Below are 461373 nucleotides of genomic sequence, written 5' to 3' on the forward strand. Positions count from 1 at the left end.
ATCCACCACCGCCCCAGCCACCGCCGCCGACAAAGCGCCCCGGCGAACCGGACGCCAGGCCTGCCAGCAGCCCGATCACCGCAGCGCCGGCGCTGGCAAACAGCAGCGAGGTAAACAGCAAGGCAGCGCCGCCGGCCGCGACGCCGGTCAGCAACGCGCGCAGCGGCCGCGGCAGGGCGCCGAGGATGCCACGCGCCACCATCGCGACCACAAACCCGATGAACAAGGCCATGATCCAGCCACCGCCTCCGCCCGAACCATTGCCCGTGCCGGCAGCGGCGTGCCCGCTGACCGGCGCCGGCAAGGGCTCGCCCTCGATCAGGCCGGCCAGCGTCGCAGTCGCAGCGCCGATGCCGCCAGCGTAGTCGCCCTCACGGAAGCGCGGTGCCAGGTACTCCTGAATGATGCGGTTGGCGGCAATGTCGGGGATCGCGCCCTCCAGGCCGTAACCGGGCTGGATGCGCACCCGGCGATCGTCCTTGGCCACCAGCAGCAGCACGCCGTCGTCCACGCCCTTGCGACCGATCTTCCACTGGTCGAACACGCGCTGGGTGTACTGCTCGATCGCCTCCGGCTGGGTGGTGGGTACGATCAGGATCTGCAACTGCGCGCCCTTGCGCTGCTGCAGGGCCAGCGCCTGCTGCTCGAGTTGCCGGGTCTGCGTGGCGTCCAATGTGCCGGTGGTATCGACCACCGGCGAGCGCAGTGGCGGAATGGCTGCAAGGTCCTGCGCCAGCAGCGAGGCCGGCAGCAACAACAGCGCCAACATCCAGAACACCCAGCTGTGCGTTTGCCGCATTGCCTGACTCCTGCCTGGTAAGCGCTGTTACTGCGCAGGCTGCGGTTGCTGCGCAGGCTGTTGCTGCGGCGCCTGCTGATTGCCGAAATCCACCTGCGGTGCGCGTGAGATCTGCGCCTCGTTTTCCACGCTGAAGTTGGGTTTGGGCTGGTAGCCGAAGATCTTGGCAGTGATCACCTGCGGAAACGAACGGATGTAGGTGTTGTAGTCCTGCACCGTCTGGATGTAGCGACCGCGCGCCACGGTGATGCGGTTTTCGGTGCCTTCCAGTTGCACCTGCAGATCGCGGAACGACTGGTCGGATTTCAGCTGCGGATAGTTTTCGCTGACCACCATCAGGCGCGACAGCGCGCTGCCGAGCTCGCCCTGCGCCTGCTGGAACCGTTTCAGCGAGGCTTCGTCATCGGCATTGACCTGGATCTGTCCGACCCGCGAGCGCGCGTTGGTCACTTCGGTCAGCACCTGACGCTCCTGCTGGGCATAGCCCTGCACGGTGCGCACCAGATTGGGAATCAGGTCGGCACGACGCTGATACTGGTTCAGCACCTCCGACCAGCCTGCCTTGACGCCTTCTTCCTTCTGCTGGATCGCGTTGTAGCCGCAACCGGACAGCGAGACGGTCAGCATCAGCAACACCAGGGCGCGAATCAGGACGGGCATGCAGGCGATTCCGTTGAAAGAGAGCCGCAGCATGCCACGCGGCGAGTCAACCCGGCATGCACATGCGCCCGCCAGGCAGCTGATCCCGGCCAGATGCGAGAAAGCCTGCAACCGCGGCAGTCACCGCGGGCTCCGTGGCGGCCGCCACGACCGCCGGCGCGCTCTGGTGCGTCGCTCGCACGAACGTCTCCACCTTCGCCGATCCAATCGCCTGCAGAAGCTGATCGGCAGCTGTGGCCTGCGCAGACGCACGGGCCGTCAGAACCACCGCGGCAGCAGTATCAGTCCCCAGCAGAGCAGCACATTGATCAACAGCAGGAACACCGCCGCCGAACCCATGTCCTTGGCGCGGCCGGCCAGCACATGGTGCTCGGGGCCGTAGCGCTCGATCACCGCCTCGATCGCCGAATTCAGCAATTCGGCCGCCAGCACGATCAGCAATGGCGCCACCAGCGCGATACGTTCCAGGCCGGACTGGCCGAGCCACAGCCCCAGCGGCGACATCACTGCCGCCAGACACACCTCCAGCCGAAACGAGGATTCATGCAGCCATGCCGCGCGCAATCCCTGCCATGACCAGATCGCCGCCTTGAGCATGCGGCGCGGACCGCGCGGCACGTGTCCCAGTTGATCGGCCATGCGGTCAGTGCTTCCGGCCGCAAGGGCATGTCTGGGGACGGCTAAAACGCATGGCGGGGTCACTGCTGAGGAAAGTGCGAATCTTGCACCGTCGTGCAGCGCGCCGCCAGGGCGCTGCCACGCGGTCGAACAGCTGACGTTGGGCCTGCCGGGCCGTCAGATGCTGCCGCATGGCGCAATCTTCGCCACAGCGTCGGTGCAGGCACGGCGAGGCGATCTGCACGCACGGTGATCGCAGGCGCTGGAAGCTTATGGGTTTGCCCTGCGCTTCCAGCCTGTCGCACCATGATGGCCCGTTTTACTGTTGCAGGTTCCTTCGCATGACCAAACATCCCTTGCGCACGCTGCTGTGCGCCCTTGTGCTGTTGTCCGGCCAGCTACACGCCGCCACCCCGCACACCACGCCGCAGATACCGGCGCAGGTGTCCAATGCCGCCTGGGAAGCGGATATGCAGCGCTTCGCCGACAGCGACGCGCAGCAGCCGCCCCCCAGGCACGGCATCGTCTTCGTCGGCAGCTCGTCGATCCGTTTCTGGGACACGCTGGCGCAGGATTTCCCCGGCATGCCAGTGATCAATCGCGGCTTCGGCGGGTCGGAAGTGCGCGACAGCACCTGGTACGCCGACCGCATCGTGATCCCGTATGCGCCGCGCCAGGTGGTGCTGTATGCCGGCGACAACGATCTCAACAGCGGCCGCACGCCGCAGCAGGTCCGCGACGACGTGCTGGCATTCGTGACGCGCATCCGCCGCGATCTGCCCAGCGCGCGCATCAGCTACCTGTCGATCAAACCCAGCCCCTCGCGCGCCCATCTGCTGCCGGCGATCGTGACCGCCAATCGCCTGATCAAGGACGCACTCGCGCCGCTGCCGCAGGTGGACTACGTGGACGTCTACACGCCGATGCTCGATGCCACCGGCAAGCCACGTGCCGCGCTGTTTCGCGACGACATGCTGCACATGACCGCCGATGGCTATGCCATCTGGCGCAAGGCCGTGGCCCCGGTGTTGGAGCAGAAGTAACGCTTGGCGGGTCGATCTGGCGTCGCACTCGCCAGATCAACCCATTGCGTCACCGATCCCGCAGAGGCACCTGGCGTCTGCGGCAGATCGGCACGACACGCAGCCTCGTTGCCATGTAGTGGAAAACAGCGGCATCGGCAACCGCAACCGGCGCCCTGGGCGCGTGCGGCGCATCTCCCTGGTCAGTGGCAGATTGCAGGCACCCACATGCCGCTACGGCCACTACTCCCTCAGGCCACCACCACCGCAACCGAGGTGCCGACACCGGACTCGCTATGCAGTTCGATCCGCCAGCCGAAGCGATCGCACAGCCGGCGCACGATCGACAGGCCCAGCCCGGTGCCCTGCGGGCGGGTAGGATCGGCGCGGAAGAACGGCTCGAACGCGCGCGCGCGCGCCTCTTCGCTCATGCCGATCCCGGTATCGCGCACGATGATGCGGTCCTGGGTGACTTCCACCTCGATGCTGCCGGTATCGGTATAGGCGCATGCATTGCGCAGCAGGTTGCTGAGCACCACGCGCATCACCCGCGGCGGGGCGAACATCTGCAGGCTGCGGTCACCGACCATCGTCAGGGACACCGGCTTGTCGCCCAGCAGCTGGCGGGCGCTATCGACTTCCTCGCTGGCCAGTTCGGCGGCATCGAAGGTCTCGCTTTGCGGGTCGATCTCGGCTTCGCGCGCCAGGATCAGGAAGGCGTCGATCACCGCTTCCATGTCACGGCCGGCGCGCTGGATCCGGCGCAGGCTGCGCTGGGTGCGTTGCGACAATTCGTCGTCGGCCAGCGCCATGTCGCTGGCCACCCGGATCACCGTCAGCGGTGTGCGCAGTTCGTGGCTGGCATCGCGGGTGAAGTTGCGCTCGCGCGCGACATGGTCGCTGACCTTCTGCCCGAGCGTATGCAGGGCAGCGGCCAGCTGCCGCGTTTCACCCTGCAGGTCGGCGGGCAACCGCTCCGGTGCCAGTTCGTCGACATCCGGGTTGCGCGGGTCCCACTGCGAGACGCGCCGTGCCAGCCAGCTGATCGGCGACACCAGGCGTTTGGAGATCCGGTAGGTCACCCAGAACACGCCATAGATCGCCAGCAGCACCAGCATCGCCGGCACGATTCCGAACCAGAGCGTCAGATGGGCCGCACGCGAGCGTGGGAACACCAGGTACAGACGCCCTTCCGGACGTTGATCGACATACACCAGGGCATCGGCGGCAGCCACTTCGCTGAAGCCTGGCGACAACCGCTGCAACTCCGCCGGCGCCGTGTCGCGGCCCTGGCCGGCAGGCAAGAAATAGCCCTGGATATTGCGTGTATTCGGTGGCGGGTTGTTCGGTGCGTCCTTGTGCACGCGCCAGAAATGCACCGCCTCGTCGGCCAGCACGGTCCGCACCAGGCTGTACTTGATGACGAAGGACAGCAGATAGCCACCCAGCACGATCGCCAGGCTCGCCAGAGCGACCTGCAGGAGGAAGGCCAGACGTATTTTTCGTGGAAGCCCGTGCGGCATTGCTGCATCCAGGGGAGAGCGCCGGATTATAGGCAACGCTTCCGTAAGCCCGTCGTGCAGCCAGACGGCAGCGCGCGGAAACGAGCGGCGCGTGGGCGCCTACAGGAGGAGGCCGGCCGCCAGCATGGCGGCCGACCGGCGACATCAGGCCATCGGCTGGGCGATGTCGGCAATGCGATAGCCGGCGCTCTGCACGGTGTGCAGCAGCGGGCGATCGAACGGCTTGTCGATGATCTTGCGCAGGTTGTACAGGTGGCTGCGCAGGGTGTCCGAATCCGGCAACCCGTTGCCCCAGATCTCGCGCTCGATTTCCTGGCGAGTCACCACCCGCGGCGACTCGCGCATCAGGATGGTGAGCAGCCGCAGACCGATCGGCGAGAGCTGCAGCTCGGTACCGGCGCGGGTGGCGCGCATGCTGACCGGATCGAGCACCAGGTCGGCGACCTTGAGCACTTCCGACCCGACCTGGCGGCGCTCGCGACGGATCAGGGCACGCAGGCGCGCTTCCAGTTCCTGGATCGCGAACGGCTTGGTCAGGTAGTCGTCGGCGCCGAAACCCAGGCCGGTGAGCTTGTCGTCCAGCGTATCGCGGGCGGTCAGCATCAGCACCGGGGTGGACTTGCGTGCGTCGTTACGCAGGCGGCGGCACACTTCGATGCCGTCCAGACGTGGCAGCATGAGATCCAGCACGACCACGTCGTAGCTGTTCTCGGCGGCCAGACGGTAGCCGTCGAGTCCGTCCTGCGCATAGTCGACCTCGAAGCCACGGCCTTCCAGGTACTCGCCGATCATTTCAGAGATATTGCGGTTGTCTTCAACGACCAGCACGAGGCCGGACGTTTCCTTGGTCTGACGCATGGACTTTCCTCGGTCTTCAGCTTTGTGAAACATGCCGGATCGGCAGTGGAAAGGGCGTGAAGACCATCTAACGTTTTGTGACGGCGCGCGATGCCCGCCGGCCGTCAACGGCCGAGCAGGGGGCGCAGCGCAGGCCAGACCGTTTCCAGCACCCTGGGCTGGGCCGCGGCAGTGGGATGCAGGCCGTCCGCCTGCATCAGGCCTGGCTGCAGCGCGACCTTTTCCAGGAAGAACGGCACCAATGCGGTCTTGTACTGCCTGGACAGGTCGGCATAGGTCGCCTTCAGGCGGTCGCGATAGGCGGGGCCATAGTTGGGCGGCACATCGATGCCGAGCAGCAGCACCTTCGCGCCGGCCTGCTGGCTGAGCTGGATCATCTTTTCCAGGTTGCCCTTCAGCTGGGCCGGGGTCAGGCCGCGCAGCGCATCGTTGCCGCCGAGTTCGATCACCACCACGCCGGGGTGGTGCTTCTGCAGCAGGCCGGGCAGCCGCGTCAATGCACCGGAGGTGGTCTCACCGCTGATGCTGGCATTGACGACCGCCGGTGGCGTCGCCATGTCACGCTTGAGGCGTTGGTCCAGCAAGGTGACCCAGCCAGACTGCACCGGGATGTTGTGCGCAGCGCTCAGGCTGTCGCCGACGACCAGGATCGGGGCGGTCGCCACCGGACTTTTGGCAGAGGCAATTCCCGGCGCGAGCAGGGACAGTGTCAGCAGCCACAGGACCAGCACGCCATATCGCAGTGTTCTTTCACGCATTCGGAGATTCCTCATCGACAGTCTGGCCCCCCACTCCAGTACCCGCATTGCCATCGACGTCCGCGACGTCGGCAAGTCCGTCAGTGGACCGGAGGGAACACTCCACATCCTCGACAAGGTCAGCTTGACGGTCAGTGAAGGCGACAGTATCGCCATCGTCGGCGCATCCGGCTCGGGCAAGACCACCCTGCTCGGCCTGCTGGCCGGGCTGGACCTGCCCAGCCGCGGCAGCATTGCGCTGTCCGGCCAGGAGCTGGGCCAGCTGGACGAAGAGGCCCGTGCCGCCTTGCGCGCGCGCGAGGTGGGCTTCGTATTCCAGAGCTTCCATCTGCTGCCGGCGCTGACCGCCGAAGAAAACATCGCGCTGCCGCTGGAACTGGCCGGGCGCGAGGACCCGGCGCGGGTACGCGAGGTACTGGAGGCAGTCGGCCTGAGCGCGCGTGCGCGCCACTACCCGCGCCAGCTGTCCGGTGGCGAGCAGCAACGCGTGGCGCTGGCACGCGCATTCGTGGCCAGACCGCGCATCCTGTTTGCCGACGAGCCCACCGGCAGCCTGGACCAGACCACCGGCGCGCAGATCAGCGACCTGTTGTTCACGCTCAACGCCACCAGCGACACCACCCTGGTGCTGGTGACCCACGACATGACGCTGGCGCAGCGTTGCAAGCATATCTACCGCATCGACAGCGGCCGCCTGCACGCCCAGACCGGTCCGGCCGCATGAACGTGCTGCGCCAAGCCGCACGCGCGGTGCGCCGCGAGTTCCTGGCCGGCGACCTGCTGACCGTGTTCGCCGCGCTGGTGCTGGGCGTGGCGGTGATGACGGCGGTTGGCACGCTGGTCGATCGGGTGACCCTGGCCCTGACCTCCAGCGCGGCCGAGGTGCTCGGTGGCGATCTGGGCGTGACCGGCCGCCAGGAAATCCCGGCCGACTTCGCCGCCGAGGCGCAACGCCGCGGCCTGCAGAGCACGCGCATGGTCAGCTTCCCCAGCGTGCTATTTCACGGCGAGGCCAGCCAGATGGCCAATATCCGCGGGGTTGGCGCGGGCTACCCGCTGCGCGGGCAGTTGCTGGTGTCCAGGGACAGCGCAGGCATGCAGGGCACGCCTGCGGGCGCACCGCCGCCGGGCCAGGCCTATGCCGACCCCCGCCTGCTGGAGGCCCTGGGCCTGCGCGTGGGCGAACAGCTGGAATTCGGCGCCGGCCACCTCACCATCACCGGCGTGCTGCGGGCCGAACCGGATGCGTCCGGCGAGCTGATGCAGCTGTCGCCACCGCTGCTGGTCAATCGCGCCGATATCGACGGTGCCGGATTGCTTGGCCCCGGCAGCCGCGCTTCGTACCGGCTGATGTTCTCCGGTGCACCCGATGCCATCGCCGAACTGCGCGCCTGGCTGAAACCGCGCGCCAGCGAATTCCGCCTGGTCGGCATCGAGGACACCCAGCGCGGCATGCGCGCGGCGTTCGATCGTGCGGGGCGCTTTTTGGCCTTGTCGGCCTTGCTGGCGGTGCTGTTGTCCGGTGTGGCGACCGCATTGGCAGCGAACCGCTTTGCGATGCGCCGGATCGACACGGTTGCGGTGCTGCGCTGCCTGGGCGCACGCCAGCGCGACATCCTGGCGATGCTGTCGCTGCAATTGCTGCTGACCGCGATTCCGGCCTGCCTGGTCGGGATCGGGCTGGGCATGCTGGCGCAGGAAGGCCTGGTGCAGGCGCTGGGCAGCCTGATCCCGGACCGGCTGCCGTTGCCGCAGGCCACCCCGGCCCTGGCCGGTGCAGGCATCGGCCTGGTGCTGTTGCTAGGCTTCGGCCTGCCGCCGCTGCTGCGGCTGCGCAACGTGCCGCCGATGCGTGTGCTCAACCGCAGCTTTGCCGCGGTGCCGCCGAGTTCCCTGCTGGTCTACGCCGCGGCATTGGCGGCCACGCTGGCGCTGACCGTGTATGCGACCGGCAACCTGGTGCTGGCCGGCTGGGTGCTGGGCGGGCTGGCCGCCCTGGCGCTGGTGGCGATGGCACTGGGGCTTGGCCTGCTGGCCTTGCTGCGGCCGATCCAGCACCGCCTGCGCGGCGCGTGGAAGCTGGGGCTGGCCTCGCTGACGCGGCGCCGCGGACTGAGCGTGGTGCAGCTGGTCGGCCTGTCGCTGTCGTTGTGCGCGCTGCTGCTGCTGGCGGTGGTCGGCCCCGGCCTGCTCGGGCAATGGCGCGACCGCCTGCCGGCGGAGACGCCCAACTATTTCCTGATGAACATCCAGCCCGAGCAGACCGGTCCGGTGCTGCAGACGCTGCGCAGTCTGGGCGTGGACGATGCGGCCGTGGAGCCGTTTTCGACCGGGCGGCTGGTGGCGATCAACGACAAGCCACCGCTGCGCGGCGACCGCGATCCAGCCGACGATGGCGACGGCGACAACCGCCCGGTCAACTTCTCCTGGCGGCACGCATTCCCGCCGGCAAACACCTTGCTGGAAGGCAGATTCTGGGCCGCCGACAGCACTGCGCCGGAGGCCTCGGTGGAAGAAGGCTGGGCGCAGCGGTATCAGCTCAAACTCGGCGATCGCATCACCTTGCTGCTGGGCGAGCAGCAGCGCAGTTTCACCGTCACCAGCATCCGCAAGGCCGACTGGGATTCATTCCGGGTCAATTTCTTCCTGCTGCTCAACCAGGGCGCGGTCGGCGATGCGCCGTACAACCTGATTTCCAGCTTCCATCTGCCGCCCGGCAATGCGCCCAGGCTGGCGTCGCTGAGCCGCGACTACCCCAACATTTCGGTGCTGGATATCGATGCCATCCTCGGCCGGGTGCGCGAGGTGATCGACCAGGTGGCGCAGGCGGTGCAACTGGTGATGGGCTTCAGCCTGCTGGCCGGCGTGCTGGTGCTGTTGGCGGCCTTGCAGGCCACCGCCGGCGAGCGTCGCTATGACAGCGCGGTGTTGCGCACGCTGGGCGCGCGTCGCGGCCAGTTGCGTGGCGCGGTGCTGGTGGAGTTCGGCGCGCTCGGCCTGCTGGCGGCGACGCTGGCGGTGACCGCCGCCGCGGTGATCGGTGCGGTGGTCGGGCAAAAGGCGTTCGAGATCGCATTGACGCCGGACTGGCTGCGCCTGCTGCTCGGCGGCGCGTTTGGCCTTGCGCTGAGCCTGATGGCCGGCTGGTCGGGCACGCGACGCATCCTGTCCACGCCGCCGGCGTTGGCGCTGCGGACCGACTAAGGCCGGGTCGGTTGAACCCGCGGACGGGCGGCGCGCAGGCGTCGCCCGTCCGCGTTCCGTCACATCGCTGCATATACCGGCAGCGCATAAGCACCTTGCCAATCGTACGTTCGCAGCGGCGACCGGACTGCCTACAGTGGTGTGTCCGGCCGCCGGCCCAGGCGGCCGTCCGTTGCCGTCGAGGTGCCACCGTCATGGTCAGCGTCACTTCCGCTGCGCGTGCGCAGCCGCCGCGCGATGCGGTTTCCATAGAGCACTCTTCCAGTGTTCGGATCGTACCGTTCGACGCCCCGCTGGGCGCCGAAGTGATCGGCCTGGATCTGTCACAGCCACTGGATGCAGACACCTTCGCGCGTATCCATCAGGCGCATCTGGACTACCACGTGCTGGTGTTCCGCGAGCAACGCATCACGCCGGCACAGCAGGTCGCTTTCAGCCGTCGCTTCGGCCCGTTGCAGATCCATGTGCTGCGCAACTTCCAGTTGCGCGGACATCCGGAAGTGCTGGTGGTGTCCAACATCAAGGAGAACGGCGAGCCGATCGGCCTGGGTGATGCCGGCCACTACTGGCACTCGGACCTGTCGTACAAGGACACCCCCAGCCTGGGCTCGCTGTTGCATGCGCAGGAATTGCCCAGCGAAGGCGGCGATACCTTGTTTGCCAATCAGCACCTGGCCTGGCAGACCCTGCCCGATGCACTCAAACGCACCGTGCAGGACCTGCGTGCCGAGCACAGCTATCTGGCCAAGTACGAAGAACTGCGCGCGCGCAATCCGTGGCGCCCGGCGCTGACGCCGGAGCAGATTGCCGAAGTGAAGCCGGTGCAGCATCCGATCGTGCGCACCCATCCGGAAACCGGCCAGAAAGCGCTGTTTGTCAGCGAGCATTTCACCACCCGCATCGTCGGCTTGCCCGACGACGAAAGTGCTGCACTGCTGCAGGCCTTGTTTGAACACAGCACCGGCGATGCGCTGGTGTATCGGCATCGCTGGCAGCCGCACGACATGGTGTTCTGGGACAACCGCTCGGTCATGCATCTGGCCGCCGGCACGCCCGATCATCTGCGTCGCCGGCTCAACCGCACCACCATCGAAGGCGATGCGCCGTTCTAGCCAAGGTGCTGCCTCGCGCGCGTTTCGCAACACGTAATGCGCTGGGAAACGCGCCTTCTTCCTCCCCCCTCGACTGGAGCGCCGCATGCGTTTGACCGTCACCTCTCACGCACGTCCGCAGCGCCGACGTTTTTCCCGACATGTCGCGCTGCTGCTCCTGGCCGCATTGCCATTGCTGCACAGCGCGCATGCGCAGGCCGAAGGAAAGCTGCGCATCGCCAAACAGTTCGGCATCGTCTATCTGTTGCTGGACGTGGCGCAGGATCAGAAGCTGATCGAGCAGCAGGGCAAGGTGGCCGGCGTGGACATCGACGTGCAGTTCCTGCAGCTGTCCGGTGGCGCGGCCGTCAACGACGCCCTGCTGACCGGTTCGATCGATATCGCCGGTGCCGGCGTCGGGCCGTTGTTCACCATCTGGGACCGCACCCATGGCCGCCAGAACGTGCGCGGCGTGGCATCGCTGGGCAACTTTCCGTACTACCTGATCAGCAACAATCCGCGCATCAGGTCGATCGGCGATTTCACCCCGCAGGACCGCATTGCGGTGCCGGCCACCGGCGTGTCGGTGCAGTCGCGTTTCCTGCAGCATGCCTCGCAACAGCGCTGGGGCGACAAGGGCACCCACCAGCTGGACCCGCTGCAGGTCGCCTTGCCGCATCCGGACGCGGCCGCAGCGATCATCCGCGGCCGCACCGAGATCACCGCCCACTTCGCCAGCCCGCCATTCCAGGAGCAGGAGCTGGCGCGCAATCCGGCCGCGCACATCGTGACCAGCTCCTACGAGATCGAAGGCGGCCCCTCGTCGGCCACCGTGCTGTATGCCACCGAGAAATTCCGCCGCGACAATCCCAAGACCTACCGCGCCTTCGTCGCGGCGCTGGATCAGGCTGCGCGCTTTGTCACCGCCCATCCGGAGCAGGCGGCGGATATCTTCCTGCGTCGCAATGGCTCGAGCATCGATCGCGCGCTGGTGCTGCAGATCTTCAAGGACCCGAAGGTACAGTTCACCGTGGTGCCGCAGAACACGCTGGGACTGGGCAAGTTCATGCAGCACAGCGGCGCGATCAAGCAGACGCCGGGCAAGCTGGGCGACTACTTCTTCGACGATCCGCTGATCGCGGGCGGGAGCTGAGCGATGGCCACGCCCACACCATTGCTGCAGGTCGACCACGTCAGCCTGGAATACGCCTCCGCGCAGCGCGTGGTGCGTGCCACCCACCGCGTGCGTTTCGACGTGCATGAAGCCGATCGCTTCGTGCTGCTGGGGCCGTCGGGTTGCGGCAAATCCACCTTGCTCAAGGCGGTGGCCGGCTTCGTCACCCCGCGCGAGGGGCAGATCCGCCTGGATGGCAACGCGGTCACCGGACCCGGACCGGACCGGGTGGTGGTGTTCCAGGAATTCGACCAGCTGGCGCCCTGGAAGACCGTGCGCGAGAACGTGGTGTTTGGCTTGCGCGCCGCCCGCAAGCTGTCGCGTGCCGAAGCGCGCGAACGTGCCGACGACAGCCTGGCGCAGGTCGGGCTGAGCGCGTTTGCGCAGGCGTATCCGCACACGTTGTCCGGCGGCATGAAGCAACGCGTGGCGATTGCGCGCGCGTTGGCGATGCGGCCGCGCGTGTTGTTGATGGACGAGCCGTTCGCCGCGCTCGATGCGTTGACGCGTTCGCGCATGCAGGAGCAGGTGCTGGAGCTGTGGGAGCAATCGCGCTTCACCCTGTTGTTCGTCACCCACTCGATCGAGGAGGCGTTGGTGGTCGGTAACCGCGTGCTGTTGTTGTCGCCACATCCGGGCCAGGTACGTGCCGAGCTCAACGCGCATGCGTTCGGCCCGCACAGCGCCGGCAGCGTGGCGTTCCAGCAGACCGCGCAGCGGATCCATCGGCTACTGTTCGACCTGCCCGACGACGCCCTGGACGATGCCAAGGTCGCGCCATTGCGTCGCCCCGCCGAGCGCCAGCGCGAGGTGCTGCCATGAGCGGCGGCAACGCCACCGCGCTGCCGCCATTGCCACCGGTGCGGGCCGAGTACGAAGTGGCCCTGCAGCCGCTGGATCCCGCATTGGTTGCAGCCGCCGCGCCGACGCGCTGGCAGGCACCACCGTGGCTGCGCAAGGCGCTGGTGCTGGTGGTGCTGATCGCGGTGTGGGAGATCGCCGCACGCGTGGTTGGCGACGATCTGATGCTGCCCAGCGCGCTGCAGACCGCACGCGCGTTCTACGACGGGCTGCTGTCGGGCGAGTTGTTGCGCCGCGTGGGCGCGTCGCTGCGCGTGCTGGCGCAGGGCTACGCGCTGGGCGTGGTGCTGGCCTTCGTGCTGACCGCGCTGGCCGCCTCCACGCGCTGGGGCCGCGACGTGCTCGGCACGCTGACAGCCATGTTCAATCCGCTGCCGGCCATCGCGCTGCTGCCGCTGGCCCTGCTCTGGTTCGGCCTGGGCACCGGCAGCCTGGTGTTCGTGCTGGTGCATTCGGTGCTGTGGCCGCTGGCGCTCACCACCTACGCCGGCTTCCAGGCGGTGCCGGAAACCCTGCGCATGGCCGGGCGCAATTACGGGCTGCGCGGGCCGCGCTACGTGGCGCAACTGCTGATTCCCGCCGCGCTGCCGGCGATCCTGTCCGGGCTGAAGATCGGCTGGGCCTTCGCCTGGCGCACCCTGATCGCGGCCGAACTGGTGTTCGGCGCCACCTCCGGCCAGGGCGGCCTGGGGTGGTACATCTTCCAGAACCGCAACGAGCTGTATACCGACCGGGTGTTCGCCGGCCTGGCGATGGTGATCGTGCTGGGCCTGCTGGTGGAGGGCGTGGTGTTTCAGGCCATCGAGCGGCTGACCGTGCGCCGCTGGGGCATGCAGCGCTAGCGGGATGACCGCGGGAGCCCGGGGCGCCGCGATGCCTGGCCAGTCGCTTTGCCTGGCCACGCTGCAGATGAACGTGCCGCGCCGGCCACCAACGGCCTGAGCCCGCGTGCCGGGCTCATCGGCACGGTCGCGTGCGCTTAACGGGCCTGGCTTATGCTGCCGGCCCCTTTCCTGCCGCCTGCCGTCATGCCTACCGCTCCTTTCACTGCCTATCTGTATCCGGTGCTGTTGCTGATCGCCAGCAATGTGTTCATGACCTTCGCCTGGTACGGGCACCTGAAGTACAAGAGCACGCCGCTGATGATCGCCATCCTGGTCAGCTGGGGCATTGCGTTCTTCGAATACTGCCTGCAGGTGCCGGGCAACCGGCTGGGCAGCGCGGTGTATTCGGCGCCACAGCTCAAGGGCATGCAGGAGGTGATCACGCTGCTGGTGTTCGCGGGCTTCTCCACGTTCTACCTGGGCCAGTCGTTGAAGTGGAATCACTGGGCCGCGTTCGGCTTGATACTGGTCGCGGCGTTTTTGATGTTCAAGGAATAACCGCCCTTTGAAGGGCTGTCCGCCGTCTTACCCGTAGGAGCGCACCAGGGCGCGACCTCGCAGCAGGTTCGGCGCGCACTGGGCGTTATCGGGAATGCCACGTCGCGCCCTGGTGCGCTCCTACAACCGGGGTGGCTAATTCGCGGGTTCGACCCACTGCGCGAACACCGCGTCCAGCTGCGCGTCCTTGACCCGCTTGCCGTCCTGCACCGCCTCGGCCTGCTGGAACATCGGCATGATCATCGCCATGCCGTCCGGCTTGGTCTTCAGATGCACACCCGGCGGCGTGTCGAGGAACCTGGCCCAGCGCGTGCGCACCTTGGCCCAGTAGCCCTGGGTGCCCTTCCAGTAGGCATAGGCCGGGGCGAAGTCGACCTCGGTGGTCTTGCGGTAATCGTTGAAGCCGAACTCGCGCGCGATCGCTTCCTGGCTGCCGTCGGGTTTGCGCAGCACCTTGGTGTTGAACTGTTCGTGGGTCCAGCCGTTGGGCGTGAGGGTGTGGCGATTGATCACCGCGAGCGCGTTGTAGTCGCTGCGCTTGGTGTACTCGCGGCGCGGCAACGGGCGCCAGCTCGGATCGCTGGTCCAGGTGGGATGGCCGTCGGCATAGTCCCAGCGACCGGTGCCGCAATAGCGCGGCGCGTCGCTGACCTCGTAGACGCACTGGGTCCAGGCGCCGGTGGTCACTGCCGGCGGCAGCGCATGCACCGTCCAGGTCTGATCGGCGCTGAATGCGAACCGCTGCGGCGCTTCGTAGATCCAGTCCTGCCGCCAGTGCTTGGTCACATGCTTGCTTTTTTCATCCACCAGCAAATGCTGCAGTACCAGCTTGCGCGGTGAATCCTCCACCACGATCACCACTTCGCTGGCGCCGCTGCGCATGGCCGACGCACGCTCGTAGCCGGGCTTGAGCAGCACCGTTTCGTCGAAGGCAAAGTCCACTGCGTATTCGCCCTGCATTGCCAGGATGCTCTGGCGGTCGCGCTGGACGTCGGCGGCGGCGATCAACGGCAACAGGCTCAACGTCACTGCGATGCAACGGGGAAACAGTCGGCTCATTCGGAACTCTCGGTCGTGGTTGGAGACCGTCAGCGGCGCAGGCGCACCAGCGCCGTCGTCATGTCGGATGGGTTGGTGTTGCTGGATGTGGCGGAGGCCGTGCGCAAGGCGGCAGCGCGTGCGCAGCAGCAATCGTCCACTGCCACGCGTCCGTCGATGCCCTCCTCGCGTGCCAGGCGTGCGGCAACCTCGGCGCCCAGCGCCGACACGCTCGCCAGGCTGGCGACAAACGGTTGCTCGCCGGTGGCGGCGGTCTGCAGCCGCAGCGCGCTCAATCGCCACGCCTGCCCCAGCATGCGTCCGGCCAGGCGACGCCACAGCCGCTCGCCGACGCCCAGCTCGTGGGTTTCCACCGGCAGCGGCGGCAGGCGCGAGACCAGGCGATCCCAGACCAGGAAGTCGCTGTCAGGCAACAGGCAGATCCGCCAGCAGCACTGCCCTTCGGCATCGAAGAACCAGATGCTTTCGCGCACGCCATCGCTGTCGACCTGCCGGCACGCCGCCGCATCCACCGCGTGCTGCCAGCCGTCCAGTTCGTTGCCCAAGGCAGGCCGATACAGACACAGCACCGTGCCCAGCGCGGCCAGCTGCTGCGGCCGCGGCAACGCGACGCGGGTGGCACGTGCATGCGACAACGACGGCAGCGGGCGGGCGATGGGCATGGCCCCTACCAGCTCACTGCCAGGCTGACCGAGGCGGTACGCCCGGCGCCGGTGAAGCGGTCGAGCACCGTGCTGCTGGCCAGCGTGCCGTTGGGCAGCGCGTTCCAGTCCACGTAGCGGCGGTCGGCGAGATTGAAGATGCCGGCGGTGACCTTGGCACCGGGTGCGAACTCCCAATGCCCCATCAGGTCCAGCGTGGCGTAGCCGTCCGGGGTGTAATAGCTGTCCAGCTGCGGGCGACGCTTGCGTGCGACGAAGGTGCCGATCAGCTCCGCGCCCCAGCCATCGCTGTCGAAGGCCACGCCGAGCGTGCCGCGCAGCGGGTCGACCGAGTTGAGCGGGGTGCCGTCGGTGAGGTTGTCGCCTTCCGAATACGCCACGGCGCTGTTGAGCGACCAGCCCTGCCAACCGGCCAGGGCGCCCAGATCGATCCCGCCGCGCGCTTCGGCACCCTTGATCACCACATCGTCCACGTTGCGCGACTGGAACAGCATCAGCCCGTCGGCGTTGAAGCCGGCCGGCGCATAGGATTCGATGAAGTTGCGGTAGTCGGTGTAGTACACGCTGACGCCCAGATAGCCGATGGCATCATTGAAGCGCAGCCCCAGCTCGCCACCGCGGCTGGTTTCCGATTTCAGGTCCGGATTGGCGATGGCGGTGTAGCGCGCCTGCAGGTTGGTGAAGCCGATATTGACGTCGTTGTACGGCGGTGCGCGGAAGCCGTGCGCGTAATTGGCATAGGCCGACCAGGCGTCCGAAAACCGCCACAGTGCACCGAACTTGGGAGAGACCTGGGTCTGGTCGATGGTCTCGGCGGCAACGCCGGGATTGTCTTCGCGGAAGATGTCGTCCACCTGCGGCGACAGCCGGAAATAATCCACGCGCACGCCGGGCGTCAGCGACAGCTTGCCACCGAACAGGCCGATCTCGTCCTGCGCATACAACCCGAGCTTGATGGTCTGGCTCTTGGGGAAGTCGCGCACCGGAAACACATCCTGCCCCACGCGATTGGTGATGGCGCCATTGGCCAGATTGACCGAGTAGCCATCGCGCTTGGCGCGGGTGTCGGTCCAGGTACCGTCCAGGCCATAGGTGATGGCGTGACTGAGCGTGCCGGTGTCGATGGCCTTGTGTGCGTTGACCAGCAGGCCGTACACGCGCTGATCGAAGTTGTGTTCGTTATGCCGGCGGGTGTTGTTGCCACGCAGCTCGTCGGTGCGCTGCAGGCTCTCGCTGTCCTGGCGATACAGCTGCCACTGCAGGTCGTCGGCCAGCGACCAGCCCAGCGCATCCAGTTCGTGCCGCAGCGAAACGCGCGCACGGGTCTGATGGTCGCGCCCGTCCTGCGACAGGATGCGCAACGATGGGGTGGTCACACGCGGGTCGATGCCGGTCAATGCCTCGATGCTGCCGTAGTCTTCGTTGCCTTCCACGGTGAGCTTGAAGCGCTGCTGCGCGCTGGGCGCGTACACCAGCTTGGCCAGCACGCTGCGGCCATCGATGCGCTGCGGGTTGGCCGCGGTGCGGGTGACATCGCGGCTGCGGATGTCGCCCTGGTTCTGCGCCTCCTGGCCCTGGCGGTGGCTGACCGCCACCATGCCGCTCCAGCGTTCGCCGCCGAACGCACCGGTGGCACCGGCGAACAAGCCGTTCCAGTCGCCTTCGTAGCCGAACTTCAGGCCGACATAGCTGCGCCTGTCGGCGTCCAGGTAATCGGAGGGGTCCTTGGTGACGAAGGCCACGACGCCGCCCAGGGCGTCGGAGCCGTACAGGGAACTGGCCGGCCCGCGCACCACTTCGACGCGCTTGAGCGTTTCCAGATCGACAAAGTTGCGGTTGGCGTTGAGGTAGCTTCCGAAACTGAAGGTGTCCGACACCGGCACGTTGTCGACCAGGATCGCCACGCGGTTGCCGTCCAGCCCGCGGATGCGGATGCCGTTGGCGCCGCTGAAGCGGCCGCTGGTGCTGGTGACCGACACGCCCGGCGTGTAGCGGAACAGATCCTTGAGCTTGCGCACCAGCTGGTTGTCCAGTTGCTCGCGGTCGATCACATCCACCGTGCTCGGCACATCGACCAGGGCGCGCTGGGTACGGGTGGCGGTGACCTGCAACCGGCCGAAGTCGTGGACCTCGCGCGCGCCGTCATCCGCGGCAGCGAGGTCGGCAGCGTGGGCACACGACGAAACGGCAGGCAGCGCAAGCGATAGCGCGACCACCAGCGGATGCAGGCGACTCATCGGGAACCCTTGAAAGGACGTTCCCGGCAGCGTGTGCTGCAGACAAAGCCGCGGCAGGCCGCCGGGGAACAGCGTGGGGTGCGCGGACGGCGGCGGCAACGCCCGCGACAGACGGTCCGACCCTGCGCAAGGCGCGGATCGGAGCAAGGCGCTTACTTGGTCAGGATGAGCTTGTCGTTGCTGGTATGGCGCAGGCGATAGACGCGGTCGCCATGCTGGATCAGCACTTCGCGACGGCCCTTGAGCAGCGCCTCGCTGCTGATGAGGTCTTCTGCTGGGACGGCACGCGGAGCAGCGCGGTCGCGCAGGTTGACCGGTTCGGAGCGGAGCAGCACGGGATGAGCGGTCATGATCTGGATCTCCAGTCGGTTGGCCAGACAAATAATAACCATTCTCATTTAATGATCAAGAGCCATTCTCATCTTCGCCACACGATCTTTGCATGGACTGAACATTTTCGATTCACCAAATCTATCGAAATATTCCAGCCAGGCCATCCAGCGCTGTCTTCTGCGCGATGATCGCGGCTTGATCACATCGCTCTGGCATGCGTTTCTGGCCGAGCGAGAAGCAGCCAGCGCCTGACGCCACAGCGACCTGGCTGGCGTGCACCACAGGGGGGACGCAGCCTCACCGGCTCGGTCGACTAGCACGACAAAGCCGACAACCTTGCAGCCGCACCACCCCCAGTGCGTGGCGTGCTCTTAGCGCGTTACCGCCTCCACCTGCGCCCAGCCGGCGGCATCGACCTGGGTCAAGGTGTCCAGCGCGCCGAGATTTTCTTCCAGCTGGGCCACCCGGCTGGCCCCCAGGATCACCGTGGACACGTGCGGGTTGCGCAGGCACCAGGCGATGGCCAGGCGTGCGGGCGACTGGCCCAGCTCGGCGGCCAGGGCACAGAACGCGCGGGCGCGTTCCAGGCGGCGCGCTTCCGGCGCGCCCAGCACTTCGTCCTGCAGCCAGTGATTGTCCGGTTGGCCGAGGCGGCTATCGGCGTCTACACCGGCGTTGTACTTGCCGGTCAGCAGGCCCGAGGCCAGCGGCGACCAGACCGTGGTGCCCAGCCCGCCCTCGCACAGCGGCGCGTATTCGCGTTCCAGCCGGTCGCGGTGCAGCAGGTTGTACTGCGGTTGCTCCATCGACGGAGCGTGCAGGTGTTCCTGCTCGGCGATGGTGATGGCCGCGTGCACCTGCTCGGCGCTCCACTCGGAGGTGCCCCAGTACAGCACCTTACCCTGGCGGATCAGGGCATCCATGCTGCGCACGGTCTCCCGGATCGGCGTGTCCGGATCGGGCCGATGGCAGAAGTACAGGTCCAGATAGTCCACCCGCAGGCGCTTGAGTGCGGCATGGCAGGCGTCGGTAACATGCTTGCGCGACAGCCCGCGCTGGGTCGGGCGCGGGCTGTCCACCGCGCCGAAAAACACCTTGCTCGACACGCAGTACCCGTCGCGCGGCAGGCGCAGGTCGGCGATCACATCGCCCATCACCTCTTCGGCGCGGCCGCGTGCGTAGACCTCGGCGTTGTCGAAGAAAGTGACGCCGTTGTCCCAGGCGGCGGCAATCAGGTTGCGCGCTTCGCTGCGCCCGATCTGCTTGCCGAAGGTGACCCAGGCCCCGAACGACAGGGCCGACAGCTGCAGCCCGGTGGACCCCAGACGACGGTAATGCATTGGCAGACTCCAACAACCTCCGCGGCGCCCTGCCCCGGATCGGCGTGCGCAGTGTAGGACGTGGTGCTGCCGGCGCGACAGGGTTGCGCGGCATCCATGCCGCTCAAGGTCCCACGCCGACACCCGCGCAAACACCACCAGTTATTGTCGGTCGAAAGAAGTGCCGGGGGCCGGTGGTCTGCAAGTCTTTGGGAGCGTCACCATCGCTGGCGACATGACAGTAGATGGATGGCTTACTGATCACATCGGCCACGAAGTCCACGGGCATCAACACCTGCTTGACGCATTGCTTGCCGATCAGCGGCGGCAATGTTGGGAGCGTGGTGTCGCGTCCGGGGGGCGGGACCGTGTGCCGGCATGGATGTCGCCACCGAGTCTCCAGGGACGGATTTATGGCGTGTCCCGACACCGGATGCGACGCCGCGACGCCGACCGACTCCGCACACCGACCAACCTGCGCATGAGGTCTGCCGGTGCTACGTAGAAGCGTCGGTCTACGGCGGGCGCTTGCACGCGTACCGGCGTGGGACACGCCGCAAGTACGTCCATGTAGGCTCTGGCGCGGCATCCATGCCGCTCAAGGTCCCACACCGGCACGCGCGCAAGCACCACCGGTTGCTGTCGGTTGCGGAAAGAAATGCGAACAGCCAGATGAGCTGCACGTTCTTCCGAGCGTCCATTGCTGGCGGCGTGACAGCAGATGGATGGCTTACCGACTACATCGGCCATGGAGTCCACAGGCATCGACACGTGCTTGAAGCCTTGCTTGCCTATCAGCGGCGGCAATGTTGGGAGCGTGGTGCCGCGCCCGGGGGCGGGGCCGTGTGGCGGCATGGATGCCGCCACCGAGCCTCCAGGGACGGATTTACGGCGTGTCCCGACACCGGATGCGGCGCCGCGACGCCGACCGACTCCGCACACCGATCAATCTTGTGCACCACATCTAGAGTTCCACGCGAATGCTTCGGTCTGCTGCGGGCGCTTGCACGCGTACCGGCGTGGGACACGCCGCAAGTACGTCCATGTAGGCGCTGGCGCGGCATCCATGCCGGTCAAGGTCCCACACCGGTATGCGCGCAAGCACCACCGGTTTTCATCGATGGCTGAGGGGAAAAGCGGCGGCCGGTCGGGTGATCGCGCTTCGGGGCGCGGTCTTTGCGGGCGACGCACGGGCAGCGAATCAATGCCCCCCGATCCATGACCTTGCGCAAGGGCGGCTCGCCCGCCCGCACGCAGGGAACTGCCCGCGCCCGCCCTGGCTCGCCTGCGGGTCAACGGGCGGGGCCTGAATGCTGCTCGCCTTGCCCGCGGTCACCCCCTGCTCTAGGCTTCTCGTTTTGCCGTCAGCAGCCCCGGGGATTGGAATGGTCGAAGGTTTGGGAAGGATCGGTTTCGGCCTGTTCGGTCTGGCGGTGCTCATCGGCATCACCTGGCTGTTTTCGAGCAACCGCCGCGCGATCGACTGGAGGCTGGTCGCCACCGGTCTGGCGCTGCAGATTTCGTTCGCCGCGCTGGTGCTGCTGGTGCCGGGCGGACGCGATGTGTTCGATTCGCTGGGCAAGGGCTTCGTCAAGGTGCTGAGCTTCGTCAATGAAGGGTCCACCTTCATTTTCGGCAACCTGATGAACATCGACAGCTACGGCTTCATTTTCGCGTTCCAGGTGCTGCCCACCATCATCTTCTTCTCGGCGCTGATGGGCGTGCTCTACCACCTGGGCGTGATGCAGGTGGTGGTCCGCGCGATGGCCTGGGCGATCACCAAGGTGATGCGCGTGTCCGGCGCGGAAACCACCAGCGTGTGCGCCAGCGTGTTCATCGGCCAGACCGAGGCGCCGCTGACGGTGCGCCCGTACATCCCCAAGATGACCCAGTCCGAGCTGCTGACGATGATGATCGGCGGCATGGCGCATATCGCCGGCGGCGTGCTGGCCGCCTACGTCGGCATGCTCGGTGGCAGCGATCCCGCGCAGCAGGCGTTCTACGCCAAGCATCTGCTGGCCGCCAGCATCATGGCCGCGCCCGCCACCCTGGTGGTGGCCAAGCTGCTGGTGCCGGAAACCGGTACCCCGCTGACGCGTGGCACGGTCAAGATGGAAGTGGAAAAGACCACCAGCAATGTCATCGATGCGGCCGCGGCCGGCGCCGGCGACGGCTTGCGGCTGGCGCTGAACATCGGCGCGATGCTGCTGGCCTTCATTGCGCTGATCGCCCTGATCAACGCACCGCTGACCTGGCTGGGCGAGATCACCGGCGCTGCCGCGCTGCTGGGCCGGCCGACCAACCTGTCGACGATCTTCGGCTACGTGCTGGCGCCGATCGCCTGGGTGATCGGTACCCCGTGGGTGGACGCGACCACGGTCGGCTCGCTGATCGGGCAGAAAGTGGTGATCAACGAGTTCGTCGCCTACAGCGAACTGTCGCGTATCGTGAAGGGCGAAGTGCCGGGCGTGGGCCTGAGCGCGGAGGGTCGGCTGATTGCCACGTATGCGTTGTGCGGCTTTGCCAACTTCAGCTCGATTGCGATCCAGATCGGTGGCATCGGCGGGCTGGCACCGGAACGCCGTCACGATCTGGCCAAGTTCGGGCTGCGTGCGGTGCTGGGCGGTTCGATCGCCACGTTCATGACCGCTACCATTGCCGGTGTGCTCTCGCATTTCGGTTGAGGGGCGCGGGTTCATCGGGGTGACGGTCTAATCGCCGCACGCCACGTTTCATTCAGTCATTCAAGTCAAGGGTATTTATGAGTTCGGTCGTCGTTGTCGGGTCCTTCAATGTCGATCACGTGTGGCGCTGCGACGTGCTGCCTGCACCGGGCGCCACCATCGCCGGTCGCTACAGCACCGGCCCGGGGGGCAAGGGCTTCAACCAGGCGGTCGCGGCTGCACGTGCCGGCGCCAGGACGCACTTTCTGTGCGCGCTGGGCGACGATGCCGGCGGTGCGCTGGCGCGCTCGCTGGCGGCGCACGACGGCTTCGCACTGATCGCCGAGCCCAGCAACGAGCCGACCGGCACCGGCGGGATCTACGTCGACGCGCACGGCCGCAACACCATCGTGATCGGTGCCGGCGCCAATTCGGTGCTGAGCGCTGCATTCGTGGACAACCAACGCGCACTGGTGACCTCGTCCAGTGTGTTGCTGGCGCAGCTGGAATCGCCGGCGGAAACCATCGAGTCGGCGCTGGCACTGGCACGCGAGTGCGGCGTGCTGACCGTGCTCAACGCCGCACCGGCCAATGCACCGACCTCGATCGGCCTGCTCAAGCTGTCGGATGTGCTGACGCCCAACGAAACCGAGTTTGCGGCCCTGCTCGGCCGCCACGTCGGCGAACGCATCAATGCCGACGATGTGGCGGCGCTGGACGGCAACACGCTGCATTCGCTGTGCCGCAAGCTGTTGCCGGGCGGTACCGTGGTGGTGACGCTGGGATCGGTGGGCGCCTTCATCTCGCACGCCGAAGAACAGCTCCGCGGCGACACGGCCGCGCATTACCGGGTGGGCGCGGAAAGCGCGCAGACCGTGGACACCACCGGCGCCGGTGACGCCTTCAACGGCGCGCTGGTGGCCTCGCTGGCACAGGCGCCGACTGCCAGCTTTATCACCCACGTGCGTTTTGCCACCCGCTACGCCGCGCGCTCCACCGAAGTGGAAGGCGCCGCCACCTCGATGCCGCGCATGGCCCCCGAACCGGCTGTGTGATCCGCGCGCTTCAGGCAAACAACGAAGGCGACCGCAACGATGCGGTCGCCTTCTGCGTTCAGGGCGTCGGCCATGCCCACCAGACTGGTTTGATCCGCGACCGGCATGTCGAGGCCTGTCCATCGACGGAGGCTGCGAGCCCCGCTGCGCCGGCGCTTCGATCTTCTTCATCTGATAGCAGGCTGGGCGGCGGCACCAGGCGTGATGCAGCGTCGGGCGCCCTACCCTCATCCGGCGCTGACGCGCCACCTTCTCCCGGCGGGAGAAGGAATAGAAGCCCCTCTCCCGTCGGGAGAGGGGTTGGGGTGAGGGGACGGTCAACCAGCAATCTTGCCGCTGCCCTCGCTCTACCAGTCACGCGACCCGCGCAGCAACCGCGCAAGACCGAAAGCCGAAAACGCTCTTCCGAATCCCGATTCCCGATTCCCCACCCAGCTACAATGCCGCCATGCAGATCGGCCCCTACTCCATCGACCCCAAGGTGATCCTGGCCCCGATGGCCGGCGTCACCGACAAGCCGTTCCGGCTGCTGTGCAAGCGGCTGGGCGCCGGGCTGGCGGTGTCGGAGATGACCATCTCCGATCCGCGTTTCTGGGGCACGCGCAAATCGCTGCACCGCATGGACCATGCCGGCGAGCCGGATCCGGTCAGCGTGCAGATTGCCGGCACCGAGCCGCAGCAACTGGCCGAGGCGGCGCGCTACAACGTCGACCACGGTGCGCAGCTGATCGACATCAACATGGGCTGCCCGGCCAAGAAGGTCTGCAACGCCTGGGCCGGCTCGGCGCTGATGCGCGACGAAGCCCTGGTGGCACGCATCCTACGCGCAGTGGTGCAGGCGGTGGATGTGCCGGTGACCTTGAAGATCCGCACCGGCTGGGATTGCGATCACCGCAACGGCCCGACCATCGCGCGCATCGCGCAGGACTGCGGCATTGCCGCGCTGGCGGTACACGGGCGCACCCGCGACCAGCACTACACCGGCACTGCCGAGTACGCCACGATTGCGCAGATCAAGGCCGCGCTGCAGATTCCGGTCATCGCCAATGGCGATATCGATTCGCCGCAGAAGGCGGCGCAGGTACTGCGCGCCACCGGTGTGGATGCGGTGATGATCGGGCGTGCGGCGCAGGGGCGTCCGTGGATCTTCGGCGAGGTGGCGCACTATCTGGCCACCGGCGAGCTGTTGCCGCCGCCGTCGTTGGCGTTCGTGCGCGACACCCTGCTCGGCCACCTGGAAGCCTTGCATGCGTTCTATGGGCAGCCGCAGGGCGTGCGCATCGCGCGCAAGCATCTGGGCTGGTACGCCAAGGATCACCCGCAAAGCGCCGACTTCCGCGCGGTGGTCAATCGCGCCGAAACACCGGAAGCGCAGCTGGAACTGACCGGCGCGTATTTCGATGCCCTGATCGCCGGCGTGCCGCCTGCACTGTCGGTTGCCGCCTGAGTTTTCCTGCGTTGTTGGAGCTGCAGCGATGAGCGCACCGAGCGACACCCCGACCTATCTGCATGGGTTTTCGTCCACCGAACAGGCACGCCTGCTCAAACAGGCGCGCCTGCTGGAAGCCACGCTGTTCAACCAGATCGACTACAGCGGCGCACGCCGGCTGCTGGAGGTGGGCAGCGGCGTGGGCGCGCAGACCGAAATCCTGCTGCGCCGCTTTCCCGACCTGCATGTCACCAGCGTGGACCTGAGCGAGGCCCAGTTGGGCGCGGCACGCGCCAATCTCGAACGGTTGGCATGGTGCCGCGAGCGCTACACGCTGCAGCAGGCCGATGCGAGCGACCTGCCGTTCGAGGCGCGGCAGTTCGATGCGGCATTCCTGTGCTGGGTGCTCGAGCATGTGCCCTCGCCTGCGCGCGTGCTCAACGAGGTACGGCGCGTGCTGCTGCCGGGCTCGCCGGTGTATGTCACCGAGGTGATGAACGCCTCGTTCCTGCTGCATCCGTATTCGCCCAACCTATGGCGCTACTGGATGGCCTTCAACGATTTCCAGTACGACCAGGGCGGCGACCCGTTCGTCGGCGCCAAGCTGGGCAACCTGCTGCTGGCCGGCGGCTTTCGCGATGTGCATACCGAGATCAAGACGCTGCATCTGGACAACCGCGAGCCGGGCCGGCGCAAGACCATGATCGGATTCTGGGAAGAAGTGCTGCTGTCGGCGGCCGACCAATTGCTTGCGGCCGGTGCGGTGAACGCAGACACCGTGGACGGCATGCGCCGCGAACTGGCACAGGTGCACAGCGACCCGGACGCGGTGTTCTTCTACTCGTTCGTGCAGGCACGCGCGACGGTGTATTGAGCCGGCGTGCTGCACGGAGCTGCGGCAGGCGCGTTGCTGGCCAACCACCTGGGCACGCCTACCGGGCCGCCGGTGCAGGCATCGCGGCGTGTTCCAGATCACCGGTCAGCACCGTCCCGGTGGGCTCGTGCCAGATGCGGCGCCACATCTGCGCCAGCACCTGGCCGATCTGATCGCGCGCCACCGGCGCGCGGTAGGCGGCCTGGATCTGTCGCGGCGCGATCGGCTGCCACTGCCCGTCTTCGCGGTGGGCCACCACGAAATTGAAGTTGTAGTCCGGCTCCAGGCCCATGCGCAGGTCGCTGAGCATCAGCTCGTCATCGACCAGGCGTGCGCGCATGAAACCGCGATTGAACCAGGTCAACCGGCGCACTGAATCGAACCGGGCCACTTCGCCCAGCGCCTGGGTGTTGCTGGAATAGCCACGAAACTGCATCGGGCCCTTGTCGGCCACCAGCGAGCGCTCGCCGATTACATAGCCGTTGGGCGTCATCGCCACCACGCGCCACAGCAGGGTATTGAGCGGCATCGGCACAGAGAAGCGCGGCGCATCCTTCAGTCCGAGTGCGGCCAGCGCACGGTCCGCTTCCTGGTCGACCAGGTGCTTGGCCAGCAACGACCAACCCAGATAGGCGGAGCTGAGCGCCAGCCCGATCACCAGCGCGTGCTGCGCGATGGGCCGCGCGCGTGCAAACCATGCCACCGCGCAGGCGAGCAACAGCCATAGCGTGTAGGCCGGGTCGATGATGAAGACGCTCGACCACATCGTCGGAGGCGGCTGCAGCGGCCACCACAGCTGGGTGCCGTAGACGGTGAAGGCATCGAGCAAGGGATGGGTGATCAAGGCCAGCTGGATCGCCCAGAACCAGCGCTTGGGCGCACTGGCCACGCGCCCGTTGCCGTAGCGGCGAAACAGCCACCAGATCAGCCAGCCCAGCAACGGCAGCACCAACAACGAATGGCTGGCGCTGCGATGCACCGTCATCAGCGTGACCGGATCGTCGGTCAACGGCAGCAACACCAGCGCATCGAGATCGGGCAAGGTGCCCAGTGCGGCGCCGGCCAACAGGGCCGCACGGCGCTGTCCGGCCGGTGCGATGGCAGCGGCGACGGCGCCGCCGAGAACGATCTGGGTCAATGAATCCATCGGCCGATGCTAGCAGGCCAGGCATCGTTCAGTGCCATCGCGTGCGTTAAGACCGGGGGGCAGTCAGCCAGCAGGTGCGTTGCCCGCATCGCGCTGCGGTTCGCTGACAAAAAACGAGGCCGCTGCCGGCGTCTGGATGCCCTGCACCAGGATGGCGGACGCTGCAACCCGATGGCGGCTCCCGGCAGCCGCGGCCCGCCGACATGCGCTACGCATGACGACCTCACGCCGCGCGCTGCTGCGCGGCGTGAGGTTGCGGCGCCAGCTCGGCCAGCACCTCGCCATGATGGTTGACCAGTTGCAGTGCGCCGCACTGCGTCTCGCGCAGCGCCGTCAGGCTCTCCACCCAGTCGCCGGTGTTGGCGTACAGATGGCCGGCCTGCATGCGCAGTGCGGCGCGATGGATATGCCCACAGACGATGCCGTCCAGATCGCGGCGCACCACATCGACCAGGCCGGCCGCCACGAAGCGGCCGATGTAACGCTCGGCTGCATCGCTGCGTCGCTTGAGAAACTCGGCCAGCGACCAGTAGCGCATGCCCAGCCGACGCCGTAGACGATTGGTTAGCTGATTGCCGGTGAGGATGCGGTAGTAGAGCCAGTCGCCAAATCGTTCCTGCAGGCCACCGAAATGGGTCTGCGCGTCGTAGTCGTCGCCATGGGTGACCAGCAGCCGGCGCCCGTCCAGCAAGGTGTGGACGCTGCGTCGGCGCACCTGCATGGCCGGCATCACCAGGCCGCAGAAGCGGCGGATGGCGCGGTCGTGGTTGCCGGGCACGTAGATGATCTCGGTGCCGCGCCGGGCCTGCGCATGCAGGGCCGCGATCACCTGCTGATGCGCCACGTCCCAGACCGCGCGCCGCTGCGCCATCCACCACAGGTCGATGATGTCGCCCACCAGATACAGCCTCTGGCACCGCTGGCGGCCAATGAAGGCGGCGATCTCGGCGGCATGGCAATGCCGCGAGCCCAGGTGCAGGTCGGACAGGAACAAGGCACGGACCGGTGGATGCAACGTGGACAAGTGCATGCGGGCGTCTCCGGGGCAGGAATCTCGGCGCTGCGATCGGGCGCGGCGCAGGCAGGGTGCGTGCGCCGCCCGCAGGCGCCGGCAGCGCACGCGCGTAGATGCACGCCCCGCCGCAAGCCGCGACGCACTGCATCGAACACCGCATCGCGGGTCGTGGGCGGCATGGCAGCCATGCGCCCTCGCCCCGGCACGCTGTCCAACGGCATCGCTTATCCCCCTGCGGCGCCCCGGCCGCAAGCAGCCAAGGCGCCAGGTACGCGCGCATGCTGACCGCTCGATACGACCACTGCATGGCAAGCTGACGACACCCCGATGACCGTGCAAACCCGTGCCACGACACGGGTTTAACGCCACACCGGGCTGTTCAGGCGCACAATGCACAAGGTTGTCGGACGGTGTATCATCCGCACCCATCTTTTCATCCGAATCAAGGGATATAAGCCTGATGTCCAGCTACCTGTTCACCTCCGAATCGGTCTCCGAAGGCCATCCGGACAAGATCGCCGACCAGATCTCCGACGCAGTGCTGGATGCCATCCTGGCCCAGGACAAGCGCGCCCGCGTGGCATGCGAGACGATGGTCAAGACGGGCGTGGCGATCGTTGCCGGCGAAGTGACCACCAGTGCCTGGATCGACCTGGAAGCGCTGACCCGCAAGGTCATTCTGGACATCGGCTACAACAGCTCCGACGTCGGCTTCGACGGCGAGACCTGTGGCGTGCTCAACCTGATCGGCAAGCAGTCGCCGGACATCAACCAGGGCGTGGACCGCAAGAACCCCGAGCAGCAGGGCGCCGGCGACCAGGGCCTGATGTTCGGCTACGCGACCAACGAGACCGACAGCCACATGCCGGCCGCGATCCATCTGGCGCACCGCCTGGTCGAGCAGCAGGCCAAGATCCGCAAGAAGAAGAACTCGGCGCTGTCCTGGCTGCGTCCGGACGCAAAGTCGCAGGTCACCCTGCGCTACGAAGACGGTGTCGCGACCGCGATCGACGCGGTGGTGCTGTCGACCCAGCACGATCCGGGCATCAAGCAGAAGGACCTGGTCGAGGCCGTGCGCGAGGAAATCCTCAAGCCGGTGCTGCCGGCCAAGTGGCTGCACAAGGGCACCAAGTTCCACATCAACCCGACCGGCAAGTTCGTGATCGGCGGGCCGGTGGGCGATTGCGGCCTGACCGGCCGCAAGATCATCGTCGACACCTACGGCGGCTGGGCGCGCCACGGTGGCGGCGCGTTCTCCGGCAAGGATCCGTCCAAGGTCGATCGCTCGGCAGCCTACGCCGCGCGCTATGTGGCCAAGAACGTGGTGGCTGCCGGCCTGGCCGACCGTTGCGAAGTGCAGGTTTCCTACGCCATCGGCGTGGCCGAGCCGACCTCGATTTCGGTCACCACCTTCGGCACCGGCAAGATCGCCGACGAGCAGATCGAGAAGCTGATCCGCAAGCATTTCGACCTGCGTCCGTTCGGCATCATCCAGATGCTCGACCTGATCCACCCGATGTATCAGCAGACCGCCTCCTACGGCCACTTCGGCCGCAAGCCGAAGGACTTCTCCTACACCGACGCAACCGGGGAGCAGCACAACGCCACCGCGTTCTCGTGGGAAAAGACCGACCGCGCCGACGCGCTGCGCGCCGACGCCAAGCTGAAGTAAGCAGACTGCTCCTGCGGGAGCGGATGCAGTGAATTGCACATGGGCCGCTGATGCGGCCCATGTGCGTTTTGGTGGAATGGATGCTTCCAACCGAACCCCACGGCTGGATTCACTGCGGGTCCGGTTTTTTGATGCGGCCACCGCTTACTGACGAATCTGCGCGTTGGACATCTAGTGGGTTTGTGCGAATGCTCCAGTCACTGACGCTCTGTGACTGAAGGCTTCGGCCACTGAAGGCGCTTGCAAGCGTAATCGCCTGCCGATCAGCAGTGGCAACGCTGGGAGCGCGGTGCCGCGTCCGGGGGCGGGACCGTGTGGCGGCATGGATGCCGCCACCGAGCCTCCAGGGATGGATTCACGGCGTGTCCCGACACTGGATGCGGCGCCGCGCTGCCGACCAACTCCGCACACCGACCAACCTGCGCATGAGATCTGCTGGTGCTCCGTGGAAGCTTCGGTCTGCTGCGGGCGCTTGCACGCGTACCGGCGTGGGACACGCCGCAAGTACGTCCATGTAGGCTCTGGCGCGGCATCCATGCCGCTCAAGGTCCCACACCGGCACGCGCGCAAGCACCACCGATCATCGTCGGCGGCTGAAAAAAGAAAAGCCCCTCTCCTGCGGGAGAGGGGTTGGGGTGAGGTACGGGGCGGAGCCTCTTTGCATATTCGATAACACCAGGCGTCGCACGTACCCTCATCCGCTCCTGCGGGGCACCTTCTCCCGGTGGGAGAAGGAACAACCGGTGGTCGCCTTTTCCAGATAAGGATTGCTGCTGCACGGTTACCGATCGAGCTGCAGCTGTTTCTCAAGCGCGCGCATAAACTCCGGCAACGGGCACGCCATGCGTTGCCCTGCTGTGCAAATACCAAGCGCCAATGTCTGCTGCAACGGCGGGTGCGCCAGATCCAACGGCGCCAGCGTCCGCAGTTGATCCAGCGATTGCGCCAGATACTGCGCACGCACTACCTGCTGCCCGTTCGGTTCGCGCCATAGGCCCAGCACCAACGCGCCACCCGGCGGCGGATCGTCGGCGCCGTAGCCGGGCAGATGGAAGTGCAGGCCCAGCAAACTGCTCAACGCGGCGATATGCGTATCGCTGCCGACGAAAACAGAGACCGTTGGCGCCTGCATATTGCCGAAGCGCTGCAGCACGTTGCGCGCCAGCGGTGCGCCCGAGCGTGAGGCCATGTAATGCGGACGTGCGTAGATATCAAACAACAAGGCATGCAGTCGGGACACCTGCGCCAGCCGCTCGGGTGTGGCACGGCCCCAGCCGACCTGCGCCAACGGCAGCCCTTCGGCGTATTGCAGCAGCAGCACCTCGCCGGTGCCGGAGGTCAGATCGATCGGCCCACCCAGCGCCAGGCCGCGCCCGTTGGCCGACGGCGTCAGCGTGGACGGCATCTGCGCAAAGTCGCAGGGTGTGCGCGTGCAGCCCAGGATCTGCTGCATCGCCTGCAGCTCGGCCGCGTGCTCCCGCAACACTGCGGCTGGGCCACCGGTTTCTCTCTCGATCGCCGCAACTGCCGCTGCGCCATCGAACGGCACTGCGCCGGCTTCGATCGGTCGGAACAACGGATCGTTGCTGCCGGCCTGGCGATGCCCGGCGACGATCCCGCAGCCCGGTGCCAGCGCCGCGGCCAGCAAGGCGCCGCTGTCGATGGTGCGCTGGTCGGTATTGGCCCAGACCGACACGCTGCCTGGTACCGGGCACCCGCTCGGTGGCAACACGCCCTGCTGCACCAGCCATTGGCGCAAATAGTCGCCGCTCAATTGCACGCCGATGCGCCCACGCGGCGTCAGCAGACTGGCCGCTGTGGACCATTGCGGCCATGGCGCGTCGGCATAGTGCGCCGCAGCGGCTTCGCCCTGCAGCGGTGCGCGCACGCCGTGCCGAAAGACAACCACCACGCGTTCCAGTTGCGCGGCCTGCGCGGTCTTTGCGACTGCGGGCGGTCCGGGCGGACGCGGCGTGCAGCCGATCAGCAACAGCGCGCCGAAGCTGAGCGCCGGCACCAGCCATCGCAGCCAAGACGCTGTCGTCGATGCTGGCCTGATACCTGCGCGCAACGGCGCGACGCCTCTGCAGGATGGCAACAACGCAACCCCCATCGCGTCGCTGCCGTCATCGCCTGCAGGCGTCGGGTCACTACCCTGCGCCGTTGTCATCGCGTGCCCAGAACACATGCTTGGTGGTCATCCCGTTGGTCACGGCGGAATCTACGTTGCCAATGTGCCAGGCAGACGACATCCGGCGAAGCTTCGCGAACATGTCCGGGCAGGCACCACGCGACGATGATGCTGCGCATCAGCCGCGCGGCCACGGTGACGGGCGCGGCAGGCCTTTACGAACCGCACCGCGCCGCATGGTGCGCCACCTTGCGTGGATAGCCTTCGCACCGGCCGTCAGGACGCCCTGCACAGGGCCGCGGCACGATGACTTGCGATGGGCCGGCATCAACGCATCGGCACATCTGCCCTCAGCACGCGCATGCTGCGCCACCTGCACGGGATCGTCGTTGTCCTGCGTGCTTATGCAATCACGATCGGCGGGATGGCCGGGAATCCGGGTAGCGCTTGATCGGCCACGGGTGGCGCTGCGGATGAAGGCGCTGCGGTCTGTGCTGGCGGCGGCGTGGTGCCCGCGGGACCGGCCGCCTGCCGTTGGCCTTCGTCGCGGCCGCGGCCGGCCAATAGCAGGGGCACCCGGATCACTGCCGACCGCATCGTGCGCATTGCCTCTTCCCTGCTTCAGGCGTCTTCGGGAAACTGCCTGATAGCACGGGCCAGATAAACAATGCGCTAGTGCGGGACGCGCATCGGATGGCAGCGCGCATTGCCGGCCGCTGGCAAATTCCACATCCGCAGTGCGTGCCCTGTAGGCCACGCCTTCCGGCAGTGCGCTGCAGCGCGATCAGAATGTCGCGGGCGCTGCGGCCGCTGGCTTGCCCTGCGCATCCGTTGCGCCCGCCGCCTCGGAGCGCAATTGCTCGTGCAGGATGCGGCGGATCTCCAGAATCGCCTGCGGCGTTTCCTGCACGCTGTGCCAGGAGGTCACCACCAGCTCGGACTCGGCACCGTCCAGGTGCGCGCTGCGATACGGCACCAGGCCATCGTCGGAGTCGGCCAGCGGCACCTGCGGTTTCTCGCGCCCGACAATGGTGTGGTAATGCACCTGCGGGGAAATCGGCAGGTCCATGCTGGCGCGCACGAACGGGTCGGTATCGCGCAGGTTGTCGATGCTGGTCGGCGGCAGCAGGCGCTGCTTGCGGCCCGGGTCGCCGCCCTGCCCGCCACGCTCGCTGCTGGCCAGGTCCTGAAACACATCGCCGAAGCGATCCAGCAAGGCGATCGGCAAACGCACCAGGCGGCCGACGAAACGCCCCAGCCCACCCTCGGCCAGGGGCGTGCCGCGATGCGGCGCGGCGATGAAGATGGCGCGGTCGATCTGCGGCATTGGCGAAAAATGCAGCAGCGGCGACAACTTCGCGCGGATGCGTGCACCGCGCTCGCCGTCCAGCCGATAGTTTTCCAGCAGGGAATTCCACAGGCGCTCGCCGGACGAGGACACCAGCAGGCGGCCGATCACCCCGCCCATGCTGTGGCCGATCAACACCATGTCCTGCGATGCGATCGCCGTGCCGGCCGGATCGAAGTGCTGCAGGCTGCGCTCCACCAGGGCCTGGATTTCGGCGCGGTTGACCGCCACCGGCGCATTGGTGGGGTAGTACACCTGCCAGATCTGGTAACGCTGGCGCAGCGCTTCATCGCCCATCACTTCGTTGGCGACATTGACCCAGGCTTCCGGGCTGCTGGCCAGCCCGTGCAGCATCAGCAGCACGCGCCGGTCCGGGTCGTAGGGCTGCATCAGATACAGATGCGGGCGATCGATGCCGCGCGCGCGGCCCAGCATCGACCGCAGCGACTGCGCGGCAAACCCGGACCTGGCCAGCCACAGCCCATAGGCGGCGGTGAAATTGGCCGCCAGCGGCACGCGCTGGCCATGCAGCACCACCTCGTTCTGGCGATACGGATCGTAGGGCACCACGGTGGCGGCATGGCCACGTAGCACTGCATCCAGCGTCTGTCCATCGAAACGCAGCAGCAGCGTTGCCGGTGCGTACGGCATCTCGCTGAAGGTGGGCAGCGGACGCTCCGGTGCTGCGACGGTGGCGGCTGGTTGCAAGGCCAGCCCGGCCGGATCGCCGACCACTTGCGGGTCCACCTCGGCCACCAGTTCGGCCCCGAAGCCATCGCGTCGATACGTGCTGCGCAGTCCATCGAAGCGCAACGCCGAGGCGGCGAAGATCGCGCGCGGCGTGTTGCCACCGCCCGGCAAGCGATACGCAGACATGTCGATCCTGACCTGCCAGCGCCCCAGGGTGGTGGGTTCGCGCTCGGTCTGGCCGGTCTGCTGCGCGCGCGCGAACAGGCGTTCGATCACCTGCTGCACGGCATAGTTGTAGTAGTCGCGTACCTGCGTCTGGCGATTCTCGAACGCACGCGCACTGGGCGCCCGATCGGTGAAGAACAGGTAGGCGTAAGCATGCCGCGCCGCTTCCAGCCAGGCGTCGACTGCCGCATCGCTCATCGTTGCCGGGTCGCGCCCGCCCAGGGCAATCGCCTGCGCCGTCCAGAGCTCGGCCTGCGTCGCCAGCCGGCGCTCATTGCCGATGCCTGCGAGGGTGGTGAGCTGCTGCAGGCAGGGCAGCGGGTCGCTGCGGCAGGCCTTGGGCTGCAGACCGGCCACCTGCACCGTCTCGCTGCTGGCCTGGCTCAATGCGCCGGTACTGAGCACATCGCCGCGCGTGCGCGCGATGTAGTCGCCGCTGCTGTGCGATTGCACCGTGACCATCGCGCAGCCGCTCAGCCACAGGCTCGCCAGCAGTCCTGCCAGCACGGCGGCGGCGCGGCATCCACGCAGGCGCGGCGTCATCGCACTGCGCTCCCGGCTGATGCTGATGCTGGTGCTGGTGCTGGTGCTGGTGCTGGCGCCTGCGGCATGCCGGCACGGATGCGCTCGGAGAAATCCGCGGCCTTGTCGGCGGCGATCGCACGTGCGGTGAAATGTCCGCGCTGCTTCAGGGTGGCGAAGTCGTAGCCGGGCATCAGCCCATCGTGATCGTAGGCGTATTCGTCGACGTAGCCGGACAGCAGCAGGCGATGATCCAGCGGCAAGGTGGGCTGCAATTGGCGCGCCAACGCAAACACGATCGTGGTGCAGTTGCTGGTGAGCGTGTTGTAGAACGCCGGCGCGCGATTCAGGTCGTTGGCCAGGCCCACGTAGCCCATGAACATGCGGCGCAGCCCGGCCTTGGGAAGCGCCAGCCGGTACAGGTACATGTCCTCGCCGCGCACGTTGGTGCGCACGCGCAGGATGTCGCGCTCGTCGGCGGCCACCAGGGTTTCTTCGAAACTGCGGAAGAACCCGCCCAATGCCGAGAACGATTCGCCACGCTCCTTGCGGATTTCAAGCGAGAACACCACGTGCGAGCCGTCGTCGAAACCGAACGACACCAACGTGTGCGCGATCGCCGGACCCATCCAGTACGACAGCGCCAGATCGGCGCTGACCAGGCGATCCAGGTCGTACTGGCGGGTTTCCCAGCGCGGCTGGTAGTCGGTTTCGCCATGCCAGTCGAAATTGCGCACGTTGTGCAGCGTGACGATGTTGCCGTGCACCTCCGGCTGCAGACGCTGGGCGACATCGTCGGCCCAGTCGCGCTCCTGGCTGGGCTGCATCATCCACCACGACAGCGCCAGCACCGCGAAGGCGGCACTGAAGATGCCCACCAAGGCCCAGTTCTCGCGGCCACGCCGCAACCCCCACAACGCCGCGATTGCCATCGCGCACCACGAACCCACCCACGCCGCGCGAACGAACGCATTGCCGGTCAGCGCGAAGTAGATCGCCAGCCCGCCCCAGAGCGCGGCCAGCACCAGCGCCCCCCGCAGCGCCCAGCGCCCGATGCACGAACGCGTGGCCGGTTTCATCGGGTGCCGCCTTCCGGCACCTGCATGCCCAGTGCGTGCATCAACAGGTCGGCCGAGCGATGAGCAAGCCGTTTGCGTTCGGATTCGTCGTTGCCGCGCAGGCAGCTGCCCAGCATGTCGATCACCAGCAGCAGTTGCTCGTCATCGACATCGGCACGGCACAGGCCGGCGTCGCGGGCGCGATGCACGAACGGCAGGAAGATGCGCACCACACGCCGGTCGGCGGTTTCCACCGCCGGGTGCGCGCGTTCGATCGAGCGCCAGAAATCCACCAGCGGCGCGGACTGGGCGATGTGCTCGGCCACGTCGTGCAGCAGCACGGCCAGCCCGTCCGGGCGCTCGCCCAGATCGGCAGCAAGCCGTTCCAGGCCGTCCAGGCCACGGGTCATCAGCGCGGTCATCAGCGCGAGCCGGTCGGGGAAATTGCGGTACAGCGTGGCGCGGCCAAGGCCGGCACGCTCGACCACCAGTTCCAGCGGGGCGTTGACGCCGTGTTCGCTGAACACTTCGTCGGCGGCATCGAGTATCTGCCGGCGGCGCAGCGCGGCATCAGGGCGGGAAGTCGTCATCGCGGCATTATCGGACAGATTTGTCCGGTAACACCAGAGTCCGCTTCACCAATCCGCGCCCTCTCCGACCAACGGTCCGCTCCGGCAGCCGCCTCCGACGGCCGGAGCAGCGAACGGATCAGCCGGTGTTCTGCACGCCTTGCGAGACACCGTTGACGCAGGCCACCAGCGCGCGCAGCAATTCGTCGTCTTCGCCATCGGTGGCACGCCAGCGCTGCAGCAGGTCCACCTGCAGCACGCTGATCGGGTCGATGTAGGGGTTGCGCAGGCGGATCGACAAGGCCAGCCGCGGGTCGTGCTGCAGCAGCGACTGCTGGCCGGTCAGCGCCTTCACCCAGCCCTTGGTCAGCGCCAGCTCGGCGCCGATGCCCGGGAAGAACCGCGCATGCAGGTTGCCCGACAAGCGCGAAAACAGTTCGGCGATGGTGAGGTCGCCCTTGGACAGCACCATCGCCACGTCGTCGAGGAAGGTGCGGAAGAATGGCCAGTCCTGCGCCATCTCGCGCAAGGTCTCCTCGTGCCCCGCATCCACTGCTGCCTGCAGGCCGCTGCCCACGCCGTACCAGCCCGGGATCACCGCACGCGCCTGGCTCCAGGCGAACACCCACGGAATCGCGCGCAGGTTGGACAAGGCCGCGTCCTGGCCGAGCCGGCGCGACGGACGCGAGCCCAGCGTCATGCGTTCGATCACATCGATCGGCGTGGCCAGGCGGAAGTACTGCATGAAATCCGGCGCGCCAACGAAGGCGCGATACGCCACGGTGCTGCGCTCGGCGACCAGATCCATCACCGGGCGCCAGCGCTCCTCGCGCGGCTCCGGCGCCCGCGGACGCAGGCTGGACAGCAGCACCGCGCCGGTCATCTGTTCCAGCGAGCGCAGCGCCAGGGCACGGATGCCGTACTTGCGATGGATCACCTCGCCCTGCTCGGTCACGCGCAGCCGGCCATCGACACTGCCGCGCGGCGCGGCATCCAGCGCGCGGCTGGTCTTGCCGCCGCCACGCGCGATCGAACCACCGCGGCCGTGGAAGAAGGTCAGCCGCACGCCGAGTTCGGCGGCAGCCTCCAGCAGTTCGACCTGCGCGCGTTGCAGCCCCCAACGCGAGGCGGTGATGCCGCCGTCCTTGCCGCTGTCCGAATACCCCAGCATCACCATCTGCGTATCGCCGCGCGCAGCCAGGTGCTGGCGGTAGACCGGGTCGGCGAGCAGGTCCTGCACGGTGCCGGTGCCGCCGCGCAGATCGTCCACGGTTTCGAACAGCGGCACGATATCCAGCGGCACCGTGCCGGCGTCGTCGACCAGACCGCCGCGGCGCGCCAGCGCCAGCACGGTCAGCACGTCGGCGCGGTTGTGCGCCATCGAGATGATGTAGCTGCCCAGCGCATCGGCGCCATGGCGGCTGCGCGCATCGGCGAGCGCGGCGAACACCGCATCCAGCCGCGCATTGCCTTCGTCATCCACGCGCGGCAATGCCTGTTCGCCGGAGGCATACGGGCCGAGCAATGCGGCGCGCTGGGTGGCGTCCTGTTCGTCCCAGTCCGCCTGACCCAATGCGTCGGCCACCGCGCGCGCATGCACGCTTGATTCCTGGCGCACGTCCAGACGCGCCAGGTGGAAGCCGAAGCTGCGCACGCGCCACAACAGGCGGCGCACCGCGAACCAACCGGCGTGCAGGCCCTTGTTGGCCTGCAGGCTGTCCAGGATCAATTGCAGATCGTGCTCCAGCTCGGACGGACTGGTGTAGGCGCCGTCGGCATCGTCCAGCGTGGCCTGCAGGCGCGCGCGCATCAGATCGTTGAGCAGCCGGTACGGCATGTCGCCATGGCGCGGACGCGAGCGTGCGGCGTCCTCCGGCAACAACGCGCGGTAGCGCTGCAGTTGCTCGCTCAACGCCGGGCTCACCGCCACCAGCGTGGTCGACTGGCTGAGCAGGCTGGCCAGTTGCCAGAGTTCCTTCTGATACCGGTCCAGCACCGCACGCCGTTGCGCATCCAGCGTGCCGGCAATGGTGGTGGCATCCACATTGGGGTTGCCGTCCATGTCGCCGCCGACCCAGGTGCCGAAGCGCAGCAGCCGCGGCAGGGTCGGCACGCTGCCGTAGGTCTCTTCGATGGCGTGTTCGAGGGTTTCGTACATCACCGGCACCACGCGATAGAGCACCTGGGTGAGGTAGAACCCCACATGCTCGCGCTCATCCTCCACGGTGGGACGCACCGGCGAGGAGTCGGCGGTCTGCCAGGAGGCGGTCAGGGCCATGCGGAAGCGCGCCGCGTCGGTGGCGCGCTCGTTGGGCGTGCGCATGCCGTCCAGGTTGTCGACCAGGCTGGCGACCATCAGCTGCTCTTTTTCCAGCAGCGCGCGGCGCACCGCTTCGGTGGGATGCGCGGTGAACACCGGCTCCACGTCGATGCGTGGCAACCACGCGCTGAGTTCGTCCAGGCTCACGCCCTGCGCCTTGAGCCGACGCAATGCATCGTGCAGGCCATCGGGCTGCGGCGTGTCGGTGCCGCTGCGCTGGTATTCGCGGCGGCGGCGGATGCGGTGCACGCGCTCGGCGATGTTGACCACCTGGAAATAGGTGCTGAAGGCACGCACCAGCGCCTCGGCCTGGCGCGGTTCGCGCCCGGCCAGTTGCGCGCTCAGCGTGGACGGCGGCGCATCGCCCTCGCGCCGCGCGATCGCGGTGGTGCGAACGCGTTCGACTTCCTCGAGGAATTCCGCAGAGACCTGCTCGGCGAGCAGGTCACCGACCAGGGCGCCGAGCCGACGCACATCGTCGCGCAAGGGCAGGTCGGGGGTAGCGAACACAAGACTGCTGCGGTACTCGTTCATCGGAAACGCACACCCTCTCAAGCGCAAAGTCGTCGAAGACTAACCCAAAAGGATTAGATGATCGCGACCGGCACGACGGTTTCATCATCAACCATCGTGTGCCAGCGCTTTGTCCGATGACTCTCGTAGGAGCGCGCTGGCGCGCGATAGGGCTTTCCCGGTAATGCCCCATCGCGGGCAAGCCCGCTCCTGCGAGGTGGGGCTGTCCGGGTAACGCCATCGCGGACAAGCCGCGCCTGCGGGGTGGAGTTGTCCTGGTCATGCCCCGTCGCGCCCGGGTGCGCTCCTACGGGTGACCGCGGCAATCGTGTGGGCGGCGCGGCGATGCGTCCCGGGACGCGCGGGCCGCATCCACGTAGGAGCGCACCCGGGCGCGACGACGCTTCACCGCTAACCCCGCATCGCGCGCAAGCGCACTCCTGCCGGTGCCGTCCCACCCTCGATCAACGCGTACGCGTCGCGCCGGTCTCCTTCACCGGCTCACCGAGATGGGTCTTCAACCACTGCTCGCTCTCGGCCAGCATCTGCAGGATCGACTGCCGTGCGCGATACGCATGCGATTCGTTGGGCAGCAGCACCAGCCGCGCCGTGCCGCCCAGGCCCTTGATCGCTGCGAACATGCGCTCGCTCTGGATCGGGAAGGTGCCGGTGTTGTTGTCGTCCTGGCCGTGGATCAGCAGCAGCGGGTCCTTGATCCTGTCGGCGTAGTTGAACGGCGACATCGCCTGGTACACCGATTGCGCCTGCCAGTAGTTGCGCTCCTCGGCCTGGAAGCCGAACGGCGTCAGCGAGCGGTTGTAGGCGCCGCTGCGCGCGATGCCGGCCTTGAACAGCCGCGTGTGCGCAAGCAGGTTGGCGGTCATGAAGGCGCCATAGGAATGCCCGCCGATGGCGATGTGTTCGCGGTCGGTGACCCCGCGCCGCACCACTTCGTCCACCGCAGCCTGCGCATCGGCAACCAGCTGCGGCACGTAGGTGTCGTTGGGCTCGGCATCGCCCTCGCCGACGATCGGCATGGTCGGGTTGTTGAGCACCACATAGCCGATCGCCAGGAACGCCTGCGGGCCCCAGTAGCTGATCGCGTTGAAACGGTACGGCGAGTCGGTGACCTGGCTGGCGGTATCGGCACTCTTGAACTCGCCCGGGTAGGCCCACATCAGCAGCGGCCGCGGGCCATCGCGCTTGGGGTCGTAACCGGGCGGCAGCAGCAGCGTGGCGGTGAGGTCCACGCCATCGGCGCGCTTGTAGCGGATCTGCTCCTTCTGCACGCCGCGCAACTGCGGCAGCGGGTGGGCGAAATGCGTCAACGCCCGCGGTGCAGGCGCTGCGTCGCCCAACGTCTGCACGACGTAGTTGGCCGGCTCCTCGGGCGATTCGCGGCTGAGCAGCAACTGCGTGCCCTGCGCGTCCAGCAACGCCAGCGGCGCGGAATAGCTCGGCGCCTGCGAATGGAACAGACGCGTGGCACGCTTGCTGCGCAGATCGAAGCGATCCACGAACGGGCGATCACCTTCCGGCGAAGCGCCCTTGCCGAGCAGGAACAGGCTGTTGCCGTCGGCGCCGGTCTGCAGCAGCGTGCGGCCCTTGCCGTCGGCCACGGTCGCCGGCGTGCCGGGATCGTTGTAGCGGTCCTGCGAGGAGCGGTCCCAGAGCAATTCGGGTGCGCGCTGTGGCTGGTCCGGTGCGATGCGCCACTGTTTGGTGCGGCGGGTCTTCCACCAGCTTTCGCTGAGAATGGCCAGATCGCCGCGGCCCCACTGGATGCCTTCATACCGGCTACCCAACCGTGCCAGCGTCACCGGCGCGCGCGCGAACGGCGCGGCCTGCATCAGCACCGCATCGCGGACCGTGCTCGCGCGGGCCGGATCACCGCCGTCCTGCGCCTCGGCCCAGACCATCGTGGCCGGCGCATCGGCGCGCCAGGCGATGTCGCGCACGCCGGTGGGCACCGCGTCGTTGCCGGTCGGCAGGCCTTCGACCAACGGCAGCTGGGCGATCTGCCGCACCAGCTTGCCCTGCAGGTCCAGCACCTCGATGCGGCGGGCGAAGTTGTCCACCGGCACCACATATGAAAACGGCCGCTCGGCGCGTTCGCTCAGGAGGTAGCGGCCATCCGGCGATACCGACAGGTTGAGATAGATGCCGGGCGTGGCGATCGGGCGCACCTGCCCGGTCACGCCGACGATGATCGGCTGGCCGGTGGCGTAGTACTCGAACACGCGCGCGTCGGCCTCGTTGCGCAGCAGGTCCTGGTAGGTCGGCAGCGAGCGCACGCCGGCCGCGGCACTGGTCTGCTGGATCGCCGGGCCGTCCGGGGTCGCGTCGCGCGCCGGTGGCGTGCCCTGCCCGGCCACCTGCTGTTGCAGCAACAGGCCGCTGCCATCGGGCAACCAGTGCAAGGCGTCGTCGACGCTGGTGTTCAAGCCGGCGACCAGGCGCCTGGCCTGCCCGGCCGCCACGTCCACCAGCCACAGTTCGTTGGCCCCGCTGGCCGCGTCCTCGCGGCGGAACGCCAGATAACGCTGATCCGGCGACCAGCTCAACGTGGCCAGCGCCAACGGCGTCGGCAGACCGGTGATCTGCCGCTCGCTGCCATCGGCCACCGACAGCAGCCACAGCTTGTCGGCAAAGGCAAACCGGCTGCTGGCAACCGTCTTGGGATGGATACGCAGGCCGGCCAGCTTGAGCTCGGGCTGGGCCACCTCGGCGATGTCCGGCAATGCAGGCAACTGCACCATCGCGCCCAGGTCGCGTTTGGGCGACAGGTGCAGCAGCGGTGCGCGCGGGGCATCCACCACCGCCTGCAGCGCCTTGGAGGGCAGCTGGTAGCCGGTGCTTGCCGCCGCGGCAGGCTGGGCGGCCGGTGCGACGGCTGCCGCTGCAGCCAGTGGTGTTGCGCTCAGCGCCAGTGCGCCTGCCAGGGCCCATCGCTGCCGCCGCCTGCCGTGCCGTGCATCGGGTATCGCCTGCATTGTCCGTCCCCAGTGTCGATCGACTCCGGACCATAGCAGCCGCCCGCGCACCGCTCCCCCTGCCGTTGGTTTGGTGCACACCAATTCATGCCGGAGGGGGGTGCTGCCGATATAATCGATGCTCTCGTCGAGGGGCGCTGCGACCGGTATGGCGGACTGATCTGCCTACTGCACCACAGGTGCAGGAAACTACGGCCAGGCTCGACCAGCATTCATCGTTCAACGGCGCCCGGAACTGCAGACATTTGTTTGCCTACCGGAGCTATTGCATGAACGCTGTCGCAAAAACCGTCGCGCAGACGGACTACAAGATCGCCGATCTTTCCCTGGCCGATTGGGGCCGCAAGGAACTGGACATCGCCGAGCACGAGATGCCGGGCCTGATGTCGATCCGCCGCAAGCATGCGCAGACCAAGCCGCTGAAGGATGTGCGCATCACCGGCTCGCTGCACATGACCATCCAGACCGCGGTGCTGATCGAAACGCTCAAGGACATCGGCGCCAACGTGCGCTGGGCCTCGTGCAACATCTTCTCCACCCAGGACCACGCGGCCGCCGCGATCGCCGCCTCCGGCACGCCGGTGTTCGCCTGGAAGGGCGAGACGCTGGAAGAGTACTGGGACTGCACCCTGGACGCGCTGACCTTCACCCTGCCCGACGGCACCCAGACCGGCCCGGAGCTGGTGGTGGACGACGGCGGCGACGTCACCTTGCTGATCCACAAGGGCTATGAGCTCGAAAACGGCAGCACCTGGGTCGACGAGCCGGCCTCCTCGCACGAGGAAGGCGTGATCAAGGCGCTGCTCAAGCGCGTGGCCGTCGAGCGTCCGGGTTACTGGACCCGCGTGGTCAAGGACTGGAAGGGCGTCTCCGAAGAGACCACCACCGGCGTGCACCGTCTGTATCAGATCGCCGAAGCCGGCAAGCTGCTGATCCCGGCCATCAACGTCAACGACTCGGTCACCAAGAGCAAGTTCGACAATCTCTACGGCTGCCGCGAGTCGCTGGCCGATGGCCTCAAGCGCGCGATGGACGTGATGCTGGCCGGCAAGGTTGCGGTGGTCTGCGGCTATGGCGACGTCGGCAAGGGCAGTGCCGCCTCGCTGCGCGCCTACGGTGCCCGCGTCATCGTTACCGAGATCGACCCGATCTGCGCCCTGCAGGCGTCGATGGAAGGCTTCGAGGTCAACACCATCGAATCCACCCTGGGCCGCGGCGACATCTATGTCACCACCACCGGCAACAAGGACATCATCACCGTCGAGCACCTGCAGGCGATGAAGGACCAGGCCATCGTCTGCAACATCGGCCACTTCGACAACGAGATCCAGGTCGATGCGCTGAATGCGTTGAAGGGCGTGGAGAAGATCAACATCAAGCCGCAGGTCGACAAGTACGTGTTCGCCAACGGCAACGCGATCTTCCTGCTGGCCGACGGCCGCCTGGTCAACCTGGGCTGCGCCACCGGCCACCCGAGCTTTGTGATGTCCAACTCGTTCGCCAACCAGACCCTGGCGCAGATCGACCTGTGGGAAAAGCGCGACAGCTACGAGAAGAAGGTCTACATCCTGCCCAAGCACCTGGACGAGGAAGTGGCACGTCTGCACCTGGAAAAGATCGGCGTCAAGCTGACCACCCTGACCAAGGACCAGGCCGAGTACCTCGGCGTGGACGTGGCCGGACCGTACAAGCCGGATCATTACCGCTACTGATCAGCCGGGCGGTTGATTGCCCGGATGTCACCGCTTGAACAGAACGGGCGCCGAGAGGCGCCCGTTTTCTTTGCAGGATGCCGGATGGTGATGGCCATGCGTGGAAGCGGCCCCACACGGCGATCGACCTCCGCTCGCCGCATGCGGCGACATCGACAGGCCCGAGTTAAGCAGCAGCGCTCTTTTCCCTGCCGCGCGAAAAATCGCACGATGCGCTGCGGCTGGCGGCCTGCTACGGCCGCCAGTTCGCATTGCGTTCCCAGAACGCAACGCTGCGCCGGTACGCGTCGCGGTCCAGTGCCACACCGGAGCCGCCCTCGTCCACGCCCAGTGCGTTGCGCAGCATCGTGATGGGCGCCATCGGAATTTCTTCCGGCTCGGTGGTGTAGAGGCAACCGACCACACCCCAATCGGCGTCGATCGGCGCGCCCTCCCTGGCCAGCTGATCGCGGCTGTAGAGGATCGGCAGCAAGTACGTCGCCACCGGCGGCTCCACCCCTTCGAACCAACGCACCAGCACCGGCAACTCCTGCGTGCTGCGTGCCTCGTAGCCGGAGCGCAGCTGGTGGCGGTTTTCGTCAGTGATCGGCGCAGTGAGGCAGCGCGTCGAGGTCCAGTTGCGGTGCACATGCAGCTGGCAGAACGGCGCATAGCCTGCGATCACGCGTACCGGTATCTCTTCATTGAGCCGCTGGATGAACTGCTCGGGCGTGCAATCCTGGATGGCGTTGCGACGACCATCGCGGGGAAACAGACGGGTGCGGGCGAACGGTGTGAGAACGATGGACATGACGGTGGTAAGTGGCAAAGAACGCCAGGGTAGCCTGCCGCCCTGCGGCGCGACCACTTACCAGATCAGATCGTCCGGCACCTTGAACTGGCTGTAATAGTCGTCGTCGCTGTCCGGCGCCGCTGGCGTGCTGCTACGGCCATGGTCCAGCACCACGCTGTCGGCATCGCGGCTGTAGACCTTGTCGGCGGCGGCGCGCGGAATCAGCTCGAACCCATCGCCATGCCGCACGATCACCAGCGCGCCGCTGGCCAGCTGGCTGCGCAGCGCAGTGTTGACCAGCACGCTGCGGATGACGCTGCCGTCGTTGAAGCGGTAGTCGATCTCGCCCTCACGCTTGACCTTGTTGGTCTCCACGATCTGCCGGACCTGGGCCAGCAGTTCCTGCCGCCGCAGCTGCACCTTGCGCTCCTCGGCCAGTGCGCGATCACGCTCGGCGCGCTCAGCCTGCAGGCGCGCTGCATCCACCTTGTCGGCATCTGCGGGCAATGCCGCCCCGCCCTTGGCATGACGTTGCTTGACCTGCTCACGCGCCACCTTGTCCACCTGGACCTTCTTGACCAGCCCGGCCTTGAGCAGTTGTTCTTGCAATGGATTACGCATGGGAAGGATCGGCAATGAACTGGCCGCTAGTTTAGCGCGCCCGGCACCCGGCTTCCGCGAGCCCCCGGCCGAAACCAAGCGCGGCGCCGCTCGCCGCTGCGCTGCATTGTGCGACCGGCCACCCTGTTGCCGCCGAACGCCGTGCGCAGTTCAGGGGTCCATTGCATTGAATACGTATGCACAACACCGATGTTGCGTCGCGATGCACGCTTAGCATCACCGCGCGCTGCACGCCGTGCGCGCGCTCTCCGGAACAGGGGCCGGAGGCCTTGCCGCGGGCAGCGTGATGCACACGCCGGCCTGCGCCTACCACTGGAGAACCACCCGATGCGCACCACACCTGCCCACTCTCCAACCTCGGCCCTGCAGCGCGGCGCCCGCGCATTGCTCACCGCGCTGGCCTTGCTGCTGGTGACAGCCAACGTCCAGGCCGATGTCATCCTGCATGCCTTCAACTGGCCGTATGCCACCGTGGAAGCGCGCGCCAGGCAGATTGCCGATGCCGGGTATCGCAAGGTCCTGGTTGCGCCGGCGTACCGCTCCGAAGGCAGCGCCTGGTGGGCGCGCTACCAGCCGCAGGACATCCGCCTGATCGACAACCCGCTCGGCGACACCATCGCCTTCAGGCGCATGGTGCAGGCATTGGCCAACAACGGCGTGGAAACCTATGCCGATGTCGTGCTCAACCACATGGCCAACGAGGCGGCGACACGTTCGGACCTCAATTACCCCGGCAGCGCCGTGCTCGCGCAATATGCTGCAGATCCGGGCCGTTACGATACGTTGCGCCTGTTCGGCACCTTGCAATCGAACTTGCTGAGCGCCAGCGATTTCGGCCCGGCGCAGTGCATCACCAACTACAACGACGCCTATCAGGTGCGCACCTATCGTATCTGCGGTGGCGGCAGCGATCCGGGCCTGCCGGATCTGCTCGGCAACGACTGGGTGGTGCAACAACAGCGCGCCTATCTGCAGGCACTCAAGGGCCTGGGCGTTACCGGCTTCCGGGTCGACGCGGCCAAGCACATGTCCTTCGACCACCTCAACCGCGTCTTCGATGCCGGCATCCGCTCCGGCGTGTATGTGTTCGGCGAAGTCATCACCGGCGGCGGCACCGGTAACGGCGATTACGATCAATTCCTGGCACCGTATCTGCAATCCACACCGCATGCGGCCTACGACTTCCCGCTGTTCAACGCGGTCCGCAATGCATTCGCCATCGGCACGAGCCTGCAGCAGCTGGTGGATCCGGCATCCACCGGGCAGGCCTTGCCAGGCAATCGCGCCGTGACCTTCGCCGTCACCCACGACATCCCCAACAATGCCGGCTTCCGCTACGCCATCCTCGACCCGGTCGATGAGACGCTGGCGTACGCGTATCTGATCGGCCGCAACGGTGGCATGCCGATGATCTACACCGACAACAACGAAAGCGGCGACAACCGCTGGGTCAACGCCTACCAACGCGAGGATCTGCGTCGCATGATCGGCTTCCACAACGGCATGCAGGGCACCGACATGCAGGTGCTGTCGTCCAGCGCCTGCCATATCCTGTTCCGTCGTGGCAGCCTGGGCATCGTTGGCATCAACAAGTGCGGCAATCCGGTCACCACCACGGTGGGCATGAACAACAGCGTGTTGTACTGGAATGCCGACTACACCGATGCGCTGGGCTCCGGCAACGTGGTCCGCATCACCGGCAGCTCCCACACCTTTACGCTGCCGGCGCGTGGCGCGCGCATGTGGCGTCGCTGAGCGATCGCCACGGTCGTTGAATCGGCCGCACGCAGGTGACCGTCGCCCGACCAGGTAAGCATTCGCACACCGGTGCAGCACCGCGTCACCAGCCGCTCGATACGCGGCCTGCGCCGCAGCATGCGCGCGCAGGCCGCGTGCTTTCAGGCACCCGCATGCGGCCATGGCGGGCAGTCGTGCCGCGGCTGCCGCCTTTGTATCCAGTGGCCATCAACACAAACTTGGACAAGCGCTGAACCAAATCGACACGGAGAATCTGTTGGTGCAACGAATCCTGCTGCGCCCCGGACCTATGTGGCAGCCCGATGCACGCCGTTGTCGTCTGCAGGCAGGCGTGCCGAGTGCAGCGAAGGGCGTTGCCCGGTCATCGGACAACGTTCTCGACCGCCGAACAATCGAGCAACCGGAGCAAGCCGATGCCTCTTTACTTCGTCCGCCACGGCGAGTCGCTCGCCAACGAGCAGAACTATTTTGCCGGTGCGCAGGATTCGCCGCTGACGCCACTGGGCCGCCGACAGGCCCGGCAGGCAGCCGACTTCGTTCGACAACGCGGGCTGCGTTTCGACCAGGTGCATGTCTCGACGCTCGAACGCGCCCAGGCCACCGCGGCGATCATCCTGGAAGGCGTCCCCGACGCACCGCAGGTGCTGTACAGCGATGCGCTGAAGGAGCGCGACTTCGGCATTTTCGCCGGCAAGAACAAGACGCTGATCAAGAAGTCGATCGGCCATGGCCTCTTCGATGCCTGTTTTCATGATTCCGATGGTGCACCGCCTGACGGCGAGCACTGGATGGACATGTACGCGCGTTGCAAGCACTACTACGACACGGTGCTGGCACCGCTGGACCGCCAGGGCAAGCAGGTGCTGGTGGTGGCGCACAAGTACATCGTCGAAGTGTTCGCATTGATCGCCTCGGGCCTGCCGCCCGCCGAGTACATCGACTTCCGGCTGCCCAACTCGCGCCCGTTGTCGTGGGAGGAGCTCAAGCGCATGACCGCGCGCAGTTCCTCGCGTCTGAACTACCTGGGCGAGCAGACCGAAATCCATCTGCTGCAATGGATGCTGATCGCCGCCGTGGCCGGCTTTGCGCTGTCGTGCATGGGCCTCGCACTACCGCATGGCCTGATCTCCACCGCCATCGTGGCGCTGCTGGCGGTGAATGCGTTCTTCCTGTCGGTCCGTATCGAACCGGGTGCGTTGCGCCTGACCGGAGGACCGGAGAACCTCGCATTGAGCGTGGTCAGTGTGGCACGCGCCGGGCTGGCCATGGTGCTGCTCACGCAGTCGCATAACGAATGGGTGCATGTCCTCGGCTTGCTGCTGATCGTGCCACCAGCGCTGTCGGTGCCCACCTTCTCGCTTGCGCGTGGCGGCGATTATTTCTTTGCGGCGCGCTACACCCTGGTGCTGTCGATCGTGCTGCCGGTTGCGTTGCTGTTGCTGTTCCTGGATCACCACGAGGTGCTGGGCAATGCACATGCACTGGAACGCTTCTTCGTGGTGTTGCTGATCGCGCTGGCGGCGCCGTCCCTGCTGGCACAGGGCTGGCGACGTGCGCGGCCGATCGCAGCCGGCAAACTGGCCACCACCTGGGGCTGGGCGGGCTCGCTGACGATGGTGCCGCTGGCCTTGCTGGTGGGGCTGCAAGCGGGTGGCAGGCCGCTGGCAGACGCCCTGGGGCATGGGGGTTGGCAGGCATGGGCCGCCTTGCTGCTGCCGTTTGCGCTGCTGCTGGCCTGCCGCCTGGGCAGCGCGGCGTATCTGTCCGCCTACCAGCGCGTGACGGGCAAGGCCGTGTCCGCGGCGATCGCCTCGGACATCCACCTGCTGCAGACCTCGCCGAACATCTTCCTGTGGCTGAGCCTGTTGCTGCCCGGCACGTTCGCACATGCACCCACGCTGGTTGCCGGCACGCTGCTGGGCTTTTTCGCCTTTGCGCTGCTGGACGAGACATGGGTGGTACGGCGCTTCCGTGCGCAGATCACTCCCGCGCTGCGCCAGCACGCTGCGCGCACTGCGACGCGTGCCAGGCCGCTGGACGCCGGCGGCGTGGCAGCTGGCACCGTGGCGCTGGACAGCAGGTAGGCGCGCAGGCACCAGGCACATCGCTGCATGCGCCTGGTGCCGTGTCATTGCCCGGGTCGTCGAGACCTCAGTCGGGGTGTTGCGCACAGCGCACTTCCATTCAACGCCATGCTGGAACGCGAGCGATACCGCGCCGATTTACCAGGCAAATGGCGCGGTGACCTTGCGCGCGCCGAGCATGAACGCATCGGCCACATGCACGAACGGGGTGACGTCCACCTCCGACTCGCCGGCACGCACCAACTGTACGAAACGGCGGTACAAACCGTCGTACTCGCCGGCTGCCTCCACTGGCTGCGGCTGACCATTGATGCTCAGCCTGGCACCGCCCTCGCTGAGCATGAGCAGGCCATCGGTGGTGTCCACTTCGATATCCCAGCGCTGATGGCCGGTCTGCAGGAAGTCGAATTCTGCCGTCACCGGCACACCCGCGGTATCGACAAAGCCGAGCCTGGCGTACAGCGGTGCCTGACGGTTCTCCGGTGTGTGCAGCTCCGCCTCGCGCAGCGCGAAGGGGCGCGGCAACAGATGCGTGACGATGGACAGCGCGTTGATGCCGGGATCGAACACGCCCATGCCACCCGGCTCCAGGATCCAGTCCTGGCCCGGATGCCAATGGCGGATGTCTTCCTTCCAGGTGATATGCGCGCGCAGGATCTGCTTGTCGGCCAGCCACGCCCGCGCAGGCGCCACCGCGGCGGCGCAGCGCGAATGCCAGCTGGTGAACAGGCTGCGTTGCGCGCGCTGCGCCAATGCGCGCAGGTCGTCGATCTCGGCCAGGGTGGCGGCCGGGGGTTTTTCCAGGAACACATGGCGCCCGGCAGCCAGCGCGGCCTGTGCCTGCGCATGTCGCCCCACCGGTGGCGTGCACAGCGCGACCGCTTCAATCTGTGGATGCGCAGCGAAGGCCTCTTCCAGGGTGTGATAGGCCGGCACGCCGTCGACCGTGCCATGCCGGCTCACGGTGGCCACCAGCTGCACATCGGCGCGCGCGGCGATGGTGGGCACGTGCTGGTCGCGGGCGATCTTGCCGATGCCGACAAGGGCAATGCGCAATGCGTCTGGATGCTTCATCGAAACCTTCGGGTTGATGGTGAAGTGGCGGGACCCGCGATCGCCCGTTTCAGGCGCTTGTACACGGAGACTGCGGCAGCGGCGCCATGCACAAGCGCACGCAACGGCGCAGTGTACGGTCAGGCCGCGGTTCGCTGCGAGACATCGCTCCTGCTTGTTTTGCTATACCTGCGGCGCCCGGTGGCCGTGCAAGGGCGGCCATTGCGGCAACAAGCGAAGCTGCAACGGCGCACCCGGCCTGCGACCGGATTGCGGCGACGATTACTACGCCGCGTTCGTCATCGATCCCGATGGGCACCACCTCGAAGCGGTGGTCGACACGCCTGCATGATCTGCCGTGGCAGCCACGCCGACTGCAGACAGCTGCTGGACGCGCATTGCGATGCGCTGGCCGGCAACCTCACGCTGCGACGGTCCGCGCCACCTGCCCGACACGCACGCATCAGGCAGGCCGCCGCATGCACTCACATCTCCAGCACGACCTTGCCCAGGTGGCTGCCCTGCTCCAGATAGCGGTGCGCTGCAGCGGCTTCGCTGAGCGGGAAGCGCTTGTCGAGCAGCACGCGCAGCTTGCCCTGCGCGATCCACGGCCACACCACGCGCTCCACTTCCGCAGCCAGGCGCGCCTTCTCGTCAGCACTGCGCGGGCGCAGCGTCGAGCCGGTGAGGATGGCCTGCTTGCGCATCAGCAACGGAATCGGTACCTCGATGGTCGAGCCGGCCTGGGAGGCGATGTAGACGATACGTCCGCGCGGATTGAGCGCTTCCAGGGTGTCGGCAAATACTGCAGCGCCCACCATGTCCAGCGATACGTCCACCCCGCCGTGCGCCTTGGCCACGGTGACAAAGGATTCGGTGGTGGAGTCGATCGCCACATCGGCGCCCAGCTCGCGTGCCTGCGCCGCCTTGCCCGCCGAACGCGCGGTGGCCAGCACATGCGCACCGGCGGCCTTGGCCATCTGGATCGCCGTCACCCCGATCCCAGAGGTGGCGCCGTGCAGCAGCAGCCATTCCCCGGCGGCGAGCCGGCCATGCTCGAACAGGTTGGCGTACGCGGTAAAGACGGTTTCCGGCAGCGCCGCGGCATGCGCCATCTCCATGCCGGCCGGAATCGGCAGCACATGCCGCGCATCGACCGCTGCGTATTGCGCGTAACCGCCACCGCCCAGCAGTGCACATACCCGATCGCCCACCTTCCAGCGGCCGGCCGGCTCCACGATCTCCCCGGCGATTTCCAGCCCGAGCGTCTGCGGTGCGCCGGGCGGCGGCGGATAGTGGCCGGCACGCTGGAGCAGATCGGGACGATTGATGCCGGCCGCATGCACGCGGATCAGCACCTGCCCCGGCGCGGGGCGGGGACGCGGCTGCTCGTCGGGGTAAAGCGCATCCGCATCGCCCTTGCCATCGCGGATGGCGATTGCGGTCATCGTGGTATCGCTCATGCGCAGCACTCCGTAGAAAGTGCGCCCAGTGTAGGGATCCCTGCGTCAAGGCATGGCGCACGCCCGGTCGCGACACCTCACCCACGCGCGGCGCGACCACACTCTCAACCAACGCAGGGCGAGCGACTACGCGATGGCCGGCGCACGCGTTGAAGCGGTGTTGCAACGGACGCACGCCACCGCTGATGCCAGTCCGGGTGCGCCGCTGTGCGGCGACTGCCCGCAGGCCCGCAGACCGGGCCGTCATCCGTTGCCGGCAAGCGCATCGCAAGACCACACCGCATCAGCACGCGCGCCTGCATTGCAGAGGCACGTGGCAACGCATCACTGCGCGCTGGGCGCGGCGTCCTGGTCGATGTACTGGCGAATCGCCTCGAACACCTTGGAGGTGCCGTCATCCTGATCCGACGGCAGGCGGGTGGCGAAGTGCCTCAGCAACTTGTCGCCATCCACGCCGGGTTGCTCGGCCAGGGCAAGCGCCAGATCACCGACGCTGCGTGCCAACGCAACCCAGATGCGGCCCAGCGATTCGGCGATGACATCCATTTGCTGCTCTTGCATGTCGCGCTCCGATCAAGTGGCGTGGGGACTGGAGCTTACCGTGTACGCCGCACCCCGAGACTGGCGCCCGAAACGGCCCCAACCCTGTCGCACATTGCGCAGGCATGCACGAGTTCCCCGAGGCAGCCGCATCCAGGACACCCGCAACCAAATATGCATTCATCGCGATGAAGCGATATTATGCCGGCACGATCCGCCGGACCCGCTGCGATGACGCCTCTCAGTTTCGAGTTCTACCCGCCCAAGACCGACGACCAGCGCGCACAGCTTGACCGCACGGCGGCCAGGTTGAAGGGCTACGCGCCGGAGTACGTCTCGTGCACCTTCGGCGCCGGCGGCTCCACGCTCAGCTACACCTCCGAGACGGTGCGCCACCTCAAGCAGAAGCACGGTTACGAGGCCGCCCCGCACCTGTCCTGCGTCGGCGGCAGCCGCCAGGAGATCCGCGAGCTGCTCAAGCTGTATCGCGCGATCGGCTGTACCCGCATCGTCGCCCTGCGCGGCGACCTGCCCTCGGGCATGGGCCATCCGGGCGACCTGCGCTATGCCTCGGACCTGATCGCCTTCATCCGCGCCGAGCATGGCGATGCGTTCCGGATCGAGGTCGGTGCGTATCCGGAAACCCATCCGCAGGCGACCGACGCACTGAGCGATCTGCGTTACTTCAAGGCCAAGGTGGATGCCGGCGCCGATGCCGCAATCACCCAGTATTTCTACAACGCCGATGCGTACTTTCATTTCCGCGACACGGTGCAGCGCATGGGCGTGGAGATCCCGATCATCCCCGGCATCATGCCGATCTCCAATTTCTCGCAGCTGCGGCGTTTTTCCGAGCAATGCGGCGCGGAAATTCCGCGCTGGATCGGCAAAAAGATGCAGTCCTTCGGCGACGATGCTGAGGCGGTGCGCGCCTTCGGTGCGGAAGTGGTGGCCACCGTGTGCGAGCGCCTGATCGCCGGTGGCGCGCCTGCGCTGCACTTTTACACGCTCAACCTGGCCAAGCCGACCACGCAGGTGCTGCAGCTGCTCGGGCGCTGAGCCACGCCAGCGATGCCATGCCGTTGCTGGCTGTCTGTGCGGGCACGGCACCGACAGGCGCGCGTGGTGCGCAAGCGCCGTGCAGGCTACCGCTGTCTTGGCACGTTGCGCGCCGGCTCACGCACGGCCCGTTACGCTGCGTCGATGCCCCGCCTCCTGCTGCCGTTGCTGCTGCTGTCCTGCCTTTGCCCGGCCATGCGCGGGCAGGCGCAGGAGATCCGCCGCTGCGTGACAGCAGACGGGCAGACCATGTTCACCGACCGCCGCTGCGAAGATGTCGGCGCCGCGGCGCGCCCGCCGCCGGCCACGCGCACGCAGGGCACTACCGGCCTGTCTGGCTACGGCTGCCCGCGCCGGTTGAGCGAACTGGTGTCGTTGCTGCAACTGGCGGTGGACAGCCGCGACGTCAACCGGCTCTCCAGCCTGTACCTGTGGAGCGGCCAGTCCGACGCGGCCGCCAGCCAGGTACTGAGCCGGCTGGAAGCCATCGTGCAACGCCCGTTGCTGGATATCGTCCCGATGTACCCGCAACGCGATCCGCCAACCTGGCAAGCCGATGCGAACACATCGGCGGCGGCTCCATCACTGGACGGCAGTGCGACCGACACCCCACTCCCGGCACCCCCGGGCCGCCCACGCCCCTGGGGCCTGCGCCTGGAGCAGAATCTCGCCAGCGGCACGCCCGCGCGCAGCGTGTTGCGGCTGCGTCGGCAGTACAACTGCTTCTGGGTGACGTTCTAGCGCAACGCCCGCCTTGACGGACGCCGGCGGATCGCAGTGGCGAAGTATCTGCGTGGGTTGCAAAGGTAAGCAGCGCATCGGCTGCGAGAACCCTTCGGACCACATGCCTCATCTGCAGGCTACGCGGCGAGCCGGTCCATGATCTGGCTAGCCGCCTGCTGCGGGTCCAGCCCGGCGCTGTCGATCACCCAATGCGGCTCGGTCCATGCCACGTAGTCATGCACGAGCACGGAGGACCAATCCGGCATGCGCAATCCAGGCACCTCGCTCTGCCGCGATTCCACGCGCTGCCGATGCATCTTGCGATCGCTGCACACTACTTCGATCTCCAGCAGGCGGCTGCGTGTGCGGCGCGCCACATCACGCCACGCCTCACGGGTGACCGGCAGTGGGTTCACGCAATCGGCGACCACCACGTGACCCGGCCGCAGATTGGCCGCGGCAAGCGCATAGGCGGTCATGTAGCCGGCTGGTCCGACGTCGTTGACGAGTGCACCACTTTCGCGCAGTGACTGCTCGATCGTATCGATACGCAAATAAAACGCAGTGCAGTGCGTCAGCAGCGCCTGAGCAATGGAACTCTTGCCGACACCGGGCAATCCGCCCAACACCACCAAGGTCGCTGACGGCGCAGTCACTGCGGCCACAGGGCGCGAATCGCCGCGATGCCCTGCGCGCCATGCGCACGTGCCGCGCGCAGGTCGTCGACCTGCATGCCCCCGAGTGCGTAGATCGGCAAGGAGACCTGCTCGCGCAAGCGTTCGAACCCCTCCCATCCCAGGGGTGTCGCACCCGGATGCGATGCAGTCGCCTGCACCGGCCCCAGCACCGCGAAATCGCAGCCCAGACGCTGGGCGTGGCGCAGATCCTCCAACCCATGACACGAGGCGGCAACCGGGTGTTCGGCCGGCAACGGGCGCTCCTGCAGGCTGGCCAATTGCTCCGCGCCCAGGTGCACGCCGATGCCGAGTTCGCCGGCCAGTGCGATGTCGCGGTTGAGCAGCAGCTGCGCGCGCGTACGGCCGCGCAGGCGCAGCACCTGTTGCAGCAACACCTGCCAGCGTGCCGGTTCGGCCTGCCGCGCACGTAGCTGGATGCGCGTGATGCCGTCCTGCAGCGCACGCTCCAGGCCTTCCAGCCACAACGCGTCATCGTCCGGCTCGGGCGTGATCAGATAGCGGTCGGGCTGGCGCAGCACGCCGACCACCGGCACGTCGGCCGGCGGCATCGAATACCGGGTCAGCTTGTCTGCGGCCACCCAGGTCATTGCCTGGCCTTCGCGGCCGCGCGGGCTGCCCTTCCAGGCGGTGATGTGGCGCACTTCCAGGCGCAGCCGCTTGTCCGGATATAGCTGCGGCACGTCCATCAACCACTCGCCGACCTGCGCCTCGATACCGAGCTCTTCATTGAGTTCGCGCACCAGGGCCTGTTCGGAGGTTTCGCCGGGTTCGCGCTTGCCGCCCGGAAATTCCCACAGGCCGGGCATGTCGCGGGTTTCGGTGCGGCGGGTCAGCAGGATGCGGCCGCGGGCGTCGGTGATCACGCCGGCGACGACGTGGATGGATCTCAGAGAATCGGGCATGGGCACAAGAGTGCCGTGAGTGAGCGGTTCAGCGCAATCGCTTGAGGGCGGGGATTGGGGATTGGGGATTCGGGATTGGCAGAAGCACGCATGCCGCGCTTTGACGAATCCCCAATCCCCAATCCCCAATCCCGACCCTACAGCGGATGCCCGATGCGCCAGAGCACTCCGCTGGGATCGTGCAGGGTGAAATCGCGTGCGCCCCATGGACGGTCTTCCGGCACGCTGCAGGTCACTGCGAACTGCGCGTCCAGGCCGGCATCGTGCACGTGCTGCCACCAGCTGTCGGCATCGTCCACCCACAGGTGCAGCATCAGGTTCTCGGCCAGCTCGCGCAGGTAGAAATCCTGCAGCAGGAATGCGCAATGCGTGCCATGCCGGAAGCAGGTCACATTGCCCACCTCGTCCTCCTGCACGAAGCCCAGCGCGCGATAGAACCGCTGCGACAGCGCGTAGTCGCGTGCAGGCACGAACACCTTCAGTTGCTGGCTCGACAGCTGCGACATGACGCACTCCCCCGTGGGACGTGGATCGAGCATACGCCCCGCAGTGTCGCAGGCGGAAAAGCCTGCGTGCAGCAGGCATGGTTGCCACCGGCGCGCGATGGACAAGCGTGGGGCGAACCGCGCCAAGCCCAGGCTCACCAGGACAGCGCCCATCGAGCTGGTCGAACGCTCCTGGCGTCTATGCCACGGGTTGCAGACCGTGCCTGGCAACCACGCAAGCCAAGCCGTTGGCAGGGAGTAGGCGGAGAGTTGGAAAAAGCGTGAGATTCAGTGGGGTCATTGCACCCCGCCACCCACATTCCACGCCTGAGTATCAGCAGCTCCAACGAATCCCTTCGTTAGCAGAACCCCCTTGGTAAGGGGGCGCGCCAACGGCGCGGGGATCGGAAGCAAGGACCGTGCACCAGGCTTCCGCGACGCGGACGCCTGTGTGCAGCCCGCCAGGCGGGCTGCACCACGGTCAACTCAGCTCAGCTGAGTTGACCGTGGCAGTGCTTGTACTTCTTGCCACTGCCGCAGGGGCATGGATCGTTACGGCCCACCTTGGGCTCGTCGCGGGTCACCTGCGACACCGGCACCGGAGCGTTGCCGCCCTGCATCTGTTCCACTTCCTCGTCGGCACCGTAGCCGCCGGCGTCCTGATGCTGGAACTGCGAGGCCATCAGCCGCGCCTGCGCCTGCAGGCGTTCCTGCTCTTCCAGCTCGGCCACTTCCTCCTCGCTGCGGATGCGCACGCGCGCCAGCAGGTTGATCACTTCGCGCTTGACGTTCTCCAGCATCTCGGAGAACAACTCGAAGGCTTCCTTCTTGTATTCCTGCTTGGGCTGCTTCTGCGCATACCCGCGCAGATAGATGCCCTGGCGCAGGTAATCCATCTTGGCCAGATGCTCCTTCCAGCCCTGGTCCAGCACGGTCAGCATCACGTGCTTCTCCAAGGCTCGCATGGTGTCGCTGCCCACCGCCACTTCCTTCTCGGCAAAGTGCGCATCCACCGCCGCCTGCACCTTGGCCGCGATCTGCTCGGCGTCCAGTTCTTCCTGCGTGCGTGCCATCTCGCTCAGCGCCAGCGGCATGCCCAGCTCCGATTCCAGCGTGGCTTCCAGCCCCTTCAGGTCCCACTGCTCGTCGACCGAATTGGGCGGCACGAAGCGCGCGACCAGGTCGTAGATCACATCGCCACGGATGCCGTCGACGTTGTCCTTGACCGATTCGGCATCCAGCAATTCATCGCGCTGGGCGTAGATCACCTTGCGCTGATCGTTGTTGACGTCGTCGAAATCCAGCAGGTTCTTGCGGATGTCGAAGTTGTGCGCCTCCACCTTGCGCTGGGCCTTTTCGATCTGCCGGCTGACCAGGCGGTCTTCGATGACGTCGTCTTCCTTCATGCCCATCATGCGCATCGCCTTCTGGACCCAGTCCGAGGCGAAGATGCGCATCAGGTTGTCTTCCAGCGACAGGTAGAAGCGCGAGGAACCCGGGTCGCCCTGACGACCGGCACGGCCGCGCAGCTGGTTGTCGATACGGCGCGATTCGTGCCGCTCGGTACCGATGATGTGCAAGCCGCCGGCCGCCTTGACCGCGTCGTGGCGACGCTGCCATTCGGTCTTGGCCGCAAGGCGCTGCTCGTCGCTGATGTCCTCGCCCATGGCATGCAGTTCGGTTTCCAGCGAACCGCCCAGCACGATGTCGGTACCGCGACCGGCCATGTTGGTGGCGATGGTCACCGCGCCCGGCTGGCCGGCGTTGGCCACGATGGTGGCTTCGCGCTCGTGCTGCTTGGCGTTGAGCACTTCGTGCTTGACCCCGGCCTTGCGCAGGTGCTCGGACAGCATCTCCGAAGTCTCGATCGAGGTGGTACCCACCAGCACCGGCTGGCCGCGCTTGGCGCAGTCTTCGATGTCGGCCAGCACCGCGTTGAACTTGCCCTTGCGGTTGAGGAACACCTGATCCGGATGGTCCTTGCGCACGGTCGGGCGGTTGGTCGGGATCACCACCACTTCCAGGCCGTAGATGCTCTGGAATTCGTAGGCTTCGGTATCGGCCGTACCGGTCATGCCGGACAGCTTCTTGTACATGCGGAACAGGTTCTGGAAGGTGATGCTGGCCAGCGTCTGGTTCTCGCGCTGCACCGGCACGCCTTCCTTGGCCTCGACCGCCTGATGCAGGCCGTCGGACCAGCGACGCCCGGACAGGGTGCGTCCAGTGAATTCGTCGACGATGACCACTTCGCCATCGCGCACGATGTAGTCCACGTCGCGCTGGTAGATCGCATGCGCGCGCAGCGCGGCATTGAGGTGATGCACCACGCTCAGGTTCTGCGCGGCATACAGGCCGTCCTCGGCATTCTCGAGAATGCCGGCCTGCATCAGCAATTCCTCGGCGTGGCCCATGCCCGCCTCGGACAGATGCACCTGCTTGCCCTTCTCGTCGATCCAGTAATCGCCCTCGCCCTCTTCGCTTTCCTGCCGGGTCAGCTGCGGCACGATGCGGTTGACGCGGATGTACAGCTCCGGCGATTCGTCGGCCGGGCCGGAGATGATCAGCGGGGTGCGCGCCTCATCGATCAGGATCGAGTCGACTTCGTCGACGATCGCGTAATGCAGGTTGCGCTGGTAGCGGTCGGCCCTGGACAGCGCCATGTTGTCGCGCAGGTAGTCGAAGCCGAACTCGTTGTTGGTGCCGTAGGTGATGTCGCTGCCATAGGCCTCGCGCTTGTCGCTGTGCGGCATGCCCGGATACACCACGCCCACGCTCAGGCCCAGCCAGTTGTACAACTTGCCCATCTGCGCGGCGTCGCGGCGGGCCAGGTAGTCATTGACCGTGACCACATGCACGCCCTCGCCCTGCAGCGCGTTGAGGTACACCGGCAGCGTGGCCACCAGGGTCTTGCCTTCACCGGTGCGCATCTCGGCGATCTTGCCCAGGTGCAGCACCATGCCGCCGATCAGCTGCACATCGTAATGGCGCATGCCGAGCACGCGGCGGCTGGCCTCGCGGCACACCGCAAAGGCTTCGGGAAGAATCTTGTCCAGGGACTCGCCGGCGGCAAGTCGCTGCTTGAACTCCGGGGTCTTGGCTTGCAGCTCGGCGTCGGAGAGCTTCTCGATCGTCGGCTCCAGCGCATTGATCTGGGTGACGAGGCGGTTGAGCTGGCGCAGCTGGCGTTCGTTACGACTGCCAAAGACACGGGTAAGCAGACTGTTGATCATTGAAGAAACCGGTTGAAAAGGAACGGTTTGACCGACGCCGGTCCCCAAGACCCGGCCGCCGTAAACGAAACAGGGCGCACTGCGCCCTGTCGATGGCAACACCCTATTGTAGCTTGGGGCGGGCCTTCACGAATCAAGCACCACCCGCGCCGTCGTCAACCGCGCCCGCGGCGGCCCACCGGCGTATTGGTATCGCCCAGGAACTTGCGCGGATTGACCACCCGCCCGTCCGCCCACACTTCGAAATGCACGTGCGCGCCGGTGGAGCGGCCGCTGGAGCCGGCCCTGGCCACCTGCTGGCCGGCGCGGACCAGATCGCCCACCTTCACCACCAGGCGCGAGTTGTGTGCATAGCGGGTCACGTAGCCGTTGCCGTGGTCCACTTCCACCACGTTGCCGTAGCCGCCGCGCACGCCGGCGTAGCTGACCACGCCATCGGCGACCGACATCACCGGGTCGCCTACGTTGGCGTGGAAGTCCACCCCCTTGTGGAAGGCCGAGCCGCCGTCGAACGGATCGGCACGACCGCCGAAGCCGGAGGTGATGTAGGTGTTGCGGATCGGCATCCGCGAGGGCACCGAATTCTGTTCGAGCTGATGATCGAACATCAGCGTGGCCAGCACGTTCAGTTGCTGGCCGGAGGCGGAGAACTGCTGTTCGACCTGCCCTAGCGTCTGCTTGAGCGATTCGACCGGCATGTCGCTGACCGGCTCATCGCCGCCACCGACGCCGACCGGCGCGTCGAAGTCGAACTCGCCGTCCTTCAGCTTGCCCATTTCGGTCAGCCGCTCGCCCAATGCATTGAGACGGGTGGCCTGCGCCTGCAGCTCGCCCATGCGCGCGGCCAGTGCGTTGACCTGCGCCTGCGAGGCGCGCTGCGCCTGGGCCAGCTCGGCCTGCTGCCGGGCAACCTTGGCCTGCAACGCGGAATTGGTCACCATGCCGGTGGCGGTGCTGGCACCGATGCCGATCAACATGCCCAGCCCAAGCACGGCACCGAGGACTACCATCGGTCGATCCGCAGCGAAGCCCTGGAACTGCCGGGCCAACCGTTGCGCCCGGGTTTCGCGAGATTTGATTACAACTTTCTTCAACGCCATATGAGTGTCATGTCCAAGCCCAAGTCCAACGCACGCAACCCTTCCGTCCCACAACCGGCCATCGAGGCCGCGTTGGGTGAAAAGGCTGGCGACCCCTTGCGCCGCGCCTTGTGGCTCGATGCGCTGGACCGGCAGTTGCGCCCCCTGTTACCGCCTCATCTGGCCACCCGTTGCCGGCTGGCCAATGTCAGAGACGAACAGCTGGTTTTTCTGGTTGATTCACCTGTCTGGCATGCCAAGTTGCGACTTGCCGAGACCCAATTACTGGATGCCGCCCGATCCATCGGACTGAAGGCCACCGCAGTGACCATCAAGACCACCACCACCCCGCTGCATTCCCCAACGCAGCAGAATCGCGAGCGTCCACGTCCTGTGTCGGAGGCCACGCACCGAGGTCTGCGCGATGCGCTGGCCTCCCTGCAGGACGTTCCACCCACCAAACGGTGAGTGGGTGCCGCCTGTTACGCGACGGCCATCGCGGCGTGAAAGAGTTGCGAAGGCCGCGCACGACCCGACGCATCCTAGCGGGCCTGGGCCGCGCAGGAGTTAGAGAAGTCTTAAATAAAAGTTAAGAACGGGCCGTAAATCCGACGCAGTTCACACTTCGAACGCCGATTACGGCATTCCCCGACATCAGGCGTAGACGGGGCTGGCGTAGGTGACCGGTGGCTGCACGCTGCCCTCGGGGAAGCTGACCCATTCCCAGGCGGCCTGATCCGCCAGCAGCGCGCGCACCAGCTTGTTGTTGAGTGCGTGGCCGGATTTGAAGCCTTCGTAGGCGCCCAGGATGGCGCCGCCGGCCAGATACAGGTCGCCGATCGCGTCCAGGATCTTGTGCCGCACGAATTCGTTGGTGTAACGCAGGCCGTCCTCGTTGAGCACGCGGAACTCGTCCAGCACGATGGCATTGTCCATCGACCCGCCCAGGCCCAGATTGCGCTCGCGCATATATTCGAGATCACGCATGAAACCGAAGGTCCGGGCGCGCGAGATTTCCTTGACGTAGGCCGAGGTGGAGAACTCGATTTCCTGGCGCGACTGCTTGGCCGGGATCATCGGGTGATTGAATTCGATGGTGAAGCCGAGTTTGTAGCCTTCGTACGGCTCGAAGCGCGCGACCTTGTCGCCCTCGCGCACTTCCACCGTCTGCTTGATGCGGATGAAGCGCTTGGCCTTGTTCTGCTCGACGATGCCTGCCGATTGCAGCAGGAACACGAACGGGCCGGACGAACCGTCCATGATCGGCAACTCGGCCGAGGACAGTTCGACGATGACGTTGTCCACACCCAGGCCGGCCAGCGCCGACATCAGGTGCTCGACGGTCTGGATCTTGGCGCCATTGCAGGTCAGGCCGGTGCACAGCGTGGTCTCGGTGACCAGTTCGGCATCGGCAGGAACTTCGACGATCGGCTCCAGGTCCACACGCCGGAACACCACGCCATGATCGACCGGGGCCGGTCGCAGCGTCATGTACACCTTGTCGCCACTGTGCAGGCCGACGCCGGTGGCGCGAATGGTGTTCTTGAGAGTGCGTTGCTGGGTCATATGCGAAGTCTGGATGAACAATGCAGACAGACGCTGAACCGGCTGTCTAATCCGTAGAGATTATCCGAATTTTAACAAGTCGCGCGTGACGGGAACTGTAATTCCCGGGTCACGCAACTGCAAAAGCTGCCGGATCGTGGCCGATCCGGCAGAAAGGACATGGCACAGCATCCCCGGGGCAAACCCCGGGGCGGGACGGACCGCGCCGCCGTAGCGACGCGGCCGACGCTCCTCAGTCGGCCTGGCGGCGCAGGAACGCCGGGATATCCAGGTAGTCGTTGGGCAGGTCTGCGGCCGGCGCAGCGGAGCCGCCACCGTTGTTGCTACCGCTGCCGCTGCCGACCGAGTCGCTGCTCGGACGACGCAGGCCCAGGCCCATGCTGCCGCCGACGGCCTTGGACACCGCATCGCCGCCGCTGGTGTCGAAATCGCCGAACTCCGGCTGGCCGGTGGTGGCGTTGCGTACCAGCTTGATCGGCGCGCGCTGGTCCGGACGCTGGGTCTGGCGGGCAACCGCACGGTTCAGGCCAGTGGCCACCACGGTGACGCGCACTTCGTCCTGCATGTCCGGGTCAAGCACGGTGCCGACGACCACGGTCGCATCTTCCGAGGCGAACGCTTCGATGGTGCGGCCGATCTCGTCGAACTCGGACATGGTGAAGTCCGGGCCGGCGGTGATGTTGACCAGGATGCCGTTGGCACCGGCTAGGTTGACGTCGTCCAGCAGCGGGTTCTGGATGGCGGCTTCGGCAGCGGCCTGGGCGCGATCGTCGCCGCGTGCCGAACCGGTACCCATCATGGCCAGGCCCATTTCCGACATCACGGTGCGCACGTCGGCGAAGTCGACGTTGATCAGGCCCGGACGCACGATCAGGTCGGCGATGCCCTGCACGGCGCCCTGCAGCACGTCGTTGGCAGCGCGGAAGGCCTGGATCATGGTGGCGTTGCGGCCGAGCACGGTGATCAGCTTTTCATTGGGGATGGTGATCAGCGAGTCGCAATGCTGGCTCAGTTCCTCGATGCCCTTCAGCGCGACCTGCATGCGGCGACGGCCTTCGAACGGGAACGGCTTGGTGACCACGGCCACGGTCAGGATGCCCATTTCCTTGGCCAGCTGTGCAACGACTGGCGCCGCGCCGGTGCCGGTGCCGCCGCCCATGCCGGCGGTGATGAACACCATGTCCGCACCCTGCAGTGCGTCCATGATGCGCTCGCGATCTTCCAGCGCAGCCTGGCGGCCGACTTCCGGATTGGCGCCGGCGCCCAGGCCCTTGGTCACGTTGGTGCCGAGCTGCAGCTGCAGCTTGGCGCCGCAGTTCTTGATCGCCTGCGAGTCGGTGTTGGCGGTGATGAACTCCACGCCATCGACATTGGTGTTGACCATGTGCGCGACCGCGTTGCCGCCGCCGCCGCCCACGCCAACGACCTTGATGACCGCGTTGGGAGCCATTTTTTCAATCAGTTCGAAATGTGCCATGTCAGTGTCCTCTTGAGCCGGGATTGGGGAGTCGGGATTGGGGAGTCGCAACAGCGCTGGTCCCTGCCCCACTCCGCACCACGGCGAGTATTGTTGTTTGAAAGTCGGGATTCGTGTGCCGGGGCCGTAGATCCGCGATGCGTTCTACGACTCACCTCACCTACTCCTCGACGCAATGCCTGCAAAAAATTTTACCGCCTACCCGCTCGCCGCTCTCTACTTATCTTCGCCGCCGCCCTGCTTTTCTTTCGCTCTTGCCAATTCCAAATCCCGAATTCCAAATCCCGGCTCCTCAGAATTCCCCGCGATACCAATTCTTCAATTTCTTGAACAAACTGCCGGCCCGTCCGGTCGGGATCGACGGGCGCCGCGGGTGTTCGATCTGGCTGCCCATCAGCAACAGGCCCACGCCGGAGGCGTGCACCGGGTTGCCGACGACTTCGCCCAGGCCGGTGACGTGCTGGGGAATGCCCACGCGCACCGGCATCTGCAACATTTCTTCGGCCAGTTCAACCACGCCTTCCATCTTCGAGGCGCCACCGGTGAGCACCATGCCGGCGCGCACCATTTCCTCGAAACCGGAGCGGCGCAATTCGGCCTGCACCATCTCGAAGATTTCCTCGTAACGGCCCTGCACCGCCTGCGCCAGCGCATGCCGCGGCATGCGGCGCGGCGGGCGATCACCCACCGACGGCACCTGGATGCTTTCCTCGGCGGTAGCCAGCTGCGCCAGCGCGCAGGCGTAGCGCACCTTGATCTGCTCGGCTTCCGGGGTCGGCGTGCGCAACATGTGCGCGATGTCGTTGGTGACGTGGTCGCCGGCGATCGGCAGCGAAGCGGTATGGCAGATCGCGCCCTGCACGTAGACCGCCAGGTCGGTGGTGCCGGCGCCGATATCCACCAGCACCACGCCCAGTTCGCGCTCGTCGGCGGTCAATACCGCCACGCTGGAAGCCAGCGACGACAGCACCAGGTCGTCCACCTGCAGGCCGCACTTCTGCACGCACTTGGTGATGTTGGCCGCGGCCGACTGCGCGCACACCACCAGATGCGCGTGCACCTCCAGGCGCACGCCGGTCATGCCGACCGGATTGCGGATGCCTTCCTGCGAATCGTCCAGCACGTATTCGCGCGGGATCGCATGCAGGATGCGCTGGTCGGCGGGAATGGCCACGGCCTTGGCCGCATCCAGCACGCGCTCCAGATCGCTCCAGGTCACTTCGCCGTCGCGGATCGGCACGATGCCGGGCGAGTTCTTGCACTGCACGTGGTTGCCGGAAATCGACGCATACACCGAACGGATCTCGCAGCCGGCCATCAGCTCGGCCTCTTCGACCGCACGCTGGATCGACTGCACGGTGGATTCGATGTCCACCACCACGCCGCGCTTGAGACCGCGCGATTCATGCGAACCGATGCCGATCACTTCGATCGGATTGCCGGGCGAGTACTCGCCGACCAGCGCGACGACCTTGGAGGTGCCGATGTCCAGTCCAACGATGAGGGATTTGTCGCCTTTGCGGTTCATGTCTTAAAGCCGGGATTCGGGATTTGGGATTCGGGATTGGAGAAAAGCGGGGTATGGGTGCGAGGGAGTTGCAGCACGACCGTGTGATGTGCGGCGGGCGTGGACGGCGGAGGTCTTTTCTTGGTCTCAGGCACCACGTTTTCCAAATTCCGTTCGACCGTGAAGCCGTTTGTGTAGCGCAGGTCGGCGCGGGCGATCGGGCGTTGCGGGTCGGCCAGTTGCGGCAGCACGCGGGCGAAGCGTTGCAGGCGGGCGCGGGCGTCGTCGCGGCCGATCACGATCTGCACGCCGTTGCTCAGGCCCAGCGACCAGCTGCCGCGCGCATCCATTTCCAGACGTTCCACATCCAGCCCGGTCGGCGCGAACAGCGCGCGCGACTCGTTGTAGAGCGCCACCACGTCCTGGGTCTTGCTGTCCGGGCCGCCGAGCTGCGGCAGCTTGAAGTCCTTCAACAACGGCGGGGTGCGGAACAACCGGCCCTGCTCGGACAACATGCGGTCGGTGCCCCAGCGCGCGAACGGCTTGTGCTCGGTGACGTGCACTTCCAGCACGTCCGGCCAGCGCTTGCGCACCTGTGCACTTTCCACCCACGGCAGGCGCGCGATGGCGTCCTGCGCGTTCTGCAACTTCACCGCGAAAAAGCCCGCGCGCGCATACGGCAGGACCACCGCACGTAACTGCTCGGCCGGCACCCGCTTGAAATCGCCCGACACCCGCAGCCGCGCCAACGGCCAGCGCTCGGCACCGACCCAGCCATTGAGCACGGCCACCACCGGCAACGCGACCAGCGCCACCGCGAGCAACCACGCCAGGATGCGCAGGGTGGCGTTCATTGGTGTGCTCCGCACACGGGATTCGGCATTGGGGATTGGGGATTCGCAACGGCGCGCGCTGCGCTCGCGGGATTGGAAATTCGGGATTGGGGATTCGCCACAGCAACGGCAACGGCGCGCATGGCGTCGCTGTTAGCCAATCCCGAATCCCGAATCCCCAATCCCGGCGTCATAGCGTCTGCTCCAGCACGCGCCAGACCAGTTCTTCGAAATCGATGCCGAGCTGGCGCGCGGCCTTGGGCACCAGCGAGTGACTGGTCATGCCCGGGGCCGTGTTGACTTCCAGCAGATACAACTGGCCGCTGGCGCGGTCGCGCATCACGTCCACGCGGCCCCAGCCGCGCGCGCCGGCGGCGCGGAAGGCATCGAGCGCGAGCTGGCGAATCTGCGTCTCGGCATCGCCGTCCAGGCCCGGGCACAGGTACTGGGTGTCGTCGGCCACGTATTTGGCGTCGTAGTCGTACCACTGGCCCTTGGGCACGATGCGGATCGACGGCAACGCGACCTCGCCGAGCACGGCCACGGTGAGTTCGTCGCCTTCGATCAGCTGCTCCATCAGCAGCGCGCCGTCGTAGCGCGCCGCCAGCACCACCGCCTCTTCGAGCTGGGACTGGTCGAACACGCGGCTGATGCCGACGCTGGAGCCTTCGTTGGCTGGCTTGACGATGACCGGCAGGCCGATCTGCCGTGCGGCGGCATGGATGTCATCGGCACTGGCGCCGGCGGCCAGGCGCGCGTAGCGCGGCGTGGGCAGGCCCAGCGACAGCCACACCTGCTTGGTACGGATCTTGTCCATGCTCAACGCCGAACCCAGCACGTTGGAGCCGGTGTACGGCACCTTGAAGGCTTCCATCAGGCCTTGCACGATGCCGTCTTCGCCGCCGCCGTTATGGCCGTGCAGCACGTTGAAGACCCGATCGAAACGCTGCTCGACCAGGGCCTGCGCCAGGGCCGGAATGCCGTCGACCGGCTGCGCATCGACGCCGCGCGCACGCAATGCCTCGAGCACGTTGCCGCCGGAATTCAACGACACCTCGCGCTCGGACGAGGTGCCGCCGAGCAACACCGCGACACGGCCGAACGCGGCCGGATCGCTGATGCGTGCATTGGGAATCACCGCGCTCATGCGGTCGCTCCGGTGAAGCCGTTGTTGATGATGTGCTGTGCGACATAGCCGATATCGCCGGCGCCCATCATCAGCAGCAGATCGCCGTCCTGCAGCACGTCCGGCAGCACTTCGGCCAGGCCGGAAATCTGCCCGACCACCACCGGTTCGCTGCGGCCGCGCGCACGGATCGCACGCGCCAGTGCACGCGCATCGGCGCCCGGAATCGGTGCCTCGCCGGCCGGATAGACCTCGCTCAGCACCAGCGCATCGACGGTGCTCAGCACCGCGGCAAAGGCGTCGAACTGATCGCGGGTACGGCTGTAGCGATGTGGCTGGAACGCCACCACCAGGCGCTTGTCCGGCCAGCCACCGCGGGCGGCGGCGAACACCGCTTCCAGCTCGCGCGGATGGTGGCCGTAGTCGTCGACCACACGCACGCGCGCACCGGTGCTGGTGGTGACTTCGCCCAGGTCGTTGAAGCGGCGGCCGATGCCGGCGAAGTTTTCCAGCGCACGCGCAATGGTCTCCGGCGCCACGCCCAGCTGCCAGCCGATCGCGGCAGCGGCCAGTGCGTTGAGCACGTTGTGACGGCCCGGCAATGCCAGCGTCACCGGCGTGGTGGTGCCTTCGGGCAGGCGCAGCGTGAAGCGCATGCGCGGGCCGTCCTGCACCACGTCTTCGGCGCGCACGTCGGCGTTCTCGCTCATGCCGTAGCTCATCACGTGGCGCGGTGTCTTGCCGGCCAGCGCGGCCACTTCCGGGTCGTCGATGCACAGCAACGCCAGCCCGTAGAACGGCAGGCGCTGCAGGAATTCGGCGAATGCGGCCTGGATGCGTGCGAAATCGTTGCCGTAGTTTTCCAGGTGATCGGCATCGATGTTGGTGATCACCGCCATCAACGGATTCAGGCGCAGGAAGCTGCCATCGCTTTCGTCGGCCTCGGCCACCAGCCATTGGCCACCGCCGAGCTTGGCGTTGGCACCGGCGGCCAGCAACTGCCCGCCGATGACGAAGGTCGGATCCAGCCCGCCTTCGCTCAGCACGGCCGCCGCCAGGCTGGTGGTGGTGGTCTTGCCATGCGTGCCGGCCACCGCGATGCCGCGACGGAACCGCATCAGCTCGGCCAGCATCGCCGCACGCGGCATGATCGGAATGCGCTGGCTGCGCGCTTCCATCAGCTCGGGGTTGTCTTCGCGGATCGCACTGGACACCACCACGCAATCGGTGCCGAGCACGTTGGCCGCCGAATGCCCGCGCATCACCCGCGCGCCCAGCTTGGCCAGCCGCCGTGTCGCCACGTTATCGGAGTTGTCCGAACCGGAGACTTCATAGCCCAGCGTCAGCATCACCTCGGCAATGCCGCTCATGCCGGTGCCGCCGATACCGACGAAATGCACGCGCGGAAATGCACGCACCAGATCGCCACTATCCTGCAGACGGCGGATCACTGGGCACCTCCGGCAGAGGTGCCGGGATTGGAGATTAGGGATTGGAGATTGGCAACGGCGGCGATCGATCGCGCCGAAAATTGACCATTAACGGATTTCTGCATGCTTTCCTGCTTGTGCTGTTGCTCTTTACGAATCCCCAATCCCGAATCCCCACTCCCGGCCTCCTGCAGAATGATGTCGGCGATGCGTTCGGCCGCATCCGGTTTGGCCAGGGTGCGGGCGGCCTGTGCCATCGACAGGCGACGTGCGGGGTCGACGAGCAGGGTCTGCAAGACCTGCTGCAGGCGCACGGCCAGGGTGTCGTCCTGCTTGAGCAGCACGGCGGCGTCGGCGCCGACCAGGTATTCGGCATTGCGGGTCTGGTGGTCGTCCACCGCTGCGGCAAAGGGCACCAGCACGCTGCCGATGCCGGCGGCGCACAGTTCGGCCAGCGTCGATGCACCGGCGCGGCACACGACCAGGTCGGCCCAGGCGTAAGCGGCGGCCATGTCGGCGATGAACGGTTCGACGCTGGCGTTGACGCCCGCCTGCGCGTACGCCGCCTCGGCTTCGGCGCGCAGCTTCTCACCGCACTGGTGGCGCACGTCCACATCCGGGTGGCCGAGCGCGGCCAGTGCCGCCGGCACGGCCTGATTCAATGCGCGCGCGCCCTGGCTGCCACCGAGCACCAGCACACGCACGGCACCGCCACGGCCGACCAGACGCGTGGCCGGCGCGGGAAGCGCTGCGATTTCGGCGCGCACCGGATTGCCCACCGCTTCCTCGCCAGCGAAGCTGCCCGGGAAACCGGTCAGCACACGGCGCGCAAACCGCGACAACACCTTGTTGGTCATGCCGGGGGCGCGGTTCTGTTCGTGCACCAGCAACGGCACGCCGAGCAGCCGCGCCGCCAGGCCACCCGGGCCGGCCGCGAAGCCGCCGAAACTGATCACCGCACGCGGCTGGCGCTTGCGCAGCACGAAACCGGCGGCGCGCACTGCGCGCATCACCCGCACCGGTGCACCGAGCAATTTCACCAGCCCCTTGCCGCGCAGGCCGCTGATGGCCAGCGTGTCCAGTGGAATGGCGTGCTGCGGCACCAGCCGGGTTTCCATCGCTCCATCGGCGCCCAGCCAGGTCACCGGCACGCCACGCGCGCGCAGCACCTTGGCCACGGCCAGACCGGGGAAGATGTGCCCGCCGGTGCCGCCAGCCAGAATCATCACTGGTCGACTCCCCGCACCTGGATGTGCGGGCGTTTGCGAGGGGTTCGCATGGGCACTCATGCAATCCTCCCGAAGGTCGGTTCCACCCGCGGCTGCATGCGGCTGGTGCCGCGCAGGATGGCCGACGCCGGTGCCACCGATGCGGCAGCGACCGGTGCGGCCGCGGGTGCGGCGGCAACTGGGTCACGCTGCGGCTTGTGCGCCGGCGCATAGGCTGGCGCGGCCGATTCGACCACCGGTTCGGCCGGCTCGGCCGACGGCGCGCCCGCGCCCTGCGGCGACAATTTGCTGCGCAGGCGCTCGGCACGATCCATCTCGTAGGACACGCGCAACAGCAGACCCATCGCCACGCAGGTCATCAGCACCGACGAACCGCCGGAGGAAATCAGCGGCAGGGTCAGGCCCTTGGTCGGCAGGATGCCCAGGTTCACGCCCACCGAGACGAAGCTCTGCAGGCTGATCCACAAGCCGATGCCGAAGGCGATGTAGCCGGAGAAGTGACGCTTCATTTCCACGCAGCGCATGCCCAGCCAGAACGCGCGGCCGACCAGCAGCGCGTACAGCGCGATCACCCCGCACACGCCGACAAAGCCGAGTTCTTCGGCAATGACCGAGAAGATGAAGTCGGTATGCGCTTCGGGCAGGTAATTGAGCTTCTGCACCGAGGCGCCCAGGCCCACACCGGTCCACTGGCCGCGGCCGACCGCCATCAAGGCGTTGGACAGCTGATAGCCGGAGCCGAGCTGGTCGGCCCACGGGTCCAGGAACGAGGTGATGCGACGCAGCCGGTACGGCTCCAGGATCGCGATGAAGGCGAACACCGGCAGGCCGAACACGATCGGCATCGACATGCGCGGCAGGTTCACCCCGCCCAGCACCAGCATGCCGGCGGTGATCGCCAGCAGCAGCGTGGACGAGCCGAAGTCCGGCTGCATCAGCAGCAGGCCAACCAGGGCGATCGCCACGCCCAGCGGCTTGAGCATCGCCGGCCAGGTCGCGTTGACCTCGTCGCGAAAGCGCACCAGATAGCTGGACAGCCACACGATGTAGAGCACTTTGACCGCTTCGACGGTCTGGAACTTCGACACGCCCAGGTTGATCCAGCGCTTGGCGCCGTTGACGCTGCTGCCCAGGCCGGGCACGAACACCACCATCAGCAGGCCGAAGCAGGCCAGCAGCAGCACCTGGTTGTACTGCTCGATGGTCTTGAGCTCGGTGCGCATCGCCCAGAACGCCAGGCCCACGCCGATGCCCAGGAACAGCAGGTGGCGGGTCAGGTAATAGAACGGGTTGTCGGACAGCTCGATCGAGCTGGACGCCACCATCACCACGCCCAGCGAGGCGAGCGTGGCCGCGGCCCCGAGCAGCCACGGGTCGTAGCGGCCGCCGATGGCGTCCAGTCGCGTGGCCTGGCGGGACATGTCGTTCATCAGCGCACCTTCAACGTGGCAAGGCCGATCAGCACCAGCACCACCGAAATGATCCAGAAGCGCACGATCACGCGCGGCTCCGGCCAGCCTTTGAGTTCGAAGTGGTGATGGATCGGCGCCATGCGGAACACGCGCTTGCCGGTCAGCTTGAAGCTGGCGACCTGGATCATCACCGACAGCGTCTCGATCACGAACACGCCGCCCATGATCACCAGCACCAGTTCCTGGCGCACGATCACCGCGATGGTGCCGAGCACCGCGCCCAGCGACAGCGCGCCGATGTCGCCCATGAACACCATGGCCGGATAGGTGTTGAACCACAGAAAGCCCAGGCCTGCACCGGCGATCGCCGAGCAGATGATGATCAGCTCGCCAGCCCCCGGAATCAGCGGGATTTTCAGGTATTCGGCAAACACCACATTGCCCGAGGCATAGGCGAACACGCCCAGCGCGCAGGCCACCAGCACGGTCGGCATGATCGCCAGGCCGTCCAGGCCGTCGGTGAGGTTCACCGCATTGGAGAAGCCGACGATCCAGAAATAGGCGATCACCACAAAGCTCACGCCGGCCAGCGGCAGCGCGATCGACTTGAACATCGGAATGTAGAAGGTGATCGCGGCCGGCACGTCGGCGGTGTAGTACAGGAACAGCCCCGCTGCCAGGCCGAAGATCGACTGCAGCAGGTACTTCCAGCGCGACTTCAGGCCGTTGGGATCGCGGCGCACGATCTTGATCCAGTCGTCGTACCAGCCGATCGCGCCGAAACAGATCATCACCGCCAGCACCAGCCACACGTAGCGGTTGCGCAGGTCGCCCCACAGCAGCACCGACAGGGTCACCGTCAGCAGGATCAGCGAGCCGCCCATGGTCGGGGTGCCGGCCTTGGAGAAATGCGTCTGCGGGCCATCCTGGCGGATCGGCTGGCCACCCTTGAACTGGGCCAGCTTGCGGATCACCGCCGGGCCCATCCACAACGACAGGAACAGCGCGGTCAGCGCCGCCAGGATGCCGCGGAAGGTCAGATAGTTGAACAGCCCGAACAGGCTCTCCAGTTGCTGCAGCCAACGCGCCAGCTCAAGCAGCATGGGATGCGTCCTCCGCCGGGGCCAGCAGCGCGGCGACGATGCGGTCCATGGCGCTGCCACGGGAGCCTTTCACCAGCAGCGTGGGCGGGGTGTGCGCCGTGGTGGCGGCAGTCTGCGCCGCCGCACCGGTGTGTTCGTACATCGAAGAAGATTCCTGCGTTTGAGTCGGCGAAACGGCGAGCTGCGCCAGATCCGCCTGCAAGGCCGCGATCAATGCGGCATGGGTGGCGAACACGCGGCCGCCCTCGCCGAACGCCTGCGCGGCGGCGGCACTGAGCTCGCCCAGCGCGTATAGGCGCTGCAGCTTGGCCGCGCGCGCGCGACGGCCGGCGGCCGCATGCAAGGCCACGCCTTCCGGGCCGAGTTCACGCATGTCGCCGAGCACCAGCCAGCCCTGGCCAGATGCCGCGGCCAGCGTGTCGATGGCCGCGTCCAGCGAACCGGGATTGGCGTTGTAGCTGTCGTCGATCAGCACAGCGCCGCCGGGCAGGGTGTGGGTGATCTGACGACCGGCCACCGGGCGCGCCTGCGCCAGACCGGCGGCGATGACCGGCAGGGCGATGCCCGCACCCAACGCCAGGCCGGCCGCAGCCAGCGCGTTGAGCACGTTGTGGCGGCCCGGCAACGGCAGCGCGATCTGCGCCTGGCCTTGCGGGGTCACCAGCGTGAACTGTGCCCCGCCCGCCTGCAGCCGCAGGCCATGCGCGGTGATCTCGGCACTGGCCTGCAGGCCGTAACGCAACACGCGGCGGCCCTGCACCGGCTGCGCCTGCAGTTGCTGCTCGAACCAGGCACCGAAGGCATCGTCGGCATTGATCACTGCCACGCCATCGGCCGGCAACGCGGCATAGATGGCGCCCTTGGTGCGGGCGACGCCGAGCAGGCTGCCCAGGCGTTCCAGATGCGCGGGTGCGATGTTGTTGACCAGGGCCACGTGCGGCTGCGCGATCTCGGTGAGATAGGCGATATCGCCCGGCTTGCCGGCGCCCATTTCGTAGATCGCCAGATCCGCATCGTCCGGGGCGGCGATCACCGCCAGCGGCAGGCCGATCTCGTTGTTGCGGTTGCCCGGCGTGGCGTACACGGTGGTTCCGTCGACACGCCCGGCCTCGCTCAGGATGGCCAGCAGCAAGGCCTTGACGCTGGTCTTGCCGTTGGAGCCGGTCAAGGCGATCACCCGCGTGGCGCGGTCGCGCTGCATGCCGGCGGCGATACGCGCCAACGCCAGTTCGGTATTGCCCACCAGCACCTGGGGCACGCTCAGCGCCGGCAGCAGCCGATCGACCAGCAGTCCGCTGGCGCCATGTGCCACCGCGTCTGCGGCAAAGTCGTGGCCGTCGAAACGCTCGCCGCGCAGCGCCACATACAGGCTGCCATTGGCCAGCGTACGGGTGTCGTTGCCGACGGTGTCGATCATGGCGTCGTCGCCATGCAGCTCGCCACCGGCCCAGTGGGCGATCAACGACAATGGAGTGAGCTTCATGCGCGCACTCCCAGCCCGGTCCGCGGCAACAAGGCCTGCGCCGCCACGATGGCGTCGTCGAAGGCATGCCGCACACCGGCCACTTCCTGATATGGCTCGTGGCCCTTGCCGGCGATCAGCACGATGTCGGAGGCACCGGCCATGCTGATGGCCTGATGGATCGCCGCGGCGCGGTCGCGCTGCACGATCGCCGCATCCGGACGCGCGAAGCCGCGCAGGATGTCGGCCACGATCACATCGCCATCTTCGCCCCGCGGGTTGTCGTCGGTGACGATCGCCACGTCGGCGTTGACCTCGGCAATGGCCGCCATCTGCGGGCGCTTACCGGTATCGCGCTCGCCACCGCAACCGAATACGCAGATCAACCGGTCCTGCGCATGCGCGCGCAGGCTGGCCAGTGCCTGTTGCAGCGCATCGGGCGTGTGTGCGTAGTCGACGACCACCAACGGTGCGCCATGCGCGCCACCGAGGCGGTTCATGCGCCCATGGATCGGCTGCAGCCGACCGAGCACCTCGGCGATCCGTGCCGGCGCGATGTCCAGCGCAGACAACGCGCCGGCCACGGCCAGCAGGTTGTCCACGTTGAAACGGCCCAGCAGCGGCGAGTGCACCGGATGCACGTGACCGTCGATATGCAGCGCGAAATTGATCCCGTTGTGATCCAACTGCAGCGCCTGTGCACGCACGCTTGCCTGGGCCTGCGCGCGCGAACTCACGCCGATCGCGCGCAGCGCGGGGTCGAGCGAGGCCAGCAGCGTGCGGCCGAAGTCATCGTCCAGGTTGACCACGGCGGCCTTCAATCCGGCGCGCGCGAACAGCCTGGCCTTGGCCGCGCCGTACTGCGCCATGTCGCCGTGGTAATCGAGATGGTCGCGGGTGAGATTGGTGAACACCGCCACGTCGAAATGCACCGCATCCACGCGGCCCTGGTCCAGCGCATGCGAGCTGACTTCCATCGCCACGGCCTGCGCGCCCTCGTCGCGCAGTTGCGCCAGCAAGGCATGCGTCTGCAGCACCAGTGGTGTGGTGAACCCGGTCGGCACGGCGCTGCCGTACAGGCCCACGCCCAGGGTACCGAGCGTGCCGGCGGGCGTGCCGAGCAGCGTCAGGGCCTGTGCCAGCAATTGCACCGTCGAGGTCTTGCCATTGGTGCCGGTGACGCCGACCATGCGCATCGCTCGCGAGGGCTGGCCGTGGAACTGGTCGGCCATCGCGCCCAGGCGCGCACGCAAACCGGGCACGGCGATCGCATCGACCGGTACCGGCAGATCGGCCGGCGCCGGCGGCTCGAACAACACCGCCACCGCGCCATTGGCGCGCGCCTGGTCGACAAAGCCCAGGCCGTGCGCGCCGAAACCGGCGATCGCCACGAAGGCATCGCCTGCACGCACCACACGGCTGTCCATCACCAGGCCCGACACCTGCACGTCGTGCGCAAGCGTCAGGTCAGGCAACAGCTGCGACAGCGGCATGGCGCGGCTCACTGGCGGCTCTCCTGCAACGGTGCGGGCTGGGCGGTGGTGGGCGCGGCCGGCGGTGCGATCGCGGTCGGGATGCCAGCGGACACTTCGTCCACCGGATCCGGCACCAATGCCGGGTCCAGGTCGGCCGGCTGCGGCTTGACTACCGGCTGCCCGGTCTTGCCGGCAGCCTGCGCGGCCAGCCACGACTGGATGTCGTCCGGCGGCACGTCCATCAGCCGCAGCGCGCCTTCCATCACCCGATGGAACACCGGTGCCGACACCAGGCCGCCGTAATACACCTTGCCCTGCGGATCGTTGATCACGATGACGGTGGCAAAGCGCGGACGCGTGGCCGGCACCAGGCCGGCGAACAGCGCGTTGTAATGCCCGCGCTCGTATCCGTTGGCGCCGTTCTTGCGCGCGGTACCGGTCTTGCCGGCCACGTGGTAGCCCAGGATCGCCGCGCCCTTGGCGCCCCCCTGGGTGACCACGGTTTCCATCATGTCGATGACCTGGCGCGCCACTTCGGGGGTGACCACCTGGCGGGTTTCGTTGTGCTGGCCGCGCACGAAGGTCGGCGGGGTCAGCTTGCCGCCATTGCCCAGCGTGGCGTACGCCTGCGCGATCTGCAGCGGCGTCACCGACAGGCCGTAGCCGTAGGACATCGTGGTCTTGGACGGGCCGCTCCAGCGCGCCGGCTGCAGCACCACACCGGCCGATTCGCCGGGAAACCCGCTATGCGGCGCAGCGCCGTAACCGAAGTTGCGGATCGACTGATAGAAGGTCTGGTCCGGCACCTTGGCCGCGATCTTGGCCGCGCCGATGTTGGAGCTGCGCGTGATCACGCCAGTGACGTTGAGCACGCCGTTGTTGCGCGGCACATCGCGGATGGTGAAGCGCCCCACCGACATGTAGCCGGGGTTGGTGTCGATGACGGTGTCCTTGGTCACCACGCCGGCGGTCAGCGCGGTGGCCACGGTCAGCGGCTTCATCGTCGAGCCCGGCTCGACCAGATCGGTGACCGCACGGTTGCGGCGCGCCGAGGGGTTGATGCCGGTGACCGCGTTGGGGTTGTAGGTCGGCAGGTTGACCATCGCCAGCACTTCGCCGGTGGCCACATCCATCACCACCATCGAACCGCCGGCAGCGTTGTTTTCGACCAGCGCGTTGCGCAGCTCCTTGTAGGCCAGGAACTGGATGCGGCGATCGATGCTCAGCGTCAGGTCCTTGCCCGGCTGCGCCGGACGCACCAGATCCACGCTCTCCACGATCGCGCCGCGCGCATCGCGCACCACCTTCTTGGAGCCCGGCTTGCCGCGCAGCCATTCGTCGAAGGCCAGCTCCAGGCCTTCCTGGCCGCGGTCGTCGATATTGGTGAAGCCCAGCACGTGGGCCATCGCCTCGCCTTGCGGATAGAAGCGCCGGAACTCGCGCTGCGAGAACACGCCGGGAATCTTCAGGTCGACAATCGCATGTGCCTTGTCCGGATTGATCCGGCGCTGCAGGTACATGAATTCCTTGCCGGCCTTCTGCGCCAGCTTGGCGTTCAATTCGTCCAGCGGCTGGCCGAGCGCCTTGGCCAGCTCGGGAATGCGGTCCGGATTGCGCAACAGCTCCTGCGGATTGACCCAGATCGATTCCACCGGCGTGGACACCGCCAGCGGCTCGCCGTTGCGGTCGGTGATCATGCCGCGCGAGGTGGCGATCGGCAGCTCGCGCAGGTAGCGCGCTTCGCCCTGGCGCTGGTAGAAGTCTCGGTTGACCAGCTGCACGAACGCCGCGCGGCCGATCAGCGTCACCGAGCACAGGCCCAGCGCGATGCCGACCAGCGTCAGGCGGCCACGCAGGTTGAAGTTGCTGCGCGCGCGGTTGCGGCCGGCTTTCATGGCGCACCTCCGTGTGCGCCACCCTGCGGGCGGCTTCGCCGTGCAAAACGGCTGTCCTGCCGTTTTGTCATGAGCGCAACACCGACATGTGCGCCACCCTGCGGGCGGCTTCGCCGTGCAAAACGGCTGTCCTGCCGTTTTGTCATGAGCGCAACACCGACATGTGCGCCACCCTGCGGGCGGCTTCGCCGTGCAAAACGGTTGTCCTGCCGTTCGCTCATGGGCGCACCACCACGATGTCGTTGGTCTCCGGGAACTTCATCCCGATGCGCGCACGCGCAACCTGATCCACGCGGTTGCTTTCCGCCCAGGTGGCCTGCTCCAGCTGCAGCCGGCCGAATTCGATATTCAATTCATCCCGCGTGTGTTCGAGCTTGGACAACTGCACGAACAGCTTGCGATGCATGTGGCGCATGTACACGACCCCGATCGCCGAGGCGATGCTGCAGGCCAGCAGCACGATGAGCAGCAGGCGGCTCATTGGGCGTCTCCTTGAGACGCCGGGATTGGGGATTGGGGATTCGAGATTCGCTCAGAGCGCTTTTCCAATCCCGAATCCCTACTCCCGAATCCCAGCTTCTCAGCCACCCGCAACACCGCGCTACGGGCGCGCGGGTTGACGCTCAGTTCGGCGTCGTCGGCCTTGATGGCGCCGCTGATCAGCTGCAGCGTCGGCACGAAAGGCTGGGCTTCGGGCAGGCGGCGGTTGCTCGGCGGCGCCTTGGCGTAGCGGGCCATGAACTGCTTGACGATGCGGTCTTCCAGCGAGTGGAAGCTGATCACCGCCAGGCGGCCGCCGGGCTTGAGCGCGCCCAGGGCGGCATCCAGGCCGGCTTCCAGGTCGTCCAGCTCGCGGTTGATATAGATGCGGATCGCCTGAAAGCTGCGCGTGGCCGGATGGGTCTTGCTGTCGCCGCGCGGCATCACCGAGGCGATCAGCTCGGCCAGCTGCGCGGTGCGCAGCAGCGGCTGTTCGGCGCGGCGCGCCACGACGGCGCGCGCGATGCGGCGGCTCTGGCGCTCTTCGCCATAGGTCCACAGCACGTCGGCGATGTCGCGCTCGCTGGCCTGCGCCAGCCACTCGGCCGCGCTCTGGCCGGCATCCGGGTCCATGCGCATGTCCAGCGGGCCGTCCTTGCCGAAACTGAAACCGCGCCCGGCCACATCCAGCTGCGGCGAGGACACGCCCAGATCCAGCAGGATGCCATCGACGGTTGCCGCAGCGACCACCTGGCCAAGACCGGCAAAACTGCCGCGATGGATGGACACGCGCGCATCGCCACCGAACGACTGTTCGGCCACGGCGATCGCGTCGGGGTCCTTGTCCATCACCAGCAGTCGACCTCCCGGGCCAAGGTGTTGCAGCACGCCACGGGCGTGTCCGCCACGTCCGAACGTGCCATCGAGATAAGTTCCGTTTTCGATCACCTGCAGGCCGTCCAGAACCTGCGTGTACAGCACCGGCGCGTGGGCCGCCGGCGGCTGCGACACCGGGTGACCGGGCTGCGCTTCACCGCGCATCCGGGCACCCCGGCTCACAACCTGAGATCGAGCAATTCATCGCCCAGATCCCCGTCAGACAATGTCTGCTGGATCAGTGCGCGATGTGCCTGCTCGCTCCAGAGTTCGAATTTGTCGCCCATACCCAGCAGCACGGCCTTCTTCTCGATGCCGACCGCGTTGCGGTGGCTGGCCGGGATGCTCAGACGGCCATTGGCGTCCAGCTCCAGCACTGCGGAAGAACCCACCAGTTTCTGCTGCAGCGTGCGGACCACGCGCTGGGTGTTGGGCTTGGACATCACATCGTCACGCACCCGCTCCCACTCCTTTTCCGCATACAGCCACAGGCAGCCGGCTTCGAACGGGTTGTAGGTGAGCACCAGGCGATTGCCGCTCACGCGCGTGACCAGGTCGCGGTACGCGGTTGGCACCGCCATACGCCCCTTGTCGTCCACCGTGATGGCAGTCTCGCCCTGAAACACCGAATACAACCTCGAATACCCGCTGGGGGATCATTGAACCACGAAAAACCACAAAACACCTGGTTTTCCCTCCGTTGCCCACCTTAGCAGCGCGTCAAAGGTTGTCAACAACTTTGAGGGCCACAAATCGCCAGTCGCATCAATGAGTTGCGGCACTCTTTAGAGACTTGTTCAAAGGTTATCCACAAGTTGCTGTTTCATCTCAGATTTTGAGATTGAACGAAAATTCAGGGGCGTGAAGGCCATGTAAACCCGACCGCAGTCTCACTTCACACTGCGCCAGCTGCACATGGTTAATGCGCAAACAGGCGACAATCGGCGGCATGTGCCTGGTCGCTCTTGCCTGGAAAACCCACCCGCGCTGGCGCCTGCTGCTGGCGGGCAACCGCGATGAATTCCACGAGCGCCCGACCGCTGCGCTGGCGCGCTGGCCAGCACCCGCCGACGGGGTGCTGGCGGGCCGCGACCTGCGCTCGGGCGGCAGCTGGGTGGGCCTGGGCAGTGACGGCCGCGCCGCGGTGGTGACCAACGTGCGCGACCCGCTCGCCACCGCGTCCGGCCGCTCGCGCGGTCACCTGATTGCCAATTACCTGGCCGGCAGCCTGGGCGCGGCCGTCTACGCCGGCGACCTGGCGGCCGCCGCGCACGAGTTCCCGCCGTTCAATCTGGTGGTGTGCGACGCCGAGCGCTGCGAACACCTCAGTAACCACCCGCCCCTGGCACGCACGCTGGCGCCTGGCATCCACGGCATGTCCAACGGCCCGCTGGACGCGCACTGGCCCAAGACCGCTACGTTGACCGCGGCCTTGCACGACTGGTGCGCCGCAGGCAGCGACGACCTGCAACCGCTGTGGACCGCCCTGGGCAACCCCGCCATCGCGCCGGACCACGCCCTGCCCCACACCGGCGTGGACCTGCCCACCGAACGCCTGCTGTCGGCCGCCTTCATCAGCGGCGCCAGCTACGGCACCCGCGCCAGCACCATCGTCGCGGTGGACCACCACGGCAACGGCTTCATCCACGAACGGCGCTTCGGCCCGAACGGCATCTTCCAGGGCGAGACGCGGCTGGAGATTTAGAGACACCGTTACTGCGTGGCGGGACGATAAGGCAAGAAACAAAGGGCCTGGCCCACGCATCGCTCCCGTAGGCCGGGCAAATGCAGACCGCCCAGCCCCCCTTCTCCCGCCCGTGGGAGAAGGTGGCGCGCAGCGCCGGATGAGGGTGGGATCCGCCACGCATTCCCGCGCTACCCCCATCCGCCCTTCGGGCACCTTCCCCCGCAAGCGGTGGAAGGCAAAAAAGGTCTGGACCCGCCCGTCCCCCTCCGCAAACCGGGAGAACAAAGCAGCAGTCATTACCAAGCAATTCCATCGACAGCAGTTTCATCGATGGCAGACGACCCGACGCTCCAGCAGTGCACCCGAGTGCAAGCCCCCTTGAGTCAAGGGGGCGCGGCGACAGCCGCAGGGGTGTGGCATGCCCGGAGCGGGGCCTGCGGTTCGTACCGCCACCGGCGGTACGAAGCGTGGGTGTCTTCTTTGGGCGAACGCCCGAAGAAGGCAGCGAACAGCCGCAGGGATTTGGAATGCCCGGAGCGGGACCCGCGTTTTGTACCGCCAATGGCGGTACAAAGCGTGGGCACCTTCGAGAAGGGCGAACGCCCGAACGAAGGTGGCGGAGCCGGCCGGTAAGCCGGGTTCTGTCGTGGACAGTCATTCGTCTAGGCGCTACGTCACCGCAGCGCTCAAGCAACCTACCCGGATCCAGCGCGGGCCACGCCAATGGATCCCTATTTGGTCTTGCTCCAGGTGGGGTTTGCCGTGCCGGTCCGTTACCGGACTCGCGGTGCGCTCTTACCGCACCATTTCACCCTTACCGGCCCCTCGCCACCCCTCTGCAGCCTCCGAACGCACTTGGCGATGCTGCGCATCGCCGACACGCTTCAGTGGCGGCAGAGGGGTGACGAGGGACGTAGGCGGTATCTTTCTGTTGCACTTTCCGTCGGCTCGCGCCGCCCAGGCGTTACCTGGCACCTTGCCCTATGGAGCCCGGACTTTCCTCGGCACTCTTGCGAGTGACGCGACTGTCTGGCCGACTCCGCCGGGGCGCACTATACGCTATCGCCACCGTGCACAACGGCGCCGCGACTTCCCCCCGCCGTTGCCGGCAGGCCCGCAATTGCCCGTAGGAGCGCACCCGGGCGCGAGAGGCCTTACCGAGAAAAATCCCAGTGCACGTAAACCTGCTCCTGCAACAGCACACCTAGCCACCATACAAGGCCTTGCGCGGCGCGCCGGTCAGTTCGGCGGCCAGCTTGGCGGCCGTGGACGGCGGCAGGTGCTCGGCAAGCTTGGCGTAGACGCGGCGGCCTTCGGCCAGCAGGCCTTCGGCAGCGTCGGCGGCGCCCTGCACCATCACCACGAACTCGCCCTTGCGCTGGTTGTCGTCAGCTTCGACCTTGGCCTGCAACTGCGCCAGGGTGCCGTCGAGCACGGTTTCGAACAGCTTGGTCAGCTCGCGCGCGATCACCGCCGGGCGCTCGTCGCCGAAGGCCAGGCGCAGGTCGGCCAGCGATTCGACGATGCGGTGCGCCGATTCGTAGAACACCAGGGTGCGGGTCTCGCCGGCCAGGTGCGCCAGGCGCTCGCGACGTGCGGCGCTCTTGGCCGGCAAAAAGCCCTCGAAGCCGAAGCGGTCGCTGGGCAGGCCGGCCACGCTGAGCGCGGCGATCACCGCGCAGGCGCCGGGAACCGGGCTGACCCGGATCCCGGCCGCGCGGGCGGCGCGCACCAGCTTGAAGCCAGGATCGCTGACCAGCGGGGTGCCGGCATCGCTGACGATGGCCAGCGACTCGCCCTCGCGCAGGCGCGCGACGATGCGCTCGGACATGGCGTCTTCGTTGTGGTCGTGCAGGGCCAGCAGCGGGCGGTCGATGCCGAAGTGGCCGAGCAGCTGGCGGGTGTGGCGGGTGTCTTCGGCGCAGATCGCGGCCACGCCACGCAGCACCTCCTGCGCACGCGGCGACAGGTCGGCCAGGTTGCCGATCGGCGTGGCGACCACGTGCAGGGTTCCAGGGGAGGTCATCGACGGTATTCCGTAGGGCAAAGGGTAGAATCGTAGCGTTTTTAACGGTCCGCCCCGGCGGGCCCCGTCCAATGGATCTGAAATGAACAAGCGTGTTGCAAGGATCTCCGCCCTGTCGCTGATGGTGATGCTGGCCGCCGGTTGCGCCACCAGCAGCGTCACCCAGACCGCCTCGCCGACCCAGAGCGCGGCGCTGGCGTTGCTGGACCAGGGCAAGCCGCGCGAGGCGGCGCAGCAACTGGAAGCCGAGGCCGCCGGCGCCAGCGGTGCGCAGCGCAGCCGCCTGCTGGCCGCGTCCGCGTTCGGCTGGCACGACGCCGGCGATGACGCACGTGCGCGCACGCTGCTGGCGCAGGTCACCGCGCGGCATCTCGGCGGCGAAGACCGCGCCCGCTTCGCGCTGCTGACCGGCGAGTTGGCGGTGATCGACAAGCAGGCCGCGCAGGCGCTGCAGGCCCTGGGCGACAGCCCGCAAGGCCTGCCCCAGCCGCTGCAGACCCGCTGGCTGCTGGCACGCGCCGCCGCACTGGAAGGCACCGGCGACCTGTTCGGCGCTGCCGCCGACCGCGCACGCGCCGATGCCAGCCTGACCGGCACCCCGCGCAGCGAGAACCAGCGCGCGATCGTGCGCCTGCTGGCCGCACTCGACGACGCCACGCTGAAGGGCCGCACCGCGGCGCTGCCGGCGGGCGATCCGCTGTACAACTTCGCCGGCCGCGCCCTGATCAGCCGCGGCCTGGCGCTGCCGCGCGCGTTCGACCGCGACGCGCAATGGGGTTTTGACACCAGCAAGCGCCCGCCGGCCGAACGCGATGGCTATCGCCCGCCGATCAAGCTGGGCGTGCTGCTGCCGCTCAGCGGCAACCTGGCCACCGCCTCGGCGCCGGTGCGCGATGGTCTGCTGGCCGGCTACTACGCCGAAACCCGCCGCCGCCCGGAACTGCGCTTCTTCGACACCGCCGGCACTGCCGCCGGCGCCAATGCCGCCTACGACAAGGCAGTGAGCGCCGGGGTGGATTACGTGGTCGGCCCGTTGGGGCGCGACGAAGTCAGCGCCGTGTTCGCACGCGGCCAGCTGGCGGTGCCGGTGCTGGCGCTCAACCGCCCCACCGACAACAAGGCACCGCCCAGCGGCAGCGCCGGCTTCTCGCTGGCGCCGGAAGACGACGGCATCATGGCCGCCGAATACCTGCTCTCGCGCGAACGTCGCAACGTGCTGATCGTCGGCACCAGCGACGACAACGGCAAGCGCACCATCAAGGCCTTCCGCGACCGCTTCAGCGAACGCGGCGGCACCATCGCCGGCAGCATCAGCGTGGCCGAGGTGCCGGGCGACATCGGTGCGCAGCTGCGCAACTACGGCACCGCCGATGCGGTGTTCCTGGCAGTGCGTGGCAACACCGCGCGCGCGCTGGCGCCGCAACTGGCCTTGAGCGGGTTCGCCGGCAAGTCGCGCGTGGGCACCTCGCAGCTGGTGGCCGGCACCGGCAAGGTCGAAGACGACCTGGCCCTGGACGGCATCGTCTACCCGAGCGAGACCTGGACCGCCCTGGGCGTGTCCGGGCTGCCGGCCTCCACCCAGGTCGCCAGCACGTTGCCCAGCGCACGCGGACCGGGTGCGCGCCTGTTCGCGTTCGGCTACGACGCCTGGAAGATCAGCGCGTACCTGGAAAAGCTCGCCACCGGCACCGATGGCGGCCTGCGCGGCGCCACCGGCACCCTGCATCTGGACGGCTTCGGCAATGTGCTGCGCACCCCGGCCTGGTCCACCTTCAACGGTGGCCGCCCGGTGCCGATCGCCGACGGCCGCTGACACCATGCCGGCAGCGCGTCAGCAACGTGGTGCGGCGGTGGAAGCGGCCGCCCGCGCGCTGCTGGAGCAGGCCGGGCTGCGGCTGGTGGTGGGCAATGCCAGCTACCGCGGCGGCGAACTGGATCTGGTGATGCGCGACGGACAGGCGCTGGTGTTCGTGGAGGTGCGTTATCGCCGCGACAACCGCTTCGGCGGTGGCGCGGCATCGGTGGATGCGCGCAAGCGCCGCAAGCTGGTGCTGGCCGCGCAACTGTTCCTCGCCTATCACCCGGCACTGGCGACACTGCCGTGCCGCTTCGACGTGGTGGAAGCCAGCGGCGAGCCACCGGTGCTGAACTGGATCCGCGACGCCTTCCGCGCCGACGACTGCTGACAACGACCCACGCGCGATGCCCACCATCATCACCCACGCCGCCGTGCCGCTGGCGCTCTGGTGCGCCAGTGAACGCGGCCGCCTGTCGCCACGCCTGCTCGCTGCCGGCATCGTCGCGGCGATGTTGCCGGATGCCGATGTGCTGGCATTCGCGTTGCATGTTCCGTACGCCGATGCGTTCGGCCATCGCGGCGCCAGCCACTCGTTGCTGTTCGCCGGGCTGATTGCGCTGCTGGGGGGTGTTGCGCATCGCCTGTTGCGTGCGGACGCGCTGCAGGCAGCAACGTTCTTGTGCGTCTGCGCCGCCTCGCATCCGCTGCTGGATGCGATGACCTCCGGCGGATTGGGTGTTGCGCTGGCCTGGCCATGGAGCGAAGCACGCTGGTTCGCACCGTGGCGGCCGATCCGCGTGTCGCCCTTGGTCAATGGTTTCTTCAATGCGCGCGGCCTGGCCACGCTGCTCTCCGAGCTGCGCTGGGTCTGGCTGCCGCTCACCGCCGCCGCGCTGGGATGGAGATGCATCCAGCGCGCGGCACCACAGGATCACCTGTCATGACCGATGTGCTTCCCACTGCCCTAGCCGACTTGCTGGCCGCGCGGCTTGGCCCCGATGGCTGGCTGACCGGCGCCGACGCGCGGCGCCGCCATGGCGAAGACGATTCGCGCCGCTGGGCCTTGCCCGCCGCCGTCGCCCTGCCGCGCGATACCGAGGAGGTGGTGGCGATCGTGCAGGCCTGTCGCGCCCATGGCGTGCCGATCGTGGCGCGTGGCGCGGGCACCGGCACCACCGGTGCGGCAGTGCCGTTTTCCGGCGGCGTGGTGGTGTCGATGGCGCGCATGAATCGCATCGTGGCCTTGCGCCCGGAAGACCGCTGCGCCGTGGTGCAACCGGGCCTGCTCAACGGCGAACTGCAGCAGGCCCTGCAGCCGCACGGCCTGTTCTGGCCGCCGGACCCGTCCAGCGCGGACATCTGCAGCGTCGGCGGCAACCTGGCCACCAATGCCGGCGGCCCGCGCGCGGTGAAATACGGCGCCACCCGCGACAACGTGCTCGGCCTGGTCGCTGTGACCGGCACCGGCGAGGTGATCCGCTGCGGCGGTGCGTATACGAAGAATTCCACCGGCTACGACCTGACGCATCTGCTGGTCGGCAGCGAAGGCACCCTGGCGATCATCGTCGAGGCGACCTTGAAGCTGACACCGCGTGCGATCGCACAAGCCGGTTTGCGCGCGCTGTATCGCGACGCAGCCAGCGCCGCGGCAGCGGTGTCTCGCATCATGGCGCAACCGACCACGCCGACAATGCTGGAATTCATGGATGCCAGTGCGATTGCGCTATTGCGCCGCAACGGCAGCGATGTCCCCGAGGCCGGCGCGATGCTGCTGATCGAAGCCGATGGCGATCACGACACCCTGCCCTACGCGCTGCAGGCCTTGCACGCTGCAGCCGATGGCGAGGGCGTGGTGAGCCTGGACGTGGCCGCCGATGGCAGCGCGCGCGACAAGCTGTGGGCGGCACGCCGCGCACTGTCGCCTGCGCTGCGCACGATCAAGCCCGGCAAGATCAACGAAGACGTGGTGGTGCCGGTTTCGCGCATCCCCGACCTGGTGGCCGGCGTGGAGGCATTGGCTGCGGAATTCGCGCTGCCGATTGTGGCTTTCGGGCATGCCGGCAATGGCAACCTGCACGTCAACATCATGTACGACCCGGCCGATGCCGACGAAGACGCACGCGCCCATGCCGCATTGCCGCGCCTGTTTGCGCTGGTGCTGTCGCTGGAAGGCACGCTCTCCGGCGAGCACGGCATCGGCGTGGCCAAGCGCGGTTTCATGGCCCAGGCCTTCAGCGCACCGACGCTGGCGGCGATGCGTGCGATCAAGGCCGCGCTGGATCCGGACGGGATCCTGAATCCGGGCAAGGTGCTGCCACCGCTCGAGTGACGCTGCCGCCTCAGCGCGCCACCCCGATGAAGCGCAGCCCCACGCCCGGTTCGGTGACGATGTAATGCGGGGCGGCGGCATCGTCGTGCAGTTTCTGGCGCAGCTTGCCGACCAGGATGCGCAGGTAATGGGTGTCGTCTTCATGGGTGGGGCCCCACACCTCGCGTAGCAGCTGCGGCTGGGTGACCACGCGGCCGGCGTGCTTGAACAGCAGTGCGAGCAGGGCGTATTCCTTGCGACTCAAGGGCACCGCTTCGCCATCGAGGGTGACCTCGCGCAGGCCCAGGTGGATGTGCAGGCGGCCGTCGTCGAACACGCTCTCCTCCACCGTGCTGCCGGCGCCGGCCTGGCGCAGCAACGCGCGGATGCGCGCCATCAGTTCCTGCACGCCGAACGGCTTGGTGACGTAGTCGTTGGCGCCGGCATCGAGCGCGGCGACCTTTTCGGTTTCGCCGGCGCGCACGGTGAGCATGATCACCGGCACGCTGGACCACTGGCGGATCTCGCGCAGCACCTCGTGGCCGTCGCGATCGGGCAGGCCGATGTCCAGCACCACCAGTTCGGCGCCCTGCCCGGCCAGCATGGCCAGGCCTTCCTCGGCGGTGCCGGCCTGCAGCACGCGATACCCCTGCGCGCGCAGGCTGATGTCGAGAAACCGGCGGATCTGCGGCTCGTCGTCGACGATCAGCACGCGGGCAGGCGGGATGGCAGTGGGGTCAGTCGGCATCGGGGCGAGGTGGCGCGGCGGGAACGAGCAACGGCAGCGTAATGCGGATCGTGGTGCCGTGACCATCGGCGCCGGCCAGCGCCGCCACGCTGCCGCCATGCGCGCCGATCATGCCCTGGCAGATGGTCAGGCCCAGCCCGGTGCCATGGCGGCCGCGGTCGCCACGCTCCACGCTGTAGAACATGTCGAAGATGCGCGCGCGCTCGTCCTCGGGAATGCCGGGGCCCTGGTCGCCGATATCGATCTGCAGGGCGCCGGCCTGCAGCCGCGCCTGCACGGTGACGGCCACGCCGGCTGGCGAAAATTTCGCCGCATTCTCCAGCACGTTGAAGATGGCCTGCTCCACCAGCGCCGGGTGCACCCAGATCGCCGGCAGGTCGGCGGCCAGCTCCAGTTGCAGCCGTACTGCCGGCTGGTAGCGCTGCAGCCGCCGCGTGGCCGAGCCGATCAACTCGTCCACGCCGATCCAGTCACGCTTCAAGGTCAGCCCGGTATGGCCGAGCCGGGTCATGTCGAGCAGGTTCTGGATGTAGCGATCCAGCCGCTCGCCTTCCAGCTGGATGGTGTCCAGCAGGCTGTGGCGGTCCTGTGCGTCCATCGCATCGCCGTAGCTGGCCAGGCTGCTGGCCGAGCCGATCATCGAGGCCAGCGGCGAGCGCAGATCGTGCGAGACCGAGGACAGCAATGCCGAGCGTAGGCGCTCGGTTTCGCCACTGACGCGCGCGCCCTCCAGATCGGCGACCAGGCGCGTGCGCAGCGCCGCCTGGCCGATGTCCTCCACCATCGCTTCGGCCAGCCGACGTTGCTCCAGGCCGGGCCGCTGCACGCTCTGACGAAAGCGCAGCGCGGCCACGCCCAGGCTCCCACGTTCGTGCCGCACCGGCAGGCACCACCACTGCGCGCCGGCCAGCGTATCGGTGAAGTGGCCGGCCGGCTGCCCGTGGCGCTGGGTCCACTCCGCCGCGCTGCGATCGAGTGCGCCGAAGCTGGCCGGCGCATCGCTTTCGCGTTGCTCCAGCCGCAACCAGGCCTCGGCATCCAGTGCAGTGGCCAGCGCACGGCGGCCGGCTTCCAGCACCTGGCCCAGGTCGGCGGCGGTGCTGAGCTCGCGGGCCAGCGCCTGCAGTGCATTGGCATGCGCGTTGGCGGCGCGCAGGGCCAGCACCTGGCTGCGCAGGCGCGAGGCCAGGCGGCCGGCGACCAGCGCGGCGATCAGGAACAGGCATACCGTCACCACGCCCTGGCGCGCGCTGATGTGCAGGGTGAAGCGCGGTTCGATGAAGAAGAAGTTGTAGGCGACAAAACTCAGCAGCGCGGCGATCACCGCCGCGGCCATGCGTGTGCGCGAGGCCACCAGCACCACCGCGACGATGAACACCATCGACAGGTCGTCGATGTCGGTCCAGCGCTGGATCACCCACGCCACCGCGACCGCCGCAGCGGCGGCGATCGCCGCGAACGCCAGGTCGTAGCGCTGCAGCCACTGGCGCGGATTGCGCCAACGCTGGCGCGCGCGTGCGCGCGCATCGGCGGAGCTGACGATGACCAGTTCGTAATGCGCGCCACGCTGCAGCAGTTGCTGGGTCAGCGTGCGGTTGAACATGCGCGCCAGCGGACGCTCGCGCGTGCGCCCCAGCACCAGCGTGGACACGCCGTTTTGCGCAGCGAAATCCAGCAATGCCTGCGCGACGTTGGCGCCATGCAGCAGCGCGGTATCGCCACCCAGGCGACGTGTCAGTGCGAAGGCGCGGTCGATCTCCAGCTGCCAGGCGGCATCGGCCACGGTGCGTGTCTGCACGGTGACCACCGTCCACGGCGCATCGCGCCGCTCGGACAGCCGCCGCGCCACCCGCACCAGATAATCCGAGCCGCCACGCCCATCGATGGCCACCACCACGCGGCGACGCAAGGCGGCGGTGCCGGGCAGGCCGCGCGCGGCCTGGGTGTCGCGCAGATCGCTGTCGACGCGGTCGGCCGCGGTCTGCATCGCCAGCTCGCGCAGGGCGGTGAGGTTGGAGGGCGAGAAGAACGCCTGCAAGGCCTGCGTGGCCTGTTCGGGCAGATACACCTTGCCCTGCTGCAGGCGTTCGATCAGTTCGCGTGGCGGCAGATCCACCAGCACGATGTCGCGCAGGCGATCGAACACCGCATCGGGCACGGTCTCGGACACGCGCACCCCGGTGATGCGCAGCACAATGTCGTTGAGGCTTTCCAGATGCTGGATGTTGACCGTGGTGTAGACATCGATGCCGGCATCGAGCAGTTCCACGATGTCCTGCCAGCGCCGCTCGTGCCGGCTGCCCGGTACATTGCGATGCGCCAGCTCGTCGATCAGGGCCAGCTTCGGCTTGCGCGCGAGCAAGGCATCCAGGTCGAGCTCTTCCAGCTGCCGGCCCTGGTAGCTGATGCGGGTACGCGCCAGCAACGGCAGGCCATCCAGCAGTGCGGCGGTCTCGCTGCGGCCGTGCGTTTCCACCACTCCGGCCACCACGTCCATGCCCTGGCGCAGGCGCTCGCGCGCGCGCGACAACATGGCGTAGGTCTTGCCCACGCCCGGCGCGGCGCCCAGAAAAACGGTCAGACGCCCGCCATGTTCGCGCTGCAGTTCGCCGATCAGCGCGTCGGCTTGTTGGGTGCGGGCGTCGATCATGGAGGCCGGGATTGGGGAGTCGGGATTGGGGATGTGTGGAGCCTACCGCGAGCTGACAGATCTAGCGTTGTGGCTTTGACCCATTCCCGATTCCCGACTGCCCATTCCCGGCGCGATCCAGCGCCAGGTTCAGCGCCAGCACATTCACCCGCGGCTGCCCGAGCAGGCCGAACTGTGGCGATTCGGTGGCGGCCTGGACCAGCGCGGCCACGCGCTGTTCCGGCCAGCCGCGCGCGGCGGCGACGCGGCGCACCTGGACCTGTGCGCCGGCCGGGCTCAGGTGTGGATCCAGGCCACTGCCGGATTGGGTGATCAGCTCGGCGGGGACCGCCTCCGGTGCGATGCCGTCGCGTGCCGCCACCTCGGCGCGCGTGGCGGCGATGCGGGTCTGCAGGTCGGGATTGGAACGCGCCTGGTTGCTGCCGGCCGCCGCGGTCGGGTCGTACTTGGCGGCCGAGGGGCGTGGCTGGAAATAGCGCGCATCGGCAAACGGCTGGGCCACCAGGGCCGAGCCGACCACCCGCGCGTCATCGCGCAGCAGCGAGCCGTGCGCCTGCACCGGGAACAGCGCGCCGGTGATGCCGGTGGCGACCAGCGAATAGCTCAGGCCCAGGCCCAACAGGATGAACAACGCCAGCATCACCGCCCCGCGCAGGGCGCCGTCGTCGCGCAACGGCAGCGCAGCGGGTGTACCGGTTTTCGAAGAAATCGTCATGGCTCAGTTCCCCAGGGTGGCGACAAGCGCCAGGTCGATCAACTTGATGGCGGCAAACGGCAGCAACACGCCGCCCACGCCGTACATCAGCATGTTCCGGCGCAACAGGGCCGTGGCGCTGGACGGACGAAAGCGCACGCCGCGCAAGGCCAGCGGGATCAATGCCGGGATGATCAACGCATTGAAGATCAAGGCCGCCAGCACCGCATGCCGCGGGTTGGACAGCTGCATCACGTTGAGCGCGGCCATCGACGGAATCGCCGCGGCAAACAATGCCGGCAGGATCGCGAAATACTTGGAGACGTCGTTGGCCAGCGAGAACGTGGTCAGCGCACCGCGCGTGATCAGCTGCTGCTTGCCCACTTCGACCACCGCCAGCAGCTTGGCCGGATCCGAATCCAGGTCCACCATGTTGCCGGCCTCCTTGGCCGCCTGCGTCCCGGAGTTCATCGCCAGGCCCACGTCGGCCTGGGCCAGCGCCGGCGCATCGTTGGTGCCGTCGCCCACCATCGCCACCAGCCGCCCGCCGGCCTGCTCGGCGCGGATGCGGGCCAGCTTGTCTTCCGGCCGCGCCTGGGCGATGTAGTCGTCCACGCCGGCTTCGGCGGCAATCGCGGCCGCGGTGAGCGGGTTGTCGCCGGTGATCATCACCGTCTTGATGCCCATCGCACGCAGCTGCGCGAACTTCTCCTTGATGCCTTGCTTGACCACGTCGCTCAGCTCGACCACGCCCAGCACATGCCGGCCTTCGGCCACCACCAGCGGTGTGGCGCCGCCGCGTGCGACTTCTTCGATACGTCCCTGCAATTCCGGTGACACCGTCGCGCCCATGCCCTGCACATACGCCACGATCGAATCGCCAGCGCCCTTGCGGATGCTGCGCCCGGCCAGATCGACGCCGGACATGCGGGTTTGCGCGGTGAAGGCGATGAAATGCGCGCCCTCCGGCTCGACAGCCACGGCACCCTGCTGGCGCGCCAGCTTGACGATGGACTTGCCTTCCGGCGTCGGGTCGGCCAGCGAGGCGAGCATCGCCGCATCGCGCAGTTGCGCACGGTCGATACCGGCCAGCGGATGGAACGCGGTGGCCTGGCGGTCGCCGTAGGTGATGGTGCCGGTCTTGTCGAGCAACAGCACGTCCACGTCGCCGGCCACTTCCACCGCCTTGCCGGATTTGGCCAGCACATTGGCCGACAGTGCGCGGTTCATGCCGGCGATGCCGATGGCCGGCAACAGCCCGCCGATGGTGGTTGGAATCAGGCATACCAGCAGCGCGATCAACAACAGCGGATCCAGCGTGACCCCGACGAAACCGGCAATTGCCGGCAACGAGGCGACCACGATCAGGAAGGTCAGCGTCATCGCCGCCAGCAACAAGGTGAGCGCGATTTCGTTCGGCGTCTTCTGCCGGTTGGCGCCTTCCACCAGGGCGATCATGCGATCGAGAAAACTCTGCCCCGGTTCGGCGGTGACCTTGAACACGATCTCGTCGGAAAGCACGCGCGTACCGCCGATCACGCCACTGCGATCGGTGCCGGCCTCGCGCAGCACCGGTGCCGATTCACCGGTCACCGCAGCTTCGTTGATCGTTGCAACACCGCGCACGATTTCGCCATCGGCCGGGACGAATTCGCCTTCGGACACCATCACGTAGTCGCCCGGGCGCAGCTCGGCCGCCGGCACGCGGGTCTCGCGGCCGCCAAGTGCGGTTTCCACCCGGCGCGCGACCAGATCCTTGCGCGCACGGCGCAGCGATGCGGCCTGCCCACGCCCGCGCGCTTCGGCGATGGCCTCGGCAAAGTTGCCGAACAGCACGGTCACGAACAGGATCGCCGTCACCGCCCAGCCGAAGCCGGCATTGCCATGCCCACTGGCGGTGATCACCGCCGCCAGCACCGTGCCGCCCATCACCACCGCCATCACCGGGCTGCGCAGCAGATGCCGCGGCGCCAACTTGCGGAAGGCTGCGCGTATCGCCGCCACCAGCACGGCGGCATCGAACAACGCTGCGTCACCGCGCTCGCGTTTTTCAGTCGTATCGATCGTAGACATTGCTCAAACTCTCAGGACGCCGCCAGGGCGAGGTGTTCAGCGATAGGACCCAGCACCAGTGCCGGCATGAACTGCAGCACGGTGAGCACCAGCACGATCGCCATCAGGGTCAGCGCAAAGGTCGGTGTTTCGACCTGCAGGCTGCCGGCCGACTCGGGCGCACGCCGCTTCACGGCCATGCGCGCGGCCACCATCAGCGGCAGGATCAATGCCGGATAGCGCCCCAGTGCCAACACCACCGAGCAACTCAGGTTCCACCAGTACGTGGCATCACCCAGCCCCTCGAAACCGGAGCCATTGTTGGCAAAGGCCGAGGTGTACTCGTAGAACACCTGGCTGATCGCGTGGAAGCCGGGATTGGAATTGGCCGTCCATGCAGGCACCGCCAGTGCCACCGCGGTGAAGCCCAGCACCACCAACGGCTGCAGCAGGATCAGCAGCGCAAGCAGCTGCACCTCGCGCGCTTCGATCTTGCGGCCGAACAGCTCCGGCGTGCGCCCGGTCATCAAACCGGCCAGAAACACGCTCAGCAGCAGATACACCACGAACTGCTGCAAACCGCAGCCGACGCCGCCCCAGATCGCGTTGATCAGCATGTCCACCAGCGTGACCAGGCCGCTCAACGGCGCCAGCGAATCGTGCATCGCGTTGACCGAGCCGTTGGAGGTCTGCGTGGTCAACGCCGCCCATAACGCGGACGCATCCGCGCCGATGCGCACCTCCTTGCCTTCCATCAGGGCAGGCGAGCTGGCGCTGGCCGAATGCGCTTCGGACCACAGCAACAGCGCGGTGGACGCGGCCGACATCGTCAGCATGGTGCCCAATACCAGGGCGGTGAGACGTTTGCGCCCGGTCAGGTAGCCGACCATGAACACCACGCTCATCGGCAACAGCACCAGCGCCAGCGTCTCCAGCAGATTGCTCAGCGGCGTGGGATTTTCCAGCGCCACCGAACTGTTGGGGCCGTACCAGCCGCCGCCATTGGTGCCGAGCTGCTTGACCGCGACCATCGCCGCAACCGGCCCGACCGGTATGGTCTGCTTGGGCATGCCGGCACTGCTGTCCAGCGGTGCGGCAGTGGCCGCACCCTGCAACGTGGAGGGCACGCCCTGCCAGCCAAGCAGTACCGTCCACAGCAGGCACAACGGCAGCAGGACGCGCACGCTGGCGCGGATCACATCGGCCCAATAATTGCCGACATCCGCGTCCGGCAGGTCCTCCACGCCGGAACCCGACGGCTGCCGTCCCTGGCGCGGCATGCCCATCTCCTGCTCGTCCGGCCCAGCCGCCAGTGACTTGGCGCCCGCCGCCGCATGAGGCAGCAGCGAGGCATCGGACACCGTTGCGGCACCTCGCCCACCGAACAATGCACGCAAGGTCGCCACTGCCAACGCCAGGCCCATCATCGGCGTCACCACCTGCAGGCCGACGATGCCGGTCATCTGCGCCAGATACGACAACTGCGCCTGGCCCGAGTAATGCTGCTGGTTGGTGTTGGTGACGAACGACACCATGGTGTGCAACGCGGTATCCCAGCGCATGTTCGGGACGGCGTCCGGGTTGAACGGCAGCCACGCCTGGGTCATGAACACTGCCCAGGTGAGCAGGCCGACAACCAGGTTGCTGAGCAAAAACGCCACCGCATAGCCGCGCCACGACATGCCCTGCTGCGGGCGGGTGCCGAGCAGTGCATACAGCGGCCGTTCGATCCAACCGAACAGCGCATCGCCACGCATCGGGGCGCCGCGCATCACCGCCGCCAGATAGCGGCCAAGCGGCCAGGCCAGCACGATGGCCAGCGCATAGACAAGGAGAGTTTCAATCATTGGAGCGCACTCGCATCAGAAGTCTTCGGGGCGCAGGACCACGTACAACAGGTACGCAGCGGCAACGAGCACGGCCACGCCGCACAACAGGGACAACCAGGCAGGCATGTCGGCTACTCCTAGAGACGCGCGCAACGCGGCGCGATGGAGACGGTGTGCGGCGGCGCATGCAGCATCTGCGGGCCGACGAGGCAAAGCGCTGCCGCACCGCACGCGCAGCGACGATGGAGCAGACAGGTCAAGGGATGCATCGGAATCGTCCAGGGCGGAACCGCTCCGCCAACCTGCGCAGTGTCTTCCCCGGCTACGTAAAGTCGCTATGGACCTGCGACAGCCCTCGCGTAAATTCCGCATAAATGCTGCGCAGCGACGGTGTGCAGTCGGGTATCCCGACCATGCAGCCGTTCCAGGCAACCACGACTACTAGCTCATCCACACCCTCCGGTGCCAACTCAGGACGACCAGCTTTTGAGTCAGGGGGCGTTATGAAGCTGTAGCAACGCTCTGCCGGTCGAGGGCGCGGCGCTCATCTGAAAAGCTGTCTGTCGTGCGGTGTGCATCAAACCCGGAGCCGATGCTTCAATGATCGAACAAGGCGCATCCAACACCGCTCTACCATGCACACCGACCAACTCGATAGGTCTTTGCCCGCCCATCGTCGCGGGACCTTACGCGGCATGGATGCCGCGTAAGAGCCTACAGGGACGTACTTGCGGCGTGTCCCGCGATGGTGGGCGGGCAAGGGCCCCGCAGCAAACTCGCAGCATCGAGGGCGCGGCAAGGACACCGCACTAGGCAGTTGCTCGGCGCTCATCTGAAAAGCTGTCTGTCGTGCGGTGTGCATCAGACCTGTAGCCGATGCTTCAATGATCGAACAAGGCGCATCCAGCACTGCTCTTCCATGCACACCGACCAACTCGATAGGTCCTTGCCCGCCCACCGTCGCGGGACCTTACGCGGCATGGATGCCGCGTAAGAGCCTACATGGACGTACTTGCGGCGTGTCCTGCGATGGTGGGCGGGCAAGGGCCCCGCAGCAAACTCGCAGCATCGAGGGCGCGGCGCCCTCACCGCTTGCGGGACACGCCGTGAACCCATCCCTGGGGGCTCGGTGGCGGCATCCATGCCGCCACACGGTCCCGCAACCGGCAAGGACACCGCACCAGACAAGTGGTCGGCGCTCATCTAAAAAAGCTGTCTCTCATGCGGTGTGCATCAGACCTGTAGCCGATACTTCAATGATCGAACAAGGCGCATCCGGCACTGCTCTTCCATACACACCGACCATCTCGCTTGGTCCTTGCCCGCCCACCGTCGCGGGACCTTACGCGGCATGGATGCCGCGTAAGAGCCTACATGGACGTACTTGCGGCGTGTCCTGCGATGGTGGGCGGGCAAGGGCCCTGCAGCAAACCCGCAGCGTCGAGGGCGCGGTGCCCTAGCCACTCGCGGAACAGGCAGCAACTCCGCAGTTGAAGACTCCCACATATGCGGCCTGTCGACGGAACGCTCACTGCCGCTGCACTAACGTGCCGGCGTCATCCATCAGAGTCCTTGCACATGCCTGTCAGCTACTCGATCAGCCTGCCCGACCCCAAGCTCGCCCGTGGCGGCGATGCGAGCGTGAGCTTCACCGCCCATGGTGCCGAGGCCTTTGCCGAACAGTTGCAGGCCGCCTTGCGTGATCCGGCCTGGTTCGATCGCTGGCGCCTGCTGCAGGCCGACCCGGATGCGGTGGACCCCAGACTGGGCGTCACCGATCCCTCGGCGACGGTGACCGGCAAGCAGGGCGACCTGCGGATCGACCTGGTCGCTACCACCAGCATCCCCGGCGACCTGCTCAAGCAGCGCATGCAGGCCCTGGCCGGGCACCACTGGGAACTGCGCGACGTGCGTTGACTCTATTGCCGCCGTGCGTACAGCGCGGCGGCATTTCGCTCAGGTTGGTGCGCTGTGTGCCACCCGCCGCGGCCAGCGCCATTTCAGATTCACCGCCAGCGTGCCAACCACGATCAGCGCCAGGCCCAACCACTGCACCGGCACCAATGCGTGGCCGTAGAGCAGATAGTCCAGCAATAGCGTCACCAGCGGATAAACGAACGCCAGCACCGCGATCGTGGCCACATGCAGATGGCGATAGGACGAATAGAACAGCACATAGACGATGCCGCTGTGGATCACGCCCAGGCCAACCAGCCACAGCCAATGCAGGCCCGGATGCAATGCCGCGCCGCTGGAAAACCCGGCCAGCAGGAACGTGCCGACCCAGCACTGCACGGTCACCACCGCCAGCGGCCGCTCACGGCTGATGCGACGCGACATCAGCAACGAGGCACCGCACAGCAACGCTGCCAACAGCGTGAGCGCAATGCCGATCAGGTAGCCACGATCCGCCGTCTGCCAAAAGCGTGCCGGATTTGCCGAGCAGGCCACGCCGACGAATGCCAGCAGCGTCCAGCCCAGATCGGCACGCCGCGTGCGCTCGCCCTGCAACAATGCGGCCAGGAGCAGCATCACGAACGGGAACACGTGGTAGACCATGGTCGCCACGCCGATCGACGAGCGCGCCATCCCCGCGAACAATGCCACCCAGTTCAACACCAGCAGCACGCCACTGATGGTGGCATCACGCAACAGCGCACGCTCGCGCCATAGTCCTCGCAGCTGTCCACCGATCACCCCGCACACGCTGAGAAACAGCGCACCGAACAGGCAGCGATAGAACACCGCCGTCACCGGATCCTGCCCGCTTTCGTGCACGAATACGCCGACCGATCCAATCAACACTTCGGCAACCAGCAATTGCCAGATCGCACGTCGCCCAGCGCCGGCCGATACCGCTTGCACAGGCACGGGCGTGCTCATGGCGCAATGGTTCCCTGCAGATACTGGATGGCACTGCCGCGCACGTTGACGTGCCGCAGTTCGACCCGGCACTGCAGTTGGCCGCTCCGCGCAAGGTCCCGCAGCGCAGTGAGCCACGTGCTGACCAGCCGCTGTGCCCAGCGTGGTGCATGCGCAGCATCGATCGATTGGGTGAGCGGCCCCTCGCCAACGCCATCGGAGGGGCAGAAATAGCGGGCAACAGCAAGCGCAGCAAGCAGCACGGCCAACCTCACGGACGAGAAGACATACCCGGCGTACTCACCGGGCACGCCCAGTCTGCAACGTGCCACACGACCATGACAGATTCAGATACGCTGCAAATCGACCAATACAGATGGGAGGCGCCCGCAGATGCTGCTGTACGAATTGCTGGCCACGCAGCTGCGGCAGCAGATCGAAGGTGGCACCCTGCGTGCCGGCGAGCGCCTGCCCTCGATCCGGCAATTGGCCGCCAACCACGGCATCAGCACCGCCACCGCCGTGCAGGCCTGCCTGCAACTCGAACGCGAAGGCCGCGTGCAGGCACGCCCGCGCTCGGGCTACTTCGTGCGCAGCACGGCGTCTGCATTGCCGGCCACAGCCCCCCTCCCGCGTCGGCGCAAACCGGGCATGGTCGACAACCCGGCCTTGCAGCGCGTGCTCGAGACCCTGGCGCGTACCGACCTGGTGCCGCTGCACACCGCAACGCCCGCGCCTACGCTGTTGCCCACCGCGCACCTGGCCACAGCCCTGGCGCGGCAGTTGCGTCGCCAGCGCACGGCTGCGTTGGATTACGCACCGCCGCAGGGCCACGCCGCACTGCGCCGCCAGATCGCACAGCGGTATGCACACTGCGCAACCACCGTCGATGCCGACGAAGTGGTGATCACCGCCGGCGCGATGGAAGCGATCAGCCTGGCGCTGCGCACGCTCACCGCACCAAGCGATGTGGTACTGGTGGAAACACCCACCTATCACGGCATCCTGCAGGCGGTGGCCGCGCTGCGCCTCAAGGTGCTGGAGGTACCCAATCGCCCCGGTCACGGTATCGATGTCGCACGTGTGGATGCGCTGCTGCAGCGCACCCCGGTGCGTGCGGCAGTGCTGATCCCCAACTTCAACAATCCAAACGGCAGCCTCACTCCCGACAGCGCCAAGCGCGCATTGCTCGACAGCTGCGCCCGCCATGGCACGGTGGTGATCGAAGACGACATCTATGGCGAACTGGATTGGTCGGGCCAGCGCCCGCGCCCGCTGCGCCACTTCGACACCCATGCCAACGTGATCACCTGCGGCTCGTTCTCCAAGGTGCTGTCACCCGGCTTGCGTGTGGGCTGGTTGCTCGGTGGCGACTGGACCGACGCCCTGGTACGCGCCAAGTACTTTTCCACTGTCGGCAGCGCCAGCCTGCCGCAACTGGCACTGGCTGATTATCTGGCGCAACACGATCTGGAACGGCACCTGCGCAAGCTGCGCCGCACGCTGGCCGACAACGGGCAACGGCTGCGCGATGCAATCGTGCGGCATTGGCCGCAGGACACACGCGTGGGCGACCCGGCCGGCGGGTTATCGCTATGGCTGCAATTGCCCGACGCCGGCAGTGGCCAGGCCCTGTTCGAAGCCGCGCTGGCAGAACGCATCGGCACCTCGCCCGGCCATCTGTACTCCAGCCGTGGCGACTACGCAGATCACCTGCGCCTGACCTGTGGCCAGCCGTGGAGCGATACGCTGGAGCGCGCGATGCGGCGGCTGGGCAAGCTTGCGGCGCAAGTGGCGCGTTAGCCGTTCCTGGTGGTTCGCATCAACTTGCGTGCTGGCTGGACGCGCGGTTATCCAGGCAACGCCGTCATGCCCTGCTTGCACCATGCACAGCGACCATCCTGACTGGTCCTTGCCCGCCCACCGTCGCTGGACCTTACGCGGCATGGATGCCGCGTAAGAGCCTACACGGATGTACTTGCGGCGTGTCCCGCGAGGCGAGGTGGGCGGGCAAGGGTCCTGCAGCCACGCGCAGATCGGCTGCTCTACAAGGCCAGCTACCCGCTCCACCGGGCGTCGCCCGTCCCTCATCTGCCAGTGAGCCCGTACCCTCATCCGCCCCTGCGGGGCACCTTCTCCCGAGGGGAGAAGGGAGCCAGGCCGCACGTCAGCCGTTTTACCAGCTGGCCTCCCCTCCGCCGGGCTTCGGCCCTCCCCTCATCCGCCCCTGCGGGGCTCCTTCTCTCGGGGGGGGAGAAGGGAGTTCAGCTCGACACCTTACTCATGCCACGGCGCGCGCAATACGGCAGCGCGGCAACGCAACGCGATGCGAACCACCGCCATGCGCCGTCTCATGGCACGCAGCACCACCCGCTTGCCCAAAACGATCAACCACGCAACGCCGCGGCATGGTGTGCGATGTGCTCGCCGATAAAGCTGGCGATGAAGTAATAGCTGTGGTCGTAACCGGGCTGCAGCCGCACCGTGACCGGATAACCGGCGGCCTTGGCGGCCTGTTCAAACAGCGACGTCTTCAGCTGGTTTTCGAGGAATTCATCGCCATCGCCCTGGTCGATCAACAGCGGCAGGCGCTCCTGTGCCTGTGCGATCAACGCAGTGGCGTCGTACGCCTTCCACGCTGCGCGGTCCGGCCCCAGATACTGGCCAAACGCTTTCTCGCCCCATGGCACCAGGCTGGGCGCGACGATCGGCGAGAACGCCGACACGCTGCGATAGCGGCCCGGATTCTTCAATGCGATGGTCAGGGCGCCATGGCCGCCCATCGAGTGGCCGCTGATCGCGCGCGCACCGGTGGTGGCAAAGTGCGCTTCGATCAACGCCGGCAATTCGTTCACCACATAGTCGTACATGCGGTAATGCGCCGCCCACGGTTGCTCGGTGGCATCGACGTAGAAGCCGGCGCCCTTGCCGATGTCGTAGCCGTCCGCGTCGGCCACATCGTCGCCACGCGGGCTGGTGTCGGGGGCGACCAGGATCACGCCATGCTCGGCCGCGTAGCGCTGCGCGCCGGCCTTGCTGATGAAGTTCTGTTCGGTGCAGGTCAGGCCGCTGAGCCAGTACAGCACCGGTAGCGGGCCATCGGCGGCCTGCGGCGGCAGATAGACGCCCACCTGCATGCTGCAGTTCAAGCTCTGCGATTGATGCCGATAGACATCTTGCCAGCCGCCGAAGCAGGCATGGTGTTCGATACGTTCCATGAGATTCCTTCGATAAGAACCTGCGGCCGGCATGCGTGCCGGCCGCGGGGTGGGGCGATCAGTGCAGCAGGCCCTTCTTGCGTGCCACGTTGGCAGCCAGTGCATCCATCAATCCCGGCGACAGGCAGTCGTACGGGGTCAGCCCGAGCTCGTTGAGACGGGCGCGCACGCCGTCCATGGCAGCCGGCGGCGTGCCGGTTTCGATGATGGAGGACACGAACGCCGCAAAGCCCGGCGGCGACCAGCCCGACTGCTGCGACAACTCGGTATGGATGAAGTCCAGACCGTAAAACGCGTGTTCCTTGTCTTCGATGCGACCGAACATGTGCACACCGCAGCCGGTGCATGCATGCCGCTGGATCGCCGCAGTTTCGTCGACGACCTTGAGCTTTTCCGCATGCGCGGTCACCGTGACCTTGTCGCGCGGCACCACTGCAATCACCGAAAATGTCGCGCCTTCCGGCTTCCAGCATTTACTGCAGCCGCAGGCGTGGTTGTGCGCGGTCTGCGCAGCCACGTCCACGGTCACCTTGTCGCTGGCGCAGTGGCACGCAAGGGTTCCGCCCTGAAAACTTTCCGCACCTCCACGCGCTACACCACTGTCTACCGAAGGATGAATCGAGACGCTGGTCATCATGCCCCTCCCGGAGTATCGGGTACCACGTGCGCGGAAGCGGCCGCGCGCCGATTCTGGCCGTACGGTCAGAAATGAATCACGGTGCGGATCGACTTGCCTTCGTGCATCAGGTGGAAGGCCTCGTTGATCTCTTCCAGCGGCATGGTGTGGGTGATGAACGGATCGAGATCGATCTCGCCCGTCATCGACTGCTCCACCATGCCCGGCAATTGGGTCCGTCCCTTGACACCGCCGAAGGCCGATCCGCGCCACACGCGGCCGGTCACCAGCTGGAACGGACGGGTGCTGATTTCCTGGCCTGCACCGGCCACGCCGATGATGACGCTCTCGCCCCAGCCCTTGTGGCAGCACTCCAGCGCCGACCGCATCACATTGACGTTGCCGATGCACTCGAAGCTGAAGTCCACGCCGCCATCGGTCAACTCGACGATGACCTCCTGGATCGGCTTGTCGTAGTCCTTGGGGTTGATGCAGTCGGTGGCGCCCATGCTGCGCGCCAGGTCGAACTTGCCCGGGTTGGTGTCGATGGCCAGGATGCGCCCGGCCTTGGCCTGCACCGCGCCCTGGATCACCGCCAGACCGATGCCGCCCAGGCCGAACACCGCCACGCTTTCGCCCGGCTTGACCTTGGCGGTGTTGTGCACCGCACCGATGCCGGTGGTGACGCCGCAACCGAGCAGGCAGACCTTTTCCAGCGGCGCGTCCGGGTTCACCACGGCCAGCGAAATCTCCGGCACCACGGTGTACTCGCTGAAGGTGCTGCAGCCCATGTAGTGGTAGATCGGCTCGCCGTTGTAGGAGAAGCGCGTGGTGCCATCGGGCATCAGGCCCTTGCCCTGGGTGGCGCGCACCGCCTGGCAGAGGTTGGTCTTGCCGGACAGGCAGAACTTGCACTTGCGGCATTCGGCGGTGTACAGCGGGATCACGTGATCGCCCACCTTGACGCTGGTCACGCCCTCGCCCACTTGCTCGACAATGCCGCCGCCTTCGTGGCCCAGCACGGACGGGAAGATGCCTTCCGGGTCATCGCCAGACAGGGTGAATGCATCGGTGTGGCACACACCGGTGTGGGTGATGCGGACCAGCACTTCGCCGGCCTTCGGCGGTGCGACGTCGATCTCGACGATTTCCAGCGGCTTGCCGGGTCCGAATGCAACTGCTGCACGGGATTTCATGTGATGGCGCTCCTGACGATGAGATTCAAGGACGGGCACGGCATGCGCCGGCCCGGTGGGAGTTCATTTGAGGTAGGACCGGACCAGCCCGAGCAATTCCTGCACCCGCTCGGCACGCTGCGCATCGGAAGCGGCGGCGTGGCCGAAGTCTTCGCGGATATGCGCTTCGAGCACCTGCGACATCAGTCCATTGACGGCCCCCCGGATCGCGGCGATCTGCTGCAGGACAGGCGCACAGTCTGCTCCCGCCTCCAGCGCGCGCTCAAGCGCGTCGCATTGCCCGCGCAGGCGTCGCACGCGCGCAAGCGCCCGCTTTTTCTCCTGTGGCGAATGCGGCATGACGGCCCCGGTCAAATACTGGGGGGTAGTATATGGATTCGCTCGAAAAAAGCCACGCCTGCGAACACGCCTGCTCGAACAAAGCCGGGGCGGCCGCAGCCGGGGCCGGTCGTCCGCTGCGACACTTTTCGCGTCAGCCATGGCGCTGCACGTCCATCCAGGCGCATGCAGGTGATCGACGCGTTGTATCGGGGTGCTGTGGATTCCGCGCGCCGGCAGCCGCTGTCGTCGCACTGCAGCACGGCACTGGCCGGCATGTGCAGGCGCAGCACGCAGTGTCAGCCCTCGTCGCGGTCCAGGCGCATGCTCTCCGACACCGGGAGTTCGATGGTGCAGCGCACCCCGTCCGGCCCCATCACGTAGGTGGTCTCGGCCTGCAATTGGTACGGCAGCGCACGTTCGATCAGCTCGCGGCCGTAGCCGGACCCTTGCGGCGCCTCGCCAGGCGCCGGCATGTGCACGCCGGTCTCGCTCCACTCGATGCGCAGGCGGGTGCCCTGGGCCGGACGCAGCAAGCGCCAACGCACCTGCAACTGTCCGCCGGCCTGTGCAAGCGCGCCGTACTTGGTGGCGTTGGTGGCCAGCTCGTGCAGGGCCAGCGCGAAGGTCTGCACGGTGCTGGAGCGCAGACGCACGCCGTCCGGGCCGTCCAGGATGACGCGGTCTCCATGGCCGTGGGCATCGATCGCGCCCATCGCCGACAGCTCGGCCCGGATCAGTTCATCGAACAGGATGCGATCGCCTTCGTTCAGGCGCGACAGCAGCCCCTGCACACGCGCCAGGGCGTCCAGGCGGTCGTTATAGATCAGCGTCAGCTCGGCGATGGTCGTGCTGCTGCGTTGCGTGCGATTGAAGACCACGCGCACCACCCCCATCAGATTGCGGGTGCGGTGCTGCAGCTCGGCCAGCAGCACCTGCTGGCGATCTTCCCACTGCCGTCGCCGGGTCACGTCCTGGCCGATCTTGAGATAGCCCAGCGGCTCGGCGCTGCCGTCGCGCAGCGGCCGCGTCGCGCCTTCGATGAACACGCGCCGGCCATCCTTGCGTTGATGCCAGCGAACATTCGGCGCGCCGCCGGTGTAATGCGCCTGCTCGATCTCGCGCTGCGGCACGCCGGTGAGACGGTCCTCGGCCACGAAGGTCATTGCGATGTGCTGGCCGATCGCCTCCTCGGCGGTCCAGCCGAAGACCGCTTCGGCACCCGGCGGCCAGGTCTGGATATGTCCGCGCGTATCGGTGGTAAAGATTGCGTAGTCGAGCGCGCTCTCCACGATCACCCGGTAGCGCTCTTCGCTTTCGAGCAGCGCGGCCTGCGCGCGCGCTCCAGCGCCGCCCAGGTGCGCTCGGCGGTCTCCTCCGCCAGGCGGATCTCGGCCGCACTCCAGTTACGCGCGGTCCGTTGATTGACCACGAAGGTGGCCACCAGCTGCCCGCCCTTGATCAGCGGCACCACGATCAGCGCGCCGATCTCGTGGCCCGCATCGGCCGGGCGCCGATCGTCGGGCAATGCAGGGTCAGCGACGGCATCGCGCACCACCCAGGTCTGCGCGTCGAGCAGCCAGGGCATCGGCCAGTCCGTCGACGCGAAGCGATGCGCATGACTGGTTTCATCGGGTTGATGCCAGTCGCGTTCAACCACGTACTGGTGCGCCCTGGCATCCACGTCCACGTAGTAGGCGCGGCCGGCGTTCAGATGCTCGCCGAGCACGCGCGCGGCCTCGGCCTGGATGGCGGCCGGATCGGGCAGCGGCCGCAAGGCGTCGGAGAGTTTCAGCAGGAAGGCATTGCGGTCCTGCACCTCGCGTAGCGCCGCCTCGGTGAGCTTGCGGTCGGTGATGTCGAGTACAAACTCGAAGCCGGTGCCATCCGGCAGGCACTTGGACGCAAACAGGGCCCAGCGCCGGGTTCCGTCCTTGCACAGATATTGGCGCTCGTAAGGCGTGGCACTTCCCTTGCTCTTGAGCTCCTCGAAGGCCTGCTCGCACACGCCCCTGAATTCGGGTGGCGTCAGCGCCTGCCAGGAAAGCCTGCCCGCTTCCACGTCGGCACGGCTGTAGCCGCTCATCTTCAAGAACGTGTCGTTGGCATCGGTGAGGCGACCGCCCATGTCGAAATACGTCGCGCCGACGGTTTCGATCGTCAACGCGGTGCGGAAGCGTTCTTCGCTGGCACGCAGACGCTCGTCGGCCCGGCGCTTGTCGGAGATGTCGCGAAAGTAGACCGACATTCCGCCATCGTTGGTGGGGTAGATGCTGACATCCACCCAGTACCCCAATGCCGGCGACACGGTTTCCAGCCTGACCACCTGGCGGGTCTGCGAGGCCTGCACATAGGCCTGATACGGCAGCGACCCGATCGAATCGGGAAATTGTTCCCACAGCAAGGTCCCGAGCAATTGATCGCGCGCGCGCCCCCACAGCAACTCGGCCTTCTGGTTGATGTAGGTGAAGCGTCCGTCCGCATCGACGCCGTAGAACGCGTCGGAAATACTTTCGAGAATGTCGCGATTGCGCTCGGCAAGCGCGCCTACCTCCATCTGCACCCGGCGTTGCGCAGTGACATCCTGCAACACTGCAACGCCACCGGTGACGCGGCCGGCTTCGCGCAGCGCCACTGCGGTAATCCGCAACCAGCGCTGTGCAGCGTCATGGGGGTCGAGGAAGTCCACCGGCGCGATCGTGTCTTCGCCACGCAGCGCGCGGGCGCAGGGAAAGTCCTGGATCGCGACCGCCTGCCCTTGCTGATCGACACCGGCGCGCGGCTGCTCCAGCGGCGGCGCGCACGAGGGGACCCGCGCGGCCAGCTGGTCCCGCAGTTGTGGATTCCGGTAGGTGAAGCGACCTTGCAGATCGAACAGGCCGATCCCGATGGGGACCTGGTCGAGCACGTACGTCAGCCGCGCCTCGCTATCGCGCAGGCATTCCTCGGCCTGCTTGCGCGCCGTGACGTCGGTTCCGGCACCGAACCACTCGGTGATGCGTCCCTCCGCATCCAGCGCCGGGACCGCCTTGGTCGCCATCCACGCAATGCTGCCATCGGCGCGTCGTACCCGGTGCTCGAACACGATCGCGCTGCGCGAGCGGATTCCTGCATCGATCCTGCTGCGCACCAGCGCCTGATCCTCTGCGGGAATGTAATCCATGATCCACGAACGACTGGTCGCCGGCGCATCGGCGGCACACGTGCCGGCGGTCAGCTGGTGCATCTGGTCCCAGTCCGCGCTCATGCGGTAATGCACCTCGGAACTTGCCGCCGACAGCGCGGCCAGCCGCGACTCGCTGGTGCGCAATGCCAGCTCGGCCCGATGGCGCTCGATGTAGTCGGCGGCCGTCCATGCGAGCAGTTCGAGCAATCTGAGTTCGTGTTCCGCGGGCCGATACGGCACGGTGAACTGGGTTCCGAGCAATCCCAGCAGGCCACCGGCACGATTGAACAACGGGGTGAACTGGGCAGCACGGATGCCGCTGCACAACGCTGCCTCGTAATCGGGCGTTCCCTTCAACGGGGTGAAGGTTTCGATGTCCTCGATCACCAACTGCCGGCGTTCGCGCCGCACGGTGTCGCAGGTGGCCTGGAAACCGTCTTTCAGGAATTGCTGGACGAAGGCGCTGCGTTCGTCATGTCCGCGATAGACGCGCAACTCCATCTCGCTGTTGTGTGCGCTGACCAGTTGCACGCAGCCGCAGTCGGTGCGCGCGAAGACGCAGGCAAGCGCGGTGATGTCCTGCAGCGCGATACGGGCGTCGGCCTGTGCCGCCAGGCTGACCTGCAAGGCATGCAGGCGACGCATGCCGGCGAGTTCGTCCTGCAGTGCCGCGTTGTCCTGCCTGGTGTTGTCGGGCATGGCACTCATCATGTCCGGCCCTGGCCTGCGCCCATCGTGATCGATCATTCGTACCGGGTGAGCCCCCACAGTGCGCACTCGATGGCGAAGGGCTTGTCAGTAGCGTGCTCGACACAGCGGGTTGTTGCCGGTGCCGCGCGTGCGGACAAGACGGCTGAAGCGAAGCCGAGAGGAATCGTTTAATTCGGCCTGCCGGCTGCCGGCCTCCGGCGCAGAGACCGCCAAGCGCGGCAAGCGTCCGCTTCGCTCGGGTCGCGCAGTGCAGCGAGCAGGGCGACTGTCGCGCGTGCGGAGTTCACCAGCTGCAGCATCGCCGCGGATAACTCGCAGCGACGGTGGGCGTGATCTCCACACCAGCAGGATCAGCCATGCCGGGGCGGCGGCCCGAATCCTTGGGCCTGCAGGCATTGCAACAGCGCTGGCGATGGCGGGCCGAGGGACGATGCGTCAGGCGCAGCCCATGCGATGCCTTGCACGGTGGCACAGGCCTGCAACGCGGCGTCGAAGTCGGAATCATGGGGTGGCGGGCCACGCTGTGCCTGTGGCGGCGCAGGCGGCGGCGGTGGCCCGCCGGCAGACGCGCCGCAGACACTGGCGCAGCCGCCCAGGCCGAGCACTGCCAGCAGTGCGGTGATGGCGGCTGTGGTGCGTGTCTGGACCATCGTCGATCTCCCTGGCTGGATGGCGCACATGCGCGTCCTGCACGCACATGGCACTGCGGGACGTCCCCGCTCGGTCAGGGAGAGCGTCGCATCGCGCCATGTCGTGCATTTGCCGCTGCGCGCCGCCCGCTGGCGTACGCCGCCACGCAGCGCACAAGGCCTGCAACCACGCGGGCACCGGGCGCTGCAGGCGATATGCCCGGACCGTGCTGAAGGCCAGGCCGGGCGAACGTGTCAGTTTTCGACGATTGCCGGGGCCACGCCCGCGCTGACGTCCGCCACATCTGCGGGCAACGAGGCCAGCACCGCAGTGCGAAAGCGCGCTGCGAATGCGGCATTGTTGGCCTGGTAGAACGCGCGCGCATTGGCCGACAACCGATCCAGCTGCGCCTGCGGCAACGCCAGCGCGGTTTCCACCGCCTGCGCGATGCCCGCCGCATCCACGTAGTAGTACGACGCCAGACGCCGCTGGCGCACCTCGGCCACCGGGATCAGCACGCCGTGCTCGGGCCTGACCAGTTCGTTCATCGGCTCACCGTCGGTGGCCAGGGTCACCGCACCCACGCTCAGCGCTTCCATCAGGTAATGCCCGAAGCCTTCGGCCTCGGACGGACACAGATGGAACAGATGCGCGTTCTGCAGCCGCCGCAGTTCGGCATCGTCGAGATAGCGGACGCGGTGGTCGATGTTCGGCGCCACCACCGGCTTGCCGGCGGTACGCGGGCTCTGCACCACCGTCAGCAGCGGCCACTCCGGATGCCGTTGCCAGGTCTCCAGCAGCACCTGCGTGCCCTTGGCGGTGCTGCGCCCGGCCAGGTGGAAGAACGCACGCTGACGCGGGACCTGCGCATCGTGGCGATCCGGGCTGGTGAAGCCGATGAAGCGCGTGGTGCAGCCCAGGCTGCGAAAAATCCGTTCCGCGTGATGGGTCTTGCACAGCACCGCGTCGAACTGCGGCAGCCGTGGCAGCCACTTGGGCAGCAACCATTCCGGATTGGGCACCAGCAGGTTGGTCTGGCCCAGCGGCAGGCAGCGCGCATACACACGCTCGGAAAAGATCTGCACAGGCACCCGCCCGAACAGCGCGCGACTGGCCCACAGACGGGCTTCGCGCGCGGTGTCCTGCAGCCGCTGACTGGTGAAGCCCACTTCCTGCACCGGGATGCCGCCGGCCCGCAGCGTCTGCGCCATCAGCACCATGTCCCGGGTCAGGCCCACGCCGTTGTCGCGGCTGATCACCCGCATCATCGGAAACGCCTTGTCATGCGTACACTCGCCATTGCAGCGGCGCAGTGTCGTTTGCCCGGTTTCCTGCACGATGTTCCGTTCTGTCATGGTGCGTCACGCGTGTGCCAAAGGTTGACAAATTCAATCATTATGATGCGTGCTCCAGCCTTGCAACTGCGAGCACCATGTATCCGGTAGCCACCACCCTGCGCGGGCCAAGCTCCGCGCCACCGACGATGACCTCCATGGACATGCAACAACCCTGCGTTCTCGTGGTCGACGACGACCCGGACCTGCGCAAGCTGATCGGCGAGTTCCTCAGCGCCCACGGCTACCAGGTCGAGGTTGCCGAAAACGTGGCGGAGATGCGCAAGCGCATCGCGCAGCGCCGCCCGGACCTCATCGTACTCGACGTGATGATGCCGGGAGAAGACGGCCTGAGCGCGGCGCGGGCGCTGGCCAGCGAGCGTGGTTCACCTGCGGTCATCATGCTCAGCGCGCTGGGCAACGACACCGACCGCATCATCGGCCTGGAAGTGGGTGCCGACGATTACCTGGCCAAACCCTGCAATCCGCGCGAGCTGCTGGCGCGGGTGCGCGCCCTGCTGCGCCGCAGCCAGGCCAGCAGCGAGCAGGCCGACCAGCGCGGCAACGTCTACGAGTTTGCCGGCTGGCGGCTGGACGTGGTCCGCCGCGACCTGCGCGACCCCACCGGCATCTTCATCAACCTGTCCGATGGCGAGTTCGCGCTGCTGCGCACCTTCGTCGAGCATCCGCAGCGGGTGCTGAGCCGCGACCAGTTGCTGGACTACGCCCGTGGCCGCGACACCGACGTCTACGACCGCGCCATCGACAGCCAGATCAGCCGCCTGCGCCGCAAGATCAACGAGCGCGTGCATACCGAGTTGATCCGCACCGTGCGCAACGAAGGCTACATGCTGCTGCCGGGCGTTTCGCGTCTGTGAGCAAACCGGCACGTCGCGGGCTGTCGATCTTTGCCCGTACCTTTGTGTTGCTGGCGGTGGCGCTGCTCACCGCCCAGGCGGTCGGCATCGCGCTGCTGGTGATGCGCACCCCGGTCTACGAGCCTCCGGTGCATCCGCCGGAGGTGGTGGCGCTGCTGTCCACCCGCATGCCGGCCGGCACCCAGACCCTGACGGTGCGCGAATCGGCCCAGGCCCCGCTGCCGCCGGCAGGCCATGTGCGCGATGGGTTTGCGGAAATGCTGCTGGCCCATTGGCTGGATGTCCCCGAACAGCGCGTGCGCTTCTACCGCAGCGCCGACGATCGCCAGGGCCCGCAGCTCGGCATGGCGCGGCCGCCGCGCATGCCCGACCAGCCGCAGCGCCCCGGGGCCGCTGGCGCCGATGCCAGCCCCGCCGGCAATCGCCGCGATGCCGCGCAGCGATCGCCGCCAGCGCCAGGCGCCTGGCCGGGTGATCGTGCCCCCGGCACCCCGGCAGTCGGCAACGGGCTGGGTCCGGACGCTCCCCCCGCCGCCTGGGAAAGCGAGCGGCTGACCCCGGGCGTGCCGTTGCTGGATGGCTTCACCGCCGCGCTGCAGCAGCCCGATGGCCGCTGGCGCACGGTCGAGTCGCCACCGCGGCGGCTGTCGGCCGAGTTCAAGACCCATGTGGTGCTGCTGTTCCTGGCCGGCCTGCTGGCCAACGTCCCGCTGGCGTGGTGGTTCTCGCGTGCGTTGTCGGCGCCGATCAAGCGCTTTGCCGAAGCCGCCGACCGGCTGGGCCGCAACCCGGATGCTGCCGCACTGCAACGCAGCGGCCCACCGGAGATCGTGCGCGCGGCCGATTCGTTCAATGCGATGCAGGCCCGCCTGAACCGCCTGATCAACGAACGCACCCACATGGTGGCGGCGATCGCGCACGACCTGCGCACGCCGCTGGCGCGCCTGTCGTTCCGCCTGGACGGCCTGCAGCCGCCGTTGCGCGACAAGGCGCTGGCCGACATCGACGAGATGAAGGCGATGATTTCCGCCGCGCTGGACTTCATCCAGAACGATCGCCACCGCGGCAAGCGCGCGCCGCTGGACCTGCGCCTGCTGGTGGAAAGCGTGGTCGACAACGCCACCGACATCGGCGCCGATGCCGAACTGCTGCCCGGCCCGGCGATCACCCTGGATGGCGACCCGCTGGCCTTGCGGCGCGCAGTGATGAACCTGCTGGAGAACGCGCTGAAATACGGCAAGCGCGCGCGCCTGCAACTGCAGCGCGACGGCGAAGAGGGCGTGCTGTGGATCGACGACGACGGCCCCGGCATCGACCCGACCCAGCGCGAACAGCTGCTGTTGCCGTTCGTGCGTGGCGAGTCCTCGCGCAATCGCGACACCGGCGGCATCGGGCTGGGTTTGTCGGTGGCGCACAGCATCGTGCTGGCGCATGGCGGCGACCTGCGCCTGGACAACCGTGCAACAGGTGGCGGCCTGCGGGTGACGGTGCGCCTGCCGTGCATGCCGGAGCGGCGCTAGGGCCGGGTTGGAGTACGTTCTCTCGCCCGCAAGCTCGGGGGTGCCGGCCGGCGCGTATCCGAGAGTTCACGCCTGCAAGCAACGATCCGCGCGATCGATCAGCCGCGCGCGACCACTGCTGCGATCAGCAAGCGCTCAGTACGCAAACTCGCGGAACACGCGATCGATGTCGCCCTTCCATGCACCGTGATACAGCGCCAGCTTACGCTCGGCGGCGGTGACACCGCTCTCGGCGATCTCGGCGATCACATCCACAAAGCCGGTTTCGTCCTGACCATCGGCGTTCAGGCGCGCACGCCGACGCAGGCCCTCGCGGGCGATCCTGACCGCTTCCACCGCCAAATCGCGCACCGTGCCATTGCGGAACGGCAGCCCGAGCGCATGCTTGGGCACGCCGTCGCGCAGCGCGTGGCGCTCGGTGGTGCTGAAATCCTTGACCAGATCCCAGGCCGCATCCAGCGCGGTGTCGTCGTACAGCAACCCCACCCAGAACGCCGACAGCGCGCACAGGCGGTCCCACGGGCCGGCATCGGCGCCGCGCATTTCCAGGTACTTCTTCAGGCGCACTTCCGGGAATGCGGTGGTCATGTGGTCCGACCAGTCGCGCAGCGTCGGCAACGCGCCCGGCAATGCCGGCAACCTGCCCTGCATGAAATCGCGGAAGCTCTGCCCGCTGGCATCGACGTAGACGCCGTCGCGGTAGGAGAAATACATCGGCACATCGAGCAGGTAATCGACATAGCGTTCGTAGCCGAAGCCGTCCTCGAACACGAAGTCCAGCATGCCGGTGCGGTCGGCGTCGGTGTCGGTCCAGATGTGCGAGCGGTAGCTGAGGTAGCCGTTCGGCTTGCCTTCGGTGAACGGCGAATCGGCGAACAACGCGGTGGCGATCGGCTGCAACGCCAGCGACACGCGGAACTTCTTCACCATGTCCGCTTCGGTGGCGTAATCCAGGTTGACCTGTACCGTGCAGGTGCGGGTCATCATGTCCAGGCCGAGCGAGCCGACCTTGGGCATGTAGTTCTTCATGATCTGGTAGCGGCCCTTGGGCATCCACGGCATTTCATCGCGGCGCCACTTGGGCTGGAAGCCCATGCCCAGGAACCCCAGCTGCAACTCGCCGGCCACCTGCGCCACTTCGTCCAGATGGGTGCCGGTTTCCACGCAGGTGTGATGCAGGGTTTCCACCGCCGCACCCGACAGTTCCAGCTGGCCGGCCGGCTCCAGCGTCACCGAGGCGCCGTCGCGCAGCAGCGCGATGGTGTGGCCGTTTTCCTGCACCGGCTCCCAGCCGAAGCGCGTCAACCCGGTCAGCAGCGCCTGGATGCCGCGCTCGCCTTCGAACGTGGGCGCGCGCAGGTCGTCGAGCTGGAAGCCGAACTTTTCGTGCTCGGTGCCGATCCGCCAGTCAGCGCTGGGCTTCTCGCCGGAGGCCAGCACCTGGACCAGCTCCGCGCGTTCGGTGATCGGCGTTTCGGCAACGTGGCTGGGACTCGACAAGGGCAGGCTCGCAGGAAAAATTTAGGGGAACGATGTGGGGGTCCTCCCCTGCCACCGCAAGGCCCGCACTATAACCGCAGGGCATGGAAAGAATTGCTGCCATCGACCGGGTCTGAGATTTCCATCCATGCGCACGGCGCGGCCGACGCAGCAGCAAGCGCGACCCCACCGCCCGAGGGCGGGCGTGAGGAAGGGTGCGGCAGGCCGCAGGCGTTCACGCTGAACACGGACACCCGCAAATCCCCGCAGGCAGGATGCACGGCGTTCGATCACCCAGGCCGCGCACCCGCGATCCTGTAGCATCGCCCGGCCATGACCGTTGCGCCCACACCCACCGACGCCCTGCTCGCGCAGATGACCACTCTGATGCACTGCGAGCGCGCCGACGGCTACGCCTGCGTGAGCGCACGGCGCGAACACGGGGCGCGCTCGGTGGACCTGACCCAGCCGCAGTTCGCGATTGTGCTGCAGGGCCGCCAACAGGTGCGCAGCGCGACCCAGTCGCTGCAACTCGTGCCGGGCGATCTGTTCCTGGCGACGCGCCGTTGCCGGATCGATCTGATCAACACGCCCGACCCGCAGACCGGGCTCTACATGAGCGCGGTGGTACCCCTGTGCGAGGAGGCACTGGCCGCTGCGCGCGCGTTGTGGAACGAGCCGCTGCCCGAAGCCGGCGCCGACATCGCGCGGCTGCCGGCGATCGATGTCGCGCTGCCGCTGCGGCAATGGCGCGATGCGCTGCAACGCGGCCTGTATACCGAAGCACGCCTGGCGCTGGCCTCACTGGTCATCCACGTGTGCCGTCGCGGCCATGGCGGCCTGCTGCTGCCGCCGGCGCCAAGCATCGCCGAGCAGGTGCGTACGCTGATCGTCGCGCAACCGCAGCGGGCGTGGCGCTCGCGCGATATCGAAGACAGCCTGGGCATCAGTGGCGCCACCTTGCGCCGGCATCTGGCCGCCGAACAACGCTCGCTGCGCGAACTGATCACCGATGCGCGGCTGGCGCACGCGATGGCCCTGCTCTACAGCACGCGCTGGCCGCTCAAGACCGTGGCCGCGCGCGCCGGCTATCGCTCCACCCGCAGCTTCAGCCAGCGCTTCCAGCAGCGCTACGGGCTGGACCCGGCCAGCATCGGCAATAGCCGCTAGGGCGCCAACGCGAGCGCTTGGCGCAGCGCATTGAGCGAATCGCGCAGCTCGCTGCCGCCAGCATGGCGACATCGCGGCGGTTGCCGCCTGTCCTGGAGTTGCTCATGTCTGTTTCCGTCCTGCGTACGCTGGTGCCGCTGCTACTGGCCGCAAGCGCCACGCTGGCGCACGCCGCTGCGCCCGCATCCCCCCACGCGCAGGTTCCCGGCTTCTACCTGCAGCGCATCGGCACGCTGCGCGTCACCGCGTTGTTCGACGGCCGCGTGGGGCTGACGCGTCAACAACTGTCCAATGTGGACCCGGCAGAGCGCGACCGCCTGCTTGCGCGGGGCTACGTGCCTGAAGACGCCAAGGGGCTGCAGACCGCAGTCAACGCCTACCTGATCCAGGACGGCAGCCACCTCAGCCTGGTCGATACCGGCACCGCGCAGTGCCTGGGGCCCGGCCTGGGCCAGGTGCTGACCAACCTGCGCGCCGCCGGTGTCGACCCCGCCCAGGTCGACGATGTGCTGCTCACCCACGCGCATCCGGACCACCTGTGCGGCCTGCTCGATGCGCAGGGCACACCGGCCTTTGCCAACGCCACGGTGTGGCTGTCCGACGCCGATGCCGCGTACTGGCTGGATCCCGCCTCGGAGGCCGCTGCCGCGCCGACGCTGCAGTTCGCCTTCCCGTTGGCGCGCGCGGCCGTCGCGCCCTATCAGGCCCAGGGTCGGCTGCGCCGTTTCCAGCCGGGCAAAACCACATTGCCGGCCGGCATCACCGCCCTGGACAGCCAGGGCCACACGCCCGGCCACGTCTCCTACCGCTTCGACGGCGGCGCTGGCAGCACCCTGCTGGTGTGGGGCGATGTGTTGCACTACCACGCCGTGCAGTTTGCCCAGCCGGACGCGTCGTTCGAGGCCGACAGCGATCGCACCAAGGCAATCGCCTCACGCCGTCGCCTGCTGGCGCAGGCGGCCGACGGCCGCTGGTGGGTGGCCGGCGCGCATCTGCCGTTCCCGGGGCTGGGTCATGGGCGCCGCGAGGGCAAGGCGTTCGCCTGGGTGCCGACCGAATTCGGCGCGGTGCCGCAATGAAAAAACGGCGAGCCCTGGCTCGCCGTCCTGATGCTCTGAAGGCCAGGCGTCATGCGCCAGGCCCGGCCCGGCTCACTCCGCGGCAGGCGCCGCGACGTCCAGGCCCAGCCAGCCGCCGACGATGCCGCGCAACTCGTCCACGCCCTGGCGCGACTCGCCGGAGTAGGTCTGCACGGTCACGCTGTCGCCGAAGCGCGAGGTCACTTCCTTCTTGACCTTCTGCAGCGTCTGCATCTGCTGGCCACGGCCGAGCTTGTCGGCCTTGGTCAGCAACCCGTGCGCGGGCAGGCCGCGCTCGGCCGCATAGCCGAGCATCTGCAGGTCGTAATCCTTGAGCGGATGGCGGATGTCCATCACCACCACCAGCCCGCGCAAGGCTTCGCGGGTGCGGAAATAGCGGTCGATGAAGGCCTGCCAGTGCGCCTGCAGGTCCTGCGGCACCTTGGCGTAGCCGTAACCGGGCAGATCCACCAGATAGCGCTCGGGCTGGATCTGGAAGAACACCAACTGCTGGGTGCGGCCGGGGGTCTTGGACACCCGGGCCAGTGAGTTCTGGCGGGTCAGCGCGTTGAGCGCGCTGGATTTTCCGGCGTTGGAGCGGCCGGCGAAGGCGACCTCGTAGCCGCCATCGTCGGGCAATTGCCGGGCGTTGTGGGCGGACAGGTGGTAGCGGGCTTGTTCGATAAGGAGCGACATCGCCCTAGGATCGCACGTTCGGGGCCTGACGGTTTTGCTGCACTGTTCGTTGACCCTGGCGCAAAGGCGTGTCGATAATCGAAGCACGCCTGCCACAGCCAGCACCCAACGCGCGCGGGCCGGGTCCATACGGAGCTTTAGCTGATGCGCCATGCTCGTGTGCTAGTCCTCGCCGCCCTCGCCGTGCCGGTCATCGCCGCCGTGGCGTTTGCGCAGTCGGCGGTCACGCCGATCCCCGATCCGCCGCCGGTGCGCATTGCCCCGCTGGAGGTGGACCTGTCCAAGACCACCTGGGGCGATGCCAAGGCCGGTCAGACCAAGGCCGCCGCCTGCGCGGCCTGCCATGGCCCGGACGGCAATCCGGCGGTGGCCATGTACCCGCGCATCGCCGGCCAGACCGAGCGCTACGTGGCGCACCAGGTCGCCTTGATCGCCAGCGGCGAGCGCAATACCGGCATGTCGGCGGTGATGGTGCCGTTCGTCAAGGACCTCACCGCGCAGGACATGCGCGACCTGGGCGCCTACTTCGCCACGCAGAAATCCGCAGCCGGCGTGGCCGACGACGCGGTGGTCAACGAGGGGCCGTACCAGGGGCTGAAGTTCTACGAGGTCGGCGAGAAGCTCTACCGTGGCGGCGACATCGCACGCGGCGTGCCGGCCTGCATGGCCTGCCATGGCCCGGCCGGCAGCGGCAATCCGGGCCCGGCGTATCCGCGCCTGGGCGGCCAGCATGCCGAGTACGTGGCGCGGCGCCTGAAGGAATACCAGGCCGGCACCACCCAGGAGCGCAACCCGGCGCTGTTCAATATCATGGCGCAGGTGGCGCACCCGCTGACCGAGCAGGAGATCCAGGCGCTGGCCAGCTATCTGCAGGGTCTGCACGACCGCGCCGACGATGCGGCCGCCGCGCAGCAACCACCCACAGCAACGCCCGCACGCTCATGAACTGACTGCCGCAACCGCCACACCGTGTCACGACGCCGGTCCCGCGACCGGCGTCGTCGTTTCCCGCTCTCCCCTCCCCATCCCCACGGAGCCCGCATGAATCTGCTTTCCCGTCTGTCCCTGCTGCTGTTGGTGCTGCTGCCGCTGGCGGCCTGCGCCGCCGACAAGAACGCCCCACCGGTGGAAGGCGACGACTACATCGTGATCGACGGCGGCCAGCCGTACGCGCCACTGGCCGGCAAGGTCGAAGTGACCGAAGTGTTCGGCTACACCTGCCCGCACTGCGCGCACTTCGAGCCCACCCTGGAGGCCTGGGTGGCCAAGCAGCCGTCCTATGTGCGCTTCACCCCGGTGCCGGCGGCGTTCGGCGGGTTCTGGGATGCGTTCGCACGCGCCTACTTCGCCGCCGACATCCTGGGCGTGGCCAAGCGCAGCCATCGCGCCATGTTCGAGGCCATCCACGAAAAGCAGACCGTGCCGACCCAGAACGTCGCCCCGGAGGAACTGGCCGCGTTCTACGCCGGCTACGGCGTGCCGCAGCAGCGCTTCATCGAGACCTACAAGAGCCAGGCGGTGGATGCCAGGCTCGATGCGACGCGCGAATTCGCCAAGCGCAGCAAGCTCCCGGGCACCCCGGCCATCATCATCAACGGGCGCTACCTGATCGGCGCGCGCAATTACCCGGACATGCTGCGCGTGGCCGATTACCTGATCGCCCGCGAACACGCCGCGCCTGCCAAGCGCTGAACCGCGTAACCGCCACCAACGGCCGCCCGTGGCATCATGCGCCCCGCGGCCGTCCGGCCCTTTCCTCGCCCCACGCTGGAGATCCAATCCGATGAAGACCCGCTTCGCCCTGACGCTGATGGCGCTGCTGCCGATCCTGGTCGCCTGCAAGGCCCAGGACGGCTCGTCCGATACCGCACCTGCCGCCGCCACGCCGGCCGCCGAGACGGCGCCTGCTCCGGCCGCTGCCACGCCGGCCGCCGACCCCGCCGCGCCGCCTGCGGTGGGCGAGAGCGCCAGCACCGCGCCGGCCGCCGCCCCCAGCGCCGCACCGCGCGCACCCAACGGCCCCGAGCCGGTCGCCGGCACCGATTATCTTGATATCGAAGGCGGCCAGCCCTACCAGCAGGCTGCCGGCAAGATCGAAGTGGCCGAAGTCTTCGGCTATGTCTGCCCCGCCTGCAACGCGTTCCAGCCGCTGATCGGGCCGTGGAAGGCCGGCCTGCCGTCGGACGTGCATTTCGTCTACGTCCCGGCGATGTTCGGCGGCCCGTGGGACGACTACGGCCGTGCGTTCTACGCCGCCGAAACCCTGGGCGTGCAGGAGAAGACCCACGAAGCGCTGTACAAGGCCATCCACACCGAGCAGACCCTCAAGGGCGAGCGCGGCAAGGATTCGGTGCAGGACATCGCCGCGTTCTACGCCAAGTACGGCGTGGACCCCAAGACCTTCATCGACACCATGAGCAGCTTCGGCGTGTCGGCCAAGACCAACCGTGCCAAGCAGTTCGTCACCCGCAGCAAGCTCACCGGCACCCCGTCGCTGATCGTCAACGGCAAGTACCTGGTCAAGGGCCAGAGCTTCCCGGACATGCTGCGCATCGCCGATCACCTGATCGCGCGCGAACGCGCCACGCTGGCCAAGTGATCCTGTCGATCGCAGCCCTGTGAACGCTTCGGATTCGCGCACCCTGCGGGTGCTGACGGCCAATATCCAGGCCGGCTCCAGCACCCGCCGGTACAGCGACTACGTCACGCGCAGCTGGTCGCATGCGTTGCCGCTGGGCAGCAAGCGCACCAGCCTGGACAGCATCGCCAAGCTGGCCGGCGAGCGCGACATCGTCGGCCTGCAGGAGGCCGACCCGGGCAGCCTGCGCTCGGGCTTCACCAACCAGACCCACTATCTGGCCGAGCGCGCCGGCTTCCATTACTGGAGCCACCAGCCCAACCGCCGCATGGGCGGGGTCGCCTCCAGCGCCAACGGCTTGCTCAGCAAGCTGGAACCGCTGGAAGTGCAGGACCATGCCCTGCCCGGCCGGATCGGCGGGCGCGGCATCCTGCTGGCCAAGTTCGGGCAGGGCCGCGAAGGCCTGGCGGTGGCAGTGGCGCACCTGTCGCTGGGCGCCAATTCGCGCATGGCGCAGTTGGCCTTCATCGCCGAGTTGTTGTCCGAGCACCCCAACGCGATGTTGATGGGCGATTTCAACTGCATGGCCGACCGGCCGGAAATGCAGGCGCTGTATCGGCACACGCGCCTGCAACCGCCCAGCTGCGAGGTGCATACGTTTCCGAGCTGGCGTCCGGACCGGGCGATCGACCATATCCTGGTCAGCGACAGCCTGACGATCGAACATATCGAAGCGATTCCCGCAGCGTTCTCCGACCATCTTGCGGTCGGCATGGATATCCGCGTGCCGCTGCACCTGCTGCGCTGACAGCCACGCAAAGTGGCTACGGGTTCGCACTGGCGGACTCGACCGATGACACCCCCTCGACGCCGCCTGTGCGATAACGCAGGCGGTTTTTCGTTGGGAGCACAGCACGTGATACGCATCTTATGAGTGTGTCGGCATGAGTGCGGTAGCGCCGCAGCCCTTGCCGGTGCGCACCCTGCGCCCGGTGTTCGTGCTGGCGGCAACCGTGGTCTGCACGTTTGCGTTGCTGGTGTCGTTGTTTCCGCTGGATGCAGGCCGTGTGCTGCTGGACGCGCAGACCTGGGCCTCGCGCAATGTCGGCTGGTACTACCTGCTGGCGATGACGGTGTATCTGGTGTTCGTGCTCGGCGTGGCCTTGTCCAGCTACGGCAACATCAAGCTCGGCGCCGATCACGACGAGCCGGAATTCAGCTATCTCTCCTGGGCCGGCATGCTGTTCGCTGCGGGCATCAGTATCACGCTGTTCTTCTTCTGCGTCTCCGAACCGCTCACCCATTACCTGCAACCGCCGCAAGGCGGCACCGGTAGCGGTGAAGCCTCGGCGCGTCAGGCAATGCAGTTGCTGTTCCTGCACTGGGGCCTGCACGGCTGGGGCGTGTTCGCGCTGGCAGCGATGGCGCTGGCGTATTTCGCGTTCCGGCACAATTTGCCACTGGCCTTGCGTTCGGCGCTGTATCCGCTGATCGGCAAGCGCATCAACGGGCCGATCGGCTACACCGTGGATGCGCTGGGCATCGTGGCCACCGTGTTCGGCCTGGGCGCGGACATGGGCTTTGGCGTGCTGCATCTCAACGCCGGCCTGAGCACCTTGATGGAGGTGCCGCACGCCCATTGGGTGCAGGTGGCGCTGATCGTGGCGATGATGGGTGCGGCGATCGTGGTGGCGGTGTCCGGCGTGGAAAAAGGCGTGCGCTGGATGTCGGACATCAACATGCTGCTGGCGATCGCGCTGCTGCTATTCATGCTGTTCGCCGGCCCCACGCAGTACCTGCTCAACGCGCTGATGCAGAATCTGGGCGACTACCTTGGCAGTGTGGTCAACAAGAGTTTCGATGTGTACGCCTACGGCGGCCGCAGCGACTGGCTCGGCAACTGGACGGTGTTCTACTGGGCATGGTGGATCGGCTGGGCACCGTTCGTGGGCCTGTTCATCGCACGCATTTCGCGCGGCCGCACCATTCGCGAGTTCGTGCTCGGCGTGCTGCTGATCCCGCTCGGCTTCACCCTGGCGTGGCTGTCGATCTTCGGCAACAGCGCGCTGGACCAGGTGCTGCATCACGGCCAGGGTGCGCTGGCACAACAGGCCATCGCTGCACCGGAGACGGTGTTGTACGCGCTGCTGCAGGGCTACCCGTGGAGCCGCACGGTAATCACGGTGACGGTGGCGATCAGCTTCGTGTTCTTCGTGACCTCTGCCGATTCGGGCACGGTGGTGTTGTCCACGCTGTCCTCCCACGGCGGCGAACCGCACGACGATGGCCCGCGCTGGCTGCGCGTGTTCTGGGGCGTGCTCACCGCGGTGGTGACCGGCGGCCTGTTGCTGGCCGGCAGCATGGACGCGCTGAAATCGGCCGTGGTGCTGGCCTCGCTGCCGTTCTCCGCGGTGCTGCTGCTGATGGCCTGGGGCCTGTCGCGCGCGCTCAGCCAGGAATCGCAGCGCAAGCGTGCACAGCTCTACAGCCCCAGCCCGCTGATCGGGCAATCGCGGCATCACCGCGGCTGGCGTCAGCGCCTGGGCCAGGCGATGCACTTCCCGGCGCGCGATGAGGTCTATCGTTTCATGCACGACCAGGTACGCCCGGCGATCGAAGCGGTCACCGCGCAGCTGCAGGAAGAAGGCTGGCAGGTCAGCAGCCGGCTCGACGACGACGACATGGAGATCAGCGTCGACCACGGCGAGCAGCAGGACTTCCGCTACCAGGTGGTGATGCGCGGCTACCTGACACCGTCATTTGCCGCGCAGCGCCTGCGCAACCAACGCTATTACCGCGCCGAAGTGTATCTGTACGAAGGCAGCCAGGATTACGACCTGGTCGGTTACAGCCGCGAACAGATCATCAACGACATCATCGATCAATACGAGCGTCACCTGCAGTTCCTGCATCTCACGCGCTGAGGTGCCGCCACTGCCGCGTGCGCCCCACAGGAGGTTTGCCATGCCACGTTTCCCCGACCAGTTGCTGTACATCGGCGGCCGCTACGTCCCCGCCCGCGGCGGCCACACCTTCGAGGTGGTCAACCCCGCCACCGGCGAGGTGCTGGCCAATGTGCACAATGCCGGCGCCGACGACCTGGATGCTGCGGTCGACAGTGCCAAGGCAGGTCAGCAGCAATGGGCGGCACTGACCACGGTGGAACGCTCGCGCATCCTGCTGCGTGCAGTGGCGCTGCTGCGCGAGCGCAACGACGCGCTGGCCGAACTGGAAACGCTCAACACCGGCAAGCCGCTGAGCGAAACCCGCAGCGTGGACATCGTCACCGGCGCGGACGTGCTGGAGTACTACGCCGGCGTGGCGCAGGCGCTGCAAGGTGCACAGGTGCCGTTGCGCGAAGGCAGCTTCTTCTACACGCGGCACGAGCCGCTGGGCGTGGTCGGCGCGATCGGCGCATGGAATTACCCGATCCAGATCGCACTGTGGAAAGCCGCGCCCGCGCTGGCGGCCGGCAATGCGATGATCTTCAAACCCAGCGAGGTGACCCCGCTCACCGCACTCAAGCTGGCCGAACTATTCACCGAGGCCGGCCTGCCCGATGGCGTGTTCAACGTGCTGCCCGGCGACGGCGCCAGCGTGGGCACCGCGCTCACCGAGCATCCGCAGATCGAAAAGATCAGCTTCACCGGCGGCACCGCGACAGGACGCAAGGTGATGGCCAGTGCCTCGAGTTCGTCGCTGAAAGACGTGACCATGGAACTGGGCGGCAAGTCGCCGTTGATCGTCTGCGCCGACGCGGACCTGGATCTGGCCGCCGACATCGCGATGATGGCCAACTTCTACAGCTCCGGGCAGGTGTGCACCAACGGCACGCGCGTGTTCGTGCCGCGCGCGCTGCGCACCGCCTTCGAGGCGCGGCTGCTGGCACGCGTGCAACGCATCCACATCGGCGACCCGCTGGACGCGCGCACCACCTTCGGCCCGATGGTCAGCGCCGCGCACATGCAGCGGGTGCTCGACTACATCGAACAGGGCAAGGCCGAGGGCGCACGCCTGCTGTGCGGTGGCGAACGTCTGCGCGACGGCGCATTGGCACAGGGCTGCTATGTCGCACCGACCATCTTCAGCGATTGCACCGACGTGATGACCATCGTGCGCGAGGAGATCTTCGGGCCGGTACTGAGCCTGCTCACCTACGACGACGAAGACGAAGCGATCGCACGCGCCAATGCCACCACCTACGGCCTGGCCGCGGGCGTGGTGACGCCGGACCTGGCGCGCGCGCATCGCCTGATCCATCGCCTGCAAGCGGGCATCTGCTGGATCAACACCTGGGGCGAATCGCCGGCACCGATGCCGGTGGGCGGCTACAAGCAATCCGGCGTGGGCCGCGAAAACGGCCTGGCGACGCTGCAGGCCTATACCCGCACCAAATCCATCCAGGTCGAACTGGAACGCTACGCGTCGGTGTTCTGACGGGCCGACACCATCTGGCAGGCAGTTTCCGACGGCACCGCGCCATGCGCCAGCCGCAGCCTGCGGAACGCGCTGCCGGCTTGAACGTTGCCGTTTCGAACAGCGGCCGCCGGTCCACCGCGCAATCGTTTTGAAAGCCGCTTCACACCGGCACCGCAACAAGGAGAACCCCATGCAACGCGAATACGACTACATCATCATCGGCGCCGGCTCGGCAGGCAACGTGCTGGCTGCGCGCCTGACCGAGGATCCGGGCGTCAGCGTGTTGCTGCTGGAAGCGGGCGGTCCGGATTACCGGCTGGACTTCCGCACCCAGATGCCGGCGGCGTTGGCCTTCCCGCTGCAGGGCCGCCGCTACAACTGGGCCTACGAGACCGAGCCGGAGCCGCATATGGACAACCGGCGCATGGAATGCGGGCGCGGCAAGGGGCTGGGCGGCTCATCGTTGATCAACGGCATGTGCTACATCCGCGGCAACGCGCTGGACTTCGACCACTGGGCCAGGCGCCCGGGCCTGGAGGACTGGAGCTACCGCGATGTGCTGCCGTACTTCCGCACGGCCGAAACACGCGACATCGGCGCCAACGAGTATCACGGCGGCGAAGGCCCGGTCAGCGTGGCCACGCCGAAGAACGACAACAACGTGCTGTTCCACGCCATGGTCGATGCCGGCGTGCAAGCCGGCTACCCGCGCACCGACGATCTCAATGGCTATCAGCAGGAAGGCTTCGGGCCGATGGACCGCACGGTGACGCCGCAGGGGCGCCGTGCCAGTACGGCGCGCGGCTATCTGGACATGGCGCGCCCGCGCGAGGGCCTGCACATCGTCACCCATGCCACCACCGACCGCATCCTGTTTGCCGGCAAGCGCGCAATCGGCGTGCACTATCTGGTCGGCAACAGCAGCGAAGGTATCGACGCGCATGCGCGCCGCGAAGTGCTGGTGTGTGCCGGAGCAATTGCCTCGCCGCAGCTGCTGCAGCGCTCCGGCGTCGGCGCGCCCGACCTGCTGCGCGCACTCGATGTGCAACTGGTGCACGACCTGCCCGGCGTCGGCCAGAACCTGCAGGATCATCTGGAGGTCTACATCCAGTACGCCTGCACCAAGCCGGTGTCGCTGTATCCGGCATTGCAATGGTGGAACCAGCCGGCCATCGGTGCGCAGTGGCTGTTCGCCGGCACCGGCACCGGTGCCAGCAATCAATTCGAAGCCGGCGGTTTCATCCGCACGCGCGAAGAATTCGACTGGCCCAATATCCAGTACCACTTCCTCCCCGTCGCGATCAATTACAACGGCAGCAATGCGGTGAAGGAACACGGTTTCCAGGCGCATGTAGGCTCGATGCGCACCCCCAGCCGCGGGCGCGTGCATGCCAAGTCGCGCGACCCGCGCCAGCATCCGTCGATCCTGTTCAACTACCAATCCACCAATCAGGACTGGCAGGAATTTCGCGATGCGATCCGCATCACCCGCGAGATCATCGCCCAGCCCGCACTGGATGCCTACCGCGGCCGCGAAATCAGCCCGAGCGCAGACTGCAAGACCGATGCCGAGCTGGACGCCTTCGTGCGCGCGCGCGCAGAGACGGCGTATCACCCGTCCTGCTCCTGTGCGATGGGCAGCGATGACATGGCGGTGGTCGATGGACAGGGCCGCGTGCACGGTATGGAAGGCCTGCGCGTGATCGATGCATCGATCATGCCGCGCATCATCACCGGTAACCTCAATGCCACCACCATCATGATCGCCGAGAAGATCGCCGACCGCATGCGTGGCCGCACGCCCTTGCCACGCAGCACGGCCGACTACTACGTGGCCGGCGATGCGCCCGTGCGCGGGTGACGCTGGAAAACGCGGCGCACCGCCCCGGGTCGAGTGCGCGGCGCCCTCACCAGAAAGTTGGTCGGCGCTTGTTCGAAAAGCTGTCTGTGGTGCGGTGTGCATCACGTGGAGCCGATGCTTGATGATCGAACGAGGCGCATCAGCAACGCTCTTACCCTGCACACCGACTATCTCGACTGGTCCTTGCCCGCCCACCGTCGCGGGACCTTACGCGGCATGGATGCCGCGTAAGAGCCTACACGGACGTACTTGCGGCGTGTCCTGCGATGGTGGGCGGGCAAGGGCCCTGCAGCCAACTCACAGCGCCGAGGGCGCGGCGCCCTCACCGCTTGCGGGACACGCCGTAAACCCGTCCATGGGGGCTCGGTGGCGGCATCCATGCCGCCGCACGGTCCCGCAACCGGTGAGGACACCGCACCAGACAGTTGGTCGGCGCTTGTTCGAAAAGCTGTCTGTGGTGCGGCGTGCATCACGTGGAGCCGATGCTTCATGATCGAACGAGGCGCATCAGCACCGCTCTTATCCTGCACACCGACTATCTCGACTGGTCCTTGCCCGCCCACCGTCGCGGGACCTTACGCGGCATGGATGCCGCGTAAGAGCCTACACGGACGTACTTGCGGCGTGTCCTGCGATGGTGGGCGGGCAAGGGCCCTGCAGCAAATCCGCAGATCAGCCGCTCTCCGCTTTACGACTGCCCAGACAGACTAAAACTTCAAGTCGACCCGCGCATACCAGAAGCGCCCACCGGGGATGTCGTAAGTGGACGCGTCATAACCATTGAGGGAGCACGACAGGCACAGCGGCGGATCCTTGTCGAAGACGTTGTTCAAGCCGGCCGTAAGTTGCAGGCCTTTGAGCCAATCGACGCGATAGCCCAGCTGCGCATCGTGATAGGTGATCGCATCCAGGCGGTTGGTGCCCACTGCAGGATCGGAGCACACCGCAAATTCCACCGCATCGCCGCATTGTTCGATGAGTTTGGAAATGTGGCGCGCGGTCCATGATGCAGTCCAGCGGCCCAGCGACCAGTCCAGTACCGCGTTGCTGGTCCATTCCGGGATCGCGCTGTCCACCACTTCGATGCCTGGCCCCTGCGGCTGCCGTTGCCCCGCCGCACCGAGCGCCTCGTAACGGCCCACGAAGGTGTTCTGCCAGGACACCTTGAAACGGCCAAACGCCGTTTCCGGCAATGTCCAGAACAGGTCCACATCCCAACCGTCGGTCTTGATCGAGCCCAGGTTGGTCAAGCGATTGTTGAACGCATTGATGCCGCCGGTGGACGCGCGCCCGACGCCATTGCAATACAGCGCGTCCAGGGTATCCACACACAGGTCCAGCTGCGTTTGCGCATTGATCGCCTGGATCGCGCCATCGACATGGTGCCGATAGAACGTCATCTCCAGATCGAGGCGATCGGACCAACTGGCATTGCTGGCAAAGCCAGGACTGAACACGAAGCCGGCGCTGAAGCTGCGCGAGCGCTCCGGATCCAGCTGCTCGTTGCCGCCGGTGGTGACCGAGATCTGCTGGTTGGCCTGCTGGTAGCCGGCCGGCACGCCGAGCGATGCGCAGTTGGCGGCGCTGCCGCGCGGCGCGGTGCCGCCCAACCCGATCGAGCATGGATCGGACAACTGCAGGTCGGCACGCGCCGCCGAACCGAACAACTCGCCGATGGTCGGCGCACGGAACCCTTCCGCGTAACTGGTGCGCAACACCAACTCATCGGTGACCTGCCAACGCAAGCCGTATTTTGGTGTGAACTCACCGCCGAAGGTGGAGTAATCCGAATAACGGCCAGCGATGTTCAAGTCGAGTTTGTCGCCCAGCGACGAATTGGCGAAGATCGGGATATTGAGTTCGAGATAGGCCTCGTTGACGTCGTAGCTGCCCGAGGTCGGCAATGACGGTACACCGTTGTAGCGCCCCGCCACGGTGAGCGGATCGGGTTGGTAGGACCCTTCGTACTTGCGGTACTCGTAGCCGGTGGCGAACGACACCGCGCCACCGGGCAGCTGGAACAGCTCGCTGCTGAGGTTGGCGGTGAACAGGCTCAACTCGTTCTGGCTGCGGTCGCGCACCACCGGCTGGATCCAGCGCAACATCTCCGGCGTGATGCTGCCGGCGCCGCCGAAGATATCCAGCGGCACGCAGCCGGCCACCGCCGCACACGCGGCCGGATCGCCCAGGCCCAGATTGATGTTGTAGAGGTTGTAGCTGCCGTAGTTGGTCTGTTCGGCCTTGTTCTTGCTGTACATGCCGTTGACGTCCCAGTACCAGGTCCGCGCCGCGCCTTCGAAGGTGCCCACCAGGCCAGTGCCGAAATACTGCGTGTCGACCTGCTGCTCGAACCGGCGCGCACCGCCTTCCACCGGGCGGCGGCCAATCTGGATCAGGTTGGTGGCCGAGTTCAACGCGAAGCCGAATGGATTGAACGGATTGAGCGCGGAAATCACGATGTTGTCGGCCAGCGGATTGCCGGTGCCGGCATCGGGGCCGAGAAAGATCGGCTCGGGCGCGGCCTGGTTGGTCGACTCGCGCCGGTTGCCCAGCGCCTTGACGTACCACTGCACGTCGTCGTTGAAGTAATAGCGAAATTGCGCGAACACGCCCTTGCGCTCGGACGGCGTCAGCAACAGATTCTGTTCGGCGAAGTTGTAGCGGTCCGCGGTGCCGAAACAGTGGTAATCGTCGCTGCGCGTACAGCCGGCACTGCCATCGTATTGCGGCGCACCGACGCCGGCGTTGGGCGTGAGGTTCTGGCGCACGCCGGTGTTGGGGTCGACGAACTGGAAGCGGCCGTCCGGCGTTGCCGAACTGGCGAAGGTCAGCCCGGTGCCCGGAATCGGGAAACGGGCCTGCGCACGATCGCGCGCGTAGATGGGATCCTGCTTGACGTAGCTGGCCCCCAGAAACAGGCTGAAGTCCTCGCCGCTGGTACCCCAGGCCAGGTCCATGCCCTGGTTGGCGCCGTCGCCCTTGCCGTATTGCCCGTAGTTGAGTGTGACCTGCGCACCGTCGAAGCTGCGCCGGGTGATGATGTTGACCACGCCGGCAATCGCGTCCGAGCCGTATAGCGACGAGGCGCCGTCCTCGAGCACCTCGATGCGCTCCACGATCGCCAACGGAATGGTGTTGAGATCGGTCGACGAGCCCACGCCCGAGGCCGAGGATTCGTTGACCCAGCGGATGCCATCGACCAGGACCAGCACGCGCTTGGAACCGAGATGGCGCAGATCCACCTGCGCCGAGCCGGCGCCCACACCACCGCCATCGGGCGGAAAGCCGAAGTTGCCCGACGAGTTGAACTTGGCGTTGAGCGCCGACCCCGAGGCGGTGAGTTCCTGCAGTACCTCGCCGATGGAGGTCAGGCCGGTGCGTTCGATGTCGGCGCGGTTGAGCGTCTGGATCGGCACCTGGCCCTGCAACTCTGCCGTCCGGATGCGCGTGCCGGTGACCTGTACGCTGTCGAGCGTGCGCGTGCTCGGGGCGGCCTCGGGCTGTTGCGCCCAGGCGAGTGTGGGAACCAGACACAAGGACAACGGCACGGCCAGGCATGACCGACGGGGGCCAATCAGATGCTTCATCCTTTCTCTCTCCAGAAGGATTCTTGAGTGTCCGCACGCCCCCGTGCCCTGCGGTCCGCCCCCACTTTTAAACGAAACCTTAACGACCCGCAAGCCGGCTATGCCGCAATGAAAAGTAGTCCGCGCCGCTTCGCGGCGGCAGGCCACGAGTGCGCACGAGCGTTACGCACCTGCACCGCACTGCACGCCCATCGCTGCCGGCAGCGACGGGCGGCACCGGCCTGGTGCGCATTCACTCAGGCGCGCCGGCGTGCTTCGGTATCATCGCGCAATGACCTATGCCCCCCGTCTTGCCACTGTTTTCGTCGGCTTGCTGTGCCTTGGCAGTACTGCGCTGCATGCCCAGAGCCTGGACCCGCAACTGACCGCCATGCGCGATGCCATCGCGGCTGCAGAGCGCGGCCAGTCCGATGCCGGTCAGCTGGCCGCGTTGAACCGCCACCCGCTCTATGGCTGGCTGGAATTTGCCACGCTCAAGCGCAACATCGACAACGTCTCCACCGCACAGGCGCAGGGATTCCTGCAGCGTTATGCGGGCCAGCCGGTGGCCGAGAGCTTCCGCGGCACCTGGTTGCCGGCGGTGGCACGCCGCCAGGACTGGAACACGTTGCTGGCCAACTGGAAGCCCACCGACAACCTGGGCCTGCGCTGCGCGCAGCTGACCGCGCGCCAGGCGACCGGCAAGCTGGATGCACAGTGGAGCCGCGACGCGTTGACCCTGTGGCGCACCGGCAAGGGCCTGCCCGATGCCTGCGATCCGGTGGTTGCCGGGCTGGAAGCGCGGGGCGAACTCACCCCGGCGCTGCGCTGGGAGCGCGTGGAGGCGGCGGCCGATGCACAGCAGCCTGCGGTAATGCGCACGGCCGCGCGCGGCTTGCCGGCGGCCGATCTGGCATTGGCTAACGATTACGCCGCGTTTCTGGACAAGGTGCACCCGCGTGCACTCGGTTGGCCAAAGACCGAGCGCAGCCGTCGCATCGCCGTCGACGGCCTGGCCAAACTGGCCAAGAGCGATCCGGACGCCGCCGAGCAGCAGCTGCCACAGCTGGCTAGCGCACTCGGCTTCAGCGAGGCGCAGCGCGGCCAGGTGCTGTACCAGATCGCGCTGTGGACGGTGGCGTCCTACCTGCCGGATTCGGCACGGCGCCTCAATGCAGTCCCCGATGCCTCATACGACGAGCGCCTGCACGAATGGCGCGCGCGCGAAGCGATGTCGCGTGGCGACTGGCCGGCGGCCCTGGCGGCGATCCGCAAGATGCCGGCGACCCAGCGCAGCGATTCGCGCTGGCAGTACTTCGAAGCGCGCCTGGCCGAGAAGACCGGCGCGGCCGCAGCCGCACAGCCGCTGTATCGCGCAGCCGCGCAATCGCCGACCTTCCACGGCTTCCTGGCCGCCGACCGCCTGCAGCAGCCCTATCGGCTGTGTCCGTGGGAGCCCAAGGACAATCCGCAAACAAAGGCCACCGTTGCACGCGATCCAGCATTGATCCGCGCCATCGCCCTGTTCCAGATCGACCGGCCGGGTTGGGCGGTGGCCGAGTGGAACGATGCCGCGAGCCGCTTCGACGACACCCAGCGCCGGCTGGCGGTGCAGGTGGCCAGCGAAAACGGCTGGTTCGATCGCGCAGTGTTCGCGCTCGGCAAGCAGCCGGACGAACAGCGCCTGTACGCGTTGCGCTTTCCGCTGCATCACGACGACAGCATTCGCCGCGAAGCGGCCAAGAACGCGATCGACCCGGCCTGGGTGGCAGCAGAGATCCGTGCCGAGAGCATCTTCAATCCACGCGCGCGTTCGCCTGCCAACGCGATGGGCCTGATGCAGGTCTTGCCGGGCACCGGCGCGGCGGTGGCAAAGGGCATCGCCCTGCCCGGCTACGCGGGCGCCACCAGCCTGTACGAGCCGGACACCAACATCGCCATCGGCACCGCCTATCTACGCCAGTTGCTCAATACCTACGGCCGGCCCTACCTCACCATCGCCGCCTACAACGCCGGCCCGGGGCCGACCGGGCGCTGGCAATCGCAACGCCCCAACTTCGAGCCGGATTTCTGGATCGAGACCATCAGCTACAAGGAAACCCGCGAGTACGTCGCACGCGTGCTGGCTTTCAGCGTGATCTACGACTGGCAACTCAACGGCGACATGCTGCCGCTGAGTGATCGCCTGATGGGCAAACTGGTGGACAAGCGCCTGAAGCCGGTGTGCACGCCAGGCCAGGCGACCACCAACGCGGCGCAGGACTGAGCTTCAAGTCAGCCGCCAAGCACCACCGCCGGATGAGGTGGTCGCGCTTGCGCGGTTGCGGGTGGTTGTCGCTCGGCCACGGGTGCGAGGGCTGTGTGGCCGCGCCGTTACCGAACAACGCGTCCCAGGCAGCGTTTGCCCCATGCACACCGACCATCTCGACTGGTCCTTGCCCGCTCACCACCGCGGGACCTTGAGCGGCATGGATGCCGCGCCAGAGCCTACATGGACGTACTTGCGGCGTATCCCGCGATGGTGGGCAGGCAAGGGCCCTGCAGGAAATTCGCAGCGCCGAACGCGCGGTGCCCTCGCCGCTTGTGGGACACGCCGTGAACCCATCCCTGGGGGCTCGGTGGCGGCATCCATGCCGCCACACGGTCCCGCAACCGGCGAGGACACCGCACCAGACAGTTGGTCGGCGCTCACTTGAAAAGCCGTCTGTCGTGCTGTGTGCATCAGACGTGGAGCCGATGCGTCATGACTAAACAAGGCGTATCGAGCACTGCTCTTAACCTTGCGCCCCGACCATCTCCATTGGTCCTTGCCCGCCCACCGTCGCGGGACCTTACGCGGCATGGATGCCGCGTAAGAGCCTCCATGGACGGATTCACGGCGTGTCCCGCGATGGTGGGCGGGCAAGGGCCCTGCAGCCAAGCCGCAGATCCGCCGCTCTCAGCGCTACGACTGAATGACCCGCATTGACCAATCGGGACCAGCTGCCGAGATTTGCATGTTGGCGTCACCTGGCATTCCAAAAACGCTGCGCGGAAATCCCACAGCAATTGATGCATGGTGTTTCGACCCGCGCACCGCATCGGGCATCATGTCGCGATGAAGATCTATCTCGTTGGCGGCGCAGTCCGCGATGCCCTGCTTGGCCAGCCCGCTGGCGACCGCGACTGGGTCGTGGTGGGTGCCGATCAGGCGCAGATGGAACGCCTGGGTTTCAAACCGGTGGGGAAAGATTTCCCGGTATTCCTGCATCCGCGTAGCGGCGAGGAATATGCGTTGGCGCGTACCGAGCGCAAGTCCGGGCGCGGCTATCGCGGCTTTGTGGTGGATGCCGATCCATCGGTGACGCTGGAAGAAGACCTGCTGCGCCGTGATTTCACCATCAACGCGATTGCACGCGACGAAGACACCGGCGAGTTGTTTGACCCATATGGCGGCGCGCGCGATCTGCAAGCGCGCGTGCTGCGGCACGTGGGGCCGGCCTTTGTCGAAGATCCCGTGCGTGTGTTGCGCGCTGCCCGCTTCATGGCGCGGCTGGCGCCGCTCGGTTTCACTCTTGCTCCCGAAACTGCCGCATTGATGCGCGAGATGGCCGCCAGTGGCGAGCTGGACAGCCTGGTGCCCGAACGCGTGTGGCAGGAATTACGCCGCGTGCTGGAGAGTGCGCAGCCGTCGGCCTTCCTGCGCACGCTGCACGACACCGATGCGCTGCGCGTCATCCTGCCCGAGATCGATGCGCTGTATGGCGTGCCACAACGTGCCGAGTTTCATCCGGAGGTGGATACCGGCATTCACCAGGAAATGGTCAGCGACATGGCCGCGCGACTGGCGCCCGGCGATGCGCTGGTGGGCTTTGCCGCACTGACCCATGACCTGGGCAAGGCGCTCACGCCGCCGGAGGAGTGGCCGCGCCACATCATGCACGAACAGCGCGGTGTCGCCCCGCTGCAGGCAGTGTGCGAGCGCCTCAAGGTGCCGCAGGATTATCGCCAGCTCGCCATCACCGCCTGCCGCGAGCATTTGAACGTGCACCGCCTGGCCGAGCTGCGCGACCGCACCGTGCACGAGCTGCTGGTACGCTGCGATGCCTTCCGCCGCCCCGAGCGCATCGCGCAACTCGCGCTGGTGTGCGAAGCCGACAAGCGTGGCCGGCGGGGCAGCGAAGAGGCCGCGTATCCACAGGGCGACCAACTCAAACGCCTGCATGCTGCTGCGCTGGCCATCAATGCGCGCGACCTGGCCGCAGAAGGCCTGCAAGGCCCGCAAATCGGCGAGGCGTTGGCGAAGGCACGAATTGCGGCGATTGCGGCGGCGCGCAAGACCAGCGCATAGCCAAGGCGTCGCGCATACCGTCGTAGCAACGCAACAAAGATACGAGCGCGCCAGGCAGGACGTGGCTGCACCGCTCCGGGCTGGCGACCACCCAACCCGGTCGACGTCAGGGATGCGGGGGCACACGTAGGGTGTTCGCCATTCAACCAGGCGGCTGCAGAACAGCAGCCGCCTGGCCATGCGTCACAGCTTGAAGTTCAGACTCAGCATGAAGGAGCGGCCGTTCTTGTAGATGTAGTACGGCTGGTTCTTGTTGCCGATGTAGCTGAAGTAGGTTTCGTCCAGCAGATTGGTGGCTTCCAGTGCCACGCGCAGCCGCTCGGTGGCCTGGTAGCCGAACGACGCATCGACCTGGGTGAACGCATCGGTCATCTGCTGCCCGTTGAGGCGACCGATCTGGGTGAAATATTCCGAGCGCCAGCCCAGGTTCACCCGTGCGCTCCATTTGCCCTGCTCGTAGTACGGGCTGATGTTGTAGGCGTTGCGCGAGTTGTACGGCAGGCTGTAATCGCCATCGGTTTTCGAATCGGAATAGGTGTAGTTGGCCACCACGCCGAACCCGTTGCCGAAGTTGTGCTGCAGGTTGAGCGCCACGCCCTGCACCTTGGCATCGCCGGCGTTGGTCGGCACGGAGGTCTGGTAGGTGCTTGAGCCGCCGGTGGCGTTGTTGAAGAACACCCGGTCTTCCACCGTGGTGAGGATGTAGTTGGAGATATCGCGCGAGAAGAACTCGCCGCTGAGCAGGCTGCTGTCGGAGAAATACCACTCCAGCGATGCGCCCAGGTTGGTGGACTCATACGGGCTCAGGCCGGGATTGCCCGTGGACGCGGTAAGCGTGGTGTCGTCGGTGGCCACGTACGGGGTCATGTTGGTGTAGCGCGGCCGCGCAATCACCTTGGAGGCAGCCAGGCGCAGCATCAGGTCATCGCGCAGGTCGTAGGCGATGTTGAACGACGGCAGCCACTTGCCGTAGCTGTTGAGGAAGTTGACCGGTGTGTAGCCGCCACCGGGCGCGTAGCTGAAACCATCGGTGGAATCACGCGTGTGCACGTACCGCACGCCGATGTTGCCGCGATAGCGCTCGCCGGAAAAATTGCCCTGCAGGAACCAGGCGCGGTTCTGCTCCTCGATGCTGTAGTTGCCGGCGTAGCTGATCGGCAGGCCGGCATCGCCTTCCAGGCCACCGATGTAGCGACCGATCGCACTGCGGCCGATGGTGGACCAGCGTTGCATGTCGGCGCTGGTGGACAGGCCGTCCAGGTAGCCGGACGGCGTGGTGCCTGGCGAAAAATCTGCGAGCGTGCTGCCGTCGTTCGGTGTCCAGGTACGGCTGTAGGACGACTGCCCGGTGGCGTGATTGGTGAGCTTGATGCCGGTCAGGATCTGCGTGAACGGCCCCCACTCCACCGCATGGTCGAAATCCAGCTGCAGGTAGCGCTCCTTGTCGTACTGCGGGCTGTGGCTGGCCGAGGCATTGTTGAGTTGCATCGCCGCCGCGTTGGTGGGGTCGGTGCTGTAGTCCATCGCGGTGCGGCGCCCGTCGATGTCGTAGCTGTAACCGGCGAGATTACGGAACTGGATGCCGTAGATGCGCTCGGCGCCGCCTTGCGAACTGGTATACCCCACCTGGCTGGATGCATTCCAGCCGTCGCCATGCCAGTCCGCGCGCAGATGGATGCTGCCGGTGGTGACATCGCTGTTGCGCAGGTAGCCATCCAGGAATGTGGTGGACTGATCGCCGAAGGTGCCCGAGGTCGCCACGCCGTTCTCGAAGCCCAGCGCCTGCGCATCGCCAGGGTTGGAGCCCCAGTACCCGTAGCGGCTCTGGTTGTAGTTGTCGAAACTTTCCTTGACGTACAGGCCGGTCAGGTTGAGCTCGAAATCGGCATCCGGCTTCCACTGCAATGCAGCGCTGACACCATCGCGTTTGCGCGTCTGCTGAAACAAGGCGGTGTTGATCGAGGTCGGAAATACGCCGGTGTTAGTGCCGACCACGGCCGGCGGAAACGCAGCGCCGGCGACATCGTCGTAGCCGAAGATCTCCACGCCATCGCGACGCAGCACGCGCTGCGAATGCATCACCGAGGTGAGGACACCGAACGTTTCATCCTGGTTCTTCCAGCTGTACAGGGCCGAAGCGTTCGGCTTGCCTTCGTCGGACCGGTCGTTGTAACCGTAGCTCACCGTACCGGTCAGCGTATTGCGTTCGAGCTCCAGCGGCTTGCGCGTGTGCACGATCACGGTGCCACCGATCGAACCTTCGTCGATGCGCGCCTCCGGTGTTTTGTAGACCTCCATCAGGCCGACCACTTCCGGCGCCAGCGTGCTGTAGTTGAACGAGCGGCTGTCCGGGTCGTTGGGGTCGCCGCCCCAGCTGGTGGAGGCAATGGTCTGGCCGTTGAGCAGCACACGGTTGAGCGCCGGATCGGTGCCGAGGATGCTGACCTTCTCGCCTTCGCCGAACTGCCGGTCCACGGTGATGCCGGACAGGCGCGACAGTGACTCGGCGACGTTGGTATCGGGGAATTTGCCGATGTCTTCGGCGCTGATCGCATCGACGATCGCATCGGCATTGCGCTTGACGTTGAGTGCCTTGCCGAGGCTGGCTTGATAGCCGACCACCTTGACCTCGTCCAGCGTGGACACCGATGGGCTGGTCTGCGCGGGCGGCTGTTGCTGGGCGGGTTCCGCCTCCTGCGCAAACGCGGGAAGCATGCTGGCACCGGCAAGGGCAGCGCCTCCCAGCAGCAGGCGACGGACGGCAACGCTCAGTCGCGAGCGACATGGCGCACGCTCGGCAGCGTTGGCGGAATCACGGGACAACTCACACACACGGGCTTGCAGCATTGCGTGGACCTCTTGGCTGATGCGTCGGGTCGCAACCGTCCGGTTGCTTGAGAACGCGCAGAGCGCGCGCCACACCCGCGATCCGTCCCCCTGTACACCGGACGGCGAGCAGCGTCTTCCCGCAGGCCGGTGGCGGCGTGCGGGGCAAGGCGCCAGGCCGATGCATGACCGGCCGGCAACGTCTTTCATGAAGTCGGAGCACGCTCCTGATCGCTGACAACGTTATCAGCGAAGGTGCCTTCCCCACGCGGCGCTGTCAACTCAACGACACAAATAGCCACTTTCATGCCTGAAACCGCGCCCTGAGTGCAGATATTGGAATGACAATGCAATCGTGACCGCATTCCTTCGCCTCGATGAATAGACCACTGCCGTTAGAGGACGGCCGCCATAGGCCGCGCGGCCGAATGCCGCAATGCAGCGTGTTTGCAGACATCGATGTGGTGCGTGCAAGCGTTTAATGTTCCGCAGGCAGTGTTCGCGCACTGCAGATCGCCTTGCGATCGCGGCACTCGGCGGCGAAGCAAGCCATTGCAACCACGTCGGGTCCATACGGCTAACAGCGCACCGACACCGGTCGATCGTCACATGTCTGGCGGATACGTCAGCCCTCGAACAGGCGATCACCTGGAACGGATGCAGGCCTGCGTCCGCAGCCACTGTGCAGCAGCATCGATCATATCCACCTGCGAGCCAAGCAGGACATCCGGCTGCAGCCGGCCGTCGGTGCGACGCCCGTTGCGATCCTGCGTGTGGCTACTGGCAATCGCAAGGACAGCGCCGCCAGGCAGGTCCACAGAGCGATTGCCGGTGGTCTGGCCGGCGCTTGGCTGACCGAAGCTACGCGTATTTGCACGGCCGCGAAAGGAGATCGCGACCATCTCGCCCGCACTTGCGGTCCTGGGGCCGATCAAGATCGCGACCGGGCGATCTATTTGCAGCGAGGCAGTCGCGCGTGCCGAAGATCGTGCCCGCCAGGGCGATTGCTTGCCTGCCGCATCGACAAAGCTGCCGAGCACTGCATCACCCAGTAGCGGATGCAGCCCGTTGATCATTGGCCACATCGTGCCGCCGGTGTTATTGCGTACATCGACGATCCAGCCACAGCTGGCCTGTGCGGCGGCTTGATCCAGCGCCGTTGCAAGCGATGTCCCGTAAGCATTGCTGACTTCCTTGGAGGACGTCATCAGGCCGGGGACCTCGAGATAGGCGATGCCGGATGGCAGCAGACGCGCCTGCATGGTGGGCCGCTCGCGCTGTGCAACGGCTTCCACGGCATATCGCCTGGAAGGACGCATCAGGAAACTATGGCCGTCATCGAGCTGGGCGACCAATGCATCGATGGCGACATAGGCGTCCACTTCGCGCATGTCCGCGGCCTGCGCACGCAGCTGCGGCTCACGCGTGGTCCAATCGATGCGGGCGCTGTGCAAGGCGTTCTCCCGGATCGCGGGGATGGCGACATCCAGGATCGCGCTGGCCGATGCCGCATCGGCCAGCGGCTCTGCAATCAAACGCAGCTGGCTTACGTCCAGCGCTCCATCGCCTCGCAGCACAACACCGATCAACACCTTCTGCGCGCCCATCGGTACCTGTAGCGCAATGGAGCGGCTTGCACGCGTCGTACCGACGACCGGGTCGGTTTGTGAGCTTTCGAACGCCAGGCGTTTGCCATGCGCATCGTCGGCGCGCATCCACAACGTAGCGCCCTGCGATGCGTTGGAGGTTGCCAATACACCGGACAACAGCAACGACTGGCCGCGCAAGGAAACCGCGTCCAACGCTGCGGAGGCAGCCCCGAACGGCGCAGTGCGCGCGGCAACTGCGGTCAGACGCAATTGCGCCCCTTCACCGGACTGCACGTCGCCTTGCACGGCAGTCAGTTGGTAATCAGCGCCACCGGCAGCCGCGTACCAGTGTGGAATCGCTGCCACCGCATGCACGCTGCACAACAGGCTCAGCAGCAGCCACCATCGCGTCCATGCGTAGTTCATCCTTCACCCGTCGCAAGCTGAGGTCGGACGCAACTCTAGCAGTCATCTGAATGCGCTGCATGCCGTACGCGAGCTGCGACATCCCACCCGCCGGACGTGGCGACGAGGGGCACTGCGGCCGCAGATTGCGCGCAACAACCGCGGTGGTTGAACAACACATGCGGCGTCGCGCAGTCATCAAGCCCGCTTGACGCGGGCGTCTGCGGCCCGGCCGATATGCTTACGCGCCCTGCCCGGCCACCCAGGTGCCGAGCACCTGCACATCGGCATCCACCAGCACCAGGTCGGCCTGGTAGCCCGGTGCGATGCGCCCCAGCCGGTCGCCCAGGCCGATGCATTGCGCAGGATAGGTCGATGCCATGCGTGCGGCTTCGGCCAGGTCCACGCCCAGCCACTGCACGCTGTTGCGCACTGCGGTGGCCATGTCCAGCGCCGAGCCGGCCAGGGCGCCGTCGGCATTGCGCACCACGCCGTCCACCGCAGTGATGGTTTCGCCGTACAGGTCGAAGCTGGGGCTGTCGGCACCGACCATCGGCATGGCGTCGGTGACCAGCAACAGCTTGCCGCGCGGCTTGGCGGCCAGCGCCAGGCGCAGGCTGGCCGGATGCACGTGCACGCCGTCGACGATGATGCCGCACCACACAGCGGAGTCTTCCAGTGCGGCGCCCACCGCGCTGGGCTCGCGCCCGGTCAGTTGCGACATCGCGTTGTACAGATGGGTGAACCCGCTGACGCCGGCGGCAATGCCAGCGTGCGCCTGCTCGTACGTCGCCGCCGTGTGGCCGGCGAACACGATCGCGCCACCGGCGACGAAGGCGCGGATGTCGTCCAGCGGCACGCGCTCGGGCGCGAGCGTGATCAGGGTGACGCCGTTGTCCAGCGAGGTATCGACGGCAATCTCGTGCGCGTCGGGCAGGCGGAACTTGTGTGCATCGTGGGTGCCCTTGCGCGCCGGGCTCAGGTATGGGCCTTCCAGATGGATGCCGAGCACGCCGGGCACGCCTTGCGCGATGGCCTGGCGCGTGGCGTCGATCGCCTCGGCCATGACCTCGGCGGTGTCGCTGATCAGCGTCGGCAGCATGCCGGTGGTGCCGTAGCGACGATGGGCTGCGGCGATGGTGGCCAGGGCCTGCGGGTCGCGCGCGTTGTTGAACAACATGCCGCCACCGCCATTGACCTGGATGTCGATAAACCCGGGCAGCAAGGTGCCGCCACCCAGATCCACGCGCGTATGCGCCTGCGCAACACGCGCATCGTCGGCCGCCACGATCGCCAGGATCTGCGTGCCGGCCAGCAATACGGCCAGTCCATCCTGCAGGCCGTCGTCGGTGAGCACGCGTGCATTGCATAACGCCTGAATCGGGGAAGCATCCATGTTCAAACGGTTTCCGTGACCTTGTTCAAATGCGGCGGCAGATCGGGATTATGGCCGCGCTGCAGGGCCAGCGCGTTGATCGCGCGGTAGAAGCTCTGCACGGTCAGCAGCGGTGCGCTGGCCGGATGCACGGCATCGACGAGCGGCAGATCGCCATCGGGCGCGGCCAGCCACACCTGTGCGCCACGGGCGCGGAACTCTTCGGCCAGCGCGCGCGTGCCCGCGCCGGTTTCATCCGGCTGCGCAAATACCAGCACCGGGAAGCCCGGCCCCACCAGCGCCATCGGGCCATGCTTGACCTCGGCCGAGCTATACGCTTCGGCATGCAGGCCGCAGGTTTCCTTGAACTTCAGCGCCGCTTCCTGCGCCGCGCCCAGGCCCAGACCACGCCCGAGCACGAACAGGTTGTGCGCAGGCACCAGGCCGGCGGTGAGTGCGGACCAGTCGGCCTGCCAGGCGCTGCGCAACTGCTGCGGCAATGCATCCACCGCCGCGAGCAGGGCCGGGTCGTTCTTCCACACCGCGCCCAGGTGCAGCACGGCGGCCAGTGAGGCGAGATAACTCTTGGTGGCGGCGACACTTTTTTCCGGGCCGGCGCCGAGCGGGATCACCACCTCGGCCAGTTGCGCCAGCGGCGAATCCTCAACGTTGACCAGGGCGACCACGCGCGCGCCGGCCGCCTTGGCGGCCTCGGCATTGCGCAACAGGTCCGGGCTCTTGCCCGACTGCGAAATCACGATATACAGCGCGCCGCGCAATTGCAGCGGCGCTGCATAGACCGAGCCCACCGACGGCGATGCAGAGGCCGTCACGATGCCGAGCTGGGTTTCGAACAGATACTTGGCGTAGGTTGCGGCGTGATCGGAACTGCCGCGCGCGCAGGTCACCACGAACGGCGGCGGCGTATCGCGCAGCGACTGCGCGAGTGCAGCAACGGTGTCGGCATTACGGGCGAACTGTGCGGCGACCACGTCGGCAGTCTGCGCCGCCTCGCGGAACATCAAGGTCTCGGTTTCGGTGGGAAGGCTCATCAGGCTCAGGCGGATTCGGGGGGAAAGGATTTGGCGGCCGGCGTCTGCGCCGGTGCGGTGGAACCGCGCACCACCAGCTGCGGCACGAAGCCGCGGTTCTGCAGTTGCGCGGGCTGGTCGTCGTAGGCATCGCTGCGCAACTGGCTGATCAACAGGCGTGCGGCATGCCGCGCGATGTCGTCGGTGGCCTGCTTGGCGGTGGTCAGCGCCGGCCAGGACTGGCGCGAGAACGGGCTGTCCTCGAAGCCGGCGATCGACAATTGGTACGGCACGTTCATGCCGGTGGACTTGGCCGCGGCCAGCACGCCGGCGGCGATTTCGTCGTTGCTGCCGAAGATGGCGGTCGGCGGCTCGCGCAGCGACAGCAGGCGGCGCGCGCCACGGAAGCCGTCGTCGAAGGTGTAATCGCCGGGAATCACCAGGTGCTTGTCCAGGGTGATGCCGTAGTCCTTCAACGCGGCTTCGTAGCCCGCATAGCGCTCGCCACTGGAGCGGTGCTGCGGGCCGCCCCACAAAAAGCCGATGCGCTGATGGCCCAGCTGCACCAGATGCTCGGTGATCTCGTAGGCGGCAGCACGGTCGTCGATATACACGCAGGGACCATCGCCCGGATCGTCGGTGGCGGCGATGATGCGCACGCTCTTGATGCCGCGCGCGGCCAGGCCGGCCATCAGCTTGGGGCGTTCGGACATCGGTGCGGTCAGCACCACGCCGGCCAGCCGCGAGCGCTGCACCCATTCGGCCAGTTCCTCGGCCAGCAATGGCGAGGTGGAATCGCAGGGATGGATCTGCAGGCCGAAGCCGGTCTCGCGACAGGCGGCCAGCACGCCATTCTGGATGCCGATGATGTGGTACGGGTTGGGGTTGTCGTAGACCAGGCCGATCACGAACGGCGTGCCGCTGCGCAGGTTGCGCGCGGACGGATCGGGTTCGTAGTCCAGATCGGCGATGGCGCGCAGCACGCGCGCGCGCGTGGCCTGCATCACCGAAGGTTCGTTGTTGATCACGCGCGACACGGTCTTCAACGAGACCTTGGCGCGCTCGGCGACATCTTTGATGGTGGGCCTGCGCATGGGTGTACCTTGTTCGTCGGAACGCATCATGCCGCCCGGTTCACTTGGCCTGGGCCGGCAGGCCCACACGGTAACCGCGCAGCGAATAGAACAGGATGTACAGATAGCACGGCACCATCAGCGCAGCGAACACGACCTGGAAGTCGTAGTGCTGTTTGAGAATGGCAAACAGCTGCGGAATGATCGCGCCGCCGGCAATGCCCATGACCAGCAGTGCCGAGCCGATCTCGGTGAAGCGGCCAAGCCCGCGAATGGCCAGCGGAAAGATCGCCGGCCACATCATGGCGTTGGCAAAACCGAGCGCGGCCACGAAGCCCACCGACACATAACCATGGGTCAGCAGCGCGCCCAGCGAGAACAGCACGCCCAGCACCGCCGACACGCTCAGGTAGCGCGCCTGCGAGATCACCCGCGGGATCAACACCAGGCCGGCGAGATAGCCCAGCAGCATCGCGCCCAGCGTGTAGGAGGTGAAGATCTTGGTGCTGTCCAGCGGCAGATCGAAACCGTGGCCGTAGGTGCCGATTGCATCGCCGGCCATCACTTCCACGCCCACATAGACGAACAGGCACAGTACGCCCAGCCACAGATGCGGGAACTGGAAGATGCTGGACTTCTGCACGCCAGCCGCGCTGCCGGGCGTGGCATTGGCCTCGGAGGCCCGCAGCTCCGGCAGCGGCGAGAACAGCACGCCGATCGCCAGCAACAGCAGCACGCCGGACATCACCAGATACGGTGCGTGGATCTTGGCGGCGAAGGCGGTGAGCAGTTGTTCCTTGGTGCCGGCATCGGCGCTGGCCACCTGCGCGGACAGATCGCCGATGCCGTGCAGCACCAGCGAACCGATCAGGATCGGCGCCAGGATGCCGGCGATCTTGTTGCAGATACCCATCAGCGCGATCCGCCGCGCCGCGCTTTCGATCGGCCCGAGGATGCTGATGTACGGGTTGATCGCGGTCTGCAGCAGCGCCAGGCCGCTGCCGATCACGAACAGGCCGCCCAATGCGCCCGGATACCAGCGCTGGGTGGCGAACTGGCCAAAGCCGGCCGCGCCCACCGCCATCACCACCAGGCTCAGCGCAAGCCCCTTCTTCATGCCGGTGCGCTTGAGGATCCACGACGCCGGCAGCGCCAGGAAGAAGTACGACAGGTAGAACACCATCAGCACCAGGAAGGCATTGACCTCGTTGAGGTCGAACGCCAGCCGCACGAAGGTGATCAGCGGCCCGTTGATCCAGGTGAAGAAGCCGATGATGAAGAACAGCACGCCGACGATGGCGATCGAGACAACGGGATTTGCGGGCCTGGCGGTAGTCATGGATCGGCGGGCTCTTGAGTTGTCGGTTGGGGGGCGCCGCGCTGGATCAGCGACGCAGTTCGGCGACGAAATCGTAGAAATCGTTGTGGCAATAGGTGTCGGTCAATTCGATCGCACTGCCGTCGCGCGCATAGCCCACGCGCACCACGTGCAGGATCGCCTCGCCGGTCTTCATGCGCAGGTGCTCGGCCAGCCGCGCGGGCAGATTGATCGCGCGGAAATACTGCAGGGCGCGCACCACCGGGGTGCCCTGTGCATCCAGATAGCTGTAGAGCGAATCGCCGATCTGCTGCGGGTCGGCGACGATGCGTTGCGGCAGCACCGCGTGCTCGTAGGCCATGACGCGCTCGTCGGCGCTGCGCAGGCGGGTGAGCGAGGCCACCGCCGCGTCCGGCGACAGCCCCAGGCGCAGGATCTCTTCGCCATGCGCCGGGCGCAGCCGCCGCTCCAGCCAGCGGGTGCCGGGCTCGTAGCCCTTGATACGCAGCGTCTCGCTGAAACTGGTCAGGCCGCTGAGCTGATGCTGGATCTGCGTGGTGACGAAGGTGCCGGCGCCCTGCCGACGCGAGACCAGGCCCTGTTCGACCAGCACGTCCACGGCCTGGCGCAGGGTCACCCGCGAGATCTGCAGCCGCTCGCACAGCTGGCGCTCGGCCGGCAGCGCTTCGCCGGCCTTCCACTGCGCGCCGCGGATCTGCTCGTCCAGCTTGCTCGCCAGTTGCAGATACAGTGGCGTCGGCGCGGAGGCATCCAGCGTCAGCGCGTCCATCCGGGGGTCGGTGTCCGTCCTGGCTTCGGTTTTCGGTTTGGCCATTGCCTGTCCTCCGGACCGACTTGGATTCGTTAGGTCCAATATAGTACCAATTTGCCTGCAGCGCATTAGCCGCAGTCGGCCCCGGCAGCGTGGCGGGCGCTGACCTGCGGTCCAGCGGCCCGCTGACACGACGCCGTGGTAGACGCCCGCTTCCCGTCACCGGCGCATGCAGGCGCCCAGTGGCTGCGCCATCGCCTGGCTTGCGATGCCGTCACAGCCGCAGGTACCAGCGCCGCCGGTCCATCCACCAGCCCACGCCCCAGCACAGCAGCGTGTAGCTCAGCGCGCACAGCAGCGACCCCAGCGGGCCCGGCGCGATGGTCTGGAACACGCGGATGCCGGCCCAGGCGTACAGGTCCAGGCCGGAGCTGCCGGCCGGCAGCAGCCGCAACACCACCACGAACAATTCGGAGAACAGATAGATCGCCAGCGGGTTGCGCCCCAGCACGGTGAAAAAACCGCTGCCGCCGGTCCAGCCACGCAGCTCCAGCAGGTAGACCAGTACGCCCAGCGCCAGCAGATCCAGACCCACCGTGCAGGCGACGAAGGACCCGCTCCAGAGCTTCTTCGACAGCGGCCAGGCCGGGTGCCAGAGCAGCGCCAGCAGCACCAGCCCCGCGCCCGCCAGCAGCATGCTGCGCGTGGCGGCAGCGGTCTTGCCGTGCCGCTGCAGGAAGCGCCCGCTCAGATACCCGGCCAGCACGTTGACCGTGGCCGCCAGCGTGCCGAGCAGGCCCTCGGGGTCGAAGCCGTCATCCTTGCGATACAGATGCGCGCGCCCGTACAGCCACAGATCCAGCCGGGTGCCGGCATTGCCGGTCTTGCTCAACTCCGCGCCGGGCTGGCCGAACGCATACAGCGCTGCCCAGTAGCCCAGCAGCAGCGCCACGCAGACCGGCGCGATACCGCGTGGCGGCAGATAGCGCACCAACAGCGCCGCGAGCAGGTAGCACAGGCCGATCCGCTGCAGCACGCCGGTCAGGCGGAGTTGATCGACCGCCGTGAACGCCCAGCCACCGTCGGGTTGCAGATGGAAGAACGGAAACCAGTACATCAGCACGCCGCACAGCATGATCAGCGCGGCGCGCCTGCCCACACGGCCGAGGAACTGCCGATGCGGCATGCGGGTGGCCAACGCAAAACTCATTGCGCTGCCGACGGCGAACAGGAACGAGGGAAACACCAGATCGGCAAGCGTGACGCCGAACCAGGCCGCATGGGTCAGCTGCGCGTACGGCTGTGCACCCGGGCCGGCGGTGTTGACCAGGATCATCAGGAAGATGGTCAGGCCGCGGAAGACGTCCAGCGACAGGAAGCGTTCGCGCGTCGGCGGTGTGGTTGCGGTGCCAGCTGCAGCAGGGAATGGGTATGCGCTCATCGCAGCTCCTTGCCCAGTGACTGCCGATGGGGACGACATGCATAGGTGCTGCCTATGCCCTGCGTCCTTGCATCGGCGCTACTGCGCTCCTGCGCGAGCATCAGGTGCAATGCGGATCTGTTCATTGCGCAGTTCCTTGCGTGGCGCTGTGCGCGGCGCCGTGCGCAATTTCTTGCACGTTGCCCTGGTCGAAGCCTTGCGTCGCGTCTTGCCTGGCGCTTCCCGCTGCGTTCTGCACGCCATCCTGCGCATCCACCTGCGCCAGCAACGTACGCAGCAAGGCCAAGGGATCGCGCGGTGGCTGTCGCTTCGGCAGCGCGTCCTGCTCGGCCCATTGGCCTTCCCAGGCTGCAAGCTGCGTGTTGACCGCCGCTGCGTCGAACGGCGTGCCGGCCTTGCGCGCGGCGCGGTACGCGCGCAGAAAGCGTGTCCAGCGCTGCAGATAGAAATCCGCGTACATGCCCTGCCACGCCTTGGACGCGTAATCGGCCAGGTTGCCGTCGCCGCCCCAGATGCTGACCTGCGCACGTGCATTGCCGACATAGGCGCGACGCAATGCGGCATCGTTGCCGGCGGCCGCGGCGGCCTGGCCGGTCCAGTCGGCCAGGGTTTCATGCTGGCCGCCGACCAGTGCATCCAGCCCCTGCACCAATTGCGTGGTGCGCGCCAGCAGCGCATCGCCACGCGCGAACTCGCCGGCGTCGTAGGCCTGCACCACCGCCTGCAATTGACGGTCGGCATGCAGGCTCAGGTAGTGCCGCGCGTCTTCGATCAGGTCATAGCGGTACAGCGGTGCATCGGCATAGCGGCCGGCCTGCTGCAGCAAGGCATCGATGGCGCGGCGCAGGCGTTGCGGGTCGCCGGGGCGGTCGTCGAAGCCGACGATGTCGGCGGTCGGCCGCTTGAACAGCAGATACGCACCGGCACGCTTGTTCCACCAGCGCGGCGACCAATAGCGGGTCTGGTAGATGCCTGCTTCCAGATCCGACCAGGCCTGCAGCAAGGCCGTATCGCTGCGGCCGTAGCGCGCGCGGGTGTATTGGGTGAGCCATTGCGACCAGGACTGCTGCGGTCCTTCCCAGGCCAGCGCGTAGAGATACTCGTAGACCACCGAGTTGCTGTGCAGCCCTTCCGGGAACACACCGAAGCCGCGCAGATTGCGTTTGTCCGGATCGGCCAGCAAGGCCTGCAGATCCTGCCGATAGAACGCAAAGTCGCCATACAGCGGATTGCTGGCGCCATAGTTGTGCACGTAGCCGTAGATCCACTGCTTGTTGTCGAAGGCCTGCGAAGCCTTCCAGGTGCCGGGATAGCGGTCGTTGCCGATGTCCAGCACCATCAACCGCGCATCGGGCCCCTTGTCGAGAAACGCGGCGATCGCCTGCGGTTGCCAGAACGCTCTGTCGGCACCGAACAGCCAGCCCTGCATCACCCAGGTGGCCTGCGGGTTGACCTGCGCGATCGAGCGATACAACGCCTGCCCGTACTCGGCCAGGCGTGCGTCGCGTTGCGCTGGCGGCACGGCCTTGGCACGTGCAGCGTCGGAGTTGGCGATGCTGTCGCCGTACCTGGCGGCGGCCACGTCGCTGCCGTCGTCGGCCACCGGCGGCAGCATCTCGTTGAAGGCGTCGGCCAGATAGAACTCGCCTGCACCGTAGGCCTGCGTGTACAGCTCCAGGAACCGCCGCGCGACCTGGGCAAACAAGGGATCACGCGGATCCAGCCAATAGGTTTCGTGGAAGCCTTCCCAGGCGCGCATGCGGTAGATGCGCGCGTTGGGATGCGCCTGCGCGAATGCCTTGGGCACGTAGCCGGCAAACGCCGGCAGCACCGGCTGCATACCCAGCTCGCGCATGCGGGTGAGGATCTGCGTCTGCAGCACGCGCTTGCTGTCGATCCAGTGCTGCGGCAGCGGCGCGCGATAGCCTTCGATATTGCCCATGCGCTGCCACGGGGTGAACGCGGGGCCGGAGAAATACTCCGCCAACGCGTCATCGCCCACGCCGAACTCGCGCCACAGCGCCTGCCAGATCGCCTCCTGCCCTTCCATCGCCAGCGGCATGTCGATGCCATGCAGCGCCATCCAGTCGATCTCGCGCTGCCAGCGCGGCCAGTCCCAGAACGGCGTGGTGTAGCCGTAGGTGCAGGTGTTGAGATAGGCGCGGTGGGCAAACGGCGTGCGCACCTGGCCGCTGCGGTAGGCCGGCCATTGCGCCGGCAGCGCCACGCGGTCGCCTTCCCAGCTCATCGAGGCCGCGCCGGTCTGGCCGAGATACGCATAGGCCCCACGCGCCAATGCCACCTGCGAGGAGCCGGCAATGCGCACCGCATCGCCACCGGCGTCGATGCGGTACCAGTCCGCGCCGTCGCCGCGCGGCGCCATCGTCATCTCGAACTGTGCGGCGCGCGGGCCGATCAGGCGTTGCAGTACCGCCTGCGCGGGCGGTGCGGCCAGCACCAGATGCGGAATGGCGAGCAACGCGCCCAGCACGGCGCCGGCAAACAGGCGCACAGACGTCGACGGGAAAAACGGTGAGGCAATCATGGCGAGTTCCCGTAGTGCACGGTGACGACGTCGTGGAATCCAAACGGCTGATCGGCAGCGACCTGCAGGATCACCGCCAGCGTGCGCGCGCCGGTCGCGGGTGCAAGCGTCACGTGAATCGGCGTGCCGGCAGGTGCCTGGGCAACTGCACGGCCATCCAGAAATACCTGTACCGGCCCGCTGAGACGACCCAGGTCAAGCATGCCGCCGTGGGTTTGCACGCCCTGCCACGGCGTGAACTCGGTGCGGTACAGCACGTAGCCGGCGCGTTCGGGTGCGGTTTCCAGCGTGCCGGGCAGCGTATTGCTCCAGCTGTTGTTGTCGTTGGGGCGGCGCGGCAGATCCGGCGCCGGCGGCTGCGCGAAGGCGGCGGTGTGGCGCCAGCTCTCGACCACCATCACCGGCGCCACGATCGGCACCATGGCTGGCAGCGGCAGCGCCGCGCACGCGATCTCGAGCACCGCATCGCGCAAGCCTGCGCTGCGCGCCTGCAGCCGTAACACGCCTGCGCCACGCCCGGCCTGCACGATTGCCTGCGCCAACCCGTTGAACAAGGCCACCTGCGTGCCCTGATCGGGCGTATGCGCATTCGGGTCGCCATTGCCGACACCCAGCAAGCGGCCACCGCTGATCTGCAGCGTCAGTGGTGCATTGCAATCGGGCACGTGGCGGCCTTGCGTATCCAGCGCTTCCAGGGTCACCGGTTGCGCATCGCGGCCATCGCCGCGTAGCCGGGGGCGGTCCGGCGTGAGCCGCAGCGCGACCGCCGCGCCGGTGGTTTCCACCCGCGTTCGCGCCACCTCGCGGCCATCGCGCCAGGCCACCGCTTCGAGTACGCCCGGCGCATAGTCCACCTGCCACTGATTCATCTGCGCCCGATCCACCATCTGCTTTCCCAGCGAGCGGCCGTTGAGCCACAGCTCCACCTGCGCGGCATTGCAGAACGCCATCACCTTGATCGGCTGGCCTTCGCGGCCTGGCCAGTTCCAGTGCGGCAACAGGTGCAGCACCGGCGCATCGTCGATCCACAACGCGCGGCGCAACCAGTAGGCACCCTTGGCAAATCCGCATTGGTCCATGATGCCGAAGAACGACCCCACCGACGGCCACTCGAACGGCGTGGGTTCGCCGCGATAATCGAAGCCGGTCCACACGAAGCTGCCGGCGACGAACGGACGTTCGGCAATCAGCTGCCAGGCGCGGCGGTGGGTATTGCCCCAGTCCGCGGCCAGGCTGTCGTCTTCGGCCACCACGTGCGCATCCAGGTCGGTGAACCACGCCCCGCGCGTCTGAAACGCACTGGTGTCCTCGCTGGACAGCATCGGCGTGCGTGGCCGCGCGGCATGCACGCGGTCGTAGTTGGACTGGCGGTAGTTGAAGCCGAGCACGTCCACTACATCGGCCGCGCCGCGGGTGGCGAACATGCCGTCGTTCATGCCGGCAGTGATCGGGCGACTGTCGTCGAGCGCACGCACCGCGCTGGCGGCGCGCGCGATGATGGCGTAGCCGGTGGCGGTGCCCTGCAGCGGCTCTTCGTTGAGCAGCGACCACAGGAACACGCTGGGATGGTTGCGCTGGCGCCGCACCATGCTGCGCAGCAGCGCCACATACTCGGGTGCGGGATTGAACAGCCGGTTCTCGGCCATCACCAGCATGCCGAGCCGGTCGCAGGCCTGCAGCAGTTCCGGTGCCACCGCGTGATGCAGGCGGATGGCATTGCAGCCCATCGATTTCAGGCGCTGCAGGCGAAACGCGTGCAAGGCATCGGGCAGCGCCACCCCGACGCCGGCATGGTCCTGATGCAGACAGACGCCCTTGATCTTGAGCGGGCGGCCATTGAGGAAGAAGCCGTTGTCGGCATCGAAACGCAGGCTGCGAAAGCCGATTTCGCACCCGGCACGGTCGCTGCGGCCGTCTGCGCCACTCACGCTGGCCTGCACGCGATACAGCACCGGCGTGTCCACGCTCCAGCGCTGCGGCTGCGCCACCGCGACGCTGACCGTCGCCTGCGCGGTGCCGAATGCAGCCACGCGCAGTTGCGTCTGGCCACTCGCCACGACAGCACCGTTCGGGTCGCGCAGCGCCACATCCACCCACGCCTCGGCAGGCCGTTCGCCGCTGTTGACCAGGTCCAGCTGCACCGGCAGCTGCCAGACATCGCCAGCGCCTTCGCGCGGCACCGCCGCCAGGCCGTCGCCGGCGATATGCAAGGGCGCACGCAGCACCAGCCAGGTGTGCCGGTAGATGCCGCCGCCCTCGTACCACCAGCCATCCATGGCCTCGGCATCGACGCGGATGGCGATGCTGTTCATGGCATTGCCGTAGCGCGCGACCGGCGTGAGGTCGATGACCAGCCCGGTGTAGCCGCTCCAGCTGCGCGCCATCAGCATGCCGTTGACCCACACGGTGGCATGGCTGGCGATGCCGTCCAGACGCAGTTCCACCGCCTGGCCGCGCGCGGACTCGTCCAACCGCAGCGTGCGCCGGTACCAGGCAATGCCGCGCGGGCGATAGCCCTGCGCGATATTGGCGTCGGCGCGCACCGTCTGCTCCACCACGAAGTCGTGCGGCAACTGCAGTTGCCGCCAGCCGGTGTCGTCGAAGTCCGGTGCCGCCGCGCCCCAGGCGCGGCCGGCCTTGGCGTTGTCGTAGGTCTCGTCTTGCGCAAGCAGGCGCGGCAACGGCAGATCGCCGGCATGGAAGCGCCAACCTTCGTCCAGATCCAGCCATTGGCCAGCGTCATCGGTGCTCGCTGGCGGTGGTGCAGGATGCGGCATGCCGCCGCTACCAAGGCGCGTCGTTGCGGCGCTCGCGGCGCCTGGCAGCAACGCCGGCACGCCAAGCAGCGACGAGGCGCAGACGCTGCCGGCAAGGAACTCACGCCTGCGCATGACAGCGCCCGCTCGACTGCGCTGCAGGCATGCGATGAGGGGCGCGCGGCGCAGCCACTTCCGCGGCCGCAGCATGGCACGCGCCCATCCCCCCTGCGGCGTTGTACTGACCAACGGCGTTGCACTCACCCCTGACCGCCGCACGCAGCGATGCACGGCCGCACCACGCTTGCTCGCCCGTCATCACAGCATGTCCCACTGCATCGACAGGTAATAACTGCGACCGGTGACACCGGTCATCTGCCAGCGGCTGGCGATGTCCTTGTACGCCTCCTCGGTGCGGTTGGTGAGATTCAGGCCACCCAGCTGGAAGCTCAGCGTGTCGTTGACCTGGTAGCCAAGCACCGCATCCAGCTGCGTGCGCGCCTTCATGGTGTGGCCTTCGCGCGCGAAGAAGCTGTCGCTGCTGTCCTGTTCGTACTCGCTGCGGTGGTTGAGCGAGACGCGCGCCGAATAATGCGTGCTCTCCCAGTACGCGGTGGCGTTCCAGGTCTGTTCGGACAGGTTGCGGATCTGGAAGTCGGTATCGCGCTGCGGAATCACCCGGGTGAAGTTGGTGGTCACCCCGAAGCCGTCGATCGGCAACCAGGCGTCCAGCGATTGCGTCCAGCCCAGTTCGTAGCCGCGGATCTTGACCTTGCTCGGGTCGTTGGTGGTGGCGGTGATCTCGTAGATATCGCCGCCGCTGTCCACGCAGTCGCCGGCCGCGTTGCTGGACAGCGCAGTGCCGTTGAAGGCGGCCGGGCAGACGATGCTGTTGAAGGTGCCGTTCTTGATGTTCTTCCAGAAGCCGGCCACGGTGAGCGCGCCGCCATTGCCGTAATACCACTCCAGGCTCAGGTCGGCCTGGTCGGCAGTCAGCGCCTTCAGATCGGTCCGGCCCTGGGTGACGACATAGGTCGTCGTGCCGCCGGTATTGGTGCCGGTGGAAATGGTCGAGGCGATGGCGGTATTGCTGTCCAGGATCGGCCGCACCAGGACCTTGGCGGCGGCAAAGCGCAGCAGCAGGTCGTCGCGCATGTCCAGCACCAGGTTCAGGCTGGGCAGCCAGTTGGAATACTCGTACGGCGCACGCGCGGTGCCGATCACCACATTGGCATCGTCGCTGGCGGCCTGCGCCTGGGTCAGGTAGGTGTCGGTGGTGCGCTTGGTGTTTTCGTAGCGCAAGCCGAGATTGCCGCGCAGGCGCATGCTGCCGATGTCGGTGTCGATGCGCGCCATCGCATAGGCCGAGGAAATGTCGTTCTCGATGCTGTAGCTGCTTTGCGGCGCGAACAGGACCGGCACGCTGATGCCGGCGGCCGCCAGCGAGCGCGCGTAGGCGGCGATATCCGGAGTGACCCAGCTGTCCTGCGAGGCGAGCTGCCTGTCGAGGAAGTTGCTCACCGTGCTGTTGGCGGCCGACAGTTCCGGGAACATGTCGAAGCCCGACACGGCACCGGTCCTGAGCAGATACAGGAAGTCGCGCCGGCGCACATCGCGCTCGAAGGTCTCGCGGCGGTACTTGGCGCCGAAGCGCACCGCATTCAATGCACCCAGCTCCAGATACCGTTCGGCATCCAGCTGCAGCGACCATTCCTTGTTGCTGAGCGACTGGATGGAACCGTTGGGGTACTCGCTGCGCACCAGATTGGCCTTGTCCCAGGCGCTGGCATCGGTGGCGTCGGCATCGGTGGTCAGCGAGATCGCGTCGGGATTGGAGGTGTCCAGCAGCGTCGCCGACGGAATCCGGCCCAGGATCGCGGCGCGCTCGTTTTCGTCGGTCTTGCCCTGGGTGTAATTGGCCGCGCCACTGAGCGTCCAGACATCGCCCTTCCACTTGAAGTCGTAGGTGAGCAATTGCGTGGACAGGTCGTGTTGTTCGATCTGGCGGTTGTTTTCCAGCCAGTAGTCCGATGCCGCCACCTGCGTGGCGGTCAGCCCATTGGTCTGCAGCACCGTCAACGGAGTGCGCTCGAACGAGTACACCAGCTGGTTCATGTCGTTGGCGGTCTTGTCCTGCGAATACAGCGCAGTGAGGTTCATCTCCAGCTGGTCGTTGGGCTTCCACTGCAGGCCGCCGTTGAACATCTTGCGGGTGGTCTCGCGCTCGATCGAGCGATAGCGCGGGCGACGCGGGATGTACAAGCTGCCGGCGTCGGTGTCCTGCGTGTACCAGCGGTCGATCCACAAATAATCGGCGCGGTCCTTGAGCTTCTGGTAGCCGGCGCTGAGGAACACGCCCAGCTCGCCGCCACCGGCCTTGAACTGGTCGATATAGGTCAGCACGCCCTTGGGCGTGGGCGAGCCACCGGCGAACTCCGCATATTGCGTCTTGGCCGAGAACAGCAGCTTGGTCTGCTGGTAGTCCAGCGGTTTGGTGGTGTTGATGTTGACCGTGCCGGACAGGCCACCGGCGTCCATGTCCGCCGACGGCGATTTGATCACCTCGATCCCGGCGGCCACTTCCGGCTGGATGATGTCGTAGCGGAACCCATCGGTGAAGTCGGCGCTCTTGATCACCTGGCCGTTGATGGTGGTGGCCGAGTACTGCGGGCCCAGGCCACGCACGCTGATCGTGGAGCCGCGCCCGTTGATGGTGGAGATCTGCACGCCCGGGATGCGCTGGATCGCCTCGGCGATGTTTTCGGCGGGAAACTTGCCGATGTCCTGCGCGGAGATGCCATCGGTCATGCGCACGTCGTCGCGCTTGTTGTCCATCGCGGTGATCAGGCTCTTCTGGTAGGAGCTGGTGACCTTGACGGTGTCGAGCTGGGAAATCTGCGCCGATGCCGCCGGCGGCGATTCCTGCGCCTGCGCGTTGGCGCCGCAGGCAAGCAGCGACAGCGCAATGGCCAGGGACAGCGAGGAGGGCGAACAACAACGCAACGCGGCACGCGGGACAGGTGACATGGGAGATCCTGAGGTGGAATGGCTGGACGACGACGCGGCTGGCATTCCGATCGATCAGCGCTGACAGATCCCGGCGTTGGGCAACCCACCCACGCGCGCACAGGCCACCAGTCCCGGACGTCCGGAACCGCCTGCGATCTGTTGTCTACGAGCACCCCGTACGGCCCCCCGTGGGTGCCGATGCCGTCTCCCTCCCAGGACGGTCATCGCCTGCCATTGCTGATCAACGGCCCTGACTGGCAAATACCAATTCAGTGGATTTGATTCTTATGGTCTTTAAAAGATCCTGTCAACAGTCACTGTCGAAAGCGTTTTCCGCCCGGCCGGGATCGCGCGCCAAGGCCTGTTTTCAAAGACCTTCGACGGTGCGTGCAGGATCGTTTGGGTGCGGCGCGGGTATCGTTGTCACAGGACCAGTCGCCGACCAATCGTTGGTAACCAGACCAATTTCTCGAGGATCCGGCGGTAGCCGATGCAGCGGAAGCATTGTGGGTGGCATCACAGTCCAGTGCCGCGCGCTTCTACGTCATCGAGGGCGGCATGCCTGCCGCGTCGCCGCAGCCACGCCCTGCAGCGATGACTGCAAGCCGCGCCAGGGCGACAACGATGTCAGCGGACTGGATAGAAGCGGCGCTGCGTTGGCCGGGACAAGGACACCGGCCGTGCCCATGCACGCGAATGGTGCAGATGGAAGATCGCGCCACGCCCGGCGAGCAAAGCTGCGCTCAGCGCAGTTGCCCCTGGTCGACGCGCAGCAAGGTGCGCTCCGGGGTGGCGGCAAAGCCCAGCAGTTGCAGGCCCACGCCCAGCACCGCGTCCTGCCCCGGATCGACACGCGACTGCAGCTGCCAGCGTCCATCGCCCCACAGCTGCAGCTGTGCATCGGCCTGTACGCCGGCAGGCAGCGCGGCGTCGGGCAGCAGGGTGAGCACGGCGGTGTCGCCCACGCAGCGCGGCTGTCCGGACAGGCGCAACGGCGGTAGCCCGTGCAGCTCGCCCGCCCCACTTGCCAGCACTTGCAGGCCAACCCGCCCAGCTGCCTGCACGCAGCCGGTGGCATCGAACAACAGATCCACCTGCTGCAGCTCCAATGCCAGATCGATCAACGCCATGCCCGCTGGCTGGCGCAACAGCAACTGGCCCTGCGCATCGCGGATGCCGTGTTGCGCGCCATCCACCAGCAGCAGTTGCAGCTGCGTGGCCTGCAGGTGCACCTGGCGCTCTCCGCGCACCAGTGGCCACAGCCGCGGCCGTACCGTGACATCGCCGAAGGCGATGCCTTGCCATTGCACCTGCCGCAAGGTGCCGGCCCATACCGGCCCCTCCACGTCCAGCGCCGAGAATGGCAGGCCCTCCCGTGGCAGCACCAGGCGCAGCGGCAGCCATGCCAGCAGCGCGACACCCACCATCAGCAGGAAGATCAGGATCCAGCGCAGGCGCGTCACGGTGCAGGCTCCGCAAACCCGCAGCGTACCCGGAGTTGGCCCTGGTCGCGCACGATGCGCAGCTGGGTCGGCACCAGTCCATGCGCCTGGCGCAGCCGCTCCAGCCAGCCGAACAAGGTGACGGCACTGACCGCATCGATCTGCACGTCCACCCCACCCGCTGCATTGCGTTGCTGCGAGGTGATGCTGACGCCGGCATCGCGTGCACTGCTGGCGATGCGCTCGGCCAATGCCGCGGTGCCCGGCGCGGTGGCACGCTTTCTTGCCGATGCCTGTGCAGATGCATCGAGCACCAGCTGCGCCGCAACGGCATAGCGCGCCTGCGCCTGGGCGTGCCAGTGCTGCAACGGGGTGTAGAGCGCGTACCAGCCGACAAACGCGGCCAGCGCGGCGCACATCACGCCCAGCATCAACCGCTCGCGCGGCGCGCGCGCCTGCCACCACTGCGTGCTGCGTTGCAGGCGTGCATTCATCGCACTGGCTCCAGTGCGAACAGTGTCCGCATGCGCTCGTCTTCGGTCTGGCTACTGCCCGGCTGCAGCTGCCATCCTGCTTCGGCCAGCCGCGCGGACAGCTGTTGCAGGCTGGCGCCATCGCTGTGCAGCAGTGTGCCGCGCAGCGGCTGCGCGGCCTGATAGTCGAGCTGGTCCAGTTCCGCCGCCGGAACGGCATCGACCGCTGCGAACAGGCTGCCGAGCTGCACGGCCAGGGCATCGGCGGCCGCACCCGCGTGCCGGCGTGCCTGCAATGCGGCCGGTACCGCCGCCGCATCGCGCACGCCCAACTGCGCGGCGGCGCGCGATTGCAGCAGGCGCGCGCCGATTTCGTAGCGCAGTGTCTGTGCCAGCACCAGCACCAGCGGCGACAGCAGCACCAGCGCGGCCAGCGCCGCAAGACGGCGCGTAGTGACCGTGCGCGCAGCGGCCGGCCGCGCAGCGAACGCGTGTTGCAGCAGGTTGATCGGTGCGCGCGTGGCGCCTTGCGCAAGGCAGGCAATGGCGTGCGCGGTGTCCTGCGCTGGCGGCTGTGCAGGCGCGCGCGCCCCCAGCAGCATGCGCGCGGCCTCCGGCTCCAGGCTGCAGGCCAGGCCTGCGCCACGGATCAGCCAGCGACCGTCCCAGTCCACCACTGCCGCCGCAGCGTCCGCGCCGGGCTCCAGCAACAGGCAATCGGGCACCACCGCATCGGGGACGACGCCCAGCTGCGCTGCGCGCGCCAACCACTGCTGCATCGTTGCGCCATCCACCGCAGCGACCAGGCGCGTGCCATCAGCCTCGCTGCGATCGGCGATCACCACATGCAGGGCCGGCGTCTCCACAGCCAGATGTTCGGCCAGTTGCAGGCGCGCGGCCGCTACCGACTGCGCGATGCTGCGGCCGGGCAGGCTCAGCCAGCGCAGATGCACATCCACGCCCGGCACCACCAGCACGCTGCGTGCGGACGGTTCGTACGGCGCGCTGGCCACGCGCTGCGACAGTACCTGGCCATGCGCGTCCACACGCACGGCAATCGCCGGCGCAGTGGCATCGGCGGGCAGCAACAGCAAGCTGGTACTCATTCGTCGAAACTCCATTGACGCGCCACCAGCCGCACGCGCCCTGCAGGGTCTTGTTGCAGCAAGGCATCCAGCATCACCTGCGCGCCTGCATGGTCGACCTGGCTGTAGAGCGAGAAGTAACTGGTGCGTAGTGCGATCTGTTCCAGCACCGCATTGGAAGGCTCGGCCTGGATCAGCGCAGGCTGGCTCAGGAAGGTCCTGACGTCACGCCATCCTGCGGCCGGCCGCGCGGCGATGACGCGGCGCGCGGCCGGCAGTTCCAGAACGCCTTCGGTCAGTGCCACCAACACCGGCGCATCTTGCGGGCGCAGCGTATTGATATTGATCGGCGACAGGCGCGCCTCCGGCAATGCACACACATACGGCCGCAACTGCGCGATCAGTTGTGGCGTGTAGCCGGCGATGGCGCGCAGTTCGCCGACGCCCGCCAGCAGGGTCGCACCGGTGCGTCGCGGCACTGCCAATTGCAGATAGTGTGCGTCTTCGGCCCCCTGTGCGCCGGGTTGGCTGTCGCTGTCGATCCAGTCCACCAGCGCATCGGTCAGCGCCTGTGCTTGTTGCGGTGCGATGCCCAGCACGTCCAGCAAGGCGCGGTACTGGCCTGCGCCGTCGTCGCTGCGCTGCCATTGCTCGGGCGCACCGGCGACCACGCTGTTGAGATTGAAGCAGCCGCCGCGATCGCGCAGGCGCACGCTCACCGTGCCGTCGTCCAGCGGGAAGATGATCGGCTGATCGTTCCAGCCGCCTTCCAGTGTGGTGCGCATCGGATCACGCCTGGCCAGTGCCTGCAGGCGCGCGCGTGCGACGGTTTCGGTGCCCAGCGCATACCACTGCGCCTGTGTCATCGCCTCGCCGTTGCCGGTGCGACGCAGGCCAAAGCGCAGATCGTCCAGCACCGCAACCATCAGCAGCGTCATCACCGCCACCAGCAACAACACCGTCAGCAGTGCGACGCCACGTTGCTGCCTGCGTGCATTCAAGGCCGTCATCCGCGCCCCTCCGGCAGCAGGAACAACTGGCGTACGCGGCCCCATTGCTCCAGGTCCAGCTCCAGCGCGATCGCATCCGGCAGCGCGTCGAGCCCCCCGCTCCAGCCATCGCTCCACTGCGCGCGATAGTGGAACCCCACCACCGCCGAGCGCACGCCATGCAACACCACCTGCGGCGTGCCGGCGACCGCACCGTCGAGGGCCGGACGCGCACTGCGCTCCAGGCGTCCGTCGACCAGGCGGTATTCCACGTATTGCAGCGACGCGCGCGGCGCCTGATCCGGATTGCTCCAGCCGCGTCGCACAAAACCGAACAGGGGCCCGGGCACACCGGGCGGGCTTGCGACGAACGCGGTGCGTGCAGCGCCGCCCTCGCTATTGCGCGTGCGCCGCACTGCGGCCTGCTGCAGGTCGCTGCGCAGCAGGCCATGGGCAAGCTGGAACTCGCGCACCTGCTGCAGGCGCGCACGCACGGCATCGCGCTGGTCGATGCTCTGCCGCATCACCACCACCGCCGCCACTGCCACCAGCGCAAACACCGCCAGGGCGACCAGCAGCTCGATCAAGGTGAAGCCCACGCTGCCACGGACACCCCCTGCGCTGCGACGCGCGCGGCTCATTTGGCACTCCGCAGCACGCTCAAGCTGGCGAGTTCCTGCGCCTGCGCTGCGGCCCGCACCCGCACCTGGATGCGCACGATGCCCGCAGCACCGGCCGGCATCGACTGACGCTGCCAGTCCCAGCTGCGTCCGCCCAGCGTTTCCTGACCGTTGGCCGGTACCAGTGCTGCGGCCGTGGGCGCGAGCATCGCTTCGATCGCCTGGTTTTCCGCCACCACCGCGGCCAGCGCACGCTCTTCCAACACCACCGCGGTACGCGTGCTTTCGCCGGACACGTTCAACAGACCGACCACGGCCATGCCGAAGATCGCCAGCGCGACCATCAGTTCGAGCAGCGAGAATCCGGCGCAGGCATGCGGGTTACGGCCGTGGGGCATCGACCCGTACCACGCCGGCGGCGTCCACTACGACCTGCAGCTGTTGTTGGCCGTCGGCCAGCGCGATGCGTTGCGGCGTGGCCGCACCGGTGGGGTCGAAGCGCACGCTCACCTGCGTACCGCCCACCGGCATCTGCGCCTGCACGCCGGCAGGCCAGCGCATCGCGGCGAAAGGTTTTTCATCCAGCGGCACCCAGCGTTGCTGCGCCTGGCGGCGGAATGCATAACCACCGGCATCGATGCTCACCTCGACCATGCGCAGGCTCAGGATCGCCTCGTCGCGGGCATTGCCCAAGGCACCGGCCAATGCATCGGCCTGGTCGTGCAGGTCGCGCCGCGTATCCGGCAAGGTCAGCACCACCAAGGTGCTGGCGAGTGCGGTGATCACCAGGACGGCGAGCAGTTCGAGCAGGGTGAAGCCGCGCGCCTGCGCCCGCGACGCACATGTCCGTGCTTGCCTTGCCATGGCCGTTTGCGCGAGCACTGTTGCGACTCAGCGCCAGTTGCCGATATCGGCATTGTCGGCGTCGCCGCCTTCGGCGCCATCGGCACCGAACGAGTAGACGTCAAAGCCACCACTGCGGCCCTGGCGGCGGTATTGATACGCATGGCCCCACGGATCTTCCGGCAGGCGGCGGATATAGCCGCCCTGGCGGTAGCGCTCCGGCCGGGTCAGGCCGCTCGGCGCGGTGAGCAAGGCCTGCAGGCCCTGTTCGGTGCTCGGGTAGCTGAGGTTGTCCAGGCGATAGGTTTCCAGTGCCTGTTCCAGCACAGCCACGTCGGCGCGCGCTTTCTCGACCATGGCGCGGTCCTGGCTGGGCATCACGTTGATCATCACCACCGTGGCAAGCAGGCCGATGATGACGATGACCACCATCAACTCGACCAGGGTGAAGCCGCGCAGGCGCGTGCGCGCGGTGAGCGAGCCAGGGCGTGCGCGGGAATGGATGGGCTGCATGACGGTCTCCAGGGATAAGCGGCCGCGCTCAACCAAGCGCGAGGGTGTTGAATTGCAGGATGGGCAGCAGGATCGACAGCACGATCACCGCCACCACGCCGCCGAGCAGCACGATGATGGCCGGCTCCAGCAGGCTCATCGCCGCGGTGGTGAAGGAGGCGAACTCGCGCTCCAGATAATCGGCGGCACGTTCCAGCATCGGCGCCAGGCGCCCGCTGTTTTCGCCGCTGGAGGCCATGTACAACAGCGTCGGTGGAAACACGCCGGCGCGCTTCATCGCCGCGGCCAGGCTGCCGCCCTCACGGATCGCGGTGACCATGCTGTCGGTGGCCAGTCGCAAGGCGCGGTTGTCGACGGTGCGCGCGGCGATCATCAGGCCTTCCATCAGCGGCAACCCGCTGTTGACCATGATCGCCAGCGTGCGTGCCATGCGTGCGGCGTGCAGGTCGCGGATCAACCGGCCGAGCAAGGGCGCACGCAGCACGGCGCGGTCGGCCGCCAGGCGCAGCTGCGGGCGCTTGAGCAGGCGCAATGCGGCGATCACCGCAATGACCAGTGCCGCCAGCAGCGGAATGCCCGTGTGCAGCAGGAAGTTCGACACGCCGATCACCGCGCGCGTCAGCAGTGGCAATGCGCGGCCCATCGAATCGAACTGATCCACCACCTTGGGCACCACGAAGGTCATCAGCACGATGACCACCGCACCGGCGGTCAGGGCCAACGCAGCCGGATAGACCAGTGCAGACTGCAGCTTGCTGCGCACCTGCGCCTGCCGCTCCAGCAGATCGGCCAGGCGCTCCAGCACCTGCGGCAACGCGCCGGCGCTTTCGCCGGCGGCCACCATCGCCCGATACAACGGCGGGAACGCACTGCCCTGGCGCGCCATCGCGTCCGACAGGCGGAAGCCTTCGACCACCAGCCCATGCGTCTGGCTGGTGACCCGGCGCACGCCGCGACGCTCGGACTGCGTGCCGATGGTGCGCAGCGCTTCCTCCAGCGGCGCGGTCTCCACCAGCGTGGCCAGCTGGCGGGTGAACAGCACCAGATCCTTGCCGCTGAAACGCGCCGGACGCACGCTGCTGGCCGCCACCGCCGCCTCCACGCGCACCGGCACCCACTGACGCTGCTCCAGTTGCGCGCGTGCACCCTGCGCCGAGTCGGCGGTGATCACGCCCTGGCGGCGATGCCCGTGCAGATCGAGCACGGTGTAGTCAAACCGCGGCATGCGCATCGTCCTGCTGGCGGGTCACCCGCAGCGCCTCTTCCAGTGTGGTGAGGCCTTGCAGCACCGCTGCACGCGCGGCATCGCCCAGGCGCGGTGCGCGTGCGAAGGCCACCGCCGCCAGGGCATCTTCATCGGCGTTGTCGCCGATCAGCCGACGCATCGCATCATCCACCGCAATGGCTTCGTAGACGCCCACGCGCCCGGCGTAACCGCTGTGATGGCAGGCCGCGCAGCCCACCGCGCCGTAGAGCGTTGCATCGGCCGGCGCCTCCAGCATCTGGCAGGTACCGGCATCCAGCGGGCGCGGGGCGCGGCACTGCGTGCACAGGCGCCGCACCAGCCGCTGGGCCAGGATCAGCCGCAGGCTCGATGCGAGCAGGAACGGTTCGATGCCCATGTCGCGCAGGCGCGTGACCGCGCCCACCGCATCGTTGGTGTGCACGGTGGACAGCACCAGGTGACCGGTCAGACTGGCCTGCACGGCGATCTGCGCGGTCTCGGTGTCGCGGATCTCGCCGATCATCACCACGTCCGGGTCCTGGCGCAGGATCGCGCGCAAGCCGGCCGCGAAGGTCATGCCCACACGCGCGTTGACCTGGGTCTGGCCGACGCCGTCGATGGCGTATTCCACCGGGTCCTCCACCGTGAGGATGTTGCGCGAGCCATCGTTGAGCAGGCTCAGCGCCGCATACAGCGTGGTGGTCTTGCCCGAGCCGGTCGGCCCGGTCACCAGCACGATGCCGTTGGGCACCTGCAGGGCGCGCTGCACGGTGTGCATCACCGCCGGTGGCATGCCGAGCTGGGCCAGCGACAAGGTGCCCTGCTCCTTGTCCAGGATGCGCAGCACCACCCGCTCGCTGCTGCGCGTGGGCAGCGTGGACACGCGCACGTCCAGTGCCTTGGCACCCATCACCAGCGACACGCGGCCATCCTGCGGGATGCGTTTTTCGGCGATGTCCAGCCGTGCCATCACCTTGACGCGCGACACCAGCAACGGCGCGATGCGTCCGGGCAAGGTGGCCGCTTCGCGCATCACCCCATCCACGCGCAGCCGCACGCGTAGCCGCGATTCGTAGGATTCCAGATGCACATCCGAGGCGCCCAGGCGCGCGGCCTCGGCGATGATGCCGTTGATCAGGCGGATGATCGGCGCATCGTCCTGGCTGTCGAGCAGATCGGCGGTGGGGATGTCGTCGATCAACGAATCCAGGCTGCCGTGCAGGTCCAGCGCCTCGACCTGCACGCCCTGCTCCATGCCGGCATCGGCATAGATCTCCGACACGTGCCGGTCGAACACCGACGGTGCCAGGGTGCGGACCTGCAACGGCAGGCCCAGCGCACGCCGCAGCTCGATCAGGGCCTGCACATCGCCGCCTTCGCGCAGGCCGATCTGCGCGGCGCTGTCGCTGCCGAGCAGCACCACGCCGTGGCGCTTGGCGAACGCATAGGAAATGCTGGCGCGCGCAGTGTTCATGGCATCAGCGCTGCACGGGACGCGCGCCGGGCGCAGGCATTGTTGCCGGTGCCGGCACGGCCGACGATGGCACGGCCGGTAGCTGCGGCGGCTGCGCGCGCAGGTAGTCGCGCACCAGTGCATCGAGCGCGGCTTCCGGGTCGCCATCGGCCAGCTGGCGATCGCGCAGGTAGCTGTAGCGCGGTGCGGTCATGCGCTGCGCATCGGCCGCGTCGCGGATGATGGTCGGGCGGATGAACACCATCAGGTTGGTCTTGTCGCGGTTGCGCGACTTGTGCCGGAACAGCGCGCCCAGCCCGGGCACATCGCCCAGCAGCGGCACCTTCTCCACGGTCTGCCTGTCGTTCTGGTCGAGCAGGCCGCCGAGCGCGACGATGGCGCCGTTTTCCACCACCACGCGGGTTTCGATCTGGCGCTTGTTGAATACCAGCTCCGACGACTGCGCGCTGACCGGCCCGGCAATGGCCGAGACTTCCTGCTTGATCGCCAGGGTGATGCCGCCGGCGGTATTGATCTGCGGGCGCACTTCCAGCTCCACGCCCACGTCCTGGCGCTGGATGGTGCGGAACGGGTTGTCGTTGGCCGCGCCCAGCACTTCGCCGGTGGTGATCGGCACTTCCTGGCCGACCAGGATGCGTGCCTGCTCGTTGTCCAGGGTCATGATCGACGGGGTGGACAACAGGTTGGAGCCGGTGTCGCTCTTGACCGCATCGATGATCATGCCGAACACCGCATCATTGCTCTGCCCGGCCAGCCCGATCAGGCCGCCGCTCAGGCCCAGCAGCGATTGCGCGGCCACATTGCGCGCCTGTTCCAGCACCGAATCGTCGTCGCCGTTGTTGCTGCGCGTGCCGGCCGCTGCCGCGGCCAATGGCACGATGCCCGGCGACGCGCCGCTGTACTGCGTGGCGATCAACGGCACCGTGCCATTGCGGCCGGCCAACAGCAGCTGCACGCCCAGGCGCTTGGCCGCGGTGTCGGAAATCTCCACCACGATCGCTTCGACCAGCACCTGCTCGCGATGCACGTCCAGCTGACGGATCACATCCATCAAGGCGCGCTGGGTTTCCGGGTCGGCATTGATGATCAAGGCGTTGGAGCCGGGGTAGCGCACGATCACCGGGCGCTTGCCGGCGGCCGGCGTGATCACCTGCGTCTGTGCAGCGCCCGCAGCAGCGGCGGCCACATCCACCGCGTTGGAGCGTGTGTCCTGCCCGGGCTGTGCCTCGTTGCCCGGGGTCTGCCCGACCAGCTGCTGCAATACCGGCAGCAATTGCTCGGCGCTGGCATGCTGCAGCCGCACCACGCTGACATCGCCGCGGCGTTCGGCGCGCCCGTCCAGATCCATCGCGGTGCGTACCACCCGCTGCACCAGCGCCGGGTCGCCGCGCACGATCAGCGAATTGCTGCTTTCCACCGGCAGCACCGACAGCACGTTGCTGCGCTCGCCCCCCTGCCCGAACAGCGAGGTCAGCGTGCGCGCCAGTTCCTGCGCGGAGCTATTGCGCAAGCTCACCGTGTCGATCGCCGCACGGTCGGTGTCGATCTGCGCGACCAGGCCGCGCACCCGGCGCAGATTGTCGGCGTAGTCGGCAATCAACAGGCTGTTGCCCTGCGGCATCGCCATGATCACGCCGCCACGGCCGATCAGCGGCTTGAGAATCTCCGCAGCGCTGCGCGCATCCACGCGTTGCAGGGTGAACACCTGCGTGGCGAATCCCAGGTTGCCGTTGGCGGCGCTGGCCGGCTGCTGTGCAGCGGTATCGTCGGGAATGATGCGGTAGGTCGACGGCCCGCTGGACACCGCGATCAAGCCATTGGCACGCAAGACCGCCAGCAGCATGCCGAGCAGGTCCTGTTCCGACATCGCCTGCGCACGCGCCACGTTGACCGTGCCCTGCACGCGCGTGTCCACGATGAAGGTGATGCCGGTGGCACGCGACACGTCCTGGATGAAGGCCCGCAGGTCCACGTCCTGCAGGCGCACGGCCGGTGCGTCGGCGGCATGCAGCGACACCATCGGCACCGCCGGCAGTGCGAGCAACAAGGTGGCCGAAAGCAGCCATGCGGGGCGGGCAGCAGTCATTGCGGGCGCTTCAAGGTCATGGTGTGGGTCTGGCCGTCGCGGCGGTAGGTCAGCGTGGCCGCCTGGCCATCGCGCAGTTCGTCCTGCAACTCACGCAGGTGTTCGGCATCGAGCGTGCGGCCATTGAGCTGGGTGAGCACATCGCCTGGGGCCAGGCCGGCCTGGCGCAGCAGCGCACCATCGCCGCGCGGCATCACGGTGAACCCGCTGCCGTCCTCGCTTGCACGCAGGCCGGCGCTGGTGAGCAGCTGTTGCGGGTCGACAGCCATTGCCGTGGCCGTGCCAGCCGCTGCGCCGACATTCGACATCACCGCAGGTGCGGCGCTGGTGGCTGCTGCCGCGCTCGTTGCTGGCGAGGGGGGTGCCGACGACGCTGTGGATTCCACCAAGGCCAGACGTCGCACGCCACCACCGGTACGCAGCAGCACGTGATCGCTCGCGATCGCCTGCACCGTCACGCCAGCTACCACGACATCGCCGATGCGATACGCGCCTTGTCGGCCGTCGCCGCTGCTCAGGAACGCGGCTGCTTGCGCGCCACCCGCGCGGACGCCATGCAATACGATGCCGTCGCTGCCGGCCTCCGGAACGCTGCGATGGAACACATCGCGGCGCAGTGCGGGCAGCTCCGCATTCGCGGGCGCGGCGACCTGGGCGGTGCCCAGCGGCCCGATCGGGGTGATCACCACCCACAACACGCGCGCGCATTGCAGCGCCAGCAACGCGAGCAGCACGCAGGCCACCGCGCTGCGGCCACGCGCCGACATCAGGGGTTTCAAGGAGGGCAAAACGCGCTGCAAAGCGGACATCCGTCTCGGGATTGCGGTCGGATGACAGAATGCGGCCGCAATGTGTCAGTTCGAAGAAAGTGATGACACAGGCCGACACACGGCAACACACCCGCAAACGCGAACGCCCGCCATGCGAGGCAGGGCGGGCGTTTGCGATACAGGCAGCGGGCGCCGGATCAGAAGCGCGCTGTCACACTCAGGTCATATGTCACGCCGGGTTGGTACTCGTACAGGTCCACCCGGTTGCTGCCCAGGCTCTGATATTCCTGGTACTTGGTCTTGAGCAGGTTGCGTGCGGCAAAGTTCAGCGACAGCGTATTGCCCGACCACACCAGGCCCTTCTTGATCACCAGATCCAGCGAAGTACCCGGCTTGTCGATGTAATCCGGTTGCCCGGGGCGACCACGCGCGGACACCCGCTCGCCGACATAGTTGGCGATCAAGGTGGCCTGGCTGTGGGTGCTTTCGCTTTCCACGCCGATCTGCAGGTTGGCGATGTCGTCGGACTGCCCCTGCAGGGCCGAGCCATCACGGATGAACAAGGTCGCCTGCACCGGCGCAGTGAAGCCGAACGGCTGCACGGTGTCGCCATCGCTGGCACTCACTTCCGACGTGGTGCGCGTGTAGTTGCCGGACACGAACAGGCGCTTGTCGCCCCACCAGTCGGCCGCGATCGGCAGGTCCAGATACTTCTTGGCTTCCAGCTCGATGCCGTACAAGGTGGCTTCTGGCGCATTGATGAAGCTCTGCACGATGCCGCCGCCCGGTGCATCGTTGACGATGGCCTCGATCGGCTTGTCGATGCTCTTGTAGAACGCGCCGACGGTGAAATACTCACCCGGCTCGAAGAACCACTCGTAACGCGCATCCAGGTTGACCAGCTCGCTATCGACCAGGAACGGGTTGCCGAAGAACTGGCGGTCGATATCCGGGTCCAGGTACTGCTGCGGCGCCATTTCGCGGAACTGCGGGCGGGCGATGGTCTTGGACGCACCAAAGCGCAGCTGCTGGTTCTCGGCAAAATTCCAGGTCACCTTGGCCGATGGCAGCGCGTAGCTGTTCTCCAGCGGCGCCACGCTGTCCTGGCGCACGCCGGTGAAGATGTCGTACGGATGCACCGCCTGCGTGGCGTCTTCGTAACGCACACCGACGGTGGCCCGCAGCGTCGGCACGATCTCGCCTTCGGCCTGCAGATACGCCGCCTTGACCTTCAGGGTCGCATCGTACGCGGCCGCACCGAAGCTGCCGGTGGTCTCGCGCAGGCGCAGCAGATCGTTGCTGAGGTTGTAGTCGGAGATCAGGTAATCCACACGCTGAAACTGGTTGTAGAACGGCAACGGGCCGTCCAGTGCCAGGAAGCGGAATTCACGGCTCCACGCGCTGCGGTCGTTGTCAAGGTAGGCCAGACCGCCCTTGAGGGTGACATCGCGCTCGATCGGCAAACGCCAGGTCACATCCACCCCGCCGCTGGCCACGGTGTCGTCGACCTTGCTGAAGCGGGTGTAGTTCTGCACGCGCGAGGCATCGTGCGCCCAGTAGCCATCCAGCAGCTCGTAGCGAATGCCGGTTTCGTACGGCACATCGCGGCTGGCGTTGGCCACCGCTGCGCGCCATTCAATCTTCAAGTCGTCGTACTCGCCGAACGCGTGCGTGCCGCGCAGCTGGTTGTTGATCAGCTGGCGCTCGTACCACTCGGTGTTGTCGTCGCGCACATCGAAACCGGCCAGTTCGTCGCGGCCGGCGCGGCTGCGCGCGACCTTCAACGCATCGTGCACATACAAGGTGGTCCAGCCGATGGTGTGGCTGCCGTACTCCCAGCCCAGGCCCAGCATGCCGTTGGTGCGCACGTTGTTGCGGGTGGTGGCGAAGTCGTAGTTGGAATTGAACTCGACCGTATCGCCGACAAAGATGCCGTCCTGCTGCTTGCCGGTGCGCGTGCGCCACTCGTTGTCGTAGCTGGCCACCGCGATGATGCCCAGCTTGGCCTCGCCCACGTCCATGCTGTAACCGGCGCTGCCGCCGACATTGACGTCCGGGGCGATGCTGTCCTTTTCCTGCAGCACGTACAGGTTGGCGTTGTTCAAGCTACGGCCGATGCTACGGATGTCCTCGCGCGAGAAACTGCCCAGGTCCACGCGCCGGCCGCTCTGGATCGCATCGCGCAACGCGGCAGGCTGCTTGCGCGTGCCGTCGTCATACCCCCACTCGTCATCGCCGGAGCCGTAGTAGGTCAGGCCTTTTTCGCCGGTGCTGACACTGTTGACGCCGCCGCCCACGGTCAGCGACAGGAACGGCTTATCCGGCACCGCCATCGATTGCAGATCGATCACGCCACCGCCGAATTCGCCCGGATAATCGGCCGAATAGGTTTTCTGCACGGTCACGCTGTCCAGCACATCGCTGGGAAACAGGTCCAGCGGCACCACCCGCTGCATCGGCTCGGGGCTGGGCAATGGCGAACCATTGAACAACGCCGAGGAATAACGCTCGCCCAGGCCGCGCACATACACATACTTGCCGCGCGACAGGCTCAGGCCGGTGACACGCGTCAGCGCCACCGCCGCGCTGCTGTCGCCGGTGCGCTCCATGTCCTCGCGGGTGACGAACGAGGCCACCTCCGAGGTCTGCAGCATCGGTTCGGGAATGTATTCGCCACGCACCACGACCTGGTCGAGTTGCTTGGGCGCACTGGTGGTGCTGCTGGTGCCAGTGGTGGAGCCGGCATCGGTGCTGGTCGACTGCGCCAGCGCAGCACCGGAAAACAGCAAGGTGGAAATGGAAAGAGACAGGCCCGTCCGCGAGAGACGGGCGACAGCGGAGGTTCGCATCGTGGGAGCCCTGGCAACTGAAAGATGAAGCTGGACGCATCGCAAGGCGGCCGTATGGCCACCTTGCGATGCTGTGCCTCAGCAGGGACGATCGGCGGTCAGGCCGCAGGTCCAGCCCTGCCACCAGGTGTCGTTGGCATCGCGCACGCCACCGATGTAGTTCACCTGCTGGAAGAAGCTGCTCACCCCGTTCAAGCCCTGGAAGGCCGGCACGGCGCTTTCGTTGGCGCCATTGACGAAGGTGTTCTGCAACGTGGATATGCCATTGGCGACATTGTTCGTGCCGGCCGCGAACTGGGTGACCGCACGCGCATCGCTGCCGAAGGCGGTCGGGCAGGCGAAGAACACCGAGTTGAAGGTCCCGAGCGTGTCGGTATCGGCCAGGTTGAAGCACACCAGGCCATCACCGGTGCCACCGGCCGGACGCGTGACGACCGAGTTGTAGAACGCGGCCTGCGTGCCCTGGTTGAGCATGATCGCCGCACCGGCACGCGCATTGCCCACGTAGGTGAAGTTGGCCACCTTCGGACGCGAATACGGCTGGCGACGCAGGCTGCTCCACTCGTTCATGCGGTCGCCACCGCCGGCGCGCTGCACCACGATGCCGAACTGCAGGGCGCCGCTCCAGCCGGCGTCGGTATCCAGCGAATCGTCGTCGGCGCCGGTGATCACGATGTGGCTGCCGTTGACGGTGCCACCGAACCATTCGATCCCGTCGTCGGAGCTATTGTGGATCTGCACATGATCCAGGCGCGTGCCGCTGCCCACGCCGGCCAGGGTGATGCCCTGCAGCTCGTTGTTGGGCGAAATTTCGAAGCCCGAATACATCACCCGCAGGTAGCGCAGGGAACCGCTGTTGTCGGTGGCGCTGTTACCGCCGTAGAAGGCGTTGGTGCCTTCCACCTGCGCCTGGCATTCCGGCGTGCCGGAGACCGTGGTGCCCGGGCAGTTGTTGATGGCCGCGCGGCCCAGCACCACGATGCCGCCCCACAAGCCGATGGTGTTGGCGCTGACCTGGCCCTCCAGGGCCTGGCGTGCAGTGAACACGATCGGGGCAGTGGCGCTGCCTTCGGCAAAGATCTGCGAACCGCGGTTGACCACGATGTAGTCGCTACCGGCCGAACCGAACAAGGTCACGCCCGGTTCGATGGTCAGGATGCCCTGCGTACTGCCGGCGGCCGGAGCGATGGCATTGCCGCCGCGGTCGGTGCCCACGTTGACGCGTCCGCTGATCGAATACGCCGTACCCGCACGTGCCGGCACCACCAGATTGCCGTTGATGGTGTCCGGCAGCTGGCAGGCGCGCAGCGTGTTGTTGGCGATGGTGCCGACATTGGAAAAACCGGTCGGGCAATCGGCGGCCGGGCCGGTCGGTGCCGGAGCCGGCGTCGGTGCCGGCGTGGGTGCCGGGGTCGGTGCCGGAGCCGGCGTCGGTGCCGGCGGAAATGCGCCCTCGCCGGGCGAGGCGACACGATCGGCACCACCACCGCAGGCCGACAACGCCAGCGCGGTACCAAACGTCATGAGAAGTGTCTTGCTGCTATTGCGAACGGACATGCGGCTGATCTCCAGGTCAAAAAAGGTCCGGTATGAAGAGGAGTCGTCAAGAATTGGCTGCGTTCCGCCCACTGCAGTGGCGAGCACGTTCTAGATCCCCGTCACTTTTATAGGGGGTGTCTGTGTCATTTGTCTTACCACGACACAATTGACATATGCCTGCCACACAGTGACATGCACTGTAGCGGGATGACCTCGACCACTATCCCCGCCGCCCTGGGCGACTGGATCATTGCGCAGGCAATGGCCGGCCAGCCGCCCGAACAGGCGCTACAGCCGCTCCTGGATCAAGGCTGGAACGAACAGGACGCCATCGACGCAGTCGAAGCCCTGCTGCGTAACCACATCCAGCACCACGCGCAGACACATGGCCTGCCGGTGCCAGTGCGCGTGCCGGCGGTGCTACAGGACAACGATGCCTCGTTACTGGACCTGGGCGATCGCCAGGTACGCGTGCTGGTCAGCTTGTTGCTGCCGCGCGTGGTGGTGCTGGGCGATTTTCTGTCCGATGCCGAATGCGATGCATTGATCGCACTGGCGCAGCCACGCCTGGTGCGTTCGCGCACCGTGGACAACGACAACGGCGCGCAGATCGTGCATGCCGCGCGCACCAGCCACAGCATGTGCCTGCAGCTGGGGCAGGACGCGCTGTGCCAACGCGTCGAAGCACGCATCGCACGCCTGCTCGACTGGCCGGTCGACCACGGCGAAGGACTGCAGGTCTTGCGCTATGCCACCGGCGCCGAATATCAGCCGCACTACGATTACTTCGACCCTGCTGCCGCAGGCACACCGGTGTTGCTGCAGGCCGGCGGTCAGCGCGTCGCATCGTTGGTGATGTATCTCAACACGCCGGAACGCGGCGGCGCCACGCGCTTTCCCGATGCGCATCTGGACGTGGCCGCCGTCAAGGGCAACGCAGTGTTCTTCAGCTACGACCGCCCGCATCCAATGACACGCAGCCTGCACGCCGGCGCGCCGGTACTGGCCGGCGAAAAGTGGGTCGCGACCAAGTGGTTGCGCGAGCGTGCAGTCCGCCTGCCCGGCTGAGAGCGGCGCCACAGACGTACGTAATCGGCCGGTCGTCGATGATCGTGATGCAACCGGATTATCCCCATGCAGATCCACTCAGATACACGACGTACAACGCAGCCGAGATCTGCAACGGCATGGTTCTTCAGTCGCGATCGGATGTTTGAATCAAAAGCACGGTGAGTCGAGGGCGCGGCGCCCTCACCACTTGCGGGACACGCCGTGAACCCGTCCCTGGGGGCTCGGTGGCGGCATCCATGCCCCCACACGGTCCCGCAACCGGCGAGGGCACCGCACCAGACAGTTAGTCGGCCCTCATCTGAAAAGCTGCCTGTGGTGCGGCGTACATCAGACGCGGAGCCGATGCTTCATGATCGAACAAGGCACACATCCAGCACTGCTCTTCCATGCGCACCGACCATCTCCACAGGTCCTTGCCCGCTCACCGTCGCGGGACCTTACGCGGCATGGATGCCGCGTAAGAGCCTCCATGGACGGATTCACGGCGTGTCCTGCGATGGTGGGCGGGCAAGGGCCTTGCAACCAAGCGTCAGATCGACCGCTCTACCGCTGATCCATCCGCACGTTCCAAGCCCTCAGATACACGACGTACAACGCAGCCGAGATCTGCAACGGCATGGTTCTTCAGTCGCGATCGGATGTTTGAATCAAAAGCACGGTGAGTCGAGCGCGCGGTGCCCTCACCGCACCAGACAGTTAGTCGGCCCTCATCTGAAAAACTGCCTGTGGTGCGGTGTGCACCAGACGCGGAGCCGATGCCTCATGATCGAGCAAGGCACACATCCAGCACTGCTCCTCCATGCACACCAACCAACTCGATAGGTCCTTGCCCGCCCACCGTCGCGGGACCTTACGCGGCATGGATGCCGCGTAAGAGCCTACAAGGACGTACTTGCGGCGTGTCCTGCGATGGTGGGCGGGCAAGGGCCCTGCAACCAAGCGTCAGATCGACCGCTCTACCGCTGATCTATCCGCAGAGCCGTCGATCGGCCACTCCTCCTTGCAGCGTGTCCCGCGATGGTGGGCCGGCAAGGATCCTGCAGAAAAACCACAGATCAACCGATCTACACGAGACCTATCCGCGCCGTCCGAACATGCGCTTGTCCATCCGTAGCATCACCCACCGCAGCGGCGTCCACGCCAGGCACAAGCCTGCGAGGATGCCCAGCGTATCGGCCAACGCATCATAAGGATCCGCGCTGCGGTTGGTGGTCAGTGCCCCTTGCGCGATCTCGATGCCGATCCCCAACAGCACCAGTCCAAATGCCGCAGACAACAGCGCGCGCCGGGTGGCGAACAGCTGCACCGCCCCCCAGCACAACAACGCGAACGTCAAGAAGTGCTCGCCCTTGTCGCTGTTGGACGGCAGTTCCGGAAACTCCGGCGGCGGCCCCATGCACACTGCAATCACCACCAGGATTGCGGCAATCCACAGGCCTACCCACAACCGTGGTCGATGGAACGGCCGCAGCGCAGGGCTTACAACCGCCATGTGAGATCGCCCGCCAGAAATGCCGGCGCAAAATCGACATCGCGCGCAAACCCCATCACCTGGAAGCGCTCACCCATTTCGCTGGGCAAGGTCAGGCGCTTGATCTGCTCGCGCAAGCGCATGCGCCCTACTTCATCGGTGCGCGTATCGGCCTGTGCCAGCAACGCATCCAGGCCGTTACCGAGCAGGAAGCTGGCTTGCGTGCAGTAGCCAGCCAACTCGAAACCGGCCCCGGTGCCAGCCTCGGCCAACGCGGTGAAGTCCACCGACGCGGTCAGATCCTGCAGGCCTGGCCAGCGATACAGATCCTCATGCATGCGATGGCGATAGAACGCGCGCAAGGTGCCGTCTTCGCGCTGCGCACGATAGAACTCGCCACGCGGGTAACCGTAGTCGACGAACAGCATCGCGCCGCGCTTCAACCCGCCGGCCACGGCCTGGATCCAGTACGGCAACTGCGGCAGCAACTCGGAGCGATAGCCATCGGCGAAGGGCTGCTCCAGATAGCGTTCCAGATGCCGCACCGCCGCGCCTAGCAATGCGTCGGCCGGCTGCTCGCCGCGCGCGAACTGCTGCTGCGCATCCAGCACCACGGTTTCCTCATACACCTCGCCGTCGCGCAGCGTGAAGCGCGGCGTGGGCAATGCGTCGATCACCTCGTTGGCGAACAGCACCCCATCCCAGTCGTCCGGGAACGGACCGTCCAGCCATTCGACAAGGTCAAAGACCGGCGGGATCAGGCTGCGTCCCAGCCGCTCGCGCTGACGCTCGCGCAGGTCGGCGCTGGGCTCCAGGATCGCGTAACGCTCCGGCAGCGCATCCAGCTCGAGCAGGCGCTTGAGCGTGACTTCGGCGAATGCGCCGCTGCCACCGCCCACTTCCAGCACGCGCGCCTGCGGCCCGAGCTGCTGCAGCACCGGCGCCAGCGCACCGGACACGGTGGCCGCGAACAAGGGTCCCAGCTCCGGCGCGGTGACGAAATCGCCGGCCTCGCCGAACTTGCTGGAGCCGGCGCTGTAATAGCCCAGGCCCGGCGCATACAACGCCAGCTCCATGAAACGCGAAAACGGAATCGCACCACCGGCGGCGGCAATCTCGGCGCGCAGATGCGCGGCCAGCTGCTCGCTGTGCGCCAGGGCGTCCGGATCGGGAATAGGAAGGTCGGCGTGCATGCGGGCACCGGTTGCGGGGACAATGCACAGGATAGCCGAGCCCTTTGCAACGCCGAGCGAGTACGCCATGACAGACAGTTCCAAGGTGGTGTTGATCACCGGTGCAGCACGCCGTATCGGCGCGCAGATCGCCACCACGCTGCATGCGGCCGGCTACCGCGTTGCCCTGCATGCGCACCGCTCCGGCGAGGCGCTCGGCGCGCGTGTAGCGGAGCTTTGCGCGCAGCGCGCCGGCAGTGCGCAGGCCCTGCACGCCGACCTGCGCTTGCCGGAGGCGCCGGCGCAGCTGGTTGCCGACTGCATCGCCGCGTTCGGCCGCCTGGATGGCGTGGTCAACAATGCCTCCGCGTTCTATCCCACCCCGCTCGGCGCAGCGACAGCGGCGCAATGGGACGAGTTGTTCGCCGTCAACGCACGCGCGCCGTTCTTCATCGCCCAGGCGGCCGCCGCGCAGCTGCGCCAGCACCGCGGCGCCATCGTCAACCTCACCGACCTGCATGCGCAGCAGCCGATGCGCAACCATCCGCTGTATGGCGCCTCCAAGAGCGCGCTGGAGATGCTCACCCGCTCGCTCGCGCTGGAGCTGGCCCCGGAGGTGCGCGTCAACGCGGTCGCGCCCGGTGCGATCCTGTGGCCGGAGCAAGGCAAGTCTGCAGACGCCAGGCAGGCGCTGCTGGCGCGCACGCCGCTGGCGCGCATCGGCACGCCCGAGGAAATCGCCGAGGCGGTGCGCTGGCTGCTGGACGATGCCGGCTTCGTTACCGGCCACACCCTGCATGTGGATGGCGGCCGCCAGCTCAGTTGAGCTGCAACGACGCTAGCGCGCCACATCCAGCGCCGGGGCCGGACCCAGCTGCACCGTCGTGAACGCGACGCCGTGCTGCGGATGCGCCTGCCACAGTGCGGCCAGGGTCTGCCCGCTCAGCGGGTCGACGAAGTCCGGCGCGATATCGGCCAGCGGCTTCAACACGAAGGCATGCTTGAGCTCGGGCCGCGGGATGCGCAGATGTCCGGGGCCTTGGACGATGCAATCGCCGAAGAACACCACGTCCACATCCAGGGTGCGGTCGCTGAAACGCGGGCCGCTGCGATCGCGGCCGTGCGCATCTTCCAGCGCATGCAGCCAGTGGTCCAGCGCCGGCAGGTCCATGTCCGTGTCCAGCGCAACGGCGTTGTTGACGAAGTCCGGCCCGTCGAAGCCCACCGCCGGCGTGCGATACGCCGGGGAGATGGCAAGTGGGCCGAAGCGCGCGCGCAAGGCGTCGACGGCCAGGCGCAGGTAGTGGGTCGGCTGGACATTGCTGCCGAGGCTGAGAAGCACGGTGGTCATGCGTTATTCGCGCATGCAGCCCGCATCAGCGTCAACTGTTGCCATCGTGCCGCATGCGCCCATGCCCGCCCGCAACGCGCCAAACCCTGGGCTCAGGCCACTTCGAGCGCGTGCGCCACAGCGCGGAACACCCGGCGCATCTCCAGCGGTTTGCGCAGCACATGCACCGGGATATCCGGCGGAAAGTACGAACGTTGCAGCGGCGCGCCGACATCTTCGAGCACGATCGCCGGGCCGTGATAGCCCAGCTCCTGCATGCTCAACAATACGCTCACCGCCGACAGCTGGATGATGTCGCTGTCGATGATCACCAGGTCCGGCATCGCGTGCTGCTGCACCAGCTGCAGCGCCGCTGCGCCATCGCTGGCCAGCTGCGGTTGGTAGCCCTGGCTGGACAAGGCATTGCCCAGCAGCGACAGGCGCGTGGCCTCGGCATCCACCAGCAGCACGCGCTGCCCATGCCCCAACGCCAGCGGCGGCTCGGTGTCGGCAACCGTCACTGCGGCCGCACGCATCGGCACGATCATGTCAAAGCGCGTGCCCTCGCCCAGGCGGCTGTCGACCACGATGCTGCCGCCGTAGCTTTCCACGATGCGCTTGCAGGAAATCAGCCCCAGGCCGGTGCCATCGGCCTTGGTGGTGAAGAAAGGACTGAACAGGCGCGCGCGGGTGTCATCGCTCATGCCCACGCCGGTATCGGCCACGCTCATGCGTACCCGCGTGCCATCGTGGCGATCGGCCGACAGGGTCAACATGCCGCCACCGGGCATCGCCTGGATCGCGTTCAGGCCCAGGTTGAGCAGGCACTGCTGCAGCTCGGTGTAGTTGGCCTCGATGGTCAGATCCAGCGGGATCGTGTCCATCTGCAGGCGCACGCCGTCGGGCAGGCTGCTCTTGAGCAACATCTGCACCGCCTGGAACAGGCTGGCGATCGACACCTGCTCGCGCGGCTTGTTGGAGCCACGCACGAACGAGAGCATCGACTCGGCCATCTCATGCCCGCGCCGGCCGCATTCGGCCACCACGTTGGCCAGCTGGCGCAGCTGCGGATCGTCGGTGCGTCCGGCCAGCAGGTCGGGCACGATCAGCAACGGCTGCAGGATATTGCGCAGGTCGTGGCTCAAGCCGGCCGCCAGCATCGCCAGGCTTTCCAGCCGCTGCGCGCGCATCAGCTCGCTTTCCACGCGCTGGCGTTCCAGGTCGGCGCGCGCCTCGCGGATCGCACGGATCACCGCGCTCGGCAGGCGGGTCGGGTTGTGCTTGATGATGTAGTCGTTGGCGCCATCCTGCAGCGCCTTGACCGCAGTCTCCTCGCCCATGGTGCCGGAGACGAAAATGAAGGGCGTGGCGCCGTTCTGGCGCACCAGGCGCAGTGCCTGATGACCGGAAAAACCGGGCATGCTCAGGTCCGACAGCACGATGTCCGGCTGGAATGCATCCAGCGCAGCGCGCAGCGACGGCTCGCTGTCCACGCGCTCGAATGCCGCATCCAGCCCGGCATCGAGCAGCTGGTCGGACAACAGCTCGGCGTCTTCCGGTGAATCTTCCACCAGAAGGATTTTCAGCTGCTCCAGTTTGCCCCCCTCATGCAGCATGGGTCAGTCCAGCTCCGGTGCCTGATTGATGACCGCCCAGAAGGTGCCGAGCGTCTTGACTGCGTTGAAGAACTGATCCACGTCCACCGGCTTGACCACGTAGGCATTGACGCCCAGGTCCCAGCTGCGGGCCAGGTCGCTCTCTTCGCGCGAGGATGACAGGATCACCACCGGCAGGCGCTTGAGCGTCTCCTCGCTGCGGATCTGCTTGAGCACTTCCAGCCCGTCCAGGCGCGGCATCTTGATGTCCAGCAGCAACACGGCCGGCAGGCCTTCCTCGCGATCGGCGAAGATGCCCCGGCGCAGCAGGTAGTCCATGGTTTCCACGCCGTCCTCGACGTGCACGATGGGATTGGCCAGGCGGGCTTCGCGCAAGGCATCGACGGCCATTTCCGCATCGGCCGGGCTGTCTTCTGCCAGAAGAATGGTACGGATGGCGGTCATACAGTGAACTCTTGGTTGGGCGCTTCAAGCGCAGGGGGAAGCACGAAATAGAACGTGGCGCCTGCATCGACCGCGCCCTCGGCCCAGATCCGGCCGCCGTGACGCGTCAGCACGCGCCGCACGCTGGCCAGGCCGATGCCGGTGCCGGCGTATTCGCTGGCCTTGTGCAGGCGCTGGAACACACCGAACAACTTGGCGCTGTATTCCATGTCGAAGCCGGCGCCGTTGTCGCGCACGCTGAACTGATGGCCGCCGTCGGCCATCGGCGTGTAGGTGACCTCGATCCTGGCCACCGTGCGCTTGGCGCTGTATTTCACCGCGTTGCCAAGCAGGTTCATCCACAGCTGGCGCATCATGTTTTCGTCGGCCACCAGCACCGGCAACGGCGCGATGTGCCAGTCCACCCGGTGGCCGGTGTTCTCGCTCTGTACGTTGGAATCCAGGATCGCGCGCGTTTCCGACACCAGCGACTGCATGTCCACCGCCTGCAGCCGCAGCGCGCTGCGGCCCAGGCGCGAGTACACCAGCAGATCGTCGATCAACGAGGCCATGCGCCGCGCCGAGCTGCTGATCACTTCCATGTAGTGACGCGATTTCTCGTCCGCCGCATCGCCCAGATGGCGCGCCAGCTTGTCGGAGAATCCAGCCACATGGCGCAGCGGCGCGCGCAGATCGTGCGAGACCGAATAGCTGAAGGCCTCCAGCTCGCGGTTGACCTCCGACACCTGCTCCACCTTGCCTTCCATCTGCCGGTTGAGCTCCTGGATGCGCAGCTGCGAGGCCTTCTGCAGGCTGATGTCGCTGACCGTCATCAGTACCACGTCTTCGTCACTGGTGTCCGGCAGCGGCATGCGCCGCGCGTTGATCAGCATGGTGCGCAGCACGCCATCGGCGGCGCGCTGCTCGTGTTCGTAATCCCACAACTCGCGGCCGCGCAGCAGCACGTCGGCCAGCCGCTGATGGATCTGCGCATCGCGCCACACGCCCCCGCCCACGTCGTCCAGCGCCATCGATTCGTTGCCGCGCTCCTCCAGCCCGTACAGCTCGGCAAACGCCGGGTTGTGCAGCAGGATGCGCTGACTGGAGTCCAGCAGCACGATCGGCTCGCGCACGGTCTGCAACACCGACGACGCGCGGCCGTTGGCGCGCAGGTATTCCTGCTCGGCCGCCAGGCGGCGACGGATCTGCCGCTGCAGCAACCAGGTCACCGTGCCCAGCAGCAGCAGCTGCACCACCAGCGTGGCCCAGCTCAACACCGCGTAATGCGCCCGCTCGGTCTCGGCACGCACGTTGCGCAACTCCAGCAGCTTGCCCTCGGCCTCCTGCAACTCATCGATCAGCACGCGGATCGGGTTGTTCAGGGTCATGTCGTTGATCAGCGCGCGGATCTGCTCCGGGTCGGTGGTCACCGCAACCCGCTCGGCCAGCAACAGGCGCCGCTCGATGGTGCTCTGGATGCGCCCCATCCGCACCTGCTGCGCGGGGTTGTCCTTGGTCAGCACGATCAACCGCTGCACGGCGTCCATTGACTCGCGCCGGCCGCGCCGCATGCGCTCCAGCAGGGCCGGGCGCTGCACGCCGTGCGAGCGCATCAAGGCCGCCGATTCGGTGTCGCGCATCGCCGCTTCCAGACGCTGGGCGGTCTCCTGCACGTCCTGGCTATGCGAGACCCACACTGCGGCCTGGTTGGCGTTGTGCGCCATCTGCTGCAGCAGCAACGACGGCACCACCACAATCAGGAACACGGCAACCGCCAGTAACGGCAGGCGCCAGCGATCCCATTTGTCTGCTTGGACCGTTGTCTGCATTGCTAGGTCTGTGTCCGCTCGCTGCCAGGGCCCCGAAGGCAAGTCGGTATTGTGTCCGATCAGGCCAGAGATGAGATTAACGATTCAGCCTGGTCGCTCCGATGGCGACATAGCTGAATGGGCATATGATAAGTGCAGTAAACGTGAAAATGGCGCGAGCGCCCCGCCGCCCGTCGGCCTGCCTGCGTCGGGCGCAGACAACAAAAAGGCGCACTCCTGGGAGTGCGCCTCGTGCTCGGATCAGCCGCCTCGCCTCGGCTGGCCCGGCATTCGCTACCGCTGCACTTACATCTTTGCAGCGACCACCTTCAGACCGGTGGACTTGACGCTCTTGACGCCTTCGATGCCCTTGGCAACTGCCACGGCCTTGTCGTGCTCAGCCTTGGTCGCAACCGTGCCGGTCAAGGTGACGATGCCGTTCTTGGTCTCGACCTTGACGTCGGTACCCGACACATTGTCGGTCGCCAGCAGGTCGGCCTTCACCTTGGTGGTGATCCAGGTGTCGGTGACCGGCTTCTTGGACTCGTTCATGCCGGCGGCATGGTCCTTGTGGTCGGCGTGTTCCTGCGGCGCGGCAAATGCCTGCGAGGCGCCCAGCGCCAGACCCAGCGACAGCGCCACGGCCAGCAGCTTACGAACCTGTGTGATGTTCTTCATCGGATAGTCCCTCCTGTTGAATGTGGCTGGAGTCTGCAGTGGCGCTCGTCGTGCACACGTGACCGCCGGATGCAGGGGTTGTGAACCCGGCGCACACGGGTGTGTGCAATACCATGCAGGCCTCTTCCGTCGTTGCGATGAACCGTTTTCAATGCCTAAACCGTTCAATCTGGCCGTCGTCGGCTATGGCTATGTCGGCCGCACCTTCCATGCCCCGCTGATCGCCAGCACTCCGGGCCTGACACTGCACGGCGTGGTGTCGTCCAAGCCGCAGCAGGCACAGGCCGACTTTCCCGAGGTCGCCGTGCTTGCCGATCTGGACACGGCACTGGCCGATCCCGCGCTGGATGCGGTGGTGCTGGCCACTCCCAACCAGACCCATGCGCCGTTCGCGTTGCAGGCCCTGGCAGCCGGCAAGCATGTGCTGGTCGACAAGCCCTTCGCGCTGGACGCCGCGCAGGCGCGCGCGGTGGTGGCTGCTGCCGCAGCGGCCGGACGCATCGTCAGCGTGTTCCAGAACCGGCGCTGGGATGCGGACTTCCTGACCGTGCGCCGGCTGATCGACGAAGGCCAGTTGGGCGAGGTGGTGGAATTCCATTCGCACTTCGACCGCTTCCGGCCGCAGGTGCGCGACCGCTGGCGCGAGAGCGACATCCCCGGCGCCGGTCTCTGGTACGACCTGGGGCCGCATCTGCTCGACCAGGCGCTGCAGTTGTTCGGTACGCCGCAGGCGATCGGAGCGGATCTGCAGCGTCAACGCAACCAGGCGCGCAGCGACGACTACTTCCATGTCACCCTGCGGTATCCGCGGCTGCGCGTGATCCTGCATGCCGGCTCGCTGGTGGCCGACAGTGGCCTGCGCTTTGCCGTGCACGGCACCCGTGGCAGCTATCTCAAGCACGGGCTGGACACGCAGGAAGACCAGCTACGTGCCGGACGCCGCCCCGGAACCGCCGGTTGGGGGGTGGACCCACTCCCGGGCACGCTGACCCGCGTGGACGACGAAGGCCGCGTGCACACCCATCAACCCGACACCACGCCGGGCGACTACCGGCAGTGCTACGCCGCCTTCCGCGATGCCCTGGCAGGCACCGGCCCGGCGCCGGTCAGTGGCGCCGACGCGGTGCAGGTGATGGAGCTGCTGGAGCTGGCGCAACGCAGCGCCGCCTCGGGCCAGGTGCAATGGCTGGAAGGCGCAAGCGCGGCTTCGCGCGGCTGATGCACGGCCGGGCCCCGGTGCAGGCGCCCAGCCGATATTCGGCATCGGCAATGGCGCGCCCGCGTCCTGCGGTGCCACGTGCGGGCACCGCACCAATGCGCACTGCACTCAGTCAGCGGGCACGCCGGCAGTCGCCAGACACAGACACAGACACAGACACAGATACGATGGAACAGACCTGCACTGCGCGCCATGCAGGCGCGCAGGCGTCGGCGCGATCGCTCAGACGTCCTTGCTGCCGATCGTCGGCGCGGCTTCCGTGGTGGTCTTGACCGCATGACCACCGAACTGGTTGCGCATTGCGGCCAGCAGCTTGTCGGTGAACGAATCCTTGTCGCGCGAGCGCAGGCGCTCCATCAGCGACAAGGTGATGATCGGCGCCGACACTTCCAGGTCGATCGCCTCGGCCACCGTCCAGCGGCCTTCGCCCGAATCGGCCACGAACGGTGCAATCCCGGCCATGGTCGGATTGTGCGCCAGCGCATCGGCGGTGAGATCCAGCAGCCACGAACGCACCACGCTGCCATCGCGCCAGATCTCGGCGACCTGGTGCAGGTCCAGCGCAAAGTCGGTCTTGTGCTGCATCAGCGCGAAGCCCTCGGCATAGGCCTGCATCATTCCGTACTCGATGCCGTTGTGGACCATCTTGGTGAAGTGGCCCGCACCGCTCGGACCGACCCGGCCCCAGCCCTTGTCCGCGGCCGGCGCCAGCGTGGCCAGCACCGGATGCAGCGTGGTCACCGCCGCTTCGTCGCCGCCCACCATCAGGCTATAGCCTTCCTGCAGGCCCCAGACGCCGCCACTGGTGCCGCAGTCGACAAAGGCGATACCGCTGGCCTGCAACAACGCGGCGCGGCGTTGCGAATCCTTGTAGTACGAATTGCCGCCGTCGATGACGATGTCGCCAGGCTGCAACAGCGGCAGCAACTGCGCCAGAGTGTCGTCGACGATCTTGCCCGCCGGCACCATCAACCACACCACGCGCGGGCTCGGCAGCGCGGACACCAGCGCGGCCAGCGCATCAGCGGTGACAATGCCCTTGGCCTGCGCACTGCGACGCGCGCTTTCGCCCGGATCGTAGCCATGCACGCGGTGTCCGCCGTGCACCAGGCGCTCGGCCATGTTGGCGCCCATGCGGCCCAAACCCACCATACCCAGTTCCATAATCGCTCCTCATGATCTGATCAGTGCAGGGTGCCACGCCCGGCGTACGCCGGCGTGGCGGAATTCTCAATGGATTGTTCCGCGGCGGTGCCGGCGCCGCACTGTTGCAGCTGCCAGTCGATCCAGCGCCAGTACAGGGTGCTGCGCAGGTTGTGCAAGGTCAGGTCGATGGCATACGGCGTGCGCGGGTTGCGATCGAGCAGGCGCGCCACGTGGTATCCGATCGGCTTGATGCCCTTGGGATGCACGTACACCAGAAAGCCCTGGTAGAACGGGTCATCCAGCAGGCCTTGCAGCGTTTGCAGGCGTGCCTGCTGTTGCGCATCGAGTGTGGCGCGCAGCTGCGCATCGCGTTCGTACAGCAGCCGCTCGAAGCGCCGCTTGCCCGGCCCGCGCAGCTCCCTGGCCAGCTCCCAGATCTGCCGGTTGCGCGCGTCGTAATGCGCAAAGCCGCCGTGCTGGGCCAGCGCCTGCGCGGCTGCGTCGCTCACATCCACCACCACGAAGTTCTCGGCCTGGTTGTGGATGTCGTCCAGGGACGACTTGTCGAACACATGCGCAATGAACCCCGGCGCGCCGACAAACGCCTGGCGCCCCAGCTGCGTGGTCCTGACCGCCTTGCCGTCGGCGAAGAAGTCGCCGGCATGCGCGCCCAGCAGGATGCTGTCGGTGTCATGCAGGGTCAAAAAGGTGCCGATCGACAACTCGCCGGCGCTGAACACCTGATCGAATCCCGCATCGCCATACAGTTCGCGCTGCGTGGCCAATTGGGCCACCTGCCGTCCCACCCCGCATTCGGAACGCACCTGGCCGTGGTAGAACGCATCCAGCGCCTGCGCATTGCTGCCGCGCGGTTGATAGCCGCGCCCGAAACTGCGAAAGCCGCTCCAGCCCTGCGACGCCGCGCCGCGCCAGCCGAAGCCGATCCAGCCCAGTTGCAGCGCCGAAAACCGGTAGCCCGGGTTGTCCTGCAGCCGTGTGGCGGCGCGCCGCGTGGCCGCACCGAGTTCGAACGCATACGCGCATTGGGTCGCCGTATCGTCCAGCAAGGCCACGAGCGTGGCAGCGCGTTGTTGCGTGTTCCAGCTGGCCGGCAGCGTCAGCTGCAGATCGCCGGCCGCGCGCGCCTGCGCCAGCGACGCGCGCGTGCATGGCTCGCCGCGCTGGATCACCGGCGCACTCACCGCAGCGTTGCCGATCTCCCAACCGAGCTGGCGCAACAGGATATCGACGCAGTCCACCGGGGCCTTGCGCGCGGCCTCGCTCGGCGTGGCCAAGGCGGACTGCAGCAGCTGCGCGGTGAGCAACGCGGCCGTGCACAGGCGCACGCCAAGGCGACCACGCCGTCCATGCGGTGCAGCCGCAGGTGCGGCTGCGAACGCAAGCCGCATGCGTCCTGCCTGCAATCGCTTGCGGGAGCTACGGAAAACACTCATCTAGTTGCGGTGACGCGGATCGGCAGCAAGGCGCTGCACCCTCAGACGTAGAAAGCCCCGGCAGGACCGGGGCTCGCTTGATTCAATACATCATTCTCAGCGACGTTCGCAGACGCGCTCGACCTGACGATTGCCATTGGTCTGCTGGCGATTGCCCTGGATGGTGCGGCCCGCTGCACCACCGGCGACCGCGCCAGCCACGGTGGCAAGCTTCTTGCCGTTGCCGCCGCCGACCTGATTGCCGAGCAGTCCGCCGATGGCAGCGCCGGCGACGGTGCCGCCAATCCGATTGGGATCGGTCGAGTTCTTCTGCACTTCGACATTGCGGCAGCGCACGCGCGTTCCGTCGCCGAACTTGCGGCCTTCATCTGCTTCGGTATAACGCTGCTGATGCGACCGCGTCTGCGCCTGCGCCAAGGTGCTCGTCGCCATCAACGCGATCAGGGACATACCCACGAGGGAATTGCGCATCTTCATCGTCTGTCTCCATCTCGCCCCTTCGGCGAGTCATGGTTGCACTTTCGCCAGTTGGTCGAGAACGCAACGTGAAGCGTGCGGCCAGCGATTCAGGCTTTGGCACAGAGCCTGAATCACGTCCTCACGGCTGTGTTGCCGGCTCGGTTTGCGGCACCTCGGCCGGCGTCGGTGGCGGGTCTTGCGCTTCCACCGGCAACGGTGCCACCGGCGGCTGCGCGACAGGGGGCTGAGCGACCGGCGCTGCAACCGGTGACGGCGCGGCAGCGGGCGTGTTGGTCGCCTCGCCCGTCTGAGCGGCCGCAGTCGCCGCAGGCATGGGGACCGCTGGTGCCATTGGCATTGCATGCGCAGGCGATGGCGGCACCGCAGCTGCAGCCGCCGGCACCGCCTCGGTAACCTTGGGCAGATACGAATTCAGCCGATCGAAGAACCGCTTGTAGAAGGCCGCGTCCTGCACCGTGGTGCTGGATACGCGCACCAGCGAATCGCCGCTGCTGCCCACCGGCAGCGACAGCGAGCCGAGCACGCCCACCCCGACGCTGGCCGAGGTCGAACTCTTTTTCAGCGCGTAACGGTCCTGCAATGCGCTGACGAACACCTGCGCCTTGCCGCCGTCCTGCGTGGCGCAGGAAATGCGCAGGTTGAGTTGTTCGCTCTGCTCGGCTTCCTTGAGCTGGAAGTTCTTGCTGCCCTCCACCGCGGCGGCATCGGCACGCGTCACCGCATAGCCCTGGCTCAACAACACCCGTCGCGCGGCCTCGCAGGCCTGCGGCGAGGTGGCTGCCACATTGCGCGAATAGGTGTCGTCGGAATTGAACGACTCGCGCATCAGCATCGTGTCGCCCTTGCTGCCGCCGCAGCCAGCCAGGGTTGCCAGCGCGCCAAGCAGGGCGCCGTGCGCAATCAGGGAAGAACGAGACATGGAGACATTCCGGCATCCAAAACCGGCACAGAGCATAGCCGCAACCCATGTGCGCGCGGCGTCGCCTGGCCGGCTCAGGGCAACGGCGGTTCATCCGCTGGCAGTTGCAGGTCCAGCTGCAGGCGGCTGCCGTCTGCACCGATGCGCTCGGCGCGCAGATAGTGGTGCGCACGCACCGCCGCCAGCGCGACCGGCGCCCGGCACGGCTCGCCCCACAGGCTCAGGGCGAATCCCTGCGCCTGCAGCCACACGGTGAGGCGGTCCCAGAGCGGCTGCTCGGCCTGCAGGATCAGGTCCAGATCCGCCGGCCCCTCCGGCACCGACGCCGGCGACTCCAACCAGCGCGCGTAGCTGCCGTGCACCTCCACCGGCAGGCCGTTTGCCCGCAACGCGTGCAGCAGCTGCGCTGCCCGCTGCAGGTCCAGCCGCGCACGGCAGTGCTGGAAGATCAGTGCGTATTCGTGGCTGCGATTGCTCTGCGTGCCTGCAGCCGCCAGCGCTGCGCCCGGCCGCCGGTAGCACAGCACCCGCTCCTCGCGCAGGGTGAACAGGCTGGCAAGGATCCGCCCCAGATCCCAGGCCTGCGGGATCACCCGCCCGCCGACGACCACGTTCTCCACCATCGCCACACCGAACCCACCCGGTCGCAAGCGCTTGCGCAGCGCATGCAATACCGCGCGCATGCCGGACAGATAGCCCGCGTAATCGGCACTGGCGTATAGCTGCCCGGGCAGCACCTCACCGTGCCAGCGGCAACCGAAATACGGCACGTTGGTCAGGCACAGGTCGATCGCCGCGGCAGGCGCGGTGTCGACCAGCGTGCCGACCACCACCGGCGCCTGCACGCCGTGCCGCTGCAGGCGCGTGCGTGCCAGTTGCGCGCGTGCGGCATCGATCTCCATGCCATGCGCGCCACGCCCTTCCAGCGTGGCCGCCAGCAGCGTGCTGCCGAATCCGCAGAACGGGTCGAACACCTGCGCGCCCGGCGCGCTGAAGTGCCGCACGAACGGGCGCATCTGGTTGACCCAGCCACAGTCGCGCCCGCCAAGTGGATCGGCTGCGCGCAACGCCTCGGGCAGTGCCCAGGACGGGTCATCCGGTGTGGGCATCCACCAGCTGCGCTGATCGAGCTCATCCACCGGCCGGCTCCCACAGCACATCGGCATCCGGGTCCCAGCCCGCACATAGGCGGCCATTGGCAAAGAACACCAGCTTGTAGAGGTCGCCGGTGGCATGGCGCGCGTGCATGGCCGCGTAGTCGGCACTTTCGAACACCACGTCCAGGCCGTCGTCGCTGCGCATGCGCAGATTCCAGAAGTAATAGCCCTCAGTCATGCCATCCGCCTGCCAGCGCGACCACCACCGCTGCTGCATGCAGTCCGCCAACAGGCGCTCCATGCCGATGCGATGCTGCGCGATGTACCGCCAGGTGCCGTTGCTACGGTACGCATCGTCCAGACGCGACAGTTCGCGAAAGATCACCTGCGTTGCGCCACAGCTGCGCGCCCACGCGAGGTACTGCGCCACGGCATCGGCAGTGTCCACCCCGCCCCGCTGCACGATGCAGACCAGGCGCACCGGCAGGCGCGCTGCAAGGCATTGCGCCGTGCGCGCGAAAGTAGCTGCATCGGCAATGGGTTCGCCGGGACGAAAGCGCATGATCGCATCGTTGCCGGCCTGCAGCGGGTGGTGGCGCGACAGCTCGATCCACGACAGGCCGAACTCGACCAGGGCATCGATCAGCTGTGCCCCCTGCGCGCGCGCAAAGCCGGCGCCATTGCTGTACAGCACGCGCTGCTCCACGCGCGGGCCGTCGGGCGTCGTCGCCAGCGTCTGCAGCAGGGTCTGCAACCAGTCCGGATCGTCGGTCATCTCCAGGCCGGACAACGAATACGACAACGGCACCTCGTGCAGCAGCTGCAAGGCAGCGCGCAACTGCGCAAAGTAGTCCGGCCCTGGCCGCAACATCGCTGCCGCCGCGCCACCATGATGCTGGCGCAGGTTTTCCGAGCAGAATCCGCAACGCGCCGAGCACGGCCGTACCGACGCATACGGAGTGAACGTGATCGGCAGCGCTGCCCGGTACACGCGCGCACCGATGCGCAGTGCATGCCATCGGCCGCTGTCGCCCTGCTCCGGCACGCGCCGCCACAGGCTGGGTGCGGCGGCGCGCAACCCGGCCAGCAGCGGCGAGGCAGACAGCAACGCGTTGTCATCGATCGCGCGCATGGCGGTGCCTGCGTGGCGAACGTCAGCGGCGCGCGGCGTCGGCACGTGCGCGCACCTGTTCCAGGGTCCACTCCTGCTGCATGACGCCGTTTTCCCACACCGTCACCAGCGCATCGTCGCTGTCTGCATGCGTGCCGACGTCGTCCAGCAACGCGCTGCGATAACTGCCATCGCCGCGGTTGCGCAGCAAGGTCAGCCGACCGCGCTTGCTCTGCTTGCCCTTGTCGGTGACCGGGTCCTTGTAGACATCGACCCATTGCCCGTCCACGCGCACGGCCGAGCACTTCAGCGCGAACTTCTGCGTATCGCGATCCACCTTCTGCAACAGCGCACCGCCCATGCCGAAGGCGACGTTGTCTGCGGAGTATCCGGCAGCGGTGATGCGTTCGAGGATCGCGCGCAGCGACTGTGGATTGATGCCATCGCCCTGGATCACCCGCACATGGTTGAGCACCTTGTAGCCCTTGCCGTTGAGCCGATGGCCGAAGGCCTCGTCCAGCAGCACCAGGCAGTGCTCGACCACGTCCACCGGGTCGCCCGAATCCGGGCGGATCACCACCGTCGCACCGGATGCGATCACCTGCTCGCGCAAGGTGGTGCCCCAATGCTCGCGGATCGCGTGGTAGATGTCGTAGCTGTCCGACACCACCGCCACCAGCGAGCCGGGACGCGCGAACTGCGTCAGCATGTTGCGGTACGCATCGGCCTCGCGCTCGCGGCCCCAGCTGGTGATGGTGCTGTGCTCGGCGGCGGGAATCGAATACCCCGCCACCGGCGTGTGGTAGTGCGCACGCGCCAGCAACAACGCCGACAAGGTATCGGTGCCGAGGAAGTTCACCAGATGCGCCGCACCGCCCAGCGCGGCCGAGCCAAGACTGGAGACACCACGCGCGCCGAAGTCATGCAGCTTGAACGGCAACTGCCCTTCCGGATCGTCGCTGGTGCGCTGCAGGTAATCGCGCACGATTTGCTTCACCTGCCAGCTCACCGTTGCCACCGTCACCGGGTACCACACGCGCAACAGCAGTGTTTCCAGATACGACGGCACCCAGAACGCCTTGGGATCGGTGGATTCGATCGTCATCAACACATTGTGCGTGGGCACGACCGCGCCTTCGGGCACGGCGCGGATGCGGATCGGCAGTTGCCCGCCGAGACGATCGACGATGTCGCGCCAGCCGGCTTCGTTGAACGGCTCGCCATGCGCGGCCAGCAAGGCCTTCGCATCGTCGATGTCGGCATGCGTCACCGGCCGGTTGATCGCCTCCTTCAGAATCGACTGCAGGCCGAAGAACACGGTCTGGTCGTAGACGCCACCGCGCGATTCGACATAGAAAAACGCCGCATCGGTGCCAGGTGGATACTGCAGCCAGTGGCTGGCCTTGTAGCTGTCGGTGTTGAGCAGCAGGTTATCGAGGTAATGCATGACGGAAGCTCCTTCGCGTCGGGTGAACCGGCGGTCTGTCCGCCGGCGGGAGGCTACGGTTCGAGCCGATCTCGGATTGCGCGCGGATGCCTTTGGTGGACGACGGCACGCACGCGTTGTCGCCCTCAGCCGCGACCCAGAAAGAATTCGAGGATATGCAGGTGATCTTCGTACAGGCGCGGCCCCATCGCCATCACTTCGGCAAGCGGAATCCAGCGCGCCTTGTCGGCATCGTCGCCCCCGCGCACCACAGGCAACTCGCCGGCCGGAAACTCGAAGTGGAAGGCATGGGTGATGGTGCGCCCGCGCAAGCTGCGCTCGGGGTGATCGAACACCTGGCGCCCACGCAACGACCCCTTGAGCACCGGCACCGGCACTTTCAGCCGGGTTTCCTCGCGCAGTTCGCGCAGGCAGCCGTCCAGCAGGCCTTCGTCCTGGCCGACGAAACCGCCCGGCAACGCCCACAGACCCTTGCCCGGCTCGGCACGTCGACGCACCAGCAGCACGTGGCCCGAATGCACCACCACCGCATCAGTGGTGACGAAGGTCGGCGGATACGGGGCGTCCTTCCACGCGGCGCGATACTGCTCGATGAAGCGGTATTCGGCCACCAGCTGTGCGTAGCTCGGCGAATTGCGCCGGAACGCGTCCAGCATGTCGTACACCGGCGCCGGCACATTGCCACGCAGCATCAGCAGCCCACCGTGGAAGCCGATCTCGCCGGCCTCGAACAGGTAGCGGCGCAATTCGGTGGCCGACAGCGTGGCGGTATGTTGCACGTCTTCCAGCGGCCACTGCGGAAACTCGCGCAGGTAATAGCTGCTGGCGTCCTTGTCCATGCCGATCAGGCCGATGCGTGCATCGAGCGTGCCGCCATCGGCCTGCACGGCCTCGGCAACCTGCCGCTGCACCTCGGCAATCCACAGGCTTTCGTTGTACAGATGGTCGCGCAACGGGCGCAAGATCAGCCGCGGGCTCTCGCCCGGCAACGCGGACTCGATCATCACCGCGCGTTCGGCGACGGTCCACGGATTGCGAATGGTGCGGGGGGTGTCGGCAGAACCGATCAACACGATGAGCTTGTTCGCCTTGCCCAGCGCATGGCGGGCGACGGCGGCGTGGCCGTTATGAAAGGGCTCGAAACGCCCGATGAACACGAGATAGTCGTACTGCGATGCCATGAGAATCCCTCACGGTTGGCTAGGCAGCCAGCGGTCTATCCGCTGGCTTGGTGCAAATGCTACGCCGATGCGCGATAACGTCAAGCCGGCGCGGTGTCGCAATGACATTTCGGTCATGCAGGCCGATTAGACTCGCCGATTGGTCCTTAGGAATCCGCCTGCATGCCACGCCTGTCCTTTCGCGCTATCTCACGTTCCTTGCTCGCCGCACTCGCGCTGCTGTGCATCGCCCTGCCTGCATTGGCCGCACCCGCGCCTGCGCCCTTGCGGGTGATGTCGTTCAACGTGCGCGTGCCGGTGGACACCGACGGTGACAAGCGCTGGGCCGTGCGCCGCACGGCGATGGTGGCATCGATCGAACAAGCGCACCCGGACGTCTTCGGAATGCAGGAACTGGTGCAGGAGCAGGCGCAGTATCTGGCTGCACAGCTGCCTGATTACCGCTGGTTCGGCAAGGGCCGCGACGCCGACGGCAACGGCGAACACATGGGCGTGTTCTACGACAGCCGCACGTTGTCGGTGGTGGAATCGGGCGACTTCTGGCTATCGGAAACGCCACAGGTGCCCGGCAGCCGCAGCTGGAATACCGACCTGCCACGCATGGTGACCTGGGCCCTGTTCGAGCGCCGCAGCGACAAGCGCCGCTTCTATCTGCTCAACACGCACTTCGCCCACCGCGACCAGGACGAGGCCGCCCGCGAGCACAGCGCGCGCGTCATCCTGTCGCGCATCGCGTCGCTGCCGGCCGACATTCCGGTGGTGCTGACCGGTGACTTCAACAGCGATCCCGACCAGGGCACCTACCGCATCCTCACCGCCACGCTTGGCGATGCACGTGCCCGCGTCTCGGCACCGCAAGGCCCGGAAAAAACCTTCCAGGACTTCACCACGCAACCGACCCGACGCATCGACTGGATCCTGTTCCGTGGCCTGACACCAACACGCTTTTCCACGCTGGATACCCGCCCAGGCGGTGTGTTGCCCTCCGACCACTACCCGGTGCTGGCCGAATTCGCCTGGCCGCATTGATCGTGCCGGCGAGGTGACGCTGTCACGATGCCGGCCCGTCTGACGGCACGCAGGTCAATCGCGTTGCAGCCAATCGACCAGCGCTTGCGGCATGGTCGATGGCGCGGGCCCGTGACGCAGCACGATCGATAGTTGCCGAGGTGCCCAGGCTTCATCTAGGGGCACCGTCACCAGCCGATCGCGCACGCATGAGCGTTGCACTGCGGCGTGCGGAAGAATCGCCACACCCATGCCTTGTGCGAGCATGCGGCACAACGCATCGATGCCTTGCACCTTTGCACGGGTGCGCAACTGCACGCCGGCGCGGTTCACGTGTACGCGCAGGTGCCGCTGCAGGGCGCTGTCGCCGGCCAGGCCCAGCGTGTCCATTCCGGCGAGTTCGTTCAATCGCAGCGTCGAGGCGCCAGCCAGTGGATGCGTGGCAGCCATCACCAGCACCAGCCGATCCTCACGGAACGGCAGCACCTGCAGGCCACTGACATCGGCATGGCCTGCGACCACGGCGATGTCGGCGCGTTCCTCGCGCACCGCATCGGCGGCTTCGTCGCTGCCCTGCTCGGTCAACGCCAGATCCAACTGCGGGTGTGCGATGAGAAAATCCGCCAGCCGTTCGGGCAGCCATGCCGACAGCGCCGCGGTATTGGCCGCCAGCCGCAGCGTCACCTGCCCGCCGCCACCGTAGCCGCCCAGCTCCAGCTGCAACGCCTCGGTCTGCCGCTGCAACTGCCGTGCGTGCCGCAGCAACACACCGCCGGCCGGGGTCAGGCTGACACCGCGGCGCCCGCGTTCCAGCAGGACGGCGCCCACTTGCAGCTCCAGCGCACGAATCCGCGCGCTGGCAGCCGCCAACGACAACGCCGCCCGTTGCGCGCCGGCAGTGATGCTGCCTGCCTCGACCACCGCGATGAACAAGCGTAGATCGACAAATTCCAGATGCATGAGCGCTCCACAGGCACGTGTACGTCAATCGATGTGCACCGGCCGCCGACAAGGCAGGCCAGCCAAGCAGCCACCTAGCTGGCCATGGATCCTTCCACGCCCCGCGTCCCGTGCCTCAGCCTTCGGCTGTACCGAAGCCTGCATCAAACAATCCCGCATTGCCCGCGGCGGAACAAGCCCGGATCCTTGCCTGCATGGAGACCTTGCACACCCATTGGTATCTGATCGCAGGTATTTTCTTGCTGGCTGGCTGGGTCAAGGGCGTGGCCGGAATGGGCTTGCCGACCGTGGCAATGGGGCTGCTGGGCCTATGGCTGACACCTGCCGAGGCAGCGACGTTACTGGCGCTGCCTTCGCTGGTGACGAATGTGCAGCAAGCCTGGGGACCAGACACGCTCGCCCTGTTGCGACGCCTGTGGCCCTTGCTGGCAACCGTGACGCTCGGCACCTGGCTGAGCGCAGGAGTGATGACAGGCACCGATCCCACTTTGGTCCGCACCGGGTTGGGCGTGCTGCTGGCGCTGTATGCCCTGCTTGGGCTGGCCCGCCGCCAGTGGACGCTGCAGGCGCGTCACGAACCCTGGGCCGGACCAGTGGCCGGGCTGGTCACCGGCCTGTTGAGTGGCGCCACCGGCGTGTTCGTGCTGCCATCACTGCCTTACCTCACCGCATTGCAGCTCCCGCGCGAGTCGTTGATCCGGTCCCTGGGCTGGTGTTTCGGCGTTGCGACGCTGGCGCTGGCCATCGCCCTGGCCTGGCACGGCGCGCTACCGGGTGTGGCGATCGCTCCATCGCTGTGGGCGCTGCTGCCCACCGCCACCGGCATGTGGCTGGGTGCCTGGGTACGCCATCGCATTTCCGCCGAGACGTTCCGGCGCTTCTTTTTCACCACGCTGCTGGTGCTGGGCCTGCAAGGCATCTGGCAGGCACTGGCGTAAGGTCAGGTCGGACGCAATGCGCACTGCAAGGCATACCGGCACGGCAGCCGGCTGGTCGATCGGCAATCACACCCGCTCGCGCCGGCAAGACCGATATGCAGGGTCGGCCAACAAAAACGCCACCGCAGTGCGGTGGCGTTTTTTATTCCTTCAACCCGATGGAGTCGCCGGGTGCTCGGCAGACGATCAGTCGGCCCAACGTCCCGGTGCGGTCGACTGCGGCAGCACCTGCGCCGACAGCGGCTGGTCCTGCGACAGCAGGCCCAGCGCATCGGCCAGGATGGCAGCCGATTCGTGCAGCAACGGGTCCGGGCGTTTTTCCGCGGCCTTTTCGCGTGCGGTGTCCTTGACGATATCGCGCTCGTTGCCGGTCAGGCCGTCGTCGCTGTCTTCGGCAAGCGGATCCAGCGGCAGGCCCAGCTGCTTGCGCAACTGCTGGCGGTCCTTGCGCTGCTGATCCTGCTTCTGACGCTCGGCAACGCGCTCGGCCTCGTTCAACGAAATGTACTTTTTGGCCTTCTCATCGCGGAACTGCTTGACGTCCTCTTCCCACCACTGGAACTCCTTGTCGGTGGCGATACGCGCGGTGTGCAGGACCTGCAACTTGGGCAGCAGCGGCGCGAAGTTGCCGTACTGGGTATGCGGCGCGGCGGCAATGCGCGTCCACGGCAGCGCATTATCGTAGGTGCTCTCGCCGAACTCGGTGGCATCTACACTGGCCGGGAATGCGATGTCCGGCACCACGCCCTTGTGCTGGGTACTGGAGCCGCTGACGCGGAAGAACTGCGCAATCGTCAGCTTGACCTGCCCATAGCGCTGGCCTTCGGCAGCCGGCCAGCGGTCCAGGTCGACGATGTTCTGCACCGTGCCCTTGCCGAAGCTGGTTTCACCGATCACCAGACCGCGACCATAATCCTGGATGGCGCCGGCAAAGATCTCCGACGCCGACGCCGAGCCGCGATTGATCAACACGCCCAGCGGACCATCCCAAGCGACCTTGGGATTGCTGTCGCCATTGACGGTGACGCGGCCGCCGGATTCGCGCACCTGCACCACCGGACCCTGCTCGATGAACAGGCCGGTGAGCTCGATCGCTTCGTCCAGCGAACCGCCGCCGTTGTTGCGCAGGTCCAGCACCACGCCGTCGACCTTGTCGGCCTTGAAGCCGGCCAGCAGCTTGGCGACGTCGCGCGTTGCCGAGGCATAGTCGGTCGCGTTGCGCCGGCGGCCCTCGAAATCCTGATAGAAGCCCGGCAACTTGATGATGCCGATGCGACGCTCCGGCTCGCTGCCCTTGGCCGGCAGGGTGATGGTCTCGCCCTTGGCGGCCTGTTCGGCCAGGCGCACCTTCTGCCGGGTCAGCGTCACCGTGCGGTGCTTGCCGTCGATGCCCGACTCGGCCGGGATGTACTCCAGGCGCACCTGGGTGTCCTTGCTGCCGCGGATCTTGGCCACCACATCGTCGATGCGCCAGCCGATCACATCCTCGATCGCGCCGTTCTTGGCCTGGCCCACGCCGACGATGCGATCGCCCGGCTTGAGCGTGCCATCCACCGCCGCCGGACCACCCGGGATCACCTCGCGGATCACCACCATGTCGTCCTGCTTCTGCAGCTGCGCGCCGATGCCTTCCAGCGACAGCGACATCTGCTGATTGAAGTTTTCGGCCGTGCGCGGGGTGAAGTAGTCGGTGTGCGGATCGACCGCATTGGTGTAGGCGTTGAGGAAGAACTGGAACACGTCCTCGGCCTTCAACTCGTTGACCGAATCGGCCAGCGCGGCATAGCGCTTGTCCAGCGTCTTGCGGATGTCCTCAGGCTTCTTGCCGGCCAGCTTCAGGCGCAGCCAGTCGTTCATCACCGACTGGCGCCACAGCACGTCCAGCTGCTTGTCGTCCGCGGCCCACGGCACGTCCTTGCGGTCGTACTCGAACTTGTCGCTGCCGGTGAAATCGAAGTCCTGCTTGAGCAGGTCGCGCGCGTACTTGACGCGCTGATCCACACGCTTCTTGTAGACCGAAAACACCTGGAACGCCGGATCCAGCTTGCCGCCGCGCAGCGCATCGCCTACGCCCGCTTCCAGCGGCGCGAAGCCGGTGATGTCGGTCTGGGTGAAGAACTGTTTGCTGCCGTCCAGGGTTTCCAGATAACGCTTGAACACGTCCTTGGTCATCGCCTCGTCCAGTGTGCGCGGACGGTAGGCGTAACGGCTATCGGAGAGCAGGCCATAGACCAGCTTGGTCGCGGTGGCCTGGTCGGGCGTGGCTGCGGCCGGCAACGCCGTATCGGCGCGTGCGAGCAATGCCATCGGGGTGGTCAACACCAGCGCCAGCAGGCCGGCCTTCATGGACGCAGAAACGTTGTAGGTCATCGAATGGCTCTCGGCACAGGGCCGACGAAAGAAAGGCGGTGAACGGATCGGACAGCATGACAGTGCCGAAAGTTGCTGGCGTTGTCATCCGCTGGCTGAATCAGCCTAGCGCCGGGCCTGTAGCGGATTGTGAACGCGACCGTACCCTGCAGGCCAGAACGCAAAGACCGGATACGACAAGACCCCGCAAGAGGCGGGGTCTCGTGGGTCGCTCGGCATCGAAATCGTTACAACCGCTCGCACGCAGTTGCCACGTGGGATGCGCCCGGCCAGCACGGAGCTGCGGTGCCAGACGGTACATCCGCCCAGGCAGGCGACCGCAGCCGCCTGAGCACGGGGGCGATCGCCTGCCTTAAGCAGCCACGCCGGCGCCGGCCGCCTGCCGGTCGGCGTGGTACGACGAGCGCACCATCGGTCCGGAGGCGACGTGGCTGAAGCCCAGCGCATTGCCGTACTCCTCCAGCGCCTTGTATTCCTCCGGCGTCCAGTAGCGCATCACCGGATGGTGGTGCGGCGTCGGCTGCAGGTACTGGCCGATGGTGATCATGTCCACATCGTGCGCGCGCAGGTCGCGCAAGGTGGCCTGCACCTGCTCCATCGTCTCGCCCAGGCCGAGCATGATGCCGGACTTGGTGGCGATGGACGGATGCTGCGCCTTGAAGCGCTGCAGCAGGGTCAGCGACCACTGGTAGTCAGCACCGGGACGCACGTTCGGATACAGGTCCGGCACGGTTTCGATGTTGTGGTTGAACACGTCCGGCGGGCTGAGCGCCAGGATCTCCAGCGCGCGGTCCATGCGGCCCTTGCCGCGGAAGTCCGGGGTCAGGATCTCGATGCGGGTCTTGGGTGAACTGACCCGGATGGCCGCAATGCAGTCGACGAAATGCTGGGCACCGCCGTCGCGCAGATCGTCGCGGTCCACGCTGGTCACCACCACGTACTTCAGGCCCATGTCGGCCACGGTGGTGGCCAGGCTGGCCGGCTCGTTCGCATCCGGCGGCTTGGGCCGACCGTGCGCCACATCGCAGAACGAGCAGCGCCGCGTGCACACCTCGCCCAGGATCATGAAGGTCGCGGTGCCGTGGCTGAAGCACTCGTGGATGTTCGGGCAGCTGGCTTCCTCGCAGACCGTGACCAGGCGGTTTTCGCGCAGCTTGGCCTTGAGGTTCTGCACTGCATTGCCGGACGGAATCCGCACGCGGATCCACGACGGCTTGCGCAGCACCGGCGCATCGACGAACTGCACCGGCGAGCGATTGATCTTGTCGCCACCGATCTGCTTGACGCCGGTCTGCAACGGCGCAGGTGCGGCGGAGTCGCCGGAGACGACCTGCAAGGGGATGGAACGGGCGATAGGCTGGGTCATGGCAATAACGGGCGCTCAGGCCGGAAGCGAAAGGTCGGGCAACGCGGACGCGGGCTGCAGGACGAGACCGAACTGGCGCGCCAGCTGATCGAGCAGCACCGCCTTGACGGCGTCCATCCCGGAGGGGCCGCCCAAGTCTAGCACCGAGGTCACCTGCAGGCCCTGGTAGCCGCAGGGATTGATGCGGTGGAACGGCTCCAGGTCCATCGCCACGTTGAACGACAGGCCGTGGAAGGTGCAGCCGCGCCGCACCCGGATGCCGAGCGCGGCAATCTTGGCCCCGCCCACGTACACGCCCGGCGCGCCGTCGCGGCGCTCGGCGACGATGTTCCACTCTTCCAGCGTGTCGATCAGCGCCTGCTCGATCTTGCACACGTAATCGCGTACGCCGATCTTGAGCCGGCGCAGATCCAGCAGCGGATAGACCACCAGCTGGCCCGGGCCGTGGTAGGTCACCTGGCCACCACGATCGACCTGCAGCACCGGAATCTCGCCCGGCGCCAGCACATGCTCCGGCTTGCCCGCCTGGCCCAGCGTAAACACCGGCGCATGTTCGACCACCCACACCTCGTCGGCCGTGGCGTCATCACGCGCATCGGTGAACCGCTGCATCGCGCGCCACACCGGCGCGTACTCCTGTCGACCGAGATCGCGCCACTGCGCCGGCAGGGCGGGGACCGGGCCCGCCAGCGTCTGCACCGCTACAGCGTCCACTTCACTTCCGGATGGTCGCGCAGCGCCTGGTGCGCAGCGTCGAACTGGGCGCGGCTTTCGGCGCGGAAGCCGATCTTGACCGAGACATACTTGCCGCTGGACGAATGCTTCCAGCTGATGCTTTCCTCCAGCAGCTCCACGCCGGTGGCGGCGAGCAGGCGCGGAAGTTCGCTTTCCAGCCCGCGCTCGGCCGCGCCCATGGCGCTGAGCTCGAAGGTGCCGGGAAACTGGAAGCCGTGATCGGGGTTGTCGGTGCTGATTTCCATCCGCCCATTATCGGGACGATGGCGGACAAACCCAAGCCCGCAGTACGTGGGAAAGAACAACGGGGCCACCGGGGCCCCGTTGTTTCACGCCAGACGCGTCACGCCCGGCATGGATGGCGCTAATTGCTTATTTGGACAGTTCCAGCATGGCCGACGAGACCCAGCCGCGATTGCCCATTTCGTCTTCGACTTCCCACATGACGCCCTCCTTGGTGCCGGTCGGGTACAGCATCATGCCCGGCTCCAGCGTGCGCACGGCTGCGCCAGTGCCCTTGGCATTGCCCAACAGACGTCCCGCACGGGTCACGGTCACAGCCTGCTGCACATTGGACGCAGCCGCGTTGCCGGACAGACCGCCGAGCTGGGTGACGACGTCGGTGTAAGCCTGCAGATAGGCCAGGGTGATCACCTGGCCGATCTCGGTGTTGGCATAACCGCCGGCACCGGCCGCGCCGTAGTCGCCGCCGGTGAAGACGTTGCCACGCGCGCCCCAGCCCAGGTCGGTCTTCTTGGCGTTGCCTTCGGCCATGGCGACCTGTTCGGAGGAGCGCACATCGGTGATGGTCAGCACCACGTCAGCGGTCTTCTTGTTGAGGTTCAGGCCACCGACCAGGTTGCCGGCATTGCCACCCACCAAGCCGCCCAGCATGCCGGCAATGGCACTGCCGCCGGCATTGTGGTTCTGCGAAATGAGGTCCGGCGTCATCACATAATCGGCTGCGCGGATCTGGCCCTTGCCCACGTTGGAACGTGCGCGCAGATCGCCGTTTGCCGCCATATCGCGCTCGCGCTGCGATGCCGCCATGCCCGCGCCACGGTCCACCAGGGTGAAGCAGCGCGAACGGTTGACGAAGACCTTGATCAACTTGGATGGCGCCGGCAATTGCTGACCGGACCACCAGTTGACTGCGTCCTCAGGCTCGATCACCGACAGGCTGCCCAGCGGCTTGGCACACACCGGGATCTGCGCGACGGCATCCTTGCGCTGATCCTGTGCGGAGCCCTTGAAGGCATCCTTCAGTCCGGCCAGGGCCGGCGCGCTGACGCTGGCCAGTGCAATGCCAACCACGCCGGACAACAGCGCTGCGCTCACAGAAATCGTCTTGCTCATATTGTTCCCCTGACACCTGCGCTGCCGTCGGCAAACGCGATCCGTTGTGATGAAACGGCCTGAAAAGGCCGCCGTTCCTTGGGGCTGGTTTCCCCGGGGGCGGATCATATGCTATTCGCGCGAGCTTTTCATGGCCGTCATACCGCAAATGGAACGGACTGGTGTTCCAGACTCCGCCGCTGCATCCAGGCGGCTCGGGCATGATCCCTCCTGCACATTCACGCGGCGCAGCCGTGGCCGCAGGCACCTTTGCCCCACATCGTCCTTCCTACCTTCCCAGGCCCTCCATGCTTCGACCGCGCGCGTTGACCGCTGCCCTGCTGCTTTCTCTTTCCGGGCTGTCGATGCCGGCCCTGGCCGCCGACCAGTGCGACTCCAGCAGGATGAGCCGGACTCCGCCGGCGGTGAACTTCCGGGTCGACAATGACCTGTTCGGTGGGGAGGACCAGGATCAGGGCTACTCCAATGGTGCGGTACTGACGCTGGTCTCGCCCAACCTGGTCGACTACACCGACGACCCCTGCCTGCCGCGCACCGCGCGCTGGGTCAACGGCTACCTGGAGCGCCTGCATCCAGGCGAGTTCGAGCAGCAGAACATGGTGTTCTCGATCGGGCAGGCGATTTTCACCCCCACCGATCCCACCCGCCGCGATGTGATCCCCGACGATCGCCCGTATGCGGGCATCCTGCTGGCGAGCTTCGGCTACAACGCGCGCAACGATGCGCAGCTGCGCACCACCCAGCTGCAGATCGGCGTGGTCGGCCCATGGGCATTTGCGCAGGAAGCGCAGGACGCCATCCACGACATCCTGGGCGACGAGAAGTTTCAGGGCTGGGACAACCAGCTGCACAACGAGCCGCTGATCAACCTGGTCCACGAGCGCATGCGCCGTTGGCCGGGCGATGCGGCGGTCAATGCGGACGGCTTCGGCTGGGACTTCATTTCGCATTGGGGCGGCTCGGTCGGCAACATGGCCACGCATCTGAATGCCGGTGGCGAGGCGCGCTTCGGCTGGAAACTGCCGGACGACTTCGGCAGCACCCCGACCCGCCCGGCCGGCGAGAACACCGCCCCCAGCCGGCTCGGGCGCGCCAGCGGCTGGTCGGGCCATCTGTTCGTGACCACCGATGCGCGCTGGGTGTTGCGCGACATCACCCTGGACGGCAACACCTTCCGCAACAGCCACAGCGTGGACAAGCGCGCGTTCGTGGGCGATGTCGGCTACGGCCTGGCGGTGATGTACGGCCGCTGGAAGTTCGCCATCGCCCGCTACCACCGCACCCGCGAATTCGACACCCAGCGCGAAACGCCGGTGTATGGCAGTTTCACGATCAGTCGGATGCTTTGAGGCTGGGATTGGGGATTAGCAAGAGCGGGCTGCTGGTGCTTTGCTTCTGCTCTCGCTCTCGCTCTCGCTCTCGCCAATCCCGAATGCCCAATCCCCAATCCCCGCAAAGAAAAAAGCCGGCTTTCGCCGGCTTTTTCTTTGGATCATTCCGATTCCCACCACATCCAGAACGCATCCCAGAGGCGCTTGAAGAATCCGCCTTCTTCCACGGCATTGATGGCGACCAGCGGGGCCTGGGCGATGATCTTGCCGTCCAGGCTGACCTTGACGGTGCCGATCTGCTGGCCCTGCTTGATCGGGGCCTGCAGGTTCTTGGCCACTTCCATGCTGGGCTTGAGGTCGTTGTAGCGGCCGCGTTGCAGGCTGACCAGCAGCGGCTGGGCCACGCCGAGCTGCACTTCGTCCTGCTCGCCCTTCCAGACCTTCTGCTTGGTCACGACCTTGCCGGGCGCGTACAGGCTGTGGGTTTCGAAGAAGCGGAAGCCCCAGTTGAGCAGGGCCAGGCTGTCGTCGGCACGCTGGCGCTCGGACGAATCGCCCATCACCACCGCCACCAGGCGCTGGTCGCCGCGCTTGGCCGAGCTCAGCAGGCAGTAGCCGGCCTCGGAAGTGTGGCCGGTCTTGATGCCGTCCACCGCCGGGTCGCGCCACAACAGCAGGTTGCGGTTGTTCTGCTTGATGCTGCCGACCTGGAATTCCTTGATCTTGTTGTAGGCGTAGGTCTCCGGGTAGTCGCGCACCATCGCACGGCCCAGCATGGCCAGGTCGTAGGCGGTGGAATGGTGGCCTTCGGCGCTGAGGCCGTGCGCGTTGACGAAGTAGGAGTCCTTCATGCCGATCTTGGCGGCGTAGCTGTTCATCAGCGAGGCGAAGGCCTCTTCGCTGCCGGCCACATGCTCGGCCAATGCGATCGCGGCATCGTTGCCGGACTGGATCGCCATGCCCTTTTCCATGTCTTCCAGACGCGCGGTCTGGTTGACCGGGAAACCGCTGTAGCTGCCGTCGGTGCCGGCGCCGCCCTCGCGCCAGGCGCGCTCGCTCATCATGACCTGGTCGTCGCGCTTGACCTTGCCGTTCTTGATTTCGGCAGCGACCACGTAGGACGTCATCACCTTGGTGATGCTGGCCGGCGCCAGCTGCTGGTGGATGTTTTCACCGGCCAGCACCTGCCCGGTGGCGTAATCCATCAGGATCCACGACTTGGACACGGCCGGAGCGGGTGCGGGCGGAACCGGGACGGCGGCCGGCGCAGCGGCAACGGCAGGCGTCGGCTGCGGCGCAGGCGTCTGGGCGCAGACCAGGCCAAAGGCGAACGTGGCCACCGCAGCGGCGGCGAAGCGGAATTTCATTGAAGAACGACTCCTGACGGGCCCGAAGGCTGGGTAATGCGAAATTGTAAGGCGCCGCGGCGATCAGGGCGACGCGCCAGCGGCCGCGCGCGCCTGCGCAGTTCAGCGATGGCGGCAGGTGGCGTGCCGAACGTGGCTGACGCACTGGGCGATCGAGCAAGCTGCATGGGGGCGCGTCGTGATCGCGGCTGCCCGACGATACCTTTCGAGAGTGGGCGCCGGCCTACCCGCCGACGCCCTGGCTGCCGGATCGATCGTAGCTAGTTGGCAACGATCTGCGGGCGCCCGAAGCCCAGGCCGGCGATACGCTGCGCGATTTCCGAGGCATTGGCGTGGTCACGCGCGTTGACGCGCAGCCGCCACAAGGTGCGACCGCCGCTGACGATGTCGCTGACGCTGGCGCCGGCGATGCCGGCCGAGGCGAGCTGCGACAGCGCGCGGTTGGCGTTTTCGCGGCTGGCGAAACTGGCCACCTGCAGCAGGATGTCGCCCAATGCCGCCTCGGCCACGCTCGGCGCCTTGGCTGGCGCCGGCTCGCTCCTGAGCGGACGCGCCGGGGCGCTGTCGGCGGGCTTGATCGCCGCGACCGCGACCGGGGCGGCCGCCACCGGGACGGACGAGGCCGGCCGCGGCGCGGCGGCAGACGGCTTGCCGGTGGCCACGCGCACGCCCTGCGCCTTCATCCAGGCATCGAAATTGTCGGCATTGCCGGGCTGGCGCGAGTCGGCCACGCGGTAGCGCCAACGCTCGCCCGCGGGAACCGCAGCAGTCCCGGCACTGCTTGCCACTGCGGCGGCGACCGGAGCGGCGGCGCTGGCGGCCCCTGCGCGCGGGGCGGCGGACGGCACTGTGCGGGTAGGCAGACGCTGCACCAGGCCATCGATCTGGCTGGCGCTGGCGGCCGGCCGTGCGGCGGCCACCGCGGTGCTGACCGGTGCGCTGCCGCTGCGGCGCTTGGCCAGCAGATTGCCGTTGTCGGCTTCGGTCAGGCCACGCACCTCGACGTTGCCGGTGCCCTTGCCGGTGATGCCCAGCTTGACCGCGGCGGCGTAGCTCAGATCGATCACGCGCCCGTCGTGGAAGGGGCCGCGGTCGTTGACGCGCACCACCACCGAATCGCCGGTGTCGGTATTGGTCACCAACGCAAAGCTGGGCAGCGGCAAGGTCTTGTGCGCGGCGGTGAAGGCGTACATGTCGTAGACCTCCTTGTTGGAGGTCAGCCGGCCGTGGAACTTGCTGCCGTAATACGAGGCGGTCCCGCGTTCGACATAGTCGCCGGGGCTGTCCATCACCACGTAGCGCTTGCCCAGCACCTCATACGGCGAGCGGTTGCCCACCGCCGAGCGCGGCTCGTTGGTGACCAGCGGTTCGGGGATGCAGGCCACGTTGGGCACATGGTCCGGCGTGGTGTCCTTGACGCCGGGCTTGTACAGGCCGCCGGCGGTGTAGTCGCCGCGCGTGGACGGGTCTTCCTTGGCGGCCGCGTACGGCGAGGTCGAGGGGCAACCGGTGGCGACATACGCCGGCCCCTTGCCGTCGACCTTGACGCCCTTGATGGCGCCGCTTCCGCCGGTGCCGGCGCTCTTCTTCGGTGCACTGCTACAGGCCGCCAGGCCGAGCATCAGCGCCATCGGGATCAGCCACTTGGGGCCTGTCGTGCTGTTCATGCCGGGGGTAACTCCTTGCCGGCGATGGCCTCGGACAGCTGGAACACGGCCATCGCGTACATCTTGGAAATGTTGTAACGGGTGATCGCGTAGAAATTCTGGAAGCCCAGCCAGTACTGCTTGCCGTTGGCATCGTCCAGGGTGATCGGAGTGGCGGTAGTGCCGGCCACCACCGGCGCATCGGGGTGGTAGCCGCGCGCGGACAGATCGGCCAGCGTGTGCACCGGCGACCAGTCGGTGGGATTGAATTCCTCGTGGCCTGCGGCCAGCGTGGCCGGCACCGCGACCTGGCCACCGCGCACCCAACCGCCCTTCTTGACGAAGTAGTTGGCCACCGAGGCGAACACGTCGTTGTGGTCGGTGAACAGGTTGCGCTTGCCGTCGGCATCGCCATCGACGGCGAACTGGCGGTAGCTGGACGGCATGAACTGGCCCATGCCCATCGCGCCGGCATAGCTGCCGATCAGCGTGGTGACATCGAGCTGCTCTTCCTTGCCGAGCGCGAACAGCTGGCCGAGTTCATCGCGGAAGAACAGCTCCCGACGCACTTCGCGTTCGAGCTTGGCCGGGTCGCCGCTGCGCGGGTAGCGGAAGGCCAGCGTGTACAGCGCGTCCAGCACGCGGTACTTGCCGGCATTGCTGCCGTAACTGGTTTCCACCCCGATGATGGCCACGATCACCTGCGCCGGCACGCCGGTGGCTGCTTCGACCTTGCTCAGCTCTGCACGATGTTCGGCCAGGAACTTGCGGCCGCCATCGATGCGCGCCTGGGTGATGAACATCGGGCGGTATTCGTTCCACGGCTTGACCCGCTCGGCCGGGCGCGACATCGCGGTGACGATGGCGTCCTTGAACTGCGCCTGCGCCAGCACCGCTTCGATCTGTGCGGCGTCGATGCCGTACTTGGCAGCGGTGTCGCGCACGAAGTTGGCACGGGCGATCTCGAACGGCACCGGGGTCAGGTCCACGGGCGGCAGCGCGGGCGCTTCGGCAGCCGCACTGACGGGCGCGACCGGGGTGCTCGGTGGCTTGGCCGGGGGCGCGCTGGCGGCCGGCGGCGGGGTCGGAGGGCTGGGCTGGGTCGCGCAGGCGACAAGGCCGAGGGTGAGCAGGCAGGTCAGAGTGCGTCGAATCATCGGCCGAGGGTAACAGAGAACAGATGAACTTCTGGCAATAAGGCCATGAAAGGAAAGAGCTTTGAGTGGCGGGGATTGGGGATTCGGGATTCGGGATTGGGGATTGGCCGGTGCCGCGCGGAATGGGGAATGGGGAATGGTGTGGCGTGCGGGGTGTTGCTCGTGTGCCGCCCGAGTTTGTCAGGCGAACCTCGTTAGGTGCCGAGGAAGCATCGCGCTCGGCGCCGTGCCGTGGGGCCTGCTTTGGTTTCTTCACCTGGCGGCCTGATCGGTCGCCGTTGATCCCTTCGCTGTCGCTGCGGCCGTCAGGCGCGGCCGGGTGGCCGCGCCTGGTTGATTACAGGGCCGGGAAGCGCGGCGCAGTCGAGCAGGTGGGCACGCTGCCGCCGAGTTGCACGCTGGGCGTGGTGACGTTGCTGCCGGTCGGGGTGAGCGCGCTGTTGCTGAGCCCGATCCGCGCGTCGCTGGCGGTGACCGCGGTATTGCCGGTGGCCACGTTGGCCAGTGTCAGGTCCAGCGGCGTCTGCGCATCGAAACCTCTCAGGATCCAGCCCTTGCCCTTGAGGCCGGCATCGCCGGTGGTGCGCAGGCCGTTGACGACGATGTCGCTGAAGCTGGGCTTGGTGCCGCTGCCGCCGGTCGCATAGAACGGGTTGATCACCAGCGGGCTGGTCACCCCGTACAGGCAGGTATTGCGATAGGTCACCAGGCTGACCGGGCCGCCCTTGGCCAGGCTGGTCTTGATGCGCAGCCCGGTGTTGTCGGTGCTGCGATTGCCGGCATCGTCGCTGGCCGTGATGGCGTTGTTGTCGACCAGCACGTTGTTGACCCCGGACATCACCTCGCTGCCGATCGAGATGCCGTGGGTGCCGTAGCAGCGGTTGTCGCGCACGCTGATGTTGCCGGACCTGGACGCAATGGTCTTGATCGCCACGCAGTCGTCGCCGCCCATCACATCGTTGTCGACCAGGCTGGCGTTGAGCACGCTGTCCAGGTCCAGGCCGTCGGTGTTGGGGCTGGTGGCCGGCGATTTCACCCGCACGCCCCAGATGGTCAGGCCATCGACGATGTGCGCGAAGAAATGAAAGTACGCCGCGTTGATCAGATTGACGTGGTAGAGGGTGAACGTGGTGGAGTTCTGCACCTTGATCAGGTCCGGGCTGTTCTGCACCTGGCCGGCAGTCTTGGCGTTTTCGCCGAATTGCCACCAGGTGGTGGTCCTGCCGAGCATGGGCAGGTCGCCACGCCCATCGATCGTGCCCTGCCGCCCGCCTGTGCGTACGCCCATCACGCCGGACCTGGCGCCCTTGATGCCGATCAGCGGCAGGCAGCCACCGCTCTTGGCGCCCGCAACGCCGCAACCGCTGCCGTAATCGGCCGGATTGCGCGAGCCGTACAGGGTCACGCCCTGATCGACGACCAGGGTGACGCCGGTGGGAATCGTCAGCGGGCCGCTGAGAAACGCGTCGCCGGTGCCGGCCTTGAGCAGCACGCTGCCGTTCCTGCCGGTGCAGGCCGTCAACGCGGCCTGGATGGTCTTGGTATCGGGCGCCGCGCTTTCCAGCGCGGCATCGAACAGGCGCCCGCTCGGCGTGTGGCTGGCGCTCACCGCCTGGCAGGTGGCAGGAATCGCCGGCTCGGACACGGCGCGCGCATCGCCGCTGGCAAGGGTGATGGCGCCGGCGTGTGCAGCGAACGTCAGACAGACACCGCCGAGGGCGGCGCTTAGCAATTTCATGGAAGAGGTCACCGGAAAGAGGAATGGTGCGCGCCTGCAGCTGCAACGCGACGCTGCCGCGTGCAGACAGCGGCGCATCGGACTCTACGGCGCAACGCCCCCACCCACAGAAGGCGAGCGAACCCGGTGCCGCACGCGCGAAGCGGCCCTGCGTCGGCGTGTCGTCATTGCAACGCAGCGCGCACAACCGCACGCGTCCTGCGCAGTGTCAGCGGCGTGTCATGCGCCTGTCGCACGCGGCGTGGTGCACCTGGTCAGCCATGATTCGTTCTGGCGAGGCGGGTACGCCTGCCACCGTGGGCTGCAGCACGCGCCGGCTCAGTACCCGTGCACCGGACGGTGCGTCTTGACCGCCATCACCAGGCCCAGCCCGGCCAGCAGCGACACCGCCGAGGTGCCGCCGTAGCTCATCAGCGGCATCGGCACGCCCACCACCGGCAGCAGGCCGGAAATCATGCCGCCGTTGACCAGCACGTAGACGAAGAAGGCCAGCCCGGTGGCGCCGGCGACCAGGCGCGAATAGGTGTCGCGTGCCTGCGAGGCGATCCACAGGCAGCGCGCGATCACGATCAGGTACAGGCTGAGCACGGTCGCCACGCCGATCCAGCCGAATTCTTCACTGAGGACCGAGAACGCAAAGTCGGTGGTCTGTTCGGGGATGAAGTTCAGGTGCGACTGCGACCCCAGTCCCCAGCCCTTGCCGTCGAAGCCACCGGAGCCGATCGCGATCTTGGACTGGATGATGTTCCAGCCGGCGCCCAGCGCATCGTTTTCCGGGTTGAGGAACATCATGATGCGGTCCTTCTGGTACGGCCGCAGCAGCCAGAACCAGGCCACCGGCGCGGCCGCCGAGACGCCGCCCACGCCCACCGCCACCCACCACCACGGCAGGCCGGCCAGCAGCAGCACGAACACCCCGCTGGCGGCGATCAGCACGCCGGTGCCGAAGTCCGGCTGCAGCATGATCAGGGCGGTCGGCACGCCGATGATCACGCCGGTCACCAGCACGGTGGAGATGCGCGGCGGCAACGGCATGCGGTGCAGATACCAGGCCGCCATCATCGGCAGGCTGATCTTGAGCAACTCGGCCGGCTGCAGGTAGAACAGTTTCAGATCCAGCCACTGGCGGCCGTATTTGCCGGTGCCCAGCGCAAATACCGCCAGCAACGGCAGCATCGACAGGCCGTACACCCATGGCGTCCAGGCGCGCAGGCGCAGCACCGACATGCGCGAAATGCCCCACATCGCGGCCAGGCCGATGACAAAGCGCACGGCTTGCGCCATCACCAGGTGATCGCCGTTGGCGGCGCCGCCGGCGCTCTTGAGCACCGACAGCCCGATCACCATCAGCGCCCCCAGCGCCAGGCACAGCACCCAGTCCAGGCTGCGCGTGAAGCGCGCCACCATGTCCACCAGCCAGCGCAGGATGTCACTCAATGGTCGGTCTCCTGGACCGCATCGGGCACATCCGGCACCACCGGCTGCGCCGGCGTGTTGGGGTCCAGGGCCACCGCGGTCTGGCCGATCACCACCGGCAACTCGGCCAGCGTGGCTGCGGCCGCATCGCCGGCCTGGCGCGCATCGGTGGCGCCGGCTTCGAACTGGTTGACGCCCACCGCGGTCATGCCCAGCTCGCTGTCCAGCGGCTCCAGGCCGGCGGGCAGCTTGCCGAGCAGCCAGGCGTCGAAGATCTTGCGTGCGATCGGCGCGGCCGAACTGGTGCCGAACCCGCCGCCCTCCACCGCCACCGCCACCGCGATGACCGGGTTGTCGGCCGGGGCGAAGCCGACGAACAGGCCACGGTGACGCAGATGCAGCGGCAGGCTGCGCGGATCCACCGCGGCCACACCCTTGCGGCTGACCACCTGCGCGGTGCCGGTCTTGCCGGCCATCTGGTAAGGCGCGCCGGGGGTGATCGCATAGCCGGTGCCGCCCGGACGCATGGTGTCCATCATGCCCTCGCGCACCACCTGCAGGTGCGCCGCGCTCGGGCTGATCGGCTTGCCCGGCGGCTGGATCATCGGCTGCCAGGGGTGGTCGAAGCCGGTGCGCTCCTCCAGCACCAGGTGCGGGCGCAGCAGCAGCCCGCTGGCGATCGCCGACACCCCGCGCGCCAGCTGCAGCGGCGTGACCTTCCAGTCACCCTGGCCGATGGCGATGTTGACGGTGTCGCCGGGGTACCAGCGTTCCTTGCGGGTCTTGTACTTGTAGGCCGGCGACGGCAGGATGCCGCCGATCTCGCCGAGTAGGTCCACCCCGGTCGGTTGACCGAAGCCGTACTCGGCCATGTAGTGGTCGAACCGGTCGATGCCCATGTCCACCGCCAGGCGGTAGTAGTAGGTATTGACCGACTGGGCGATCGACTTGCGTAGATCGGTCCAGCCATGGCCGCCGCGGTGCGAGTCGCCCCAGCCGCGGCTGACCCCGGGCAGGTAGAACATGCCGGTGGACAGCACCCGGTCTTCCGGCCGGCGCAGGCCGCTGTCCAGCCCGGCCAGCGCGATCAGCGGCTTGAGCGTGGAGCCCGGCGCCACCCCGCCCAGCACCAGCCGGTTGAACTGCGGCCGCGACGGGTTGTCGTTGAGCATCTTGAAGTCGGTATGCGAGATGCCGTTGACGAACAGGTTGGGGTCGTAGCTGGGCAGGCTGACCATGCCCAGGATCTCGCCGGTGCGCGGGTCCATCGCGATCGCCGCGCCTTCGTGCTCGCCGAACGCGGCCACCATCGCGCGCTGCAGGTCGGCATCCACCGACAGCCGCAGGTCCGCGCCCGACTGCGGCGCGACCCGGCCGACGGTGCGGATCGCCCGCCCCTGCACATTGGTTTCGACCTGCTCGTAACCGACCTGGCCGCGCAGATCCTGCTCGTAGTAGCGCTCCAGCCCGGACTTGCCCATGTGGGTGAGCGCGGCATTGCCCTCGCCCAGCACTGCCAGGTCCTTCTCGTCGATGCGGCCGACGTAGCCGATGATGTGCGCGAACAGCGGGCCGTACGGGTAGCGCCGGGTCAGGTACGGCTCCAGCTCCACGCCGGGAAAGCGCCAGCGCTCCACCGCAAAGCGCGCCATTTCCTCATCGCTCATGCGCAGCTTGAGCGTGACCGGCAGGAAGCTGCGGCGCGCGCGGCGCTCGCGATTGAAACGTTCCAGGTCCTCCGGCGCGATCGGGATCACCTTGCCCAGCGCGGCCAGCATGGCGTTCATGTCGGTGACCTTGTCCGGGGTCACGTCCAGGCGGAAGGCCGGCACGTTCTCGGCCAGCAGCCGGCCGGTGCGGTCGTAGATCATGCCGCGCCCGGGCACCACCGGCTTGGGCTTGATGCGGTTGGCTTCCGAGCGGGTGGCGTAGACCTCGTGGTCGAGCACCTGCAGCTTGAAGTACCAGCCGCCCAGGCCGACCAGGCAGATCACCACCATCACAAAGCCCAGCACCGCACGCCGGCGGAACTGCTCGGCCTCCGCGTGCGGGTTCTTGGGGTGACGACGCCCGTGCATGGCTTACTTCTTGCTCCGCTTGCCCAGCCGTACCGCATCCAGCAACACGAACAGCGGCGGCCACAGCGCCATGCCCAGCAGCGGCGCCCACCAGTAGCTCCACGGCAGGGTCGGCTCGCCCACCGCCAGATGCACCGCCGAGGAGACGATGCGGTCGTTGAGCAGCAGCCCGCCGATCGCCAGCGCCTGCTGCGAGACCGGGAAGAAGCGCATCCGCGCGCGGAAACGCTGCAGGATGAAGGTCATGATCACCAGCCGCAGCGCCTGTTCGCCGAGCAGCCCGCCATACAGCAGGTCGGCCAGCACGCCGGCCACGAAGGCGATGCCCAGCCCGACCCGGTCCGGCTCCTCGATCACCCAGTACGCCAGCACCAGCGCCAGCCAGTACGGACGCAGCGGCTGCACCACCACTGGCAGCGGCAGCAGGCCCAGCACCAGCGCGATGAGGATGCTCGCCGGCAGGATCCAGGTGTTGCGCATGCGGGTCATTGCTCCGTCTCCTGCGGAGACGGACGGGATTGGGGATTGGGGATTGGGGATTGGCTGGAAGCTGCGCCCTGCGGCGGGGCCGGACGGGAATCGGGATTGGGGCCGTTGGATGGGGTCGATGAGGGACGGCGGGCGGGCGTGCTGGCCGGGCGGCCGGACGCTGGCGCGCGGGTCGGCTGCGCGCCGGGCGTGGCAGATGTCGATGCGGACCGTGAGCGCCGCGCGGTGCTGGTGCCCGATGCCGCGTCGGCCGTCGAGCGTGCCGGATCGATCGCTGCATCGGACACTCCGCCCGCCGGCGTGCGTGGTGTTGCGGTCACCGGCGCGCTCGCTGGCGCGCTGGTGGTCGCTGCCTGGACACCGTTGCCGTTGCCGTTGCGAATCCCGTCTCCCGAATCCCCAATCCCGGCCCCAGGCACCACCCGTAGCGGCTTGCCTGCACGCAGCAACAGCACATCGCGCCCGCGATCGAGCTTGGCGGCCGGGGTCAGTTCGCCGACCAGGAAGGCGTGGGTGTCGTCCGGATGCAGTTCGGACACCTTGCCGACCGGGAAGCCGGCCGGGAAGCGACCGCCGAGGCCGGAGGTGACGATCTCATCGCCCACCTGCACGCCGGCACTGAGCGGGATGTCGCGCAGTTCCAGCCGGTCGCCGCGGCCGTAGACGATCAGGCGCACGCCGTTGCGCGCCACGCTGACCGGCACCGCGTGGTCGGGGTCGGTCAGCAGCAGCACGGTCGAATGCAGCGGAGTCACCTCGATCACCTGGCCCATCAGCCCGCCGGCATCGATCACCGCCTGGCCCATCAGCACGCCATCGCGGCTGCCGGCATCCAGCAGCAGGCGCTGCCGGGTCGGGTCCAGGTCGATATCCAGGATCGGCGCAAGCTGCACGTCCAGGCCGCGGCGCTCGGCCACGTTGAGCAGTTCGCGCAGCTGCGCATTGTCCAGCGCGGCGGTCTGCAGACGGGTCAGGCGCGCATTGGCCACCAGCAGCTGGTTGCGCAGGTCGCGGGTTTCTTCCACCAGTTGCGCGTGGGTGGCGGCGTTGTCGCGCACCTGCGAGCCGATCCGCCCCGGCAACCCGGCCACGGCCCAGATCGGCTGGATCAGCAGGTTGGCCTGCAGGCGCACCTGGCTCAGCCAGCCCCCCCGGCTATCGAGCGCGATCAGCACGATCGCCAGCACCAGATAGACCAGCAGCCGCAGCGTGGAGGTGACTTCGCCCGGACGGGAGGCGACGGGAGGACCGGCGTAGGAGGGCACTGTCAGGGCCGGGATTTGGGAGTCGGGATTGGGGATTCGTGGAGCGGTTGGCTGCCCCCGATACGGATGCGGCTAAAACGTGAACTAGCGGAACTGCCGCGCAGTCCTATCGGGCCGTAGGCAGGAACCGCTGTTGCGAATCCCGAATGCCGACTCCCCAATCCCGGATCCATCACTCCGGCGCGAAGAACTCGTTGCCATGCATGTCCACCAGCTCCAGCGCGCGACCGCCGCCGCGGGCCACGCAGGTGAGCGGGTCGTCGGCGACCTGCACGTGCAGGCCGGTTTCTTCGGAGATCAGGCGGTCCAGGTCGCGCAGCAGCGCGCCGCCACCGGTGAGCACGATGCCGCGCTCGGCCACGTCGGCACACAGTTCCGGCGGGGTCTGCTCCAGCGCCAGCTTGACCGCCGAGATGATGCCCGACAGCGGCTCGTGCAATGCCTCGAGCACCTCGTTGGAGTTGATCTTGATCATCTTCGGCACGCCTTCGGCAAGATTGCGGCCGGAGATTTCCATCTCCTGCACCTCGTCCTGCGGGTAGGCGCAGCCGATCTGCAGCTTGATGCGCTCGGCGGTGGCTTCACCGATCAGCATGCCGTGGTTGCGGCGCACGTAGTTGGTGATCGACTCGTCGAAGCGGTCGCCGCCCACGCGTACCGACTGCGAGTAGACGATGCCGTTGAGCGAGATCACCGCCACCTCGGTGGTGCCGCCGCCGATGTCGATGACCATCGAACCGCGCGCCTCGGTCACCGGCATGCCGGCACCGATCGCCGCAGCCATGGGTTCTTCGATCAGGTAGACGTCGCGTGCGCCGGCTTCTTCCGCCGATTCCTTGATGGCGCGGCGCTCGACCTGGGTGGAACCGGCCGGCACGCACACCAGCACGCGCGGGCTCGGGCGCAGGAAGCGCGACTTGTGCACCTTCTTGATGAAGTGCTTCAGCATTGCCTCGGTGTAGGTGAAGTCGGCGATGACGCCGTCCTTCATCGGGCGGATCGTGGTGATGTGGCCCGGGGTGCGGCCGAGCATCTGCTTGGCCTCGGCGCCGACGGCAGCCACCGAGCGCGTGCCGCCGATGGCGCGGTCCTGACGCACCGCCACCACCGAAGGTTCGTTCAGCACAATGCCCTGTCCGCGCACGTAGATCAGCGTATTGGCCGTGCCCAGGTCGATGGACAGGTCGTTGGAGAACATGCCGCGGAGTTTCTTGAACATCGAGGGAGCCGTTCCTGAAAGAGTCGCTTGCCCTGTCGCCGATGCAGAACCAACTGGTCGATAAGCGGGCAGAAAACGAAGTCCACTAGCCTAGCAATCCCCCCCCGGTGCGGGCAAGGAAAAATCGGCCGTTTCGGCGTGGTTTTCATGTGCCGGTCACGCCGGGCATGGCATGCGGTTGTGGCCCTGATCGATCGCAGCCGTTACCCTTTGCGCCGCGGCGCTCGCGCCGTCCCGCCGCCATGCCGGCAACTGGCGGGTATTTCCCAACGCAAAGGCCCGACTCGATGTCCGCACTGATCTGTGGTTCCCTCGCCTACGACACCATCATGGTGTTTCCGGACCAGTTCAAGAACCACATCCTGCCGGACAAGGTGCACATCCTGAATGTGTCGTTCCTGGTCCCGCGCATGCGCCGCGAGTTCGGCGGTTGCGCCGGCAACATCGCCTACAACCTGCATCTGCTCGGCGGCGCGCCGATCCCGATGGGCACCGTCGGCCAGGATTTCGGCCCGTATCGCGAACACTTCGAGGCGCTGGGCATCGACCTGTCGCGGGTGAAGATCATCGACGAGCTGTTCACCCCGCAGGCCTTCATCACCACCGACCACGACAACAACCAGATCACCGCCTTCCATCCGGGCGCGATGATGCGCAGCTACGAAAACCATGTGAAGGACGTGCCGGGCGTGACCCTGGGCCTGGTCGGCCCGGACGGGCGCGAGGGCATGATCCAGAATGCGGAAGAGTTCGCTGCCGCCGGCATTCCCTTTATCTTCGATCCCGGCCAGGCGATGCCGTTGTTCAACGGCCCGGAACTGCGCCAATTCATCGAACAGGCCGACTACGTGGTGGTCAACGACTACGAGTCCAACCTGCTGCAGGAACGCACCGGCTGGAACGAAAAGGACATCGTCTCGCGCGTGCAGGCCTACATCACCACGCAGGGCCCGAAGGGCGCGCTGGTACATACGCCGGAAAAGACCTACGACATCCCGCCGGCGCACGAGCGCCGCGTGGTCGATCCGACCGGCTGCGGCGACGCCTTCCGCGCCGGGCTGATCTACGGCATTCAGGGCGGCTACGACTGGCTGACGATCGGGCGGATGGGCAACCTGATGGGTGCGCTGAAGGTGGAGCATCCGGGCACGCAGAATCAGCGGTTCGATTTCGGCGAGTTCAATGATCAGTTCAAGCAGCAGTTCGGCTACGCGCTCTGACGCGGCACCGCCGCTGATCAGCGCTTTGCCCTTCTCCCATCGGGAGAAGGTGCCCCGCAGGGGCGGATGAGGGTACGAGCGAAGCCTCGTGCAGGTTGAACGGCACAAGGCTTCGCACCGTACCCTCACCCCAACCCCTCTCCCGCAGGAGAGGGGCTCGTCTGCACCGCAATTTGCTGCAATGCAGTTTGAGCATGGCAGCGATCTGTGCCTCTACTGACGCTTCGCGCCCACTGAGGAACGCTGGCCCATGTCAGAGCCAAGCGTTGTCGCCGCCACGTCCATCGCCCTGCCCGAGATCGAACCGGATGCGCTCCGGCAGATCCGCCGGCTGCGCGACATTGCACCGCTTGCCGCACCACTGTCGCGCTCGTGGCGGCGCTGCCTGGACGATTACGCCTTGTTGCCCGAGGCAGCCCCCGAGCCGCTGGTGCACGATGCGCTGCACGTGCGCGAGCGCCAGCAACGCCTGGGCGATGTGCTGCGCATTGCCAAGGTGGAGATGGAAAATCTCTACGAGCAGATCGCCGGCAGCGGCTATGCGGTGATCTTTGCCGACGCCGAGGCGACCGTGCTGCACAGCGTGCACGACCCGACCCTGCTGCGCGAATTCCGCCAGGCCGGTCTGTTCTGCGGCGCCAGCTGGGCCGAGTGCCATCAAGGCACCAACGGCCTGGGCACCTGCGCGGCCGAGCGCACTGCGGTGAGCGTGCATCGTGGCGAACATTATCTGACCCGCCATCTGCCGCTGTCGTGCAGCGGCGCGCCGATCCTGGACCCGCACGGCGGCCTGCTGGCGGTGCTGGATGCCTCCACCCCCAATGCGCAGGACGGCAAGCAGACCCAGCGCCACACCGTGGCGCTGGTGAGCATGTCGGCGGCGCAGATCTCGCGCTCGCATTTCCTCAACCAGTTCGGCCATGCCTTCATCCTGCGCTTCCATAGCCGGCCCGAGTTCGCCGGCCTGCTGCACGAGGCGCTGATTGCGATCGACACCGACGGTCGCGTGCTGGCAGTCAACGAGGCGGTGCTGGAGCAACTGGGCAAGCTCGATCGCAGCCAGCTGGTGGGCCGCAACATCGCGCAGGTGATGCAGCTGGATTTCGACACCCTCGAGCACCGCGCCGGCAGCGATGCCGGCACCTTGTGGTCGATCCGCTGCGCCTGCCACGGGCGGCGTTTCTACGCGCTGGTGCGCCCGCCGCGTGCGCGCCCCGCGCTGCCGGCGGTGGGCGGGCCGGCGCAGCTGGCGCCCGATACCGAGCTGCAACCCGGCGAGCACGTCGGCTCGGACTCGCGCATGCGCCACAACCTGGCCAATGCGCTGAAGCTGGCCGCACATCGCGTATCGATCCTGCTGCGTGGCGATACCGGCACCGGCAAGGAGGAATTCGCCAAGGCAGTGCATCGTGGCTCGCCATGGGCCGGCGGCGCCTTCGTGGCGATCAACTGCGCGGCGATTCCCGAGGCGTTGATCGAGAGCGAATTGTTCGGGTATGCGCGCGGCGCGTTCACCGATGCCGCGCGCGAGGGCCGCCACGGCAAGTTGCTGCAGGCCAGCGGCGGCACGCTGTTCCTGGACGAAATCGGCGACATGCCGCTGCCGTTGCAGAGCCGCCTGCTGCGTGTCCTGGAAGAACAATGCGTCACCCCGCTGGGCAGCGAACGCGCGGTGCCGCTGGAGCTGCACGTGATCAGTGCCAGCCACCGCGATCTGGCGCAGCGGGTGGCGGCCGGCGAGTTTCGCGAGGATCTGTATTACCGCCTCAATGGCGTGGTGCTGCATCTGCCGCCGCTACGCGAACGCAGCGACAAGGCCGAGCTGATCCGCACCCTGCTGCGCGAGGAGAACAGCGAGCACAGCGTGCGCATCAGCGAAGAAGCGATGCACAAACTGCTGAGCTACGCATGGCCGGGCAACCTGCGCCAGTTGCGCAATGTGCTGCGCACGGCGGCGGTATTGTGCAGCGACGGGGTGATCCGCCTGCCCAACCTGCCGCAGGAAATCGTCGATGCCGGCAGCGCACCGTGCCTGGTCGATGGCCGCGCGGTGGCCGCCGACGACATGCCCGGCCGCGTCGCACTCGACCAGGCCGAACGCCTGGTGCTGCAGCAACAACTCGAACGCCACCGTTGGAACGTCAGCCGCACCGCCGATGCCTTGGGTATCAGCCGTAATACGCTGTATCGCAAGCTGCGCAAGCACGGCCTGGATACCGGTTGAATGTGGCGGTGGGATTGGGGAGTGGGCATTGGGGATTCGTAAACGCCACCGCAGCGGCTGTGCTGGCATTGGATGTTGCCAATCCCCAATGCCTACTCCCCAATCTCGGCTTCAGAGCGCCCAACGCACCCCGATCAGATACTGCCGCGGTACGCCCGGTGCGAGAAACCGCGCCGGGCCGGCTTCCGCCGGCGCATCCTGCGGGCGCGCCAGTTCGCCTTCGGGGAACACGTCTTCGGCCACTGCCGCGTAGGTTGCATAGCGGCGGTTGAAGACGTTGTCGACGCGGGCGAACAGCGACAGCCGCGCACTGACTTGCCAACGCGCCTGCAGATCCACCAGCGCATAGCCGGCGGTGCCGATGTCGATGCGCGCGGGTGCGGGCTCGCCGTCTTCGGCGTTGTCGACCTGGCCATCCTCGTTGCCGCTGGCCACGCGCCCGGACACCGCCCGCACCCCGACGCCCAGCGTCAGCGCATCGCGCTGCCATTCCACGCCGAGCTTGAGGTTGTGACGCGGCAACGCGGCGATGCGCAGGCCTGGCCGCAAGGCGATCACGCGCTCGCCGGACAGCAGCTCGCCATCGCTGCGGTAGGTCGCATCCAGAAAGCTGTAGCCGGCCGACCAGTACCAGTTGCCGCTGTGCAGGCGCAGCGCCAGGTCCGCACCCTGGTAGCGGGTGCGGCCGACATTGTCGAAGTAACCCAGCTGCGTGTCCGGCGCGCGCAGGAACAAAATATCGTCGCGATTGTCGGCGCGGTACACCGACACGCTCGCGCTGCTGTCGGTCGACGGTGTCCAGCGCGCACCCAGTTCGTAGGTGCGCGAAACGATCTGCTCCAGGCGCGGGTCGGCCTGCAGGCCGGTCGGCAATCGGCACGGCTGGGTGGGATCGGCGCAGCCCAGCTCGATCGCGGTAGGCGCACGGCTGTTCTGTGCGACCGAGCCGTACAGCGTCAGCCCCGAAGCGAGCCGATGGGTCAGCCCCAACGACGGGTTGGCCTTGGCGTAGACAAAGCGCTCGCGTGGGCGGTCGCCGTCGTCGGCAGTGGAGAGAATGTTGTCCACCACCACATGGTTCCAGCGCACTGCGGCGCTGAGATGGGTGGCCGCGTCCAGTGCCCAGGTGTCGGCGACGAACACGCCCAGCGTCTTGGTGCTGCCGCGCACGCCGGAAAAGAACGCACGCCCGGCATCCGGATCGGCAGCGACCGAGCGGTCCGGCTGCACCCAGCCATCGCGCGCGAATTGCCGATAGCGCACATGACCACGATCGAAGGTCACGCCGGTGCTGAGCGCATGCGCGCCCCATTGCCTGCTCAGGTTGAGCGCAAGCCCCTGCGCCTCCTGGCGCATCTGGGTGGTGTTGAGCGCGCCGGTAGGCAGGGCGTCGGCATCGGCGCGCGCGACATCGCACTCGGCATCCAGCGCACTGCCGTCGGCAGCGTAGCCGGAGGCGCATTCCTCGACGAATTCCTCGTAGTCCTCGCCGATATCGCCATTGACGGTGTCGCGGCGGCCCACCCGCGAATAAGCCAATGCATGCAATGCGGTGTCCGTATCGAAACGATGGTCCAGTTGCGCGGTGAACAGCGTAGTGCGATTGCGGGTGAGATCGGGCGAGGTGTACACCGCGCGGCGGTCGGCGCGATACAGGCCGGGCTCGGGGCCATCGTCGGTATAACGCGTATCCGGCAGCAGGCCATTGCCGATCAGGCGGCTGCGCCCGTGCAGCACCGACAGGCTCCAGTCGGTTTGCTCGCCTTGCTTGCCGAGCTTGCCGAACACCGTTCCCAGGCGACCCTCGGAGGCATCGCGCCAGCCGTTCTCGTCGAAGCCGGTGACCGCGACAAGCCCATGCCAGCCGTCCTGGCTGGCGAGACCATAACTGGCATCCAGGCGCTTGCGCGCACCGCTGCCGATGCTCGCTTCGCCCTGCAATCCCGGCGCGGTGAGGCCCGATGCAGTGGACAGCACCACCGCGCCACCGAGCGTGTTCGGCCCGAACAAGGGATTGGAGCCGGGCATCAGCGTCACCGCATTGATGGCCGACTCGGGCAGCATGTCCCAGCTGACGATGTCGGCGAACGGTTCGTTGAAACGCACCCCATCCAGATACACCGACACGCCCTGCGAGGCGCCCGGCAAGGCGGAAGCGCGAAACCCGTGGAAGGTGAGATCGTTCTGGAACGCGCTGCCCTGCACGTCGTTGCCATCCACGCCGACGAAGCGCCGCTGCAGCAGGTCGCCAAGGTTGTTGCTGCGCCCGCGCGACAACGCGCTGTCGGTGGCCGACTGCACCATGTAAGGCAGTTGCGCCGCGTCGATGGTGGTGCCGGGAATCGGTGTGGCGGTGACCTCGATGCGGTCCAGCCAGGTCACCTGCGGCGCGTCTTCGGCCATCGCAGTGCCGATCGTACCAGCGCACAGCAGCGCTGCGCAGGCGCAGGCAAGCCGATGTCGTTGCAATGCATCGCGGCCATGGTGTGCGACGCGAAGCGGCGGTGTGCTGCGATCCCACGGTAAGTGATGCGTCGACCTCATGTCGTCTCCCTCAATAAAGCACGATCGATTTGATGCCACGCGCCGCGCGTAGATCCGCCAGCGCCTGATTGATGTCGTCCAGCGCCAGGATGCGGGTGATCAACGGTGCCAGCTGCAGATCGCCATGCAGATAGCGCGCGACATAGCCGGGCAACTCGCTACGCCCTTTCACCCCACCGAACGCGCTGCCGCGCCACACCCGCCCGGTCACCAGCTGAAACGGGCGCGTGCTGATTTCCTGCGCGTCGTCGGCCACGCCGAGGATGACGCTCTCGCCCCAGCCCTTGTGGCAGCACTCCAGCGCCGCGCGCATCGCGCCGACATCGCCCACGCATTCGAAGCTGTGGTCGGCGCCGCCGTCGGTGAGGTCCACGATCACCTGCTGGATCGGCGCGCCGTAGTCGCGCGGGTCCAGGCAATCGGTGGCGCCCAGGGCACGCGCCAGCGCGAACTTGGCCGGGTCGATATCCACCGCGATGATGCGCCCGGCCTGCGCCAGCACCGCGCCCTGCACCACCGACAGGCCGATGCCGCCCAGGCCGAACACTGCCACGCAGTCGCCGGGCCGCACATGCGTGCTGTTGAGCACCGCACCGACGCCGGTGGTGACCGTGCAGCCAAGCAGGCAGACCTGATCCAGCGGTGCATCCGGCGGGATCCGCGCGACCGCGATCTCCGGCACCACGGTGTATTCGGAAAACGTGCTGGTGCCCATGTGGTGCAGGATCGGCCGGCCGTGCAACGAGAACCGGCTGCTGCCGTCGGGCATCAGGCCGCGCTCCTGGCTGCTGCGGATCGCCTGGCACAGGTTGGTGCGACCGGAGCGGCAGAACTTGCACACGCCGCACTCGGGCATGTACAGCGGGATGACGTGATCGCCGGGCTGCACGCTGGTGACGCCGATGCCGATTGCCTCGACGATGCCCGCGCCCTCCTGCCCCAGGATCGCCGGAAAGCTGCTCGCCTGCCCGTGCGCCAACGCATGCGCATCGCCGTGGCAGATACCGGTGGCGACCAGGCGCACCAGCACCTCGCCGGGCCGCGGCGGCTGCAGGTCCACCTCTTCGATGGTCAGCGGCTGGTGCGGACCCCATGCCACCGCAGCGCGTGTCTTCATCCGCCCCCCCTGGCGCGCGTCGGCATGGCCGCCGCTCAGCGCGCGATGACCACGCCCCACGGCAGGTCGCCGACGGGGATCTGTTTGATCTCGCGCAACGCGACGGTGTCGATCACGCTCACGGTGTTCGAGCGCCCGTTGGCGACATACAGCTTGTCGCCGGCCGGGGTCAGCGCCGGATTCCACGGCCGCAGCCCCACCGTGATCTCGGCAAGCCTGCGCGCGCTTTGGGTATCGATCACGCTGACCGTGCCAGCACCGCCGTTGGACGCATACAGCCGCGTGCCATCGGCCGACAACGCCACGCCCGCCGTGCGCACGCCGGCCGGCAGGCTGGCGCGGCGTCGGCGCGTCTGCAGGTCGATCACGTCCACCACGTTGGCGGTCTCCTGCGCGATGTAGACGCTGTGCCCGTCCGGCGCGAATGCCATGCCGCGCGGATGGCCGCTGGTGGCGACCACACCGCGCGATCGATGGGTGGCCAGCTCGATCATGTCCATGTCGTTGGAACCTTCGTTGCTGGTGAGCAACCACCGCCCGTCCGGCGTGTAGGCGCAATGCTCCGGCGCCTGCCCGCGCGTGGCGATCACCTGTTGCACGCGGAACTGCGCCGCATCGATCAGCATCACCTGGTTCTGCCCTTCCACGCACACCGCGAACTGCCTGCCGTCCGGCGACAGCGCGATGCCCTCGGCGTTCTCGCCGATCTGCACGCTGCGCAGCACCGCGTCCTTTTCGGTATCCAGTTCGATCAGGCGATGATGCTCGGCATCGATCAGGTACAGATGCCCGTGCGGGCCCGGCAACACCTGCTGCAAGCGCTTGCCCAGTTGCCCCTGCGCGCTGAGCGTGCGCACCACCGTATCGCTGTGCGTATCGATCACCGATACCGTACCGCTGCGTTGATTGGGCACATACGCAAACACCGGCGGTGTCGATGGCGCCGGTGTTGCTGCAGGAGACGCACTCGTCGTTGTCGCCGGCGTGGCCATGGCCGCGGGCGGCTGCGCATCGCGCCGGCAACCGGCCAGGCCCAGCAGCACGCCCAGCGCGGTGGTCGCCAGGACGCGCTGCCACCCGATGGGCGCTGGCCTCATTGCGCCTTGCCCGCGGTCTTGTTGATCGAATGGATGAAGGCGAGCAGTTTCTCGGTGTCGCCCGGCTTGAGCACCGGCGCGAACGGCGGCATCTGCCCGACCACCTTCTCATGCCCGATGCGGGTCTTGCCGTGGGTGATCATCGCGGCGGTGCCCTCGCTGATCAGCGTACGCAAGGTGTCGTCGTCGCTGCCATACACCCAGATGTCGTTGGTCAACGGCGGGCACATGCCGCCGCCACCGGTGCCGCCATGGCAGGCATTGCAGCCGGCCGAGAAATAGATCTTCTTGCCTTCGGCGATCAGTTCGGGAGTGACCTTGACCTCCGGCCCCTTCGGGATCGCCACGACGGTGGCCGGCGCTGCGGGCGGGGTGGCCGGATCCGGTGCAGGCCCGGCGGCCGGGTTGGGCATCCCGGCGGGCGCCGCTGCGGGCACCGGCGCGGCGGCGCCGGTGGCCGGCGCAGGCGTGCTGGCAGCCGGCGGAGCGGCGGCCTCGGACGCGGGCGCTGGCGGCGGTGCGTCCTTGCCGCAGGCGGCCAGCAGCATGCTGAGCATCACCGCGCACAACGGCGCGCGGACGGAATGATCGGAACAACCCACGGTGGACTTGCGCATGAACGAACCTTTCTGGTCGGAGGGAACACCACGCACCCCGTGCGCGCGGCGGGTGACACAGTCATTGCCGGGATGGGTGCCTGGCCTGGGTGAGCAGCGCGGCCAGCGCGCCATCGCCGCGTGCCTGCGCCAATGCGGCGGCGGTCTTGCCGTCGCGATTGCGTGCGGACGGGTCTGCGCCGGCCGCCAGCAAGCGCCTGGCCACCGCCTCGCGCCCGGCCGCAGCGGCCAGCATCAATGCAGTGACGCCAGCCTGATTCGCGTGGCCGACCTCGGCGCCGCCGGCCAGCACCGCATCGAGAATCGCCGGGTCCTCGCGCGCCACCGCAAACATCACCGGGGTGAAGCCGGCGGGATTGGAACGCCGCACGTCCGCCCCTGCCTTCAGCAATGCCTGCACCACGCCGACATCGGCGTAGGCCACCGCCAGCTCCAGCGCGCTCCAGCCGTCGCCGGAGACGGTGTCCACCGACGCACGCTTGCCGAGCAACCTGGCCACACTGTCGGCATCGTTGGCCCATGCGGCTTTCATCAACGCGGTCCAGCCACTGGCATCGCGTGCATCCAGGGCTGCACCGGCATCGAGCAACAGACCGACCAGCTCCGGTTCCTGATTGCGGATGGCCTGGTGCAACGGCGGCTCGCCAAGCAGGTTGGGCCGATTGACATCAGCGCCATGCCGCAACAGCCACGCCGCCCGCACGCCATCGCCGGCATCCAGCGCATGCGCCAGCTCCTGGTTCGGGTCGGCACCGTCGGCGATGCGCAGTTGCAGCTGCGCCAGTTGCTGCGAGGATGCGGCCGGGCTTGGCACCTTGGACACTGGCGTCGGCGTCGCATACGGCCCATGCGCGGCCAGATCGCCGCTCACCACGCACTCGCTGCAGCGCACCAGCGGCACGTGATAGCTGCGCAGGATCTGCGCGATGTTTGCCGCGCTCTGCTGCATCGCCGTGTTCAGGGCATCGCGCAGCTGCGCATTCTTGCGCGACACCGCCCATGCCATCGAATACTCCAGCACCGCATCGTCGATGGTATTGAGCGGCACCACGCCCAGGCCGTTGCGCCGGGCGTAGTAGCCGGCCACCGGGCCCCAGGATTCGGCCGCATCCAGTTCATTGGCGGCGACGCGTTCGACCAGCTTGCCGGGATGTTCTTCCGGCGCGGTGGCCGAGTCGTAGAACAAGTACTGCACCTCGCCGCTGATGCCGTGTTCGTACAGGGCCTGGCGTGCGGGCGAACTCTGGAACACGCCCAGCCGCAGCTTCTTCAGCGCCGGGTCGTCCAGCGAGGCCGGCACCAGATCCAGGCCCTTGCGCGTCACCAGCACATACGCCGAGCGATACAGCGGGCGCGTGGTCAGGCCCTGCTCGAAGTCGCTGTTGAGGTCCATCAGCACGTCGCAGCGGCCGGCAGTGATGGTGCTGCGCGCCAGCCCGCGCTGGTAGTAGGTGCGCCACTCGTATTCCAGGCGACGGCCCATGGCCTCGGCCACCACCTGCGCAATCTTGTTTTGAAAGCCTTCGCCGGCCTTGTTGGACAACGGCATGTTGCCCGGGTCGGCACACACGCGCAGCACCGCGGGATCGGGCGCAGGCAGTGGCGTGCTTGCCGTCGATTGCGCCGAAGCCGGCAGTGCACTGGAGGCAGCCGCCGCTGTGGGCGCCGCTGCGGAATCAGAAGCGCGAGCCGTCGGTGAGGACGGCTCGCGTGTGCAGCCTGCGGCGACGAGTCCGAGGCTGCAAACCACCAGCATCTTGTGCAGATGCCGGGGCATGCCACGCGCACCGGCAGCGAACTGCCGGTGCGCGCCTGCAACGCCTTGCGTGGATCTCATCGTGCGGTCTTCGCGACGGCGTTGGCCGCGCCGCCGCCTGCCGCTGCGGTGGCGGTGGTACCGGCGGTCACGGTCTTGCCCGCACCATCGATACGGAAGCTGTGCACCATGCCGCCGAGCGGGATCTTGTCGAAGCCGGCGCCGAACGCCAGCCCCGCAGCCCCCAGCGCGCCATACGGATCGGACGGATCCAGACCTGCGGCCACCGGCAGGCCGATCCAGCCACCGATGCCGGAGAACACCGCCACGTACTGGTGCCCGTTGGCCTTGTAGGCGATCGGGTTGCCGATGATGCCCGAGGGCAGCTTCATCTCCCACAGCTTCTTGCCGGTGTCTTTGTCCACCGCACGGAACCAGCCGTCCAGCGTGCCGTAGAACACCAGTCCGCCGTCGGTGACCAGGGTGCCGCTCCACACCGGGAACTTCTCCTTGATCTCCCACTTGGATTTGCCTTCCACCACATCGAAGGCCTTGACGATGCCCAGCGCACCGGGCTCGTTGGGCTTCATCATCACGTTGGCGAACACGTAGGGCAGGCCCATCATGGTGTTGCCGCGCTCCTGCGGTTCCAGCTCCATGTGCCAGTTGTTGGTGCCGCAGAAGAACACTGCGGAGTTGGCCGGATCCACCGAGCACGGCTGCTGGTCCTTGCCGCCCATGGCCGAGGGGAAGGCCTGCACTTTCCTGCCGCGTTCCAGCGGCGAATGCGCGGCCACCTTGACCGGGCGGCCGGTCTTCATGTCGATGCGTTCGGCCCAGTTGGCCGGCACGAACTTGTGCGCGCGCAGCAAGGTGCCGTCGCGACGATCGAGCACGTAGGCAAAGCCGTTGCGATCGAACTGCACCACCGAGGGCACCTGCTTGCCGTCGATGGTCAGGTCCACCAGGATCGGCTCGTTGATGCCGTCATAATCCCACTGGTCGAACGGGGTCTTTTGATAACCCCACACCGCTTCGCCGGTATCGATCTTGCGCGCGAACAGCGTCATCGACCACTTGTTGTCATGCTCGCCGTTGTTGCATTCCTCCTGCGAGGTCTTGCCGCAGCGATACGACGGGCTCCACAGGCCGGGATTGCCGGTGCCGTAATACAGCAGCTTCAATTTCGGGTCGTAGCTGTACCAGCCCCAGGCCGCACCGCCACCACGCTTCCATTCGTCGTTGGGAAAGGTCTTGACGCCCAGATCGCCGAGCTGCCCGTGCTGCGGATTGGCCTTGTTGAAATCCGCACCCAGGCAGATTGCCTTGTCGGTGCCGGCCGCATCGCAGGACCAGGCCTGCTTGCCATCGGCCAGGTTGTAGGCGGCCACGCGCCCGAGCACGCCGAACTCGTTGCCGCTGATGCCGGCCACCACCTTGCCGTCGGCGATGATCGGCGCCATGGTGATGGTCTCGCCCTTGTCCGGGTGCGCGAGTTTCTGCTTCCACACTTCCTTGCCGGTCTTGGCATCGAGTGCGATCACATCACCGCTCAGGCTGCCGAACACCAGCTTGCCATCGGCATACGAGGCGCCGCGGTTGACCGTATCGCAGCACGCCACCGCCACCGAGCGCTCGTCCTGCTGCGGGGTGTATTTCCACAGCACCTTGCCGCCGTCGTCCTGCGCCGCCAGGTCGATGGCGAACACGTTGTTCGGATACGCGCTGACCATGTACATGATGCTGCCGATCACCAGCGGCTGGCCTTCGTGGCCGCGCGTGGCATCGGTCTTCATTTCCCACGACATCTTCAGGTTCTTGACGTTGTCGCGATTGATCTCGGCCAGCGGGCTGTGCCGGGTGAGCGCGAAGTCGCGCCCGATGCCGCCCCAGTTGTCCGGATTGCTGGCATTGGTGGTGAATTCGCCATCGGTATCGACCACGGCGGCGGCCGGCGGCGCAGCGGCGGGTGCAGCGGCCGGCGCCGGCGCAGCGGTCTCGTTGGCGGCCTCTTTTTTACAGCCGGCCAGCGCAGCGCTCAGCGCAAGCATGAGCAGCACACTGCTGCGCAGGCTGCGGCAGGAAGATTGGTGCATGTGCGTCTACCCCTCTCGATTGAACAACCAGTCGGTTGAAACATCCCGCGGCGCCGGCGTTGCACCCGCCAGTTGCGTCGCGGACGTCGGAAACGTCGAGAGAGAACGAGCAAACGCCATGCCAGCGTACTGGTGCGACGCACCATGTCGTAGCAGCAGGCATCTGCAGTGATGGCAGTGGCTTGCGCCAGGCGCACTGTCACGGTTCTGGCACAGTTTGCGCCGGTCGTGCTGTGACATGGATGGTGCAGCGGGTGTGGAATTGCCTGTCGGCCAGTGCTGCGCACCTTGCAGGCTTGAGGCGACATAGCTTGCTGTGGCTCGCGCAAGGCAACACCTCACCTCACCGAAGGCCAGCTACGTCGTCGAACGGGGTGCTGCCGCGTTTCCCTTCTCCCATCGGGAGAAGGTGCCCGAAGGGCGGATGAGGGTACGGCGCAGACAGCCGTGTGCTGTCTGGCTTGCTGATGACGCATTGCAAGGTTCAGCGGCGTCCACGCCCGTTCTAGCGCATGTCACTTCCAATGCGATGACGATGTCCTGATCGCAAGCAACCTCCAGCGACACGCGGCCAGTCACACGTCGCGATCCATCCTTCCGCGCGCCTGGCCTACTCGCCAACCCTCACGCTAGCGGTTCCACTGCGCCAGCAACTGCGTGCAATCCTGCAATCGCCAGTCGGCAAGACCCGGCCACGGATCGCCGGGCGTGTTGACCAGCACGGTGCGGGCACCGGCTGCACGACCGCAGGCCAGGTCGTTGTGGTGGTCGCCGACCATGACCAGGGCCGCGCCTTCCACCGACCAGCGTCGTGCAAAGTACTGCAGGCCGTCGGGCGCGGGTTTGGGAGCGGCTTCATCGCGGCCGACGATGTCGTCCCAGGCGAACGCATCGTGCAGGCCGATCGCCTGCAACGTCACCTGCGCCAACGCGCGCGCGTTGCGGGTCAGCATGCCCAGCCGGCAGCCGGCGGCCTGCAACGCGCGCACCAATGCCACTGCACCGGGTGCCGGCTGTGCGGCCTGCGCGAGTTCGCGCTCGTGCGCGAGCAACCACGCATGCTTGGCTGCGGCCTGCTCGGCCGGCAGCGCTGCCAGGTGATGCAGGATGTCCGCCTCGGGCGGGATCTCCAACGTACGCCGGATCAACGCGAAATCATGCACGGCTTCGGTCAGCGTGCCGTCCATGTCGAACACCCAGTGGCGGTAGGTGGAGAGTGCGGGCGTTATTTGTGGGATGGTCCTACCGTCCATACGTGCAAACACTCGAGAGATGGTTGACGCGATACCGCAAGCCGTCGTCAGGTGAACCCACACCTGGCGCATTCACCCCAATGGACCAGCAGTGCATGCCGATGCCGTGCGCCGAGCGCGCGCCTGGTGCCAGGCAGCCGGCGGTCGTGCCTACTTCCAGCCCGGCATCTGGGTGGTCTCAAGGCCGCCCACGTCGAACTCTGCCGTGCGGGTGCCGCCGGCCTTCACCGGGAACGCGATGCTGATGCGCTTGGCGTTGCGCACCAGCTGCCACAGCGCCTTGTCGTCGTCGATGAACATCGCGATCGCTTCGTCGGTATCGGGTCGGTGCGCGGCCATCGCGCGTGGTGCGCCACCATCGGCCGAGACCTGCACCTTGCAGCCGCGATAGCAGTTGAAGTCGCCGGCCTTGAGCACGAGATAGCTGTGGCGCTTCCACTGCGGGTGATCACGAAACACCAGGCTCACCGGCTTGGGGCCGCTGCCGTCGACATCCACGCGGCTCTTGGCATCGATCATCGCCGAGCGCTGCGTGCCGCCCTTGGCCGGCACTTGCGAGTACTGCCACAACGCCTGCATGCGGCGCAGTTCGCGCGCCTGTTCGCCCTTGGCCTTGATGTCGGCATAACCGGGCTCGATGCGTGTGGCCGCCGCCGTGCCGGCGTAGCCTTCCAGCAGTGCCGCGCCATGCGCACGTGCCATGTCCCAGTTTTCGGCCTTCACTGCCTCGTCGTATTGCTTGGCGAGTGCGTCGGCATCGTGTTCCTTGGCTTGCGCCTGCGCGGTTTCCTGCGCCTGGCGTTGCGCCTCGCGATCAGTACAGCCACTCACTGCAGCGACGCACAAGGCCGCAATCAGCAGATACTTCATCGTCGACTCCGGAATGCATGAAAAGCAGCGGCAACGATACCAGCCTGCCCGCATGCCCCGCGATCCGCCGCAAAGCGTAGGAGCGCACCCGGGCGCGACGGGGTTTCACCGGGAAAGCCCCGTCGCGCCCGGGTGCGCTCCTACGGCGGTGATTGCAGGCACGATGCGGCGATGGAAGCGGCGGGCGGGCATGCACCACGGCGCGACTGCACCGTCGGTTCCGGAAGGCATGGACGGCAGCGGCAACGATACCGGCCTGCCGCACCACCCGCGATCAGCCACGCCGCATCGTAGGAGCGCACCTGGGCGCGATCGGGTTTCACCGGGAAAGCCCTGTCGCGCCCGGGTGCGCTCCTACGGCGGTGATTGCAGGCACGATGCGGCGATGGAAGCGGCGGGCGGGCATGCACCACGGCGCGACTGCACCGTCGGTTCCGGAAGGCATGGACGGCAGCGGCAACGATACCGGCCTGCCGCACCACCCGCGATCAGCCACCCTGCATCGTAGGAGCGCACCTGGGCGCGATCGGGTTTCACCGGGAAAGCCCTGTCGCGCCCGGGTGCGCTCCTACGGCGGTGGTTGCAGGCGATTTGGCGATGGAAGCGACGGAGGGCGTCTGCAACGCCCTCCGCTGCCATTACGGCTGCGGCTGCGCCGGCGGTGCCGCCTTGGCCTTGGCGATCATCTCGGCCACCGACGCGGTGGTGATCGGGTGGTAGCCGGGCTTGGCCTTTTCGAAGGCCTGTTCGGCAAAGGCGATGCCGTCCGGGGTCTTCAGCAGTTCTGTGTAGATCGGCAGCACCAGCTTGCGGCGGCCGACGCGTTCGATGAACTCACCGGCGGCGGGGCGCGCATCGGTGTAGCCGCTGCGGATCGCCAGCGGGTACCAGCGCATGGCAATCTCGCCGTTCGGTGTGCCGGTGAAGTGGTAGGCATCATCCAGCTGCTTGAGCTGCTCGGGCTTGAGCGTGGCGCCCATGCCGCTGAGGAAGTGCACCCACTCCTGCGTGCCCCATTCGCCGGTGACCTGCTTGCTCGGCAGCGTGCCGCTGCCACTCCAGGCAATGCGCGCGGTGTCCACGATCGAGAAGCTGCGCGAGCGCGCCTTGGTGGCGAAGGCCGGGATGCCCGGCTGCTTCAGCCACGCATCCACTTCGGCCGCGCTGACCGTGTTGGGATGCTTGTCCAGCAGGTTCTTGTTGAGGTAATCGACGAACTGGTCGGTGGTGGCGCTCTGGAACGCATGATCGTCGAACCAGCCGCGCAGGAACGGGTCGAACACCGCGCGCCCGAAGCGCTGCTCCAGGAACTGCAGGAACCACGCACCCTTGACGTAGGCCACCTGGCTCAGGGCCTCGTCGGGGTCGCGCTCGGCCAGCGGCGGCAATGCCAGCGCCTGGTCGGCCGGCGCCATGTCCTTCACTTCGGCCAGCAGATCGCCCTGGTCGATCTCGCGCTCCATCTCGGCCATCTCGGCGCCATACAGCGCCTCGGTGATGCGCGCCTGCACGTAGGTGGTGAAGCCTTCGTTGAGCCAGATGTCCTTCCAGCTAGCATTGGTCACCAGGTTGCCCGACCAGCTATGCGCCAGTTCGTGCGCCACCAGCGAGACCAGCGACTTGTCGCCGACGATCACCGTGGGCGTGGCGAAGGTCAGGCGCGGATTCTCCATGCCGCCGAACGGGAACGACGGCGGCAGCACCAGCATGTCGTAACGGCCCCAGCGATACGGGCCATAGAGCTTTTCGGCGGCGCCGATCATCTTTTCGGTGTCTTCGAATTCCTTGGCGGCCTTGTCGGCCATGGCCGGCTCGGCCCACACGCCCGAGCGTGCGGAAATCGGCTTGAACACCACATCGCCGGCGGCGATCGCCAGCAGATAGGACGGAATCGGCTCGGGCATCTTGAAGCTGTAATCGCCGTCGCGCGCGGCCTTGGGGTCGTTGTCGGCGCTCATCAGCACCATCACATCCGGGCGCGAGGTCACATGCGCGCTGTAGGTGAAGCGCACGCTCGGGGTGTCCTGCAACGGCACCCAGCTGCGTGCGTGGATCGCCTGCGACTGGCTGAACATGAAGGGCAGCTGCTTGCCTTCGGTCATCGACGGCTCCAGCCACTGCAGGCCGGAGGCGGTCGGTGCGGTGTGATAGGTGATCACGACCTTGGCCGGCTGAGTCGGCGCTTCGATGGTGAGCTTGCTGCCGAAGGTCTTGTCGGCCGGCGCCAGCGCGAACTGCAGCGGTGCCAGGCCGCCCTTGCCGTCGTCGGCCTGCACCTGCGCGATGCTCAGCTCGCGCGTGTCCAGCACCAGTTGCTTGGCGGCCTTGTCCTTCCACTGCAGCGTATAGGTGGCCGTGCCGCCGATCTGCTTGCTGTCGAAGTCCAGCTTCAGGTCCAGCGCCAGATCCTTGATGACCACCAGCTGCGGCTGGGCGTAGGAGCTCTCATCGTGGTTGCGGGCGTCTGCTTTCACGGGGGCCTTGGCAGTGGTGGCCGGCGCGGCGGTGCTGGCGGCCGGCGGCGTGGACTCATTGGAACAGCCGGCCAGCGCGATGGACACGGCCAGGGACAGCGACAGGAACGGGAAGCGCATCGACGGCACCGCAGCGAGGGAATTGGGCATTTTAACGCCACGGGCCTTTGCCTGCCCGTGTGGCGCCAGGCGAGCACCTGGCGGCCGGTCAAGCTGCGGCGGCAAAGGACCACGCCCATGTCGCTGCCTGGGCCGGCGCGAACCGTCTGCGCCCGCCGCAGCGGTAGCGTGATGCATGCCGCCGGTGCGCAGCCGCGCAGCAGCCTGCGGCCCGCCCGCCAGGTGATCTCCGGATCGCGCCTAGACCACCGGATGGCTGCGCGGGCTGTCATGCCCGTCGCGTACCAGACGCCGGCCGCCGGAAAACTTGGCGCGATACATCGCCGCATCGGCGCGGCGATACAGCTCAGTGGCATCCAGGCCCCGCTCGCACACCGCGCTACCGGCGCTCACATGCAGCGGCGCCTCGTCGGCATCCTCGCGTTCGAGCATCGACAGCCATTGATTGAGCTTGAGCGTGGCGTCGTCCTCGCTGGCATGCACACCGATCAGGAATTCATCGCCGCCCCAGCGCCCGATCCAGTCCTGCGCGCCCAGCCAGCCGTAGGCCGACTCCACCAGCCTTACCAGCACGCGATCGCCGGCCAGGTGGCCGAAGCGGTCGTTGATCGGCTTGAGGTTGTCCATGTCCAGCACGAACAACACGAACGGCCAGCCTTCGCGCTGTGCGGCGGTGACCGAATCGCGCATCGCCTGCTCGCAGCCGCGCCGGTTCAAGGCCTCGGTCAGCGGGTCGAACAAGGCATGCTTCTTCAAATCGCGCATGCCGGCGTCGATGCCGCGCAGGCTGCGATTGATTCCGCGCAGCAACCGCCCCAGCTCGTCGTCGCCATGTTCGGGCAGGCTGGGCAGACGTTGGTCGGCGTAATACGCATCCAGGGCGTCGGCGGCGATGCGCAGCGGTGCGAGCAGGCGATACAGCGCCGACAAGGTGGCCGCGGTGCCTGCCAGCGTGGCCAGCAGCGCCACGATCACCACCGACCACAGCGGGCGCCCGCTCAACTCGCTCTGCGCGGCCAGCCAGGCGATCAACAACAGCAGCGGCAGGTGGATGCCGACAAAGGTCACCGCCAGCAGCTTGGCACTGAAGGAGCGGGGAAACACGCGCGACAACCCTGCGTACAAGCGCATCCACGTCTCCGGCAAAAGAGCGCCTAGTGTCGCCGACCGTTGGTGGAGCCGACGCGACGGGAGTCTCAAAAGTTTGTCGGCAAACGCACACGCGCAGACTGCAATCGTGCGGCAAGCGAACACGAGCATGGCCTGCCCGTGCGGTGCCCGGCGTGCGGTGTCCGGCGCATGCTGCGCGCCGGACCGGACACTCAGATCACGCTGCGTCGGATCCGGTTCAGATCTTGTAGCCGGAATGGATCGCCACGATGCCGCCGGTCAGATTCTTGTAGTGGCAACGCGCGAACCCGGCCTCGCCCATCATGCCCTTGAGCGATTCCTGCGGCGGGTGCTTGCGGATGCTCTCGGCCAGGTACTGGTAGCTGTCGGCATCGCGTGCGAACAGCTGGCCCAGCCTGGGCAGGATCTTGAACGAGTGGAAATCGTAGATCGGCTTGAACCAGTCGGCGGTGACTTCGGAAAATTCCAGCACGCGCGCCTGCCCGCCCACCTTCAACACGCGGTACATCTCGCGCAGCGCGGCGTCCTTGTCGGTGACGTTGCGCAGGCCGAAGGAGATGGTCACCAGATCGAAGCTCTGATCCGGGAACGGCAGCGCCTCGGCATTGCATTGCACGTAGTCGAAGCCGGCCACCAGGCCGCGGTTGGTCAGCCGGTCGCGGCCCACCGACAGCATGCCGGCGTTGATGTCGCCCAGCACCACCGCGCCTTCGTTGCCGACGCGCTCCTTGAGCAGCACGGCGATGTCACCGGTGCCGCCGGCCAGATCCAGCACACGGTCGCCCGGCTTCACCTGCGCGGTCGCCACGAAGTAGCGTTTCCATGCGCGGTGCACGCCCAGACTCATCAGATCGTTCATCAGGTCGTAATTGCGCGCGACCGAGGTGAACACTTCGCCGACCAGCTTCTGCTTGTCCTTGGCAGCGACATCGCGGAAGCCGAAATGGGTGGTACCGGAGGTATAGGGGGATTCGCTCATGGGCGGATTATCGCACTGCTGACGCCGCCATGACCGCAACCGGACCACAATCGCTGTCTCCCCTGCGACCGGCCCTGCGAGCCCTGCGTGCACGACAAGTACGTCCAGCGCGACTGGCAGCCCCACGAGAAGCCCACCCTGCCCGGGTCGGCATCCACGCCCCTGCATTCCACCCGGCGCCGCATCCAGTACGGGCTGGTGGGCGTGGTGGTGGCGCTGACCGGCGGGCTGAGCAATGCGCTGGTCACCGCCAACCTGACCTATCTGCAGGGCACGCTGGGCGCCTACGCCACCGAAATGGCCTGGCTGCCGGCCGCCTACGTGATGACCAACATGTCGGCCAACCTGTTGCTGGTGAAGTTCCGCCAGCAGTTCGGGCTGCGGCGCTTCACCGAGATCTTCCTGGCGCTGTATGCGGCCATCGCCTTCGCGCACCTGTTCGTGCACAGCCTGAGCTCGGCGATCACCGTGCGTGCCGCGCACGGACTGGTGGGCGCGGCGCTCAGTTCGCTGGGGCTGTATTACGTGATCCAGGCGTTTCCGGCCCGGTACCGGCTCAAGGCCGTGGTGACCGGGCTGGGGGTGACCCAGCTGGCGCTGCCATTGGCGCGGGTGTTCTCCACCGATCTGCTGGAATTTGCACAGTGGCAGGGCCTGTACCTGTTCGAACTTGGCCTGGCGGTGTTTGCGCTGGCCTGCGTGCTGGCGCTCAAGCTGCCGCCGAGCGATCGCTATCGCGTGTTCGAGCCGCTGGATTTCCTCACCTTCAGCCTGTTCGCGGCCGGTGCGGCCGGCCTGGCGGCGGTGCTGTCGCTGGGGCGGCTGCTGTGGTGGACCAGCACGCCGTGGCTGGGCGTGGTGCTGGCGGCCTCCATCGTGCTGCTGTGCACGGCGGCGTGGATCGAGCACAACCGCCGCAACCCGATGATCAACACGCGCTGGCTGGCCAGCGGCGACATGCTGCGGCTGGGCCTGGCGATCCTGCTGATCCGGCTGGTGCTGTCCGAGCAGAGCACCGGCGCGATCGGCTTCTTCCAGACCCTGGGGCTGGCCAACACGCAGTTGCAGACCCTGTTCGTGCTGATGCTGCTGGGCGCGGTGGTTGGCGTGGCCGCCAGCGCGTGGCTGATCAACCCGGCGCGCGTGGCCGAGCACCTGATCATCGCGGTGGCGGCGATCTGCATCGGCTGCTTCATGGATGCCCATGCCACCAGCCTCACCCGCCCGGAGCAGATGTACCTCAGCCAGTTCCTGCTCGCCTTTGGCAGCACCTTCTTCATCGGCCCGGCGATGGTGGCCGGGCTGGGCCGGGTCATTGCCCAGCCGGCCAATCTGATCAGCTTCATCGTGCTGTTCGGCATGGCGCAGAACATGGGCGGCCTGCTCGGCAGCGCACTGCTCGGCACCGTGCAGGTGGTGCGCGAGAAATACCATTCCAGCCAGCTGGTCGAGCATCTGACCTTGACCGACCCGCAAGTGGCCGCACGCGTGCAGGCCTATGCCACCCTGTACGGCCGCAGCATCGGCGACCCGGCCCTGCGCCAGGCCCAGGGCGTCCGCGCCCTGGGCAGCGTGGCCACGCGCGAGGCCAACGTGCTCGCCTATAACGACGTGTTCCTGTTGATCGGCTGCATCGCCATCGCCACCGGGCTGTGGATCCTGTCCGTGCTGGTGTGGCGGCGTTATCTGCGCCCACCCGCTTCGCCCCCTTCTCCTGCTTCCAGTCCACGCCCATGAATACACCTGCAGATTCAACCTCTGCTGCCGATCGGCAACGTCGCAGACGTCGTCGCATCGGTGGCGTGATCGGCTTTGGCGGGCTGGCCCTGCTCGGCGTCGCACTGGTGCTGTATGCATGGCGCTTGCCGCCCTTCGTCAGCGCCGTCGAGCGCACCGAGAATGCGATGGTGCATGGCCAGATCACGGTGATCGCACCGCAAGTCAGCGGCTACGTCACCGAGGTGCCGGTGCAGGACTTCGCCCACGTCAAACACGGCCAGTTGCTGGCCAGAATCGACGACCGCATCTACGCCCAGCAGCTCGAGCAGGCCAGGGCGCAACTGCAGACCGCGCAGGCCAACCTGTCCAACTGGGACCAGCAGCGGCATAGCGCCGCTGCCACCATCGCCGAACAACGCGCCGCACTGAGCAGCAATCAGGCCCAGCGCGACCGCACCCGTTCGGCCTATGCGCGGGCGCAGCAGCTGGCCGACCAGAAACTGGTCTCCGAACAGGACCGCGACACCGCCTTCGCCGCACGGGCGCAGGCCGATGCCGGCGTGGCACAGGCACGTGCCGCAGTGCAGGCCGCCGAAGAAAACGCACGCAGCGTCACCGTCAATCGCGCCGCGCTGGAAGCGGCAGTGGCCAACGCGCAGGCGGCCGTGCAACTGGCGCAGATCAATCTGGACAACACCCGCATCCTTGCCCCGCGCGATGGCCAGCTCGGCCAGCTCGGCGTGCGCCAGGGCGCCTACGTCACCAATGGCACGCAGCTGATGGCGCTGGTGCCGGACACGCTGTGGATCGTGGCCAACTTCAAGGAAACCCAGATGGCGAAGATCCGCATCGGGCAGCGCGCCAGCTTCACCGTGGATGCGCTGGACAATGCGCGCCTGCACGGGCGCGTGCAGGACATCTCCCCGGCCGCCGGCTCGGAATTCAGCGTACTGCCGGCCGACAATGCCACCGGCAACTTCGTCAAGATCGCCCAGCGCATTCCGCTGCGCATCAGCGTCGATCCCGACCAGCCGCTGGCACCGCGGCTGCGCCCGGGCATGTCGGTGGTGGTGGCGATCGATACCGGCAGCGCGGTCGACTGAGGCGACACAGCCGCTATCATGCGCTGATGTCGTCCCTGCCCCCACCCTCGCTGCACTGGCAGTGCCTGCGCTTCGACCAACTGAGCACCACGCAGCTGTACGCGCTGCTGCGGCTGCGCTCGGACGTGTTCGTGGTGGAGCAGCAATGCGCGTATCCGGAGCTGGATGGCAACGACAGCCTGCCGGGTGTGCTGCATCTGCTCGGCAGCACCGATGATGATGCATTGGCTGCCTATCTGCGCGTCTTGCCGCCCGGCGTGAGCTATCTCGAGCCGAGCATCGGCCGGGTAGTGATCGCCGCCGCGCAGCGTGGGCACGGCTTTGCCCATGCACTGCTCCGCGAAGGCTTGCGCGTGGTGCAGCAACACTGGCCTGCCAGCGCCGTGCAACTCGGCGCGCAAGCGCACCTGCAGGCGTTTTACGCCGCACATGGTTTCACGCCCTCGTCCGCCCCCTATCTGGAAGACGGCATTCCCCACATCGACATGCTGCGTCGCGCCGACGCCGCCACCCAGGAGCCTGCATGATCACCACCCCCGACTACCGCGCCCTGCTCGACACCGCCATTGCCGAAGCCCGCCAGGGCCTGGCCGAAGGCGGCATCCCGATCGGCGCGGCGCTGTATCACAACGACGGGCGCCTGCTCGGTTGTGGTCACAACCGCCGCGTGCAGGAAAACGATCCCTCCGTGCATGGCGAAACCGATGCCTTCCGCAAGGCCGGCCGTCAGCGCCGCTACAAGGACACCATCATGGTCACCACGCTGGCGCCGTGCTGGTACTGCAGCGGACTGGTGCGCCAGTTCAATATCGGCACCGTGGTGGTCGGCGAGTCGGTCACCTTCCAGGGCGGCGTGTCCTGGCTGCGCGAGCATGGCGTCACTGTCATCGACCTGCAGAGCCAGGAATGCATCGACCTGCTGGGCGGCTATATCGCCGCCAACCCGGACGTATGGAACGAGGATATCGGCGAGGACTGAGCGGTTCGCCGGATTTAGATTGGCTGTGCAGTGCAGGTGGCTGCCAAGGTGAGGGCCAATTGCAGAGCCGATGATCTGCGCCTTCGTTGCAGGGAGTGATCTGCAACCTGGCTGCAGGGCCCTTGCCCGCCCACCATCGCGGGACACGCCGCAAGTACGTCCTTGTAGGCCCTTACGCGACGATGGGCGTGCAGGACCTATCGAGTTGGTCGGTGTGCATGGTAGAGCGGTGCTGGATGCACCTTGTTCGATCATTGAAGCATCGGCTACAGGTCTGATGCACACCACACGACAGACAGCTTTTTTAGATGAGCGCCGACCAATTGTCTGGTGCGGTGTCCTCGCCGGTTGCGGGACCGTGTGGCGGCATGGATGCCGCCACCGAGCCTCCACGGATGGATTCACGGCGTGTCCCGCAAGCGGTGAGGGCGCCGCGCGCTCGGCGCTGCGAGTGTGCTGCAGGGCCCTTGCCCGCCCACCATCGCAGGACACGCCGCAAGTACGTCCTTGTAGGCTCCGGCGCGGCATCCATGCCGCTCAGGGTCCCGCGACGGTGAGCGGGCAAGGGCCAGTCGAGATGGTCGGTGTGCATGGCAAGAGCAGTGCTGGATGCGCCTTGTTCGATCATTGAAGCATCGGCTACAGGTCTGATGCACACCACACGACAGACAGCTTTTTAGATGAGCGCCGACCAATTGTCTGGTGCGGTGCCCTCGCCGGTTGCGGGACCGTGTGGCGGCATGGATGCCGCCACCGAGCCTCCACGGATGGATTCACGGCGTGTCCCGCAAGCGGTGAGGGCATCGCGCCCTCCACCGACTCGGCTTTTGACTGCATCTGCCAGCTTGCATCGTCCCGTGATGCGTTTCTGCCGCGCTTGCGCTGCATTTCACGGCAGACGCCATACGCGCATTGCATTGCGCATCTGCGCGCGGGTGCGCTGCGATCAGAGGATGTAGCGGCTCAGGTCCGGATCCTGCACCAGCTCGCCGAGCTGCGCATCGACATAGGCCGCATCGACGGTGACGCTCTGCCCGTCACGGTCCGGTGCCTCGTAGCTCAGCACATCGAGCAGACGCTCCAGCACCGTGTGCAGGCGGCGCGCGCCGATGTTTTCCTGCCGCTCGTTGACCTGTGCGGCAATCTCGGCCAGGCGCTCCACCGCATCGGTACCGAAGGTCAGGCGCACGCCCTCGGTCTGCAGCAAGGCCTCGTACTGCTTGATCAACGCCGCCTTGGGTTCGGTGAGGATGCGCACGAAATCGGCCTTGGTCAGCGCGGTCAATTCCACGCGGATCGGAAAACGGCCCTGCAATTCGGGAATCAGATCGCTGGGCTTGGCCAGGTGGAATGCACCGGAGGCGATGAACAGGATATGGTCGGTCTTGACCGTGCCGTACTTGGTCGACACATTGGAGCCTTCCACCAGCGGCAGCAGATCGCGCTGCACGCCTTCGCGGCTGACATCGCCGCCATTGGAGCCGGCTTCGCCGCGCTTGGCCACCTTGTCGATCTCGTCGATGAACACGATGCCGTGCTGCTCGCAGGCCTCGATCGCCGCCGTGCGCACATCGTCTTCGTTGACCAGCTTGCCGGCTTCTTCTTCGATCAGCAGCGGACGCGCGGCCTTGATGGTGAGCTTGCGCTTTTGCGACTTGCCGCTGCCCAGGTTGGAAAACATCTGCCGCAACTGCTGGCCCATTTCTTCCATGCCCGGCGGGGTCATGATGTCCATGCTGGCATTGACCGCCACTTCCAGCTCGATCTCGCGCTCGTCCAGTTCGCCACTGCGCAGCATGCGGCGGAACTTGATGCGGGTGTCGTTGTCCTGCGAGGAGGGCTCGTTGCGTGCCGCTTCCGGATCGAAGCCGATCCCGGCCGCACGGCGCGGCAGCAGCGCGTCCAGGATGCGATCTTCGGCGCGCTCTTCGGCCTGGTTGCGCACGCGCACCTTGGCCTGTTCGCGATACAGCTTGACCGAGGTATCGGCCAGATCGCGGATGATCTGCTCCACATCCTTGCCGACATAACCGACTTCGGTAAAGCGCGTGGCTTCGACCTTGACGAACGGCGCATTGGCCAACGTGGCCAGGCGGCGTGCGATCTCGGTCTTGCCGACGCCGGTCGGACCGATCATCAGGATGTTCTTGGGCATCACCTCGTTGCGCAGCTCTTCGGGCAGCTGCATGCGGCGCCAGCGATTACGCAGCGCGATGGCAACCGCACGCTTGGCATCGTGCTGGCCGACGATATGACGGTCGAGCTCCTGCACGATTTCGCGCGGAGTCATGGTTGAGCTATCGGGATTTGGCATTGGGGAATCGAGAATGGGGAAAGGGGAATCGCAAGCGCGAAATCAAGAGCCTCTGTCGTCGGGGTGGAACCGAAACCGCTATTGCGATTCCCGATTCCCCACTCCCGATTCACAGCTCCTCGACCACCACATTGCGATTGGTATAGATACAGATATCGCCGGCGATATTGATCGCTTCGGTGGCGATGGTCTTGGCATCGAGCTCGGTGTGCGCCAGCAGCGCGCGAGCGGCCGACAAGGCGTACGAGCCACCCGAACCGATGGCGATGATGCCGTCTTCCGGTTCGATCACATCGCCGGTACCGCTGATGATCAACGAGGTTTCTTTATCGGCGACCGCAAGCAGCGCCTCGAGCTTGCCCAGGCGGCGCTCGGTGCGCCAGTCCTTGGCCAGCTCCACAGCGGCGCGGGTCAGTTGTCCATGCTTGTCGAGCTTGGCTTCGAACAGCTCGAACAGGGTGAACGCATCGGCGGCGGCACCGGCAAAACCGGCCAGCACCTGCCCCTCGCGGCCGAGCCGGCGCACCTTGCGCGCATTGCCCTTCATGACGGTGTGGCCGAGGGTGACCTGGCCATCGCCGGCGACGGCGACATGGCCGCCACGCCGAACCGAGATGATGGTGGTGGCGTGAACGATGTTGGGATTCTGGCTGGGATCCATGGGTCCTCCGGGGGTTTCCCATGAGGTGGGGACGCCCCTGCCGGGTTCAAGCGCGCTGCGACCAGGCGTCGCATCGAGGCGGGGGTGAGTGCGCCCTACGCGCGCGACAGCGTCCGCCCTGGACTGCTCCCGGCACCTTCGGCGCCTCAACGCCCGCAGGCCTGCTTCGGGCGAATGGGCCGCGGTCTACACGACATCCGGCCTGCCATCGGCCGATCCATCGCCCGTGCCTACCCTCGCCACACGCCTGGGTGCTGGGCGAGGATTTCAATCACGCTCAGTCCCCGCAACGCGATCGGCGCGGCACGCGTAGCAGCCCTGACGGGCGTGATGCAGGTGCACGTAGGCGATCTGCGTATCGTCCAGGCACGCGTGCAACCACGCTGCGACGTGGTCGCCTGCACACACCTCGGCGTTCACCAGATGATGGCGATGATCGTAGGCGCGCAGCGAGATCAGCCGCGATTGGATCGCAGCCGGCACCGCACCGGGCTCCAGCCGTGCAGGCACCGCTGCGGCACGCACAAAGATCGGCCCGCTCGCGCGGTAGGGCGAGTCGGCTGCCTGATGCAGATATGGCAGCAGCAGCAACTGCTCACCTGCGCGTGCATCCTGCAGGCTGACACGACACGGAAATCCGTGACCGGCATCGGCGATCACACGTATTGCGTGGTGGCGGGTCAACGCAACGTCATCGAGTCCGTGCAGATGGGCGAACAGGGCCGGATCGAGCCCGGTCAAACGAAACGAGGTCATGACGATCTTCCAGAGGCGGAAGCGCAGCGTGACGCACGCGTGCCGGCCCTGCTCGCCGCCTTCGGACATGGCAGCACCTGAGTGCGGTCAAGCCCCTCTCGCACCGGCGGAGAGGCGATAGCTGCGGTGGTCGGCCGGCGACGTGCATCAACTGCGTTTGGCTGTCCATCACGCAATCGGCAGATCCTTGCGCTGCGCACCAGGCATCGCAACGTCAGGCGCTGCATCCCGCCTACTCGGCGGCTTTCTTGCGCTTTGCCCGCGGATGCGCGGCGTCGTAGACCTTGGCCAGATGCTGGAAATCCAGATGCGTGTAGATCTGGGTGGTGGCGATATCCGAATGCCCAAGCAACTCCTGCACGCCACGCAGGTCGCCGGAGGATTCGAGGATGTGGCTGGCAAAACTGTGCCGCAGCATATGCGGATGCACGTCCTTGAACATGCCCTGGCGTACCGCCAGTTGCTTGATGCGGATCTGCACTGCGCGTTGCGAAATGGCTCCGCCGGCGCGGCCGGGGAACACATGCGTGTCGGCACGCCCGCCGCTGTCGCGCAGCCATTGGCGCAAGGCGCCGATCGCATGCGAGCCTACCGGCACCAGGCGCTGCTTGCCGCCCTTGCCGAGCACCATCACCAACCCGCTGTCCAGATCCAGATCACGCCAGCGCAGCGCGCAAAGCTCGCTCAGGCGCAGCCCGGACGAATAGAACAGCTCCAGCAAGGCGCGATCGCGCAGGCCCAGCGGCGCATCGGTCGGCACCTCGACCAGACGCACCGCCTCGTCGGCATCCAGCACCTGCGGCAACTTGCGTGGCGCCTTGGGCGCACGCAGCGCCGCGGCAGGACTGGCGGCAATGCGGCCATGCCTGAGCAACCAGGCGTAGTAACTGCGGCATGCCGACAGGCGACGCTGCAGGCTCTTGGGCGACAACCCGCGCCGGTGCTCGGCCGCGACGAATTGCCGCAACTGCGCGCTCTCCAGCTGCGCAACATCGCCGATAGCCTGTTCGCCGGCCCACCCCACCAACGCGGCGAGATCGCGCCGGTAGGCATCCAGCGTATGCGCAGACACCTGCCGCTCGACCTGCAGATACGCCAGGAAATCGTCGACCGACGCCACCTCAGACTCCTCGTTGCCACGTCATCGGCGCGGCCATCTGGCGCAGGCGGCACGCATCGGCGCAGCCCGCGCCACGCATCATGTATCGAAGCGCTGCAAGGCCACGCTCAAGGACTCGCCCATCATGCGCAGGAACAAGGTGCCCATGCCGGGATAGAAGCGGTTGGCGTCGCTGCTACCGACCGCAATCAAGCCGATGCCGGGCAACGGCAGCAGCGCGGTGGATTGCACGTCGGCGGCCTGGCCGGCATACAGCAGCGCATGTTTTTCCGTCTGCAGGCGGCCGCAGATCGGCTCGCCGTCGCCCAGGCAATCGCGGAACGGGGCAAGCCGCGCATCATCGGCGGCAATGACCTGCAGCCAGTCGGCCTCCAGGCCGGCAACCGGCTTGAGCAACACCAGCCGTACCAGTTCGCCGTTGAAATCCTCCGCCAGCGAGGCGGCCATCGCCTTGAGCGTGTCGGCCGCGCTGATCTGGCGCATCAGTGCCAGGGTCAGTTGATGCGTGCGCACGGCCAGGCGCTCGTTGTCCTGCGCATTGTGGCCAAGCTCGTGCAGGCGCCGCGACAGCTCGCGATTCTTGTCGCGCAGCACTTCCAGCTGGTAGGTGGCCAGCAACGCGGTCGGGCCGTCGTCGCGCGGCACCAGCAGGCTCACCGCCAGGTCCGGGAACTGCTTGAGGAAGGTCGGATGGCGCCGCAACCAGGTTGCCACGTCGTGCGCGCCGAATTTGTCCGTGTTCTCGCTCATCAGTTCCACTCTCCATCGAAGACGAACACGGCCGGACCGGACATCACCACCTGCTGCTGATCGCCGTCCCAACGGATGCGCAGTTCGCCACCGGGCAAGGACACCTGCACGTCGCGCTCGACACGGCCACGCTGCATCAGCACCACCGCCGCCGCGCATGCGCCGCTGCCGCAGGCCAGGGTTTCGCCGACACCGCGCTCGAACACGCGCAGGCGCACGTGCGTGGGGTCGACAACCTGCACGAAGCCGACATTGACCGAATCGGGGAACGCGGCGTTCTGCTGCAGCGAGGCGCCGACGCGCTCCACTGGCGCCGCATCCACCCGCCCCACTTCCAGTACCGCATGCGGATTGCCCATCGACACCGCGCCAAAGCGCACGGTTTCGCCATGCACCGGCAGCGCGTACTCCTCGCGCGCGCGCGCAAAGCCAGCCAGCGGGATCTGTGTGGGCTCGAATTGCGGCACGCCCATCGCCACCGCGTAGGTGCCTGCGTCCAGACGTTGCACGCGGTGGGAGGTGAACGGGCTATCGATGACGAAATCATCGCCCTGCGCAGTGCCGTCGCGCACCAGCCAGGCCGCCACACAGCGCGCGCCGTTGCCGCATTGGCGCGCGGCCGTGCCGTCGGAATTCCAGATGCCGTAAGCGGCCACCGCCTCGCTGCTGCGCGGAGGCTCGATGGTCAGGATCTGGTCGCAGCCCACGCCGAAATGGCGGTCGGCCAGATGTGCAGCCAGCGCGGCATCCGGCGGCGGCGTGCCGTCGCGCAGGTCCAGCACCACGAAATCGTTGCCGGCGCCATGCATCTTGGTGAAACGCAGGCGCCCGCTGCGACCGTCAGCGCTCATTGCCGCTGCTAGCGGGCTGGTCGGTGGTGGGCGCGGGCTGCGGATCGGTGTTCACCGGCGCAGGTGCCGGGTTCGACTCGTCCAGTGGTTGCGGCGCGTCCGGCGGCTGCGGCACGGGCTGGGCTTCCACCGGCACCGGCTTCTGCGGCATCACCAGCGGGCCCTTGTTGCCGCAGGCGGCAAGCAGGACAAAGGTCGCACCAACCAGTGCGAGGCGAACGGATGGTCGGGACAGAAGGCTCATGCGTCGAAGTATAGCCAGAACACCCTGACTGACGTGTGCTCAGCGCGGCGCGGAGATCGTGCGCGGTGGCGGCTCGGGGCGCAGCCACAACCAGATCGCCACCACCGCCATGCTGCCGATCGACACGCACTTGACCCAGAACACCGGCACGCACCACAGCATGATGGCGGCGCACACGCTCATGGTGAGCGTGGCCAGCCACTTGGCCTTGCGACTGACCGCCCGATAGGTCTGCCACTCGATGATCGCCGGGCCGAAGCGCGGGTGCGAGAGCAGCCAGGTGTGCAGGCGCTCGGAGCCGTGCGAGGCGGCCCAGGCGGAAATCAGGATGAACACGGTCGTCGGCAGGCCGGGCACGAAGATACCGACGATGCCGGTCGCCAGGCTGGCGTAGGCCAGCAACCACCAGGCCCAGCGGAATCGAGTCGGTCGCGTCATGGGTAAATGATACGGCCAGCCGGCGTTGAGGTGGCCTGGCGTCGGCGTTGGACCCAGCCACCTGCTCTTACCAATCCTCAATCCCCAATCCCGACTCCCCGATCCCCGCCCCTCAGCTACCTGACCCCGAGCTGCTCCAGCACAAACGCATACGACTCGGCGAGTTCGCGGTAGCGGCGGAAACGGCCGGACTTGCCGCCATGGCCCGCTTCCATGTTGGTGCGAAAGACGATCGGCTGGGTGCCGGTGTTGTCGTCGCGCAGCTTGGCCACCCACTTGGCGGGCTCCCAGTACTGCACCTGCGAATCCCACAGGCCGGTGCCGACGAACAGGGCCGGATAGGCCTGCTTGGTCACGTTGTCGTACGGGGAGTAGGACAGCATGTAGTCGTAATAGGCCTTCTTTTCCGGGTTGCCCCACTCGTCGTATTCGTTGGTGGTCAGCGGGATGCTGGCATCGAGCATGGTGGTGACCACGTCGACGAACGGTACCTGCGCAACCATCACGCGGTAGTCCTGCGGGGCCATGTTGGCCACCGCGCCCATCAGCAACCCACCGGCGCTGCCGCCGGAGGCGGCGACGCGATCCTTGGCGGCGTAGCCCTGTGCCACCAGGCCACGGGTGACGTCGATGAAGTCGGTGAAGGTGTTCTTCTTGTGCAGCAGCTTGCCGTCGTCGTACCACTGGCGGCCCATTTCCTGGCCGCCGCGGATGTGCGCGATGGCATACACCACGCCACGGTCCAGCAGGCTGATCGCCGGCAGATTGAATGCCGGGTCCATCGACATGCCGTAGCTGCCGTAGGCGTACTGGAACAACGCGGCACTGCCGTCCTTCTTGAAGCCCTGCTTGTACACCAGCGACACCGGCACCTTGACGCCGTCGCGCGCGGTCACCCAGACGCGCTCGGTGACGTACTTGCCGGCGTCGTAACCGATCACCGGCTGCTGCTTGAGCAACTTGCGCTCGCCGGTCTGCGTATTGAGTTCGTACGTCGTGGCCGGCGTGGTCAGTGAGGTGTAGCTGTAACGCAACCATGCGGTGTCCGGCTCGGAATTGATCGCCAGGCCCATCGAATACGCAGGCTCATCGGCCTTGACGTACTCCTGGCTGCCGTCGCGCTTGAGCAGGCGCACGCGTTCCAGGCCGCCGGAGCGCTCCTCGACCGCGGTGAAACCATCGAACAGCTCGAAATTCTCGATGTAGACCTTGTCATCGTGCGCCACCCAGTCGGTCCACTGCTTGCGCGTGGTCGCGTCGGTAGGTGCGGTCACCAGCTTGAAATTCTTGGCACCATCGGCATTGGTGCGGATCACCCAGCGGCCGTCGAAATGCTCGGGGTGATATTCGACATCGCGCTGGCGCTTGGCCAGCAGCGTGAACCGCTCCGGATTGTCGGCCGGCGCGTAACGTGTCTCCGACGACACCGTGCTTTCCACGCCGATGGTGATGTACTTGTCGTCGCGGGTACGGCCGATGCCCATGTAGAAGCTGTCGTCCTTCTCCTCGTAGACCAGCACGTCGTCCTTGGCGGGCGTGCCCAGCACGTGTTTTTTCACGCGCACGGTGAGCAGCGTTTCCGGATCGTTTTCGACATAGAACAGGGTCTTGTTGTCGTCGGCCCAGACCACGTTGGGCGACACGCCTTCCACCGTGTCCGGATAGATCTCGCCGGTGTCCAGGTTCTTGAAGCGGATCGTGTACTGGCGGCGGCCCACCGCATCGTCGGCCCAGGCCAGGATGCGATTGTCCTGGCTGACCTCCGCATCGCCGACGCTGAAGTACCCCTTGCCCTGCGCCATCTGGTTGACGTCGAGCAGGATCTGTTCCGGCGCCTCCATGCTGCCCTTGCGGCGCGCCTGGATCGGGTAGTCCTTGCCGGCCTCGAAGCGTGTGTAATACCAGTAGCCACGCTCGCGATACGGCACGCTGGCGTCGTCCTGCTTGATGCGCCCGACGATCTCGGTGTACAGCGTGTCTTCCAGCGGCTTGAGCGGCGCCATCACCGTGTCGGTGTAGGCGTTCTCGGCATTGAGATAGGCCAGCATCGCCTTGTCCTCACGCTTGTCGTCGCGCAACCAGTAATAGTCGTCATCACGGGTGGCACCGAACGGGGCCTTGACCACATGCGGACGCTTGGCCACGTCCGGCGGCGATGGCAGAGCTGCGAAAGCGGAAGGAACAGATGTGGTCATCAGGCTGGCGATCAGAAAAGAGAGGACAGGCTTCATCAGATTGGGGTCCGTTGGATGAACGCAATGCCATCCCAGCGCCCGAGTGTAGAAGAGACCGGCGCGCAGCGTCATGTGCCAGGGGGGCTGGTAGCGCGCTTTGCCGCGCAGTAACAAATCCCGTGCCGCCGCTGGTCTACCATCATGGCGATGGATACCACGCCTCCGCACTTCTCCAGTTACAGCCGCCGCAGCCAGGACATCGCCCCGTTTCATGTGATGGCGCTGCTGGCGCGCGCCAATGCGCTGGAACAGGCCGGCCACGATGTGATCCACCTGGAGATCGGCGAGCCGGATTTCACCACCGCTGCACCGATCGTCGCGGCCGGACAGGCCGCACTGGCGGCGGGACACACCCGCTACACCGCTGCACGTGGCCTGCCCGCGCTGCGTGCCGCCATCGCCGGCTTCTATGCGCAGCGTTATGGCTGCGATCTCGACCCGGAACGGATCCTGGTCACGCCGGGCGGCTCCGGTGCATTGCTGCTGGCCAGCAGCCTGCTGGTCGACCCGGACAAACACTGGCTGCTCGCCGACCCCGGCTATCCGTGCAACCGGCACTTCCTGCGCCTGGTCGAAGGCGCCGCGCAATTGGTGCCGGTCGGCGCAGACACCGATTACCAACTGACGCCTGGCCTGGTCGAGGCCTGCTGGAACGCCGGCAGCGTCGGCGCACTGGTCGCCTCGCCCGCAAACCCCACCGGCAGCGTGCTGTCGCGCGCGCAACTGGCCGGCCTGTCGCAGGCGCTGCATGCACGCGGCGGGCATCTGGTGGTGGACGAGATCTACCACGGCCTGACCTATGGCATGGACGCGCACAGCGTGCTGGAAGTGGACGACAGCGCCTTCGTGCTGAACAGTTTCTCCAAGTACTTCGGCATGACCGGCTGGCGCCTGGGCTGGTTGATCGCCCCTCCGGCGGCGGTGCCCGAGCTGGAAAAACTCGCGCAGAACCTCTACATCAGCGCCTCCACCATCGCCCAGCACGCCGCGCTTGCCTGCTTCACGCCCGAGAGCATCGCCATCTTCGAAGCCCGCCGCGCCGAGTTCCGGCAACGCCGCGACTATCTGCTGCCAGCGCTACGCCAGCTCGGCTTCGACATCGCCGTCGAACCGCAGGGCGCGTTCTACCTCTACGCCGACATCAGCGCATTTTCGGACGATGCCCAGGCCTTCTGCGCGCATTTCCTGGAAACCGAGCATGTCGCCTTCACCCCCGGCATCGACTTCGGCGTCCACCGCGCCAACCAGCACGTGCGCATCGCCTATACCCAAAGCCTGCCGCGGCTGGAGCAGGCGGTGGCGCGGATTGCGCGTGGGTTGCAAGGCCTTTGATCAGACGGCCGGCAGCGCGCACGGCTCCTCTCTCCGGGTAGCGCCTGGCCCTAGCCGCAGGTTCACTGCGCCGATGGAAACAGCCATGACTGCTGCTGGCCGCTGTTTTTGCACTGCTGTTTGCGGGCTGGCCTCGCGCTGAAGCGAGGCCAGCCCGCAGCCGCGCCTGGCAGTACGTGCGCCCCGTCCCGGCGTCGCCGGTTGCGTGCGCACGTACCCTCATCCGCCCTTCGGGCACCTTCTCCCGGCGGAGAAGGAAAAAAAGCCCTGGCCACTTGGCCCAGGGCTTCTTCAAGGCACCGCATGAGCAACGCGATCGCGTTACCGACTGCGTTCGATCAACGCCTGATCAATCGGCCAGTCGCTCCCACAGGAAGCTGTAGGCCAGCGCCGCCATGTGCGCTGCCTGCGCGTTGTTGGCCGCGCCGCCGTGGCCGCCTTCGATGTTTTCGTAGTAGGTCACGTCCTTGCCCGCCTCGATCATCTTGGCGGCCATCTTGCGCGCGTGGCCCGGATGCACGCGGTCGTCGCGGGTGGAGGTGAGGAAGATCACCGGCGGATAGGTCTTCTTCGGATCGAACAGGTGATACGGCGAGAAGGTCTGGATGAATTTCCAGTCGTCGGTGTCCGGGTTGCCGTATTCGGCCATCCACGAGGCACCGGCCAGCAGATGGCTGTAGCGCTTCATGTCCAGCAGCGGCACCTGCACCACCACCGCGCCGAACAGCTCCGGATACTGGGTCAGCATGTTGCCGGTCATCAGGCCGCCATTGCTGCCGCCCTGCACGCCCAGGTGCCTGGTGGAGGTGATCTTGCGCGTGACCAGATCTTTTGCCACCGCGGCCATGTCTTCATAGGCCTTGTGGCGGTTCTGCTTGAGCGCGGCCTGGTGCCAGCGCGGACCGTATTCGCCACCGCCGCGGATGTTGGCCACCACGTAGACGCCGCCCTTTTCCAGCCAGGCGCGGCCCAGTCCGCCGGAGTAATTCGGCGTCATCGAAATCTCGAAACCGCCGTAGCCGTACAGCAGGGTCGGCGCGCTGCCATCGAGCGTCAACGTCTTGGGCCGTACCAGGAAATACGGCACGCGGGTGCCGTCCTTGCTGGTGGCGAAGTGCTGCTCGATGCTGTCCTTGCCGGCATCGAAGAACGCCGGCATGGACTTGAGCGGCTGCGGCGCGCTGCCCACCTCCACCCACGACAAGGTGGTCGGGGTCAGGTAGTCGGTGACGGTCAACCACAGCGCGTCGCTGTCGTCGCTGTCCACCGCGCCGACATCGACGGTACCGAATGCCGGCGCACCGACGAAGGCGCTCTTCTTCCAGCCATCCTGCGTGGGCGTGATCACGCTCAGGCGGTTCTTGACGTCTTCCAGCACGTTCAATACCAGGTGCGACTTCGTCCACGCCGTGCCAGCCAGCGACGTGCTGTCGGTGGGCTCGAACAGCACATCGAAGCTGCGCTTGCCGGCCATGAAGTCGTCAAACCGCGTCGCCAGCAACGAGCCGGCCTTGTAGGTCTTGCCGCCCACGGTCCACGGGTCGCGCAGCTCCAGGGTCAGCCATTGCCGCTTGACCGACTTGCTGGCCGAGTTGGGTGCGTCCACCTTGACCAGCTTGCCGTCGGCACCCTTGAGGTACAGCTCCTCGTTGTAGAAGGCCAGCGTGCGGCTGACGAAATCACGCTCGAATCCGGGCGTGTCGTCATGCATCGCGGCGATGTACATGTCGGTGGGCTTGCCCTCGTACACCACCGTGGCGGCGCTGAGCGGGGTGCCGCGCTTCCATTGCTTGGCGATGCGTGGATAGCCGGAGCTGGTCATGCTGCCGGCACCGAAATCGGTGAACACGTAGACGGTGTCCTGGTCGATCCAGCCCAGCCCGCCCTTGGATTCGGGACGGAAGAAGCCGTCCTTGACCCACTGCTTGCCGGCCAGGTCGAACTCGCGGGTGACATCGGCATCGGCGCCGCCGCGCGACAGCGCGATCAGGCAGCGCTGGTAGTCCGGGCGCAGGCAGTCGGCGCCGTGCCAGACCCAGTTCTCGCCTTCGGCCTTGTTGAGCGCATCCAGGTCCAGCACCGTTTCCCACTTGGGCGCCGGCTTGCGGTATTCGTCCAGCGTGGTGCGCCGCCATAGGCCGCGCTCGTGCTGCTTGTCCTTCCAGAAGTTGTAGTAGTACTCGCCGATCTTCTGCACGCCCGGGATCTTGGCATCCGAATCCAGCACCTCGCGGATGCTGGTTTCCATCTGCTTGAAGGCCGGCGTGGCGGCCAGGCGCGCCTCGGTCTTGGCGTTCTGGGCCTTGACCCAGTCCAGCGACTTGGCACCGGAGACTTCTTCCAGCCAGGCGTAGGGATCGTTGGACACGGCGGTTTCCTCTGCAGAGACGGCGCCAGCGGTGATCAGACCGGCAACCAGGCAGATCGAGGCGAGTTTGGACATGAATGTTTCCGGGAGAACGAACGCCGGGAACGTAGCATAGCCCTCCGCCCGCCCGACCCTGCCGAAGGTCAGGCCGCGCGCACCTGTGTCGCCGCACGCGACGTGCTGCGTCGGCGTTGCGCCTGCGGCCCGCGCCGACGTGGCGCGCCGCGTCGCGCACCGGGCCGCGCCAGGGTCGGCAGCGCGAACCGGTGCAGGCTCCACCAGGCCAGCATCGGCATGCCGACCAGCCACAGCGGCAGCCAGCCGATCCATTCGCTGTGGCCGCGCGCGGCCGGCCATACCAGCACCAGGGCCAGGCCGGCCAGGGCGATCTGCCGGACCGGGCGCAGCACGCGCGGGTCGGGACGTTCGGAACGACGGGAAGGACGAATCGACATGGCGGCACTCCGTGGCAGGAAGGATCGGAACAGGCCGGCAGGATTGCCTGCGCCCATCTCACCGGCTGCGACCTGGCCGCGAAACCAGCGAAAGCTCCGGCACCAAGACGCTCAGGTACGGCAGCAGCAGCGCTCCCGGCGACGCGACCAGCACCGCCTGGCACCGACGGCGCGCTCTTCCGCACCCAGACCCAGGCCCCCGGATGCCGCGTCTGATGCAGCCGCGTGCGCCAGACCCGACCGTTGACGCGAACTTGCCCCCTGCATGCGGTAGTGTGCTGCTCCAACTGCCCCTTTGTGATGTTGCGATGCGCCTGACCGTTACGATCGCCCTCGCTTTTCTGTTCGTCCTCGGCCTGCCCGTGGCATCCGCCAAGGACACGCCTGCCAGCGAGCCGGCAGTCGATCTGTCCAAGATCATGGGCACCTGGTACGTGATTGCGCGTATGCCCAACCCGGTGGAGCGTGGCCACGTCACCAGCCGCGACGAGTACACCCTGGTCGAAGACGGCAAGGTGGCGGTGCGCTATCTGTACCGCGAGGGCTTCGGCGAGCCGGAAAAAGAGGTCAACGCGCGCGCCTCGGTGGACGCCGAGAGCGGCAACCGCGATTGGCGGGTGTGGTTCTACAAGGTCATTCCGGCCAAGCAGCGCATCCTGGAAATCGCACCGGACGGCTCATGGATGCTGATCTCCTATCCCGGCCGCGACCTGGCCTGGATCTTCGCGCGCAAGCCGGACATGAGCCGCGACCAGTACCGCAAGCTGGTCGACAAGATGCGCGACGACTATTCCATCTACACCGACAAGCTCAAGCGCGTGCCGCAGTTGCGCGAGCAGGTGGACCGCCTGGGTTTTGAAGTGCCAAGCAAGCGCTGACGCACGCTCAGTCGTAGTTGCTCAATGCCAGCGATAGCAGCGCCTTGGCCTGCTCGCGCAGCGAGACCGGCTCGACGATCTCCGCATCCGAGCCGTAATGCAGCACGTCCATCAGCAGCTCGCGCGAGTTGCTGTAGGGCACCTTGAGCTCATAACGGCCATCGGCCAGAAAGCGGCCCTGCTGCTTGGAGTGCCAATGCTCGTCGGCAACCCAGCGCGCGGCCTTGGCACTGAACACGATGGTGGCCCAGCCCTTGGGCGCGCCGGAAAAGATGCCGTAGCTGGCCGCCAGCTGCTCGTCCAGCTCACTATCGGGCACATCGCGCGGCACGCTCTCGAGCAGCCGCGCGTGATTGATGCGGTCCACCGCAAAGCTGCGCACGCCATCGCGGCCGTGGTCCCAGGCGTCCAGGTACCAGTTGTCGCGGTAGTGGGTGATGCGCTGCGGAGACACGGTGCGCTTGGTCGATTCGTCGGTGGAACGGGCGCGGTAATCGAAGCTCAGCTGCTTGCGCTCCAGTACACCCGAGGCGACGGTGCGGAAGCTGGCCTCGTCCAGCTTGCGGCCGCGGTGCGGAATCACCCGCACCCGGTCAACCGGCCACTGCGACACACCGGCCTGGGCGGCCAGCAGCCCTTCGATGCGTTGCTGCAGCGGCGCCAGCATCGAGGACAACACCCCGCCGCCGGTGCGCGCCAGCAATTGCTGGGATGCCAGCAGCGCGTGCAGCTCCTCCGAACTCAGCCACAGGCCAGGCAGCTCGAAGCGATCGCTTTCGCCAGAGAGATAGCGGAACCCCGATTCGCCGTCGCCTTCCACCGGCGCCATCAGCGCATCGCGCAGGAATGCCAGATCGCGGTACACGGTTGCGCGGGAACAGCTCAGCTCATCCTGCAGCCGCGCCACCGTGACCGGGTAGCGTGCCGACTTGAGCAAGCGATGCAGGGAATTGATGCGTTCGTAGCGGTCCATGCGTCGATTATGTCCGAGTCTTTGCGTGGCGGGGTGAGCGTCGCTGTCTACCGGCAATCATGCCCGCATCGACGCCGCCGCGGCGGTGCCCCCGTGGCCGGCGCGTTCGCCTGTGCTGCGCGCGGGCCGGATCTGCTACCTGCGTGGTGCGCAACCGGGCCAGTCGCTGCCGTTCCGGAGCCGGCGCCCCAACCTCTTCTGAAGCGTAGCGTTCACTCGCTCATGACGCAGCCGCTCAGTCCGTTATCATGAAATCGCTTCCACCCTTCTTCGCCCCTGACCTCCAAAGCGAGCCGCCCATGTCCCGCCGTGCCCCGTTGTCTGCCCTGCTGCCCCTGTTGTTGATCACGCCCACCGTCTGGGCCCAGGCAGTCGCACCGGCACCGGCGGACCCCGCTGCCGCCGTAATGCCGTCGCCGTGGAGCGGGAGCAGTGGCGAGCTCGGCTACGCCGCCGCCCATGGCAACAGCACCACCGACAGCCTCAACGGCCGGGTCCGCTTGCGCTACACCGACGGCGACTGGATCCACAGCCTGGATGCCACCGCACTGCGCTCCAGCTCCGAGTACACCAATACCAACGACGACGGCAGCACCTCGCGCGAACGCCAGACCACGGCCGAGCGTTACACCGGCAGCGCCGGCAGCGCGCTGCAGCTGGGCGAACACCGCCAGCTCACCGCCACCGGCCGCTACGAACACGACGACTTTGCCACCTACGACCGCCTGGCCACCTTCGGTATCGGTTACGGCACGCGCCTGATCGATGCCGAACGTTTCTATCTGGATGCGCAGATCGGCCCGGGTATCCGGCGCGCGCACAACAGCGACGAAGACCGCAACGAGACCGGCCTGATCGGGCGCGGGCTGTTCGACCTCAAGTACACCGTCACCGACAACACCGACCTGATCAACACGCTGCTGGTGGAATCGGGCGAATACAACACCTACGCGCAGAACGATTTCGGCGTGCAGGTCAGCATGAACTCGCACTTCGCGCTCAAGGCCGCCTGGCAGATGCGCCACAACAGCGAGGTCAGCGACGGCGACAAGAAGACCGACACGCTGACCACGGTGAACCTGGTCTACACGTTCAAATAAGCAACCACGCCCCGTAGGAGCGGACCTGGCCGCGAAGGGCTTCACCGATAAAGCCTCTCGCGGCCGGGGCCGCTCCTACGAAGAGCCGCTCCTACGAAGAGCAGTGCCTTTGGCGGACAGGCCGCGACGCGGCGGTCGATCGGTCCCACATTCGAATACGCAGCCGCGCCCTGTAGGAGCGGACCTGGCCGCGAAGGGCTTTCCCGGTAAAGCCTCTCGCGGCCGGGGCCGCTCCTACGAAGAGCGGTGCCTTTGGCGGACAGGCCGCGACGCGGCGGTCGGTCGGTCCCACGTTCGAATCCGCAACCGCGCCCTGTAGGAGCGGACCTGGCCGCGAAGGGCTTCCCCGGTAGAGCCTCTCGCGGCCGGGGCCGCTCCTACGAGAGCGGGCGTTGCGTGAGGCGGTACTGCCTGCTTGGCGGCGAGGGCTGGACTTGCACCTGCCGCCGCATCGATGCCGGTTGCGTTACAGGTGGCGCGGCGGCGTGTTTACAGCTCCGCCAGCAGCTGCGCGGCGCCCTTGTCGAACAGGCCTTGCGCGACCAGGCGGCCCAGTGCCTCGGTGTCGTCGGCGCTGCCGTGCGCCTCGGCGTGGATCAGGCGTCCGTCGCTGGCGCTGCCGACCATGCCCTGCAGGAACAGGCCCTGCCCCTCCCAACGCGCGAACGCCGCCACCGGTACGTGGCAGCTGCCGTGCAGCGCGCGATTCATTGCCCGCTCCGCTTCCACGCAGGCGCGCGTGCGGCCGGCATCCAGCACCGCCAGCAGGCCGTGGATGCGCGCATCGTCACCACGGCATTCCACCGCCACCGCGCCCTGGGCCGGCGCCGGCAACCAGTCGGGGACGTCCAGGCGCGCGGTGATGCGTGCATCCAGGCCCAGCCGCTGCAGGCCGGCGCAGGCCAGCACGATGGCGTCGTAACCGCCGTTGTCGAGCTTGGCCAGGCGGGTGTTGACGTTGCCACGCAGGTCGATCAATTCCAGATCCGGGCGCGCGGCGCGCAGCTGCGCCTGACGCCGCAGGGAGGACGTACCCACGCGCGCGCCCAGCGGCAGCGCCTGCAAGCTGGCGTAGAGGTTGGACACCAGCGCATCGGCCGCATCGCCGCGCTCCATGATCGCCGGCAGCACGAAGGGCGGGTCCAGCTCCATCGGCACGTCCTTGAGCGAATGCACCGCGCAATCGGCCTCGCCGCGCAACATCGCCAGCTCCAGCTCCTTCAGGAACAGGCCCTTGCCGCCGATCGCGGCCAGCGAGCGGTCCAGCACTTCATCGCCACGGGTGCTCATCGGCACCAGCGCGACCTCCAGCCCCGGGTGGTGCTGGCGCAGCGCGGTGGCGACGTGTTCGCTCTGCCAAAGGGCGAGCGGGCTCTTACGGGTAGCGATGCGGAGCGTGGTCATCGGCCCATTATCACGGACCGGGCGCGGAACTCCTACCTGGGCCGCACGCCGGCGCCCGCAGCACCGTGCCGCCCACGGCCAATGACCCGGCCACACCCGGCATGCCGCGCGCTAGCGCAACTGCTCGCGCAGGCTGGCCACGCAGCGGCGGCTCACTTCCAGGGGGTGCGGCACGTTGCGCAGCACCGCATGCACCTGGCCATCGCCGCTGCGGCGCAGCTCCACCAGTTCGTCGCGCGCGACCAGGCAGTTGCGGTGGATGCGTACCAGGCGATCGGCAAACTCGTCTTCCAGCGATTTGAGCGACTCTTCGATCAGGTCCTCGCCACGGCTGTGGTGGACGATGACGTATTTTTCCTCGGCCTGCAGGTAGCGGATATCGCCGATGGCGATCAGCCGCAGGCTGCCGCGCAAGCGTGCGCACAGGTGTGTGCGCGGCGGCGGCGCGGCGCTGGGCGCACGCCCGGCCAGAAAGGTGGCCACCTTTTCCAGCGCGGCGGCCAGGCGTTCGGGGCGCACCGGTTTCATCAGGTAATCCAGCGCGGCGGCATCGAAGGCCGACAGCGCATGCTGGTCGTAGGCGGTGCAGAACACCACCGCCGGCTGCGGCTGGTTCTGGCGCAGCAGGCGCGCGGTTTCCAGGCCGTCGACGCCGGGCATGGCGATGTCCAGCAGCACCAGATCCGGATGCAGGTGGTGGCACTGCTGGAGCACCTGTTGGCCGTTTTCGGCCTCGCCGATCACCTCGACGTGCGGATGTTCACCCAGCAGCATGCGCAGGCGCTCGCGCGCCAGTGGCTCGTCATCGGCGATCAGCACCCGCACTTGCGTGGCCGTCATGGACATCCCCCTTCGCTGCAGCGACTCCCCCGTCACGGCAGCGGCAATGTGATCTCACACGCATAGTAGCCCTCGGCCCAGCTGGCCGCCATCCGTGCCCCGGCACCGAACTGGAATGCCAGCCGGTGCGAGATGCTGGCCTGGGCGTGGCCGGCACCGGCCACCAGCGGCAACTGGGTGCCCGGCTGCGGGGCGGGATTGACGATACGGATCTGCAACTGGTTGTCGCGCTGGCGCAGCGACAGGTACAGCGTGCCGCCCTCGGGCATGCGCGAAACGCCATGCAGCACGGCGTTCTCCACCAGCGGCTGCAGCACCAGGCGCGGCATCGGCAGCTCCCATGGCAACGGCTCCTGCCGGTGCCAGCGCACCTGCAGGCGCTCGCCCAGGCGCAGTGATTCGATCGCCAGATAGCGCTCGGCCAGTTCGCATTCGGCGCGCAAGCTGGACACGCCTTCGCCGGCACCGAGCGCGGCACGGAACAGGTCCGACAGATCCAGCACCGCCTGCTCGGCCACCACCGGGTCGCGGCGCAACAGGCTGGCGATGAGATTCATGCTGTTGAACAGGAAATGCGGGCGGATGCGCGCCTGCAAGGCGTCGGCCTGGGCACGCGCATTGGCCTGCACCTGTGCTTCCCAACGGTCGCTGACGTAGAAGTAGCGCAGCGCCAGCGCGGTGATCAGCACCACGGTCGCCGCGCTGCCCAGGGTGAAACGCCAGAAGCCGACCAGGGGGCCAAGCGGGGCCTGGTCGAGCGCCGCATACAGGGCATGCACGATGCCGGCACCGAGCATGGCCACCACCGCAGCGATCGACAGCGCGGCCAGCGCGCCCACGCGTGGCGGCAGCCGCGACAATGAAGGCCGCAGCACGCACAGCAGCACGCTGACCGCCAGCGCCAGCCACAGCGCCAGGCCGCTGGCCGAGACAAAGCGCGACACGGTGATAGTGCGCGCCGCACCGGCGTCGGGCACCAGGGTCACCACCAGCACCACCAGTTCGGCCAGGCCCAGCATGGCGCCCAACCGTGGCAGCCGGCACAGGTCCGGCATCCAGGCGATCTGGGGCGCGTGCTGGGCCATGGCCTCAGGCGGCGGTGAAGCGCGCCTGCATCCAGTTGCGCAAGGCCTCGATCTCTTCCAGGCAGACCTGGTGGCCCATCGGGTAGGTGTGCCAGTCCAGTTCGAACCCGAGCGTGCGCAGGGTCTGCATGCTGGCCTGGCCGGCGCCGAACGGCACCACCGGATCGGCCGTGCCGTGGGCCATGAACACCGGTTGGCGGGAGGCAGCCGGCTGCAGCTGGCTGGCGGCCGCCGCCGGGTCTGGCAGGTAGGTGGACAGGGCGATCAACCCGGCCAGCGGCACGCGGCGCTGCAGCCCGACCGCCAGGGTCACCGCGCCGCCTTGCGAGAACCCGGCCAGCAGCATGCGCTCGGGAGCGATGCTGCGGGATTGCTCATGGGCGATCAACGCCTCGACCTGGGCCACCGATTCGGCGATGCCGGCCTTGTCGGCGCGCGTGGCGAAATCCATGCCGACGATGTCGTACCAGCCGCGCATGCGCACGCCGTTGTTGATGGTGATCGGGCGGACCGGCGCATGCGGAAACACGAAGCGCAGCGCCGGCCACTGCGGGCGCACCAGCTCCGGGACCATCGGGGCGAAGTCACTGCCATCGGCGCCCAGGCCGTGCAGCCACAGCACGGTCCATTGCGGGTTCGGTCCGGTCTCGCGTTCGATCACTTCCAGCATCATCCAGCTCCGCTTGCGGGCTGGGCATTATGCCTTGCGCCATCGGCCGGGCTGCTCACGGAGCGGCCAAGCGACATGCGCGTGGCCCGGGTCGCCACTGTCGCGGCCTGCCTGGCAGGACAGGCGGGTAGCTCACGCTGCGCATGGCCATACCGCCATGCGCCTGGCAGGCGCTCAGATCAGCGACGGCTCCAGCGCGGCGGCGCGGCGCAGCTCGGCCGCTCGCACCAGCACCTTGGGCGGATCGAGCTCTTCGGGAATGCAGAAGATGCCGGCGCGGCGCAGGCCCAGGCCGGTGCGACGCAACGAGGTCAACGCCACCACCGGGATCGACACCGCCATGCCCACGATCACCGGCGCCATCCAGGCCGCCAGCGACGGCGACACGGTATAGGCTACCGCCCCCATGAACAGGCCGAACACGGTCAGCCCGCCGTAGCTGCGCAACAGCGCCGGCCACGACAGCTTGCCGTCGTCGCGCACCTGCGCATCCCACCCCGAATCCTTGCCGGCCAGCACTTCGAACACGCCGCGCGACTGCAGGTACATCACCACCGGCGCCATCAGGGCCGCCAGCACGGTTTCCAGCAGGATGCTCAGCAGCGCGCGGATCGCGCCGCCGCAGGCACGCAGCTCGCGCGGGTTGAGCAGCAATGCGATGTAGCCGAGCAACTTGGGCGCCAGCAGCACGAACATGGTGCAGACAAAGATCCAGATCGCATTGCCCTGGCTGCTGCCATGCCAGTAGCGGGCAGGCGAGAACGGCAGGTCGCCGGCCAGGTCGATGCCGCCACCGGCCAGCGGAATGCCGATGCCGATCAGCATCAGCAGGCCCCACATCGGCGCGGTGAAGTAATGCCCGATGCCGATCAGCATGTGCATGCGGCTGACCCAGTGCAGGCCCTTGGCGCCGACCACCTTGGCATGCTGCAGGTTGCCCTGGCACCAGCGGCGGTCGCGGATCAACAGGTCGGTCAGCGTGGGCGGGCCTTCTTCGTAGCTGCCCTGCAGGTAGGGCACCATGTGCATGGCCCAGCCGCCGCGCCGCATCAGCGCCGCTTCGACGAAATCGTGGCTGAGCACATGGCCGCCGAACGGCTTGCGCCCGCGCAGCGACGGCAGGCCTGCGTGGTCGGCAAAGGCCTGGGTGCGGATGATGGCGTTGTGGCCCCAGTAATTGCTCTCGGCACCGTGCCACCAGGCCACGCCGAAGGCGATGATCGGCCCGTACACGCGCCCACCGAACTGCTGCATGCGGGCGAACAGGGTCTGCCCGTTGACCACCGCCGGCAGGGTCTGGATCAGGCCCACGTCCGGATTGTTTTCCATGCCGGCGACCAGCCGCACGATGGTGTCGCCGGTCATCACGCTGTCGGCGTCCAGGATCAGCATCTGCGGGTAGTTGCCGCCGAAACGGCGCACCCAGTCGGCGACATTGCCGGCCTTGCGCGCGGCATTGTCGGCGCGGCGACGGTAGAAGATGCGCCCGTGTCCGCCGACGCGATCGCACAGCTCGTTGTAGACCAGTTCCTCGGCAGCGCCGATGTGTTCGCGGGTGGTGTCGCTGAGCACGAAGAAGTCGAAATGCTCCAGCTGGCCGGTCTCGGCCACCGATTCGTAGATCGCCTGCAGGCCGGCGAGCAGCCGGCGCGGGTCCTCGTTATAGGTCGGCATCAGCAACGCGGTGCGCGTGTGCAGGGTCGGCAGCGGAGCGTCCGGGTCGATGCCGAGCTTGCGTCCGGCGCGCGCCACCACGGTGACGAAGCCGGCCACCGCGCTGGCGAAGGACATCGCGATCCAGGCAAACAGCAGCACGAACAGGCCGAGCAGGCAGCCTTCCAGCACGCTCAGGCCATCGGGCCACAGCACGCTCAGCATCACCCAGACCGCCACCGCAGTGGTGGCGACGGTGCCGCCAATCAGATAGAAACGCCGCAGGCCGATGCCGACTGGCGCGGTGCGCTGATGCGGCACCTGCAGGCGACCTTCGCGCAGGGATTGCTCGGGCATGGCCAGCGGCGCTTCCGGTGGCAGCGTGGGCTGACCGGCGTCGAGGGCGGAAACGGGGGGAAGATCGGTTGGTGCGGGGGAAAGAGTCACTGTGCCGTCCATCAAGGCTGCCCGCCGCACGATCGCGGCAGTGTGGGCTGAAGCGGAAGATCCCTACCCGCTACGCGTGGCGCCGCCATCGCATGCACCCTGGTCCGGGCAAGCCCGGCGGTGCGCGACCACGTCGCAGAATTAGCAGCTCTAAGACCACTCCGATGCACAAGCTCTCCTGGCTGCGACGATGACGCCGCGGCTCATCTTAAAGAATCGACCGTTAAAGGAAACGAAGGCCGCGCTGCAGTCTTCGCCCCACCTGACGAGGACCGCGCGGCAGACTACGCCGCAGCGACCGAACGCTACCCCAACAGATTGCAGTCTGGCACGCGTGCCGTCACGGGCGTCAAACCACGCTGTCGTGTCAGACAAATGCAATAGATGTGCCAGGAGGCGCAATCGGTTGTAGCGACAGCCTGCCGGCGCTGGCGCTCGCGGCGATGACGCTGACCGGATTGCGACGGCAGGCGCGCGTCAGGGCGTCTCGAAATCAGCGCTGTAGGCCCGCGCCGACCTTGGTTCTAGCCACGGACGGTGCGTTCCGCACTCTGTAACCGCTTCAAGACAACCGGGATTCTCGCGTCGGTGCCGCGTCTAGATGCAGTCAGAAGGCCAGGTCAAACGCCTGGCGGGTCGAGGGCGCGGCGCCCTCATCGCTCGCGGGACACGCCGTGAACCCGTCCCTGGGGGCTCGGTGGCGGCCTCCATGCCGCCACACGGTCCCGCGAACGGCAAGGGCACCGCACCAGAGAGTTGGTCGGCTGTTTTCTTGAAAGCGTGTTGCCCGGCTTGCGGTGAGCAGACGAGACATTTGCAGGTCGCGTGTTGGAGGCCTGTCTGCCGCTCGGCTTGCGCGAGGAACTGATCGGACGCAACGTGATTCGAACAACGCACGCCATGCCCTGCTTGCACCACGCACACCGCCATCTCGACCGGTCCTTGCCCGCCCACCGTCGCGGGACCTTGAGCGGCATGGATGCCGCGCCAGAGCCTACACGGACGTACTTGCGGCGTGTCCTGCGATGGTGGGCGGGCAAGGGCCCTGCAGCCAACCCGCGGCTCCGCCGCTCTGGCGCCCTCACCGCACGCCGATGCGCTGGCATTGGCCTGAGAACCAGGCCACTTGTCAGCCGCTTTGCAAAACGACGCATGCATGACACCCAGGGCTGCCTGGACAACCGCAGGCTCACCGCCTTGGAGCAACTGACAAGACCCCCGAGCACCGGGCACGTGGCTTGAGCCGGATGGCGGCATGCACACGGGGCACATGCCGCATCGGGCAACAGCGACGCCGCTGATGGAAGCGCAGTCGCCGCGTCAGCCGTCCTACTTGCGCGCCGCCTCGCTGGCATCGCGGGTGGCGCGGAACTCCGAATCGTTGCTCCAGTTCGGCCACTGGCGCGAATCGGCCAGCTGCTGGCCCAGCGCGTACAGCACGCCCAGGTCACGCGCGGCACCGGCGAAGGTCCAGTCCGGCTTCCACTCATCGCCCTGCTGGTGATAGCGCTTGGCGGTGTAGTCGTCGGAGGCGGCCTTGCCTGCGGCCACGCCGCCCACTTCCCAATCCTGCCCGGCCGCATACGACAGCGCCGGCACGCCACGCTTGGCGAAGGAGAAATGATCCGAACGGAAGAAGTACCCCGCCTGCGGCTTGGGATCGGGCGTGTAGCGCAGCTTCCACTGGCCGGCGACGGTCTTGAGCTGATCGAGCAACTGGAGTTTTGCGGTGCCGTAGATGCTGAAATCGCGCGACGGCACGAACGGGCTCATACCGTCCATGTTGATCACCGCCACCGTGGTGTCCAGCGGATACAGCGGCTTGGAGGCGTAGAACTCCGAGCCCAGCAGGCCCTTTTCTTCGGCGGTGACGGCCAGGAACACCACCGAGCGCTGCGGCTTGGGGCCGGCGGCAAAGCCGCGCGCCAGTTCCAGCAGTGCGGCCGTGCCGCTGGCGTTGTCCAGCGCGCCGTTGAAGATGGTGTCGCCGCGTGCGTCCGGCTTGCCCACGCCGATGTGGTCCCAATGCGCGCTGTAGATCAGCGTTTCATCCGGATGCGTGCTGCCATCCAGCCGCGCCACCACGTTGTGCGAGGTGATCACATCGGATTTGACCTGGTAGCTGGCGCTCAACCCCTGGCCCTTGAGTTCCACCGGCTTGAAGCCGCGCGTCTGCGCCTGCTTCTTCAAGGTGTCGAAATCCAGCCCGGCCTGCTTGAACAGGTCGGCGGCCAGGTCGCGCTGGATCCAGCCTTCCAGGGTGGGATGCGCGGCGCGCGGGTTGTCGCGCACCACATCGAACATGGTGTTGGTGTTGGAGCTGGCCACCGTGTCCCAGCCATAGGAGGCCGGTGCGGTTTCGTGCACCACCAGCACGCCGAGCGCGCCCTGGCGTGCGCCTTCTTCGTACTTGTAGGTCCAGCGGCCGTAGTAGGTCATGCCGGCGCCGTCGAAGGCGCCCTTGCCGGTTTCGAAGTCCGGGTCGTTGATCAGCACCACCGCGATCTTGCCTTTCAGGTCCACGCCCTTGAAGTCGTCCCAGTCGCGCTCCGGCGCCTTGACGCCGTAGCCGACGAACACCAGCGGTGCGTTGGCGATATCGACCTTGGACGAGCCGTCCAGCGCGGCGCGGATGGCGATCTGCTTGCCCTGGGTCAGCGCCTGCGGCTTGCCGGCATGCTGCAGGGCGATGGTCGGCGTACCGACGATATCGGCGCGGCGCAGCGGCACCGCCTGGGTCCAGGCGCGCTTGCCGTCGCGCAGATCGCCGCCCGGCTGCAGGCCGGCAGCGGCGAACTGCTTGCTCAGGTAGGCGATGGTCTTTTCTTCGCCGGCAGTGGCCGGGCCGCGGCCTTCGTAGGCATCGGAGGCCAGCTCCTTGACGTCGCGCGAGATGCGCGCGCCATCGAAGGTCGGCGTGGCCGCCATCAGTGCGGTCGAGACCGCCATCGCCAACATTCCCATCGCAACGCGTTTGGTAACAACTCGCTTCACTGCAGCACCCAGGTAGTGTCCGAACAGCCCTGGAGTGTAGCCACTGCGGCGTTCGATCGGGTGTGCACGGCGGACACCGATGCGCGGCGACGTGCAGTGGCAGCGACGCAGCACTGATCGACAAGGCCAGGTGGCGATGCCATGCGACGATGCTGCCACCGACGCGCGGCCTGCGCTGTGCGGGCGCGTCATGGCGCCGGGTGGCGTCCAGCCGCCGCATGCCGCGGCGGCCGACACTGCAGCGCTGCCGCCGGCGAACGCCGGTGCGTCTCAGAACAGGTCGACGCTGCCGACCTGCTGGGCAACCTGCCGCATCTGCCCGCTGGCCACCAGTTCGGCGTAGACCTCGGCGCGGTTGCGGCCATGCTGCTTTGCCCAGTACAGCGCCTTGTCGGCCTCGTCGAGCAACTGGCTGATCAGCCGGCCGTCGGTCAGCTCGACGATGCCGGCGCTGAGCGTGACCTTGCCGACCTGCGGAAATACATGCTCGGCCACCGCCACACGGAAGCGCTCGAACAACGCCACCGCCGTGTCGCGATCCACTCCGCGCAATACGATCACAAACTCTTCGCCACCGAAGCGGAACAGCAGGTCGTCCTGACGGAAGCAGCGCTGCATCAACTGGGCCACCAGCAGCAGCACCTCGTCGCCGTACAGATGGCCGAAGCCGTCGTTGACGCGCTTGAAGTGGTCGATGTCCACGATCCCCAGCCACACGCCTTCGCTGGCCGCTGCATCCGCGCCACCGGAGAACAGGCGCAGGATCACATCGTCGAAGGTCTTGCGATTGCGCAGGCCGGTCAACGCATCGCGCTGGGCATCGTCGAGCAGGCTGCGGTAATTCTGGAAGAAACGTGCAAAACCCTGCAGCATCACCTGCTCGGCGGCGCCGGGTGCGCGCGTGCCGCCCACGCGCAGGCAGGTGCGGATCCCGCGTGCTTCCATCATCGGATACACCAGCAACGCGCGGCCGTCCTGCTGCAACTGCACCACATCGCCCGGCCCGTGCAGGTCGGCCAGCTGCGTGCGCAGGTGCGCGTCGTGGATGTCGGCCACCGTCAGCGACAGCCGGCCATCCTCGCGCAGCCGCGTCTCGGCCATGGTGCGGCCATCCGGGGCGATGCGCAGCAACGACAGCTCCTCGGACGCGCAGACCTCGCGCATGGTGCGCAACAGGCTCAGATCGAGCAGATCGGCGTCGCGGATGGCGGTCAGGTCCACCATGCGTTCCAGCAACGGTGCCGTGGTCATTGCCGCACCATCCCGCGGGCGGACGCAGGCCCGCAGCGCCGGTCACGGCACGCGGGCACACCTCTCGGGCTGGAACGCACTGGCATCACGGCGGGTTACCGGCAATCTCGATGCCGGTTCATCGGCGCTGAGCGCGCGAACTTGAGTCTGCCCGCCGGCCGCCGCCGCGCACGGCCAGCCGGCGTACACGGATGTGCAGGCGCGCGACAGGCCTGCATCCCTGCGCCGCTTAGGGCAATGCGGACTCCAGCGCATCGTCGCCCAGCGCGTGCGCCTGCATCAGCCGCCGGCTGCCGGCATTCAGGCCTTTGACCTGGACCTCCAGCCCATGGTGGCGCAGCCGCTGCACCACCTTGTCCAGCGCCGCCACCGCGGTGATGTCCCAGAAATGCGCGCGGCTGACATCGATCACCACCGCACGGCCGGGCACCTGGCGCGCGTCGAAGGCGTCGATGAACACGTCGGCCGAGGCGAAGAACACCTGCCCGCGCACGTGGTAGGTGCGCACGCCATCGTCGCCGTCGCTGTGCGTGATCTGCAGCAGCCCGGCCACCTTGAAGGTGAAGAACACACCGCTCAGCACCACGCCCACCGCTACGCCGGCGGCCAGGTTGCGGGTGGCCAGGGTCACCGCCACGGTGGCCAGCATCACCACACTGGAGGTGCGCGGATGGGTGACCACGGTGCGCAGCGAACGCCAGTCGAAGGTCTCGGCCGAGACCATCACCATGATCGCCACCAAGGCGATCACCGGTACCTGCGAGACCCATGGCTTGAGCAGCACCATCAGGATCAGCAGGAACACGCCGGCGAACAGGGTCGAAAGACGGCCGCGCCCGCCGTACTTCACGTTGCCCACGGTCTGCCCGATCATGCCGCAGCCGGCGATGCCGCCGAACAGACTGGCAGCGGTGTTGGCCAGGCCCAGCCCGGTGCACTCGCGGTTCTTGTTGCTCGGGGTGTCGGTGAGTTCGTCGACCACGCGTGCGGTCATCAGCGATTCGAGCAGCCCCACCATCGCGATGGCCAGCGCCGGCAAGGCGATGATGCGCAAGGTCTCCAGCGTCAGCGGCACCGCCGGCCATTGCAGGAATGGCAGCGCGTCGGGCAGCTTGCCCAGGTCGGCCACCGTCTCCAGCGGCAGATGCAGGGCCGAGCCCAGCAGCGTCAGCACCAGGATGCACAGCAACGGCGACGGAATCGCCGACACGCCCGGCAGCGGCAGCCGTGGCAGGCCGTAGATGATGAGCAGGCCCAACGCCAACATGCCCCAGGTGGCCAGGTTGGCGTGCTGCAGATGCGGCAGCTGCGCGGCAAAGATCAGCACCGCCAACGCATTGACGAAGCCGGTGCGCACCGAGCTGCTGACAAAGCGCATCAGCACGCCCAGCCGCAACAGGCCGAACAGGATCTGCACCGCACCGGCCAGCAGCCCGGCCGCCAGCAGATAGGGCAAGCCGTGTGCGGCCACCAGCGGTGCGGCCACCAGGGCCACCGACCCGGCCGCGGCGGAAATCATCGCCGGGCGCCCGCCGAAGAACGCGATGACGATCCCGATCACGAACGACGCGAACAGCCCCACCTGCGGGTCGACACCGGCCACGAACGCAAAGGCGATCACTTCGGGAATCAGCGCAAAGGTGGCGACCGCACCGGCCATCAGTTCGCGCGCAGGCGAGGCGCGCCATTGCGCCAGTTCGGCACGCAGGAAAGACATTGGAAGACACTCCGGGGACAGAAAGGACAGCCTGCGGACAGGCCACAACGGCGATAGTGTGCGCGAAAGCGAACCGGCCCGCAGCCGGCGTGTGATCGGTGCGGCAATGCGCCTTTCTGTGGGCCGGATCACGCCAAACGGCGCAGCCGCGGACCAAGATGCCCCCCTCACCGGGTTCGGGTGTCGAGCCGGGTTCGCTAGGGAGACCACCATGTCCATCTTCAGGACTGCACGTACGCTCGCACTGGCCACGGCGCTGGCGCTCGCCGCCGCACCGGCCTTCAGCTACTCCATCAGCAACAACAAGATCGTCGACGACAGCGGCAAGGTGGTCCAGCTCAAGGGCGTCAACGTATTCGGCTTCGAGACCGGCAACCATGTCATGCATGGCCTGTGGGCACGCAACTGGAAGGACATGATCAACCAGATGCAGGGCCTGGGCTTCAACGCCGTGCGTCTGCCGTTCTGCCCGGCCACCCTGCGCAGCAGCACGATGCCGACCAGCATCGACTACAGCCTCAATGCCGATCTGCAGGGCCTGAGCTCGCTGCAGATCCTGGACAAGGTGATCAACGAATTCAACGCACGCGGCATGTACGTGCTGCTGGATCACCACACCCCCGACTGCGCTGCCATCTCCGAGCTCTGGTACACCGGCTCGTATTCCGAAGCGCAGTGGCTGGACGATCTGCGCTTTGTCGCCAACCGCTACAAGAACGTGCCCAGCGTGATCGGCCTGGACCTGAAGAACGAGCCGCACGGTGCCGCGACCTGGGGCACCGGCAACGCGGCCACCGACTGGAACAAGGCCGCCGAGCGCGGTTCGGCCGCGGTACTGGCGGTTGCGCCCAAATGGATCATCGCGGTGGAAGGCATCACCGACAATCCGGTCTGCTCGACCAATGGCGGCATCTTCTGGGGCGGCAATCTGCAGCCGCTGGCCTGCACCCCGTTGAACATTCCGGCCAACCGGCTGCTGCTGGCACCGCATGTGTACGGGCCGGACGTGTACGCGCAGGCGTACTTCAACGACAGCACGTTCCCCAACAACATGCCTGCGATCTGGGACCGTCACTTCGGCCAGTTCGCCGGCACGTATGCGCTGCTGCTGGGCGAATTCGGCGGCAAGTACGGCGAAGGCGATGCACGCGACAAGGTCTGGCAGGACGCGCTGGTGCAGTACCTGCGCAGCAAGGGCATCAACGAAGGCTTCTACTGGTCGTGGAATCCCAACAGCGGCGACACCGGCGGCATCCTGCGCGACGACTGGACCAGCGTGCGCGAAGACAAGATGGCGCTGCTGCGGACGCTGTGGGGCACGCTGAGCAGCACCACGCCGACGCCCGCACCTACTCCGACTCCGACTCCGACTCCGACTCCGACTCCGACTCCGACTCCCACGCCGACGCCGACGCCGACACCCAGCGGCAGCTTCAGCACCAAGGTGAGCGTGGACAGCCAGTGGAACGGCGGCTACTGCAATCGCGTGCAGGTCACCAATACCGGCACCGCCAGCGGCACCTGGGCGATCTCGCTGCCGGTCACCGGCACCGTCAACAATGCCTGGAACGTCACCTGGTCGCAGAGCGGCAACACGCTCAAGGCCAGCGGCGTGGACTTCAACCGCACCCTGGCGGCCGGTGCGACGGCCGAGTTCGGCTTCTGCGCGGCCGGCTGATGCAATAAGGCGGGCACGCAGCGCGTGTCCGCCGCTGCTTGCACGCTGCCGACAGTCTGCAAGTCACCAATGTCGCGTCACCCATCGATCGCTGGATCGATGCCCATGACCTTGTAGGAGCGCCCCCGGGCGCGATGGGGCGTTATCGATAACGCCCCATCGCGCCCGGGGGCGCTCCTACATTGCAGATGTCGCAAGCGAACGCTGCCGCAATTAGCATTCAATCCGCATGTGAATCAGCCGCTATCCAAGACATAGCGCCTTGCGCGCGTTCTGGATCTCGTTGCCATGCCTGTCGTGTCCCTGTTGCGTCGTCACGTTGCCAATCTCCCGCTCACCCGCAAGTTCGTCCTGCTGTGCAGCTTGTTGACGGTGGGCGTGATCCTGCTGGCAGTGGCCGCGGCACGCCTGCAGTATCTGGACCTGATCGAGGCGCGCAAGCTCAGCGTCAAGACCGAGGTGGAGATGGGCCTGACCGTGATGCAGCACTATGCCGACAAGGCCAAGGCCGGCGAACTGACGGTCGAACAGGCCAAGGAAGCTGCGCGCACCACGCTGGCCGACATGCGCACCAACGACGGCGTGGACTACTTCTTCATCGTCGACCCGCAGATGCGCATCCTGATGCATCCCAAGCGCGCCGTCGGCACCGACATGAGCGACTACAAGAGCGATGCCGGGCAGTACGTCTATCGTGACATCAAGACCGCGATCGAGCGCGGCGACGGCTTCAGTTACTACGATGCGCCCAAGCCGGGCAAGCAGGAACAGCTGCCCAAGATCAGCTATGCCAAGACCTTTCCGGCCTGGAACTGGGTGCTGGTGATGGGCGTGTACGCCGAGGACATCCAGGTGCAGGCCTGGGGTTTCACCCGCACCCTGACCTTGATCGGCGGCGCCCTGGTGGCCATGGTGATCGGCCTGTGCTGGTTGATCGCCTCGGCGATGGCGGCACCGCTGCGCGCAGCATCGCGCACCGCCGAGGCGATTGCCTCGGGCCACTTCGATAACGATATCCGGGTCGAGTCGCGCGACGAAACCGGCCAGCTGATGCACAGCATGCAGCAGATGCAGACCCAATTGCAGCGCTTCAACGGCGAGATGCAGACCATGATCCGGCTGCAGCAGGGCGAGAACATCGCGCACCGCATTCCGGAGGATTTCCCCGGCGATTACGGCACCCTGGCGCACGGCGTGAACACGGTGGTATTCGAGCATCTGGATGCCATCAACGAGGCGATGGACCTGATGGGCGAGTATGGCCGTGGCGATCTGCGCCGCGACATGCGCCGCCTGCCCGGCCAGCGCGCGGCGCTGCATGAGGCGCTGGATACGGTGAAGGGCAATCTGTCGGCGATCAACAGCGACATCGCACGCCTGGCCGATGCGGCCGCGCGCGGCGACTTCTCCGCACGCGGCGAACAGGCGCGCTACCAGTTCGCGTTCGCCGAGATGGTGCAGGCCTTGAACCGGCTGATGCAGCAGGCCGATGCAGGCCTGGATGATGTCGGCCGCATCATGGCCGCGATTGCCGATGGCGACCTGTCGCAGCGGGTGGAATCGCATTACGAGGGCGCATTCGGCCGCCTGGCCAATGCGGCCAACCGCACCGCGATCCAGCTGACCACCATCGTGCAGGGCATCCAGCACTCGGCCGAGATGATCAACACCGCAGCCGGCGAGATCGCCAGCGGCAATGCCGACCTGTCCACGCGTACCGAGCATCAGGCCGCGAACCTGGAAGAAACCGCCGCGTCGATGGAAGAACTCACCTCCACCGTGCGCCAGAACGCCGACAACGCGCGCCAGGCCAATCAGCTGGTCAAGGGCACCGGCGAGGTGGCCGAGAGCGGTGGGCGCGTGGTGCAGGAAGTGGTCACCACCATGCAGGCGATCACGCAATCGTCGGCGCGCATCTCCGACATCATCGGGGTGATCGACGGCATCGCGTTCCAGACCAATATCCTGGCCCTGAACGCGGCGGTGGAAGCCGCACGCGCCGGTGAGCAGGGCCGCGGATTTGCGGTGGTGGCCACCGAAGTGCGCGCGCTGGCGCAGCGTTCGGCCGGCGCCGCCAAGGAGATAAAGCAGCTGATCTCCGATTCGGTGGAAAAAGTGGCGCAGGGCTCGGACCTGGTGCAGCAGGCCGGCAGCACGATGACCGAGGTGGTCAGCTCGGTGAAGCGGGTGACCGACATCATGGCCGAGATCACCGCCGCCAGCACCGAGCAAAGCGCCGGCATCGAGCAGGTCAGCACCACGGTGATGCAGCTGGATGAAATGACCCAGCAGAACGCGGCGCTGGTGGAAGAAGCCACCGCCGCGGCACGCAGCATGGAAGATCAGGCGGCGGATCTGACGCGCGCCGTGGCAGTGTTCCGCCTGGTGCCGCAGCAGGCTGCGCTGCCGCAACGACGCTCGGTCGTGCAGGCGGCTTGATCGATGGGGTGATCGCCGCCGTCCCTGCGCGGCGGGAAGAGACGGCAGGCACGCCACTGGTGCGCCTGCCTGGGAACAGCGGATCGGGGGCGCGGTGATCCGGACAACGCAGGCCCTGCCCTGCTCGTAACCATGCGCACCGCCCCTCCTGACGGGTTCTTGCCTGCCCGCCGTCGCGGGACCTTACGCGGCATGGATGCCGCTTAGGCTGACAGGGACGTACTTGCAGCGTGTCCCGCGAGGGTGGGCGGGCAAGGGCCGTGCAGCCAAGCCGCAGATCAGCCGCTCTGCACTCGACGCATCCACACGGTTATCGCCTCTAAACACGACAGGGATCTAGAGCTCCAACGCCGCGGACAGTGACCATCGATCGATGCGATTGCATTGCCAGCGCCACATCGATCCGTGCAACGCGCACTTCTGACTGACGCGACTTTATGGACCGGGCATGCCCTCATCCGCCCTGCGGGCACCTTCTCCCAGAGGGAGAAGGGAGTGTTCGTGGTTGATGCAGCTTTGCGAGTCGGCCGTGCCCTCATCCGCCCTTCGGGCACCTTCTCCCGGAGGGAGAAGGAAGTGTTCCTGGTTGACGCAGCTTTGCGGGTCGGCCGTGTCCTCATCCGCCCTTCGGGCACTGTCTCCCGGAGGGAGAAGGGTGTGTTCCTGGTTGATGCAGCTTTGCGGGTCGACCGTGCCCTCATCCGCCCTTCGGGCACCTTCTCCCGGAGGGAGAAGGGAGTGGTGCTGGATGCGTTGCGTCAGCGCGAGGCGTCGCGTCCGGTGGGGGCGGTGGCGTTGCCGCAGCGGGCCCGTTTGGCGGCATACATCGCTTCGTCTGCCGCATGCATCAGGCTGGCAGCGTCGGCGTGTTGGCCGCGTTGCCAGGCGACGCCGATGCTTGGGTGGATCGGCAGATGCTGCTCCCCGAACACGGCGCCTGCTGCGGCCGCGGTGCGAATCCGTTCTGCCATTGCGGCGCATTCGGTCTGCGGATCCTGCAGGTCGTCCAGCAACACCACGAACTCGTCGCCGGCCAGGCGTGCCACCAGATAGCGGCTGCCTGCGGCTTGCTGCAGGCAGCGGCCGAAGGCGACCAGCACCGCGTCGCCGGCACGGTGGCCATGGACGTCGTTGATGCGTTTGAAGCCGTCCAGGTCCAGGAACATCACCGCGACCGCGCACTGCTGCTGTTGCGCCTGGGTCATCGCGACCTGCAGCGCCTCGGACCAGGCGTGGCGATTCGGCAAGCCGGTCAAGGCATCGCGGGTGGCGCGTTCGTGCATCAGCCGGTGCAGGGACTTGTGCGCAGTGACATCGTGCGCCATCAGGAAGAATCCCTGTGCCTGCGTCGCCGTGCCCTGCATTTCCGGCACCAGGGTGATTTCCACATCGCGCGGTGTCGCGCCGCCACGCAGGACGTGTTCGAAGCTGGCCCGTTGCCCGGTGCTCACCTGCGCCAGCGCAGCGCGCGCGTCCGCACCGAGGTCCTCGCCCAGCACCTGGGTGATCGTGCAGCCGACCAGGCTGGCCGGCTCCACGCCGAGCCAGTCGCGATGCGCCTGGTTGGCGAACAAGCAGCGCTGGGCGGCATCGTAGTGCCCCACCAGGGTGGGCGTGGCATCGCTGATCGCACGCAGCCGCGCTTCGCTTTCGGCCAGGCGTTCGGCGGCGACATGGCGTTCGGTGACGTCCTGGATCTGCGAGACGAAATGCACCGGCGCGCCGCTGCTGTCGCGCACCAGCGACACCGACAACTGCGCCCAGATCAGCGCGCCCTGCTGGCTGATGTAGCGCTTGGCCAGGCTGTAGTTGTCGCGTTTGCCGTTGATCAGCTCTTCCACCAGGCGCAGGTCCACATCCAGGTCGTCCGGATGCGTGATGGTCTGGAAGGTGGTGCGCAACAACTGCTCGCGCGGATATCCCAGGATGCTGCACAGTGACGGGTTGACGTCGCGCCAGGCGCCGTCCAGCGAGACGATCGCCATGCCCTGCGGGGCGGTTTCGAACGCCCCCCTGAAGTGTTCCGCCGCCAGCTGCGCGGCGGCCTGCGCCTGCAGCTCGGCGGTGACGTCGATGGCCATGGCCAGGTAGCCGGACACCCCCTGCTGCGCGTCGTGGATGATGTTGAAGCACAGCCGCACGCGCCGCAGTCCGCCGTCTTTTCGCACCAGGGTCCAGATTTCTTCTTCCAGCTGATCGCCGGCGGCGGCGGCGGCCAGCTTGAGGTAGGACGGCGGCGACAACGCCAGCGTGGCCATGTGCCGCTCCAGCTCGGCCGGCAGATGGAAATGCGCCGGGCAGCTGCCCACCACCTCGTCCGCCGCGTAGCCCAGCAGGCGTTCGGCACCGGGATTGAACAATTCGATGCGCCCGTTCGGGTCGAACGCGATGATCGCCACATCCTGCGAAGCGTCCACCAGCGACTGCAGGCGTGCGCGCTCGCCCGCCAACGCAGCCGAGGCATCGCGCAGTTGGGTGATGTCATGCATCACGCACACGGCACCCAGGGCAACGCCCTGGTCGCTGACCACCGGATCGGCATTGCACAGCACGCTGCGTGCCGGCTGGCCGGTGGAGCGGATCACCATCTCGGCATTGCGCACGTGCTCGCCGGCCCAGGCGCGTACCAGCGGAATGGCCTCGGTGGGCAGCAGCGCACTGCCGTCGGCAGTGTAGAGGTCGAAGTGCTGTGCCCATTGCGATGGCGGCAACAGGCGCGGATCGGTGCCGTGCCATTGCCGCGCGGCGTGGTTGAACTCATGCAGCAGCCCGTCGCTGTCGCAGGACACCACGCCATCGGGCATGGCTTCCAGCAGGCGGCTCAGGGTCTGCCGCTGCGCTTGCGCGGCCAGCCGGTCGCGGCGCGCCTCCAGTTGGCTGACCGCCTGGCGCGCCAGACGGATCAGGCCTTGCTTCTGGCTCTCGTCGAGCAGGCGCGACTGGGTGCTGAGCGTACACAGGGTGCCGTAGGCATAGCCTTCGCGGCCGATCAGCGGAACGCCCACATACGAGCGTACCCCTGGCGCGGCGGTGACCAGCGGGTTGCGCGCAAAACGCGCATCGGCCACGGCATCGGGCACTTCCAGCAGCTCGGTCCCCATCACCGTATAGGAACAGAACGACATGGCGCGCGGGGTGCCTTCCAGATCGGTGCCGCAACGTGCCTTGAACCACTGGCGGTCGGCGTCCAGCAGCGACACCAGCGCCATCGGGGCGCCGGTGATGTGTGCAGCCAGCCAGGCGATATCGTCGAACTCGGCCTCCGGCTCGGTGTCCAGCACCCCCAACCGACGTACCGCCTCCACGCGCAAGGCGTCGGCGGCGGGAACGGGCACGGGCGGCAACAGGACGGTCATGGCGTGGTCGGCAGGTCAGGTCTGGGCAAGGTAGGTCGCCCCAGGTAACGGCGAAGCGACGGGCAACTTGAGCATGTGCGGCCGGGCCTGCTTGATGGCTGGTCAGCGCGCGGTCGCCGTGCCCGCCGGCCGATCCGCTGGCATCTGAATGTCGCAAGGCTTCGCTGCTCGGCCCGGTGCACTTGCCGTGCCTGCGCAATCGACCGCGCCCGGCGGGGGAGCGAATGACCCAGGCCGCCTGCACCCGCCTTGCCGCCAGGCCCGGTGTGGGATCGGGGGCCGCTCCGGCACGCCCGAAGGTGCCCGGTCCGACCGCCGTGCCCTGGCCGACGCCCGAGCCGGCCTCGCTCACCTGCCGCCCTGCCGGCACCCGCACATGCCCCCCCTGCCGGACAGCATTTGCGACGCCGCCAGCCAGCCACTACCCTCGGCCGATTGTCTTGCCCCTGGAGTGTCACATGCTGCGTCCGCTGTCCCTGTTGATCGCCGGTGTGCTCGGCGCCGCTGCCGGTCCCGTTGCCCCCGCCGTCGCGGCCGCCCCGGCCAGCCTGTCCAAGCCTGCGGCCAGCAGTGCCATCCCCGAGATCGGCTACACCCGCTTCACCCTGCCCAACGGCCTGACCGTGGTGGTGCACGAAGACCACAAGGCGCCGGTGGTGGCGGTGAGCATCTGGTACCACATCGGTTCCGGTGACGAGCCGGCCGGCAAGACCGGCTTTGCGCACCTGTTCGAGCACCTGATGTTCTCCGGCTCGGAAAACAACAAGGGCAGCTTCTTTGCGCCGCTGGAAAAGGTCGGCACCACCGACATGAACGGCACCACCTGGTTCGACCGCACCAACTACTTCGAGACCGTGCCGACCACTGCGCTGGACACCGCGCTGTGGCTTGAATCGGACCGCATGGGCCACCTGCTTGGCGCGATCGGCCAGGAAGAACTCGACACCCAGCGCGGCGTGGTGCAGAACGAGAAGCGCCAGGGCGAGAACCGCCCCTACGGCCGCGTGGACCAGAACATCCTGTCCAACCTGTTCCCGGCCAACCATCCGTACCAGCACGACACCATCGGCTCGATGGAAGACCTGGACGCGGCCTCGCTGGCCGACGTCAAACAGTGGTTCAACGACAACTATGGCGCCGCCAACACCACCCTGGTGCTGGCCGGCGACATCACCGTGGCGCAGGCACGCGCCAAGGCGCTGCAGTACTTCGGCGACATCCCGTCCGGCAAGCCGGTGGCGCGCCAGCAGCCCTGGGTGACCCCGCTGGCCGCGCAGAAGCGTGGCGTGCAGCACGACCACGTCTCGCAGCCGCGCATCTACCGCACCTGGGTGGCGCCGCAACTGGGCAGCGATGCGGCGATCCAGCTGGATCTGGCCACCACCGTGCTCGGCGGCGGCAAGACCTCGCGGCTGTATCAGCGCCTGGTCTACCAGGACAATCTGGTCGATGACGTGTCGGCGGCGATCCAGCCGTTCGCGCTGTCCAGCCAGGTGCAGATCCAGGCCGACGTGAAGGACGGCGTGGACCCGGCCAAGGTGGAGGCGATCATCGACGAGGAACTCAGGAAGTTCATCGCCCAGGGCCCGACCGCCGACGAACTGCAGCGCGCGCAGGTGGCCTACCGCGCCGGCTTCGTGCGCGGGCTGGAAAAGGTCGGCGGCTTCGGTGGCAAGGCGGTGATCCTGGCCGAGGGCCAGGTCTATCGCGGCGACCCGGGCGCCTACAAGCAGGATCTGCAGCGCGGCCAGGCCGCCACCGTGGACAGCGTCAAGCAGACCGCCGCCACCTGGTTCGGCAAGGGCGACTACCTGCTCACCGTGCTGCCGGCCGGCAAGGGCTTCGACCCCGCCGCCGAAGACAAGGCGGTGGTCGCCCGTGGCGCCGAACCCGGCAAGCCGGCGCCCAAGCTGCCGGCCGCCGGCAAGTACAACGTCACCGCCTCCACACTGGACCGCGGCAAGGGCGTGCCGCAGACCAGCCAGTTCCCCGACCTGAGCTTCCCGCAATTGCAGCGCGGCAAGTTGAAGAACGGCATCGAGGTGATCCTGGCCGAGCGCCACACCATTCCGGTCACCCAGGTGGAGCTGCTGTTCGATGCCGGTTATGCGGCCGACCAGGGCAACAAGCTCGGTACCGCCAGCTTCAGCGCCGCGCTGATGAACGAGAGCACCGCGGCGCTGGATTCGGTGGAAGTGGCGCAGCGTCGCCAGCGCCTGGGCGCGATCACCGCGGTCGGCTGCGACCTGGACAGCTGCAGCGCCTCGCTGGATGCGCTCAACGACCAGCTGCAGCCGTCGCTGCAATTGTTCGCCGACATCGTGCGCAACCCGGCCTTCAAGGCTGCCGACATCGAGCGCATCCGCGGCCAATGGCTGGCCGGCATTGCGCAGGAAAAGACCCAGCCCAACAGCCTGGCGTTGCGTGCGCTGCCGCCGTTGCTGTTCGGCCAGAACCACCCCTACGGCATCCCGCTCACCGGCAGCGGCACCGAGGCGGCGATCAAGAGCCTCAATGCCCAGGACCTGCAGGCCTTCCACCGCCAGTGGCTGCGTCCGGACAACCTGCGCATCCTGGTGGCCGGCGACACCACGCTGGCGCAGATCATCCCGCAGCTCGATGCCGCCTTCGGCGACTGGAAGGCGCCGGCAACGCCCCTGCCGAAGAAGAACCTGGTCAACGTCGCTGCGCAGCCCAAGCCGCGCGTCTACCTGATCAACCGGCCGGATGCGCCGCAGTCGGTGATCCTGGCCGGCCTGCTCGCACCGTCCACCAAGGCGCCGGACAACCTGGCGATCGGCGTGGCCAACGGTGCCTTCGGCGGCACCTTCACCTCGCGCCTGAACATGAACCTGCGCGAGAACAAGCGCTGGGCCTACGGCGCCGGCACCCGCATGCTGGATGCGCAGGGCCAGCGGCCGTACATGTTCTCCGCGCCGGTGCAGACCGACAAGACCGCCGAGTCGGCCAACGAGATCCTCAAGGAAGCCACCGCGGTCATCGGCGACAAGCCGCTGACCTCCGACGAGATCGAGAAGATCAAGAACCAGCGCATCCGCGCGCTGCCCGGCAGCTTCGAAACCACCGGCGCGGTGCTGGGTGCGATCGAGGGCATCGTGCAGTTCGACCGCCCCGACGATTACGTGCAGACGCTCAAGCCGCGCCTGGAAGCGATCGACCAGCCGGCCGCGCAGGCCGCCATCAAGGAAATCATCGCCCCCAATGCGATGACCTGGGTGATCGTGGGCGACCTGAAGAAGATCGAGGCCCCGGTGCGGGCGCTCAAGCTGGGTGAGGTGCAGGTGCTGGACGTGGACGGCAAGCCGGTCAAGCGCTGAGGCTGGTCAGTCGCACACCGACGGCGCGGCCTGCAAGCCGCGCCGTCGCCAGGTGCGCGGTACGCAATGGCGTGTGTGCGTCTCAGTACCCGGCTCCTGCGCGCAAGACGCAGGCGGCCCACGCGGGCTGGCAAGCTGGCCCCCGGCGCTTCAGCCCGCCGGTTCCTGCTTCCTCGCCTGCGCAGTGCGACAGGGATGCGGATCCGGATCCGCCCGTGAGGTCACGCCAGGGCGCGTGGCCGATATCCACGCCGCGTTATCGGCAGCGCCGGTATCGTGGCATCTTTCTCGTTCGCGCTTGCCCGGCTTATTCGATGAAGCACATGCCCCCGGCTGACGAAGCCTCTCGCCAACAGGTCCTGGACGGCTATCGCATCGTCGACAGCCTGCCCGAGGACACCTACCAAGACATCGTGCAGGTGGCGGCCTCGCTATGCGACACACCGATCGCCCTGATGTCGCTGGTCGACCGTGACCGCCAATGGTTCAAGGCCCAGCTCGGCCTGGGCATGCAGCAGACCGACCGCAGCCAGGCGGTGTGCGATCACGCCATCCGCAGCCCAGAGCAACTGATGGAAGTGCCCGACCTCACCCAGGACAGCCGCTTTGCGGACGTCTCGGTCGTCACCGGCGAGACCGGTGCGCGCTTCTATGCCGGCATGCCGCTGGTCACCTCCGACGGCGTGGCCCTGGGCACGGTCTGCGTGCTCGACACCGAACCCCGCACGCTCACCGACATGCAACGCACCGGGCTGCAGGCATTGGCACGCGTCACCATGCGCCTGCTGGACGAGCGCAAGCGCGAGTTGCAACTCGAGCGCGAAGCGATCCTGCAGCCGGTGGCACCGGTTGCCGCCCCGGCGGCCGCCGACACAGGCTATTACCTGGTGATCCTGGAAGTGCAGGAACTGGCCGCGCTGGCCGAAAAACAAAGCGAGCGGCTGCTGGGTCGCGCCTTGCAACAGCTCGACCAGGCCTTGGCAGCGCAGGCACAAGCCGACGGCGACAGCGTGGACCGGGTGACCGACAGTGCAGAATTCATCGCCGTGCTGCGCGGCGCAGATGCCGAACAAAAGCTGCAGCGCCTGCGCGATATCGCCCACCAACAGCATGCCCACGGCCTGACGGTGCTGATCGGCCAGGCGCAGGCAACCCGCGGCGACGAGCCGATCGGGCAAGTGTTCCTACGTGCCGAAGTCGCGCTGAGTGCGGAGAAGGACCGTTACCGCCAGAGTCTGGCGCAGGACGGACTCAGCGCCTGATGTAGCGCGGGCGACAGTCCGGCTGCCGGCTGATCCGCCGTTTCATAGACGTGCCCTCACACCTTCCGCTGCGCGCCTCCAACCGCGCTTGCGGCGCGGGCGCTCCAAGGCACACGCGCCCTCGCTGCGAAAGCCGTGCCTTCTCGCCCCGGCGGGAGGGGGTCTATTTGCGATATCTGACGAAGACTGCCTACTTCTTCAATTACTGCCTTACTGCTTCAATTCCTGTCGGGACGCTTCCCTTCTCCCACCGGGAGAAGGTGGCGCGCAGCGCCGGATGAGGGTGCGGTTGCTACGCGCTCGTGCGGCGCGCTTGGCATGCAAGCTTTCATAGCTCCTGGCTGTCTCCGACCACACCACCTTCCTCACTCGTCCACTTCCACTTCGCGCGGCGACCAGGTGATTGAGCGGTGTGGGTGAGTCGGTTGCAGAGCCGCGGAGCTGCGGTTTGGCTGCAGAGTCCTTGCCCGCCCACCATCGCAGGACACGCCGCAAGTACATCCTTGTAGGCTTTTACGCGGCATCCATGCCGCGTAAGGTCCCGCGACGGTAGGCGGGCAAGGACCAGTCGGGATGGTCGGTGTGCATGGTAAGAGCGGTGCCGGATACGTTTTGTTCGATCATCGAAGCATCGGCTCCAGGTCTGATGCACACCGCACGACAGACAGCTTTTCAGATGAGCGCCGACCAACTGTCTGGTGCGGTGCCCTCGCCGGTTGCGGGACCGTGTGGCGGCATGGATGACGCCACCGAGCCCCCAGGGACGGGTTCACGGCGTGTCCCGCAGACGGTAAGGGCGCCGCGCACGCGACTCACCGAGCGGTTGACTACACCCAGATACCGCGAGGCCCTGACATTCAGCCGTCTTGTCAGCAGCGTTCTAAAGGTGCTGTCAGCCACCTACAGCGCAGCGCAGGCAAACGCGCTCACCGAACCACTCACCCGATCGCGCACTGCTTCAACTGGCGGTCCGCATACCACAGCGCGCGGCGGGCCAGGTCGTAGGCGCTATCGGCCTGGCGCGGCAGCATCTGCGCGGCCATCACCGGGTCGGCGCCGTTGTTCAAGGCGTGTTCGGCGCGTTCCAGGTCGCCCAGATGCGTACGCACCGGCGACAACAGGGATTTGCGCTTGGACGCATCGCAACGCGCGCTGCGTTGTTCCAGCGCTGCCAGCGCCTCGCGGATACGGCGGCTGGCTTCGCCCTTGAAGTCGGGCGGCGTCTCGTGCGCGATTGGCGCGGCCTTGTAGGCGTCACCGGTCGCTTCGCTGCCCATCTCGGCCTGGTTGCCGGCCAACGCGGGGTTGAAGCGCACATCCGGCGGTGGCCGCGCCTTGGCCACCTGCGTCTGCGGCCCGTTGAGCATGTCGTTGAACTTCTTCATGCCGCGATTCATTTCCTGCATCGCCACATCGCCCAGCGTGCCGTCGCTCTTCCAGTCCTTGGCAAAGCGCGTGTCCTGGTACTGCACCGGATTGACCCGTTCCATCACGTTGCGCGCCTTGGCCTGCGCGCGTTCGTCGGTCATGCCCGGCGGCGCTGCACCGGGCTGCGCCATCGGGTCGACCTGCGCGTCACGCGGCATGCGCAAGCGGCCTTGCCCGGTGTAGAGCTGGGCCGCCATCGACTCGCCAGCCGGCGCATTGGCGGCCGCCACCTGCCGCTGCGGCGGCGGGGTGCGTGTCGGTGGTGGCGCACTGCGCGCGGATGAGGCCGCGGCCGGCGCAGCGCGTGGTGTGGGTTGGCGTTGCGGCGGCGGCGTCGCCGGCGCCGGCAGCGTCAATTGCGGACGCGGCACGAAATACACCTGCAAACTGTCGTCGCGTCGCACCGGGTCGCGCGGCGGCGGCATGTACAGCAACAGACAGGCAAGAAAGAACAGGATGGCGCCCGTGCATGCGACAGCAGCGACATGCGGGACAAGCGTTTCCTTCCTGCGGGTAATCACAATGCGGGAGACCGATGAGATGGGAGATGCGTGCGCGCACCGTGAACCCGGTGCAGGATGCGCAAATCTAGCGGGCGCGGCGCCAGCGCGCGTTTGAAATTCGTTGTTTGGGCGGCAAACGCCAGCCGCCATTCACATTGGCAAGCATGGCGGGTCGTTGCGGCGCCTGCCAACGGCCTCAGCCACTGCCCCAACGGCATGCATCCTTCCTGCCGTGCACCGGGCGCACGCCCATCGCGACCGACCACGCTCGCTGGTGCGGAACGGACCCGCCTCAGCCGTCCTCCGAGCGGTACAGCCGCTGGCAGACCTCGCAGAAGAATGCCCGCCGCCCGGCCTTGCCCAGGTGCTTGCGATACTGCAACGGCGCGCCATCGCGCGGGCAGCTGGTTTTGGTATGCACCTGGTAATGCTTCTTCAACACGAAGGCTTTTTTCCAGGTGTAGAAATCGAAACTGTACGCGCGCGCCTGGGTGACCAGCTCGCCAAGCTTGCGCGCCGGCAACGCGCCCACCGGGCTTTCCGGGTGCACACGGATGCGATGCAACACTTCGTTCTTGATGATGTTGCCGACGCCGGCAAAGATGTCCTGGTCCAGCAATGCATCGGCGGCGAGCATGCCCGGTGCGGCGCGCAACTTGCGCCGTGCCTGCGCGCCATCCCAGTGCGGGTTCATGACATCGGCCGTCCAGTCGTAGACCTCATCCAGCGGGCGCTCGATGAACTGCACCGAGCAGGCGTAGAAATTCAGGCGCTGGCCCTTGGAAAATTCCAGACACAGGCGCGGCACCGCATTCGGCTTGTCTTCGTCGATGCGATAACTGCCGAACAACAGGAAGTGGATGCGCACGCTGAACTGCGCGCACTCGATCAGGAAGTGCTTGCCCCAGCTGCGTAACGCCAACACCTTCTGCTGCCCCAGCCGCGCGATGTCCTGCTTGCTGTTGCCGGACACGCGCAGGATCTTGCGACCGACAAACGCCTCGGTCTGTTCGCGCAGGATGACAAGGGAGGGGCCTTCTGGCATGTACCCAGTATCGAAGTCGTCGGTGAGCCGCCCGTGAGCGCGGTGCACACGCGGCGCTGACGCGCGCGCATGCATAGAGTGCTGCCCACTGGACTTGCGCACACCCTATGCAAGCTCGTTCATCCGTCGCCCTGCCGCGCGTGCGCTGTGGCTGCGCGGGCTGGTCGATTCCGGCCGCCGACCGCGCCGCATTCGGCGATGGCACCAGCGTCTTGCAGCGCTATGCCACACGTTTTGATGCGGTGGAAATCAACTCCTCGTTCCATCGCCCGCACCGTGCCGGGACCTATGCACGCTGGGCCGACAGCGTGCCGAAGGATTTCCGCTTTTCGGTCAAGCTGCCGCGCAGCATCAGCCACGATGCCCGCCTGCAGGGTACCGGCCCATTGCTGGATGCATTCCTCGCCCAGGCCGGCGCGCTGGGCACGCGACTGGGCTGCCTGCTGCTGCAACTGCCACCCAGCGCCGTCTTCGATGCGGCAGTGGCGGCCAGGTTTTTCGCAATGCTGCGGCGGCGCTGGGACGGCGGCGTGGTCTGCGAACCGCGCCATGCCAGCTGGTTCCTGCCGCAGGCACAGGCGCTGCTGGCGCGCCACCGCATCGCACGCTGCGCCGCCGACCCGGCACCGGTGCCGGACGCCGCCACACCGGGGACGACAGCCGGCCCGCAGTACTGGCGCTGGCATGGCGCACCACGCATTTACTACAGCAGCTACGACGACAGTGCGCTGCAGGCATTGGCCGACGCGGTGCGCAACCCGGCGCACGATGCGGCGCATCCACAGGCAGAACGCTGGGTGATCTTCGACAACACTGCCGCCGGGCTGGCGGTGCCCAACGCGCTGCACCTGCAACGTTTGCTGCAGACCGATCGCCGGCACCCACGCTGACGCAAGGACACTAAGGTGCGCCTGGACCACACGAAGACGGCAGGCCGCCTGGTGTGGCCCGGCCTGCCGCCGGTGCAGCCCCGTGCGTCCACGCCGCCGCCATTCGCCGGGTGCGCCAGGCCGCCTGACGCCCGCCATTGCCCACCTGCACCGGCTGCCGTGCACGGGCAGCGCCGCCCGTTGCTCACTCCGCTGCGCACCCGCCGCACGCTGTGGCGCGCATCTTGCAGCAATGTCGGCAATCCGACGCGGCCTGGATGCGGCTCAAGCTGCCTCGATCCGGGCCGATAGGCCTGAATCGGCAAGTCAACCGGCGCAACCACCTGCAGTCCCGCGCCCGATCGCCTTGCTGAATCCTGTCGTCTCCGTGCGAAGTCTGTCGGCCTGCCGACCCCCTCGTCCGGCCCCGCCCGCCACTTCGGTCGTTTACCATGCCGCACGTCACTGCCCGTTCTGGAGATGCCATGAGTTCTGCCGCGCCCCCGTGCTGCACGTCGCTGCTTGGCCTGTCGCTGAGCATGTTCGTGGCGCCCTGCACGCTGACCGCCGCGCCGATGGACACTCCGGCCGTCAACGCCCCGGCGGCCACCCCGCCCACGCCCGACCTGGCCTACCCGGAACTGTTCCAGGCGGTGCAGCGCGGCGAGCTGTTCGACGACCAGAAGCACTTCGTCGACTTTCTGCCGCTGCGCGACCCGGCGCTGATCAACGCCGACTATCTGGCGCAGCACGACCACCCCGGCTTTGACCTGCGCAAGTTCGTGGATGCCAATTTCGAAGAGTCGCCGCCGGTGCAGACCGACGCGATCCGCCAGGACACCGCGCTGCGCGAACACATCCACGAACTGTGGCCCAAGCTGGTGCGCAGCCAGACCCACGTGCCGCCGTACAGCAGCCTGCTGGCGCTGCCATATCCGTACGTGGTGCCGGGCGGGCGTTTCCGCGAGGTGTACTACTGGGATTCCTACTTCACCATGCTCGGCCTGGTGAAGAGCGGGCAGACCACGCTCAGCCGCCAGATGCTGGACAACTTCGCCTACCTGATCGACACCTACGGGCATATCCCCAACGGCAACCGCAGCTACTACCTGAGCCGTTCGCAGCCGCCGTTCTTCTCCTACATGGTGGAACTGCAGGCCGGCGTGGAAGGCGAAGCGGTCTACCAGCGCTACCTGCCGCAGCTGCAGAAGGAATACGCCTACTGGATGCAGGGCAGCGACGGCCTGCAGCCTGGCCAGGCCGCGCGCCATGTGGTGCGCCTGGCCGACGGCAGCCTGCTCAACCGCTACTGGGACGAGCGCGACACCCCACGCCCGGAAGCCTGGCTGCACGACACCCGCACCGCCGCCGAGGCCGGCGACCGCCCGGCCGCCGAGGTCTACCGCGACCTGCGCGCCGGTGCCGAGAGCGGCTGGGACTACACCAGCCGCTGGCTGGCCGATGGGCAGAACCTGCGCACCATCCGCACCACCGCGATCGTGCCGATCGATCTGAACAGCCTGCTGTACCACCTGGAGCGCACGCTGGCCCAGGCCTGCGCGCAGCCCGGCGCCGAATGCACGCAGGACTACGCGGCGCTGGCACTGCAACGCAAGCAGGCCATCGATGCGCATCTGTGGAACGCGGCCGGCTACTACGCCGACTACGACTGGCAGGCGCGCAAGCTCAGCGACCAGGTCACCGCTGCGGCGCTGTATCCGCTATTCACCGGCCTGGCGACCGACGCGCATGCCAAACGCACGGCCAGCACCGTGCGTGCGCGCCTGCTGCGCCCCGGTGGCCTGGCCACCACCGCAGTGAAGACCGGCCAGCAATGGGACGAGCCCAATGGCTGGGCGCCGCTGCAATGGGTGGCGGTGGACGGCCTGCGCCGTTATGGCGAAGACGCACTGGCGCGCACCATCGGCGAGCGCTTCCTCACCCAGGTGCAGGCGCTGTTCGCGCGCGAGCACAAGCTGGTCGAAAAATACGGGCTGGAAGCCGATGCGGCCGGCGGCGGCGGTGGCGAATACGCGCTGCAGGACGGCTTCGGCTGGACCAACGGCGTCACCTTGATGCTGTTGAACCTGTATCCGGACACCGCGACCAAGCCGGCGCCTGTCAAACGCGTGCGCAAGCCCGAAGCGGCCACGCGCTGAGTGTGCGCCAGCGGCTGCCGGGCACTGCCCGGCAGCCGCTGGCGGCATCGCATGTCGATCAGTCGGCAGCCGCCGGCCGATCACTCGGACACGCATCGCCGGATCGTTGCGTCATTGCAAGGCGCCGCAGCGTGCTCCATTGACTGCTGCTACTGCACCACCGGCCATGCACTGCTGTCGTACCCCAGCCGGTTGATACCCAGGCGCGCATCGCCGCGGTCGTCGTAGTAGTGGTAGACCAGGATGTCGCCGTCGCCATCGCGAAACACCGATTGCCCGCCCGGCCCATGCATGCTGCCCAACCCGGACTGGATCACCGTGCCGCCGCCGTTGCGCATGTCCACCCCGGCGCGATCCAGATACGGCCCGGTCACCGAACGCGCACGCCCCACCGCAATCTTGTAGGTGCTGCTGGCGCCCTTGCAGCACGCATCGAACGACACGAACAGGTAGTACCAGCCATTGGCCTGCTGGATGAAAGGCGCCTCCACCGCGCCCGGGGACGGCCGGCTTGCCAGGCTGTAGCGCGTCGTGTTGCCGGACAGCTGCTTGCCGGTGCCGGGATCGAGCTGGATCAGCTTGATGCCCGACCAGAACGAGCCAAACGCCAGCCACCACTTGCCATTGCCATCCACCACCAGATTGCCGTCGATGGCGTTGTAGTCGTCGCTGCTCTTGGACGTATAGACGATGCCTTGATCCTTCCACGAGCCAGGCTTGCCGGTGCTGCTGCTGGCAAGCGCAATCGCCGAGGTATTGGTGGCGAATCTGGAGGCGGTGTAGTACATCAGATACTTCCCGCCATGGAAGGACACATCCGGCGCCCACAGCTGGTTGTCCGGGTTGTAGCTGCGTACCCAGCTCGGCATGCTGCTGAAGATCGCACCCGCATTGCTGAACTTGGTCCGGTCGGTACTGGTGACCACGCCGGTGGTGGCATAGATGTAGTACCGCCCGTCGCTCAGCTTGAGCATCGACGGATCGTGCACGATGGTGTCGCCGCTCACCACACCCGGCCCCACGGCCGCGTGCGCGGGTGCGCTGTGCAAGCCAGTGGCAGCAGCGACCAGGGCCAACAACGACGCGATCGCGCCACCACGCAGCGACATTCCAGACCAGCCCCCTTCCACTCGACTACCACCAACAACGCGCATCGCCCCACTCCTTGAACAACGTAACGACGTTTTCTGCAGGAGCAATCTAGCCCGGCAGCGCTGCCGCGAATCCGACGCCGATCCCAGAAGCACGGCGCAGGCGAGTTGGCACTGCGTTTTGCGACATGCCTTCGTAACGGAGCGTGCGATGCAGCCTAGTGCCGGGCGTGAGTCTGTGGATCGAATCTCGATCGCAGCGAGGTAATGCACAGGTGCCTGCACCCCGCATGCGTCACCGATACGCTATGTCATCATCAACGCAACGCTGCACGCGTCATTCCACCCGCACGTGTAGATCGCGATTGGCATTCGCCTCATTGCCGCTGTAATCACGCGCGGTTATGCGGAGTACGTAGTCGCCCGGCGGCAGCGCGCCCGCCTGCCACTGCCCATTGCCGATGCGACCATCGCGCACCATGTTGGTGACCAGATAGCGGAAGCGCGTCACCGCGCTGCCATGCACGGTGATGCCGCTGTCGGGCGCGTAGGCGGTAAGCACCGCAGCCGGATCGGCCGGCATGCGATCAAAAACGATCGTCATGTGCGGCTCCGCTTCGCCGGCCAGCGGTACGCCTTGCGCATCCAGCACCTGATAACCCAGCGCATACAGCCCCAGGCGACGACGCGGCAGATTGCGATCCACCTGGTCCCAGGCCTCCACCACGATCTGCACCGCAGTCCCGAGCGGTACGTGCACCCTGCCGCTGGTCATCGGCAGGGCTTGACCAGCTGAGTCGAGCAGACTCACCCGGTCGATATGCGGCGCCACATGGTCGGCATAACCTACAAAGCCCAGTTGCACCGCATTGCGTTCGAAGCCGTTGGCACCTGCGGTCAGATGCACATGCGCCATGCCGTTGAGCGTACCCAGTGCATCTCCGGCACGGAAACGCGTGCCGCGCAGCACACGCATGCGATCGGGCTTGCCATCCACATCCGTCACCAAATGGAAGCGCTGCGGATCCAGCGGCGTCCCTTGTGCGGTGCGGCCCACGCGCATATGGGTGTAGCCGATCGTGTCCAGTGCCAACCACTCGCCCAATTGCCCCAACCCCCAGGTCGGGTACGGGCTGGAAACTTTGGCATCGGCAATGGCGTACACGGTTTGGCCGACATCGCCACGGATATCCAGGCCCGCATGCAGATGATCGCGGCTGAGACCCTGGTAGTTGCCACGCACCTCGCCAAGCGTGCCGACCACCTCATGCCACCCGACCTGCGGCTGCAACGGCCAGCGGCCCTGGGTGACGGGCAACGGCTGCGTGGCAGCCGGCCCGACTACGGGCGCGGCGTTCGAGTTCGCCGCAGTGGCCGGCACCAGCCGATGCACGCGTGCGCCGCCAGCATCGCTGACATACACCGCACCTTGCGCATCCACCGCGATCCCGGCCGGGCGCGACATGCGTTGCATCACGTCCTCGCCGCTCATTGTCACCACATGCCCGGCACGCGTCACCTGCAGCACGCGCCCGCTTGCATCGCCCACGTACAGCACGCCGTCGTGGGTGAGCGCAATAGTCATCGGGCGATGCAACAGCGGGCTGAGGTCGGCAGGATCGCCACCGATCAAGGTGCTGACGCTGCCATCCGGTGCAATACGGCGAATCGCGTCGTTACGCATGTCGGCCACCCACACCACACCATGCGCATCTACCTTGAGGTCGGTCGGCGTATCGAAGCGCGCCTGATCGCCAACACCATCGGCCATGCCCGGCAAGGCGCCGCCGGCCAGGGTGCTTACCTGCCCATCTGGCGCGATCACGCGGATGCGATCGTTGTAGGTATCGGCAACATACACGCGCCCTTGCGTGTCCACCGCCACGCCGATCGGGCCATTGAAGCGTGCCTGCGCAGCGGCACCGTCGCGAAAACCGGCACTGCCATCGCCGGCCAGCGTGGTCACCACGCCTTGTGGCGTGCGTTTGCGGATCGCATGGTTGCCGGTGTCGGCGATGTAGAGATTGCCGGCCGTATCGAAGGCGATACCCGACGGCGTATTGAATTCCGCCGCCGCGTCAACGCCATCGCCGAATCCTTCCTGCCCACCGGCCACAGTCTGCACGCTGCCGTTGTCGAGCAGCCTGCGAATGCGGTTGTTGTCGCCGCCATCGGCGATGTACAGCGCGCCGTGCGGACCGATCGCCAGTCCGTAGGGATCGGCAAACCGTGCATCGGCAGCACGGCCATCCACTGCGCCACGCACACCGCTGCCGGCAACCCACTGCAACTGCGCCTTCCAGCCCAGTTGCGTCGCCGTGGGACCTTGAGCTTGCGGCAGCGCATCGGGTGCCGGCGCAGACCACCAGCTCGCCAGCGACGCCGCCGCGCCTGCCAGAAGAACTGTGCAGATCCATAGCGCGTGTCGTTTTGTCATGCCGGTCGCGGGTGTCGGAGGACTCGCACTTTAAGCGCTTCTCGCCGGTTGCAGCGACTGGTGGCAGTGGTGCGTGAAGCACGAGACGCACTGCGCCACTGCCGTAACGCCGGCACCCACTGCCCAAGAGCGCTTGCACGTGCTGCTGACGCACCAGCCTGCCGCGTATCATGCGCACTCTTTCACGCATCGGGATGGACCCATGGCCGTACGCACGCTCAACGAATTTCTCGCCCATTCCAAGGAAAAGGACGTCAGCCCCGATCCGTTCGAACTGGAAAACCCGCACCTGCTGGAAGTGCGCCTCAACGGCATGGTGTGGTCCAAGGCCGGCGCCATGGTCGCGCGCACCGGCAACGTCAAGTTCACCCGCGAGGGACTGCTGGAACAGGGCCTGGGCAACCTGCTGAAGAAGGCCGTCAGCGGCGAAGGCATGCAGCTGATGAAGGCCGAAGGCCAGGGCCGGGTGTATCTGGCCGACCTCGGCAAGCTGGTGACCTTGCTGCGCTTGAATGGCGAGGCGATCTTCGTCAACGGCAACGACGTGCTGGCCTTCGAATCCGGTGTCGAACACAAGATCACGATGATGCGCAAGGTGGCCGGCATGCTGTCCGGCGGCCTGTTCAACGTGCGCCTGAGCGGCCACGGCATCGTGGCGATCACTTCGCACTACGAGCCGCTGACCCTGCCGGTCACCGCCGCCAGCGGCCCGGTGTTCACCGACCCCAATGCCACCGTGGCCTGGTCGGGCACGCTGAGCCCGGAGCTGGTGACCGACGTGTCGATCGGCACGCTGTTCGGCCGCGGCTCGGGCGAGAGCCTGCAGATGCGCTTTGCCGGCGAAGGCTGGGTGGTGGTGCAGCCGTACGAAGAGGCCAGCTTCCAGGCCAAGGGCTGATCCAGCCCGCCCCGTAGCAATCAGCAAGGCGCATCGCCTGGTCGCACGCTACGCAGCTAGGCAGTTTTCCAGTCACGACACGGTGCGCAGTGACAGCTGCGCACCCCAGCCCCCTGTAGGAGCGCACCTGGGCGCGAGGGACTGACCGGTAACGCCACGTCGCGCCCGGGTGCGCTCCTACGGGTTTCGTGCATTTTGCCGCGCGATCCACAACTACCGAAGCCGCATTGGCTTGGCAGTGCGTGGTCGCGAGTCGTGCGCACCAGATGATGCGTTGGCGGCACGTCGTAGGAGCGCACCCGGGCGCGAGGGACTTACCGGTAACGCCATGTCGCGCCCGGGTGCGCTCCTACGGGCTTCCGGTAGTTTGGCGCGCGCTGCGCAGCTACCGAATTGCACTGGCTCGGCAGTGCGTGGTCGCGAGTCGTGCGCACCAGATGATGCGCTGGCGGCACGTCGTAGGAGCGCACCCGGGCGCGAGGGACTTACCGGTAACGCTATGTCGCGCCCGGGTGCGCTCCTACGGGCTTATGGCCCTGATGCGTTACACCCAGCCACGTTTGCGAAACCACGCCAGCGGAACCAACATGCTCAGCACGATCACGCCCAGCGCCCAGTAGTAGGCATCGTGCCATTTGAGCTCGGGCATGTAGGCGAAGTTCATGCCCCAGATGCCGACCAGCACCGTTGGCGGAATGCCGACCACCGACGCCACCGCCATCACCTTCATCACGTTGTTCTGGTCCATGTTGATCATGCCCAGCACGCTGTCGAGCAGGAACTCGATGCGGTCGTCCATGTGCTGCTGGAACTCGCTCAGGGTGGTCAGGTCCTTGTGCAGCAAGCCGATGCGCTTGGCCGCATCGGCGCCGAACCAGTCCGGCACAGTGCCGTCCAGATAGGTGACTAGGCGCAGCAGTCCCTGCCCGGCATTGTGCAGGCCGCCCAGACGCCGCCCCATGCCACCGACCTGATGCAGCATGCGCTCCAGGTCCTTGGTCTTGTGCGGGTTGTCGAACACCTGGCGGGTGGTGTCGGTGACCTCGGCTTCCAGCGATTCCAGCCGGTCTGCCAGCCGCCCCACCAGCTGGTCGAAGATGCGCAGCAGCAGATCGTCGGCGCTATGGCAGGGGTCATGTTGCAGCTGCGCCGCCACTGCATCCAGCGAACCCATGTGCTGCTCGCGCAGGGTCACCAGCATGGTGGGCGACAGCGCAAAGCCCAGCGGCGCGGTCGGGCCATCGTCGTCCTGAAAGCGCGGCACGTTGAGAAACAGCACCTCGCCCTGGCGCCGCACCCGGCTGGAGAATTCGATCTCGCCGATGGCTGCGCGATCCGGCAGCGCAAACCCCACCGTGTCTGCGGCCTGCGCCAGTTCCTGCGCGCTGGCCTGGCACAGGTCGACCCAGCACCCTTGTGTGTGCTGCGTTGTGGCGATCGGGTGCGTGGTGATCATGCGGTGGGCCGTGGCGATGGATGGCGGCGAGCATCCCGTTCCATCCGATCCGCGTCAACGTCACGCGCACAACGCGCTTAGCTGCCAGTGGCCTTTATCTCGGCGCCGTGCAGCCACACACGCCAAGGCCCCGCAATGCAGGGCCTTGAGGATGTCTTCGGTGGATGTATCGGCCGTGCGTGCGCTCAGCCGCTGCGCGCCTGCTGCCGCTTCACCGCATAGCCGATCGCCAGGATCAGGAACCACACCGGGCTGGCCAGCAGCGCCTGGCGCGTATCGGCCTGCAAGGTCAGCAGCACGATGACGAAGGCGAAGAACGCCAGGCACACGTAGCACATCACCACGCCACCGGGCATCTTGAACGCCGAGGCCGCGTGCTGCTCGGGCCGCTTGCGCCGGTATGCGATGTAGGCGCACAGGATCAACGACCACACGAACATGAAGAGCACCGCCGACAAGGTGGTGACCAGCGTGAACGCGGTGACCAGGTTGGGGATCAGATACACCAGCATCGCACCCAGCAACAGGCACAGGCAGGAGAACAGCAGGCCACGTGCCGGCACCGCCGCACGCGAGAGCTTGGCAAAGCCCTTGGGCGCGTGCTGCTCCTCGGCCAGGCCGTAGAGCATGCGGCTGGTGGAGAAGATGCCGCTGTTGGCCGAGGAGGTGGCCGAGGTCAGCACCACGAAGTTGATCAGGCTCGCGGCCGCCGGCACCCCAGCCAGCACGAACAGCTCCACGAACGGGCTCTTGTCGGCCACCACCTGCCGCCACGGCGTCACCGCCATGATCGCGATCAGCGCCAGCACGTAGAAAATCAAAATGCGCACCGGGATCGAGTTGATCGCCTTGGGCAGGTTGCGGCGCGGGTCTGCGGTTTCCGCAGCAGTGGTGCCGACCAGCTCGATGCCGACGAAGGCGAACACCGCGATCTGGAACCCGGCAAAGAACCCGCCAATGCCCATCGGGAACATGCCGCCGTCGTTCCACAGGTTCGACAGCGAGGCCACGTTGCCCGACGGCGAACGGAAGCCCCAGGCCACCAGCCCGGCGCCGGTGATGATCAGCGCGCAGATAGCGATGATCTTGATCAGCGCGAACCAGAACTCCATCTCGCCGAACAACCTGACCGTCACCAGGTTCAGGCTCAGCAGCAACAGCACGCAGAGAATGGCGGGGATCCACGGCGCCAGCCCCGGAAACCAGAACTGCGCATAGGCGGCGATCGCAATGACATCGGCGATGGCGGTGATGATCCAGCAGAACCAGTACGTCCACCCGCAGAAGAACCCGGCCCACGGCCCGAGCAGGTCGGTGGAGAAGTCGATGAACGACTTGTACTCCAGGTTGGACAGCAGCAATTCGCCCATCGCGCGCATCACGAAGAACAGCATCGCGCCGATGATCAGATACACGAACAGGATCGACGGGCCGGCCAGGCTGATCGTCTTGCCCGAGCCCATGAACAGCCCTGTGCCGATCGCGCCACCGATGGCGATCAGCTGCAGGTGGCGATTGGAGAGACTACGTTGCAGATGATCGGGCGCGGACGAATCAGACATGGGGCACGGCACCGGCAAGTGAACAAGCCGTCAAAAATACGAGATCGCGGCAGCGCACACCAGCGGTTTGCGTCGCCGTGCCGGGTAGGCCACAGCGCGCGCCGGCGCAGGTGGCCGGCTTGCCCCACCCTGGTGCGCCAGATATCCGTACGTCCGGCACTGCTCTCATCGAAGAATCGCAGCCCCGTCGATGCGCGCACCCCACCGCCCCGAGCGTCATCGCCATCTGCCTGGCACGTGCGTATTGCAACGACCGACGCTGAGAGAATCCCGGTACCGGCCGCGCTTACCAGGTGACTGATCGAGCTTAGCCGCGATTACCCACCCGTATTACCCACCCGCAAGCCCACCGCCAACTCGGCCTGGCAAGGCCTGGTCGTCATCTTCTTCCAGGTCGCCCACCTCCTCGCGCAAACCGCCTTGCTGCGGCGTCTGCTCTTCCAGCGGGATCTCGTCTTCATTGGTATCCGGATCGGGCGTGCCGTGCACCGATAGACCGGCATTGGCGATGGTCATCGGGCGCGCAGTGCGTGGATTGAGCTGCATGGAGTGGCTCCGGTGGGTTCGAATGGAGCCCCGACAGTGCGCATCGCAGCGCTACCGCACCGTGATCCCGGGCGGAATCGTACTGACATACCGTTGACGCCGGCAGGCTGACGCGCGTCGACATGGCTCGCCCACTTGGCACTTGGCGCCTGTCCCTGGCACTTGCACTTGCACTTGCACCTGGCACTTTGCGACCAAAAGACAAAGGGCCATGTCTATCGCCAAGGCAGTCTGCGTGCAGACGCCGCTGCGGCCTGGCCGGCCTGGAGCGCAAGCGTTGGCGCGTTCGCCTGAGATCGACTTGTCCGCTGGAGCCGTACTCGACCACGCCGTGCCGACCGCGGCTATCATGGCCGCACTCCTTCGAGGCCACGCCATGCGCCATCGCATCTGCCTTGTAGTGCTGCTGAGCTGCGGCATCGCGCACGCGGCCGAGCCCGAGCCTGCCTCGCGCCTGGATGCGGTGCTGCAGTCGGGTGTGCTGCGGGTCTGCACCACCGGCGACTATCGTCCTTACTCGCTGGTGCGCGCCGACGGGCAGTTCGAAGGCAGCGATATCGCTCTGGCGCAATCGCTGGCCGGCAGCCTGGACGCGCGCGTGGAGTTCGTCCGCACCAGCTGGCCGCAACTGATGCCCGACCTGCTCGCCAATCGCTGCGACATCGCCGTCGGCGGCATTTCGGTCACCTTGCAACGGCAGCGCCAGGCCGGTTTCAGCACGATGCTGGACGTGGACGGCAAGATTCCGCTGGTGCGCTGCGCCGACCAGGCGCGCTACCGCAGCATCGCGCAACTCAATCGACCCGAGGTGCGCGTGATCGAACCGCCCGGCGGCACCAACGAGGCCTTCGCACGCCACCAATTGCCGCGCGCAAGCCTGCGCCTGTTCGCCGACAACACCACCATCTTCCAGGAGCTGCTGGCGCAGCGCGCGGACGTGATGATCACCGACGCCTCCGAAGCGCTCCACCAGCAGGCACGCCTGCCCGGCCTGTGCGCGGTCGCACCGGAGCAGCCACTGCAATACGGCGAAAAGGCCTTCCTGCTACCGCGCAACGACCACGCCTGGAAAGCCTATGTCGATCAGTGGCTGCACCTGAGCAAGGCCAGCGGCGAGTACGCGCGCATCGTCGAAACCTGGCGTGCACCGCGCAAGGAATCCACGACGGCGCCGTGACGGGAATCGGGAATCGGGAATCGGGAATCGGGAATCGGGAATCGGGAATCGGGAATCGCAACAGCATCAAGCGCATCGCGACATTTCGATATAGCGCCCCTCCGATTCCCCATTCCCCATTCCCGATTCCCGCGGCGCACAGCGCCGCCCTCAGACAATCTTGGTCCGCCGCCACCACCGCGAGACCTGCTCTTCGCGGATCAGCGTAAACAGCCCGGCGCCCAGAATCAGCGCGATACCGACCGCCATCGGCCAGTCCAGGTGGTCGTGAAACAGCAGGTAGCCGAAGGCGATCGCCCACAGCATCTGGCTGTATTGCGTTGGCGCAACCACACTCACCGGTGCCATGCGCGTGGCATACATCAGGCAGATCGCCGCCAGGCCGGCAAGCAGGCCATAGCCGGCCAACAGGCCCCACTGCGACAGCGTGGGCCAGACAAAGGTCGGCAACATCATGATCCCGCCCATCACCAACGGGCCGATCACCCCGGCGCCGTACAAGGTCAGGCGTTTTTCGCTGTGGCCGGCCATGCGCAGGGTGATGACCGAGATGGCGCCGACCAGGCCGCACACGATCGCGGCCACATGCCCATGGGTGAGATGGCGAAAGCCCGGGCGCAGCACGATCAACACGCCGATGAAACCCACGATCACCGCCGACCAGCGCCGCCAGTGCACCTCTTCCTTGAGAAACACCACCGACAGCACGGTGACGAAGATCGGCATCAGGAAGATCAGCGCGAATGCCTCGGCCATCGGCAAGGTGGTGAACGCAATCACCGAGGTCAGATTGCCGATGGCGCCGGTAAGCGCACGCAACAACCACAGGCTGGGCTGCTTGGCCATCACCAGTTCGCGCAACCGGTCGTCCGGCTTCTTCAGGAATGGCACGGCCACCAGCATCAGCAAGGCGCCGAGAAACAGCACTTCGTAGACCGGCAGCGTGCCTTCCAGCAGCTTCACGAACGCATCGCTGATCGAATAGGCCGCATAGCAGGCAAACCCCAACAACACACCCTTCAGCATTGCCGATCCTCCATTGCCGATCCTCCACGGTTGGCGCCAATCGGACACCATGTCGACGGGGCAGTGCGCAGTATGCGGTGCGGCGTGCGCCAGAGGAATCGGCGCAGGTCTCCGGGCACAGGCGCTCATGCACTGCCACCGGCACCGCCGCACACGGCCGGGCTGGCCACCGCGTTGCAGAACGGCCGCTGCGCCGCACCGCCGGCGTGCGGGTCATGCATTGGATGCCCATGCGCGGTGGGTCGGTTACGATGCCGGTCCATCCCTTGTAATGGCGACGCGCGTCACGCGCGCCGACCCCAGACCAGCGACCCGTGCCCCACTACTCCGGCCCACTCCTCACCTGCTCCGATGCCCAGGCACTGCTTGCCGCGCGCGGCAGTGGCCTGACCCAATGGACCGGCTCGCTGGACCTGGGCCGCAGTACCGGCATCGCCCAGCTGGACGCGCAGACCTGGCAGTGGCGTGGCCGGGGTTACCCGTATCCGGGCAAGCTCAAGGAGCGCACGCTGTACTTCTGGGACGGTGACGACTTCGCCCCGATCTCGCGCTTCGGCGGCGCGTTGATCAAGCTGGTTCCCACCGAATGGGGCGCGCCGACCTTCGAGATCGATGGCATCAAGATGCTGCCTTCGGCGCAGCTGTCGCCGTTCGAGGATGCGCGCCGCAAGGTGGCGCTGGTCGATCCGCGCGGCAAGGTCGTGCTGGATACCTGTGGCGGGCTGGGCTACTTCGCCGCCTGCTGCCTGGAGGCCGGGGTGGCGCAGCTGCAGTCGTTCGAGAAGAATGCCGACGTGCTGTGGCTGCGCACGCTCAATCCGTGGTCGCCGGATCCGGACGATGCCGCCCACGGCGGGCGTCTGCAGCTGACCCAGGCGGATATCTCGCAGCACATCGCCACGCTGGCTGACGGTGCGTTCGACGCCATCCTGCATGACCCGCCGCGTTTCGGCATCGCCGGCGAGCTGTACTCGCAGCTGTTCTACGACCAGCTGGCGCGGGTGTTGCGGCGTGGCGGGCGCCTGTTCCATTACACCGGCGCGCCCAACCGGCTCACCAGCGGGCGCGATGTGCCCAACGAGGTAAGCAAACGCTTGAGCAAGGCCGGTTTCAGCACGCAGCTGGCGCTGGATGGCGTGCTGGCGACGCTGCCGGCGCGGCGCTGACTGCACGATTTTTCTGAGGTGACCGAAGCGCGCAGTCTGGAGCGGCCAGCCGTGTGTCGATGCTGCGGGCGAAACCGCGGTACAGCAGACAGACGCCACACCGAGTATCGGCTACCCGTACGCGTGAGGCGCATCGCGTCTGCCACCCGCATCAGGCCTGCAAACGGATCTGCGATACTGCACTGCCCACGACAAGGACGTTGCATGCGCATCCACCTTACGACCTGGTTGTTGACCGCGCTGGTGGTGATGACCGGCGCGCCGGCACACGCGCAGACCGCGCCGCAAACACCGTCACCGTCGCAGTCCATGTCCGACGTCACCGCCCGCCATCCGGTCACCACCGCCATCCTGGCCGGGCGCACGATTCGCCTGGGCGAACACGCCGGCAAGTGCGCGCTGCTGCGCGATGATGAAGTGCTCCCGCTGGACATCGGCGCGCCGTGCTACTTCAGCATCAATCGCGAGCATGGCGCCCAGGTGCATCACTTCAACGGCAGCGATATCGTGCTCGTGCAACACGCCCACCCCCGCGCGGAGCCGGACTGGGACATCAAGCTGTACGGGCCGATCTGCGCGTTCGAAGCGCAGGCCGTGCGCGAGGTGGATGGCGTGCTGGAACCCGGCAGCGTCGCCAACTCCTGGCCCTGCGACCCCACCGTGGGCGCCGATCAGAAGCAGTTCGTCTACAGCTACGACACCTGGCCCAAGCGCGAGACGCAGGCGCCATCGCGCAAGCAAAAGCAAACGCAGCCCTGATTGCCGCATGACGCGCAGGTGTCGATCGGCGCAGGCGGTGCCACCGCCTTGCGGCCCGTTTGCTGATCAACACCGTGTACTGACCAGCGGCTCGCCGCACGCGGGCGCAGCCGCGTCGTCGTCGACAGTGTGGCACCGCAGTTGCGCATGCCGTGGAGCACCGCGCAGGTCATCGCCGGCCGCGTCTGTGCGCCGTCCAGGCGACGTAGGCGAACCAGGCGATGACCGCCAACGGCACACTGGTCAGTAACGCATCCCAGCCGATGGCGATCCAGAACCGCTGCGGGTCTGCATCCGCATGGAAGATCCTGGTCGGCCGGCCGCGGATGACGCTGATATAGCGCCCCGTGACGATCGCCTCCAGCAACAGCCACAGCCGCATGCAGCAGGCGATCGCCACGACAACGGCCCCCCCGCCGATGATCCATTCATGGATCCGGGATGCTGCGGGAGCTGGCGCAGGTGGCGGTGATTTGGGCCGCTTTTTTTTCACGCAGGCATCGGTTCGCTGGAGGCGGCGCAGTGTACGCCCGTGGGTGTCGGGCGGTCGCGGGCAGAGCACTGGTGACCGCTGCCACGCACCACCGCGCGCACTGCACTCGGTGCATCAGCGAGCGCTGCGGCAGCCAGGCCGCAGGCGCCCTCATCCACGCGTCAACATACCGCCCACTGATCGCGCCCGGCGGTCTTGGCGGCGTACAGGGCAAGATCGGCCTGCCCCAGCAGCACATCCAGGCCGATTCCTGCAGTCACGCTCACCGCGCCCATGCAGAAGCGCACCGGCTGGTCGGTGGGCAGGCCGGCGATCTCGATCGCGGCCACTGCATTACGCAGCCGCGTAAACACGGCAGGAATCTCTTCTGCGCTGCAGCCCGGCAGCACCAGCAGGAATTCCTCCCCGCCCAGCCGTCCCAGGCGATCCTGCGTCCGCAGCGCCAGCCTGGAGGCGCAGGCAAGCGCCTTGAGCACGGCATCGCCGGCAGCGTGCCCGTGCACGTCGTTGATCAGCTTGAAGTGGTCCAGGTCGATCAATGCCAGCATGCACGGCACCTGCGAGCGCACCGATTGCTCGACCTGCTGCTGCGCCTCGGCGCGAATGGCGCGGCGGTTGGGCAGGCCGGTGAGTTCGTCGCGCATCGCCAGCCGCGAGAGTTGCCGCCGATGGCACGCACCGAAGGCCAGCACCACCAACGCACCCAGCAACAACAGGCAGGCCGCACACAGGGCGATCCACAAGGCGCGTTGACCGGCTTCGCGGGCCTGCAAGGCCAGTTGCGCGGTCTCGCTGCGCCGGCGCAGCTCGGCGGTTTCGGCGCCACGGCGCGCGTCTTCGTAACGCGCCTGCAGGCGCAGCATCACGGTGTCGCGCTGGCGATCCAGGCTTTGCGCGCGCAGCGTGTTGGCGCGTTGCAGTTCCTGGTATGCCTCGGCATGACGCCCCTCCGCTGCCAGTGCCTGGGCAATGGCATCGAGCAGCTTCGCGCGCCGCCCCAGCGACAGGTGGGGGTCGTCCGCCGCCTTGGCCGCGACGATCTCCACGCCGAGGCTGCCGGACTTGAGCGCGGTCAATGCCTGCAGCAACACCGCATGGCAGGCGGCCACCCGGCCGACATTGCCCTGGCGTTGCATCAACGGCAGTGCCTCGCGCGCCATTGCCAATGCCGCGGTGGCATCGCCGGCTTCGATCAGGACCTCGCTGCCGCTGGTCAATGCCGCGGCCACACCGGCCTGATCGCCCAGCTCGCGACTGAGCGCCAGCGCGCGCTTGAAATGCAGCAACGCCGCGTCCGGCTGCTGCGCTGCCAGCGACGTGCCGTACTCGTATTCGATCAGGCTGCGCTGAAAGCGTGCCGGCTGGCCGCGCAGGCGCTCCAGGGCGCGCTGCAGGTAGTCTTCGGCGTCGTTGTCCTCGGTCGAGCGGCCACCCACGCGGCTGGCCAGCGAGCCGAGCTGGGTCAAGGCATCCAGCTCCAGGCCCAGGCTGTGTTCGCGCACTGCGCACTGGTAGCTGGCCTGTGCGGCGTTCCAGGCCTCGTCGCTGCTGCCGGAGGCGAGCATGCTCCACATGTCGACCGCCTCGACCTCGCACAGCAGATCGTTGCGCCCCAGCGCACGCGCCTGCTGACGCAGCGCTTCCAGCCGCGCCAGCATGCCGCGGTTGGGACTCTCGCGCACATCGCTGAGCGCCTGCACGATCGCCAGCCACAGCTGCGCCTGCGCCGTGTTGCCACGCACGTTCGTCAACATCGCACGCGCCTGGGCCAGGGCCGCCTGACGGCGCTCGCTCTCTTCCAGGGAAATCAGCACGCGCGCCTGCGCCAGCAAGGCCCAGAACTGCGCGTCGGCATCGCCATCGCTGCGGGCACGCTGCAACGCGGCCTGGGCGACCTGCAGGGCGGCCCTGGGGTCGTCGATCGTGGCGGTTTCGATGCGCTTCCATGGCTGCGGCTGCGCCCACAGCGTCGCACTGCACAGCATCGCGGCCATCGCAACGACCATGCGCCGCCAGCGCGGCGTCGCGCCGCTCATCGGGCCCTCACGGCGACGACAAGCCACACCGCATGGCTGCCGTGGACGGGACATGCCGCCCGCCCCGTATCGGGTTTGCTGGTTGCTGCAGCACTGAAGCTCTCCCGTGGCTGGCTGGCTGGCGGTGGAATCGGAGCGACGTCGGCGTCTGCCTGACGCCGCGATGCAAACACACGGTCATGATGACTGGCGAGCGCGGCAGGTCATGTGATCGCCACGCATTGCGCCAGGATCGTTAGCGGCCTGCGGGCTGCGGGCTTGAATCGGCCTGCAGCTCGTGCCGGTGGCGACCGGCGGCCGGGCGCGTTGCGAAACGCCTGCGACCCGGCAGGCTGGCCGCAGCCGCCCTGCTGCACTCGCCGGATGCGGCCCGGCGACAGCCACGTAAACTGCCGCACCGCCCCCACCGATCCTGGAGACGCCGTGACATCCCGCCTGCCCCGCCTGCTCACGCTGCTTGCCGTCGCCTTGCTGTCGGCCTGCGCCACCCAGGCGCCGCGCGCGCCACAGCGCTCGCCGGACGCGGTCAAGGCCGACATCGCCCGGCGCCTGCCGACCACGCTGACCGATCGCGCCGGCTGGGCCGACGATGTGTACGTGGCGCTGTCCTCGCAGGGGCCGGACACCAGCGCCGAGGACATCTGCGCGGTGCTGGCGGTGACCGAGCAGGAGTCGACCTACCAGGCCAACCCGGTCGTGCCCAATCTCGGCAGGATTTCGCGCGCGGAGATCGACCGCCGTGCCGGCGCGCATCACATCCCCGGCTTCATGGTCGATGCCGCCTTGCGCATCGCCTCGCCCGATGGCCGCAGCTATGCCACGCGCATTGCCAGCGCGCGCACCGAACAGGAGCTGAGCCGCATCTTCGAAGACTTCACCGGCAGCGTGCCGCTGGGCGCGCGCCTGTTCGATGGGCTCAATCCGGTGCATACCGCCGGGCCGATGCAGGTCAGCATCGCGTTTGCCGAGCAGCACGCCGAGCGCTATCCGTATCCGCCTGGCGACTCGATCCGCCACGAGGTCTTCAGCCGTCGCGGCGGGCTGTGGTTCGGCACCCGGCACCTGCTCGGCTACCCGGCCAGTTACGACGCGCTGCTGTACCGCTTTGCCGACTTCAACGCCGGCTGGTACGCCAGCCGCAATGCCGCGTTCCAGGCAGCGCTGAGCAAGGCCAGCGGGATCGCATTGACCCTGGACGGCGACCTGCTGACGCCCGGCGCCAGCCTGGATGCGCCCGGCGCCACCGAACGCGCCGCACGCGCCCTGGGCAGCCAGCTGGCGATGAGTGACCGTCAGCTCCGCCGTGCCCTGGAGGCCGGCAACTCCATCGATTTCCAGGACACCGAGCTGTATCGCCAGGTGTTCGCGCTGGCCGAGCGCAGCGCCGGCAAACCGCTGCCACGTGCGGTACTGCCCGGCATCACCCTGGACAGCCCCAAGATCACCCGCACCCTCACCACCGCCTGGTTCGCGCAGCGGGTCAACGCGCGCTGGAAGCGGTGTATGGGCAAGTAGTCGCCGGTGCCGCAGGGCGAGCGGCACCTGGGGCGCCACGCCTGGCATCTTCGTTCCACGGCAAGGCACGACGTTTGGCAGGGTCGCATGGCCTGCCCGCACACGTAGCATGCGAGGTTGCACCGCCGTTGTCGGCGCGCACCCTTTTGATGAGGTCCACATGCCCACACCGTTGCCGTTGCGCCACCTGCTCGCTGCCCTGATGACCGCCCTGCTGCCCGCGGTGGCCAGCGCGCAGGCACCGGGCGTGACCGAGGCCGACTACGCCCGTGCCGAGCGCCTGATCTACTACGCCGCGCAGCCCCTGGTCGACCATGCGGCCACGCGCGTGACCTGGCTGGATGCCACCCATGTGGTCTACGTCGACCACGATGCCAAGGGCGACCGCCTGCTGCAGCTGGACACCGCCACCGGCAAGACCGCGCCGCTGTTCAAGCCCGCGGCGCTGGCCACCGCGCTCAACACCCTGCTCAAGACCGGCGACAAGCCGCTCAAGGCCGCCACCCTGGCGCCCAAGGTCAGCCTTGGCGCCGATGGCCGCTACCGCCTCAACGTGCGCGACACCGCGGTGGTCTGCGACGCCCGTGCGCGCTGCAGCAAGCTGTATGCAAAGGACAAGCCCGAACCGGGCGTGCTGTCGCCGGACAAGCGCAGCGAAGCGTTCATCCGCAACTGGAACCTGTGGGTGCGTGATCTGGCCAGCGGCCAGGAAACCCAGCTCACCCGCGATGGCGTGGAAAACTTCGGCTACGCCACCGACAACGCCGGCTGGCAGCACAGCGACAACGCCATCGTGGCGTGGTCGCCGGACTCGCGCAAGATCGCCACCTTCCAGCAGGACCAGCGCAAGACCGGCGACATGTACCTGGTCAGCACCAAGCTTGGGCATCCGGAACTGCAGTCGTGGAAGTACCCGCTGGCCGGCGACAAGGACGTGACCACGATCGAGCGCGTGATCATCGACGTGCCCAGTGCCAGCGTGGTGCGGCTGAAGATGCCCGCCGACCAGCACCGCTCCACGCTGTGCGACGACGTGAGCTGCTCGCCGGGCCTGTGGGACGACGTGAAGTGGGCGCCGGACAGCAAGACCCTGGCATTCGCCTCGACCTCGCGCTTCCACAAGCAAGTGTGGCTGCGCATCGCCGATGCCGGCACCGGCGCCGTGCGCACCGCCTTCGACGAAACCGCCAAGACCTATTACGAAAGCGGCCAGGTCGCCGCCAACTGGGCCTACCTGCCCGGCAGCAACGAGGTGGTGTGGTTCTCCGAGCGCAGCGACTGGGGCCAGCTGTATCTCTACGACCTGGCCACCGGCAAACCCAAGCGCGCGATCACCAGCGGCGAAGGCAACGTCACCGAACTGCTGCGCGTGGACCCGGTGACGCGCACTGCATGGTTTGTCGGCGTAGGCCGCACGCCGGGCGTGGACCCGTATTACCAGCAGCTGTGGAAGGTGAGCCTGGACGGCGGCGAGCCGGTGCTGCTCACGCCCGAGGTCGCCGACCACAGCATCGCGCTGTCGCCCGATGGCAAGCGCTTCGTCGACACCTATTCCACCTCGGTCACGCCGCCGGTAAGCGTGCTGCGCGATGCAACCGACGGGCGCACGCTCGGCACCATCGCCACCGCCGACATCAGCCGCCTGAAGGCCGCCGGCTGGGTGCCGCCGGAGCCGATCACGGTCAAGGCGCGCGATGGCAAGACCACGCTGTATGGCCTGATGTTCAAGCCGACGAATTTCGATCCCGCGCGCAAGTACCCGGTGATCGACTACGTCTACCCCGGCCCGCAGACCGGCTCGGTGCGCGGCCGCAGCTTCCTGGCCGGCCATGGCGACAACCAGTCGCTGGCCGAACTGGGCTTCATCGTGATCGCCATCGATGGCATGGGCACGCCGTGGCGCTCCAAGACCTTCCACGACACCTGGTACGCCAACATGGGCGACAACACCCTGCCCGACCAGGTGGCCGCGGTGAAGGAACTCGGCCAGCGCTACCGGTGGTTCGATACCAGCCGCGTCGGCATCTGGGGGCATTCGGGTGGCGGCAATGCGTCCACCGCCGCGATGCTGCGCTACCCGGAGCTGTTCAAGGTGGCGTGGTCGGAAAGCGGCAACCACGACAACCGTGGCTACGAGGACGACTGGGCCGAGAAGTATCACGGCGAGCACATCGTCAACAAGGACGGCACCTCCAACTACGATGACCAGGCCAACGCCACCCGCGCCAGCAAGCTCAAGGGCAAGCTGATGCTGGTGCACGGCACGCTGGACGACAACGTGCCGCCGTACCTGACGTTGCTGGTCGCCGATGCGCTGATCAAGGCCAACAAGGACTTCGACATGCTGATGCTGCCCAACGCCAAACACGGCTACGGCGAGCTCACCCCCTACGTCGCCCGCCGCCGCTGGGACTACTTCGTGCAGCACCTGCTCGGCGCCACCCCGCCGGCGCAGTATCAGATGAAGCCGATGCCGGAGAAGTAGGCGACGCTGGAAGCGGCATCGTCGGCCATCGACGGTGCCGCGCTATCGCGCAGTTGAACCGGGAGTGCAGAGAAAGCGGCGCCGCAGCCAGCCTGCGCCGTCGTGCAGCATCGGCCCTGGGCGCGACACCATGCCCCCCAGGAACCGTAGGAGCGGACCCGGCCGCGACGCCCTACCCGCACACGCAAACGCCGCAACACAGCACCGCAAAGGAATGCAGGCGCACACGGTACAGCTGCCACATCAAACCGCATGCACCACCACCGGCACGCGAGATCACGCGCCCCATCAGGCAACACCTGGTGGAACGCCACCCCGTTACTTCGCGGTCCCACCACCCAGCTGCTTGCCCAAGAACGCCAGCAAGCGCGTGTAGTACTCGCGTCGGTGCGCCTCGGTGTAGAAGCCGTGGCCCTCGTTGGGGAAGTACAGCGACTCCACCGGCACCCCCGCACCCTTCAACGCGCGTTCCATGGCCTTGGTATGCTCGATCGGCGCGCGCTCGTCCTTGCCGCCGGCCGCCAGAAACACCGGCACCTTGATCTGCTTGGCCAGCACCACCGGCGAGCGCGTAGCCAGGGTGTCACGTGCACCCAGCCAGTCGCCGGTCCAGTTCTTTGCCCAACGCGCGGAGCGCGCGGTGTCGCGGGCCATCATGTCCAGATCGTAGACGCCAACATAGCCAGCGGCGCAGCGGTACACCGCCGGCTCCTTGGCAACCCCCATCAGCGCAGCGTAACCACCGTAGCTGGCACCGTAGAGACAGATGCGCGAGGCATCGGCCACTCCCTGCGCGATAGCCCAGCGGGTGGCATCGGTGAGATCGTCCTGCATGCGCCCACCCCACTCCCTGGCACCGGCCTGGGTGAAGGCACGCCCGTAATTGGCCGAGCCGCGGTAATTGACGCGCAGCACCGCGTAACCGGCTGCGGCCAGCAGCTGGGTGTCGTCGTCGAACTCCCATTTGTCGAAGATCCCGAACGGGCCACCATGCGGCATCACGATCAACGGCAGCGGCTTGCCTGCCTCGGCGTGCAGCGGCTGGGTCAGATAGCCGTGCAACTCCAGGCCATCGCGCGCCTTGAAGCTCACCTGCCTGCTCGCCGGCACGCCATCGGGCGGAAACCACTCGCGGCGGCTGAACACCCGGTCGGCCTTCTTGCTGACCGTGTCGAACAAATAATAATCGCCGTTGTTGCGATCGCTCCACACATACACCAGCACCAGGCGACGGTCGCGGGTGGCCGAGGTGATGTAGACCGCATTGCCGTCGAAGGCTTTTTCCAGGCTGCGGTAGAGCCTTGCCGTCGGCGACTTCTCGTCGAAGAAGCGGTTGCGCACCCGGTCGCTCATGTAGGACGCACCGATCGGCGTGGTGCCATCCAGGTCGCGCAGGATCCGGTAGGGGTCGACGGTGTCGTCGTGCAACAACGGCGTGGACTTTCCGCTGGCCGGGTCCCATCCCACCAGCACATCGGTGCCGGTTGCCTGCTCCACTTGCAGGTAGGCCTGGCTGCCATCGGCCGCAAAGCCGAGCGGAAACTCACGATGCCCGCTGCTGGCGGCATCGTTGACCAACCGCCACGGCGCAGCATCGTCGTCGCGGTAATACAGCTTGCTGACGTTGGTCACATCGGCGCCGTTGGCAAAGCGGATGCGCCCCTGCTGGTCGGTCACGAAGTTCGCACGACGCACCGGCGATGTCGCCACGGTACTGCGCCGGCCGGTCAGGATATCCAGCTTGTCGATGCGGATGCTCGGGTCGCCGACGAACGGGATCGTGGACACCAGGATGTTGCGCGGATCACCGGGCAAGGTATCGAGCATGAACGTGCCAGGCTCCAGGTCCATCTTCAACTGCACGCCGTTGATCTCCGGATTGGTGCCATAGGGGCTGGCCAACAGACGGCCATTCTTGCCATCGGCGTCGATGGCATGCAGTTGCCCGATCGCCATCGGCTCGTCGCGCGAGCCCAGCCGCTGCGCCATCGACACCACGATGCGGTCGTCGCTGGCCCACCAGAAATCGTCCACCACGCTGTTGGCGCCACCGGTGACTTTCGCGGTGGCCACCTTGTCCTGGCGCCGCACGATGCCCAGCACGGTGCGATCTTCCAGCGGCATGGTGAGCGCGAAATAGTCGCCCGTCGGCGAGATCTTGATCCGCTCGAACTGGTCGCTTTTGAGATAGGGCGTCAGATCCACCGGTTGCGGCGGCGTCTGCGCGCAAACCGATCCGGTGATTGCCATCGCCACCGCCAGTGCGGCAGTCGCCTTCCTCATCCAGTAATGCATTGCGACACTCCGCCTCTTCCTTGGTCCACCTATGGTGGCAAAGGCGGTTGGCGGCGTCCATCCTCTGGCGTGACGTTGGATGCGTTCACAGCGAGATGCCGCGTACCGCGCACGGCCGCCTGGCAATGCCTGGCCTGCCCTGGTGTGCTCAGACACCGCCCCGCGTGCGCATACCCAGCAAGCCGATGCGCCGGAACCACATCTCCAGCGGCACCGTCACCAGCGGCGGCAACGCGGCCAGCAGGCTCAGCGCCCACGCCCACCACGGCCAGCGCAGCCGCAACGCGGCGAGCACGCTGACCGCCACATAGAACAGGAAGGCCGCGCCATGCAGGCGCCCGAATACCCACACCACCAGCTCGGTGGTGTGGGTGCCGTACTTGAGCAACATGCCGACCAACAGCCCGGCCCAGGTCAGCCCTTCGAAAAAGGCGGCGGCGGCAAACAGCCGGCCGATCGGCGACAACGCAGAAGAAGCACGCATGCAACACTCCAGACGGACAGGGGTTGCCGCGACGCGATGGCGGCGGCGACGCCCGCTGGCCACCGCATTCTACAGAGCGCATCGCGCACCAGCCGCCCGCCGTCGTTCCTGGCGATAATGGTCGCCCTTTGCATCACCTGCCGGCCTCCCATGCGCATCGTCCTCCTGCTCGCCGTGCTCGCACTGGCACTGCTGCCCGCAACGTCCATCGCAGTCCAGCTCCAGGACGGCGACCTGTTGTTCGTCACCGCCGCCCGCACCGGCCTGAGTGGCGCCATCGACGATGCCACCGCCAAACAGGACGCACCCAGCTTCGATCACGTGGCGCTGCTCGCCCATGACGGCACGGAACAGGTGCTGCTGCATGCAGACGAACAAGGCTCGCGGCAGCAGCCCCTGCAGGCATTCGTCGAAGACGCCAATACCAGGCACCGGCAGATCCATGTGTACCGGCTGACGGAAGAACAGCGCAGCGCGATCCCCGGCGCCATCGCGCAGGCACGGCGCATGCTCGGCAAGCCTTACAACCAGACCTACGTGCAGGACGACAACAGTTATTACTGCTCGGACTTCATCGAGCGCGCCTTCCGCGCCCATCAGGTGTTTGCGCTGCAACCGATGAACTTCAGGAACCCGCAGACCGGTCAGGTGTCGCCGTACTGGACCGACTTCTATCGCAGCAAGGGCATGGCCGTGCCGCAGGGCCTGCCCGGCACCAATCCGAACGATATGGCCAAGTCGGCGGCATTGCGCGTGGTTGGTCGTCTGCACTGAGCACGGGTGCTCCCGGGTTCTCGATGATTCCGCGGGCGCTTGGGTTCTTCGAGCATCGAGAACCTGGCAGCGGCCCGTGTTATACGTTGCCATGCCAGTCGCGTCTTCCGGCATTGCTGGCATCGTCGATGTCGGTACGCACCCAAGGCGACAGAACCGGCACGCGCGGTCCGCCACGTATCGACAGCCAGCTCTCGTCTGCACCGCTGCAACGGCACCACGCTTCACCACATGCAGGAGGCTGTATTGAACAAGCTGTTATGGGCTGGATTGGCAGTGTTGCTACTGACTGGCTGCGGCAAGGCACCACCGCCAGCACCCACACCCATTGCCAAAGCGACACCAGCAGCCACAGCGGATACGCCCGCTCACGCGCCTGCTAGCCAGCGTGGCGGTGGGCAACCGTATGAACTGGCCGATACGCAGGTCTGGGACGTGCCCGATCCGGCGACAGGCCGCACCTACCAGGTCTTCGTCGCGCTGCCACGCGGCTATGCGGACAATCCGCAGCGTCGTTACCCGGTGTTGTATGCCACCGATGGCGACTATGCGTTCCCGCTGGTCAAGCAGATCGCGCGGCGCTTGAACGGCGAAGGGCCAGCCATCTCCGATTTCATTCTGGTCGGGCTGTCCTACGCAGTCGGCGACGAGCCCATGCCGAGCCGCAGACGCGATTACACGCCCACCCCGGAAGATGGCCCGACCGCAGCGCCGGTTGCCACCCACGGCAAGAGCGCCGACTACATCCGCTACCTGCGCGATCGCGTGCTGCCGTTCGTCGCCAACCGCTACCGGACCGACGAACAGCGGCGCCTGTATCTGGGGCACTCGTACGGCGGCCTGCTGGGCACGCAGATCCTGTTGAGCACACCGGAGATGTTCGCCGGCTACATCCTGGGCAGCCCCTCGTACTGGTATGGCGAGCACGCGATGGTGGCGCAGGAAAACAGCTTTGCCGCGTCGCATACCGACCTGCCGGCGCAGGTGTACATGTACGTCGGCGAATACGAGCAGGTGCGCCACCACCAGAATTACGACATGGTCATCGACGCACAGAAGATGGCGCAGGCGCTGCGCGCGCGACACTATCCATCGTTGCATCTCGCGCTGGAGGTTCTCGATGACGAAGACCACTTGAGCGTCGCACCGCGCGGCATCACGCACGGGCTCAAGTCCTTGTTGCGCAGCAGCTCCTCACCGGGCGACACGCGCTGATCGACCCGGCAGTGCAACAGCGCTCATTCGCCAGCCGTATCGCAGTCGTGGCAGACGCCTCGTCCCGTTCAACCACCCGCTAGCAACCACCCACAGGCCCCCAACCCATGCACGCACCAACGCCGGCGGTTTCCAATAGCGCACTGACCACGCACGGCCACGCGTCCCACCGCATTGCGCTGGGCGAGCGCAGCTTCCTGCAGCCCGGCCGCCTACGCTGGCTGCGGGCGATCGGCTGGGCAGTCCTGCTGCTGGTGGCGGTCGCCACGCTGGCGCCCATGGCCGGCAGGGCCGTCGGCAGCCTGCTGCCCAAGGACTCCGGGCCGCTGCAACTGATTGCCAGCCTGGTCGGTATCGCGGTGGGCTTGGCGGTCTACGTGGTGGCGGTGCGCCTGGCCGAAGGACGGCGCGCCAGCGAGCTCGCACTACGCCCGATGTTGCCGCAGCTGAGCATTGGACTGTTGATCGGCGCGGCCATGTTCGCCGCGGTCATGGGCATCATGGCGCTGTTCGGGCTGTACGACATCCAGGCGCTTGGCCCGGCGCCGGCCTGGACGGCGGTGCGCAAGGCCTTGCAGGCCGGGGTGATCGAAGAGCTGTTGTTCCGCGCCATCTTTCTGCGCCTGGTATGGCGCGCGTTCGGCCCGTGGGTGGCGTTTATCGCCTCTGCCGCGCTGTTCGGTTTCGGCCATATCGCCAACCCGCATGCAACGGCGTTTGCGGCGATTTGCATTGCACTGGAAGCAGGCATCCTGCTGGGCGCGTTCTATGCCTTGACCGGCCGCATCTGGATGTCGATCGGCGTGCATATCGCCTGGAACTTCACTCAGGGCTATCTGTTCGGTGCGGCGGTCTCCGGGACCGACATGGGCCCGGCCATTGCCCGCAGCACGGCAACGCCCGGATTTCCGCAATGGCTCACCGGCGGGGCCTTCGGCCCGGAAGCCTCGCTGCCCGGCGTGCTCATCTGCCTGGCGGTGGGTCTGTCGGTATTGTGGCTGGCGTGGCGCGCGGGCAGCTTTGCAAAGCAGCCCTGACCGGTCCTGGCGATGGCAACGCGCTGCCGCGCCCGCATGGCCAGGCAGCGCGGCGACACGGGCATGGCCTTGCCGGCTGCTGCCGCACGCCCGCACCACTACCCCGGCATGGATCGACCTGCACCTTCACCCACGCGTCAGTCAACACCGCCCTCCCGCCAGGCAGGCACATCGCACGGGCACCGCCTTGCCATCGCGCAGACATCCGGCCTCCTAGGCTCTGGGCATCGACAACCCGACGCATGCCTGCCGGCTCCACATTGGCGCCTGGCAGCATGCTCCTGCAGAGGTGCACATGGCTTTGATCCACTCCCTCCTGATGAGCGCCGTCGCCGGCATGCGCTCGATGACCCCGCTGGCCGCAGTGGCCAACGCTGCGCGCACCGGCAAGCTCCCCGCCGACAACGGCGCGCCGGCACTGCTCGCCAATCCCCTCGCATCGGCCGGCATGCTGGCGCTGGCCGGTGGTGAGCTGGCCGGCGACAAGATGAAAACCGCTCCCGACCGCATCGTGTTGCCCGGCATGATTGCCCGCATCGCCACCGGCATCATCGTCGGCACCGCGCTGGCACCGCGCCATCAGCGCGGCGTGGCTGCCGTGCTGGGCGCGACCACCGCAGTGGCGGCCGCCTACCTTACCTTCAACGTGCGCATGCGCGCGATCGAACGCTATGGCCAGACCAGCACCGGTGTGGTCGAGGACGCGATCACGGTGGGCGCTGCGACGCTGATCATGCGCGACGCGGCAAAGCACTAGCGCGACAATCCGGTGGCCGGATCCATCACCTGACGCAGCCGCGTGCCGCGCCGCGGCGACCGCCACTCGACCGTCGCCGTGGCGTAGCAACAACACGGGTGCGGGGCGCGCTGCGTTATGTCGCAGCAGTGCGGCATCGCGGTTTAGTCAGGTCGATAGATCGCGCAGAGCTTGTTGCCATCCGGGTCGCGCACATAGGCCAGCCAGACCGCTCCCATGCGGCTCTCACGCTCGCCCGGCGGATTCTCGATGGACACCCCGCCTGCAGCCACGGCCGCGTCGTGGAAGGCCTGCACCTGCTCTGGCGAACTGCAGGTGAAACCGACGGTGGCGCCGTTGCCGCTGGTCGCCGGTGCATCGTTGATCGGCTCGCTGACGGCGAAGGTGCTGCCGGCATGGCGATAGAACAGGCGCACATGGCCGGAGCCGGCAGTGTTGACCAGCGGCGCGGGAGCGCCGAAGACCCCGCCGAGCACGGCGTCGTAGAACTGCCTGGATCGTGCAATATCGTTCGATCCCACCATCACATGATTCAGCACTGACCGCTCCTGTTGGTCACCAAGGCGCACAGCTTAGTGCACGCCATGCGGCAGTGCGCCCGAGCGCTGCGCCGTGCAGCCGCCGGTTGCATCAGCCGCCACGCCCATGCGGCGCCTGCAGATCCAGCACCGGCCCCAGCGGCACGATGCCGGTGGGATTGATGGTGCCGTGACTCTGGTAGTAATGGCCTTTGATGTGCTGGAAATTCACCGTGTCTGCAATACCTGGCATCTGGTAGAGCTCGCGCAGGAATCCGGACAAGTGGGGATAGTCGGCAATCCGTCGCAGGTTGCACTTGAAGTGCCCCACATACACTGCATCGAACCGCACCAGCGTCGTAAACAGCCGCCAATCCGCCTCGGTGAGCACCTCGCCGCACAGATAGCGGTGCTCGCCCAGGCGCGCCTCCAGCCAGTCCAGTGTCTCGAAGAGCGGCACCACGGCTTCTTCGTAGGCGGCCTGCGTGGTGGCGAAGCCCGCCTTGTAGACGCCGTTGTTGACGGTGTCGTAGATACGCGTATTGAGCGCATCGATCTGCTCGCGCAACGGGGCCGGATAAAAGTCACCGTCGGCCGCACCAACGGCATCGAAGGCGCTGTTGAACATGCGGATGATGTCGGCCGATTCGTTGCTCACCACCGTGTTGCGCTCGCGGTCCCACAACACCGGCACGGTCACGCGCCCGGAGTAGTGCGGATCGGCGTTGAGATACACCTCATACAATCGCTTGGCATGGTGAACCGGATCGGCGATAACGCCCGGACCAGGATCGAACGTCCAGCCCTGGTCGCGCATCAACCAGTTCACGACCGATACGTCGATCAGCGACTCCAGCCCTTTCAGGCGCCGGAAGATCAGCGTGCGATGCGCCCACGGGCAGGCCAGCGAGACGTACAGGTGATAGCGGCCGGGAGCAGCCTGAAAGCCACCCTCCCCGTGCGGACCAGGGCTGCCATCGCGCGTCACCCAGTTGCGGAACTGCGATTGCGAGCGCTCGAAACGCCCGCCGCTCTTGTCGGTGTCGTACCAACTGTCCTGCCACTTGCCGTCGACCAACAGGCCCATGCCGCGTTCTCCCGCTACACCAGTAGGCCGCAACCCTAGCCCAGCCGATTTGGAGAGTGCGTGAGTGGGCCTGCTGGCATGAGCAACCGCGACCAGCCATCTGCGCTGCAAGACCGGAGATTAACGACTGCAAGGCAATCGCGGCCCCTGCACCGCATGCGGCCGGCAACGCGCGCTATCTGGCAATCACCGACGTGCCGGAAGGCACCATATAGCAGGCCTGCGCCTTCTTGCAGGCATCGGCGTTGAGCTCGGCGATCTGGCTGGCCAGGTACTGCTCGGGCGTCAGACCCATGCGATTGCGGTACGCATTGTCGGCATCGGCCTTGGCCACCTGCTCCTGTTCGCGCTGCCGCTCGGCCGTGGTGGCCTCGACCAGCGTCTTGACCCGCTGCTGCTGTGCAGCGGTCAGGTTCATCTGCTGCAGGACATCCGGGTTGGGACGTGCGCGGCCCAAGGTGATGTTCTGGATCTCGATCGGCAGCTGCTGCTCCTTGACCAGCGCACGCACGTTCTGGGTCACCGAATCGTCGATCTGTCTGGCGGTATCGGGATCGCTCATCATCCTGGTCATGTCGTAGCGCTTGACCTGGTCGCGCACGATGGACGCATATTGGCTGGCGACATTGTTCTTGAACCAACCCTGCCCGAACCTGGACAACAACAACGCCGGCGCGGTGATGCGATATTGAATCTGGGTGGAGAAGTCCAACAGGATATTGTCGCTGGACGAGAAATCGTCAAAAGCCACCTGCACCGTCTGTGGCGTCACATCCACATAGGTGACCGACGTGGTCAACCACGCATACGTCCGACCTGGCTCACGCACATCGTCCAGGCGAACGCCACCCTTGCCGAAGAACATCGGTTTATCCACCAACACGGCCTTCTGGCCCGGATCGGGCGAGACAACGGTACAGGCACAGAGCAAGCTGGCCAGCGCAGCGGCCAGCACGAACGTCTTCATCGATTTCCCCCTTGAGCGGTCGGGCGTCACTGCCGTTCCGGTGTGTTGCGAAGGTTACCTAAACTCCCGCGCATTGGCACCGGGGCCGCCCTCGCTCGAGGCTTCAACCACTGGCAGAACGCCAACTGCCTGCCATGACTGCGACGGTTCCCTCGCCACCTGCCGCGAGCGGCCGATCCAGCTGCGACACGACAGCGCACCCAAGTCCCGATCAAAACGTCCCTTGGCCGCCCTCCCCTCCGCCCCTCTCCATTGGCGCCAACCCATCACAATCGGCGAAAATAGCGGACGGCCGCACCACCGGCCAGCGGCGTGCCGTCCTCGTCCGCTGTACAAAGGCTCACCGTCCATTGCGCTCTCCTGTCGGCTGCCCGCCGCACTCGTCACGGCTTGCTGCCGCTCACTCCCGGATCCATCTTGAACACCAACGCCCCACTCCCGCCCGCCGACGACCTGCCCCTGACCGACCGCCTGCGCGCGGCGCTGGACCTGCTGGAGGCCATCGAGGCCGACCGCAGCGTGCTCGACACCCTGCCCGAGGCCGACCGCGTGCGCCTGCACCAGGTGGTGGCCAGGGTCTATCACCCCGAGCCCAAGGCGCGGCGGCAGCTGCTCAAGCAGCGCGAGCGCGAGCGGCACCAGGAGAAGGTGCGCAAGGCCGAGGCGCTGCTGGAGCAGCGCGGCATCCGCGCACTGCGGCGCAAACCGGTGTTCAGCACGCCGAACTTCTTCCCGCCGCATGCCGCCGGCCTGCACGATGCGCACAACGGCGAAAACGCCACTGCCGCACCGGAGCCCACGCATTCGCCGGAGTTGCGCCACTGCTACGTGTGCAAGCAGAAGTTCACCCAGCTGCATCACTTCTACGACCAGATGTGCCCGGCCTGCGCCGAGCTGAACTACTTCAAGCGCACCGAAACCGCCGACCTGCGCGGACGCGTGGCGCTGCTGACCGGCGGCCGGGTCAAGATCGGATATCAGGCCGGCCTGAAACTGCTGCGCGCCGGTGCGGAACTGATCGTGACCACGCGTTTCCCGCGCGATTCGGCCGCCCGCTATGCGCAGGAGCCGGACTTCAACGAGTGGGGCCATCGCCTGCAGGTGTTCGGCCTGGATCTGCGCCACACCCCCAGCGTGGAAGCGTTCTGCAGCCAGCTGCTGGCCACCCGCGACAGGCTGGACTTCATCATCAACAATGCCTGCCAGACCGTGCGCCGCCCGCCGCAGTTCTACGCGCACATGATGGCCGGCGAAACCGCCGCGCTGCATGAGTTGCCGGACACCGTGCGCAACCTGGTCGGCCATTACGAAGGCCTGCGCACGCCTGAACCACTGCGCGATGCCTCGGCGATGGCGCTGCCGGCGGTGCATGGCCGCGGCCTGGACGGCGCCGACGGCCTCACCCGCGCCGCCGAGCTGTCGCAGGTGGCGTTGCTGGACGACGAACTGGTTGGCCAGCAGCACCTGTTCCCGGAAGGACGGCTGGACCAGGACCTGCAGCAGGTGGACCTGCGCGGGCGCAACTCCTGGCGCCTGCTGATGGACGAAGTGCCCTCGGTGGAGCTGCTGGAGACCCAGCTGGTCAACGCCATCGCGCCCTTCATCATCAATGCGCGGCTGAAGCCGCTGATGCTGCGCACGCCCGAGCGCGACAAGCACATCGTCAACGTCTCGGCGATGGAAGGGCAGTTCTACCGCAACTTCAAGACCACCCGGCATCCGCATACCAACATGGCCAAGGCCGCGTTGAACATGATGACGCGCACCTCGGCGGCCGATTACCAGAACGACGGCATCCACATGAACAGCGTCGATACCGGCTGGGTCACCGACGAGGATCCGGCCGACATCGCCGCGCTCAAGGTCCAGCAGGAACGCTTTCACCCGCCGCTGGACATCGTCGACGGCGCCGCCCGCATCGTCGACCCGATCATCCACGGCGCCAACACCGGCGAGCATGTGTGGGGGCAGTTCCTCAAGGACTATGCGCCCACCGATTGGTGAGCGCTGCCTGCAGCCGGGGCTTCGCGTGATGCCGCCAGCGGCACGAAGCGCGCGCCGCTGCGATCATGCAACAGCGATTGCAAGCGGCGTCCGCCACAGATGTTGCGGCCATGTGCATAACGGCCGAGCTCCCTTTGCACCCCATTGACTGTGCCACCGCTAGCGTCAGGGTCAACCAACCGAGACGCACACATGACAGAGCACGGCAAGCCCAACCCGATCATCGACACCCTTTCCAACGTCATCGGCGCCATCCGTGCCGACGACGACATGCACGACCTGGCCCAGGCCCACGATGCGCTCGAACCCAAGGCCATCGAAAAGCTCACGCCGGCCGAAGCCCGGCAGCAGCCAACCATCGCCGATGCGGTCAAGAAGTTGCTGCAGGACCAGGGCAAGACCGCCGACCCCGAGGTGCTGGTACCCGGCGTCAAGCGCACCTCCCACACCCTGGAAACGCCTGCCGGCAATCTCCCGGCCTTCGTCTACACCCCACAGGGGGGCACCGCACTGCCGGTCATCGTCTATTTCCACGGTGGTGGCTGGGTGATCGCCAATGCCGAGGTCTATGACGGTGGCGCGCGCGGGCTGGCCAAGGAAACCGGCGCCATCGTGGTCTCGGTCGACTATCGCCAGGCGCCCGAACACAAGTTCCCCGCTGCCTGGGACGACGCACTCGCCGCCTACGAATGGGTGCTGGCAAACGCGGCTAGCATCGGCGGCAATCCGCAGCACGTTGCCCTTGCAGGCGAAAGCGCCGGCGGCAACCTGGCCATCGCCACGGCGGTAGCCGCACGTGACAAGGGGCTGCCGGCACCGACGCATATTCTGGCGGTCTACCCGGTCGGGCAGACCGGCAGCCTGCACACCGAGTCCTACATCGAAAACGCCATCGCCAAGCCCTTGAACAAGGCCATGATCGAGTGGTTCGTGGGGCACCTGATCCGTAGCGACGCGGACAAGGCAGATACGCGCCTGGACTTGGTCAACGCCAACCTGCGCGGCCTGGCACCGGTGACGATCATCAACGCCACCATAGACCCGCTGCGCAGCGACGGCGCCAAGCTGGAAGACGCCCTCAAGGAGGCCAATGTACCGGTCGAGCGTGAGGTCTACACCGGCGTGACGCACGAGTTCTTCGGGTGTGCGGCAGTCGTTGCCAAGGCAAAGGCTGCGCAGGAGTATGCGGGCAAGCGGCTGCGTGAGTCGTTTCGCTAAGCAAGCCACGGCGTTTGGCACGCCGGTCGTGCCACGCGACAGCAGGAACAGATAATGTTCAAACGAGGGCCGCCCTGGCAAACCAGGCGGCCCGCTTTCTATTGGCCTCAGTTTGGGCGTTATAAAAACTCTTACTGTCGGGGCAGCGTATTGGCTTGCAGCCTGACTCGTACGCAGCACGATGTGACAAGCCCGGGACCAAAAGGACTACTGCGGCAACTCCTGCCGCAGCCATTGCATGTACGATCCAGCCAGGGGAGGCGTCGCGGTCAGACAAGGAGTTCGTCATGAGTGAAATCCACTCCAAACGTGCAGTTGCCTATGCGCAGGTCAGGCGCGCACTGCAATCCGGCCGGTATCCGCCCGGTCAGCGCATCAACCCGGCAAAGCTGGCCACCGAGTTGAAGATCAGCTCCACGCCAGTTCGCTTTGCGCTGTATCGCCTGGTCGGCGAAGGCCTGCTCATCGATCACGCACGCTATGGCTTTCAGGTGCCGCTGCTCACCGAGGTCGCGTTGCGGGACCTGTACGACTGGATGGAGCGCCTGTTGCGGATGGCCTGCGATATCGGCGTTGCATTGGTGCCGCATGCCCCTGGCGAGCCGGAATCCACCAGTGCAGCGACAGACGTGGTCAAGCAGACCTGGAAGCTCTTCGATGCCATCGCCCGTGCCACCGCACACTGGTCGCTGCACCACGCAGTCAGGCAGACCAATGACAGGTTGGCCCCGGTGCGACGTGCCAAACACGGCCTGCTCGACGGGCTTGATGAAGAACTGGCAGAGCTCACGCTGCACTGGCAGCAGCGCGACCTTGCCGCGCTGCAAACAGCGTTGCATGCCTATCACGTACGCCGCATCCAGGCCGTGCCGCGCATCGTGGCGGTCATGCATGAGCGCAGCCGTCAGGTTTGACAGCGCGGCCACGCTGCAGCCAGTGCAGCGTGACCCTGCGGCGCTGAGTGCTGCGCTGCATGCCTACCATGCGCGTCGCATCCAGGCCGTGTCGCGCATCGTGGCGGTCATGCGTGAGCGCAACCGTCAGGTTTGACAGCGCGGCACTGACTGTCGCCAGCGCTACGCCTCGCAAGATCCACATTCTGTGCTCGCGCACCGCCGGCAGCGTGCGCCTGATATGGAATGAATGGCGCGATGCGACGCCACCGGCCAAGGTTGCACGGTCATCTTCGATGGCGGTCACACAGTGCATTTAATTATGACGGTGTTACGACTTAATCATTTGAAAATCAATACGCCCGTTTCCTAACGTGTCTGTGTCATGGATCCCCATGGCACAACCAGGAGACAGCGATGAACATCAATGACATCACCCACAGCGATGCATCCAGCGAGATCACGGTGCTTGGCGTTGCCAGCACCGACACCAAGGGCGGCCCGCTCGCCGGCGAAGAAATCGGCGGCTTCAATGTGCCGGGCATTTCCGAAGAGTGAACCCGAGGCGTGCCTGAGCGCACGCCCCTCCCACCAGGAGTAGAGACCATGGATACCAGCAACAACGACGCGCACATCACGACGTCTGGCCAGGATCTCATCGTGCTTGGCATCGCAAGCCTGGACACACAGGGCGGGCCATTGGCAGGCGAAGAAATGGGTGGCATCACCACGCTGGGCATCAGCCAGGACTAGGCGCTGCCAACGCGCGGCAGTCGCCACTCGGCCGCACATGCCGATGAACAACTTCCCAGGCCACGGGGCGCACTGCAACGGTGCGCCCCTTCTCTCTCTCAAGGACAGCGCCATGCAACGCTACACATTGCGCGACGACCTAGCGTTCTGCCGCATTGGCGAGCGCCTGGTGTTCCTGGATGTCGGTAACGACCGCTACTTCCGCCTGCCCGAGGCACTGGAGCACTCCCTGCTCACCTACCTGGCGCAAGACCCGGTGTCGGACCTGAAGATCAATGACCTTGTCGAACGGGGACTGCTGGTGGAACGGTCGCAAGCGACCGTAGGCCCGCAGCCTTCCGTCATACCTGTTGCGCGTAGCGCGATGGAAATGCCCGTGCCGGCGCGACGACCACAGCTGCTTGAAAAACTCGAGGTACTGGCACTTGTGCTGTCCACACGCCTGGCATTGAAGCGCAACCCACTTGGCAAGGTCCTTGGCAGCCTCTCCGCTGCAGCAAAGGGTCGGGAGATGCAGCAACGCCCGCTCGCCGAACTCGAGCAACGGCTCACCGATGTGGCATCCGTCTTCCGGCGCGCACGCGTGTGGGTGCCGGTCGAGATGCGCTGCCTGCTCGATTCAGTCGCACTGGCAAGATTCCTGCGTCGGCGCCAGCTCGACGCCCAGGTTGTCTTCGGCGTCGCACTCGATCCGTTTTCGGCCCATTGCTGGGTCCAGACAGGCGATCTGGTCTTGAACGACACGGTCGGCAACGTCCACGCGCATACCCCCATCCGGGTGGTGTGATGTACCGCTACATCGCCTTGTTCAACCATGCGCAGGCACACCGCGATGGCGACCGCGCCGGTGTCGATGCGTCGTTGCGACAGATCGGGTTACAGCTACGGCAACGCGCTGGGCATATCGACCTGTATGCATCAGACGACACGCCCGTGCTCGACCTGCCTGGTGGTGGCGCACTGATCGGCCATGTCTTTTCGCAGCGCGACAACGCCCCCTTGCTGGACGGCGCATCGCTGCATGCGTTGTCCGCAGCGCAGCGGACGCGGCACCTGATCGATGCGCACTGGGGCGAGTACCTGCTGTTGCATGCACCGCACGCGGACCCGAGCGCCATCACCGTCATGCGCGAGCCTTCCGGCGGCGTGGCATGCGTTTACGCGCTACAGCATGGCTTTATCACTTCAGACATCTCGATCGCCACGCATGCGGGTGTGTACACGCGTGAGATCGACTGGGACTCCGTCGCCCATCATCTGCACTACCCGCACCTCAAGACCGAGCGCACCGGGCTTGTCGGCGTACGCGAATTGCTGCCGGGCAGCCAGCTGTGTCTGCAGCCCGACCGCAGCAGTGTCGAACACGTCTGGAACCCGTGGGATTTCGTCGCAGCCTCTCGGCGCCGGCACGACCCACTCGACGCACAGGCACAGCTGCGTCAGGCGGTGGCCTCCAGCGTCACCTGTTGGGCGCAGACCGATGCGTCCGTGCTGCTGGAACTCTCTGGCGGCCTGGACTCTTCCATCCTCGCCGCATGCCTGAAAGACACCACCGCGCGCGTGGTCTGCTGCAATCTGGTCACGCCGGTGCCTGGCGCCGACGAGCGGCACTATGCCCGGCAGATGAGCGATCTGTTGGGCACCGAACTGATCGTGCGCACCCTGGGACTCGACGCTGCACCGGTCGATTTCGCACCGCCGGCACATGCGGTCGCGCCCAGCACCTGGTTTCTGCAGCATGCCTCCAATGCACTGAAAGAAGCGATCGGCACGCAGCTGGCCATCACCAGTTTCTTTTCCGGCGGCGGTGGCGACACCGTGTTCTGCAACACCAGAACCGCCGCGCCCGCCGCAGATGCCTTCCGTGCAGGCGGCCTGCGCGCCGGCGTCAGCGCAGTCCATGCGCTCGCCGAGCTGCACCAGTGCACGCTCTGGAAAGCAGGCAGGCTGACGATCAGAAAACTCCGCGCCAAGGCCGGACCGCCGCGCACGCCGGAGCGATCGTTCCTGCCAGGCACGCAGGCTGCGGTTCCATTGCAATCGCATCCCTGGTTCGATGCCCCAGCCGACAGCCTGCCCGGCGACCGCGAACGTATCTTTGATCTGGCCGGCACCCAGGTGTTCCGCGATGGACTGGCGCGCAGTGCGTCGTGGCACCTGCGCATGCCGCTGCTGTCGCAACCGGTGGTGGAAGCCTGCCTGACAGTGCCGAGCTGGATGTGGATCGCTGGCGGCCGCAATCGCGCCGTCGCACGCGATGCGTTTGCGGATGTGCTGCCTGCGCAGATTCTGCATCGCCGCAGCAAAGGCACCTTCATGAACTACTCCGGCGCGGTCTATCGTCGGGGCAGGCAGCAGATCCGCGATTATCTGCTGCAGGGTCGGCTTGCAGGCCAGGGGCTGCTGGACGCCGATGCCCTGCGCCACCATTTCGACCACACAGTGGCCGACGGCGACCACAGCGTCATGCGCATCTTTGACCTGTGTGCGGTCGAGAACTGGGTCCGTCATCAGCGCTGAGGTTGCCTGCACTGTGTAGGTGCGTGGCGCCCGCATGCCAACGTGCCACGCGTCAGCTGCGCCACACACGCTAGTCCCCACGCGCCGGCAGTGCCGCCTTGATTGCACGCCAGCGCACATACTGCGCGGCCTTTTCCGGCGCAGGGTCCTGGTAGTCCTGCAACCAGAAGCGGAACCAATCGACGTTGCGCGCATACACGGCCAACTTGTGCTGCGGCTGGAACTTCTGGTGCGGCTCGTTCGCAAACACGTACAACTCGGCGCGTTGCGTACGCAGCAATGGAATCAGGTAATCCAGCGCGTACAGATACTCCTGCTCGGAATGCTGGAACAGGATGGGCGCGCGAATCCGCTCCAGCTTGAACGCCGGCGACAGTGCCTTCCACCGCTCGGGCGTCTGCTCCGGTGCACCCAGGCCCCACATCTCGCGCAGCCCCTTGAGGAAGGGTTCGCCCTTCATGCTGCCGAACAGGTAGTACGACGGCGACACCACCGGGTTGGCCACGGAAGCGGCGGCCAGCAGGTTCGACTCGGTCGCCGTCCACAGGGTCACCGCACCGCCGAAGCTCAGCCCGCCCATGCCCACCCGCGTGCGATCGATGCCGGCCTGCGACGACAGCAAGGCCACCGCGCTTTCCACCGCCGCCAGTCCTTCGCCGTGCCGTTGCACCGCATCCATGGTGTAGCCGGGCAATTGATTGATGCACAGCGCTGCGATGCCAACCTGCGCCAACGCGGCCAGCGGCCACTCATCGCCCACGCCACCGCGCACGAAGCCCGGGCAGCTGTAGTAGGTGACGAACAATGGCAGCTTGTCCGCGCCGGTACCGTGTGCCGCGAAGAACTGGCCGCTGTAGTGCCGCCCGCGGGTATCGGTCCACTGCAACAGGCGCGCGGGCGTCGCGTTTGCCATGTCCACCGCCAACGCCGCATTGGGGTCGAACAGGACGCCGCGCGTGCCGCCGTCCAGCGCGATGCGTTCCAGACGTGGCGGACGGTCGGCATCGGCCGTCACGCAGACCAGTGCCGTGGCCGATGCCCCACAGTGTGCCGATGGATCGCGCCCGCCATTGATCAACCCGCCGCCCTGTACCACCAGCTGCACCTGGCCGCTGGCCGGGTCCCAGCGGTGGATGGATTGCGCAAGCCCCAAGGCAGGATCGGTGATGGTGAACAACACCTCCGCACTGCCCGGGCGCCACTGCACTGCAGTGATTGCCTTTCCCACGCAGGCCGCTGCCATACAGCGCACGACCTTGCGCGCATGTGCACCGGGCAATACTGACAGCGCCACGTCCGGCCGGGACAGCTGCCCACTGCCGTCACCCACGCGCGACAACGCCGCTACCGCACCGCCTTGTGGCGCGCGCGCAGATTTCCACACATCGCCGACCAGGCCGCGCAGCGCGCTGACGTCGGGCTCTGCGTCAGGTCGCTGCGCATCGGCGAGCACCTGTGTGGCCCCAGTCACCAGGTCCAGTGCCATCCACCGCGCCGGCACCCCGGCCGACAGCCCGGTACGATCGAACCACACCGAGCCAAAGCGCTGCGTGGCCAGGCGCCCGTCGACATTGCCCGAACGGAACAGGCCCTGCCCGAGCGGCACCGTCTCGTCGATCCGGATGCCCTGCGCATACTCGTCCTGCTCTGCCGACAGCACCTGCGCGCGCGTCGCACCGATGCGGTAACGCAGAATGCGCCCGTCCGCAGCCAGCGCGAACTCCTGCACATCCGCCGCATCGTGCGTCACCGGCTCCGCCCCGGAACCGTCCGCCGCCGCCCGCCAGACCGCGATGACGCCATCGATCAACGCGCGGTAGTACAGCCAACGGCCATCCGGCGACCACAGCACCTTTGCAGGCAAGGACCCGCCAGCCGAATCGCGCAACGGCACGCCGCCATCGGCAATTCGTCTGGGCGCGGCATCCTGCAGGCCCTGCACATACCAGACGCTGTCATAGGTATTGCGCTGCACCGCTGCCTGCTCGGTGCGAAAGGCCACACTGCGGCCGTCCGGCGACAGCGTGGGGCTACCGATATCCACCACCTCCAGCAAGCGCTGGGGCGACACCGCTTGCGCGTGGCACACGCACGCACCTGCCGTCATCAGCACGCCTGCAAGCAGCAGGCGCCAGGTTTCTTGATTCCTCACGCACACACTCCTCTCAGCAACACTCAAGAGCCATGCCTGTACCTCGGCTGCAGCAGGCAGCCGACGCATCACCAGCGCTTGGACACCGACACGCTCACGAAGCGGCCGATCGCCGAATAGTTGGTGGAGTCGTACGGGGCCACGTACAGCGGCGAGGTCACCCGGTACAACGGCGGATCGCGATCGAAGGCGTTGTCCACCGATACCCCGAACTCCAGCCCCGCCCATGCATCGCGGCGTGCGCCGGTGGCGTAGCGCAACGCCATGTCGAATGTGGTGAACGATGCCGACTCCACTCCATCGGCGCGGTTGCGCACCCCGCCGCGGTAGTTGCCGAACAGCGAGGCAGTGAGCCCGCCCTGCTTCCATACCGCGCCCACGCGGCTGCTCAGCCTGGGTGGGTTGAACAGCGTGCCGGACAGATCGAACGCCGGTTGCGTGGGCAACGTCTGCTGCGTGCTGTCCAGCCAGCTCGCCGCCCCGCGCAAGGTCAGCGTGCCGCGCGCCAACGCCACCTGGTAGCTACCGCTCAGGTCCAGCCCCTCGATATCCTGCTGCGCCACGTTGGCGTATTGCGTGTAGATGATTGCCGCCACCCGGCTCGGGTCGTAGGCGACGCCGGCAAAGTTGGAGAACCGGCTGGCGAGCGCAATCACATCGGCCTGCGCCTGCGGCGTCGGCGCGCGGTCCACGAAGGGCGCGTAGATCGGATTGCGCAAGGCCTGGCTGGCATTGGCGATCGGCTGCAGCACGCGGTTGCTGTGGTCCACCCCGAACCAGGTCAGCTCCGCTTCCAGGCCATCCAGCGCCTCGGGGTGCCAGGCCAGCGAGACCGAGCGGGTGATGGCGCGCTCCGGCTGCAGATCCTGGTTGCCGCCATCGGCCACCAGCACCGTCGTCCCGGCGGGAAAGCCCACCCCGCCGAACGCACCCGGCTGGAACAGCCACGCCTCCTGCGCGTAGTTGCGCTCGAACAGCGTCGGCGCCTTGAACGACTTGCCCCACGATGCCTTGAGCGTCACGTCGCTGCCAGGCGCATACAGCACACCGAACTTGGGCGTTGTCACCCCGCCAAAGCTGCTGTAGTCCTCCCCGCGCACCGCCGCGGTCAGCGTCAGTCGCTGCACACCGGGCACGCCCTGCGCCGGGTCCGCCACTGGCAGGCTCACCTCCGCATAGGCAAAGCGCGCGCTTTCGCTGCCGTCGATCGTCTCCACGCCATTGACGTGGTTGACGTTGCGGAACGTGTTGCTGCGATACCCCACCCCTGCGGCAAGGCGCGCATCGCCTGCCGGCAATGCGAACAGCGGCCCCTCGGCACCCAGCTCGTAGCTGCGGCTGTCGTTGCAGTAGCACAGGTCGGTCACGCTCACCGCACCGCTGGCCAGCGCCGTTTCCTGGCGGTATTGATCGTGCTTGCTGTTGCCGTCGGTGGCGCCCAATGTCAGCGTCCAGTCGTTGGGCAACCACACCGCAAGGCTCGGCGACAGCAGCAGGCTGGTGGTGGTCGGCGTGACCCGGCTGTTGCGGCCACTGACAGCATAAAAGTGCAGCTGGTCGCGTTCAGTGCGTAACGCATCCAGGCGCAGCTCGGCGTTGTCGCCCAGCGCCTGGTAGGCACTCAGCAGCCCGCTGCGTAGGTCGCTGCCCGGATACAGCGTGGACGGGTCCACCAGCTGTGTGGTGTAACTGCGCTGACGGCTGTAGATCGGGTCTGCCGAGACGTCCTGGTAGGTTGCGATCACGCCACCGCTGCGCCAGGTGGTGCCGGCCGTGACGCTGTATTGCCGCGAAGTGAGACCACCCTGCGTCGCCCGGCCGAAGCGCGTACCGACGTTCACGCCGTCGTAGTCGCGCTTGAGGATCACGTTGCCCACGCCACCCACCGCGTCCGACCCATAGATTGCCGACGCACCGTCGGCCACGATCTCCAGCCGCTCCACTGCCTCCACCGGGATCGCGCTGAGGTCCACCGCCTGGGTGAATCCGCCATAGGCAAGCCGGCGCCCATTGAGCAGGGTGAGCGTGGCATCGGCGCCCAGGCCGCGCAGGTTGAGGCTCGCGCCACCGGTCATGTTCTGGTTCGCACTGCCGGCCCCGGCCAGATTGCCGCTCAGCACGCCGGGGTTCTGCCCACCGGAGAAGTTCTGCGGCACGCTGCGGATCACCTCGCCCAGATCGCTGAAATCCTCTTCCTGGATCCGCGCCGCGCTGATCGAAATCACCGGCGACGGCACCGCACCGCCCTTGATGCGCGTGCCGGTGACCTCGATGGACTCCAACTCGGTCGCGGCGGTTTGCGCCGGCGGTGCCGCCGCAATCGCAGGCTCCGGCGAGCCGGGCCTGGCCGGCTCGCCTGGGTTCGTTGCCACGGCTGCCGGCGTTTTCTGCGCCGCTGCCTGAGCTTCCGTCGCCACCTCCGCCGTCGCCGCCTGTGCCCCCACCGCACCTGCCGCCCCGCTCGCCATGGCGAACAGGGCGATGGAAATGGCGTCGCGTAACGTACGTGTCTTCATGCTGCGTCCTTTGGCTTGCCTGGGTTGGCCCGCCGACGGCGCACTCCGGTCGGCCCGGAGCACATCGCCAGCTGAGCAAGATCGGTCCTGCACCTGACTGCTGAAACACGGTCACCGCAACGCGGCGAACAGTGATCAGAATCTCTAACTGTTTTTCTTACGAGCAATCGTCGCGCACGCAAAGTGCCCCGGCACCCATCCGGGTCCCGACACGTCAATCGCTGTGTGCGCTATTGCCCTCCCCCACCACCTGCTGCGCGTTCGACGCGCTATGCCCGCATCGCCCCCGCCAGTGCACGCCTTGCAACGGCGACGTTGGCAGGCGCATCAACGCGCTGCGTGTCGGCTTCCACCGCAGGTACCTGCACGCGTTGCGCGGAAGCGTGTTGCTGCGCCCCAAGCTCGTGCAGCGACAGCAGCGCCATCACCGCCACTACCAGCCTGCTGCGTGCATGATCAAAACCGACACCGCTCCCCGTTACTGCCCGTCGTACGTGCATGTGCATCCTTCGCGTCCTGGGCGCGGCACCATCGCCATTGCGTCCCCCGACAACAAGTGATGCTGCGCAAGCGCAATGCCCTACCAACACCGTGTGCAAGATGCAGGCAGCGCTGCAGCAGAGCGCACATTCAACGGTCTATGCAACTCGCAGTGCAGAGTGCTTTGTGCTTTGTGCTTTGTGCTTTGTGCTTTGTGCTGTGTGCTGAGTACCGAGTGTCGAGTGCCAAATGCGCGCTACTGCCTCAGCAGGTGATGCACCGCATAGCCGATCGCGGCAATCAGCATCGCTGTCAGTACCAGCCAGGGCCAGCGACGACGCCGGCCAGAGGGCCGGGACAGCAGCTCCAGGTCGCGTGCAGTGACGGCCTGCAACTCGGGATCATCCAGCAGCGCCGCCGCGTGTGCGTCCACCTCGAGCAACTGCTGGTAGGCCGCATGGTGGCGCGGGTCGGCAGCCAGCCATGCCTCACGTGCGGCGCGCTCGGCCGCGTTCTCGCGCCCGTGTCGCACGAGATAGGCGGCCGCCTGCGTGTGGATACGCTCGGACTCTGCACGCATGGCTGGTGACTCCCGGCGGGCGGTCTCCCTGCGCCCTCGCGCACGATGCTACCAGCAACTTCCGGCGGCGCCAGCCAGCGGCCTTGCAGGCCGGTTACTGCGGCAACTCCCCCACGGCCGCACGACACGCCAGCAGCGCACGGCTGATGTGCTTCTCCACCATCTTGATGGAGATGCCCATCTTCGCGGCGATCTGCGGATAGGTGAGCCCGTCGAACCGACTCAGCTTGAACGCAAGCCGGCACTTTGGCGGCAGCTCGAGCAAGGTGCGCTTGAGCAGCACATCGAGCGTCTGGCGCGCCTCGGCAATCTCGTCCACGCCGGCCTCGTCTGCCCTGATCGGCGCCACCTGATCCAGCGATACATGCTGCGCCGCCAGCCGCCGCTGCCGTGAGCGCCGCAGCTCGATCACCATATTGTGCGCGATGCGATACATCAGCAGCCGGCGGTCGCCGATGTTGGGCGCATCGCGGTACACCATCATCCGCGAGAAGGTCTCCTGCGCCAGGTCTGCAGCCGTTTCGGCATCACGCGTACGGCGGCGCAGGTACGCCAACAGCTCAGGATGCAGTGCGGCCAGCGCCTGGTCGAACTCGGCACGCAGGCGCTCCCTTTCCCCAAGCGACATCTGGCCGCGCGCCGCAGGCGGCCCGTCACGCGAGCTCATCGTGATCGCCGCGCCTACGGCCGAGTGCCGCTGCCCACCAACGCCCCCACGCATCTTGCGACACAACACACCAGCGCCATGCGCGCGCAAGGGCCGTGCAAGTGGATCTGAACATGAGCAGTGCAGCCAAAAGGTGGAGAGTGGGTGGTGGGCACCGCACCCCGAACCGCAGCCCCACCTCTTCCTCTATGACGGCAAGCGATGCTAACCCCCTACGTTTTGCGCGTTAGTCAGCCTCCGTCGAGATCACCACATTCCACACCCGGTCGCTGCAAGCGCAGTCCTGCCTGCGGCATCGCACGGTTGCCACGTTTTCCTCAAACACCCCACGCAAACAGTAAGGCGGAATACTGCAGCAGTCGCGAACAATGGATACGCCGCTTGCTACGAAGCGGGCACTAGGCCACTGCATGTGGCCGAGGGAAAATGAGCCCGTACATTGCCGTCAGTACGCACATACATACGGCAGATGCAAAGCGAAACGGGCAGACTATCGTCCGCAGTGCTGATGACGGAATCAGGGCACGCTGCTATCCGGATTCAGACACCGCATAGACCGATGGAACCAACTTACGCCACACGCATAAAAGCAAAGGAAACCCAACGCAATGGACTACCTCATGCGTGCCACCTGGATGATCGCAGGGCTGGCCGGCACCCTCTTCATCGCGCCAGTTGCTGCACAGTCAACCATCAGCAAGCCTGGGCCAACCGCATTGAAGGCAGCTCCCCATACATCTGCCGTTGCGCAGCATGTGGAAGCCAGGCCGCTTGAGCCAGGTGAATACATTACAGACGCGGGGTGGGGCCGGTTGCTGCTGACCAAAGACAATGGCGCGCTCCGATTCTCCGTGGAAAGCACCACCGGCCAATCGATGTGTTCACTGCAGGGCACCGTCCGCGGCATGCAAGGCAGCGCAGAGGATGAAGCTGGCGCTACAGGCTGCAAGGTTCAGTTCTCACCAGTCGCCGAAGGCATCGACGTCACATCGCCCACCCCGATGGAATGCAAAACCTTGTGCGGCTATAACGGCGGTTTTGAGGCGCGTTACCTTCGTGCCACGACAGGCTGCGACCGCAACGCCATTGCCCGCACGCGCGCGGTGTTTCAGCAGCACTACGATCGCAAGGACTATCAAGCAGCGCTCTCTACACTGTCTCCCATCCTGACGCAGTGCGGGCAGACACTGGAATGGGACGAGAAGGGAGATATGCGCAACGACCTGGCAATCACCCAATACAAGACTTCCCAGTACACGCAATGCCTGGAAACGCTGCACGACTACGCTGACGATGCAGCGTCACCAGACGATGCGGTAACGGACAACTGGCCGCCGGTCCTTGCCGATCGCTATCTGGCAATCGTCCGCGCAGCTAGAACCAACTTTGGGTTGTGCAAAAAAGGGCTTGCCAGGCAAAAGAAGGACTAGTCGTGACCGACAGGCTCAAACACGAAAGACATCGGGTAGCACGCGACAATCTCCAGCCGCCCAACTAGGCTCCCGTGGGCGGTTAACGTCCAGGCGCAGGCGCCTGTTGTACGGCCTGCGACTGCGCTTGGTCGTAGGCGTGGACAGCATTGTGCTGGTCGGCCATGTAGAGGCTCTGGCGCACATCGGGCGCCGGCGTCGTTGCGTCCACCTGCACACGAAATCCTGGCGTCTTCCCAGCCACAAAGATGTGGTCATCACGCAGGACGGCACCGGCGAGCTGGTCAACCCGTTCCACACCGGCCAGCTTTGCGGCAATCATCACCTCGGCGACTTTGGTATCGGAAACTGATGCCGGCAGTTGCCCACGCAGCGTATTGAAATACGCACGATCCGGATGCGAGTCTGGGAACCTGTCATGCGCCTGGTCCTGCAGGCGCGACACATCCTTGTTGATCCGATCAACATCGCTCCCGGTCACAAGGTCCCGTTCTGGATCTCCCTGGGGGCGCGCCAGTCGTGGATCGTCAGGAAACAACTGCCTGAGGCGTGGATCGTTCAAACCGGTCGCCAGATCACCGTGACGCAGCGCGTCGTATGCCTGACGCGCAAGCGCATCCTGCCCGGAGGTCTGATCGCCGAGCCGGCGGCCGGCTTCGTTGTTCCACAAGTCCATCCGGTGTTCGTAAGGATCATTTGGATGGGCCGGCCCAATCTCGGCCTCATCCCCGAACTTACGTGCAATCCACTGCTGCCCTAACGTGAGCTGGGTGACACGGCCGCTGGTATACGCATGCCGGAAGGCATCGAGCTGATCATTGTGCCCCTGCGACTGGAACGTGCCATCGGGACGCTTTGCCAAGGTGATGCCGCTCAACTGTTCGTAGTGCCGATACGCTTCCTGCTCGATCTCACGCTTGGCGCCCTTCGGATCGGTGATATCGACCATGGCTCAGGATCCCTGCGCTGCCTTCTGAAACTCGATAGGCCCTTGATAGCCCGGATACTTCTTCTTGATCAGGATGCGATCGGATGGCGTCACACAGCTATCCTCGAGGGAATTGGCCACATGTGCCTCATCCACGAAGAACTCTTCATAAGGCAGCGGCAGCACGGATGTCTCCCCGCCCTGATCGAACTTGAGCAACAAACTGTCGTCGCGCTCGAAGCACAACGTCTTCCAGGCGAAATCAGTCAACGTCCCGGCCTCAACCACAGCCGAGTCCTTGCCGGCCAACAGCGTCACAACATGCTCGGAGAACTGTTTCTTTGAAATCGGCGGCTCGGTCATGGCGCATCCTGCAAAGGCGGCAACGACCACTGTGGCCACTGCCGAAACGTGGGGGCGGAAGATAGCGAATGGCATATGACGCGGCTCCTTCCTGCGGTAGAGGAGTGTTTCTACCAGGAGGGCGCAGTGTACGCATCTTTGTAAAAGTGGCGATTCCTTCTTTGCCAAATGTCCAAGTCCCAAGCTACTGAGAAGACCATTGACGTTGCGACGGCCGTTTACATCAAATTTGAGTAGTCGCCGATCTGATTGCATATCTCCACAGGTGGGTCATCCACCTTGACGACTCTTCGCAGGCCTCTTTCAGACTCCCCCTTTGGGGCAACGACACGGTAGACGAGATAAAACTCTCGGTCACGCTCCCAAAGACTGAATGTCGAAACTTCGGAAAATCCAAAACCTCTGCCATTCGCAGATGCAACCTCAAAGTTGCACTCAGCATAGGCACCGAATCCACAACTGGCATCCAGGTAGCGCAACCCGTCTCTCCCACCAAGATCAAAGTGATATGAGCGCCCGTTTTCATCTTCGATGATCTGCGGTGTGATTTTCAATGCCCGGTTTACACCTGCGCTCGCCCAGTTCCGGGACTCTGCACAAAGTGAGAGATCTTGCAGCTCATGAGCACTAGTCCCGGCAAATATCAAGGTGCAACTTGTTGTAGCCAGGAGCAAAACCAGTACGCAGTTAAGTAACCTTACGCTCACATGCATACCCCGGCCTTCGTCGCACTGAGTGCGAGCGTACCAGCGATATAGAACATCTCAGCGCGTCATTGACGGGCCAGCCTGGGTAACGGCTTGCTGCGATTGCTCCAGCGCCTGCTGCTGCTCGCGCGCCTGGGCCTGAGTCTGGTTGATTGCCTGCAAGCGATCGAACGATTGGGTCTCTGGCGCCTGCACGGCGTCCACCGTCGGCATGTGCGCACGCTGGTGTGCCGGGTCATTGAGGGCGCCCTGGACGACGAAGACCTTCTCGCCCCCGGCCAGCTGAGCCGTTGGGTTGTTGAGCACGACATGGTCCACCCGCGACAGTCCTTCCTCTTTTGCCAGCGCCAGCAAGCTGGCGGTCATGCGCTGGCTTGATGCATCCCACTCCCTGCCATGCTGGGCATCGAGCTGCATCACACCGCCTTTGATCTGTTGATACAGCGGGTAGTCCGCGTGGCCTGGCTGCGAGGGTGATAGTGGCGCCTTCTGTGATGCAGAGGGTGAGTCAGGGCCCAACGCGCTTTGCTTCACATCGGAAGAAGTGATGTCACTAACGGTTCCGGGTTCCGGCCGACCCTGCTTGCGTTGCAACGGCGCAATGTGTTTATCGTAGTAATCGCCGTAATATTGCTCGTATGTCTTACTTGGCCCAACGGAAGGTTGCTCTGTCTTGAATACCTGGGCAATCTGATTCAACGCAGCATCGCGCGTAATGCGACCTGCCATTTGTTGATCGGCAATTTTCTCGTACTGCTGTGGCCTGGTTCCGCTTCCGGCGATACCGATATCCGGCCCCTGATGATTCATAATCTCACGTCGAACCAATGCGTTGCTGAGCGTTGCTGCGGCTTCGCCACGGAGCATGTTAGTTACATAAGCTTGCTTGGACGAATAATCGGGTTCCTCGGCGAAACGATGGTGCCCAATTTCATGTGAGAGTGATCTGACAAGCCGCTCTCCCTTCCCCATCGCGTTCTGATCAATCACGATTCGTCTGTCGGGAACGATGTAAGTTCCCTCGCCCGCGCGCCCCCAAACGACACCTATCTCTTCACGCTTGAGCTGAGACAAACCTGCTTGGAGTGTAGGCGACTGATCGACAAACGGCGCAAGTGCAGGATCTGTCAGCGGTGAAGTCGGGCGTACATTAGTAGATGCTGCGCCACCCTGATGCGGTTGTGGAAATTTTTATTCTTCATTACTTTCAATTATGCATTTCCCTTGCTTGAGAAACTAAGCCTTGAGCTCACAGCTTATTAATAGAAATATAGCTCAGGTGCGACTGATCCTCCGTCAGGCCAAAAGTGACTTTTGCGCCATCAAGCGTCATCACCCAATAGGCTCTCGAACCAGGTGCATCGGGCCGAGGTGGATAAGGAATAGCATCCTCCCAGGGAGCATTCACGAAGGCTGGACCAGGGGGCGAGAAATCTATCACCAACTTCCCGCGCGATGGATCATCTACTGCATTGCTGAACTCAACACGCTGCAACCTTTCACCAGCCAGTATGCCGCCCTCGCTGACGCGCAGCTCTCTTTCCCCGTCTACCTGACGCGGTCCGAATTGAGTTTGAAGCTGCGTACTGATGGCGGCACTATCCTGGAAGTCAGTTGCGATCAAACGATCCACATCTTGCTTGAGGCGTTCCGTCACGTCTTTGCTCCTGGTTTCAACGGGGGGCTTGGTAGCCGGTGCGGCTGACTGATCGTGTAGAGTGCTGGCGGCACACCCAGAATGAAGGGTACATAGCGCCAGCAGCCCGAACGGCAACAACGTTGTCTTAGGGAAAGCAGTACGTCTTTGACAAAGTTGCCAAGCATGCGATCCCCAAATGCGAAGGGTCATTTCTTCTATCCTGTGCTAGGACTGTCTCTGAAATCTAACACGCTAATGACGTTAGATCAGGCACCCGCAGCACGTTCCCGTCCGCTTGCGTGGTGACACCGCAACGGGCCCGCCGCACTGGGTCAATCTGACGGGCGAAAGGCTCGTATCCTCACCGCCTCCCCCTATGTAATGCGGCCGGCACCTCCAACGGCGGCAATACCTCCATCAACAACTGCCCCGCGCTGGCGGTGATGCGTAGCTTGGTGCCGATGGCAAAGCCCAGTTGTTCCAGCCACAAGCCGCTGAGGCGGACGTGGGGCACGTGCTGGTCGCCGGCGTGGTCGTGGGCACCGGGGTAATGGGTGTAGCTGACGGTGCATTGACGCGGGCGCCGGGCGCGGCGGGGTGCGCGCAGCGTGCCGGGGCCTTGCGGTGAGGCGTCCGGGTCGGGTGGCAGCATCGGTGGCAGCTTGGTGCGGTCGGGTTCCACAACAACCCACTGCACCCGCTTGGGCGGCGCGGGGCGCGTACGCGTGCGGGTGGGCCGTGCGCTGGCAGATGCCGTGGGTGGACGGCGGCGTGTCATGGCGCCTCCGGGTGGTGGTTGGTGGATGCGGCGACGCGCTGCTGCAGCGCTACGGCACTGCGTGCGAACCGGCCGCGCGAGTTGTGCGGCAACACAGCGAGCTGGCGACTTAGCGGATACGCCATATAGTCGCTCGCCTGCTCAACAGCTGCGCGTGCGGCGAGCTGGCGTAGCACCTCACGCACATACCAATGCAGGCGGTGAGCGGAGGCTGGCAATAGATCAACCGACACAGAGGCCGGCATGGATGGTGCGGTAGACATGGCAACGCCCTCCTGGAACAACCCAAGAACCGCCGCCAACGGCGACGGGATGTCGGGAGGTTCGAAACCGCTAAGAGCCGGCGGGCGTATTTCCCTTGCGGGTGTTGTATTAGCCGCCCTCCCGACGCAGGCATTGCGTCGGCTTGTACCTGCAGGATGCAGGCACAAAAAACCCACCGGTTTGACGGAGGTGGGTACCGCTCTTAGAGGAGTTTCGACGCTCCTTGGGCTTAGATTGCGAGCGCAGCGTGCGTGTGTCAATAGCCACTGACGCGGATGCTTGAGGCGTTTTAGTAGCCTGCTGGCGCGCCACCTACGGCTGAGGAATACTGATCGTCAAAGACATTGGTTCGACGCGTAATCGCCGAGGGAAGCTAGATGAGTTCAATGGATGAAGTAGCAACGGAACGCAGCTCCGCCGTTGATGGAGAGGCAATCACGCTCACAGACCCTAGCTTTCCCTCGCTCTCTGCAGCAATTGCTCACTACACCCATGTGACCGAGCAGGGTCGCGCCGGTCCGGTCGAACGCTGGAGCTTGGCGATCGGCTTGATCGGTGCGGGCGTTGGGATCTTGGCCGGCACATTGCTGAGCGGCAAGGTAGGTGTGTACTTAGCCGCCACAGGCCTGGCGGTTGAGTTGGCAGGTTTTCTGGTCTACGGCGTGCTCTCGTTCAAACGCGAGTGGCCGAGCTTCCGCCGCCCATACGCGGATCACGCAGAGCTGATGGAGCGGGAGTTCCACCAGTATCAATCGATCGTTGCGTCGCTTCGCAAATTTCCGCTGGAACAACGCCGCCGGCGCGAGGCATTCATGCGTGACCGTCGCACCAACATGCATGACCGTCTGGGGCTGTTTACCGGCGGAATGGAGAAGCTTGGCTTCATGCCTGTCCTACTTGCCCTGTATCTTCAGCTGAAAGATTGGCGCATGGGAGACTGGACGGTGTTGAGCAAGATCACCCTGACGCAGGGCGTGCTGGCTTTCATACTGTTGTTTGCCTTTGCGATGTCCTGGCATCTTGTACGCTTACGTATACGCGTGCAGTCGTACGAGCAATTATTGGCTGAGGCAAATCGTCAAGACAGCACCGCCTAACAAGTGGGTTACCGTCAAGCGCTGCGGTTCGAGCCTTGGCGTAGTAATGAACTCACCGCAAGAAGACATCGGCTATTTATTGGTTTGCTGTTAACACCCAAGCGTGGCTGCGAGCGAGTTTCGATAGCCTGACTTCTAGCTTGCCGAGGTAGCAGGTGCTAACGTACCTCGTCAGATCCCATGCTGGGCATGAACATGGATATGAAAAGTAGACTGATGTTTGCTACGGGATTACTCGCACTATCAACCTTGACTGCTTGTGCAGGAGGAAACATGCGCTCTGATTACAAGAAGAATGATGTTCAGCCGGTCAAGATCGAAAAAGTGGGCGACTCACTCCAAATCACCTATCACATGCCTGCAGAAAGCCTTTTTTATTCTCCCGGCATTGATTTCGTAAATGAGGGCGGCGTACTGCGTATCGCCATCCGCAGATGTGGCATCAATGAGAAGTGTGATGCCATGGCGAAGGCTGCCATGCCACCAGCTGAGCCTTGGACACCGAAGGTCACCGTACCGTACGGGGGCGAAAAGGTCGTACTGGTCTACGCAGACACTGAAGAAACGTTGACTCCATAATTTCAGTCAAGGAGCGATGCAATGGGCACCGAACCGGCTAGTGAGCGCGTTCTGCTTGGAATACATAGCAGGGGTGGACAGGGCGGCCTGACCGATGGCCATGCGTGGATTACGGTCAAGCGAGGCAACTCGCCCACGGAATATTATGGATTGTGGCCCGACAATCATCCGATGGTGAAGGATAACGGGGATGGCACCGATATCCGTTCCGGAGAGGAAGAACGACAGCGTTCTGACGCAGACCGATACTACGACCTGTCACCAACTCAAACCAAAGTCCTCGACCAAGCACTTCGCGAGAACGTCACGTGGGAACTGAATAACAACTGCTCCTCATGGGCTAGCGAAACGGTTTCTCGCGTCACCGGGAAGCATATTGACGCAGGAACGTGGTTACCCACTGTGGAAACGCCCAACGCGTTGATCGACACCATTCGCGAGCTGGAGTCTCGACATCCGACGTCCCCGTCCACGCCTGAGGTAAACGCACCTGCGCGCGAAGGACGATCAAGTAGCTCACTTGGGCAGAATGACTCATCGCAAGAACATAGCAACCCTCCGACCAAGGCAATGACTGATCCAGGGCATGCTGGAAATCGTCTTTTCGCTGGACTACGGGAAGGGCTGCCTGAGCACATCTCCGATGAACGGGTCGCCTTCGCTGCTCAGCGTGCACACGAGGCTGGAATCACCGACATGTCAAAAGTGAGCCGCGTCATTGAACGCGACGGCGACGTGTTCGTCGCAGGAACGACTCCTGGATTCCGCGCATCGGTACTTGCGAGTGAGCAACCTCCCACTATCGAAAATTCCAGTACAGCACTGGCCCAACATGCTGCTGCGCAGCCTTCGATGGAACCCGATGCTCAAGCTGTTAGTCCCCGAATGGTTTAGCCAACTTCTTGGAGCAGCCCAATGCCTACTCACCCGCCCGACGCCCCGGCGACGTATCGCTAGTCCGGTTGTCCAGCCAATCTTGGCCAGCGCTGGCAATCCGCACTGACGCCATATCCCTGTTGGCTTGCGCTTGGTAACGACCCGAAAGGGCGGTCCAACACTTACCGCGCCCTGCTCGATGAAGCCCTGTCCGACGAAGTGCTCGCCAGCATCCGCCTTCATCTACAGCAGCATGGCGACATGGGCCACTATGCCTTCCGCGTGATGGTCGAAGCCAAGGCCTGCCGCGTTTCGGGCACTAGGCTCTCCACTAGCTGCGCAAGCCGAGCGTCGTCAATTGGTGAGCGGCATGACCCGTTACTTCGAACCAGACCAAGGCACTCTCCATGGTCGGCCCAGCCTCTCCGCAATGGAGCCTCTTAATCAACTAAGGCACGTCAGGCGCCGAACCAACACTAGTTACGACCCCTTCCTTGTCATAGCTAATCTTCAATAACGGACACTGAGATGAACCAACGTCGTTGCATCGGTAGTAAACGTCCCTAGACACCAACTTCCCCGCAATCTTATGGGAGACATATTTGGCAGCACCAGCAACCGAAACTATCGCTTGTACGGCACACTCCCGCATCCCAACCGTTATCTCTCGTCGCTCGATGTGTACCCACTCCTCTGCGTTAATGGCATTTCTCGAGGAGAGTTCCGCTCGGATCTTATCTCCATCAGGCACCCTCAGTCCATATGCCGCACATAACGAAGTATTCCGCACACGACTAACGGGCGTACTTGGCTTGTAATCTGCTGATGCACAGCCAGACGCAAGCACTGCACCTAACAAAAGAAGGTAATTTTTTACTAGATATCCTTTTATCATTTCGAGCACATTAACTCTATTCGTATATGAATATTTGAGACTTATATTCAGCAATCAAGAAGTCAATTAATTGGAGCTATTCAATGGCTGCCACGGGCGCACCGGCACGCTATGGGAAGGGCACTACAAAGCCTACCTTGTGAATAGTGCTCGCTACGTCCTTAGCTGCTATTGCTACATTGAACTCAAGCGGTGGGTACTCGCCTGAACGACGACCCGACGGCGTATCGCTGGTCCAGCTGGCCAGCCAATCTGGGGCAACGCGGACTCTCGGCACTGGCGCCACATCCCTGTTGGCTTGCGCTTGGCAGCGACCCGATCGAGCGATCCAACGCCTACCGCGCCCTGCTCGATGAAGCCCCGTCCGACGAACTGCTCACCAGCATCCGCCTTCGTTTACAGCAGCAGCGAGCTCTGGGCCACGACGCCTTCCGCGCAATGGTCGAAGCCAAGACCCACCGCTTTGCAGGCGTCAGGCCTGCTCATCGGCCACGCAAACCGAACACCGCCGAATGATAAGTTAACCTGACCCTGAGGTTTCGTTGTCCATCAACACAAGCGCATGCACCGCACAGCAAAGCGCTCGCGGGCCATGCGTAACAGCAGGCAATAGTGATGCCGATCCTCATCGTCCAAGAAGATCGCGCACCGATTCACGCCTCTCTGGACGACATGCATCGGAACGCCGGGTAGTTCCAGACGCGACTGACGCGGCATGGCCGGCCTCCGGCTCAAGAGGAAGACCTCAGCCTGACGGCAGCGACACAGCCCCGCTATCAGGCATCGCCGCGCAGGCCTGTACGACCGGTTTGCTTAATTAACTCCGTCCCCTGTTGCCTTCAAACTTAGCACTCTCGATTGATATGTGAACCTGAACCCGTTGCTCCAAGGGAACGACGAAATGTCTTAGACTTCGGGTATCGGAAACTGACTACAGGTGCTACGCGTGATTGATCCAAGGCCTGGTCTGCCAGCACATATAGCACTGCTGTTAAACGAAAATTTCGATTTTTCGGATCCCCGTTTGGTTTTTAGAAAGCTAAAATCAATGCTTAGCGACCTAAAAAATCAGACGAAGTTCGGTTCTATGCAACCTCTTCCGCGAATGGACAGCAGCACTCCGGAGTTCAGGGCGGTGCTGAGCGGAGGGCTCGATCTGTTCGGCACGACAGGAGCTTGTCAAGCATTGCAATGCCGGATTCGATATGCGGATCAGATTGCTCGAACAGTAGCGTTGATGTCTGATAGGGTCACTGCTCATGACTTCTTCTACGAACGCATACTAGAACTCAGATCGCGCCCAACCAATGCCGAGCTTTACAGACTTGCGGCTGATATCGCTGTACTGAAGCGTTTGCAGCCACTAATAGAAGCAGGAATTTTTTGCTTTACGTCCCCTTTCATGTCAGTTTGCGCTCCCTGCATGAATGAATTTGACAAGAGAGTGTTACATCTTACCAATGAGGCGATCGCGAGGGTTGGTCACCTGATGATGGTTGAACGCGATGAAGATGGGGGCCACATTGATCTGACCGCACTATATGAACCAGCTCTTTTCATACATTTTTCGGGTGAATCTACCCGCACAATGACTGATGAGGATCTTCGATCGACATTTGTATATGACGCGGTCAGATCGACCATTTGGGATGCGCGCGCCGCTGCATGGACCTCAGGTAGCGTATTTTCAAACTCTCCAACCGGGATATCAGCTCTACTATCCGCAGACGGGGTACACTTCACGTCGCCAGAGCTAATGGCCTTCACGGCCAACAGAACCGCTGAACTCCCGTGGATTGCTAGTCTTACAATTGAGCAAACGTTATCGCTACGCGATGCTGCAGGCGTTGCTCTGCCGCAGCTGCGTGAATTCATGGCACGTCGTCTATCTGGCATAGATGATTTGCCAGGATCAGACAATCGGTGGAGAGAGATTGTTGCGGAGCTACGCGAGCAAGCCGCAGAAGTTCGATCAGAGCTGAGCGCTGCAACTAGGCGATCACCCTCACTTAGGCGAAACTCTGCAGGAATTCTGGGCCTCGCAGTGAGTGCGGCCTGCCTTCTTGCCGATGGCCCCGTCTCTGCGCTTGGTGGATTACTGGGCACTCTTGGCTTGGTACACTCGAATGAAGAGAAGCACAATCACGCGCTTCGAGCGAAGCCGGGTTATGTCCTTGTTTCTGCGAAAGATATTCTTGATCACGCTCAATAAGCAACTTGATAGAATGACGTTGTTTTCAAATAAATCAGTCAAGCACCTACAGGGGGGGGGTAAACTAGTAGAAATTTTAAAATTTCGAGAGACTTATGTGACGGTTTTTATACAATTGCTTGGTGGCATTGAATTTTCATCAAGGCCTTATTCGGCACAGTGCAGGAGAGGCACTATAAATCAGTCCTTTGCAAACACTGACTATGGACTTCGTTGCTACCGCTCTTATATAACTCACTATAATACACGCTCACGCAACAGATGATCCTTTAGCGTATGGCCCGTCAAGATGCGCAGTCAATCTAGGCAACAAGGGCATTCAACACTGACGCGACATCCCTGTTGGCTTGCGCTTGAAGCGACCCGGTTTGGCTATCCAACGCCTACCGCGCCCTTCTCGATGAAATCCTGTCTGACGAACTGAACATCCGTCTTTATCTCAGCAGCAGCGAGCCCTGGGCCGCCACGCCTTCCGCGAGATGGTCGATGCCGCTAACGGGGTCAGGTTCACTTCCTACACAAATTTCAGGCTACGTCGTCAGCTCTCGAGAGGTTTCCTCGCTATCAGCACCAACGCCTGGCTGCGAGTCTTGTGCCATGACCAGACTTCCACGCATCGACCTTCCCGGCATCCCGCAGCACATCGTGCAGCGCGGGAACAACCGGTTGCCCTGCTTTCTGGATGATGGCGATCGATTGCGCTATCTGCACCTGATGCATGAGGTCCTGCACGCCACAGGCTGTCAGCTGCATGCTTTCGTATTGATGGACAACCATGTGCACTTGTTAGTCACGCCACCTGATGCGGGACGGATCGGGCAACTGATGCAGCGGCTTGGGCGAAACTACGTCGCATTGTTCAATGGCCGCTACGGGCGCACTGGTACGCTCTGGGAGGGGCGGTACAAAGCGTGTCTTGTGGACAGTGCGGACTACGTCCTTCGCTGCTATCGCTACATTGAGCTCAATCCCGTGCGTGCTCGCCTGACCGATAACCCGGCAGCGTATCGTTGGTCCAGCTGCCCAGCCAACCTAGGCCAGCGCAAGCACTCCGCACTGACACCACATCCCTGTTGGCTTGCGCTTGGCAGCGACCCGATCGAGCGATCCAACGCCTACCGTGCTCTGCTCGATGAAACCCTCTCCGACGAACTGCTTACCAACATTCGTCTTCATCTACAGCAGCAGCGAGCCCTGGGCCACGACGCCTTCCGCGCAATGGTCGAAGCCAAGACCCACCGCTTTGCCGGCGTCAGGCCCGCTCATCGGCCACCCAAACCGAACACCGCCGACTGATAAGTTAACCTGACCCCGTTATTCCGACCCCGTTATTCCCACCGTTATTCCCATCGGAACGCTGGGCAGTTCCAGACGCGGCTGACGCGGCATACCCGGGCCTCTTAGAAGACCTGAGCCTGACGGCAGCGACACAGGCCCGCTATCAGACATCGCCGCGCGGGCCTTTACGACCGGTTCGCTTAATTACCTCCGTCCCTTTTGCTCTTTTGCCTTTCTTTCCCACTCACCCATTCAGCGATTTGCTCGAAGGAAGGACTCAATTACAACTGGCATTTCGTTGTGATCGATCATACGAGTTATCTGCTTTCGTCCCTCACTAGTTGTCGAAACAAGTTCATTTTTTACAATCTCAATCAACCCAGCACTTCTTAAATTACCTATAAAATCCCGAGCGAATGGCGGATCTATATTTGCAGCGCCACGTTGAGTCAAGCCACGCAACTGACTATTTTTTTGATCTGAAATATTTTCGCATATTTTATAAACAATTGAGAATTTTTCGTGATGCTGAAGCTCATAAAAGGAATCAACATCGTCCGTAGTAGCGCCATTAAATCGAAGCCACCCGATCGCCGAATCTCCAACCAAAACCGCAAGCGCATCGCCCGACTTTACGATAAAGCTTGAATCCTTTTCCAAGCCACGGAAATCTGCACCATTCACATCTGCACCCGACATGTCACATTCGAACAACCAAGAAGAAGTAAAGTCCGACCTCTTAAGGTCCGCGCCAGAAAGACTTACAGAATCTAATGTACAAGATCTAAATTCGCTGCCATTCAGGTCAAGCCCCTTGAAAGATACTTCAACCAGCGTTGAATTAGACGCCTTTATTACGATTCGCTTCCTGTCCGTGAATCCAGCAAGATCATAGTCCTGCACATGAACAGCTTCGAAGTCAAGAGTGTTGGCCCCTTTCCCGATGACTCGTGACAAAGCTTTATAAAATCCGCCTTCTTGGCGAGCCATAAGATCTGAACTTAAACTCAAATAAGCGCCCAGGTTGGCAAATCGTTTTTTTGACCACTGCTCCCCTAAACTATTTAAGTATGCTGTAGCGGCATCAGATGGTAGCGAACCAACAAACGACTGCATTGGCTTTGTTATGGGGAAATAGTTTTCAAGCGGATCCTCCCTAATAATTGTGCTTACGCACAGCTCGGTAACTAAATATTCACGGAGCGAATTATGTGAAAATATCCAACCGCTCTTACCACCTCCTACCTCAGTTCTTGTAAGCGTTGAAGAGCTCCGGAGGTCCTGGAAAAGCTCATCTTGCTTCGCACGACGCTCCTCACCAGAAACCCGCCGCAAGGAAGATTTAAACTGATCAAAGATCACTTCGTTAAATTCATCCTCCGTTGCAATTACTTTTTCTTTTCCAGACATAATGAGGGCAAGTAGCTGCAAAGCCTCTCTTCGGTCATTAGGCGCGATAGCTGGCGAGCGCTGTAAATCGCGCATCATGAGACGATCGATAATCAACTTATAGATCTGCCACTCACCAAGGCTCGATGCTTGCTTCTCGTCTCCGTCCGCCCTAAGCTCATTTACAAGCTCTAACAAATAGGAAACGATAACTGGCTTACCCGAAAGGGACTGACGCTTCCCGTCTGATTCCTCTCTGAATATTTTCGCCAATAAAGAACTTATTATTTCCTGCCCAGCAACATCATCAACAAGCTTTCGTTTTATCAGCGCCTCAGCCTGGGCCTGCGTAAGATCCCGAAGGTAGCGCTCTTTTTTATTCAGCACGTATTTTTCAAGAAGCTGATCGATTGACCGTTCACCTGCAATGTAAACTTTATCAAGCTGACCTAAGTTGTACTTATTCTGTTCCAATGAAGCATAAAGAGCTTCGAATACGTGCAACTCTTCCGTCTCAGTGAAATAATTAGGTCGACTCGTCAAAATTCCCTTCGCTCCTTCAGATGCAAGATCCGCGAGTGCGGCGAGACAAGTTCTTCGCTCCCTAGCATTTAAAAATTGAGCCATTTCATCGTAACCATCCAGCACCAATATTACACGCCGATTTCTTATTAAATGAAAAATAAAATCAATAGGGACATGACCAAGTCCACTAGTATCAAGAAAATGGTGAATCAGTGATCTTGCATCAAATTGTCTAGAGAAATTTCGCAGCTCGATTCGGAGAGGAATTGGCTCGCTGGCGTCATTTCTGTACGCGTCAATCCAGTCGCTCTGAATTTTTTGCGTGAGAGCTGTTTTACCGGTTCCATATTCCCCTAGAACAACCAACCAAGGTGAATTAGTGTCATTATTTTTCCAATTTTTCAACCATTCGGTGGCAAGCTCCTCCCCGCTTCCGTCGTTGAAAAATGGCTCCTCGTAGGCTTCCAAGAGCGAGGTTACTACTGGATTGTCCTTAACTAATTTTATGTACGGATCAAATCTCTCAAAACTAGAGAAAAATTGAGAGTAGCTGAATACATCTATTCCAGCTTCCCGCGCCCTTTCTCTCACATCTGGCGTAAACCCTGCAGTGCTAATTGATATACATCTCGCACCCGGAAATTTCTGCTTTACCAAAATAAATTTGGTTGCATCTTTTCCATATTTTGTAGTATCGACGTATTGAATTGTGGCCTCAATATAAAGGGGAACATCAAAAGGCCGCCCTCTTGGCACTGCCACAATATCTATCTCGGCCCCAGCAACTTTTAAGCTGTACTCGATAGAATAATTATTGAGCTCCAGGAGCTTTCCAATCGCTGTAGGAAGAGTTTTTTCGCTAAGTTCCATGGATTTCGCCTGCTCCTTAAGATTGATGCGTCTATCGATCATACCCATACGCGAAAAAAAAAGCGGCCCGGAGGCCGCTTTTTTTTCAAACATAAATACAGAATCAAACCCCAACAGGATTCGCCTTCTCCGGATCAATCTTGTACTGCTTGATCGCCCGGGCCACATCCTTGCCGGTCATCTTGCCATCCTTCGCCAGCGCGGCAATCGCCGCATGCGCGATGTAATAGCGGTCGACCTCGAAGAAGCGGCGCAGGTTGGCACGCGTATCCGAGCGACCGAACCCATCCGTGCCGAGGACGGTGTAGGTCATCGGGACGAAGGCGCGTATCTGGTCGGCGAAGGCGCGCACGTAGTCGGTTGCGGCGATGGCCGGGCCCTGGCGGCCTTCCAGCAGCTGGGTGACGTAGGGCTTGCGCTGTTCGGCCTCCGGGTGCAGGCGGTTCCAGCGTTCCACGGCATAGCCGTCGCGGCGCACTTCGTTGAGGCTGGGGCAGGACCAGATGTCGGCGGTGACGCCGAAGTCCTTGTCCAGCAGCTCGGCCGCGGCAATGGCCTCGCGCAGGATGGTGCCGCTGCCCAGCAGCTGCACGCGCAGCTCGCCCTTCTTGGGCTTGCCGGCGTCCTTGAGCAGGTACATGCCCTTGATGATGCCCTCGGCTGCGCCGTCAGGCATGCCGGGGTGGGCGTAGTTCTCGTTCATCAGGGTGATGTAGTAGTACTCGTCGATCTGGTCTTCCATCATCGCCTTCATGCCGTGCTGCATGATGACGGTGACTTCGAAGCCGAAGGTCGGGTCGTAGCTACGCACGTTCGGGATGGAGCCGGCAATGACCTGGCTGAAGCCGTCTTCGTGCTGCAGGCCTTCGCCGTTGAGCGTGGTGCGGCCGGCGGTACCACCGAGCAGGAAGCCCCGCGTGCGCATGTCCGCTGCCTGCCAGGCGATGTCGCCCACGCGCTGGAAGCCGAACATGGAGTAGTAGATGTAGAACGGCAGCATCGGCACGTCGGACACCGAGTAGCTGGTGCCGGCGGCCATCCACGAGGCGATGGCGCCCGGCTCGCTGATGCCCTGCTGCAGCACCTGGCCGGTCTGGTCTTCGCGGTAGTACATCAGCTGGTCGGCATCGACCGGCTTGTACTTCTGGCCGAACGGGGCATAGATGCCGATCTGGCGGAACATGCCTTCCATACCGAAGGTGCGCGCCTCATCGGCCACGATCGGCACGATGCGCGGGCCCAGTTCCTTGTCGCGCAGGGCGATGTTGAGGCTCTGCACGAAGGACATGGTGGTGGAATAGCTGCGCTCGCCGCTGTCCTTGAGCAGGCGCTCGAACTTGTCGAGCGTGGGCGCCACGAACGACTTGCTGGCCTTGGGACGGCGCGACGGCAGGAAGCCGCCCAGCACGTTGCGGCGCTCCTTGAGGTACTGCACTTCCGGGGAATCTTCGCCGGGGTGGTAGAACGGCACCTGGCCGTCTTCCAGCTGGGCGTCGGTCACCGGGATGTTGAAGCGGTCGCGGAAGTGCTTGACCGCCGCGTCGTCCAGCTTCTTGGTCTGGTGGGTGGGGTTGAGCGCCTCACCGGCCGAGCCCATGCCATAGCCCTTGACCGTCTTGGCCAGGATCACGGTGGGCATGCCCTTGGTGTTCACGGCCTGGTGGTAGGCGGCGTACACCTTGTGCGGGTCGTGGCCGCCACGGTTCAGGCGCCAGATGTCGTCGTCGGACAGGCCGGCGACCATGGCCGCAGTCTCCGGGTACTTGCCGAAGAAGTTGGCGCGCGTGTAGGCGCCGCCGAAGGCCTTGCAGTTCTGGTATTCGCCGTCGACGGTTTCCATCATCAGCTTGCGCAGCACACCGTCGGTGTCCTTGGCCAGCAGCGCGTCCCAGTAGCCGCCCCAGAGCAGCTTGATGACGTTCCAGCCGCCGCCACGGAACACGCCTTCCAGTTCCTGGATGATCTTGCCGTTGCCGCGCACCGGGCCGTCCAGGCGCTGCAGGTTGCAGTTGACCACGAAGATGAGGTTGTCCAGGCCTTCGCGGCCGGCCAGCGCGATGGCGCCGAGGGTTTCTGGCTCATCAGACTCGCCGTCGCCGATGAAGCACCACACCTTGCGGTCGGACTTCTCGATCAGGCCGCGGTTTTCCAGGTAGCGCATGAACTGCGCCTGGTAGATGGCGGCCAGCGGGCCCAGGCCCATCGACACGGTAGGGGTCTGCCAGAACTCGGGCATCAGCCACGGGTGCGGGTAGGAGGAGATGCCCTGGCCGTCCACTTCCATGCGGAAGTTGTCCAGCTGGGCTTCGCTGATGCGGCCTTCCAGGAAGGCGCGGGCGTAGACGCCCGGGGCGCTATGGCCCTGGATGAACAGCAGATCGCCCGGGTGCTGGTCGCTGGGCGCGCGCCAGAAGTGGTTGAAGCCCACGTCGTACAGCGTGGCGCTGGAGGCGAACGAGGCGATGTGGCCGCCCAGGTCGCCCGGCTTGCGGTTGGCCCGCACGACGGTGGCCATGGCGTTCCAGCGGATGATCGAGCGGATCTTCCACTCCAGCGCGGAGTCGCCGGGGTTCTTGGCCTCGTTGGCCGGTGCGATGGTGTTGACGTACTCGGTGGTGGGCGAGAACGGCAGGTAAGCGCCGGCGCGGCGGGTCTGTTCGACCATGCCTTCCAGCAGCTGATGGGCGCGCTCCGGGCCTTCGACGTCGATGACGGCCTTGATCGATTCGAGCCACTCCTGCGTCTCGAGCGGGTTCGGATCGTTGTGCAGCACTTCGTTCAACCAGTTCATTAGCGCTCCCGGGGGGACACACCCCGCGGGTGTGTCGACATCGTGAATTCGTGAACCCCCAAGTGTACCGCACGCACCTGTTGCCATTCCTCGCTACGGGGGCGTATGGAATGGGACGGTGTCGTGCGTGGGCGAGGTACCGATGCCGGCTGGGGCGAGGATCCGGCGCAGCGGGCGCTGCCGGTGTACGACCAAAGGATAAGGGCCGGCGGCGGGTGGCGGCCGCCGGGCCCGGCGCGGAACGGACCAACGTAGGAGCGCACCTGGGCGCGACGGGCTTTCCCGGTAACGCCCGTCGCGCCCGGGTGAGCTCCTACGAGGGGGTGAGCTCTGGGGGTGCGGCAGGCGGTCTCTGGCAGAACATCCGGCCATCGGCGCTGGCGGGCGGGTAGCGTCGAGGTGGCCATTGCGCGGCCAGTTGGCATTTCTGCACGCCCAACCGTAGGAGCGCACCTGGGCGCGACGGGCATTCCCGGTAATGCCCGTCGCGCCCGGGTGCGCTCCTACGGGGACGGGTTGGTCAGAACGCCTGCAGGGCTTCGGTCAGCTGGCCGTTGTTGTTGACCGCGCCCATGGTGTAGCCCTGCCAGCCGGGGTAGGCGTTGGGCTCCCAGTAGAAGATGCCGAGCACGCGCGAGCCGATGGCATTGCTGCGGCTGAGCAGGTTGGTGAGCATGGCGCGGGTGGTGGCGGCCTGCTGCCAGTCCATGCCGACCTCGGCCACGATCACGTCGCTGCCGTAGCGGGAGATCATGTCGCGCATGTTGGTGTCCAGGCGGGTGTTGTAGTCCTGCCAGCTGCCGACCGGCGGGTAATGCGACATGCCGATGACGTCCCACTTGCCGCCGGCCGAGCGCAGGTTGTCGAAGAACCAGCGGAAGTTGGCGTTGTCGTAGCCGTTGGCCAGGTGCACGATGACCTTGGCATTGGGGTACACCGCCTTGGTGGCGTTGTAGCCACTGTTGATGAACTGGCCCAGCGTGGCGAAGTTGGGCGTCTTGCCCTCGTTCCACAGCATGCCGCTGTTGATCTCGTTGCCCACCTGCACCCAGCTGACGGTGATGCCGTTGTCCTTGAGGTATTTGAGGATGCCCTGGGTGTGGCTGTAGACATCGGTATTGAGCTGGGCGACGGAGTGGCCCGCCCAGGCAGCCGGCTTGGTCTGCTTGCCGGGGTCGGCCCAGCTGTCGCTGTAGTGGAAGTCGATCATGATGCGCATGCCCTGCGCGGCGGCGCGCTTGGCCTTGTCCAGGGTGTCGCGGCCGTCGTTCCAGCCGCCGGACGGGTTGACCCACACGCGCAGGCGGATGGCGTTGCCGCCCACGTCCTTGAACAGCTTGATGAAATCGGTGGTGTTGCCGGCCGCATCGCGAAACACCTGCGGCGGGTTGGCCGCAGCCTGCTGGTTGAGCCAGCTGACATCGGCGCCCTTGGCGATGCCCTGCGCGCCTGCGCCGGCGCTGACACCGCCCAGCAGCAGCACCAGCAGCAAACGGTGGTATCCCTTGCGAAAAACGTGCATGAAACCCTCTCCCTTGATCGATGGATGTCGCGCCACATGGCGCCCTGCCTCCCCCCTGAACCTCACTGCGCGTGGTGCGGTGCTGCGGGCAATGCCGCGATGCCACGCACGCTGCAAGAAGGTGGCGATTCCAGCACGGCAGCGCAATGCTGTCGCGCTCGCTATAGCTGCTGCGCCGTTGCGGCATATCTCGCGGCGGCAAACGCCTTGCGCCAGCGAACTGGCGATCTTTTCGCCAGCGCATTGTTGTGCAGGTGCAACAGAAAACCGGCGCGGTAGTGCGCAGCGGCTCTTTACTGGCGATCCGTCGCTGAGGTGACAGGCGTGGTCGACTGTTAGGGCAGCACAAGCAGACCTGGGCTCGATGCGATGCGGCGCGATGACGCGCTGCCGACTTCCCGGCACCGGGGCGCGTTACTGGAAGCGCACACCATCGCCGTACGCACGCCACTCACCGCGCGCTGCGGCTGCGGCTGCGGCTGTGGCTGTGGCTGTGGCTGTGGCTGCGGCTGCGGCTGTGGCTGTGGCTGTGACTGTGACTGTGACTGTGACTGCGGCTGTGACTGTGACTGTGACTGTGGCTGTGACTGTGGCTGTGACTGTGGCTGTGGCTGTGACTGTGGCTGTGGCTGTGGCTGTGGCTGTGGCTGACAGCTGATTCTGTAACGACCACCCTGGCTCGATCACCCCGGCGCTACGCGGCAAGCTGCGATTCCAGCTCGACAGCAGCAGCCCGACGGGTGAAGGCCGCCTCGCCTTACAGCTGCCCTGCCCGCTCGGCGCGCTCGACAAGCTCGCGTCCGTGGATCGGCAGCAACCGAAACGAAAAACGCCGGACAAGCCGGCGTTTTTCCTGTGCACCATTCGATGGCGGCAGTTGGCAGATCGAAGCGTCGCCGCGTCAGCCCTGCGAGTCGGACGCAGTCACCGCATCAAGCGCGACTCCCAGCGCGTAGCGAGCGGCCATCAGATGGTGCGGCTGGCGCGCTCAGCACCGCAATGCATGCGTTGTCCACGCCGTTTCCGAGGAGCAGCCGCGCCCACCTGACGGCTGCGCAGCAGTTTTGTCGGCCGCTCCGCGCCCGTGCATGCATGAGCGCACTCAGCCCAGCGCGCGTGCGCCCTGCTGTTGTTGCTGGGTCTGCGTTTGCTGCTGCTCCAGCGCCAGCGACTGACGTGCGGCGTTGTCGGCCACACGCTGGCTGCTCTGTTCCAGCGGGGTGTTCATCGCGGTCATGGTCTCCACGCTGACCCGCAGCTGCGCGGGGTCGTCCACGCGGCCCTGCACGGCGAAGGTGCGGGCGGCATCGGGGCTCATCATCACCGCGTCGATGCGCTGGCCGCCGGCGGCGTGCATTTCCGAGGCGAGCGAGCCGGACAACTGGGCACTCTGCTGGTCGGGTGTGCGCCCTGCGCGCGCATCCTGTGCCTGCACGCCGCGCTGCGCGTCCTGGAACAAGCCATTGCCCACATGCCCCGGCTGATCGATGCGCAGCGAAGTGTGCTCGTTGCCATGCTCGCGCGCGTCGCGCTTGGCAGGCTCGCCAGGAGCGAGCGGGCCGCGAATGGCGTCGATGGCGTCCTGGCCGAGGCCCTTCGGGCCACGACTCAACAAGGTGATGCCGGCGCGGATCTCGTTCAGATCTGACCGGTACTCGTTGATCAGCCGCTCGTTCTTCGCGGCAAGCTGGCGGGCATTCGGGTCATTGAGGGGCGAGTGCTCGCCGAGAAAATTGCCTAATTTATGGTAACCAAGCGAAGCGACCGACGCGGCAACGGGCGAATCAGGAATCAAAAAATTGGCCTGACTGTTGCTATAACCCGCCCCGCTCAACGCGGCAATCTCTTGCGGCCTTGCGTAAATACGCACCTGCCCGAAATGGGGCGATGCCGCACTGACCGGATCGGAGGCCATCACGTGATTTACCACGTTGGTTCCGCCCTCGGGTATCCGATATGCAAGGCTGGCGGCCCCGTATGAATTGAATGTCTCGCCTTTGAGATCGAAGTGGTGGGCTGCTACCTGAGCCAACGCGCCGCCCAGCGAATGACCGGTGACGCTGACTTCAGGAGCGTGCCCGCTGCGTTGCTCCTGCTTGTCCGCGTAGTCCAAGGCATGCTTGGTCAGCGCGATTGCATCAGCAGCCTGCGGATTGTCGCGATTGAACACCATCGAACCGTCGGCCTGCACGGCATCACGATAAATTTCTTCGGTGCCCCGATGCGCAACGACGATGTCTCCGCCACCTACGCGCTGATAAATGGTCCCCTGATAACCGGTCCTGCGATTGTTGACATGCTCCAGAACTTCATACGCCGCGCCGCCAACATCTAACCGCTCGCGATCGCCCGGCCGCCGTACACCCACCTCGCGGTCGACGTACCCGTCGTTCGACAAAACCGCATATTGCTGGGATGTCGGCTTCATGGCCGTGCTTCCTTGGCGACAACGGTGACCGAAAACAGTTCCTCACGCAGCTCCGGCTTAAAATCTGCTGCGTTGGGCAACCCCATGTCGGCATAGTTTTCGATGTCTTCGCGCGGGTATCCGCCCTTCCAAAAATAGAGTGTCGCCGGCTTTCCGGAGATTACGTCCTTGGAATCGAGGAACGGCAGAAACTCTGTTTCTGCGGCTGCACCAGTCGCCTTCAACGACACGCGAGTGCCAGTCAATTCCCAATGACATACGCCACGGCCGTAGTAATCCTCGTCTTGCATGAGATCAAGGTAGATGGTGCCGCGATACTCCTGCTCGGAGACTTTCTGCAAAGCGAATGATTCGTTACTGGTAATGCGACGACCGACACCTGTTTCAGGGTGGATACGCCCACACTCGCTGTCGTTAGTAACATCGTATTGCGCATACCCATTGACAGCTCCGAACGCTCCCGGTGCTTTGTCGATCTTGACGGTGACCTCATACGCCTTGCGCGGGTTGGGATTCAACTTGGCAAGGCCGCGACCGCCCGCCTCCACGTCGGCTTCTGCGGCGGCCTCGGTTGCGGGGGATTGGGTCTGGGTCATGCTGGTCTCCGGGGCGTTACAGGCCGTAAGCAAAAGGGCCAGCAGGCTCGGGGTCAGAATCTGGCGCAAGGCCGGCCTCCATGGCGATAGGGGGGGTCAATCTAGTTCGCTGACCCGCCGGGGTCAATTTACGGCAGCTGAGGATGAGGCCCCCGTGAGCCAGTTGCCGGGCGGCGGAAAACTGCCATGATCGGGGCCATCCGCCGCCAGGAAGCGCGTCATCGCCACCGGTCCCACATCGCCAGCCGACGGCGTGGCCGTCACCCCGCGGGTGCACTGGCGGCACAGCCTGCGCATGCGGGTGTTGCTGGCCGCCACCGCAGTGCTGGTGGTGTTGCTGGCGGTGCTGGGCACGGTATTCTACCTGGGCGCGCGCGCCGAGCTGGTGGAGGCGGCGCGCACCGAGGTGGATGGCCTGACCGAGCAGACCGCGCGCAGCCTGGCGGCGATGCTGGATTCGGTGCAGGTGAGCGGCCGCACGCTTGCCGCCAGCAGCAGTGCGGTGGGGCTGCAGCCGTTCAATCTGCGCGCCCTGCTGCTGGCCACGCTCAGCGGCGACCCGGATATCGGCGCGGCGCGTTTGATCATCGAGCCGCGTACGCAAAAGGCCCGCGACACCGGGTTTGTCTGGTACGTGCATCGCGACGGCACGCGCGTACTGGAAAAATCGGTGCAGGAGCTGGGCTACGACTACCGCGCGATGCCGTGGTACCTGCGCACCCAGCGCGAAGGGCGTGCGTGGTGGTCCGAGCCGTATCTCAATCCCAATGGCGGCAGCGCGCTGTACACCAGCTACAACCTGCCGTTGCGCCGCCCGGGCGATGCGGTGGATGCCGCTCCGGTGGGCATGGTCAGCGTGGACCTGCCGCTGCAGCACCTGCGCGAGATCATCGACCAGTTGCCGCGCGACATCAGCATCCAGCCGATGCTGCTCTCGCCCGAAGGCATGCTGGTGTTCAGCCCCGACCCGGCGCTCAACCTGCGCTACACGCTGGAGCGGTACGTGGCGCATGCGCGGCCGGACCTGCTGCCGCTGCAGCGCGCGGTGGCGGCCGGCCAGCCGATCTCGTTCGCGCACACTGCCCCCGACGGCGAGCGCTTTCTGACCCATAGCGCGGCGGTGGGGCGCAGCGGCTGGACCTTTGTGCTGTCTGCCTCGGAAGGCTATGTGCTGGCGGGACTGAACTGGCTGGCCGCGTGGGTGGCGCTGGCGGCAGGGCTGGGCGCGGTGGTGTGGTGGTGGCTGATGGGGCGGATCACCCGCAAGCTGACGCGGCCGATCGAGGAACTGACCGACACCGCCGAGCACTTTCGCCGCGGCGAATTCGACTACCCGCTGCCGCACATCGAACGCCGCGACGAGGTGGGCGTGATGGCGCGTGCGTTCGACAGCGCGCGCGATGCGATCCGCGACCACATCGCGCAGATCGGCGAGATGACCGCCGCGCGCGAGCGCATGCACAGCGAACTGCAGATCGCGCGCGAGATCCAGCAGGCGATGCTCCCCTCCGGGCGCACCTTCGACCGCGCCAATTCGCACCTGGAAACCTGCGCCTGGCTGGAGCCGGCCAAGGCGGTGGGTGGCGACTTCTATCACTTCGTGGAGACCGAGCCGGGGCTGCTGTGGTTTGTGGTGGGCGATGTGTCCGACAAGGGCGTGCCGGCGGCCCTGTTCATGGCGCGCGCGGTGAGCGTGCTGGAAATCGCCGCGCGCCGGCATACGCGCCCGGACAGCATCCTGATCGCCGCCTCCACGCGGCTGGCCGACAACAACGACACCTGCATGTTCGCCACGGTGCTGTGCGGGGTGATCAATGTGGTGAGCGGCGACTACTGGCTGGCCAGCGCCGGCCACGAGCCGCCGGTGCTGATCGACATCGACGGCACCGCGCGGCCGTTGCCGCTGGAGACCGGCGCGCCGCTGGGGATCGAGCCGCAGGTCGCCTACCCGGTGCTGCAGGGCCGCATGAGCGCCGGGCAGACGCTGCTGGGATACACCGACGGGGTAACCGAGGCGATGGACGAGCGTGGCGCCAGCTATGGGCTGGAGCGCCTGCTCGGCGCACTGCGGCCACGCCGCAGCGCGGCGGCGCAGTGCAAGGCGGTGATCGCCAACATCGCCCACTTCACCGGCCAGGCCGACCCGTACGACGACATCACCCTGCTGGCGATCCGGCTGCGCCAGGAGCATGCTGGGCGGGTCGCAGACGCTGGCCGGGACGCACCCGGAAAGGCAACGACCCGATGAAGCTCGATCTGGCCATCGCGCCCTCGCTGGCCCAGCTGGCCGGCGCCAACGACGCGCTGGAACACTCGCTCACGCTGGAAGGCCTGCATGCCGAGCGCATCGGCCAGGTGCGGCTGATCGTGGAAGAGCTCGGCTGCAATGCGCTCACCCACGGCCAGTGCGCCGAACAGCCGCTACGCCTGCAACTGCAGCTGGACCCGCAGGCGCTGGTGCTGGAGATGCACGACCCCGGCAGCGCCTTCGACCCCAGCGCCGCAGCGACACCGGACCTGACTGCCGAGCTCGACGATCGCGAGATCGGCGGGCTGGGGCTGTTTCTGGTGCATCAGTTCGCCGATCACATCGACTACCGCCGCGATGGTGCATACAACGTGGTGCGCGTCACCCTGCTCCATCCGTACGCCCCTGTCCCCGAGGCACTGTCATGACCACGCTCGCCATCCAGATCGACCCGCCGCAGGACACCCGTCAACGCGTCATCCTGACCGGGCGCCTGGACACCCACACCTACCAGGACCTGGACGCGGCGCTGTCGCCGCTGCTGGGCACGCTGATCACCACGCTGGTGCTGGACCTGACCGCGCTGGAATACATCTCCAGCGCCGGCATCCGCTGCATCTTCAAGGCGCGCAAGGCGCTGGCCACGCGCCAGGGCAAGGTGCTGGTGACCAACCCGCAGCCGCAGATCCGCAAGGTCTTCGACATGGTCAAGGCAGTGCCGCTGAGCGATGTGTTCGCCTCCACCGAAGAACTGGATGCCTACCTGGCGGCGATGCAGCGCAAGGTCATCGAACAGCATGCGCAAGGCGATACGCCGATCGTGCCGCATTTCGCCGAGGCGTGAGGGTCGCTGACGACGAGTAGTCAACGGGCGTGGGGTGGATGCGCGTGCACCTGGTAGAAGTGTACGCGTGGTACGTGCCGATTCCCGGCATCGGACGCGCGCCTACCTGGCGATGATTGCAGTGGGTGTGCCGATCGCCTTGCGGTGTCGCCTCGCCTGCGCGCACACATATGGGTGTGCCTGCGTGCGGCATGTGCACGGCAATGGTTAGGCTATGCCGCCCTGATCCCTGCGTTGCAATGCCCAAGCTGATCATCTTCGATTTCGACGGCACCCTGGCCGACTCGTTCGGTTTCTTTCTGAGCACGCAGCGCGTGCTGGCCGAGCGGCACGGCTTCCGCGCCGCGCAGGCGCATGAAGTGGACGCCGCGCGCCGCCTGAGCACCCGCGCGCTGCTCAAGCAATCGGGCCTGAGCACCTGGCGCATCCCGCTGGTGGCTGCCGACTTCATCCGCCTGATGCGTGCCGCCCCGCCGATGGCCTTGTTCGACGGCATTGCCGCGGTGCTGCAGACCCTGCACGCGCGCGGCACCTGCCTGGCGTTGGTGTCGTCCAACTCGGTGGAGAATGTGCAACGCGCCCTGGGCGAGGAGCTGAGCGCGACATTCGCCGTCATCGACGGTGGCGCGCATCTGCTGGGCAAACAGCGCGCCTTGCGCCGCGTGCTGCGCGCCACCGGGCATACCGCAGCGCAGGCGGTGTACGTGGGCGACCAGGTCGCTGACTGGGAAGCGGCGCAGACGGTGGGCTTGCCGTTTACCGCGGTGGCCTGGGGCTATGCGCATCCGGAGGTATTTGCGGGATTGGCGGGGACGCAGCTGATCGAACGCGTGGACGCGTTGCTCGGGTTGGCGGAGTAGGCCGTTTTTTCGGCTGGGATTGGGGATTGGGGATTCGCTGGAGCGAGAAGCTTGCCGGTGCTGCGCGCGCGCGTGCCCTCATCCGCCCTTCGGGCACCTTCTCCCGGAGGGAGAAGGGAAGCGTATGGCGTGCACTGAATGGTCGCCGGGAGCCACGCGCCGACGTCTAGACCCCGCCCACGCGCGGTAATGGCGCCGGCACATTCAACATGCCGCCTGCTGCCACATACGCCGCCAAGGCCTGCCCCTGGCTCAGTAGATGCCCGTGCATCGTGCGCTCGGCACCTTCGGCATCGCGGCGGCGTACGCATGCCATCAGCTCGCGGTGCTCGGCCAGCGACTGCGCCATGCGCCCGGGCGTCAACAGCTGCCGGCCGCGGTGCATCTTGAGGATGCGGTGCAGATCGTGGGTGACGCGGATCAACCACGGGTTGCCGGCGTATTGCTGCACGGTTTCGTGGATCAGGTAATTGTTGCGGTAGTACTCGGCCAGGTCGCCAGCGGTGGCGGCAGCTTCCATTGCCGCGTGCAGCTCTTCCAGGCGCTGCACGCCGGCCGCGTCGATGCGCTTGACCGCATCGTGGGCGCAGCGGCCTTCCAGCATCGCCATCACCGGGAACAACTGATTGAGGTCTTCCAGCGTCAGCCGCGTGACCCGGCTGCCGCGGCCGGCGTCCAGCTGCACCAGGCCTTCGGCGGCGAGCAGCTTGAGGCTCTCGCGCAACGGGGTGCGGCTGATGCCGAGTTCCTCGGCCAGCGCCGGTTCGTCGATCCATTCGCCCGGCGGCAGCGCGTAGTCGTAGATCTTCTGGCGCAGGCGCTCGGCCACTTCCTCGTACAGCGGTACGCGCTTCTTGGCGTTGCGCGAATCAGGGGCGAGGGTCATGGCAGGCGGGTCGTCGATGCTGGCGTGGGGGCGCCCATTCTACCGGGGCGCCCCAATGCCCTGCCGGACGCGGGCCGGATCACAGCCAGCCCGGCACCACGAACAGCAGCCAGGCCACCAGCGGCCCCAGCAACACCACCAGCCCGCTGTAGACCAGGAAGCGGCGGAACAGCGCGTCGCGTTCTTCCTTGGCGGCAGAAGCCACCACCAACGCACCATTGGTGGAGAACGGGCTGACATCGACGATGGTGGACGACACCGCCAGCGCGCAGATCACCCCGGCCGCACCGAGCTGGCCCTGCATCAGGAACGGCACCGCCAGCGGGATGGTGGCGCCCAGCACCGCCGCCGACGAGGCGAATGCGGAGACGATGCCGCCGACATAGCAGACCAGCAGCGCCCCCAGCAGCGGCATGCCGATATGCGACACGCCGGTGCCGATGTAGTCCACCGCGCCGGCCTTTTCAAGCACTGCCACGTAGGTGACCACGCCGCTGATCAACAGCACCGTGGACCAGCTGATGCCGTCCACCGCGCCCTTCTGCGCGCTGGGCGAGATCAACGCCAGCGCCACCGCCACGGTGATCGAGACCAGGCCGACGTTGAGGTTGTAGACCAGCGCGGCGACGCCCAGGCCGAGCAGGCCGACCAGCGTGATCACCCGATCGCGCGTGATGGCGACGGCCTCCAGCGCCAGCGGATTGGTCGACAGGGTGCCGCCACCGGCGGCCACCAGCGAACCATGCCCTTCGATCGCGAACGGGCGCTTGGAGGCCTGGTCGTCGGCCACCGCCACATACTGCGCATCGGCCAGCGAGACCTCCTGCCGGCGCATCAGCTTGAGCCCGCCGAAGGCGCAGAAGCAGATGATCGCCATCATCAGGTTGAAGCCCAGGCTGGTGAGGAACACCGCCATCTCGGTGACGTCCAGCCCAGCCTTTTCCACCACCTTGTTGGTGATGCCGCCATACACGCTGATCGGCGAAAAGCCGCCGCCCTGCGCGCCATGGATCACCAGCAGGCCCATCATCAAGGGATTGATGCGGTACTGCTTGGCAAAGCGCAGCGCCACCGGGCCGATGATGGCCACCGCCGCCGGCCCGAGCGCACCGAAGGCGGTGAGCAGGCCGGTGATGACGAACATCACCCAGGGAATGGCGACGATGCGCCCGCGCACCGCGCGCACCGCCCAGTGCACCAGCAGATCGATGGTGCCGTTCTTCTGCGCGATGGCGAACAGATAGGTGATGCCGACCAGGGTCAGGAACAGGTCGCCCGGAAAGCCGGCCAGCACCTCCTTGCCGTCCAGCCCCACCCACACGCCGCCGATGATGAAGGCCAGCGCGAAGGCCACCGCGCCCATGTTGATGGGCAATGCGGTGGCGACGATGAACATGATCACCAAGCCAAGAATCGTTGCAATTTGCGGGGTCATGCGCCCTCCCAGACACCTGATACGCGTACAGCACGGATGGCCACCCGCCACCCAAGGGTTACGCCGTGTGCACCACCTCGACCGTCATGCCGCGCGCTCGCATGCGGCGTTGACCCACTCGACCACCCCGTGGGTACTCTGAAATTCGTCGACCGATCGCGCTTCGCAGCCCGGCACGCGCTCGCGCGCCATGCGCGCCAGTGCGCTGCCTGGCCCCAGTTCGAGAAACACCCGCGCGCCGCGCTCGGCAGCCTGCACCAGCACCTCGGACCAGCGCACGGTCTGCGCGATCTGTGCGGCCAGCGTGTCCACCACCAGGGCCTGCGTGGTGACGGCACGCGCATCGATGCCGGCCAGCACGCGCAGCCTGGGCGCCTGCACGGCCGCGTTGTTCAATTCGACGGCAAAGGCGTCGGCAGCCGCACGCAGCCACGGCGTATGCGCCGGCACGCTCACCGGCAACGGCGTGACACGTGCGCCCTGCGCCTGCACTGCATCGCCCAGTGCCTGCAGCGCCGCCTGCGGGCCACCGAGCACGGCGTGGTCGTCGCCATTGACGATGGCGATGGCCGCGCCATGCGTCCGGCACAGCGCCTCCAGCGTGCGCAGCGGCAGGCTGAGTACCGCCATCAAGCCGGCATGTTGCGGGCTGGCCGCGTCCATCAGGCGCGCGCGGGTGGCAGCCAGCTGCAAGCAGGTGGCGATCTCCATGCTGCCGGCAACCGCATGCGCGGCCAGCTCGCCGACGCTATAGCCCAGCACCAACACCGGCGTGGGCAGCTGCGTACGCAACACCTGCCAGTGCGCCAGCGTGCCGGCGCAGACCAGCGGCTGTGCGATGGCATTGGTATAGCGGGAGTTGTCTGCGGCCAGCGTTTGCGCCGAGGCGCCAAGCAGCTCGCTCGCGGCAGCGATTACCTCGGCCGCGGCAGGCGCATCGGCAACCCGCGCGAACATCGCGGCGTGTTGCCCACCCTGGCCGGGACAGAGCACGGCCAGGCTCATGCGGTGGCCTGCTTGCAGGCAGCGGCGCGCGCTGTGCTTGCGTCGCCCTGATTCGCGCTGCGGGCATTTTGTTCAATGACCAGGACAAGCACGCCGTTCACTGAGACAGTGCGAAGGGCCGCGCCGCCACACGCCTGCGTGGACGTCGCCTTGGCAGCTGCCAGTGCTCGACACAGGCTCATGCCGTCTCCTGACAGTGCAGGAACCAGGCACAGGCCAGCAGATCGGCGCTGCCGCCCGGGCTCAGGCGACGCGCGACAAATTGCCTGCCGATGGCGTGCAGGCATGCGCGCCACTGCGGGTGCGCGATGCCGCCATCGGCCAGAAACGCATGCGCCTGCGCCTTTGCGTAAGCCAGCCCGTCCTGCCCGCCGCGATGCAGCAGGTTGAGATCGTCGACCTCGGCAATCAGGCGCATCAGGGTCTGCGCCAGTGCGGCCTCGCGCGTGGCGTCGCTGCGCAATGCACTGCGTAGTGACGGCAATGCGATCTCGCGCAGCAATGGATACCCGGCTGCGGCCTGTTCGCGCACGCCACTGATCCGGAACGCCGCGCGCACGCGCTGGCCATTGCTGTGTGGATCCAGCGGCGCGGCCCGCAATGCATCGCGCCAGACCTGCACCGCGCTGCAGACTGCTTCGCCAGTAGGGGCATGCCCATGCACGGCACGCAAGCGCGCCGCCTGCGCAGTGAGCAGGCCCAGGCTGAAAATTGCACCGCGGTGGGTATTGATGCCGCCGGTGCTGCGCAGCATCGCCGCTTCGGCCGCGATGCCGAGCTGGCGCAATTGCTCGAACGGCGCGTTGTCGATACCGGCCTGTGCAATCGCGACGAAGTAGCCGCGCAGGGCGAACAGGCTGCGCAGGAATGTCGACGCGTCCATATCGGCATGGCTGCCGCTGTCGAACGGCGTGACCAGGCCGGGCTTGGGCGCGCAGCCGAGTTCTGCATGCAGGGCGGCGACCGCCAGCCGCCCCAGCCGATGCGCGGGTGCGCTGGCAGTGCCGGCGTGGGAATGCAATGCGTGTTGTCGGGCTGCACTGTCTAGCAGCTCGCCATGCGTGCATGCAGTGCGCGATGGCGCATGCACGCGGTTCGAATCAGCACCTGCGGGGGCAAGGCGCAGTAGCGGCTGCAGTGGTACATCGTGCGCCGCTGCCGGTGTCGGTGCGAGCGTCGATTCGCGATCGTCACGAATCAGGCGCGTCGATTGGCTGACCGCATCAACCAGGGATGGTGCGATGCCCATTTCCTTGGCTCCTGTCACTGGCCGCTGCCGCTCCACCGCGTTGCAAGGCGTCACGGAACGCCTGGCATCGGCAGTGCGTTCGACCAGCGTGCTCATGCCGCGCTCCACACCGGAAACAGCGCGCTGCGCGGCAGCAAGCGGCAGCCGTTGGGGGACTTCACCAAGACCTGTTGCGCGCTGCCGGCGTATTCGCGCCAGTTCACCGCGGTGTCGTCGAGCAGCAGCAGTTCGCCGTCTGCGCGCAGCCCGTGGCGCTGTTCCCAGCGCTGCAGCACTGTCACCACTGCCTGCGCCTGCTCGGGTGTGGCAATGGACCACAACAGGTCCAGATCCGATTGCGCGTGCACATACGCAAGCCCGGTCAGGGCCTGCCATGCGAAGCTGCCGAAGACGCGCGGCTGCAAGGCGTTGGCATTGCACTCGATCAACAAGGCCTGCAGTGCAGGCTGCGTTGCGGCGGGTGCGGCTGCGATCACCGCGTCCAGCGCCAATGGCGCGGTGCTGCGCGCGACCTCGTCCAGGCCGGCGCTCAGTGCCAGGCGCTGCTTGCCTTCGTCTGGCGGCAAGGGCACGCCCAGCCGCAGGCTGCCGGGTGCCTCGCTGCCATCGCCACGCGCCACCACTGCCGGCAGACCTGCAGCAAACCACTGCTGCAGCCGTGGCTGCGCACCCGGCGTCAGCGCTTGCCAGCGCGCGCCGGGATGCAACCACACCAGTGCGTGGCGGCCGGGCATGCTCAGCCCTCGCCCGCGGCCACGGCCGCAGCGACATCGCGCGCCAGGGTGCGCCCGCCACGCTGCGCGCCAAGTGCCCGGCGTTGATCGCCATCGCTGGGCGCGGCCAGGGCATCGCCCAGCGCCTGCGCCAGATCGCCATCCCAGAGCGACTCAACCGCGCCCATGCGCACGTAGTTCTCCACGCCGGGCGCGAACACCGGCGAGCTCTTGCTCAGCGCCTGCAAGGTGTCCACGCTCTGCTTGGTCACGCGCGCCATCGCGCGCAGATCCATCACCCGGATCTGCGCATCCGGCAACGCGTGGATATGGTCGGCCATCAGGCCGAACGACAGGAAGCCGCCGCTGACCGATTCGCCATACACCAGTGTGACCAGCCGCGCGCCGCGCTTGCGCGCCAGATCCAGCGTGCGTGCCAGATGCGCGAAGTAGCCGTTGATGCCGAGCAGTTCGTCGCGGCGTGCAAGCCGTTGCCCGGCGGTGTCGGCCAGCATCACGATCGGCTGCTGCGGATGCGCGCGCGTGCTCGCCAGCACGGTCGCCGCCAATGCCAGCGCGTGGTCCACGCCAACTTCCAGCTTGTTGGCGGTGCCGATCACGGTGACGGCGCCCGCGGCCGTGGTGGCGCTGCCGGTGAGCACATCGTCGTTGCAAGCGATGGCGTGGCCGAGCGGAAACAGCTGGTCCAGCAGTTGGCTCAATTCCATGGCGTGCTCCGGTCGGCGGTGGCGGCAAGGAAGGCGTCGGTGTCCAGCAACGGCAGCCGCTGCGCATCGACGATGCCCTGGCGTTGCCAGATCTCCAGCCCATCGCGGCAATCGCCATAGGCGTCAATGCGCTTGGACAACTGTTGATGCGCCACTTCCAATGCCTGCAGTGCGGCATCGCCTTCCGGCTCGGTCAGCGTGTCCAGCGCCTGCACGGCGGCCTCGGCGAATGCGGCGATGCGGTCGGCCACCAGCGTCTGCGCCTCGCCCAGCAGATAGCGGTGCTTGCCGCCGGTGACGCGCCACACCAGGGCGCGATCGCGCGCGTCGAACTCCTCCACACCGCGCACGGTTTCGATCACGTCCGGGCCGGACAGCGACAGGCGGCCTTCTTCGGACATGATCACCGCGCTGCAGCAGCGCGCCACGATGCCCATGCCGCCGAAGGCGCCGTTGCCGCTGCCGATCAAGGCCAGCACCGGTACGCCGGCGGCGCGCGTGTCCAAGGTGGCGCGCATGATTTCGGAGATGGCGATCAGGCCGGCGTTGGCTTCATGCAGGCGCACGCCGCCGGTGTCGAGCAGCAACAGCACCGCCGCCGGCTGCGTGGCGGTGGCGCGTTCGAGCAGGCCGGTGAGCTTGGCACCGTGCACCTCGCCGACGCCGCCGCCCATGAAGGCGCCTTGCTGCGCGGCGATCAGCACGTTGCGCCCACGCAGCGTGCCTTCACCGACGACGATGCCGTCATCGAAGGCGCCGGGCGTGTCCAGCTGGGCCAGATGCGGGCTGATCAGACGACGGCGCGGACCGACGAATTCGCGGAAGCTGCCGGCATCCAGCACGCCATCGATGCGCTCGCGCGCATCGGCCTCGTAATAGCTGCGCTCGGCCATGGGAATGGTGGTGCTCATACGTATCTCCCAACGACATGCGTAGGAGCGCACCCGGGCGAGACTGCAGCGTTACCGGGAACGCCCGTCGCGCCCTGGTGCGCTCCTACGGGATTGCTGCGGTCGGCACTATCGACAGTGGTGCTCCCCACGACGCGCGTAGGAACGCACCCGGGCGCGACTGCGGCGTTACCAGGAAAGCCCGTCGCGCCCGGGTGCGCTCCTACGGGGTGAGAGGGGTGGCTCATGCGGCGGCTCCCTGCAGGACGTCCAACGCCTGCTCCAGGCGCAGGCTCACCACCGCTGGCGTGGCGCCGACATCGTTGATGCTGATGCGCACATCGCGCAGCGGATGGCGCGCGGCGAAATCGTCCAGCACCGCTTGCCAGATGGTGCCGAACCCGCGTGCGGCGGTGAGGATCTCGATCTCCATCGCGCCGTCCAGCGGCACGCGCTCGACCAGCACTTCCAGGTTGCCGGAGGCGACCACGCCGACCAGCGCATGGTCCAGCCCGGCGCGTGCGCCATGCTGACCATCGAAGCGATACCGCAGGGTTTCCATGCTGTGCCCCTACCAGTTGCGAAAACGTTTCGGCGGGTCGTACAACCCACCGGACCAGCGCACCAGGTCCTTGACCGTGCGCGCGGCGAGCAGGTCGCGCGTGGCATCGCGTGGCCGGATGCCCAGGTCTTCCGGCCGCTTGATGACGCCGCGATCGCGCAGGTTTTCCACCGCGCGCTTGTCGCGGCCCAGGCCGACAGCGGTGTAACCGGACACGCCACGGATGGCCTGCTCGCGCTCTTCGGCGCTGCGGCACAGCAACAGATTGGCGATGCCTTCTTCGGTCAGCACGTGGCTGACGTCGTCGCCGTAGATCATCACCGGCGGCAGCGGCATGTTGGCGCGCTCGGCCAGCTCCCAGGCATCGAGTCTGTCGACGAAGGCCGGCGCCATGTGTTCGCGGAAGGTTTCCACCATCTGCACCACCAGCTTGCGTCCGCGCGGCATCTCGCCGGGGCGCGCCGCCTCGCGCCCGGCCTTGAGCCAGGCGTCGCTGGCGTGCCGGCGCCCGCGCGCGTCCGAACCCATGTTGGGCGCGCCGCCGAAACCGGCGATGCGGTCGCGCGTGGCGGTGGAGCTGTTGCCCTGCAGATCGATCTGCAGGGTGGAGCCGATGAACATGTCGCAGGCATACAAGCCGGCGGTCTGCGACAACGCCCGATTGGAGCGCATGCTGCCGTCGGCACCGGTAAAGAAGATGTCCGGGCGCGCGGCGATATAGGCCTCCATGCCCAGTTCCGAACCGAACGAATGCACCGAGTGCACGAAGCCCGATTCGATCGCCGGGATCAGCGCCGGATGCGGATTGAGCGCCCAGTGCCGGCAGATCTTGCCCTTCAGCCCCAGCGACTCGGCGTAGGTGGGCAGCAGCAATTCGATCGCGGCGGTGTCGAAACCGATGCCGTGGTTGAGCCGGTCCACGCCGTATTCGGCGTAGATGCCCTTGATCGCCATCATCGCCATCAGCACCTGGATCTCGGAGATCTGCGCCGGGTCGCGGGTGAACAGCGGTTCGATGTAGTTGGGCTTGGGCGCCTGGGTAACGAAGTCCACCCAGTCGGCCGGGATGTCCACGCGCGGCAGGGTATCGACGATCTCGTTGACCTGCGCAATGACGATGCCGCCCTTGAACGCGGTGGCCTCCACGATCACCGGGGTGTCTTCGGTGTTGGGGCCGGTGTAGAGATTGCCGTGGCGGTCGGCGGCCTGCGCCGTGACCAACGCGATGCGCGGAGTCAGGTCGATGAAGTAGCGGCCGAACAATTCCAGGTAGGTGTGGATGGCACCGATCTCGATGCGGCCCTCGCCGACCAGCCCGGCCAGGCGCGCGGCTTGCGGGCCGGAGAACGAGAAATCCAGCCGCTTGGCGATGCCGCGCTCGAACACGTCCAGATGCGCCGGCAGCGACAACACCGATTGCACCATGTGCAGGTCATGCACGCGCGCCGGGTCCACCTCGGTCAGGCAGCGCGCCAGGAAGTCGGCCTGCTTCTGGTTGTTGCCTTCCAGGCAGACGCGATCGCCCGGCTCGATCACCGCCTCCAGCAGCGCCACCACGTCGTCGGCCGCCACCACGCGCCCCTGCGGCGCCAGCGCGGCGGCCCGCTGCAGGCGCTGGCGCCGGCTCTCGGCCTGGGTGTCCCACTGTCGACTCATGCGTCTGCCTCACCGGGCCAAGCCCGTAATGTCGAAGTAATTACATCGTAATTATGGAGACCAGCTGTGTCTAGCCGCGTTGCAGCATGAGCCTCAGGGGTAGCCATGTTGGTCAGCCGGGCGACAGGCCGGTGCTTGCAGGTCGCCATACTTCGATATATCTTTTCAGCATGCTTCGATATATCGAATGACGATGCGCTTCCACCGCGACGACCTGCCGAGCGAGCTCGATCCATCCGTGGCGCCCAGTGCCACGCGCCGTGGTGGCGCCGGGCGCGCGCGGCCGCTGGAACATGGCGACCTGCGCTTGCTGCTGCTGGCGCTGATCGAGCAACAGCCGCGTCATGGCTATGAATTGATGCGGCAGATCACCGCACTGTTCAAAGGCCTCTACACGCCCAGCGCAGGCGCCATCTATCCGGCACTGGCGCAGCTCGAAGCCGATGGCTGGGTGCAGACCGCGCTGGACGAGGGCCGCAAGCGCTACCAGGTCACCGCCTCCGGTCGCACGTATGCGGCGCAGCACCGCGATGCACTCGATGCCGCATTGGCCCGCACCCACCGCCGCGCGCGCGAGCTGATCAAGGCACAGACCCCGGCGCCGATTCGCGAGGCCATTCACCGCATCAAGCACGGCCTGTTTGCGCGGCATGGGCAATGGACGGATGCAGAAACCACACGCATTGCCGCGCTACTCAACGCCGCCGCTGACGGCATGGAGCGCGACGACGGCTGAGTGCGCTCATCTTTGTGGTCCGAAGCCAACCGATGCCGGCTTGATTGCGCCTTGCGGCAGCGACGCGTCATCGATGTGTTTGCATTGCGCGGCGTACGTGGCATGCATGAATTGCTGTCCCTGCGCTGTTCTGCGATTTGATCAGCGTGTCGCTGCAAGACATCGACCTCGCTTGGTTGGCAGATGCACGAGGCTTCGCCGTACCCGCATCCGCCCCTGCGGGGCACCTCCTCCCGATGGGAGAAGGCTGAGCAACAACCGCTGTTTTTCGCCAGTTGTCTGGCTAGATCTTCACATCACCGTATGCAGTCACTTCCCCGCCGCGCAGCTGCGCGCCACCTCCAGGAATCGCACCACATGGCCATCCACACCCACACCCAACTCCGCCGCGACCCGCGCCTGCGCTCCGTGCAGGTGGTGCGTTGCGAATCGCTGACGCCGCAGATGCGCCGCATCGTGTTTGGCGGCAGCGAGCTTGCCGGCTTTCAGAGCGAGGCACCGGACGATCACGTCAAGCTGTTCTTCCCCAATGCCGATGGCGCCTTCGTGCTGCCGACGATGACACCGGACGGCCCACGCTATGCCGAAGGCGCCCTGCCCTCGCCCGGCCGCGATTACACGCCGCGCTATTTCGATCCGCAGAGTGGCGAGTTGAGCATCGACTTCGTGCTGCACGGTGACGGCGTGGCCTCCAGCTGGGCGGCGCAGGCACAGCCCGGCGACACGCTGACGATCGGCGGCCCGCGCGGCTCGTTCCTGGTTGCCGACGACTACGACCACTACGTGCTGATCGGCGATGAAACCGCCTTGCCGGCAATCGGCCGCTGGCTGGAAGCCATGCCCGCCGACATGCATGCAGAGGTCTTTATCGAAATCGCCGATGCGGCCGAGCGCCAGGAGCTGCTCAGCGCCGCCGAGGTGGACGTGTACTGGCTGGAACGCAACGGTTTCGATGCCGCCAGCAGCACCCTGCTGGAGGACAGCCTGCGCGATTACGAGCCGCATGACGGCGACACGTTCTACTGGATCGGCACCGAATCCATGCGCGCGCGTGCGATGCGCAAGTTTCTGGAAGAGCACATGGGCGTGGATAAGGATTCAGTGCGCGCGAAGGGCTACTGGAAGGCGAATCCGGCGGCGGAGTGAGGGTGGGCACGCGCGTGGTGCCGGGCTGAGGGTCGAGCCTTCGCGGCCAGGGCCGCTCCTACAACGGTCGGATGCTCATGCGTTGTGGTGGGGCTGAGGGTAGAGCCCTCGCGGCCAGGGCCGCTCCTACGAAGGTCGGATGCTCATGCGTTGTGGTGGGGCTGAGGGTGGAGCCCTCGCGGCCTGGGCCGCTCCTACGAAGAGCTGGTAGGCGCCCAAGCAAAAGCCCGCCGATCGGCGGGCTTTTGCGTTACACGCATCGGTGCGATTGCTCGCACCGATGCATCCACTGCGCTGCGACTTACTTGGCAGCAGCAGCGTCACCGGCCTTGGCCTGCAGGGCTTCGGTGGTGATGCGGATCTTCACTTCGTCGCTGACGTTCGGGGCGTACTGGCCCACGCCGAAGTCGGTGCGCTTGATGGTGGTGGTGGCGTCGAAACCGGCCGCCGGCACCTTCTTCATCGGGTGCTCGCCGGCACCGTTGAGGGTGACGTCCAGCACGACCGGCTTGGTCTGATCCTTGATGGTCAGATCGCCAGTGACGGTCAGCTTGTTGGGGCCGGCCGCTTCGACCTTGGTGCTCTTGAAGGTGGCGGTCGGGAACTTGGCCGCGTCGAAGAAGTCACCGCTCTTCAGGTGCTCGTCGAACTTGGCGGTGAAGCTGTTCAGACCCGACAGCGGCAGGGTGACCTGCACGGTGGACTTGGTCACGTCGGCTGCGTCGTACACCAGGGTGCCGTCGACATTGCCGAAGTGGGCGGTCGGGTTGGAGAAGCCGAAGTGGCTCCACTGCGCCAGCACGTCGGTGTGGCTCGGGTCCAGGGTGTAGGTGCCCGAGGCCACTTCCACGGCCGGCGCGGTCGAGGCGGCCGGTTCGGCGGCGGCAGGTGCCGTTGCAGCGGCGTCGGCCGGGGCGGTGGCGGCCGGGGTTTCGGCAGCAGGCGCGGCGGCGTTGTCGGCCGGCTTGGAGCAGGCGGCGATGGCCAGGGTCAGGGCGAGCGGCAGCAGCAGTTTGTGGGTGGTCTTCATTGAAACTCCTTGAGGATGAGGGACCGCATTGGATCAACGCGGATGGAACGGACGCAGACGGACGAGGACTGCAGGAAAGCGGAAAACATGCGCCTGGGGCCGATGGCACAGGGCGCACGCTCGTCGGGTGGTGCGGGGGCGCTCCGAAGCCGGAGTGTACGTCGCTCCCCGCCTGGCGGCGCGCCGGCTGCGCCCGCCTGACGGTGTGCGCAGCCGGTGTCTCACCGCCGTTATTCGATGCGTGCGGCTTCGTCGAAGCTCAGGCGCGGCAGCCGCGGGAACAGCCCGGCCGGATCGCCGTAGCCAAGATTGACCAGGAAGTTGGACTTGATCGGCGTGCCGGCAAAGAACGCCGCATCCACCTTGTCATTGTCGAAGCCGGACATCGGGCCGGCATCCAGACCCAGCGCACGTGCGGCCAGGATCAGGTAGGCGCCCTGCAGCGAGCTGTTACGGAACGCGCCGGTTGCGCGCATCTCGCGCGAGCCTTCGAACCAGCTCTTGGCGTCGGCATGCGGGAACAGGTACGGCAGCTTTTCGTGGAACTCCTCGTCGGAGCCGACGATCACCGTGACCGGCGCGGCCAGCGTCTTGGCGGCATTGGCCTCGGACAGCGCCGGCTTGAGCTTCTGCTTGCCCTCGGGCGTGGTCACGAACACGAAACGCGCCGGCGACCCGTTGGCCGCGGTCGGGCCCCACTTCAGCAGATCGTAGAGCTCGCGCAGCTGCGCTTCGCTCACCGGCTTGTCGAGAAAGGCGTTTTGCGTGCGGGCGGTACGAAACAGCTGATCCAGCGCGGCAGCGTCGAGCAAGTCGGACATGGAGACTCCGGGAAGCAAGGGAATGGGCGACAGTAGGGTGCAGCACCGGCGCCAGCGTGAAGACCCGCAGTGTAGAGTGGCGCGATTGCTGCAACACACGCTCAATCTGAAACAAATCTATGTCGGATCTGAAACGATGGCGCTGACCTGGGCCGTGAGCGACGGCCGCGCCGGCAATGCCCGCCAGGCCGAGGCCTTGGCGCAGGCGCTGCACTCCACACCGGTCACCGCACTGCATCTGCAGGCCCGCGCGCCGTGGCGTTGGGCCGCACCGCGCCTGTTGCCGGGGGCGCAGGCCGCTTTTGGCGCGGAATTCGCGCGGCGATTGCAGCAGCCGCCGACGCTGGCGATCGGCTGCGGGCGCCAGGCCGCCCTGGCCACCCGGCTGCTGCGCGCGCGCGGCAGCCAGGCGGTGCAGATTCTGGACCCGCGGCTGAACCCGCGCCACTGGGATCTGCTGATCGTGCCCGAGCACGATGCGCTGCGTGGCGCGAACGTGATCACATTACTCGGCAGCTTGAACCCGGTGGACGATGCCTGGCTGGCCGCCGGGCGCGCCGCCTTCGCACCGCTCGGCGCGCTGCCCGGCCCACGCGTGGCGCTGTTGATCGGCGGCCCGACCGCGCAGGTGCCCTGGACCACCCAGGCGCTTGCGGCACTGTGCATGCAGCTCCGCGCGCAGGTGCTTGCGGCCGGCGGCAGCCTGCTGGTCACCACCTCCAGGCGCACCCCGCCCGAGGCGATCGCGACGCTGCGCAATGCGCGTGCAGGCCTGCCAGGCCTGCTGTGGTGCGACGAGCGCGATGGGCCGAACCCGTATGCCGGCCTGCTGGGCTGGGCCGATGCGATCGTGGCCAGCGCCGACTCGGTCAACCTGCTCTCCGAAGCCTGCGCCACGCCGGTACCGGTGGTAGCGGCGTTTGCCGAACAGGCGCAAGGACGGGTGGCGACGTATCTGCGGGCACTGCAGGCGCATGGCCGTCTAGGCGATGCACGGGATGTCTTCGCAACGCCGTTGCAGCTGCGACCACTGCGCGAAACCCAGCGCATTGCCGCACTGGTGCGTGAGCGCCTGCACGTATGATGGTGCCGCCGTGGATGCCACGGGGCAGCCACACGGACGATCAATCCCCATGCAATGCGAACACACACGGCGCAGCTGGCCTGCAACAACGGCGTTGCTCATCGCCCTGACCTGCGCACTGCCTGCCATTGCCGCGCCGGTGTGCACGCCGCACTATCCGACACCCGCCACGCTGGCGGCGATGTTCGACATGGCCAGGTCCACCCAGCAGGCGCTGGACGCAGTGGACGGTGCGCAGGTGGTGCTGCTGGCACGCGGCGGCCAGGATCTGAGCCGCTATGGGCTGAAACACAGCCACCTGGCCTTCGCGCTGCGCGAGGACGACGGCACCTGGCGGGTCAAGCACCTGCTCAATCACTGCAAGTCGGACACCTCGGCGCTGTATCACGAAGGTCTGAGCAACTTCATCGGCGAAACTGCCCTCACTGCCGACCTGCGCGTCGGCGTGCCGGCACCGGCGCTGCAACAGCAACTGCGCATGCTGCTGCAGGATCCGGCCACGCTGGCACATGCGCTGCACGAGGCGCGCTACAGCATGATCGCCTACCCGTTCTCCACCGATTACCAGAACTCCAACCAGTGGGTGCTCGAAGTGCTGGCGGCGGCATTGGCGGCGACCAGCGCAGCGGATACGGCAGCTGCGCCGGTGAGCGATCGTCGCAGCGCACAGGCCTGGCTCAAGCGCAATGGCTACCAACCTACGCGCCTGCACCTGGACCTGAGCAAGCGCATCGGCGCCCGTTTCTTCGTCGCCAACGCCGCTGTGACCGACCATCCCGCCAGCGAGCGCATCTCCGGCAATTATTCGGTGATCACGGTCGAGTCGGTGTTCGATTTCCTGCAGCAGCAACAGATGCTGCAGCAGGATGATTCCATTCCACACAGCGTTGCCACGCACGGAGTATCTCCATGAACATCTCTCTTCGATCTGCCGGCCTCGGGTTGTTGCTCGCCATCGCGTTCGGCCAGCCGCTGCCGGCCACTGCAGGCTTGACCACGATCACCCGCGGCGATGCCTCGGCGATGTCGGCGATCCTGGTGATCTCCGCGCCGTACTTCGTGTCGTTGGCGCTGGGCCACAGTGCGGTGGCAGGTTCGGAAGCCCTCGGCGACGCATCGCACAAGGCCTCCGCAGGGCCGTTGCCGCCGATGCGGGTCAAGTCGGTCGAGAAAGCCACCGACGGCGGCTGCGAAGTGCAGTTGCAGGATCCGGCAAACGCCGACAACACCGCCTTGCTGCGCTGGCCGGCACGCCAAGACGACCCGACTGCGGGCTTTCGTGTTGGCGAGACGGTGACCTTCCAGCCGAGCCCGGCCGGCGCCGGCTGGACGGTGCAGTCGCCCCAAGGCCAGGCGCTGGCGTTCGTGCCGACCGCAGAATCCGCCGCGCAAAACAGCAGCACGACCTGGTGACGCCGGCAAGCTCCTGACAGACGCACCAGGTCACGATGGGGCGTTGCTGACGCACCGTTTGCGGACACGGCGGTGCGTGCGGTACGCGCAGAGGCATCTTCCGCTGTCTGCCGAACTGCCTGCGCGACGGTTTGTTGATCGTCACCGACGCGCACAGCCGCGTGCAGTTGCAGAGCCTTTGCGCACCGATGCCTGGCACGCACGCAATTGCCCGCGTGCTCCTGGTCGCGCCGCCCGTGGCAACGGTGTACATGCGGGTTGGCGATGTCTTAGGAGGCATGTACGTGCTGGCACTGATGGCACGCCGGCTGGCGCTCAAACAGCAGCGCGGCGGCACGCTGGATCGATAAGGCATCGCGGTCGCGCGAACACAAGCGATACGCACTGCGTCATTCCACCATGCTTGCCGCCATCCGCTGACCAAGACACTGTTTCAACCGGCAGCACGCCGCCGTGTTTGCCATGCACGGCCGATGCACACTGGCCCGCATGCGCCAACGCGCGGATAATCCGCGTTGCCCTGTCACTGCCGCACCGTCATGTCCAGCCGCTCGCCGACGCCGTTCACCCCGCTCACCGCGCGCGCATTGGCGTGGGCGGTCCTGACCATGGGCGCGGTGGTGCTGTTGTCCAACATCCTGGTGCAATATCCGATCAACGACTGGCTGACCTGGGGCGCGTTCTCGTATCCGCTGGCGTTCCTGGTGAGCAACCTGATCAATCGCCGCTTCGGCCCACGCGCGGCGCGCAAGGTCGCGTGGTGCGGCTTTGCGCTCGCGGTGGCGTTGTCGCTGTGGCTGGCCACCCCGCGCATCGCAGCGGCCTCCTGCACCGCCTTCATCGCCGCGCAGTTGCTGGATATCAGCGTGTTCGACCGGCTGCGCAGTGGCAATTGGTGGCGCGCGCCGATCGTGGCCACCACCTGCAGTGCCACGCTGGATACGGCGATCTTCTGGAGCATCGCCTTTGCCGGTGTCGGCCTGCCATGGATCAGCTGGGCAGCCGGCGATCTGGCGGTGAAGCTGGGCATGGGGGTGTTCCTGCTCGGCCCGTTCCGCGCGCTGCTGTGGCGCAGTGCGCCGCGACCGCAGGGCTGACTGCAGCGCCTACGTACGGGCGATCAGGCCAACAACAGACGCGGTGGATGGATGCGATTCCAACGCAGCTGCACTTTGCCAACCCGCTCTGCATGGCACTCGCCTCATAGCGCAAGCAACGCAACGCCCGGATACCGGCCGATCAAGGCGATGGCGCTGCCACATCCTTGCCGACCGGAAACGCCAGTCCTTGCGCGTGCGCGGTGGTGAAAATGCTGTGCCGTGCCTGCTGGATGGCTGGGGTCGGTGCGATCAGCCGCGGCCGGCGATCCAGCGTGCAACTCAGGCCCGCTTCCACCAGCGTGGCATGGGCCTGGTGCAGCGCCGCTGCGCTCTCGGCCGGCAGCCACTGCACCTGCACCAGCGCATCGATCAAGGCGGGCGTGGCGCAGGCCAGCAGCAGCGCGGGATGGTGTGCGGCCTGGCCGAGCACGCCGGCCTGCAGGACGAACTCCAGATCGACCAGGCCGCCGGCGCCCTGCTTGAGATCCAGTCGCCCCGCATCGCTGCGATCCAGTTCGCTGCGCATGCGCGCGCGCATCTTGCGCACGTCCTCGTGCAACGCTGCGGTGTCGCGCACGCGTGTCAGCGTGTCGCCACGCACCTGCGTGAACGCTTCGCACAGCGCCGCATCGCCGGCCACCGCACGCGCGCGCACCAGCGCCTGATGTTCCCAGGTCCAGGCGCGCTCGCGCTGGTAGTCGCGGTAACTGGCCAGCGATGACACCAGTGCGCCCTTGCCGCCGTCCGGGCGCAGCCGCACGTCGATCTCGTAGAGACGGCCGGCGCCGGTTTCGGCAGCCAGCAAGGTCATCACCTTCTGCGCCAGCCGCGCAAACCAGCGCCCGGCGTCCAACGGTCGCTTGCCATCGGAAGCCTCCACCTGCCGCGGGTGGTCGTAGAGAAACACCAGATCCAGGTCCGAGCCGAAGCCCAGCTCCAGGCCACCCAGACTGCCGTAGCCGATGATGGCGAACGCCCCGCCCGGCACCTGCCCGTGCGCGGCGATCAGTTCGCGGCGCGCCAGCTGCAGCACCGTCTGCACCACTGCTTCGGCCAGCCAGGCCAGCTGCTGGGTGCTGTCCACGGCCTGCTGGCGGCCATCGAGCGTGGCCAGTGCAATGCGGAAGCTCAACGCGAGGCGGCGCTCGTTGAGTTCGCGCAGCGCCGCTTCGGTGTCCTCGATCTGCAAGGTGTCCAGGCACGCAGCCTGCAATGCGTCGCGGTCGGGCAACGGGCCGCTGATGCGGGTGTCGAGCAGTTCGTCCAGCAACAGCGGGTGTGCAGCCAGGCGTTCGGCCAGCAGGGCGCTGCGCGAGAGCACATCGACCAGGCGTGCGAGTGCGCTGGGTTGTTCGTCCAGCAGGGCCAGGTAGCTGGTGCGGCGCAAGGTGGATTGCAACAGGCCGAGCATGCGGCGCACGGCGGCATCGGGTTGGCTGGCGCGGGTGGCCGCATGCAGCAGCGCAGGCATGACACGGTCCAGGCGCGCGCTTGCGGTATCGGAGAGCGCACGCACGCCGGAGGACTGCGCAAAATCGGCCAGCACCTGATGCGCGCCGCCTGGGTCGTGCAAGCCGATGCCGGCCAACGGTGCGGCATCGCCTTCGGGCAAGGCGCGCCAGTAATCGGCAAGCGCATCGGGCGCGCTGGTGCGGACACGTGGTGCCAGCAGCTCGGCAAATTCGGCGGCAACGCGCGCGCGCTGCGGCGTGAGTGCCTGCAACAAGGCCGGCCAATCCGCATGGCCCAGGCCCAGCGCGATGCGTTCGCGATCCAGCGGCGCCTGCGGCAAGGCATGCGTCTGTGCGTCGCGCAACATCTGCAGACGATTCTCCAGCCGGCGCAGGAAGCGATACGCCTCGGTCAATGCGCGCCCGTTGTCCGCATCGATCTGCCCTGCGTCCACCAACGCCTGCAACGCCGGCAGCAGGCGACGCTCGCGCAGGCTCGGTTCGCGTCCGCCGCGAATCAGCTGCAGCGATTGCGCCAGGAACTCGATCTCGCGGATGCCGCCCGGCCCGCGCTTGATGTCGTCCAGACGATCGTGCCGGGCGACTTCGGCAGTGATCGCCGCCTTCATCTCGCGCAAGCCGTCCAGCGCGGTGAAGTCCAGATAGCGCCGGTAGACGAAGGGGCGCAGCGTCTCCAGCCAGGCTTCGCCGGCATCGATATCGCCGGCCACCGCGCGCGCCTTGAGCCAGGCATAGCGCTCCCAGTCGCGCCCTTCGCGCTGGAAGTACTGGTCCATGCCGGTGAACGACAAGGCCACCCGCCCGGCCGTACCGAACGGACGCAGGCGCAGATCCACACGATGGCTGAATCCATCGGCGGTGGTTTCGTCGAGCAGCTTGGCCAGCTGCTGGCCCAGGCGTGCGAAATATTCCTCCGCCGCCAGCGGACGGGCACCATCGGATTGGCCACCCTGCGGATACGCATAGACCAGATCCACATCCGAGGAAAAATTCAGCTCGCCCCCACCGAGCTTGCCCAGCCCGAACACCACCAGCCGCTGCACGCTGCCGTCTTCGGCAATCACCTGGCCGTGGCGGTCGCGGAATTGCTGCTCCAAAGCCTGCAGCCCACATTGCAGGCAGGTTTCGGCCAGGCGCGTGGCACCGGCCAGGGTGGCGTCGACGCTATCGAGACCGAGCACATCGCGCCAGACCAGGCGCGTGGATTCGGCGCTGCGATAACGCCGCAGCTGCGCTGGCCAGGCCTGGGGCTGTGCGGGGTCCAGCACCGGCAGCGGCAACGGCGGTGGATCCGGCTGCGCCAGGTGCTGCAGCAACGCCGGCTGGCGCGCCAGGGTATCGAGCGCGAACTCGCTGGCGAGCGCAACCTGTGCGAGCTGCCGATCGACGTCATCGCCCGGCCAGGGCTGGTCGGCCGGCACGGCATGACGAACACGCGCCACGGCCCGCTCGATCAGGGCGGTGAGCGCAGGAGACATGGATGGGGTAGGCGGCGACATGCGTCGATTCTGGCATCCCTGCGCGATGGCGGCACGTGTCTACGGTTGATCCAGCGGTGTCGAGGGTCAGCAATGCAACTACCGGGTTTACCACCGCGCTGCGTGTAGTCCTATCAACACGCGGCCATGTCGGCGGGCGTGATGTCCTCACTGGTTGCGGGCTCCTTGGCGACTTGTTCGACGTCTCTTTTTTTAGGCGTTGTGCCCCGAAGGGGCCTCAGCGTGTGGATAGCTCAGTTGCGGAGCAATTGAGGTGCGACTTGGCTGCAGGGCCCTTGCCCGCCCACCATCGCAGGACACGCCGCAAGTACGTCCCTGTAGGCTCTTACGCGGCATCCATGCCGCGTAAGGTCCCGCGACGGTGGGCGGGCAAGGACCAGACGGGATGGTCGGTGTGTGTGGTCTTCAAACGACAGCAAGCTACAGCACGTGCCAAGCCATCACTGCGCATGCCGCGCCGCCCAGCAGCACTGCCAGCCCTGCACTCCAGCGCGGCGCGTAGGCCAGGCCCAGCGCCACCCACAGCGCGGCTACGCTGACAAACCCCAGCCACAATAAGGTGCCCACCGTGCCGCCCCAGACCAGCACGCACTGCGCCAGTGCGGCGATCAACAGACAGACACCCATCGAACGCAGCCACCATCGCTGTGTGACCGGTGCAGTGCGGCGACTGGTGAGCTGCTCGTAATGGCGATGCATCGCCACGGCCAGGGCCATCATTGCGGCATGGCAGAGCGCGGTGCCCAGCAACGCAGCCGTCAGCCCATCCATGGTGGATGTCCCAGCGCCCAATTCACGCCCCCCAGCACGGCGATGCCCACGCCCAGCCAGCCCCACATGCGCAATGCACTGCGCGCACGAAACATCCACAGCACGACGACCGTGTAGATGGCGAAACTCAGCAAGGTCGTGCTCAGCACCGAGACCGCAGGCGACACGCCGGCAAACCGCGACAGCAGCTGCGCCAGCACGCTGCAGCCGGTGGAGGTCAGCGCATAGCCGCCGGCGCTGGCAGCGAGTACGCGACCGGCAACCGACCAGCGGTAGCGCGTCACCGACGCGGTGCTCGAAGCAGGCTTCACAACACATCCATCGCGGCAGCGGCGCCGCGCCTGGCGCGTGTCGGCAGCGGTCGCACGGCGCTGCGGTGCACCCGATACGCCGCATAGGCGAAAGCAACGCCGAAGGCGAGCGAGACCAGCTCGACCCCGGCGCGCTGCAGGTCGTCGGCAGCCAGATACACACCCAGGTGCTGTCCGGTGGTGACCGCATTGAGCAGCGGCAAGCCCAGGCACAGCAACGCGGTCATCGTCAATTGTTCCACCCAGGCACGGGCGGGCCGGCGCAGCAGCGCATGCAGCACCGTGGCCGCCCACACCCACAGGAATGCGTGGATTTCGATCTGGCTGCGCGCGGCCTGCGCAGCCGGCACCAGGCGGTTGGCATAGAAATACGCAATGCTGGCCAACGCAGTTCCTGCAAGCGCGGCGGCATTGAGCGCTTCCACCACCCGATAGATGCCGGCCGTGGCCGCGCCGAACTCCTGCTCGCTACGCCGACGCCGCTTGATCGAAAACAGCACCGTGCCGGTGGCCATCATCAAGGTGCCGGCCAGGCCGCAGATGAAGTACAGCCACTTGCTGGTCCAGCCGCCGAAACCGGCCACGTGCAAGGTCTTGACGGCCTCTTCCACGTCCTGTGCGTGCATGTCCGTCCGTGCGGCATCCGCATGCTGCTCCAGCACCACGCCGCTGTTCGCATCGAACACCACGCTGTTGGCAGGATTGAGCAGGCGCCGCGAACGGCCGGTATCGGCCACGCGCGCGATCACACGCAGCCTGCTGTCAGGGCGATCGGGCCGCTCGATCACCAGCGTCTGCGCAGGCGCACCATTGCGCACCGCTGCCCACTGCACCAGTTCCGGCAGATAGGCGGGCACGCTGTTGGCCGCGATTTCACCTGCGCCGGCCGCAGGCGCTGCCGGCGTCAGCGCATCGGCATACCGCGTGTACGCGGCCTCGTCGCTGCCATACAGCGCCTGCAATGGCCCGGGCATGTAGCTGGTGGCGAAATACGCCAGGCCGGTGTAGACGATCATCAGCAGGAACGGCAGCGTCAGCACCGCCGTGGCGTTGTGCGCGTCCAGCCACGAGCGCTGGCCCTTGCCCGGGCGGAAGGTGAAGACATCCAGAAAGATCCGCTTGTGCACGATCACCCCGGACACCAGCGCGATCAGCCCGCACATGGACACCCAACCCACCAGCCAATAGCCGGGAATGCCGCCGTGCAAGGTGTAGTGGAAGCTCATGAAATGCCGGCCGCCTTCGGTCTGCCGGCCCCACGGAGACGGCAGCAGCTCGCCGCTCCCGGGGTCCAGCGCTGCCTGATCCTGGCCCTCCGGTGTCCGCCAGAACAGCGTGAGCGCCTCGCCCGGATGCGTGGGCATGCTGATCCGCCACAGGCGCGCCTGCGGCGCAAGCTGGCGCAGTTGCGCCAGTGCACGCGGCACCAGCGCGTCTTCCGACAGGACCGTGTGCGTGTGCGCGCTCGGCAGGGCCGGTGTGGCCTGCATCCAGCTGGTGATCGGATCGCGAAACACGCTGAGCGTGCCGGTCAGGAAGATCGCGCACAGCAGCCAGCCGCAGCTCAGGCCGCACCAGGTGTGCAGCCAGGCCATGCTTTGGCGAAAGCCTTCTTTCATCCGGCACGCACCAGGCACCACTGCAGCACGCGTGCACGCATCACAGCGCGCCGCGCAGGGTCACCATCACATTGCGCGGTTCGCCGTAATAGCGCCCGTTAACGAAGCTCGACAAGGTGGTGTAGTACTGCTTGTCGAACACGTTGTTGAGATTGACCGCCACCGACCACTGCCGGTTGAACTGATACCGCGCCAATGCGTTCCAGACCGCGCGCCCCTGGATCGGCGCGGTGGCAGTGCCGATCTGCCGGTACGCCGCGCTCTGCGCGCTGACACCGCCGCCGACGGTGACATCCTGCAGCACGCCCGGCAGCCGGTACGTGGTCCATACCCGCAACAAGTGCTTAGGCGTGTAGCTGTTGAAGGTCTGGCCCTGGCTGCTGACATCCTGCAGGTAGGTGGTGCGGTTGAAGGTGTAGCCGGCGAACACGTTCCAGTCGCGCAGCACCTCGCCGCTGACTTCGGCATCGAAGCCACGGCTGCGCACCTTGCCGCTGTCGATGTAGCAGAAATCGTTATTGCGGCAGGTGGGGCTGGTGCTCAGGTCGGCCTGGGCGCGGTTTTTCTGCTCGATCTGGAACAGCGCAAACGCGCTATTGATGCGCCCATCCAGCCACTCGCCCTTGAGGCCCAGCTCGTAGTTGGCCCCGGTCATCGGCTTGAGCATCTCGCCGGCTTCGGTCTGCGCGTTCTGCGGCTGGAAGATGTCCGCGTAACTGGCATAGGCCGACCAGGTCGGGCTCAAGGCGTACAACAGGCCGGCGTACGGCGTGACCTGCCCGGTCTCGCGGGTGTGCTCGATCGATTGCGATGGCGACAGCCCGGTGGTGGTGGTGTTCCAGCGGGTGTCGTGCCAGCTCACGCGGGTGCCGACGATGGCCCTCAACGGATCGGTCAGCTGCCAGCGCAATGCGCCATACATGCCGAATTCGCGCGAGGTGCCATGCCGGGCCTCGCGCGCATTGGCGAAGATTTCTTCGTCGCTGATCGCCCGCACGTTGCGCTGCAGAGCGAACACATTGAAGGTCTGGAAGTTGTTCTTGTTGCCGTAAACGGTATCGACCGTGTTCTCGGCAAAGTTACTGCCCAGTACCACCTCATGCCTGCGCCCGAGTGCATTGAAATGCCCGATCACGTTGGCGTCGAAGCCGAACGCATCCGCATCGGAAATGGTGCGCGCCGCCAACAAGGCGCCGGTGCCGTTGGCCGGATTGATCGCGCGGCTGGAGCTGGCGTATTTCAGATTGTGCAGCTCGCGCACCTGCACCGCACTGAGCTTGAACACCCAATCGGCCGTGAAGTGATGGTCCAGGTCCAGGTACAGCCCGCAATTGGACGAGGACTGCCGGTTCCATTCCGCACCCAGATTGGTCCGGCGCGGCAGGCCGGTATCGCGGCCATCGCTGAAACTGGGCAGACCACCGAAGAACGGCCGGCCTTCCACTTGTTCGTAGCTCACGCCCAGGCTGAGCTGGGTCTGCGGCGAAAACGCGTAGTCGAGCGTGCCGTAATAGGTAGGCGTGCGGCGCGTGACCCCATCGACGAATGAGCGCTGGTCCTGGTAATCGATCACCCCGCGCGCGCGCAAGGCGCCATCGGCGCTCAGGTTGGCGCTGGCATCGATCAGCGCGCCGTAGCGATCCCAGCTGCCGCCCTGCACCATCACGCTCACGCCCGGCACGTCCAGCGGGCGCTTGCGCACCAGGTTCACCGCGCCGCCCGGGTTGCCCGCGCCCTGCAGCAGGCCGGCCGCACCGCGCAGCACTTCGGCGCGATCGTAGATGCCCATGTTGGCGCTGTAGTTGCTCGCCCGGCCATACATGCCGCGATTGAGTGGCACGCCGTCGTACTGCACCGTGGTGATGTCGAACCCACGCGAATAGATGTACTTGCCGCCCTGCGGGCTCTGCACGATGGTGATGCCGGTGGTGCTGGCCAGCGCGTCGTAGACCGAGGTGATGTTCTGCTCGTCCATCAACTGGCGGGTGACCACGCTGATCGATTGCGGGATGTCCTTGAGCGACTGCTCGCCGCGGCCGATGCTGACCGCCCGCGCGGTATAGCTGCCGGTGCCGCTGGTGGCCGCACTGCGGTTGGCCTGCGCGGTCACCTTGACGGTGGGCAGCAGCCACGCATCCACCTCGCTCCTGGTCGCGCTGGGCTGCGGCGCGGCGCGCAGCACGTAGCCGCCGGTCTGCAACGGCACGGCCTGCAGGCCGCTGCCGGCCAGCAGTGCAGCCAGGGCGGCCGGTGCGGTATAGCTGCCCTCCAGCCCGGCAGTGGTCTTGCCGTCGGTCTGCGTGGCGGTGAAGCTCAGCAACAGGTTGGCCGAACCGGCCAGTTCACGCAGTGCAGGTGCCAACGGGCCGGCGGGGATGCGATACGCCTGGCGGGCATCCTGCGCGGCAGGCGCGGTCTGGGCGATTGCCTCGGGCATGCCCGCACACAAAGCCAGGCTGCAGAGCGCAAGCGCCACGGCCGTGCCGAGCGGCCGCTGCACGGCCTGCACCACGGCGTTGCGCTGAGACGAGGAAGAAGAAAGTTGGCCGCGGCGGCGGGCAGTGATCGACATGCTGTTCCCACAAAGGTTTGGTGTCGCACTGACACCGTCATTGGGGAGGTGCCACAACGGCGGCGATCGGGCAGCCCGGGTGCACACTTTTTTTGGCGACGTGCCGGCTGGCGGCGCCTCAGCCCTGCCCGGCTGCCTTTACCGTCACCCAGTAACGGCTGCGCCGGCTCACCCGTACCGGCAGCACGCTGGGCAGCATCGCCAGGATGCGGTCGGTGTCGTCCAGCGGGAACACGCCGGAGACGCGCAGGCCGCCCACCTGCGGGTCGCAGCGCAACAGCCCGGAGCGATAACGGTCCAGTTCGGCGACAAACGCATCCAGGCGCCACTCGTCGGCAATCAGCTGCCCGCGCACCCAGGCCGCGGCCTGTACATCGACCGGCGCGATGGCGCCGAGCGCGTCGGCGTGCAGACGGCACTGTTCCCCCGCCTGCACGCGCCCGACGGCCTGCGCGGCCGCATGTGGCCGCACCTCCACCGCGCTTTCCAGCACGCTCAGCCGGGTGTCGTGTTCATTCTGGCGCACGCAAAAGCGCGTGCCCAATGCGCGGATATCGCCCTGCGCGGTGCGCACCAGCAAGGGCCGCGCATCGTGGCCCGCGCCCAGCGCCTGCGCAGTGGTCACCATGATCTCGCCGGCCAGCAACTGCAGCAGCCGTTGCTGCGCGTCGAACCGCACATCGATGGCGCTCCGGGTGTTGAGGGTGATACGGCTGCCATCCTGCAACTGCACCTCGCGGCGCTGCCCCGTCGCAGTGGCGTAATCGGCGGTGGCGCGCTGCCAGCGTTCGGTGCGCGAGGCCAGCACGCCGGTGGCTCCGGCCACCCCGCCCCACAGCAGCAGATTCAGCGCCTTGCGCCTGCCCGGCGATGCCTGGCCATTGCTGCCGGCATACGGCGACAGGCTGCGATAGGCCGCCTGCGGGGTCAGCGTCTTCAGCCGCCCGGTCACCGCCTCGATATGCGCCCACGCCCGCGCATGGTCCGGATGCGCATCGCGCCATTGTTGCCAGCGCTGCAGCTGCGCCTGGCTCGCGGTGCCGGACATCAGCACCGTCAGCCACTCGGCAGCCTGATCGGCGACCTGCGCACGGATCGGTTGCCCGCCGGCCAGCGGTGCTCGCTGGTCATCGGCGGCGCGCGCGCGGCGTGAGGCGGCATCAGCCATCCGTGCGGCTCACGCCGACAGGGCGAACAGGCAATGCCGGTTGGCACGCGTGAGATATTGCTTGACCGAGCTGCTGGACACGCCCAGCCGCTGCGCGATCTGCGCGTAGCTCAGCTCCTGCAGATGCGCCAGCAGAAAGGCTTCCTTCACCTTGGGCGGCAGGCCATCCAGCGCCTGGTCCACCTGCTGCACCGCTTCCAGCGCCAGCAATTGCAGCTCCGGCGACGGCGCCAGTTCTTCCGGCAGCGCAGCCAGCAGTTCCAGGTAACTGGTTTCCAGCAACTTGCGCCGCTGCCGGTGCGCCATCAAGCGGCGCGCGATGGTGGCCAGGAACGGGCGCGGTTCGCGGATCTGGTCGGCCGCCCCTGCGCTGATCACGCTGATGAAGGTGTCTTGCGCCAGGTCGGCAGCTACGAACGCATCGCCCAGCTTGCGCCGCAGCCAGCCCTGCAGCCAGCCGTGGTGGTCGGTGTACAGGCGCTCCACCTGCTGATGAAGCGCGCCTTGCGTGGCCGACACGATGACCTCCTGAACGGCTGGTCCGGACGGCAAGGCGCCCGGCGACAAATGAGAATTGATCTCATTCTAGCGGAAGCCGGCCGAGCCTGCAGCCGCAGCCACCGGTCGATCCGTCACGCGGGTTGAGCGACGTGTGGGCAATTGGCGCCCCTGCCTGAGCCGGCAGTGGCCTGGCCAACCCTCGACAGCTGGGCGCATGGAAGGCGAGCGGCGGTGCGGTGGCTTGACTCGCCAGGCGTCGGGCAATAAAAAAGCCCGCTTGCAGCGAACTGCCAGCGGGCTTTGCTCCCTCCCCCACGTCGGGATGCAGGATCATAGTGCGCGCCCCGAACGCCACTTGCACGCTGCACTGCAAAACAACACCAGGCAGTACAGAACTGGCGCTTTCTTCTTCACGTCGCGTTGGCGCGCGGCAGCCTCAGCGCAGCAGATCGGGCTGGGCCTGATACCACTCCGGCGCACGCAGCAGATGCCATTGCGGGGTCTGGCCGCGCAGCCCCACCGCTGCGCTCAACATGCCCCAGCGCGCGAGCAGGCTGCCGCTGCGCTGGCTGCCCTGCAAGCGCAGGCGTGCATCCACCTGGAAGCGTTCGTTGCGTGCCTGCAGCCGGTCGACGATGACGGTGTCGCCCTGCCAATGCACACGCCCGGTCACCTGCGCCTGGCCTGCATCCACCAGCCGCAGCATCCAGTTCGGAATCGAACGATCGCGCGCGTATAGCGACATCAGGAATGCCAGGTCACGCACCTGGATGCGCACGCGTCCATCCACACCGACCGGCTGGCGCCATTGCATGCGGGTGTCTTCCAGCACGATGCGCGCCCACCAGCCATCGCGGCGCCGGCCATCGGGCCCGGTGAATCCGACATTGCGCAGCTGGATGGTGCTGGCATCGAGGCGGAAGTTTTCTGCACGCAGATCGCCGCGCTGCAGGCGCAGGTCCGCATCCACGTCGCCACGCAGTGCCAGGCCGGCAAACTGCAGCCGCGCCGCACGTGCGCCGATCCGCAGGCCGCCCTTGCCGATGCGGCCGCCGGGTTCGATCTGCAGATCGCCGCTCAATACACCGTTGCCGCCATCGAAGCGCAACTGCTGCTGCGGCAGATAGCGGTTGTAGGCACGCAGATCCGGCACGCGCGCATTGGCGAACCGCAGGTGCGCGCGCGTGGCGTCGCGCAACGTGGCCAGGTTGCGCGCGTCGGCGCGCGTCTGCAGCTCCAGATGCAGGTCGCGGCCCTGCACGAATGGACGCGTGGGCGCCTCGTCGTGCGTAATCGAGAACTGCTGCATCTGCAAGGCAAGTGCCGGCAGCAGCTGTCCGCGCGCATCGGCGCTCACACGCAGATCGGCACTGGCCTGGCCATCGATCGCATGCCCCATCACGCCGACATGCGCACGCACGTGCGGCACCTGCAGGCGGCTGCCGGCGCCGAGCTGGCCGCGATCGATGCGCAGATCCGCATCCACCAGGCCCTCGCCTTCCAGCGTCAGCCAGTCCACATCGGGAAACAGCGCCGGAATCCAGCTCAGCGAAGACAGTTGCCAATGCAGGCGCGCATGCCCGGAGGTGCGCGGCAGCAGGCTGCGCATCGATTGCAACGGCAGTTGCCGGCCTTGCACGCGCAGATCCGCATCCAGGGTCAGCCCGGCATCGGCCGGCTCGGGCATGCTGACTTGCAGACGCATGTCCTGATCCACCTGCAGTTGCGCTGCAAGCTCGCCCAGCAGGGCAGCCGGCGTGCGCGTGCCATCGTGCAGCGGTGCGCGCCATTGCAGCTGGCTGCCGGGCTGCAGGCTGCCCCGCGTCCAGCGCAACTGCCCATCCGCACGCCCCTTGCCGGCACGTGTGGCGAGCGTATGGCGTCCTTGCGCATTGCGTGTGACATCCAGTGCTGCGGTGTCGCCATGCACGGTCAGCTGCGCATCGGCAAGCTGCAGCATCGCCAGCCCGCGCGCCTGCTCCGGCGCATGACGCGCGATGCTGGCGTCGATGCGCAGCTGCCCGTTGCGCAGCACCTCGCTACCACCCCAACGCATCCGTGCATTGTCGAAGCGCGCCCGTGAGGGAAACAGTTCCATCGGCCCGCCGCGCAATTGCTTGAACAGGCCCAGCTCCAACTGACCATCGCCTTCGATCTGCAGCTGCCGCAGCGTCACTGCCTGCACCTGGTCGGCGACGATGCGGTCGAATTGCAGGGTCCAGGCCGGAGCGGTCGATGCGGGACCTGCGGGTACGCCAGCGGTCTTGGCGCCCCCGGCGGATTGCGGCACACCGGTGGATGCCCCGGTCGTGCGTGCGGGCGGCTGCGTGCTCGCCGCGACGTCTGGGGTGCGTGCGGGTGGCTTGTCCTGCGCAGTCGTTGGCGTCGTCGTACTGGCTGCGTCAGCCAGCGGCGCGGCTACCACCGGCGTATTCGGCGCTGTCGCCGGTGCTGGCATCGCCACGGTACCGGCTGTGGGCACAGCCGCCTGCATGCCGCCACGCACCCCGTGCGCATGCACCTCCGGCACCAGCAACTGCCGGTGCAGCAACGGCAGCAGCTGTACCTGCCCGCTCATGCGCTGCGCGCTGACGTTCCAGCGGGTGCGTGCCGAGCGGCCTTGCAACTCCACCCTCCACAGCGTCAGCCGGCCTGGCCACCAGGTCACTGCCGGGCCCCAGTGCATGGTGAACCTGTCCGGCTTGCGATTGAGCGCGGCCGGCCCGAGTGGCGTGTTGAGCAACAGGTTGCCGAGCAGCAGATAGCTTGCGTACACCACCAGTAACGCCAGCAACGGCCAACGCACCAGGCGGGGCAATCTTTGCCAGCGGGCGCGAACAGGCATCGTCATGACGGCAGGCTCCTGAAGACCGCGCACGCGGCATGACGCAGTGTGCCAAGGAAACCTTGAGCGCGGTGCGCAGCGGCGAGTGCGGCTGGGCACCGGCAGGTTGCCCGGTGTGCAGTCGATGTCCTGCACGCGCGGCAATGCGCGCACTACCTCTTCGAAGACGAAAAATCTGGCCGCGTTACCCAAGCCTCAAACAAGGAACCGCTTACTTCGCTTTCGACACCGCCGGCAGCAATCCCGGCTGCGCGTCGTACCATTCGCGTGCACCGGCCAGGTGCCATTGGCGTTGCTTGCCATCGAGTTCGATCCCGGCGCCCAGCACGCCCCAGCGCAGATACAGGTCGCCGCGCCGCTGCTCGTCGTTCAAGGCCAGCCGCGCACGCAGCGACAGGCGTGCATTCTCCGCATGCAGGTCGTCGATCAGCAGTTGCTGCTTGCGCCAACGCACCCTGCCGGTGGCGTCGAGTTCGCCCGAATCCAGCAAGCCCAATACCCAACGCGGGTAGTCGGCGCGTTGCGCAAACACCGACAGCAGCGGCGCGATATCGCGCATGCGGATCGCCGCGTCGGCATCCACCTGGAACGGTGCGCTGGCCTGGATGGTGCCGGCACCGACCTGCATCTGCCCCCACCAGTTGGCATCGGCGCTGTCCTCGCCCACCCGCATATTGCGCAGGCGCACGCGCGTGCCGCTGAGGTCGAAGAACTTGTTCTTGAAATCGGCACGCTGCAGCTGCGCCTGCAATTCGGCATCGCCGCGCATCTGCACGCCGGCCAGTGCCAGATGCGCGCCCTGCCCGCGCAGGTTGGCGTGGCCGCTGCCCACATCGCCGGCGGCATTGAGCGCCACATCGCCGGTCAGGCTGCCGCTGCCGCCGAGCAGGCGCACGTTGTTGCCCGGCAGGTAACGGTTGTAAACGGTGAGATCGGGCACGCGTGCATCGCTGAAACGCAGCTGCGCCTTGAGCGTGTCGCGCAGGCGCGCCAGTTCGGCGTCGCCATGCATGGCCAGCTGCAGATCGCGGCCGTCCAGCAGGATCTGTTTGGGTGCAGCGCGCGGCGCGGCCTTGAAGATGGGGATGCTCACGTCCAGATGCGCCTGCGGCGTGGCAGCATCGTCGATGCGTCCATGCGCCTTGGCGACACCGGCCAGCCGCGTGTCGAACACCTGCGCCACTGCCTCCACCCGCGGAATCTCCAGGCTGCTGCCGCTGGCGAGCCGGCCTTGCGCCAGGCGCAGATCGGCCTCGACCAGGCCACCGCCTTCGAGCTGGAACCACGGCTTGCGCACGAACAGCTCGGCAATCCAGTTCAGCGATTCGAACTGCCAGCGCCCACGCACCTGCCCGGACAGGCGCGGCAGCACCTGCGCAGGATCCTGGAAGGGGATGCTGCGCCCGGCAACGCGCAGATCGGCCTGCAGCTCGCTGCCCGTCTTTGCGTCGCGCGGCAGCCGTGCCTGCACGCGGATGTCGCGCGCCACGTCCAGCTGCAGCGCCAGCGTGCCGCGGTCGGTCGCCCCGACGCCGGCCATCAACGGCAGGCGCCAGACCGCATGGCTGCCTTCCTGCAGCGTGCCGCGGTCCAGCGTGATGTCGGCCTCCACCCGCGCCGCCGACGGCCCGCTGCGGATGTCCACATGCGGCGCACCGGTGTCGATCTTCAACGCCACCGTAGCGGCCTTCAGCTGCAGCCGCGCGTGGGTGATGCCGAGCTTGCGCAGGCCCGGCGCTTCATCGCGGTAGTGACGCGGAAACTGGAATTGCGCATCCAGCTGCGCGCCATTGAACACCTGCACCCCGTCATAGCTGATCACCGCATCGCTGAAGCCTGCCTCGGAGGGAAACAGCTCCGACGGGCCACCCTTGAGCTGCTTGAGGAAGCCGACGCTGCCATGGCCCTGCCCGGCGATCAGCAGCTTGCCCAGGCGCGCGCTGCGGATGCTGTTGCTGGTGATCGCATCGAAGCGCAGCGTCCAGCCCTGGTCGCCGCGTGGCGGTGGCGGAATCGGGGTGTCGGAGGTTTCCACCTCCGCGCTCAGGCCGGTGGCGTGCAACCACGGCAGGCGTACCTCGCGTCGCAACAGTGCCAGCAAGGCCACGCGCGCATTGGCGCGATCGGCATGAAACACGTACACGGTGCGGTTGGCCTGCCCGCGCATGCGCACGTTCCAGGCCATCACCTGCCCCGGAAACACCGTCAGTGCCGGGCCGGTCTGCATGGTGAATTTATGCGGCTGCCGATTGGTGACGGCATCGAACAGCGGCGTGTTGAGAAACAGGTTGCCGGCCAGCAGATACAGCGCATACAGCGCCACCAGCACGACCACTGCAATGCGCCATGGCCGGGGCCAGCGCTGGAAGCGGTCGCGAAGAGAGGGCATGGGCGCAGGCACAAGTCGAGTCTGCCGCCACTATCGCGGTTGCGCTGGCGGCGAGGCGTGAACGTGGCCGGTGGCCCGTTACCGCACACGCTGCACGCCAGCCGGGCTGCATGGCGGCCGGCTGTAGCGCGGGTGGTGCGCGAGACGACCGGCCAGGTCCGCCAGGTAACCGCACGCCGGCCAGCGGCGACGCCAACGCCACATATGGCAGCGTCCCAGATGCGCAACGGGAGTGGATGAGGCCTCGCCCGTGCCGTGCTCCTGCCACGCAACAGGTCGCTTCGCACGCGGCCGACGCGGCTCGCGAGGCGCATTGCACCATGGTCGCAGCGCGGCCGACGCACGCAGCGGCGATAATGGGACGTCTCCTGCCTGCTGTGCCGCCCATGTCCGACGAACGCATCCTGTACGCGCCGCTGCGCGAGCGCCTGGTTTCTGCCGAGGCCGCTGCCGCATTGATCCAGCCCGGCGAGACCGTGGCGATGAGCGGCTTCACCGGCTCCGGTTACCCCAAGGCGGTGCCGATGGCGCTGGCGCAGCGCATCGAAGCGGCGCATCTGCAGGGCCAGCCGTTCCAGATCAAGTTGATGACCGGCGCGTCCACCGCGCCGGAACTGGACGGCGCACTGGCCAAGGCCGACGGCATCGCCATGCGCATGCCGTTCCAGTCCGACCCGGACGCGCGCCAACGCATCAACGCCGGCACGCTGGACTATATCGACATCCATCTCAGCCACGTCGCCCAGCATGTCTGGTTCGGTTTCTACGGGCAGATCGACACCGCCGTGGTGGAAGTCTCGGCGATCCGCGCCGACGGCAGCCTGGTGCCGTCCACCTCGATCGGCAACAACAAGACCTGGCTGGACCTGGCCAGAAAGGTGATCATCGAGGTCAACGACTGGCAGCCGGCCGGCCTGGATGGCATGCACGATGTCTACTACGGCACCGCGCTGCCGCCGCAGCGCAAGCCGATTCCGCTGATCCACGGCGACGACCGCATCGGCGAGCCCAGCCTGCGCTGCGATCCGGACAAGATCGTGGCAGTGGTGCGCACGCATGGCCCGGACCGCAACAGCCCGTTCGCCGCTGCCGACGACAGCAGCGAACGCATCGCCGAACACTTGATCGCGTTCCTGCGCCATGAAGTAAGCAAGGGCCGGCTACCGGCCAGCCTGCTGCCGCTGCAATCGGGCGTGGGCAATATTCCCAATGCGGTGCTGGCCGGGCTTGCACGCAGCGGCTTCCGCGATCTGGAGGCCTTCACCGAGGTGATCCAGGACGGCATGCTCGCGCTGCTGCGCGATGGCGTGCTGCGCTACGCCTCGTGTACCGGTTTTGCGCTCAGCCCGGAGGGCAACGAGGAATTCAAGCGCAATATCGATTTCTACCGGCAGCGCATCATCATGCGCACGCAGGAGATTTCCAATCACCCGGAACTGGTGCGCCGGCTCGGCTGCATCGGCATGAACGGCATGATCGAGGCCGACCTGTACGGCAACGTCAATTCCACCCACGTGATGGGCAGCCGCATCATGAACGGCATCGGCGGCTCCGGCGACTTCGCGCGCAATGGCTTCCTGTCGATCTTCCTGAGCCCCAGCATCGCCAAGGCCGGCAGCATCTCGTCGATCGTGCCGATGGTCAGCCATGTCGACCACACCGAACACGACGTCTCGGTGATCGTCACCGAGCAAGGCCTGGCCGATCTGCGCGGCCTCACGCCCAAGCAACGCGCACGCCAGTTGCTCGATCACTGCGTGCACCCGCGCTACCGCGATGCATTGGAAGAGTATGTGGCGCGCGCCAATCGCGACAGCTATGGCAAGCACACCCCGCATCTGCTGACCGAGGCGCTGTCGTGGCATCAGCGCTGGTTGGAGACCGGGGATATGTTGGGGTGAGTGGGGAATCGGGAATCGGGAATCGGGAATCGGGAATCGGCGGTTGTAGCCCATCGCCTCGGCGCGATAGGTGGTTTGGAAGAACTTCGATGCTGGATGGTGCTTTGGCCGCCGTTGCAGAGGTCAGAGCGCGGTTGTCATGCTGGCGTTTGACGCTGGCCGAACTGCATTGCCGGTGCCGACCTGCGTGACATCGCCACGTCATGCAGGTGGCGGATAACGTTCCTGCCAGCTCGCATTCGGCGGCAGGACGGCTCTCTCCCCCTCCTGCCGCTGGGCGCGACGGGTCATCACCGGGTGGTGCCAAATCCGCCAGGCGGCTCCCTGCACCGGCCCGGCGTTCGCGTTCTGGAGCGGCCATCAACACGACTGTGCACGTCGCCAGGCTGCTCGACAGGCGTGTTGACCGCTTGTCGCGCAAGCGCGCGCTGTTTTGGGATGTGCAGCGTGCTGGACGCTTTGCGCTTTTGACTATGCGAAGCACTGGATGGAATCTGCGGCGCGTCGAGGTGCTGCGCGTTGAGATGCTGCAGTCCGGATGAGATGGGCTTTGTATTTATGCCCTTGCGCGCCGGCGAGTGCGCCGCATCGTCTGCGCCAGTGACGCGCACGCTGTACCTTGGCGGGCCGCAGGGAGCAATGCTTATCCCTTCTCCCTGCGGGAGAAGGTGGCGCGCAGCGCCGGATGAGGGTGCGGGCAAAGCCGCGTCCCCTCACCCGGCTGCCCCGACGATCACGCCGCTTCGGCAACCCGCCTGGCACGCCGCGCACGCACGGCCGTCGCCAGGCGCTCCAGCACCTGCACCGAGGCGTCCCAGCCCAGGCAGCCGTCGGTGATGCTCTGGCCGTAGGTCAGCTCGCAGCCGGGCACCAGTTCCTGGCGTCCGCCGACCAGGTGGCTCTCCACCATGACGCCGACGATGCGCGTCTCGCCGCCTTCCAGCTGCGTGGCGATGTCGTCGATGACCTTGGGCTGGTTCTCGGGGTTCTTGCCGCTGTTGGCATGGCTGGCATCGATCATCAGGCGCGCCGGCAACCCGGATTTGTTGAGCACCTGGCTGGCCGCTTCCACATTGGCCGCATCGAAGTTGGGCTGCTTGCCGCCGCGCAGGATCACATGGCAATCCGGATTGCCTGCAGTTGCGGCCACCGCAGTGTGGCCGTCCTTGGTCACGGCCAGGAAATGATGCGGGTGCGAGGCCGCGCCCACCGCATCCACCGCGATCTTGACGTCGCCACCGGTGCCGTTCTTGAAGCCCACCGGGCACGACAGGCCCGAGGCCATTTCGCGGTGCACCTGGCTTTCGGTGGTGCGCGCGCCGATCGCGCCCCAGGCCACCAGGTCGGCGATGTACTGCGGCGAGATGATGTCGAGAAATTCCACGCCGGCCGGCAGACCGAGGTTGTTGATGTCGCGCAGCAGACCGCGCGCCACCCGCAGGCCCTTGTTGATCTGGAAGCTGCCATCCAGATCCGGGTCGTTGATCAGGCCCTTCCAGCCGATGGTGGTGCGCGGCTTTTCGAAGTACACACGCATCACGATCTCCAGCGCATCACCGAATTGCTCGCGCAGCGGGCGCAGGCGGTGCGCATAGTCCATCGCCGCGACCGGATCGTGGATCGAGCAGGGCCCGATCACCACCGCCAGGCGGTCGTCGTGGCCATGCAGGATGGCGTGCAGCGCGGCGCGCGAGTTGGTCACGGTCTCGGAGGCGCGCTCGTCGCAGGGCAGCAGCGACAGCAGCTGCGAAGGCGGGGCAAGGGCTTCGATCTTGCGGATACGCAGGTCATCGGTCACGGGCGGCATAACAGTGTCTCGGTGGGCGGTGTTGCATCAGGGGGCCAGGCGCGGCGGCAACAAAAAAAGCCGCCAGTGTGCGCTGGCGGCTTTTCGGGAATGCTGCTGAAGATTTCTTCAGGGTGAGCGCAATCCGTCCTCCGCCAGCGGCATCGGAAAACCGTAGTACCAAAAGTAAAACTGGCTGCGGGGTGCGTTCATTGAGTGCATTGATACCACGCACGTTTCGGCCGTGCCACTGTTTCATCGGCAACGGAACGTTGCAGCGCGCTGCCGGCGCCATCCGGGTCGATGGCCTGATCCGCACTTTATCGTGTCCAAACCCCTGCAATTGCGGCGTCTCAGACGCAACCTGCGCAGGGATGCAACGCCGATACGCCGCGGGCATAAGCACGGCCGATCATGACGATGCGAACAATCGATCACCAACTCTGCGGAAGTCAGGACCGGGCGCGGTACACCCGACCAGCCCTCTCTCCCTTACATGGCTTCAACCAGCGCCGGCTTCGATGTTGGGTCACTGCGCTGCGTACTCGGACAACGCACCCAGCGACAAGTAGCGGTAACTCCCACGATGCCAAGATCCAGTCAGGCCCTGCGGCAGAAACGTTTCGTGTCGACCATCGTCGGTGACCACGCAACCCCACCTGCTGCAGGGTGGATGACAAACGGCGCGCCCGTTTTTGCCTGCACCACACGCCACGGCGCTATGCCGTGACGTGTGGTGCGGCCGCCACGCTCAATCAGAAGGTGAACACATATTCCGCCGCCACTTCGCGGCCGATCGGATTGAACAGCGTGGTGTTGTAGAAGCCGTAGCCGTAGAAGCGCTCCTTGTTCTCGTAGCCCACTTCGTTGAACACGTTGTTGACGTAGAAGTTGACCTTGGCGTGGTCGGTGATCTTGTAGCCGGTGCTGAGGTTCCAGTAGATCGCCGGGCCCACGCGGCCAAAATAGCGCTTGCTGCTCTCGCCCAGATGCACGTTGGCGGTGTCGGTGACCACGCATTCGTCGGCGGCACTGGGTTGGTAGCCATCGTCGAAACGCGCGCAGGTGCCCCAGTTGACCGCGCGCATGGAACCGAGCCTGCGGAAGTACACCGTCCAGTCCCAGGCGCCGCCGTTATCCCAGTGCACGCTGCCCCGCACACGGCTGCGCACGCGTTCGTCGCGGCGGTTTTCATCGCTGTCGGTGCGGTAGATCTGTTCGCGGTAGGCCAGCAGGCTGTTGTAGTCCAGCGACAGCTGGAAGTTGCCCCAACTCGCGGTGGCAAGCCGGTATTTCAGTGCGGCGTCGATGCCGGAGGTTTCCATCTGCGCCAGGTTGATCGGGCCGCGCTCGATGCTGGCGATGGTGCCGTCGGCGTTGCGCGTCACCCGCGAGGTGATGGTGTCGCAATAGCCGGCACCGCCGGGATTGTTCCAGGCGCCGCCACTGATGGTGGTGCCGGTGCGGCAGCCGGCTTCGGCCGACAGGATCTCGTCGCGGTCCAGATCCTTGATCATTTCCTCCAGCTGGATGCGGTAGTAATCCACGCTCAGCGACAGCCCTTGCGCGATGTCCCACACCACCCCGCCAGTGAACGAGCGGCCGGTTTCCGAGCGCAGATCCGGGGTGCCGCGCCGATTCACATCCACGGTGTAGTAGATGTTGTTGTTTTCGTCGTTGCAGCCGCCGGTCTGATACGCGCCAGAGGTGATGCAGCGGTACTGGTCGATCACGGTCTGGTTGGTGGAGCTGGGTTCGCCGAGCACGTAGTGCATGTCAGGCGCGCGGAAGCTGGTGGCCAGCGTGCTGCGCAGCAACAGGCTCTCGACCGGCCGCCATTCCAGACCCGCGCTCCAGGTGGTGTCGCTCTGGGTGCCGACATCGGTCGCAATCGCGGCCGAGGAACGGTAATTGCCATAGCGATCGTAGCGACCGGCGATGTTGGCGCTCAACGTCGACAGCAGCGGGATCTGGAATTCCAGCCCGGCCGAACTGCGCAGGCGTTCGCCACCACCACTGTCCACCACGTCCACCGGGTAGCATGCGTTGGCGCAGGGGTCGGGCGACAGCTGGTAGCCCTGCTTGGCGACTTCGGCCACGGTGGCGAAGCGGATCGGCCCGGCCCAGCCCTGCACCAGGTCGCCGCTGAGGCTGAAACTGGCCTGGTTCACCCACGAATAGGCCGAGTTGTGCGATTTGGCGACCAGGTCGTCGTACTCGCTCGAGGACAGCGGCGCATACAGCCGCGCCTGGTTGATCGCATGGATCGGCGTGCCATCGGCAGCGGTGCCGATGGGGCTGCCGAGGAAATACGCGGTGGCGCGCGCGGTATCCACGGTGCGCACATATTCGTCCACCGTGTAGCGCGAGCGGCCCACGCTCAGTTCCCAGTCGAAGCGGTCCGCCCACGCCCCGCGCAAGCCGGCACTCAGGTCCCAGGACTGCTCCTTGTTGTAGTTGGCCAGCCGGTCCCAGCCGCCGGCTTCGCGCCGGGTGAGCTGACGGATCAGGTTCAACGAGCGCCCGGTGTCGGCGTCCTGAAACGGGCCCAGATATGCGTACGGCGGGTCGTAGGTCCAGCGGCCGATGCTGCGGTTGGCCGACAGCGTGGCCCAGGCTTCGGTGTGCTCGCCGAATTTCCAGGTGCCGTAGAGATAGGCCGAATAATCCTCGCTGCCGGTGACCAGCCCCCAGTCGCCGTAGTCGCGCGCCACGCCACAGTAATCGCCGGCATTGGTGACCACCCCGGTGTTCTGGTCGTAGCTCAGCCGCTGCCCGTCGATGAACTCGCCGCCGAAGCGCGCGCAGGTGCCGGCAGGTGGCGCCAGGCGTTCGCTGGTGTTGGCATCGACCAGGCTCAGGCCGGTGAACGGGTTGAATCCGTAGCGGCGGTTCTGGCCGGTCCAGTTGGAATAGGACATGTCGTCGGAGTCGTCCATCTGCGGGCGATCGCGCCCGTTCAGCGGGTCGCGCCGGGTGGCCTGCAGCGCGTAGGTCAGGCTCCAGTTCTCGCCGGTGCGTCCACCTGCCCATGACACGTCGAAACTGTCGCGGCCGCCTTCGGTGGCCGTGCCGCCGCGCAGGCGCACCTGGTCGCCCTGGTAGTCGCGCTTGAGGATCACGTTGACCACGCCGGCCACCGCGTCCGAGCCGTAGATCGCCGAGGCGCCGCCGGTCAGGATGTCGATGCGTTCCACCGCCGCGGAGGGGATGTTGCTGTAGTTGGAAAAGTTGCTTTCGCCGCCGTACGGCAGCGGGTAATCGGCCACGCGGTGGCCGTTGACCAGCAGCAGCGTGCGGCCTGGCCCCAGGTCGCGCAGGTTGATCGGCGAGGCATTGGGCGTGTGCGAGCCCCATTGCGTATCGGCCTCCACCGAGCCCTGCTGGTTCATGCTGTTGAGCACGTCGTAGACGGTGGCAAAGCCCTCTTGCTGGATCTGCTGCGCGGAGATGGTGACCACCGGCTGCGCGCCTTCGACCTGCGCGCGCTTGATGCGCGAGCCGGTGACGCTGACCGCGTCCAGCGTGGAGGTGGCACGCGGTTGCTCCGGCTCGGCCTGCTGGGCAGTGGCCGACGGTGCGACGGCGGCGGTCAGGGCAAGGGACAAGGAAATCGACAAGGCAAGGCGATGACTGCGGCAGTTCATAAGATCCCCGGGAGAGGCCGGCATGGCCGGCGTGGCGTTCCACTGCAACGACGCCTGCGAGCGATGCACCGCATCGCCGCCCCCTGTCCGATGGCCCCCCGACCGTTCGGCGCAAGCGCCTGCCCAGCGACGCTAGGGTTGCGATGACATCGGTGTCAACACCTTGTCATGCAAGTGTGATTGACGTCGCGATCTGCGCGGTTTTGGGATGGTGCACACGGTTGGGGCCGCGAGCCGGTTGCGCGGGCTGGTGCCGCATCGGCGCGGCGTAGGAGCGCACCCGGGCGCGATTGGGGCGTTACCGGTGAAGCCTCGTCGCGCCCAGGTGCGCTCCTACGGGGTCACGGGGTCACGGGGTCATGGGGTCGTGGCTCATGGGGGTTGCGTGGACCAGGCACGACCAATCGACGATCGCCTCTTGCGGCATCCACGACCGGCCACAAAAAAACCCCGCCTTTCGGCGGGGTCCTTTTTTGCTGCAACAACCGGTGGGGCTGGATCAGAAATCCATGCCGCCCATGCCGCCCATGCCACCGCCGGCCGGCATCGCCGGCTCGTCCTTCTTCGGTGCATCGGCCACCATGGCTTCGGTGGTGATCATCAGGCCGGCGATCGAGGCTGCGTTCTGCAGCGCCGAACGGGTGACCTTGGTCGGATCCAGGATGCCGAACTCGACCATGTCGCCGAACTCGCCGTTGGCGGCGTTGTAACCGTAGTTGCCGGTGCCTTCCTTGACCTTGTTCAGGATCACGGACGGCTCTTCGCCGGCATTGGCCACGATCTCGCGCAGCGGGGCTTCCATCGCGCGCAGGGCGATCTGGATGCCGTGGGTCTGGTCTTCGTTGGCACCGGTCAGGTTACCGACGGCCACCAGCGCACGCACCAGGGCCACACCGCCGCCCGGGACCACGCCTTCTTCGACGGCTGCACGGGTGGCGTGCAGGGCATCTTCGACGCGGGCCTTCTTTTCCTTCATTTCGATTTCGGTCGAGGCGCCGACCTTGATCACTGCAACGCCACCGGCCAGCTTGGCCACGCGCTCCTGCAGCTTCTCGCGGTCGTAATCGGACGAGGTGTCCTCGATCTGGGTCTTGATCTGGCCAACGCGGGCTTCGATCGTGGCCGAGTCGCCGGCGCCGTCGATGATGGTGGTGTTCTCCTTGGAGACCTGCACCTTCTTCGCACGGCCGAGATCCTTGATCGTGGCCTTCTCCAGCGCCAGACCCACTTCCTCGGAAATCACGGTACCGCCGGTCAGCACCGCCATGTCTTCCAGCATCGCCTTGCGACGGTCGCCGAAGCCCGGTGCCTTGACGGCCACGACCTTGACGATGCCACGGATGGTGTTGACCACCAGGGTCGCCAGCGCTTCGCCTTCGACTTCTTCAGCGACGATCAGCAGCGGCTTGCCGGCCTTGGCCACGCCTTCCAGCACGGGCAGCAGGTCGCGCACGTTGGAGATCTTCTTGTCGTGCAGCAGGATGAACGGGTCGTCCAGGTCGGCCGACTGGCTCTGCTGGTTGTTGATGAAGTACGGGGACAGGTAGCCGCGATCGAACTGCATGCCCTCGACCACGTCCAGCTCGTTTTCCAGGCCCGAGCCTTCTTCAACGGTGATCACGCCTTCCTTGCCGACCTTCTGCATCGCTTCGGCAATGATGTTGCCGATCGACTCGTCCGAGTTGGCCGAGATGGTGCCGACCTGGGCAATCGCCTTGTCGTCGGTGGTGGGCTTGGAGATGTTCTTCAGCTCGATGACGGCGGCCTTGACGGCCTGGTCGATACCGCGCTTGAGGTCCATCGGGTTCATGCCGGCAGCCACGGCCTTGGCGCCTTCACGGATCAGGGCCTGGGCCAGCACGGTGGCAGTGGTGGTGCCGTCGCCGGCGTTGTCGTTGGTCTTGGAAGCGACTTCCTTGACCATCTGCGCGCCCATGTTCTCGAACTTGTCAGCCAGTTCGATTTCCTTGGCGACGGAAACGCCGTCCTTGGTGATGGTCGGCGCGCCGAAGCTCTTCTCGAGCACGACGTTGCGGCCCTTCGGGCCCAGGGTGGCCTTGACGGCATTGGCAAGCACGTTGACGCCACGGACCATGCGGGTACGTGCGTCTTCACCGAAACGAATGTCTTTAGCAGCCATTGGTTGTAACTCCGGAATTTGGGATTGGGGATTGGGGATTGGCTAGAGCGGGGTTCGGGGGAGATGCGGGATCAGCTGCGCCAAGCGCAGTGGCCAATCCCGAATCCCCACTCCCGAATCCCGCCGGCAACGGCTATCAGCCGATGACCGCCAGGATGTCGTCTTCGCGCAGCACCTTGTACTCGACGCCTTCGGACTTGTAGCTGCTGCCGGCGTACTGGCCGTAGATGACCTTGTCGCCGACCTTGACCACCGGCGCGCGCAGGCTGCCGTTGTCCAGGGGCTTGCCGGCGCCGATGGCGACGACTTCACCCTTGGTGGACTTTTCCTTGGCGGAGTCCGGGATCACGATGCCGCCGGCGGAAACTTCGTCGGCTTCGATCGGCTTGACTACAACGCGGTCGTGAAGCGGCTTGATGCTCATAGAGAAAGACCCTCTTAAGTGATTGATTGGTCTGGAAATTATCGGCGATGTTAGCACTCGCATGTGACGACTGCCAGCACAGCGCGCGGAAAAAACCCGACAGAGCGGGTGCGGGCCAGAGATTGTGCTGTGTGGGCAGCTTTCAAGGGCTGGGGGCAAAAATTTTTTTCACCGGGCAGTCCCGGTCCACAGGTGGCAGGGCCGCTGGAGGGAGCCGGCGGGCAGTTCACCAGGTGGCTGCGACCGGGCGGGTTTGCAACCGGACTGCGCAACCGGCTGCGGCGCATGGCGGCACTGGGCACTGGGCACTAAGGCACTAGGCACTAGGCACTAGGCACTAGGCACTGGGCGGTGAGCGGTGAGCGGTGGGCGGGTTAGCCGAGTCACCGGGCCAGCCGCACTAAAAATGGAACCAGGTTCCACCGATTGTCATGCGCACGTCTTACAGTCGGCAACGCATTCCCCGATCACAAGGAGCTGTCGATGAGGTTGCCGTCCCGTGCCCGTGTTTCCCCCTTGCGCTGGTCCCTGCGCTGCGCGCTTCCCCTGGCCTGTGCCTTCGCGCTGACCGCCCCTGCCGCCCACGCGGCGGTGTTCATCAACGAACTGCATTACGACGACGCGGGCGCCTCCGGCGACAGCGGCGAAGGCGTGGAGGTGGTGGCCACCGCCGGCGAATCGCTGAGCGGCTACCGCATCTATCTGTACAACGGCAGCACGCCGGGTGCGGCGACGGTCTACGCCAACACCGCGGTGCCGGCCGGCAGCCTGGTCAGCTGCGGCAGCCAGGTGCGCGTGGCCACGGTCGGCTACGCCAGCAACGGCGTGCAGAACGGGCCCAACGACGGGGTGGCGCTGGTCGATCCCAACGGGCAGCTGGTGCAGTTCCTCAGCTACGAAGGCGCCATCACCGGCAGTGGCGGCCCCGCCGCGGGCGTGACCAGCCAGACCCTGCCGGTCAGCGAGAGCAACAGCAGCGCGGTCGGCAGCTCGCTGCAACTGACCGGCACCGGCAGCGCGGCCAACTTCAGCTGGTCCGGCTCGTCGGCGCAGACCTTCGGCGCGTGCAACCGCGGCCAGAGCTTCAACGGCAGCGGCGGTGGCGGCGAGACCGGCGGCGCACCGACGATCACCAGCACCACCCCGACCCAGGGCGCGACCGGCTTCCCTGCCGCGGGCGACCTGAGCGTGGGCTTCAGCGAGGCGGTGACGCTGGGCAGCGGCGCCTTCGCGCTCAGCTGCGCCAGTTCCGGCACGGTGGCGCTGAGCTACCCGACCAGCGGCACCCGCTTCAGCCTGTCCACCAACACCGCGCTGGTGGGTGGCGAGCGCTGCACCCTGGCGATCACCGCCAGCGGCATCCGCGATGCCAGCGGGCTGAGCCCGGCCGCCAACCAGTCCATCGCCTTCACCGTGGCCACCGCCAGCGGCGGCGGTACCGGCTATTACGCGCGGGTCAACACCGCCAATGCCAGCCAGTTGCGCTGCTCGCTGCACACCGTGATCAAGGGCCACACGGTCTATCCGTACAGCGGCTCGGGCACCAGCACCTGGACCATCCTGGAAATGGCCGACGAGGACCCCAACAACAGCGGCCGGATCCTGGACGCCTACCGCAACCGCAGCTACGGCAAGGGTAGCGACCGCGCCGGCACCGGCAGCGGGCTGACCTACAACCGCGAGCACACCTGGCCCAACTCGCTGGGCTTTGGCAGTGCCAGCGGCGACAAGGGCCTGCCGTATGCGCCCTACACCGACACCCACATGCTGTATCTGACCGACACCGCCTTCAACGCCGACCGCGGCAACAAGCCCTATGCGGCCTGCACCGGCAGCTGCGGCGAGCGGGTCACCGAGGTCAACGACGGCAGTGGCGGCGGCAGCGGGCGCTATCCGGGCAATTCCAACTGGGTGCGCACCCCCGACGGCAACGGCGGCACCTTCGAGGTGTGGGGCAAGCGCAAGGGCGACATGGCGCGTGCGGTGATGTACATGGCGATCCGCTATGAAGGTGGCACCGACGCAGCCACCGGGCAGTCCGAGCCGGACCTGGAGCTCACCGACGACCGCAGCAAGATCGTGCAGACCTCGGCCTCGCCGGCCTACATGGGCCTGCTGTCCACGCTGCTGGCCTGGCACCAGGCCGACCCGCCGGACGATGCCGAGCGCGCCCGCAACCAGGTGATCTTCAGCTTCCAGGGCAACCGCAATCCGTTCGTGGACCACCCCGAATGGGCGACGTCGAGCCTGTTCACCTCGGCCAAGCCGGCCAGCTGCCAGCTGGCCGAGTGATCCAGCCCGGCCCGGCGCGCAAGGCGTCGGGCCGGGCGTCGGCCTGCGGCGGCAACCCACACCATCGCCCGCGCGGCGAACGTGCGCGGCCGCCGGCCCGCGACGTCCGACGTTGTGCCCTTCATCCGGCACATCGCCATCGCGTCCCTGCATGCGCGAGCCGCCGGCGCGCGGGCATCGCCGCCCGGCCACCCGGCCACCCGGCCGCCAGGCCGCCCGGCCGCCAGGCCGCCAGGCCTGGCGAAGTTGACGCCCTGTTCCGGAATCTGCGGTCGATCCCCTGCAGACAGGGGATTACACTGCGCGGTCACATGAGCGCCGCTTCCCTCCACCTGTTGTTCAGCACCTGCCCGGATGCCGCCAGCGCCGAGCGCATTGCGTGCGCGCTGCTGGACGAACGCCTGGCCGCCTGCGTCACCCAGTTGCCCGGCGTGCAGTCGCTGTATCGCTGGAACGGGGCGATCGAGCGCAGCCAGGAAGTGCAGCTGTTGATCAAGACCTGGGAAGACTGCCTGCCTGACGCCATCGCGCGGCTGCGGGCGCTGCATCCGTATGAACTGCCGGAGGCGATCGCGGTCCAAGCCAGCGCCGGGCTGCCGGCGTATCTCGATTGGGTCCGGGCCGAAACCCGCAAGGAATCCTGACGTCCATGAAGTCTCTGTCCCGCTGGATCGCCCGCTGCGCACTGCTGGCCGTACCGTTGCTCGCCGCGCCGCTGGCGCTGGTGGCGCCCCTGCCCGCGCAGGCCGCGGTCAGCGAGGCCGACTTGCTGCCGGTGGACCAGGCCTTCACGCTCAGCGCCACCGCCGACAGCCGCGACAGCATCGCGCTGCGCTGGAAGATCGCGCCGGGCTACTACCTGTATCGCCACCGCATCAGCGTCAAATCCGGGCAAGGCTTTGCCGCCGGCGAGCTGGCGCTGCCGGAAGGCCAGAGCAAGCACGACGAGTTCTTCGGCCAGGTGCAGACCTACCGCAAGCAACTGCAGGCCAGGCTGGCCGGCAAGGCCGATGCCGGGTTGCGGACCGCGGTGCTGCAGGTGCAATACCAGGGCTGCGCCGATGCCGGCGTGTGCTACCCGCCGCAACGTCGCGAACTGCGCGTGAGCTTGCCCGAGGCCTCGACGGCCTCGGCGCCCGCCGCCACCGCCACCGCCACCACCCAGCGCGAGAACCTGGGCGCACTGGTGCCGCGCGCACCGGCGGGCCCGCGCCTGTTCGGCAGCACCGGCCAGGCGGCCGGCGTGGATGCCCTGCCGCTGCCGGCCGAGCAGGCCTTCCGCTTCGAGGCGATCGTTGGCGACGGCAACAGCCTGCTGCTGCGCTTCACCCCCGCGCCCGGCTACTACATCTATCGCGACCGCACCTCGTTGGCGCTGGAAGGCGCCGGCGGGGTGCGTCCCGGGCTGCCGCGCTGGCCGCAGGGCAGCGCGCACCGCGACGAGCATTTCGGCGACGTGGTGGTGTATTTCGACCAGGCCGAAGTCACCTTGCCGCTGCTGCGCGAGCACGCCGAGCCGGTCAGGACGACGCTGGTGGCGACCTTCCAGGGCTGCCAGACCGACGGCATCTGCTACCCGCCGATGACCCGCCGCGTGGCGCTGGAGCTGCCCGCCGGCACCGTGTCGCCGCAGAACCAGGCGCAGGCGGCACCGCTGATGATTTCGCCGCTGCCCGCCGGGCAACTGCCTGCCGAGCCGGCGCCGACGCCCGCGGCGACTGCGGCACCGGCCGCAGATGCCTCGGCCGACAATCCGCAACGCACCCAGCCGCCGCATACCGACAAGGGCCTGCTGGCGATGCTGGTGCTGGCCCTGCTCGGCGGGCTGGTGCTGAACCTGATGCCCTGCGTGCTGCCGATCCTGTCGCTGAAGGTGCTGGGCCTGGCCCACAGCGGCGAGAGCCGCAGCCACGCGCGCAGCCATGCGATCTGGTATTCGCTGGGCGTGCTGGTGTCGTTCGCGGCGATCGGCGCGCTGGTGATCGGCCTGCGTGCGGCCGGGCAGGCGGCCGGCTGGGGCTTCCAGCTGCAGCAGCCGTGGTTCGTCGCGGCGCTGGCGTACCTGATGTTTGCGGTGGGCCTGAGCCTGTCGGGCGTGTTCACGCTGGGCGGCAACCTGGGCGGCATCGGCCAGTCGCTGGCGTCGCGCAATGGCCCGCTGGGCGACTTCTTCACCGGCGTGCTGGCCTGCGTGGTGGCCAGCCCGTGCATCGCCCCGTTCATGGGCACCGCACTGGCGTATGCGTTCACCGCTCCGGCGCTGCTGGCGATGCTGGTGTTCCTGGCGCTGGGCCTGGGCCTGGCGCTGCCATTCCTGCTGATCGGCTTCATCCCCTCGCTGGCGCGGCGCCTGCCCACGCCCGGCGCGTGGATGGAAACCCTCAAGCAGGTGCTGGCGTTCCCGATGTATCTCACCGCGATCTGGCTGCTGTGGGTGCTGGGCAAGCAGCGCGGCGTGGACGCGCTGGCGCTGATGCTGGTCGGTGCCACCCTGCTGGCGCTGGGCCTGTTCTGCTTCGAGCGCAGCCGCTGGAAAAGCCACCGCATCGGCATGGGCCTGGCGGCGGTGATGCTGGTGCTGGCGATCGTGCCGGTGGTCGGGGTCACCCGCCTGCGCCTGCCGGCGGCCACCGCCGCCGAGGGTGTGGTGGCGTACTCACCGCAGCTGCTGGACCGCCTGCGCGCCGACAACCGCGTGGTGTTCGTCAACATGACCGCGGACTGGTGCGTGACCTGCAAGGCCAACGAAAAGAACGTGCTGAGCAGCGCCGACTTCCGCGACGCGCTGCGCCGCGTCGACGCGGTCTACATGAAAGGCGACTGGACCAACGTCGACCCCGGGATCAGCGCCTTCCTGGACCAGCACCAGGCCGTCGGCGTGCCGCTGTACGTGGTCTATGGCCCCGGCGCCCCGCCGGCGGTGCTGCCGACCGTGCTGACCAGTGCCATCACCGAGGATGCGTTGCTGCGCGCGGCGCGCTGAGCCGGCCGGCCGGCTACGTCGGCCGTCGCGCCGGCGAGCATGGCGGCCTGATCCGGCAACGGCGCGGGCTGATGACACGGCAGCGCCAGCGCTGACACCGCTGGATGTCGGTATTCAAGGGCAGGACGTCGCTGCCGGCCATGTTGATCGGCAGCGTGGCGGACACCAGGCGTGGATCGACGCAAGCCTCATCGTTGTGCCGTCAATCAGCCCCACTGCCGCGCGAGCGGACGCGGCAAACGCTCCGACGGCAATTCAGCGCGTGGTCGGCCTGCGATCGACCGACCGGCCGCGCCAGGGGCCGGCCGCGAAACGGCGGCCCCGCAAGGCTCCACGCAGCAGCACCACTGCCTGCCACGTCCAAATTTGAAACAAACGTTTAAAACAAGCCTAACTTCGCCTATCTGGACAGCATCGGCCACATCGCGCAGACTTCCGGCCTTTCCGCTCTCCCGGATGTCATGGCCCACCTGCTGCTGTTGCATGGCCCCAACCTCAACCTGCTCGGTACCCGCGAGCCGGATGTCTACGGGCGCACCACGCTGGCGCAGATCGATGCGGCCCTGGTGGACCGCGCGCAGGCGGCCGGGCATACGCTGGCCTGCCTGCAGTCCAATGCCGAGCACGTGCTGGTGGAGCGCATCCACGCCGCGCGCGAGGACGGCACCGTCTACATCCTGATCAACCCGGCCGCCTTCACCCACACCTCGGTGGCGCTGCGCGACGCGCTGCTGGGCGTGGGGTTGCCGTTCGTGGAAATCCATCTGTCCAATCCGCATGCGCGCGAGCCGTTCCGCCACCACAGCCATCTCAGCGACAAGGCCGATGGCGTGATCTGCGGCTTTGGCGCAGACAGCTACCGGCTGGCGCTGGAAGCGGTGATCGCGCGGCTGGAGCGCGACGCATGACACCCGTATCGCCGGCGCCTGCGCCGGCCGCCTGACCCCATTCCGCCGGCAGCCGCCGGCAACCTCCACCGATTCACCTCATGAGGCCCGTATGGATCTCCGCAAAATCAAGAAACTGATCGACCTGCTCGAAGAATCCAATCTCGCCGAAATCGAGATCAAGGAAGGCGAGGAAAGCGTGCGTCTGGCGCGCGTGCCCAAGGGCACGACCGTGATGAGCGCGCCGGTGCAGCAGTACGCACCCGCCCCGCTCGCGCAGGCCCCGGCGGCGGCGCCCAGCATGCCGATGCAGTCGCCCACCGAGGCCTCCACCGGCGGCGCCAAGCAGGCTGCCGCCTTGCCGGACGGCCACGTGCTGCGCGCACCGATGGTCGGCACCTTCTACACCTCGCCCTCGCCGGACAAGCCGGCCTTCGTCACCGTCGGCCAGCAGGTCAAGGCCGGCGAAACGCTGGCGATCATCGAGGCGATGAAGATGTTCAACCCGATCGAAGCCGACGTCTCCGGCACCATCGTGGCCATCCTCGGCGAAACCGGCCAGCCAGTGGAATTCGATCAGCCGCTGTTTGTGATTGGCTGAAGCGCCGGGATTCGGGAATCGTGATTCGGGATTCGCAAGAGCGACCGCATGAGCGCCTGACGGTGTGGCGCGATGCGATGTCGCTTGTCGAAGCGATCTACCGCCTGAGCCACGATTTTCCCGATTCCGAACGTTTTGGACTGACAGCACAGATGCGGCGTGCGGCAATCAGCGTACCGTCCAACATCGCCGAAGGTGCTGCACGGCGCTCCACCGCCGAATACCTGCGCTATCTCTCGATGGCGCGAGGCTCGCTGGCGGAGCTGGACACGCAACTGCAGATTGCAACACGCCTGCAGTTCGCATCGCCCGGTGCGGCAACTGCCGATCTGCTGAATCGCACGTTTGCCAGGCTCAATGCATTGATCCGCACGCTGGAACAATCGCGACATTTGCGCGAACCCAGCGCCCTGTACGACTCCCCAATTCCGAATCCCGAATCCCATGCTCGATAAAGTCGTCATCGCCAACCGAGGTGAAATCGCGCTGCGCATCCTGCGCGCGTGCCACACGCTCGGCATCCGCACGGTCGCGGTGCATTCCACGGTCGACCGCAACCTCAAGCACGTGGCCATGGCCGACGAGTCGGTGTGTATCGGCCCGGCCGCCTCCAGCGACAGTTACCTCAACATCCCGGCGTTGATCGCCGCGGCCGAGGTGACCGATGCGCAGGCCATCCATCCCGGCTACGGCTTTTTGTCGGAAAACGCCGACTTTGCCGAGCGCGTGGAGGAATCGGGCTTCATCTTCATCGGCCCCAGGGCCGACACCATCCGCCTGATGGGCGACAAGGTCGAGGCGATCCGCGCGATGAAGGCCGCCGGCGTGCCGTGCGTGCCCGGTTCGGGCGGCCCGCTGGGCGATGACATCGTCGCCAACACCAAGGTGGCGCGCGAAATCGGCTACCCGGTGATCATCAAGGCCGCCGGCGGCGGCGGTGGACGCGGCATGCGCGTGGTGCATTCGGAGGCGGCGCTGAAGGCCGCCATCGAAACCACAAAGTCCGAAGCCAAGGCCGCTTTCAGCAACGACCAGGTCTACATGGAGAAGTTCCTGGAGAATCCGCGCCATGTGGAGATCCAGGTGCTGGCCGACGGCCAGGGTGGTGCGATCCATCTGGGCGAACGCGATTGCTCGATGCAGCGCCGCCACCAGAAGGTGGTGGAAGAAGCGCCGGCGCCGGGCATCACCGAAGAGCTGCGCAACGAGATCGGCAAGGTCTGCGTGGATGCCTGCATCCGCATCGGCTACCGCGGTGCCGGCACCTTCGAGTTCCTGTTCGAAAACGGGCGCTTCTACTTCATCGAAATGAACACGCGCATCCAGGTGGAGCATCCGGTCACCGAGCGCATCACCGGCATCGACCTGGTCTGCGAGCAGCTACGCATCGCCGCCGGCCGCAAGCTGACCATCAAGCAGAGCGACATCGTGCTGCGCGGGCATGCGATCGAGTGCCGTATCAATGCCGAGGACCCGGAAACCTTCATGCCCAACCCGGGCCTGATCACCGCCTTCCATCCGCCCGGCGGCCCCGGCGTGCGGGTGGATACGCACATCTATGCCGGCTACAAGGTGCCGCCGAACTACGACTCGATGATCGGCAAGCTGATCGTGCACGGCCCCGATCGCGAGACCGCGATCGCGCGCATGCGCGTGGCGCTGAGCGAGATGGTGGTGGACGGCATCAAGACCAACATCCCGCTGCAGCAGCGCATCATGCGCGACAAGGGCTTCCAGGCCGGTGGGCAGAACATCCACTACCTGGAAAAGCGCCTGGCCGAGCGCAAGAACAAGTCGATCGCGCTGACCTGATCGCAGCAGGCAGAGCACAAAAAAGCCCGGGAAACCGGGCTTTTTTTGCATTGTTTCCCGGTGCATCGCGCCGGTAGTACCTCACGCAGGCCAGGCACGCGGCCAGCCGACCTATGCGTAGGAGCGCACCCGGGCGCGACCGCGCCTTATCGGTGGAACCTCGTCGCGCCCAGGTGCGCTCCTACGGGATCCGGGGTGCGACCGGATCGCTGCGCAGATCTTCGGTCGTCCGCGCGGATGCGCATCGGAGCGCGATGCGCTGCATCGCTCAGCGCCGCGGCGCAGGCTGCTGGCTGCCCGGCACCGGCACGATGCCGCTGGAGGAGGCCGGGTCGACCACGGTCATGGTTTCGGTGGAACCATCGGGCCATACCACCTGGAACGTGGAGCCGGCCGGCAAGGTCGAAAACGGCATCGCGCTGCTGGCGCGGTACACCGCGGCCACCTGGCTGGCGCCATGCCGTCGCTGCTGCTCGTCGGCGGTGACCGTGGTCGACTTGACCGACAGCGGCTGGTAGCGGTGATCGGCGGTGTCGATCATCACGATGCCCACGGCCGCGGCCGAATACGCCACGAACAACGCGACCCAGAACCAGAACTTGGCGCCGTGCGCCAGGCGACGGTAATTCATGACTGCGCTCCCGGCTCGGAGACCAAGGCATCGACCATCTCATCCACTCTGTCTGCTCCCTGCCGCGGCACCGCGGCATCGAATACGAACGACACGAAATCCTGTGCGCTGTCGCGCGAGCAGATGCCCGCGTTGGCGCAATAACTGGTGACCAGGGTGCTGTCTGCGCTGCAGTCCAGCCCCAGCCGGCAGGCGGCCACCTGCCAGGCCAGCTCGGCGAACTGATCGCCGGCCACATAGCCGGCCAGGCTGTCATCGCCACTGGCGCGCGCGCCCATCGCCGGCGCCAGCGCCAGGTAGGCCTCCGGATCACGCGAGGCCAGCACGCGCTGCACCAGCGCGCGCCTGTAGCTGGGCGCGCGCTGCAGCGGCTCGCCCAGCGCCAGCAATGCCGCCTCGGCCGCCAGGTTGCCCGCACGCGCGGCTGCCTGGCGTTGCTGCGCAACCAGCCGTGGGCTCAGGCCATCGCTGGGCGCAAAGCCGGCGCAGCGTTGCGCCACGCGGGTGCGCGCGGCGTGCATCGCCACCACTCCCGGCGTGTGCTGGGCGGCGATCCATGCGCTGTCGGCGGCATAGCCGGCCGGGCTGGACGCATACGGGGCGCAGTAATCGTAGACGCGGCTCAGGCGCCACCCCGCCTGCGCATCACCGGCGCGCACCTGCTGCTGCAATTGTTGTGCATAGCGGTACAGGTCCGGCTGCGCGTCCACCGCATCGCGGTAGGGCAGCTGCAGGGCAGTGCCGCGTTCGGCAGGCGCATGCGCCGTCGATACAAGCGCGCCTGCGCGGGCAGTGACTGCCGCCGCTGACGGCGCCGCAGCGGGCAGATCGTCCGGTTGCACGCGCACATGCCACCACGCCGCCGCGAGCGCGACGGGAGCCAGCAACAGCCACAGATGGCGGGAACGAGCAAACGGCATGGACGGCGGCGACCCTGCTGCGGAAAGCCCCGCAGCGACGGCGCGGAGTCTAGCACCCGCATTCGCACGCGCTGGCGCGCAAGCGGACGCTGCCGGTGCCGGTGCCGGTGCCGGTTGCGAAAGAGGGAGTGCATGGGGAGGCAGATCTGCGCGTGTGTGATGTAAGTGGCGCGCGGCGGCAGTTTGGTTGCCGGCGCGTTCGCCTCAGCCGCCTACAGCTGCCGGCGACACTGCGCTGCGGCCGCAGATTGCAGCGCCGGGGCGGCGTCCGGCGTCGGCGTGATCGTGCGCTCGACGCATCCAGGCCCAGGCACCGTTGCGCAAGGGTCGGCCCGCACGAAGGTCGGCCCGCACGAATGGTCTACGATGCACGCTTTCGAATTGCCCGACCGCCACGATGCCGTTTCTTGAACTGACCCTGCCCTGCTCCGACGCCACCCAGCCCCGTTACCAGAATGCGCTGGACGATATCGGCGCGCTGGCGGTGACGCTGCTCGACGCCAATGCCGACACCAGCAACGAGCGCGCCATTCTCGAACCCGGCGTCGGCGAAACGCCGCTGTGGAACACGATGGTGCTGAATGCGCTGTTCGACGGCGACAGCGATGCGCTGGTGCTGCTCGCCGCGCTGGAGGCGTTCGATCCCGGGCTGGACTGGAGCCAGGTCGCGTTCCGCACGGTCGACGACAGCGACTGGGAACGCGCCTGGATGGATCAGTTCAAGCCGATGCAGTTCGGCGCGCGCACCTTCATCGTGCCGTGGAATCACGCGCTGCCCGAGGCCGCGCAAGCGCCCGACGCGGCAGTGATCCGCCTGGATCCGGGCCTGGCGTTCGGCTCGGGCACGCATCAGACCACCGCGCTGTGCCTGCGCTGGCTGGACAGCCTGGCCGGCAGCGGCGAGCTGCAGGGCCGCAGCGTGCTGGATTTCGGCTGCGGCTCGGGCATCCTCGCCGTCGCCGCGTTGAAGCTGGGCGCCGCCAGCGCGGTGGGCGTGGACAACGACCCGCAGGCGCTGCTGGCCACCGCCGACAATGCCGAGCGCAACGCCCTGCAGGCGCAGCTGTCGGTGTACCTGCCGCAGGACGAGCCGGTGCAGACCTATCCGGTGGTGGTTGCCAACATCCTGGCGTCGGCACTGGATGCGCTGGCCGACACCTTGTCCGCACGCGTGGCGCCGGGCGGGCGGATCGCCTTGTCGGGCATCCTGCACGGCCAGGAAGAGGAGCTGCTGCAACGCTACGCGCCCTGGTTCGAGCAACTGCGCTGCGAACGCGACGAAGACTGGATGCGCATCGACGGCGTGCGCCGCCACTGACGCCGCCTCGCGTCAGCGCGGCGGCCGGCCGGCGCGGATCTGCGCGGTGGTCACTGCATCGGCCACGCTGATGGCGCGCAGCCGGGTCACCGCCTGCCAGCCCGCGCGCTGCAGCGCCGCGCTGCGCCACGGCCCGGCCTGCCGGGCCACATGGACACGCAAGCCCAGCTCGGCCAGCAGCAACGCCGCCCAGGCCGGGAGCGACCACGCCTGCAGGCCCAGGCTCGCCACGCCGCCGGCCAGCGCCAGCAAGCCCATCCCCGTCGCCAGCAGCCGCCAGTGCCGCTGGCGCAGCGCCCACCACCGTGGCGCCAGCCCGGCCGACCACTGCGTGCCGTCGGCGACGGCGGTCCACGCGTCATGGCGCCGCCAGACCTGGTAGCACGGTGCGCCACGAAAGTGGTTGATCGCCGGATCCAGTGGCGAATGTGCCGGCCATGCGGCAGTTGGCGGAGCGGCTGGCGGCCTGGCTGGCGGCGTTGCCGGCGTGCTGGGGCGGGCGGTGTCGGGAGCGGCTGGCTCGACCATGGACATCCTCCTTGAGTTCGCTGTGATCCCGTCATCATTGACGTGACGACAGTATCGCAAACATATCGGCATATGAAAGTTATACGAACTATCCCTGTTTGCTGCTAGGGCTATATCTCCCGGCCCGTTCCCACTCACGGTGCCGTGTGAGCAAGTTGTACGAACGCGTCCGCGAAGCCCGCGCGCTGACCAAGCTGACCCAGGAAGCGCTGGCCGGCGAACTGGGCGTGACCCGCAGCGCGGTGGCGCAGTGGGAGATGGCCGAAGGCACCGCGCCCTCGGTGGAAAACCTGATCGGCCTGGCCAGGCGCAGCGGCATGGCCTTCGAATACCTGGCCACCGGCCGAGGCGAGCGGACCTTCGGCCCGCCAGTGCCGGCGATCGCCGAGGAGCCGGCGCAGTACCGCCACCTGGACGACCAGCAACGCGTGCTGCTGAACCGCTTCGACACGCTGGCCCCGCGCCAGCGCAGCGGCCTGCTCGATCTGCTGCTGGCCGAGGGCAAGACGCGGCGCAGGCGTTGAGTCGGGAATCGGGAATCGGGAATCGAGAATCGAGAATCGAGAATCGGGGGCAGGCTGCTCGGGCGTCATTCGGAAGGCAAGCTCGGAGTTGGCAGCTAGCCCAATCGGATGCGGATGATGTGGCGCCGGGACTTCCGCTTGTGGGCTGGAATACGGCCTTTGGCCGCAACTGCGTGGACACGCTCCGAGTTGGCAGCTGACCCGAGCGGATTCGGATGACGTGGCGCCGGCAACTTCGTTTGCACGTTGACTGGAATGCGGACTTTGCTGGAATGCGGCCCTTGGCCGGGACAGGGCGCTGACAGCGGCGCGACGGTCGGCCACCGGGTGGATGCATCCCCGCAGTCGATTGGAGGCGGTCTCGGCGCTTGTGGTGCGTGTCGCACGCACGCATGACGCACCCGGGTTCGCCCGCTGGCGTGCGCGTGGTTGAATAGAGCCCTTCCCGCTGCACGCCTGCCGATGTCCGAGACTCCGCCACCGCGCCGCCCCCTGGCCACGTTCCTGCGTGCGACGCCGGCGGCTCCATCGTTGCTGCCGACCCCGGTGGTGCCTGCTGCCGAACCGCCGCTGCCCGCGCCGCCGGTGCCGGCCAGCGAACTGGCGCCGGCGCCGTCAACCGAGCCGGTGGCCGCACCGGCGGCACCGGGCGTGTCGCCGCCCTTCGAGCCCCTGGTGACCGCGCCGCGCAGCGAGCCTGCGCCGGTGGGCATCCCCCTGCCAGGCAGCGGTGCCGGCCAGGCCGCAGCGGACGCCACCGCGCCGGACCGGCCGGCCTGGACCACGGCAACTGCGCGCCCGCTGCCCGGCGATCCTGCCGAAGGCTCAGCGGCCGGCGCCAGCGACACCCGCACCGCGATCGCCGGCACTCCCGCTGCACAGCAGACCGCCGCACATCCGGATGGCGTGGCGGCCGGCGGCATTGCCGGCGCAGACCAGCAGCGCGCGCACTCCGCTGCGTCCGGCGTTGCATCCGTGCCGGACGCCACGCCAGCGTCCGGCATCGATCCGGATATGGACGCCGAGCCAGGCGGCAGCGCCGCAGGCCCTGCCGGCGCAACGGCACCTGACCGGTTCCAGCCCCTCGCGGCCCAGGCCGCGCCCGCCTTCGCACGCCGCGGGCTGGCCCGGCCACGGCTGCGCGCCAGCGGCCGCCAGTGGGCCTTGCTGGTCGGGCTGGTCGGCCTGCTGGCGCTGCAGATGGTCATCGCCGACCGAGCGCAGCTGGCCGCCGATGCGCGCTGGCGTCCGCTGGCCAGCGCGGCCTGCGCGGTGGCGCGCTGCATGCTGCCGGCCTGGCGCGAGCCGGCCGCGCTGACCTTGCTCCATCGCGATGTGCGCCCGCTGCCCGGGGTGCCGGGCGTGCTGCAGGTTCAGGCCAGCTTCCGCAACGAGGCGCGCTGGGCGCAGGCCTGGCCGTGGCTGCAGCTGTCGTTGTCCGATGCCGACGGGCGGGTGATCGGCACGCGCGTGCTGGCGCCGCAGGAGTATCTGGGCCAGCCACCAGCCGCGCAGGACACGCTCGCGCCGGGCCAGGCGGTGCAGGTGGCGTTTGCCGTACGCGAGCCGGCCGCGAGCACCGCCGCCTTCAGTTTCGACTTCCGCTGAGCGGACGCGACCTGCGCCGATGGCCACACGGGCGTGGCGAGCGGTGAGGTCACGCGCTAGACTCACTCCCCCTCGCCGGCCACGCGTCCCGGCTTCGTGACACTGGGAACCCTCCTTTGAACGCAGCCCCCTCTCGCCCTGACCCCGGTCGTGGCGCCCCGAAGTCGCCGCTGCGCGAACACGTGGCCCAGTCCGTCCGCCGTTACCTGCGTGACCTGGACGGCAGCGACGCCGACGATGTGTACGAAATCGTGTTGCGCGAGATGGAGATCCCGCTGTTCGTGGAAGTGCTCAACCACTGCGAAGGCAACCAGAGCCGCGCGGCGGCGATGCTGGGCATTCACCGTGCCACGCTGCGCAAGAAGCTCAAAGAGTACGGGCTGACGTAGGACGGGATTGGGGAATCGTTAGAGCGTTGGGGTGCTGCAGGCTGGCAGTGCGCTGCGCTGGCACGCTTGGTGATGACGCGGCCGATGGACGATCTCGTTGCGTGTTGTGGAATGCGCAGCGTGTTGATGTCGGGTCGGGCTGCCCAAAGTGTTCGCTCTTGATCCCACGCCTTGGCGCAGGACTTCCGTCGCGCCCAGCGTGCCGCGCATGGCGCGCCTTCTTCATCTGATTGGACCAACCGCCGCGTCTTCGGCGGTTGGCCGCAGTGCTGGATCGGCAACGCCGATCGCCTGGACGAGGGGATTGCTCAGTTCGGCAAGTGCGTCACCGCTGCATGGTCGCCTGCGGACGCCGGCCCGCTACCCTGTTCCAGCACGATGGTGGCGATGGTATCGAACGGATCGTCGAACTTCTCGACCACGTTCTTGTCTTCGTCCACCTGGTAGGCGGTGTCGGCCTCGACGCCCTCTTCTCCGGTCTTGGCGATGATGTTGGTATAGCGCTTGCCGTCCCAGCAGCGGAAGATCAGCACCGAGTCTTCGCCACCTGTCAGGGTGGAGCCCAGGCTGCCGATCAATCTGCTGTTGGCGCCGGCCGTCAGGATGCTGTTCTTTCCCGCGGTCAACTTGCTGCGGTCGCCCGCCATCAGCGTGCAGTCGTCGCCTGCGGTGAGCCTGCTGCGGTCCCCGGCGGTGAGGAAGCTGTTGCTGCCGGCCAGCAACTTGCTGCGGTCGCCGGCGATCTGGGTGCTGTCGGCGCCAGCGATCAGCTTGCTGCGGTCGCCCGCCGTCTGCACGCTGCCCATGCCGGCGATCAGCGTGCTGCGCGAACCGGCCGTCTGCGAGCTCAGCTTGCCGGCAATCAGCATGCTGCGATGGCCGGCAATCTGGGTGCTTTCGTGCCCTGCGATCAACGAGCTGCCATAGCTGGCGATCTGGTTGCTGCCGTAGCCGGCCGTCAGATAGCTGCGCACGCCGCTGGTCAAGCTGCTGCCATAGCCGGCAATCAGCGAACTGTCCTGCCCGGCGGTCTCGGTGCTGCCGTAGCCCGCGGTCAACGAGCTGTTGTCCTGCGCGATCAACGTGCTGCCGTAGCCGGCGGTCAGGGTACTGTCGCCACCGGCGGTCTGGCTGCTGCCGTAACCGGCGATCAGCGTGCTGGAAAACCCGGCGATTTCGGTACTGCCGTAGCCGGCGGTGAGCGAGCTGTTTTCCAGCGCGGTCAGCGTGCTGCCATAACCGGCGGTCAGGGTGCTTTCGTAACCGGCGGTCTGGGTGCTGCCGTAGCCCGCGATCAGGGTACTTTCGTAACCTGCCGTGGAATTGCTGCCGTAACCGGCGGTCAGGATGCTGCCATGGCCGGCGGTTTGCGTGCTGCCGTAGCCGGTGGTGAGCCAGCTGATTTCCTGCGCGGTCTGGGTGCTGCCGTAGCCGGCGGTCAAGGTACTTTCGTAACCGGCCGTCTGGGTGCTGCCATAGCCGGCAATCAACGAACTCTGGAAGCTGGCGGTGGACGTGCTTCCGTAACCGGTGATCAACCAGCTGCTGCTCTGCGCGGTCTGGGTACTGCCGTAACCGGCCGTCAGGAAGCTGTCGTAACCGGCGGTCTGGGTACTGCCATAGCCGGCGATCAGCGAGCTGTCCGGGCCGGCCATGGAGGAACTGCCGTAGCCGGCAATCAGCGAACTGCTTTCCTGCGCGGTCTGGGTACTGCCATACCCGGTGGTGAGAATGCTCTTGTAACCGGCCGTCTGCGTACTGCCATAGCCGGCAATCAGCGTACTGTCATGCCCTGCCGTCGATGTGCTGCCGTAACCGGTGGTGAGCGAGCTGCGCTCCTGCGCGGTCTGCGTGCTGCCGTAGCCGGCGGTGAGGATGCTCTTGAAACCGGCGGTCTGCGTGCTGCCGTAGCCGGCAATCAGCGAGCTGTCCGAGCCGGCGGTGGAAGAACTGCCATAGCCGGCAGTGAGCATGCTGCCCTCTTGCGCGGTCTGGGTGCTGCCATAGCCGGTGGTCAGGATGCTTTTGAAGCCGGCGGTCTGCGTGCTGCCATAGCCGGCGATCAGTGAACTGTCCGAACCGGCAGTGGAAGTGCTCCCGTAACCGGCGGTGAGGTCACTGCCCTTGCGTGCGGTTTGCGTACTGCCGTAGCCGGCAGTGAGTGAACTGTCGCCACCGGAGGTCTGCGTGCTGCCATAACCGGCGATCAGCGTGCTGTCGGCACCGGCGGTGGAGGTGCTGCCGTAGCCGGTGGTCAGGTCGCTGCCTTTGCGTGCGGTCTGCGTGCTGCCATAGCCGGCAGTGAGCGAACTTTCCCCGCCGGACGTCTGGGTACTGCCGTAGCCAGCGATCAAGGTGCTGTCGGCACCGGCCGTGGAGGTGCTGCCGTAGCCGGTGGTCAGGTCGCTGCCTTTGCGCGCGGTCTGCGTGCTGCCATAGCCGGCAGTGAGTGAACTATCGCCGCCCGACGTCTGCGTGCTGCCGTAGCCTGCAATCAGCGTGCTGTCGGCACCGGCGGTGGAGGTACTGCCGTAGCCGGTGGTCAGGTCGCTGCCGCTGCGTGCGGTCTGCGTGCTGCCATAGCCGGCGGTCAGCGAGCTGTCGCCGCCCGACGTCTGGGTACTTCCGTAACCGGCAATCAAGGTGCTGTCGGCACCGGCGGTGGAGGTACTGCCGTAGCCGGTGGTCAGGTCGCTGCCGCTGCGTGCGGTCTGCGTGCTGCCATATCCGGCAGTGAGTGAACTGTCGCCGCCGGACGTTTGCGTGCTGCCATAGCCTGCAATCAGCGTGCTGTCGCCACCGGCGGTGGAGGTGCTGCCATAGCCGGTGGTCAGGTCGCTGCCGCTGCGTGCGGTCTGCGTACTGCCGTAGCCGGCAGTGAGTGAACTGTCGCCGCCGGACGTTTGCGTGCTGCCGTAGCCTGCAATCAGCGTGCTGTCGGCACCGGCGGTGGAGGTGCTGCCGTAGCCGGTGGTGAGGTCGCTGCCTTTGCGTGCGGTCTGCGTGCTGCCATAGCCGGCAGTGAGTGAACTGTCGCCGCCGGACGTCTGCGTGCTGCCATAGCCTGCAATCAGCGTGCTGTCGGCACCGGCGGTGGAGGTGCTGCCGTATCCGGTGGTCAGGTCGCTGCCGCTGCGTGCGGTCTGCGTACTGCCGTAGCCGGCAGTGAGCGAACTTTCCCCACCGGACGTTTGCGTGCTGCCGTACCCGGCGATCAAGGTGCTGTCCGCGCCCGCGGTGGAAGTACTGCCGTAACCGGTGGTCAGGTCGCTGCCCTTGCGCGCGGTCTGCGTGCTGCCATAGCCGGCAGTGAGTGAACTATCGCCGCCCGAGGTCTGGGTGCTGCCATACCCGGCGATCAAGGTGCTGTCTGCACCGGCGGTTGCGGTGCTGCCATAGCCGGCAGTCAGGTCGCTGCCCTTGCGCGCGGTCTGGGTACTTCCGTAGCCGGCAGTGAGCGAGCTGTCGCCGCCGGAGGTTTGCGTGCTGCCGTAACCGGCGATCAAGGTGCTGTCCGCGCCGGCCGTGGAGGTACTGCCGTAACCGGCCGTGAGGTCGCTGCCGGTGCGGGCGGTCTGCGTGCTGCCGTAGCCCGCGGTCAGCGAGCTGTCGTTGCCGGAGGTCTGCGTACTGCCATAACCGGCAATCAGGGAGCTGTCGGCACCGGCGGTACCGGTGCTGCCATAGCCGGCGGTGAGGTCACTGCCGTCCTGCGCTGTCTGCGTGCTGCCGTAGCCGGCGGTCAGCGAGCTTTCCCCGCCGGAGGTCTGGGTGCTGCCGTAGCCGGCGATCAGCGAGCTGTCGGTGCCCGCCGTGCTGGTGCTGCCGTAGCCTGCAGTGAGGTCGCTGCCGTTCTGCGCGGTCTGGGTGCTGCCGTAACCGGCCGTCAACGAGCTGTCGCCGCCGGAGGTTTGCGTACTGCCATAGCCTGCGATCAGCGAGCTGTCTGCCCCTGCGGTTTCCGTGCTGCCGTAACCGGCGGTCAGGTCGCTGCCATGCCGCGCGGTCTGGGTGCTGCCATACCCGGCCGTCAGCGTGCTGCCCCCGCCGGCGGTCTGGGAACTGCCGTAGCCGGCAACGATGGTGCTGTCGGATCCGGCCACGCCGGTGCTGCCGTAGCCTGCGATCAACTCGCTGCCGTCACCGGCAGTCTCGGTACTTCCATAGCCGGCGATCAGCTGGCTCTGATCGGCGCCCGTGAGCGTGCTGCCATAGGTGGCGATTTCGCGGGTGCGCAAGATCGCATTCGAAGGCTGTGCGGCCTGTGGGTCGATGCCGCTGGCCGCCACTGGATGTGGCGCGGTGGAAGGCGCACCGCTGTCGACGGCCGGCGCAGTGAACTGCGCCTGCGCTGCCTTGGGAATGAAGTCCGCGGCAACGACTGCACGCGGCTCCGGCTGGGGCGGGGTGTGCTGCGCAATGCCCGCGGCAATGCACTGCATCGCGCCGGCACGGTTGCCGGCGTAGACCACCTCGGCGCGGGGGAACTTGATCATTCCCTCCTCGCCCAACCAGATGATGTCGGCGGTATCCACCATGCAGACCACCCAATGCGCATCGGCATGCATGTTCAGATGCGCATTTGTGCCCTGCCCCCACAACAGGCCGGTCAAGCCGTTTTCCTGCTTGATGGTGGGTTGCCAATGCCGGCATTCGACACTGCCGGACTGCGGCCAGATCAGTCCGCAATGATCGGACATGTTGTTGGTGCAGGTGCGTAAGGCCAGGACTTTTTCGCGATTCATAGGCTTGCTCTCATGAGGATGTTCCGGGCAGCTGCGCAAACCGGCGTGCATGCCCTGGCCAATCGAGGGATGCGGGTCATCCCGCCGTCATGGCGAGACGGATCCGCCCATTGGCAAGGGCAGTCGCGGTACTGCGGCGGTTGGTCATCGACGAGCGCCACCAGGCGCACGCGCGCTGCGGTGTCTTGCTTGAATCGCAGGGTCATGGACGGCCGTGACGGCAAGACGCAGCGGGGAGTGACGGCAAGGCTGGCTCCTGCGCGACAGCCGTTGCAGCAATTAGCGACGGGACGCCTCGCCGAGAGCGTCGTTGCTGGTGAACCGGTTGAGCGAATCGGTCAGCGAGCACAGATCGTCGGTCAGCCCGGCGTGGCCACTGTCGCCGCAGCGGAAGACAGGTGCGCATTCCCGAAGAACAGCTGGGTGCGCCACGCACGGGGACCGGTTTTTTTGATCAATCTGCGACCGGCTCCGGATTGTGTTCGTCAGTGCACAAGCCGAATCAAGGAACGTGTCGCGCACTCACCGCATCGCGTCGCGAACGCATGCCGGCATCAGATGAAGCGCCATCGCCCGCGAAAACAGGCGTCCCCGCGTCACGCGGCAATGCCGTGCGGGGCTGCAACTGAGATGCAGTGTATTCAAGGTGCGTGATCCATTCGCGCCTGCAGGCGATGCACGGTTGGCAGTTTCATCGTGGCGATGACTGCCCGCAGCGGTGACGGGCGTCAGGCAACGCGTCAGCAACGCGCGCAGCAGGCACTGTTGCGACCGTCTGCCTGGCAGATGCAACGGGCGTCGCAGCGTCGAACGTATCGCCCGTTGCGACGCATCACCTGATGATCGAAGCCTGGCACGCCTGTGGCCGGAGCGCGTCGTCTGCGTCATCGGGTGCCCGGCATCGCTGCAAGCCGGGCCCCGAGGTGCGCCACGCACTCGCGCCCCGCTGTCGCGGATCACAGGGAACGCCACCTTTGGCAGCGACGCAGACCGAGGCCAGCTGATCGCGCACGCCACCATGGCCTGCGCGACCGACCAGCGCGGCCACCAGCAACGACGCTGCAGCCGCAGCAGGCATCACCTGGCTGGCGCCGATGCCGCCGCGAGACAGCGTGTCCGGCATCGGCCGCAGCAGCGCCCGGAAGTGTCCTGCCCGCGCATGGATCGACGCCATCACGGGCGGTCGAGCCCATTCGAGCGCCGGTGCGGCCTACAATATCGGCTGCCCCGCCTTGATAGCCCCCACCAATGGCCTCTGATTTCCTGCCCGTGCGCCGGGCCCTGCTCTCCGTTTCCGACAAGACCGGCCTGGTCGATCTGGCCCGCGCGCTGGCAGCGCGCAACGTCGCGCTGCTGTCCACCGGCGGCACCGCCAAGGCGCTGCGCGAGGCGGGCCTGCCGGTCACCGACGTCGCCGAGCTGACCGGGTTTCCGGAGATGATGGACGGCCGCGTCAAGACCCTGCACCCGCTGGTGCACGGCGGCCTGCTCGGCCGCGCCGGCGTCGATGAAGCAGTGATGGCCGAACACGGCATCGTGCCGATCGACCTGCTGGTGCTGAACCTGTATCCGTTCGAGTCGGTGACCGCCAGGGCGGACTGCACGCTGGCCGATGCGGTGGAGAACATCGACATCGGCGGCCCGGCGATGCTGCGCTCGGCGGCGAAGAACTTCGCCCGCGTGGCGGTGGCCACCGACCCGGCGCAGTACGCCGAGCTGCTGGCCGAACTCGATGCCAACGACGGCCAGCTGTCGGCGGCCAAGCGCTTTGCACTGTCGGTGGCCGCGTTCAACCGCGTGGCGCAGTACGACGCGGCGATCAGCAACTACCTGTCGGCGGTGGCCGACAGCGCCGAAGCGGTGCCCAAGCGCAGCCCGTTCCCGGCGCAGATCAATTCCAACTTCGTCAAGGTGATGGACCTGCGCTACGGCGAGAACCCGCACCAGGCCGGCGCGTTCTACCGCGACCTGTATCCGGTGCCGGGCACGCTGGCCACCTTCCAGCAGTTGCAGGGCAAGGAGCTGAGCTACAACAACCTGGCCGATGCGGATGCGGCATGGGAATGCGTGCGCCAGTTCGATGCGCCCGCCTGCGTGATCGTCAAGCATGCCAACCCCTGCGGCGTGGCGGTGGGCGCGGCCTGCGGCGATGCCTACGAGCTGGCCTATGCGACCGACCCGACCAGCGCCTTCGGCGGTATCCTGGCCTTCAACAAGACCCTCGATGCGGCGACCGCGAAAGCCATCCTGGACCGCCAGTTCGTCGAGGTGTTGATCGCCCCGGACTACGAGCCCGGCGCGCTCGACTACGCGACCAAGAAAGCCAACGTGCGCGTGCTCAAGATCCCGCACGGCAACGGCCTCAACAACTACGACACCAAGCGGATCGGCTCGGGCCTGCTGATGCAGTCGTCCGACAACCGCGGCATGTCGCTGGGCGAGCTGAGCGTGGTCACCCAGCGCGCGCCCAGCGAGGCCGAACTGGGCGATCTGCTGTTCGCCTGGCGCGTGGCCAAGTACGTCAAATCCAACGCGATCGTCTACGCCAAGGACAACCGCACCATCGGCGTGGGCGCCGGGCAGATGAGCCGCGTGGTCAGCGCCAAGATCGCCGCGCTCAAGGCCGAGGAAGCCAGGCTCACGGTGGCCGGCTCGGTGATGGCGTCGGACGCGTTCTTCCCGTTCCGCGACGGCATCGATGCCGCCGCCGCTGCCGGCATCCAGGCGGTGATCCAGCCTGGCGGCTCGATGCGCGACGGCGAAGTGATCGCCGCCGCCGACGAACACGGCATCGCAATGGTGTTCACCGGCGTGCGGCATTTCAGGCACTGATAGAGCCGGGATTCGGGATTCGGGAGTGGCAACGTCGCTCTGGTCTCTCCTGTTCCGGTCTCCGCCTTGCTTCAACCAATCCCCAATCACGACTCCCCAATCTCGGCCTTAAAATGAAAATCCTCGTCATCGGCTCCGGCGGCCGTGAACATGCCCTGGCCTGGAAGATCGCGCAGTCCGCACGCGTGAGCGAAGTGCTGGTGGCACCCGGCAATGCCGGCACCGCCACCGAAACCAAATGCCGCAATGTCGCGATCAAGGTCGATGACCTGGATGGCCTGCTCGCCCTGGCCCAGCGCGAAGCCGTGGCGCTGACCGTGGTCGGCCCGGAAGTGCCGCTGGTGCTGGGCGTGGTCGACCGTTTCCACGCCGCCGGCCTACGCATCTTCGGGCCCACTGCCAAGGCCGCGCAGCTGGAGGGCAGCAAGGCCTTCGCCAAGGATTTTCTCGCCCGTCATGGCATCCCCACCGCGTACTACGCCGTGCACACTGACGTCGACGCGGCGCTGGCCTATGTGCGCGAGAAAGGCGCGCCGATCGTGGTCAAGGCCGATGGCCTGGCCGCCGGCAAGGGCGTGATCGTGGCGATGACGCTGGCCGAGGCCGAAGACGCGGTGCGCGACATGCTCTCGGGCAATGCGTTCGGCGATGCCGGCGCGCGCGTGGTGGTCGAGGAATTCCTCGATGGCGAAGAAGCCAGCTTCATCTCCATGGTCGACGGCACCCACGCCTTGCCGATGGCCACCAGCCAGGACCACAAGCGCGTCGGCGACGGCGACACCGGCCCCAATACCGGCGGCATGGGCGCGTATTCGCCGGCCCCGGTGGTCACGCCCGAGGTGCATGCACGCGTCATGCGCGAGGTGGTCGAGCCGACCGTGCAGGGCATGATCGCCGACGGCGTGCCGTTCACCGGGTTCCTGTATGCCGGGCTGATGATCGATGCGCACGGCGCGCCCAAGGTGATCGAATTCAACGTGCGCTTCGGCGACCCGGAGACCCAGCCGGTGATGCTGCGCCTGCAATCGGACCTGGTGGACCTGCTCGACGCCGCCATCGACGGCAAGCTCGACCAGGCGCAGGCGCACTGGGACCCGCGCCCATCGCTGGGCGTGGTCATCGCGGCCAAGCCCTATCCGGAAACTCCGGTCACCGGCGAAGTCATCACCGGCCTGGACGCCGTGCCCGCCACCGCCAAGGTCTTCCATGCCGGCACTGCACTAAATGCCAACGGTGAGGTCGTCAGCGCCGGTGGCCGCGTGCTGTGCGTTGCCGCCCTGGGGGACAGCGTGCAGGAGGCGCAGCGCAACGCCTATGCCGGTCTGCAGCCGATCCACTGGACCAACGCCTTTCATCGCAGCGATATCGGCTGGCGTGCGATCGCCCGCGAGCGCGACGCACAGGGCTGAGCACTCGCAACCACACGTTGCAAGGTTGTCAAGCGCGATACATGCCCGTGCAGTTGGCCGGACGCGCAGCTCACGCGGCTGCGCGCAGGCACGTGCAGCTGGGCTGCGGCGCAGCCACCGTCGTCGCGCAATCGGCTCCAATCCGCACAAACGCTGCCCTACTGACAAAGAACTAGCCGCCCTCCACCCCGATGGCGCGTGCCTGCGGCAATAATGCCCGGGCACCTTGCCTTGCAGAGACCGTGGCCACTCCCTCCTTCGAAACCCGCCTGAGCCGCCTGTGGGCCCATGAAAAGGCCAGCTATGGCCTGCGCGTGTTCATCGCGCTGGCAGTGGCGATGGGGGTGTGCTGGCACTGGCAGCAGCTCACGGCGGTGCCGGCGCTGTTCCTGGGCGCCATCGCCAGCGCCATCGCCGAAACCGACGACAACTGGCTGGGCCGCATCAAGTCGGTGCTGCTGTCGCTGCTGTGTTTCGCCGCCGCCGCCGCGTCGGTGGTGCTGCTGTTTCCGTATCCGCTGGCGTTCGTGACCGGCATGGCGGTGGCGACGTTTTCGTTAACCCTGCTCGGCGCGCTGGGCGAGCGCTACGCCTCGATCGCGCAGGCCACCGTGGCCTTGTCGATCTACGCCATGATCGGCATGGACCAGCACGGCAGCCACGATCCGTCGATCGCCTGGCACGGCGCGGCGCTGCTGCTGATCGGCGCCACCTGGTACGGCGTGCTGTCGATCCTGTGGACGCTGCTGTTTGCCAACCGCCCGGTGCGCGAGCGGCTGTCACGGCTGTTCTTCGAGCTGGGCCGCTATCTCAGGCTCAAGGCCGACCTGTTCGAACCGGTGCGGCAGAGCGACCTGCATGCACGCCGGCTGGCGCTGGCCGAGCAGAACGCCAAGGTGGTCGGCGCGCTCAACGCCGCCAAGACCGCGATCATGAGCCGCTTCGGCCGCTCGGGACGGCCGGGCGTGCAGTCGGGCCTGTATTTCCGCCTGTACTACATGGCGCAGGAATTCCACGAGCGCGCCAGTTCCTCGCACTATCCCTACGAAGCGCTGACCGACGCGTTCTTCCACAGCGACGTGCTGTACCGCTGCCAGCGCCTGCTCGCGCTGCAGGGCAAGGCCTGCGCGGCCCTGGGCGAGGCGATCCGCCTGCGCCAGCCGTTCGACTACGGCGACAACAGCCGCCTGGCCACCGAAGACCTGCGCCAGTCGCTGGACTACCTGCACGCGCGTGCCGACCCCGCCCTCGCACGTCTGCTCGGCGCGCTGGAATTGCTGGTGACCAACCTGCAGAGCATCGAACGCAAGCTGTCGGAAGCGGCGCAATCCGACTCCACCAGCGACAACCTCGACACCCGCCTGCGCGATTCCTCGCCGCATACCTTGCGCGAAATGGGCGCGCGCCTGCTGCAGCAACTCACGCCCGGTTCGGTGCTGTTCCGCCACGGCCTGCGCATGGCCATCGCGCTGGTGGTCGGCTACGCCATCATGCAGTCCATCCATGCCGACAACGGCTACTGGATCCTGCTCACCACTGCTTTCGTGTGCCGGCCCAACTACGGCGCCACCCGCCTGCGGCTGGTGCAGCGCATCGCCGGCACCCTGATCGGCCTGGTCGCCACCTGGGCGTTGATGCAGCTGTTTCCCGGCACCGAAGTGCAGCTGCTGCTGGCACTGGCCGCCGCACTGGTCTTCTTCATCACCCGCACCGATCGCTACATGCTGGCCACCGCCGGTATCACCGTGATGGCGCTGTTCTGCTTCAACCTGCTCGGCGATGGCTTCGTGCTGATCTGGCCGCGCCTGATCGACACGCTGATCGGTTGCGCGATCGCCGCGGCCGCCTCGTTCCTGATCCTGCCGGACTGGCAGGGCCGCCGCCTCAACCAGGTGATGGCCACGGTGCTGGCCAGCTGCGCGCGCTACCTGGCCCAGGTGCTGGAGCAATACGCCAGCGGCATGCGCGACGACCTGCCCTACCGCATTGCCCGGCGCGACATGCACAACGCCGATGCCGCGTTGTCGGTGGCCTTGTCCAACATGCTGCGCGAACCGGGCCGCTATCGGCGCAACCTGGACGCCGGCTTCCGCTTCCTGGCGCTGTCCAACACCCTGCTCGGCTATCTGTCCGCGCTTGGCGCGCATCGCGCCGCGCTCGATGGCGAACACGATCCCGCCATCGCGCAGGCCGGCGACTACCTGCAGCGCGCGCTGGGCGAAATCGCCACCGCCCTGCGCGAACGCCAGCCGCTGCCGGTGCACGACGAAAGCCAGGAAATCGCCACCGCCGAAGCGCTGGAACAGCACGCCGTGCAATTGCCGCCCAAGCAGCGCCTGGTGCGCGACCAGCTGGCACTGACCCTGCGGCTGTTGCCCAAGTTGCGTGCCGCGGCCCTGGCGGTCACGACGGCACCCACAGAGACGCCAACGCGGCTGGCGGCCACCAAGGCCTAGCGCACCGTTGTCGGTGCGCCTGGACACCGCAGCAGGCACGCCTGCGTCCGCACGCAAGCGCGATGCCGGGCCATGCGACGCACGTCCGGGCCACGCCCGTCCAATGCCTGCGGCGTCGCTCCGTCCGCTGCGCCTACTTCCACTGCTTGCGCGCCACGCTCAGTCCCACCCAGCCCAGCGCCGCCGCCGCCAGCACCGCCCCACCGATCACCACACCGTTCCAGCCGGCCTGCGCATAGGCCGCCGTGCCCAGCGTGGAACCCACCGCACCGCCGATGAAGTAGCAGGTGATGTAGGCCGAGGTGATGCGATTGCGTGCGTTCGGATTGCGCTGGTAGATCACGCTCTGGTTGGCGATATGCACGCCTTGCACCGCGATATCCAGCAGCAGCACGCCGACGATCAGCAGCGCGATCGACTGCGGCGCAAACGCCAGCAATCCCCAGGACAGCAGCAGCATCACCAGCCCGCCCCAGCTGACACGGTCGCCATGGCCGTGGTCGGACCAGTGACCGGAACGGTTGGCCGCCAGCGCGCCGGCCGCACCGATCAGGCCGAACAGCCCGATCACCGCCGTGCCATAGCCATAGGCGGGCCCGGACAACAGGAACGCCAGCGTGGTCCAGAACATGCTGAAGCCGGCAAAGATCAACCCGCCCAGCACCGCGCGCGCGCGCAGCACCGCATCGTCGCGCAGCAGCGTCAGCACCGAGCCCACCAGCTGCGGATACGACAGCTGCGCATTGCCCGGGTGCCGCGGCAGCCCGCGCCACAGCAGCCAGGCGGTGACCAGCAACAGGCCGGAGGCGATCCAGTACACCGTATGCCAGCCACCGACACCGGCCAGCACCCCGGCCGCGGTGCGCGCCAGCAGGATGCCCAGCAACAGGCCGCTCATCACCGTGCCGATCACCCGCCCGCGCTCGTGCGGGGCGGCCAGGGTCGCGGCGAATGGCACCAGGATCTGCGCCGCCACCGAACTGGCACCGGTGACGATCGTGCCGGCCAGCAACATGCCGAAGCTGTGCGAGACGGCGCTCACCAGCAGGCCCAGCGCACTGAGCACGAACAGGCCGACGATCAGCCCGCGCCGCTCCAGCCGGTCGCCCAGTGGCACCAGCAACAGCAGCCCCGCCGCGTAAGCCAGCTGCGCGGCAGTCACCACCGCCCCGGCACTGCGCACCTGGATCCCGAATGCCTGCGCCAGCGTCTCCAGCAGGGGCTGCGCGTAATAGTTGCTCGCCACCGCCAGCCCGGTGGCGGCGGCCATCAGCAGCACCAGCTGGCGCGGCAATGGCGGGTGGGCAATCGGTTCGACGGTCATGGCAGGTGCCTGCTGAAGGAGTGGGCGCAGTGTGGGCAGCGATGCGGCATCTTTCCAATGTATTGTTTTCACCGTGTCCATCGCGTTTTGAGATCGCATGCTGACCCTGCGCCAACTGGAGTTTGCCGTCGCCGTGGCCGAGGAAGGCGGCTTCACCGCCGCCGCGCGCCGTTGCAACACCGTGCAATCGGCGCTCAGCCACCAGGTCGCCAAGATCGAGCAGACCCTTGGCGCGCGCCTGTTCGAGCGCGGCACCCGTCAGGTGCGGCCCACCGCCGCCGGCGAGGTATTCCTGCACAACGCCCGCGCCACCTTGCGCGCGGCAGAGCGCCTGCACGAGGAAATGGCCCAGGCCCTGGGCACGGTGCGTGGCCAGCTCACGCTGGGGCAGATTTCCTCGCTCACCACCGTGCAGCTGCCGGCGCTGCTGCGCGCGTTTCGCAACGCGCATGCGCGGGTGGACGTGCACCTGCGCACCGCCATGAGCGAGGCCCTGCTGCACGACCTGGGCGAAGGCCGGCTGGACGTGGCGCTGGTCGGCGTCGGCCCGCAGGTCGCAGTGCCCGACCAGCGGCTGCTGCTGCACGAGGAAGCCCTGGCCCTGATCGTGGCGCCCGGCCATCGCTTCGCCACGCGCAAGCGGGTGGCGCTGGCCGAGCTGGATGACGAACCGATGGCCGGGCTGATCGCTGGCGCCGGCGTGCGCGGCATCGTCGATGCGGCCTTCGCGCAGGCCGGCCTGCGGCAACGCCAGCAATACGAGGTCACCCACGCCGATCTGATGCGCGAACTGGTCGCCGCCGACCTGGGCGTGGGTATCGTGCCGCAGACCATGGCCGCGGCCATGCGCGGGGTGGTGACGGTCGCACTGAAGGAGCGCTTCGGCTTTTTGACCTATGCGGTGTGGCGGCCCGACCCCACCCCGGCCGCACGCGCCTTCGTGGCGCTGCTGCGCGCCCAGGCCGCGCGGCGCGCGCCATCGGCACGCACGCCGCGCCGCGCGTAGCGGCATGCACCAGCCCGCCGTGGAAGCCTGCTAGGCTGCGCGCGTTCGCAAAGGAAACTGCATGTCCGGTCACAGTCAGTTCGCCCTGCTCAGGCAGCGCCGCTTCTTGCCGTTCTTCGCCGTGCAGGCGTTGGGCGCCTTCAACGACAACGTCTACCGGCAGGCCATCATCGGCCTGTTGTTCTACCTGGGCATCGATGCGGCGCAGCGCACGCTGTACACCAATCTGGCGCCGGCACTGTTCATCCTGCCGTACTTCCTGTTCTCCGCGCTGGCCGGGCAGATCGCCGAGAAGCTGGAGAAGCAGAAGCTCATCGTGATCACCACCACGATGGAGATCGCGATCATGTCGCTGGCGGCGGTGGGCTTTCTCACCGAGAACATGGTGATCCTGCTGATTGCGCTGTTCTGCACCGGCCTGCAGTCCACGCTGTTCGGGCCGGTAAAGTATTCGATCCTGCCTTCGGTGCTCAAGCCCGAGGAACTCACCGGCGGCAACGGCCTGGTCGAGATGGGCACCTCGATCTCGATCCTGTGCGGCATGATCTTCGGCGGGCTGATCTTCCAGATCGCCGGCAGCCACGGCCCGGAGGCCGCAGCCACCGCGGTGATTGCCATTGCCGTCACCGGCAACCTGGTCGCGCGGCTGGTGCCCAAGGTCGATGCCGGCGCGCCCGAGCTGACCATCAACTGGAACCCGATCCCCGAATCGCGCGCCATCATGCGCCTGACCCGGCGCACGCCGGCGGTACGCAACGCCGTGCTCGGGGTGTCGTGGTTCTGGTTCGTCGGCACCGTGCTGACCGCGCAGCTGCCCACCTACGCGCAGGTCAATCTTGGTGGGCAGCAGGACCTGTACGTGTTCGCGCTGGCGCTGTTTTCGATCGGCACCGGTGTCGGTTCGCTGCTGTGCGAGCGGCTGTCCGGGCGCACCGTCGAAATCGGCCTGGTACCGCTGGGCGCGTTCGGCATCAGCGCCTTCCTGCTGGACCTGTATTTCGCACGCCCCGGCGCTGCGCCCGCCACCGATCTGTCGATCGGCCAGTTCGTGCAGCAGGCCGGCAGCGTGCGCCTGATCGTGGATCTGGTCGGCATCGGCCTGTTCACCGGTCTGTTCGTGGTGCCGTTGTTCGCGTTGATCCAGAGCCGCACGCCCAAGGCCGAACTCTCGCGCGTGATCGCCGGGCTCAACATCCAGAATTCGCTGTTCATCGTCACCGCCGCCATCATCGGCATTGCGCTGCAACTGCCGCAGCTGGTGCTGTTGGGCGTGCGCATTCCGCTGCCGGGCCTGAGCATTCCGCAGGTTTTCCTGGCGTTGGCGCTGGCCAATACGCTGGTGGCGCTGTGGATCTTCACCCTGGTGCCCGAGTTCCTGATGCGCTTTCTCAGCTGGGTGCTGGTGAGCGTGCTGTACCGGCTGCGCGCACGCGAGATCGACCGCCATGTGCCCGAGGAAGGCGCCGCACTGCTGGTCTGCAACCACGTCAGCTACATGGACGCGCTGATCCTGTCGGCGGTGATCCCGCGCCCGGTGCGCTTTGTCATGTACTACAAGATCTTCCGCATCCCGGTGATGCGCTGGATCTTCCGCACCGCCAAGGCGATCCCGATCGCCGGCGCGCGCGAAGATCCCGCGCTGATGCAACAGGCCTTCGACCGTATCGACGCGGCGCTGGCCGACGGCGAACTGGTGTGCATCTTCCCCGAAGGTGCCTTGACCAGGGATGGCGAGATCGCAGCGTTCAAGTCGGGCGTGGAAAAGATCCTGCAACGCCGCCAGGTGCCGGTGATTCCGATGGCGTTGCGTGGCATGTGGTCGAGCATGTGGAGCCGCCGCGACACCCGCCTGGGCCGCATGCGCGTGCCGCGCCGGATCCGTGCGCATATCGAAGTGGTCGCCGCCGCGGCGGTCCCCGGCAGCCAGGCGACCGCCGCGCTGCTCGAGCAGCAGGTCCGTGCACTGCGCCAGGATCATCCATGAGTGCGGCCGGCATGGGCTTTGCGTCCGTCGCGCGCCGCGAGTAGCCTGTGCGCCATTACACGTATTGCCGCCGCGCTCGCCTAGCGGGCGCGACAAGAAGGACCGGGGGAAGTCGCCGTACGCCACATCACCGTGTCAGACGCGTTCGCCGTGACCGGGGGACGCTGCCTGCGCGGCCCATCGCTGCCTTCCCCACGCGCTGCAACATCTCGCTGTTGTTTACCACCCAAGGAGCTTCACCATGAGTGCCATCCCACCGCCGATCCATCCCTCGTCCAGCGCCGCACCCGGCCCGGTCCCCAATCACCTGATCTGGGCGATCGTCTCCACCGTGCTCGGTTTCTGCCTGTGCTGCCCGGCCCTGATCACCGGCATCGTGGCGATCGTGTTCTCCAGCAAGGTCAACGGCCTGCTCAACCAGGGCGACATCGACGGCGCACGGCGTGCCTCCAACACCGCCAAGACCTGGTGCATCGTGACCAGCGTGCTGGCCGTGATCGGCCTGCTGATCAACATCGGTGTGGTCGCCACCGGCGGCATGCAGGGCTACATGGACTACATGCAGCAGTTGCAGCACATGCAGTAATGGAATTGCGTCCACGCCATTGGCTTGGACTCGGGGCGGCCACCAGCGTGGCCGCTCTCGGCGTGTCGTTGCTGTATCGCTTCGATCCGAACGCGAGCAACAGCCCGTTCCCGCCCTGCGTCTTCCGTGCCGTGACCGGCTGCTATTGCCCCGGTTGCGGCATGACCCGCGCGCTGTATGCGCTGGTGCACTTCGATCTCCCAGGCGCCTTCGCCATGAACCCGGCCGCCGTGCTCGGCCTGTGCACCCTGCCCGGCCTGATCGCCTGGAAGGCCGGCTGGCGCGCGCGCTGGTTCGCACCCGTGGTGGCCGTCATGTCCGAGCCGAAGTTCTGGTTATGGGCGTTGCCGCTTTATTGGATTGCACGGAATCTGCCGTGGTTTCCTTTCAACCTGCTTGCGCCGGGGTAATCGCGAACAACCGCTTGATGCGGTGATACTGCAACGCGCGGCGGCGCGCCATGCATTGCGGCGCCCGGGATCATGCCTGGCGCGGTTTCCTTTCAACCTGCTTGCGCCAGGGTAGCCGCGAACAACCGCTTGATGCGGTGATATTGCAACGCGCGGCGGCGCGCCATGCATTGCGGCGCCCGAGATCATGCCTGGCGCGGTTTCCTTTCAACCTGCTTGCGCCGGGGTAGCCGCGAACAGCCGCTTGATGCGGTGATATTGCAACGCGCGGCGGCGCGCCATGCATTGCGGCGCCCGAGATCATGCCTGGCGCGGTTTCCTTTCACGCTGCTTGCGCCGGGGGTAGCCGCGAACAACCGCCTGATGCGGTGGATATTGCAACGCGCGGCGGCGCACCTGCATCGCGCCTACCGCACCCATCCAGCAATCACCAGCAGCGCCAGCACCACCATCCACAGCAACAGCACGCGCCAGACCAGGCTCATCGCATCGCGCACTTCCGGCAGGCGACGCCAGACCGGCACCAGCCCCGCATCGGTGTAGTCGTGCGCTTCCTCGCGCAGCTCGGCGCTGACGCTGGCACGCGCCACCGCACCGAGAAAATGCGGCTCCAGCGACCAGCGGTTGCCATGCGCCTGCCGCCAGGCGCGAAACACCGTGTCGAAATTGCCCACCAGCGCCATCGACACCGTGATCAACTGCGCCACCGGCCATTCCAGCGCGGCCAGCAGCCAGCGCGCGCCGGCCAGGTTGCGCGGCGGCAGCAGCACCGACAGCGGGCTTTCCACCGCCAGTGCCGTCAGCCGATACAGCACCGCACCGAACGGCCCCAGCAGCAAGAACCACCACAGCACCGCGAACCAGCGCCGCAGCCCGTTGACCACCACCGCTTCCACCAGCGACGGCGCATCTTCGTGCACGCTGCCGCCGGCGGCCTGCAGGTGCGAGATGGCCTCACGCCGCAACGCCGGCTCGTCGGCATCGATCACCGCTTCCACATCGCGGTCCAGATCGCGCGGCCCCCAGGTCCAGGCCAGCACCGCCACGCCGAACAGCAAGGCCCAGAACCCGCGCCACACATCGTCCAGCAGCCATTGCAGGAGCAGCACTACCAGCAGGGCCGGCAACAGTGCCAGCAGCACGCCATAACGCCCCTGCCACGCACCGCGCCCGGCCGCATGGCTGTCCAGCCGGCGTAGCCACTGGCCGAACCATTCGAAACGCCGCAGCCGCGCCACCTGGGCGGGGGCCAGGTGGCCCAGCGCAAGTGCGACGACGACAGCAACCAGGGTGGTGAACATGGGTGGGCCTCCTCAGCCGAGTCTAGCCGAGCCGCTGCACGCGCACCCGATCTGCGTGCGCTGCGCCGCTCGCCCCGGCTCAGCCATGGACGCGATGCCAATACTCGATCAGCGCGCGCGCGATGGAAATACGCGGCGGCAACCCGATCTCGCCGTCGCCGGCCAATGCCGCGCTGACCTCGGCATGGCTGACCCAGCGCGCGTCTTCCAGTTCGCCGGTGACCTGCGGCACTTCGCTTGCCGCAGCGCGTGCGCTGAAGCCCAGCATCAACGCGCCCGGGAACGGCCACGGCTGCGCGCCCAGGTAGCGGCAGTCCTGCACCTGCACGCGGGTTTCCTCGAACACCTCGCGCGCCACGGTCTGCTCCAGCGACTCGCCGGGTTCGACAAAGCCGGCAATCACCGAGTAGCGCCCCGGCGCCCAACTCGCCTGCCGCCCCAGCAGCAAGCGCGCGCCATCGCTGACCGCCACGATGATGGCCGGATCCACGCGCGGGTAATGCTCGGTCTTGCATTGCGTGCAATGGGCGATGAAGCCGGCCCGCCGGAATGCGATCGCCCCGCCGCAGACACCGCAAAAGCGCGTGCGCGACTGCCAGTGCAGCATCGCGCGTGCGTAGGCGAACGCGGTGGAGACGTCTGCCGGCCAGTCGGCGGCGGCCTGGCGCAGGTCGATGCGCTGCGGCGCTTCCACACCCGGCACATCGGACGGCAGGCAGAACCAGCCGACCTCATCGCGCAGCCCCAGAAAGATCGCTCCGTCCGGCGCTTCGCCAAGCGCAGCACCGTCCATCAGCAGCGGCTGGCCATCGGCATCGGCCAGCGCGGTGCCCTTGGCATCGAGCAGCAGCACGCGGCCTTGTGGCCACAGACGCGCCAGCGCAGCGGCATCGTCACGCAGCAGATCGCCGCGATCCAGCGGCGCGTGGGTGAAGGCAAAACCGGAGGCGGAAAAGGAAGGCTCTGACATCGGCGCAAGCCTGCCGATAATCGGCATCGCCTGCAACCGGCGCGCCACGGATGCAGGCCCGGCTGGCGGCGCGCGTTCAGACGTGCCAGGGGCCCGCGCTCGCCGGCGGTGCTGACTGCGTCACATTGCGCGCTGCGCCGCACGGCAGGCCACGCGCGATCGGCACGGCGTTGCGGCAACCAGGTCGAATCCGGGCATGCTCAGCCTTGTCGCCTGCAACAGCGACAAGGCCTCGATCGGAGCGTGACGCGTCCAGGCGGACCCGGGACGCGACCGATCATCGGCGCTGGCAGCGCCCCGCCATCCAGGCCTCAGCGCTGCTTGTCCAGCAGCTGGTGCCGTACGGCGACGATGCACGGCTCATTGGTGGTCAGATGCACGAAAGCCGAGTTGTCGTTGGGGTCGCCACTGCCGATGTCCACCAGCGCTGCCTGGGTGCTGCCGCGACGCTTGAAACCGGCAATGGCGGTCACCGCATTCTTCAGCGGGATGGTCGCGTCGTTGGACGAACCGCACAGCAGCGTCGGCGTCTGCGGCGCCCAGTCCAGCACGTCGTTGCGTGCCAGATCCTTGCGGAACGGATTGTCCGGGTTGCTGGCGAAGTCACGATAGAACCCGGGCTGGAAATACGTCTTGAGCTGATCGATCCCGGGCAGCGTATCGCCCAGCACCAGATCGGTCAGGCCCAGCTTGCCGGGGAACAGCCCCTCGACCCTGGCCGCCCATGGGTCCTGAAACACCTGCCCGGCCGCCAGATAGAGATTGCGATACGTGTGCTGCATCGCGACGATCGCGTAGCTGCCCAGAATAATGCCGAAGCTGCTTTCACCGACGGCGTTGCTCCCGCTCCAGCTGTCCACGAAGGTCTGCTCCAGCGCGTAGGGCCCGGAGATCGGCGCACTGGCCACCAGATGGAACTCGCTGGACAGATGCGCCTCGATTTCCCGCTGGGTTGCCAGTGCGGCATGGCCGCCTTGCGAATACCCCGACAGCATCACCTTGCCGGACAACGGCGTCTTCAGCCGCTGCAGCACGCTGCGTGCCGCGCGTAGCACATCGATCGTCGCACTGGCCTCGGATGCGCTATGCAGGTAGGGATGGAAACCGTAGCTGGATTTGCCCAGCCCCAGGTAATCGCTGCTGACCACCACATAGCCCTGGCTGGCCAGACGGGTGACCAGCGGGTCGTTCCCCTTGGCATCACGGATGTCCTTGGCCTGTTCCTCGTTGCGGAGCGTCGCGGTCGACCGCCCCCAGCCCAGCAACGGATACGGACCGGTGCAACGCTCGCCACCTGGAATCAGCACCACGCCCGAGGCCGTGGCCGGCTCGCCATCGACGCCGACGGTGGCATAGGTGAACTCGGCCACGCGCACGTTGCATCTGGGCTGTTCGGCCGCCGGCTCGGCGGTGAGCAATGCAGCAATCGCATCGCGGGTGTAGCTGGTCAGGAAATTGCTGCTGAGCAAGCTGCCGCGCGCGGGTGACGCCTGCGCACCGGGTGCAAGCACTGCGCTGGCGATGCCAAGCATGGCCAGCAGGCCAAACGCCGATCGGGTTCTGATCTGCAACATGGTGAGACGTTCTCTCATGGATGGATGCAAGGGGCGGGGGAGCCGGCGCGACGCAGGAACGGGATCAGCTGCCCGATCCACGCACGCACGCGTGGCGATGCGCTTACTGCGCCATGGTGTGGAAGTGGCATCGCGCGCGGCACGCTCGCTCAGCGCAGTGGCGAGGCCCGCGTGTGTCAGGCAAGACAAGACGCGATGCATGAATGAAGCGAGCATGTCCGGGCACCGGCGCTGAGCGTGCGTGCAGTATGTCCATCGCCGCACGCGCTGCAGCTCACGCGCACGAAGCTTGCGCGCGCACGGCGAAACCCGCAGCACGCAAATGTTTACAGCGCGTTAGACATGCACATCGATAGCGCTTGGCGCCATACCACCCCGTGGCATTCGTCCCGGTGGCGATCGTTTGAGCGGTACGTGGCGCACATCGCCCGGCGTTTTGACTGCGCCGGGCAAACGGTATCGGTATCGGTGTTGGTGTTGGTGTCGCGCGACATGCATCGCGTCCAAGAGATCCGCAATGCACAAGCGACGTACCGCATGCGGCCCTGTCGCCGCACTTATGCCGCTACCGCACTCACCACGTCGCGCTGAACATGGAAACGCTGCACGCAGCAGATCGCCCGCACCTCAAGCACCGGCAACCGCGCCGATTCAGACGCTGAAGCTGCTGCCGCACCCGCAGGTGGTCTTGGCATTCGGATTGCGGATCACGAACTGCGCCCCGGTCAGGCTTTCGGTGTAGTCCACTTCCGCGCCCATCAGGTATTGCAGGCTCAGCGGGTCGACCAGCAGCGTCACCCCGTCGGTGGCCACGGCCAGGTCGTCCTCGGCGCGGTTCTCGTCGAACTCGAAGCCGTACTGGAAGCCGGAACAGCCGCCCCCCTGGATATAGACGCGCAACGCCAGCTCGGCGTTGCCTTCTTCCTGGATCAGCTCGCGCACCTTGCTGGCGGCGGCCACGGAAAAGTTCAGCGGCCGGTCGATGGACTGGTAGTCCGGGGCCGGGGCGGCGGTGGGAAGCGAAACGAGCGTGCTCATGGCGTCAGCATGGGGGCCAGGCGGCCCCACTTCAAGCGCTGCCTGCCAAACCCGACACCCCGCTTCAGCCGCAGGCCACGCACTCAGGCCTCGGCTGTCTCGGCCTGCAAGGCCTTGGCGGGCTCGGCGCGGCCGGCGTCCGGCGCCGGCAACGCGGCGGTCGCGCCGGCGGTGGCGGCATGGATCAGGCGCCCGGTGAGCTGCGCACCGGCGCTCATCTCCACCACCTGGTAATGCACATTGCCCTGCACCCGCGCGTTGGCGGCCAGTTCGACCCGCTCGGCCGCATGCACATCGCCGGTCAGCTGGCCGTTGATGATCACCACCGGCGCGCGTACCTCGCCCTCGATGCTGCCCTGCTCGGCCACCGTCAAGATGGCGCCGGCGCCGTCTTCGGCGATCACCTTGCCCAGGATGCGGCCTTCCACATACAGCCCGCCGCTGAACACCAGGTCGCCGCGGATGACCACCTGCGGCCCGATCAAGGTATCGACCACGGTCTGCGCACCACGGTTGGATTTGTTTCCGAACATGAGCTACTCCCCCGCGCCACTCCCGGCGACTTTCCAGTCGAATGTCTGATTGACCGGCGCCCCGTCGCCGCTCAGGGTGATTTTGACACGTTGCGGAGTGAAATCCTTCGGCAGGATCACGCTGCCGTCCAATTGCTGGAAATAGCGGAACGAGTAGGCCTGCCCGGCCGCATCCGGCTTCTGGTGCAGCTCGTTCCAGTTCACCGTGACCAGCTTGCCTGCGCGCACGCCTTCCACCGTAAAGCGCAGCTGGCCCTGGCTGATTGCGCCGCGGTTGAGGTTCTGGGTCAGCACCACGCTGTAGTTCCAGGTGCCGCCGGCCTCTGCGCTGAATTGCACCGAGTGTGCGTTGAGCCCCTTGCGTTGCGCGGTGGAACCCACCAGGCGCTCGTAGAACGCCACATCCGCGCGCAGTGCGGCGATCTGCTCGTCACGCTCGGCCAGCGAGGCCTGCACTTCGGTGTTGGCGGCGCGGCTGATCTTGTCGGACATCTCCAGATTGACCTGGCGCTGCTGCAACTGCGCAATCTGCCGACGCTGCTGGGCCTGACTGCGTTGCGCCTGCTGCAACGCCGCCTCGGCCTCGACCAGGCGCGGCGCGGCGGTACGGCTGGCCATCCACCATGCCCCGCCCAGCGATGCCAGCCACACCAGCGCGATCACCAGCCACCGCCAGCGGCTGCCGGAACGGCCACCGCCGGAGTCACGTTGGACGATCTGAACGCGTGCGGCTGGTCGCATGGGCATCGGGTCCGGACGGGCCGGCGCAGTCATGGGCGGCGTAGTGTGCCAGAGCGTCGGCAACCATCGTGCTGGCGCTGGACCGGCGGTTATCCGATAGTTCCGCATTGTTCGCAGGAAGCAACGCCATGAGCGAAGCCCATCTGTTCGTGATCGGCATCCTGCTGGCCTGGCTGGCCGGCATCCGTGTCTATCTCACCGTCTTCGGTGTCGGCCTGGCCGGCCTGCTCGGCTGGATCGAGCTGCCGCCGGCCCTGCATCCGGCGCAGTCGTGGTGGGTGCTGGGCACCTCCGGTGCACTGGCGGTGGCCGAGTTCTTCGCCGACAAGATCCCCGGCGTGGATTCGGGCTGGGACCTGCTGCAGACGCTGGCACGGGTGCCCGCCGGCGCCTTCCTGGCCGCGGCCACGCTGTCGCCGGACGGTGACCTGAGCACCGGCGTGCTGGCCGCAGGCGCCGGCGTGGCGCTGACCAGCCACACCCTCAAGGCCGGCACCCGCGCCTTGCTCAACACCTCGCCCGAACCGGCCAGCAACTGGGTCGCCTCGCTGGCCGAGGACACCATCGCCACCACCGCCCTGGCGCTGGCACTGGCGCACCCATGGCTGGCACTCAGTGTTGCGGTGGGCTCCAGCGTGCTCGCTACGCTGGTGGTCTGGTGGGTGTGGCGATTGCTGTGGCGGGGCATGCGGCGGCTGGTTGCGCCGATGCGCCCTGCCACCACGCCGGCTGCACGTCGCTCCCCGCTATCGTGAAGTTCATCGCATAATCATCGCGACTGCAGGGAGTATTGATGGCCGCCCGAGATCCGGTTCCTTTCACCCGTGACGACACCGCCACGCGTAATCGTCCACTGCGCGCCGAGACACCGCCGGCCGACTACTGGCGCCGCTGGGCCGACGAGGCCGCGGCGGCATCCAACCCGGCAGAGCCGGTGAGTGCCGCCATCATTCCCGCGCCCGCTGCCGCACCCGCATCGATCCTGCCGATGGCACCAGCCCAGGCCGTCGCGCCAGGTGGCAGTGCGCACGCGACGGCTGCAGCGTCGACGCTGGCGACTGTCTCGGCGTCGCGCGAGGGCGACGACACCATGGCCGCCGATGCGCCGTACCGCGTGCTGATCGTCGAGGACGACCGCTCGCAGGCGCTGTTCGCGCAGAGCGTGCTGCACGGTGCCGGCATGCATGCGCAGGTGGAAATGACCGCCGCCAGCGTGCCGCAGGCGATCCAGGACTACCACCCGGATCTGATTTTGATGGATCTGCACATGCCCGAGCTGGACGGCATCCGCCTGACCACCCTGATCCGCCAGCAGCCCGGCCAGCAATTGCTGCCGATCGTCTTCCTCACTGGCGACCCGGATCCGGAGCGTCAGTTCGAAGTGCTCGACAGCGGCGCCGACGACTTCCTGACCAAGCCGATCCGCCCGCGTCACCTGATCGCCGCGGTGTCCAACCGCATCCGCCGCGCACGCCAGCAGGCACTGCAGCAGGTCGGTGAACAGGTCAACGTGCGCAGCAATCCGGAGACCGGCCTGCCGACACGTGCCCATGTGATGGAACTGCTCGCCGATGCGCTGGCGCGCAAGCAGACCGGCGGGTTGTTCTTCATCGAAATCGCCAGCGCGCTCGGCTTGCGCGAGCGCTATGGCTATGCCGCCTATGAGCGCCTGATGACCCAGGCCGGGCATCGCCTGGCCAGTGCCGCGCAACCGTATCCGCTGGCGCGCCTGAACGACAACAGCTTCCTGCTGCTGGGCGTGGACATGCCCGAATCCAGCCTGGAACAGCAGGCGCTGGAAATCCGCCAGCGGTTGTCGGCGCATGCCTTCCCGGTGCGCGAGGAAGAATCGGTGCACGTGCGCTGCGCCATCGGCGTGGCACCGCTGGGCCTGGGCTTCGACGATACCGGCAGCGCGCTGGAAGCGGTCGAGCGCACCGCGCTGCAGGCACGCCTGCGCAGCGACGGCGTGCAGGCCTACCTGGCCCCCAGCCAGGCCGAACAACAGGAGCAGCTGCGCCTGGTCGAAGGCCAGCTCGAACTGGCGTATCAACCGATCGTGGCGGTGGCCGGTGGCGACACGGCGCAATACCAGGTGCTGCTGCGGCTGCGCCAGGCCGACGGCACGCTGCTGTCGGCCGGCCAGGTGATTCCCGCCGCCGAAGCGGCCGGACGTATCGCCGATCTCGACCAGCAGGTCATGGACCACGCGCTCGGCCTGCTGCATCTGTACCAGCACGCCCACCCGCCGCTGCGGTTGTTCGTGTCGCAGTCGCCTCGCACGTTGGCGCGCGATGCCTTCGCCGACTGGTTGCTCAAGGCGCTGGTCGAGCGCGGCGTGGCCGGGCAATCGCTGATCGTCGACCTGCGCCTGGACGATGCCTTGATCCACGCAGTCACCGTGCAGCAGTTCTGCGCCAGATTGATGCAGGCGGGCGTGCAGTTCTGCCTGAGCCAGTTCGAGCCCGGCGACGAAGCCAACGCGCTGCTGAGCCAGCTGCCGCTGAGCTTCGTGCGCATGGCCAACCGCTTCGCCGATGCCCATGGCAATGCGGCAGTCCGCGATGAACTGCGCGGCGTGATCGATATCGCCCATCAGCGTGGCTTGCTGATCATCGGCCAACGCATCGAGGACCCGCAGTCGGCCGCGGCGATGTGGATGAGTGGCGTGGACTTCATCCAGGGCAACCTGGTGCAGACGGTCGGCAAGGAACTGGACTTCGACTTCACGAACGCGGTGCTCTGAGTGACAGCGCGGGCAGGAGGCCTCCGCGCCTGGAGCGGCCTGGCCGTGTTGGCTGCGCTGGTCGCAGCGCTGGGTGCGGGCCTGCAGTGGTCGGCCATCGACGGGCCGTGGCGCACGGTGACGGCCGCCGCTGCAGCACTGGCAGTGGTGTTCGGCCTGTGTGCCGCAGCTGCCGGCTACCGCAGCGCGCGCGCCCAGCACGCCCTGACGCAACGCCTGGAAGAGGCCGACGTCGCCCGTGAGCGCCTGCAGCAGGAGCTGCAGCGCCACGGCGAGCTTGAACAGGAACTGCTGCGCGCCAAGCAGGCCGCCGAGGCCGCCACGCTGGCCAAGGGCGAATTCCTGGCCACCATGAGCCACGAGATCCGCACCCCGCTCAACGGCATCATCCCGATGCTGGAGCTCATTTCCAGCGGCCAGCTCAGTCTGGACCAGCGCGACATGCTGCAGACCGCCACCGGCAGCTCGCTGCAGTTGCTGCGCATCGTCGACGACATCCTCGACTACTCCAAACTCGAAGCCAACAAGCTCGAACTGGAGATCACCACCTTCAACCTGCGCGAGCTGCTCGACGGCGTCGTGCAGCTGTTGCAGCGTACCGCCGAAGGCAAGCAGCTGCGCCTGGCGCTGGATATCGAGCCATCGGTGCGCCTGCTGGTGCGCGGCGACCCGATCCGCCTGCGCCAGGTGCTGGGCAACCTGATCGGCAACGCGATCAAGTTCACCGAGCGCGGCAGCGTCGACATCCAGTTGCGCCGCCTGGGCGAAACCCGCGCCCAGCACCTGCTGCGCTTCCAGGTGCGCGATACCGGCATCGGCATCGCCCCGGATCAGCAGGCGCGCCTGTTCCGCTCCTTCGCCCAGGCCGACGCCTCCACCACGCGCCTGTATGGCGGCACCGGCTTGGGACTGGCGATCTGCAAACGCATCATCGACCTGATGGGCGGCCGCATCGGCGTGGAGTCCGAGCCCGGGCGCGGCGCAACGTTCTGGTTCGAGATTCCGCTGCTCAAGGTCATCGGCGACCTGCAGCAGAACAGCGGCGCCGATGCCGCCCGGGTGATGGTGATCAGCTCCGACACACGCCTGTCACAACGTCTCAAGCGCCTGCTCGACGGCTGGGGCGTGTCGCACGTGCTGATGGAGACCACCCAGGAAGCGCTGGAACGGGTGCGTCGCCACAGCGACGGCGAAGGCTTCCGCTGCGTCATTGCCGACCATGACACGCTGCGCTACAGCGCGCGCGCAGTGCATCGCGCACTTGCGCGCCCTGACGACATCGATGGCGCGCGCCTGATCTGGTTGTATGGCGACGAGCCGGTGCCTGCCGAGCTGCAGGACCATGCCACCCTGGTGCCGCGCCAGAGCCCGGACGAGACCCTGCGCTCGCTGGTGCTGCCGCCCGATCCAACGCCGGCCCCCGCCGCCACGCTGGCCGCGGCGATGATTCCCGAGCCGATGGCACCGGCGCTGGCCGGTACGCGCGAAGTGCGCATCCTGCTGGTGGAAGACAACCCGGTGAACCTGCTGGTCGCGCAGAAGCTGCTGGCCGTGCTCGGCTTCGACGCCGACACCGCCACCGATGGCGACGCCGCGCTGAGCAGCATGGAGTCCACCCGCTACGACATGGTCTTCATGGATTGCCAGATGCCGGTGCTGGACGGCTATGCCGCCACCCGCCGCTGGCGCGCGATGGAGACCGAGAGCGGCGGCCGTCCGGTCCCGATCGTGGCGATGACCGCCAACGCCATGGCCGGCGATCGCGAACGCTGCCTGGCCGCCGGAATGGATGACTACCTGTCCAAACCGGTGGCCCGCGAGCAGCTCGACGCCTGCCTGCAACGCTGGCTGCCACGTCAACCGCTGCCAGCCGGCACGCCCCACGGCAACCAGGCCGCAGCCGCCCCCGAAAGCGCCAGCAGCGCCGCGCAGGCGCGCGCCTTGCCGATCCTGGACAACAGCGTGATCGATGAGCTGTACGAGGTGGCGGGCGCGGACACCATCACCATCCTGCAGCTGTTCCTGGAAGATGCGCCGGGCATGATCGAACGCCTGGAAACCGCGGCCACCAACCGCGACAGCATGCAGCTGCGCGATCTGGCGCATATGCTCAAATCCTCCAGCGCCAACGTCGGCGCCCAGGCGCTGGCCAATGCCGCGCGCCGTATCGAACTGGCCGCGCGTACCGGCACCATTGAGCGCCCCTCGGTGATGGTGGCCCTGGTCATCGCCGAATACGCACGCGCCCGCCTGGCATTGCTCGGCCAGGTCGCCCGCCTGCAGACCAAGGCCCGCGCCGCCAACTGAGGGCGGCCAACAAACCGTGGCAGCGGTCGTCAGTTGGATGCGAAGGACGCGCTCGCAACAGGAGCGTGCGCGTGGTACATGCAGCTTCCGGGCAGCGACGGCCACGCCGACCGCTCATGACCTCATGCGTGCCGGCATCGATCTCGCGATGGAAGAGGCCGAAGGCCCGACGGCAGAAAGAGCCAGGATGCAGTGAGCCGAAGCCACCCATCAACGCGCCGCCTGCCGGCAGCGCTGCAGCCCGGTCGGCGGCCCTCAGTCGTCCAGCTTGGTCAGCAGGTAGTTCGGCTCGCCGATGCGCGCCACCAGATCCAGCTGGGTTTCCAGCCAGTCGATGTGCTCTTCTTCCGACTCCAGGATGTCCACCAGCAGCTGGCGGCTCACGTAGTCGTTGACGGTCTCCGCATAGGCCACGGCCTCGCGCAGCACGGCAACCGCCTCACGCTCCAGCGCCAGGTCGCAGCGGAACATCTCGGTGGGGTTCTCGCCGATGCGCAGCTTGCCCAGCGCCTGGAAATTGGGAAGTCCTTCGAGAAACAGGATGCGGTCGGACAGCTTGTCCGCATGCTTCATCTCGTCGATGGATTCCTTGTACTCATGCTCGGCCAGTTCCTTCAGGCCCCAGTTCTTCAGCATCTTGGCGTGCAGGAAGTACTGGTTGATCGCAGTGAGTTCGTTGTAGAGCACCTTGTTGAGGTACTCGATGACCTTGGTATCGCCCTTCATGCGATGTCTCCGAGACAGTAAGCCGGCCGCACTGTAGCGCGTTGCCGCGGCGCATGAAGGAACGCGAATCGTGATCAGTTGCGGGACGCTTGCCCGCTCCCGGCTGGATCGTCATACGGTCTATGTGGGAGCGGAGCTCCCGTCGATCTGCGTCGAGCAGTCACTGCGGACTGTGGAGGGAACCAGCGGTGAACTGACCGATGACCGCAACGGTTCCGGAGCGAGCGTATGGCCGGAGGCCAGCAAGGCGCCCTGTCGACGCCAGTGGTGCGGGTGGCACTAGGAAGGCGTCAATGCGCCCACCAGCCCCGTCAACCTGTCATCGACGACGCGCGGACGCGCCGGAGAATGCTCAGGCAGCGCTGGCAAGCCCCAGCATGGGCAACGGCAGGGCGCGGCTCGCATGGGCCTGGCTCAATACATCGCCCGCCATCTCCAGGCACGACCCACAGTTTGAACCACAGCCGGTGCGCATGGTCAGCTCGGCCAGGCTGGCGCAGCCATTCTCGGCCGCTTCGCGGATCTGGTGGTCGGTGACCCCATTACAGATGCAGACGTACACGGTATCGGTCGGGTGCTGGCGATCCGGAGAGGACCGGCACTGATTCCACCGCAAACGAGAATAGGTGTCAATTCCAAACGTTAATCATTATTAATCCGGACTGCACGAGGCCCGCCCCGCTTGCGTGGACGCTTGCGCGGGCTGTCGTGCCCGGCCGCGCTGCTGCCCGGCAACCAGGCCTCCAGCGCACGCTCGGGCATCACCCCGACCGCCGCCGAGCCGGCGATGGTCTGCGCCAGTGGAGCCAGATGACGCAGCGCGCGCGCATAGACCCCGCGCTTGAACATCACCACATGCTCGACCGGGTACCAGAAATCCACCCAGCGCCAGTGATCGAACTCGGGCGTGTCGGTGTGGTCGAGCTTGAGATGGGATTCATGGCCGGTGAACTGCAGCAGGAACCACACCTGCTTCTGGCCGATGCAGACCTGGCGCTCATTGCGCCGTACTGCCCGGCTCGGCAGGCGATAGCGCAGCCACCCAGGGGTGGCACCGAGCAATTCGACATGCTCGGGCAACAACCCGGTTTCTTCGCGCAACTCGCGGTACATGGCTTCCACGGGTGTCTCGTCGGTATTCATGCCACCTTGCGGGAACTGCCAGCCGTCCCTGCGCACACGTCGTGCCCAGAACACCTGACCATCCTCTCGCATCAGCACGATGCCGACGTTTGGCCGGAAACCGTCCGGATCGATCACGATGCGGACTCCTGAAAATCTACTGTCACCGACTCTGCCACGGCGACGGCCGGCTCACAAGCTGAAAACGAAATGCTTGACAACACGCGAGCGCTTGGTAAGAATTGCCGGCTCCCTAGGCTATGTAGCTCAGCCGGTTAGAGCACAGCACTCATAATGCTGGGGTCGGTGGTTCGAGTCCACCCATAGCCACCAAGGTGTTCATGCGCTCACGGGCATGCAATAATCTTGGCCCAACACGTTTTATTGCCCCGTCGCCAAGCGGTAAGGCACCTGACTCTGACTCAGGCATCGGTGGTTCGAATCCATCCGGGGCAGCCAAACACAGAAGGTCCGATCTGACGATCGGGCCTTTTTTGTTGCCCGATGATCCGACCCGGCAGCCACCGGGAATAGTCCGCACCAACCACTGCCGCACCAAGGGCGCACAGGGATCGGCCGCAGGTGCCCCACCCTGCCGGAACGGGCGTGCTGCGTCGGCCAGGCAGACAGGCAGACAGGCGCCACTGCCGGAACCTGGCCACCCCGCATGGCATCACCCCGGGCGGCCGTGCACAGACGCAGCGGCCGCCGCCAGGTTGTTGGCACGAGAAGAGGGCCATGCCGCCCTGCGAAGCTGCCAGACCCGGCCCCGGAAAGACCTGCCCTGCGACCCAGCACGCCCAGGCCACGAGCGCAGAGTCACGATGCGCACCCCCGAAACGACAAAAGCCCGGCATGGCCGGGCTTTTGAAGTGGGCACCCCGGCGAGAACCGGGACGCAGCAACCGCGATGGATCAGCGCTTGGAGAACTGGGTCGCGCGACGGGCCTTGTGCAGACCGACCTTCTTACGCTCGACTTCGCGGGCGTCACGGGTCATGAAGCCAGCCTTGCGCAGCTCGGACTTCAGGGTTTCGTCGTACTCGACCAGTGCGCGGGCGATGCCCAGACGGATCGCACCGGCCTGACCAGTGGTGCCGCCGCCGGATGCGGTGACCAGGATGTCGAAGCTTTCGGTGTTCTTGGTGAGTTCCAGCGGCTGACGCACGATCATGCGTGCAGTCTCACGGCCAAAGAACTCGTCCAGCGGACGGTCGTTGACGGTGATGTTGCCGGTACCCTTGCGCAGGAACACGCGAGCGGTGGAGGACTTGCGGCGGCCAGTGCCGTAGTTTTGCGTGATAGCCATGATTAGATATCCAGAACTTGCGGCTGCTGGGCGGCGTGCGGATGCTCGGCACCCGAATAGACCTTGAGCTTGCGGTACATGGTGCGCCCCAGGGGGCCCTTCGGCAGCATGCCCTTGACGGCGATTTCGATCACGCGCTCCGGGTGGCGCTCCAGCGCCTGCTCCAGGCTCTCGGTCTTCAGGTTACCGATGTAGCCGGTGAAGCGGTGATACTTCTTGTCTTTCAGCTTGTTGCCCGTGACCACGATCTTTTCGGCATTGATCACCACGAGGTAATCGCCGGTATCGACGTGCGGGGTATAAACCGGCTTGTGCTTGCCGCGCAGACGGCGGGCCAGTTCGGTGGACAGACGGCCGAGCGTCTTGCCGGCGGCGTCAACGAGATACCAGTCGCGCTGGACGGTCTCGGACTTGGCGGTGAACGTAGTCATGAGAAAACTCTTGAGTGGTCGGGCGGATTGCAGCGGCAATGACCGCTGGAACTTTGCCACGCGTTGTGAAGGCGAAACAGAAGAGGCGGGATTGTACGGGACGATACAAGGCCACGCAAGTCGCCGGCCGGCTGGAGCTCAGGCGGTTGGCAGCGGCTCGGTCGGGGGCCAGAATCGGCGCATGACCCAGACCTCCTCTTTCCGACTGCATGGCCCGCTCGACCGGCTGCTGGTCGAAGCCCAGCGCGCGCTGGACACGGTATTCGGCAATCCGCCCGCCGAGCGGCCCAACCCGGCCACCGACACCCCCGACGTCGCACTGGAACCGGACCAGCGTCGCCACGCCGCCGGCTTGATGCGGATCAACCACGTCGGCGAGGTCTGCGCGCAAGGCCTGTATTTCGGCCAGGCCGCGGTCGCCCGCGATGCCCACACCCAGCAGCACCTGCTGGAGGCGGCGCAGGAAGAAACCGACCATCTGGCCTGGTGTGCCGACCGCCTGCACGAGCTGGACAGCCGCCCGAGCCTGTTCAACCCGCTCTGGTATGCCGGCAGCTACGCGCTCGGCGCCCTGGCCGGCTTGCGCGGTGACGACTGGAGCCTGGGCTTCGTGGTCGAGACCGAGCGCCAGGTCGAAGCCCATCTGGACGAACACCTGGAAACCCTGCCGGAGATCGACCAGCGCAGCCGCGCGATCCTGCGCGTGATGAAGATCGACGAGGCACGCCACGCCGACCAGGCCGAACAGGCCGGCGCCCGCCTCCTCCCGCCACCGATCCCCAGCGCCATGGCCCTGGCCTCCAGACTCATGAAAGCCGTGGCGTACCGGCTATAGCCGGCGGGATTGGGGATTGGGGATTGGGGATTGGCGGCTGGTGGCTGGTGGCGCCCAGCAGACCAACTGGAGCAGAGCCCCCTTTGTTAAGGGGGCGCGCCGAAGGCGCGGGGATAGGATGCTACGGAGTGGGGCCCGAGGTTTGCGCAGCAAACCTTGGGGGGCAGGCCCACGCAGTGGGACTGACTACGCATGGGGTCCGAGGTTTGCGTAGCAAACCTTGTGGGGGCAGGCCCACGCAGTGGGACTGACTACGCGTGGGGCCCGAGGTTTGCGCAGCAAATCTTGGGGGGCAGGCCTGCGAAGCAGGACTGACCACGCCTACCCCACCAACTTCAGCCCGATCACCCCGGCCACGATCAAGCCGATGCAGGCCAGACGCGACCACGACGCGCTGTCGCCGAACAGCGCGATGCCGGCGATGGTCACGCCCAGCGCGCCGATCCCGGTCCAGATCGCATAACCGGTGCCTACCGGGATGGTCTTCAGCGCCTGGGTCAGAAACCACAGGCTGATGCCCGCCAGACCGATCGTCAGCACCGTCGGCCACAGGCGCGTGAAGCCGTCGCTGTACTTCAGGCCCATGGCAAAGCCGATTTCGAACAGGCCGGCCAGCAGCAGGTAGATCCAGGGCATCGCAGTACTCCTCAGTTGAAAAACGCACAAAAAAAAAGCGACCCAGTGTTTGCACACTGGGCCGCCGTCGGCTGTGGAACGCGAGGTCATCGCGTGGCGGGCCGTCCCGCCTTGGTTCTTTCGCGCGCCTGCAGGCAGCCGCGCAACAGCTCGCTCGCTGCGCTTACTCGCTCAGGTTGCGCCCGTGGAACAGTTCTTCGATCTCGCGCTTGAGCAGCGTTTCGATCTTCATGCGCTCCTTGAACGAGAGGTTCTTGGCGCGTTCCTCGAACAGGTACTGGTCCAGGTCGAAGTCCTTCAGGTGCATCTTGGTGTGGAAGATGTTTTCCTGATAGACGTTCACGTCGAACATCTCGTAGCGCGACTTCACGTTCTTGGCAAGGAAGTGCTGGATCGAGTTGATCTTGTGATCGATGTAATGCTTCTTGCCCTTCACATCGCGGGTGAAGCCACGGACGCGGTAGTCCATGATCACGATGTCCGATTCCAGACTCTCGATCAGGTAGTTCAGCGCCTTCAACGGCGAGATCACGCCACAGGTGGCCACGTCGATATCGGCACGGAACGTGGCGATACCCTCCTGCGGATGCGTCTCGGGGTATGTATGGACAGTGATATGACTCTTGTCCATATGAGCGACCACTGCATCGGAGATCAGCTCCTTGCCGGCCTGCTTCTTGTCGATGACGGGCTCTTCCGAGATCAGGATCGTGACCGATGCGCCCTGCGGATCGTAGTCCTGACGTGCGATATTGAGGATGTTGGCGCCAATGATCTCGGCAACATCGGTCAGGATCTGCGTCAGACGATCGGCGTCGTATTGCTCATCGATATATTCGATGTAGCGCTGACGCTCCTCTTCGGTACGCGCATAACAGACGTCGTAGATGTTGAAGCTCAACGCCTTGGTGAGGTTGTTGAACCCCTGTAGCCTCAGGCGAGGCAACGGCTTGACCACGTCGGTCTGTCCTTATGGAAGGCGGGAAAGGAAACAATTATGAGCCAAAGATCCCAGCAACGAAATGCCGACGTTAAGAATGGTTTACCTTGCATGACTCATGCCGTTAAGCTTCAGGAATTACACGCGGAACTACCATGAGCCCAGGAAACACGACGGTTGTGACTACGACGGTACGTAACGCTACCCCTTCTCTGGCGCTGGACGCGGGCACGATCGAGCGTTTCCTGGCGCACAGCCATCGCAGACGCTATCCGACCCGGACCGATGTGTTCCGGCCAGGAGACCCGGCTGGCACCCTCTACTACGTGATCAGTGGCTCGGTGAGCATCATTGCCGAGGAAGATGACGATCGTGAGTTGGTGCTGGGCTACTTCGGTAGCGGCGAGTTCGTCGGCGAGATGGGGCTGTTCATCGAATCCGATACCCGCGAGGTGATCTTGCGCACCCGCACCCAGTGCGAGCTGGCCGAGATCAGCTACGAGCGGCTGCAGCAGCTGTTCCAGACCAGCCTGTCGCCGGATGCGCCGCGCATCCTGTACGCGATTGGCGTTCAGCTGTCCAAGCGGTTGCTCGACACCACAAGGAAAGCCAGCCGCCTGGCGTTCCTGGACGTGACCGACCGCATCGTGCGCACCCTGCACGATCTGTCCAAGGAGCCGGAAGCGATGAGTCACCCGCAGGGCACCCAGCTGCGCGTGTCGCGGCAGGAACTGGCACGGCTGGTGGGTTGTTCGCGTGAAATGGCCGGGCGCGTGCTCAAGAAACTGCAGGCCGACGGCCTGTTGCATGCACGCGGCAAGACCGTCGTGCTCTACGGCACCCGCTAAGCGGTCGCGATCGCGGTTGGTGCAGCCCTGCACCAACCGCAGCTGGAACCGCATGTCGCACGGCATGCGGGCTGATGTGGCCGGGTGCGCTCGGTCACCGACTGCCGGCCGTGTGCCGTGCATCGCCGACTGCTTGCCCGCCGACTCGATCGGCAATGCCTGACCTCATCGCAGCCGTGACCTGGCCGGAGCCGCGTACGGTACGTACCGCTTTCGGCACCAGGCGCTACAGCGCCTTGCCACCGCGATCACGACATCCCCAGTTGAGGATCGGCGTGCCTGCCGGCAGCACCTGCCGGAACAGCGCTTCGCGATTGGCCTTCGGATTGACCACCACCGGCGCGCGCGCCGCCTTCAGCAGCGGCAGATCCGCGGTGCTGTCCGAATAGGCAATGGCGATGTCGGCGTAGCCGCGCTCGCGCAGCATGCGCATCTTCTCTTCATTGTGGCAGTGGCGTCGCGCGGTGACCGCGCCCAGGCGTGGACCGACCAGGCTGCCGATCACCGGCACGTCCTGATGCGCGACAAAGCCGAGAATCGCGCGGGCCAGTTCCGGTGGCGCGCCGGTGGCCACCACCACACGGTCGCCGGCGGCGCGGTGGTCGGTGAACACCTTTAGGGCGTGCGGCAACAAGCGCTGCCGGATCTGCGCTTCATGCTTGAGCACGTACGCATCGATGAAGCGATTGAACTCGCGCGCGCGGTGCAGGCCGAAGGTGGCGATCCACACATAACCGGACACGCCGCGGCGGCGGGTCGGCAGCATCGCCACCATCGGGCCGAGGATCGGCGAGGCCAACAGCGCCACCAGCAGACGCAACGGGTTGCGCTTGATCAGCCAGGCGAACAGGTGGCTGCCGGAGTCACCGTCATACAGCGTGTGGTCGAAATCGAAGACCACCAGCGGTGCGTCGTCGCGCGGTACGGGATACGCCTCAGTCATGCGCGAAGAATAGCTGACGCAGCGACTCGCCGGGTTCGGGCGCGCGCATGAAGGTCTCGCCGACCAGAAACGCGTTCACGCCGTGGCCGCGCATCAACTGCACATCGGCCGGCGTCACGATGCCGCTTTCGGTGACCAGGATGCGGTCACGCGGCACGGCGGCGCGCATGTCCAGGGTGGTCTGCAGCGTCACTTCGAAGGTGCGCAGATTGCGGTTGTTGATGCCCACCAGCGGCACCGGCACCTGCACCGCGCGCTCGAGCTCGTCGATGTCATGCACTTCCACCAGCACGTCCAGGCCCAGCTGCATGGCCAGGCCGGAGAGCTCGGCCAGCTGCGCGTCCTCCAGTGCCGAGACGATCAGCAGGATGCAATCGGCGCCAAGCACGCGCGCTTCGTAGACCTGGTAGGGGTCGACGGTGAAATCCTTGCGCAGCACCGGCAGCGTGCAGGCCTCGCGCGCCTGGCGCAGATAGGCATCGGCGCCCTGGAAGAAGTCCACATCGGTCAGCACCGACAGGCAGCTGGCGCCGCCGAATTCGTAGCTCACCGCAATGTCGGCCGGGTGGAAGTCGGGGCGGATCACGCCCTTGGAGGGGCTGGCCTTCTTCACTTCGGCGATCACCGCCGGCTCGCCGGCGGCAATGCTGGCCTGCATGGCGGCGGCAAACCCACGCGTGAGCGGCAGGTCGGCGCTGCGCGCGATCAGCTCGGCCAGCGGCACGCGCGCACTGCGCTCGGCGATTTCTTCGGCCTTGCGGGCAAGGATGGTGTTGAGGATGTCGCTCATCGTATCGGGTCCTGGCGGGCGGGCATTATCGGTCAAGACGGCCGCAACTGGCCGCGGCCACGCGCCGGCGCGCAGCATGCCAGCGGTGGCGTGAGGGTGCCGACGCGTGCCTGCCGGTGCAGTGGCAGGGGTCAGCGCTGCGCGGCAGTCTGCCGGGTGAAGGCAACATAGGCATCCAGTTTTGCACGCGCCGAGCCATCGGCCAGGACCGCACGCGCACGCACGACGCCGTCGGCGATGCTGTCGGACACCCCTGCCACGTAAAGGGCCCCACCGGCGTTGAGGGCGACGATGTCCAGCGCCGGGCCGGGCACGTTGTCCAGCACCTGCAGCAGCATCGTGCGCGACTGCGCGGCATCGGCCACCTTGAGGTTGCGGCTGGCCGACATGGCGATGCCGAAATCCTCCGGATGCACCTCGTACTCGCGCACCTGGCCATCGCGCAACTCGCCGACCAGGGTGCCGGCACCGAGCGAGAGCTCGTCCATGCCATCGCGGCCCCATACCACCAGCGCGCGCTCGGCACCGAGTTCCTGCAGCACGCGCGCCTGGATGCCGACCAGATCCGGATGGAACACGCCCATCAGGATGTTCGGCGAGCCGGCCGGGTTGGTCAGCGGGCCGAGGATGTTGAAGATGGTGCGCACGCCCATTTCGCGGCGCACCGGCGCCACCACCTTCATGGCCGGATGATGCACCGGCGCATACATGAAGCCGATACCGGTCTGCGCCAGCGAGGCGGCGACTTGCTCGGGCTGCAACTCGATCGCCGCGCCCAGTGCCTCCAGCGCGTCGGCACTGCCGGACTTGGACGAGACACTGCGGTTGCCGTGCTTGGCGACCTTGGCGCCGCCGGCGGCCGCCACGAACATCGCGCAGGTGGAGATGTTGAAGGTATGCGAACCATCGCCACCGGTGCCGACGATGTCGACCATGTGCCGGCGGTCGCCCACTTCCACGCGGCGCGAGAACTCGCGCATCACCGTGGCTGCGCCGGCGATCTCGCCGATGGTCTCCTTCTTGACCCGCAACCCGGTGAGGATGGCCGCGACCATCATGTCCGACACCTCGCCACGCATGATCTGGCGCATCAGCTCGACCATTTCGTCGTGGAAGATTTCGCGGTGTTCGATGGTGCGCTGCAGGGCTTCTTGCGGGGTGATGGGCATGGACAAGGACCGTGGCAAAACGTGGGAAAGATGTGCGGCAGTGAGCGTGATCGATCAATCCTGGCGATGCAGTCGCGCCCGGCGGCAACGCCACGCAGCACTGCGATGCGCAGCGCTCATTGGCCCGGACGCCGCATGCGGAAGCGCGCCTGCGCCTGCACTTCGAAATAATCGGCGGCGCCGCCCGCACGCAGAATCGTCTGTACGGCAGCAGGATCGTAGATACCGTCCTGCAGCGCCGCGTGCGCCAGATGCACACCGACCACCTCGCCCAGGACCAGCCAGGTTTCGATGGCCTGCCCGCTTGCGCTCTGCAGCGGCAGCAGCTGGCTGAGCCGGCATTCGAAACTGACCGGGCTGGCCGCCACACGCGGGGCAGCGATCAGCCGCGACGGCGCCATTTCCAGGTCGGCCAATGCGAACTCGTCGACCTCCGCCGGCACCATCGCGGCGCTGGCATTCATCGCCTCGGCCAAGGGGCGCGTGGCCAGGTTCCAGGTGAATTCGCCGGTGGCTTCGATGTTGCGCAGGCTGTCCTTGCGGCCGATGCTGGCAAAGCCGACGATCGGCGGCACGTAGTTGAACGCGTTGAAGAAGCTGTAAGGCGCCAGGTTGGCGATGCCCCCGGCGCTGCGCGAGCCGATCCAGCCGATCGGTCGCGGACCGACGATGGCATTGAAGGGATCGTGCGGCAGCCCGTGGCCCTGGCCTGGTTCGTAGAAGTGGAAACTGTCGCTGGCGGTACTCATCGGGATCCGGATGCAGGTGTGGACGAAGCGAGGCGGGAAACCCGCTGCACGCTGGCGCGCAGCCGATTGCGGGCAGTGCGCGCATGGGTCGCCGATGCATCGATGGTGCTGACGACTGCATCGAAACTGACGCAGGTTTCGGCGGCCCTTGCGACGCACGCGGTACGCATTGCGATCAACGCTGCAGGAAGTTCTTCAGCAGGGCGTGACCATGCTGGGTCAGGATCGACTCGGGATGGAACTGCACGCCTTCGACCGGGAACTGGCGATGACGCAGGCCCATGATCTCTTCGATCGAGCCATCCGGATGCTCGGTCCAGGCAGTGACTTCCAGCGCGTCGGGCAAGGTGGCCTTGTCCACCACCAGCGAGTGGTAGCGGGTGGCCTCATAGCTGTCCGGCAGGCCGGCGAACACGCCCTTGCCCTGGTGGCGGATCGGCGAGGTCTTGCCATGCATGATGTTGTCGGCGCGGATCACATCGCCGCCGTAGACCTGACCGATGCTTTGATGCCCAAGACACACGCCCAGGATCGGCGTGGTCTGACCCAGCTGCTCGATCAGCTGCAGCGAGATGCCGGCCTCGTTCGGGGTGCACGGGCCGGGCGAGATCACGATGCGCTCGGGCCTGAGCGCGGCGATCTGATCCACGCTCATCGCGTCGTTGCGCACCACCGTGACCTCGGCGCCCAGCGCCTGCAGGTACTGCACGAGGTTGTAGGTGAAGCTGTCGTAGTTATCGAGCATCAGCAACATAGTTGGCCTATCTATCTGTTTTTAAAAGGGCCATGTGCCCGATGAGACTGCTGATACCCGCTCCGATACCCGCTTGTTTGGTTGATGCACCAAGTGCAGGGGTCGACAGGGACCACGCATGGCATATCTTCGCACGGGCTTGCCCTCGGCTTCCCGAACGGATCATTCCGCACATCGGCCTGGGGCTGGCGAGTCCGGTGCACGGTGGCCCCGGTGGCGACCCGGCGCTGGAACGCCGTCACCGTCAACAAGGGCGGTTTGCCAGGCAAGGTTGGACGCGGCAGGGCTCCCTATCGGCTGATGATCCGCTCAGCCGAGCATTGGACGCCCGCCTGCGTCCCGGTCGATATCCGTCCACCAGCCTGCCGCCGTTCGCCAGGGCGCACAAAAAGCATGGAAGCGATCTTGAGGGTTGCGCAGCTTAAAGATGAGCCTCGGCAGGCCCGGAGCGCGCAGCAGATGCCGATGCGCCCAGGCTCGGGCAGGCTGGCGAAATGCGTGGTGTGCGGCTGCTCCGCTGCGCCACCAGACGCTGCGCAGCATGCTGACTACGGGCCGGCGGCGCGGCCCCAGCAGATCGCTCACGCTTCTCGCCGATGCGTGCGAATCCAATTGGTGCGCGGTGACCCCAGCAGGCTCGATGCGTGCGGGGGCCATGGTACGTATCCAGGTCCAGTGGCCGCCGGTGGATGCGGATGACCTGCACAGCCCGGAGAGCACCGGGCCGGCGCTGGCGCGTCCGTCGCTACCTAGCGTCATGCGGTAATCCTGCCATGGCGCTGGGCACCTGCGGTCAGGCCAAAGGCGCGAACGTTGGCCCCTGGCTGCTCTCGCTCGCGGTCAGGATGGTGCGACAGAACGAATTGACGGTCAGGTGTTCCTTCAGTTGCACCGAACGCCCGTCCGGTAGCCGGATCTGGCCGGTCATCGTCGACAGCAGATAACAATAGATGCGCGTGCCGCTGGCAACCGGCCAGTGACTGTATGCGCGGCCGTGCGCGGCGATGTGCACGTCGACCACCGTGTCACCGTTGGTCATCTTCAGCCGCCATTTGACGGGCAGGTTGATACCGGTGCGCGGGTCCTCCCACTTTTCCAGAACCTCGAACTCGATGTCTCGCTCACCGCTGGCGGCGTTGATGTTGACCTGCTTGTTGTCACCGTACTTGACGAAGCACAGCTGAGTTCCGTCCCGGGGCTGGAAGAAGTTGATCTTGACGTCATCCTGGATCGTGTACAGCCACCACATCCAGTTGGGCGCAGGTAGGTTCTTGATCGGATCGTTCGATTGACCGGTGATGATGTGCTCACGTACGCCATAGCCGTCGAGCTGGTACGCCGGGGTTTTGATGGTGCCCTCCACACCAACGAACACGTCGTAACCCGCGCGGTCGTTCTCGCTCGCCTTATCGAAGGGACCCCAGTTCCAGAGCGGTGCGCCCTTCTGCGCATAGCGTAGGTCGAACTGCGCATCGCCTGCGTGGCCCTCCAACCGCCATTGGGGCGGCTGGGCGACAAAGCGCAAGCCATCGAAATCCCAAGTCACCGCATCTTCGCTCCTGGTCACCTTGAACTTGTCTCCCTTGAGCCGTTCGCTTGGCGTCCAGCCCACGCGCACGAAATCGTTGTCGGACATCGACCCGCGCTGGGACTTGGGGACCACGATCAACTGGATTTCACGCTCGGCAGAGGCGCCTTCACCCCATAGGCCCTTGCCGTTACCGAACAGCGCATAGCCGGAGTCGGGAGCAAGCCGCCGCATCCCGGCCCATTCGCTTGCGGGATGCCCCAACGCTTCCAGCGTATGACGAAGGTTGTCCAAGCCCGCTTCGTCCAGTTGGCAAGCGGCTCTGATCTGGCCGTTAACGGCGCGGGCCTTGGTTCCGATGGCATGGCTCGCATCAGTCAAGTCGACAAACACGCGGCGCTCGTCGGTCACATCGCGCGTGCGGGTCACCATGTCGGCAGCCTGCAGCCGCTTGAGCAGCGGGGTCATCGTTCCGGTATCCATTCCAAGACGCGTACACAACTCGCCCACGGTGCGCGGCGAGCTGTGCAGCAGCTCGAGAATCACCAGGTACTGAGGGAAAGTCAGCCCCAGCGGATCCAGGAACTGCTTGTGCAGCCGCATGACCCGGTTGGCTGCTCCATACAGGGCAAACGATAGTTGGGCACCTACCCCGTCGCTGTCACGCACTAGCGCATTCCTGACTTGGTGAACATGGCCTCAAGATGCCACGCTCAGACTGCCCTGACAAAGCAACGCCCACGGAAATCCCACGCTTCAGTCGAGATCGAACCGGGGATGTGGAGAACCGTAATACTCGCGTAGCGATTTCGGCTTGAAGCCAGGAAGATCCGACACGCCGTAACGCTTGCCCAATTCGGCCCCGATCAGCGTCTTGCCTGCCAGCTTGATCATCTCCGGATCGTCCCAGACGGCCGCAATGACACGCCCCTCATAGCGCGGACTTTCCATGCACATGCCCTCGAAGACCTCGGTCTTGTCGCCTTCTTTGAATGACATGCCCGCTTCTGTAGCGCCCTGCAACTTCGGATAGCTTGATCGCTCGACATAAGCAATGACCGCCTTCTTATGGAGATCAAAACTAGCTGATGAACTTCCTGCTCCGAACCGCACGATGAGAGGGCACACGGCAAACTCAAGAAGAGGGCTACCGACAGCTTCATGGACGAAGACCCTGATAATGGACTGCTTGCTCACCCTTCGCAGAAGGTTGGATGGTTGATTGCCCAACTGCGACGTCGAAACGCTGCCTAAAGGCCGTCAGCCCCGTCTGAGGGATCATGGCTGCGCGGAGCTGCGCTCGCCACAGCCGCCGGCAGGCGACGGCAGACTCATTCGCTAACCCGCACTGGTTTCAGGCCACAAACCATTCCACCCATCACAGACCGGCCGGCCGTGCGGTGGACAGCGCGCGCTATCGCAGTCGGCCGCAATCGCATCCGCCTTGCTCGGGCGATCTACCTGCGTCCCAATAGAGAGCGCCAATGCCGGGACAAGTGTCACCAGCGCCAGGTACGGCATTTCAGCCGCATGAGCTGGCGAAAAAAGAGATGTCATCTCGTGACTCCAGAACACCAAAACATGCCACGCGGCTGAGAGGGCTAGTAACGCGCTGCGCCGATAGACGCCAGACTTGAACGTAAAAGACTTCCACAAAGCAAGCCGATCTTGCAAAGGAGAATGCTCACAATGTCTCTAAGGATCGCCCGGTAACAATGTACGCGCCAGGGTCAGCGCTTCATCCTTGGTGGCGACCATGAGCATGGGATAGCCCCAGAACTTCTCATACATCGACGCGAACGCCCTGGAAGCTAGTCGCTTGGCGCTACTTTTCTCAACATAGATAGCCGCCTTGACATAGGCGCGGAGCTCATTCTTGTGATGCTTCATCCATAGCGACATCTGCTTCTTTTCTTCTGGTGAATGTGAATGTTCACCGCCATCAAGCCCATCCTCATTGATCAGAAGAAAGACTTCCTTGCGTGCGAGCAGCGCCTCAAATGCGACGAAAGGAGAGATCGCAGAACCTGCGTCTGACACACTTTTTCTCATCCATGTTATTGGAAACTGCGAAGCATCGATTTGCATGCAAATATTCCTTCGAAAATAGATGGATCATCATTGGCGGCGTCGGCTCGGCTCGCCAAAAGAAAGCGACATCTCTTGCATCGGACAGCAAAGCTTTAACAAGCCAAAAATGATGGAATACACAATAGCTGGGGAGATACCTAGACGTCATTGCGCAATCTAGCCATACTATTTCTCGATTAGGCCAATGCCCCTCCTTGATCCGTGGGTTGACACGCATGATGTCGAACATCGCCCTCGCCGGCCTGGCTGTGACCGGGGATGTTGATGATGTCCCCCGCCCTGTCGTCTCACTGAGTGCCACATCAGTCACCGAGGACTGGGAACATGCCACGCACCGTCACCGCAAGGCACAACTGATTTACTCGGTCCGCGGAGTTCTGAACTGCGAAATCGAAGATGGCGTCTGGATCGTGCCGCCACAATGCGCTGTATGGATCCCGGGAGACTTGCCACATGCGGCACGTGGCTCGGGGGAAACGGAATGCTATTGCCTGTTTGTGGAACCGAATGCCGCATCGGATCTTCCCAGACGTTGTTGTACGATCTCGGTGTCGCCCTTGCTGCGGGAGCTGCTTCTGAAAGCGGCTGGCTTCCCCGCGTTGTATGCGTTTGGGAGCCGGGAAGACAGGCTCATTGCCACGTTGCTGGATGAATTAGCGGCGGCTCCTGTGGAGGATCTGCACCTGCCAATGCCACGCGATCCGCGATTACGTCGCCTCGCGGACATGCTGTTGGCCAACCCCACAGACAAGACCGCAAAAAGCGATTGGGCTACCCGAATTGGCATGAGTGAGCGAAGTGTCAGCCGTCTCCTGCTGCAGGAAGTAGGAATGAGCTTTGGACGCTGGCGTCGGCAGCTGCATGTGATCCTTGCGCTTCAGCGCCTGACCAAGGGTGAAAGCGTGCAGACCGTGGCGTTGGAGCTGGGGTACGAAAACGCCAGCGGGTTCGTCACCATGTTCCGCAAGGCGGTTGGTAAGCCTCCCGCTCGATATCTCTCTGATAGAACGAGCCGCGATGAGCCTGCCGCTGTGCCCGGTATCATGCTCCCCGGGCAAATTTCGTCCTGAGTGGGTCGGCAACATTCCAACGCGCAAGTTGGTCCGAATCGAACAATGCAGGGATAGGGATTGGTCGGCATGCTGCAGTTCAGTCGGCGACCCAAATCCGCAGCTTGTTATGCAATCCGGACGTAATGCCCACGTTCCAGGCAGGCATGACTGCCAGCAGGTCAGCTGCCCGGCAGGTACCTGGGTGTGGCGACGGCGCAAGCGCACAAGGCCCGGACGATGCCGGGCCTTGTGCGACGTATCAACGAACACTGGACGGTCGGCTGCCTTGTACTGGCTGCGACGTTCTGGCGGCCGCCACTGCTGCAGCACCTGAAACATCTTCCAGGCGGCGTCCAGACCACCAACGCTAGAATTGTTGCCACCTACCGTCACTGGTCGACGTGCTCTTCACCAGCCGAGGCTTTGCTGCACCGACCTTCCCGCTCTTATTCGCAAGGTGCTGGGCCACCGGAGCGGGCGTACGTTGCCGGGCAGCAATGACGGCGCTCCCTTCAATCTTGAACACGGCAACCGCATCGGTGAGCTGCACCGCCTGATCTTCGAGCGAGCGTGCAGCCGCCGTGGCTTCTTCCACCAGCGCTGCGTTTTGCTGAGTCGCCTCATCCATCTGGGTGACGGTCTGGTTGACCTGTTCGATGCCGGCCGATTGTTCCTGCGAGGCGGCGGAAATCTCGCCCATGATGTCGGTGACGCGCTGTACGCTCGCAACCACTTCACTCATGGTCTTGCCGGCGTTGTGCACCAGAATGGAGCCTTCGCCGACGCGCTGCACCGAGTCGTCGATGAGATGCTTGATCTCCCTGGCCGCGCCGGAGGAGCGCTGTGCGAGGGTACGCACCTCGGAGGCGACAACCGCAAAGCCACGGCCCTGTTCGCCAGCGCGTGCCGCCTCCACTGCAGCATTCAATGCCAGGATGTTGGTCTGGAATGCTATTCCGTCGATGACAGAGATGATGTCGGCAATCTTTCTGGAAGAAGCCTCGATACCGCTCATCGTCTCGACCACCTGGTTCACGACCTGCCCCCCCTGGGCAGCGACGCTGGCGGCGCCGATAGCGAGCTGGTTCGCCTGGCGCGCGCCCTCGGCATTCTGCCTGACGGTGGACGTCAGCTCCTCCATCGATGCAGCTGTCTCTTCAAGGTTGGCGGCCTGCTGCTCGGTTCGTTGCGACAGATCCTGATTGCCCGCAGCGATTTCGCTGGCGGCGCCCTTGATGGAAACCGCCGAGGTCTGGATGCTGCTCACAATCATCGCCAACTGGCTGGCAGTGGCATTGGCATCGTCGCGCATTTGAGCAAAGACGCCGCGGAAGTTGCCGGTCATCCGCGCGGTAAGATCGCCGGCGGCAATCGACTGCAGCAGGCGGGAGAGTTCCGCAAGGTTGACATCGGTGGTCTGCATCAGATTGTTCAGCCCCTCCACCATGCCGCGGAAATCGTGATCGAACGCAGCGGCATCGCCTCGCGTCGAGAAGTCTCCGGACTCGGCAGCCTGCGCCAACGCGAGAATCTGGCGGTTGATCGCCTGGAGATTGCGCTTGGTCGCTGCCATCGCGTCGCTGAGCGCCGCCTTCTCACCCGGCAGTTGCGGCATATCCGCCTGCATGTCTCCTACGGCGTAACGCGACATGACCGCGACGAGTTGCCGCTGGACCTGTACATGCGCATCCACCAGGTCGTTGGTGCCAGCCACCATCCGGCCGTACTCGCCTGGAAAGCGCTCTGCATGCATGCGGTAGCTCATCTCTCCGGCATCATGCCGCGTCGCCATGTCGTCCTGGGCCTCGATGACCGCACGTAGCTGCGCCTGCATCGTACCCATCGACAGCAACAGCTGGCCCATCTCATCCTGACGACGGGGTGCGATCCGGCTATTGAGTTCGCCGGACGATACTGCGGCAGATACACGCACTGCCTCGGCCAGGGGCGCCAACACCTGGCGGCGCAACAAGACATAGAGTGCGGCGCTGAGCAAGGCAGCCGAGAGCAGGCCCACGACGATGATCACCCAAAGCAAGGAGCGGGCCTGCGCCATGACGTGGTGCTTGGGAACCATGATGCCGAGCGCAAAGACCTCTGGCGCATCTCCCAGACGCAACGGCACGAACACCCGCAGCCAATCAGCTCCAGCCAGCTGTGTCTCGTCACTACTCACTTTCCCCGAGCGCACCTGAGCGAGCATGGCTTGCGTATGAGCATCGGTCATCTTCTTGCCGACCTGCTTTGTGTCGGCGCTCGCCATCACCGCGCCAGTCGGCGACAGCAGGATCGCCTGCCCGACGTCCAGCGGGCGAAGCCTCGCAACCCGTTTCTGCAAAGCATCCAGGGAGATGGTGATGTTGACCGTGCCGAGGAAATGGCCATCCTCCATGATCGGCGTGCTCAAGGTGGTCATGAGCGTGTCCACGCCGGCCACCGGATAGTAATACGGCTCAAGTACCACCGGCGCATGGCTCTTGCGGGCGGCCAGGTACCAGTCCCCTTCTCCCGGCTTGTCATAGCTATGCAAGGCCTCCCGCACCAACGCGTCCTTCTGGTACGACCAATACACCATGAAGCGTCCGGTCGCGTCATGAAATGGCGCGTTGATATTGGCAGAGTCGCGGCCATCGAACGCCTCGGGCTCCCAGAGCGTGCTGATGCCCAGCCAGTTCTTTTGCAGTCGCAATTGCTCGCGCAACACCGACGCGGCCGACGCGCGGCTCACGCCATCGGCCTTGCGCTCGATGCGGAACGTATTGGCCAGGGTCGCGCCCGTGTTGAAGGCGGACCCAACGTCCGATGAGATTTCGCTGGCCTCATGACGCGCCACCTCGCGCAGCATCTCCCGGGATGACCCGAGTAACGCCTCGCTACTGCGCCAATAGCTGATAGCGGCCGTCAAGCCGAAGCACAGCAATGCCAAGATCCCCGTTCCAATCATCAAGCGACTGGCGACACTGTTGCGACGAATCAACCGCCTGCTCATCGATGCTCCCGAAATGAAGTTGGCGCGCCGCGCTCGGGCACCCCTGCTCCGCTGGATATCGACATGCAACACCCGAACTTGAGCGCCACGCGGTCCTCAGGCCGCAGAGCTTACGGCCGATATAGGACTGCCCAACAATGTCCGCCACACACCCGATGAACCGACTATCCAAGCTATTGCTATTGCTTGCGCCTATCGCAGCATCCAGCAATGCGGCCGCCCAGGATGCAGCGGCTAACGAAACCTATGCCAAGCTCGGGGGCGCTGTGCGCTTCAACTACGGGTGGCTGGACTACGCGCCGTCCCAACCGCTGGACCTAGAATTGCTCAGGGTGGATCTGAACGCAGGCACCGGACCGGTGTTCGTGTCGATCCAGCATCGCTGGTACGACGGGTTCGATGCCGTGCACCACGCATTTGTCGGCTGGAACGTGAGCGACCGTATCACCGTCAAGGCGGGAATCCAGCAGGTGCCATTCGGCTTGCTACCGACCGCCTCGAACAGCTTCTGGTTCGGATCGGGTTATTACCTCGGCATTGAGGATGACTACGATCCGGGTGTTGTTGTGACACGGACAGACGAAAGCAATACGCTGCACATCGGATGGTTCCTGGGCGATGAATATGGAGATGGCGCCCGTTACGATCGCTACTCGTTCGACGTCGCTGATACAGATGCGCATCCATATCGCGAACGCCATCGCATCAATCTGCGCTATGAACATCGCTATGCGATGACCCATGGAACCGCAGCCCTCGGTGTATCGGCGTTCTACGGCCACATCCTGAACACCACGGACCGCAATCGTCACGGATATGGAAGTGCGGCAGTCCATGCGCAATGGACCGCCGGCCGCTGGACTACCCAGCTGCAGTGGGCGCGTTACCGTTATGACGTGCCTGGAGACCGGATCGCGATGTCGGCCTTCCTGTTCCCGTTCGAGATCGCCGCCGAAGCCGACGTGCCCACCGCGAACATTGCCTATTCCTTCGGCAAGACAGGGTGGCTCGAAGACGTCACTTGCTACAACAATCTCAGCAAGACGATGCCCTACAGTGGTGGACCTGGCGTGCGCTCGTCCGTGCAGAACGTCACCGGCTGCAGTGTAAAGAAGGGAGCGATGCTGACCTATCTGGACTGGATTGCGGGCAAGAACATGTGGTTTGCAGGTGGAAACGGCATAGGGATCGATGATGGCGAGCGGTCGCGCTGGCACTCGCGCTTCAACCTCAATATCGGCTTCTATTTCTGACGGCGCATTCGCGGCCCCTCGACCTGCCTGCGTACGCCTCCCGTGGCGCTTTTTCCGTTGCATGGCAAAGCAACAGGTCAAGGCGTTGACGATGCATAGACGACATGGAAGGACATGACACCAGGCCGTTGGCGTAGCGCTACCGCGCGCCAGAGCGCCGCCCACATCTGATCCGCTGGACTCACTCGCCCCTACGGCGGGGCATGCGCAGGCTCCAGCAGTGCGTTGATAAGCTGCTTCACGAATTTGGCAATCGCCTGCCTATCGGCCTGCTGACCGGTTGCCGCACGCACCATGAAGCCATTGAAGGCTGCCGTGATCATCATCATCGCAGTCGTCAACTGCGTGCGATCCATTCCCGGCGGAAGGCCGGACCGTTCCGCCGCATCGATGAATTGCTTCAGAACGATGGCGTCGGACTGGGCGAGGATGCGATGGATAGCCGTGTTGCGCGCCCCTTCGGCTGCAAGTTCGAGACGCAGCTGCACGTGCTCCGGCTCAAGCACCTTGGCCAGGGATGCATCGACCAGGCGCGTGAGTCGCTCTGCGACCGACCCGCCCAGGGGGTCGAGCTCCACCTCGCGGGCCAGTTGTGCCATGTCGTGCTCCTCTCGCCTGGCGATGGCTTCGACGATGGAGTCCTTGTTGGCGAAGTAGTGGTAGATGTGCCCGGGGCTCATGCCGGCTTCGCTGCAGATCCGCGCAATGCTGGTGCCATGAAAGCCATGCCGACGAAAGCAGACGGCGGCGGCATCAAGCACCTGCTGGCGACGCATCTCTCCCTTTTGAGCATCCAGGGGGTCGGAGACAACTGACATCATCGGGGGGGACTCTCAAAGCTTGGCGAGACTATGTCGCTGACTCGATTGTAGTACGATGCAAAGAATAGAATGATCGTTCTAAATGCACAGACGTGGTCTGCCACGGCGCACGTACAAAGGGTCTGCTTGTCTACCTTGAAGAACATCGCGGTGCTGTTCGATGCCAGCGTGCAGGGGTTGCACGTGCTGGAGACCGCTGCGCGGATGGCAGGTCGGCAGGCAAGCCACCTGATCGGGATAACCGCGATGGATCGGGCTCCACGCCCCGTGCACGATCGCCACGCGATCAACGGTGCGGTGGCCGAGGTGCTGGCTCACAGCCAAGCGACCATTGCCTCACGTCTGCTTGCCTTGGGCCAGCGCCTGAGCAGCGCCGTGCAGCGGCACGCCAACAGTGGCGAGCTTCGCATCATCTCCTTCGCCGAGTCGAGCAGCGAATCCTCCCTGCATGCCCTGGGCTGCGATCTTCTGATCTTGTCCAGCCCTGCGCTTTCGGGCAGCCCGCGGAGCTGGGCGACACAGTCGATCCTTTTTGAGTCAGGGCTGTCGCTGCTGGTGGTCCCATGGACATGGGCGGATAAGCCCGTCGCGACAAGGATCCTTGTCGTATGGAACGGCAGTCGGCAATCAGGACGTGCGATTACCAATGCACTGCCTCTGCTTGCGGCCGCAGACGTGGTCAAGATTGTCGTGGTCGACACGGAGAAGGCGTCCGAACGCCACGGTCATCCGCCCGGCGTGGATATGGTCGCGTTTCTGGCGGAGCATCGGGTTGCCGTCGACGTCGCCGCCATCTCCTCCGGTGGCAGGTCCGTTGCTGAAACCATTCAGGCCTATGCAGCCTCGATCGACGCCGACATGCTGGTGATCGGCGCCCACACCCGCATCGCCGAGGGACCGGCCGAGGAAGTGACGAAGACCCTGCTCTCGGCTGTTGCCCTGCCGATGTTCGTGTCGCACTAGGACCGGCACGTGACCCGGACTCGCTATCTCATGCGTACCCGTCCTGCTCCATGACACCGCGCGCGCGACGGCACCAATTTCCTGCGCTGGGCCAAGCCATTGGCCACGGCCGAGCGTTGCTTCCCAGACAGCCGGCCCATCCAGTACCACCGGTAAGGGACATCTGCCCGACGGCCTGGACAAACGGTCGCACGCAGCACCGCAGCGGTTCGGTGGGTGGCTCAACGGTTCCATGCCGAAGGCGCGCAGAGGATGTGCGCGAGCATGACCGCCCGGCACGCCAGTGCTGCAGCCGCATCAGCAACGCACCTCTCCGGATCTGCGTTGCTGGTGTCGAGGGTTTCACACCCGGCCGCCTGGCTCGAGACGTCTGGGCCTGCCTGTGCCGGTCCGCAGCCGCCGCCCCGCACGTGTGGTGAATTCCACCAACCAAAGGACAATGCATTGACTCAGAGCAACCCACTGGAGCAGGCCCCCGGGCCGGACAATCCGGCGATGAAAGCACCAGCGCCTGGCGCCCCGGGCAGGTCAACATCTGTCCAGGGCAGAGCGCATCTGGTCGTTGTCGGCGGCGGCGTGGCGGGGCTGGAGGTGGCCACGCGGCTGGCCAGGAAGTGGCAACGAAAGAACAATGCTCCCCGCATTACGCTGGTGGATCACGACAGTGCACATGTCTGGAAACCCATGCTGCACACGATTGCCGCGGGCACCCGCGATATCTCGCAGCAACAAACCCCCTACGTGGCACAGGCGCATAACGCGGGGTTTGTCTACCAGCCAGGTGCGTTGCGCGGATTGGACCGTGCGGCTCGCACGATTTCCATTGCGCCGCTGTTGGCCTCCGACGGCCGGGAGCTGATTCCGGCGCGCACGCTTGCCTACGATCGACTGGTGCTGGCGGTGGGAAGCCGTGCCAATGACTTCGGAACGCCCGGCGTTGCCGAGCATTGCTTCATGATCGACTCGCGTCCTCAGGCCGTGCACTTCAATGCCGAGGTCCGCGTCCGCCTCTTTCAGGCACTCGCATCCAGGCACGATGTCACCATCGCGATTGTGGGAGGTGGCGCGACCGGCGTAGAACTCGCTGCCGAGCTGGTTCAACTCGTGCAGACCTCGGTGGCATATGGCGCAGACGAGCTCGAAAGTCGCGTCAGCGTATTGCTGATCCAAAGCGGCGAACGGCTATTGCCTGCGCTGCCGGCAGATGTGGCAGCTGCCGTGCAACAACGCCTGGAGTCGCTGGGAGTGGCCGTCAAGCTGCATGCCACCGTGACCTCGGTCGATGCAGCGGGCTTGATGCTGGACGATGGAAGCCACATCCCTGCCTCCCCGGTGGTCTGGGCTGCCGGCGTGATGGCGCCGGCGTTCCTGAAGGAACTGGACGGCCTCGAGACGACGCGGTCCAATCAGTTGGTCGTGAACGCTGGCCTGCAGACGACGCGTGACCCGGCCATCTTTGCGCTGGGCGATTGTTCCAGCCTGCTCATGGAAGGTGCCGAGCGCCCCTTGCCACCGACTGCTCAGGTGGCTCACCAGCAGGCCGACCACTTCGTCCGCCACATCGACGCCATCATGACGCAGGGCGCTGCCCTGCCGGCCTTTCGTTATCGGGACATGGGTTCGCTGGTGTCGTTGGGCGACTACGATGCCTACGGTTCGTTGGGAAAGGCCGGGCTCTTCAAGGGAGTCACGATTCGTGGCCGCATCGCCCAGCTTGGCCACGTACTGCTCTACCGGGAGCATCAATCGCGGCTGCACGGGTTCTGGAAAGGAAGCCTGATGTGGTTCGTGGACGTGCTCAACTCCCGTCTGCACCCGAGAATTCGGCTCGACTGATGCGCGCTGGCCCGGGCGGCATTCCGGCATTGATCGGTCTGCCGCCTGGACTTCATCCACGAGGTGCGCAACGTCGGTTGTGCCGACAGAGAAGTCACCCCGGCAATCCACATGAGGTAGCCATTTCCTGCCATACCTGGGGCGATGGCGACTTCAACCTTGCGCGTTGGCCAACCTTTCCGCGCCGCCGTCGTTCATGACCAGCACCGCGCGACCGCGTACCCTGCCCGCCTCCAGTTCGTCGAGCGCATCGAGCGCCCGCGCGAAATCGTAGCGTTGGATCACCGGGCTGATGCGCCCGGATCGGGCCTGCTGGCAAGCCTGACCGGCTGCGGCAAGCCGGACACACCAGCACCGCCGGCGCAGACCCGGACCGCTGCCCCACCTGCCGCCAGCGCCGGCATCGCCTGGCGCGAAGGGGACGTCGAGGGTGCCTTTGCCGAGGCCAGGCAGAGCGGCAAGCCACTGATACTTTATTGGGGCGCCATCTGGTGCCCACCGTGCAACCGGCTGCAGGCCACCTTGTTCAAGGATCCTGCCTTCATCGCATTGACGCACAAATTCGTGGTGGTGCATCTGAACGCGGACCTCGCAGATGCCCAGAAGTGGGGCGATCACTTTAGCGTCAAGGCATATCCCACCATCATCGTGCTGCGCCCGGATCGCAGCCAGATCACGCGCCTGGCCGGTTATAGCGACAATGCCCGCCTGACCGACGCGCTGCGGGTGGCTGCCACACGGACCACGACCTCGGAGCAGCTGCTCGAGCGGGCATTGCAGACGCCGAAGGAACTGAGCGCCGACGACTGGACCTTGCTGGCCGGCTACGAGTGGTGGGGCATGGCGCGCGAGCCGGCAAGAACGCACAGTGCAAGCGAGGTGCTTGAGCATTTGGCCGCCTCCGCGCCGCAGCCCGCATTGCAGCGCAGGTTCGCGCTGCTGGCGCTGTCCATTGCACCAACGCCGCCGGTGACCAGCCCGGCACATCTGGCGTTGTTGAAGACGGTGCTGGCCGACCCGGCGGAAGTGCGCGCCAATCGCAGTGAGCTGAGCCGCTTTGCGCCGCGCCTGGTGGTGGCGTCCACCAATGATCCTGGCGAGCGCGCTGCCCTCTCCCTGGCGCTGAATCAGGCGCTGGACACGGTCTACGCCGACGCCACGCTTCCGATCGCGGACAGGATGATCACGGCCTCCACACAGGTCGATCTCGCTCGCCTGGCACAAGGTCAAACATCCGACAGCGCGCCACAGAAGCCGCAACCACCGCTGCCGGCAGCGGTGCTCGACACCGTTCGCCAGCGCGTGCAATGGGCTGTGCAGGCGGCAAAGACCGACGAAGAACGCGAGTCCGTCATCGCCGGAGCCGCCGAACTGCTGGACGCAACAGGCGACAACGCCGGTGCAGAACAACTGCTGCTGGGCGAACTGACGCGTAGCAAGACGCCTTATCACTACATGCAGTTCCTGGCCTATCTCGCCGAGGAACGCAACGATCCGAAGACGGCGGTGACGTGGTTGAAAAAGTCCTACGAAGGTTCACAAGGCCCTGCAACGCGTGTGGAGTCGGCGTTGCGGTATGCCGATGGAGTGCTCCGGCTCACCCCGCAGGACACCGCTGCCGTCGAATCCGCCGGCGCGCAGGTGATCGCCGAAGTGGCAGGCCAACCGGATCGCTACGGTCGGCGTAACCGTCAGGGCATCCAGGCGCTGGGCAGCGCGCTCAAGACCTGGAGCAGGCAGCATCGCCAGGAAGGCGGCGCGGTGCTGGCGCGGCTGCAGCAGAAGATGCAGGCCAGCTGCGACAGCAAGACCACCAGCACCTGCAGCAGCTGGCTGAGCTGACGGCAGGCAGCTGCAGGGCGGCGATGGCGCTGTCTCCGGTGCCTGCCGCCGCCTTCACCACCCTGCACCCGATTCCGGCGCCATGATTCGGTAGGCATCCTCCTGCGCCAACCGTGGAACGTGGCCCGGCGACACCATCCTCCGGCAGATATCCCCGGCTGCGATTCTCAACCACGGCTGCCTGGGTGCGCAGGCAATACCGCACGCCGGTTCACCCCACCAATTCGAAGCTCGCCGTCACGCCTGCAGCTTCGGCCGATGGCGCCACCCACACATCGAACACCCCCGGCTCCACCGTCGGTTTCAACGCCTGGCCGATGAACAACAGGTCCGCACGCCGCAGCACGAACTCCACCGGCGCACTGCCGCCTGCAGGCACCGTGAGCTTGCGGAAATCCTTCAGCTCGCGCACCGGCCGGGTGACGCTGGCGCTGCGGTCGCGGACATACAGTTGCACCACTTCGTCCGCATCGCGCGTGCCGTGGTTGTAGATGCGTGCGCTGATGCGCAGGCTGCCGTCGGCTGGCAGGCGCGCATCGCTCAAGCTCAGCTCGGCATAGGCGATGCGCCCATAGGTGAGCCCGTGGCCAAACGGAAACAGTGCCGCGTTGGGCGCCGTCCGGTAATGCGCGGTGTAAGGCTCCAGGTCGTCCGGCTGCGGAGTGGGACGGCCGGTGGGTGGGTGGGCATAGGTGTACGGCACCTGCCCGAGCGCATGCGGGAAACTCACCGGCAAACGGCCGGACGGTGCCTGTGCACCAAACAGGATGTCGGCCACTGCAACGCCGGCGGCAGAGCCCAGAAACCAGGTCACCAGGATCGCCGCGCAGCCAAGCACCGGCCCCTCCAGCGCAAGCGCGCGACCGGTGCTCAGCAGGACCACGACAGGCGTGCCGGTGGCGACGACTGCCGCCAGCAACTGTCGCTGCGGCTCGGGGATGCAGATCTCACTGCGCGATTGCGCTTCGCCCGAGTAGCTCAATGGTTCACCGATCGCCAGCAGCGCGACATCGGCACGGCGCGCGGCCGCCTCCGCGGCCTGCACGCCGCCCGGCAGTGCCTGATCAAAGTCGCAGCCGTCCACCACCTGCAGTAACTGCGGATCCTGCAGCGCATTCGCCAGTGCGGCGGCCAGCGTGTTGCGCCTGTCCTCCTCGTCGAACAGGCTCCATGGCCCGGCGTGGTTGACCCAGTCGCGCGACATCGGCCCGATCAAGGCAATGCGCTGCCCGCTGCGGCGCAATGGCAGCAGCTCGCCATCGTTCTTCAGCAATACCACCGATTTGCAGGCGGCTTCGCGGGCCAGTGCCAAGGTGTCGGTGGTGCGCTGCGATGACTGCGCCCGTGCGGGCCGGATGCGCCGGAACGGGTCGTCGAACAGCCCCAGCGCCGCCTTGAACGCCAGCACGCGTCTTACCGACGCATCCAGCCGTGCCATCGGCACATCACCTGCGGCAACCAGGGCCGGCAGGTGCTGCAGATACAGGCCGCTTTCCATGCTGATATCCACACCGGCCAGGAAGGCCAGCCTTGCCGCGTCACGCCCATCGACCGCAACGCCGTGCGCAATCAGTTCCTGGTCGGCCTGGAAGTCGGACACCACCAGGCCGGGATAGCCCCATTCCTGGCGCAACGTCGTATCCAGCAGCCATGCGTTGGCCGTGGCGGGAATGCCCGACAGTTCGTTGAAGGCGGCCATGGTCGTGACCGCGCCGGCGGCAAACGTTGCCTGGAACGGCGGGAAATACACCTCGCGCAGGGTCCGTTCGGACACATCCACGCGGTTGTAATCCAGCCCACCCTCGGCCGCACCATAGGCGGCGAAGTGTTTGGGGCAGGCAGCCATCGCCTCGGGATGGGCCAGCCCCGCATCGCCCTGAAAGCCGCGTACCCGTGCCTGCGCAAACAGCCGTGCCAGCAGCACGTCTTCGCCGGCGCCTTCCACGCCACGGCCCCAGCGTGCATCGCGGGCGATATCCACCATGGGCGCGAAGGTCCAGTCCAGCCCGACCGCACTGGCCTCCCTCGCCGCGGCACGCGCAGTGCGCTGTGCCAGCGCCGGCTCGAAGCTGGCTGCTTCGGCCAACGGCACCGGGAACACGGTGGTGTAGCCGTGGATCACATCGGCGGCGAACAACAGCGGAATCCGCAACCGGCTCTGCAGCGCAGCCTGCTGCAGTTGCTGATGCCAGCGTACGTTGGAACCGTTGAACACTCCGGTCAGCCGTCCGGCGCGGGCGGCAGCCAGTTGCGCGCTCCCGTCGGCAGTGCGCGTGAGTGGATTGGCGACGATCGCCTTGCCATCCTGCTGCGCCGAACTGAACAGGCTGAGCTGGCCCGCTTTTTCCTCCACGCTCATGCGTGCGACCAATGCATCGATGAAGCCGGGCGGCCGTGCCGGACCGGCCGGCAATGCCCAGCCGGCGGGAATGCGCGCGAGCAAGGCAAGTGTGCCCGCGCCACGCAGCAGCTGGCGTCGAGTGGTGCATACGGACATAAGGATGGAGCTCGGCGGCGTCAGCCAACGCTACAGGAGCGGCAAGCCCGGGCGCAGATCCCACGTTCGCATTTGCGGCGCGTCCTTCGGGATATCTCCATCCTGCTGATTTGAATAACCAACTGGAGAACATGCAAGAGCAACTCCATCAGTCGCCGCACTCCTGCAGTGAGCATTCAAGATATCTGCCGCACTACCGAGCCATCCGCACCGATGGGTATGGGCGCGAAGGCCCATCATTGGCGCCCTGCCAACATGCGTGACACTGCAGCAGCGGCGATCCAAATCGCGCCGGCCTTTTTCTGGAGAATTCAATTCGACGGTGGTCGTCGCTGCGAGCACGACGACGTGCTCGGGTAGGCGAAGGCACGGCCAACGGCAGACACATTTCATCGGCACAAGGAATGCTTTATTCCGTTGCGGAATGATCATTTCGCAGTTGAAGCGTCCCCGATCTTCGGTGTGATGTCATTTTCGAGTCACTGACGACGATGACGCATGCCACACACGGTGGCCGTGGATGCCGGGGCGCGTCCAAGCACTGCGATTGCACACTGGAAAGCTCGCACTGTCGTTGACCGGATCGTTGATGACAGCACGTGCGCCAGGCCGTGTCTGCGTGCCGCGCGTTTGCCGGGCGACACCTCGATCGACGCGTCGCCGGCCACCGGCGCCGCCTGCGCTGCAACCGAGGCTGGCACCGCCATGCGTCCGTCGAATGATGTGCTGGCTGTCAACGCCGCACGTCGGCAGCCCAGCAAGCCCGGCGGCAGCGCGCCGCCCTCCCCCCACAGCGAGGACATGCCGTGATGAAGATCCCCTCAGCCAGTGCTTCCCAGCCATCGCAATCGACGCATAAAGACGTTGTGATTGACATGCCGCCGCTGCAACAGCGCAACCAGACGCCAGCAACGACGGCAGACCCTGCACTGGCGGGCCTGCCTCGCAGGCCGTCTGGACGACGCAGCAACTCGCAACGCAGCACCGGGTCTGGCAGGGCTGCGGACGGAACCCAGCACACCGGCAAGAGCCCGCTGCTGCATGCCGCTAGCGCATCGATACTGCATGGCGAAGAAAGCACCAGCGAGCACTTCTTCGACGCCGACGACTCCTTTGCACCACCAGACCCGTCCTCCATCCCCCACCAACAGGCGGCACCACACGACCCGCCGGAGCACACATCCGCAGCCACCGCCGCAACGACACGCAGCGAGCGCCTGGGTGCGCTGGCTGCATCGATCGGGACCGGTGCAGTGCGTGGCGCAAGCACCGTCCTTGGACCGACCGCCACCGCGGTGGCGGCGGCAGCGCGCGGCATACTCCCGATCAAATTCGACGG

General features: G+C 66.5%; 354 protein-coding genes, 2 tRNA genes, 1 other RNA gene, 9 pseudogenes and 1 riboswitch (1 of these 367 only partly in view). Of the genes and pseudogenes, 129 read left to right on the forward strand and 237 right to left on the reverse strand.

The genetic code is table 11. The features are described from left to right. From EO170_RS09260 to EO170_RS09270, 3 genes are all read right to left on the reverse strand, one after another. The coding region (locus tag EO170_RS09260; RefSeq protein WP_126944333.1) for a TPM domain-containing protein at positions 1–799 on the reverse strand (799 nt) is incomplete at its 3' end. A gap of 27 nt (positions 800–826) precedes the next feature. Further along, positions 827–1459, reverse strand: coding sequence for a LemA family protein (locus tag EO170_RS09265; RefSeq protein ID WP_104649654.1), 633 nt, complete (start codon positions 1457–1459; stop codon positions 827–829). A gap of 258 nt (positions 1460–1717) precedes the next feature. Next, positions 1718–2098, reverse strand: coding sequence for a diacylglycerol kinase (locus EO170_RS09270; RefSeq protein WP_104533011.1), 381 nt, complete (start codon positions 2096–2098; stop codon positions 1718–1720). A gap of 320 nt (positions 2099–2418) precedes the next feature. Between EO170_RS09270 and EO170_RS09275 the strand changes: the two genes are divergently transcribed. Next, on the forward strand, positions 2419–3120 hold the full coding sequence (locus EO170_RS09275; protein ID WP_104649655.1) for an SGNH/GDSL hydrolase family protein: 702 nt from the start codon (positions 2419–2421) through the stop codon (positions 3118–3120). Positions 3121–3350: 230 nt separating this feature from the next. Here the strand turns inward: EO170_RS09275 and EO170_RS09280 are convergent, their stop codons facing one another. The 3 genes from EO170_RS09280 to EO170_RS09290 form a co-directional block, all read right to left on the reverse strand. Further along, entirely contained in the window at positions 3351–4622 is a 1272-nt protein-coding gene (locus EO170_RS09280; protein ID WP_104649656.1) for a HAMP domain-containing sensor histidine kinase, read from the reverse strand. 144 nt (positions 4623–4766) lie between these two features. Further along, entirely contained in the window at positions 4767–5480 is a 714-nt protein-coding gene (locus EO170_RS09285; RefSeq protein WP_002811889.1) for a response regulator transcription factor, read from the reverse strand. A 104-nt stretch (positions 5481–5584) separates the two neighbouring features. After that, positions 5585–6253, reverse strand: a complete 669-nt coding sequence (locus EO170_RS09290) for an arylesterase (protein WP_184629949.1) — start codon at positions 6251–6253, stop codon at positions 5585–5587. Between the two features lie 91 nt (positions 6254–6344). Here EO170_RS09290 and EO170_RS09295 point away from each other — a divergent pair, with 91 nt between their 5' ends. From EO170_RS09295 to EO170_RS09325, 7 genes are all read left to right on the forward strand, one after another. Next, positions 6345–6962, forward strand: a complete 618-nt coding sequence (locus EO170_RS09295) for an ATP-binding cassette domain-containing protein (protein WP_277601087.1) — start codon at positions 6345–6347, stop codon at positions 6960–6962. Further along, positions 6959–9442 carry an FtsX-like permease family protein gene (locus EO170_RS09300; RefSeq protein ID WP_126944337.1) on the forward strand — a complete coding sequence of 828 codons (2484 nt, stop codon included), beginning with the start codon at positions 6959–6961 and terminating at the stop codon, positions 9440–9442. Before EO170_RS09295 ends, EO170_RS09300 begins: the two co-directional genes overlap by 4 nt. A gap of 194 nt (positions 9443–9636) precedes the next feature. Beyond that, positions 9637–10554, forward strand: a complete 918-nt coding sequence (locus tag EO170_RS09305) for a TauD/TfdA family dioxygenase (protein WP_126944339.1) — start codon at positions 9637–9639, stop codon at positions 10552–10554. An 85-nt stretch (positions 10555–10639) separates the two neighbouring features. Beyond that, on the forward strand, positions 10640–11686 hold the full coding sequence (locus EO170_RS09310; protein ID WP_126944342.1) for an ABC transporter substrate-binding protein: 1047 nt from the start codon (positions 10640–10642) through the stop codon (positions 11684–11686). 3 nt (positions 11687–11689) lie between these two features. Continuing rightward, complete coding sequence (locus tag EO170_RS09315) at positions 11690–12529, forward strand: ABC transporter ATP-binding protein (protein WP_126944346.1); 840 nt, start codon at positions 11690–11692, stop codon at positions 12527–12529. Further along, the gene (locus EO170_RS09320; RefSeq protein WP_119129651.1) at positions 12526–13410 is read left to right on the forward strand and encodes an ABC transporter permease; all 885 of its coding nucleotides are present in this window, start codon (positions 12526–12528) and stop codon (positions 13408–13410) included. Before EO170_RS09315 ends, EO170_RS09320 begins: the two co-directional genes overlap by 4 nt. Positions 13411–13596: 186 nt before the next feature. Then, positions 13597–13950 carry a DMT family protein gene (locus tag EO170_RS09325; protein WP_024938302.1) on the forward strand — a complete coding sequence of 118 codons (354 nt, stop codon included), beginning with the start codon at positions 13597–13599 and terminating at the stop codon, positions 13948–13950. A 135-nt stretch (positions 13951–14085) separates the two neighbouring features. Here EO170_RS09325 and EO170_RS09330 read toward each other — a convergent pair whose 3' ends face one another. The 5 genes from EO170_RS09330 to EO170_RS09350 all read right to left on the reverse strand — a co-directional run bounded on the left by EO170_RS09330 (position 14086) and on the right by EO170_RS09350 (position 19581). Continuing rightward, positions 14086–15009, reverse strand: coding sequence for a DUF6607 family protein (locus EO170_RS09330; RefSeq protein ID WP_126944349.1), 924 nt, complete (start codon positions 15007–15009; stop codon positions 14086–14088). Between the two features lie 29 nt (positions 15010–15038). Then, entirely contained in the window at positions 15039–15671 is a 633-nt protein-coding gene (locus EO170_RS09335; RefSeq protein WP_126944352.1) for a Hemin transport protein, read from the reverse strand. A 5-nt stretch (positions 15672–15676) separates the two neighbouring features. After that, positions 15677–17908, reverse strand: coding sequence for a TonB-dependent hemoglobin/transferrin/lactoferrin family receptor (locus EO170_RS09340; protein WP_126944355.1), 2232 nt, complete (start codon positions 17906–17908; stop codon positions 15677–15679). Between the two features lie 152 nt (positions 17909–18060). After that, entirely contained in the window at positions 18061–18300 is a 240-nt protein-coding gene (locus tag EO170_RS09345) for a hemin uptake protein HemP (RefSeq protein WP_024938306.1), read from the reverse strand. Between the two features lie 312 nt (positions 18301–18612). Further along, positions 18613–19581 (reverse strand): aldo/keto reductase, encoded by a 969-nt coding sequence (locus tag EO170_RS09350; RefSeq protein WP_126944358.1) that lies wholly within the window; start codon positions 19579–19581, stop codon positions 18613–18615. Positions 19582–20945: 1364 nt separating this feature from the next. On the opposite strand from EO170_RS09350, the gene EO170_RS09355 reads away from it, so the two are divergent. The 4 genes from EO170_RS09355 to EO170_RS09370 all read left to right on the forward strand — a co-directional run bounded on the left by EO170_RS09355 (position 20946) and on the right by EO170_RS09370 (position 25581). Continuing rightward, positions 20946–22244 carry a nucleoside transporter C-terminal domain-containing protein gene (locus tag EO170_RS09355; protein ID WP_016903833.1) on the forward strand — a complete coding sequence of 433 codons (1299 nt, stop codon included), beginning with the start codon at positions 20946–20948 and terminating at the stop codon, positions 22242–22244. 77 nt (positions 22245–22321) lie between these two features. After that, positions 22322–23278: a ribokinase gene (locus EO170_RS09360; RefSeq protein WP_126944361.1), complete on the forward strand. Its 957-nt coding sequence runs from the start codon at positions 22322–22324 to the stop codon at positions 23276–23278. A gap of 448 nt (positions 23279–23726) precedes the next feature. Continuing rightward, positions 23727–24725 carry a tRNA dihydrouridine synthase DusB gene (dusB, locus tag EO170_RS09365; protein ID WP_104649668.1) on the forward strand — a complete coding sequence of 333 codons (999 nt, stop codon included), beginning with the start codon at positions 23727–23729 and terminating at the stop codon, positions 24723–24725. Positions 24726–24753: 28 nt separating this feature from the next. Then, complete coding sequence (locus EO170_RS09370; RefSeq protein ID WP_119130754.1) at positions 24754–25581, forward strand: class I SAM-dependent methyltransferase; 828 nt, start codon at positions 24754–24756, stop codon at positions 25579–25581. 58 nt (positions 25582–25639) lie between these two features. On the opposite strand, the gene EO170_RS09375 is transcribed toward EO170_RS09370, so the two are convergent. Both EO170_RS09375 and EO170_RS09380 read right to left on the reverse strand, forming a co-directional pair. Further along, entirely contained in the window at positions 25640–26728 is a 1089-nt protein-coding gene (locus EO170_RS09375) for a metal-dependent hydrolase (protein ID WP_126944364.1), read from the reverse strand. A gap of 223 nt (positions 26729–26951) precedes the next feature. Next, positions 26952–27758 (reverse strand): UDP-2,3-diacylglucosamine diphosphatase, encoded by an 807-nt coding sequence (locus EO170_RS09380; protein WP_126944367.1) that lies wholly within the window; start codon positions 27756–27758, stop codon positions 26952–26954. Positions 27759–28203: 445 nt separating this feature from the next. Between EO170_RS09380 and metK the strand changes: the two genes are divergently transcribed. Then, positions 28204–29415, forward strand: coding sequence for a methionine adenosyltransferase (metK, locus tag EO170_RS09385; protein ID WP_104584603.1), 1212 nt, complete (start codon positions 28204–28206; stop codon positions 29413–29415). Between the two features lie 781 nt (positions 29416–30196). Here the strand turns inward: metK and EO170_RS09395 are convergent. From EO170_RS09395 to EO170_RS09425, 6 genes and pseudogenes are all read right to left on the reverse strand, one after another. Beyond that, a pseudogene (locus EO170_RS09395) lies at positions 30197–31348 on the reverse strand (histidine-type phosphatase); the annotation flags it as partial. Positions 31349–32330: 982 nt separating this feature from the next. Further along, the gene (locus EO170_RS09405; protein WP_126944373.1) at positions 32331–34352 is read right to left on the reverse strand and encodes an alpha/beta fold hydrolase; all 2022 of its coding nucleotides are present in this window, start codon (positions 34350–34352) and stop codon (positions 32331–32333) included. Then, on the reverse strand, positions 34349–35410 hold the full coding sequence (locus tag EO170_RS09410) for a DUF4105 domain-containing protein (RefSeq protein ID WP_126944376.1): 1062 nt from the start codon (positions 35408–35410) through the stop codon (positions 34349–34351). Before EO170_RS09410 ends, EO170_RS09405 begins: the two co-directional genes overlap by 4 nt. After that, the gene (locus tag EO170_RS09415; RefSeq protein ID WP_119130749.1) at positions 35407–35979 is read right to left on the reverse strand and encodes a TetR/AcrR family transcriptional regulator; all 573 of its coding nucleotides are present in this window, start codon (positions 35977–35979) and stop codon (positions 35407–35409) included. The genes EO170_RS09410 and EO170_RS09415 overlap by 4 nt, the downstream gene beginning before the upstream one ends. A 118-nt stretch (positions 35980–36097) precedes the next feature. Continuing rightward, positions 36098–38812 carry a phosphoenolpyruvate carboxylase gene (ppc, locus tag EO170_RS09420; RefSeq protein WP_126944379.1) on the reverse strand — a complete coding sequence of 905 codons (2715 nt, stop codon included), beginning with the start codon at positions 38810–38812 and terminating at the stop codon, positions 36098–36100. Positions 38813–39255: 443 nt separating this feature from the next. Next, positions 39256–41784: a prolyl oligopeptidase family serine peptidase gene (locus EO170_RS09425; protein ID WP_126944382.1), complete on the reverse strand. Its 2529-nt coding sequence runs from the start codon at positions 41782–41784 to the stop codon at positions 39256–39258. 123 nt (positions 41785–41907) lie between these two features. Continuing rightward, a riboswitch (S-adenosyl-L-homocysteine riboswitch) is annotated at positions 41908–42022 on the forward strand. 31 nt (positions 42023–42053) lie between these two features. Here EO170_RS09425 and ahcY point away from each other — a divergent pair. Beyond that, on the forward strand, positions 42054–43496 hold the full coding sequence (ahcY, locus tag EO170_RS09430) for an adenosylhomocysteinase (protein ID WP_115676125.1): 1443 nt from the start codon (positions 42054–42056) through the stop codon (positions 43494–43496). 232 nt (positions 43497–43728) lie between these two features. Here ahcY and EO170_RS09435 read toward each other — a convergent pair whose 3' ends face one another. Together EO170_RS09435 and EO170_RS09440 are read right to left on the reverse strand one after the other, a co-directional pair. Beyond that, complete coding sequence (locus tag EO170_RS09435; RefSeq protein ID WP_126944385.1) at positions 43729–44286, reverse strand: DUF3228 family protein; 558 nt, start codon at positions 44284–44286, stop codon at positions 43729–43731. A gap of 57 nt (positions 44287–44343) precedes the next feature. Next, positions 44344–44889 (reverse strand): DUF2058 domain-containing protein, encoded by a 546-nt coding sequence (locus EO170_RS09440; protein ID WP_126944388.1) that lies wholly within the window; start codon positions 44887–44889, stop codon positions 44344–44346. A gap of 384 nt (positions 44890–45273) precedes the next feature. Here EO170_RS09440 and EO170_RS09445 point away from each other — a divergent pair, with 384 nt between their 5' ends. Both EO170_RS09445 and EO170_RS21710 read left to right on the forward strand, forming a co-directional pair. Further along, on the forward strand, positions 45274–46644 hold the full coding sequence (locus EO170_RS09445) for an alpha-amylase family protein (protein ID WP_206514003.1): 1371 nt from the start codon (positions 45274–45276) through the stop codon (positions 46642–46644). Positions 46645–47060: 416 nt separating this feature from the next. Then, on the forward strand, positions 47061–48731 hold the full coding sequence (locus EO170_RS21710; protein ID WP_241239407.1) for a histidine phosphatase family protein: 1671 nt from the start codon (positions 47061–47063) through the stop codon (positions 48729–48731). Between the two features lie 138 nt (positions 48732–48869). Here EO170_RS21710 and EO170_RS09460 read toward each other — a convergent pair whose 3' ends face one another. Continuing rightward, positions 48870–49805, reverse strand: a complete 936-nt coding sequence (locus tag EO170_RS09460; protein WP_104584583.1) for a Gfo/Idh/MocA family oxidoreductase — start codon at positions 49803–49805, stop codon at positions 48870–48872. Positions 49806–50025: 220 nt separating this feature from the next. Between EO170_RS09460 and EO170_RS21910 the strand changes: the two are divergent. Then, positions 50026–50136, forward strand: a pseudogene (locus EO170_RS21910) (VOC family protein); the annotation flags it as partial. Between the two features lie 133 nt (positions 50137–50269). On the opposite strand, the gene EO170_RS09465 reads toward EO170_RS21910, so the two are convergent. Further along, complete coding sequence (locus EO170_RS09465) at positions 50270–51247, reverse strand: NAD(P)H-quinone oxidoreductase (RefSeq protein WP_115676120.1); 978 nt, start codon at positions 51245–51247, stop codon at positions 50270–50272. 324 nt (positions 51248–51571) lie between these two features. Continuing rightward, complete coding sequence (locus EO170_RS09470; protein ID WP_126944394.1) at positions 51572–51808, reverse strand: hypothetical protein; 237 nt, start codon at positions 51806–51808, stop codon at positions 51572–51574. Between the two features lie 210 nt (positions 51809–52018). Here EO170_RS09470 and metF point away from each other — a divergent pair, with 210 nt between their 5' ends. Further along, positions 52019–52846, forward strand: coding sequence for a methylenetetrahydrofolate reductase [NAD(P)H] (metF, locus tag EO170_RS09475; protein ID WP_126944397.1), 828 nt, complete (start codon positions 52019–52021; stop codon positions 52844–52846). Positions 52847–52990: 144 nt separating this feature from the next. Beyond that, the gene (locus EO170_RS09480; protein ID WP_104584619.1) at positions 52991–53587 is read left to right on the forward strand and encodes a hypothetical protein; all 597 of its coding nucleotides are present in this window, start codon (positions 52991–52993) and stop codon (positions 53585–53587) included. Between the two features lie 119 nt (positions 53588–53706). On the opposite strand, the gene EO170_RS09485 is transcribed toward EO170_RS09480, so the two are convergent. The 5 genes from EO170_RS09485 to EO170_RS09505 form a co-directional block, all read right to left on the reverse strand. Beyond that, positions 53707–54225: an AAA family ATPase gene (locus tag EO170_RS09485; protein ID WP_126944403.1), complete on the reverse strand. Its 519-nt coding sequence runs from the start codon at positions 54223–54225 to the stop codon at positions 53707–53709. After that, complete coding sequence (locus tag EO170_RS09490) at positions 54222–55169, reverse strand: Nudix family hydrolase (protein WP_126944406.1); 948 nt, start codon at positions 55167–55169, stop codon at positions 54222–54224. Before EO170_RS09490 ends, EO170_RS09485 begins: the two co-directional genes overlap by 4 nt. A 137-nt stretch (positions 55170–55306) precedes the next feature. Then, positions 55307–55675 (reverse strand): VOC family protein, encoded by a 369-nt coding sequence (locus EO170_RS09495; protein WP_119129628.1) that lies wholly within the window; start codon positions 55673–55675, stop codon positions 55307–55309. Between the two features lie 470 nt (positions 55676–56145). Further along, a complete protein-coding gene (gene secA, locus EO170_RS09500; protein ID WP_104584574.1) occupies positions 56146–58884 on the reverse strand; it encodes a preprotein translocase subunit SecA in 2739 nt (912 codons plus the stop codon). 155 nt (positions 58885–59039) lie between these two features. Next, positions 59040–59984 carry a M23 family metallopeptidase gene (locus tag EO170_RS09505; protein WP_104649684.1) on the reverse strand — a complete coding sequence of 315 codons (945 nt, stop codon included), beginning with the start codon at positions 59982–59984 and terminating at the stop codon, positions 59040–59042. Between EO170_RS09505 and EO170_RS09510 the strand changes: the two genes are divergently transcribed. After that, on the forward strand, positions 59985–60431 hold the full coding sequence (locus EO170_RS09510) for a DUF721 domain-containing protein (RefSeq protein WP_104543326.1): 447 nt from the start codon (positions 59985–59987) through the stop codon (positions 60429–60431). It begins immediately after the preceding gene. A gap of 186 nt (positions 60432–60617) precedes the next feature. On the opposite strand, the gene lpxC is transcribed toward EO170_RS09510, so the two are convergent. The 15 genes from lpxC to mraZ form a co-directional block, all read right to left on the reverse strand. Further along, complete coding sequence (gene lpxC, locus EO170_RS09515) at positions 60618–61529, reverse strand: UDP-3-O-acyl-N-acetylglucosamine deacetylase (protein WP_104584571.1); 912 nt, start codon at positions 61527–61529, stop codon at positions 60618–60620. Between the two features lie 232 nt (positions 61530–61761). Then, complete coding sequence (ftsZ, locus tag EO170_RS09520) at positions 61762–63006, reverse strand: cell division protein FtsZ (protein WP_104584569.1); 1245 nt, start codon at positions 63004–63006, stop codon at positions 61762–61764. 292 nt (positions 63007–63298) lie between these two features. Beyond that, positions 63299–64534, reverse strand: coding sequence for a cell division protein FtsA (ftsA, locus tag EO170_RS09525; RefSeq protein WP_003485272.1), 1236 nt, complete (start codon positions 64532–64534; stop codon positions 63299–63301). After that, entirely contained in the window at positions 64531–65367 is an 837-nt protein-coding gene (locus EO170_RS09530; protein ID WP_126944409.1) for a cell division protein FtsQ/DivIB, read from the reverse strand. Before EO170_RS09530 ends, ftsA begins: the two co-directional genes overlap by 4 nt. Before the next feature lie 169 nt (positions 65368–65536). Further along, positions 65537–66493 (reverse strand): D-alanine--D-alanine ligase, encoded by a 957-nt coding sequence (locus tag EO170_RS09535; protein ID WP_119129625.1) that lies wholly within the window; start codon positions 66491–66493, stop codon positions 65537–65539. Next, the gene (murC, locus tag EO170_RS09540; protein ID WP_104584564.1) at positions 66490–67923 is read right to left on the reverse strand and encodes a UDP-N-acetylmuramate--L-alanine ligase; all 1434 of its coding nucleotides are present in this window, start codon (positions 67921–67923) and stop codon (positions 66490–66492) included. Before murC ends, EO170_RS09535 begins: the two co-directional genes overlap by 4 nt. Then, positions 67920–69191: an undecaprenyldiphospho-muramoylpentapeptide beta-N-acetylglucosaminyltransferase gene (murG, locus tag EO170_RS09545; protein ID WP_126944412.1), complete on the reverse strand. Its 1272-nt coding sequence runs from the start codon at positions 69189–69191 to the stop codon at positions 67920–67922. Before murG ends, murC begins: the two co-directional genes overlap by 4 nt. Next, positions 69188–70561 (reverse strand): putative lipid II flippase FtsW, encoded by a 1374-nt coding sequence (gene ftsW, locus EO170_RS09550; RefSeq protein WP_126944415.1) that lies wholly within the window; start codon positions 70559–70561, stop codon positions 69188–69190. The genes murG and ftsW overlap by 4 nt, the downstream gene beginning before the upstream one ends. Continuing rightward, positions 70561–71646 carry a phospho-N-acetylmuramoyl-pentapeptide-transferase gene (gene mraY, locus EO170_RS09555; protein ID WP_104538520.1) on the reverse strand — a complete coding sequence of 362 codons (1086 nt, stop codon included), beginning with the start codon at positions 71644–71646 and terminating at the stop codon, positions 70561–70563. The genes ftsW and mraY overlap by 1 nt, the downstream gene beginning before the upstream one ends. Next, entirely contained in the window at positions 71636–73129 is a 1494-nt protein-coding gene (murF, locus tag EO170_RS09560) for a UDP-N-acetylmuramoyl-tripeptide--D-alanyl-D-alanine ligase (RefSeq protein WP_126944418.1), read from the reverse strand. Before murF ends, mraY begins: the two co-directional genes overlap by 11 nt. Continuing rightward, on the reverse strand, positions 73126–74601 hold the full coding sequence (locus EO170_RS09565) for a UDP-N-acetylmuramoyl-L-alanyl-D-glutamate--2,6-diaminopimelate ligase (protein WP_206514004.1): 1476 nt from the start codon (positions 74599–74601) through the stop codon (positions 73126–73128). Before EO170_RS09565 ends, murF begins: the two co-directional genes overlap by 4 nt. Positions 74602–74609: 8 nt before the next feature. Then, positions 74610–76478, reverse strand: coding sequence for a penicillin-binding protein 2 (locus tag EO170_RS09570; RefSeq protein ID WP_104584549.1), 1869 nt, complete (start codon positions 76476–76478; stop codon positions 74610–74612). Positions 76479–76695: 217 nt separating this feature from the next. After that, positions 76696–76959, reverse strand: a complete 264-nt coding sequence (gene ftsL / locus EO170_RS09575; RefSeq protein WP_005991913.1) for a cell division protein FtsL — start codon at positions 76957–76959, stop codon at positions 76696–76698. Continuing rightward, complete coding sequence (gene rsmH, locus EO170_RS09580; RefSeq protein WP_164740988.1) at positions 76956–77999, reverse strand: 16S rRNA (cytosine(1402)-N(4))-methyltransferase RsmH; 1044 nt, start codon at positions 77997–77999, stop codon at positions 76956–76958. Before rsmH ends, ftsL begins: the two co-directional genes overlap by 4 nt. Positions 78000–78013: 14 nt before the next feature. After that, positions 78014–78469 (reverse strand): division/cell wall cluster transcriptional repressor MraZ, encoded by a 456-nt coding sequence (mraZ, locus tag EO170_RS09585; protein WP_016903087.1) that lies wholly within the window; start codon positions 78467–78469, stop codon positions 78014–78016. A 314-nt stretch (positions 78470–78783) separates the two neighbouring features. On the opposite strand from mraZ, the gene EO170_RS09590 reads away from it, so the two are divergent. Beyond that, positions 78784–79539, forward strand: coding sequence for an NRDE family protein (locus EO170_RS09590; protein ID WP_126944424.1), 756 nt, complete (start codon positions 78784–78786; stop codon positions 79537–79539). Between the two features lie 596 nt (positions 79540–80135). Here EO170_RS09590 and rnpB read toward each other — a convergent pair. Continuing rightward, positions 80136–80562, reverse strand: an RNA gene (rnpB, locus tag EO170_RS09595) — RNase P RNA component class A. Between the two features lie 163 nt (positions 80563–80725). Beyond that, positions 80726–81547, reverse strand: coding sequence for a 16S rRNA (cytidine(1402)-2'-O)-methyltransferase (rsmI, locus tag EO170_RS09600; protein ID WP_126944427.1), 822 nt, complete (start codon positions 81545–81547; stop codon positions 80726–80728). A gap of 82 nt (positions 81548–81629) precedes the next feature. Between rsmI and EO170_RS09605 the strand changes: the two genes are divergently transcribed. Genes EO170_RS09605 through EO170_RS09620 form a run of 4 tightly spaced genes read left to right on the forward strand, consistent with a single transcriptional unit; the run spans position 81630 to position 85674 of the window. Continuing rightward, positions 81630–83360 (forward strand): penicillin-binding protein activator, encoded by a 1731-nt coding sequence (locus EO170_RS09605; RefSeq protein ID WP_104584544.1) that lies wholly within the window; start codon positions 81630–81632, stop codon positions 83358–83360. A 4-nt stretch (positions 83361–83364) separates the two neighbouring features. After that, positions 83365–83733 carry a YraN family protein gene (locus EO170_RS09610; protein WP_104584541.1) on the forward strand — a complete coding sequence of 123 codons (369 nt, stop codon included), beginning with the start codon at positions 83365–83367 and terminating at the stop codon, positions 83731–83733. A gap of 16 nt (positions 83734–83749) precedes the next feature. Beyond that, positions 83750–84289 (forward strand): metal-dependent hydrolase, encoded by a 540-nt coding sequence (locus EO170_RS09615; RefSeq protein WP_126944430.1) that lies wholly within the window; start codon positions 83750–83752, stop codon positions 84287–84289. Next, positions 84286–85674 (forward strand): FAD-linked oxidase C-terminal domain-containing protein, encoded by a 1389-nt coding sequence (locus tag EO170_RS09620; protein WP_126944433.1) that lies wholly within the window; start codon positions 84286–84288, stop codon positions 85672–85674. Before EO170_RS09615 ends, EO170_RS09620 begins: the two co-directional genes overlap by 4 nt. Positions 85675–85684: 10 nt before the next feature. Here EO170_RS09620 and EO170_RS09625 read toward each other — a convergent pair whose 3' ends face one another. From EO170_RS09625 to EO170_RS09650, 6 genes are all read right to left on the reverse strand, one after another. Further along, positions 85685–86401, reverse strand: a complete 717-nt coding sequence (locus EO170_RS09625; RefSeq protein ID WP_126944436.1) for a response regulator transcription factor — start codon at positions 86399–86401, stop codon at positions 85685–85687. Then, a complete protein-coding gene (locus tag EO170_RS09630; protein ID WP_126944439.1) occupies positions 86391–89051 on the reverse strand; it encodes a sensor histidine kinase KdpD in 2661 nt (886 codons plus the stop codon). Before EO170_RS09630 ends, EO170_RS09625 begins: the two co-directional genes overlap by 11 nt. A 61-nt stretch (positions 89052–89112) precedes the next feature. Continuing rightward, complete coding sequence (gene kdpC, locus EO170_RS09635) at positions 89113–89766, reverse strand: potassium-transporting ATPase subunit KdpC (protein ID WP_126944442.1); 654 nt, start codon at positions 89764–89766, stop codon at positions 89113–89115. A 3-nt stretch (positions 89767–89769) separates the two neighbouring features. Continuing rightward, positions 89770–91818, reverse strand: coding sequence for a potassium-transporting ATPase subunit KdpB (gene kdpB, locus EO170_RS09640; protein WP_115676095.1), 2049 nt, complete (start codon positions 91816–91818; stop codon positions 89770–89772). Positions 91819–91829: 11 nt separating this feature from the next. Beyond that, positions 91830–93644, reverse strand: a complete 1815-nt coding sequence (kdpA, locus tag EO170_RS09645) for a potassium-transporting ATPase subunit KdpA (protein WP_126944445.1) — start codon at positions 93642–93644, stop codon at positions 91830–91832. 15 nt (positions 93645–93659) lie between these two features. Next, complete coding sequence (locus EO170_RS09650) at positions 93660–93752, reverse strand: potassium-transporting ATPase subunit F (protein WP_006452907.1); 93 nt, start codon at positions 93750–93752, stop codon at positions 93660–93662. Positions 93753–95204: 1452 nt separating this feature from the next. On the opposite strand from EO170_RS09650, the gene EO170_RS09665 reads away from it, so the two are divergent. Next, complete coding sequence (locus tag EO170_RS09665; protein ID WP_164740989.1) at positions 95205–95543, forward strand: hypothetical protein; 339 nt, start codon at positions 95205–95207, stop codon at positions 95541–95543. Between the two features lie 39 nt (positions 95544–95582). Here EO170_RS09665 and EO170_RS09670 read toward each other — a convergent pair whose 3' ends face one another. Next, a complete protein-coding gene (locus tag EO170_RS09670) occupies positions 95583–96509 on the reverse strand; it encodes a DMT family transporter (RefSeq protein WP_126944450.1) in 927 nt (308 codons plus the stop codon). A gap of 372 nt (positions 96510–96881) precedes the next feature. Between EO170_RS09670 and EO170_RS09680 the strand changes: the two genes are divergently transcribed. Continuing rightward, positions 96882–98291, forward strand: a complete 1410-nt coding sequence (locus tag EO170_RS09680; protein ID WP_126944453.1) for a PLP-dependent aminotransferase family protein — start codon at positions 96882–96884, stop codon at positions 98289–98291. Between the two features lie 584 nt (positions 98292–98875). On the opposite strand, the gene fghA is transcribed toward EO170_RS09680, so the two are convergent. From fghA to EO170_RS09710, 7 genes are all read right to left on the reverse strand, one after another. Further along, positions 98876–99706, reverse strand: coding sequence for an S-formylglutathione hydrolase (gene fghA, locus EO170_RS09685; RefSeq protein WP_104585996.1), 831 nt, complete (start codon positions 99704–99706; stop codon positions 98876–98878). Between the two features lie 58 nt (positions 99707–99764). Further along, positions 99765–100340 carry an S-(hydroxymethyl)glutathione synthase gene (gene gfa / locus EO170_RS09690; protein WP_104586020.1) on the reverse strand — a complete coding sequence of 192 codons (576 nt, stop codon included), beginning with the start codon at positions 100338–100340 and terminating at the stop codon, positions 99765–99767. Between the two features lie 68 nt (positions 100341–100408). Next, positions 100409–101518 (reverse strand): S-(hydroxymethyl)glutathione dehydrogenase/class III alcohol dehydrogenase, encoded by a 1110-nt coding sequence (locus EO170_RS09695; RefSeq protein ID WP_104585998.1) that lies wholly within the window; start codon positions 101516–101518, stop codon positions 100409–100411. 63 nt (positions 101519–101581) lie between these two features. Further along, on the reverse strand, positions 101582–101857 hold the full coding sequence (gene frmR, locus EO170_RS09700; protein ID WP_016902624.1) for a formaldehyde-responsive transcriptional repressor FrmR: 276 nt from the start codon (positions 101855–101857) through the stop codon (positions 101582–101584). Between the two features lie 278 nt (positions 101858–102135). After that, positions 102136–103134 (reverse strand): PAS domain S-box protein, encoded by a 999-nt coding sequence (locus EO170_RS21715; RefSeq protein WP_241239408.1) that lies wholly within the window; start codon positions 103132–103134, stop codon positions 102136–102138. Continuing rightward, a complete protein-coding gene (locus EO170_RS09705; protein ID WP_241239409.1) occupies positions 103131–105701 on the reverse strand; it encodes a PAS domain S-box protein in 2571 nt (856 codons plus the stop codon). The genes EO170_RS21715 and EO170_RS09705 overlap by 4 nt, the downstream gene beginning before the upstream one ends. 896 nt (positions 105702–106597) lie before the next feature. Beyond that, a complete protein-coding gene (locus tag EO170_RS09710) occupies positions 106598–107698 on the reverse strand; it encodes a glycosyltransferase (protein ID WP_119130712.1) in 1101 nt (366 codons plus the stop codon). A 137-nt stretch (positions 107699–107835) separates the two neighbouring features. Here EO170_RS09710 and EO170_RS09715 point away from each other — a divergent pair, with 137 nt between their 5' ends. Continuing rightward, entirely contained in the window at positions 107836–108555 is a 720-nt protein-coding gene (locus EO170_RS09715) for a response regulator transcription factor (protein ID WP_104649706.1), read from the forward strand. Next, the gene (locus tag EO170_RS09720) at positions 108552–110075 is read left to right on the forward strand and encodes an ATP-binding protein (protein ID WP_126944456.1); all 1524 of its coding nucleotides are present in this window, start codon (positions 108552–108554) and stop codon (positions 110073–110075) included. Before EO170_RS09715 ends, EO170_RS09720 begins: the two co-directional genes overlap by 4 nt. 135 nt (positions 110076–110210) lie before the next feature. On the opposite strand, the gene EO170_RS09725 is transcribed toward EO170_RS09720, so the two are convergent. After that, positions 110211–111575: a glutamate--cysteine ligase gene (locus EO170_RS09725; protein WP_102252784.1), complete on the reverse strand. Its 1365-nt coding sequence runs from the start codon at positions 111573–111575 to the stop codon at positions 110211–110213. A gap of 312 nt (positions 111576–111887) precedes the next feature. On the opposite strand from EO170_RS09725, the gene EO170_RS09735 reads away from it, so the two are divergent. Together EO170_RS09735 and EO170_RS09740 are read left to right on the forward strand one after the other, a co-directional pair. Next, on the forward strand, positions 111888–112724 hold the full coding sequence (locus EO170_RS09735) for a helix-turn-helix transcriptional regulator (RefSeq protein ID WP_104649709.1): 837 nt from the start codon (positions 111888–111890) through the stop codon (positions 112722–112724). 104 nt (positions 112725–112828) lie between these two features. Then, positions 112829–113803, forward strand: coding sequence for an MBL fold metallo-hydrolase (locus EO170_RS09740; protein WP_126944459.1), 975 nt, complete (start codon positions 112829–112831; stop codon positions 113801–113803). 72 nt (positions 113804–113875) lie between these two features. On the opposite strand, the gene yihA is transcribed toward EO170_RS09740, so the two are convergent. Then, on the reverse strand, positions 113876–114499 hold the full coding sequence (gene yihA, locus EO170_RS09745) for a ribosome biogenesis GTP-binding protein YihA/YsxC (RefSeq protein WP_126944462.1): 624 nt from the start codon (positions 114497–114499) through the stop codon (positions 113876–113878). Between the two features lie 144 nt (positions 114500–114643). Here yihA and EO170_RS09750 point away from each other — a divergent pair, with 144 nt between their 5' ends. The 7 genes from EO170_RS09750 to betA all read left to right on the forward strand — a co-directional run bounded on the left by EO170_RS09750 (position 114644) and on the right by betA (position 123357). Continuing rightward, positions 114644–115444, forward strand: a complete 801-nt coding sequence (locus tag EO170_RS09750) for a c-type cytochrome (protein ID WP_164740990.1) — start codon at positions 114644–114646, stop codon at positions 115442–115444. Positions 115445–115540: 96 nt separating this feature from the next. Further along, the gene (locus EO170_RS09755; RefSeq protein WP_126944465.1) at positions 115541–116191 is read left to right on the forward strand and encodes a thiol:disulfide interchange protein DsbA/DsbL; all 651 of its coding nucleotides are present in this window, start codon (positions 115541–115543) and stop codon (positions 116189–116191) included. A gap of 91 nt (positions 116192–116282) precedes the next feature. Next, positions 116283–117098, forward strand: coding sequence for a thiol:disulfide interchange protein DsbA/DsbL (locus tag EO170_RS09760; protein ID WP_126944468.1), 816 nt, complete (start codon positions 116283–116285; stop codon positions 117096–117098). A gap of 49 nt (positions 117099–117147) precedes the next feature. Further along, positions 117148–117885 (forward strand): endonuclease/exonuclease/phosphatase family protein, encoded by a 738-nt coding sequence (locus EO170_RS09765; protein ID WP_104533297.1) that lies wholly within the window; start codon positions 117148–117150, stop codon positions 117883–117885. 136 nt (positions 117886–118021) lie between these two features. Beyond that, the gene (gene betT / locus EO170_RS09770) at positions 118022–120001 is read left to right on the forward strand and encodes a choline BCCT transporter BetT (protein WP_126944471.1); all 1980 of its coding nucleotides are present in this window, start codon (positions 118022–118024) and stop codon (positions 119999–120001) included. Positions 120002–120041: 40 nt separating this feature from the next. Then, positions 120042–121514 (forward strand): betaine-aldehyde dehydrogenase, encoded by a 1473-nt coding sequence (gene betB / locus EO170_RS09775; protein WP_119129604.1) that lies wholly within the window; start codon positions 120042–120044, stop codon positions 121512–121514. 172 nt (positions 121515–121686) lie between these two features. Continuing rightward, positions 121687–123357 (forward strand): choline dehydrogenase, encoded by a 1671-nt coding sequence (gene betA / locus EO170_RS09780; RefSeq protein ID WP_126944474.1) that lies wholly within the window; start codon positions 121687–121689, stop codon positions 123355–123357. Positions 123358–124064: 707 nt separating this feature from the next. Here the strand turns inward: betA and EO170_RS09790 are convergent. After that, entirely contained in the window at positions 124065–126944 is a 2880-nt protein-coding gene (locus EO170_RS09790; RefSeq protein ID WP_126944477.1) for a TonB-dependent receptor, read from the reverse strand. Positions 126945–127215: 271 nt separating this feature from the next. On the opposite strand from EO170_RS09790, the gene EO170_RS09795 reads away from it, so the two are divergent. Both EO170_RS09795 and EO170_RS09800 read left to right on the forward strand, forming a co-directional pair. Further along, entirely contained in the window at positions 127216–129189 is a 1974-nt protein-coding gene (locus EO170_RS09795) for a transglycosylase SLT domain-containing protein (RefSeq protein ID WP_206513993.1), read from the forward strand. 831 nt (positions 129190–130020) lie between these two features. After that, positions 130021–131253 (forward strand): multifunctional CCA addition/repair protein, encoded by a 1233-nt coding sequence (locus EO170_RS09800; protein ID WP_126945379.1) that lies wholly within the window; start codon positions 130021–130023, stop codon positions 131251–131253. A gap of 183 nt (positions 131254–131436) precedes the next feature. Here EO170_RS09800 and EO170_RS09805 read toward each other — a convergent pair whose 3' ends face one another. The 25 genes from EO170_RS09805 to EO170_RS09925 all read right to left on the reverse strand — a co-directional run bounded on the left by EO170_RS09805 (position 131437) and on the right by EO170_RS09925 (position 167319). Further along, positions 131437–133968 carry a TonB-dependent receptor gene (locus EO170_RS09805; protein WP_126944483.1) on the reverse strand — a complete coding sequence of 844 codons (2532 nt, stop codon included), beginning with the start codon at positions 133966–133968 and terminating at the stop codon, positions 131437–131439. Positions 133969–134723: 755 nt separating this feature from the next. Then, entirely contained in the window at positions 134724–136094 is a 1371-nt protein-coding gene (locus tag EO170_RS09810; protein WP_206513994.1) for a S41 family peptidase, read from the reverse strand. Between the two features lie 220 nt (positions 136095–136314). After that, positions 136315–137469: an N-acetylglucosamine-6-phosphate deacetylase gene (gene nagA / locus EO170_RS09815; protein ID WP_126944486.1), complete on the reverse strand. Its 1155-nt coding sequence runs from the start codon at positions 137467–137469 to the stop codon at positions 136315–136317. Between the two features lie 2 nt (positions 137470–137471). Continuing rightward, complete coding sequence (locus tag EO170_RS09820) at positions 137472–138500, reverse strand: SIS domain-containing protein (protein ID WP_119129598.1); 1029 nt, start codon at positions 138498–138500, stop codon at positions 137472–137474. 5 nt (positions 138501–138505) lie between these two features. Further along, entirely contained in the window at positions 138506–139573 is a 1068-nt protein-coding gene (locus EO170_RS09825) for a LacI family DNA-binding transcriptional regulator (RefSeq protein ID WP_126944489.1), read from the reverse strand. A gap of 40 nt (positions 139574–139613) precedes the next feature. Continuing rightward, positions 139614–140891 carry a sugar MFS transporter gene (locus EO170_RS09830; protein ID WP_104583815.1) on the reverse strand — a complete coding sequence of 426 codons (1278 nt, stop codon included), beginning with the start codon at positions 140889–140891 and terminating at the stop codon, positions 139614–139616. 46 nt (positions 140892–140937) lie between these two features. Beyond that, positions 140938–141660 carry a GntR family transcriptional regulator gene (locus tag EO170_RS09835; protein WP_164739039.1) on the reverse strand — a complete coding sequence of 241 codons (723 nt, stop codon included), beginning with the start codon at positions 141658–141660 and terminating at the stop codon, positions 140938–140940. A gap of 256 nt (positions 141661–141916) precedes the next feature. Next, complete coding sequence (locus EO170_RS09840; protein WP_126944492.1) at positions 141917–143083, reverse strand: heparan-alpha-glucosaminide N-acetyltransferase domain-containing protein; 1167 nt, start codon at positions 143081–143083, stop codon at positions 141917–141919. Positions 143084–143204: 121 nt separating this feature from the next. Next, positions 143205–145628, reverse strand: coding sequence for an alpha-N-acetylglucosaminidase (locus EO170_RS09845; RefSeq protein ID WP_126944495.1), 2424 nt, complete (start codon positions 145626–145628; stop codon positions 143205–143207). Beyond that, entirely contained in the window at positions 145625–148519 is a 2895-nt protein-coding gene (gene galA, locus EO170_RS09850) for a beta-galactosidase GalA (protein ID WP_126944498.1), read from the reverse strand. Before galA ends, EO170_RS09845 begins: the two co-directional genes overlap by 4 nt. 183 nt (positions 148520–148702) lie before the next feature. Next, the gene (locus tag EO170_RS09855; RefSeq protein WP_126944506.1) at positions 148703–151411 is read right to left on the reverse strand and encodes a TonB-dependent receptor; all 2709 of its coding nucleotides are present in this window, start codon (positions 151409–151411) and stop codon (positions 148703–148705) included. A gap of 725 nt (positions 151412–152136) precedes the next feature. Next, positions 152137–152847 carry a type II secretion system protein N gene (gene gspN / locus EO170_RS09860; protein WP_126945384.1) on the reverse strand — a complete coding sequence of 237 codons (711 nt, stop codon included), beginning with the start codon at positions 152845–152847 and terminating at the stop codon, positions 152137–152139. A gap of 5 nt (positions 152848–152852) precedes the next feature. Further along, positions 152853–153329 carry a type II secretion system protein GspM gene (gene gspM / locus EO170_RS09865; RefSeq protein WP_126944509.1) on the reverse strand — a complete coding sequence of 159 codons (477 nt, stop codon included), beginning with the start codon at positions 153327–153329 and terminating at the stop codon, positions 152853–152855. Then, the gene (gspL, locus tag EO170_RS09870; RefSeq protein WP_126944512.1) at positions 153326–154414 is read right to left on the reverse strand and encodes a type II secretion system protein GspL; all 1089 of its coding nucleotides are present in this window, start codon (positions 154412–154414) and stop codon (positions 153326–153328) included. The genes gspM and gspL overlap by 4 nt, the downstream gene beginning before the upstream one ends. Beyond that, positions 154411–155403, reverse strand: coding sequence for a type II secretion system minor pseudopilin GspK (gene gspK, locus EO170_RS09875; protein WP_126944515.1), 993 nt, complete (start codon positions 155401–155403; stop codon positions 154411–154413). Before gspK ends, gspL begins: the two co-directional genes overlap by 4 nt. Further along, entirely contained in the window at positions 155400–156023 is a 624-nt protein-coding gene (gene gspJ, locus EO170_RS09880) for a type II secretion system minor pseudopilin GspJ (RefSeq protein ID WP_126944517.1), read from the reverse strand. The genes gspK and gspJ overlap by 4 nt, the downstream gene beginning before the upstream one ends. Next, entirely contained in the window at positions 156020–156400 is a 381-nt protein-coding gene (gspI, locus tag EO170_RS09885) for a type II secretion system minor pseudopilin GspI (protein ID WP_126944519.1), read from the reverse strand. The genes gspJ and gspI overlap by 4 nt, the downstream gene beginning before the upstream one ends. After that, positions 156384–156866 (reverse strand): GspH/FimT family pseudopilin, encoded by a 483-nt coding sequence (locus tag EO170_RS09890; protein WP_126944522.1) that lies wholly within the window; start codon positions 156864–156866, stop codon positions 156384–156386. Before EO170_RS09890 ends, gspI begins: the two co-directional genes overlap by 17 nt. A gap of 27 nt (positions 156867–156893) precedes the next feature. Next, positions 156894–157358: a type II secretion system major pseudopilin GspG gene (gene gspG / locus EO170_RS09895; protein ID WP_126944525.1), complete on the reverse strand. Its 465-nt coding sequence runs from the start codon at positions 157356–157358 to the stop codon at positions 156894–156896. Positions 157359–157386: 28 nt separating this feature from the next. Continuing rightward, the gene (gspF, locus tag EO170_RS09900; protein WP_126944528.1) at positions 157387–158583 is read right to left on the reverse strand and encodes a type II secretion system inner membrane protein GspF; all 1197 of its coding nucleotides are present in this window, start codon (positions 158581–158583) and stop codon (positions 157387–157389) included. Then, the gene (gspE, locus tag EO170_RS09905; protein ID WP_241239410.1) at positions 158570–160057 is read right to left on the reverse strand and encodes a type II secretion system ATPase GspE; all 1488 of its coding nucleotides are present in this window, start codon (positions 160055–160057) and stop codon (positions 158570–158572) included. The genes gspF and gspE overlap by 14 nt, the downstream gene beginning before the upstream one ends. A 4-nt stretch (positions 160058–160061) precedes the next feature. Further along, the gene (gspD, locus tag EO170_RS09910) at positions 160062–162143 is read right to left on the reverse strand and encodes a type II secretion system secretin GspD (protein ID WP_126944534.1); all 2082 of its coding nucleotides are present in this window, start codon (positions 162141–162143) and stop codon (positions 160062–160064) included. Beyond that, positions 162140–162952, reverse strand: coding sequence for a type II secretion system protein N (locus tag EO170_RS09915; protein WP_126944537.1), 813 nt, complete (start codon positions 162950–162952; stop codon positions 162140–162142). The genes gspD and EO170_RS09915 overlap by 4 nt, the downstream gene beginning before the upstream one ends. A 158-nt stretch (positions 162953–163110) precedes the next feature. After that, positions 163111–165762: a TonB-dependent receptor gene (locus EO170_RS09920; RefSeq protein ID WP_126944540.1), complete on the reverse strand. Its 2652-nt coding sequence runs from the start codon at positions 165760–165762 to the stop codon at positions 163111–163113. 78 nt (positions 165763–165840) lie between these two features. Then, positions 165841–167319: a hypothetical protein gene (locus tag EO170_RS09925; RefSeq protein WP_126944543.1), complete on the reverse strand. Its 1479-nt coding sequence runs from the start codon at positions 167317–167319 to the stop codon at positions 165841–165843. 189 nt (positions 167320–167508) lie between these two features. Between EO170_RS09925 and EO170_RS09930 the strand changes: the two genes are divergently transcribed. Then, positions 167509–168369, forward strand: coding sequence for a 2OG-Fe(II) oxygenase (locus EO170_RS09930; RefSeq protein WP_104649733.1), 861 nt, complete (start codon positions 167509–167511; stop codon positions 168367–168369). Positions 168370–169447: 1078 nt separating this feature from the next. On the opposite strand, the gene EO170_RS09940 is transcribed toward EO170_RS09930, so the two are convergent. After that, positions 169448–169864, reverse strand: coding sequence for a VanZ family protein (locus EO170_RS09940; protein ID WP_104583797.1), 417 nt, complete (start codon positions 169862–169864; stop codon positions 169448–169450). Next, positions 169852–171105 carry an SAM-dependent methyltransferase gene (locus EO170_RS09945; RefSeq protein WP_180496884.1) on the reverse strand — a complete coding sequence of 418 codons (1254 nt, stop codon included), beginning with the start codon at positions 171103–171105 and terminating at the stop codon, positions 169852–169854. The genes EO170_RS09940 and EO170_RS09945 overlap by 13 nt, the downstream gene beginning before the upstream one ends. On the opposite strand from EO170_RS09945, the gene EO170_RS09950 reads away from it, so the two are divergent. Continuing rightward, positions 171104–171841 (forward strand): pteridine reductase, encoded by a 738-nt coding sequence (locus tag EO170_RS09950; protein ID WP_126944546.1) that lies wholly within the window; start codon positions 171104–171106, stop codon positions 171839–171841. The genes EO170_RS09945 and EO170_RS09950 overlap by 2 nt on opposite strands. Before the next feature lie 12 nt (positions 171842–171853). Here EO170_RS09950 and folK read toward each other — a convergent pair whose 3' ends face one another. The 5 genes from folK to EO170_RS09975 form a co-directional block, all read right to left on the reverse strand. Then, a complete protein-coding gene (gene folK / locus EO170_RS09955; protein ID WP_126944550.1) occupies positions 171854–172366 on the reverse strand; it encodes a 2-amino-4-hydroxy-6-hydroxymethyldihydropteridine diphosphokinase in 513 nt (170 codons plus the stop codon). Between the two features lie 92 nt (positions 172367–172458). Continuing rightward, positions 172459–173961: a hybrid sensor histidine kinase/response regulator gene (locus EO170_RS09960; RefSeq protein ID WP_126944553.1), complete on the reverse strand. Its 1503-nt coding sequence runs from the start codon at positions 173959–173961 to the stop codon at positions 172459–172461. 3 nt (positions 173962–173964) lie between these two features. Further along, positions 173965–174405, reverse strand: a complete 441-nt coding sequence (locus tag EO170_RS09965; protein WP_104583792.1) for a response regulator — start codon at positions 174403–174405, stop codon at positions 173965–173967. Then, positions 174402–176213, reverse strand: a complete 1812-nt coding sequence (locus EO170_RS09970; RefSeq protein ID WP_126944556.1) for an ATP-binding protein — start codon at positions 176211–176213, stop codon at positions 174402–174404. The genes EO170_RS09965 and EO170_RS09970 overlap by 4 nt, the downstream gene beginning before the upstream one ends. 285 nt (positions 176214–176498) lie before the next feature. Then, positions 176499–176870 (reverse strand): BON domain-containing protein, encoded by a 372-nt coding sequence (locus tag EO170_RS09975; protein ID WP_164739034.1) that lies wholly within the window; start codon positions 176868–176870, stop codon positions 176499–176501. Positions 176871–177021: 151 nt separating this feature from the next. Between EO170_RS09975 and EO170_RS09980 the strand changes: the two genes are divergently transcribed. Next, entirely contained in the window at positions 177022–178089 is a 1068-nt protein-coding gene (locus EO170_RS09980; RefSeq protein WP_126944559.1) for an oxidoreductase, read from the forward strand. Positions 178090–178311: 222 nt separating this feature from the next. Here the strand turns inward: EO170_RS09980 and gnd are convergent, their stop codons facing one another. From gnd to EO170_RS10020, 8 genes are all read right to left on the reverse strand, one after another. Beyond that, on the reverse strand, positions 178312–179253 hold the full coding sequence (gnd, locus tag EO170_RS09985) for a phosphogluconate dehydrogenase (NAD(+)-dependent, decarboxylating) (protein ID WP_104649208.1): 942 nt from the start codon (positions 179251–179253) through the stop codon (positions 178312–178314). A 20-nt stretch (positions 179254–179273) separates the two neighbouring features. After that, a complete protein-coding gene (locus tag EO170_RS09990; RefSeq protein ID WP_241239411.1) occupies positions 179274–180644 on the reverse strand; it encodes a hypothetical protein in 1371 nt (456 codons plus the stop codon). A 141-nt stretch (positions 180645–180785) separates the two neighbouring features. Continuing rightward, positions 180786–181166, reverse strand: coding sequence for a glycine zipper 2TM domain-containing protein (locus EO170_RS09995; protein ID WP_104583789.1), 381 nt, complete (start codon positions 181164–181166; stop codon positions 180786–180788). A gap of 121 nt (positions 181167–181287) precedes the next feature. Continuing rightward, complete coding sequence (locus EO170_RS10000; RefSeq protein WP_164740991.1) at positions 181288–182088, reverse strand: DUF2242 domain-containing protein; 801 nt, start codon at positions 182086–182088, stop codon at positions 181288–181290. Between the two features lie 74 nt (positions 182089–182162). Next, positions 182163–183227 carry a DNA methyltransferase gene (locus EO170_RS10005; protein ID WP_126944565.1) on the reverse strand — a complete coding sequence of 355 codons (1065 nt, stop codon included), beginning with the start codon at positions 183225–183227 and terminating at the stop codon, positions 182163–182165. Then, positions 183220–184317, reverse strand: coding sequence for a hypothetical protein (locus EO170_RS10010; RefSeq protein WP_126944568.1), 1098 nt, complete (start codon positions 184315–184317; stop codon positions 183220–183222). Before EO170_RS10010 ends, EO170_RS10005 begins: the two co-directional genes overlap by 8 nt. Positions 184318–184339: 22 nt before the next feature. After that, complete coding sequence (locus tag EO170_RS10015) at positions 184340–185743, reverse strand: nicotinate phosphoribosyltransferase (protein ID WP_126944571.1); 1404 nt, start codon at positions 185741–185743, stop codon at positions 184340–184342. Positions 185744–185868: 125 nt separating this feature from the next. Next, entirely contained in the window at positions 185869–186924 is a 1056-nt protein-coding gene (locus tag EO170_RS10020) for a bifunctional nicotinamide-nucleotide adenylyltransferase/Nudix hydroxylase (protein ID WP_126944574.1), read from the reverse strand. A 162-nt stretch (positions 186925–187086) separates the two neighbouring features. On the opposite strand from EO170_RS10020, the gene EO170_RS10025 reads away from it, so the two are divergent. Then, positions 187087–187953, forward strand: a complete 867-nt coding sequence (locus EO170_RS10025; RefSeq protein ID WP_104583784.1) for an endonuclease/exonuclease/phosphatase family protein — start codon at positions 187087–187089, stop codon at positions 187951–187953. Positions 187954–188007: 54 nt separating this feature from the next. Here EO170_RS10025 and EO170_RS10030 read toward each other — a convergent pair whose 3' ends face one another. Next, the gene (locus EO170_RS10030; RefSeq protein WP_126944576.1) at positions 188008–188892 is read right to left on the reverse strand and encodes a LysR substrate-binding domain-containing protein; all 885 of its coding nucleotides are present in this window, start codon (positions 188890–188892) and stop codon (positions 188008–188010) included. A 194-nt stretch (positions 188893–189086) separates the two neighbouring features. Between EO170_RS10030 and EO170_RS10035 the strand changes: the two genes are divergently transcribed. Next, positions 189087–189830 (forward strand): sulfite exporter TauE/SafE family protein, encoded by a 744-nt coding sequence (locus EO170_RS10035; protein ID WP_126944579.1) that lies wholly within the window; start codon positions 189087–189089, stop codon positions 189828–189830. Positions 189831–190016: 186 nt separating this feature from the next. Here EO170_RS10035 and EO170_RS10040 read toward each other — a convergent pair whose 3' ends face one another. The 5 genes from EO170_RS10040 to EO170_RS10060 all read right to left on the reverse strand — a co-directional run bounded on the left by EO170_RS10040 (position 190017) and on the right by EO170_RS10060 (position 195657). Continuing rightward, entirely contained in the window at positions 190017–192176 is a 2160-nt protein-coding gene (locus tag EO170_RS10040; RefSeq protein ID WP_181116419.1) for a carboxy terminal-processing peptidase, read from the reverse strand. A gap of 376 nt (positions 192177–192552) precedes the next feature. After that, positions 192553–193566 (reverse strand): lipoyl synthase, encoded by a 1014-nt coding sequence (lipA, locus tag EO170_RS10045; RefSeq protein ID WP_104583780.1) that lies wholly within the window; start codon positions 193564–193566, stop codon positions 192553–192555. 15 nt (positions 193567–193581) lie between these two features. Beyond that, positions 193582–194280, reverse strand: a complete 699-nt coding sequence (gene lipB, locus EO170_RS10050) for a lipoyl(octanoyl) transferase LipB (protein ID WP_126944581.1) — start codon at positions 194278–194280, stop codon at positions 193582–193584. Next, on the reverse strand, positions 194268–194546 hold the full coding sequence (locus EO170_RS10055) for a YbeD family protein (RefSeq protein WP_104583778.1): 279 nt from the start codon (positions 194544–194546) through the stop codon (positions 194268–194270). Before EO170_RS10055 ends, lipB begins: the two co-directional genes overlap by 13 nt. A gap of 127 nt (positions 194547–194673) precedes the next feature. Beyond that, the gene (locus tag EO170_RS10060; protein ID WP_104583777.1) at positions 194674–195657 is read right to left on the reverse strand and encodes a CsgG/HfaB family protein; all 984 of its coding nucleotides are present in this window, start codon (positions 195655–195657) and stop codon (positions 194674–194676) included. A gap of 287 nt (positions 195658–195944) precedes the next feature. Here EO170_RS10060 and EO170_RS10065 point away from each other — a divergent pair, with 287 nt between their 5' ends. Further along, positions 195945–197006 carry a lipid A deacylase LpxR family protein gene (locus EO170_RS10065; protein ID WP_104583776.1) on the forward strand — a complete coding sequence of 354 codons (1062 nt, stop codon included), beginning with the start codon at positions 195945–195947 and terminating at the stop codon, positions 197004–197006. 143 nt (positions 197007–197149) lie between these two features. On the opposite strand, the gene EO170_RS10070 is transcribed toward EO170_RS10065, so the two are convergent. The 9 genes from EO170_RS10070 to EO170_RS10110 form a co-directional block, all read right to left on the reverse strand. Further along, positions 197150–198355: a D-alanyl-D-alanine carboxypeptidase family protein gene (locus tag EO170_RS10070; RefSeq protein ID WP_104583775.1), complete on the reverse strand. Its 1206-nt coding sequence runs from the start codon at positions 198353–198355 to the stop codon at positions 197150–197152. A 260-nt stretch (positions 198356–198615) separates the two neighbouring features. Then, positions 198616–200022: a septal ring lytic transglycosylase RlpA family protein gene (locus tag EO170_RS10075; protein ID WP_126944584.1), complete on the reverse strand. Its 1407-nt coding sequence runs from the start codon at positions 200020–200022 to the stop codon at positions 198616–198618. After that, positions 200019–201158: a lytic murein transglycosylase B gene (gene mltB / locus EO170_RS10080; RefSeq protein WP_126944587.1), complete on the reverse strand. Its 1140-nt coding sequence runs from the start codon at positions 201156–201158 to the stop codon at positions 200019–200021. Before mltB ends, EO170_RS10075 begins: the two co-directional genes overlap by 4 nt. A 337-nt stretch (positions 201159–201495) precedes the next feature. After that, the gene (locus tag EO170_RS10085; protein WP_126944590.1) at positions 201496–202896 is read right to left on the reverse strand and encodes a glycosyl hydrolase family 28 protein; all 1401 of its coding nucleotides are present in this window, start codon (positions 202894–202896) and stop codon (positions 201496–201498) included. 318 nt (positions 202897–203214) lie between these two features. Then, positions 203215–204333 (reverse strand): rod shape-determining protein RodA, encoded by a 1119-nt coding sequence (gene rodA / locus EO170_RS10090; protein ID WP_104583771.1) that lies wholly within the window; start codon positions 204331–204333, stop codon positions 203215–203217. Further along, complete coding sequence (gene mrdA, locus EO170_RS10095; protein WP_104649223.1) at positions 204330–206390, reverse strand: penicillin-binding protein 2; 2061 nt, start codon at positions 206388–206390, stop codon at positions 204330–204332. The genes rodA and mrdA overlap by 4 nt, the downstream gene beginning before the upstream one ends. Positions 206391–206393: 3 nt before the next feature. Further along, a complete protein-coding gene (mreD, locus tag EO170_RS10100; RefSeq protein ID WP_104583769.1) occupies positions 206394–206879 on the reverse strand; it encodes a rod shape-determining protein MreD in 486 nt (161 codons plus the stop codon). Beyond that, positions 206876–208144 (reverse strand): rod shape-determining protein MreC, encoded by a 1269-nt coding sequence (mreC, locus tag EO170_RS10105; protein ID WP_126944593.1) that lies wholly within the window; start codon positions 208142–208144, stop codon positions 206876–206878. The genes mreD and mreC overlap by 4 nt, the downstream gene beginning before the upstream one ends. Before the next feature lie 172 nt (positions 208145–208316). Beyond that, positions 208317–209363 carry a rod shape-determining protein gene (locus EO170_RS10110; RefSeq protein ID WP_006452025.1) on the reverse strand — a complete coding sequence of 349 codons (1047 nt, stop codon included), beginning with the start codon at positions 209361–209363 and terminating at the stop codon, positions 208317–208319. Between the two features lie 287 nt (positions 209364–209650). Here EO170_RS10110 and EO170_RS10115 point away from each other — a divergent pair, with 287 nt between their 5' ends. Further along, entirely contained in the window at positions 209651–210583 is a 933-nt protein-coding gene (locus EO170_RS10115) for a carbohydrate kinase family protein (protein ID WP_104649225.1), read from the forward strand. 250 nt (positions 210584–210833) lie between these two features. Then, complete coding sequence (locus tag EO170_RS10120) at positions 210834–212807, forward strand: sigma-54-dependent Fis family transcriptional regulator (RefSeq protein WP_104583766.1); 1974 nt, start codon at positions 210834–210836, stop codon at positions 212805–212807. 111 nt (positions 212808–212918) lie between these two features. Here EO170_RS10120 and EO170_RS10125 read toward each other — a convergent pair whose 3' ends face one another. The 11 genes from EO170_RS10125 to ubiE form a co-directional block, all read right to left on the reverse strand. Continuing rightward, positions 212919–215210, reverse strand: a complete 2292-nt coding sequence (locus EO170_RS10125) for a TonB-dependent receptor (RefSeq protein WP_164740992.1) — start codon at positions 215208–215210, stop codon at positions 212919–212921. Positions 215211–215361: 151 nt separating this feature from the next. Beyond that, positions 215362–216468, reverse strand: a complete 1107-nt coding sequence (locus EO170_RS10130) for an S-(hydroxymethyl)glutathione dehydrogenase/class III alcohol dehydrogenase (protein ID WP_115675998.1) — start codon at positions 216466–216468, stop codon at positions 215362–215364. 35 nt (positions 216469–216503) lie between these two features. Then, positions 216504–217565 carry a beta-propeller fold lactonase family protein gene (locus EO170_RS10135; protein WP_126944599.1) on the reverse strand — a complete coding sequence of 354 codons (1062 nt, stop codon included), beginning with the start codon at positions 217563–217565 and terminating at the stop codon, positions 216504–216506. Next, the gene (locus EO170_RS10140; protein ID WP_164740993.1) at positions 217562–218218 is read right to left on the reverse strand and encodes a c-type cytochrome; all 657 of its coding nucleotides are present in this window, start codon (positions 218216–218218) and stop codon (positions 217562–217564) included. Before EO170_RS10140 ends, EO170_RS10135 begins: the two co-directional genes overlap by 4 nt. Positions 218219–218243: 25 nt before the next feature. Then, positions 218244–220019, reverse strand: coding sequence for a quinoprotein dehydrogenase-associated putative ABC transporter substrate-binding protein (locus EO170_RS10145; RefSeq protein WP_126944605.1), 1776 nt, complete (start codon positions 220017–220019; stop codon positions 218244–218246). Further along, a complete protein-coding gene (locus EO170_RS10150; protein WP_343134522.1) occupies positions 220016–222034 on the reverse strand; it encodes a methanol/ethanol family PQQ-dependent dehydrogenase in 2019 nt (672 codons plus the stop codon). Before EO170_RS10150 ends, EO170_RS10145 begins: the two co-directional genes overlap by 4 nt. Positions 222035–222663: 629 nt before the next feature. Next, positions 222664–223287 (reverse strand): HAD family hydrolase, encoded by a 624-nt coding sequence (locus EO170_RS10155; protein WP_115675990.1) that lies wholly within the window; start codon positions 223285–223287, stop codon positions 222664–222666. Positions 223288–223437: 150 nt separating this feature from the next. Next, positions 223438–224157: a hypothetical protein gene (locus EO170_RS10160; protein WP_126944608.1), complete on the reverse strand. Its 720-nt coding sequence runs from the start codon at positions 224155–224157 to the stop codon at positions 223438–223440. Between the two features lie 638 nt (positions 224158–224795). Beyond that, on the reverse strand, positions 224796–226751 hold the full coding sequence (locus EO170_RS10165) for a M1 family metallopeptidase (protein ID WP_206514005.1): 1956 nt from the start codon (positions 226749–226751) through the stop codon (positions 224796–224798). A gap of 240 nt (positions 226752–226991) precedes the next feature. Beyond that, positions 226992–227882 carry a GGDEF domain-containing protein gene (locus tag EO170_RS10170; protein WP_024940237.1) on the reverse strand — a complete coding sequence of 297 codons (891 nt, stop codon included), beginning with the start codon at positions 227880–227882 and terminating at the stop codon, positions 226992–226994. 217 nt (positions 227883–228099) lie between these two features. Continuing rightward, positions 228100–228861 carry a bifunctional demethylmenaquinone methyltransferase/2-methoxy-6-polyprenyl-1,4-benzoquinol methylase UbiE gene (gene ubiE, locus EO170_RS10175; RefSeq protein ID WP_016903622.1) on the reverse strand — a complete coding sequence of 254 codons (762 nt, stop codon included), beginning with the start codon at positions 228859–228861 and terminating at the stop codon, positions 228100–228102. A gap of 87 nt (positions 228862–228948) precedes the next feature. Between ubiE and EO170_RS10180 the strand changes: the two genes are divergently transcribed. Genes EO170_RS10180 through EO170_RS10195 form a run of 4 tightly spaced genes read left to right on the forward strand, consistent with a single transcriptional unit; the run spans position 228949 to position 232662 of the window. After that, the gene (locus EO170_RS10180) at positions 228949–230598 is read left to right on the forward strand and encodes an MFS transporter (RefSeq protein WP_126944614.1); all 1650 of its coding nucleotides are present in this window, start codon (positions 228949–228951) and stop codon (positions 230596–230598) included. Next, the gene (locus EO170_RS10185; RefSeq protein WP_104583756.1) at positions 230595–231683 is read left to right on the forward strand and encodes an HlyD family secretion protein; all 1089 of its coding nucleotides are present in this window, start codon (positions 230595–230597) and stop codon (positions 231681–231683) included. The genes EO170_RS10180 and EO170_RS10185 overlap by 4 nt, the downstream gene beginning before the upstream one ends. 26 nt (positions 231684–231709) lie before the next feature. Then, positions 231710–232210, forward strand: a complete 501-nt coding sequence (locus EO170_RS10190; protein WP_126944617.1) for a GNAT family N-acetyltransferase — start codon at positions 231710–231712, stop codon at positions 232208–232210. Further along, positions 232207–232662, forward strand: coding sequence for a nucleoside deaminase (locus EO170_RS10195; RefSeq protein ID WP_047126085.1), 456 nt, complete (start codon positions 232207–232209; stop codon positions 232660–232662). Before EO170_RS10190 ends, EO170_RS10195 begins: the two co-directional genes overlap by 4 nt. Positions 232663–233608: 946 nt before the next feature. Here the strand turns inward: EO170_RS10195 and hslU are convergent. The 9 genes from hslU to EO170_RS10245 form a co-directional block, all read right to left on the reverse strand. Continuing rightward, entirely contained in the window at positions 233609–234976 is a 1368-nt protein-coding gene (gene hslU / locus EO170_RS10205; protein ID WP_119130658.1) for an ATP-dependent protease ATPase subunit HslU, read from the reverse strand. Between the two features lie 109 nt (positions 234977–235085). Continuing rightward, entirely contained in the window at positions 235086–235637 is a 552-nt protein-coding gene (gene hslV / locus EO170_RS10210; protein ID WP_005997221.1) for an ATP-dependent protease subunit HslV, read from the reverse strand. Positions 235638–235904: 267 nt separating this feature from the next. Then, positions 235905–236462 carry a DUF1203 domain-containing protein gene (locus tag EO170_RS10215; protein ID WP_343134523.1) on the reverse strand — a complete coding sequence of 186 codons (558 nt, stop codon included), beginning with the start codon at positions 236460–236462 and terminating at the stop codon, positions 235905–235907. Between the two features lie 163 nt (positions 236463–236625). Continuing rightward, positions 236626–237513 carry a tyrosine recombinase XerC gene (gene xerC, locus EO170_RS10220; protein WP_126944623.1) on the reverse strand — a complete coding sequence of 296 codons (888 nt, stop codon included), beginning with the start codon at positions 237511–237513 and terminating at the stop codon, positions 236626–236628. Between the two features lie 78 nt (positions 237514–237591). Beyond that, positions 237592–238263, reverse strand: coding sequence for a DUF484 family protein (locus tag EO170_RS10225; RefSeq protein ID WP_164740994.1), 672 nt, complete (start codon positions 238261–238263; stop codon positions 237592–237594). Continuing rightward, positions 238263–239114, reverse strand: a complete 852-nt coding sequence (gene dapF / locus EO170_RS10230; protein ID WP_126944629.1) for a diaminopimelate epimerase — start codon at positions 239112–239114, stop codon at positions 238263–238265. Before dapF ends, EO170_RS10225 begins: the two co-directional genes overlap by 1 nt. Further along, complete coding sequence (locus EO170_RS10235) at positions 239104–239358, reverse strand: lipoprotein (RefSeq protein WP_104583750.1); 255 nt, start codon at positions 239356–239358, stop codon at positions 239104–239106. Before EO170_RS10235 ends, dapF begins: the two co-directional genes overlap by 11 nt. A gap of 39 nt (positions 239359–239397) precedes the next feature. Next, positions 239398–239796 carry a YbaN family protein gene (locus EO170_RS10240; protein WP_126944632.1) on the reverse strand — a complete coding sequence of 133 codons (399 nt, stop codon included), beginning with the start codon at positions 239794–239796 and terminating at the stop codon, positions 239398–239400. Between the two features lie 116 nt (positions 239797–239912). After that, the gene (locus EO170_RS10245) at positions 239913–242027 is read right to left on the reverse strand and encodes a S9 family peptidase (RefSeq protein WP_164740995.1); all 2115 of its coding nucleotides are present in this window, start codon (positions 242025–242027) and stop codon (positions 239913–239915) included. A 150-nt stretch (positions 242028–242177) separates the two neighbouring features. Between EO170_RS10245 and EO170_RS10255 the strand changes: the two genes are divergently transcribed. Next, on the forward strand, positions 242178–243362 hold the full coding sequence (locus tag EO170_RS10255) for a pyridoxal phosphate-dependent aminotransferase (protein ID WP_126944638.1): 1185 nt from the start codon (positions 242178–242180) through the stop codon (positions 243360–243362). A gap of 349 nt (positions 243363–243711) precedes the next feature. Here EO170_RS10255 and EO170_RS10260 read toward each other — a convergent pair whose 3' ends face one another. Together EO170_RS10260 and EO170_RS10265 are read right to left on the reverse strand one after the other, a co-directional pair. After that, positions 243712–245805, reverse strand: a complete 2094-nt coding sequence (locus tag EO170_RS10260) for a prolyl oligopeptidase family serine peptidase (protein ID WP_104583748.1) — start codon at positions 245803–245805, stop codon at positions 243712–243714. Positions 245806–245873: 68 nt separating this feature from the next. After that, a complete protein-coding gene (locus tag EO170_RS10265; RefSeq protein ID WP_104583827.1) occupies positions 245874–246185 on the reverse strand; it encodes a hypothetical protein in 312 nt (103 codons plus the stop codon). A 308-nt stretch (positions 246186–246493) separates the two neighbouring features. Here EO170_RS10265 and EO170_RS10270 point away from each other — a divergent pair, with 308 nt between their 5' ends. Beyond that, positions 246494–247063: a lipocalin family protein gene (locus EO170_RS10270; RefSeq protein ID WP_104583747.1), complete on the forward strand. Its 570-nt coding sequence runs from the start codon at positions 246494–246496 to the stop codon at positions 247061–247063. Positions 247064–247070: 7 nt separating this feature from the next. On the opposite strand, the gene EO170_RS10275 is transcribed toward EO170_RS10270, so the two are convergent. Beyond that, the gene (locus EO170_RS10275) at positions 247071–248036 is read right to left on the reverse strand and encodes a YafY family protein (protein WP_024940221.1); all 966 of its coding nucleotides are present in this window, start codon (positions 248034–248036) and stop codon (positions 247071–247073) included. 299 nt (positions 248037–248335) lie between these two features. On the opposite strand from EO170_RS10275, the gene EO170_RS10280 reads away from it, so the two are divergent. Next, positions 248336–249136: a DUF481 domain-containing protein gene (locus EO170_RS10280; RefSeq protein WP_104583746.1), complete on the forward strand. Its 801-nt coding sequence runs from the start codon at positions 248336–248338 to the stop codon at positions 249134–249136. A 489-nt stretch (positions 249137–249625) separates the two neighbouring features. Here the strand turns inward: EO170_RS10280 and hemC are convergent, their stop codons facing one another. The 8 genes from hemC to EO170_RS10325 form a co-directional block, all read right to left on the reverse strand. Then, the gene (gene hemC / locus EO170_RS10285; RefSeq protein ID WP_115675978.1) at positions 249626–250540 is read right to left on the reverse strand and encodes a hydroxymethylbilane synthase; all 915 of its coding nucleotides are present in this window, start codon (positions 250538–250540) and stop codon (positions 249626–249628) included. A 111-nt stretch (positions 250541–250651) separates the two neighbouring features. Further along, a complete protein-coding gene (locus EO170_RS10290; RefSeq protein ID WP_164740095.1) occupies positions 250652–251380 on the reverse strand; it encodes a LytTR family DNA-binding domain-containing protein in 729 nt (242 codons plus the stop codon). A 32-nt stretch (positions 251381–251412) separates the two neighbouring features. Further along, positions 251413–252465 (reverse strand): sensor histidine kinase, encoded by a 1053-nt coding sequence (locus EO170_RS10295; RefSeq protein ID WP_104583743.1) that lies wholly within the window; start codon positions 252463–252465, stop codon positions 251413–251415. Positions 252466–252469: 4 nt separating this feature from the next. Beyond that, on the reverse strand, positions 252470–253138 hold the full coding sequence (locus tag EO170_RS10300; protein ID WP_126944642.1) for an alpha/beta hydrolase: 669 nt from the start codon (positions 253136–253138) through the stop codon (positions 252470–252472). Between the two features lie 171 nt (positions 253139–253309). Continuing rightward, a complete protein-coding gene (mdoH, locus tag EO170_RS10305; RefSeq protein ID WP_104583741.1) occupies positions 253310–255247 on the reverse strand; it encodes a glucans biosynthesis glucosyltransferase MdoH in 1938 nt (645 codons plus the stop codon). 1317 nt (positions 255248–256564) lie between these two features. Next, a complete protein-coding gene (locus tag EO170_RS10315) occupies positions 256565–258193 on the reverse strand; it encodes a M28 family metallopeptidase (RefSeq protein WP_126945393.1) in 1629 nt (542 codons plus the stop codon). Between the two features lie 306 nt (positions 258194–258499). Continuing rightward, positions 258500–259480 carry a GGDEF domain-containing protein gene (locus EO170_RS10320; RefSeq protein WP_164738999.1) on the reverse strand — a complete coding sequence of 327 codons (981 nt, stop codon included), beginning with the start codon at positions 259478–259480 and terminating at the stop codon, positions 258500–258502. 229 nt (positions 259481–259709) lie between these two features. Then, complete coding sequence (locus EO170_RS10325) at positions 259710–261197, reverse strand: SulP family inorganic anion transporter (protein ID WP_119129544.1); 1488 nt, start codon at positions 261195–261197, stop codon at positions 259710–259712. 211 nt (positions 261198–261408) lie between these two features. Here EO170_RS10325 and EO170_RS10330 point away from each other — a divergent pair, with 211 nt between their 5' ends. Together EO170_RS10330 and EO170_RS10335 are read left to right on the forward strand one after the other, a co-directional pair. Next, positions 261409–262875: a glycoside hydrolase family 5 protein gene (locus tag EO170_RS10330; protein WP_126944645.1), complete on the forward strand. Its 1467-nt coding sequence runs from the start codon at positions 261409–261411 to the stop codon at positions 262873–262875. Positions 262876–263181: 306 nt separating this feature from the next. Further along, a complete protein-coding gene (locus EO170_RS10335) occupies positions 263182–265314 on the forward strand; it encodes a methyl-accepting chemotaxis protein (protein WP_181116424.1) in 2133 nt (710 codons plus the stop codon). Between the two features lie 758 nt (positions 265315–266072). Here EO170_RS10335 and EO170_RS10345 read toward each other — a convergent pair. Continuing rightward, a pseudogene (locus EO170_RS10345) lies at positions 266073–268745 on the reverse strand (PAS domain S-box protein). Between the two features lie 383 nt (positions 268746–269128). On the opposite strand from EO170_RS10345, the gene EO170_RS10350 reads away from it, so the two are divergent. Then, positions 269129–272008: a pitrilysin family protein gene (locus tag EO170_RS10350; RefSeq protein WP_126944651.1), complete on the forward strand. Its 2880-nt coding sequence runs from the start codon at positions 269129–269131 to the stop codon at positions 272006–272008. A gap of 314 nt (positions 272009–272322) precedes the next feature. Continuing rightward, complete coding sequence (locus EO170_RS10355; RefSeq protein WP_126944654.1) at positions 272323–273270, forward strand: GAF domain-containing protein; 948 nt, start codon at positions 272323–272325, stop codon at positions 273268–273270. Between the two features lie 938 nt (positions 273271–274208). Here EO170_RS10355 and EO170_RS10370 read toward each other — a convergent pair. Both EO170_RS10370 and EO170_RS10375 read right to left on the reverse strand, forming a co-directional pair. Next, positions 274209–275219: a hypothetical protein gene (locus tag EO170_RS10370; protein WP_164740996.1), complete on the reverse strand. Its 1011-nt coding sequence runs from the start codon at positions 275217–275219 to the stop codon at positions 274209–274211. Between the two features lie 274 nt (positions 275220–275493). Continuing rightward, on the reverse strand, positions 275494–276246 hold the full coding sequence (locus tag EO170_RS10375) for a DNA-formamidopyrimidine glycosylase family protein (protein WP_104649252.1): 753 nt from the start codon (positions 276244–276246) through the stop codon (positions 275494–275496). 107 nt (positions 276247–276353) lie between these two features. Between EO170_RS10375 and EO170_RS10380 the strand changes: the two genes are divergently transcribed. Together EO170_RS10380 and treA are read left to right on the forward strand one after the other, a co-directional pair. Then, positions 276354–277136: a DUF72 domain-containing protein gene (locus EO170_RS10380; RefSeq protein ID WP_126944657.1), complete on the forward strand. Its 783-nt coding sequence runs from the start codon at positions 276354–276356 to the stop codon at positions 277134–277136. A 464-nt stretch (positions 277137–277600) separates the two neighbouring features. After that, a complete protein-coding gene (gene treA, locus EO170_RS10390; protein WP_126944660.1) occupies positions 277601–279274 on the forward strand; it encodes an alpha,alpha-trehalase TreA in 1674 nt (557 codons plus the stop codon). 149 nt (positions 279275–279423) lie between these two features. Here the strand turns inward: treA and EO170_RS10395 are convergent, their stop codons facing one another. Continuing rightward, complete coding sequence (locus EO170_RS10395) at positions 279424–280428, reverse strand: arabinan endo-1,5-alpha-L-arabinosidase (protein WP_241239412.1); 1005 nt, start codon at positions 280426–280428, stop codon at positions 279424–279426. 274 nt (positions 280429–280702) lie between these two features. Next, complete coding sequence (locus tag EO170_RS21865) at positions 280703–282802, reverse strand: NHL repeat-containing protein (RefSeq protein ID WP_126944663.1); 2100 nt, start codon at positions 282800–282802, stop codon at positions 280703–280705. A 202-nt stretch (positions 282803–283004) separates the two neighbouring features. Here EO170_RS21865 and EO170_RS10405 point away from each other — a divergent pair, with 202 nt between their 5' ends. Beyond that, positions 283005–283700, forward strand: coding sequence for an AIM24 family protein (locus EO170_RS10405; RefSeq protein ID WP_104583728.1), 696 nt, complete (start codon positions 283005–283007; stop codon positions 283698–283700). Between the two features lie 544 nt (positions 283701–284244). Here EO170_RS10405 and EO170_RS10410 read toward each other — a convergent pair. From EO170_RS10410 to EO170_RS10420, 3 genes are all read right to left on the reverse strand, one after another. Beyond that, positions 284245–285156, reverse strand: coding sequence for a CorA family divalent cation transporter (locus EO170_RS10410; protein ID WP_126944666.1), 912 nt, complete (start codon positions 285154–285156; stop codon positions 284245–284247). A gap of 185 nt (positions 285157–285341) precedes the next feature. After that, positions 285342–286718: a D-serine/D-alanine/glycine transporter gene (cycA, locus tag EO170_RS10415; RefSeq protein WP_126944669.1), complete on the reverse strand. Its 1377-nt coding sequence runs from the start codon at positions 286716–286718 to the stop codon at positions 285342–285344. Between the two features lie 330 nt (positions 286719–287048). Beyond that, a complete protein-coding gene (locus tag EO170_RS10420; RefSeq protein WP_126944672.1) occupies positions 287049–287264 on the reverse strand; it encodes a hypothetical protein in 216 nt (71 codons plus the stop codon). 376 nt (positions 287265–287640) lie between these two features. On the opposite strand from EO170_RS10420, the gene EO170_RS10425 reads away from it, so the two are divergent. Next, a complete protein-coding gene (locus EO170_RS10425) occupies positions 287641–288441 on the forward strand; it encodes a transporter substrate-binding domain-containing protein (protein WP_126944675.1) in 801 nt (266 codons plus the stop codon). A 150-nt stretch (positions 288442–288591) separates the two neighbouring features. On the opposite strand, the gene EO170_RS10435 is transcribed toward EO170_RS10425, so the two are convergent. Then, positions 288592–289467: a DMT family transporter gene (locus EO170_RS10435; protein WP_046345616.1), complete on the reverse strand. Its 876-nt coding sequence runs from the start codon at positions 289465–289467 to the stop codon at positions 288592–288594. A 314-nt stretch (positions 289468–289781) separates the two neighbouring features. Between EO170_RS10435 and EO170_RS10440 the strand changes: the two genes are divergently transcribed. Together EO170_RS10440 and EO170_RS10445 are read left to right on the forward strand one after the other, a co-directional pair. Further along, on the forward strand, positions 289782–290633 hold the full coding sequence (locus EO170_RS10440; RefSeq protein ID WP_104583722.1) for an SAM-dependent methyltransferase: 852 nt from the start codon (positions 289782–289784) through the stop codon (positions 290631–290633). 204 nt (positions 290634–290837) lie between these two features. Next, positions 290838–291392: a hypothetical protein gene (locus EO170_RS10445; protein WP_206513995.1), complete on the forward strand. Its 555-nt coding sequence runs from the start codon at positions 290838–290840 to the stop codon at positions 291390–291392. A gap of 169 nt (positions 291393–291561) precedes the next feature. On the opposite strand, the gene EO170_RS10450 is transcribed toward EO170_RS10445, so the two are convergent. Together EO170_RS10450 and EO170_RS10455 are read right to left on the reverse strand one after the other, a co-directional pair. Continuing rightward, a complete protein-coding gene (locus EO170_RS10450; RefSeq protein ID WP_119130657.1) occupies positions 291562–291774 on the reverse strand; it encodes a hypothetical protein in 213 nt (70 codons plus the stop codon). Positions 291775–292046: 272 nt separating this feature from the next. Beyond that, complete coding sequence (locus tag EO170_RS10455; protein WP_126944681.1) at positions 292047–293921, reverse strand: diguanylate cyclase; 1875 nt, start codon at positions 293919–293921, stop codon at positions 292047–292049. A gap of 423 nt (positions 293922–294344) precedes the next feature. On the opposite strand from EO170_RS10455, the gene EO170_RS10460 reads away from it, so the two are divergent. Together EO170_RS10460 and EO170_RS10465 are read left to right on the forward strand one after the other, a co-directional pair. After that, a complete protein-coding gene (locus EO170_RS10460) occupies positions 294345–295436 on the forward strand; it encodes a DUF1615 domain-containing protein (protein ID WP_126944684.1) in 1092 nt (363 codons plus the stop codon). Between the two features lie 160 nt (positions 295437–295596). Further along, a complete protein-coding gene (locus EO170_RS10465) occupies positions 295597–297921 on the forward strand; it encodes a S9 family peptidase (protein ID WP_164740997.1) in 2325 nt (774 codons plus the stop codon). A gap of 318 nt (positions 297922–298239) precedes the next feature. Here EO170_RS10465 and EO170_RS10470 read toward each other — a convergent pair whose 3' ends face one another. Both EO170_RS10470 and EO170_RS10475 read right to left on the reverse strand, forming a co-directional pair. Then, positions 298240–300171 (reverse strand): S9 family peptidase, encoded by a 1932-nt coding sequence (locus tag EO170_RS10470; RefSeq protein ID WP_126945409.1) that lies wholly within the window; start codon positions 300169–300171, stop codon positions 298240–298242. A gap of 193 nt (positions 300172–300364) precedes the next feature. Beyond that, positions 300365–300700 (reverse strand): DUF3817 domain-containing protein, encoded by a 336-nt coding sequence (locus EO170_RS10475; protein WP_164740998.1) that lies wholly within the window; start codon positions 300698–300700, stop codon positions 300365–300367. A gap of 150 nt (positions 300701–300850) precedes the next feature. Between EO170_RS10475 and EO170_RS10480 the strand changes: the two genes are divergently transcribed. The 4 genes from EO170_RS10480 to EO170_RS10495 all read left to right on the forward strand — a co-directional run bounded on the left by EO170_RS10480 (position 300851) and on the right by EO170_RS10495 (position 304483). After that, the gene (locus EO170_RS10480) at positions 300851–301474 is read left to right on the forward strand and encodes a YiiX/YebB-like N1pC/P60 family cysteine hydrolase (RefSeq protein ID WP_126944687.1); all 624 of its coding nucleotides are present in this window, start codon (positions 300851–300853) and stop codon (positions 301472–301474) included. Between the two features lie 231 nt (positions 301475–301705). Then, positions 301706–302689 (forward strand): alpha/beta hydrolase-fold protein, encoded by a 984-nt coding sequence (locus EO170_RS10485; protein WP_164740999.1) that lies wholly within the window; start codon positions 301706–301708, stop codon positions 302687–302689. A gap of 107 nt (positions 302690–302796) precedes the next feature. Beyond that, positions 302797–303726 carry a CPBP family intramembrane glutamic endopeptidase gene (locus EO170_RS10490; RefSeq protein WP_126944693.1) on the forward strand — a complete coding sequence of 310 codons (930 nt, stop codon included), beginning with the start codon at positions 302797–302799 and terminating at the stop codon, positions 303724–303726. Between the two features lie 295 nt (positions 303727–304021). Next, positions 304022–304483, forward strand: a complete 462-nt coding sequence (locus EO170_RS10495; RefSeq protein ID WP_161959829.1) for a DUF4126 family protein — start codon at positions 304022–304024, stop codon at positions 304481–304483. Positions 304484–304626: 143 nt separating this feature from the next. On the opposite strand, the gene EO170_RS10500 is transcribed toward EO170_RS10495, so the two are convergent. From EO170_RS10500 to EO170_RS10510, 3 genes are all read right to left on the reverse strand, one after another. Next, positions 304627–305022 (reverse strand): VOC family protein, encoded by a 396-nt coding sequence (locus tag EO170_RS10500; protein WP_126944696.1) that lies wholly within the window; start codon positions 305020–305022, stop codon positions 304627–304629. Positions 305023–305113: 91 nt separating this feature from the next. After that, positions 305114–306088, reverse strand: a complete 975-nt coding sequence (locus EO170_RS10505) for a glutathione S-transferase family protein (RefSeq protein ID WP_126944699.1) — start codon at positions 306086–306088, stop codon at positions 305114–305116. 175 nt (positions 306089–306263) lie between these two features. Continuing rightward, positions 306264–307043 (reverse strand): SPFH domain-containing protein, encoded by a 780-nt coding sequence (locus EO170_RS10510; protein ID WP_119129725.1) that lies wholly within the window; start codon positions 307041–307043, stop codon positions 306264–306266. A gap of 429 nt (positions 307044–307472) precedes the next feature. Here EO170_RS10510 and EO170_RS10515 point away from each other — a divergent pair, with 429 nt between their 5' ends. The 7 genes from EO170_RS10515 (at position 307473) to EO170_RS10550 (ending at position 314443) form a co-directional block, all read left to right on the forward strand. Then, the gene (locus EO170_RS10515) at positions 307473–309059 is read left to right on the forward strand and encodes an SDR family oxidoreductase (protein WP_102583354.1); all 1587 of its coding nucleotides are present in this window, start codon (positions 307473–307475) and stop codon (positions 309057–309059) included. Positions 309060–309251: 192 nt separating this feature from the next. Then, positions 309252–310277, forward strand: a complete 1026-nt coding sequence (locus tag EO170_RS10520) for an alpha/beta hydrolase (RefSeq protein ID WP_126944702.1) — start codon at positions 309252–309254, stop codon at positions 310275–310277. A 287-nt stretch (positions 310278–310564) separates the two neighbouring features. Next, positions 310565–311191, forward strand: coding sequence for a GntR family transcriptional regulator (locus EO170_RS10525; RefSeq protein WP_206513996.1), 627 nt, complete (start codon positions 310565–310567; stop codon positions 311189–311191). Between the two features lie 396 nt (positions 311192–311587). Then, positions 311588–311728 (forward strand): lasso peptide xanthomonin 1, encoded by a 141-nt coding sequence (locus EO170_RS10535; protein WP_119129525.1) that lies wholly within the window; start codon positions 311588–311590, stop codon positions 311726–311728. A gap of 48 nt (positions 311729–311776) precedes the next feature. Continuing rightward, positions 311777–311923 carry a benenodin family lasso peptide gene (locus EO170_RS10540; RefSeq protein WP_126944705.1) on the forward strand — a complete coding sequence of 49 codons (147 nt, stop codon included), beginning with the start codon at positions 311777–311779 and terminating at the stop codon, positions 311921–311923. 112 nt (positions 311924–312035) lie between these two features. After that, complete coding sequence (locus tag EO170_RS10545) at positions 312036–312710, forward strand: lasso peptide biosynthesis B2 protein (protein ID WP_126944708.1); 675 nt, start codon at positions 312036–312038, stop codon at positions 312708–312710. Then, the gene (locus EO170_RS10550) at positions 312710–314443 is read left to right on the forward strand and encodes a lasso peptide isopeptide bond-forming cyclase (protein ID WP_126944711.1); all 1734 of its coding nucleotides are present in this window, start codon (positions 312710–312712) and stop codon (positions 314441–314443) included. Before EO170_RS10545 ends, EO170_RS10550 begins: the two co-directional genes overlap by 1 nt. 70 nt (positions 314444–314513) lie before the next feature. Here EO170_RS10550 and EO170_RS10555 read toward each other — a convergent pair whose 3' ends face one another. The 4 genes from EO170_RS10555 to EO170_RS10570 all read right to left on the reverse strand — a co-directional run bounded on the left by EO170_RS10555 (position 314514) and on the right by EO170_RS10570 (position 320838). Further along, positions 314514–316595 carry an Atxe2 family lasso peptide isopeptidase gene (locus EO170_RS10555; RefSeq protein WP_241239413.1) on the reverse strand — a complete coding sequence of 694 codons (2082 nt, stop codon included), beginning with the start codon at positions 316593–316595 and terminating at the stop codon, positions 314514–314516. Positions 316596–316663: 68 nt separating this feature from the next. Continuing rightward, a complete protein-coding gene (locus tag EO170_RS10560) occupies positions 316664–319111 on the reverse strand; it encodes a TonB-dependent receptor (RefSeq protein WP_126944717.1) in 2448 nt (815 codons plus the stop codon). 736 nt (positions 319112–319847) lie between these two features. Further along, positions 319848–320171: a DUF4880 domain-containing protein gene (locus tag EO170_RS10565; protein ID WP_126944720.1), complete on the reverse strand. Its 324-nt coding sequence runs from the start codon at positions 320169–320171 to the stop codon at positions 319848–319850. Between the two features lie 94 nt (positions 320172–320265). Continuing rightward, the gene (locus tag EO170_RS10570; RefSeq protein WP_241239414.1) at positions 320266–320838 is read right to left on the reverse strand and encodes an RNA polymerase sigma factor; all 573 of its coding nucleotides are present in this window, start codon (positions 320836–320838) and stop codon (positions 320266–320268) included. 608 nt (positions 320839–321446) lie between these two features. Here EO170_RS10570 and EO170_RS10575 point away from each other — a divergent pair. Then, positions 321447–322268, forward strand: coding sequence for a hypothetical protein (locus EO170_RS10575; protein ID WP_241239415.1), 822 nt, complete (start codon positions 321447–321449; stop codon positions 322266–322268). 82 nt (positions 322269–322350) lie between these two features. Here the strand turns inward: EO170_RS10575 and EO170_RS10580 are convergent, their stop codons facing one another. From EO170_RS10580 to EO170_RS10605, 6 genes and pseudogenes are all read right to left on the reverse strand, one after another. Continuing rightward, complete coding sequence (locus EO170_RS10580; protein WP_126944726.1) at positions 322351–323217, reverse strand: hypothetical protein; 867 nt, start codon at positions 323215–323217, stop codon at positions 322351–322353. A gap of 3 nt (positions 323218–323220) precedes the next feature. After that, the gene (locus EO170_RS10585) at positions 323221–323634 is read right to left on the reverse strand and encodes a hypothetical protein (protein ID WP_126944729.1); all 414 of its coding nucleotides are present in this window, start codon (positions 323632–323634) and stop codon (positions 323221–323223) included. A gap of 143 nt (positions 323635–323777) precedes the next feature. Then, positions 323778–324113, reverse strand: a complete 336-nt coding sequence (locus EO170_RS21600) for a hypothetical protein (protein ID WP_241239416.1) — start codon at positions 324111–324113, stop codon at positions 323778–323780. A 210-nt stretch (positions 324114–324323) separates the two neighbouring features. Further along, positions 324324–324740 (reverse strand): annotated as a pseudogene (locus EO170_RS21915) (XVIPCD domain-containing protein); the annotation flags it as partial. 775 nt (positions 324741–325515) lie between these two features. Then, positions 325516–325923: a hypothetical protein gene (locus EO170_RS10600; protein ID WP_104649279.1), complete on the reverse strand. Its 408-nt coding sequence runs from the start codon at positions 325921–325923 to the stop codon at positions 325516–325518. Between the two features lie 343 nt (positions 325924–326266). Then, positions 326267–326683 (reverse strand): SymE family type I addiction module toxin, encoded by a 417-nt coding sequence (locus EO170_RS10605; protein ID WP_126944735.1) that lies wholly within the window; start codon positions 326681–326683, stop codon positions 326267–326269. 650 nt (positions 326684–327333) lie between these two features. Between EO170_RS10605 and EO170_RS10620 the strand changes: the two genes are divergently transcribed. The 4 genes from EO170_RS10620 (at position 327334) to EO170_RS21725 (ending at position 330910) form a co-directional block, all read left to right on the forward strand. Further along, the gene (locus EO170_RS10620) at positions 327334–328044 is read left to right on the forward strand and encodes a hypothetical protein (protein WP_241239418.1); all 711 of its coding nucleotides are present in this window, start codon (positions 327334–327336) and stop codon (positions 328042–328044) included. Positions 328045–328224: 180 nt separating this feature from the next. After that, positions 328225–328623 carry a hypothetical protein gene (locus tag EO170_RS10625; RefSeq protein ID WP_241239419.1) on the forward strand — a complete coding sequence of 133 codons (399 nt, stop codon included), beginning with the start codon at positions 328225–328227 and terminating at the stop codon, positions 328621–328623. A gap of 21 nt (positions 328624–328644) precedes the next feature. Then, a complete protein-coding gene (locus EO170_RS10630; protein WP_126944741.1) occupies positions 328645–329517 on the forward strand; it encodes a hypothetical protein in 873 nt (290 codons plus the stop codon). 1069 nt (positions 329518–330586) lie between these two features. Beyond that, positions 330587–330910, forward strand: coding sequence for a transposase (locus EO170_RS21725; RefSeq protein ID WP_241239420.1), 324 nt, complete (start codon positions 330587–330589; stop codon positions 330908–330910). Between the two features lie 25 nt (positions 330911–330935). Here EO170_RS21725 and EO170_RS21920 read toward each other — a convergent pair. Continuing rightward, positions 330936–331111, reverse strand: a pseudogene (locus EO170_RS21920) (transposase); the annotation flags it as partial. A gap of 229 nt (positions 331112–331340) precedes the next feature. Between EO170_RS21920 and EO170_RS10645 the strand changes: the two are divergent. Both EO170_RS10645 and EO170_RS10650 read left to right on the forward strand, forming a co-directional pair. After that, on the forward strand, positions 331341–332606 hold the full coding sequence (locus EO170_RS10645) for a hypothetical protein (RefSeq protein ID WP_126944744.1): 1266 nt from the start codon (positions 331341–331343) through the stop codon (positions 332604–332606). A gap of 597 nt (positions 332607–333203) precedes the next feature. Continuing rightward, positions 333204–333902 (forward strand): transposase, encoded by a 699-nt coding sequence (locus EO170_RS10650; RefSeq protein WP_126944747.1) that lies wholly within the window; start codon positions 333204–333206, stop codon positions 333900–333902. Between the two features lie 234 nt (positions 333903–334136). Here the strand turns inward: EO170_RS10650 and EO170_RS10655 are convergent, their stop codons facing one another. The 5 genes from EO170_RS10655 to EO170_RS10680 form a co-directional block, all read right to left on the reverse strand. After that, the gene (locus EO170_RS10655) at positions 334137–336782 is read right to left on the reverse strand and encodes an NACHT domain-containing protein (protein WP_164741001.1); all 2646 of its coding nucleotides are present in this window, start codon (positions 336780–336782) and stop codon (positions 334137–334139) included. Next, the gene (gene aceE, locus EO170_RS10660; protein WP_024937855.1) at positions 336772–339459 is read right to left on the reverse strand and encodes a pyruvate dehydrogenase (acetyl-transferring), homodimeric type; all 2688 of its coding nucleotides are present in this window, start codon (positions 339457–339459) and stop codon (positions 336772–336774) included. The genes EO170_RS10655 and aceE overlap by 11 nt, the downstream gene beginning before the upstream one ends. A 520-nt stretch (positions 339460–339979) precedes the next feature. Beyond that, positions 339980–340981 carry an arabinogalactan endo-1,4-beta-galactosidase gene (locus EO170_RS10665; RefSeq protein WP_126944753.1) on the reverse strand — a complete coding sequence of 334 codons (1002 nt, stop codon included), beginning with the start codon at positions 340979–340981 and terminating at the stop codon, positions 339980–339982. A gap of 1102 nt (positions 340982–342083) precedes the next feature. Continuing rightward, entirely contained in the window at positions 342084–343409 is a 1326-nt protein-coding gene (locus EO170_RS10675) for an XVIPCD domain-containing protein (protein WP_126944756.1), read from the reverse strand. Then, entirely contained in the window at positions 343406–344065 is a 660-nt protein-coding gene (locus EO170_RS10680) for a hypothetical protein (protein ID WP_126945430.1), read from the reverse strand. Before EO170_RS10680 ends, EO170_RS10675 begins: the two co-directional genes overlap by 4 nt. Before the next feature lie 235 nt (positions 344066–344300). Here EO170_RS10680 and EO170_RS10685 point away from each other — a divergent pair, with 235 nt between their 5' ends. From EO170_RS10685 to EO170_RS10700, 4 genes are all read left to right on the forward strand, one after another. After that, positions 344301–346253 carry a SpoIIE family protein phosphatase gene (locus tag EO170_RS10685; RefSeq protein ID WP_232099323.1) on the forward strand — a complete coding sequence of 651 codons (1953 nt, stop codon included), beginning with the start codon at positions 344301–344303 and terminating at the stop codon, positions 346251–346253. Beyond that, entirely contained in the window at positions 346250–346681 is a 432-nt protein-coding gene (locus tag EO170_RS10690) for an ATP-binding protein (RefSeq protein ID WP_104585696.1), read from the forward strand. The genes EO170_RS10685 and EO170_RS10690 overlap by 4 nt, the downstream gene beginning before the upstream one ends. Further along, positions 346678–347097 (forward strand): STAS domain-containing protein, encoded by a 420-nt coding sequence (locus EO170_RS10695; RefSeq protein WP_005923815.1) that lies wholly within the window; start codon positions 346678–346680, stop codon positions 347095–347097. The genes EO170_RS10690 and EO170_RS10695 overlap by 4 nt, the downstream gene beginning before the upstream one ends. 239 nt (positions 347098–347336) lie before the next feature. After that, a complete protein-coding gene (locus EO170_RS10700) occupies positions 347337–347957 on the forward strand; it encodes an HAD hydrolase-like protein (RefSeq protein WP_126944759.1) in 621 nt (206 codons plus the stop codon). Between the two features lie 166 nt (positions 347958–348123). Here the strand turns inward: EO170_RS10700 and EO170_RS10705 are convergent, their stop codons facing one another. The 9 genes from EO170_RS10705 to mdcA all read right to left on the reverse strand — a co-directional run bounded on the left by EO170_RS10705 (position 348124) and on the right by mdcA (position 357081). Continuing rightward, complete coding sequence (locus EO170_RS10705; RefSeq protein ID WP_126944762.1) at positions 348124–348843, reverse strand: GntR family transcriptional regulator; 720 nt, start codon at positions 348841–348843, stop codon at positions 348124–348126. 79 nt (positions 348844–348922) lie between these two features. Beyond that, on the reverse strand, positions 348923–350278 hold the full coding sequence (locus EO170_RS10710; RefSeq protein WP_039523211.1) for an SLC13 family permease: 1356 nt from the start codon (positions 350276–350278) through the stop codon (positions 348923–348925). A gap of 84 nt (positions 350279–350362) precedes the next feature. Then, the gene (mdcH, locus tag EO170_RS10715; RefSeq protein ID WP_126944765.1) at positions 350363–351283 is read right to left on the reverse strand and encodes a malonate decarboxylase subunit epsilon; all 921 of its coding nucleotides are present in this window, start codon (positions 351281–351283) and stop codon (positions 350363–350365) included. Between the two features lie 178 nt (positions 351284–351461). Continuing rightward, positions 351462–352304, reverse strand: a complete 843-nt coding sequence (gene mdcB / locus EO170_RS10720) for a triphosphoribosyl-dephospho-CoA synthase MdcB (RefSeq protein WP_126944768.1) — start codon at positions 352302–352304, stop codon at positions 351462–351464. A 320-nt stretch (positions 352305–352624) separates the two neighbouring features. After that, positions 352625–353266, reverse strand: a complete 642-nt coding sequence (gene mdcG, locus EO170_RS10725; RefSeq protein ID WP_039531156.1) for a malonate decarboxylase holo-[acyl-carrier-protein] synthase — start codon at positions 353264–353266, stop codon at positions 352625–352627. A 2-nt stretch (positions 353267–353268) separates the two neighbouring features. Next, positions 353269–353973 (reverse strand): biotin-independent malonate decarboxylase subunit gamma, encoded by a 705-nt coding sequence (mdcE, locus tag EO170_RS10730; protein ID WP_126944771.1) that lies wholly within the window; start codon positions 353971–353973, stop codon positions 353269–353271. Next, entirely contained in the window at positions 353964–354866 is a 903-nt protein-coding gene (locus tag EO170_RS10735) for a biotin-independent malonate decarboxylase subunit beta (protein WP_206514008.1), read from the reverse strand. Before EO170_RS10735 ends, mdcE begins: the two co-directional genes overlap by 10 nt. Before the next feature lie 241 nt (positions 354867–355107). Next, a complete protein-coding gene (gene mdcC, locus EO170_RS10740; RefSeq protein ID WP_016902872.1) occupies positions 355108–355425 on the reverse strand; it encodes a malonate decarboxylase acyl carrier protein in 318 nt (105 codons plus the stop codon). A 9-nt stretch (positions 355426–355434) separates the two neighbouring features. Continuing rightward, on the reverse strand, positions 355435–357081 hold the full coding sequence (mdcA, locus tag EO170_RS10745; protein WP_126944791.1) for a malonate decarboxylase subunit alpha: 1647 nt from the start codon (positions 357079–357081) through the stop codon (positions 355435–355437). 193 nt (positions 357082–357274) lie between these two features. On the opposite strand from mdcA, the gene EO170_RS10750 reads away from it, so the two are divergent. Together EO170_RS10750 and EO170_RS10755 are read left to right on the forward strand one after the other, a co-directional pair. Then, positions 357275–357817, forward strand: coding sequence for a PadR family transcriptional regulator (locus EO170_RS10750; RefSeq protein WP_126945433.1), 543 nt, complete (start codon positions 357275–357277; stop codon positions 357815–357817). Between the two features lie 357 nt (positions 357818–358174). Continuing rightward, the gene (locus tag EO170_RS10755) at positions 358175–358963 is read left to right on the forward strand and encodes a siderophore-interacting protein (RefSeq protein WP_104583573.1); all 789 of its coding nucleotides are present in this window, start codon (positions 358175–358177) and stop codon (positions 358961–358963) included. Between the two features lie 301 nt (positions 358964–359264). Here the strand turns inward: EO170_RS10755 and EO170_RS10760 are convergent, their stop codons facing one another. Both EO170_RS10760 and EO170_RS10765 read right to left on the reverse strand, forming a co-directional pair. Continuing rightward, the gene (locus EO170_RS10760) at positions 359265–359993 is read right to left on the reverse strand and encodes a YceI family protein (RefSeq protein WP_104583572.1); all 729 of its coding nucleotides are present in this window, start codon (positions 359991–359993) and stop codon (positions 359265–359267) included. A 230-nt stretch (positions 359994–360223) separates the two neighbouring features. Then, a complete protein-coding gene (locus EO170_RS10765; protein ID WP_126944795.1) occupies positions 360224–360814 on the reverse strand; it encodes a malonic semialdehyde reductase in 591 nt (196 codons plus the stop codon). A 136-nt stretch (positions 360815–360950) separates the two neighbouring features. Here EO170_RS10765 and EO170_RS10770 point away from each other — a divergent pair, with 136 nt between their 5' ends. From EO170_RS10770 to EO170_RS10790, 5 genes are all read left to right on the forward strand, one after another. Then, positions 360951–361898: an ELM1/GtrOC1 family putative glycosyltransferase gene (locus EO170_RS10770; protein WP_126944798.1), complete on the forward strand. Its 948-nt coding sequence runs from the start codon at positions 360951–360953 to the stop codon at positions 361896–361898. A 49-nt stretch (positions 361899–361947) separates the two neighbouring features. Beyond that, positions 361948–362811 carry a DUF2145 domain-containing protein gene (locus tag EO170_RS10775; protein WP_126944802.1) on the forward strand — a complete coding sequence of 288 codons (864 nt, stop codon included), beginning with the start codon at positions 361948–361950 and terminating at the stop codon, positions 362809–362811. Continuing rightward, the gene (locus EO170_RS10780; RefSeq protein WP_104583568.1) at positions 362808–363311 is read left to right on the forward strand and encodes a hypothetical protein; all 504 of its coding nucleotides are present in this window, start codon (positions 362808–362810) and stop codon (positions 363309–363311) included. Before EO170_RS10775 ends, EO170_RS10780 begins: the two co-directional genes overlap by 4 nt. Positions 363312–363445: 134 nt before the next feature. Further along, positions 363446–363661 carry a hypothetical protein gene (locus EO170_RS10785; RefSeq protein WP_126944805.1) on the forward strand — a complete coding sequence of 72 codons (216 nt, stop codon included), beginning with the start codon at positions 363446–363448 and terminating at the stop codon, positions 363659–363661. A gap of 189 nt (positions 363662–363850) precedes the next feature. Further along, positions 363851–364408, forward strand: coding sequence for a VUT family protein (locus EO170_RS10790; protein WP_126944808.1), 558 nt, complete (start codon positions 363851–363853; stop codon positions 364406–364408). A 142-nt stretch (positions 364409–364550) separates the two neighbouring features. Here the strand turns inward: EO170_RS10790 and glnE are convergent, their stop codons facing one another. The 9 genes from glnE to EO170_RS10840 all read right to left on the reverse strand — a co-directional run bounded on the left by glnE (position 364551) and on the right by EO170_RS10840 (position 379558). Continuing rightward, the gene (gene glnE, locus EO170_RS10795) at positions 364551–367382 is read right to left on the reverse strand and encodes a bifunctional [glutamate--ammonia ligase]-adenylyl-L-tyrosine phosphorylase/[glutamate--ammonia-ligase] adenylyltransferase (protein WP_126944810.1); all 2832 of its coding nucleotides are present in this window, start codon (positions 367380–367382) and stop codon (positions 364551–364553) included. A gap of 420 nt (positions 367383–367802) precedes the next feature. After that, on the reverse strand, positions 367803–368153 hold the full coding sequence (locus EO170_RS10805) for a DUF3325 domain-containing protein (RefSeq protein WP_126944813.1): 351 nt from the start codon (positions 368151–368153) through the stop codon (positions 367803–367805). Beyond that, a complete protein-coding gene (locus tag EO170_RS10810) occupies positions 368141–368464 on the reverse strand; it encodes a hypothetical protein (protein ID WP_126944816.1) in 324 nt (107 codons plus the stop codon). Before EO170_RS10810 ends, EO170_RS10805 begins: the two co-directional genes overlap by 13 nt. Further along, positions 368461–370083 (reverse strand): PepSY-associated TM helix domain-containing protein, encoded by a 1623-nt coding sequence (locus EO170_RS10815; protein ID WP_126944818.1) that lies wholly within the window; start codon positions 370081–370083, stop codon positions 368461–368463. Before EO170_RS10815 ends, EO170_RS10810 begins: the two co-directional genes overlap by 4 nt. Positions 370084–370123: 40 nt before the next feature. After that, the gene (locus tag EO170_RS10820) at positions 370124–372655 is read right to left on the reverse strand and encodes a TonB-dependent siderophore receptor (RefSeq protein ID WP_164741002.1); all 2532 of its coding nucleotides are present in this window, start codon (positions 372653–372655) and stop codon (positions 370124–370126) included. Positions 372656–372773: 118 nt separating this feature from the next. Then, positions 372774–373823 (reverse strand): FecR domain-containing protein, encoded by a 1050-nt coding sequence (locus EO170_RS10825; RefSeq protein WP_126944821.1) that lies wholly within the window; start codon positions 373821–373823, stop codon positions 372774–372776. A 9-nt stretch (positions 373824–373832) separates the two neighbouring features. After that, a complete protein-coding gene (locus tag EO170_RS10830) occupies positions 373833–374342 on the reverse strand; it encodes a sigma-70 family RNA polymerase sigma factor (protein WP_104606252.1) in 510 nt (169 codons plus the stop codon). Between the two features lie 418 nt (positions 374343–374760). Beyond that, the gene (locus tag EO170_RS10835; protein WP_126944824.1) at positions 374761–377175 is read right to left on the reverse strand and encodes a hypothetical protein; all 2415 of its coding nucleotides are present in this window, start codon (positions 377173–377175) and stop codon (positions 374761–374763) included. 205 nt (positions 377176–377380) lie between these two features. Further along, the gene (locus tag EO170_RS10840; RefSeq protein WP_126944827.1) at positions 377381–379558 is read right to left on the reverse strand and encodes a hypothetical protein; all 2178 of its coding nucleotides are present in this window, start codon (positions 379556–379558) and stop codon (positions 377381–377383) included. Between the two features lie 386 nt (positions 379559–379944). Here EO170_RS10840 and EO170_RS10845 point away from each other — a divergent pair, with 386 nt between their 5' ends. Then, the gene (locus EO170_RS10845; RefSeq protein WP_126944830.1) at positions 379945–381459 is read left to right on the forward strand and encodes an acetyl-CoA hydrolase/transferase family protein; all 1515 of its coding nucleotides are present in this window, start codon (positions 379945–379947) and stop codon (positions 381457–381459) included. A 733-nt stretch (positions 381460–382192) separates the two neighbouring features. Here the strand turns inward: EO170_RS10845 and EO170_RS10850 are convergent. The 4 genes from EO170_RS10850 to EO170_RS10865 form a co-directional block, all read right to left on the reverse strand. Beyond that, on the reverse strand, positions 382193–383266 hold the full coding sequence (locus EO170_RS10850) for a 3-deoxy-7-phosphoheptulonate synthase (protein ID WP_104649313.1): 1074 nt from the start codon (positions 383264–383266) through the stop codon (positions 382193–382195). A gap of 734 nt (positions 383267–384000) precedes the next feature. Further along, complete coding sequence (locus tag EO170_RS10855) at positions 384001–386892, reverse strand: TonB-dependent receptor (protein WP_126944833.1); 2892 nt, start codon at positions 386890–386892, stop codon at positions 384001–384003. 499 nt (positions 386893–387391) lie between these two features. Further along, positions 387392–389032: a chaperonin GroEL gene (groL, locus tag EO170_RS10860; RefSeq protein WP_011035771.1), complete on the reverse strand. Its 1641-nt coding sequence runs from the start codon at positions 389030–389032 to the stop codon at positions 387392–387394. Between the two features lie 136 nt (positions 389033–389168). Beyond that, positions 389169–389456, reverse strand: coding sequence for a co-chaperone GroES (locus EO170_RS10865; protein WP_003483210.1), 288 nt, complete (start codon positions 389454–389456; stop codon positions 389169–389171). A 483-nt stretch (positions 389457–389939) separates the two neighbouring features. On the opposite strand from EO170_RS10865, the gene EO170_RS10870 reads away from it, so the two are divergent. The 7 genes from EO170_RS10870 to accC all read left to right on the forward strand — a co-directional run bounded on the left by EO170_RS10870 (position 389940) and on the right by accC (position 398031). Continuing rightward, a complete protein-coding gene (locus tag EO170_RS10870) occupies positions 389940–391748 on the forward strand; it encodes an endonuclease (RefSeq protein WP_126944836.1) in 1809 nt (602 codons plus the stop codon). 311 nt (positions 391749–392059) lie between these two features. Then, positions 392060–392392: a divalent-cation tolerance protein CutA gene (gene cutA, locus EO170_RS10875; RefSeq protein ID WP_126944839.1), complete on the forward strand. Its 333-nt coding sequence runs from the start codon at positions 392060–392062 to the stop codon at positions 392390–392392. Between the two features lie 5 nt (positions 392393–392397). Further along, positions 392398–394731, forward strand: coding sequence for a protein-disulfide reductase DsbD (locus tag EO170_RS10880; RefSeq protein WP_126944841.1), 2334 nt, complete (start codon positions 392398–392400; stop codon positions 394729–394731). Between the two features lie 461 nt (positions 394732–395192). Beyond that, entirely contained in the window at positions 395193–395639 is a 447-nt protein-coding gene (gene aroQ, locus EO170_RS10885; RefSeq protein WP_104583549.1) for a type II 3-dehydroquinate dehydratase, read from the forward strand. 91 nt (positions 395640–395730) lie between these two features. Next, the gene (gene accB, locus EO170_RS10890; RefSeq protein ID WP_104649183.1) at positions 395731–396219 is read left to right on the forward strand and encodes an acetyl-CoA carboxylase biotin carboxyl carrier protein; all 489 of its coding nucleotides are present in this window, start codon (positions 395731–395733) and stop codon (positions 396217–396219) included. 20 nt (positions 396220–396239) lie between these two features. Then, positions 396240–396674 (forward strand): four helix bundle protein, encoded by a 435-nt coding sequence (locus EO170_RS10895; protein WP_104583547.1) that lies wholly within the window; start codon positions 396240–396242, stop codon positions 396672–396674. Next, on the forward strand, positions 396664–398031 hold the full coding sequence (accC, locus tag EO170_RS10900) for an acetyl-CoA carboxylase biotin carboxylase subunit (protein ID WP_104583546.1): 1368 nt from the start codon (positions 396664–396666) through the stop codon (positions 398029–398031). Before EO170_RS10895 ends, accC begins: the two co-directional genes overlap by 11 nt. A 268-nt stretch (positions 398032–398299) precedes the next feature. Here the strand turns inward: accC and EO170_RS10905 are convergent, their stop codons facing one another. Together EO170_RS10905 and EO170_RS10910 are read right to left on the reverse strand one after the other, a co-directional pair. Further along, positions 398300–398662: a hypothetical protein gene (locus EO170_RS10905; protein WP_104534522.1), complete on the reverse strand. Its 363-nt coding sequence runs from the start codon at positions 398660–398662 to the stop codon at positions 398300–398302. Continuing rightward, positions 398659–399582 (reverse strand): hypothetical protein, encoded by a 924-nt coding sequence (locus EO170_RS10910; protein WP_126944844.1) that lies wholly within the window; start codon positions 399580–399582, stop codon positions 398659–398661. The genes EO170_RS10905 and EO170_RS10910 overlap by 4 nt, the downstream gene beginning before the upstream one ends. Positions 399583–399979: 397 nt before the next feature. On the opposite strand from EO170_RS10910, the gene prmA reads away from it, so the two are divergent. After that, complete coding sequence (gene prmA / locus EO170_RS10915; RefSeq protein WP_126944847.1) at positions 399980–400900, forward strand: 50S ribosomal protein L11 methyltransferase; 921 nt, start codon at positions 399980–399982, stop codon at positions 400898–400900. A gap of 12 nt (positions 400901–400912) precedes the next feature. On the opposite strand, the gene EO170_RS10920 is transcribed toward prmA, so the two are convergent. After that, a complete protein-coding gene (locus tag EO170_RS10920; RefSeq protein ID WP_206513998.1) occupies positions 400913–401428 on the reverse strand; it encodes a hypothetical protein in 516 nt (171 codons plus the stop codon). Positions 401429–401574: 146 nt separating this feature from the next. Between EO170_RS10920 and EO170_RS10925 the strand changes: the two genes are divergently transcribed. The 3 genes from EO170_RS10925 to fis all read left to right on the forward strand — a co-directional run bounded on the left by EO170_RS10925 (position 401575) and on the right by fis (position 403949). Next, entirely contained in the window at positions 401575–401952 is a 378-nt protein-coding gene (locus EO170_RS10925; protein WP_104583543.1) for a helix-turn-helix transcriptional regulator, read from the forward strand. Between the two features lie 462 nt (positions 401953–402414). Continuing rightward, positions 402415–403560 carry a DUF3426 domain-containing protein gene (locus EO170_RS10930; protein ID WP_126944853.1) on the forward strand — a complete coding sequence of 382 codons (1146 nt, stop codon included), beginning with the start codon at positions 402415–402417 and terminating at the stop codon, positions 403558–403560. 116 nt (positions 403561–403676) lie between these two features. Beyond that, positions 403677–403949: a DNA-binding transcriptional regulator Fis gene (fis, locus tag EO170_RS10935; RefSeq protein ID WP_104583541.1), complete on the forward strand. Its 273-nt coding sequence runs from the start codon at positions 403677–403679 to the stop codon at positions 403947–403949. A gap of 2115 nt (positions 403950–406064) precedes the next feature. Here the strand turns inward: fis and EO170_RS21730 are convergent. The 3 pseudogenes from EO170_RS21730 to EO170_RS21740 all read right to left on the reverse strand — a co-directional run. Further along, positions 406065–406226 (reverse strand): annotated as a pseudogene (locus tag EO170_RS21730) (hypothetical protein); the annotation flags it as partial. A 177-nt stretch (positions 406227–406403) separates the two neighbouring features. Continuing rightward, positions 406404–407234 (reverse strand): annotated as a pseudogene (locus tag EO170_RS21735) (hypothetical protein); the annotation flags it as partial. A 2493-nt stretch (positions 407235–409727) separates the two neighbouring features. After that, positions 409728–409868: pseudogene (locus EO170_RS21740) on the reverse strand (CDP-alcohol phosphatidyltransferase family protein); the annotation flags it as partial. Positions 409869–409942: 74 nt separating this feature from the next. Between EO170_RS21740 and purH the strand changes: the two are divergent. The 4 genes and pseudogenes from purH (at position 409943) to yccS (ending at position 415391) form a co-directional block, all read left to right on the forward strand. After that, positions 409943–411526: a bifunctional phosphoribosylaminoimidazolecarboxamide formyltransferase/IMP cyclohydrolase gene (gene purH / locus EO170_RS10945; protein ID WP_126944859.1), complete on the forward strand. Its 1584-nt coding sequence runs from the start codon at positions 409943–409945 to the stop codon at positions 411524–411526. Between the two features lie 113 nt (positions 411527–411639). Then, positions 411640–412935, forward strand: coding sequence for a phosphoribosylamine--glycine ligase (gene purD / locus EO170_RS10950; RefSeq protein ID WP_126944862.1), 1296 nt, complete (start codon positions 411640–411642; stop codon positions 412933–412935). 6 nt (positions 412936–412941) lie between these two features. Beyond that, positions 412942–413149, forward strand: a pseudogene (locus EO170_RS21745) (hypothetical protein); the annotation flags it as partial. Between the two features lie 28 nt (positions 413150–413177). After that, the gene (gene yccS, locus EO170_RS10955) at positions 413178–415391 is read left to right on the forward strand and encodes a YccS family putative transporter (RefSeq protein ID WP_126944865.1); all 2214 of its coding nucleotides are present in this window, start codon (positions 413178–413180) and stop codon (positions 415389–415391) included. Positions 415392–415524: 133 nt separating this feature from the next. Here the strand turns inward: yccS and EO170_RS10960 are convergent, their stop codons facing one another. Continuing rightward, a complete protein-coding gene (locus EO170_RS10960; protein ID WP_126944868.1) occupies positions 415525–416715 on the reverse strand; it encodes an MFS transporter in 1191 nt (396 codons plus the stop codon). Between the two features lie 97 nt (positions 416716–416812). Between EO170_RS10960 and EO170_RS10965 the strand changes: the two genes are divergently transcribed. From EO170_RS10965 to EO170_RS10980, 4 genes are all read left to right on the forward strand, one after another. Next, positions 416813–417721, forward strand: coding sequence for a LysR family transcriptional regulator (locus EO170_RS10965; protein WP_119129448.1), 909 nt, complete (start codon positions 416813–416815; stop codon positions 417719–417721). A 61-nt stretch (positions 417722–417782) separates the two neighbouring features. Beyond that, positions 417783–419705, forward strand: a complete 1923-nt coding sequence (locus EO170_RS10970; RefSeq protein ID WP_126944871.1) for an MFS transporter — start codon at positions 417783–417785, stop codon at positions 419703–419705. A gap of 241 nt (positions 419706–419946) precedes the next feature. Further along, positions 419947–420291, forward strand: coding sequence for a CD225/dispanin family protein (locus EO170_RS10975; RefSeq protein WP_104583533.1), 345 nt, complete (start codon positions 419947–419949; stop codon positions 420289–420291). Next, on the forward strand, positions 420291–420701 hold the full coding sequence (locus EO170_RS10980) for a DUF2752 domain-containing protein (RefSeq protein WP_104583532.1): 411 nt from the start codon (positions 420291–420293) through the stop codon (positions 420699–420701). The genes EO170_RS10975 and EO170_RS10980 overlap by 1 nt, the downstream gene beginning before the upstream one ends. Before the next feature lie 407 nt (positions 420702–421108). Here EO170_RS10980 and EO170_RS10985 read toward each other — a convergent pair whose 3' ends face one another. From EO170_RS10985 to EO170_RS11010, 6 genes are all read right to left on the reverse strand, one after another. Further along, positions 421109–422002 (reverse strand): cobalamin biosynthesis protein, encoded by an 894-nt coding sequence (locus EO170_RS10985; RefSeq protein WP_126944874.1) that lies wholly within the window; start codon positions 422000–422002, stop codon positions 421109–421111. Positions 422003–422081: 79 nt separating this feature from the next. Then, positions 422082–422972 (reverse strand): NAD(+) diphosphatase, encoded by an 891-nt coding sequence (gene nudC, locus EO170_RS10990; RefSeq protein WP_126944877.1) that lies wholly within the window; start codon positions 422970–422972, stop codon positions 422082–422084. A gap of 311 nt (positions 422973–423283) precedes the next feature. Beyond that, positions 423284–424546 (reverse strand): lipase family protein, encoded by a 1263-nt coding sequence (locus EO170_RS10995; RefSeq protein ID WP_126945438.1) that lies wholly within the window; start codon positions 424544–424546, stop codon positions 423284–423286. Between the two features lie 651 nt (positions 424547–425197). Then, a complete protein-coding gene (gene erpA / locus EO170_RS11000; RefSeq protein WP_024938186.1) occupies positions 425198–425584 on the reverse strand; it encodes an iron-sulfur cluster insertion protein ErpA in 387 nt (128 codons plus the stop codon). A gap of 83 nt (positions 425585–425667) precedes the next feature. Then, positions 425668–426117 (reverse strand): polymer-forming cytoskeletal protein, encoded by a 450-nt coding sequence (locus tag EO170_RS11005; protein WP_104583528.1) that lies wholly within the window; start codon positions 426115–426117, stop codon positions 425668–425670. 3 nt (positions 426118–426120) lie between these two features. Further along, positions 426121–426858 carry a DUF6776 family protein gene (locus EO170_RS11010; protein ID WP_126944880.1) on the reverse strand — a complete coding sequence of 246 codons (738 nt, stop codon included), beginning with the start codon at positions 426856–426858 and terminating at the stop codon, positions 426121–426123. A 128-nt stretch (positions 426859–426986) separates the two neighbouring features. Here EO170_RS11010 and EO170_RS11015 point away from each other — a divergent pair, with 128 nt between their 5' ends. The 3 genes from EO170_RS11015 to EO170_RS11025 are packed head-to-tail and all read left to right on the forward strand — an operon-like array spanning position 426987 to position 431911. Beyond that, the gene (locus EO170_RS11015; protein WP_104649169.1) at positions 426987–427613 is read left to right on the forward strand and encodes a DUF4126 domain-containing protein; all 627 of its coding nucleotides are present in this window, start codon (positions 426987–426989) and stop codon (positions 427611–427613) included. A gap of 38 nt (positions 427614–427651) precedes the next feature. Next, a complete protein-coding gene (locus EO170_RS11020; protein WP_164741004.1) occupies positions 427652–429604 on the forward strand; it encodes an EAL domain-containing response regulator in 1953 nt (650 codons plus the stop codon). 39 nt (positions 429605–429643) lie between these two features. After that, positions 429644–431911: an ATP-binding protein gene (locus EO170_RS11025; RefSeq protein WP_164741032.1), complete on the forward strand. Its 2268-nt coding sequence runs from the start codon at positions 429644–429646 to the stop codon at positions 431909–431911. Positions 431912–432166: 255 nt separating this feature from the next. Here EO170_RS11025 and bfr read toward each other — a convergent pair whose 3' ends face one another. The 3 genes from bfr to EO170_RS11040 form a co-directional block, all read right to left on the reverse strand. Next, positions 432167–432637 carry a bacterioferritin gene (gene bfr / locus EO170_RS11030; RefSeq protein WP_005990707.1) on the reverse strand — a complete coding sequence of 157 codons (471 nt, stop codon included), beginning with the start codon at positions 432635–432637 and terminating at the stop codon, positions 432167–432169. Positions 432638–432989: 352 nt separating this feature from the next. Beyond that, on the reverse strand, positions 432990–433199 hold the full coding sequence (locus EO170_RS11035) for a (2Fe-2S)-binding protein (RefSeq protein ID WP_024938191.1): 210 nt from the start codon (positions 433197–433199) through the stop codon (positions 432990–432992). Between the two features lie 80 nt (positions 433200–433279). After that, complete coding sequence (locus EO170_RS11040; RefSeq protein WP_024938192.1) at positions 433280–433897, reverse strand: RNA pyrophosphohydrolase; 618 nt, start codon at positions 433895–433897, stop codon at positions 433280–433282. Positions 433898–434015: 118 nt separating this feature from the next. Between EO170_RS11040 and EO170_RS11045 the strand changes: the two genes are divergently transcribed. Both EO170_RS11045 and EO170_RS11050 read left to right on the forward strand, forming a co-directional pair. Further along, positions 434016–434092 (forward strand) — tRNA-Met (locus tag EO170_RS11045). Between the two features lie 52 nt (positions 434093–434144). Then, positions 434145–434218, forward strand: a tRNA-Gln gene (locus EO170_RS11050). 456 nt (positions 434219–434674) lie between these two features. On the opposite strand, the gene rpsI is transcribed toward EO170_RS11050, so the two are convergent. Next, positions 434675–435067 (reverse strand): 30S ribosomal protein S9, encoded by a 393-nt coding sequence (gene rpsI, locus EO170_RS11055; protein WP_016902423.1) that lies wholly within the window; start codon positions 435065–435067, stop codon positions 434675–434677. A gap of 2 nt (positions 435068–435069) precedes the next feature. Next, complete coding sequence (rplM, locus tag EO170_RS11060; RefSeq protein WP_016902424.1) at positions 435070–435498, reverse strand: 50S ribosomal protein L13; 429 nt, start codon at positions 435496–435498, stop codon at positions 435070–435072. Between the two features lie 181 nt (positions 435499–435679). On the opposite strand from rplM, the gene coq7 reads away from it, so the two are divergent. Next, positions 435680–436333: a 2-polyprenyl-3-methyl-6-methoxy-1,4-benzoquinone monooxygenase gene (gene coq7, locus EO170_RS11065; protein ID WP_126944886.1), complete on the forward strand. Its 654-nt coding sequence runs from the start codon at positions 435680–435682 to the stop codon at positions 436331–436333. Between the two features lie 321 nt (positions 436334–436654). Here the strand turns inward: coq7 and EO170_RS11070 are convergent, their stop codons facing one another. Continuing rightward, entirely contained in the window at positions 436655–436969 is a 315-nt protein-coding gene (locus EO170_RS11070; RefSeq protein ID WP_003483069.1) for a multidrug efflux SMR transporter, read from the reverse strand. A 163-nt stretch (positions 436970–437132) separates the two neighbouring features. Continuing rightward, the gene (gene speD, locus EO170_RS11075; protein WP_005990692.1) at positions 437133–437927 is read right to left on the reverse strand and encodes an adenosylmethionine decarboxylase; all 795 of its coding nucleotides are present in this window, start codon (positions 437925–437927) and stop codon (positions 437133–437135) included. Between the two features lie 137 nt (positions 437928–438064). On the opposite strand from speD, the gene crp reads away from it, so the two are divergent. After that, complete coding sequence (gene crp / locus EO170_RS11080; protein WP_024938194.1) at positions 438065–438757, forward strand: cAMP-activated global transcriptional regulator CRP; 693 nt, start codon at positions 438065–438067, stop codon at positions 438755–438757. Between the two features lie 226 nt (positions 438758–438983). Here crp and EO170_RS11085 read toward each other — a convergent pair whose 3' ends face one another. From EO170_RS11085 to EO170_RS11125, 8 genes are all read right to left on the reverse strand, one after another. Continuing rightward, on the reverse strand, positions 438984–439700 hold the full coding sequence (locus EO170_RS11085) for a haloacid dehalogenase-like hydrolase (RefSeq protein WP_104583522.1): 717 nt from the start codon (positions 439698–439700) through the stop codon (positions 438984–438986). Next, on the reverse strand, positions 439693–440490 hold the full coding sequence (gene trpC / locus EO170_RS11090) for an indole-3-glycerol phosphate synthase TrpC (RefSeq protein WP_104583521.1): 798 nt from the start codon (positions 440488–440490) through the stop codon (positions 439693–439695). The genes EO170_RS11085 and trpC overlap by 8 nt, the downstream gene beginning before the upstream one ends. 131 nt (positions 440491–440621) lie before the next feature. Beyond that, complete coding sequence (gene trpD / locus EO170_RS11095; protein ID WP_126944889.1) at positions 440622–441659, reverse strand: anthranilate phosphoribosyltransferase; 1038 nt, start codon at positions 441657–441659, stop codon at positions 440622–440624. Between the two features lie 116 nt (positions 441660–441775). Beyond that, entirely contained in the window at positions 441776–442408 is a 633-nt protein-coding gene (locus EO170_RS11100; RefSeq protein ID WP_126944811.1) for a flavin reductase family protein, read from the reverse strand. 175 nt (positions 442409–442583) lie between these two features. Further along, positions 442584–443162, reverse strand: coding sequence for an aminodeoxychorismate/anthranilate synthase component II (locus EO170_RS11105; protein WP_104583518.1), 579 nt, complete (start codon positions 443160–443162; stop codon positions 442584–442586). A gap of 793 nt (positions 443163–443955) precedes the next feature. Further along, the gene (locus tag EO170_RS11115; protein ID WP_126944897.1) at positions 443956–445293 is read right to left on the reverse strand and encodes a MarR family transcriptional regulator; all 1338 of its coding nucleotides are present in this window, start codon (positions 445291–445293) and stop codon (positions 443956–443958) included. A 153-nt stretch (positions 445294–445446) separates the two neighbouring features. After that, positions 445447–445887 (reverse strand): hypothetical protein, encoded by a 441-nt coding sequence (locus EO170_RS21610; RefSeq protein ID WP_206513999.1) that lies wholly within the window; start codon positions 445885–445887, stop codon positions 445447–445449. A gap of 498 nt (positions 445888–446385) precedes the next feature. After that, on the reverse strand, positions 446386–446778 hold the full coding sequence (locus tag EO170_RS11125; protein WP_126944899.1) for a hypothetical protein: 393 nt from the start codon (positions 446776–446778) through the stop codon (positions 446386–446388). Positions 446779–446996: 218 nt separating this feature from the next. On the opposite strand from EO170_RS11125, the gene EO170_RS11130 reads away from it, so the two are divergent. Then, positions 446997–447851, forward strand: a complete 855-nt coding sequence (locus EO170_RS11130; RefSeq protein ID WP_241239422.1) for a helix-turn-helix transcriptional regulator — start codon at positions 446997–446999, stop codon at positions 447849–447851. 349 nt (positions 447852–448200) lie between these two features. On the opposite strand, the gene EO170_RS21870 is transcribed toward EO170_RS11130, so the two are convergent. Then, positions 448201–450822, reverse strand: a complete 2622-nt coding sequence (locus EO170_RS21870) for a methyl-accepting chemotaxis protein (RefSeq protein ID WP_126944902.1) — start codon at positions 450820–450822, stop codon at positions 448201–448203. 137 nt (positions 450823–450959) lie between these two features. Between EO170_RS21870 and EO170_RS11140 the strand changes: the two genes are divergently transcribed. Further along, complete coding sequence (locus tag EO170_RS11140) at positions 450960–452075, forward strand: hypothetical protein (RefSeq protein ID WP_206514000.1); 1116 nt, start codon at positions 450960–450962, stop codon at positions 452073–452075. Between the two features lie 191 nt (positions 452076–452266). On the opposite strand, the gene EO170_RS11145 is transcribed toward EO170_RS11140, so the two are convergent. Next, positions 452267–452896 (reverse strand): TetR/AcrR family transcriptional regulator, encoded by a 630-nt coding sequence (locus EO170_RS11145; RefSeq protein WP_126944905.1) that lies wholly within the window; start codon positions 452894–452896, stop codon positions 452267–452269. Between the two features lie 135 nt (positions 452897–453031). Here EO170_RS11145 and EO170_RS11150 point away from each other — a divergent pair, with 135 nt between their 5' ends. Beyond that, positions 453032–453859: a universal stress protein gene (locus EO170_RS11150; RefSeq protein WP_164741005.1), complete on the forward strand. Its 828-nt coding sequence runs from the start codon at positions 453032–453034 to the stop codon at positions 453857–453859. Between the two features lie 444 nt (positions 453860–454303). Beyond that, positions 454304–455695, forward strand: a complete 1392-nt coding sequence (locus EO170_RS11155) for an NAD(P)/FAD-dependent oxidoreductase (protein WP_241239423.1) — start codon at positions 454304–454306, stop codon at positions 455693–455695. A 153-nt stretch (positions 455696–455848) separates the two neighbouring features. Here EO170_RS11155 and EO170_RS21875 read toward each other — a convergent pair whose 3' ends face one another. Continuing rightward, positions 455849–455980, reverse strand: a complete 132-nt coding sequence (locus tag EO170_RS21875; RefSeq protein ID WP_277601085.1) for a hypothetical protein — start codon at positions 455978–455980, stop codon at positions 455849–455851. On the opposite strand from EO170_RS21875, the gene EO170_RS11160 reads away from it, so the two are divergent. Next, complete coding sequence (locus EO170_RS11160) at positions 455972–457537, forward strand: thioredoxin family protein (protein WP_241239424.1); 1566 nt, start codon at positions 455972–455974, stop codon at positions 457535–457537. The two genes, EO170_RS21875 and EO170_RS11160, sit on opposite strands and share 9 nt — an antisense overlap. Positions 457538–457748: 211 nt before the next feature. On the opposite strand, the gene EO170_RS11165 is transcribed toward EO170_RS11160, so the two are convergent. Further along, positions 457749–460034, reverse strand: coding sequence for a glycoside hydrolase family 3 N-terminal domain-containing protein (locus EO170_RS11165; protein WP_126944909.1), 2286 nt, complete (start codon positions 460032–460034; stop codon positions 457749–457751). An 806-nt stretch (positions 460035–460840) separates the two neighbouring features. Between EO170_RS11165 and EO170_RS21495 the strand changes: the two genes are divergently transcribed. After that, positions 460841–461373 carry the start of a hypothetical protein gene (locus tag EO170_RS21495; RefSeq protein ID WP_206514002.1) on the forward strand. 1057 nt of this gene lie beyond the right edge of the window, so 533 of the gene's 1590 nt are visible here — the first part of the coding sequence; its start codon is at positions 460841–460843; its stop codon lies off the right edge, out of view.

Source organism: Xanthomonas sp. BRIP62409, assembly GCF_003992965.1.
GTDB lineage: Bacteria > Pseudomonadota > Gammaproteobacteria > Xanthomonadales > Xanthomonadaceae > Xanthomonas > Xanthomonas euroxanthea.

Excerpts from the sequence above, each read along its gene's own strand:
- EO170_RS09265 (WP_104649654.1), bottom strand. The coding sequence starts at position 1,459 with ATGCCCGTCCTGATTCGCGCCCTGGTGTTGCTGATGCTGACCGTCTCG.
- EO170_RS09270 (WP_104533011.1), bottom strand. The coding sequence starts at position 2,098 with ATGGCCGATCAACTGGGACACGTGCCGCGCGGTCCGCGCCGCATGCTC.
- EO170_RS09275 (WP_104649655.1), top strand. The coding sequence starts at position 2,419 with ATGACCAAACATCCCTTGCGCACGCTGCTGTGCGCCCTTGTGCTGTTG.
- EO170_RS09280 (WP_104649656.1), bottom strand. The coding sequence starts at position 4,622 with ATGCCGCACGGGCTTCCACGAAAAATACGTCTGGCCTTCCTCCTGCAG.
- EO170_RS09285 (WP_002811889.1), bottom strand. The coding sequence starts at position 5,480 with ATGCGTCAGACCAAGGAAACGTCCGGCCTCGTGCTGGTCGTTGAAGAC.
- EO170_RS09290 (WP_184629949.1), bottom strand. The coding sequence starts at position 6,253 with ATGAGGAATCTCCGAATGCGTGAAAGAACACTGCGATATGGCGTGCTG.
- EO170_RS09300 (WP_126944337.1), top strand. The coding sequence starts at position 6,959 with ATGAACGTGCTGCGCCAAGCCGCACGCGCGGTGCGCCGCGAGTTCCTG.
- EO170_RS09305 (WP_126944339.1), top strand. The coding sequence starts at position 9,637 with ATGGTCAGCGTCACTTCCGCTGCGCGTGCGCAGCCGCCGCGCGATGCG.
- EO170_RS09310 (WP_126944342.1), top strand. The coding sequence starts at position 10,640 with ATGCGTTTGACCGTCACCTCTCACGCACGTCCGCAGCGCCGACGTTTT.
- EO170_RS09315 (WP_126944346.1), top strand. The coding sequence starts at position 11,690 with ATGGCCACGCCCACACCATTGCTGCAGGTCGACCACGTCAGCCTGGAA.
- EO170_RS09320 (WP_119129651.1), top strand. The coding sequence starts at position 12,526 with ATGAGCGGCGGCAACGCCACCGCGCTGCCGCCATTGCCACCGGTGCGG.
- EO170_RS09325 (WP_024938302.1), top strand. The coding sequence starts at position 13,597 with ATGCCTACCGCTCCTTTCACTGCCTATCTGTATCCGGTGCTGTTGCTG.
- EO170_RS09330 (WP_126944349.1), bottom strand. The coding sequence starts at position 15,009 with ATGAGCCGACTGTTTCCCCGTTGCATCGCAGTGACGTTGAGCCTGTTG.
- EO170_RS09335 (WP_126944352.1), bottom strand. The coding sequence starts at position 15,671 with ATGCCCATCGCCCGCCCGCTGCCGTCGTTGTCGCATGCACGTGCCACC.
- EO170_RS09340 (WP_126944355.1), bottom strand. The coding sequence starts at position 17,908 with ATGAGTCGCCTGCATCCGCTGGTGGTCGCGCTATCGCTTGCGCTGCCT.
- EO170_RS09345 (WP_024938306.1), bottom strand. The coding sequence starts at position 18,300 with ATGGTTATTATTTGTCTGGCCAACCGACTGGAGATCCAGATCATGACC.
- EO170_RS09350 (WP_126944358.1), bottom strand. The coding sequence starts at position 19,581 with ATGCATTACCGTCGTCTGGGGTCCACCGGGCTGCAGCTGTCGGCCCTG.
- EO170_RS09355 (WP_016903833.1), top strand. The coding sequence starts at position 20,946 with ATGGTCGAAGGTTTGGGAAGGATCGGTTTCGGCCTGTTCGGTCTGGCG.
- EO170_RS09360 (WP_126944361.1), top strand. The coding sequence starts at position 22,322 with ATGAGTTCGGTCGTCGTTGTCGGGTCCTTCAATGTCGATCACGTGTGG.
- dusB (WP_104649668.1), top strand. The coding sequence starts at position 23,727 with ATGCAGATCGGCCCCTACTCCATCGACCCCAAGGTGATCCTGGCCCCG.
- EO170_RS09370 (WP_119130754.1), top strand. The coding sequence starts at position 24,754 with ATGAGCGCACCGAGCGACACCCCGACCTATCTGCATGGGTTTTCGTCC.
- EO170_RS09375 (WP_126944364.1), bottom strand. The coding sequence starts at position 26,728 with ATGGATTCATTGACCCAGATCGTTCTCGGCGGCGCCGTCGCCGCTGCC.
- EO170_RS09380 (WP_126944367.1), bottom strand. The coding sequence starts at position 27,758 with ATGCACTTGTCCACGTTGCATCCACCGGTCCGTGCCTTGTTCCTGTCC.
- metK (WP_104584603.1), top strand. The coding sequence starts at position 28,204 with ATGTCCAGCTACCTGTTCACCTCCGAATCGGTCTCCGAAGGCCATCCG.
- EO170_RS09405 (WP_126944373.1), bottom strand. The coding sequence starts at position 34,352 with ATGACGCCGCGCCTGCGTGGATGCCGCGCCGCCGCCGTGCTGGCAGGA.
- EO170_RS09410 (WP_126944376.1), bottom strand. The coding sequence starts at position 35,410 with ATGAAACCGGCCACGCGTTCGTGCATCGGGCGCTGGGCGCTGCGGGGG.
- EO170_RS09415 (WP_119130749.1), bottom strand. The coding sequence starts at position 35,979 with ATGACGACTTCCCGCCCTGATGCCGCGCTGCGCCGCCGGCAGATACTC.
- ppc (WP_126944379.1), bottom strand. The coding sequence starts at position 38,812 with ATGAACGAGTACCGCAGCAGTCTTGTGTTCGCTACCCCCGACCTGCCC.
- EO170_RS09425 (WP_126944382.1), bottom strand. The coding sequence starts at position 41,784 with ATGCAGGCGATACCCGATGCACGGCACGGCAGGCGGCGGCAGCGATGG.
- ahcY (WP_115676125.1), top strand. The coding sequence starts at position 42,054 with ATGAACGCTGTCGCAAAAACCGTCGCGCAGACGGACTACAAGATCGCC.
- EO170_RS09435 (WP_126944385.1), bottom strand. The coding sequence starts at position 44,286 with ATGTCCATCGTTCTCACACCGTTCGCCCGCACCCGTCTGTTTCCCCGC.
- EO170_RS09440 (WP_126944388.1), bottom strand. The coding sequence starts at position 44,889 with ATGCGTAATCCATTGCAAGAACAACTGCTCAAGGCCGGGCTGGTCAAG.
- EO170_RS21710 (WP_241239407.1), top strand. The coding sequence starts at position 47,061 with ATGCCTCTTTACTTCGTCCGCCACGGCGAGTCGCTCGCCAACGAGCAG.
- EO170_RS09460 (WP_104584583.1), bottom strand. The coding sequence starts at position 49,805 with ATGAAGCATCCAGACGCATTGCGCATTGCCCTTGTCGGCATCGGCAAG.
- EO170_RS09465 (WP_115676120.1), bottom strand. The coding sequence starts at position 51,247 with ATGAGCGATACCACGATGACCGCAATCGCCATCCGCGATGGCAAGGGC.
- EO170_RS09470 (WP_126944394.1), bottom strand. The coding sequence starts at position 51,808 with ATGCAAGAGCAGCAAATGGATGTCATCGCCGAATCGCTGGGCCGCATC.
- metF (WP_126944397.1), top strand. The coding sequence starts at position 52,019 with ATGACGCCTCTCAGTTTCGAGTTCTACCCGCCCAAGACCGACGACCAG.
- EO170_RS09480 (WP_104584619.1), top strand. The coding sequence starts at position 52,991 with ATGCCCCGCCTCCTGCTGCCGTTGCTGCTGCTGTCCTGCCTTTGCCCG.
- EO170_RS09490 (WP_126944406.1), bottom strand. The coding sequence starts at position 55,169 with ATGCCCGATTCTCTGAGATCCATCCACGTCGTCGCCGGCGTGATCACC.
- EO170_RS09495 (WP_119129628.1), bottom strand. The coding sequence starts at position 55,675 with ATGTCGCAGCTGTCGAGCCAGCAACTGAAGGTGTTCGTGCCTGCACGC.
- secA (WP_104584574.1), bottom strand. The coding sequence starts at position 58,884 with ATGATCAACAGTCTGCTTACCCGTGTCTTTGGCAGTCGTAACGAACGC.
- EO170_RS09505 (WP_104649684.1), bottom strand. The coding sequence starts at position 59,984 with ATGGCGTTGAAGAAAGTTGTAATCAAATCTCGCGAAACCCGGGCGCAA.
- EO170_RS09510 (WP_104543326.1), top strand. The coding sequence starts at position 59,985 with ATGAGTGTCATGTCCAAGCCCAAGTCCAACGCACGCAACCCTTCCGTC.
- lpxC (WP_104584571.1), bottom strand. The coding sequence starts at position 61,529 with ATGACCCAGCAACGCACTCTCAAGAACACCATTCGCGCCACCGGCGTC.
- ftsZ (WP_104584569.1), bottom strand. The coding sequence starts at position 63,006 with ATGGCACATTTCGAACTGATTGAAAAAATGGCTCCCAACGCGGTCATC.
- ftsA (WP_003485272.1), bottom strand. The coding sequence starts at position 64,534 with ATGAACCGCAAAGGCGACAAATCCCTCATCGTTGGACTGGACATCGGC.
- EO170_RS09530 (WP_126944409.1), bottom strand. The coding sequence starts at position 65,367 with ATGAACGCCACCCTGCGCATCCTGGCGTGGTTGCTCGCGGTGGCGCTG.
- EO170_RS09535 (WP_119129625.1), bottom strand. The coding sequence starts at position 66,493 with ATGAGCGCGGTGATTCCCAATGCACGCATCAGCGATCCGGCCGCGTTC.
- murG (WP_126944412.1), bottom strand. The coding sequence starts at position 69,191 with ATGAGTGCCCATGCGAACCCCTCGCAAACGCCCGCACATCCAGGTGCG.
- ftsW (WP_126944415.1), bottom strand. The coding sequence starts at position 70,561 with ATGAACGACATGTCCCGCCAGGCCACGCGACTGGACGCCATCGGCGGC.
- mraY (WP_104538520.1), bottom strand. The coding sequence starts at position 71,646 with ATGCTGCTTGAGCTGGCGCGTTGGCTGCAGCAACTGGAGAGCCTGTTC.
- murF (WP_126944418.1), bottom strand. The coding sequence starts at position 73,129 with ATGAAGCTCACTCCATTGTCGTTGATCGCCCACTGGGCCGGTGGCGAG.
- EO170_RS09565 (WP_206514004.1), bottom strand. The coding sequence starts at position 74,601 with ATGCCGCTGTCGCAGCTGTTGCCTGACCTGACGCTTGCGCACGACGTG.
- EO170_RS09570 (WP_104584549.1), bottom strand. The coding sequence starts at position 76,478 with ATGAAAGCCGGCCGCAACCGCGCGCGCAGCAACTTCAACCTGCGTGGC.
- ftsL (WP_005991913.1), bottom strand. The coding sequence starts at position 76,959 with ATGAGCCGCCTGCTGCTCATCGTGCTGCTGGCCTGCAGCATCGCCTCG.
- rsmH (WP_164740988.1), bottom strand. The coding sequence starts at position 77,999 with ATGCGCGGTGAAGCGCAGCCCGGTCACCCGGTGTCGCAGCCGCCGGCG.
- EO170_RS09590 (WP_126944424.1), top strand. The coding sequence starts at position 78,784 with ATGTGCCTGGTCGCTCTTGCCTGGAAAACCCACCCGCGCTGGCGCCTG.
- rsmI (WP_126944427.1), bottom strand. The coding sequence starts at position 81,547 with ATGACCTCCCCTGGAACCCTGCACGTGGTCGCCACGCCGATCGGCAAC.
- EO170_RS09605 (WP_104584544.1), top strand. The coding sequence starts at position 81,630 with ATGAACAAGCGTGTTGCAAGGATCTCCGCCCTGTCGCTGATGGTGATG.
- EO170_RS09610 (WP_104584541.1), top strand. The coding sequence starts at position 83,365 with ATGCCGGCAGCGCGTCAGCAACGTGGTGCGGCGGTGGAAGCGGCCGCC.
- EO170_RS09615 (WP_126944430.1), top strand. The coding sequence starts at position 83,750 with ATGCCCACCATCATCACCCACGCCGCCGTGCCGCTGGCGCTCTGGTGC.
- EO170_RS09620 (WP_126944433.1), top strand. The coding sequence starts at position 84,286 with ATGACCGATGTGCTTCCCACTGCCCTAGCCGACTTGCTGGCCGCGCGG.
- EO170_RS09625 (WP_126944436.1), bottom strand. The coding sequence starts at position 86,401 with ATGCCGACTGACCCCACTGCCATCCCGCCTGCCCGCGTGCTGATCGTC.
- EO170_RS09630 (WP_126944439.1), bottom strand. The coding sequence starts at position 89,051 with ATGATCGACGCCCGCACCCAACAAGCCGACGCGCTGATCGGCGAACTG.
- kdpC (WP_126944442.1), bottom strand. The coding sequence starts at position 89,766 with ATGACGATTTCTTCGAAAACCGGTACACCCGCTGCGCTGCCGTTGCGC.
- kdpB (WP_115676095.1), bottom strand. The coding sequence starts at position 91,818 with ATGTCTACGATCGATACGACTGAAAAACGCGAGCGCGGTGACGCAGCG.
- kdpA (WP_126944445.1), bottom strand. The coding sequence starts at position 93,644 with ATGATTGAAACTCTCCTTGTCTATGCGCTGGCCATCGTGCTGGCCTGG.
- EO170_RS09650 (WP_006452907.1), bottom strand. The coding sequence starts at position 93,752 with ATGCCTGCCTGGTTGTCCCTGTTGTGCGGCGTGGCCGTGCTCGTTGCC.
- EO170_RS09665 (WP_164740989.1), top strand. The coding sequence starts at position 95,205 with ATGCCTGTCAGCTACTCGATCAGCCTGCCCGACCCCAAGCTCGCCCGT.
- EO170_RS09670 (WP_126944450.1), bottom strand. The coding sequence starts at position 96,509 with ATGAGCACGCCCGTGCCTGTGCAAGCGGTATCGGCCGGCGCTGGGCGA.
- EO170_RS09680 (WP_126944453.1), top strand. The coding sequence starts at position 96,882 with ATGCTGCTGTACGAATTGCTGGCCACGCAGCTGCGGCAGCAGATCGAA.
- fghA (WP_104585996.1), bottom strand. The coding sequence starts at position 99,706 with ATGGAACGTATCGAACACCATGCCTGCTTCGGCGGCTGGCAAGATGTC.
- gfa (WP_104586020.1), bottom strand. The coding sequence starts at position 100,340 with ATGACCAGCGTCTCGATTCATCCTTCGGTAGACAGTGGTGTAGCGCGT.
- EO170_RS09695 (WP_104585998.1), bottom strand. The coding sequence starts at position 101,518 with ATGAAATCCCGTGCAGCAGTTGCATTCGGACCCGGCAAGCCGCTGGAA.
- frmR (WP_016902624.1), bottom strand. The coding sequence starts at position 101,857 with ATGCCGCATTCGCCACAGGAGAAAAAGCGGGCGCTTGCGCGCGTGCGA.
- EO170_RS09705 (WP_241239409.1), bottom strand. The coding sequence starts at position 105,701 with ATGCCCGACAACACCAGGCAGGACAACGCGGCACTGCAGGACGAACTC.
- EO170_RS09710 (WP_119130712.1), bottom strand. The coding sequence starts at position 107,698 with ATGACAGAACGGAACATCGTGCAGGAAACCGGGCAAACGACACTGCGC.
- EO170_RS09715 (WP_104649706.1), top strand. The coding sequence starts at position 107,836 with ATGGACATGCAACAACCCTGCGTTCTCGTGGTCGACGACGACCCGGAC.
- EO170_RS09735 (WP_104649709.1), top strand. The coding sequence starts at position 111,888 with ATGACCGTTGCGCCCACACCCACCGACGCCCTGCTCGCGCAGATGACC.
- EO170_RS09740 (WP_126944459.1), top strand. The coding sequence starts at position 112,829 with ATGTCTGTTTCCGTCCTGCGTACGCTGGTGCCGCTGCTACTGGCCGCA.
- yihA (WP_126944462.1), bottom strand. The coding sequence starts at position 114,499 with ATGTCGCTCCTTATCGAACAAGCCCGCTACCACCTGTCCGCCCACAAC.
- EO170_RS09750 (WP_164740990.1), top strand. The coding sequence starts at position 114,644 with ATGCGCCATGCTCGTGTGCTAGTCCTCGCCGCCCTCGCCGTGCCGGTC.
- EO170_RS09755 (WP_126944465.1), top strand. The coding sequence starts at position 115,541 with ATGAATCTGCTTTCCCGTCTGTCCCTGCTGCTGTTGGTGCTGCTGCCG.
- EO170_RS09760 (WP_126944468.1), top strand. The coding sequence starts at position 116,283 with ATGAAGACCCGCTTCGCCCTGACGCTGATGGCGCTGCTGCCGATCCTG.
- betT (WP_126944471.1), top strand. The coding sequence starts at position 118,022 with ATGAGTGCGGTAGCGCCGCAGCCCTTGCCGGTGCGCACCCTGCGCCCG.
- betB (WP_119129604.1), top strand. The coding sequence starts at position 120,042 with ATGCCACGTTTCCCCGACCAGTTGCTGTACATCGGCGGCCGCTACGTC.
- betA (WP_126944474.1), top strand. The coding sequence starts at position 121,687 with ATGCAACGCGAATACGACTACATCATCATCGGCGCCGGCTCGGCAGGC.
- EO170_RS09790 (WP_126944477.1), bottom strand. The coding sequence starts at position 126,944 with ATGAAGCATCTGATTGGCCCCCGTCGGTCATGCCTGGCCGTGCCGTTG.
- EO170_RS09795 (WP_206513993.1), top strand. The coding sequence starts at position 127,216 with ATGACCTATGCCCCCCGTCTTGCCACTGTTTTCGTCGGCTTGCTGTGC.
- EO170_RS09800 (WP_126945379.1), top strand. The coding sequence starts at position 130,021 with ATGAAGATCTATCTCGTTGGCGGCGCAGTCCGCGATGCCCTGCTTGGC.
- EO170_RS09805 (WP_126944483.1), bottom strand. The coding sequence starts at position 133,968 with ATGCTTCCCGCGTTTGCGCAGGAGGCGGAACCCGCCCAGCAACAGCCG.
- EO170_RS09810 (WP_206513994.1), bottom strand. The coding sequence starts at position 136,094 with ATGAACTACGCATGGACGCGATGGTGGCTGCTGCTGAGCCTGTTGTGC.
- nagA (WP_126944486.1), bottom strand. The coding sequence starts at position 137,469 with ATGGATGCTTCCCCGATTCAGGCGTTATGCAATGCACGCGTGCTCACC.
- EO170_RS09820 (WP_119129598.1), bottom strand. The coding sequence starts at position 138,500 with ATGAGCCTTCCCACCGAAACCGAGACCTTGATGTTCCGCGAGGCGGCG.
- EO170_RS09825 (WP_126944489.1), bottom strand. The coding sequence starts at position 139,573 with ATGCGCAGGCCCACCATCAAAGATGTCGCCGAGCGCGCCAAGGTCTCG.
- EO170_RS09830 (WP_104583815.1), bottom strand. The coding sequence starts at position 140,891 with ATGACTACCGCCAGGCCCGCAAATCCCGTTGTCTCGATCGCCATCGTC.
- EO170_RS09835 (WP_164739039.1), bottom strand. The coding sequence starts at position 141,660 with ATGGACGCGCTGACGCTGGATGCCTCCGCGCCGACGCCACTGTATCTG.
- EO170_RS09840 (WP_126944492.1), bottom strand. The coding sequence starts at position 143,083 with ATGAGCGCATACCCATTCCCTGCTGCAGCTGGCACCGCAACCACACCG.
- EO170_RS09845 (WP_126944495.1), bottom strand. The coding sequence starts at position 145,628 with ATGATTGCCTCACCGTTTTTCCCGTCGACGTCTGTGCGCCTGTTTGCC.
- galA (WP_126944498.1), bottom strand. The coding sequence starts at position 148,519 with ATGCGCAGGCGTGAGTTCCTTGCCGGCAGCGTCTGCGCCTCGTCGCTG.
- EO170_RS09855 (WP_126944506.1), bottom strand. The coding sequence starts at position 151,411 with ATGTCACCTGTCCCGCGTGCCGCGTTGCGTTGTTGTTCGCCCTCCTCG.
- gspM (WP_126944509.1), bottom strand. The coding sequence starts at position 153,329 with ATGAATGCACGCCTGCAACGCAGCACGCAGTGGTGGCAGGCGCGCGCG.
- gspL (WP_126944512.1), bottom strand. The coding sequence starts at position 154,414 with ATGAGTACCAGCTTGCTGTTGCTGCCCGCCGATGCCACTGCGCCGGCG.
- gspK (WP_126944515.1), bottom strand. The coding sequence starts at position 155,403 with ATGACGGCCTTGAATGCACGCAGGCAGCAACGTGGCGTCGCACTGCTG.
- gspJ (WP_126944517.1), bottom strand. The coding sequence starts at position 156,023 with ATGAGCCGCGCGCGTCGCAGCGCAGGGGGTGTCCGTGGCAGCGTGGGC.
- gspI (WP_126944519.1), bottom strand. The coding sequence starts at position 156,400 with ATGCCCCACGGCCGTAACCCGCATGCCTGCGCCGGATTCTCGCTGCTC.
- EO170_RS09890 (WP_126944522.1), bottom strand. The coding sequence starts at position 156,866 with ATGGCAAGGCAAGCACGGACATGTGCGTCGCGGGCGCAGGCGCGCGGC.
- gspG (WP_126944525.1), bottom strand. The coding sequence starts at position 157,358 with ATGCAGCCCATCCATTCCCGCGCACGCCCTGGCTCGCTCACCGCGCGC.
- gspF (WP_126944528.1), bottom strand. The coding sequence starts at position 158,583 with ATGCCGCGGTTTGACTACACCGTGCTCGATCTGCACGGGCATCGCCGC.
- gspE (WP_241239410.1), bottom strand. The coding sequence starts at position 160,057 with ATGAACACTGCGCGCGCCAGCATTTCCTATGCGTTCGCCAAGCGCCAC.
- gspD (WP_126944534.1), bottom strand. The coding sequence starts at position 162,143 with ATGACTGCTGCCCGCCCCGCATGGCTGCTTTCGGCCACCTTGTTGCTC.
- EO170_RS09915 (WP_126944537.1), bottom strand. The coding sequence starts at position 162,952 with ATGTCCGCTTTGCAGCGCGTTTTGCCCTCCTTGAAACCCCTGATGTCG.
- EO170_RS09920 (WP_126944540.1), bottom strand. The coding sequence starts at position 165,762 with ATGCGAACCTCCGCTGTCGCCCGTCTCTCGCGGACGGGCCTGTCTCTT.
- EO170_RS09925 (WP_126944543.1), bottom strand. The coding sequence starts at position 167,319 with ATGTCCGTTCGCAATAGCAGCAAGACACTTCTCATGACGTTTGGTACC.
- EO170_RS09930 (WP_104649733.1), top strand. The coding sequence starts at position 167,509 with ATGACCTCGACCACTATCCCCGCCGCCCTGGGCGACTGGATCATTGCG.
- EO170_RS09940 (WP_104583797.1), bottom strand. The coding sequence starts at position 169,864 with ATGGCGGTTGTAAGCCCTGCGCTGCGGCCGTTCCATCGACCACGGTTG.
- EO170_RS09950 (WP_126944546.1), top strand. The coding sequence starts at position 171,104 with ATGACAGACAGTTCCAAGGTGGTGTTGATCACCGGTGCAGCACGCCGT.
- EO170_RS09945 (WP_180496884.1), bottom strand. The coding sequence starts at position 171,105 with ATGGCGTACTCGCTCGGCGTTGCAAAGGGCTCGGCTATCCTGTGCATT.
- folK (WP_126944550.1), bottom strand. The coding sequence starts at position 172,366 with ATGACCACCGTGCTTCTCAGCCTCGGCAGCAATGTCCAGCCGACCCAC.
- EO170_RS09960 (WP_126944553.1), bottom strand. The coding sequence starts at position 173,961 with ATGCTGCATGAGGGGGGCAAACTGGAGCAGCTGAAAATCCTTCTGGTG.
- EO170_RS09965 (WP_104583792.1), bottom strand. The coding sequence starts at position 174,405 with ATGACCGCCATCCGTACCATTCTTCTGGCAGAAGACAGCCCGGCCGAT.
- EO170_RS09970 (WP_126944556.1), bottom strand. The coding sequence starts at position 176,213 with ATGCAGACAACGGTCCAAGCAGACAAATGGGATCGCTGGCGCCTGCCG.
- EO170_RS09975 (WP_164739034.1), bottom strand. The coding sequence starts at position 176,870 with ATGAAGAACATCACACAGGTTCGTAAGCTGCTGGCCGTGGCGCTGTCG.
- EO170_RS09980 (WP_126944559.1), top strand. The coding sequence starts at position 177,022 with ATGCCTAAACCGTTCAATCTGGCCGTCGTCGGCTATGGCTATGTCGGC.
- gnd (WP_104649208.1), bottom strand. The coding sequence starts at position 179,253 with ATGGAACTGGGTATGGTGGGTTTGGGCCGCATGGGCGCCAACATGGCC.
- EO170_RS09990 (WP_241239411.1), bottom strand. The coding sequence starts at position 180,644 with ATGCGGCTTGCGTTCGCAGCCGCACCTGCGGCTGCACCGCATGGACGG.
- EO170_RS09995 (WP_104583789.1), bottom strand. The coding sequence starts at position 181,166 with ATGAAGATGCGCAATTCCCTCGTGGGTATGTCCCTGATCGCGTTGATG.
- EO170_RS10000 (WP_164740991.1), bottom strand. The coding sequence starts at position 182,088 with ATGTCTCGTTCTTCCCTGATTGCGCACGGCGCCCTGCTTGGCGCGCTG.
- EO170_RS10010 (WP_126944568.1), bottom strand. The coding sequence starts at position 184,317 with ATGCGCGCGATCGATGACAACGCGTTGCTGTCTGCCTCGCCGCTGCTG.
- EO170_RS10015 (WP_126944571.1), bottom strand. The coding sequence starts at position 185,743 with ATGCATTACCTCGATAACCTGCTGCTCAACACCGACAGCTACAAGGCC.
- EO170_RS10020 (WP_126944574.1), bottom strand. The coding sequence starts at position 186,924 with ATGGCATCGCAGTACGACTATCTCGTGTTCATCGGGCGTTTCGAGCCC.
- EO170_RS10025 (WP_104583784.1), top strand. The coding sequence starts at position 187,087 with ATGCCACGCCTGTCCTTTCGCGCTATCTCACGTTCCTTGCTCGCCGCA.
- EO170_RS10030 (WP_126944576.1), bottom strand. The coding sequence starts at position 188,892 with ATGCATCTGGAATTTGTCGATCTACGCTTGTTCATCGCGGTGGTCGAG.
- EO170_RS10035 (WP_126944579.1), top strand. The coding sequence starts at position 189,087 with ATGGAGACCTTGCACACCCATTGGTATCTGATCGCAGGTATTTTCTTG.
- EO170_RS10040 (WP_181116419.1), bottom strand. The coding sequence starts at position 192,176 with ATGAAGGCCGGCCTGCTGGCGCTGGTGTTGACCACCCCGATGGCATTG.
- lipA (WP_104583780.1), bottom strand. The coding sequence starts at position 193,566 with ATGACCCAGCCTATCGCCCGTTCCATCCCCTTGCAGGTCGTCTCCGGC.
- EO170_RS10055 (WP_104583778.1), bottom strand. The coding sequence starts at position 194,546 with ATGGAAATCAGCACCGACAACCCCGATCACGGCTTCCAGTTTCCCGGC.
- EO170_RS10060 (WP_104583777.1), bottom strand. The coding sequence starts at position 195,657 with ATGAGCAAGACGATTTCTGTGAGCGCAGCGCTGTTGTCCGGCGTGGTT.
- EO170_RS10065 (WP_104583776.1), top strand. The coding sequence starts at position 195,945 with ATGCTTCGACCGCGCGCGTTGACCGCTGCCCTGCTGCTTTCTCTTTCC.
- EO170_RS10070 (WP_104583775.1), bottom strand. The coding sequence starts at position 198,355 with ATGAAATTCCGCTTCGCCGCCGCTGCGGTGGCCACGTTCGCCTTTGGC.
- EO170_RS10075 (WP_126944584.1), bottom strand. The coding sequence starts at position 200,022 with ATGAACAGCACGACAGGCCCCAAGTGGCTGATCCCGATGGCGCTGATG.
- mltB (WP_126944587.1), bottom strand. The coding sequence starts at position 201,158 with ATGATTCGACGCACTCTGACCTGCCTGCTCACCCTCGGCCTTGTCGCC.
- EO170_RS10085 (WP_126944590.1), bottom strand. The coding sequence starts at position 202,896 with ATGAAATTGCTAAGCGCCGCCCTCGGCGGTGTCTGTCTGACGTTCGCT.
- mrdA (WP_104649223.1), bottom strand. The coding sequence starts at position 206,390 with ATGCACGGGCGTCGTCACCCCAAGAACCCGCACGCGGAGGCCGAGCAG.
- mreD (WP_104583769.1), bottom strand. The coding sequence starts at position 206,879 with ATGACCCGCATGCGCAACACCTGGATCCTGCCGGCGAGCATCCTCATC.
- EO170_RS10110 (WP_006452025.1), bottom strand. The coding sequence starts at position 209,363 with ATGTTCAAGAAACTCCGCGGCATGTTCTCCAACGACCTGTCCATCGAC.
- EO170_RS10115 (WP_104649225.1), top strand. The coding sequence starts at position 209,651 with ATGTCCGCACTGATCTGTGGTTCCCTCGCCTACGACACCATCATGGTG.
- EO170_RS10120 (WP_104583766.1), top strand. The coding sequence starts at position 210,834 with ATGTCAGAGCCAAGCGTTGTCGCCGCCACGTCCATCGCCCTGCCCGAG.
- EO170_RS10125 (WP_164740992.1), bottom strand. The coding sequence starts at position 215,210 with ATGGCCGAAGACGCGCCGCAGGTGACCTGGCTGGACCGCATCGAGGTC.
- EO170_RS10130 (WP_115675998.1), bottom strand. The coding sequence starts at position 216,468 with ATGAAGACACGCGCTGCGGTGGCATGGGGTCCGCACCAGCCGCTGACC.
- EO170_RS10135 (WP_126944599.1), bottom strand. The coding sequence starts at position 217,565 with ATGAGGCCAGCGCCCATCGGGTGGCAGCGCGTCCTGGCGACCACCGCG.
- EO170_RS10145 (WP_126944605.1), bottom strand. The coding sequence starts at position 220,019 with ATGAGATCCACGCAAGGCGTTGCAGGCGCGCACCGGCAGTTCGCTGCC.
- EO170_RS10150 (WP_343134522.1), bottom strand. The coding sequence starts at position 222,034 with ATGCACCAATCTTCCTGCCGCAGCCTGCGCAGCAGTGTGCTGCTCATG.
- EO170_RS10155 (WP_115675990.1), bottom strand. The coding sequence starts at position 223,287 with ATGGACGGTAGGACCATCCCACAAATAACGCCCGCACTCTCCACCTAC.
- EO170_RS10160 (WP_126944608.1), bottom strand. The coding sequence starts at position 224,157 with ATGAAGTATCTGCTGATTGCGGCCTTGTGCGTCGCTGCAGTGAGTGGC.
- EO170_RS10165 (WP_206514005.1), bottom strand. The coding sequence starts at position 226,751 with ATGCGCTTCCCGTTCCTGTCGCTGTCCCTGGCCGTGTCCATCGCGCTG.
- EO170_RS10170 (WP_024940237.1), bottom strand. The coding sequence starts at position 227,882 with ATGCGCTTGTACGCAGGGTTGTCGCGCGTGTTTCCCCGCTCCTTCAGT.
- ubiE (WP_016903622.1), bottom strand. The coding sequence starts at position 228,861 with ATGAGCGAATCCCCCTATACCTCCGGTACCACCCATTTCGGCTTCCGC.
- EO170_RS10185 (WP_104583756.1), top strand. The coding sequence starts at position 230,595 with ATGAATACACCTGCAGATTCAACCTCTGCTGCCGATCGGCAACGTCGC.
- EO170_RS10190 (WP_126944617.1), top strand. The coding sequence starts at position 231,710 with ATGTCGTCCCTGCCCCCACCCTCGCTGCACTGGCAGTGCCTGCGCTTC.
- EO170_RS10195 (WP_047126085.1), top strand. The coding sequence starts at position 232,207 with ATGATCACCACCCCCGACTACCGCGCCCTGCTCGACACCGCCATTGCC.
- hslU (WP_119130658.1), bottom strand. The coding sequence starts at position 234,976 with ATGCCAAATCCCGATAGCTCAACCATGACTCCGCGCGAAATCGTGCAG.
- hslV (WP_005997221.1), bottom strand. The coding sequence starts at position 235,637 with ATGGATCCCAGCCAGAATCCCAACATCGTTCACGCCACCACCATCATC.
- EO170_RS10215 (WP_343134523.1), bottom strand. The coding sequence starts at position 236,462 with ATGTCCGAAGGCGGCGAGCAGGGCCGGCACGCGTGCGTCACGCTGCGC.
- EO170_RS10225 (WP_164740994.1), bottom strand. The coding sequence starts at position 238,263 with ATGAGCGAGAACACGGACAAATTCGGCGCGCACGACGTGGCAACCTGG.
- dapF (WP_126944629.1), bottom strand. The coding sequence starts at position 239,114 with ATGAGCGCTGACGGTCGCAGCGGGCGCCTGCGTTTCACCAAGATGCAT.
- EO170_RS10235 (WP_104583750.1), bottom strand. The coding sequence starts at position 239,358 with ATGAGCCTTCTGTCCCGACCATCCGTTCGCCTCGCACTGGTTGGTGCG.
- EO170_RS10240 (WP_126944632.1), bottom strand. The coding sequence starts at position 239,796 with ATGACGCGACCGACTCGATTCCGCTGGGCCTGGTGGTTGCTGGCCTAC.
- EO170_RS10245 (WP_164740995.1), bottom strand. The coding sequence starts at position 242,027 with ATGAAGCCTGTCCTCTCTTTTCTGATCGCCAGCCTGATGACCACATCT.
- EO170_RS10255 (WP_126944638.1), top strand. The coding sequence starts at position 242,178 with ATGGATACCACGCCTCCGCACTTCTCCAGTTACAGCCGCCGCAGCCAG.
- EO170_RS10260 (WP_104583748.1), bottom strand. The coding sequence starts at position 245,805 with ATGTCCAAACTCGCCTCGATCTGCCTGGTTGCCGGTCTGATCACCGCT.
- EO170_RS10265 (WP_104583827.1), bottom strand. The coding sequence starts at position 246,185 with ATGTCGATTCGTCCTTCCCGTCGTTCCGAACGTCCCGACCCGCGCGTG.
- EO170_RS10270 (WP_104583747.1), top strand. The coding sequence starts at position 246,494 with ATGCGCCTGACCGTTACGATCGCCCTCGCTTTTCTGTTCGTCCTCGGC.
- EO170_RS10275 (WP_024940221.1), bottom strand. The coding sequence starts at position 248,036 with ATGGACCGCTACGAACGCATCAATTCCCTGCATCGCTTGCTCAAGTCG.
- EO170_RS10280 (WP_104583746.1), top strand. The coding sequence starts at position 248,336 with ATGTCCCGCCGTGCCCCGTTGTCTGCCCTGCTGCCCCTGTTGTTGATC.
- hemC (WP_115675978.1), bottom strand. The coding sequence starts at position 250,540 with ATGACCACGCTCCGCATCGCTACCCGTAAGAGCCCGCTCGCCCTTTGG.
- EO170_RS10290 (WP_164740095.1), bottom strand. The coding sequence starts at position 251,380 with ATGACGGCCACGCAAGTGCGGGTGCTGATCGCCGATGACGAGCCACTG.
- EO170_RS10295 (WP_104583743.1), bottom strand. The coding sequence starts at position 252,465 with ATGGCCCAGCACGCGCCCCAGATCGCCTGGATGCCGGACCTGTGCCGG.
- EO170_RS10300 (WP_126944642.1), bottom strand. The coding sequence starts at position 253,138 with ATGATGCTGGAAGTGATCGAACGCGAGACCGGACCGAACCCGCAATGG.
- mdoH (WP_104583741.1), bottom strand. The coding sequence starts at position 255,247 with ATGGACGGCACAGTGACTCTTTCCCCCGCACCAACCGATCTTCCCCCC.
- EO170_RS10315 (WP_126945393.1), bottom strand. The coding sequence starts at position 258,193 with ATGTTGGCGATGGCGGTCTCGACCGCACTGATGGCGGCCACGCCGACC.
- EO170_RS10320 (WP_164738999.1), bottom strand. The coding sequence starts at position 259,480 with ATGACCACGGCACCGTTGCTGGAACGCATGGTGGACCTGACCGCCATC.
- EO170_RS10325 (WP_119129544.1), bottom strand. The coding sequence starts at position 261,197 with ATGTCTTTCCTGCGTGCCGAACTGGCGCAATGGCGCGCCTCGCCTGCG.
- EO170_RS10330 (WP_126944645.1), top strand. The coding sequence starts at position 261,409 with ATGTCCATCTTCAGGACTGCACGTACGCTCGCACTGGCCACGGCGCTG.
- EO170_RS10350 (WP_126944651.1), top strand. The coding sequence starts at position 269,129 with ATGCTGCGTCCGCTGTCCCTGTTGATCGCCGGTGTGCTCGGCGCCGCT.
- EO170_RS10355 (WP_126944654.1), top strand. The coding sequence starts at position 272,323 with ATGAAGCACATGCCCCCGGCTGACGAAGCCTCTCGCCAACAGGTCCTG.
- EO170_RS10375 (WP_104649252.1), bottom strand. The coding sequence starts at position 276,246 with ATGCCAGAAGGCCCCTCCCTTGTCATCCTGCGCGAACAGACCGAGGCG.
- EO170_RS10380 (WP_126944657.1), top strand. The coding sequence starts at position 276,354 with ATGCAAGCTCGTTCATCCGTCGCCCTGCCGCGCGTGCGCTGTGGCTGC.
- treA (WP_126944660.1), top strand. The coding sequence starts at position 277,601 with ATGAGTTCTGCCGCGCCCCCGTGCTGCACGTCGCTGCTTGGCCTGTCG.
- EO170_RS10395 (WP_241239412.1), bottom strand. The coding sequence starts at position 280,428 with ATGCGCGTTGTTGGTGGTAGTCGAGTGGAAGGGGGCTGGTCTGGAATG.
- EO170_RS21865 (WP_126944663.1), bottom strand. The coding sequence starts at position 282,802 with ATGACAAAACGACACGCGCTATGGATCTGCACAGTTCTTCTGGCAGGC.
- EO170_RS10405 (WP_104583728.1), top strand. The coding sequence starts at position 283,005 with ATGGCCGTACGCACGCTCAACGAATTTCTCGCCCATTCCAAGGAAAAG.
- EO170_RS10410 (WP_126944666.1), bottom strand. The coding sequence starts at position 285,156 with ATGATCACCACGCACCCGATCGCCACAACGCAGCACACACAAGGGTGC.
- cycA (WP_126944669.1), bottom strand. The coding sequence starts at position 286,718 with ATGTCTGATTCGTCCGCGCCCGATCATCTGCAACGTAGTCTCTCCAAT.
- EO170_RS10420 (WP_126944672.1), bottom strand. The coding sequence starts at position 287,264 with ATGCAGCTCAATCCACGCACTGCGCGCCCGATGACCATCGCCAATGCC.
- EO170_RS10425 (WP_126944675.1), top strand. The coding sequence starts at position 287,641 with ATGCGCCATCGCATCTGCCTTGTAGTGCTGCTGAGCTGCGGCATCGCG.
- EO170_RS10435 (WP_046345616.1), bottom strand. The coding sequence starts at position 289,467 with ATGCTGAAGGGTGTGTTGTTGGGGTTTGCCTGCTATGCGGCCTATTCG.
- EO170_RS10445 (WP_206513995.1), top strand. The coding sequence starts at position 290,838 with ATGCGCATCCACCTTACGACCTGGTTGTTGACCGCGCTGGTGGTGATG.
- EO170_RS10450 (WP_119130657.1), bottom strand. The coding sequence starts at position 291,774 with ATGCGGCTGTGGCTGTTGCTGGAGGCGATCGTCACGGGGCGCTATATC.
- EO170_RS10455 (WP_126944681.1), bottom strand. The coding sequence starts at position 293,921 with ATGAGCGGCGCGACGCCGCGCTGGCGGCGCATGGTCGTTGCGATGGCC.
- EO170_RS10465 (WP_164740997.1), top strand. The coding sequence starts at position 295,597 with ATGCCCACACCGTTGCCGTTGCGCCACCTGCTCGCTGCCCTGATGACC.
- EO170_RS10470 (WP_126945409.1), bottom strand. The coding sequence starts at position 300,171 with ATGGCAATCACCGGATCGGTTTGCGCGCAGACGCCGCCGCAACCGGTG.
- EO170_RS10475 (WP_164740998.1), bottom strand. The coding sequence starts at position 300,700 with ATGCGTGCTTCTTCTGCGTTGTCGCCGATCGGCCGGCTGTTTGCCGCC.
- EO170_RS10480 (WP_126944687.1), top strand. The coding sequence starts at position 300,851 with ATGCGCATCGTCCTCCTGCTCGCCGTGCTCGCACTGGCACTGCTGCCC.
- EO170_RS10485 (WP_164740999.1), top strand. The coding sequence starts at position 301,706 with ATGCAGGAGGCTGTATTGAACAAGCTGTTATGGGCTGGATTGGCAGTG.
- EO170_RS10490 (WP_126944693.1), top strand. The coding sequence starts at position 302,797 with ATGCACGCACCAACGCCGGCGGTTTCCAATAGCGCACTGACCACGCAC.
- EO170_RS10495 (WP_161959829.1), top strand. The coding sequence starts at position 304,022 with ATGGCTTTGATCCACTCCCTCCTGATGAGCGCCGTCGCCGGCATGCGC.
- EO170_RS10505 (WP_126944699.1), bottom strand. The coding sequence starts at position 306,088 with ATGGGCCTGTTGGTCGACGGCAAGTGGCAGGACAGTTGGTACGACACC.
- EO170_RS10520 (WP_126944702.1), top strand. The coding sequence starts at position 309,252 with ATGACAGAGCACGGCAAGCCCAACCCGATCATCGACACCCTTTCCAAC.
- EO170_RS10525 (WP_206513996.1), top strand. The coding sequence starts at position 310,565 with ATGAGTGAAATCCACTCCAAACGTGCAGTTGCCTATGCGCAGGTCAGG.
- EO170_RS10535 (WP_119129525.1), top strand. The coding sequence starts at position 311,588 with ATGAACATCAATGACATCACCCACAGCGATGCATCCAGCGAGATCACG.
- EO170_RS10540 (WP_126944705.1), top strand. The coding sequence starts at position 311,777 with ATGGATACCAGCAACAACGACGCGCACATCACGACGTCTGGCCAGGAT.
- EO170_RS10545 (WP_126944708.1), top strand. The coding sequence starts at position 312,036 with ATGCAACGCTACACATTGCGCGACGACCTAGCGTTCTGCCGCATTGGC.
- EO170_RS10550 (WP_126944711.1), top strand. The coding sequence starts at position 312,710 with ATGTACCGCTACATCGCCTTGTTCAACCATGCGCAGGCACACCGCGAT.
- EO170_RS10560 (WP_126944717.1), bottom strand. The coding sequence starts at position 319,111 with ATGAAGACACGTACGTTACGCGACGCCATTTCCATCGCCCTGTTCGCC.
- EO170_RS10565 (WP_126944720.1), bottom strand. The coding sequence starts at position 320,171 with ATGCGTGCAGAGTCCGAGCGTATCCACACGCAGGCGGCCGCCTATCTC.
- EO170_RS10570 (WP_241239414.1), bottom strand. The coding sequence starts at position 320,838 with ATGAGCTCGCGTGACGGGCCGCCTGCGGCGCGCGGCCAGATGTCGCTT.
- EO170_RS10575 (WP_241239415.1), top strand. The coding sequence starts at position 321,447 with ATGGACTACCTCATGCGTGCCACCTGGATGATCGCAGGGCTGGCCGGC.
- EO170_RS10580 (WP_126944726.1), bottom strand. The coding sequence starts at position 323,217 with ATGGTCGATATCACCGATCCGAAGGGCGCCAAGCGTGAGATCGAGCAG.
- EO170_RS10585 (WP_126944729.1), bottom strand. The coding sequence starts at position 323,634 with ATGCCATTCGCTATCTTCCGCCCCCACGTTTCGGCAGTGGCCACAGTG.
- EO170_RS10605 (WP_126944735.1), bottom strand. The coding sequence starts at position 326,683 with ATGACACGCCGCCGTCCACCCACGGCATCTGCCAGCGCACGGCCCACC.
- EO170_RS10620 (WP_241239418.1), top strand. The coding sequence starts at position 327,334 with ATGGATGAAGTAGCAACGGAACGCAGCTCCGCCGTTGATGGAGAGGCA.
- EO170_RS10625 (WP_241239419.1), top strand. The coding sequence starts at position 328,225 with ATGCTGGGCATGAACATGGATATGAAAAGTAGACTGATGTTTGCTACG.
- EO170_RS10630 (WP_126944741.1), top strand. The coding sequence starts at position 328,645 with ATGGGCACCGAACCGGCTAGTGAGCGCGTTCTGCTTGGAATACATAGC.
- EO170_RS10650 (WP_126944747.1), top strand. The coding sequence starts at position 333,204 with ATGACCAGACTTCCACGCATCGACCTTCCCGGCATCCCGCAGCACATC.
- aceE (WP_024937855.1), bottom strand. The coding sequence starts at position 339,459 with ATGAACTGGTTGAACGAAGTGCTGCACAACGATCCGAACCCGCTCGAG.
- EO170_RS10665 (WP_126944753.1), bottom strand. The coding sequence starts at position 340,981 with ATGCACGTTTTTCGCAAGGGATACCACCGTTTGCTGCTGGTGCTGCTG.
- EO170_RS10675 (WP_126944756.1), bottom strand. The coding sequence starts at position 343,409 with ATGAAGCCGACATCCCAGCAATATGCGGTTTTGTCGAACGACGGGTAC.
- EO170_RS10685 (WP_232099323.1), top strand. The coding sequence starts at position 344,301 with ATGCGGGTGTTGCTGGCCGCCACCGCAGTGCTGGTGGTGTTGCTGGCG.
- EO170_RS10690 (WP_104585696.1), top strand. The coding sequence starts at position 346,250 with ATGAAGCTCGATCTGGCCATCGCGCCCTCGCTGGCCCAGCTGGCCGGC.
- EO170_RS10695 (WP_005923815.1), top strand. The coding sequence starts at position 346,678 with ATGACCACGCTCGCCATCCAGATCGACCCGCCGCAGGACACCCGTCAA.
- EO170_RS10700 (WP_126944759.1), top strand. The coding sequence starts at position 347,337 with ATGCCCAAGCTGATCATCTTCGATTTCGACGGCACCCTGGCCGACTCG.
- EO170_RS10705 (WP_126944762.1), bottom strand. The coding sequence starts at position 348,843 with ATGACCCTCGCCCCTGATTCGCGCAACGCCAAGAAGCGCGTACCGCTG.
- EO170_RS10710 (WP_039523211.1), bottom strand. The coding sequence starts at position 350,278 with ATGACCCCGCAAATTGCAACGATTCTTGGCTTGGTGATCATGTTCATC.
- mdcH (WP_126944765.1), bottom strand. The coding sequence starts at position 351,283 with ATGAGCCTGGCCGTGCTCTGTCCCGGCCAGGGTGGGCAACACGCCGCG.
- mdcG (WP_039531156.1), bottom strand. The coding sequence starts at position 353,266 with ATGCCCGGCCGCCACGCACTGGTGTGGTTGCATCCCGGCGCGCGCTGG.
- mdcE (WP_126944771.1), bottom strand. The coding sequence starts at position 353,973 with ATGGAATTGAGCCAACTGCTGGACCAGCTGTTTCCGCTCGGCCACGCC.
- EO170_RS10735 (WP_206514008.1), bottom strand. The coding sequence starts at position 354,866 with ATGGCCGAGCGCAGCTATTACGAGGCCGATGCGCGCGAGCGCATCGAT.
- mdcC (WP_016902872.1), bottom strand. The coding sequence starts at position 355,425 with ATGGAAACCCTGCGGTATCGCTTCGATGGTCAGCATGGCGCACGCGCC.
- mdcA (WP_126944791.1), bottom strand. The coding sequence starts at position 357,081 with ATGAGTCGACAGTGGGACACCCAGGCCGAGAGCCGGCGCCAGCGCCTG.
- EO170_RS10750 (WP_126945433.1), top strand. The coding sequence starts at position 357,275 with ATGCGCTTCCACCGCGACGACCTGCCGAGCGAGCTCGATCCATCCGTG.
- EO170_RS10755 (WP_104583573.1), top strand. The coding sequence starts at position 358,175 with ATGGCCATCCACACCCACACCCAACTCCGCCGCGACCCGCGCCTGCGC.
- EO170_RS10760 (WP_104583572.1), bottom strand. The coding sequence starts at position 359,993 with ATGAAGACCACCCACAAACTGCTGCTGCCGCTCGCCCTGACCCTGGCC.
- EO170_RS10765 (WP_126944795.1), bottom strand. The coding sequence starts at position 360,814 with ATGTCCGACTTGCTCGACGCTGCCGCGCTGGATCAGCTGTTTCGTACC.
- EO170_RS10770 (WP_126944798.1), top strand. The coding sequence starts at position 360,951 with ATGGCGCTGACCTGGGCCGTGAGCGACGGCCGCGCCGGCAATGCCCGC.
- EO170_RS10775 (WP_126944802.1), top strand. The coding sequence starts at position 361,948 with ATGCAATGCGAACACACACGGCGCAGCTGGCCTGCAACAACGGCGTTG.
- EO170_RS10780 (WP_104583568.1), top strand. The coding sequence starts at position 362,808 with ATGAACATCTCTCTTCGATCTGCCGGCCTCGGGTTGTTGCTCGCCATC.
- EO170_RS10790 (WP_126944808.1), top strand. The coding sequence starts at position 363,851 with ATGTCCAGCCGCTCGCCGACGCCGTTCACCCCGCTCACCGCGCGCGCA.
- glnE (WP_126944810.1), bottom strand. The coding sequence starts at position 367,382 with ATGTCGCCGCCTACCCCATCCATGTCTCCTGCGCTCACCGCCCTGATC.
- EO170_RS10805 (WP_126944813.1), bottom strand. The coding sequence starts at position 368,153 with ATGGATGGGCTGACGGCTGCGTTGCTGGGCACCGCGCTCTGCCATGCC.
- EO170_RS10815 (WP_126944818.1), bottom strand. The coding sequence starts at position 370,083 with ATGAAAGAAGGCTTTCGCCAAAGCATGGCCTGGCTGCACACCTGGTGC.
- EO170_RS10820 (WP_164741002.1), bottom strand. The coding sequence starts at position 372,655 with ATGTCGATCACTGCCCGCCGCCGCGGCCAACTTTCTTCTTCCTCGTCT.
- EO170_RS10825 (WP_126944821.1), bottom strand. The coding sequence starts at position 373,823 with ATGGCTGATGCCGCCTCACGCCGCGCGCGCGCCGCCGATGACCAGCGA.
- EO170_RS10835 (WP_126944824.1), bottom strand. The coding sequence starts at position 377,175 with ATGACGATGCCTGTTCGCGCCCGCTGGCAAAGATTGCCCCGCCTGGTG.
- EO170_RS10840 (WP_126944827.1), bottom strand. The coding sequence starts at position 379,558 with ATGCCCTCTCTTCGCGACCGCTTCCAGCGCTGGCCCCGGCCATGGCGC.
- EO170_RS10845 (WP_126944830.1), top strand. The coding sequence starts at position 379,945 with ATGTCCGACGAACGCATCCTGTACGCGCCGCTGCGCGAGCGCCTGGTT.
- EO170_RS10850 (WP_104649313.1), bottom strand. The coding sequence starts at position 383,266 with ATGCCGCCCGTGACCGATGACCTGCGTATCCGCAAGATCGAAGCCCTT.
- EO170_RS10855 (WP_126944833.1), bottom strand. The coding sequence starts at position 386,892 with ATGAACTGCCGCAGTCATCGCCTTGCCTTGTCGATTTCCTTGTCCCTT.
- groL (WP_011035771.1), bottom strand. The coding sequence starts at position 389,032 with ATGGCTGCTAAAGACATTCGTTTCGGTGAAGACGCACGTACCCGCATG.
- EO170_RS10865 (WP_003483210.1), bottom strand. The coding sequence starts at position 389,456 with ATGAGCATCAAGCCGCTTCACGACCGCGTTGTAGTCAAGCCGATCGAA.
- EO170_RS10870 (WP_126944836.1), top strand. The coding sequence starts at position 389,940 with ATGAGGTTGCCGTCCCGTGCCCGTGTTTCCCCCTTGCGCTGGTCCCTG.
- cutA (WP_126944839.1), top strand. The coding sequence starts at position 392,060 with ATGAGCGCCGCTTCCCTCCACCTGTTGTTCAGCACCTGCCCGGATGCC.
- EO170_RS10880 (WP_126944841.1), top strand. The coding sequence starts at position 392,398 with ATGAAGTCTCTGTCCCGCTGGATCGCCCGCTGCGCACTGCTGGCCGTA.
- aroQ (WP_104583549.1), top strand. The coding sequence starts at position 395,193 with ATGGCCCACCTGCTGCTGTTGCATGGCCCCAACCTCAACCTGCTCGGT.
- accB (WP_104649183.1), top strand. The coding sequence starts at position 395,731 with ATGGATCTCCGCAAAATCAAGAAACTGATCGACCTGCTCGAAGAATCC.
- accC (WP_104583546.1), top strand. The coding sequence starts at position 396,664 with ATGCTCGATAAAGTCGTCATCGCCAACCGAGGTGAAATCGCGCTGCGC.
- EO170_RS10905 (WP_104534522.1), bottom strand. The coding sequence starts at position 398,662 with ATGAATTACCGTCGCCTGGCGCACGGCGCCAAGTTCTGGTTCTGGGTC.
- EO170_RS10910 (WP_126944844.1), bottom strand. The coding sequence starts at position 399,582 with ATGCCGTTTGCTCGTTCCCGCCATCTGTGGCTGTTGCTGGCTCCCGTC.
- prmA (WP_126944847.1), top strand. The coding sequence starts at position 399,980 with ATGCCGTTTCTTGAACTGACCCTGCCCTGCTCCGACGCCACCCAGCCC.
- EO170_RS10920 (WP_206513998.1), bottom strand. The coding sequence starts at position 401,428 with ATGGTCGAGCCAGCCGCTCCCGACACCGCCCGCCCCAGCACGCCGGCA.
- EO170_RS10930 (WP_126944853.1), top strand. The coding sequence starts at position 402,415 with ATGTCCGAGACTCCGCCACCGCGCCGCCCCCTGGCCACGTTCCTGCGT.
- purH (WP_126944859.1), top strand. The coding sequence starts at position 409,943 with ATGGCCTCTGATTTCCTGCCCGTGCGCCGGGCCCTGCTCTCCGTTTCC.
- purD (WP_126944862.1), top strand. The coding sequence starts at position 411,640 with ATGAAAATCCTCGTCATCGGCTCCGGCGGCCGTGAACATGCCCTGGCC.
- EO170_RS10960 (WP_126944868.1), bottom strand. The coding sequence starts at position 416,715 with ATGACCGTCGAACCGATTGCCCACCCGCCATTGCCGCGCCAGCTGGTG.
- EO170_RS10965 (WP_119129448.1), top strand. The coding sequence starts at position 416,813 with ATGCTGACCCTGCGCCAACTGGAGTTTGCCGTCGCCGTGGCCGAGGAA.
- EO170_RS10970 (WP_126944871.1), top strand. The coding sequence starts at position 417,783 with ATGTCCGGTCACAGTCAGTTCGCCCTGCTCAGGCAGCGCCGCTTCTTG.
- EO170_RS10975 (WP_104583533.1), top strand. The coding sequence starts at position 419,947 with ATGAGTGCCATCCCACCGCCGATCCATCCCTCGTCCAGCGCCGCACCC.
- EO170_RS10980 (WP_104583532.1), top strand. The coding sequence starts at position 420,291 with ATGGAATTGCGTCCACGCCATTGGCTTGGACTCGGGGCGGCCACCAGC.
- EO170_RS10985 (WP_126944874.1), bottom strand. The coding sequence starts at position 422,002 with ATGTTCACCACCCTGGTTGCTGTCGTCGTCGCACTTGCGCTGGGCCAC.
- nudC (WP_126944877.1), bottom strand. The coding sequence starts at position 422,972 with ATGTCAGAGCCTTCCTTTTCCGCCTCCGGTTTTGCCTTCACCCACGCG.
- EO170_RS10995 (WP_126945438.1), bottom strand. The coding sequence starts at position 424,546 with ATGTTGCAGATCAGAACCCGATCGGCGTTTGGCCTGCTGGCCATGCTT.
- erpA (WP_024938186.1), bottom strand. The coding sequence starts at position 425,584 with ATGAGCACGCTCGTTTCGCTTCCCACCGCCGCCCCGGCCCCGGACTAC.
- EO170_RS11005 (WP_104583528.1), bottom strand. The coding sequence starts at position 426,117 with ATGTTCGGAAACAAATCCAACCGTGGTGCGCAGACCGTGGTCGATACC.
- EO170_RS11010 (WP_126944880.1), bottom strand. The coding sequence starts at position 426,858 with ATGCGACCAGCCGCACGCGTTCAGATCGTCCAACGTGACTCCGGCGGT.
- EO170_RS11015 (WP_104649169.1), top strand. The coding sequence starts at position 426,987 with ATGAGCGAAGCCCATCTGTTCGTGATCGGCATCCTGCTGGCCTGGCTG.
- EO170_RS11020 (WP_164741004.1), top strand. The coding sequence starts at position 427,652 with ATGGCCGCCCGAGATCCGGTTCCTTTCACCCGTGACGACACCGCCACG.
- bfr (WP_005990707.1), bottom strand. The coding sequence starts at position 432,637 with ATGAAGGGCGATACCAAGGTCATCGAGTACCTCAACAAGGTGCTCTAC.
- rpsI (WP_016902423.1), bottom strand. The coding sequence starts at position 435,067 with ATGGCTATCACGCAAAACTACGGCACTGGCCGCCGCAAGTCCTCCACC.
- rplM (WP_016902424.1), bottom strand. The coding sequence starts at position 435,498 with ATGACTACGTTCACCGCCAAGTCCGAGACCGTCCAGCGCGACTGGTAT.
- coq7 (WP_126944886.1), top strand. The coding sequence starts at position 435,680 with ATGACCCAGACCTCCTCTTTCCGACTGCATGGCCCGCTCGACCGGCTG.
- EO170_RS11070 (WP_003483069.1), bottom strand. The coding sequence starts at position 436,969 with ATGCCCTGGATCTACCTGCTGCTGGCCGGCCTGTTCGAAATCGGCTTT.
- crp (WP_024938194.1), top strand. The coding sequence starts at position 438,065 with ATGAGCCCAGGAAACACGACGGTTGTGACTACGACGGTACGTAACGCT.
- EO170_RS11085 (WP_104583522.1), bottom strand. The coding sequence starts at position 439,700 with ATGACTGAGGCGTATCCCGTACCGCGCGACGACGCACCGCTGGTGGTC.
- trpC (WP_104583521.1), bottom strand. The coding sequence starts at position 440,490 with ATGAGCGACATCCTCAACACCATCCTTGCCCGCAAGGCCGAAGAAATC.
- trpD (WP_126944889.1), bottom strand. The coding sequence starts at position 441,659 with ATGCCCATCACCCCGCAAGAAGCCCTGCAGCGCACCATCGAACACCGC.
- EO170_RS11100 (WP_126944811.1), bottom strand. The coding sequence starts at position 442,408 with ATGAGTACCGCCAGCGACAGTTTCCACTTCTACGAACCAGGCCAGGGC.
- EO170_RS11105 (WP_104583518.1), bottom strand. The coding sequence starts at position 443,162 with ATGTTGCTGATGCTCGATAACTACGACAGCTTCACCTACAACCTCGTG.
- EO170_RS11115 (WP_126944897.1), bottom strand. The coding sequence starts at position 445,293 with ATGCGGCTGCACAAGCAGTTCCTGGATCCGCTGGGGCTGACTTTCCCT.
- EO170_RS11125 (WP_126944899.1), bottom strand. The coding sequence starts at position 446,778 with ATGCAAATCGATGCTTCGCAGTTTCCAATAACATGGATGAGAAAAAGT.
- EO170_RS11130 (WP_241239422.1), top strand. The coding sequence starts at position 446,997 with ATGATGTCGAACATCGCCCTCGCCGGCCTGGCTGTGACCGGGGATGTT.
- EO170_RS21870 (WP_126944902.1), bottom strand. The coding sequence starts at position 450,822 with ATGAGCAGGCGGTTGATTCGTCGCAACAGTGTCGCCAGTCGCTTGATG.
- EO170_RS11140 (WP_206514000.1), top strand. The coding sequence starts at position 450,960 with ATGTCCGCCACACACCCGATGAACCGACTATCCAAGCTATTGCTATTG.
- EO170_RS11145 (WP_126944905.1), bottom strand. The coding sequence starts at position 452,896 with ATGATGTCAGTTGTCTCCGACCCCCTGGATGCTCAAAAGGGAGAGATG.
- EO170_RS11165 (WP_126944909.1), bottom strand. The coding sequence starts at position 460,034 with ATGTCCGTATGCACCACTCGACGCCAGCTGCTGCGTGGCGCGGGCACA.